Annotated in this window: 385 protein-coding genes, 8 tRNA genes, 3 rRNA genes, 2 other RNA genes, 5 pseudogenes and 1 riboswitch (2 of these 404 only partly in view); of the genes and pseudogenes, 160 read left to right on the forward strand and 243 right to left on the reverse strand. The window is 38.2% G+C overall.

Annotated features, from left to right (window positions below; translation table 11 throughout):
- Both carB and carA read right to left on the reverse strand, forming a co-directional pair.
- Positions 1-2,932: the 5' portion of a carbamoyl-phosphate synthase large subunit gene (gene carB, locus AC0L3W_RS06975; RefSeq protein ID WP_290037703.1), read on the reverse strand. It extends 299 nt beyond the left edge of the window; the window shows 2,932 of its 3,231 coding nt (coding positions 1-2,932); the start codon lies at positions 2,930-2,932; its stop codon lies beyond the left edge, outside the window.
- A gap of 68 nt (positions 2,933-3,000) precedes the next feature.
- The gene (carA, locus tag AC0L3W_RS06980) at positions 3,001-4,149 is read right to left on the reverse strand and encodes a glutamine-hydrolyzing carbamoyl-phosphate synthase small subunit (protein ID WP_290037702.1); all 1,149 of its coding nucleotides are present in this window, start codon (positions 4,147-4,149) and stop codon (positions 3,001-3,003) included.
- Positions 4,150-4,695: 546 nt separating this feature from the next.
- Here carA and AC0L3W_RS06985 point away from each other — a divergent pair.
- Entirely contained in the window at positions 4,696-6,153 is a 1,458-nt protein-coding gene (locus AC0L3W_RS06985; protein WP_290037701.1) for an aminoacyl-histidine dipeptidase, read from the forward strand.
- Between the two features lie 1,204 nt (positions 6,154-7,357).
- Here AC0L3W_RS06985 and AC0L3W_RS06990 read toward each other — a convergent pair.
- Complete coding sequence (locus AC0L3W_RS06990) at positions 7,358-8,314, reverse strand: S49 family peptidase (protein WP_409439313.1); 957 nt, start codon at positions 8,312-8,314, stop codon at positions 7,358-7,360.
- A 146-nt stretch (positions 8,315-8,460) separates the two neighbouring features.
- Here AC0L3W_RS06990 and AC0L3W_RS06995 point away from each other — a divergent pair, with 146 nt between their 5' ends.
- Entirely contained in the window at positions 8,461-9,405 is a 945-nt protein-coding gene (locus AC0L3W_RS06995; protein ID WP_409439312.1) for a tetratricopeptide repeat protein, read from the forward strand.
- 280 nt (positions 9,406-9,685) lie between these two features.
- Positions 9,686-10,477, forward strand: a complete 792-nt coding sequence (locus tag AC0L3W_RS07000; RefSeq protein WP_290037697.1) for a class I SAM-dependent methyltransferase — start codon at positions 9,686-9,688, stop codon at positions 10,475-10,477.
- Between the two features lie 207 nt (positions 10,478-10,684).
- Here AC0L3W_RS07000 and AC0L3W_RS07005 read toward each other — a convergent pair whose 3' ends face one another.
- The 3 genes from AC0L3W_RS07005 to AC0L3W_RS07015 form a co-directional block, all read right to left on the reverse strand.
- The gene (locus AC0L3W_RS07005; RefSeq protein ID WP_409439311.1) at positions 10,685-10,981 is read right to left on the reverse strand and encodes a DUF1244 domain-containing protein; all 297 of its coding nucleotides are present in this window, start codon (positions 10,979-10,981) and stop codon (positions 10,685-10,687) included.
- Positions 10,982-11,309: 328 nt separating this feature from the next.
- Positions 11,310-12,806 (reverse strand): alanine/glycine:cation symporter family protein, encoded by a 1,497-nt coding sequence (locus AC0L3W_RS07010; RefSeq protein ID WP_290037694.1) that lies wholly within the window; start codon positions 12,804-12,806, stop codon positions 11,310-11,312.
- A 389-nt stretch (positions 12,807-13,195) separates the two neighbouring features.
- Positions 13,196-13,528: a YajD family HNH nuclease gene (locus AC0L3W_RS07015; RefSeq protein WP_290037693.1), complete on the reverse strand. Its 333-nt coding sequence runs from the start codon at positions 13,526-13,528 to the stop codon at positions 13,196-13,198.
- A 178-nt stretch (positions 13,529-13,706) separates the two neighbouring features.
- On the opposite strand from AC0L3W_RS07015, the gene AC0L3W_RS07020 reads away from it, so the two are divergent.
- On the forward strand, positions 13,707-14,063 hold the full coding sequence (locus AC0L3W_RS07020; protein WP_290037691.1) for a VF530 family protein: 357 nt from the start codon (positions 13,707-13,709) through the stop codon (positions 14,061-14,063).
- A 74-nt stretch (positions 14,064-14,137) separates the two neighbouring features.
- Positions 14,138-14,497, forward strand: a complete 360-nt coding sequence (locus AC0L3W_RS07025) for a DUF3622 domain-containing protein (protein ID WP_113818679.1) — start codon at positions 14,138-14,140, stop codon at positions 14,495-14,497.
- A 588-nt stretch (positions 14,498-15,085) separates the two neighbouring features.
- On the opposite strand, the gene AC0L3W_RS07030 is transcribed toward AC0L3W_RS07025, so the two are convergent.
- The 3 genes from AC0L3W_RS07030 to AC0L3W_RS07040 form a co-directional block, all read right to left on the reverse strand.
- Complete coding sequence (locus AC0L3W_RS07030) at positions 15,086-16,582, reverse strand: carbon starvation CstA family protein (protein ID WP_409439310.1); 1,497 nt, start codon at positions 16,580-16,582, stop codon at positions 15,086-15,088.
- A gap of 208 nt (positions 16,583-16,790) precedes the next feature.
- Positions 16,791-17,507, reverse strand: coding sequence for a two-component system response regulator BtsR (gene btsR, locus AC0L3W_RS07035; RefSeq protein WP_290037685.1), 717 nt, complete (start codon positions 17,505-17,507; stop codon positions 16,791-16,793).
- Positions 17,501-19,201: a LytS/YhcK type 5TM receptor domain-containing protein gene (locus tag AC0L3W_RS07040; RefSeq protein WP_409439309.1), complete on the reverse strand. Its 1,701-nt coding sequence runs from the start codon at positions 19,199-19,201 to the stop codon at positions 17,501-17,503. The genes btsR and AC0L3W_RS07040 overlap by 7 nt, the downstream gene beginning before the upstream one ends.
- A 232-nt stretch (positions 19,202-19,433) precedes the next feature.
- On the opposite strand from AC0L3W_RS07040, the gene AC0L3W_RS07045 reads away from it, so the two are divergent.
- Complete coding sequence (locus AC0L3W_RS07045; protein ID WP_409439308.1) at positions 19,434-20,558, forward strand: nuclease-related domain-containing protein; 1,125 nt, start codon at positions 19,434-19,436, stop codon at positions 20,556-20,558.
- Here the strand turns inward: AC0L3W_RS07045 and AC0L3W_RS07050 are convergent.
- From AC0L3W_RS07050 to apt, 7 genes and pseudogenes are all read right to left on the reverse strand, one after another.
- Positions 20,555-20,989: pseudogene (locus AC0L3W_RS07050) on the reverse strand (DUF3427 domain-containing protein); the annotation flags it as partial. The gene AC0L3W_RS07045 and the pseudogene AC0L3W_RS07050 sit on opposite strands and share 4 nt — an antisense overlap.
- Positions 20,990-21,491: 502 nt before the next feature.
- The gene (locus AC0L3W_RS07055) at positions 21,492-22,439 is read right to left on the reverse strand and encodes a 3'(2'),5'-bisphosphate nucleotidase CysQ family protein (protein WP_409439307.1); all 948 of its coding nucleotides are present in this window, start codon (positions 22,437-22,439) and stop codon (positions 21,492-21,494) included.
- Between the two features lie 2 nt (positions 22,440-22,441).
- Complete coding sequence (locus AC0L3W_RS07060) at positions 22,442-23,455, reverse strand: phosphotransferase (RefSeq protein WP_409439306.1); 1,014 nt, start codon at positions 23,453-23,455, stop codon at positions 22,442-22,444.
- An 86-nt stretch (positions 23,456-23,541) separates the two neighbouring features.
- Complete coding sequence (locus AC0L3W_RS07065) at positions 23,542-23,811, reverse strand: hypothetical protein (protein ID WP_290037678.1); 270 nt, start codon at positions 23,809-23,811, stop codon at positions 23,542-23,544.
- A 363-nt stretch (positions 23,812-24,174) separates the two neighbouring features.
- On the reverse strand, positions 24,175-24,504 hold the full coding sequence (locus tag AC0L3W_RS07070; RefSeq protein WP_409439305.1) for a YbaB/EbfC family nucleoid-associated protein: 330 nt from the start codon (positions 24,502-24,504) through the stop codon (positions 24,175-24,177).
- A 40-nt stretch (positions 24,505-24,544) separates the two neighbouring features.
- Entirely contained in the window at positions 24,545-27,022 is a 2,478-nt protein-coding gene (gene dnaX, locus AC0L3W_RS07075; protein ID WP_409439304.1) for a DNA polymerase III subunit gamma/tau, read from the reverse strand.
- A gap of 3 nt (positions 27,023-27,025) precedes the next feature.
- The gene (apt, locus tag AC0L3W_RS07080) at positions 27,026-27,565 is read right to left on the reverse strand and encodes an adenine phosphoribosyltransferase (RefSeq protein ID WP_290037605.1); all 540 of its coding nucleotides are present in this window, start codon (positions 27,563-27,565) and stop codon (positions 27,026-27,028) included.
- Positions 27,566-27,869: 304 nt separating this feature from the next.
- On the opposite strand from apt, the gene AC0L3W_RS07085 reads away from it, so the two are divergent.
- The 8 genes from AC0L3W_RS07085 (at position 27,870) to AC0L3W_RS07120 (ending at position 39,618) form a co-directional block, all read left to right on the forward strand.
- Entirely contained in the window at positions 27,870-28,808 is a 939-nt protein-coding gene (locus AC0L3W_RS07085) for a tRNA-dihydrouridine synthase (protein WP_290037604.1), read from the forward strand.
- A gap of 269 nt (positions 28,809-29,077) precedes the next feature.
- Positions 29,078-30,076, forward strand: a complete 999-nt coding sequence (locus AC0L3W_RS07090) for a response regulator (protein ID WP_290037603.1) — start codon at positions 29,078-29,080, stop codon at positions 30,074-30,076.
- Positions 30,076-31,032: a GGDEF domain-containing protein gene (locus AC0L3W_RS07095; protein WP_290037601.1), complete on the forward strand. Its 957-nt coding sequence runs from the start codon at positions 30,076-30,078 to the stop codon at positions 31,030-31,032. Before AC0L3W_RS07090 ends, AC0L3W_RS07095 begins: the two co-directional genes overlap by 1 nt.
- A 277-nt stretch (positions 31,033-31,309) precedes the next feature.
- Entirely contained in the window at positions 31,310-31,723 is a 414-nt protein-coding gene (locus tag AC0L3W_RS07100) for a hypothetical protein (protein WP_290037600.1), read from the forward strand.
- Between the two features lie 2 nt (positions 31,724-31,725).
- The gene (gene bcsA, locus AC0L3W_RS07105; protein WP_290037599.1) at positions 31,726-33,927 is read left to right on the forward strand and encodes a UDP-forming cellulose synthase catalytic subunit; all 2,202 of its coding nucleotides are present in this window, start codon (positions 31,726-31,728) and stop codon (positions 33,925-33,927) included.
- Entirely contained in the window at positions 33,927-36,203 is a 2,277-nt protein-coding gene (locus AC0L3W_RS07110; protein WP_409439303.1) for a cellulose biosynthesis cyclic di-GMP-binding regulatory protein BcsB, read from the forward strand. The genes bcsA and AC0L3W_RS07110 overlap by 1 nt, the downstream gene beginning before the upstream one ends.
- On the forward strand, positions 36,200-37,243 hold the full coding sequence (locus tag AC0L3W_RS07115; RefSeq protein ID WP_409439302.1) for a family 8 glycosyl hydrolase: 1,044 nt from the start codon (positions 36,200-36,202) through the stop codon (positions 37,241-37,243). The genes AC0L3W_RS07110 and AC0L3W_RS07115 overlap by 4 nt, the downstream gene beginning before the upstream one ends.
- Positions 37,240-39,618 carry a cellulose synthase subunit BcsC-related outer membrane protein gene (locus tag AC0L3W_RS07120; protein WP_409439301.1) on the forward strand — a complete coding sequence of 793 codons (2,379 nt, stop codon included), beginning with the start codon at positions 37,240-37,242 and terminating at the stop codon, positions 39,616-39,618. The genes AC0L3W_RS07115 and AC0L3W_RS07120 overlap by 4 nt, the downstream gene beginning before the upstream one ends.
- Before the next feature lie 550 nt (positions 39,619-40,168).
- Here the strand turns inward: AC0L3W_RS07120 and AC0L3W_RS07125 are convergent.
- From AC0L3W_RS07125 to AC0L3W_RS07160, 8 genes are all read right to left on the reverse strand, one after another.
- Complete coding sequence (locus tag AC0L3W_RS07125; protein ID WP_290037594.1) at positions 40,169-41,134, reverse strand: PstS family phosphate ABC transporter substrate-binding protein; 966 nt, start codon at positions 41,132-41,134, stop codon at positions 40,169-40,171.
- A 217-nt stretch (positions 41,135-41,351) separates the two neighbouring features.
- Positions 41,352-43,160, reverse strand: coding sequence for a DUF3466 family protein (locus tag AC0L3W_RS07130; protein WP_409439300.1), 1,809 nt, complete (start codon positions 43,158-43,160; stop codon positions 41,352-41,354).
- 7 nt (positions 43,161-43,167) lie between these two features.
- Entirely contained in the window at positions 43,168-45,078 is a 1,911-nt protein-coding gene (gene uup / locus AC0L3W_RS07135) for an ATP-binding cassette ATPase Uup (protein ID WP_409439299.1), read from the reverse strand.
- Between the two features lie 217 nt (positions 45,079-45,295).
- Positions 45,296-47,563 carry a bifunctional 23S rRNA (guanine(2069)-N(7))-methyltransferase RlmK/23S rRNA (guanine(2445)-N(2))-methyltransferase RlmL gene (gene rlmKL / locus AC0L3W_RS07140; protein WP_409439298.1) on the reverse strand — a complete coding sequence of 756 codons (2,268 nt, stop codon included), beginning with the start codon at positions 47,561-47,563 and terminating at the stop codon, positions 45,296-45,298.
- A gap of 303 nt (positions 47,564-47,866) precedes the next feature.
- Positions 47,867-49,216, reverse strand: a complete 1,350-nt coding sequence (locus AC0L3W_RS07145; RefSeq protein WP_409439297.1) for an 8-oxoguanine deaminase — start codon at positions 49,214-49,216, stop codon at positions 47,867-47,869.
- Positions 49,217-49,665: 449 nt separating this feature from the next.
- Positions 49,666-50,304, reverse strand: coding sequence for a uridine kinase (gene udk / locus AC0L3W_RS07150; RefSeq protein ID WP_290037587.1), 639 nt, complete (start codon positions 50,302-50,304; stop codon positions 49,666-49,668).
- Positions 50,305-50,445: 141 nt separating this feature from the next.
- On the reverse strand, positions 50,446-50,802 hold the full coding sequence (locus AC0L3W_RS07155; RefSeq protein ID WP_409439296.1) for a VanZ family protein: 357 nt from the start codon (positions 50,800-50,802) through the stop codon (positions 50,446-50,448).
- An 18-nt stretch (positions 50,803-50,820) separates the two neighbouring features.
- Positions 50,821-51,693, reverse strand: a complete 873-nt coding sequence (locus AC0L3W_RS07160; protein ID WP_409439295.1) for a DnaJ C-terminal domain-containing protein — start codon at positions 51,691-51,693, stop codon at positions 50,821-50,823.
- Positions 51,694-52,112: 419 nt separating this feature from the next.
- Between AC0L3W_RS07160 and AC0L3W_RS07165 the strand changes: the two genes are divergently transcribed.
- Entirely contained in the window at positions 52,113-53,627 is a 1,515-nt protein-coding gene (locus AC0L3W_RS07165; RefSeq protein ID WP_290037582.1) for a catalase, read from the forward strand.
- Between the two features lie 167 nt (positions 53,628-53,794).
- Positions 53,795-54,289, forward strand: a complete 495-nt coding sequence (locus tag AC0L3W_RS07170; RefSeq protein WP_409440416.1) for an ankyrin repeat domain-containing protein — start codon at positions 53,795-53,797, stop codon at positions 54,287-54,289.
- Here AC0L3W_RS07170 and AC0L3W_RS07175 read toward each other — a convergent pair.
- The 6 genes from AC0L3W_RS07175 to leuC all read right to left on the reverse strand — a co-directional run bounded on the left by AC0L3W_RS07175 (position 54,279) and on the right by leuC (position 59,492).
- Positions 54,279-54,521 carry a cysteine-rich CWC family protein gene (locus AC0L3W_RS07175; RefSeq protein ID WP_290037581.1) on the reverse strand — a complete coding sequence of 81 codons (243 nt, stop codon included), beginning with the start codon at positions 54,519-54,521 and terminating at the stop codon, positions 54,279-54,281. The genes AC0L3W_RS07170 and AC0L3W_RS07175 overlap by 11 nt on opposite strands.
- 66 nt (positions 54,522-54,587) lie before the next feature.
- Positions 54,588-55,118, reverse strand: coding sequence for a hypothetical protein (locus tag AC0L3W_RS07180; RefSeq protein WP_409439294.1), 531 nt, complete (start codon positions 55,116-55,118; stop codon positions 54,588-54,590).
- Positions 55,119-55,168: 50 nt separating this feature from the next.
- Positions 55,169-55,615, reverse strand: coding sequence for a DUF3010 family protein (locus tag AC0L3W_RS07185; RefSeq protein WP_409439293.1), 447 nt, complete (start codon positions 55,613-55,615; stop codon positions 55,169-55,171).
- Between the two features lie 131 nt (positions 55,616-55,746).
- Complete coding sequence (locus AC0L3W_RS07190; protein ID WP_290037579.1) at positions 55,747-57,276, reverse strand: alpha-isopropylmalate synthase regulatory domain-containing protein; 1,530 nt, start codon at positions 57,274-57,276, stop codon at positions 55,747-55,749.
- Between the two features lie 186 nt (positions 57,277-57,462).
- A complete protein-coding gene (gene leuD / locus AC0L3W_RS07195) occupies positions 57,463-58,083 on the reverse strand; it encodes a 3-isopropylmalate dehydratase small subunit (RefSeq protein WP_290037577.1) in 621 nt (206 codons plus the stop codon).
- Positions 58,084-58,094: 11 nt separating this feature from the next.
- Complete coding sequence (gene leuC / locus AC0L3W_RS07200) at positions 58,095-59,492, reverse strand: 3-isopropylmalate dehydratase large subunit (protein WP_290037575.1); 1,398 nt, start codon at positions 59,490-59,492, stop codon at positions 58,095-58,097.
- Positions 59,493-59,956: 464 nt separating this feature from the next.
- On the opposite strand from leuC, the gene rnd reads away from it, so the two are divergent.
- Positions 59,957-61,075 carry a ribonuclease D gene (gene rnd, locus AC0L3W_RS07205; RefSeq protein ID WP_290037573.1) on the forward strand — a complete coding sequence of 373 codons (1,119 nt, stop codon included), beginning with the start codon at positions 59,957-59,959 and terminating at the stop codon, positions 61,073-61,075.
- Positions 61,076-61,137: 62 nt separating this feature from the next.
- Complete coding sequence (locus AC0L3W_RS07210; protein ID WP_409439292.1) at positions 61,138-62,520, forward strand: AmpG family muropeptide MFS transporter; 1,383 nt, start codon at positions 61,138-61,140, stop codon at positions 62,518-62,520.
- 70 nt (positions 62,521-62,590) lie between these two features.
- On the opposite strand, the gene AC0L3W_RS07215 is transcribed toward AC0L3W_RS07210, so the two are convergent.
- On the reverse strand, positions 62,591-63,559 hold the full coding sequence (locus tag AC0L3W_RS07215) for a flagellar motor protein MotB (RefSeq protein ID WP_290037569.1): 969 nt from the start codon (positions 63,557-63,559) through the stop codon (positions 62,591-62,593).
- A complete protein-coding gene (gene pomA, locus AC0L3W_RS07220) occupies positions 63,559-64,332 on the reverse strand; it encodes a flagellar motor protein PomA (RefSeq protein WP_290037567.1) in 774 nt (257 codons plus the stop codon). The genes AC0L3W_RS07215 and pomA overlap by 1 nt, the downstream gene beginning before the upstream one ends.
- Before the next feature lie 216 nt (positions 64,333-64,548).
- Between pomA and xseB the strand changes: the two genes are divergently transcribed.
- The 3 genes from xseB to dxs are packed head-to-tail and all read left to right on the forward strand — an operon-like array spanning position 64,549 to position 67,574.
- Entirely contained in the window at positions 64,549-64,782 is a 234-nt protein-coding gene (xseB, locus tag AC0L3W_RS07225) for an exodeoxyribonuclease VII small subunit (RefSeq protein WP_409439291.1), read from the forward strand.
- Between the two features lie 36 nt (positions 64,783-64,818).
- Positions 64,819-65,709, forward strand: coding sequence for a (2E,6E)-farnesyl diphosphate synthase (ispA, locus tag AC0L3W_RS07230; RefSeq protein WP_290037563.1), 891 nt, complete (start codon positions 64,819-64,821; stop codon positions 65,707-65,709).
- Positions 65,710-65,711: 2 nt separating this feature from the next.
- Positions 65,712-67,574: a 1-deoxy-D-xylulose-5-phosphate synthase gene (gene dxs / locus AC0L3W_RS07235; protein ID WP_290037562.1), complete on the forward strand. Its 1,863-nt coding sequence runs from the start codon at positions 65,712-65,714 to the stop codon at positions 67,572-67,574.
- 257 nt (positions 67,575-67,831) lie between these two features.
- Here dxs and AC0L3W_RS07240 read toward each other — a convergent pair whose 3' ends face one another.
- The 6 genes from AC0L3W_RS07240 to AC0L3W_RS07265 all read right to left on the reverse strand — a co-directional run bounded on the left by AC0L3W_RS07240 (position 67,832) and on the right by AC0L3W_RS07265 (position 76,366).
- Positions 67,832-69,376, reverse strand: coding sequence for an ABC transporter substrate-binding protein (locus AC0L3W_RS07240; protein ID WP_409439290.1), 1,545 nt, complete (start codon positions 69,374-69,376; stop codon positions 67,832-67,834).
- Between the two features lie 2 nt (positions 69,377-69,378).
- Positions 69,379-69,897, reverse strand: coding sequence for a phosphatidylglycerophosphatase A family protein (locus AC0L3W_RS07245; RefSeq protein WP_290037560.1), 519 nt, complete (start codon positions 69,895-69,897; stop codon positions 69,379-69,381).
- A gap of 12 nt (positions 69,898-69,909) precedes the next feature.
- Positions 69,910-70,953 carry a thiamine-phosphate kinase gene (gene thiL, locus AC0L3W_RS07250; protein WP_290037558.1) on the reverse strand — a complete coding sequence of 348 codons (1,044 nt, stop codon included), beginning with the start codon at positions 70,951-70,953 and terminating at the stop codon, positions 69,910-69,912.
- Positions 70,950-71,891 (reverse strand): 23S rRNA pseudouridine(2604) synthase RluF, encoded by a 942-nt coding sequence (gene rluF / locus AC0L3W_RS07255; protein ID WP_290037557.1) that lies wholly within the window; start codon positions 71,889-71,891, stop codon positions 70,950-70,952. The genes thiL and rluF overlap by 4 nt, the downstream gene beginning before the upstream one ends.
- A gap of 208 nt (positions 71,892-72,099) precedes the next feature.
- Positions 72,100-75,633 (reverse strand): EAL domain-containing protein, encoded by a 3,534-nt coding sequence (locus tag AC0L3W_RS07260; RefSeq protein ID WP_409439289.1) that lies wholly within the window; start codon positions 75,631-75,633, stop codon positions 72,100-72,102.
- Positions 75,634-76,280: 647 nt separating this feature from the next.
- A tRNA-Leu gene (locus AC0L3W_RS07265) sits at positions 76,281-76,366 on the reverse strand.
- A 289-nt stretch (positions 76,367-76,655) separates the two neighbouring features.
- On the opposite strand from AC0L3W_RS07265, the gene AC0L3W_RS07270 reads away from it, so the two are divergent.
- Both AC0L3W_RS07270 and AC0L3W_RS07275 read left to right on the forward strand, forming a co-directional pair.
- A complete protein-coding gene (locus AC0L3W_RS07270) occupies positions 76,656-78,422 on the forward strand; it encodes a choice-of-anchor I family protein (protein ID WP_409439288.1) in 1,767 nt (588 codons plus the stop codon).
- 265 nt (positions 78,423-78,687) lie between these two features.
- Positions 78,688-78,763: transfer RNA gene (locus AC0L3W_RS07275), tRNA-Ala, on the forward strand.
- A 4-nt stretch (positions 78,764-78,767) separates the two neighbouring features.
- Here AC0L3W_RS07275 and tesB read toward each other — a convergent pair.
- From tesB to thrA, 4 genes are all read right to left on the reverse strand, one after another.
- Positions 78,768-79,682, reverse strand: a complete 915-nt coding sequence (gene tesB / locus AC0L3W_RS07280) for an acyl-CoA thioesterase II (protein WP_290037554.1) — start codon at positions 79,680-79,682, stop codon at positions 78,768-78,770.
- A gap of 63 nt (positions 79,683-79,745) precedes the next feature.
- Complete coding sequence (gene thrC, locus AC0L3W_RS07285; RefSeq protein WP_409439287.1) at positions 79,746-81,023, reverse strand: threonine synthase; 1,278 nt, start codon at positions 81,021-81,023, stop codon at positions 79,746-79,748.
- Positions 81,020-81,976, reverse strand: coding sequence for a homoserine kinase (thrB, locus tag AC0L3W_RS07290; protein ID WP_290037551.1), 957 nt, complete (start codon positions 81,974-81,976; stop codon positions 81,020-81,022). The genes thrC and thrB overlap by 4 nt, the downstream gene beginning before the upstream one ends.
- Positions 81,977-82,008: 32 nt before the next feature.
- The gene (gene thrA, locus AC0L3W_RS07295) at positions 82,009-84,471 is read right to left on the reverse strand and encodes a bifunctional aspartate kinase/homoserine dehydrogenase I (RefSeq protein WP_409439286.1); all 2,463 of its coding nucleotides are present in this window, start codon (positions 84,469-84,471) and stop codon (positions 82,009-82,011) included.
- 527 nt (positions 84,472-84,998) lie between these two features.
- Here thrA and arcA point away from each other — a divergent pair.
- Positions 84,999-85,718 (forward strand): two-component system response regulator ArcA, encoded by a 720-nt coding sequence (arcA, locus tag AC0L3W_RS07300; protein WP_290037547.1) that lies wholly within the window; start codon positions 84,999-85,001, stop codon positions 85,716-85,718.
- A 100-nt stretch (positions 85,719-85,818) separates the two neighbouring features.
- Here the strand turns inward: arcA and arcB are convergent, their stop codons facing one another.
- Complete coding sequence (gene arcB / locus AC0L3W_RS07305) at positions 85,819-88,062, reverse strand: aerobic respiration two-component sensor histidine kinase ArcB (protein ID WP_409439285.1); 2,244 nt, start codon at positions 88,060-88,062, stop codon at positions 85,819-85,821.
- 282 nt (positions 88,063-88,344) lie between these two features.
- Here arcB and folE2 point away from each other — a divergent pair, with 282 nt between their 5' ends.
- Entirely contained in the window at positions 88,345-89,265 is a 921-nt protein-coding gene (folE2, locus tag AC0L3W_RS07310; RefSeq protein WP_290037542.1) for a GTP cyclohydrolase FolE2, read from the forward strand.
- Between the two features lie 208 nt (positions 89,266-89,473).
- Here the strand turns inward: folE2 and AC0L3W_RS07315 are convergent, their stop codons facing one another.
- A complete protein-coding gene (locus AC0L3W_RS07315; protein WP_409439284.1) occupies positions 89,474-90,151 on the reverse strand; it encodes a pseudouridine synthase in 678 nt (225 codons plus the stop codon).
- Between the two features lie 198 nt (positions 90,152-90,349).
- Here AC0L3W_RS07315 and AC0L3W_RS07320 point away from each other — a divergent pair, with 198 nt between their 5' ends.
- Positions 90,350-90,958, forward strand: coding sequence for a DNA-3-methyladenine glycosylase family protein (locus tag AC0L3W_RS07320; RefSeq protein WP_409439283.1), 609 nt, complete (start codon positions 90,350-90,352; stop codon positions 90,956-90,958).
- A gap of 246 nt (positions 90,959-91,204) precedes the next feature.
- Here the strand turns inward: AC0L3W_RS07320 and ssrA are convergent.
- Positions 91,205-91,559, reverse strand: a transfer-messenger RNA (tmRNA) gene (ssrA, locus tag AC0L3W_RS07325).
- 94 nt (positions 91,560-91,653) lie between these two features.
- Positions 91,654-92,139 (reverse strand): SsrA-binding protein SmpB, encoded by a 486-nt coding sequence (gene smpB, locus AC0L3W_RS07330; RefSeq protein ID WP_290037537.1) that lies wholly within the window; start codon positions 92,137-92,139, stop codon positions 91,654-91,656.
- Positions 92,140-92,299: 160 nt separating this feature from the next.
- Between smpB and AC0L3W_RS07335 the strand changes: the two genes are divergently transcribed.
- Positions 92,300-92,737 carry a type II toxin-antitoxin system RatA family toxin gene (locus tag AC0L3W_RS07335; protein ID WP_290037536.1) on the forward strand — a complete coding sequence of 146 codons (438 nt, stop codon included), beginning with the start codon at positions 92,300-92,302 and terminating at the stop codon, positions 92,735-92,737.
- Positions 92,738-92,768: 31 nt separating this feature from the next.
- Positions 92,769-93,068 carry an RnfH family protein gene (locus AC0L3W_RS07340; RefSeq protein WP_290037534.1) on the forward strand — a complete coding sequence of 100 codons (300 nt, stop codon included), beginning with the start codon at positions 92,769-92,771 and terminating at the stop codon, positions 93,066-93,068.
- An 89-nt stretch (positions 93,069-93,157) separates the two neighbouring features.
- On the opposite strand, the gene AC0L3W_RS07345 is transcribed toward AC0L3W_RS07340, so the two are convergent.
- The 3 genes from AC0L3W_RS07345 to AC0L3W_RS07355 all read right to left on the reverse strand — a co-directional run bounded on the left by AC0L3W_RS07345 (position 93,158) and on the right by AC0L3W_RS07355 (position 96,120).
- Positions 93,158-94,417 carry an outer membrane protein transport protein gene (locus AC0L3W_RS07345; RefSeq protein WP_409439282.1) on the reverse strand — a complete coding sequence of 420 codons (1,260 nt, stop codon included), beginning with the start codon at positions 94,415-94,417 and terminating at the stop codon, positions 93,158-93,160.
- A gap of 230 nt (positions 94,418-94,647) precedes the next feature.
- Positions 94,648-95,544: a glucosaminidase domain-containing protein gene (locus tag AC0L3W_RS07350; RefSeq protein ID WP_409439281.1), complete on the reverse strand. Its 897-nt coding sequence runs from the start codon at positions 95,542-95,544 to the stop codon at positions 94,648-94,650.
- Between the two features lie 228 nt (positions 95,545-95,772).
- Positions 95,773-96,120: a hypothetical protein gene (locus AC0L3W_RS07355; RefSeq protein WP_290037530.1), complete on the reverse strand. Its 348-nt coding sequence runs from the start codon at positions 96,118-96,120 to the stop codon at positions 95,773-95,775.
- Positions 96,121-96,560: 440 nt separating this feature from the next.
- Between AC0L3W_RS07355 and AC0L3W_RS07360 the strand changes: the two genes are divergently transcribed.
- From AC0L3W_RS07360 to AC0L3W_RS07395, 8 genes are all read left to right on the forward strand, one after another.
- A tRNA-Met gene (locus AC0L3W_RS07360) sits at positions 96,561-96,637 on the forward strand.
- Positions 96,638-96,680: 43 nt separating this feature from the next.
- Positions 96,681-96,757 (forward strand) — tRNA-Met (locus AC0L3W_RS07365).
- 41 nt (positions 96,758-96,798) lie between these two features.
- Positions 96,799-96,875 (forward strand) — tRNA-Met (locus tag AC0L3W_RS07370).
- 43 nt (positions 96,876-96,918) lie between these two features.
- Positions 96,919-96,995 (forward strand) — tRNA-Met (locus AC0L3W_RS07375).
- A 1,368-nt stretch (positions 96,996-98,363) separates the two neighbouring features.
- Positions 98,364-99,260, forward strand: coding sequence for a siderophore ABC transporter substrate-binding protein (locus AC0L3W_RS07380; RefSeq protein WP_409439280.1), 897 nt, complete (start codon positions 98,364-98,366; stop codon positions 99,258-99,260).
- Between the two features lie 54 nt (positions 99,261-99,314).
- Positions 99,315-100,253, forward strand: a complete 939-nt coding sequence (locus tag AC0L3W_RS07385) for an ABC transporter permease (RefSeq protein WP_409439279.1) — start codon at positions 99,315-99,317, stop codon at positions 100,251-100,253.
- On the forward strand, positions 100,243-101,193 hold the full coding sequence (locus tag AC0L3W_RS07390) for an iron chelate uptake ABC transporter family permease subunit (RefSeq protein WP_409439278.1): 951 nt from the start codon (positions 100,243-100,245) through the stop codon (positions 101,191-101,193). The genes AC0L3W_RS07385 and AC0L3W_RS07390 overlap by 11 nt, the downstream gene beginning before the upstream one ends.
- A gap of 24 nt (positions 101,194-101,217) precedes the next feature.
- Positions 101,218-101,973, forward strand: coding sequence for an iron ABC transporter ATP-binding protein (locus AC0L3W_RS07395; protein WP_409439277.1), 756 nt, complete (start codon positions 101,218-101,220; stop codon positions 101,971-101,973).
- A gap of 3 nt (positions 101,974-101,976) precedes the next feature.
- On the opposite strand, the gene AC0L3W_RS07400 is transcribed toward AC0L3W_RS07395, so the two are convergent.
- The gene (locus AC0L3W_RS07400) at positions 101,977-102,987 is read right to left on the reverse strand and encodes an AraC family transcriptional regulator (protein ID WP_409439276.1); all 1,011 of its coding nucleotides are present in this window, start codon (positions 102,985-102,987) and stop codon (positions 101,977-101,979) included.
- Between the two features lie 123 nt (positions 102,988-103,110).
- Here AC0L3W_RS07400 and AC0L3W_RS07405 point away from each other — a divergent pair, with 123 nt between their 5' ends.
- Together AC0L3W_RS07405 and AC0L3W_RS07410 are read left to right on the forward strand one after the other, a co-directional pair.
- Entirely contained in the window at positions 103,111-105,099 is a 1,989-nt protein-coding gene (locus AC0L3W_RS07405; protein WP_409439275.1) for a TonB-dependent siderophore receptor, read from the forward strand.
- Between the two features lie 63 nt (positions 105,100-105,162).
- Positions 105,163-105,453 (forward strand): DUF2218 domain-containing protein, encoded by a 291-nt coding sequence (locus AC0L3W_RS07410; protein WP_409439274.1) that lies wholly within the window; start codon positions 105,163-105,165, stop codon positions 105,451-105,453.
- 135 nt (positions 105,454-105,588) lie between these two features.
- Here AC0L3W_RS07410 and AC0L3W_RS07415 read toward each other — a convergent pair whose 3' ends face one another.
- Entirely contained in the window at positions 105,589-106,500 is a 912-nt protein-coding gene (locus tag AC0L3W_RS07415) for a LysR family transcriptional regulator (RefSeq protein ID WP_409439273.1), read from the reverse strand.
- A 127-nt stretch (positions 106,501-106,627) separates the two neighbouring features.
- On the opposite strand from AC0L3W_RS07415, the gene AC0L3W_RS07420 reads away from it, so the two are divergent.
- Positions 106,628-107,803 (forward strand): MFS transporter, encoded by a 1,176-nt coding sequence (locus AC0L3W_RS07420; RefSeq protein ID WP_409439272.1) that lies wholly within the window; start codon positions 106,628-106,630, stop codon positions 107,801-107,803.
- Between the two features lie 48 nt (positions 107,804-107,851).
- On the opposite strand, the gene ykgO is transcribed toward AC0L3W_RS07420, so the two are convergent.
- The 10 genes from ykgO to AC0L3W_RS07470 form a co-directional block, all read right to left on the reverse strand.
- The gene (gene ykgO, locus AC0L3W_RS07425) at positions 107,852-107,977 is read right to left on the reverse strand and encodes a type B 50S ribosomal protein L36 (RefSeq protein WP_113819944.1); all 126 of its coding nucleotides are present in this window, start codon (positions 107,975-107,977) and stop codon (positions 107,852-107,854) included.
- 8 nt (positions 107,978-107,985) lie between these two features.
- Positions 107,986-108,234, reverse strand: coding sequence for a type B 50S ribosomal protein L31 (locus AC0L3W_RS07430; RefSeq protein WP_409439271.1), 249 nt, complete (start codon positions 108,232-108,234; stop codon positions 107,986-107,988).
- Between the two features lie 253 nt (positions 108,235-108,487).
- Positions 108,488-108,646 (reverse strand): YHYH domain-containing protein, encoded by a 159-nt coding sequence (locus tag AC0L3W_RS07435; RefSeq protein WP_473574888.1) that lies wholly within the window; start codon positions 108,644-108,646, stop codon positions 108,488-108,490.
- Between the two features lie 128 nt (positions 108,647-108,774).
- Positions 108,775-110,601, reverse strand: a complete 1,827-nt coding sequence (gene atzF / locus AC0L3W_RS07440; protein ID WP_409439270.1) for an allophanate hydrolase — start codon at positions 110,599-110,601, stop codon at positions 108,775-108,777.
- Positions 110,601-114,206 carry an urea carboxylase gene (gene uca / locus AC0L3W_RS07445; protein WP_409439269.1) on the reverse strand — a complete coding sequence of 1,202 codons (3,606 nt, stop codon included), beginning with the start codon at positions 114,204-114,206 and terminating at the stop codon, positions 110,601-110,603. The genes atzF and uca overlap by 1 nt, the downstream gene beginning before the upstream one ends.
- A 109-nt stretch (positions 114,207-114,315) precedes the next feature.
- Positions 114,316-114,954: an urea amidolyase associated protein UAAP2 gene (locus tag AC0L3W_RS07450; RefSeq protein ID WP_409439268.1), complete on the reverse strand. Its 639-nt coding sequence runs from the start codon at positions 114,952-114,954 to the stop codon at positions 114,316-114,318.
- 2 nt (positions 114,955-114,956) lie between these two features.
- The gene (locus tag AC0L3W_RS07455; RefSeq protein WP_409439267.1) at positions 114,957-115,727 is read right to left on the reverse strand and encodes an urea amidolyase associated protein UAAP1; all 771 of its coding nucleotides are present in this window, start codon (positions 115,725-115,727) and stop codon (positions 114,957-114,959) included.
- A gap of 9 nt (positions 115,728-115,736) precedes the next feature.
- Positions 115,737-116,528, reverse strand: a complete 792-nt coding sequence (locus AC0L3W_RS07460) for an ABC transporter ATP-binding protein (RefSeq protein WP_409439266.1) — start codon at positions 116,526-116,528, stop codon at positions 115,737-115,739.
- The gene (locus AC0L3W_RS07465) at positions 116,528-117,340 is read right to left on the reverse strand and encodes an ABC transporter permease (RefSeq protein WP_409439265.1); all 813 of its coding nucleotides are present in this window, start codon (positions 117,338-117,340) and stop codon (positions 116,528-116,530) included. The genes AC0L3W_RS07460 and AC0L3W_RS07465 overlap by 1 nt, the downstream gene beginning before the upstream one ends.
- A gap of 20 nt (positions 117,341-117,360) precedes the next feature.
- Entirely contained in the window at positions 117,361-118,449 is a 1,089-nt protein-coding gene (locus tag AC0L3W_RS07470; RefSeq protein WP_409439264.1) for a putative urea ABC transporter substrate-binding protein, read from the reverse strand.
- A 51-nt stretch (positions 118,450-118,500) separates the two neighbouring features.
- Positions 118,501-118,598: riboswitch (guanidine-I (ykkC/yxkD leader) on the reverse strand.
- A gap of 405 nt (positions 118,599-119,003) precedes the next feature.
- On the opposite strand from AC0L3W_RS07470, the gene AC0L3W_RS07475 reads away from it, so the two are divergent.
- Positions 119,004-120,053, forward strand: coding sequence for a response regulator (locus AC0L3W_RS07475; RefSeq protein ID WP_409439263.1), 1,050 nt, complete (start codon positions 119,004-119,006; stop codon positions 120,051-120,053).
- A 123-nt stretch (positions 120,054-120,176) separates the two neighbouring features.
- The gene (locus tag AC0L3W_RS07480; RefSeq protein WP_409439262.1) at positions 120,177-122,750 is read left to right on the forward strand and encodes an ATP-binding protein; all 2,574 of its coding nucleotides are present in this window, start codon (positions 120,177-120,179) and stop codon (positions 122,748-122,750) included.
- 13 nt (positions 122,751-122,763) lie between these two features.
- On the opposite strand, the gene AC0L3W_RS07485 is transcribed toward AC0L3W_RS07480, so the two are convergent.
- The gene (locus AC0L3W_RS07485; RefSeq protein WP_409439261.1) at positions 122,764-123,642 is read right to left on the reverse strand and encodes a crotonase/enoyl-CoA hydratase family protein; all 879 of its coding nucleotides are present in this window, start codon (positions 123,640-123,642) and stop codon (positions 122,764-122,766) included.
- Positions 123,643-124,045: 403 nt separating this feature from the next.
- Between AC0L3W_RS07485 and AC0L3W_RS07490 the strand changes: the two genes are divergently transcribed.
- From AC0L3W_RS07490 to AC0L3W_RS07500, 3 genes are read left to right on the forward strand one after another with little or no spacing between them, the layout of a single operon-like run.
- Positions 124,046-125,218, forward strand: a complete 1,173-nt coding sequence (locus AC0L3W_RS07490) for an efflux RND transporter periplasmic adaptor subunit (RefSeq protein WP_409439260.1) — start codon at positions 124,046-124,048, stop codon at positions 125,216-125,218.
- Between the two features lie 3 nt (positions 125,219-125,221).
- Positions 125,222-127,162, forward strand: coding sequence for a MacB family efflux pump subunit (locus AC0L3W_RS07495; RefSeq protein ID WP_409439259.1), 1,941 nt, complete (start codon positions 125,222-125,224; stop codon positions 127,160-127,162).
- A gap of 2 nt (positions 127,163-127,164) precedes the next feature.
- A complete protein-coding gene (locus tag AC0L3W_RS07500; RefSeq protein ID WP_409439258.1) occupies positions 127,165-128,577 on the forward strand; it encodes an efflux transporter outer membrane subunit in 1,413 nt (470 codons plus the stop codon).
- Positions 128,578-128,652: 75 nt separating this feature from the next.
- On the opposite strand, the gene AC0L3W_RS07505 is transcribed toward AC0L3W_RS07500, so the two are convergent.
- The 3 genes from AC0L3W_RS07505 to AC0L3W_RS07515 all read right to left on the reverse strand — a co-directional run bounded on the left by AC0L3W_RS07505 (position 128,653) and on the right by AC0L3W_RS07515 (position 131,940).
- Complete coding sequence (locus AC0L3W_RS07505; RefSeq protein ID WP_409439257.1) at positions 128,653-129,891, reverse strand: quaternary amine ABC transporter ATP-binding protein; 1,239 nt, start codon at positions 129,889-129,891, stop codon at positions 128,653-128,655.
- 1 nt (position 129,892) lies between these two features.
- Positions 129,893-130,783 carry an ABC transporter permease gene (locus AC0L3W_RS07510; protein ID WP_290039655.1) on the reverse strand — a complete coding sequence of 297 codons (891 nt, stop codon included), beginning with the start codon at positions 130,781-130,783 and terminating at the stop codon, positions 129,893-129,895.
- 152 nt (positions 130,784-130,935) lie between these two features.
- Positions 130,936-131,940: an ABC transporter substrate-binding protein gene (locus tag AC0L3W_RS07515; RefSeq protein ID WP_290039656.1), complete on the reverse strand. Its 1,005-nt coding sequence runs from the start codon at positions 131,938-131,940 to the stop codon at positions 130,936-130,938.
- A 269-nt stretch (positions 131,941-132,209) separates the two neighbouring features.
- On the opposite strand from AC0L3W_RS07515, the gene AC0L3W_RS07520 reads away from it, so the two are divergent.
- Positions 132,210-133,589, forward strand: coding sequence for an ATP-binding cassette domain-containing protein (locus tag AC0L3W_RS07520; protein WP_409439256.1), 1,380 nt, complete (start codon positions 132,210-132,212; stop codon positions 133,587-133,589).
- Between the two features lie 43 nt (positions 133,590-133,632).
- On the opposite strand, the gene AC0L3W_RS07525 is transcribed toward AC0L3W_RS07520, so the two are convergent.
- The 5 genes from AC0L3W_RS07525 to AC0L3W_RS07545 form a co-directional block, all read right to left on the reverse strand.
- Positions 133,633-134,028, reverse strand: a complete 396-nt coding sequence (locus AC0L3W_RS07525; protein ID WP_409439255.1) for an ATP-binding protein — start codon at positions 134,026-134,028, stop codon at positions 133,633-133,635.
- 153 nt (positions 134,029-134,181) lie between these two features.
- Positions 134,182-135,846, reverse strand: coding sequence for a methyl-accepting chemotaxis protein (locus tag AC0L3W_RS07530; protein WP_409439254.1), 1,665 nt, complete (start codon positions 135,844-135,846; stop codon positions 134,182-134,184).
- A 289-nt stretch (positions 135,847-136,135) separates the two neighbouring features.
- Positions 136,136-137,443 carry a TRAP transporter large permease gene (locus tag AC0L3W_RS07535; RefSeq protein ID WP_290039660.1) on the reverse strand — a complete coding sequence of 436 codons (1,308 nt, stop codon included), beginning with the start codon at positions 137,441-137,443 and terminating at the stop codon, positions 136,136-136,138.
- A gap of 20 nt (positions 137,444-137,463) precedes the next feature.
- Positions 137,464-137,940 carry a TRAP transporter small permease gene (locus AC0L3W_RS07540; RefSeq protein ID WP_290039661.1) on the reverse strand — a complete coding sequence of 159 codons (477 nt, stop codon included), beginning with the start codon at positions 137,938-137,940 and terminating at the stop codon, positions 137,464-137,466.
- A gap of 67 nt (positions 137,941-138,007) precedes the next feature.
- A complete protein-coding gene (locus AC0L3W_RS07545; protein WP_290039662.1) occupies positions 138,008-138,964 on the reverse strand; it encodes a TRAP transporter substrate-binding protein in 957 nt (318 codons plus the stop codon).
- A 510-nt stretch (positions 138,965-139,474) separates the two neighbouring features.
- Here AC0L3W_RS07545 and AC0L3W_RS07550 point away from each other — a divergent pair.
- Positions 139,475-140,446 carry a polysaccharide lyase family 7 protein gene (locus tag AC0L3W_RS07550; RefSeq protein ID WP_409439253.1) on the forward strand — a complete coding sequence of 324 codons (972 nt, stop codon included), beginning with the start codon at positions 139,475-139,477 and terminating at the stop codon, positions 140,444-140,446.
- Between the two features lie 483 nt (positions 140,447-140,929).
- On the forward strand, positions 140,930-142,510 hold the full coding sequence (locus AC0L3W_RS07555; RefSeq protein WP_290039664.1) for a BCCT family transporter: 1,581 nt from the start codon (positions 140,930-140,932) through the stop codon (positions 142,508-142,510).
- Positions 142,511-142,613: 103 nt separating this feature from the next.
- On the opposite strand, the gene AC0L3W_RS07560 is transcribed toward AC0L3W_RS07555, so the two are convergent.
- The 8 genes and pseudogenes from AC0L3W_RS07560 to AC0L3W_RS07595 all read right to left on the reverse strand — a co-directional run bounded on the left by AC0L3W_RS07560 (position 142,614) and on the right by AC0L3W_RS07595 (position 155,592).
- On the reverse strand, positions 142,614-143,672 hold the full coding sequence (locus tag AC0L3W_RS07560) for a porin (RefSeq protein ID WP_290039665.1): 1,059 nt from the start codon (positions 143,670-143,672) through the stop codon (positions 142,614-142,616).
- Positions 143,673-144,349: 677 nt separating this feature from the next.
- Positions 144,350-145,552, reverse strand: a pseudogene (locus AC0L3W_RS07565) (endonuclease); the annotation flags it as partial.
- A gap of 231 nt (positions 145,553-145,783) precedes the next feature.
- Positions 145,784-146,326 (reverse strand): annotated as a pseudogene (locus tag AC0L3W_RS07570) (carbohydrate binding domain-containing protein); the annotation flags it as partial.
- A 93-nt stretch (positions 146,327-146,419) separates the two neighbouring features.
- Entirely contained in the window at positions 146,420-149,557 is a 3,138-nt protein-coding gene (locus AC0L3W_RS07575) for an ExeM/NucH family extracellular endonuclease (protein WP_290039666.1), read from the reverse strand.
- Positions 149,558-149,604: 47 nt separating this feature from the next.
- A complete protein-coding gene (locus AC0L3W_RS07580) occupies positions 149,605-150,684 on the reverse strand; it encodes a porin (RefSeq protein ID WP_290039667.1) in 1,080 nt (359 codons plus the stop codon).
- A gap of 164 nt (positions 150,685-150,848) precedes the next feature.
- Complete coding sequence (gene ushA, locus AC0L3W_RS07585; protein WP_473574901.1) at positions 150,849-152,498, reverse strand: bifunctional UDP-sugar hydrolase/5'-nucleotidase UshA; 1,650 nt, start codon at positions 152,496-152,498, stop codon at positions 150,849-150,851.
- A 582-nt stretch (positions 152,499-153,080) separates the two neighbouring features.
- Positions 153,081-154,706, reverse strand: a complete 1,626-nt coding sequence (locus AC0L3W_RS07590; RefSeq protein WP_290039669.1) for a methyl-accepting chemotaxis protein — start codon at positions 154,704-154,706, stop codon at positions 153,081-153,083.
- Between the two features lie 310 nt (positions 154,707-155,016).
- Complete coding sequence (locus tag AC0L3W_RS07595; RefSeq protein WP_409439252.1) at positions 155,017-155,592, reverse strand: phosphoribosyltransferase; 576 nt, start codon at positions 155,590-155,592, stop codon at positions 155,017-155,019.
- Positions 155,593-155,707: 115 nt separating this feature from the next.
- On the opposite strand from AC0L3W_RS07595, the gene AC0L3W_RS07600 reads away from it, so the two are divergent.
- Positions 155,708-156,313 (forward strand): phosphoribosyltransferase, encoded by a 606-nt coding sequence (locus AC0L3W_RS07600; RefSeq protein ID WP_409439251.1) that lies wholly within the window; start codon positions 155,708-155,710, stop codon positions 156,311-156,313.
- A gap of 78 nt (positions 156,314-156,391) precedes the next feature.
- Here the strand turns inward: AC0L3W_RS07600 and AC0L3W_RS07605 are convergent, their stop codons facing one another.
- Positions 156,392-157,345, reverse strand: a complete 954-nt coding sequence (locus AC0L3W_RS07605) for a sensor domain-containing diguanylate cyclase (protein WP_290039672.1) — start codon at positions 157,343-157,345, stop codon at positions 156,392-156,394.
- A gap of 419 nt (positions 157,346-157,764) precedes the next feature.
- Here AC0L3W_RS07605 and AC0L3W_RS07610 point away from each other — a divergent pair, with 419 nt between their 5' ends.
- Positions 157,765-158,148: a PaaI family thioesterase gene (locus tag AC0L3W_RS07610; RefSeq protein WP_290039673.1), complete on the forward strand. Its 384-nt coding sequence runs from the start codon at positions 157,765-157,767 to the stop codon at positions 158,146-158,148.
- Positions 158,149-158,223: 75 nt separating this feature from the next.
- Here the strand turns inward: AC0L3W_RS07610 and AC0L3W_RS07615 are convergent, their stop codons facing one another.
- The gene (locus AC0L3W_RS07615; protein ID WP_290039674.1) at positions 158,224-158,676 is read right to left on the reverse strand and encodes a hypothetical protein; all 453 of its coding nucleotides are present in this window, start codon (positions 158,674-158,676) and stop codon (positions 158,224-158,226) included.
- A gap of 271 nt (positions 158,677-158,947) precedes the next feature.
- Between AC0L3W_RS07615 and AC0L3W_RS07620 the strand changes: the two genes are divergently transcribed.
- Entirely contained in the window at positions 158,948-160,144 is a 1,197-nt protein-coding gene (locus tag AC0L3W_RS07620) for an MFS transporter (RefSeq protein WP_409440414.1), read from the forward strand.
- A 60-nt stretch (positions 160,145-160,204) separates the two neighbouring features.
- On the opposite strand, the gene AC0L3W_RS07625 is transcribed toward AC0L3W_RS07620, so the two are convergent.
- The 5 genes from AC0L3W_RS07625 to AC0L3W_RS07645 all read right to left on the reverse strand — a co-directional run bounded on the left by AC0L3W_RS07625 (position 160,205) and on the right by AC0L3W_RS07645 (position 164,047).
- On the reverse strand, positions 160,205-160,603 hold the full coding sequence (locus AC0L3W_RS07625) for an NUDIX hydrolase (protein WP_290039675.1): 399 nt from the start codon (positions 160,601-160,603) through the stop codon (positions 160,205-160,207).
- 31 nt (positions 160,604-160,634) lie between these two features.
- Positions 160,635-161,279, reverse strand: coding sequence for a LysE family translocator (locus AC0L3W_RS07630; protein WP_290039676.1), 645 nt, complete (start codon positions 161,277-161,279; stop codon positions 160,635-160,637).
- Between the two features lie 87 nt (positions 161,280-161,366).
- The gene (locus tag AC0L3W_RS07635; protein WP_290039677.1) at positions 161,367-161,897 is read right to left on the reverse strand and encodes a redoxin domain-containing protein; all 531 of its coding nucleotides are present in this window, start codon (positions 161,895-161,897) and stop codon (positions 161,367-161,369) included.
- Between the two features lie 158 nt (positions 161,898-162,055).
- A complete protein-coding gene (locus AC0L3W_RS07640) occupies positions 162,056-162,631 on the reverse strand; it encodes a YceI family protein (RefSeq protein ID WP_409439250.1) in 576 nt (191 codons plus the stop codon).
- Between the two features lie 213 nt (positions 162,632-162,844).
- On the reverse strand, positions 162,845-164,047 hold the full coding sequence (locus AC0L3W_RS07645) for an EAL and HDOD domain-containing protein (protein ID WP_409439249.1): 1,203 nt from the start codon (positions 164,045-164,047) through the stop codon (positions 162,845-162,847).
- Between the two features lie 445 nt (positions 164,048-164,492).
- On the opposite strand from AC0L3W_RS07645, the gene AC0L3W_RS07650 reads away from it, so the two are divergent.
- Positions 164,493-164,744, forward strand: coding sequence for a DUF2999 family protein (locus AC0L3W_RS07650; RefSeq protein ID WP_290039680.1), 252 nt, complete (start codon positions 164,493-164,495; stop codon positions 164,742-164,744).
- 71 nt (positions 164,745-164,815) lie between these two features.
- Here AC0L3W_RS07650 and AC0L3W_RS07655 read toward each other — a convergent pair whose 3' ends face one another.
- Positions 164,816-166,480: an FAD-dependent oxidoreductase gene (locus AC0L3W_RS07655; RefSeq protein ID WP_409439248.1), complete on the reverse strand. Its 1,665-nt coding sequence runs from the start codon at positions 166,478-166,480 to the stop codon at positions 164,816-164,818.
- Positions 166,481-166,837: 357 nt separating this feature from the next.
- Here AC0L3W_RS07655 and AC0L3W_RS07660 point away from each other — a divergent pair, with 357 nt between their 5' ends.
- From AC0L3W_RS07660 to AC0L3W_RS07670, 3 genes are read left to right on the forward strand one after another with little or no spacing between them, the layout of a single operon-like run.
- The gene (locus AC0L3W_RS07660) at positions 166,838-167,155 is read left to right on the forward strand and encodes an ArsR/SmtB family transcription factor (protein ID WP_409439247.1); all 318 of its coding nucleotides are present in this window, start codon (positions 166,838-166,840) and stop codon (positions 167,153-167,155) included.
- Positions 167,156-167,194: 39 nt separating this feature from the next.
- A complete protein-coding gene (locus AC0L3W_RS07665) occupies positions 167,195-167,596 on the forward strand; it encodes a YeeE/YedE family protein (protein ID WP_290039683.1) in 402 nt (133 codons plus the stop codon).
- Between the two features lie 15 nt (positions 167,597-167,611).
- On the forward strand, positions 167,612-168,064 hold the full coding sequence (locus tag AC0L3W_RS07670; RefSeq protein ID WP_290039684.1) for a YeeE/YedE family protein: 453 nt from the start codon (positions 167,612-167,614) through the stop codon (positions 168,062-168,064).
- Between the two features lie 140 nt (positions 168,065-168,204).
- Here the strand turns inward: AC0L3W_RS07670 and AC0L3W_RS07675 are convergent, their stop codons facing one another.
- The 4 genes from AC0L3W_RS07675 to AC0L3W_RS07690 are packed head-to-tail and all read right to left on the reverse strand — an operon-like array spanning position 168,205 to position 172,434.
- Positions 168,205-169,107: an HD-GYP domain-containing protein gene (locus AC0L3W_RS07675; RefSeq protein ID WP_290039685.1), complete on the reverse strand. Its 903-nt coding sequence runs from the start codon at positions 169,105-169,107 to the stop codon at positions 168,205-168,207.
- Between the two features lie 28 nt (positions 169,108-169,135).
- On the reverse strand, positions 169,136-169,507 hold the full coding sequence (locus AC0L3W_RS07680; protein ID WP_290039686.1) for a response regulator transcription factor: 372 nt from the start codon (positions 169,505-169,507) through the stop codon (positions 169,136-169,138).
- A 3-nt stretch (positions 169,508-169,510) separates the two neighbouring features.
- The gene (locus AC0L3W_RS07685) at positions 169,511-171,607 is read right to left on the reverse strand and encodes an ATP-binding protein (RefSeq protein WP_409439246.1); all 2,097 of its coding nucleotides are present in this window, start codon (positions 171,605-171,607) and stop codon (positions 169,511-169,513) included.
- A 17-nt stretch (positions 171,608-171,624) separates the two neighbouring features.
- Positions 171,625-172,434 carry a phosphate/phosphite/phosphonate ABC transporter substrate-binding protein gene (locus tag AC0L3W_RS07690; RefSeq protein WP_409439245.1) on the reverse strand — a complete coding sequence of 270 codons (810 nt, stop codon included), beginning with the start codon at positions 172,432-172,434 and terminating at the stop codon, positions 171,625-171,627.
- Between the two features lie 391 nt (positions 172,435-172,825).
- On the opposite strand from AC0L3W_RS07690, the gene AC0L3W_RS07695 reads away from it, so the two are divergent.
- The 3 genes from AC0L3W_RS07695 to AC0L3W_RS07705 all read left to right on the forward strand — a co-directional run bounded on the left by AC0L3W_RS07695 (position 172,826) and on the right by AC0L3W_RS07705 (position 176,188).
- Positions 172,826-174,025: an MFS transporter gene (locus AC0L3W_RS07695; RefSeq protein ID WP_290039689.1), complete on the forward strand. Its 1,200-nt coding sequence runs from the start codon at positions 172,826-172,828 to the stop codon at positions 174,023-174,025.
- Positions 174,026-174,271: 246 nt separating this feature from the next.
- Complete coding sequence (locus AC0L3W_RS07700; protein ID WP_409439244.1) at positions 174,272-174,934, forward strand: DUF3047 domain-containing protein; 663 nt, start codon at positions 174,272-174,274, stop codon at positions 174,932-174,934.
- Positions 174,935-175,267: 333 nt separating this feature from the next.
- Positions 175,268-176,188, forward strand: a complete 921-nt coding sequence (locus AC0L3W_RS07705) for a bile acid:sodium symporter family protein (RefSeq protein ID WP_409439243.1) — start codon at positions 175,268-175,270, stop codon at positions 176,186-176,188.
- 68 nt (positions 176,189-176,256) lie between these two features.
- Here AC0L3W_RS07705 and AC0L3W_RS07710 read toward each other — a convergent pair whose 3' ends face one another.
- The 3 genes from AC0L3W_RS07710 to gloA form a co-directional block, all read right to left on the reverse strand.
- Positions 176,257-177,105 carry a DMT family transporter gene (locus AC0L3W_RS07710; RefSeq protein WP_409439242.1) on the reverse strand — a complete coding sequence of 283 codons (849 nt, stop codon included), beginning with the start codon at positions 177,103-177,105 and terminating at the stop codon, positions 176,257-176,259.
- 205 nt (positions 177,106-177,310) lie between these two features.
- Positions 177,311-178,408, reverse strand: coding sequence for an alkene reductase (locus AC0L3W_RS07715; RefSeq protein ID WP_290039693.1), 1,098 nt, complete (start codon positions 178,406-178,408; stop codon positions 177,311-177,313).
- Positions 178,409-178,425: 17 nt separating this feature from the next.
- Positions 178,426-178,809: a lactoylglutathione lyase gene (gene gloA, locus AC0L3W_RS07720; RefSeq protein ID WP_290039694.1), complete on the reverse strand. Its 384-nt coding sequence runs from the start codon at positions 178,807-178,809 to the stop codon at positions 178,426-178,428.
- A gap of 243 nt (positions 178,810-179,052) precedes the next feature.
- Between gloA and AC0L3W_RS07725 the strand changes: the two genes are divergently transcribed.
- From AC0L3W_RS07725 to AC0L3W_RS07740, 4 genes are all read left to right on the forward strand, one after another.
- Entirely contained in the window at positions 179,053-180,120 is a 1,068-nt protein-coding gene (locus tag AC0L3W_RS07725; protein WP_409439241.1) for a YHYH protein, read from the forward strand.
- Positions 180,121-180,125: 5 nt separating this feature from the next.
- The gene (locus AC0L3W_RS07730) at positions 180,126-180,416 is read left to right on the forward strand and encodes a hypothetical protein (protein WP_409439240.1); all 291 of its coding nucleotides are present in this window, start codon (positions 180,126-180,128) and stop codon (positions 180,414-180,416) included.
- 308 nt (positions 180,417-180,724) lie between these two features.
- Complete coding sequence (locus AC0L3W_RS07735; protein ID WP_290039697.1) at positions 180,725-181,540, forward strand: mechanosensitive ion channel family protein; 816 nt, start codon at positions 180,725-180,727, stop codon at positions 181,538-181,540.
- Between the two features lie 224 nt (positions 181,541-181,764).
- On the forward strand, positions 181,765-183,117 hold the full coding sequence (locus AC0L3W_RS07740; protein ID WP_290039698.1) for a PepSY-associated TM helix domain-containing protein: 1,353 nt from the start codon (positions 181,765-181,767) through the stop codon (positions 183,115-183,117).
- A 64-nt stretch (positions 183,118-183,181) separates the two neighbouring features.
- Here the strand turns inward: AC0L3W_RS07740 and AC0L3W_RS07745 are convergent, their stop codons facing one another.
- The 6 genes from AC0L3W_RS07745 to AC0L3W_RS07770 form a co-directional block, all read right to left on the reverse strand.
- Positions 183,182-184,048, reverse strand: coding sequence for a carboxylate/amino acid/amine transporter (locus AC0L3W_RS07745; RefSeq protein ID WP_409439239.1), 867 nt, complete (start codon positions 184,046-184,048; stop codon positions 183,182-183,184).
- Positions 184,049-184,181: 133 nt separating this feature from the next.
- On the reverse strand, positions 184,182-184,391 hold the full coding sequence (locus AC0L3W_RS07750) for a hypothetical protein (protein ID WP_290039700.1): 210 nt from the start codon (positions 184,389-184,391) through the stop codon (positions 184,182-184,184).
- Positions 184,392-184,620: 229 nt separating this feature from the next.
- Entirely contained in the window at positions 184,621-186,114 is a 1,494-nt protein-coding gene (locus AC0L3W_RS07755; RefSeq protein WP_409439238.1) for a CoA-acylating methylmalonate-semialdehyde dehydrogenase, read from the reverse strand.
- Positions 186,115-186,151: 37 nt separating this feature from the next.
- A complete protein-coding gene (gene aptA / locus AC0L3W_RS07760; protein WP_290039702.1) occupies positions 186,152-187,489 on the reverse strand; it encodes an omega-aminotransferase AptA in 1,338 nt (445 codons plus the stop codon).
- A gap of 31 nt (positions 187,490-187,520) precedes the next feature.
- Positions 187,521-188,795, reverse strand: a complete 1,275-nt coding sequence (preA, locus tag AC0L3W_RS07765) for an NAD-dependent dihydropyrimidine dehydrogenase subunit PreA (protein ID WP_409439237.1) — start codon at positions 188,793-188,795, stop codon at positions 187,521-187,523.
- 1 nt (position 188,796) lies between these two features.
- A complete protein-coding gene (locus AC0L3W_RS07770; RefSeq protein ID WP_290039704.1) occupies positions 188,797-190,143 on the reverse strand; it encodes an NAD(P)-dependent oxidoreductase in 1,347 nt (448 codons plus the stop codon).
- A 296-nt stretch (positions 190,144-190,439) separates the two neighbouring features.
- Between AC0L3W_RS07770 and AC0L3W_RS07775 the strand changes: the two genes are divergently transcribed.
- Positions 190,440-191,090, forward strand: coding sequence for a TetR family transcriptional regulator C-terminal domain-containing protein (locus tag AC0L3W_RS07775; RefSeq protein WP_290039705.1), 651 nt, complete (start codon positions 190,440-190,442; stop codon positions 191,088-191,090).
- 96 nt (positions 191,091-191,186) lie between these two features.
- On the opposite strand, the gene AC0L3W_RS07780 is transcribed toward AC0L3W_RS07775, so the two are convergent.
- Positions 191,187-192,416, reverse strand: a complete 1,230-nt coding sequence (locus AC0L3W_RS07780) for a Zn-dependent hydrolase (protein WP_290039706.1) — start codon at positions 192,414-192,416, stop codon at positions 191,187-191,189.
- 468 nt (positions 192,417-192,884) lie between these two features.
- On the opposite strand from AC0L3W_RS07780, the gene hydA reads away from it, so the two are divergent.
- From hydA to AC0L3W_RS07805, 5 genes are all read left to right on the forward strand, one after another.
- Positions 192,885-194,324: a dihydropyrimidinase gene (hydA, locus tag AC0L3W_RS07785; RefSeq protein WP_290039707.1), complete on the forward strand. Its 1,440-nt coding sequence runs from the start codon at positions 192,885-192,887 to the stop codon at positions 194,322-194,324.
- A gap of 31 nt (positions 194,325-194,355) precedes the next feature.
- Positions 194,356-195,189, forward strand: coding sequence for an ABC transporter ATP-binding protein (locus AC0L3W_RS07790; RefSeq protein WP_409439236.1), 834 nt, complete (start codon positions 194,356-194,358; stop codon positions 195,187-195,189).
- A gap of 28 nt (positions 195,190-195,217) precedes the next feature.
- Positions 195,218-196,090 (forward strand): ABC transporter permease, encoded by an 873-nt coding sequence (locus AC0L3W_RS07795; RefSeq protein ID WP_290039709.1) that lies wholly within the window; start codon positions 195,218-195,220, stop codon positions 196,088-196,090.
- Complete coding sequence (locus tag AC0L3W_RS07800) at positions 196,083-197,033, forward strand: ABC transporter permease (RefSeq protein WP_409439235.1); 951 nt, start codon at positions 196,083-196,085, stop codon at positions 197,031-197,033. Before AC0L3W_RS07795 ends, AC0L3W_RS07800 begins: the two co-directional genes overlap by 8 nt.
- Positions 197,034-197,176: 143 nt before the next feature.
- Positions 197,177-198,178: an ABC transporter substrate-binding protein gene (locus AC0L3W_RS07805; RefSeq protein WP_409439234.1), complete on the forward strand. Its 1,002-nt coding sequence runs from the start codon at positions 197,177-197,179 to the stop codon at positions 198,176-198,178.
- A gap of 72 nt (positions 198,179-198,250) precedes the next feature.
- On the opposite strand, the gene AC0L3W_RS07810 is transcribed toward AC0L3W_RS07805, so the two are convergent.
- The 5 genes from AC0L3W_RS07810 to AC0L3W_RS07830 all read right to left on the reverse strand — a co-directional run bounded on the left by AC0L3W_RS07810 (position 198,251) and on the right by AC0L3W_RS07830 (position 202,163).
- Positions 198,251-198,556, reverse strand: a complete 306-nt coding sequence (locus tag AC0L3W_RS07810; protein WP_290039712.1) for an NIPSNAP family protein — start codon at positions 198,554-198,556, stop codon at positions 198,251-198,253.
- A gap of 11 nt (positions 198,557-198,567) precedes the next feature.
- Positions 198,568-199,212 carry an alpha-ketoglutarate-dependent dioxygenase AlkB family protein gene (locus tag AC0L3W_RS07815; RefSeq protein WP_290039713.1) on the reverse strand — a complete coding sequence of 215 codons (645 nt, stop codon included), beginning with the start codon at positions 199,210-199,212 and terminating at the stop codon, positions 198,568-198,570.
- A 252-nt stretch (positions 199,213-199,464) separates the two neighbouring features.
- Positions 199,465-200,394, reverse strand: coding sequence for a carbon-nitrogen hydrolase family protein (locus AC0L3W_RS07820; protein WP_290039714.1), 930 nt, complete (start codon positions 200,392-200,394; stop codon positions 199,465-199,467).
- 16 nt (positions 200,395-200,410) lie between these two features.
- Positions 200,411-201,925, reverse strand: coding sequence for a sodium:solute symporter family protein (locus AC0L3W_RS07825; RefSeq protein ID WP_290039715.1), 1,515 nt, complete (start codon positions 201,923-201,925; stop codon positions 200,411-200,413).
- Positions 201,918-202,163 carry a hypothetical protein gene (locus AC0L3W_RS07830; protein ID WP_290039716.1) on the reverse strand — a complete coding sequence of 82 codons (246 nt, stop codon included), beginning with the start codon at positions 202,161-202,163 and terminating at the stop codon, positions 201,918-201,920. The genes AC0L3W_RS07825 and AC0L3W_RS07830 overlap by 8 nt, the downstream gene beginning before the upstream one ends.
- A gap of 198 nt (positions 202,164-202,361) precedes the next feature.
- Between AC0L3W_RS07830 and AC0L3W_RS07835 the strand changes: the two genes are divergently transcribed.
- Entirely contained in the window at positions 202,362-203,252 is an 891-nt protein-coding gene (locus tag AC0L3W_RS07835; RefSeq protein ID WP_409439233.1) for a LysR family transcriptional regulator, read from the forward strand.
- Between the two features lie 17 nt (positions 203,253-203,269).
- Here the strand turns inward: AC0L3W_RS07835 and AC0L3W_RS07840 are convergent, their stop codons facing one another.
- The 4 genes from AC0L3W_RS07840 to paeA all read right to left on the reverse strand — a co-directional run bounded on the left by AC0L3W_RS07840 (position 203,270) and on the right by paeA (position 208,912).
- A complete protein-coding gene (locus AC0L3W_RS07840) occupies positions 203,270-204,208 on the reverse strand; it encodes a LysR family transcriptional regulator (RefSeq protein ID WP_290039718.1) in 939 nt (312 codons plus the stop codon).
- Positions 204,209-204,435: 227 nt separating this feature from the next.
- A complete protein-coding gene (gene speB / locus AC0L3W_RS07845) occupies positions 204,436-205,401 on the reverse strand; it encodes an agmatinase (protein WP_409439232.1) in 966 nt (321 codons plus the stop codon).
- Complete coding sequence (gene speA, locus AC0L3W_RS07850; protein WP_409439231.1) at positions 205,402-207,312, reverse strand: biosynthetic arginine decarboxylase; 1,911 nt, start codon at positions 207,310-207,312, stop codon at positions 205,402-205,404.
- Positions 207,313-207,634: 322 nt separating this feature from the next.
- Complete coding sequence (gene paeA / locus AC0L3W_RS07855; protein WP_409439230.1) at positions 207,635-208,912, reverse strand: polyamine export protein PaeA; 1,278 nt, start codon at positions 208,910-208,912, stop codon at positions 207,635-207,637.
- Positions 208,913-210,050: 1,138 nt separating this feature from the next.
- Here paeA and AC0L3W_RS07860 point away from each other — a divergent pair.
- Positions 210,051-210,482, forward strand: coding sequence for a hypothetical protein (locus AC0L3W_RS07860; protein WP_290039722.1), 432 nt, complete (start codon positions 210,051-210,053; stop codon positions 210,480-210,482).
- Positions 210,483-210,548: 66 nt separating this feature from the next.
- Here AC0L3W_RS07860 and AC0L3W_RS07865 read toward each other — a convergent pair whose 3' ends face one another.
- Positions 210,549-211,598, reverse strand: coding sequence for a 3-oxoacyl-ACP synthase III family protein (locus AC0L3W_RS07865; RefSeq protein WP_409439229.1), 1,050 nt, complete (start codon positions 211,596-211,598; stop codon positions 210,549-210,551).
- Positions 211,589-212,323, reverse strand: coding sequence for a hypothetical protein (locus AC0L3W_RS07870; protein ID WP_409439228.1), 735 nt, complete (start codon positions 212,321-212,323; stop codon positions 211,589-211,591). The genes AC0L3W_RS07865 and AC0L3W_RS07870 overlap by 10 nt, the downstream gene beginning before the upstream one ends.
- Positions 212,324-213,066: 743 nt before the next feature.
- Here AC0L3W_RS07870 and AC0L3W_RS07875 point away from each other — a divergent pair.
- Entirely contained in the window at positions 213,067-215,058 is a 1,992-nt protein-coding gene (locus AC0L3W_RS07875; RefSeq protein ID WP_290039725.1) for a TonB-dependent receptor domain-containing protein, read from the forward strand.
- Between the two features lie 122 nt (positions 215,059-215,180).
- On the opposite strand, the gene AC0L3W_RS07880 is transcribed toward AC0L3W_RS07875, so the two are convergent.
- Positions 215,181-217,079 carry a polysaccharide lyase family 7 protein gene (locus AC0L3W_RS07880; protein WP_409439227.1) on the reverse strand — a complete coding sequence of 633 codons (1,899 nt, stop codon included), beginning with the start codon at positions 217,077-217,079 and terminating at the stop codon, positions 215,181-215,183.
- 981 nt (positions 217,080-218,060) lie between these two features.
- Between AC0L3W_RS07880 and AC0L3W_RS07885 the strand changes: the two genes are divergently transcribed.
- The 4 genes from AC0L3W_RS07885 (at position 218,061) to AC0L3W_RS07900 (ending at position 221,010) form a co-directional block, all read left to right on the forward strand.
- On the forward strand, positions 218,061-218,558 hold the full coding sequence (locus AC0L3W_RS07885) for a GNAT family N-acetyltransferase (protein ID WP_290039727.1): 498 nt from the start codon (positions 218,061-218,063) through the stop codon (positions 218,556-218,558).
- Positions 218,559-219,056: 498 nt separating this feature from the next.
- On the forward strand, positions 219,057-219,608 hold the full coding sequence (locus AC0L3W_RS07890) for a DUF3455 domain-containing protein (protein WP_290039728.1): 552 nt from the start codon (positions 219,057-219,059) through the stop codon (positions 219,606-219,608).
- Between the two features lie 101 nt (positions 219,609-219,709).
- Positions 219,710-220,282, forward strand: coding sequence for a sigma-70 family RNA polymerase sigma factor (locus tag AC0L3W_RS07895; protein WP_290039729.1), 573 nt, complete (start codon positions 219,710-219,712; stop codon positions 220,280-220,282).
- Positions 220,279-221,010, forward strand: a complete 732-nt coding sequence (locus tag AC0L3W_RS07900; RefSeq protein ID WP_409439226.1) for an anti-sigma factor — start codon at positions 220,279-220,281, stop codon at positions 221,008-221,010. Before AC0L3W_RS07895 ends, AC0L3W_RS07900 begins: the two co-directional genes overlap by 4 nt.
- A 117-nt stretch (positions 221,011-221,127) precedes the next feature.
- Here the strand turns inward: AC0L3W_RS07900 and AC0L3W_RS07905 are convergent, their stop codons facing one another.
- A complete protein-coding gene (locus AC0L3W_RS07905; protein WP_290039731.1) occupies positions 221,128-221,928 on the reverse strand; it encodes an AraC family transcriptional regulator in 801 nt (266 codons plus the stop codon).
- Positions 221,929-222,017: 89 nt separating this feature from the next.
- Between AC0L3W_RS07905 and AC0L3W_RS07910 the strand changes: the two genes are divergently transcribed.
- Entirely contained in the window at positions 222,018-223,415 is a 1,398-nt protein-coding gene (locus tag AC0L3W_RS07910) for an SLC13 family permease (RefSeq protein WP_409439225.1), read from the forward strand.
- Positions 223,416-223,797: 382 nt separating this feature from the next.
- Here AC0L3W_RS07910 and AC0L3W_RS07915 read toward each other — a convergent pair whose 3' ends face one another.
- The 3 genes from AC0L3W_RS07915 to rsmI form a co-directional block, all read right to left on the reverse strand.
- Positions 223,798-224,526, reverse strand: a complete 729-nt coding sequence (locus AC0L3W_RS07915) for a hypothetical protein (RefSeq protein ID WP_409439224.1) — start codon at positions 224,524-224,526, stop codon at positions 223,798-223,800.
- Positions 224,527-225,088: 562 nt separating this feature from the next.
- An RNA gene (rnpB, locus tag AC0L3W_RS07920) (RNase P RNA component class A) lies at positions 225,089-225,461 on the reverse strand.
- A 38-nt stretch (positions 225,462-225,499) separates the two neighbouring features.
- Complete coding sequence (rsmI, locus tag AC0L3W_RS07925) at positions 225,500-226,360, reverse strand: 16S rRNA (cytidine(1402)-2'-O)-methyltransferase (protein WP_290039736.1); 861 nt, start codon at positions 226,358-226,360, stop codon at positions 225,500-225,502.
- 118 nt (positions 226,361-226,478) lie between these two features.
- Between rsmI and AC0L3W_RS07930 the strand changes: the two genes are divergently transcribed.
- The 4 genes from AC0L3W_RS07930 to AC0L3W_RS07945 are packed head-to-tail and all read left to right on the forward strand — an operon-like array spanning position 226,479 to position 230,134.
- Positions 226,479-228,611 (forward strand): penicillin-binding protein activator, encoded by a 2,133-nt coding sequence (locus tag AC0L3W_RS07930; RefSeq protein WP_409439223.1) that lies wholly within the window; start codon positions 226,479-226,481, stop codon positions 228,609-228,611.
- On the forward strand, positions 228,580-228,948 hold the full coding sequence (locus tag AC0L3W_RS07935) for a YraN family protein (RefSeq protein WP_409439222.1): 369 nt from the start codon (positions 228,580-228,582) through the stop codon (positions 228,946-228,948). The genes AC0L3W_RS07930 and AC0L3W_RS07935 overlap by 32 nt, the downstream gene beginning before the upstream one ends.
- A gap of 8 nt (positions 228,949-228,956) precedes the next feature.
- Positions 228,957-229,544 (forward strand): D-sedoheptulose-7-phosphate isomerase, encoded by a 588-nt coding sequence (locus AC0L3W_RS07940; protein WP_290039739.1) that lies wholly within the window; start codon positions 228,957-228,959, stop codon positions 229,542-229,544.
- An 8-nt stretch (positions 229,545-229,552) separates the two neighbouring features.
- Complete coding sequence (locus AC0L3W_RS07945) at positions 229,553-230,134, forward strand: BON domain-containing protein (RefSeq protein ID WP_290039740.1); 582 nt, start codon at positions 229,553-229,555, stop codon at positions 230,132-230,134.
- A 104-nt stretch (positions 230,135-230,238) separates the two neighbouring features.
- On the opposite strand, the gene AC0L3W_RS07950 is transcribed toward AC0L3W_RS07945, so the two are convergent.
- The 12 genes from AC0L3W_RS07950 to AC0L3W_RS08005 form a co-directional block, all read right to left on the reverse strand.
- Positions 230,239-230,463: a zinc ribbon domain-containing protein gene (locus tag AC0L3W_RS07950; protein ID WP_409439221.1), complete on the reverse strand. Its 225-nt coding sequence runs from the start codon at positions 230,461-230,463 to the stop codon at positions 230,239-230,241.
- Positions 230,464-230,466: 3 nt separating this feature from the next.
- Positions 230,467-231,930 (reverse strand): ribosome biogenesis GTPase Der, encoded by a 1,464-nt coding sequence (gene der / locus AC0L3W_RS07955; RefSeq protein WP_290039742.1) that lies wholly within the window; start codon positions 231,928-231,930, stop codon positions 230,467-230,469.
- 77 nt (positions 231,931-232,007) lie between these two features.
- The gene (gene bamB, locus AC0L3W_RS07960; RefSeq protein ID WP_290039743.1) at positions 232,008-233,207 is read right to left on the reverse strand and encodes an outer membrane protein assembly factor BamB; all 1,200 of its coding nucleotides are present in this window, start codon (positions 233,205-233,207) and stop codon (positions 232,008-232,010) included.
- 14 nt (positions 233,208-233,221) lie between these two features.
- Positions 233,222-233,896 (reverse strand): YfgM family protein, encoded by a 675-nt coding sequence (locus AC0L3W_RS07965; protein ID WP_409439220.1) that lies wholly within the window; start codon positions 233,894-233,896, stop codon positions 233,222-233,224.
- A 37-nt stretch (positions 233,897-233,933) separates the two neighbouring features.
- Positions 233,934-235,211 (reverse strand): histidine--tRNA ligase, encoded by a 1,278-nt coding sequence (hisS, locus tag AC0L3W_RS07970; protein ID WP_409439219.1) that lies wholly within the window; start codon positions 235,209-235,211, stop codon positions 233,934-233,936.
- 240 nt (positions 235,212-235,451) lie between these two features.
- A complete protein-coding gene (gene ispG, locus AC0L3W_RS07975) occupies positions 235,452-236,561 on the reverse strand; it encodes a flavodoxin-dependent (E)-4-hydroxy-3-methylbut-2-enyl-diphosphate synthase (protein ID WP_409439218.1) in 1,110 nt (369 codons plus the stop codon).
- Positions 236,562-236,847: 286 nt separating this feature from the next.
- Positions 236,848-237,423 carry a helix-turn-helix domain-containing protein gene (locus AC0L3W_RS07980; RefSeq protein ID WP_409439217.1) on the reverse strand — a complete coding sequence of 192 codons (576 nt, stop codon included), beginning with the start codon at positions 237,421-237,423 and terminating at the stop codon, positions 236,848-236,850.
- Positions 237,424-237,448: 25 nt separating this feature from the next.
- Complete coding sequence (pilW, locus tag AC0L3W_RS07985) at positions 237,449-238,234, reverse strand: type IV pilus biogenesis/stability protein PilW (protein WP_290039748.1); 786 nt, start codon at positions 238,232-238,234, stop codon at positions 237,449-237,451.
- Positions 238,235-238,378: 144 nt separating this feature from the next.
- Positions 238,379-239,497 carry a dual-specificity RNA methyltransferase RlmN gene (gene rlmN, locus AC0L3W_RS07990; protein WP_290039749.1) on the reverse strand — a complete coding sequence of 373 codons (1,119 nt, stop codon included), beginning with the start codon at positions 239,495-239,497 and terminating at the stop codon, positions 238,379-238,381.
- A gap of 184 nt (positions 239,498-239,681) precedes the next feature.
- Positions 239,682-239,912 (reverse strand): FeoC-like transcriptional regulator, encoded by a 231-nt coding sequence (locus tag AC0L3W_RS07995; protein WP_290039750.1) that lies wholly within the window; start codon positions 239,910-239,912, stop codon positions 239,682-239,684.
- Positions 239,909-242,209, reverse strand: coding sequence for a Fe(2+) transporter permease subunit FeoB (feoB, locus tag AC0L3W_RS08000; RefSeq protein WP_409440413.1), 2,301 nt, complete (start codon positions 242,207-242,209; stop codon positions 239,909-239,911). Before feoB ends, AC0L3W_RS07995 begins: the two co-directional genes overlap by 4 nt.
- Positions 242,205-242,429 (reverse strand): FeoA family protein, encoded by a 225-nt coding sequence (locus tag AC0L3W_RS08005; RefSeq protein ID WP_290039752.1) that lies wholly within the window; start codon positions 242,427-242,429, stop codon positions 242,205-242,207. The genes feoB and AC0L3W_RS08005 overlap by 5 nt, the downstream gene beginning before the upstream one ends.
- A gap of 228 nt (positions 242,430-242,657) precedes the next feature.
- On the opposite strand from AC0L3W_RS08005, the gene yciH reads away from it, so the two are divergent.
- On the forward strand, positions 242,658-242,984 hold the full coding sequence (gene yciH / locus AC0L3W_RS08010) for a stress response translation initiation inhibitor YciH (RefSeq protein WP_290039753.1): 327 nt from the start codon (positions 242,658-242,660) through the stop codon (positions 242,982-242,984).
- Positions 242,985-243,051: 67 nt separating this feature from the next.
- Here the strand turns inward: yciH and AC0L3W_RS08015 are convergent, their stop codons facing one another.
- From AC0L3W_RS08015 to coaE, 4 genes are all read right to left on the reverse strand, one after another.
- A complete protein-coding gene (locus AC0L3W_RS08015) occupies positions 243,052-243,396 on the reverse strand; it encodes a HopJ type III effector protein (RefSeq protein ID WP_290039754.1) in 345 nt (114 codons plus the stop codon).
- Between the two features lie 43 nt (positions 243,397-243,439).
- Positions 243,440-243,634, reverse strand: a complete 195-nt coding sequence (gene yacG / locus AC0L3W_RS08020) for a DNA gyrase inhibitor YacG (RefSeq protein WP_290039755.1) — start codon at positions 243,632-243,634, stop codon at positions 243,440-243,442.
- A 15-nt stretch (positions 243,635-243,649) separates the two neighbouring features.
- Positions 243,650-244,381, reverse strand: a complete 732-nt coding sequence (gene zapD, locus AC0L3W_RS08025; protein ID WP_290039756.1) for a cell division protein ZapD — start codon at positions 244,379-244,381, stop codon at positions 243,650-243,652.
- A 70-nt stretch (positions 244,382-244,451) separates the two neighbouring features.
- Positions 244,452-245,051: a dephospho-CoA kinase gene (gene coaE / locus AC0L3W_RS08030; protein ID WP_409439216.1), complete on the reverse strand. Its 600-nt coding sequence runs from the start codon at positions 245,049-245,051 to the stop codon at positions 244,452-244,454.
- 115 nt (positions 245,052-245,166) lie between these two features.
- Here coaE and nadC point away from each other — a divergent pair, with 115 nt between their 5' ends.
- The gene (gene nadC, locus AC0L3W_RS08035) at positions 245,167-246,021 is read left to right on the forward strand and encodes a carboxylating nicotinate-nucleotide diphosphorylase (protein WP_409439215.1); all 855 of its coding nucleotides are present in this window, start codon (positions 245,167-245,169) and stop codon (positions 246,019-246,021) included.
- 85 nt (positions 246,022-246,106) lie between these two features.
- Complete coding sequence (locus AC0L3W_RS08040) at positions 246,107-247,048, forward strand: DNA ligase (RefSeq protein ID WP_409439214.1); 942 nt, start codon at positions 246,107-246,109, stop codon at positions 247,046-247,048.
- Here AC0L3W_RS08040 and mutT read toward each other — a convergent pair.
- The 3 genes from mutT to AC0L3W_RS08055 form a co-directional block, all read right to left on the reverse strand.
- Complete coding sequence (gene mutT, locus AC0L3W_RS08045; RefSeq protein ID WP_290039760.1) at positions 247,032-247,415, reverse strand: 8-oxo-dGTP diphosphatase MutT; 384 nt, start codon at positions 247,413-247,415, stop codon at positions 247,032-247,034. The two genes, AC0L3W_RS08040 and mutT, sit on opposite strands and share 17 nt — an antisense overlap.
- 127 nt (positions 247,416-247,542) lie before the next feature.
- Positions 247,543-250,269, reverse strand: a complete 2,727-nt coding sequence (gene secA / locus AC0L3W_RS08050) for a preprotein translocase subunit SecA (protein WP_290039761.1) — start codon at positions 250,267-250,269, stop codon at positions 247,543-247,545.
- Between the two features lie 40 nt (positions 250,270-250,309).
- Positions 250,310-251,263, reverse strand: a complete 954-nt coding sequence (locus tag AC0L3W_RS08055) for a M23 family metallopeptidase (RefSeq protein ID WP_290039762.1) — start codon at positions 251,261-251,263, stop codon at positions 250,310-250,312.
- A gap of 27 nt (positions 251,264-251,290) precedes the next feature.
- On the opposite strand from AC0L3W_RS08055, the gene AC0L3W_RS08060 reads away from it, so the two are divergent.
- Complete coding sequence (locus AC0L3W_RS08060) at positions 251,291-251,755, forward strand: DciA family protein (RefSeq protein WP_290039763.1); 465 nt, start codon at positions 251,291-251,293, stop codon at positions 251,753-251,755.
- Positions 251,756-252,114: 359 nt separating this feature from the next.
- Here AC0L3W_RS08060 and lpxC read toward each other — a convergent pair whose 3' ends face one another.
- The 17 genes from lpxC to AC0L3W_RS08145 all read right to left on the reverse strand — a co-directional run bounded on the left by lpxC (position 252,115) and on the right by AC0L3W_RS08145 (position 270,535).
- A complete protein-coding gene (gene lpxC, locus AC0L3W_RS08065) occupies positions 252,115-253,044 on the reverse strand; it encodes a UDP-3-O-acyl-N-acetylglucosamine deacetylase (protein WP_290039764.1) in 930 nt (309 codons plus the stop codon).
- A gap of 87 nt (positions 253,045-253,131) precedes the next feature.
- A complete protein-coding gene (ftsZ, locus tag AC0L3W_RS08070; RefSeq protein ID WP_290039765.1) occupies positions 253,132-254,400 on the reverse strand; it encodes a cell division protein FtsZ in 1,269 nt (422 codons plus the stop codon).
- Between the two features lie 34 nt (positions 254,401-254,434).
- Positions 254,435-255,679, reverse strand: coding sequence for a cell division protein FtsA (ftsA, locus tag AC0L3W_RS08075; RefSeq protein ID WP_290039766.1), 1,245 nt, complete (start codon positions 255,677-255,679; stop codon positions 254,435-254,437).
- Positions 255,680-255,857: 178 nt separating this feature from the next.
- The gene (locus tag AC0L3W_RS08080) at positions 255,858-256,598 is read right to left on the reverse strand and encodes a cell division protein FtsQ/DivIB (protein ID WP_409439213.1); all 741 of its coding nucleotides are present in this window, start codon (positions 256,596-256,598) and stop codon (positions 255,858-255,860) included.
- A gap of 3 nt (positions 256,599-256,601) precedes the next feature.
- Positions 256,602-257,522, reverse strand: a complete 921-nt coding sequence (locus tag AC0L3W_RS08085) for a D-alanine--D-alanine ligase (protein ID WP_409439212.1) — start codon at positions 257,520-257,522, stop codon at positions 256,602-256,604.
- Complete coding sequence (murC, locus tag AC0L3W_RS08090) at positions 257,522-258,982, reverse strand: UDP-N-acetylmuramate--L-alanine ligase (RefSeq protein ID WP_290039769.1); 1,461 nt, start codon at positions 258,980-258,982, stop codon at positions 257,522-257,524. The genes AC0L3W_RS08085 and murC overlap by 1 nt, the downstream gene beginning before the upstream one ends.
- Before the next feature lie 17 nt (positions 258,983-258,999).
- Positions 259,000-260,076 carry an undecaprenyldiphospho-muramoylpentapeptide beta-N-acetylglucosaminyltransferase gene (gene murG, locus AC0L3W_RS08095; RefSeq protein ID WP_409440412.1) on the reverse strand — a complete coding sequence of 359 codons (1,077 nt, stop codon included), beginning with the start codon at positions 260,074-260,076 and terminating at the stop codon, positions 259,000-259,002.
- A complete protein-coding gene (gene ftsW / locus AC0L3W_RS08100) occupies positions 260,066-261,319 on the reverse strand; it encodes a putative lipid II flippase FtsW (protein WP_290039771.1) in 1,254 nt (417 codons plus the stop codon). The genes murG and ftsW overlap by 11 nt, the downstream gene beginning before the upstream one ends.
- Entirely contained in the window at positions 261,319-262,647 is a 1,329-nt protein-coding gene (murD, locus tag AC0L3W_RS08105) for a UDP-N-acetylmuramoyl-L-alanine--D-glutamate ligase (RefSeq protein ID WP_409439211.1), read from the reverse strand. The genes ftsW and murD overlap by 1 nt, the downstream gene beginning before the upstream one ends.
- A 1-nt stretch (position 262,648) precedes the next feature.
- A complete protein-coding gene (gene mraY / locus AC0L3W_RS08110; protein ID WP_290039773.1) occupies positions 262,649-263,731 on the reverse strand; it encodes a phospho-N-acetylmuramoyl-pentapeptide-transferase in 1,083 nt (360 codons plus the stop codon).
- 49 nt (positions 263,732-263,780) lie between these two features.
- A complete protein-coding gene (locus tag AC0L3W_RS08115; protein WP_409439210.1) occupies positions 263,781-265,256 on the reverse strand; it encodes a UDP-N-acetylmuramoyl-tripeptide--D-alanyl-D-alanine ligase in 1,476 nt (491 codons plus the stop codon).
- The gene (murE, locus tag AC0L3W_RS08120; RefSeq protein ID WP_409439209.1) at positions 265,249-266,802 is read right to left on the reverse strand and encodes a UDP-N-acetylmuramoyl-L-alanyl-D-glutamate--2,6-diaminopimelate ligase; all 1,554 of its coding nucleotides are present in this window, start codon (positions 266,800-266,802) and stop codon (positions 265,249-265,251) included. The genes AC0L3W_RS08115 and murE overlap by 8 nt, the downstream gene beginning before the upstream one ends.
- Positions 266,802-268,631, reverse strand: a complete 1,830-nt coding sequence (locus tag AC0L3W_RS08125) for a peptidoglycan D,D-transpeptidase FtsI family protein (protein WP_290039776.1) — start codon at positions 268,629-268,631, stop codon at positions 266,802-266,804. The genes murE and AC0L3W_RS08125 overlap by 1 nt, the downstream gene beginning before the upstream one ends.
- A complete protein-coding gene (ftsL, locus tag AC0L3W_RS08130) occupies positions 268,628-268,942 on the reverse strand; it encodes a cell division protein FtsL (protein WP_290039777.1) in 315 nt (104 codons plus the stop codon). Before ftsL ends, AC0L3W_RS08125 begins: the two co-directional genes overlap by 4 nt.
- 1 nt (position 268,943) lies before the next feature.
- On the reverse strand, positions 268,944-269,891 hold the full coding sequence (gene rsmH / locus AC0L3W_RS08135) for a 16S rRNA (cytosine(1402)-N(4))-methyltransferase RsmH (protein ID WP_290039778.1): 948 nt from the start codon (positions 269,889-269,891) through the stop codon (positions 268,944-268,946).
- Positions 269,891-270,352, reverse strand: coding sequence for a division/cell wall cluster transcriptional repressor MraZ (gene mraZ / locus AC0L3W_RS08140; protein WP_290039779.1), 462 nt, complete (start codon positions 270,350-270,352; stop codon positions 269,891-269,893). Before mraZ ends, rsmH begins: the two co-directional genes overlap by 1 nt.
- A gap of 6 nt (positions 270,353-270,358) precedes the next feature.
- Positions 270,359-270,535 (reverse strand): hypothetical protein, encoded by a 177-nt coding sequence (locus AC0L3W_RS08145; protein ID WP_290039780.1) that lies wholly within the window; start codon positions 270,533-270,535, stop codon positions 270,359-270,361.
- Between the two features lie 116 nt (positions 270,536-270,651).
- Here AC0L3W_RS08145 and rsfS point away from each other — a divergent pair, with 116 nt between their 5' ends.
- The 5 genes from rsfS to AC0L3W_RS08170 are packed head-to-tail and all read left to right on the forward strand — an operon-like array spanning position 270,652 to position 275,291.
- Positions 270,652-270,978, forward strand: a complete 327-nt coding sequence (gene rsfS, locus AC0L3W_RS08150) for a ribosome silencing factor (protein ID WP_290039781.1) — start codon at positions 270,652-270,654, stop codon at positions 270,976-270,978.
- Positions 270,978-271,448 carry a 23S rRNA (pseudouridine(1915)-N(3))-methyltransferase RlmH gene (rlmH, locus tag AC0L3W_RS08155; protein ID WP_290039782.1) on the forward strand — a complete coding sequence of 157 codons (471 nt, stop codon included), beginning with the start codon at positions 270,978-270,980 and terminating at the stop codon, positions 271,446-271,448. Before rsfS ends, rlmH begins: the two co-directional genes overlap by 1 nt.
- A complete protein-coding gene (gene mrdA, locus AC0L3W_RS08160; RefSeq protein ID WP_409439208.1) occupies positions 271,449-273,347 on the forward strand; it encodes a penicillin-binding protein 2 in 1,899 nt (632 codons plus the stop codon).
- A 2-nt stretch (positions 273,348-273,349) separates the two neighbouring features.
- Complete coding sequence (gene rodA, locus AC0L3W_RS08165) at positions 273,350-274,453, forward strand: rod shape-determining protein RodA (protein WP_290039784.1); 1,104 nt, start codon at positions 273,350-273,352, stop codon at positions 274,451-274,453.
- A 4-nt stretch (positions 274,454-274,457) separates the two neighbouring features.
- Complete coding sequence (locus AC0L3W_RS08170) at positions 274,458-275,291, forward strand: septal ring lytic transglycosylase RlpA family protein (protein WP_409439207.1); 834 nt, start codon at positions 274,458-274,460, stop codon at positions 275,289-275,291.
- Positions 275,292-275,394: 103 nt separating this feature from the next.
- On the opposite strand, the gene pmbA is transcribed toward AC0L3W_RS08170, so the two are convergent.
- On the reverse strand, positions 275,395-276,720 hold the full coding sequence (pmbA, locus tag AC0L3W_RS08175; RefSeq protein ID WP_409439206.1) for a metalloprotease PmbA: 1,326 nt from the start codon (positions 276,718-276,720) through the stop codon (positions 275,395-275,397).
- A 124-nt stretch (positions 276,721-276,844) separates the two neighbouring features.
- Between pmbA and yjgA the strand changes: the two genes are divergently transcribed.
- Positions 276,845-277,354 carry a ribosome biogenesis factor YjgA gene (gene yjgA, locus AC0L3W_RS08180; RefSeq protein ID WP_290039787.1) on the forward strand — a complete coding sequence of 170 codons (510 nt, stop codon included), beginning with the start codon at positions 276,845-276,847 and terminating at the stop codon, positions 277,352-277,354.
- 83 nt (positions 277,355-277,437) lie between these two features.
- Here the strand turns inward: yjgA and tldD are convergent, their stop codons facing one another.
- From tldD to gyrA, 12 genes are all read right to left on the reverse strand, one after another.
- Positions 277,438-278,883, reverse strand: a complete 1,446-nt coding sequence (gene tldD / locus AC0L3W_RS08185; RefSeq protein WP_409439205.1) for a metalloprotease TldD — start codon at positions 278,881-278,883, stop codon at positions 277,438-277,440.
- A 9-nt stretch (positions 278,884-278,892) separates the two neighbouring features.
- Positions 278,893-279,756, reverse strand: a complete 864-nt coding sequence (locus AC0L3W_RS08190; RefSeq protein WP_290039789.1) for a carbon-nitrogen hydrolase family protein — start codon at positions 279,754-279,756, stop codon at positions 278,893-278,895.
- A 4-nt stretch (positions 279,757-279,760) separates the two neighbouring features.
- Positions 279,761-283,741 carry a YhdP family protein gene (locus AC0L3W_RS08195; RefSeq protein WP_409439204.1) on the reverse strand — a complete coding sequence of 1,327 codons (3,981 nt, stop codon included), beginning with the start codon at positions 283,739-283,741 and terminating at the stop codon, positions 279,761-279,763.
- Positions 283,742-283,880: 139 nt separating this feature from the next.
- Entirely contained in the window at positions 283,881-285,353 is a 1,473-nt protein-coding gene (gene rng, locus AC0L3W_RS08200; RefSeq protein ID WP_290039791.1) for a ribonuclease G, read from the reverse strand.
- A 1-nt stretch (position 285,354) separates the two neighbouring features.
- On the reverse strand, positions 285,355-285,924 hold the full coding sequence (locus AC0L3W_RS08205) for a Maf family protein (protein WP_290039792.1): 570 nt from the start codon (positions 285,922-285,924) through the stop codon (positions 285,355-285,357).
- Positions 285,924-286,406, reverse strand: coding sequence for a rod shape-determining protein MreD (gene mreD, locus AC0L3W_RS08210; protein ID WP_290039793.1), 483 nt, complete (start codon positions 286,404-286,406; stop codon positions 285,924-285,926). The genes AC0L3W_RS08205 and mreD overlap by 1 nt, the downstream gene beginning before the upstream one ends.
- Positions 286,390-287,271 carry a rod shape-determining protein MreC gene (gene mreC, locus AC0L3W_RS08215; protein WP_290039794.1) on the reverse strand — a complete coding sequence of 294 codons (882 nt, stop codon included), beginning with the start codon at positions 287,269-287,271 and terminating at the stop codon, positions 286,390-286,392. Before mreC ends, mreD begins: the two co-directional genes overlap by 17 nt.
- Positions 287,272-287,321: 50 nt before the next feature.
- Positions 287,322-288,359 (reverse strand): rod shape-determining protein, encoded by a 1,038-nt coding sequence (locus AC0L3W_RS08220; protein WP_113819585.1) that lies wholly within the window; start codon positions 288,357-288,359, stop codon positions 287,322-287,324.
- 542 nt (positions 288,360-288,901) lie between these two features.
- A complete protein-coding gene (gene aroA, locus AC0L3W_RS08225) occupies positions 288,902-290,194 on the reverse strand; it encodes a 3-phosphoshikimate 1-carboxyvinyltransferase (protein ID WP_290039795.1) in 1,293 nt (430 codons plus the stop codon).
- Between the two features lie 14 nt (positions 290,195-290,208).
- A complete protein-coding gene (hisC, locus tag AC0L3W_RS08230; protein WP_409439203.1) occupies positions 290,209-291,315 on the reverse strand; it encodes a histidinol-phosphate transaminase in 1,107 nt (368 codons plus the stop codon).
- 32 nt (positions 291,316-291,347) lie between these two features.
- The gene (serC, locus tag AC0L3W_RS08235; RefSeq protein ID WP_290039797.1) at positions 291,348-292,436 is read right to left on the reverse strand and encodes a 3-phosphoserine/phosphohydroxythreonine transaminase; all 1,089 of its coding nucleotides are present in this window, start codon (positions 292,434-292,436) and stop codon (positions 291,348-291,350) included.
- 59 nt (positions 292,437-292,495) lie between these two features.
- Complete coding sequence (gyrA, locus tag AC0L3W_RS08240) at positions 292,496-295,216, reverse strand: DNA topoisomerase (ATP-hydrolyzing) subunit A (protein WP_290039798.1); 2,721 nt, start codon at positions 295,214-295,216, stop codon at positions 292,496-292,498.
- Between the two features lie 317 nt (positions 295,217-295,533).
- Between gyrA and ubiG the strand changes: the two genes are divergently transcribed.
- Complete coding sequence (ubiG, locus tag AC0L3W_RS08245) at positions 295,534-296,298, forward strand: bifunctional 2-polyprenyl-6-hydroxyphenol methylase/3-demethylubiquinol 3-O-methyltransferase UbiG (protein WP_473574981.1); 765 nt, start codon at positions 295,534-295,536, stop codon at positions 296,296-296,298.
- Between the two features lie 1,381 nt (positions 296,299-297,679).
- On the forward strand, positions 297,680-298,363 hold the full coding sequence (locus tag AC0L3W_RS08250; protein ID WP_409439202.1) for a DUF2982 domain-containing protein: 684 nt from the start codon (positions 297,680-297,682) through the stop codon (positions 298,361-298,363).
- Between the two features lie 392 nt (positions 298,364-298,755).
- On the opposite strand, the gene AC0L3W_RS08255 is transcribed toward AC0L3W_RS08250, so the two are convergent.
- Positions 298,756-299,055 (reverse strand): 2OG-Fe(II) oxygenase family protein, encoded by a 300-nt coding sequence (locus AC0L3W_RS08255; protein ID WP_290039801.1) that lies wholly within the window; start codon positions 299,053-299,055, stop codon positions 298,756-298,758.
- A 260-nt stretch (positions 299,056-299,315) separates the two neighbouring features.
- Here AC0L3W_RS08255 and AC0L3W_RS08260 point away from each other — a divergent pair, with 260 nt between their 5' ends.
- Complete coding sequence (locus AC0L3W_RS08260) at positions 299,316-300,593, forward strand: AAA family ATPase (protein ID WP_409439201.1); 1,278 nt, start codon at positions 299,316-299,318, stop codon at positions 300,591-300,593.
- A 1-nt stretch (position 300,594) separates the two neighbouring features.
- Entirely contained in the window at positions 300,595-301,257 is a 663-nt protein-coding gene (locus AC0L3W_RS08265; RefSeq protein WP_409439200.1) for an RloB family protein, read from the forward strand.
- Positions 301,258-301,957: 700 nt separating this feature from the next.
- On the opposite strand, the gene AC0L3W_RS08270 is transcribed toward AC0L3W_RS08265, so the two are convergent.
- A complete protein-coding gene (locus AC0L3W_RS08270; RefSeq protein WP_409439199.1) occupies positions 301,958-302,266 on the reverse strand; it encodes a hypothetical protein in 309 nt (102 codons plus the stop codon).
- Between the two features lie 569 nt (positions 302,267-302,835).
- Between AC0L3W_RS08270 and purT the strand changes: the two genes are divergently transcribed.
- Positions 302,836-304,026, forward strand: a complete 1,191-nt coding sequence (gene purT, locus AC0L3W_RS08275) for a formate-dependent phosphoribosylglycinamide formyltransferase (protein ID WP_409439198.1) — start codon at positions 302,836-302,838, stop codon at positions 304,024-304,026.
- Positions 304,027-304,233: 207 nt separating this feature from the next.
- On the opposite strand, the gene AC0L3W_RS08280 is transcribed toward purT, so the two are convergent.
- Together AC0L3W_RS08280 and AC0L3W_RS08285 are read right to left on the reverse strand one after the other, a co-directional pair.
- Positions 304,234-304,812: an outer membrane beta-barrel protein gene (locus AC0L3W_RS08280; protein ID WP_290039807.1), complete on the reverse strand. Its 579-nt coding sequence runs from the start codon at positions 304,810-304,812 to the stop codon at positions 304,234-304,236.
- 624 nt (positions 304,813-305,436) lie between these two features.
- A complete protein-coding gene (locus tag AC0L3W_RS08285; RefSeq protein ID WP_290039808.1) occupies positions 305,437-305,625 on the reverse strand; it encodes a hypothetical protein in 189 nt (62 codons plus the stop codon).
- Between the two features lie 372 nt (positions 305,626-305,997).
- On the opposite strand from AC0L3W_RS08285, the gene AC0L3W_RS08290 reads away from it, so the two are divergent.
- The 4 genes from AC0L3W_RS08290 (at position 305,998) to AC0L3W_RS08305 (ending at position 310,437) form a co-directional block, all read left to right on the forward strand.
- The gene (locus tag AC0L3W_RS08290; RefSeq protein ID WP_290039809.1) at positions 305,998-306,189 is read left to right on the forward strand and encodes a CsbD family protein; all 192 of its coding nucleotides are present in this window, start codon (positions 305,998-306,000) and stop codon (positions 306,187-306,189) included.
- A gap of 376 nt (positions 306,190-306,565) precedes the next feature.
- On the forward strand, positions 306,566-308,899 hold the full coding sequence (locus tag AC0L3W_RS08295) for a glucose/quinate/shikimate family membrane-bound PQQ-dependent dehydrogenase (protein WP_290039810.1): 2,334 nt from the start codon (positions 306,566-306,568) through the stop codon (positions 308,897-308,899).
- A gap of 348 nt (positions 308,900-309,247) precedes the next feature.
- Positions 309,248-310,126, forward strand: a complete 879-nt coding sequence (locus AC0L3W_RS08300) for an AEC family transporter (RefSeq protein WP_290039811.1) — start codon at positions 309,248-309,250, stop codon at positions 310,124-310,126.
- A gap of 41 nt (positions 310,127-310,167) precedes the next feature.
- Positions 310,168-310,437 carry a hypothetical protein gene (locus AC0L3W_RS08305; RefSeq protein ID WP_290039812.1) on the forward strand — a complete coding sequence of 90 codons (270 nt, stop codon included), beginning with the start codon at positions 310,168-310,170 and terminating at the stop codon, positions 310,435-310,437.
- A gap of 119 nt (positions 310,438-310,556) precedes the next feature.
- Here the strand turns inward: AC0L3W_RS08305 and AC0L3W_RS08310 are convergent, their stop codons facing one another.
- Both AC0L3W_RS08310 and AC0L3W_RS08315 read right to left on the reverse strand, forming a co-directional pair.
- Entirely contained in the window at positions 310,557-312,341 is a 1,785-nt protein-coding gene (locus AC0L3W_RS08310; protein WP_409439197.1) for a protein adenylyltransferase SelO, read from the reverse strand.
- 219 nt (positions 312,342-312,560) lie between these two features.
- Positions 312,561-313,337: a DUF1223 domain-containing protein gene (locus AC0L3W_RS08315; protein WP_290039814.1), complete on the reverse strand. Its 777-nt coding sequence runs from the start codon at positions 313,335-313,337 to the stop codon at positions 312,561-312,563.
- Between the two features lie 310 nt (positions 313,338-313,647).
- On the opposite strand from AC0L3W_RS08315, the gene AC0L3W_RS08320 reads away from it, so the two are divergent.
- The 4 genes from AC0L3W_RS08320 (at position 313,648) to mtgA (ending at position 317,686) form a co-directional block, all read left to right on the forward strand.
- Positions 313,648-314,781, forward strand: coding sequence for a PQQ-dependent sugar dehydrogenase (locus tag AC0L3W_RS08320; protein ID WP_290039815.1), 1,134 nt, complete (start codon positions 313,648-313,650; stop codon positions 314,779-314,781).
- 187 nt (positions 314,782-314,968) lie between these two features.
- Complete coding sequence (locus AC0L3W_RS08325) at positions 314,969-316,048, forward strand: polysaccharide lyase family 7 protein (RefSeq protein ID WP_290039816.1); 1,080 nt, start codon at positions 314,969-314,971, stop codon at positions 316,046-316,048.
- 292 nt (positions 316,049-316,340) lie between these two features.
- On the forward strand, positions 316,341-316,739 hold the full coding sequence (locus AC0L3W_RS08330; RefSeq protein ID WP_354669230.1) for a DUF2061 domain-containing protein: 399 nt from the start codon (positions 316,341-316,343) through the stop codon (positions 316,737-316,739).
- A gap of 263 nt (positions 316,740-317,002) precedes the next feature.
- Positions 317,003-317,686, forward strand: a complete 684-nt coding sequence (gene mtgA, locus AC0L3W_RS08335; RefSeq protein WP_290039817.1) for a monofunctional biosynthetic peptidoglycan transglycosylase — start codon at positions 317,003-317,005, stop codon at positions 317,684-317,686.
- A 141-nt stretch (positions 317,687-317,827) separates the two neighbouring features.
- Here mtgA and AC0L3W_RS08340 read toward each other — a convergent pair whose 3' ends face one another.
- Entirely contained in the window at positions 317,828-318,856 is a 1,029-nt protein-coding gene (locus tag AC0L3W_RS08340) for a methionine synthase (RefSeq protein WP_290039818.1), read from the reverse strand.
- Between the two features lie 59 nt (positions 318,857-318,915).
- Positions 318,916-319,899 carry a DUF1852 domain-containing protein gene (locus AC0L3W_RS08345; RefSeq protein WP_290039819.1) on the reverse strand — a complete coding sequence of 328 codons (984 nt, stop codon included), beginning with the start codon at positions 319,897-319,899 and terminating at the stop codon, positions 318,916-318,918.
- Between the two features lie 478 nt (positions 319,900-320,377).
- Here AC0L3W_RS08345 and AC0L3W_RS08350 point away from each other — a divergent pair, with 478 nt between their 5' ends.
- The 16 genes from AC0L3W_RS08350 (at position 320,378) to purU (ending at position 340,610) form a co-directional block, all read left to right on the forward strand.
- Positions 320,378-320,719: a thioredoxin family protein gene (locus AC0L3W_RS08350; protein WP_290039820.1), complete on the forward strand. Its 342-nt coding sequence runs from the start codon at positions 320,378-320,380 to the stop codon at positions 320,717-320,719.
- Between the two features lie 680 nt (positions 320,720-321,399).
- Complete coding sequence (gene nrdA, locus AC0L3W_RS08355; RefSeq protein WP_290039821.1) at positions 321,400-323,670, forward strand: class 1a ribonucleoside-diphosphate reductase subunit alpha; 2,271 nt, start codon at positions 321,400-321,402, stop codon at positions 323,668-323,670.
- A gap of 363 nt (positions 323,671-324,033) precedes the next feature.
- The gene (locus AC0L3W_RS08360; RefSeq protein WP_290039822.1) at positions 324,034-326,187 is read left to right on the forward strand and encodes an FAD-dependent oxidoreductase; all 2,154 of its coding nucleotides are present in this window, start codon (positions 324,034-324,036) and stop codon (positions 326,185-326,187) included.
- Positions 326,187-327,035 carry a DUF547 domain-containing protein gene (locus AC0L3W_RS08365; protein WP_290039823.1) on the forward strand — a complete coding sequence of 283 codons (849 nt, stop codon included), beginning with the start codon at positions 326,187-326,189 and terminating at the stop codon, positions 327,033-327,035. Before AC0L3W_RS08360 ends, AC0L3W_RS08365 begins: the two co-directional genes overlap by 1 nt.
- The gene (locus AC0L3W_RS08370; protein WP_290039824.1) at positions 327,022-328,302 is read left to right on the forward strand and encodes an ABC transporter substrate-binding protein; all 1,281 of its coding nucleotides are present in this window, start codon (positions 327,022-327,024) and stop codon (positions 328,300-328,302) included. The genes AC0L3W_RS08365 and AC0L3W_RS08370 overlap by 14 nt, the downstream gene beginning before the upstream one ends.
- Complete coding sequence (locus AC0L3W_RS08375) at positions 328,302-330,008, forward strand: ABC transporter permease (protein WP_409439196.1); 1,707 nt, start codon at positions 328,302-328,304, stop codon at positions 330,006-330,008. The genes AC0L3W_RS08370 and AC0L3W_RS08375 overlap by 1 nt, the downstream gene beginning before the upstream one ends.
- A gap of 8 nt (positions 330,009-330,016) precedes the next feature.
- Positions 330,017-330,667, forward strand: coding sequence for an ATP-binding cassette domain-containing protein (locus AC0L3W_RS08380; RefSeq protein WP_290039826.1), 651 nt, complete (start codon positions 330,017-330,019; stop codon positions 330,665-330,667).
- Positions 330,668-330,687: 20 nt separating this feature from the next.
- Positions 330,688-331,320 carry a CDP-alcohol phosphatidyltransferase family protein gene (locus AC0L3W_RS08385; RefSeq protein ID WP_290039827.1) on the forward strand — a complete coding sequence of 211 codons (633 nt, stop codon included), beginning with the start codon at positions 330,688-330,690 and terminating at the stop codon, positions 331,318-331,320.
- 2 nt (positions 331,321-331,322) lie between these two features.
- Positions 331,323-332,132 (forward strand): sterol desaturase family protein, encoded by an 810-nt coding sequence (locus AC0L3W_RS08390; protein ID WP_409439195.1) that lies wholly within the window; start codon positions 331,323-331,325, stop codon positions 332,130-332,132.
- Between the two features lie 88 nt (positions 332,133-332,220).
- Entirely contained in the window at positions 332,221-333,366 is a 1,146-nt protein-coding gene (gene nrdB / locus AC0L3W_RS08395; protein ID WP_290039829.1) for a class Ia ribonucleoside-diphosphate reductase subunit beta, read from the forward strand.
- A 14-nt stretch (positions 333,367-333,380) separates the two neighbouring features.
- Positions 333,381-333,635, forward strand: coding sequence for a class I ribonucleotide reductase maintenance protein YfaE (gene yfaE / locus AC0L3W_RS08400; protein WP_290039830.1), 255 nt, complete (start codon positions 333,381-333,383; stop codon positions 333,633-333,635).
- A gap of 185 nt (positions 333,636-333,820) precedes the next feature.
- Complete coding sequence (locus AC0L3W_RS08405; protein ID WP_409439194.1) at positions 333,821-335,461, forward strand: SEL1-like repeat protein; 1,641 nt, start codon at positions 333,821-333,823, stop codon at positions 335,459-335,461.
- A 233-nt stretch (positions 335,462-335,694) separates the two neighbouring features.
- Positions 335,695-337,311, forward strand: a complete 1,617-nt coding sequence (locus AC0L3W_RS08410; protein ID WP_290039832.1) for a cation:proton antiporter domain-containing protein — start codon at positions 335,695-335,697, stop codon at positions 337,309-337,311.
- 207 nt (positions 337,312-337,518) lie between these two features.
- On the forward strand, positions 337,519-339,189 hold the full coding sequence (asnB, locus tag AC0L3W_RS08415) for an asparagine synthase B (protein ID WP_290039833.1): 1,671 nt from the start codon (positions 337,519-337,521) through the stop codon (positions 339,187-339,189).
- A gap of 62 nt (positions 339,190-339,251) precedes the next feature.
- Positions 339,252-339,710 (forward strand): YchJ family protein, encoded by a 459-nt coding sequence (locus AC0L3W_RS08420; protein WP_409439193.1) that lies wholly within the window; start codon positions 339,252-339,254, stop codon positions 339,708-339,710.
- 60 nt (positions 339,711-339,770) lie between these two features.
- Positions 339,771-340,610 carry a formyltetrahydrofolate deformylase gene (purU, locus tag AC0L3W_RS08425; protein ID WP_290039835.1) on the forward strand — a complete coding sequence of 280 codons (840 nt, stop codon included), beginning with the start codon at positions 339,771-339,773 and terminating at the stop codon, positions 340,608-340,610.
- Positions 340,611-340,713: 103 nt separating this feature from the next.
- On the opposite strand, the gene AC0L3W_RS08430 is transcribed toward purU, so the two are convergent.
- Entirely contained in the window at positions 340,714-341,298 is a 585-nt protein-coding gene (locus AC0L3W_RS08430) for a DUF3332 family protein (protein WP_290039836.1), read from the reverse strand.
- A 246-nt stretch (positions 341,299-341,544) separates the two neighbouring features.
- Entirely contained in the window at positions 341,545-342,099 is a 555-nt protein-coding gene (locus AC0L3W_RS08435; protein ID WP_290039837.1) for a VC2046/SO_2500 family protein, read from the reverse strand.
- Positions 342,100-342,234: 135 nt separating this feature from the next.
- Between AC0L3W_RS08435 and AC0L3W_RS08440 the strand changes: the two genes are divergently transcribed.
- Both AC0L3W_RS08440 and AC0L3W_RS08445 read left to right on the forward strand, forming a co-directional pair.
- Positions 342,235-342,318, forward strand: a tRNA-Tyr gene (locus tag AC0L3W_RS08440).
- 181 nt (positions 342,319-342,499) lie between these two features.
- On the forward strand, positions 342,500-344,134 hold the full coding sequence (locus tag AC0L3W_RS08445; RefSeq protein ID WP_290039838.1) for a response regulator: 1,635 nt from the start codon (positions 342,500-342,502) through the stop codon (positions 344,132-344,134).
- A 132-nt stretch (positions 344,135-344,266) separates the two neighbouring features.
- Here AC0L3W_RS08445 and hmpA read toward each other — a convergent pair whose 3' ends face one another.
- On the reverse strand, positions 344,267-345,451 hold the full coding sequence (hmpA, locus tag AC0L3W_RS08450; protein WP_409439192.1) for an NO-inducible flavohemoprotein: 1,185 nt from the start codon (positions 345,449-345,451) through the stop codon (positions 344,267-344,269).
- Between the two features lie 116 nt (positions 345,452-345,567).
- Between hmpA and AC0L3W_RS08455 the strand changes: the two genes are divergently transcribed.
- A complete protein-coding gene (locus AC0L3W_RS08455; RefSeq protein ID WP_290039840.1) occupies positions 345,568-346,044 on the forward strand; it encodes an RrF2 family transcriptional regulator in 477 nt (158 codons plus the stop codon).
- 31 nt (positions 346,045-346,075) lie between these two features.
- Here AC0L3W_RS08455 and AC0L3W_RS08460 read toward each other — a convergent pair whose 3' ends face one another.
- Positions 346,076-346,999 (reverse strand): LysR family transcriptional regulator ArgP, encoded by a 924-nt coding sequence (locus AC0L3W_RS08460; protein WP_290039841.1) that lies wholly within the window; start codon positions 346,997-346,999, stop codon positions 346,076-346,078.
- A 104-nt stretch (positions 347,000-347,103) separates the two neighbouring features.
- On the opposite strand from AC0L3W_RS08460, the gene AC0L3W_RS08465 reads away from it, so the two are divergent.
- The 3 genes from AC0L3W_RS08465 to AC0L3W_RS08475 all read left to right on the forward strand — a co-directional run bounded on the left by AC0L3W_RS08465 (position 347,104) and on the right by AC0L3W_RS08475 (position 349,847).
- Positions 347,104-347,718, forward strand: coding sequence for a LysE/ArgO family amino acid transporter (locus tag AC0L3W_RS08465; protein ID WP_409439190.1), 615 nt, complete (start codon positions 347,104-347,106; stop codon positions 347,716-347,718).
- Positions 347,719-347,741: 23 nt separating this feature from the next.
- Complete coding sequence (locus AC0L3W_RS08470; protein WP_409439189.1) at positions 347,742-348,464, forward strand: heparan-alpha-glucosaminide N-acetyltransferase; 723 nt, start codon at positions 347,742-347,744, stop codon at positions 348,462-348,464.
- A 135-nt stretch (positions 348,465-348,599) separates the two neighbouring features.
- On the forward strand, positions 348,600-349,847 hold the full coding sequence (locus AC0L3W_RS08475) for a protein kinase domain-containing protein (protein ID WP_409439188.1): 1,248 nt from the start codon (positions 348,600-348,602) through the stop codon (positions 349,845-349,847).
- 65 nt (positions 349,848-349,912) lie between these two features.
- Here the strand turns inward: AC0L3W_RS08475 and AC0L3W_RS08480 are convergent, their stop codons facing one another.
- Positions 349,913-351,040: a M14 family metallopeptidase gene (locus tag AC0L3W_RS08480; protein ID WP_409439187.1), complete on the reverse strand. Its 1,128-nt coding sequence runs from the start codon at positions 351,038-351,040 to the stop codon at positions 349,913-349,915.
- 217 nt (positions 351,041-351,257) lie between these two features.
- On the opposite strand from AC0L3W_RS08480, the gene AC0L3W_RS08485 reads away from it, so the two are divergent.
- Complete coding sequence (locus AC0L3W_RS08485; RefSeq protein ID WP_409439186.1) at positions 351,258-352,118, forward strand: polysaccharide lyase family 7 protein; 861 nt, start codon at positions 351,258-351,260, stop codon at positions 352,116-352,118.
- A gap of 90 nt (positions 352,119-352,208) precedes the next feature.
- Here the strand turns inward: AC0L3W_RS08485 and queE are convergent, their stop codons facing one another.
- Positions 352,209-352,886: a 7-carboxy-7-deazaguanine synthase QueE gene (queE, locus tag AC0L3W_RS08490; protein WP_409439185.1), complete on the reverse strand. Its 678-nt coding sequence runs from the start codon at positions 352,884-352,886 to the stop codon at positions 352,209-352,211.
- An 86-nt stretch (positions 352,887-352,972) separates the two neighbouring features.
- Here queE and queC point away from each other — a divergent pair, with 86 nt between their 5' ends.
- From queC to AC0L3W_RS08505, 3 genes are all read left to right on the forward strand, one after another.
- A complete protein-coding gene (gene queC / locus AC0L3W_RS08495; protein ID WP_290039848.1) occupies positions 352,973-353,635 on the forward strand; it encodes a 7-cyano-7-deazaguanine synthase QueC in 663 nt (220 codons plus the stop codon).
- Between the two features lie 28 nt (positions 353,636-353,663).
- Positions 353,664-354,317, forward strand: coding sequence for a cupin domain-containing protein (locus tag AC0L3W_RS08500; protein ID WP_409439184.1), 654 nt, complete (start codon positions 353,664-353,666; stop codon positions 354,315-354,317).
- Positions 354,318-354,489: 172 nt separating this feature from the next.
- The gene (locus tag AC0L3W_RS08505) at positions 354,490-355,194 is read left to right on the forward strand and encodes a DUF3581 domain-containing protein (protein ID WP_409439183.1); all 705 of its coding nucleotides are present in this window, start codon (positions 354,490-354,492) and stop codon (positions 355,192-355,194) included.
- An 88-nt stretch (positions 355,195-355,282) separates the two neighbouring features.
- Here the strand turns inward: AC0L3W_RS08505 and AC0L3W_RS08510 are convergent, their stop codons facing one another.
- Complete coding sequence (locus AC0L3W_RS08510; RefSeq protein WP_409439182.1) at positions 355,283-356,443, reverse strand: alpha-hydroxy acid oxidase; 1,161 nt, start codon at positions 356,441-356,443, stop codon at positions 355,283-355,285.
- Positions 356,444-356,566: 123 nt separating this feature from the next.
- On the opposite strand from AC0L3W_RS08510, the gene AC0L3W_RS08515 reads away from it, so the two are divergent.
- From AC0L3W_RS08515 to AC0L3W_RS08540, 6 genes are all read left to right on the forward strand, one after another.
- Complete coding sequence (locus tag AC0L3W_RS08515) at positions 356,567-357,466, forward strand: LysR family transcriptional regulator (RefSeq protein WP_409439181.1); 900 nt, start codon at positions 356,567-356,569, stop codon at positions 357,464-357,466.
- A gap of 170 nt (positions 357,467-357,636) precedes the next feature.
- Positions 357,637-358,134 carry an Hsp20 family protein gene (locus AC0L3W_RS08520; protein WP_409439180.1) on the forward strand — a complete coding sequence of 166 codons (498 nt, stop codon included), beginning with the start codon at positions 357,637-357,639 and terminating at the stop codon, positions 358,132-358,134.
- Between the two features lie 408 nt (positions 358,135-358,542).
- On the forward strand, positions 358,543-359,439 hold the full coding sequence (locus AC0L3W_RS08525; protein ID WP_409439179.1) for a hypothetical protein: 897 nt from the start codon (positions 358,543-358,545) through the stop codon (positions 359,437-359,439).
- Between the two features lie 2 nt (positions 359,440-359,441).
- Entirely contained in the window at positions 359,442-359,990 is a 549-nt protein-coding gene (locus AC0L3W_RS08530; RefSeq protein ID WP_409439178.1) for a GTP-binding protein, read from the forward strand.
- 5 nt (positions 359,991-359,995) lie between these two features.
- Entirely contained in the window at positions 359,996-360,409 is a 414-nt protein-coding gene (locus AC0L3W_RS08535) for a roadblock/LC7 domain-containing protein (RefSeq protein WP_290039856.1), read from the forward strand.
- 17 nt (positions 360,410-360,426) lie between these two features.
- Positions 360,427-360,786 carry a roadblock/LC7 domain-containing protein gene (locus AC0L3W_RS08540; RefSeq protein ID WP_290039857.1) on the forward strand — a complete coding sequence of 120 codons (360 nt, stop codon included), beginning with the start codon at positions 360,427-360,429 and terminating at the stop codon, positions 360,784-360,786.
- Positions 360,787-361,201: 415 nt separating this feature from the next.
- On the opposite strand, the gene AC0L3W_RS08545 is transcribed toward AC0L3W_RS08540, so the two are convergent.
- Positions 361,202-362,212, reverse strand: a complete 1,011-nt coding sequence (locus AC0L3W_RS08545) for a transposase (RefSeq protein ID WP_409439177.1) — start codon at positions 362,210-362,212, stop codon at positions 361,202-361,204.
- 413 nt (positions 362,213-362,625) lie between these two features.
- Here AC0L3W_RS08545 and AC0L3W_RS08550 point away from each other — a divergent pair, with 413 nt between their 5' ends.
- Both AC0L3W_RS08550 and AC0L3W_RS08555 read left to right on the forward strand, forming a co-directional pair.
- On the forward strand, positions 362,626-362,880 hold the full coding sequence (locus tag AC0L3W_RS08550; RefSeq protein ID WP_290039859.1) for a hypothetical protein: 255 nt from the start codon (positions 362,626-362,628) through the stop codon (positions 362,878-362,880).
- A gap of 279 nt (positions 362,881-363,159) precedes the next feature.
- Entirely contained in the window at positions 363,160-363,744 is a 585-nt protein-coding gene (locus AC0L3W_RS08555) for a Z-ring associated ZapG family protein (protein ID WP_409439176.1), read from the forward strand.
- Between the two features lie 311 nt (positions 363,745-364,055).
- Here the strand turns inward: AC0L3W_RS08555 and AC0L3W_RS08560 are convergent.
- The 6 genes and pseudogenes from AC0L3W_RS08560 to aspS form a co-directional block, all read right to left on the reverse strand.
- A pseudogene (locus AC0L3W_RS08560) lies at positions 364,056-364,187 on the reverse strand (transposase); the annotation flags it as partial.
- Between the two features lie 143 nt (positions 364,188-364,330).
- A complete protein-coding gene (locus AC0L3W_RS08565) occupies positions 364,331-364,645 on the reverse strand; it encodes an FRG domain-containing protein (protein WP_409439175.1) in 315 nt (104 codons plus the stop codon).
- Between the two features lie 117 nt (positions 364,646-364,762).
- Positions 364,763-365,410 carry a hypothetical protein gene (locus AC0L3W_RS08570; RefSeq protein ID WP_409439174.1) on the reverse strand — a complete coding sequence of 216 codons (648 nt, stop codon included), beginning with the start codon at positions 365,408-365,410 and terminating at the stop codon, positions 364,763-364,765.
- 249 nt (positions 365,411-365,659) lie between these two features.
- A complete protein-coding gene (locus AC0L3W_RS08575; RefSeq protein WP_409439173.1) occupies positions 365,660-366,175 on the reverse strand; it encodes a Pycsar system effector family protein in 516 nt (171 codons plus the stop codon).
- Positions 366,176-366,934: an adenylate/guanylate cyclase domain-containing protein gene (locus tag AC0L3W_RS08580; RefSeq protein ID WP_409439172.1), complete on the reverse strand. Its 759-nt coding sequence runs from the start codon at positions 366,932-366,934 to the stop codon at positions 366,176-366,178. It abuts the gene before it with no gap.
- Positions 366,935-367,288: 354 nt separating this feature from the next.
- Entirely contained in the window at positions 367,289-369,070 is a 1,782-nt protein-coding gene (aspS, locus tag AC0L3W_RS08585; RefSeq protein ID WP_409439171.1) for an aspartate--tRNA ligase, read from the reverse strand.
- 172 nt (positions 369,071-369,242) lie between these two features.
- Between aspS and cmoA the strand changes: the two genes are divergently transcribed.
- The 4 genes from cmoA to AC0L3W_RS08605 all read left to right on the forward strand — a co-directional run bounded on the left by cmoA (position 369,243) and on the right by AC0L3W_RS08605 (position 374,075).
- Positions 369,243-369,977, forward strand: a complete 735-nt coding sequence (cmoA, locus tag AC0L3W_RS08590; RefSeq protein ID WP_409439170.1) for a carboxy-S-adenosyl-L-methionine synthase CmoA — start codon at positions 369,243-369,245, stop codon at positions 369,975-369,977.
- Positions 369,978-370,012: 35 nt separating this feature from the next.
- On the forward strand, positions 370,013-370,999 hold the full coding sequence (gene cmoB / locus AC0L3W_RS08595; RefSeq protein WP_409439169.1) for a tRNA 5-methoxyuridine(34)/uridine 5-oxyacetic acid(34) synthase CmoB: 987 nt from the start codon (positions 370,013-370,015) through the stop codon (positions 370,997-370,999).
- 166 nt (positions 371,000-371,165) lie between these two features.
- Positions 371,166-371,756, forward strand: coding sequence for a CoA pyrophosphatase (locus tag AC0L3W_RS08600; RefSeq protein WP_409439168.1), 591 nt, complete (start codon positions 371,166-371,168; stop codon positions 371,754-371,756).
- Between the two features lie 240 nt (positions 371,757-371,996).
- The gene (locus tag AC0L3W_RS08605) at positions 371,997-374,075 is read left to right on the forward strand and encodes a cation:proton antiporter (RefSeq protein ID WP_290041608.1); all 2,079 of its coding nucleotides are present in this window, start codon (positions 371,997-371,999) and stop codon (positions 374,073-374,075) included.
- Positions 374,076-374,163: 88 nt separating this feature from the next.
- Here AC0L3W_RS08605 and AC0L3W_RS08610 read toward each other — a convergent pair whose 3' ends face one another.
- Positions 374,164-375,204 carry an acyltransferase gene (locus tag AC0L3W_RS08610; RefSeq protein ID WP_409439167.1) on the reverse strand — a complete coding sequence of 347 codons (1,041 nt, stop codon included), beginning with the start codon at positions 375,202-375,204 and terminating at the stop codon, positions 374,164-374,166.
- 275 nt (positions 375,205-375,479) lie between these two features.
- Between AC0L3W_RS08610 and AC0L3W_RS08615 the strand changes: the two genes are divergently transcribed.
- A complete protein-coding gene (locus AC0L3W_RS08615) occupies positions 375,480-376,994 on the forward strand; it encodes a DUF3943 domain-containing protein (protein WP_409439166.1) in 1,515 nt (504 codons plus the stop codon).
- Between the two features lie 110 nt (positions 376,995-377,104).
- On the opposite strand, the gene AC0L3W_RS08620 is transcribed toward AC0L3W_RS08615, so the two are convergent.
- Positions 377,105-378,277, reverse strand: a complete 1,173-nt coding sequence (locus tag AC0L3W_RS08620; protein WP_409439165.1) for an amino acid aminotransferase — start codon at positions 378,275-378,277, stop codon at positions 377,105-377,107.
- A gap of 28 nt (positions 378,278-378,305) precedes the next feature.
- The gene (locus AC0L3W_RS08625) at positions 378,306-379,220 is read right to left on the reverse strand and encodes a DMT family transporter (RefSeq protein ID WP_417698265.1); all 915 of its coding nucleotides are present in this window, start codon (positions 379,218-379,220) and stop codon (positions 378,306-378,308) included.
- A gap of 149 nt (positions 379,221-379,369) precedes the next feature.
- On the opposite strand from AC0L3W_RS08625, the gene AC0L3W_RS08630 reads away from it, so the two are divergent.
- Complete coding sequence (locus tag AC0L3W_RS08630) at positions 379,370-379,825, forward strand: Lrp/AsnC family transcriptional regulator (protein WP_409439163.1); 456 nt, start codon at positions 379,370-379,372, stop codon at positions 379,823-379,825.
- A gap of 35 nt (positions 379,826-379,860) precedes the next feature.
- Here AC0L3W_RS08630 and AC0L3W_RS08635 read toward each other — a convergent pair whose 3' ends face one another.
- On the reverse strand, positions 379,861-380,895 hold the full coding sequence (locus tag AC0L3W_RS08635; RefSeq protein WP_290041601.1) for an adenosine deaminase: 1,035 nt from the start codon (positions 380,893-380,895) through the stop codon (positions 379,861-379,863).
- Between the two features lie 210 nt (positions 380,896-381,105).
- Between AC0L3W_RS08635 and AC0L3W_RS08640 the strand changes: the two genes are divergently transcribed.
- Positions 381,106-382,935, forward strand: a complete 1,830-nt coding sequence (locus AC0L3W_RS08640) for an ABC transporter ATP-binding protein (protein WP_290041600.1) — start codon at positions 381,106-381,108, stop codon at positions 382,933-382,935.
- A gap of 86 nt (positions 382,936-383,021) precedes the next feature.
- On the opposite strand, the gene AC0L3W_RS08645 is transcribed toward AC0L3W_RS08640, so the two are convergent.
- From AC0L3W_RS08645 to tal, 9 genes are all read right to left on the reverse strand, one after another.
- Positions 383,022-383,237, reverse strand: coding sequence for a TIGR02450 family Trp-rich protein (locus tag AC0L3W_RS08645; protein ID WP_409440410.1), 216 nt, complete (start codon positions 383,235-383,237; stop codon positions 383,022-383,024).
- Between the two features lie 23 nt (positions 383,238-383,260).
- Positions 383,261-384,262, reverse strand: a complete 1,002-nt coding sequence (add, locus tag AC0L3W_RS08650) for an adenosine deaminase (protein WP_290041599.1) — start codon at positions 384,260-384,262, stop codon at positions 383,261-383,263.
- A gap of 392 nt (positions 384,263-384,654) precedes the next feature.
- The gene (deoA, locus tag AC0L3W_RS08655) at positions 384,655-385,980 is read right to left on the reverse strand and encodes a thymidine phosphorylase (protein ID WP_290041614.1); all 1,326 of its coding nucleotides are present in this window, start codon (positions 385,978-385,980) and stop codon (positions 384,655-384,657) included.
- Between the two features lie 173 nt (positions 385,981-386,153).
- Positions 386,154-386,942, reverse strand: a complete 789-nt coding sequence (locus AC0L3W_RS08660) for a nucleoside-specific channel-forming Tsx family protein (RefSeq protein ID WP_290041598.1) — start codon at positions 386,940-386,942, stop codon at positions 386,154-386,156.
- 175 nt (positions 386,943-387,117) lie between these two features.
- Positions 387,118-387,828 (reverse strand): purine-nucleoside phosphorylase, encoded by a 711-nt coding sequence (deoD, locus tag AC0L3W_RS08665; protein WP_290041597.1) that lies wholly within the window; start codon positions 387,826-387,828, stop codon positions 387,118-387,120.
- Positions 387,829-387,843: 15 nt separating this feature from the next.
- Positions 387,844-389,091, reverse strand: a complete 1,248-nt coding sequence (locus AC0L3W_RS08670) for a phosphopentomutase (RefSeq protein ID WP_409439162.1) — start codon at positions 389,089-389,091, stop codon at positions 387,844-387,846.
- Entirely contained in the window at positions 389,091-389,864 is a 774-nt protein-coding gene (gene deoC, locus AC0L3W_RS08675; protein WP_290041595.1) for a deoxyribose-phosphate aldolase, read from the reverse strand. The genes AC0L3W_RS08670 and deoC overlap by 1 nt, the downstream gene beginning before the upstream one ends.
- A 131-nt stretch (positions 389,865-389,995) precedes the next feature.
- Positions 389,996-391,252 (reverse strand): NupC/NupG family nucleoside CNT transporter, encoded by a 1,257-nt coding sequence (locus tag AC0L3W_RS08680; protein ID WP_290041594.1) that lies wholly within the window; start codon positions 391,250-391,252, stop codon positions 389,996-389,998.
- 156 nt (positions 391,253-391,408) lie between these two features.
- A complete protein-coding gene (tal, locus tag AC0L3W_RS08685) occupies positions 391,409-392,359 on the reverse strand; it encodes a transaldolase (protein WP_290041593.1) in 951 nt (316 codons plus the stop codon).
- 382 nt (positions 392,360-392,741) lie between these two features.
- Here tal and AC0L3W_RS08690 point away from each other — a divergent pair, with 382 nt between their 5' ends.
- Positions 392,742-394,106, forward strand: coding sequence for a hypothetical protein (locus AC0L3W_RS08690; RefSeq protein WP_409439161.1), 1,365 nt, complete (start codon positions 392,742-392,744; stop codon positions 394,104-394,106).
- A gap of 114 nt (positions 394,107-394,220) precedes the next feature.
- Here the strand turns inward: AC0L3W_RS08690 and cdd are convergent, their stop codons facing one another.
- The 8 genes from cdd to AC0L3W_RS08730 form a co-directional block, all read right to left on the reverse strand.
- Positions 394,221-394,628, reverse strand: a complete 408-nt coding sequence (gene cdd, locus AC0L3W_RS08695) for a cytidine deaminase (RefSeq protein WP_290041591.1) — start codon at positions 394,626-394,628, stop codon at positions 394,221-394,223.
- A 174-nt stretch (positions 394,629-394,802) separates the two neighbouring features.
- Positions 394,803-395,561 (reverse strand): uridine phosphorylase, encoded by a 759-nt coding sequence (udp, locus tag AC0L3W_RS08700; RefSeq protein ID WP_290041590.1) that lies wholly within the window; start codon positions 395,559-395,561, stop codon positions 394,803-394,805.
- Between the two features lie 44 nt (positions 395,562-395,605).
- A complete protein-coding gene (gene tkt, locus AC0L3W_RS08705) occupies positions 395,606-397,615 on the reverse strand; it encodes a transketolase (protein ID WP_409439160.1) in 2,010 nt (669 codons plus the stop codon).
- Between the two features lie 250 nt (positions 397,616-397,865).
- Positions 397,866-398,864, reverse strand: coding sequence for a YheT family hydrolase (locus tag AC0L3W_RS08710; protein ID WP_290041618.1), 999 nt, complete (start codon positions 398,862-398,864; stop codon positions 397,866-397,868).
- Between the two features lie 467 nt (positions 398,865-399,331).
- On the reverse strand, positions 399,332-400,006 hold the full coding sequence (locus AC0L3W_RS08715) for an ABC transporter permease (protein ID WP_409439159.1): 675 nt from the start codon (positions 400,004-400,006) through the stop codon (positions 399,332-399,334).
- Positions 400,007-400,008: 2 nt separating this feature from the next.
- The gene (locus AC0L3W_RS08720; RefSeq protein WP_290041621.1) at positions 400,009-400,749 is read right to left on the reverse strand and encodes an ABC transporter permease; all 741 of its coding nucleotides are present in this window, start codon (positions 400,747-400,749) and stop codon (positions 400,009-400,011) included.
- A gap of 148 nt (positions 400,750-400,897) precedes the next feature.
- Positions 400,898-401,671 carry an ABC transporter substrate-binding protein gene (locus AC0L3W_RS08725; protein WP_290041623.1) on the reverse strand — a complete coding sequence of 258 codons (774 nt, stop codon included), beginning with the start codon at positions 401,669-401,671 and terminating at the stop codon, positions 400,898-400,900.
- 68 nt (positions 401,672-401,739) lie between these two features.
- Positions 401,740-402,507, reverse strand: coding sequence for an ABC transporter ATP-binding protein (locus AC0L3W_RS08730; RefSeq protein ID WP_290041624.1), 768 nt, complete (start codon positions 402,505-402,507; stop codon positions 401,740-401,742).
- 297 nt (positions 402,508-402,804) lie between these two features.
- Between AC0L3W_RS08730 and AC0L3W_RS08735 the strand changes: the two genes are divergently transcribed.
- Positions 402,805-403,383: an acetate uptake transporter gene (locus AC0L3W_RS08735; RefSeq protein ID WP_290041625.1), complete on the forward strand. Its 579-nt coding sequence runs from the start codon at positions 402,805-402,807 to the stop codon at positions 403,381-403,383.
- 102 nt (positions 403,384-403,485) lie between these two features.
- Here the strand turns inward: AC0L3W_RS08735 and rlmF are convergent, their stop codons facing one another.
- The 5 genes from rlmF to hrpB all read right to left on the reverse strand — a co-directional run bounded on the left by rlmF (position 403,486) and on the right by hrpB (position 410,459).
- Positions 403,486-404,451, reverse strand: a complete 966-nt coding sequence (rlmF, locus tag AC0L3W_RS08740) for a 23S rRNA (adenine(1618)-N(6))-methyltransferase RlmF (protein ID WP_409439158.1) — start codon at positions 404,449-404,451, stop codon at positions 403,486-403,488.
- A gap of 39 nt (positions 404,452-404,490) precedes the next feature.
- On the reverse strand, positions 404,491-405,246 hold the full coding sequence (locus AC0L3W_RS08745) for a DUF3108 domain-containing protein (RefSeq protein WP_409439157.1): 756 nt from the start codon (positions 405,244-405,246) through the stop codon (positions 404,491-404,493).
- Positions 405,239-405,658, reverse strand: a complete 420-nt coding sequence (locus tag AC0L3W_RS08750) for a SufE family protein (RefSeq protein ID WP_409439156.1) — start codon at positions 405,656-405,658, stop codon at positions 405,239-405,241. The genes AC0L3W_RS08745 and AC0L3W_RS08750 overlap by 8 nt, the downstream gene beginning before the upstream one ends.
- A gap of 1 nt (position 405,659) precedes the next feature.
- Positions 405,660-407,879: a penicillin-binding protein 1B gene (gene mrcB / locus AC0L3W_RS08755; RefSeq protein ID WP_290041632.1), complete on the reverse strand. Its 2,220-nt coding sequence runs from the start codon at positions 407,877-407,879 to the stop codon at positions 405,660-405,662.
- A gap of 99 nt (positions 407,880-407,978) precedes the next feature.
- Positions 407,979-410,459, reverse strand: a complete 2,481-nt coding sequence (hrpB, locus tag AC0L3W_RS08760) for an ATP-dependent helicase HrpB (RefSeq protein ID WP_409439155.1) — start codon at positions 410,457-410,459, stop codon at positions 407,979-407,981.
- 274 nt (positions 410,460-410,733) lie between these two features.
- Here hrpB and dksA point away from each other — a divergent pair, with 274 nt between their 5' ends.
- The 8 genes from dksA (at position 410,734) to AC0L3W_RS08800 (ending at position 417,765) form a co-directional block, all read left to right on the forward strand.
- Positions 410,734-411,183, forward strand: a complete 450-nt coding sequence (gene dksA / locus AC0L3W_RS08765; protein ID WP_113819424.1) for an RNA polymerase-binding protein DksA — start codon at positions 410,734-410,736, stop codon at positions 411,181-411,183.
- 69 nt (positions 411,184-411,252) lie between these two features.
- Entirely contained in the window at positions 411,253-412,146 is an 894-nt protein-coding gene (gene gluQRS, locus AC0L3W_RS08770; RefSeq protein WP_409439154.1) for a tRNA glutamyl-Q(34) synthetase GluQRS, read from the forward strand.
- A 242-nt stretch (positions 412,147-412,388) separates the two neighbouring features.
- Positions 412,389-413,780 (forward strand): polynucleotide adenylyltransferase PcnB, encoded by a 1,392-nt coding sequence (gene pcnB, locus AC0L3W_RS08775; RefSeq protein ID WP_409440408.1) that lies wholly within the window; start codon positions 412,389-412,391, stop codon positions 413,778-413,780.
- Positions 413,773-414,255 carry a 2-amino-4-hydroxy-6-hydroxymethyldihydropteridine diphosphokinase gene (folK, locus tag AC0L3W_RS08780; protein ID WP_290041637.1) on the forward strand — a complete coding sequence of 161 codons (483 nt, stop codon included), beginning with the start codon at positions 413,773-413,775 and terminating at the stop codon, positions 414,253-414,255. Before pcnB ends, folK begins: the two co-directional genes overlap by 8 nt.
- Before the next feature lie 60 nt (positions 414,256-414,315).
- Positions 414,316-415,110, forward strand: coding sequence for a 3-methyl-2-oxobutanoate hydroxymethyltransferase (panB, locus tag AC0L3W_RS08785; protein ID WP_290041638.1), 795 nt, complete (start codon positions 414,316-414,318; stop codon positions 415,108-415,110).
- A gap of 46 nt (positions 415,111-415,156) precedes the next feature.
- Complete coding sequence (gene panC, locus AC0L3W_RS08790) at positions 415,157-416,011, forward strand: pantoate--beta-alanine ligase (protein WP_409439153.1); 855 nt, start codon at positions 415,157-415,159, stop codon at positions 416,009-416,011.
- Positions 416,012-416,080: 69 nt separating this feature from the next.
- On the forward strand, positions 416,081-416,461 hold the full coding sequence (gene panD, locus AC0L3W_RS08795; protein WP_290041641.1) for an aspartate 1-decarboxylase: 381 nt from the start codon (positions 416,081-416,083) through the stop codon (positions 416,459-416,461).
- A 167-nt stretch (positions 416,462-416,628) separates the two neighbouring features.
- Positions 416,629-417,765, forward strand: coding sequence for a glycerate kinase (locus AC0L3W_RS08800; RefSeq protein WP_409439152.1), 1,137 nt, complete (start codon positions 416,629-416,631; stop codon positions 417,763-417,765).
- A gap of 52 nt (positions 417,766-417,817) precedes the next feature.
- On the opposite strand, the gene AC0L3W_RS08805 is transcribed toward AC0L3W_RS08800, so the two are convergent.
- From AC0L3W_RS08805 to AC0L3W_RS08895, 19 genes are all read right to left on the reverse strand, one after another.
- Positions 417,818-418,441 (reverse strand): protein-methionine-sulfoxide reductase heme-binding subunit MsrQ, encoded by a 624-nt coding sequence (locus AC0L3W_RS08805; protein ID WP_290041644.1) that lies wholly within the window; start codon positions 418,439-418,441, stop codon positions 417,818-417,820.
- A gap of 18 nt (positions 418,442-418,459) precedes the next feature.
- Positions 418,460-419,485 (reverse strand): protein-methionine-sulfoxide reductase catalytic subunit MsrP, encoded by a 1,026-nt coding sequence (gene msrP, locus AC0L3W_RS08810; RefSeq protein ID WP_409439151.1) that lies wholly within the window; start codon positions 419,483-419,485, stop codon positions 418,460-418,462.
- Positions 419,486-419,558: 73 nt separating this feature from the next.
- Positions 419,559-420,236 (reverse strand): tRNA (guanine(46)-N(7))-methyltransferase TrmB, encoded by a 678-nt coding sequence (gene trmB, locus AC0L3W_RS08815; RefSeq protein WP_409439150.1) that lies wholly within the window; start codon positions 420,234-420,236, stop codon positions 419,559-419,561.
- Positions 420,233-421,006: an ABC transporter permease gene (locus AC0L3W_RS08820; RefSeq protein WP_409439149.1), complete on the reverse strand. Its 774-nt coding sequence runs from the start codon at positions 421,004-421,006 to the stop codon at positions 420,233-420,235. The genes trmB and AC0L3W_RS08820 overlap by 4 nt, the downstream gene beginning before the upstream one ends.
- Positions 420,996-421,919: an ABC transporter ATP-binding protein gene (locus AC0L3W_RS08825; protein ID WP_409439148.1), complete on the reverse strand. Its 924-nt coding sequence runs from the start codon at positions 421,917-421,919 to the stop codon at positions 420,996-420,998. The genes AC0L3W_RS08820 and AC0L3W_RS08825 overlap by 11 nt, the downstream gene beginning before the upstream one ends.
- A gap of 995 nt (positions 421,920-422,914) precedes the next feature.
- A 5S ribosomal RNA gene (rrf, locus tag AC0L3W_RS08830) occupies positions 422,915-423,030 on the reverse strand.
- Between the two features lie 148 nt (positions 423,031-423,178).
- Positions 423,179-426,067 (reverse strand): 23S ribosomal RNA (locus AC0L3W_RS08835).
- 444 nt (positions 426,068-426,511) lie between these two features.
- Positions 426,512-426,587 (reverse strand) — tRNA-Glu (locus AC0L3W_RS08840).
- A gap of 104 nt (positions 426,588-426,691) precedes the next feature.
- Positions 426,692-428,234: ribosomal RNA gene (locus AC0L3W_RS08845) — 16S ribosomal RNA — on the reverse strand.
- Together the 16S, 23S and 5S rRNA genes with 1 tRNA gene alongside form the textbook arrangement of a ribosomal RNA operon.
- 474 nt (positions 428,235-428,708) lie before the next feature.
- Positions 428,709-429,317 carry a flavin prenyltransferase UbiX gene (locus AC0L3W_RS08850; RefSeq protein ID WP_409440407.1) on the reverse strand — a complete coding sequence of 203 codons (609 nt, stop codon included), beginning with the start codon at positions 429,315-429,317 and terminating at the stop codon, positions 428,709-428,711.
- A 19-nt stretch (positions 429,318-429,336) separates the two neighbouring features.
- Positions 429,337-430,677 carry a UDP-N-acetylmuramate:L-alanyl-gamma-D-glutamyl-meso-diaminopimelate ligase gene (mpl, locus tag AC0L3W_RS08855; RefSeq protein ID WP_290040288.1) on the reverse strand — a complete coding sequence of 447 codons (1,341 nt, stop codon included), beginning with the start codon at positions 430,675-430,677 and terminating at the stop codon, positions 429,337-429,339.
- Between the two features lie 210 nt (positions 430,678-430,887).
- Positions 430,888-431,808, reverse strand: coding sequence for a manganese-dependent inorganic pyrophosphatase (locus tag AC0L3W_RS08860; protein WP_290040289.1), 921 nt, complete (start codon positions 431,806-431,808; stop codon positions 430,888-430,890).
- A 269-nt stretch (positions 431,809-432,077) separates the two neighbouring features.
- Positions 432,078-432,299, reverse strand: a complete 222-nt coding sequence (locus AC0L3W_RS08865) for a hypothetical protein (RefSeq protein WP_409439147.1) — start codon at positions 432,297-432,299, stop codon at positions 432,078-432,080.
- 186 nt (positions 432,300-432,485) lie between these two features.
- Entirely contained in the window at positions 432,486-433,031 is a 546-nt protein-coding gene (locus tag AC0L3W_RS08870) for a cupin domain-containing protein (protein ID WP_409439146.1), read from the reverse strand.
- A complete protein-coding gene (locus AC0L3W_RS08875) occupies positions 433,031-434,911 on the reverse strand; it encodes a TRAP transporter permease (RefSeq protein ID WP_409439145.1) in 1,881 nt (626 codons plus the stop codon). The genes AC0L3W_RS08870 and AC0L3W_RS08875 overlap by 1 nt, the downstream gene beginning before the upstream one ends.
- Before the next feature lie 182 nt (positions 434,912-435,093).
- The gene (locus tag AC0L3W_RS08880) at positions 435,094-436,023 is read right to left on the reverse strand and encodes a TAXI family TRAP transporter solute-binding subunit (protein WP_409439144.1); all 930 of its coding nucleotides are present in this window, start codon (positions 436,021-436,023) and stop codon (positions 435,094-435,096) included.
- Positions 436,024-436,144: 121 nt separating this feature from the next.
- On the reverse strand, positions 436,145-437,104 hold the full coding sequence (locus tag AC0L3W_RS08885) for a TAXI family TRAP transporter solute-binding subunit (RefSeq protein WP_409439143.1): 960 nt from the start codon (positions 437,102-437,104) through the stop codon (positions 436,145-436,147).
- Positions 437,105-437,180: 76 nt separating this feature from the next.
- The gene (locus tag AC0L3W_RS08890) at positions 437,181-439,061 is read right to left on the reverse strand and encodes a TRAP transporter permease (RefSeq protein WP_409439142.1); all 1,881 of its coding nucleotides are present in this window, start codon (positions 439,059-439,061) and stop codon (positions 437,181-437,183) included.
- Positions 439,062-439,141: 80 nt separating this feature from the next.
- Positions 439,142-440,005, reverse strand: a complete 864-nt coding sequence (locus tag AC0L3W_RS08895; protein WP_409439141.1) for a fumarylacetoacetate hydrolase family protein — start codon at positions 440,003-440,005, stop codon at positions 439,142-439,144.
- Positions 440,006-440,174: 169 nt separating this feature from the next.
- On the opposite strand from AC0L3W_RS08895, the gene AC0L3W_RS08900 reads away from it, so the two are divergent.
- On the forward strand, positions 440,175-440,666 hold the full coding sequence (locus AC0L3W_RS08900) for a GlcG/HbpS family heme-binding protein (RefSeq protein WP_409439140.1): 492 nt from the start codon (positions 440,175-440,177) through the stop codon (positions 440,664-440,666).
- Between the two features lie 158 nt (positions 440,667-440,824).
- Here the strand turns inward: AC0L3W_RS08900 and AC0L3W_RS08905 are convergent, their stop codons facing one another.
- The 4 genes from AC0L3W_RS08905 to AC0L3W_RS08920 form a co-directional block, all read right to left on the reverse strand.
- Positions 440,825-441,496 carry a GntR family transcriptional regulator gene (locus AC0L3W_RS08905; RefSeq protein WP_409439139.1) on the reverse strand — a complete coding sequence of 224 codons (672 nt, stop codon included), beginning with the start codon at positions 441,494-441,496 and terminating at the stop codon, positions 440,825-440,827.
- 175 nt (positions 441,497-441,671) lie between these two features.
- Entirely contained in the window at positions 441,672-443,204 is a 1,533-nt protein-coding gene (locus tag AC0L3W_RS08910; RefSeq protein WP_409439138.1) for a malonate--CoA ligase, read from the reverse strand.
- Positions 443,205-443,217: 13 nt separating this feature from the next.
- A complete protein-coding gene (locus AC0L3W_RS08915) occupies positions 443,218-444,519 on the reverse strand; it encodes a malonyl-CoA decarboxylase (RefSeq protein WP_409439137.1) in 1,302 nt (433 codons plus the stop codon).
- Positions 444,520-444,543: 24 nt separating this feature from the next.
- Entirely contained in the window at positions 444,544-444,939 is a 396-nt protein-coding gene (locus tag AC0L3W_RS08920) for a YciI family protein (protein WP_409439136.1), read from the reverse strand.
- 307 nt (positions 444,940-445,246) lie between these two features.
- Between AC0L3W_RS08920 and AC0L3W_RS08925 the strand changes: the two genes are divergently transcribed.
- The 6 genes and pseudogenes from AC0L3W_RS08925 to AC0L3W_RS08950 form a co-directional block, all read left to right on the forward strand.
- Positions 445,247-445,927, forward strand: a complete 681-nt coding sequence (locus tag AC0L3W_RS08925) for a malonic semialdehyde reductase (RefSeq protein ID WP_409439135.1) — start codon at positions 445,247-445,249, stop codon at positions 445,925-445,927.
- A 95-nt stretch (positions 445,928-446,022) separates the two neighbouring features.
- Positions 446,023-447,108: a C4-dicarboxylate TRAP transporter substrate-binding protein gene (locus AC0L3W_RS08930; protein ID WP_409439134.1), complete on the forward strand. Its 1,086-nt coding sequence runs from the start codon at positions 446,023-446,025 to the stop codon at positions 447,106-447,108.
- A gap of 40 nt (positions 447,109-447,148) precedes the next feature.
- Positions 447,149-447,697 carry a TRAP transporter small permease subunit gene (locus AC0L3W_RS08935; protein WP_409439133.1) on the forward strand — a complete coding sequence of 183 codons (549 nt, stop codon included), beginning with the start codon at positions 447,149-447,151 and terminating at the stop codon, positions 447,695-447,697.
- The gene (locus tag AC0L3W_RS08940) at positions 447,694-449,001 is read left to right on the forward strand and encodes a TRAP transporter large permease (protein WP_409439132.1); all 1,308 of its coding nucleotides are present in this window, start codon (positions 447,694-447,696) and stop codon (positions 448,999-449,001) included. Before AC0L3W_RS08935 ends, AC0L3W_RS08940 begins: the two co-directional genes overlap by 4 nt.
- A gap of 33 nt (positions 449,002-449,034) precedes the next feature.
- Positions 449,035-449,904 carry a dioxygenase family protein gene (locus tag AC0L3W_RS08945; protein WP_409439131.1) on the forward strand — a complete coding sequence of 290 codons (870 nt, stop codon included), beginning with the start codon at positions 449,035-449,037 and terminating at the stop codon, positions 449,902-449,904.
- 658 nt (positions 449,905-450,562) lie between these two features.
- Positions 450,563-450,991 (forward strand): annotated as a pseudogene (locus AC0L3W_RS08950) (IS30 family transposase); the annotation flags it as partial.
- 12 nt (positions 450,992-451,003) lie between these two features.
- On the opposite strand, the gene AC0L3W_RS08955 reads toward AC0L3W_RS08950, so the two are convergent.
- The 7 genes from AC0L3W_RS08955 to AC0L3W_RS08985 all read right to left on the reverse strand — a co-directional run.
- Positions 451,004-452,398, reverse strand: coding sequence for an Lcl C-terminal domain-containing protein (locus AC0L3W_RS08955; RefSeq protein WP_409439129.1), 1,395 nt, complete (start codon positions 452,396-452,398; stop codon positions 451,004-451,006).
- A gap of 786 nt (positions 452,399-453,184) precedes the next feature.
- Complete coding sequence (cas6f, locus tag AC0L3W_RS08960) at positions 453,185-453,796, reverse strand: type I-F CRISPR-associated endoribonuclease Cas6/Csy4 (RefSeq protein ID WP_409439128.1); 612 nt, start codon at positions 453,794-453,796, stop codon at positions 453,185-453,187.
- Between the two features lies 1 nt (position 453,797).
- Positions 453,798-454,871, reverse strand: coding sequence for a type I-F CRISPR-associated protein Csy3 (gene csy3 / locus AC0L3W_RS08965; RefSeq protein ID WP_409439127.1), 1,074 nt, complete (start codon positions 454,869-454,871; stop codon positions 453,798-453,800).
- 14 nt (positions 454,872-454,885) lie between these two features.
- A complete protein-coding gene (locus AC0L3W_RS08970; RefSeq protein WP_409439126.1) occupies positions 454,886-456,979 on the reverse strand; it encodes a type I-F CRISPR-associated protein Csy2 in 2,094 nt (697 codons plus the stop codon).
- Positions 456,980-456,983: 4 nt separating this feature from the next.
- Positions 456,984-458,207: a TniQ family protein gene (locus tag AC0L3W_RS08975; RefSeq protein WP_409439125.1), complete on the reverse strand. Its 1,224-nt coding sequence runs from the start codon at positions 458,205-458,207 to the stop codon at positions 456,984-456,986.
- A gap of 725 nt (positions 458,208-458,932) precedes the next feature.
- Positions 458,933-459,088 (reverse strand): hypothetical protein, encoded by a 156-nt coding sequence (locus tag AC0L3W_RS08980; RefSeq protein ID WP_409439124.1) that lies wholly within the window; start codon positions 459,086-459,088, stop codon positions 458,933-458,935.
- A gap of 23 nt (positions 459,089-459,111) precedes the next feature.
- Positions 459,112-461,373, reverse strand: partial view of a type I restriction endonuclease subunit R gene (locus AC0L3W_RS08985; RefSeq protein ID WP_409439123.1) — the 3' portion only. It continues 1,092 nt past the right edge of the window; the window shows 2,262 of its 3,354 coding nt (coding positions 1,093-3,354); the start codon falls outside the window, past its right edge; the stop codon is at positions 459,112-459,114.

Raw genomic sequence — 461,373 nt, forward strand, 5'->3', positions numbered from 1 at the left:
TCATCGTACCGTGCGTTGCATCTAGTTCGAAACCTAAATCCAGCATTTGTTGTGCTAACTTAGCAACACGCTTTTTATCACTGTTACGAACAGATATTAATGCACGACCAATTTCAGGCACTTCTTTCGTTGAACCTAGTTCCGCTTTTGCATAAGCTTCAGCAAAGGTTGCACCTGCACCCATTACTTCACCTGTTGAACGCATTTCAGGACCTAAGATTGGGTCAGAGCCTGGGAATTTGTTAAACGGTAATACTACCTCTTTAACTGAGTAGTAAGGTGGAATAACTTCTTCAGTCACACCTAGTTCTTTCAGCGTTTTGCCTGCCATTACACTTGCGCCGATTTTAGCAATTGGCACACTTGTCGCTTTAGAAACAAATGGAACAGTACGGGCAGCACGTGGATTTACTTCAATCATGTAAATCTCGTTATCTTTTACCGCTAGCTGTGTATTCATCAAGCCAACAACACCTAGTTCCAGTGCTAATGCTTTGATGTAACCACGCATTTCGTCTTGAATTTCAGCGCTTAGCGTGTAAGCAGGTAATGAACATGCAGAGTCACCAGAGTGAACACCAGCTTGCTCGATGTGCTCCATGATGCCACCGATAACTACATCAGTACCGTCACAGATTGCATCAATATCAACTTCAACAGCGTCGTCTAAGAAACGGTCAAGTAGAACCGGTGATTCATTAGAAACACTTACTGCTTCTTTAAAGTAACGACGTAAGTCTTGCTCGTCATATACGATTTCCATCGCACGACCACCTAGTACATAAGAAGGACGTACAACTAATGGGTAACCAATGCGCTTAGCAGATTCAACCGCTTGCTCAAGTGTTGTTACTGTATCGTTTTCAGGCTGTTTAAGACCTAGACGCTCAACCACTTGTTGGAAACGTTCACGGTCTTCTGCGCGGTCAATCGCTTCTGGTGAAGTACCAATAATAGGTACGCCAGCCGCTTCAAGCGCACGTGCTAATTTAAGTGGCGTTTGACCACCGTATTGCACGATAACGCCTTTAGGGTTTTCAACACGTACGATTTCAAGTACATCTTCCAATGTGATTGATTCGAAGTATAAACGGTCTGAAGTATCGTAGTCAGTTGAAACCGTTTCAGGGTTACAGTTAACCATGATAGTTTCGTAACCATCTGCGCGCATTGCCATAGCTGCATGTACACAACAGTAATCGAACTCAATACCTTGACCGATACGGTTAGGGCCACCACCGATGATCATGATTTTCTCATTATCACTTGGGTTTGCTTCACACTCTTCATCGTAAGTTGAGTACATGTAAGCCGTATCAGATGAGAACTCTGCAGCACAGGTATCTACACGTTTGTAAACTGGGTGTAGTGCAAATTTTTCACGTAGTTTACGTACTTCAGTCTCAGATGAACCAATCACAGAAGCGATGCGGCTATCAGCAAAACCTTTACGTTTAAGTTTACGTAGTGAATCAGCATCTAGTGAGCGTAAACCGCCTTCTGCTAGTTTCTTCTCTTCTAAGATAAGATCTTCGATTTGAACTAGGAACCAGTTGTCAATCTTAGTGATGTTATGTACTTCTTCCATGGTCATACCAAGGCGGAATGCATCACCGATGTACCAAATACGTTCAGCACCTGCTTCACGTAGTTCGTATAAGACTTTTTCTTTTGCGTCATCAGCGTTTAAATCAACCATCGGGCTGAAACCGTCTGCACCAACTTCTAAGCCACGAAGTGCTTTTTGTAAAGATTCTTGTTGGTTACGGCCAATTGCCATTACTTCACCAACTGATTTCATTTGCGTTGTTAAACGATCGTTTGAGTTAGCAAATTTTTCAAAGTTAAAGCGTGGGATCTTAGTTACAACGTAATCGATAGTTGGCTCAAATGATGCTGGTGTTTTACCGCCAGTGATATCATTTTGTAATTCGTCAAGCGTGTAACCAACCGCTAGTTTTGCAGCGATTTTAGCAATCGGGAAACCTGTTGCTTTAGACGCTAATGCCGATGAACGTGATACACGAGGGTTCATCTCGATAAGTACCATACGGCCATCTGCAGGGTTAATACCAAACTGTACGTTTGAACCACCTGTTTCAACACCGATTTCACGTAATACTGCTAAAGAAGCGTTACGCATTAATTGGTATTCTTTATCTGTTAATGTTTGTGCTGGTGCAACCGTAATTGAGTCACCCGTATGAATCCCCATAGGGTCAAAGTTTTCAATCGCACATACAATGATACAGTTATCATTTTTGTCGCGAACTACTTCCATTTCATACTCTTTCCAACCGATTAATGATTCATCAATCAATAATTCATTGGTTGGAGAAAGGTCTAAACCGTTTGAACAAATATCATCAAACTCTTCTTGGTTGTATGCGATACCGCCGCCCGTTCCACCCATGGTAAAAGATGGACGAATAATACAAGGGAAGCCAACCATCTCTAATACGCCGTAAGCTTCTTCCATTGTATGTGCGATACCAGCACGTGGACATTCAAGTCCAATTTTCTTCATTGCTGCATCAAAACGGCTACGGTCTTCGGCTTTATCAATTGCATCAGCCGTTGCACCAATCATCTCAACGTTGTATTTCGCTAGCACGCCTTTTTCTTCAAGCTCTAGTGCACAGTTAAGCGCCGTTTGACCACCCATTGTTGGTAAAACGGCACAAGGACGCTCTTTAGCGATAATTTTTTCAACTACTTCCCAGTGAATTGGTTCGATGTAAGTGGCATCAGCCATTTCTGGGTCAGTCATGATGGTTGCAGGGTTAGAGTTTACAAGTACTACACGGTAGCCTTCTTCTCTTAGTGCTTTACATGCTTGCGCACCTGAATAGTCAAATTCACAAGCTTGGCCGATAACGATCGGGCCTGCTCCAATGATAAGGATGGTTTTTAAGTCATTACGTTTTGGCATCTGAAATTACCTTTTTATATCTGTTCAATGTGTTCGAAAGCCTTCGAACACAAGGTTATCCGGTTCAACTAAGCGTTTTTGTACTGTTCAATCAATTCAATGAAGTGATCAAATAGTGGTGCTGCATCATGTGGACCAGGGCTAGCTTCTGGGTGACCTTGGAAACTAAATGCCGCTTTATCGGTACGATGAATACCTTGTAAAGAACCATCAAACAATGAAACATGAGTCGCACGTAAGTTAGCAGGTAATGTTGCTTCATCTGCTGCAAAACCGTGGTTTTGGCTAGTGATCATCACTACATCACGTTCTAAGTCTTTCACTGGGTGGTTAGCGCCGTGGTGACCAAACTTCATTTTCACTGTTTTTGCACCACTTGCTAATGCAAGTAACTGGTGACCTAAACAGATACCAAATACAGGGATATCAGTTTTTAGAATCTCTTGAATTGCTTCAATGGCATAAGTACATGGTTCTGGGTCACCAGGGCCATTTGAAAGGAAAATACCATCAGGATTCAATGCCAGTACATCAGCGGCTGGTGTTTGCGCTGGTACTACTGTTAACTTACAGTCACGGTCAGCTAACATGCGTAAGATATTGCGTTTTACACCGTAGTCATAAGCTACTACGTGATATTTGCAATCTGTCTTTGGCGCAGGCAAACCGTCAGTTAGCGTCCAACTACCTTCAGACCATTCAAAAGATTCCGCAGTCGTTACTTCTTTAGCTAAGTCCATTCCTTTTAAACCTGGGAAGGCTTTAGCTTGCTCTAGTGCAGCCGCTTCATCAATGTTCTCGCCAGCCATAATACAGCCAGCTTGAGCACCCTTTTCACGTAAAATACGTGTTAGTTTACGAGTATCAATATCAGCAATACCAACCACATTACGTGATGCTAAGTATTCGCTTAATGATGCTTGATTACGGAAGTTGCTTGCTAGGAGAGGTAAATCACGGATAACTAAACCACAAGCATGGATTGCTGGGGATTCTTCATCTTCTTGGTTGGTGCCGGTGTTGCCGATGTGGGGATAAGTGAGTGTTACGATTTGTCTTGCGTAGGATGGATCAGTTAGGATTTCTTGGTAGCCGGTCATTGACGTATTAAAAACAACCTCACCAACAGAACTCCCATCAGCGCCAATTGATACGCCTTTAAAGACAGTCCCATCTTCCAACACCAGTATGGCAGAATGACTCAAGTTAACCTCCATAAATAAAACAAATAAATAAAAATTTATATAATCTGAGTGAGGCCATGCAGAGCATTTTTTCACCAGAAAATAGTAAAATTTGGCAAATTCCGTGCATTTTATAGATCTTCAGTCCAATTGACCAATCAAATTTTACATTTTATTAAAAATATATCTTATTAATTTTTACTTAAGAAGATATGACGGTGGTCACAAAAGTTATCGAGATCAAATTTCTAGAGTTTGGCCATTAAAATGATTGGAATTATTGATTAAACCGAGTAGCGTAACCTTTATAAAGCAGCACGCTTAAATGACACGAAAATAAAATAACACATTGATTTTAAATTAAATAAATTGGTTTTCATTATAATTCCGAAGTTGATTAGCTAACGCAAATCAAGTTAACCATGGTCAACATTATTTAAGTGCTTTTAAGGTTTCTTTTTATACAACAACTTCGGTCTGTTTTTTACACAAATTGCATTTGTGAAAAATGTCCTAGCTTGCATATTAAACCAAGCAAAACTGAGGTTATTTTCATTTTATTCGGCAAAAGGCCTGTTTATGCAACAATTACAATCACATTCAGCAGCTCCAGTCTGGTCATTCTTCGAAAATATCTGTGCCATTCCTCGCCCTTCTAAACATGAAGAACAAATACGAAACTGGATTATTAATTGGGCACAAGAAAATAATATTGCTTGTGTTAAGGACAAAATAGGTAATTTAATACTAACAAAACCTGCTTTCGTAGGATATGAAGATAAAACACCGGTTATATTGCAATGCCATCTAGATATGGTCCCGCAAAAAAACAACGATAAAGAACATAACTTTTTAACCGACCCCATTATTCCTATTATAGATGGCGAATGGCTTCGAGCAGACAATACAACGCTAGGAGCTGATAACGGCATTGGTATGGCGTCATGTTTAGCTGTTTTAGCAGATTCAACCATTGAACATGGCCCATTAGAAGTATTAATCACTACCGACGAAGAAACCGGAATGACCGGTGCTTTTGGCTTGGAAGCAGGACAGTTACAGGGAAAGCTATTCATTAACACTGATTCAGAACAAGAAGGCGAACTTTATGTTGGCTGTGCAGGTGGTGTTAACGTGAATGTCTTATTACCCTTTGAAAAAATGGAAACAGATATTACTGATAGCGCTTATCAAATCAGTATCTCTGGTTTAAAAGGTGGGCACTCAGGTGTAGATATTAACCTAGGTCGTGCTAACGCGATAAAAGAATTGGCAAATGTATTAACTAACCTCGATGCGGCACCATTTCTTGTTTCATCACTGTCTGGCGGCAGTTTACGTAATGCAATTCCACGTGAAGCACAGGCAATTATTGTATGCGATGCACAATATCAAAATAGTTTAGAAACAGTGATCAATACTTTGCAGGTCAGCTTACGTGACAAGTATAGAGAGAGTGAAAGTAACTTTACGATCACACTTCAACCTTGTGATTTACCAAGCTCAGTATTAACTCATCAATGTCACGAAAACTTAATCAATGCTCTCGCAACTTGTCCAAATGGAATTTACTCGATGGATGATAGTTTTCCTAATGTGGTGGAAACCTCCAGTAACCTTGCTGTGGTGACCCAACAAAGTGGTTTAATGAATCAATTTGCGATACAAATACTAATTCGCTCTCAAATAGAAGAAGACAAACACAAATACGCTAAGCAAATTACAACTCACTTTGAACAATACGAAGGACGCGTAGCTAAAGAAGGTAACTATCCAGGTTGGACGCCAAATAAAGATTCGGCTATCTATAAAACCATGGAAACCCAATATGAGGACCTGTTTGGTAAAAAACCAAAAGCCATGGTTATTCACGCAGGGCTAGAATGCGGATTATTCTGTGAGAAATACCCACACTGGGACATGATCTCTTTCGGCCCTACCATCAAGTTTCCACACAGCCCAGATGAAAAAGTAGAGATAGCCTCAGTGGATAAATACTGGTCATTATTAAAAGCCACATTAAAAGCAATAGATTAATGGTTAGGTAATAAAAATAGGATAGCGCTTCAGCCTGAAAAAGCAGGCTGAAGCGAGTATGCGGCCATCGCATATGACTATTTTCTTGAATGAGCGAAAATCTAATTCAAAATACTCAACCCCAACACAAAAAGAAAAAACACTGCAGGCTAAAGCATGCGCCCCTTAAAAGATGTGTCGTTTAATTGGGCTTTAGTTAACTAAGGGGTTACATAAATTAGCTATGTAAGTGAGAGTAAATATAAATTAGTAGCGATAGCGATGAGACAAAGTCTGATATTCGGGGCGCTGCCTTTAGCCTGCCAGTATGCGAGCCATCGCATAACAGTATTAGCCATAATGAGCGAAGCAAAAATCTATTTACAAGATTAAGTAGTAAACCCAAAAAACTGCAAGCTAAAGCATGCGCCCCAAAGTCAAAAGAGGTGTCGCTTAATTGCGTTTCTGTTAACTAAACGAGCTATGAACCTTGAGAGTAAAGACAAATTAGTAGCGATAGTGATGGGACGAAGTCTAATATTCGGGGCGCTGGCTTTAGCCTGCCAGTATGCGAGTTATCGCATAATAGTATTAGACATAATGAGCGAAGCAAAAATATACTTACAAGATTAAGTAGTAAACACAAAAAACTGCAAGCCAAAGCATGCGCCCCAAAGTCAAAAGAGGTGTCGCTTAATTGCGTTTCTGTTAACTAAACGAGCTATGAACGTTGAGAGTAAAGACAAATTAGTAGCGATAGCGATGAGACGAAGTCTAATATTCGGGGCGCTGGCTTTAGTCTGTAGTATACAAGCCATCGCATAATAGTATTAGTCATAATGAGCGAAGCAAAAATCTATTTACAAGATTAAGTAGTAAACCCAAAAAGCTGCAAGCTAAAGCATGCGCCTCAAAGTCAAAAGAGGTGTCGCTTAATTGCGTTTCTGTTAACTAAACGAGCTATGAACGTTGAGAGTAAAGACAAATTAGTAGCGATAGTGATTAGACGAAGTCTGATATTCGGGGCGCTGGCTTTAGCCTGCCAGTATGCGAGTTATCGCATACAACTATCCCCTTGAATAAGCATAAACCTAATTCAAGATGTTCAATACTGATCAAACCACGGTTGTTTTATAATGATGCCCCCCTTAACCCACAAACAAAAACGCCTCTAATATCAGAGGCGTTATAAATGCAATGAGTTAGTAGCTATAAACAGAAAGCGTTATCTCAACTCCATTGATGCGTTTGAGCTATTCAATAATGTGGCAACACCTTCACCAATTGATAGACCTAATTGCTCAGTAAAGCTTTCTAATGGTGATGGTTTAATTGAATAATCTACAATATCTTCCGCTTGAATGACTTCTCTCGCCACATAACCAGGGCTACCTAAACCATCAATTAATCCCGTTGCTAAAGCTTGTTCACCATTCCAGATCAACCCAGAGTAAAGGTCTTCGTTATCTTTAAGTAAACGATCACCACGTCCTTCTTCAACTACTTTAATAAACTGCTGATGAGTACTGTCTAACACACTTTGCCAAAACTCCCCTTCATCCTTTTTAGCAGGGGAAAAAGGGTCTAAGAATGCTTTATGTTCTCCAGAGGTATAATGACGACGTTCAACACCAACTTTCTCCATTAAATCTACAAAACCAAATCCAGATGCGGTAACACCAATTGACCCCACTAAACTGGCTTTGTCGGCATAAATTTCATCAGCGGCAACTGCCATATAATATCCACCCGACGCACCTAACTCAGCAATCACTGCATATAATTTTTTCTCAGGATACAAACTGCGTAAACGTTTGATTTCATCATTAACATAGCCTGCTTGTACAGGACTACCACCTGGGCTATTAATGACCATCATTACTGCTTTTGAATATTCATTTTTAAATGCAGCTCTTAATGAACTGACAATACTATTTGCATTTGCCTCTTCATCGGCAGCAATCACACCATTAACCACAACCATTGCAGTGTGCTTTTCTTGTGAAGACGTATCTTTATCTAATAACCCAGTATTCATAAACAAAAATAGGCCAACGAATAAATAGGTAAAAGTTAATAATTTAAAAAACACCCCCCAACGACGTGTTCTTTTTTGTTCCTTAAAGGTTTCTTTCATGAAACCAGATAACCACTTTTCTTGATGACTTTCAGGCTCTTGCATAATTATTTCTCACAGATTAAATAAGCTCACTATTCAACCTGTAATTAATTCCAATATCAAGGAAAAAGATTGTCTTTACTGTTGTAATACTGTGCGCTTCGTTCATACTTTCACGTTCATTTTAGCGCGTCAAAGGACATCGGTTTATGCCAATTAAAGTTATACTATTTGCATTTTTCAGTATCATTTCTTCTCTGTCATGGGCAGTGGAAGAAACAACACCGCCTAATACAGAAGAAACTGTATCTGCCGTTAAACATGTGCAAAAAATAGAAGCTGCCGTGCAAGCTGCATTGGAAAAAAAACAAGCGCAAGCGGATACCCCTATCTTTGCAGAAAAAGCCCTTGTCGAGCGTTATGTACTAGATGAATTAAAAGTACTACGTCATGATCTACAAGATTTAGAGCGAAGCCTTACTATACAAATTACCGATCGTGAATTAGATGTTGCTGATAAATCATTAAGCTACGCAGAGCAAACCGTTAACTTCTTCTTTTATGTGATTGCTGGTGTTGCTTCATTAGTTGCTCTGTTTGGCTGGAAGTCATTACATGAAATTCGTGTAAACACCACCAAAAAAGCCAATGCCGAAATTAAAATGATTGCACAATCCTATGAAGAAAAGTTTAAAACCCTAGAAAAAGACTTGCGAAGAAAAACCTTGCGTATTGCCGATAACCATATCGAAATAGAAAAGATTAACGAGATCCACAATCTCTGGTTACGTGCGCAAAAAGGACAAACGCCAGAGCAAAAAATGGCTGCGTACGATGCTATCTTAAAAATCCGTCCTGGTGACTTAGAAGCCTTAACCTCTAAGGCCGATGCAGCAATGGAATTAAAAGAGTTCCATTGGGCATTAAGTATTTGTAACCGTGTATTAGATATGGACGATACCAATCAAGATGCCTTCTACCAACGCGCCTGTGCTTACGCTTGTTTAGGTGTAGAAGATCAAGCAATCAGTGATTTAGAGAAAGCCATTGAAGGCCGTTCTGCCTTAAGAGAATTAGCAGCAGATGAAGATGATTTTGAAAACTTACAAGGCAATGAAGCCTTTGATGCTTTGTTAACATCATCAGATAATTAACCTGCCCTTTCCCATTGAGCCTAACAGGATTTAGGCTCTCTTCATCTCGACAAAAATATCACAACATTGCGCCACCCATTTGCTATACTGCGCGCGATTTTAATATCAATCATATTAAATAAGAGATCTAAATTTTGCGCAGGAAAATTGGCTTAGTTCAAGGTGTAATTTTAGTTAAATAGTTATTCTATTTGCGAAAATTACAACGAGCAAATAAGTGGTTTTAACCAGTAAAATAGACCAGTTAATTAGTAACATTGATATAATACAGGAACAGATAATGATCATCGATAAAACATGGCGAATTTTAACAGTTGGAGACGGTGATCTGTCTTTTTCTGCTTCTTTACTGACTCACTACCAGCCAGCAAGTTTAACCGCGACCGTACTTGATACAAGTGACGTATTATTAGGTAAGTATGCACACAATGATTACCAAACATTATTAGATCAGCAATGCCCTGTATTATGCGAATTCGACGTAACCAATCCTAATGCTTGGTCGAAATTGGCAAAGCATAGCTTTGATTTAGTGATTTTTCAGTTTCCCTTAATACCAGCCTTTAAATCACATCAAGAGTTTCAAGAAAAATGCAAAGAAGTGCATATCAATACGTTAAACCGCCAACTATTACGTCACTTTTTAATAAACTCCTTTGAGCACTTTTTAGATCCAAATGGATCACGCTTGTGTTACATCACCTCTAAAGATGTAAAACCTTATAAAGAGTGGAATATTGAAAATGCGCTACACAGAAATACTGACATTGATTACTTAGGCTGGCATGATTTTAATATTGATGCTTTCCCAGGTTACAAAGTACGAAATGTCGACCGAGATAAGCATGTCAAAGACACCAAAGGCATTACCTACGTATGGAGTGATAACTCAGAACACACCATCAAGTCACAATTAAGTGAAGCAATATATCAAGGTGAAGCCTACTGTGAATTATGTGCCACCGGCCCATATAACAACGCGCAAGACAAACTAAAGCATCAAAGTACCAAAAAACACCTGAACATGATCAACTATGAAGCTATGTGGCAACTGATATTAGATAGAGAATAAAAAGTCAGTGTTACTGTATAAACTTGAAGGCTTTCGTTTGAGCAGAAATCAGAACATGTTTGGTAAATTACCAAAATAAACACCAATGACTAGCGATAACTATTAGATAAGTCTAATTTCAGGGGCGTTTGCTTTAGCCTGCCAGTATGCGAGTCATCGCATACTCGTATTAGCCACAACAAACACTCCCTAACATCTAACTTACAACTACTTCTTCGCTTTTAACGCTTCAAACTTCGCCATCTGCTCTGGTGTTGCTGGCAATTGATGATGCGCTTTCCATTCGCTGTACGGCATACCATAGACATGCTCTCGGGCTTGCTCGTCTGTCATATCAATATTACGCTTTTGCGCTTCTGCTAACATCCATTTTGATAAGCAGTTTCGACAAAAATCAGCAGTATTCATTAACTCAATATTTTGCACATCTTTACGGCTGTCTAAATGCTTTAGTAAACGACGAAATGCTGCTGCTTCTAATTCTACTTGTTGTGTACTATCCATTTTTATTCCTACTTTTAAATTAACCATGAACCTGAAGTTCACAGTATCTATTATTCATTAATGAATACCAATTCAATTAACAACCAGATCTAACTTACTGGTTAAAGCAATTCGATTCTGTGTTGCCACTTCCATAAAGAAAAACAACTAATCATATCAAATGAGAGCTTTAATTTAGTAATTTTTCTACGTAAAAATAAGCCCACACAATTAAGGGAATTAGCAAAATTACCCCTCCCTTTTCTGATAAAAAACGCCATTTAGTGATAAAACTAAATGGCGTTTATAAAAAATAACAAGTTAACTCAGAAAAGTATTTAACGAATGTTTATTTTTTAGCTTTCTCTTTTTCTAACCTTTGCTCCCAGAATACCGCTTTCTTGATACCTAATTTAACAGGGTCAAAAGAGTAAGACTCAGGATTTGTCTTGCGCTGTTGCTCGTAATCTTTTAATGCTTTGATAGCAGGCTTACCCATGAAGAAAATAAGTAAAATACCGACAATATTTAACCAAGCCATTAAACCAACACCAACATCACCTAAACCCCATGCTAGGTTAGCTGTTTTCACTGTACCGTAGAAAGCAGCTGCGATAAGCACCACTTTTAATAGGAAAGTAAAATCAGGTAATTTAAGCGTACGACGTAAGTAAGCCACGTTAGTTTCAGCAATATAGTAGTAAGCTAAAATCGTCGTGAAAGAGAAGAAAAATAACGCTAATGCAATGAATGGTTTACCGATCCCTGGTAATACTTTATCAACCGCTAATTGCGTAAAAGCAGGGCCATTTGCCGCAATTTCAGCACCAATATTTTGCACTAAGAATGTTTCTCCAACACCATGTACGTTATAAGCACCGGTAATTAAAATAACAAATGCAGTAGCAGAACACACTAATAATGTATCAATGTAAACAGAAAATGCTTGTACTAAGCCTTGTTGTGCAGGATGTTCAACTTCTGCAGCCGCCGCCGCATGAGGACCTGTACCTTGGCCGGCTTCATTTGAGTAAACACCACGTTTAACCCCCCAACCGATTGCGGCACCAACACCAGCCATTGGGCTAAATGCATCGCCTACAATCATCATGAAGATAGAGGGTAATTCAGTAATGTGTAAACCAATGATAACCAACACAATCAAGACATAAGCAAAAGCCATAAATGGCACAACCACTTGTGTAAAGTTAGCAATACGTTTAACGCCACCGAAGATGATGAAGCCTAACATCACCACAATGACCATACCAGTCATGATTTTAGCTTGGCTGAATACACCCATGCCTGTTTCAATTAATGAACCAGAGCCAAAGGCTAACTCAATACCGTTACCGATACTGTTAGATTGAATACCAGGTAATAAAAGACCACAAGCAGCGATAGTTGCGATAGCAAAAAGAACAGCGTACCAACGTTGGCCTGTTACTTTTTCTAAATAATAAGCGGGACCACCACGATATTGGCCACCATCCACTTCTTTATAAACTTGCGCCAATGTTGATTCAACGTAAGCTGTTGCCGCACCTAAAAATGCAACCACCCACATCCAAAATACAGCACCAGGACCACCAAAACCAATTGCGGCTGCAACACCAGCAATATTACCCGTCCCTACACGACCAGATAATGAAACAGATAACGCTTGAAATGATGAAATCCCTTGTTTCGAGTTCTTACCCGATAACAACAAAGTGTACATCTCTTTAAATAAACGAACTTGTACAAACTTAGTCTGAAGCGAATAAAAAAGTCCCGCAGCCAAACACAAATAAATAAGTGCCGGGCTCCATATCAGACCATTTAAAAAATCCACTAACTCCTGCATATAACTTTCCTCACTGAAAATAAATATCCTTGAACCAGCCAAAAACTGACCAGATCTTACAGGCGAATAAACTAAACATTAGTGGTTAAAAAGTAAAATATTAAATAGCGAGAACGTAGCTGAAAGTACTGATATATATGATGTTAGTAAAAAGAAGACTCATAAACATACAATTTATTAACAATAAACAAACAAAAAATGAATATTAAATAATCACATATAAATGACAAAATACAAATATGACGATTAATAGAGTAAATATCAATATTAAATGTAATGAAATAAAAATAGATAAATCAGTGTTATAGGTCAATATAAAGAGGAATAAATGTGCTAATACATACCTTTTTTATACTTATCACAAAGTACGTACTAGATCACATTTTCAACTATTTCTTCATTTTTGAAAGTAAATCTGCAAATGGGTTATATGTCGCCGTGGCTACGTTTTCATCGCCCGCTTCAACATGACTGCCATATAAGTCAGCTTGTGTGTATTTATCATGCTCATGATCATGGCAATAAATACACAATAATTCCCAATTACTTCCATCGGCAGGGTTATTACTGTGGTCATGGTCCATGTGGTGCACAGTCAACTCCTTCAAGTTTGAGTAAGGAAATTCACGAGCACATTTACCGCATACCCAAGGAAATAGCTTTAACGCTTTATCACGATAATCGCTTTCTAAACTTTTATAATTACTTGGAATGTAAGCCATCTCAACCTCTTAATATCAAAATCTGCCTCATGATATGATTTCAACGGAGATAAGTGAACTAATTCAATATAAAAATTGTGATTATTGACATTTAATTAAGCATTAATTCTCACTTGCTGTAAGCTGACACAGTAAATTATTCATCAGCAATACATCGATTCAAAAAAGACAATTAAACATGCAAACAAATGACCCATTGCACGGCGTTAAGCTGGCTCAAATCTTAACCGACCTTCAAACCAAATATTCATGGAAAGAGATGGGAGATAAATTAGGCATAAAATGCTTTTTAAACAATCCCACACAAAAATCATGCTTAAAATTTTTACGTCAAACTCCTTGGGCAAGAAGCCGTGTTGAAATTATGTATTTAAAAACTTTTTGCAGTCAACATCCTGAGACGACTAAACTGATCCGAAGTATCTTAGCAACACAAGATAAAAAGCAACAAACGCCCGCTCCAAAATCAGAGAAAAAACCATCGGTTATTAAAAGCAACGATGGATTTCAATGGGCTAAAATTAACAACAAATAAGCGGTGAAGATTATAGCCAAACTGTGTTACTATCGCGCGCCTAAAATAAACAACGTCTAAACTAGGAATAGCTCATGACCCAACAAAAAAAGTTCGATTACCAAATCAAACAGGACGCTAATACCTGGAGTGCAGAAATCACCCGTCGTGTTAGTGCTCGTAGAAGCAATGTATCAAAGCAACAAGATGGTTTTGCCACTGAAGCGTTAGCCATTGAATGGGCTGAAAAAGAATTAGAAGGCTTTTTAACAAAACAAAAAGAAGCTAATGCACGTAAATCTGAACGCCGTGCAGAGCGTAACGCGCAAGCTGAAAAAGCAGCTGCAGCAAAAGAAGCTGCTAACGCTGCATTCTTAGCAAAAAGAGAAGAAGCACGTGCTCGCGCACTAGAAGCTGATGACGCAGAGTTTGACTACGATTACGACGAAGAATAAATTTAACGTCTGACAGCCCTCCTTAGAGCAACACATTTCAAAGGCCAATCTACACTGTAGATTGGCCTTTTTGTTGATGGGATGGAAAAGACTCAGCTAAACAACACATCTTTTAACCTTGGCCGCTGAGCGAATTAGCTAAAAAGCTAAGGTTACGAGCGGAAGAGCCCAGCGGTACTTCTTAAGTACCTTGGTTAACTAAAATCCAATTAAACGACACATCTTTTAAGGGGCGCTGGGCGAGTTAGCCGACAGGCTAGTATCACGAGCGGAAGAGCTCTGCGATTCCTTTTTTTAGCCTGCATCTTTTGATTTTTTGTGTTTAATTTTTTTGAGTGGGATTTTTAGTTCGCTTTGCTCATAGCGACTAATATTATTACGCGGTTACCCGCATACTGGCAGACTAAAGTCAGCGCCCCGAACATCAAGCTTCGCTGAATCGCTATTGCTACTAACCTGTCTCCCCTCTTCAATGACGACTCATTTCAGCCAGCTTTAACTTCTCCGTCCATCCTTTCCCAAAACCAAAAAGCCCATCGAGAGAGGGGCTTTTTAATCTTTTAATAATAACAACTTACATTATTGTTTTTAGCTTTTTTGCGGTACGACTTCTACACCGTCATCATCAATTGCTTTACCGTGCTCGTTAACAAACAGAGCGCGTTTTGATTTCGTGAGTACGTACACTGTGATTGCTACCGTTGATAAAATGCCAACAATAGTTGAAATCTGCATTGATAAACCAAAACCAAGGTTTGAATTATTTAAGATGAAAGTAATAACAACGGCTGTCATAAACATCGCAGGTACTGTTGAAATCCAGTGGAATTTATTGTGGCGAACTAAGTAAGCCGTTGCCGTCCATAACATCATTACTGCCGTAGTTTGATTAGCAAAACCAAAGTAGCGCCAGATAACCCCGAAATCAACTTGCGTTAAGATACCGCCAAGAATAAACAATGGTAATGCCATTAACAGACGGTTACGCATCGATTTTTGATCCATATTGAAGTACTCAGAAAGAATCAAACGGCTTGAACGGAACGCAGTATCACCAGATGTAATAGGCAAGATAACCACACCTAAAAAAGCTAAAATACCACCAAAAACACCTAATAAACCAAATGATGCACCATATACCACAGCACCTGGGCCACCTGTTGCGACAACATCAGATAATGCTTCAACAGAACCAAAGAAAGATAACGCTAATGCACACCAGATTAAGGCAATCACACCTTCACCAATCATCGCACCATAAAATACAAAGCGACCATTTTCTTCGTTTTCAATACAACGAGCCATTAAAGGAGATTGTGTTGCATGGAAACCAGAGATAGCACCACAAGCAATAGTGATGAATAGTGCAGGCCAAAGAGGAAGGTCATTAGGATTCATGTTAGTAAACATCTGGCTCATTTCATAATCACCTAATAAAGTATGATCACTTGAAACCACTACAGCCGCAATTAAACCAACAGACATAAAGATAAGTAACGCACCAAAGAATGGATAAAAACGACCAATGATTTTATCTACAGGTACAATCGTAGCAACCACATAATAAGCAAAGATAATTGCAACCATCGACATCAGCGATACCGTCATATCCGTTTGCTCGTTCACTAAGTTAGTGATCATCCCTGCTGGCGCAGATACAAATACCACACCGACTAACAGCAACAATACGAGTGCAAACACATTCATAAAGTGTTTTGCATTATTACCTAAGTACTTACCGGTAATAGAAGGAACAGATGCCCCGCCGTTACGTACTGATAACATGCCAGAAAAATAATCGTGTACACCACCAGCGAAGATACAACCTAATACAATCCACAACATTGCAGCAGGACCGTATAACGCCCCCATAATTGGACCGAAGATTGGACCTACACCTGCAATATTAAGCAGTTGTACAAGGTAAACCTTAGGTGTTGACATGGCAACATAGTCCACGCCATCTTGTTTTTCGTAAGCAGGAGTTTGACGTTGTTTTTTAATACCGAAAACTTTCTCAACAAAAGTACCGTAAATAAAATAACCGCCAATTAATAATGCTAAACAAAATAAAAACCAAATCATGGTGTCGTCCTTTTAAATGAATTAATTTGATGCTCGCACTTTAATCCATTGTATATAAATAACATTAGTTGATTAATTGAGCGGTAAAATACACATTTAAACGGTTGTTATGAATGTTAAGCGGTTTTAACAAATTGTTAATGTCAGGCTAACCTCCCTTTTTATTGCGTTTTCATCTTCAGTATTGCATTTACATACTTGATCAAGCTCACATCAAACCAAAGCGATCTTTAATCACCTTTAAATAACGGCGACTCACGGGTGCGTGATGGTTAGACTTAGTCACAATATCTGCAGAGCCATTATCTAATAATTTGATTTCACGAATACAAGTAGGATTAATAAGATATTGTCGATGACAACGAATTAAATCAGTTTTTTCTTCTAACACCTTCAAAGACAAACTTGCAGTAAACTTATCTTTGTCTGTTAATAGATGTACTCCTGTCTGCTCAGACATTGCAATTTCAATTTCGTTAGGAGCTAATAACAAAATGCGATTAAAACCAGAGCAAGGGATCAACTCTAACTTATTTGCTGTGATAGGCTCATAATTAGGTTGTTCTAACTTTTCCGCATTAACCCGCTTTAACGTCTTTAATAAACGTCCACTTTCAACGGGTTTAAGCAAATAATCAAAGGCATTATCTTCAAAGGCTTTCACCGCGTACTCATCATAAGCAGTCACAAACACCACCTTAGGCATGGTATCAGGGTCAAGCATACTCAATAGATCTAACCCAGTAATTTGTGGCATATGAATATCTAAAAATACCACATCAGGCTTTAAACTATTAATCGCTTTTAACCCTTCAATGGCATTACTACACTGCTCGATTACCTGTACTTGCTCGGTTTCTACCAATAACTCATTTAACTCTTCACGAGCATAAAGTTCATCATCAATAACAATAGCTTTTAACATAATACATCCTGTTGTTTTGGCAGTGGAATTAGAATCGTCGCCTTAGTATAAACATCACTTTCACAAGTCATAGTTAACCCATAATGCTGTCCGTATTGATTTTTAATACGCTTATCAACGATCTGCAAACCTAAGCCTTTTGCATTACTTGGCTCTTTATAATGCCCAGCATTATCAATCACTTCTAACACTACTAAGGTATCTTTATCCTTATCCATTAGATAACCGTTAATCTCTAACTTACCTTTACCAATTAAAGTCGACGTACCGTGTTTAATGGCATTCTCAATCAACGGCTGTAGCGTAAAAGTTGGCACCTTAAGCGATAACAACTCATCAGCAATATTCTCAGTTACACTCAAACGATCGGCAAAACGTGCTAGTTCAATCTCTAAATAAGCATGAACATGGGCTAACTCTTCTTTAATGGTCACTTGCTCAATATCTTGTTTTAAATTACTTCTGAAAAACTGTGAAAGGTGCTGAATCAATTCACGCGCTTTTTTAGGATCTTTTCTCGTCACTGCACTAATCGTATTTAAGGTATTAAACAGGAAATGTGGGTTAACCTGTGCTTGCAATAACCGTATTTCAGATTGGTTTAATAAATTCTTCTGCTGAATATAACGACCTAACAAGATTTGATTAGAGATAAGTTTAGCTAACCCTTCCCCTAAACTACGGTTCAAGGTAGAAAACAGCTTCTGCTTTGGTTCATACAATTTCACCGTACCGAACACTTGGCCATCGGCTTGAAGCAAAGGCACAACCAATACAGAACCTAACTTACAGCCTTCATGAATAGAGCATTGATAAGCGGTAGCATAACCGTCTGCATAGGTCATTTCGCCCGTTTCGATCGCCTTCAATGTATAATCAGAAGAGATCATTCGGCCACAAACATGGTGATCATCACCAATACCAATAAAAGCTAAAATCTTTTCTCTGTCGGTAATCGAAACCGCGCCAACGCCCGTTTCTTCATGAATAATACCAGCGATCTTTTGGCAACTTTGAGCATCAAAACCATGCCGAAACACCCCTACTGCTCGCTGTGCAATACGTAATGCTTTATTAGAAAAAGCATTATAATTCTTCTCAAAAATCGCTTTCTTATCTTGAATAATACTCATGAACAAAGCTGCGCCTAATGAGTTAGCAATTATCATTGGTAACGCAATGGACTGTACCAATAACCAAGCTTGGTCAAAGGGCTTAGCAACAATCAAAATAATCACCATTTGCAACACTTCTGCGACTAAAGTGATAGTAAGGGCCTTCATCGGTCTAAAAATCTTCTCTATCTGCCCTCTACGCAAATAATAAAGATGCAACAAACCACCAATCAACCCTTCTGACGTGGTAGACAACATACAAGCAACATCAGTAAACCCACCCATGGAATAACGATGTAAACCACCAGTCAACCCCACCGCTAAACCAACAACAGGACCACCTAACAAGCCCCCCATCACAGCGCCAATTGCTCGTGTATTCGCCAACGCATTTTCAATGGATAAACTAAAGTAAGTACCTAAAATACAAAAAGAGCTAAATAGCACATAACAAGCAATACGATGGGAATTACGACCAGAGATAAAAATAAGCGGCATAAAAAGCGGCGTTTTACTCAGCAAATAGATGATCACCAAGTAAACACTAAGTTGCTGCAACAACAATAACGTAATTTCCACAACAACTCCTAAGTAGACAAAAACCAATATTGATAGAAAAGCACTGTTATACAGTATTTAGAAGAAATTTTAAGTGAGAAGTGAGGATAAATAAGGCTTAAATAACAGTTAAGTAAAATTTTTAGTTTAAAAATGCTCTTAGTAATACCAACCTTATTAAAATTTTAGTACCCTTGATAAATAATATTTTGCTTAAAATTTGATGTTTATATGTAATTCTAGGGAATTGAAATTGATTTTAAAAGAAAAAGAGATCAGCAACTCAAAGGATATCAGGGTACAAGCTGGCGAAAAACAAGAACAAGACGTTGCTTTCTATCTTCGAAGAGCTTTCAAAGACCGTGAAGATATCTGTGTGTTTAACGATATTAGAATTGAGCATAATGATGAGGTAGCGCAAATTGACCATTTAGTTTTATATGTTTATGGGTTTATTCTTATCGAATCCAAAAGTATTACAGGTGAAGTAAGAGTCAATGAAAATGAAGAGTGGTCACGCAGTTACCATGGAAAATGGTCTGGTATAAAGTCACCTATTAAACAGGTTGAACTTCAACAAAGACTATTAAGAGAACTACTTTTTGAGAGAAGACATGAAATATTACCCAAAAAATTGCTTGGAAAATTACAACAAAGTTTTGGAGGAAGATGTTGGGATAATATTTGTGCAGTATCTAGTAATGCGATTTTAGACCGAAATAATATGCCAAAATCAGTGTCTAGCCAATTAGTTAAGTCTGAATTCCTAATAGATAAAATTAATGAAGTAATGAATTTACCCTCAAATAAAATAACAGATTTTTTGAGTATAAATACTCGACCAGATTTTAAAGCGAAGGATATGGAAAAGATAAGTCAATTTTTGATCGATAACCATAAATCTACTTTGAAACAATTGAGCATATTAAGCAAACAACCTGAAATACCGAGTAATACTAATATACCCTCATATTCCCCAAATAAAACACAGGTCATGGATGCTAGTAATCAGGATATTATTGAAGAAACATTGAACGAAAGTGCTTATCAACATAATCCTGTACAAAAATGTAATCTAAACGCTTCTTCTACTCAATCAGTTCAGTCAGTAGAAAATGTAGCAGCTGTAATTCTTGAAAGTTCAACACTATTAGCATGTAAAGAGTGCCACTCAAATAACGCCCTAATTGCTTCACCTGGACGCTATGGTTATTACGTAAAATGTTCACATTGCCAAGCAAATACAGCAATGAAAAAGCAATGTCCTTCATGTAGCAGTACCAAGACTAAAGTAAGTAAAAAGAAAAACGCTTATTACCTATTGTGTACAGAATGTAATGCTAAAGACCTAATTTTCACGCAAGAAGACACTATTTAACCAACGGCTAGTTTTGCAGATTCATGCCGTAAATATGAAGGCATAGGATGCAGTAACTTCCATGTGATATCCATCGGCTGACTACCTTCATATTTAATAAATTCTACAGGGCCAAAGTTAACAAACCCCACCGTACGGCCATTTTCATCTTTTGATTGTTCTCGTACAAACAGGATAACAGTTTTGTTATTCTGTTTTTGTTGAATATATGAAAGCCCCTTTCCAGCTATAGGCTTAGCACTATTTTGTGTTTGCCAGTGAAATAGTGAAGGGGTTATAGCATAGTCATGGTACATAGTTGCCGGTGAAAATTGTTTATCTGATTTATTTAATGTAACAAATAGCAGTTCAATATTAAGTTTAGATAAATTAAATACACCTTCTCGACTAGAAGATTTTTTATCGAATGTACTATCACCAAAAGCAACCATTTAATACTTGAGTTTGTTGCTTTCCTAACTCTGCCAACATGGTCGCCGGTTCAATGGCGGTGACTGACACATTTTGTTCAGACCCCTGCTCTACCATGCATTTACTGTCGCGCCCAGCACCAGCACCAATATCTAAAATACGTGCATCCGTCTTTTTTAAGACGGGTGCGAGATATTCGAGCCAAGTTTGATGTACTTACTCAAAAGATTTAGATAAATACAGTTTTCCTAACTGATCTGCATTCTTATTGTAAAAGCTCTCTGGCATTTTTAACTCATTTCCCTTTGCATTACCTATGCAATTGATACCCCTACTGACAATAATTTAGGAATTGGTCCTTTAACGACTAAAGATTTGGGAAAGCGAGCTTATTACCCACACGTAAAATATAAAACTAAGTTAGTTTTATCACAAAAAAAATAATTTAAGGAATAATAAGCAATTGAAATTACAATTTTAGTTACCAGTTGCTGGTTATATGTACTTTGTGAATAACGAAGTTTAAAAGTTGCCCACAAATTCCCTATAAATCTGGATAATACGTTTCGCTACTAATTGGTCTGATACGTAAAGTACACCTTTATGGTTCATGTAAGTTGAATCTGATCGGTTTAAACCTAACGCATCTCCGTTTATATCGCTACACCAGCTGTTTGTTGCTTTAGCTAGACAAGCAGTAGCTGCAAAGTCCCACAAACTGCCTCCACCTGACTGTGATTTGGGGAATTTGATGTAACAGGCTGCATTTTTATTGTCTGTTTCAATAACTGATAAGGCATTGATGACGGCACCATGACACGCTTGTATTTCAAAACCTTGGTAACCCAGTTCATCGGCTAATTTTGCTAGTTCATTTACTAGTGGCTGATATTGAGCATGTGATTTAAAGCTTCTATCAGTGTAAAAAGTGAAGGTTTGCTTGCCCGCATTTAAAGCGTGCGTTTCGTAGTTTTTTGGCTGTAGGTGTAGCCCGTTTTTATAAGCGCGTGTAATGCCTACATTATCAATAACGGTATGAAAGCTAGTGTTACTCGTTGGATGATGTATTGCGGCTAATATCGGTTGACCAAGCTTGTTTACTAAGGCAATGGATACGGCATATCCAGTGCTGCCTTCTATAAAAGGTAATGTGCCGTCTAATGGGTCGATACACCAAAAATAGTCTTTATGTAAACGAGAATGAAGATGTGCGTTTTCTTCGCTACAATTTTCTTCACTGAGTACCGCTAAGTCATATTGCTCAAGGCTCTCATCCAAAATATCTAGAATGATTTCCTGACAAGCAAAGTCCACTTCCGTGACTACTTGTGAACTTTGACTACTACCTGCAGCTTTAAAGTGGGTTTCAAGTAATGATCGATCAAAGCCTTGAATATACTCGCCTGATTTTTTTGCCGCTAATAATGCTAACTCACTTAGTTTATTAAGTGTTTCTGTTGCTAATTGCATGACTACTCTGCCTTCACAGGGAATTGTGATAAGGATTGAAGCGCTTGTTCGGTGAGTTTTTCGGTATAGTCGTTGATTTTCCAATGTGCCGGTGACCAGCCTTTTACAAAGCGTTGAAAATCCGCCCAAGCAAGCGCATATAGTGGTCGCCATGCTTGCTCTAGTTGTATTGGGTCGATCTGTTTTTGTGTTTTGATCACCGCTTCACTTAAGCAGATAAAATAATAATCGATTAAGGCATTTTGCAGCGCAGCACAATGTTCTGGCGGAATTGCACTGCTGATAAATAAGATGAGATCTTTCATGCCGCAACCTTTACCGACATATTGAAAATCAACCGCAGCGACTTTTTTCGCATTGCTAGAGAAGCAAAAGTTAGCCAGTTTAGCGTCGCCATGCACTAGTGTTTGAAAAGGTGAATCAGTGAGAATTTGATTGATTCGTTTTGCCGCCATTTTGAGTGACGGATCTTGTAATGCATCTAACTCATCTGGGCGCGTAGCAAGGTGCCAATAGGTGCCTGTTTCCCAGAGCTCAGTGTATGTTTGCTCCGTATTGCTTTGTAAATATAAGGCATGAAAATTCGCTAACCATTTAATACAAGTTTTTGCTTCATCTAATGTAGCTGTTGCTTTAACGACGGGATAACCAACTTCCTCGAGATCTTCTAGTACCAATAGATTGAGTTTCTTGTCATTTTGGGACGCAATACAGCGTGGCACATAACAATCTTGATGATGGAGATGTGCATAATGTTTATACCAGTTTGATTCTACTTGATAGGAATGAAGTTTCCGCTGATGAGACAAAGTGGTATTCCACCCTTTTGGGTGTGAACTAGGTTGCGGTGTATTAACTAGTTTTACTACGGCAGACTTTGTGTTCCCACCTTCTAAACTCACTCTAAATAACTCGCCATAACCACCCCATACATCTTGAATAAGCTTCACCTCTTTGATGCTTTTCGCTTCTGTTAATGATAGTAAGGTGATTTGTAATGATTGAGAAATTGGCATATTGGCATCTATCTGTGCTGGGTTGATTGGAATTAAAGATTGCTAATAGTATCGAACTCCTAGATAGATTGATAATCCTTGTGACTTTATGCTGATTCTATTTTGGTTAACTTGCCTGATAGGTATGTAAGCGTATAGAGTTTACCTTTAATTTTATAAACAGCTTGTTGGATTTTTGTGCCGTCATTACGTTTTACTTTGTAGACTTGTATCGGTTTACCACAAATTGAATCAACGTTACTGCGGATATCGCCCAAGCTAGCTAAACCGTCTAAACATCTTACAAATTCACCTTGACGAGCTTGCACAGAAAACGACAGTGTTGCGATGAGTAACATTAAGCTGACTTTTAGCATGATACGGTTCCTTTCGTTTGTTGAATTAACGATAACATAGAATAAGTTACCTAAATTACATGACATTTAAAAGGCTGTTGTTGGATTAAGGCGGGATTGAGACAGATGTTTTAGCATGGTTAAGGTCAACGACAATTGAAGGAATGACTTCAAAAGATGCAGGCTGACAAAAGGAATCGCAGAACTCTTCCGCTCCTGATACTACCCTGTCGGCTAACTCGCCTTACAAGATGTGTCGCTTAATTGAGTGAATAATCTAAAAAATAGCAGGGTTATTTTGCTTTTAAAAGCAAAAAAGCTTGGTGATTTGTTTATTTTACAAATCGAACCAAGCTTTTTTTAAAGGGTATTAGGTGGTTAAACCTAGAATGGCATTTTGAAGCCTGGTGGTAGATCCATACCGCCAGTTAAACCACTCATTTTACTTTTGTTAACTTCTTCTACACGACGCACGGCGTCGTTCATTGCTGCTGCAACAAGATCTTCAAGCATCTCTTTATCGTCTTCAAGTAAGCTTGGGTCGACCTCTACTTTACGTACATTGTGATTACCCAATAGGGTAATTTTAACTAGGCCAGCACCCGATTCACCTACTACTTCTGTATTGGCGATTTCAGCTTGTGCTTTTTGCATATTTTCTTGCATCTCTTGGGCTTTCTTCATTAAGTCGCCCATTCCGCCTTTATTAAACATATTTTCTCTCTTTATAATTAGTGAAGGTTTACCATGCCAATTATAACGGCACGACACTGTTTTCATAGACCTTTGCAGAATAATCTTCTACCAAAGTCTGTATTATTGGATCGTTTTTAATCGATGATTTTGCGTTGTCGAGATATTGAGCAAATACTATTTTCTCTAATTGGACAGGTGTATGTTGACCATCTACCTCACCTTGTTCAATAGCTACTATGTATTGCGGGCCATAGTATTCTCGTAACTTCGCTTTTAAGTCTTCACATAAACTCTGGTTATTTAATAAATGTGCTTGTGCACTTTCTAATGATAAAAGGATATGTTGCTCTTTAGTTTGCATTACACAACTTTTCGCTAGCAATTTCTCAAAACCAACAAGCTGCATCGCCTTAATATCTAAAAACCAAGGGTCAGTCATTTTATCTTCAACATAACTAGACACATCAACTTCTGCAACATCCATATTAGGATCAATAACGAATGTAACCTCAGTCCCCGTATTATTGCTTGTACCTATTCCAGAAATATCATCGGCACTAACGGGCTTCGCTGTTGCCAACTGGTTAGAAACCAATTTTGTTGCAACTTCTGTTGGAGTCGCCACAACTTGCTGATCACGAACCGTTGAAGGCTGAAGCGCTGGTACAGTTTCTGGGACTGAGTAAGGAGACGATGTTTCAGGTTGTGGTTGATAATTATCAGTTTGAACATCAGTAAAATAATCTTGTTCGCTAGGCTGATATTGATCATAAGCTTGTTGACTTGGTTGCTCATGATATGAATCTAAAGGAGGTAACTCTTGTTGATTCATATTACTTTGATCAACTGGACTCTGTGTCGGTGCAACAGCTTCAAGTTTAGGCACGCTTTCAACTGGTGCAGGCGTCGATTTAGATGATACGCTTTCCGATGCGACAAACTGAACCTGTGATCGTGTTGCAGGTTGTTCAGCTGCCGCTTCAGTCTTTTTTAGCGCTTCTCGCTTTAAACGATGACTACGTAACATATTACGAGAGTTATTTGTTGCCGATAAATCAAAGTTAGCCGTTTCTGGTTGAACAGTTGGTTGTGATTCAATCGTTTGCTGTTCAGTTGTAACTGCTGGCGCCGCTTGTCGAGATTCTGGCGTTGCTTGAACAAACTGCGCAGCTACAGGCTCCTCTGGTTGACGAACCTGTTGTGTTATTACTTGTCCTGATTGCGAGGTTGTCTTCGGTGCTTGTTGTTCTACTGGCTGTTCCACAACGGGTGAAGCAATAGGCTCAACAGAGATAGGAGTCGCAGATGTTGATGCTTTAGTTTCAACATTGCCAGGGATAGACGAAGTGACTTCAGCAGATGGTGTTGGTAGTACAGTCTGTTGCGCAACAATTGGATCCGCGGTAATCGGCTCCACTTGCTCTGCTTTGGTCATCATTGATTCGTCAACATCAACATAATTCGCTGGTTTGAATGCTAATAAACGCATTACCGTCATTTCTAATGCAATTTTACCATTCGGTGCATAGGCATAGTCTTTAAAGCCTTGTACTGCAATTTGATAAAATAGTTGCACTTCTTCAGGTGTTAAACGCTCTGCTAATAGCTGCACTGTCGTTTTTTCAGTCACGTTTGCATTAAGCTGTAACTGCATTAATGCAATTTGATGACACAGACTAGCTAACTCTTGATGCAAGGCCGAGAAGTCAGCACCTAAACGCACAAATTCTTGAATTTTTTCAAACACTTTCGGGCTGTTTCCCGATGCAATATAGTGCAACAGATAATGCAAGTGTGATTGGTCAATGGTACCTAACATTTTAAGGACAGCGGCATATTCTAAATGCCCAGCACCAAAGGCTAATGCTTGATCCGTAAGGCTCAATGCATCACGCATACTGCCATCAGCCGCTTTCGCTATGACACGCAATGCAGGCTGTTCAAAAGTCGCTTTTTCGTGACTTAAAATAGCCGATAACTGCTGCTCTATTTGCTCAGGTAGAATAGCCTTTAAATGGAACTGCAAACAGCGAGACAATACGGTTATCGGTAACTTCTGAGGATCCGTGGTTGCCAAGAGAAACTTAACATATTCAGGTGGCTCTTCTAGCGTTTTCAATAAGGCATTGAAACTGTGTTTAGAGAGCATGTGTACTTCATCGATTAAATAAACCTTATAGCGCCCTTGCGCTGGTTTATATTGTACATTATCTAGTAATTCACGTGTGTCATCGACTTTAGTACGAGAAGCCGCATCAATTTCTAGTAAGTCTACGAATCGACCTTGATCAATATCCTGACAATTTGCACATACGCCACAGGGTGTTGCTGTTACACCAGTTTCACAATTTAAGCTTTTTGCGAGGATACGAGCGATGGTGGTTTTACCGACACCGCGTGTACCACTAAACAAATAAGCGTGATGTACACGATCCTGTGTTAACCCATTTTCTAATGCGGTTAGTACATGCGGCTGACCAATCACCTCTTTAAAGGTTTGTGGTCGCCATTTTCTTGCTAGAACTTGATAGCTCACTGATTATTCGCCTGCGTATTCAATCAAAGAAAAAACAGGTACAGATAAAGCAGTTAATTTGTCGCTACCTTTTAGATCAGGTAGTTCGATAACAAAAGCGGCTTCAACTACTTCACCGCCTAGGCGTTTAATTAACTTAACTGATGCTTCAGCGGTACCGCCAGTTGCCAATAGATCATCCATTAATAGTACTTTTTCACCTGGTTTAATGGCATCTTTATGAAGTTGTAATGTGTCATTACCGTATTCTAATTCGTAGCTTTCTTGTATCGTTTCACGCGGTAGTTTATTAGGTTTACGTACAGGAACAAAACCAGCACCTAATGCTGCGGCCAAAGGCGCGCCAAATATAAAACCACGTGCTTCAGTACCAACGATTTTATCAATCTTTTGATCTTTATAACGTGCTTTAAATAGGTCGATTGTTGCAGCAAAAGCTTCACCATTTTCAATTAAGCTGGTGACATCACGAAAGGTAATCCCAGGAATTGGGTAATCTTCAATACTTTTAATGCTATTTTTAATTAATACTATTGGTTGCATGGTCTAATTTATTTTCCTGTCTATATTAATTGTATAAGGTTAAATAGTTGCTTGCCTTAGTGCAAGTTGTCTTGTCATAAAGTGGCAAAGTATTTTTGATATTTGATTAAAAAGTCTACGAAAGCGATCGTTGGTGCAATAAATAGTATGAAATAACAGCTTTATTAATATTTTTACTATCAATGTGTTCAAACTCCCTCTCTTTATTAAACTAGCTTTAGTTAACCCGTGTTTATTTTGCTTATATTAAGGGAGTAGGTATAATCCGCGCTCCTTATTTAGCTTGAATTAAACGAGAACTCTGATGCATATAACGCTTGCCCCAATGGAAGGTGTAATGGACTTTCACATGCGCCAATTTTTGACAGATATTGGCGGTATAGATCGTTGTGTAACAGAATTTGTTCGTGTTGTTGAACTGCCACTGCCCTCTCGTGTTTTCCATCGCTTATGCCCAGAATTAAGAAATGCGAGTCGTACTAAATTTGGCACTCCTGTACGCGTGCAATTGCTTGGTCAACACCCTGAATGCTTAGCTGAAAATGCGTTGCGAGCTATAAAACTTGGTTCCGAAGGTATTGACTTAAATTTCGGTTGTCCAGCTAAAACCGTAAATAAAAGTCGCGGTGGTGCGGTGTTATTAAAAGATCCTGAAGCATTACACCAAATTGTAAAAGCAGTACGAGATACAGTACCAAGTGAACATGTGGTGAGTGCGAAAATCCGTTTAGGCTATGATGATAAAAGTTTAGCTATTGAAAATGCACAGGCGATTGCTGAAGCTGGTGCAAGTGAATTAGCAGTACATGCTCGCACCAAGGAAGAAGGCTATAAGCCACCAGCACATTGGCACTGGATTAAAAAGATCAAGGAAGCTATCGATATTCCAGTTATTGCTAATGGTGATATATTCAACTTTGAAGATGCTCAAAAATGTATGGAAATGAGTGGTTGTGATCATTTAATGATTGGCCGCGGTTCACTAGCCATGCCTAATTTAGCAAATGTTTTAAAAGGGATTGAAGCGCCCTACTCATGGTTACAAAACCTCGCTGTAATGGAACAATACTTTCAATGGTTACGTCAAATTGAAGATAAAGAGAAGTTTATGCCGAGTCGTATTAAACAATGGTTAATGTTTATGAAGTTACAACACGTCGAAGCTACTCCCTTTTTACAATCGGTGAGAGCGATTCGTGATCCAGATGAGATGTTGTTAGCACTGCAGCAAGCGCAAAAATAAAAACTTAAAAGCAAAAATCCATCAGTAATACAAAATAAACATGTTTTTTGTAATGATTTGTATATTTTGATCATAACTCGGCAACATTTTCGTACAAAAAACACCACTCTTCTTTGTAATTCCTACCTTTCTGTCTTATTATAGAAACACCTAAAAAGTATTAGAAATCAGTTGTATTTTGCTTTACGCGGATCCCCCTAACTTTGTCCTCTAGACTGATTTTGCTTTATTTAGACTGTTGATATATATGGAAATACAATGGGAATACTATGTCCACACCTGTTTTAATATGTGATGATTCGGCATTAGCTCGAAAACAAATAGCACTATCATTACCCAAAGATTGGGATATCTCGATACACTTCGCCAAAAATGGGCAAGAAGGTGTTGAGAGTATTAGACAGCATAAAGGTGATGTAGTTTTTCTTGACCTAAACATGCCTGTAATGAGTGGTTACGAAGTATTAGAAACCATTAAACGTGAAGATTTACCTGCAATTGTTATTGTTATTTCTGGTGATGTTCAATCTGAAGCCTACAAACGAGTACGTGAACTAGGTGCAATTGATTTTATCGAAAAACCAATTAATAACGAAAAATTAACCACCCTCTTAGAGCAATATGGAATTTACAAGCCAGGTGGCTATAATTCGCACTCAGCTCCAGAAATTGTAGAGCGCGTTGAACTTCGCGATGCATTACAAGAAGTCTCTAATATCGCTATGGGACATGCTGGTGATTTGTTGGGTCGTTTATTGGATGTGTTTATTTTACTTCCTGTACCTAACGTTAATACGTTAGAGGGCAGCGAGTTACACATGACACTCAATCATATTGCGCAATATGAAAAAGTATCTGCGGTAAGCCAAGGCTTTATTGGTTCAGGGATTAATGGTGAAGCTATCATCATCTTCCACGACGCTAGTTTTAGCGATATGGCTAAATTACTCCAATACGAAGATTTAGAAAGCAATCATTTAGAAGTTGAAGTGATGAATGATATCTCTAATATTTTGATTGGTGCATTTTTAAATGGTTTAGCAGAGCAGTTAAGTATTCCTTTCAGTCAAGGCCAGCCTAATGTTTTAGGCCAGCATGCAAAAATTGAAGACATCATTAAAAACCAGCAAGAAGGCTGGCAAAAAATGTTAACAATCGAAGTGAATTATCGTATTCAGGATCATGATATAAAGTGTGATTTATTACTCTTATTTACTGAAGACTCTATTCCAGTTATTCAAACTCAAATAGGATACTTACTAGACTAATGGCTACCAATATAGATTTGAAAGACATTCATTGGCTCATTGATATGGTACATAATATCGATGTGGGTTTGGTGATTATTGAAAAAGATTATACAGTAAAAGTTTGGAATGGATTCATGGAAAACCATTCAGGTTTACTGTCGGCACACATGATCGATAAAAAAATCACTGATGTGTTTACTAGCATTCCAAAAACGTGGTTACAACAAAAAATCAATAGCGTTTGTTTATTAAAAAACAAGGCATTTACCACTTGGGAGCAGCGCCCTTACCTGTTTAAATTTAAGAGTTATCGTCCTATTACCAGCAATGCAGAGTTCATGTATCAAAACATTACTTTTTTGCCATTAGCTGACTTCCAGGGACAAATCACACAAATATGTATGATTGTTTACGATGTAACGGACATTGCTTTAACTAAACAAGCATTCCAAGAAGCGAATTCTCAATTGAAGCATTTAAGCCATACGGATAGCCTAACGCAACTTAACAACCAAGGCCACTGGCGAAACTTATGTGAAAGCGAGTTTATCAACAGTAAAAACTCAGCTAGTCCAACATCTATGATTATTTTCGACATAGACCATTTCAAAAAAGTCAATGATACCTATGGTCACCCTTTTGGTGACGAAGTCTTAAAAGGAATCGCTGAAGCAGTTCGTCAAAAAAGTAAGAAACAAGATATTATCGGACGTGTAGGTGGTGAAGAGTTTGCTTTATTGTTACTTGATACCAATTTAAGACAAGCAAAGCTAGTTGCTGAACGTTTACGAGAAGCTATTGAAACGATCCATTTTGAGTATCAAGGTAAACAAGTCCAAGTTACGGCTAGTTTCGGTGTTGCACAAATCACTGACACTATTGCTAATTTTGAGTCATGGATCGAAATCGCTGATTTAGGCTTATATATAGCTAAAAACAATGGTCGAAACCAAGTTGGTGTTAGTGAACATTAAATAGATTATTAATACTCCCTCCCTCTTTATTAATTCTAATCAAAAACGCCACTTTATATAAAGTTGTGTTTTTGATTAAAAAATCAAATTTCCTCACGCACAAATAAAAAATATCTATACCAAATAAGCGGCGCTGTCAACACTAAAAGCATTTAAATGTGAACTTAATTTGCCTTTTAAGGAGTATTGTTTAGAATACAGACCTAAACATATACCCAATTCGTACTAGGTAACAACCCCCTGTTCAGAATTTTAATATTTAACATTAGAGTGAGTAATGACACAAACATCACAAAGGGTAGCATTATCCGATGGACCGACTTCAATTCAATATACTTTACTAACCAAGCGTTTACAGTATTGGAAAAAAGCTGAGTATGGATTGCGTCGCTGTCAATTATTCAAACTTTTAAGCTTTAGCATGATTACGCTATCGTTAACAGCTATTACCTTTAACGCTCTGACGCCACAAAGTATCCCAGCATTGGCATTTAGTGCTTTATGTATTGTCTTGATGGTGTCTATTGTCACCTTGATGTGGGTAACACCTTTAACAAACTTAAATTTAACTCACCGAAACGAGCTGTCTAAAAAGCTCTACGAAGAAGATTTTTATATTGAGTTTTCTGATTCAAAAATTTTATTAATTAATCGATGTAATTCTCGGATTTATTGTCAAATGGAACGATAAAAATGGTTGCTAAGGAGAGCACTTCAACTACTTTGCAAAGTTTAAAATCAAGCATACCCAAATTGATATTAAAACTATTCGCTTTAGTGACTTTATTTTTTCTGATTGCACTTGCCAGTATCCCTTTACATGCAGCGACTCAACTCGCACTCTCAATGGGTGTTATCGTATTCGTATATACCGCTTCTTCTGAAGCTATTAAACATAGTAAAAAAAGAGAATTATTTCGCCTATTTGCAATCATTATTGGCTGCTTATTATCTGTTCGTTATTTAATTTGGCGTGGTGTAAATACATTAGAGTCTGATGATATATTCTCTTTGATCGCCATGTTGATGTTATTTATGGCAGAAATCTACTCTGGTATTATTCATCTGTTAGGCTGTTTTGTTAATATCTTTCCATTAAACCGTCCAAGACAAAGCATTAAACAATTTAAAGAAGATCAAATACCGACCGTTGATTTAGTTATCCCCAGCTATAATGAATCTGAGGATTTATTAGAAGTAACCATCCGAGCTGCAATGATGCTCGACTACCCTACAGAAAAATTAAAAATTCACCTATTAGATGATGGTGGTACAGACCAAAAGGTATTTCAAGATAACCCTGTAGCAGCTCAGCAAGCTTTAACACGGCGTCAAACTTTACAAGGCTTATGTCAATCTTTAGGTGCGGTGTACCATACTCGTGAGAAAAATGAACACGCTAAAGCTGGTAATATCAATAGCGCTTTATTGAATATGGATGGTGAGCTAGTGGTCATTTTAGATGCAGACCACGTACCAACCACTGATTTTCTGGATCGCACCGTACCTTGGATGATTAAAGATCAAGACGTTTTTTTAGTTCAATCACCACACTTCATGGATAATCCCGACCCCATTGAACGAAATTATTTTTCCGCTTTTACTCGTATGCCATCGGAAAATGATATGTTTTATAACACCATACAAAAAGGGTTAGACTTTTGGTCTGCTTCTTTTTTCTGTGGCTCTGCAGCAGTGTTAAGAAGACGCCATCTTGATATGGTAGGCGGAATCGCTGGGGATTCAATCACTGAAGATGCAGAAACTGCCTTAGAACTTCATGCATTAGGCTATAAGTCAGTATATGTAGATAAACCTATGATCAGTGGTTTAGCAACAGAAAGTTTTTCTTCATTTATTCAACAACGAGAACGTTGGGCTCAAGGCATGGCTCAAATCCTTATTCTCAAAAAGCCATTTCTTAATGCTGGATTAAGCTGGTATCAAAAGTGTGGCTATATGAGCTCTATTTTATTTTGGTTTTTCCCCTTCGCTCGTTTAGTATTTTTATTATCACCATTAGGCTACTTATTATTTGGTTTAGAACTGATTCATGCGACTTTCATTGAAATTCTTATCTATACCGTACCGCATATTATCGTCAGTTTTCGCCTTTCTCATGTATTGTTCGGTAAAAACCGTTGGCCTTTAGTGTCAGAGCTCTACGAAATATTGCAATGTACATTTTTATTCAGAGCATTGCTCACTGTGGTAAAAAACCCTAATGATCCAAGTTTCTTAGTAACACCAAAAGGGGAAGACCAGAGTAAAACCTATATTTCTTCCCTAGCTAACTCATTTTATTGGTTATTACTGATGCTTTTCATTGGTAATTTAGGCGCTATTTACCATTTTTATAGTACGCCGGAATCTTGGGAGTTAACTTTTGTTGTATTTGCTTGGAATGCCTTTAATTTTATTCTTTGTGTCAGTTTATTAGATGTATTAATTGAAAAAAAACAAGTGCGTAAAGCTTCTAGGTTACCCGCTTACGACCAAGTGAAAATTGTCGTACCTGAACAAGTTTGGGAAGGTAATTTACGAAATCTATCACGTACTGGTGCTAATCTATCTTTAACATTTAAGCAAACACTACCAGAAGAGGTTCGTTTAATTGGCTATGCTAGCGCACTTAAAAAACGTGTCGAAATAGCTTGTAAAGTAATGTATCAAAACAGTGAAACCAATGAAGTCAGATTGCAATTTTTAACCAGAACAGATCAAGAGAAGAATAATGTTATTGCTTATACACTTTGCGATAGCGAGCGTTGGGATAGTTTCCAAAAACGCAGAACACGACCAATATCGTACTTTTACGGACTCAAACATGTGGTGAGTGTGAGTATGAAACCTTTATTTTTGCATATTTATATGAAATTAAAACAGAGAAGCTAATGTTAACTTTAAAATCAATTCAACCTCAAGTTAGATTATTAACGCTGTTATTTATTGCGTTTTTTAGCCTACAAACACACGCTAAAACATCAAACGAATTTCGTTTAAGTGAATTCTATGGCGGTAATTCATTGCTTAGACTTAATGGTGAAAGACCTGTTCAAGACTTAGGTATCGCACTTTCTCCTTTATTGACGGTAAGCTCTGCAACATTACACCTTAAGGCGACCTCTTCTATTGCAATGTTACAAGAGCGCTCCATTTTAAATATACGCTTTAATAACGTCACTATTGGTCAAATCGCATTGAACCCTAATAAACCTAATTTACTCGCTGATGTTACTATCCCAAGTGAATTATGGCGTCCGCAATACAATACCTTAACCTTTGCAGCAAGCCAGTATGTTGATCGTTGCCAAGATACGAATGCGCCAGACTTATGGAGTGAAATCAATTTATATGACTCACACATTAGTTTCGACACAACCAAAGTTATTAACCAATTGAATTTACAACAATTATCTAAATTTTTTCACCCTGGCATTGGTGGTCAACGCAATGTTCAAATTTTTACCTTAGATGATCATGCAAATTCTATTGTTAACAAGCTTGCTGTGCCAACTGTGGCACAAGCACTTGCATTAAGAACACAATATCAATCTTTGAATGTTGAGCAGCAAACTATCAATAGTAACGCTATAGGTATGGGGCCGACTGACCAGGAAGTATTTAAATATAGAGAAAGTAGTTGGTATGTCTCAGGTGAAAGTAATGATGATATTCATATACTGGTAGGCAATAAAACCTCGCTACAACAGACCTTACCAAAAGAGAGTCTAGCTGATATTAATGGCCCTTATTTAAAAATTGAAAGAACACCAGCAGTCACTGTGATTGGACAAGAGCCAATTGCCTCACAAATCCGTTTAATTGTATCGGGGCTTACTGATCAAGATGTTGTGCGAGCAGCTACTACACTTGCTTATATGGATGATATTCTAAACCCAGATGAATCAATCAATATTAATTCTGCTAGTAATACAAGGTTATTGCCACAACAACAGGTCACCTTACAGCCAGGAAGAGCTTACACTCTTTCTGAATTAGGTGTAACAGCTATAAATTTTAATGGGCCTGGCCTATTCACTAAAAAAGTCGAAATTAGATTACCTGCTGATTTTTATGCAAGTGAAACAGACTCGATTAAATTACATTTAGATTTCAGTTATGGAGCTGGATATGAAGAGGGTTCTACATTCAATATCACGGTTAATAACAAAGTCATTCATGGCCTAAAACTGGACATAAAAAATGGTAATTTTTATCATGATTACGCCCTTTCTATTCCAGCTAGATTATTTGAAGGTGGAAAGAATGAGCTCGCTTTCAATGTAAACCAAAATTCTGTACAGCTTATTGGCGAATGTCGAAGCGTCAATGGCGATTATTTACATTTCCAATTGGATAATGACTCGGAAATTGAAATTCCAACTGTAGCTCATATCGCAAGGCAACCCGACCTTAAGTTAATGGGGCAAACCGGCTACCCTTTTGCACAATATCAAACACAAAATGATACGGGAATCTATATTACACAAGAGGGCATGCGTTCAGCAGCCTTAACCATGGCTGGTAAACTTGCTCAATCATCGGGTAATTTAATTCCTAATTTATATGTTGAAATGGGAATACCTGAGGCCTTAACGGATACTGCTATGATATTGGCGACTCCAGATGATTTGAGTCCTGAGTTATATGGTGATTTAACAACCGCTATAAGCAATAGTAAAAGGTGGCCTTACCGTTTACAAAATAAGCTGTATAACCGTGTAACCGCTAAAAAAAATTCAGACCTTCAGCCAAATACAGCAACTGAATTTACTAATCAACAAAGTACATTAGGAGATTTTTCATTGTTGCTTGCGGCTAAAAATCCGATTGCAGATAAAACAGGTACCCTATTTATTATCGCGGCAGAAACGACTGAACTATTAACAGACCGCATAGAAGAGCTTGTGCAAGGTTCATTATGGAGCCAATTAGGTGGAGACTTTTTCGCTTGGGATGACGCTAAGTCACCTTTAATTGTGATGCAAGTATCTAGCGCTTATATGTTAGGTGAGGCTGACTCATGGACTGCTTTAGGTGCATGGGGTACTAACCACCCTTGGTATTTATTATTGATTATCGTTGCAGTTGTATTTATGTTTATGGTCTTAACTTGGTTACTGTTGAAATTACGCCATCAAAAAATTAAGGAAGATTGGGAAGAATGAAAAGCATCAAGTACGTAGTTATATTAATTATCATTACTATATTGGCATGGACTCAATGGACAGTAGTCGAGTTGACGCCATTCCAAAAAAGTTGGGCGATTTATAAAACACAATTCATTGATGCTGGTCGTGTTATTGATACAGGTAATCAAAACATATCGCATAGCGAAGGTCAGGGCTATGCGTTATTATTTGCCGTTTTTGCTGACGATAAAGACCAATTTAAAAACATATGGCAATGGACACAACAAACTTTACAACGAGATGATCAGCTATTCAGTTGGCAATACACCCCTTCAAAGCAACAAGCATGTGATGATACGTGTATCACTGACACTAACAATGCAACTGATGGTGATATCTTAATTGCATGGGCTTTGTTGGAAGCGAATAAGAAATGGGGAATCTCAGCTTACCTCAACCAAGCTATTGCTATTTTAGAAACCATTAAAACTAAATTAATTAAAGATAAATTTGGGTATCAGCTTATATTGCCTGGTGAAGTTGGCTTTGAACGCCCTGATGGCAGTATTCAAATTAATTTATCCTATTGGGTGTTTCCAGCGTTTAAACTATTTTCTGAAGTGACAAACGATCCAATTTGGAACGAAGTCTATCAATCAGGCATTGCTTTGATAAAGTTTGCTCGCTTTAGTGATTGGCAACTACCTTCTGACTGGGTAATAATTTCCGATGTTCAGGTGACATTGAGCGGTGCACTTTCTAGTGATTATGGTTATAACGCCTGCAGAATACCTATTTATTTAATGTTAGCAAAAGATAAAAATCAATCATTAATAGAGCCGTTTATTGCTTTTTGGTCACAACAAACAGTACCAGCAACCGTTAATTTAGAAAATGGAGACGTAGCTGAGTATAGTTATAATAGTGGAATGCAAGCTATTGCAAAATCAACCCAATCCATTATTAATGAACAGCCAGAGGCTCTACCTGAGGTAGATGATAAAACAGATTACTATTCAGCAAGCCTTATTTTACTATCGCAACTTGCTCTGTTAAAAAGTGATCTGATGCAATGAAATTAAAAAATGTTATGGCAGTGACCACACTTTGTGTTGCTAACCAGCTTACTTATGCAGAACAAATTGCGGTGCAATACAGCGTGCAAAGCATTAACGTACAAAGTTCTAATGATGCCCAAAAGCCGTTAAATGAGACACGAGTTAATGTCGATACAACACCTATCTGGTACTACATCAATAATCGTTTTATTAACCAAGCACAGCAAGAATACGCTAAATTAAAGAAGTCCTACCCTAATTGGATTGCTGAACCAGCATTAGTAAATGCAATGGATAATCTATCCAAGCCTATTCAGCATAAAAAACGAGCAACAACTCAAACTTTAAAAGCAGAGCTTACTGCGCAAGATAAAGCACCTGAAGCAATTATAATTAACTTTGTAAACCTAGCTAAAAGAGGTCCAAATTACTGGCAAAAAATGCCCCAAACTCATTATCAACTGGCATCAACCCTTGCTTTTAAAGATAAAAAATTGAGTAGCAATACATTAATGGCTTGGATATCTTTTTATAGAGATAATTATGGTGCTGCACTTGAACATATAAAAACAGTTGAGCAGATAACTCCTAATAATGTGAGTGCCAACGAAGCAAAGGTAAAAGTCGTGACCGTACTTGTTGCAGATGCTGTAAAAAAACAGGATAAAGGTCGCCTTTTTGCATTGATAAAACAATACCCCGACCAACCAATTAACGACATGATTGATTCACATGCTTGGCAAGCAGTTGACCAAACTGAATATAAAACAGCGCTTGATTGGTTTGAATTTACTGAAAATTATAATGCACAATTAGTTGTATTAGAAAAACAAGGTCGTCAGACAGAAGCCACTCGCTTAGCCTGTAATAACCCAATTCAAGCAACATTAATTGACTACTGTGTTAACGCATTATCGGTAATTCAACTGGACCAATACAACCAACAACATTATCAATCCAGTTTAGTCGCTGCAGCAAAAATACAAGAATATAAAGCACTTAATGATGATCAACTTGCTTTATATGCATGGTCTCAATATAACTTAAATAATCAACCGGAAAGTATCACTGCATTTTCAACTTTACTTTCAAATCAGCCTAATAATACTGATTATGCTAACGTATTGATGGGTCTATTAAACGATGAACAACAACTTCAGCAATTAGCGTTAAACTCTCCTGCCATGGCAGCAGAATTAAAAAAACGTGATATGCAAGTTGCTTGGGCACGTAAGCAATTTGATCGATTCAATCATTTAGATGCGCCGCAAAAAGCAGAACAACAACTGACTTTAGAAGTAGGGCTCGACTGGCGTAAACAAAACAGTGAAGATGAAATAGCCAACTTACAAAGTCTAAATTACTACCTAGGTTTTCTTAAATTTTGGCATGATTACCGTTACGGTGTGCGTGTTAATTATGAAACGATCAACAGTGATACGTCTAATGCAGGTGATGATTTTTGGCAAGAAACCCTGACCTCTTCTTTGTCTGGTAATAACAAGGCTATAGAAACTGGTATTAGTGGCTTTATAAAGCGACAAACTCAACGCCTGAATACCTTTGCTGAACTTGAATATACAAAAGCAGACGGTGATTTAGCCTCTAGTTTATCTGCTAAACTATCTGCAGTATGGTTCAACTCCCCTTCCCTGATAACAGCAGCAACGTTATACCGAGAAAGAGTCGATGACAGTTTTCTAAGTTTAATGGGACTTTATGGGAGTGAAACTGAGAGGTGGGGAGCAGTGAATGAAACAGGATTACGAGCACTTATTTCTTATACATTTCTACCAAAATGGTCTGTAACACCTGAGCTGAATATAGCCCAGCTAAACGGTGAAAGTGTACAAAATAATACTAAGTTGGCATTTAATTTTGGTTTCACTCGAGACTTAACGGCACTTTATGAAGATAAACTTGATTACCTGCGAGTCGGCCCTAACATTAATTGGATGAGTTACGATAAGAATTTAAATTATTATACTGAAGGTAATGGTGGTTACTTTAGCCCTAAAAGCTACATTAATTTAGGAGGAAGGGCTGAATTACTGACATTAGAAAATACTGATTGGCAAATTCGCAGCCAGTTAAGCCTAGGATATTATTGGGTAACACCAGGCAGTATTGAACAATTTCCTTTTGCTTCAACGAGTAATACCCTTAATCAAGAGAGCGACAGCGGTATCGGTAGTCAATTTCTCATTGAAGGACAATGGTTGCTCTCGCCACACTGGGAAATTGCTGGTTTACTTAGCTCAAGTTATGCAGCAGATTATAATGAAACCAACATTAACCTTAATGTGCGCTGGAATTTTGAAGAGAAGACTGGGCTAACCAGTGATGGTTTAATATCCTCCTCTACTTATACTGAAAATTATGCTTGGCATTAAAAGCTTGCACCGCATGTGCTCTCTTGTATACGCTAAGGCTGAAAAAGAGCACAGAGCTCTCTGCTCGTAAACTAAGCTGCCGCATAATTCATCCAGTGCCATCATATTAAGCTAAGCTTAATAACCACTACTAATTTGTGTTTGCCGCTAACAATTCTTAAATATTTATATTTTAGATTATTGTTTTTTTCGTTACCAAGCATGTTTTGAATTGAGAAGAAATAATCGGAAGGCTGGTGTGATGAGCTGACCGCTCAGCGAATTCTTTTTCACCCAGTTTCTTTTGGCTTTTTATATTTCATTTTTGATATTGAGCATTACTTTGTGATTCACCTCCCTCATTGTGGCTAATATGAGCATGAAACCACCGTCAGGCTAGTTTCAACCCTACTAACGTCAGAGACAGTCTAATCACTACCTTATTTAAGCTACTGAATATTATTCCTAGTAGCCCACCTCTTATAAACCAGTTATCCATTATTTTTCTATATAAACAAAAACAGCGCTCAAAAGCGCTGTTTTTTATTTAAACTTTATTAAACTAGGTAAATTATAGGCCTAATTTAGCAAGCTCTTTTTCTACTACAGAAATCGGTAGTGGAATGTAACCATCTTTATCTACTATGTTTTGGCCTTCTTGAGATAACATTAATTTAATGAACTCTGCTTGAAGTGGAGATAGTGGTTTATTTGGGTGCTTGTTTACATAAACATATAGGAAACGAGATAGTGGGTATTTACCGCTAATCGCATTTTCAGTTGTTGCAGCTACGTAATCAGTACCTTTCTTAGAAAGTGGTACCGCTTTAACACCAGCAACTTTGTAACCAATACCTGAGTAACCGATAGAGTTTAGTGAAGATGCAACAGATTGAACTACAGATGCAGAACCAGGTTGCTCATTGACAGAACTCTTGAAGTCACCTTTACAAAGTGCTTTAGATTTAAAGTAACCGTAAGTACCAGATACTGAGTTACGACCAAATAACTGGATATCTTTCTCTGCCCAGCTTCCACCTAGACCAACATCAGACCAACGAGTTGCATTTTTATCTGCGCCACATTTTTGAGTTGAAGAGAAGATTGCATCAACGTCTGTGATTGAAAGGCCTTCAATTGGGTTATCTTTATTTACGAATACAGCTAGTGCATCGATTGCAACACGAACAGCTGTTGGTTTGTAACCGTAATGTTTTTCAAATGCTTCAATTTCTTTAGACTTCATTTGACGACTCATTGGGCCGAATTGTGAAGTACCTTCAGTTAGTGCAGGTGGAGCAGTTGAAGAACCTGCCGCTTGAACTTGAATGTTGATGTTTGGGTATTGACGCTTAAACTCTTCTGCCCAAAAAGTCATCATGTTTGCTAATGTATCAGAACCAACAGATGAAAGGTTACCTGAAATACCGCTTACTTTTGTGTAAGAGTGTAATTCATGATCTGCTGCAATAGCAGTTGTCGACATTAATGACGCAGTACCTAAAGTAACCGCTGCGGCTAACATTTTAAGTTTCATTCAAAACTCCATTTTCTACTAAGTTAATTTATACGATTTGTATTTTATTAGTTATTTAACAAAATATTCATTACGCTTCGTAGCGATGTTGCTTAATATGAACCTTTAATATGACACTTTCATTACATATGAATTATTTTATTCACAAAAAAACAAAAGGTTTATCACCTTTCAGCGATAAACCTTTTTTATCAATCATTTAAACGTTTTTTTAAATTTAAACTTTGTTTTTATTAAGACGACGAGCGAATGCTAATGGTAAAACAAGTAACCATAACCATAAAGTCGCCGCACCACTTCGAGAAGAATCTGAGTCAGAGTCCGCTAATGTTTCAGAGTCCCAACAATTCGGGCTATCATCTGGGTCCATTGTCGTACTTGGCGTTAACTTCACCATGATTGCTGTGGCGTTAATGCTACTGTTGTAGTCACTGTCACTGTCGTATTGGAAACCTTCTGCTAACACAACACCATCATCGTTGATCGCTGTAGCACTCTCTAAACGAATTAATGGGTGAGTCACTACACCATCATCATCTTCTGTACATAGTAAGTCATCAATAAACCAGCTATCACCCGATGTATTGTCATAAAGGAATGCACTTTGGGTACGAGGGCTACCACCTACAACAGGATCTGTTTGATCGTATGCATCTGCGCTACCGACAATTAAGCCATTTTCATTCATGTCATAACCATAGCTATTTGCACCACGATACGAAGCACTATCACCCGCTAAACGTTGTTTAGTTGATAACACTTTAGTGTCTTCTAACGGAATGCTAATACTGTCATTATCGATATCATAAATGAACATTTCGATAGGATAGTTAACATTTTTAGTCGAACCATACTGACGATTACCCATCACGACATTCTCATCGGTAATACTTTCCGCCCATGAGTTGTAATAAGTCGTATCGTCATTTTTATCATAATCACCAGTTGAATCAGATTCATCCGTCGCATCAACAATCACGGTTGGCGTATCGTAAGCACCGTCATCATCAGGCGTCATGATGATCGCACGTTGACGGCCACCTTCATCACTATCAGATAACTCATAGGTTGACACTCCCACAGCAACACCTGAACTATTGATATCAAATGCAGCAGCACTGTATGTGGCATCACTACCGTCACGCGTAGTATTATCATCTAACCATTCAGTCGCTAGTGCAAAACCTTCAATTTCAGTCGCACTGCTATCATACTCCCAAGCCCAAGCTTGTGTATCGAAGCCTGGACAATTCACTAAGTAGTTCAAATCATCTAAGTCATCTTCATCACCTTCGTTATAACAAAGGTCAAAATAATCACTATCGCCACCTGCTAATGATTTACTTGCGTTACCAACGATCAGAGTTTTAGTCTCACCATTGTTATAAGTCACATCACGCATACGATAAGCACTACTAAAGCCGCCTTCATCGTCATCAAACGCAGTTGGAATTAATGAGATAGTTGCATAGCTAGTACTTGGGTCAACAACAAAGGCTCGACGTACGTAATCGCGTTCGCCATCGGTGTAAGGGCCTGAACCATAACCAACAGCAAAACTACCTTCATCAGAATCGACAACGTCAGTAATTTTCACATCTGTATCGTCACCAAAGCCTTCTATTTTTACGTTATTAGTTGCCGCTAAAAAGTAACTTGTTGCATCGGTTTCGTTATTGTCTATCTCAGCGCTTGTTGTACGCCAGGCTTGATAGCCATTGTCATAACTAGCATCGGTAGAATCTTCACTACCGTAATAGATTAATTCACAAACCTCATCATCATAGAAACATTCTTGGTTGAAGGTAAAAGGCAGACCGATATCAATGTTTTGATCAAGATCCGCTTTTAAAGCATATACACCCACTGTATCGCCTGCTTCAGTAATCGCAGATGGAAAAGGCCCGTAATTACTGCCTGTCGTATCTGGAGACAAAATCTCATATTCATAATAAGAGGAAGTCGCAGCCCAAGCATTACTAGTAGATAGTAATGCAATAAATGAAATAGCTTTGCTGTAATTCATGTTAAAATTATTCTCCGTTTTGTAATTCGTCCAACTCTTCCCAACGGCTAAAAGCATTTTCTAATTTTTGTTCTGTTTCTGCTAATAACGCTAAGAATTGGTCAGCTTCTTTTTTGTCTTTAGTAAAGAATTCAGGCGTGTTAATAGTTTCCTGTAACTCCCCTACTTTCTCTTCCAATTGCTCGACTAATGCAGGCAAACCATCTAACTCTAGTTGTACTTTGTAAGATAGCTTTTTCTTTTTAGGCGATTTAATCGCTGCTTTTTCAACTTTTGCTGGCGCTGGTTTAGCTTCTTTAACGACTTGTGCAGGCGCTTCACTTTGCGCTTTGTGACGTACCGCATCACTGTACCCGCCAACAAACTGTTGAATATTGCCATTACCATCAAAGAACCAGGTGTGAGTTACTGTGTTATCAACAAAACTACGGTCATGGCTAACTAATAACAATGTACCTTGATAATTTGCTAATAACTCTTCTAATAACTCCAGCGTTTCGACATCAAGATCATTGGTCGGTTCATCGAGAATTAAGAAATTACTTGGTTTTAAGAAAATTTTGGCTAATAACAGACGATTCTTTTCTCCACCAGAAAGTGCTTTAACAGGTGTACGTGCACGATCAGGATGGAATAAAAAGTCTTGTAAATAACCGAGGACATGGCGTTTATTACCATTAATTTCAACTTCTTGCTTACCTTCAGCAAGGTTGTCGATCACGGTTTTTTCTGGGTCTAAGGCATCACGATATTGGTCAAAGTAAGCCACTTCTAATTTAGTGCCACACTTCACTGAACCTTGATCAGGTTCAATATCACCCAGTAATAGTTTAAGTAGCGTACTTTTACCGCAACCATTACGCCCCACTAAGGCGATTTTATCGCCACGCATAATGGTAGTATCAAAGTCTCGTACAATACGAAGGTCTTCATAACTGTAAGATAACCCTTCAGTTTCAAAGATGATTTTCCCTGAACGAGCCGCTTCATCAACCACAATTTTGGCTTTACCTTGCACGTTGACACGTTCAGAACGTTCTTGGCGTAACGATTTTAACGCACGTACACGTCCTTCGTTACGTGTACGACGTGCTTTAATGCCTTGGCGAATCCATTTTTCTTCAATGGCTAACTTACGGTCAAATTCAGCGTTTTGTTCATCTTCGATACGTAGAGCTTCTTCTTTAGCCAACAGGTAAGCTTCATAGCCACCTGGCCATGAACTTAATTTTCCGCGGTCAATATCCACAATACGTGTTGCTAAACGACGAATAAACTCACGGTCATGACTGATGAAAACAATTGAACCTTGGAAAGACATTAAGAATTGTTCAAGCCATTCAATCGTCCCAACGTCCAAGTGGTTAGTAGGCTCATCTAGTAGTAATAAGTCAGGATCATTCACTAAGGCTTTAGCCAATGCGACTTTACGTAACCACCCACCTGATAACTGATCTAAAGTAATTTCTGGATTGATCGCTAAGCGATCCAGTATTTGGTTGATTTTCGAATCTAATTGCCAAGCATCAAGTTGGTCTATTTGCTCTTGAAAACGCTGTAATTTATTAAGCTGCTTTTCGCTACAATCTTCAGCAACAACACTTAGTTGTTCGTGATATTGACTTAATACTTTACCGGCATTTTCCATGCCAGAAGCAACATAATCATAGGCGCTCATCACACTGGCTGTTGGTGGATCTTGCTCTAATCGTGCAACTTTAACATCATTGTTTATCAGTAATGTCCCGTCGTCTAATTGAATACGGCCGTCTAATACTTTTAATAATGTTGATTTACCTGCGCCATTTCGGCCTACTAAACAAACTCGCTCATTGGCTTCAATCACTAAGTTTGATTTATCTAATAATGCTCCGCCACCAAAGGCGAGTTCTGCGTTATGTAATGTTAATAATGCCACGTTAATTCACTCTCGTTAATGTGTCTTTGTCTTATGCTTGGGAGGTTAAATTCTGATCCCTGCTAATTAAACATGTTAATTAACCTAGTACCAGCTATCCAGCCTCACTAAGATAAAATTGTTGTCTTTATTGAACGTCAAAAGGCCAATCAATATTGGCCTTTATATTTAGTCATATTGTCACTGCATATTTTGCAGGTTAATTAATACCATGACCTTAATCGCGTTTAGTTAATAACCAACACTGATGAATTTTATCATTGCCTTTAAAGTCTTCAGGAATAGAAGCTTTGCTGATATCTTTCACATAAAAGCCAAGAGCTTTAATGGCCTCGATATCAAGTTTAAATCCACGTTTATTATTAGAGAAGATAATCTCCCCTTGTGAATTCACTCGCTCGCTTGCCGCTGTCAGTAAGGCAACATGATCATCTTGTACATCAAATACATCACTCATACGCTTTGAATTTGAGAATGTTGGCGGATCGATAAAGATCAGGTCATACATTTCATGAGCATGTTGTAACCATTTAATACAATCTTGTTGAATAAACTCATGTTTACCTTTGATACCATTTTCTAGGAAATTCTCTTGCCCCCAGTTCAAGTAAGTATTTGACATATCAACACTGGTTGTTGACTTAGCGCCACCTAATGCAGCATGCACTGATGCTGTTGCTGTGTAACAAAATAGGTTTAAGAAGTCTTTACCTGCAGCCATTTTGCCTAAACGTAAACGTGTAGGGCGATGGTCAAGGAACAAACCAGTATCTAGGTAATCTTGTAAGTTCACAATGATTTTAGCCGGGCCTTCTTGCACTACTAAACGTTGTTTTTTACTGTCTAACTTTTCATACTGTTGTCGCCCTTTTTGACGCTCACGCACTTTAATGATCAGCTGATCATCGGTTAGATCTAATAGGTAACGCGTTGTTGAAACAATATCTAAGAAGCGACGGCGAACTTTTTGTGCGTCGATTTCTTTTGGAGCACGGTATTCTTGAATAATTAAATATTCATTGTAACGGTCGATAGCAACATTATATTCTGGTAAATCAGCATCATATAAACGATAACATTGAATACCTTCACGCTTTGCCCATTTATCTAAACGTTTCATATTTTTCAATAAACGGTTAGCAAAATCTTCCGCATAAATGGCAGGCTTTATCTGTTTAACTTCTTTAAACACTAATTCAGATTCAGACTTTTCCGCCATTGGGAACTCTTGAGCAGCTGAAATTGTGCCCCAAGGGTTATCCTCCGTTGACTCTTTATAAACAACTTCTGCTTTTTTAGGAGCTTTAGTTGTTGCTGCAACGTCTGCAATTGCTTCCACATTACGCTTTGGAGAAATTCGGTAGTTTTTAAGCACACATTCAATAGGACCATTGAAGAATTTATAACTACGTCCTGCACGCATACCTAGACAACTTAACAGTTCAGTATCCATAGCGAACATGCTTAAGTTCCAACCTGCAAAAGCATCTTTAAAATGATGTCCAAGCTCGGTGTATAAAGTAATAGTGTCACTAAAGCCACCTAAACGCTCACCGTATGGTGGATTTGAAATCACCATACCCGTTGTTAACTCTTCCGGCGGCATCACTTTTTTGGCATCTTGCACGCTAAATTCAATCAGCTCAGCTACTCCTGCACGTTGTGCATTTTGACGTGCGATACTGATCATATCTTTACTTAAATCTGACGCATAAAAACGCGCATCACAATCATTAACGGCACGTTTACTATAAACTTGTGCGCTTGTTTTAAGCGTTCTCCAAGTTTCTGCATCATGCTTTTTCCATTGCTCGAAACCAAATTTATCACGCAACGTACCCGGTGCAATATTCAATGACATCATTGCTGCCTCGATCACTAATGTTCCTGAGCCACACATAGGATCAAGTAGCGCTTCACCTTTCCATCCACTGCGTTTAATAATACCTGCTGCTAATGTTTCACGTAATGGCGCTTCACCGGCAATAGTACGGTAACCACGTAAATGTAATGGAGATCCAGATAAATCAAGGTAGATGGATGCTTTATCTTTGAACAAGCGACCATTAAAACGGATATCAGCATCGCGCTTTTCCACGTTAGGTCGCTGGTCAAATTTCTTACGGAAGCGATCCACGATGGCATCTTTAATTTTTAATGCACCAAACTGCGTATTACGAATCTCATCATTGCTTCCTGAAAAATCAATAGAAAAGGTTTTATCTACATCAAAATGGCTTTCCCATGGAATGTTGCTACAACCTAAGTATAAATCCATTGGATCGATTACTTTGAATTCACTTAACTTAAGCAAAACACGAGACGCAAAACGCGACCATAAACACACTTGGTAACCTTGCTCTAATGAACCGTCAAAGCTAACACCACCAGCAATTTGCTTAGTATTTTCAATACCAAGATCTTTAAGTTCTACTTCTAATAAAGGCGCAAGCCCTTTCGCTGTTGGGATAAAATAACTGAACATAGACGCTCTCATGCAATTGTTGAATAAAAAATAGCGCGTATTATACCTTGCAAAAAGGATTATCCCTATGGAATTTTCAGCTGTTTATTTACTATAGTTAATCGATGAGTTTTAGCTTAGCTGATATTAACTTCAAAAAGATTAAACTACATTGCTTTGTTATTTAATTTGATTGATAAATACAAAAAAATTAACAGGTTAAGTTATACTTATTAAACTAATGCAGTTGAGATTTGATACATTATTTACCCTAAAACAAGCCTTAATAAATTGTTTAAGGCTTGTTTGATAACCTTTATAATTTTACAACACGAGACTTTTAGCCGCTTGACTATGCCGCGCTTGCATATCTTCCAGTTCATGATGAATGAGTAATCCAGACTTTATTTTCCATTCACCAGCAATCATCACACAATCAGCTTTATGTGCTCCGCATAAAATTAACGCGGCTAAGGGGTCATGGGCACCAGAGAAGCGTAATTCATCAAGTTTAAACAGAGCTAAATCAGCCTGTTTTCCAACAGCCAATTCGCCAATATCATCACGACCTAAGACTTGTGCAGAGCCTTTTGTTGCCCAATACAATGCATCAAGGTGTGAGACTTCGTCTGCTTGATAAAGTAAACGGTTAATCATCAGCGCTTGGCGCACCTCTTGAATCATATTCGAACCATCATTAGAGGCAGAACCATCGACGGCCAGCCCCACTGGCGAACCTGCTGCCTGTAATTCCTTGGTTCTGCAAACACCAGAAGCGAGGATCATATTAGAAGATGGGCAATGTGCAATGCCAGTTTTTGCTGCACCCAGTCGTTTAATCTCTTGGTCATTAAAATGGATACCATGGGCAAGCCATACATCCGATGATAACCATCCTACAGACTCTAAATAATCAAGTGGACGTAACCCAAACGTTTTTAAACAAAAATTGTTTTCATCCTCTGTTTCAGCTAAATGTGTGTGTAACCGCACTTGGTTATGACGTGCTAGTTTAGCCGTCTCTATCATGAGGTCAGTAGTTACTGAAAAAGGTGAACATGGGGCTAATGCTAATTGTACTTTAGCCCCCTCTCCGCGTTGATGAAACTGGGTGATCACACGTTGGCAATCATCCAAAATGGCAACATCGCTTTGTACTGTTGATTGTGGTGGTAATCCACCATCCTCTTCACCTAAGCTCATAGAGCCACGTGTTAACATCACACGATTTCCAATTAGTGTTGCTGCGGATACTTGAATATCTATCGCTTCAGTTAATGCCTCAGGAAAAAGGTAATGATGATCAGCAACGGTTGTACAACCTGATAATAACAATTCAGATAACCCTAACTCTGTCGCCGCATGTAACATAGCTGGCTGTAGTTTGGCCCAAACTGGATATAAGGCTTGTAACCAAGGGAACAAACGCTTGTTTAGAGCCGCAGGAAATGCTCTGGTCAATGTTTGATAGAGATGGTGATGAGTGTTGATTAAACCGGGAAGTAGAATGTGTTGGCTAGCATCAAAGTATTGGTCGATATCATGAATCGGCTCACTATTTTTTGGCACTAACTCAATGATGATCCCATCTTTAATCACTACTCCATTACTCGCATCCTGCTGATTAGCTGTGAAAGTTGAAAGTGGTTTTTTAATCCATAACGTTGTAGACATCTGTTCACCTTTATAAAAATAGAGCGAACGATAATAAGAGGGACTTAAGTAGTAAAGATAAGCTTCTCAGTCACCTACACCTGTAATATTAAGTAACCAAGCCTTTAAAATTAGCTAAATTAATCAATAGAATAGGGTTATATCGTCGCGATATACTAAATAGCAGTGACTTGCGTGTTAATCTGCTGAGAGATTATATTGTATCGGTTTATTGACGAATTAACATACAATTATAAGTTTTTAAGCGATATTTATATTATTTATTGAGATTAAAAAGTATGAAAAAGTTAAAAAAGCAGACTGAAAAAGAAATTGCAGAGGGCTTCCGCTGGCAACGGGAGCTTGCCAACTAAAGCTAGCAATCTTAAAAGATGTATCGTAATCAATAAAGGTAAAACAAAAAACGCTTCATAACGAAGCGTTTTAAGAGCACTAATAACCGTAAAAATTTACTTGTTTAATAAGTATTTAATACGTGTTTTCAAGATATCTGTGGCGATTCTATTTTTACCACCACGAGGGATAATGATATCAGCATGCTGCTTAGATGGCTCAATGAACTGCAGGAACATAGGTCTTACTGTTTTTTTGTACTGTGCCATTACAGAGTCTAATGTTCTTCCTCGCTCCATAATATCACGCGTTAAACGACGCATTAAACAAATATCCAATGGGGTATCAATAAAAATGCTTGCATCAATTTGTGTACGTAACGTTGAATCAGTCAGTAATAAAATACCTTCAATGATAATGATTTTTTTAGGTGATAAGTTAATTACTTCATCGGTACGAGTATGTTCAGTATAACTATAAACTGGAATTTCAACGGATTGGTTATTTTGTAAAGATTCAATGTGCTGACTTAACAATTCATGGTCAAAGGCTTTTGGGTGATCGTAATTGGTTTGTACACGCTCTTCCATTGGCATGTGTGATTGATCTTTATAATAAGCATCTTCAGAGATAATGCCTATTTGATCCGTCCCTAACTCTTGGCGAAGCTCATTACAGATTGTATGTGCAATCAGACTTTTCCCTGAGGCTGAAGCCCCTGCAATTGCAATAACGACACAGTGATTTTTATTCAAAATTGACCTTTATAAAATATATTAAGTTTAATTGGAATGGCCCTATTAACATGGCTCATCACACCATGTTTACATTAACAATACTGGTGATAGCAATACTATTAAGTAAATAGAGTTATCCTTCAGTATAGAGTGATAAATTTATTCCGCTGGGCAAACACGGTTAACAAAATAAGCAAAAACACTACCGCAGATTAAGCCACCAATATTAGCAAACAGATCCATCCACTCACCGTATCGGTTTTGGTATGGTTGTATCAATTCGATGGCTCCACTGAGCAACGTAAACAATAAAACGACAACTATCCAGTAATTAGGCTTTTTCAACATTAATGGAAAAACTAAAGCACTATAAGCAATAAAATGGTGCGTTTTATCACTACCAGGGACAGAGGGTAACTGCTCCATAGGAGTGAGAGATAAAAAGGTAATTAATGAGGCTAATATAAATGATAAAAGTACCCAATAATTTCTAATCAACTGTAATAGTAAGCTCATAAATAATGTCCAGCCTAGTTAAGCCATCGATTCAGCTAACTCAGTTAATAACTTGTGTTGCTGTTCTGTTAATTCTGTCGGAGTTGGGATCACAACGGTGTAAATTAAATCGCCTACTGCATTACTATTCATAGCTTTAACACCACGGCCTTTAATTCGGAATTTACGACCAGCTTGTGTGCCAGCAGGAATTTTTAAATTAATGTGTCCCGTAAATGTCGATGCTTTAGCCGTACCGCCAATGGCTGCCGTTGGGAAGTTTGTTTCTAAATCACAGTATAGGTCATTGCCTTTACGAACAAAGAACTCATGCTCTAATAATTCAATTTCAACAAACAGATCTCCACGAGGCGCACCTAAAGTACCTGGGTTACCTTGACCAGCAACGCGCACTCGTTGACCTTGATTAATACCAGCAGGGATGGTCACCCCCAGTGGGTTGGTTGTGTTTGGCAAACGAACTTCTTTAGTGCAACCTTCTACACATTCTTCTAATGTTAATTGCGCTTTTAGAATGATATCAGACCCGTTTTTTGGTTGAGGTCGACGCGGTTCTTGGCGTTGTTGATGACGCTGTCCGAACATATCACCAAACATATCATTAAAGTCACCGCCTTGACCAAAACCTCCCTGACCGAAGCCTCCGCGTCCACGAGCCTGGCCATTTTCAAAAGCACTGTGACCAAAGTCGTCGTATTGTTCGCGTTTTTCAGGATCACTTAAAATCTCATAAGCATCTTTCACTTCACGGAATTTTTCTTGTGCGACTGGGTTATCAGGATTTCTATCTGGGTGATACTTCATTGCCAGTTTTTTGTAAGCTTTTTTTATCTCTTTATCAGATGTTGTTTTAGTAACACCTAATACTTCATAACAATCACGTTTTGACATTCTTTTCTCGATAATTCCATGGTAATAACATAATGCACATCAAAGCGGGCGAATTATAGCGCAACTAATTTAAAATCACATAAAAATTGCGACTTCGATCGGACAAAGTACTATCAATTTTCCCTCTCTATCAATAAGAAGTGGAGCAACTACCTCCTCGCTTTATTTTAACCTTGAAAATAACTAACTGTTTTTATTGTTAAAACTGGCCACTTTAAGTGAATCCATAGGCGGTAGGATTTATCTTCATATTTTCTATGCTTAACTATCTAGCAAAATAAACAATAAGTAAAACTTATGATAAATAAACAAATAGTCGCCAAAACCTATCAATTGTATTCGCACAAACGTTTATATTTTCAATCAAAATATCCTTAATATCCAGCCACTTGTTACAAAAATGTTTAAAGGAAATAAATATGAAACATAAATTTAACTTATTAGTGCCTGTTTTCGGGTTAGCTACCATTTTTAATGTCAATGCAGAAGTAATGACAAAGGATAATGGAGCTGCAATTGGAGATAATCAAAACTCATTAACAGCTGGCGCTAATGGTAGTGTTTTATTAGAAGATGTTCATTTGATTCAAAAATTACAACGTTTTGCACGCGAACGTATACCTGAGCGTGTGGTACATGCACGTGGCACAGGCGCACACGGCGTATTTGTTGCGTCGACTGATTATAGTGATGTCACTACTGCTGCTCCCTTTGAAAGTAAAGGTAAAGAAACTGCCGTATTTGTGCGTTTTTCTTCGGTTATTCACCCTCTTGGCAGCCCTGAAACATTACGTGACCCAAGAGGTTTTGCAACTAAGTTCTACAGTGATGAAGGAAACTGGGATTTAGTCGGTATTAATATACCAGTCTTCTTTATTCGAGATGCAATTAAGTTCCCTGATATGGTTCACTCACTTAAACCTTCTCCTGTTACTAATATCCAAGATCCTAACCGCTTCTTTGACTTCTTCTCTCATGAGCCGGGATCGACCAACATGTTAACTCGTGTGTTTAGTGATAACGGCACACCAGCAAGTTACCGTGAAATGGATGGGTTTGGCGTTCATGCTTATAAGATGATCAATGATGAGGGTGATGTTAAATATGTAAAATTCCATTGGAAAAGCCATCAAGGAATTAATAATTTAGATGCTGATCAAGTAAAAGAGGTGCAATCGACTGATACTCAGCATATGACACGTGATCTTTATACTAATATTGCTGAAGGTAATTTTCCGAAATGGGATTTATATATTAAAACCCTAAACCCAGCAGATTTAAATAAATTTGACTACAACCCATTAGATGCAACAAAAACCTGGGAAAATATAAAAGAAACTAAGGTAGGTACGATGACCTTAAATCGTATACCAGACAACTTTTTTCAAGAAACAGAACAAGTTGCGATGGCGCCTGCAAACTTAATTCCAGGTATTGAACCTTCTGAAGACCGTTTATTACAAGGCCGTATTTTTTCATACGCAGATACACAGTTATATCGATTAGGTGCTAATCATCAACAGTTACCGATTAACCGTCCAATTGTACCTGTTGTAAACTACAACCAAGGTGGCGTAGGTAATGTCGGTAATACGCAATCAGATATAAACTACCAACCTAACTATGAAGGTGTTTCTGAAGATGTCAAAGCGCGCCATAGCACACCAAAGCTTGTGGGCAATGTACAACAAAAAGCGATTTATAAAACATTGGACTTTGCACAAGCTGGTGAACTTTATCGTTCATTTACGGATCAAGAGCGTCATAATTTGATACGTAACTTATCGGGTGATTTGAGTGCTGTTAAAAACAAACAGATCCAACACAAGATGTTAAGTCACTTTTACAAAGCAGATACTGAATATGGAACACGTTTAACTGAGGCTGTTAACGGTGATCTTGATAAAGTAAAAGCAATCGCTGCAACACTATAAATCAGTAAAAAATGGGTAGGTGAATATCAATAAAATACTTCTACCCTTTATAACCAGGTTAAAAGAGGAAAGATATGTTTACTATTAAGTCAGTAATTTCGAATCATAGAAGATCGAAGACAAATTGGGTGTTTGCTACTATCTTTCCTCTTTTTTTATTAACCGCTATGTCTACAATTACTTTTGTTCAGGCAAGTGAAATAAATGAAAGCACCGCTTATAAAGAATTAATGCCTTATTATTATGCAGCTGCACGTACGGGTGATAATGAAATTATTACAGAATTTTTAAACGCTGGTTTACCAGTAGATATTAAAAACAATAAAGGTTATACCGCTTTAATGATTGCCACTTATAATGGGCAAAAAAACATAGTAAATAATTTAATCGAAAATGGTGCAAATGTATGTATACAAGACAATAAAGGTAATACAGCATTAATGGCCGCTGTATTTAGAGGCGAACTTAGCATCGCTAAAACATTAATGTCAAAAGAGTGCGATGAAAACCAGCAAAATAAAGCAGGTCAAACCGCAGTAATGTTTGCCACATTATTCGGCCGAGAAGAACTACGTGCATTATTAGTCGAACGTGGCGCGGATATTCGCTTAAAAGATAACAGCGGTAATTCAGCAGTAAGTATCGAGCAGGCTAATCAGTAACAGGGTAGGATAAATCTGCTTTATTGGGGAGTGGCTTTTTACAAAAATCATTTGGATTATCAATATAACGACTAATACATACATTGCAAATACAATGCTTGTTTTTAGCTTGTGCATCAACTAAATCAAGTAGAGCTTCTGGAATCTGAACCTTGTTACACCAACAGCCTTGTTTAGCCGTCACATCACAGTTATTTTCTTGTAAGCAAAGTGGGCATGTTAGTTCATTCATTTAAACAGTTCATTTTGTTGAAAGACAACACGCCTCAATAGCAGAAACGTGTTGTGATTAAAGAAGTTAGTGACTAATACATCCATTATCTGCACAAGCTTCACTGTGTACATGGTCTTCTTCTGAGTGCGCACTTGAATAACAAGCAAGCACTTCACTACTTGGACTATAATCGTCTTCGTTACCCGCTAAATAACGAAGATGTTCCCATGTCAGCATATAAGCAAAAAATAAACGATGTTGACGTTTCACTTTAATGTTTTTAGCATCAAATAGCTGGCTGCCAGCATAACCCTGTAAGGACTCAATGATATTTACGAAACGTAACCATGGCTGAGCATTGTTTTTAACAGGTTTGAAGTTCACTTGGTTAAATGCCAGAAGTGCATTCCAAAAATGTTTATTCGTCTCTTTTTGTTCAATTTTCTTTGCCTGTTCAACCAGTGAGAAAAAGCTGCGTTCTGTTGACTGCTCTACCTGCAAGTAATCTTTTAATTGCGTAATTAAATGTAATTCCGCTTGATAGAAAAATAACGCTAAAGATACAGGTTGTTGCGTTTTAAATTGCGCAACGAAATTTTCAAAGCTATTTTCCACTGGTTTCTCCCAAAAATGAATAAGACACGCTCATTGACTGATATATTAATTTAGACACGATGTTCTAAGTAACCAAAAGCCGTTAACATTGCTTGCTCTTGGAACTTTTTAAGTCCTAATTCAACGGCCGTTGGAGAATTTTGTGCTTTCTTTAACCCTTCTTTAATATAGTCAGGTGTAATTACTTGTACATCTAAACCAGCAATCAGTTGTAAAGCACTTTCAATTTTAAAACTTAAAGTGTGACCAGCAAATTTACCTTTTAATGCACGTTGACGAATGATCACTTTATCGACTTGGTAATCTTTCATCAACTGTGCAAAATCAAACTGAAACTTTTTAAGTGGTTCAGTATTGATAGGGTCAGTTAATGTTAGTTTAGTTGTACGCACAGGCGGTACATCATACAAACCATTTTTATATTGCATGATTGCAATAACGGCTTCGTTGCCTGTTAATTCAACACCACATACTCTCATTTTTTTTCCTTTTTTCATTATTATACCAATCACAAAACGACTATGACTGGTATTGTTTATTACATATATTATATGGCGATAGTATATTCGCCAAAACACAAAAGCCCTAATCAAAGATTAAGGCTTTTAACAGATTTAAAATGTTATTTTTACTTATCTTGTAAACGCAGGTTAATCATTCTTAATGTTGCACCAATCCCGGCAATAACCTGGTTAGTATTCACACCACGTGTTGTAAATTGCTCTCCATCATCTTCCCAAGTCACTGAACACTCAGTTAAAGCGCTTGTTTGGCCACCTGGTGGAATACGTAACTCAAAATCAACTAACTCAGGAAATATAAAGTCGTGTTCATTCAGTATTTTTTTCATGGCTTTGATAAAGGCATCAAAACCACCGTTACCACTCCCACTTGCTTTATGAATTTTATCGTTCACACGAACGCGGATACTAACTGTCGACTCTAAATCCAGCCCAGAGTTAATAGAGCAATTCAATAATTCAACATTATTAAAGTCATTACGCTCTAATAAATCAGCAATAATAAACGGTAAATCATCTGCAGTGATCGTCGCTTTTTGATCACCTAACTGCACGATACGTTTCAACAGTTTTTTCTGTTGTTCAGCATCTAAATCAATATCCATCTCTTCTAAGTTTTTTGCTAATGAAGCTTTACCACTCATTTTACCTAACGCATAGCTGCGTGAACGCGCAAAACGCTCAGGTGTTAAAGCAGAAATGTATAAACCACCCTTCTTGTCACCATCGGCGTGAATACCACTGGTTTGTGTAAATACGTCTGCACCTACAATCGGTGTATTGTCTGCAATACGTTTACCTGAAAAGTTCTCTACTAGCTTACTTAAATTATGGATTTCTGATTCATCAATATTAACTTTTTTACCCAGCTTATCTTGCAATACTACCGCTACTTCAGTCAAAGATGCATTACCTGCACGTTCACCTAAACAGTTCATAGTACAATGAATTGAAGATATACCTGCTTTTACTGCATACATAGCATTAGCTGTCGCTAATCCATAATCATTATGTGGGTGGAAATCGAATTTTAAGTTAGGGAAACGTGTCACCATATCACTCAAACTAGCAAATACTTCATCAGGTGACATAACACCTAATGTATCTGGCAACATAAAGTGCGTAATACCCGCATCAGATAACTTTTCAAGCATCTCGTACACATATTCAGGGCTATCTTTGTAACCATTCGACCAATCTTCTAAGTAGATATTAACTTTTAGACCTTTTGACAAAGCATAATCGATGGTTTGCTTCACGTCTGTCACATGCTCATTTAATGATTTTTTTAACTGTTCAGAACAATGCTTTAAGCTACCTTTTGCTAATAAATTAAGTACCTTACCACCAGTATCAGTGATCCAATCAACACTCAATGTATGATCAACAAAGCCTAAAACTTCAATACGTTCCACTAAGCCTTCTTTAGTCGCCCATTTATTTAATTGTGCAACCGCTACTTTCTCACCTTCTGAAACACGTGCCGAAGCCACTTCAATACGGTCAATTTTAAGTCTTTGTAATAGTGCCTTTGCTAGGCTAACTTTTTCAGCAGGAGAAAATGAAACAGCTTGCGTTTGTTCCCCATCGCGTAATGTTGTATCCATCAACTGTACAGTGACGTTATCTTGAGCCATTGTTTACTCCACTATGATTTACTCAGTAAAAACTTATTGCATTAAGGATTAAGATCGATATATCTAGTTATCGATTAATGTTTAAATCGACTTAAAAGCAATAAAATTAAAAGCTTAACGCAATAAGTTTTCGATAAAAAAGGCGCAACAGGTGCGCCTTTTTTGATTGTAACGAACTAAAACAGATTACGCGCTAGGCCATAACCATGGAAGACGTTTTTTGTGCTCTACTTCATAAGCAGAGATTTCTTTTTCGTGTTTTAGCGTCCAAGCGATGTCATCTAAGCCTTCAAGTAATGATTCTTTACGGAATGCATCAACTTCAAAAGAGATAGATAAACCACCTGGTGTTGTTACTTTTTGAGCTTCTAAATCAACAGTAAATTCAACACCTTCGTTTCCTGAAATTTCAGCCATTAGTGCAGCAAGTTGTTCATCAGTCACTACGATTGGTAAAATGCTATTTTTAAAGCAGTTACTGAAGAAGATATCAGCAAAGCTTGTAGAAATAATCGTATTAAAACCGTAGTCAGCGATTGCCCAAGGAGCATGCTCACGAGATGAACCACAACCAAAGTTTTCACCAGCAACTAAGATTTTAGCACCTTGGAAAGCAGGTTTGTTTAGTTCAAACTCAGGATTTGGTGTTACGTTATCCGCAAGAAAACGCCAGTTATGAAATAAGTTAATACCGAAACCAGTACGTTCAACTTTTTTCATGAAGTTTTTTGGGATGATTTGGTCTGTATCAACGTTACTACGATCCATTAACGCTGCGATACTTGTATGTTTAATATATGGTTGCATTATTTTCGCCCCTATTTCCAATCTCGAATGTCTACAAAGTGACCTGCAACTGATGCAGCAGCAGCCATTGCTGGTGATACAAGGTGAGTACGACCACCTTTACCTTGACGACCTTCGAAATTACGGTTTGAAGTAGATGCACTACGTTGACCATCTTTTAATTCATCGCCATTCATTGCTAGACACATTGAACAACCTGGATCACGCCATTCCCAACCAGCATCAATAAAGATCTTATCTAGACCTTCTTTTTCTGCTTGTACTTTAACTGGGAAAGAACCTGGTACAGCAAAGGCTTGAACACCATCAGCTACTTTTTTACCTTTCAGTAATTCTGCAGCAGCACGGAAATCTTCAATACGACCATTTGTACAAGAACCAATAAACACAACATCAATATGGATGTCTGTAATTTTTTGACCTGCATCTAATGCCATGTATTTCAGTGCACTTGCACAAGCTTGAGATTTAACATCGTTAGTGAAGTCAGATGGAGAAGGAACAAGACCAGTCACTGAAATAACTTGCTCTGGAGATGTACCCCAAGAAACTTGTGGTGCAATATCTTCTGCTTTTAATTCGATAACCGCGTCAAACTCTGCACCTTCATCAGAGCGCAGTGATTTCCAATATTCAACAGCAACAGGCCAGTGATCGCCTTTAGGTGCGAACTCTTTGCCTTCTAAGTAATCGAAGGTCACTTGGTCAGGTGCAACAAGACCTGCGCGAGCACCAGCTTCGATAGCCATGTTACACAGCGTCATACGACCTTCCATTGTTAGGTCTGTAATCGTATTACCAGCAAACTCCATTACGTAACCTGTACCGCCAGCAGTACCTGTTTTAGCAATGATTGCTAATGCAATATCTTTTGCAGTAGAGAAAGCAGGTAATTTACCTTCTACTTTCACTAACATAGTTTTTGCTTTTTTCTGTTGTAATGTTTGCGTTGCCATTACATGTTCAACTTCACTCGTACCAATACCAAATGCTAATGCACCGAATGCACCATGCGTTGCTGTATGGCTATCACCACAACAAACAACCATACCTGGATGAACAAAACCATGCTCAGGTACTACGATGTGAATAACACCATTTTGGTTACTGTCCATGCCGTAAAGATTGATTTCGTTCTCTTCACAGTTAGCAGTCATTGTTTCAACTTGTTTTTTAGCGATTACATCAACAATGTTAAAACGATCCTTAGTTGGAACACAGTGGTCAATTGTACCTAGAATACTATGCACGTTACGTACTTTACGATTTTGTAGACGAAGACCCTCAAAAGCTTGTGGGCTTGTTACTTCATGCATTAGATGTCTGTCAACAAACAAAAGCGGAGAGCCTGCTTCTGGTTCGTGAACTAGGTTCGCATCCCAGATTTTTTCATACATTGTTCTAGTCATTGTTTCCCTTACCACACTATTAACCAAACCAAACAAGCTGGATTCATTTATATTGAAGTAAACAGATACTCGTAAACTGTGGTTAACATAATTATTACTAATCACATTAACCACAGTTTACGTCACCCATTTTTTACTGAATCTAAACTGACCAAATATTGAATGGAATTGGTATTACTTAAAAATCTAGTACCGGTTTGCACACATTGCTAATACGAATGATTATCAATAAGCAGATCGCGGTGAATTTGTAAAGTCTTATTCTAAAGGATCAGTCACAAACGTACAATATACCTACTCAAATTTGTGGCTCATCTCTATATAAGTTTATGCAATAATTAATGCTTTTTATGCATTTATAGTATTCTTAAAGAGAAAAAAGATTCTCGATTTTCTAATAGAAAAAATTCAACATTTTCCGTAAGATATAGCCCATATTAGAACTTAAATTAGGCTAAACGTTGATGCAATTCGATATCATCACCACCCAGACACAATTATCTGAATACGTGAAAACTTTAGATAACTCCCCTATCTCTCTAGATACTGAATTTGTACGCACACGTACCTTCTATGCCAATTTAGGCTTATTGCAAGTTTCACAAAATAAAAAAATCGCCTTAATTGATCCTATTGCAATCGGAGATATTGAGGCTTTTTGGCAAGCAATAGATAACAAAAGCTGTATTTTACATGCGAGCAGTGAAGACCTTGAAATTATCAAACAACAAAAAGGCGATCTCAATATAACGCTGTTTGACACCCAAGTCGCCTGCGCTTTTTTAAATCAAGGCGCTTCATTGGGTTACGCGAAGATGGTTGAATCTATTGAAGGCGTTTTATTAGATAAAGGTGAATCGCGAACTGACTGGTGTGCTCGCCCTCTTACTGCTAAGCAACAAGTATATGCAGCTGCTGATGTATTGTACTTGGAGCCTTGTTTATCTGTTTTACAAACTCAGTTACAAGCAAAAGGCATGTCAGAATATTTTGAACAAGAATGCCAAATGATTCTGGATCAAAAAATGCAACCACTTAACCCTGACAAAGCTTACAAATCATTAGACAATCTATTTCAACTAGATAGACAAGGTCTAGCTGTCATTAAAGCATTAGCAAAATGGCGATTAGAAACAGCACAAGCACGTAACCTCGCACTTAATTTTGTCGTGAAAGCTGAACATCTTTGGCTATTAGCCCACTATCAACCTACTAGTTTTAATGACTTAAAACGTCTTAACCTTGCACCCAGTGAAATTCGCATTCACGGTGATCAAGTACTAAAAATTATTGCCGAAGTCGTTAAACAAGACCCAGATTCCTTCCCGCCACTTGTTACGCGTTTAATCGACTTCCCTGATTATAAAAAATCTTTAAAAGCAATTCGTGACAAAATTAAAGCATGTGCAGAACGTCATGAGCTTCCCGTTGAGCTAATTGCTTCAAAACGCATCATTAATGAATATTTAAGTTGGTGCTGGAAGTTAACTAATGAACAGCGTTTAACAGTAAATAAGCCTAAATTATTAACAGGTTGGCGACTTGAGATGATCGGGCATCAATTGGATTATGTTATTAATTAATAATTTAATTCGACTAGGAACATGCCCACTATAAGTTAATTACGCCTTAATTGAGAAATGCGATGCACACTGATATTGCCGAACAAACTGAAAAAACTAGCTGGCTAGAAAGCTGCAAAATCTATTTACAAAAACGTGTCGCTATTTTGTTTTTCCTTGGATTCTCCGCGGGCTTACCCATTTTACTCGTATTTTCTACCCTATCATTTTGGTTAAGAGAGGCAGGGGTTAGTCGAGCCAGTATCGGCTTTTTTAGCTGGATTGCCCTCGCCTATGCATTTAAATGGATCTGGTCCCCTTTTGTCGATCGTTTATCTATTCCTTTATTAACTCAATGGTTAGGAAGGCGACGCTCTTGGCTATTAATGTCACAAATATCAATTACCTTAGCAATTATTGGTATGGCGATGAGTGATCCGCAACAAAACCTAGTATGGTTTGCAGTTTGTGCTTTAGTGGTTGCTTATAGTTCTGCTACACAAGATATTGTTATAGATGCTTTTCGTATCGAATCAGCACCTGAACAATACCAAGCTGCGATGGCAGCGGCTTACATGACAGGTTACCGCTTAGCCATGATCATGGCGGGTGCCGGCTCCTTAGCTATCGCAGCTTGGGCCAGTGAATCTGAAGCTTATCAATTATCCGCTTGGTCACTTTCTTACTTTGTAATGGCTGCATGTATGGCGGTTGGCATTATCACCACCTTTGTTGCAAAAGAGCCAGAGCAAAACCCGGAAAAACAACAAGCTTTACAACAACGTCAAGATGCCATTGAAGCTAAATTAAAACAATCTCAATTGCCAAGAGTATTGGCTCGCTTCATCGCATGGTTAAACATTGCTGTTCTAGCACCTTTCACTGATTTTTTTAACCGCTACGGTAAACATGCTCTGCTAATCTTAGTGTTAATTGGTAGTTATCGCATCTCTGATATTGTGATGGGAATTATGGCAAATCCTTTCTATGTAGATATGGGTTACACTAAAGGTGAAGTGGCAGCTATATCCAAAGTGTTTGGTGTTATCATGACATTATTAGGCGCAGGTTTAGGTGGCATTTTATTAAATCGATATAGCACCTACAGTATTTTGTTTTTAGGTGCTTTATTGGTGGTGATTACTAACCTTATTTTTGCAATACTTGCCTTTGTAGGGAAAGACTTAACCCTGTTAACCTTAATTATATCAATGGATAATATCAGTGCGGGCATTGCAACAACGGCCTTTATTACTTACATATCAAAACTCACTAATATTGAATTTTCAGCCACACAATATGCATTATTTAGCTCAATGATGCTGTTATTTCCGAAGTTTATTGCAGGTTTTTCTGGCGTTTATGTAGATAGTTTTGGCTATGTTAATTTCTTTATTGCTTCGGCGTTAATAGGTTTACCTGTGTTAGCCTTAATTATATTGCTTAAGAAAATAATTGAAGCTTAAATTTTTACATAAGATGTGTAAGTAGATGAGAGTTTCTCATCTACTTATTTAGCACATACCTGATGGTTCACTATTCTACCGAAATCTCATCTGATTCACTGGCTTCACCTTGCATAATCATAATTTCAACACGGCGGTTTCTATTTTGTGCTTCAGTGCTATTACCTTCAACAAGCGGTTTACTATTTGCATAACCGACCACTAGCATCTTCTTGGCACGAATACCGGCTACTTTTAACATCTCCTGTGCTACTGAAACAGCACGTTGCGCAGAGAGATCTAAATTAGAACGATATAATTCTGACTGAATGGGTTCATTATCCGTATGACCAGCAACGGTAACAACACCAGGAATATCGACTAAAATATTTGCTATTTTAGTAATAACAGGCCTAAAACGAGGTTGTAAGAAAGCAGAACCTGCTGGAAAAGCTCCCTTCTCTCTTACACGAATAATCAACTGTTGCCCTAGAGCTTCAATTTCAATCGCACCATCTTCAATCTCTTCACGTAAATCTTCTGCTACCTGTTTCGCCAATGCTTGCTGCTGAGCAGAACTAGGTGTTGATGCTTCTTCTGTTAATTCCAATTGCTGCTCAGATGGATCGGCTGTTGACTCAGCCGCTTCAGCTGATAACACCTCTTTAGTTTTTTCATTTACTTCTATCGCCGTTTCACGGATAGGTACATTTTGTTGTGCACCAGATCGTTCGCTATCCCCATCCTCAAAGTCTAAAGTGGTACTAGTTATTTCTGTTGTTCGTTGCATGATCACTTCAATCGGGGTTGGATCAGGTCTACCAGGTCTAAACTCCTGCGCAATAACAGACGTTCCTTTTGGAATATCTTTAACTTCTAATTGATTTTGTACACCAAAAGCAAAAGACATTGACCCCGCAATCTGTTTAAACTTTAAAACATCCATTTCCGAAAATGAAAGTAATAATACAAAGAAACACATCAATAATGACATTAAGTCAGCAAAGGTACCCATCCAAGCGGGTAACCCCTCGGGTGGACATTTACATTCTTCTTCCATTACTCACCCCCAGCGTCTGCATCGCCGCTACTACGTTTAGATTCAGGTAAATAGTTACGTAATACACCTTCGATTACACGTGGGTTTTGTCCATCTTGAATACCTAACACGCCATCTAAAATAAGGCTGCGATTTAATTTTTCTTCTGCCGCTCTTAATTTAAGTTTATCGGCGATTGGCAAGGCCACCATATTTGCTACCACCGCGCCATATAATGTGGTTAATAGTGCAACCGCCATTGCTGGGCCAATCGATTTAGGATCATCCATGTTGGATAACATAGCCACCAAACCAATCAAGGTACCAATCATGCCCATAGCAGGCGCAACATCACCGAAGTTTTTAAATATATCGGCACCCACTTCATGACGCTCAGCAGTTAATCTAATATCATTTTGTAACGTTTGACGAACGACATCTGCGTCGTGACCATCTACCAGCATATCCACTCCCTTTTGCATAAAAGGGTTGGTTATTTCAGCTTCTTCTAATGCTAAAAAACCACCTTTACGTGCAGCATCAGCCATCTCAACGGTTTTGATAATTAACTCTTCTGGTGAGTCAGTTTTAAACATGAAAGCTTTCATGGCTATTTTCACAGCACCAAAAAATTGCCCAATGTTGTATTTCATCATCACAACAAATGCAGTACCGCCAAATACAATTAGAATAGAGGTAACATCAATAAACATGTCAATTGTGCCACCTAACAGCATTGCCATGACAACAAAGCCAAAGGCACCTATAATCCCAACGAGTGTTGCTAAATCCACAGATTAATCCTTTTAAGTTATTAGTTATCCATCATTTAATAGATAGTATAGCTATTTATAGTTAGTTTGTAGTCCAAATATTGTTATTTAAGCAAGATTATGATCAAGACGTTAAACAGGCTACAAGTTCACTTTTTAGCAATTATTTGTATGCCTTAGTTTGACATCCTTAACAGTCACGGTAACCTTGCAGAAAATATAGAAAAGGGATCCCCCATGGCCTTAAAAAAACCTGAAAATATGCAGTATGAAGAAGCAATTACAGAACTTGAACAAATTGTTTTACATTTAGAGGCGGGTGACTTGCCCCTTGAAGATGCGTTAAAACAATTTGAACGTGGTATTGCATTATCTCGCAGTAATAACCAAAAACTTCAGCATGCACAACAACAAGTTAGCATCTTAATGCAAAATGATGTGCAAGCACCTTTACAACCATTTGAAGAATAACTTTTTGCTTTACTTTTCTCATACTAAGTAGCCTACATGACACAACTAACTTCTACCATGAAGCAATTTCAAGATCGTGTAAATGCACAACTTGAACAACATATTAACCATGCGCATATCACTTCACCTGAATTAAATGAAGCGATGTCTTATGGCGCATTATTGGGTGGCAAACGTGTTCGTCCTTTCTTAGTTTATGCCGTCGGGAGTATGCTCGGTAGCAAGCTTGAAACGTTAGATCCAATCGCCTCTTCCATTGAATGTATTCATGCTTATTCATTAATTCACGATGATTTACCAGCAATGGATGATGATGCCTTACGACGTGGCAACCCAACTTGTCATATCAAATACGATGAAGCGATGGCCATTCTTGCGGGCGATGCATTACAAACGATCGCCTTTGATATTTTATCGACAGAAATTACAGGCGTAACAGCGCAAGCACAATTAAAGATGATTAATACTTTGGCACGTGCATCTGGTGAAAAAGGCATGTGTGCGGGTCAAGTATTAGATATTGCGGCAGAAAATAGTACAATTTCGCTACCGCAATTAGAGTCAATCCACAATGCAAAAACTGGCGCATTGATTTTAGCAGCAGTACAAATGGGCGCACTAACTAAGGTGGATATTAAACCCTCTGAGTTTGATTTATTAACGCGTTTTGCTCGTGCTATTGGTCTGGCTTTTCAAGTACAGGACGATATTTTAGATATTACTAGTGATACTGCAACTTTAGGTAAACCTCAGGGGTCTGACCAAGCATTGAATAAGTCAACTTACCCAGCATTGCTTGGTTTAGAAGGTGCACAACAAAAAGCACAAGACTTATATCAAGAAGCGCTTCATGCTTTATCGCAATTGCCTTATAATACTCAGTTACTTGAGTTATTTTCTCATTACATAATTAAACGTGACAAATAAATATGCCATTGGATTTAAGAAATTACCCGTTACTTGCAAAGATTAACTATCCAGAAGATCTGCGCTTATTAAAAAAAAGGCAGCTCCCAGCCTTGTGCGAAGAGTTACGTCAATTTTTATTAAAAAGCGTAAGCCAAAGTAGTGGCCATCTTGCGTCAGGTTTAGGTGTAGTGGAATTAACGGTTGCTTTACATTATGTCTACCACACCCCTTTCGATCATCTTATTTGGGATGTTGGTCATCAAGCTTACCCGCATAAAATTTTAACAGGTCGTCGTGACCAAATGGAAAGCATTAGACAGTTTAAAGGTTTACACCCTTTCCCGTGGCGCGAAGAGAGTGAATACGATGTACTTAGTGTAGGCCATTCCTCAACTTCAATTGGTGCAGCGTTAGGTTTAGCCATTGCCGCTGAAAAAGAGCAAAAAGGTCGTAAAGTCGTTGCGGTAATAGGTGATGGTGCAATTACTGCAGGTATGGCTTTTGAGGCACTTAACCACGCAGGTTCCCTAAACAACGACATGTTAGTTGTACTTAATGACAATGAAATGTCTATTTCTGAAAACGTTGGCGCATTAAATAACCACTTAGCAAAAATACTCTCTGGTGATTTATACACTCAATTTCGTGAAGGCAGTAAAAAAGTACTGTCTAACATTCCACCAATCAAAGAATTAGCGAAGAAAACCGAAGAACATCTAAAAGGTATGGTTTCACCGGGTACTATTTTTGAAGAGTTTGGTTTCAATTATATTGGTCCAATGGATGGCCACAATGTAATAGATTTAGTGGATACATTACGCAATATGCGTAATCACCCTGGCCCGCAATTCCTGCATATTATGAGTAAAAAAGGCAAAGGTTATAAACAAGCCGAGTTAGATCCAATTACTTATCATGCGGTTCCTAAATTTACACCAGACCAAGCTTTACCAACACCAAAACCATGCGCACCAACCTTTTCAAAAATATTTGGGCAATGGTTAAACGATATGGCAGATAGTGATCCGAAATTAACCGCGATTACTCCTGCAATGCGTGAAGGCTCAGGTATGGTTGAATTTTCTAAACGTCACCCTGATAAATATTATGATGTTGCAATTGCTGAACAACATGCAGTGACCCTTGCTGCAGGTATGGCGATTGCGGAATTAAATCCTATTGTTGCTATCTATTCTAGCTTTTTGCAACGTGGATATGATCAACTGATCCATGATGTGGCGATTCAAAACCTAGGTGTTTTATTTGCCATTGATAGAGCGGGCATTGTTGGGGCTGATGGTCCAACACACCAAGGAGCTTACGATTTAAGCTTCTTACGTTGTGTCCCTAACATGACAGTGATGACACCTTCAGATGAGCAAGAATGCCGTAATATGCTTTACACAGGTCACTTACTTAATACACCTGCGGCAGTGCGTTACCCACGTGGAAGTGGTACAGGCATTGACGTTGAACAGCAGATGACAGCTTTAGAAATAGGTAAAGCGAACCTGATTAGACAGGGAGAATCTTTAGCTATTCTCTGCTTTGGTACCTTCCTGCAAGCGGCAACTCCTGTGGCAGAAAAATTAAATGCAACTTTAGTTGATATGCGTTTTGTGAAACCATTAGATAAAGCTTTATTAAACGAATTAGCTCAGAGTCATTCGCAAATTGTCACCATTGAAGAAAATAGTATCGCTGGCGGTGCTGGGTCTGCTGTAAATGAATTTTTACTATCGCAAAAATTCACAGGCCATCTATTAAACCTAGGATTGCCTGATACCTTTGTCGAGCAAGGTACGCAGCCTGAGATTTATGAGATGTTGCAATTAGATAGTAAAGGCATAGAGGCACAAATTAACGCATTTTTTAATACCTAGAAACGCACTATCTTCTAGAGATAAAGCAGGTATTCCCTGCTTTTTTTATATCTAACATATTCAATAATAATTACATTATTTATCAATAACCTAAGCAGATAACAATCAAGTCATTATATATTCGGATAACTTGATAGTTGTTTTTAATCGGTTAAATTTTTAATGTAAGACTCTAGAGTGGACTCAAGAAAAAGCCGCTCAGCTATTTTAAACAATACAATAACCGAGTGGCTTTTGAGTATTATTGTGAGTAGCTATTACTGCTCTTGTTTGGGTGTTATCTCTATCTGTTTTTTAGTTTTAAAAAGCGACCAATATGGAATACCATTGCTCGAAAATATTTCCTTTAAGTTGAATTTATTATTCTGCGCCCAAATTTTATCTTGGTAAAATAGTGGAATAATCCAATTATTTTGTTGTAACGATTTGAAGTAATCTGATTGTGATTTAAAATTATTATTTAAACCTTGTTGCTTAAATTTGTCTTGTAAGTAGTCGCTTAAGTCACTGTCTAAAAATAAATTTTCAAACATATTATCCTGACTCATTAAACGAGTATCCCAGGTTGAAACAGTGAAGTCGTAATATAGGTTTGTATTCTTCCATATATCTTCAGAATCAATTTCTTGCGTCACTACAGTAATACCGATTCGCTTCAACATTTTTGTTAATGCTTCGGCTACCTTTTTCGTATTACCCACTTCATCAAGCATCACTAACAGTGACATTTGTTTAGGTACATTCATGGTTTTGATTAAAGACTTCGCTTTATCCAAATCATACTCGGGCATAATTTCTTTGCTTGCACTATTTTTACCATCTACCAAAGTATTTTCAGCTAATGACAAAATGGAAGGATGAACCTCGCCATTATCCTTTAATATATACTTGAGCATGCCCTGCTGATTAATTGCTAAATGGATCGCTTTTCGTGCTTTTTCATTTTCTAAGATAGGCGATAATTTATCATTAACAGTTAAAAAAATAACATTAGAGGACGGTACCCTGACCAAATTTTTAATAGTATTTTCTTCTAGATCTTCCGCGGTTTTATTTGGCACACCATAGCTCACTTGTACATCATCAGCTAACAATGCAAACAGTCGCGATTGTGGTTTATTGATTCTCATAAAACGAAAATACTTGGTCTCAGGCTCCCCATCCCAATAATGCGGATTAGCCACCACCACGATACCCAGCATAGGGTTATATTGTTGGATAAGATATGGGCCAGTGCCTGACATTGGTGGTGTTTTAACAGGAGGTAATATTATTGAAGGAGATGTATCTAAAAGGTTTGCATTACTTTGATAGAAAGTGGAATCGAGTACAAATAAGTTGGTAAGGTGATCTAATAATTCAATATCTGTTAAGCTGGAGCGAATATCAAAAGTAAACTGTTGAGTCGCTTTCACCCATTCTAACTTACTTAAAAAGCTAATATCTGATTGCTTTTTGGCTTGTTCAAAAGACCAAATAACGTCTTTAGAGGTCAATAAATTACCAGTATGAAAATGGATATTTTTCCGCAAAAAGAAACGTACCGTGGTCTTATCAATTCGCTCCCAACTTTCTACTAAGCGTCCCTGAATATGTTGTTGGTCATCCCATCGGAACAAAGGGTCAAACAAGAGATGTTTAAATTGCTGAGTCATTAATGAATCATCAGCGAGTGGGTTAAATGATACAGGTGTTTTATCAATAGCAACTGTAATGGCTTGTGGATTAAACACATTCTGGCTTTGTGCCAAGCTAACTACTGAATAGAACATTGAAACCATTAACATCCAACGTAACAACATATTTACCCCCAGTAATACATGATTAAACATAATCCTATCGCAGCAAATACACCAGCCACAATATCATCTATCATGATACCAAAACCACCTTCTACCTTTTTGTCTAACCAGCTAATCGGAAACGGCTTCAACACATCAAAAAAGCGAAATAAAATAAATCCAATGAAAACCCAAAGGAACGGAATATCCAACGTACTCTCAATATCAGAATACATCAATATTACAGGGGTCATAGTGATCCAAAAACCGACAAATTCATCCCAGACAATCGCTTTATGATCATGCACGCCCATTGCTCGGCTAGTGACTTCACAGAACCAGAAACCGGCTAGGCTACTGATAATAAGTATAACAATGTAAGACTCTATATTAAGCATTGCTAATAGGTAAAATAATGGTACTGCTGCTAATGTGCCAAATGTACCGGGTGCTTTAGGCGCAAGCCCACTGCCAAAGCCGATCGCAGCTAGGTGCATAGGGTTGGCTAATTTTAAGCCGTTTAAATCATCACGATTTAACATGTTCTTTTTACCTTATTTGAAATGATCCCAACCAGCTTTATCTAAATCCATAGGCTGTTGTAAATGGGTGAATGTAATTGCTTGTTTGCTATCAGCGCTGAATTCAATCGACTCTTTTTGCGTGGATGCTGGTATGGCAGTGATCTTACCAATCTGATAACAAACTAGTTCAGAATTTGCTAACTGAGTACTAATTAATTGTTGAAATGCAGGCATTTTTTCAGCTGGTACAGTGAACAACAGCTCATAATCATCACCTCCACTTACCGCAAACTGCCATGCTTGTAATTGACTTATATGACCTTGTTGTATCTGTTGTTTCATTGCTGCTGAGAAAGGTAGGTTTTCCAATTCAATCTGTGCATGACACTGTGACTTGTTCAATATATGAATTAAATCTTGGCTTAGACCATCTGAAATATCAATACAAGACGAGGCATAACTAGCTAGTTGTTTAGCAAGTATTAAACGTGGCTCAGTTAACTCTAAAGCATCAATAAATACTTGTTTATTATTTATTTTATCGCAGCTTTCACTGAATAATTTGACCGCTAAGCCTAATCCGCCGTCACCTAATACGCCACTCACGCACAGTAGATCTCCTGGCCGAGCTCCATCACGTCTTAGGGCTTGCCCTCTTTTGACAATACCTTTAGCTGAAACCGTTATCGACAAAGGTCCTTTGGTTGTATCGCCCCCTATTAATCTCACATTATACTTGTCAGCTAAGGCAAAAAAACCACGACAAAATTGACTGAGCCAATGTTCATCAATAGAAGGCAAAGTGATCGCTAAAGAAACCCATTTAGCCTCAGCGCCCATTGCCGCTATATCACTTAAATTAACGGCTAACGCTTTATATCCTAAGCGATAAGGGTCAACATCTTCAAAGAAATGAACACCAGATACTAAACTATCAGTGGTTACAACCAGTTGATAGCCATCAGGAATATCTAAAATGGCACAATCATCACCAATACCCAGCGTAACGCCTTGCTCTGATTCTGCAGGGCGATCGAAATATTTATGAATGATATCAAATTCGCCTTGGCTCATTTTCTTTTTAACGACAGTGTAGGTTTATTTTTTGCTGTGGTTGCACTAGGTGTTTTTTTAGCATTATTAACAAATATTTTTTTAGTTTTAGGAGTCGATTTATCAAATCGTTTAGCGCGATTATCTGCCACTGGTTTATGGCGTGCTAGTTTAGCACTATTGGCTTGATCGGTTGATTGTTGTTTTGGTTGCGCGGTATTAACAGCGGTTTTAGATGAACCTGCCACTGCTGTATTAATTTCAGTCATCTCTTGTTCAGACAGATTACGCCATTGACCCGCTTTTAGGTTCTTTAATGTTACGTTCATGATACGAGTACGTTGTAACCGTGTCACTTCATACCCCAAGTATTCACACATACGGCGAATTTGGCGGTTTAAGCCTTGTGTTAGGATAATCGTAAACACAAAACGACTTTCTACTTTAACAATACACGGCTTAGTAATAGTATCCAGAATCGGTACACCACGCTGCATACGATCAACAAAACGCTCACTAAGCGGTTGATCTACAGTCACACGGTATTCTTTATCATGCGCATTTTCAGCACGTAAAATTTTATTAACGATATCACCATCACTGGTTAAAAAAATTAACCCTTCAGATGGTTTATCTAATCGCCCAATCGGGAAAATACGTTCTTTGTGCTTGATAGCATCAATAATATTACCGTAAACATTACGCTCTGTTGTACAAGTAATACCAACTGGTTTGTTGTAGGCGATGTAAACACGATCTGATTTGTTATCAGCAATTTTGCTAATTCGTTTCCCATCAACAACCACAGTGTCACCTGGTTGCACTTTAGTGCCTAACTCAGGCACAACACCATTTATTTTAACTCTGTTTTGTTCAATCAATTTGTCGGCTTCACGTCGAGAACAATACCCCGAATCACTGATAAATTTATTTAGACGTTTTTCGGTATCTTGACTCACGGTAAACCCCAATACTATTAATTAATCACGCTTTAAGCGCAGTATTAAAGCATAATCAGGAAGTTAACGGAAATGAAATGCATTGATATAGGGGACACATAGCCTATTATTAATAGGCTATGTGTGTATTTGATAAACAACTGTATAAATTATGTCACCCATCCAGGTTATTGAGCCATATTGTCCATCATAAAACCAACTGATAGCTTTACTCTTTAGTAGAATCCAGTTTATCAATAACGACTTCAGACCAAGTTAAATCTGGTTTCCAATTTTTAGCCCAAGGTAACATCTCTTCCGCTGGCATTGGCCTAGCGATGCCATAGCCTTGTGCGTAACAACAACCTAAACGTAATAGTGCAACACCATGTGCTAATGTCTCTACCCCTTCAGCAATCACATTACGTTGGAATGCTTTAGATAATCCCAATACACCTTCTACAATAGAAAGATCATCAGGATCATCGAGCATTCCTAGAATAAAGCTTTGATCTATTTTAATTAAATTCACCGGTAAGCGCTTTAAATAAGTTAATGAGCAATAACCTGTACCAAAGTCATCCAACGCAAATCCAACACCTAAATTAGTACATGCTTGCATAATATTAGTCACGTTTTCAATATCTTGTAATTCGCTTGTTTCTAATACTTCTAGTTGTAATAAGTGTGGTGGAACATCACCATGTATCTGTAATAACTCACCCAACCTTTTAGCAAAAGTCTTTTGCTGCAGTTGTTGCGCATCGATATTGACACTAACCACAATATCAACACCTTGCCGACGCCATAAAGCAATTTGAGATAAAGCACTTTCAATTACCCACTCCCCAAGCTGAATATTCAGTTGATGTCGATTAATAACAGGTAAGAATTCAATGGGTGGTAACAAACCTCGTTCTGGATGTTGCCATCGAATCAAGGCTTCAGCTCCCACCAATTCACCCGTTTTCATATTCACTTTAGGCTGGTAATACAGTACAAACTCATCATTTTGTAAAGCTTCGCTAATACGAAGTAACTGCTCATGCTGACTTTTAAGTGCAATGTCTTGTTCCATATCAAATAGGTAATAACGGTTTTTACCCTCTTGCTTGGCGATATACATAGCTTGATCAGCATGGCGTAATAGTTGATCGGCACTCACACCATCATGCGGATAAATAGTCACGCCCATACTAGCCGACACTTTGAGTCTCGCACCATCAATCACAACAGGTTGGTCTAGCGCGGCTAGCATACCTTCTAACAAAGGCTCGCAATCCTCCGCTTTCTCTAGATTTGCAAACACAGCAACAAATTCATCTCCACCAAAACGCGCTAAAGTATCACCACTGCGCATACTGCCTTGAATTAAAGAAGCAGCTTTAACCAGCAATTGATCCCCGGTACTGTGTCCGTATGAGTCATTAACCACTTTAAAGCCATCTAAATCTAAAAAGACAACCGCTAAAGATTTGTTATTCACATCGCAATTGATCATCGCTTGTTTTAAGCGATCTGCTAATAAACTACGATTAGGTAACCCAGTTAAGACATCGTAGTGAGCAATATGCTCTAACTGCTTTTGTTGGTTTTTAAGGTCTGTTATGTCGGTATATAACGCAATATAATTTTTGATCTTGCCAGGATCACCGTAAACGGTACTGATAGTTAATAATTGCGGAATGATCGTGCCATCTTTATGCTTATTCCAAATCTCGCCTGCCCAAAAGCCTTTGTTAGTAAGACTATCACGCATGACCTGGTAAAAATCTTGGTCATGAAGGCCTGATTTTAGAATATTATTACGCTTACCAATTGTTTCTTCTTCGCTGTATCCACTTAGATTGGTAAAGGCTTCGTTAATATCAATAATCTTGTTTTTATCATCTGAAATAACAATAGCTTCTTTCGCATGTGTAAATACCCCCGCAGCTAATCTCAATTTATCTTCATTGATTCTTCGCTCGGTAATATCAATGCCAATCGCGTAAATTAATTGATCATCCATGGAAGCAGTCGATGACCACGAAATAATTCTATGCTCGCCACTTTTATTACAATACCTATTCTCAAAACTAAATACATCACCACCGTTACCAATACGTTGAATCTCTAATGCCGTTTTTTCACGATCATCTGGGTGAATTTTGTCAACAATGCAGGTACCAATTAACTCCTCTGCACTAAAGCCTAAAATATCACTCCAGCCATTATTAACTTTAATTACAGTACCTTCAAAGTCTAATATGATATGTAAATTCAATGGTAATTTAAAAAACCTATCTAGCGTGTCCTGATTACGTTTATCTTCTGTCACATCTTTGATTAAGGCAGCTACGCCTGTGATATCGTTTTTATCATCTAAAATTAATGTGTTATGCCAATTACAAAAAATAACATCTCCATTTTTTGTTACATTTGCCCCTCGGAAGAAGGTTCCACCTATCTTTTCAAATAATAAATGATAATAATTAGTAAACTCTTCTCTTAACTCTGGAGCAACAATCAAAGACATAATATTACTTCCCAAGGCTTGAACCGCTGAATAGCCGAATATCACCTCCGCCGCCCTGTTCCATTCAGTACAAATAAACTCTTTATTCCAACCAATGGAAGCTAGTGGTGTATTTTGCAAATGACGAGATAATTTATCTTCACTTTGTTGTAAAAAATGTTGGCTATGTTTCAATGCTTGTTCAGTGTCTAAACGTGTTTTTGCCATTCTGCTGAAATGCTTTTGTAAATCGACTAATTCTATCGCTCCACCTAAAGAGCTAACATCAGAACTGTTACCTAACGCTAATTGTTGTGTAGAAGTTTTGAGTGCTTTCAGTGGCTTTAAAATACTTCTGTTAATAGCAACGATTGCTAATACAATACAAAGTACAATGAAAAATAGAATCGTTGAAATAATTTTTAGTAAACGAATATCGATGCTATGCAATGCTTCTTCAAATGGTATGCCAATCACCATATTAACAGGCATGTCACCTTCAATATTCATTAATTCTTTACTGACAAATATCCTCAGTTCTCCATCATTATCTTCAATCATTTTAGTATGAGTATTAAAGGCAGATTGCCAAAAGTGTTGAACTTCGCTTATAGGCAGGCCTAATTGAGCTTTATTTTCTGGGTAGAGAGCAAGGATATTATCTTGATGATCGGTAATATAAGCCACTGCATTTTGTGGTAAATTTGCGTGTTCTAATTGCAAGCTCCACCACTCTAAAGAAACCGCAGCAACAGCGACACCCGCTACATTATTTTCTTGATCTACAATGGGGTAAGCAAAATTAATACTAGTTGTATTTGCAACACGGTCTACTTGGAACTTTCCGACAGTAAATTCTCTATTTGAGATTGCTTGTTGAATATAAGGACGGTCTGCAACGTTGACCGTTTTTGCTAATGGTAACGCTGTACAGGTTAAATCACCATTAACATCAGGTGCGCCAAGATTGACGTAATAATCAGTTAAATGATGTAAATTAGCTAGGAAGGCACTGCATTGAGGAGAGTTAGGTGTCAGTAATATCGAATACTTTGATAATCTTTTTAAAAAACTTTCGGTTTTCTGTAAAATTTTTATTTGCTCTGCGGTGATATTATCAGCAACAGTGACGGCACTTAATCTCGCGGTTTCAATTGCAGTGCTACGCTCAGAAGCTGCTTGAAAAAAAATGGCTATAATCCCCGGCAGGGTTACAAGAAAAACCAAAAATAACAATCGAGATTTCAATGTTTGGAAATATTCCATTCTTTATCTAAATCCTTTAGTTTAATACAGACTAACTTGCTATGAATTGTATTTTTAAACGCTAATACAATGCATTCATATCACTGAAAACCTGAAAATGGCTATGCATAAAAAACCATGGAATCAACTAATAACAATAATTAATGCATTAATAATTATTGCCTTTATAAAATTTATATAATTCATGTGAAACAACAGAATAGAACATTTAAACAATATAGCGCTCGAATTAGCTAGATATGCTACAACTTTAGTCAAAAATACTGACAATGATATATTTAAATTAGTTTTATTTAATGATATTGCATGATAGTCAAATTTAACTGATTGAAATAGAAAGGTCTATAAAACAATAAACTGAATGGATGTTTTTTTAAATTAATGGGAGTCAGCAGAAATAACGGTTAGAAAAATAATAATAATTTTAATAGTGAGCGAATCCATATTACAGCCTTCAAATGCTTCTTCTTTATTAAAAGCCGATGAAAGAAACCAGTATTTATAAATCCTCTCGATTCAAATTAAAGCATTTACTATAGAAAATTTAGATCCCCCTAATACAGTGGGAATAAGTGTTATAAATAGTGGTAATCACTAAATTAAAGGTAAAAAAAAAGCCTCGCAAATGCGAAGCTTTTTCTTATAATTGGTGCCCGGAGCCAGACTTGAACTGGCACGCCTATTAAGCGACGGATTTTAAATCCGTTGTGTCTACCGATTTCACCACCCGGGCGATTGCTTTAAAGTGTTCTCAAGCAAGTGAGGCGTATTATAGAGAAGTTAATGCTAAGCACAACCCCTAAACAGTAATAAAAACGAAATAATTAACTGACCGCTTATATTTTCAACATGTTGATATTAAAAGAACAATTATTGTTTTAAATTTAAACGTGCCGCCATGTTTTGCCTACGTTAACGATGATTTTTTGTTCAAATTAATAGATTGTTTAAGCAAATTAATAGAATTGTCATAAATTCACCTCATATTATTGCTCATCCTTCTTAATGCTCAGAGAAAAATCATGAAATATAATATCATCACTTCCGTTATCCTTTGTTCTACAATCATAACTCCAACTATTATTGCTGCTGAACAAAATGTACCTTCAATAAAACTCGTTGAAGCAGGACGTTATCAATCAAATATATTTGATCAAAGTGCAGCTGAAATTGTCACCTTTGATAAAAATACACAGCAAACCTTTGTTGTGAATGCACAATCAGGTCAGATTGACGTAATCAACAGTCAAAACATTGATGACCCGATTTTATCTAAGCATTTGAATGTAAAAGCTGATATCAAGCAGCATCTTAACGCTGAAGCCGGAGCAGCAAATAGTATTGATGTTTACAACGGACTATTGGCTGTAGCTATCGAAGCAAAAACTAAAACAGATATAGGCTGGGTCGCTTTTTACAATACACATGATTTAAGCTTTATTTCTGCCAATGCGTTAGGTGCATTACCCGATATGGTAACTTTTACCCCCAATGGTAAACAAGTATTGGTCGCACTTGAAGGTGAACCAAGTGTCAATAACTACGAAATAGATCCTGAAGGTGAAGTCGCAATCATTGATATTAACTGGAATAATAAATCTCTAACCACAGATAGCAAAATCATCAACTTTAAGGCATTTAATCAATCTGGTTCTCGACACGCTGACTTGCCTAAAGGGCTATTACTTAACGGATATAAGGCAAGCGTTTCAGAAGATATAGAGCCCGAATATATTGCCGTTAACGAAGATAGTACAAAGGCCTATGTGGCCTTACAGGAAAACAATGCCATCGCTATTATTGACCTTGCAAATAAACGTATCGACCAAATCATGGCTCTAGGTCTGAAAGACCATTTACAAGATGGTAATGAGCTAGATGGAAATGATAAAGATAAAAAAGCACTGTTAAGTAAACAGCCATTGCTCGGTATGTATCAACCCGATTCTATTGCAACAACCCGTATCAATGGTGTTGATTACCTTATTACAGCGAATGAAGGTGATGACCGAAGTGATTGGGTAAGTGACTTATCACAGGCAGAGTGCGAACAAGGCCATTTATACTATCACTTAGAAGATCAAAAATGTGCCGATGATATTAGCTTAAAAGATGCCTTTTCAAGTCAGATTTATGCACCTAAACTAGCTAGTACACAATTAGATTTAACTCACTTTGCAAAAGGTGGTTCACTCTCAGATACCGTTGACCGTATTAAATTTTCACATTCAATGACAGCAAAATATGGAGACCTAGACGCCGATGGAAAAGTAGATCGTCTATTAACTTTTGGTGGTCGATCTTTCTCGATTTGGGATATGAAAAGCAATACAATGGTATTTGATTCAGGAAGTGATTTCGAACGTATAACTGCGGAAAAATACGGTAACAACTTTAACCAAAGCCATAGTAAATTAAAAGCCGAAGATCGTAGTGCTAAAAAAGGCCCTGAGCCTGAAGCATTAACCGTTGCAACAATTGATAACAAGACCTATGCATTTATTGGCTTAGAAAGAATGGGCGGCATTATGGTCTATGACATTAGCAAACCAAGCCAAGCTAAATTTATACAATATCTAAATAATAGAGATATGTCCGTTGATCCAAAAAACAATAAGAAAAATAAAAATGAACAAGGTATTGCAAGCTATCAAGTGGATGCCGGAGACTTAGGACCAGAAGGGTTTAAGTTTGTTGCTGCAAAAGCAAGCCCAACGGGAACACCTATCTTAATTGTGGGTAATGAAGTGAGTGGCACAACGCGTTTTTATCGAATCGAAACTCAATAACCTCGTTTTAATAAACCATCATTAAACAACACAATAATAAAATGGCTTATTATACCAATCACTTATTTAATATAATGGGTATCGCTAGCATAAGCCATTTTCACTACACAAAATCACTCACTAAAATCGCCACTCGCTTTTGAATATAGCTCATTGATTTAATAATACTTATTTTAATAAAACTATTTTGCTACTGGTTTAATTTAACGTATGATGTTGCCAACAGATAATACTGTTTTAATTTTTCTGTTAGCAGTCATATAGTGGGGCTATAGCTCAGCTGGGAGAGCGCGACGCTGGCAGCGTTGAGGTCTGCGGTTCGATCCCGCATAGCTCCACCACTTCTTATGACTCTTTTGTAGACGCCATTTCGACAGGTACTTTGATCACAGGTTTTGCCTTACGATGTTGTCGTATCAAGCCCTCTTGCACACTAGAAGCCACTAACTTACCTTCTCGCGTAAAGAACTGCCCTTTTACTAAACCACGCCCATCGGAAGCAACCGAGCTTTCAACTGAGTATAATAGCCACTCGTCTAAACGAAAATCATGGTGAAACCACATTGAATGGTCAATAGTAACCACTTGCATTGTTTCATCTAAAAACGACACTCCATGCGGTTGTAACGCTGTAGGTAAAAAGTTAAAGTCTGACGCATATGCAAGAAGATAACGATGTACACGCAAATCATCTGGCATACGCCCATTCGCTTTAAACCATACCAAACGTTTAGGGGGTTCAATATCAGGTTCAACAGGATTAATTAAAGTAACCGGGCGCATCTCTATCGGTTTTTCTGAAACCAGTTTATCGCGAATAAAATCAGGCAGCATATCCGAGTGCAATAACGCCATCTCTTGCTCCGAAATTAGATCTTCCGGCGCAGGTGCATCAGGCATTTCATCTTGATGCTCAAAGCCTTTTTCAGTAGCTTTAAAAGAAGCGGTCATGTAAAAGATAGGCTTACCATTTTGTACCGCTTTAATGCGCCTTGCGGACAATGAGTTACCATCACGAATTCTTTCTACGTCATACACAATTGCTTGGTCTGTTTTACCAGGACGCAAAAAATAAGAGTGAAAAGAATGTACTTGTTGATCAGTTTTTACCGTTTCTTTAGCTGCAGAAATAGCCTGCCCCATAACTTGACCGCCAAATACAGCACCGTACCCTAAGTCTTGGCTTTGCCCTCGATATAAGTTTACTTCTAGTTTTTCTAAACTTAACTGACCTAAAAGATCGTTTAATACCTTACCCATATTTTACTCCCAAAAAAGGGCGTGTAATACGCCCTAATTTAATACTAAAAAGGTTAGTTCATCTTACAAAGACATTAACAATTCGCGTACTTTAGCAAAATCAACCGGAAACTCTTTTGATAATAACGGTAAATCTGCACGTGATGCTAACTCTTCTGGAATGAAGATATCACGGCCTAGGATCTCTTCTACGCTCTCTTTGAATTTAGCAGGATGAGCAGTACATAAGAACAAACCAGTTTCACCTTCTTGAAGCTGAGCTGTTAGTTCATGGAAGGCTATCGCACCATGCGGCTCACACTCGTAACCTAATTTATCCATTTCAACCAAGGTTTTCTTAGTCTCATCATCAGATAACTTACCGTAACCTAATTCAGCTAAAGACCAACCTTTCACTTTGAATAATTCTTCAATACGTGGCCAGTTATTGGGTGCACTTACGTCCATTGCATTAGATAATGTTGCAACTGTCTTCTTCGGTGCCCATGTGCCCTCTTTCAAGTAGCGTGGCACAGTATCATTCTCATTAGTAGCTGCAATAAAGCGTTTAATCGGTAAACCTAATGCTTTTGCTAATAAACCAGCGGTTAAATCACCAAAGTTACCACTTGGAACAGACACGACTAAGTTTTCACGTTGTTTAGCATCTAATTGTGCAAACGCTTCAAAGTAGTAACAAATTTGTGCTAATAAGCGGCTGATGTTAATTGAGTTAGCAGAGTTTAAACCTACAGCTTGTTTTAACTCTTGGTCATCAAACGCTTGTTTAACCATTGCCTGGCAATCATCAAAATCACCTTCAACAGCCACTGTAGAGATATTACCACCTAATGTACAAAACAGTTTTTCTTGTAATGGACTAATTTTTCCTTTTGGATAAAGGATAACTACGTTGATATTTTCCATACCATAAAATGCATGAGCAACAGCCGCACCAGTATCACCAGACGTTGCTGTTAAAATAGTAATTTTTCCATCGTCCTTAAATGACGCTAAACATTGCGCCATAAAACGTCCACCAAAATCTTTAAACGCAAGCGTTGGACCGTGAAATAACTCTAATGCATTGATATTATCTGTTACTTTTTTTACTGGAGCAGGAAAAGTAAAAGCGTTAGCAACAATACTGTGCACTGTTTCTTTGCTTAGTTCATCACCAATTAAGTGTGATAATACTTCAGTTGAACGATCCACTAGATTCATTTCTAGTAGCGCATCGATATTATCTAACGGTGTAATAGTGTCAGGAAAGAATAAGCCTTGGCCGCGTCCTAGTCCTTGTTTTACAGCCTGTTGAAAGCTGACTTGTTCACTATTGTCTTTGATGTTGTATAAATTCATAACTCTTTTCCTAACACGCGCGCACCCTGTTCATCAAGGTGGCAAATATGACAAAAACCATCTTCATTTTGAAGAAAGTTTTCTGTTAACCAATTTTTTAATAATTCCGCTTGTGATAAATCAGTCATGACTGCAAATACAGTTGGACCTGAACCTGAAATACCCATTGCCAATGCACCACTTTGTTTTGCAAATACACGTGCATCTTCAAAACCAGGGATCAATTGTGAACGATAAGGTTCAGCGATAACATCATTGAGCATAGTTGCCGCTAATGCAGGCTGATTACTATGACAAGCATGTACAAAGGCACCTAAACGACGGCCGTAAGTTAGCGCATCTGATAAACGGTATTGTGATGGTAAAATATCACGTGCTGCCGATGTTGAAATAGCAATACCCGGATAAGCAACTACCCAATACCACTCTTTAAATGAAGGAATTTTTTGGCTGATTTCACCCCCCTCATTAATCATCAACTGCATGCCGCCTAGGTAGCACGGTGCAACATTATCATAATGTACACTGCCGCTGATTTTACCTTCCATATCCCCCATTAAACTAAGCATAGTATGCTCGTCTAACAGGTAATCATGCCATGCGTTTAATGCTTCTAATGCCGCAACAATAGAGCTTGAGCTAGAGCCTAAACCACTGCCCACAGGCAAGTTTTTTTCTAGCGTTAGCGACACTGGTAAGATTTCTTTATGCATTTTTGTTAGTGCGGCTTGGTAAGCTAAATAACAATCATAAACAATATTATTTTTATAATCTTCTGGTAGCTTATGTGAATATGGACCTACACACTGTAATGAAAATCCGTAATCACCTTTAGTAATTTTAACACGGTCACCTAATGGCGCTCCGTCAATAGGAGTCAATGCCCCACCTAATACGTCAAATCCTACACTCACATTCGCTGTTGAAGCGGGAGCGTAAACAACAATAGACATTTTAAAACCCCTGTTCCTGATAAGAGTTGATATTAAAACTCTTGTTTCCAGTTTAATGTTCTTAGTACATCGGCAAACACACCCGCTGCAGTTACTTCAGTTCCTGCACCGTAGCCACGTAATACCAATGGAATTGGTTGGTAATATTGGCTATAAAAGGCTAATGCATTTTCACCATCTTTTACCTTATTTAACGGATCATTCTCATCAACCGCCATAATACTACATTTACATTTACCATCTTCAATACTTCCAATGTAACGCAGTACTTTACCTTCTTCATGTGCTTTGTCTTGTAACTCTTTAAAGTAGGCATCAGCTTCAGGCAAACGAGCCATGAATTCGTCAGTTGTACCCGTATCATCAAAACCTGGTGGTAAGGCTTGCTCGACTTCAACGTCGTCTAAACTTAATTCCATGCCCGCTTCTCGTGCTAATATCAGGAGTTTACGTGCAACATCAGTACCGCTTAAGTCATCACGCGGATCTGGTTCGGTAAAACCAATATTACGAGCTTCAGTTGTTACATCAGAGAACGACTGACCTTCATCTAATTTACCAAAAATGAAAGATAAAGAGCCCGATAGAATACCATTAAATTTAACTAAACTGTCACCTGCATTAAACAAGTTTTGCATGTTTTCAATAACTGGTAAACCTGCACCTACGTTAGTATCGTATAAGAATTTACGACGCTTCATTAAAGCAGTTAAACGTAACTGATTATAGTAATCCATGCTACTTGTGTTGGCTTTTTTATTGGCAGTTACCACGTGGAAACCTGCGCCTAAAAAGTCAACATATCGCGCTGCAATTGCATCATTACTTGTACAGTCAACAATCACAGGATTAATGATATGAGAACCATCTACCAAAGCTTTCATTGACACTAATGAGAGCTCTGAAGTGGCATCTTTCAGCTGATCACGCCAGTTTGTTAAGTCAACGCCTTTAACATCTAATAACATGGCACGGCTATTTGCTACACCACACACACGAATTGCAATATTACGTTCTGCTAAATAACTTTGTTGGCGGTGGATTTGATCCACTAATGCGCCACCTACACCACCACAACCAATAACAAAAAGGTCGATGAATTGTGCTTTGCTAAAGAAGCTGTGGTGACAAGCTGTTACCGCTTCGTTGGTCTTTTTCTCAGATACTACCGCAGAAATTGAACGCTCAGAAGAGCCCTGCGCAATAGCAGTGACATTAATTGAGGCATCAGTTAACGCCATTAAGAAACGTGCAGCAACACCTTTTTCTTTTTTCATGCCATCGCCAACTAACGAAATAATCGCCTGTTTATCGATAACATCAATCTCTTCTAATAAGTTATTTTCAAACTCTAAACTAAATTCTTCAGTTAATGCATCAATCGCTTGTTGTGTATCATTTGAATAGATACAAAAACTTAAACTGTACTCAGATGATGATTGCGTGATCAAAATAATCGATACACCGGCACGAGAAACTGTCGTAAAGATACGACCGGCCATGCCGACGATACCTTTCATGCCAGGACCCGAGATACTAAGCATACTCAAACCTTTTAAGTCTGAAATACCTTTAACACGTAGCTTTTGATCACTCTTTTGTGAGCTAATCAAAGTACCTTCCGCTTGTGGATTATGCGTGTTTTTAATTAAACAAGGGATGCTATGTTGTGCGATTGGCGCAATAGTTTTTGGGTGCAGAACTTTAGCCCCAAAGTAAGATAACTCCATCGCTTCAGCGTAACTTAACGAACTTAATAAACGAGCATCTTTTACTAAACGTGGGTCACAACTGTAAACACCATCGACATCAGTCCAAATTTCACAACATTCAGCACGTAAACAAGCGGCTAATACTGCGGCAGAATAATCTGAACCATTACGACCTAATACTAAGGTTTCACCTTCAGAATTACCCGCCGTGAATCCAGGCATTAAGTAGATTGCATTAGCGACAATAGTTTCTTTTTCAAATAACGCACGTGATGCTTTAATGTCAATCTGCGCTTCTAAATAACCACCTTTAAAGGAAATAAGCTTTTGTTGAGGGACAATTGTCTCTACTTCTTGACCTTTTGCAATTAACAATTGCTTCATACAAGCAATACTTAATACTTCACCTTTGCTCAAAATACGCGCTTCAATACTCGGAGGACACTGTCCTAATAAGCGAACACCTTCTAATAACTTGGTTAGCTCAGCGATTTCAGTTTCGAAGGTAGTACGTAATAATTCATCAGCTAATTCAACGTAAGTTGACTTCAAACCTTGGATAAGTTCTGAAAATATTTTTTGAATCGCAACTAAATGCTCGTCAGCAGATAATCCTTGGCTGGTTTTTTCTACGACTGCAACTAAGTTATTAGTCACACCTGATGGTGCTGATAAAACTAATGCAATTTGAGATTGTTGATGATTATTAATGACAATATCAGCAACCTGATTAAAACGTTGTGCATTTGCTAATGAAGTCCCGCCAAATTTAAGTACGCGCATCGTACCCCCCTGCTTTAATACGAAAAAACCCGCCATCAATAGCGGGTTTTATAAAGATTGAATTTACTTTTTTACAAATAACCAAAAGCACTGCAATCGAAGTGCAGCGCTACTTTGTTTAAACTGAAAAATTGAAGTTAAATCCATGTGTTTTTGTTATTTTCGTTAAATCTATTATCTCTCGATTATATCAAAGCTTATTGCTGACTGAAACAAACAACGGAAATAGGTTGCAATTAATTGGCATAACAAATAACAAAATGTTAGCTAAACCCACAAATCTGTTGATAAATATCAATTAGATAAGCTAAAAGGCTCGTTTAGCGACATAATAAGTTGTTATCTATATGTTAAGTAATTACACTTTAGCTATTAGAAACTAAGTTTTTTAAACCGCATTCGTATTCAACGCCCTACATTGTTTAAAAAACACCTCGTCATATACATGTACATGGCATTAACGGTTTCACTCTACTTAACTTCAAGCGAAGTAGAGAAAGCATTATTAATTTTATAGGAGTCAATTCATGTCTAGCGCTAAAATTTTAGTTGTTGAAGATGAGTTAGTAACACGAAGTACATTAAAAAGTGTTTTTGAAGCAGAAGGTTACCAAGTCTTTGAAGCCAATGATGGCGAAGAGATGCACCAGGTATTAGATAACAATGATATTCACCTTATTATTATGGATATCAACTTACCAGGTAAAAACGGTTTGCTATTAGCACGAGAAATCCGCGAACATAAAAATATCGCATTAATATTCCTAACTGGACGCGATAATGAAGTTGATAAGATTTTAGGCTTAGAAATTGGCGCTGATGATTATATTACTAAACCCTTTAATCCACGTGAATTAACGATTCGTGCTCGTAATTTATTAACACGTACCATGCAAGATACGTTATATTTTGAACAAGTTCGCCAGAAAGTTGAATCTTACAAGTTTAGCGGTTGGACATTGGAAATAGACAGTCGCTCATTAATTAGTCCAAATGGCCAAGTATTTAAGTTACCACGCAGTGAATTTAGAGCAATTCTACATTTCATTGAAAACCCGGGTAAAATTCAAACCCGTGCAGATTTATTAATGAAAATGACTGGCCGTGAGCTTAAAACCCATGACCGGACAGTTGATGTAACGATTCGTCGTATCCGTAAACACTTTGAAAGTGTGCCAGAATCAGCAGAGATTATTTCAACAATCCATGGTGAAGGTTATCGTTTTTGCGGTGAACTAGAAAACTAAAGACGTTTTATACGTCACTTTATATCAAAAAGGCTAACAAATTTGTTAGCCTTTTTACTATCTATCCGTGATTGTACTTAGCACCACTCACGTTAATGACTTAACCATTGGCTACGATCCACTTTTTCAAGTCAGCAACATCTTTCAAGTACAAGTTTTTAATCATATCGTGCCAGTCATCAATATTATCCCACCATGCAGGCAAGTCAGGTGATTGCATTTTTTGTGATAGGTTTTGTATACGTAATAAACCAATAGAAGCGGCGGCTCCTTTAATCTTATGAGATTTATCGACTATCCCTTGCTGATTTTTGGCTACCATATGACTTTCCAATACAGCAAGATATTCAGGCATTAACCCTTCGAACAGGCTGACATTATCTAACATTACCGATGTAGGTAAGAACTCCATTAGCTCTTTTAACATGATTTCATTGAACAATGTGACTTGAACTTTACTTACCTCTGTTTCTTGGTGAGTACTTTGGGTCAAGGAAATCGCTCGACCATCGCTAAAATGACGCTCTAACATGGCATTTAATAAAGATAAGCTTAATGGTTTACCGATCGCATCATCTAAGCCTTTTTCGACAAATTGCTGAGTATTAGAGAAGACATTTGCAGTTAAAGCAACAATTGGTGGTAAGTCTTTTTGCGTTTCACGTAAACGACGTGTCACTTCATAACCATCCATATCCGGTAATTGGATGTCCATTAAAATCAATTGATAATCATATTGAGTTACTTTATCAATCGCTTCTTGACCATTCATTGCTACATCAACCTGATGCCCTTGTTTCTCCAATAATGCACGTGCGACTAATATATTGAGTTCAATATCTTCAACTAACAAAATCGATAAGGTTGGTGCAGTGAAATGAGACTTAACCTGTTTAGGCGAGCATGCACTTGGCAGTTCAAGCGTAAATGTACTGCCTTTACCTAGTTTGCTGGAGACCGTTAAACGCCCTCGCATCGCTTCTACGATTTGGCTCGATACCGCCAAACCAATCCCAGTCCCTGTGGCATGGCGCTCTCCTTTTACTTGATAATACATAGCAAAGATTTTATCTAACTTATCTTCCGGGATCCCAACACCTGTATCTTCAACTTCAAAACGTAACCATTTATTATTACCGTCTACCTTATGACTACAACGAATAGTCACTTGCCCATGATCAGTAAACTTCACCGCATTAGTGATTAAATTCCATAGTACTTGGCGCAAACGAGTCCCATCAGAATACAAACAGTTAGGTAAGTCAGGGGATTGCTCAAATACTAATTTAAGTTTTTTCTGCTCCGTTTGAATATACGCTAAACTTTGCAAATCATTCATAAAATCGTCAACAGTAATACAATCATTGGCTAAATTTAAACGTCTTCTATCTAATTTATCAAGATCTACAATATCATTAAAAATATTACCTAAGGTAATAGCACTCATGTGGATAGTTTTAAGATACTGTATTTGCTCTTGATTAAAGCTTTCATCTAGTAACATACGACTCAAGCCTACTATACCATTAAGTGGCGTACGTAATTCATGGCTAATAGTCGAAATAAAAGTAGTTTTATCGCGACTTGCTTTTTCAAGAAATTCTTGATGTTTCTTACGGTCAGTGATGTCTCGGCCAAAACCTATTAATCCTATGCACTCTTGTCGACTATTGAATAAAGGCAGAGCTCGGATTTCAAAATATGATAGATGACCATTAGGGTATTGTAACCAAGTCGCATGAATTTCCTCTTGGTGAGTTTCAATAACTCTATGATGACGCTCAGTAACCGCTTCAGCATACTCTGGCGGAAATATATCACTTGGCGATAATCCTACTAATTGATCTTCAGTTTTTCCAAGTAGCTTACCCATTGCTTTATTACAACTCACAAAACGTTCATCCACATCACAATGAAAAATAAGGTCAGGAGAAGTATCAAAAAAAGAGCGTAAGAGACTAGTGCCTTCTATGAGTTGTAACTGGGTTTTTTGATGTTCTAGAATCTCATTTTCTAGCAGCGTCGTTTTAGCTTTATCATCTCTAGAAATATTTTCTAGCTTTTGTACTGTTGATGCCAATCGGTGTCTCGCATTATCTAAATCACCAACCACCACACTTAAAAAATAAACAGCCCAGGGAGTAATAATTAAGCCAAGCACAAAAGAACGAAATATATCAGCGAGATCTAACTCTTCAGAGAAAACATGGGTAATAATTACCTGTAAACAAGCATCAGCTGAAATAATGGCAAAAGCTAATAATAAGCTAAATTTGATTGGGCCGAGTCGTTTTAATAACGCCACATAATAATGCACCCAGGTTTTAAGGTTAAGTAAACTCACGCATCCTCACTCTGTTTATCGACAAAATAGTTATTTAACTATTGTACCGACTTTATTTGCCGTTAACCTTCTTCAAATCAAAACTGTTGTTAAATTCAGTAAAATCAATCACTTTTTTCTTAAGTATTACCTATTGATCTACAAGTATTGGTATAAATTATCAATTAGTTTGAAAAAACCTTTGTATTTCATGGTTTTTAATTGTCGAGAACCCGTTTATAATGCGCGCTCAATTTTATAATCATTTATCCATGTAAAGCATGTTGAAGGGAGCCTTATTGAATGGCAATGCCAGATATCGCAAATAGCGCACAAGCTCAAACTGAAGGAACGCTTGACCGCGTTGGTATGAGTAATATTGAGTTACCGTTAATGGTACAAACAGATAATTGCCCTGCTCAACAAGTCAGCGCAAAGGCTGAAGTATTCGTAAACCTTGGTGACCCACAAGCAAAAGGCATTCACATGTCTCGTTTGTACTTGCAGTTAGATCAACTTTCTACCGAGTCTGAATTAACGCTTGATACATTAACAACTCTTTTAAATGGCTTTATTGAAAGTCACCATGATTTGAGTTCTGAAGCTTTTGTTAAAATTGCTTTTGATTATAACTTGCGTCGTAAGTCACTAATCAGTGAGAAACGTGGTTGGAAAGCTTACCCAGTAGTCATTGTAGGCCGTTTAATCGATGGAAAGTTTGATTTCGAATTAAAAGTAGATGTACCTTATTCTTCAACTTGCCCATGCTCTGCCGCATTAGCACGTCAATTAATTCAAGATGCATTTAGCAAACAGTATGATCAACAAGAAAATGTTGCTAAAGAAGATGTATTAACTTGGTTAGGTTCAACGCAAGGCATTGTAGCAACACCACACAGCCAACGTAGTGTTGCAGAAATTAAGGTTAAATTAAGCGATACAGCGGATAACTTTCCTATTATTGCATTAATAGATTTAATTGAAGCAACCCTGAAAACACCAGTACAAGCAGCAGTTAAACGTGAAGATGAGCAAGAGTTTGCACGCTTAAATGGTCAAAACTTAATGTTTTGTGAAGATGCAGCTCGTCAATTGAAATTTGCATTAAATGAACAAGTATTATTTGATGATTTCTGGTTGCGTGTAAATCATTACGAAAGCTTACATGCCCACGATGCAGTATCAGTAACAACCAAAGGCATTCAAGGCGGCTACCAAGCTTAAGCAATACTAAAGCCTATAATCAACAGCCTCTGCTCAGTGATGTTCAGAGGTTTTTTTGTACCTACTTTTCCATGTCCACTTAAGTTAAACGCTGAATAATAAAGTTATTTGTTTAATTAAAACGATTTAATGAAGCACTAACCAGTTTATTGTGCTCCCCACAAAAGTAGTAACGGGTCCCCTTTGCTCATCCAAACCTGAGATAACTTTACTGACCATTAACAGGCTCAGTAAAAGGCACTTCCGTACTAAAGTTAACCATTTTTTTACTGTAAGGATGTTGAATAGTTATCTCACTTGCATGTAACAGCAAACGTGGTGATAAATTTAATGCAATAGGGTCTGCATAAAAGTCATCACCTAAAATAGGGTGGCCTATTGCCATCATGTGGAGACGTAGTTGATGTGTACGCCCAGTCACGGGCATCAGTTTAACCAAAGTACTTTGTTCCCCGTAACTAACCACCTCATAAAAAGTTTTACATTGCTTTCCTGCTTTATCGTCTACTCGATGGCGCGGTGGGTTATCAATGTCTTTGCCAAGAGAAATATCAATACATCCCTGTTTATCTTTAATATGGCCTAACACCCTTGCATAGTAAATCTTCTTAGTTTCTCGCTCTTGAAATTGTATTTTTAACGCACGCTCTGCATCTTTTCTTAATGCAAAAATAATGACACCTGAAGTGGCAAGATCTAACCTATGTACCGTATGGCTATTAGGGTGTTTTTCTAACAAACGGCTATACATACTGTCGTGGCGTTCAATATCACGGCCAGGCACAGATAAAATACCCGCTGGTTTGTTAAACACAATCATATCTTTATCTTTATAAATCGTATCTAACCAAGGCTCTGTCGGTGGATCATAATAAAAATCGTTCATAAATATCTTTTTACTGTCGTCTATGCGGGGCTATTAATAGTCGCACAAGATACCTGTTTGCTATGCTTTTATCAATCACACATACCTAATACTCATTGCATGAATATCATTACATATATTAAAATAGGTAGCCCTTTAACAGCTTAAATCAATGACTCAATCAATATTATATTGCCTAAGTTATCGGTGAGATTAATTATGGATGAACAAACCATTGCACGCGGCATGCAAGCACTCAGCCTATTGGATGAAGACATCGCAGCAGCTTTCAAAGAGCTAGGTCCGCCCTCACATAGGTCAAGACCAGCAGGGTTTGAAACCTTTCTATCCACCATAGTAGGACAACAATTATCAACTAAAGTAGCTGCAATTATTATGCAACGACTGATCAATTTAATGGGCTCAGTGACCCCAACGAGATTAATTGAAATAGAAGATCAAGCGCTAAGGGATGTAGGCCTGTCTTGGCGCAAAGTAGAATATGTAAAGCGTTTAGCCAATGCCATCATCACAAACAGCTTAGATATAGAATCATTGAGTGATTTGAGCGATCAAGATGCAATTATCGAGATCATGCAACTAAAAGGTTTTGGGCGCTGGAGTGCAGAAATCTATTTGATATTTTCTTTAAACAGACAAGATATTTTTCCTGCTGATGATCTAGGGATATTATTGGGGTTAGCAAAACTAAAAGGCTTACCAGAGAAACCAACCCCTAAACAAGCACGACAAATGGTTGAACATTGGCAAGGTTGGCGAAGTTTCGGTTCATTATTTCTTTGGCAGTATTACCATCAACCTAAATAAGTTTTACTGAAATAAGCTCATTCTCTCGATTAGTTATCAATACAATAGAACGCGAATCAAGGTAAATAAGAGTTTGCTCTCCTCACTTAATGACGTCCCAGTCTATGATAAAAGGCCACACTCTCTGTCTAAACCTTTGTACTCTTAGTCAAATAACAACCAGGAAACTAGTAATTAACATGTTAAAAAAACTTACAGATACAAAAAAGGCTGAAATCCGTTAAGAAATCAGCCTTTTTCAGTAGGTGGTGGAGATGGGGGGAGTCGAACCCCCGTCCGAAAAGCCTACGTCCTCGGTACTACATGCTTAGTCTATCTTTAGATTAACTCTCGACACTCCGACAGACAGGATTGCAAAGAGCGAGTTCGATACTATTTCGCGGTTCACCCTCGAACAAGGTTCCCTCGCTATCCAAATGTAAATGACCTTCCGAATCCCTGCCCATAGGAGAAACGTGGGTGGAAGGCTAGCTAGCCTAAGCTGCTAGAGCGTAGTTATCGTCGTTTGCAACTATAACTTTGACGGCTTTTTACGAGGCCAGCCGTCACCTCGGCATGCACCTTGGGTTTCATGAATCTCGTCGAGTCCTAAATCATCCCCAGATGGTTAGTAATAAATTACCAACATGTTGAGTCTAACAAAGCTATTTGCATCAAGATAGTATTATCTAACAAATAACGTGCCAGTTGCTCATTTATCGAGCGTCATGCTTCATCATGCGCTCTTTTTGTACTTTCCACTCACGATCTTTAACGTCATTACGCTTATCATGATCCTGTTTACCTTTTGCTAAAGCAAAGGAGATTTTAACCCAGGCTTTTTTCCAGTATAGCGATACAGGGATAATTGAATAACCTTGACGCTCTACTTTACCAACCAAGTTATCAAGCTCTCGACGCTTAAGTAGCAGTTTGCGGTAACGTAAAGGATCACAAACAACATGAGATGATGCTGCAATCAATGGTGGAAATGTTGCATTAAGTAACCAAGCTTCTCCATTTTTTAAGAAAATGTAGCTATCTGCAATATTTGCTTTACCTGCACGTAACGTTTTAACTTCCCAACCTTGTAACTCAAGTCCCGCTTCAAAACGTTCCTCTAAGTGATACTCATGAGAAGCACGTTTATTGCGTGCAATCGTATTATCGTTGTTTTTTGATTTTGAATTTTTTTTAGCCATAGACTCCATTATAAAGTTTGTTTTTTTAAATGGCTATTTGATTTGTCGAAAAGTCACTCATTCGCAAGCATTTTTCTTATTTTATTCGCTAATTTTATCGGTTTTTTTTCAGTTCGACGAATGCATCGTGTAATATGCTATTTTTTAAATGGGGTGAAACATGGCTGAAGTATCACGAAGCGCATTGTTGATGTATAGCGCACAAGAAATGTATCAATTAGTAAACGATGTGAATGCTTATCCTGAGTTTTTGCCTGGTTGCAGCGCGACGGAAATATTAGTCGATGAAGCGGATACCATGAAAGCATCAATTAAAGTTTCTAAAGCAGGTATTGGTCAAACATTCATTACAGAAAACACATTAATCCCAGCTAAATCAATCAGTATGAATTTAGTGGAAGGCCCTTTTAAACATTTAACGGGCGGTTGGACCTTTACAGCATTAGATGATCAAGCTTGTAAAGTCAGTTTAGATCTACAATTTGAATTCAGTAGCTCTATTGTAGAGCTGGCCTTTGGCCGTATTTTCCATGAACTAATCGGGTCAATGGTAAAGTCGTTTTCAAATAGAGCAAAAACGGTTTACGGCAATCGTTAATGTTAAGATATTAAGTTAAGGTATTGAATTAATGAATGAATTAATCGACATAGAAGTAGTTTATGGTTTGCCACATAAGCAAGTATTACTCTCGTTAAAAGTGCCTACTGGCACAACCATTGAACATGCCATAAAGCTATCAGGTATTGTTAAACACTTTCCTGAAATCATTCCCAGTGAAGCTACTGTTGGTATTTTTAGCAAGCCAGACAAATTAGAAAGCACGGTTAAGCAAGGTGATCGCATAGAAATATACCGACCATTGATTGCTGACCCGAAAGAGATGCGTAAACTACGTGCGGAAAGAGCGCAACAGGCAAATAAAAGCTAAGTGAAATAAATATTAAAAACAACAAAGCGCTGAGTGAAACCAAAGGTTATTTCGTTTCACTCAGCGCTTTTTAATTCAATCATTAAAAATTAAAATTGGTGGCTGTATTGAAGTGCAACAAGGATTGCATTAGCTTGGGTTGTTCCTGTGATTGAAGATACACCAGTAGTTTCTTCATTTACTTCAACGGTTTGGCCTAATAAATAAGTCCCGCCAAGATCTACATTAGCATTCTTTGAAAAGTGGTAAGTCACTCCAGCAGAAAACCATTGCCTATCTGAATCCGGCACTGAAATAGAGGTCACCTCATCCTGAGCACTTTGGTCATATAAATAGCCAGTGCGTAATGTCCACGTTTCGTTTAAGTAGTACGTACCACCAATTGCAAAGTGCATCGCATCTTTCCATTGGTAATTACTAATTGTACCGTAAGTATCTGACTCTAAAGTGTCGAATGAAGACCAGCCTATCCATTGCACACTGTAATGCACGGCATATTGTGTATCTTTAATGCGGTGGTAACCTGAAAACTCTGCCATATCAGGCAATCCTAAGGTTAATGTATCGCCATCAGTAGTTGAACCATCAAAGCTCACTTCACCTTTTACTTTTAAATCAGGGCTATAGCGATAAGATAAACCAAAACGGTTATTCTCATTCAGCTCATACACAACACCAACATTAAACCCTAAGCCAAAGCCATTCACATCTGCATCTAGGGCTTCAGTTGTTCCTAACACAGACCCATCGACAGGCGAATAGAAGTATACATCTCTTTCTAATTTACCTATTCCGTAAATAACGTCTAGCCCGCCACCAATACTCCATTGGTTGTCAAGGCGGTATGAAATAGCAAAGCCTAAATTAAGGCTTTCAACATCGGTATAACCACCATATTCGCCACCTGTAAACGAATCATCAAAGTCAGTTCTAGTTCCAAAATTTGTGTATAAATTAACACCCACGGTAACTTTTTCATTCAAAGGAAATATAGCGTGGATATTAGGGATAACGGATAATCCACCAGCATCGTCGTAGTTAGAACTTCCACTATATCCTGTAACATTACTCGAATACGTTCCATCTTCCACACTGATATCTGTTTCTAATATTATAAGCCCCAATGATAGTGATTTTTTTTCAAATAAAGCCATAGCCGCGGCATTCCTAGCCATTACAGAGGCGTTATCTGCAATAACTGCATCACCAGCAAAAGCACGTCCCAGCCCAGTTGCTGATTGTGCATTTAATTGAAAACCAGCCGCGTTAACTTGTAGTGTAGTAGCTGTTAAAAACCCCATTAGTATGGTTTGTTTAAAAATTTTATTGCAGTTTGCCCTTCTGCTCATAATCTCTTCCTTGCTCGTAAACTTGAAATAACTAACTAATTCAGCGAGTAAGCTTAGTTGAAATTACTCTTCTTCATGTAGATGCCGCTGAAAACCGTGATCAGATGCAAACGCTAGTGATAATAATTGTCAAAAAAATTGAGTTAAGTTGGGGTTTTAACATCACTTCCCCCAAGCCTATCTCGTTAAATCGTATTGTTAACCTTAGTAAAATGACTAACTGGTGTGAATTAATACACCAAATGCACTAATTTATTATTCGATAAATAAGTATCATCAGTTAATCCAAGTTTGTTATAACTAATTAAATGACGTAACCCATCAATATAAGCTTGTCCGCGCTCAGAATATTTAATAAGCGTGCCAGCCAATAAAGTGCCTGAGTATGTTTTACCTGCAGCCACTTCTTTCGCTCTTAAATCACGCAATGATTGGTAAGCAGAGGTAGAGTTAATATTTAACATGTACCCTTCCACTGAAGCTAACGGGCTATCAAAACGTTTAATTCCATAGTTACCTAACTCAGTACGTTGTTGCTTTGGTTTTATGCCGTTACCGCTAAAATCCCACTGCCCGAAGAAAGCATTACCTTCATGTGCAAAGCGCGAAGTCCCCCAAGCACTCTCTTCTGCTGCTTGTGCTAGCGCTAATGATGGAGGAATTGTATTAACGCGCGTTAGCAGATCCTGTTGCTGCTGCTTAGTTAAGCTGTCAGCACCTTTATCTACTACCTTATATTTCACACCTATTGCGATAAGCTCTTTAGAAGTTAATTTTGCAGACTTAACAATTTCACGCTCTTGTAGAATACGCTCATTAGAAACAAGCACTAATGGCAGCATCAAACGTAAAAAAATGGTTTTCTTATTTTCGACTGGCATATTTTCTGATATTTCTTGCCATTTAGGATTCACTTTCTCAAAAGTTAGCCTTGGTACTTCTTTATCACCTTTATCCCAATCTTCTTGAGTGTAATGAAGCTCCGTAAACACCGCATCGAGGTCTTCTAAAGAGGTGATTTTCACTTCTTTAGGGTTAGACATTAGTTTGTCTGCTGGCGAAGTATTCTCAGAACAAGCTGAAATAAACAACAAAGCCATTAAAGTAATAACTAGCAATTTTTTCATAATGTAAGTTTCCAATTTTGTACATTTATTTTGATACGAAATTCAACAAAGAAACGATCAAGTCGTAATTCTACGTAGTTTTAAACGATAAAATGAGATGAGTAGACTTAATAATGAGATGAATTAATGCAGTGCTTGTTAAATAAGGGCAGGAGATTACTCGAAAAGGAACAAGGTAACAAATAAATTTATCATGTTACCTTCTCAAATTTTTATAAAACAACTAATTTAAAGGCCCGTTTGAATAACGCCAACAAGCGTTAATAAGTGGATAATAGGTAGCATTAACATACAAACCAGCGCTAACCACATTAACCAACCAATAAAACCATTATTTCTCATGGTTTTTAAAATGCCATCACCATGAATTTTACCGACATAAAATAGCAATGCATATTGAATACACATGATACCCAAAACCACGGGTAAAGCCGGCAAGCCTAATGATTGCACAACGGGCGGAATGGTTAGAATTGACATATAAGCTACGACAATAATAATAACAAATGCCTTTGGCATAAATCCGGTTAAATCACGAAGAACTGAATCGCCAGGTTTAGAACCATTGCTGTCCATATTGACCTCTACATAAATAAAATAAGTGAAATACGCTGGTAATCAAATGGTCTACTATCAATTAACAACTGTTATATGTATTACTATAATACGCTATAACGCCATAAAAGTGCTGTACTTAACATGATAGTGTGATGGCAATACTTTGAAGGTTAATAACTATACAGTGCATAAAATAGATCGTGCATTTACCGAACAAGCTATCAGCACTATAAAACAAATGGCGTTTCAGACTTGCTATTACATCACTTCATTTAGCTAAATAGAAAATAACCAGATTATCCTAACTTTGATATTAACAGTTCAAATAAGCACCTAATATGTTTAAAAAACAACAATTAGTCCATTCTTTAAGCAACTGGCACTTGATTTGCTTATTTTCTCTAAATAACACTTGCATTATAATGTGATCTCTATATCATTCGCCGCACTTAAACGGACGCGAGATGGAGCAGCTTGGTAGCTCGTCGGGCTCATAACCCGAAGGTCGTAGGTTCAAATCCTGCTCTCGCAACCAACTTCTTTTTAAGAAGTTTAAGTAAAATATTTAAAGTATCGGACGCGAGATGGAGCAGCTTGGTAGCTCGTCGGGCTCATAACCCGAAGGTCGTAGGTTCAAATCCTGCTCTCGCAACCACTTCTTTTTAAGAAGTTTAAGTGAATATTTAAAGTATCGGACGCGAGATGGAGCAGCTTGGTAGCTCGTCGGGCTCATAACCCGAAGGTCGTAGGTTCAAATCCTGCTCTCGCAACCACTTCTTTTTAAGAAGCTTAAGTTAAAATATTTAAAATATCGGACGCGAGATGGAGCAGCTTGGTAGCTCGTCGGGCTCATAACCCGAAGGTCGTAGGTTCAAATCCTGCTCTCGCAACCACTTCTTATGAAAATACCCCTAAAACTCATTACTTACTTATTAAATAATCCATCTAAAGCTATAATATTTTCATTTTAAATATTTAATTGAGAAATGCAGCAGCTTAGTAGCTCGTCAGACTCAACCCTAAGTAAACAATGGCGAAGGCCGTAGGTTCAAATCCTGCTCTCGCAACCACTTCTTATTTTACACCTTTTAAACTCCCTAGTATCAAAAATCAACTCAACTCCAAACTATATAAACCCTTTATTAAAACTTTTAAAAGCAATTTAATTAATTAATTAGAGCTAATGTATATTAGAAACTAATTCAAAGTAACTTGGTAGCTCGTCGGGCTCAACTCTCAGTAAACAATGACGAAGGCCGTAGGTTCAAATCCTGCTCTCGCAACCACTTCTTATGAAAATACCCCTAAAACTCATTACTTACTTATTAAATAATCCATCTAAAGCTATAATATTTTCATTTTAAATATTTAATTGAGAAATGCAGCAGCTTAGTAGCTCGTCGGGCTCAACTCTCAGTAAACAATGGCGAAGGCCGTAGGTTCAAATCCTGCTCTCGCAACCACTTCTTATGAAAATACCCCTAAAACTCATTACTTACTTATTAAATAATCGATCTAAAGCTATAATATTTTCATTTTAAATATTTAATTGAGAAATGCAGCAGCTTAGTAGCTCGTCGGGCTCAGCTCTCAGTAAACAATGGCGAAGGCCGTAGGTTCAAATCCTGCTCTGACAACCACTTCTTATTTAATACCTTTTAAACTCTCTATTATCAAAAATCAACTCAACTCCAAACTATATAAACCCTTTATTAAAACTTTCAAAAGCAATCTAATTAATTAGAGCTAATGTATATTAGAAACTAATTCAAAGTAACTTGGTAGCTCGTCGGGCTCAACTCTCAGTAAATAATAGCGAAAGCAGTAGGTTCAAATCCTGCTCTCGCAACCACTTCTTATTTATTACTTCCTTTATCTAAAGTCCCCATAACTTAATGTTATTTTCAGTCTTAAGCTTAATATATACAACAGCTTAGTAGCTCATCAAACACGACTCTCTATAAATAATGGGTCTATAGACCACCCCTTTCAACAATTTTGACTTCGTAAGCCAAAACCTTTTGGGACTTTAAAGAAAAATAATATCCAGTAAGGGTCGCACTCGGTTCCTGTAAACAATAGTAAAGACCTAAGATTCAATTATTACTCACCTCTATAACTAGTTAAGTAATTTCAATCGACCACAAAAACATAATTAAATTAATAATGAAAATATAACAACAACTTTTCTTGCACCTAGGCTCTAAAAAAAATTATACTAATAATAACTATTATCATTACTATCAAAGTCTGAAGGTGTCATGAATATTAAAAAAACATTATTACTACTTTTATGTGTAACTAGCCTAAGTACGACCGCAGAAACTGTCTCGGTTAAACATAATTTAGGCATAACAACGATAGATCATATACCTGAGCGTGTGGTGGTAATCGGTGTAGGACCTTTAGATACCCTAGACTATTTTGGTATCCACCCTATTGCAGTGACCAAAGGAACAGCATTTCCACCTTATCTAGCGCAGTATGATAAAGATAATGTAGCGTCTTCAGGCTCATTATTTGAACCGGATTTCGAAGCTATTTATAATTTAAAGCCAGATTTAATTATCGTTGGACCACGCAGTGCACAATCTTACAAAGAGTTATCTGAGATCGCACCAACACTACTTTATGCTTTAGATGAAAAACAAACCTACTGGGAAAGTACACAAACTCAATGGAGAAACATTGGTAAACTCTTTGCTATATCACCAGCAGTAGAAAAAACCATTACACAACTTAGTACGCAAATTAGCGCTATTAAATCACATAATGAGCAACATAGAGTGGATGCCTTAACTATCATGAGCTCTGGAGGTAATATTTCAGCCTTTGGGGCGAAATCACGCTTTTCAGCTATTTACAAAGACTTTGGCTACCAAGAAACAGTCAAAAATATTAAGAATAGCCGCCATGGTGACTTAGTTTCTTATGAGTTCATTCGTGATGCACAACCGACTAACTTGTTTGTACTTGATAGAGATAAATTAGTAAATAAAGGTAAAAGTGAAACACGTGAACAATTTGAAAACGATTTAATCAAGGCAACTCCAGCTTACCAAAATAAACGCATGATATTTTTAGATATAAACGCATGGTACTTAACCGTAGGTGGAGTAACCGCGACTCAACAAATGATTAAAGATATTTCTCACTAATTCTATTCTCCTTGCCCGTCTCATTGATGGGCATTTTATTATCGGAACAAAACTGTGAAGTGGTTATTCTTTTCTCTGTGCTTATTAAGTTTAGGTTCACTTTTTGTCGGTGTGAGCCAGCTGTCTGTTATCTCTTTAATTGAACTAGATTCAGATGCCTGGGATCTGCTTATTACTAGTAGACTTCCTCGATTATTAGCTATTTTATTGGCAGGTGCAGGGCTAAGTATTGCGGGCTTAGTCATGCAACAAATCAGTCAAAATAAGTTTGCAGCCCCTTCTACTTCAGGCACGATTGAATGTGCAATGTTAGGCTATATGTTAAGCCTGTTACTATTTGGCAATGGCGATGCATTATGGCTAATTTTCTTAACCGCTATTATTGGTACCTTGGTCTTTGTTAAGTTAATACAATCAATTCAGTTTAAAAATGCCATTTTTGTGCCTTTAATTGGAATAATATTCGGTAATATTATTCAGTCATTGGTTACCTTTATTGCTTATAAGTTTGATGCCTTACAAAATTTGTCAAACTGGAGCTTGGCCAACTTTTCTAATATTTTACAAGGTGACTTCGAGTTACTTTATATCGCCATTCCCTGCGCTATTATCACCTATTTATATGCCAACCAAATTTCTGCTGTAGGCATTGGCAAAAGCTTCGCCACCAATCTAGGTTTAAAGTACGGACAAATAGTCACGATCGGCGTCATTTTAGTCTCTATGATGGCCGCCACTGTAGTGATGATTGTCGGCGAGTTGCCTTTCCTAGGTTTAATCGTGCCTAATATTGTTGCTTATTATCAAGGTGATAATTTAAAGAAAAATTTACCCAATACTGCTTTATTAGGGGCATGTGTGGTACTGGTTTGTGATTTAATCAGCCGAATTATTATTTTCCCTTACGAATTACCTGTGTCCATGTTTATCAGTATTATTGGCGGTTTAGTCTTTATTGTTTTACTGTTAAAGAGAGAAGCTAATGACAGATAAATCCAAAATATGCTTGCTCATCATTTTAATCGTTAGTTTTGCAGTGTTCTTGCTGGGTCATGGCCTAACAGCTGATAATTATCAATATTTTTTGTCTAAACGAACTCCTAAAATACTCGCGATGATCTTAGCGAGTATTGCCATTGCTTTATCTTCTTTTACATTTCAAACCATAACCCATAATCGGATTTTAACTCCGAGTATCATGGGATTTGATGCCTTATATTTATTAATACAGGTCAGCATTGTTTTTATCACTGGTAGTTTAAGTGTGGTTGCACTCAATCCTTATATCAACTTTTCTATTTCAGCCTTTATTATGGTGAGCTTCTCTACCCTACTCTTCCACTTTTATTTTGGTTCTGGAAGGCGCAATATTATCGTACTGCTGTTGGTTGGGGTTGTACTCAGCCAGCTACTTTTTAATATCGCTAATATGTTAGTGATGATGTTAGACCCTAATGAGTATGCCGTTGTACAAGCTAATATGTTTGCTAGCTTTGGCACGGTATCGAAGCAATTAGTTTACCTTTGTATCCCAATTATTCTGTTAGCGGCAATAGCGCTATTTAAACATGCTAATGTGCTCGATGTGTTATGGCTAGAAAATGATAATGCCACCAGCTTAGGTGTAGATGTACCAATAGTCACCAAACGTGCTTTATTACTCAGTGCTTTATTAATTGCGGTGTCGACAGCATTAGTCGGCCCTGTTTTATTTTTAGGACTTTTAGTCACTAATTTGACTCGAGAATGGTTCACGACCTACCAACATAAAACGCTCTTTATAGGCTGTAGCTTAATCTCCATGTTAGCTTTACTCAGTGGTCAAGTCATTGTTGAACATGTCTTTGCATTACAAACGACTTTAAGTGTGGTTATTAACTTTATTGGCGGGCTTTATTTCTTAAGAATGTTACTCAAAAACCAAATTGTCTAAACATAGTAATAGGTAAGTAGGCACATGATAAAAGTAGAAAATATTAACAAACAATATGCCGGTAAACTGGTTGCCAGCAATATCAATGTCGCCTTTGAAAAAGGCAAAGTCACCTCCATTATTGGGCCTAATGGTGCGGGAAAAAGCACTTTATTATCTATCATGAGTCGCTTACTTGATAAAGATTCAGGCAGTGTTTATGTAGATGGAACTGAGTTAGAAAAATGGGCGACTAAAACCCTAGCGAAAAGACTGGCAGTGTTAAAACAGACTAATAACTTAAACATGCGCTTTACCGTTAAAGAGTTCATTTCATTTGGACGCTTTCCACATTCACAGGGTAAGTTAACAGACACCGACCGACAGGTAATACAACATGCAATTGAATATTTAGACTTACAAGTGATTCAAGATAAGTACCTTGATAACCTGAGTGGTGGACAAAAACAATTAGCATTTATTGCAATGGTAATGGCGCAGGATACAGATTACGTTTTACTCGATGAACCTTTGAATAATTTAGATATCAAACACTCCCTACAGATCATGAAAAACATTCGTCGCCTAGCACATGATATGAATAAAGCCGTGGTGATTGTTATCCACGATATTAACTTTGCTTCCTGTTATTCCGATAACATCATCGCCATGAAAAATGGTGAAGTTGCCATTGCCGGTAGTGTGCAAGAAGTGATTCGAGCGCCGGTATTAGAAAGTATTTACGACACTCCTTTTAAAGTTGTGACCTTAGACAACCAAAATGTCTGTGTTTATTATTAATACCTAACTATTTTTTACTGATTCTGTTGGTGAATAACCGAACTGCTTTTTAAACGCATTAGTAAAGTTTGAAGGGTGGCGATAGCCTGCGTTATAAGCAACTTCGGTAATTGAAACAGCACCTCTTCCTAACTGCTGTTTCGCTATTTCCAAACGTCGACGACGAATATAACTATTAACGCTGCAGCCTAACGTGGCTTTAAATTTCCTTTGCAAGCTAGAAGCACTCATGGCAGATACTTCAGACAAGGTTTGTATTGAAATTGAATCGTTGATATGTGACTCAATATAGACCATTAGGGCATCTAACCGTTGGTCAAAATGGTTGTCGATACTTGATAGATTGGAATCTGCTTGAATTGTATTTTGGATATTGATGTTTTTTAGCTGTTCAAAAATAGTCATAAACAGGGTTAAGGTTAAACTTTCAACTTGCATTCTCTGCATAAAATTCGTTGGAGAACTTAAGCGAATCAGATCTTTACTCAAAGACAAGACCTGATCATTCAACCGCAATTTAAAATAAGCTAAGTGTTGTGTTAAAAAGGCATAAAAAGATTCTTCTCGATCGCACCTGCTTTCTACCCACTCAATCGGTAAACTAATATTGAGTTTAGTAACATGATTATCTGCATATAATTGACGATGGAAACTAGCTGGTTTGCTGAGGTTAACTAACACTGCATTACAACTTGTATCTGCATCTAACTCAAAATTAAGTGAGTCATAACCAAACTCCAACTTACCTTCTAATAAAACAACAATTACTAACGATTTTTGTACAGTAGACAACACTTCAAAATCGATCAGTTCGTGTGTTTTTCCTCCCTGTAAAGTAAAACCATTATTAACATGATAAGAGATAAGTTGGCCTTCCGACAATGCTAAAGGCGGTGCTTTTTGTGAAGATGAAATATGACGAGAGTAGTGTTCAGAGATAACAGTTTGGTGATCCTGCTGTTCGAGACAACGTGTCCCACACCCTTTAAGGGTATATTTATTAGCCTCTTCCATGTGCGCTTTCCTCATAACATAATGGTTATTTTGCATAATTGATTAAGCTGTTCTGCCTCCATCAACTCCCCTATTATAAACGCGAATAACTATCATTACTAATTAATAATTTAAGGGAAGTAAATGGAATTCAAAGCGGTAAAAAATAAGGTTTGTGTAGCAGTATTACTTGGTTTAAGTACACAAGTTATTGCAGAAGATACACAAACAATGGATCAGATAGTGGTATGGGGAACCAGCGTATCAAGTAATTCAGAAAACTTAGGTGACCAAGATATTTCATTAAAGCAAGCGGATCATATGTCAGATCTTCTTCGTGATATTCCAGGGGTAGATGTAGGTGGAACGCATTCGTTAACACAGCGTATCAACGTACGTAGTTTAGGGGAAAGTGACTTAGATATTCGTTTGGATGGTGCATCTCAACATGCGAATATGTTTCATCATATTGGTAACCTAACATTAAATCCCGATATTCTTAAATCTGTTGATATTGAGGTAGGTAATAACTCTGTTACTCAATCAGGTTTAGGTGGCACAGTGCTTTTTGAAACTAAAGACGGTAAAGATCTATTACGTAATGGAGAGCAAGTTGGTGCTCGGGTTTATGGTGGTTACGCAAGCAATGATAACCAACAAGGTTCTTTAACGGTATACGGTATGTTAAGCGATAAAGTTGACGCAATGATTTACGGTAATATAGTCGACCGCAATAATTTTGAAGATGGTGATGGCACTGAAACCTACGGTTCAGCAGGTAAAGTATCTAATATCTTATTTAAAGTGGGTTATGAACCTTCTGCTCAGCATCGTTTTGAATTGAGCTATGACATGTATCGAGATAGTGGCGACTACAATCCCCGTCCAGATATGTCTGGTGATGCGAACTTAGGGTTAAGTGGTGACTTATTGATCCCTACCGATTATGACCGTGACACAATTACCGCTTCCTATCAATTAAAAGGTCAAAAACACACCGGTAAAGCAAATGTTTACATCAGTACCACTGAAATTACACGTGACGAAACAGTAATGGAAGGAGTATGGCCAACTAACCGTGTTTCAGTTAATACCGCTAAAAACCAAAATATAGGGATAAATACTCTATTTGAATCTAACCTAGTGGTAGGCAGTTTTGATAACCAACTCAATTATGGTGTCGATTTTGTGCACCAAAACAGTAGTAGCACTTATGGTGATACCGACTATATGGATGAAAATGCTATCTCTAGCGCCATTTTCATTGAAGACCGCTTCTACTTTACCGATAACTTCTCTGTGACAGCCGGTCTCCGTTACGATAATTTCCGTCGTGATGCCGAAACCAGCGATAAAACATTTGATGATATTACTTGGGCTTTAGGCATTGATTGGGATGTAACAGAGTCTGTCAGTTTATTTGCCAGTGCTCGAAGTCTGTTTAAAGGCCCAGAATTACTTGAAACCTTTATACAGTATCAAGACGTTGCCTATTTGGATGATGATATAAAAGCAGAAACAGGTTTAAACAGTGAAGTGGGAATACGTTACTCAGAATTCTTTGGTGAGCACTCAGTCAGCGCTAGCGCCACTGTCTTTCAGACTAATATTGATGATTACATTACAGAAACCTATCAAGATGATGGCTCGTACTTAATCGAAAATATTGGAGATGCGCAAATAAAAGGCTTTGAGTTAAGTACCAGTTATGGGTACGACGCTTTCTTTACCAAGTTATCTTACTCACGTTCAGATTCAGACAACACAACGACAGGTGGCCCACTTCTTGATGCCAATGGTCGTAGTATGGATATCGGCGATAGTATCTCATTATCATTAGATTACGAACTATCATCGATCAATTTATTAGTAGGCTGGACATCAAACTTTGTATTAGAAGAAGATAATGTTGAAGATGATAGCGCGGTTAAAGAAGCTTACAACACACATGATCTATACGCACAATGGACGCCATCAAGTATCGAAGGACTACAATTAACCTTTGGCATTGATAACGTAACAGATGAATTATACACCTCTCATGCATCCAGAACTGGATCAGCTCGTGGTTACACATTAGATGATTATGAACCAGGCCGTAACTTTAAACTATCAGCCGCTTATCAATTCTAATTTATTTTTTATTACCCATGTTGAGGGCCTAACGGCTCTCTTTTTTATACTGGAAGCCGAACAATGCATTATAGTAAAACATTAATAAAATCAGAGCATGCCGCTCGTTACTTGCAAACCCTATGTCGACACTTTTCAAGAAAAGTGCCAGCAGAATGGAATGAGCAAACAGGTAAAGTTAACTTTGCAATGGGCAACTGTGAACTAACTAACTTAACAGAAAGTAATGAATTAGCTGTTATTTGTAGCGCTGATTCATTGGCTAAATTAACCACAGTTCAACGTATTTTAGAACAACATGTAACCATGCTATCCAGAAGAGAAACGATCCATATTGTTTGGATAGAAGGCTGATAATATATGCTTCTTCCACACTCTGAAGAAGCATGACTGTGTTGTTCATCAACAAATAACATTCGTAGCACCAACCAATCGCTCTAGTTTCTTAGCATAAGATTTAGATCTCACCTTTACTAACGGTAATCTTGTTTAAGTTTCCATACTCTTTTGAATATCTTCTTTACAATCCAACACGATATCAGTGAACGCATCAATGATTGCGCTCTCCTCATTACGCCTATATTGTAATTGTAAAGGAATGGCCGTTTGCACTTTTATCAAGGGAATAAAATGGCAAGCATCACTATATAATTTACGTACGCAAAACGGGGCAATGGCTACCCCTAACCCTGCCGCTACTTCTGTCACTAAGGTTTGCATATGGCGTGGTTGACTCACAATACTAGGAGAAAACCCGGCTTGCTTGCATTGCATAATGGTTTCGTCAAATAAACCAAGAGCTTCATCACGATTAAAAATAATAAAAGATTCGTTTTTTAATTCAGCTAAAGCAATATTTTTCTGGTTCGACAGAGGATGATCCTGATTGACTATCACGACTAATTTATCAACGTAAATAGAGTGAGTAACAAAGTCTTGTGCAATCCCACTTGGTAAAGGACGTGAAAAAGCAATGTCTATTCGTCCTGTTTGCAACGCATCAATTTGCTCCGTTGCAGTCATCTCCAATAAAACTACATTTACTGCTGGGTATTGCTGTTTATAACGGCGTACCAATTTCGCCATAAAGGTGAAACAGGCAGAGCTAAGGTGAGCAATATGCAGCGTCCCAATTTGTCCATTATTAGCACGTTTCACCTGTGATTTAGCTTGCTCTGTCATCGCTAAAATAGCAGTTGCATCTACTAATAACTGTTTTCCTACTTCGGTAATATTTACCTCTCTGGAAGTTCGTTTAAATAAATTGACGCTTAACTCATCTTCTAAAGCCGCTATCTGGCGACTTATCGCTGGTTGGACTGTATTTAACTCGCGTGCAGCTTCAGAAAAACTTTTATGCTTAGCCACCACAACAAAACTTTTTAAGGATTTAATATCCATCGTGAGGATCCTTATTTAAACAACTCCACCAATACCATTATTGTATAGATTCAATAAAATAATAACATTTTTGCTATAACCAATGTTCTTTTATGCTTCTCCTATGTTCATAGTCTGAGAGTCGAAAATGCCAACAAACACCACTAGCCCATCTTTAAGTCGCTTTATTTTATTATTAATGACCACTGCGATTGCTGCCACAGCGGCGAATCTTTATTATAACCAGCCAATTTTGCCTTTAATTGCACAAGAGTTTGAACTTACTAGTGGTCAATTAGGTAGCATTCCAGCGTTAACTCAATTCGGTTACGCTTTTGCATTATTGTTTATTTCACCATTAGGCGATGCCATAGCAAGACGTCGTTTAATCGCTTGCTTATCTAGTCTACTGGTTGCTTCCTCTTTACTCGCGGTATTTTCCCCTAATCTCATACTATTATTAATTGCTGTATTTTTAATTGGGGTAAGCGCTAATATTACACAACAACTAATTCCCTTTGCCGCCTCCATGGTCTCGCCAGAAAACAAAGGCGCAACTTTAAGTACTTTAATGGTGGGATTAACATTAGGTATTTTATTATCAAGAACCTTAAGTGGTTTTGTTGGTGAACAATTTGGCTGGCGTGCTGTATTTATTATGTCGGCTGGACTATCTGCTGTGTTTGGGCTGCTATTATTTAGCTTTTTACCACTCAATAAACCACACAGTAATCTAGGTTATTGGGCATTAATTAAGAGTACTTTAAGCTTATTTATTAAACATAAGTCATTACAAAAATACACTTTTTCAGGTGCCTGTTGGTTCGCCTCTTTTAATGTGCTGTGGGCTACTTTAGCTATCCATGTCAGCGATGCCCCTTTTAACTATAATGCCCAACAAGCAGGATTATTTGGTGTCATAGCCTTGGCCGGTGTCATTGGTGCTAAATTAGCCGGCAGATGGGTCAGTAAACTTGGCTCTAACAATGTAGTAATGGTTGCTTTAGTCTTGATTGCATTGGGCTTTGTTATTACAGGTTTATTCGAGGGTAATCTTATCGCCTTAATTGTCGGTATCATCTTAATTGATTTCGGTATTTTTAGTGCACAAGTAGCAAACCAAGTACGAGTATTTAGTATCGACCCGAATGCACAAAGTCGTATCAACGGTATCTATATGCTTGGTTATTACCTAGGTGGCGCGATAGGTTCAGTGGTTGGATTAAAAGCCTTTGCGTTATATCAATGGCCTGGAGTGATTACGGTGAGTTTACTGTTTTTATTAGGCAGCGGATGTTTTAATGCATTGGCTAAAAGAACCTAATCATTAAAATCGATGCACTATAATGCATCGATTTCGTGATTTTATACACTAGCCCTGTCTTGCTTTAAAGCGCGGGTTAGTTTTGCAAATAACGTAAGATTTCCCCTTCCTTCTCACAATCTGACAGTCAGGGTGGCGTGTTTTAGCACTTTTTAATGAACTCAATACTTTCATCTTGCCCCCTAAGACTTTAATTTACCAAAGCGATTATTAAACTTAGCAACGCGACCGTCCTGTGCAACAACAGTCTGTTTACCAGTGTAATAAGGATGAGATTCGCTTGACACCTCAATCGCGTAATAAGGGTACGTCTGTCCATCTATCTCGACGGTTTTACTAGGTTGTAGAGTGGAACCGACGATAAAGTACTTATCAACAGATGTGTCGTGAAAAGCCACTTTTTGGTATTTAGGGTGAATATTCTCTTTCATAAAAAGCCTCTAATTAATTTAATATGTTATAACATAACAATTTAATTTAGAGCGGCAGCTTTTGCAAGATATTTTTGATAATAATTATCATTAACTTATTTTTAGATCTTACTGACTGGGTATATTGGAGGATAAGTTTATACTAATAAGTTTAAACAGGTTTAAGAGTGGGGAGTTGCTATTTATATAAATAGTAAATGAGATGAAAATAGCTTTATAAATTAACTACCTTCATCTCATATTTATTATCAATCTAATGGCAATGGTAATTACCTGTTTTACTATTTCTATGACATCCAGCTGAATCAGTGCCGCCAGAGTGAGCCAGAACTCCACCTATAAAACTAAATGTTATAAATACAACAAATATTACTTTTTTCATTTTAACTTCCATATATATAATAAACTCCATAGCCTAAATTTATTAGGTTAATGAGATATTACCACCAACAGTCAAATTAAAGTGAATTAATTAAAAATAATAAGCATGCTTATAACTCTATCGTTAATTTTTGTGATTATAATAGCAGTACTAATATTTTACTTTACTTCCATATACCCTTCCCAACCACCAAACTCTGTAATATCTTTTGCTGATTCAATAGCATAACCTTCACAGATAAAACTAGTTACCCAGCTTCCATCGGCGAGTTGAATTTTACCTAGTCCTAGTGGTTGAGGGATGCCTGTTAAAAAACTACCCACAGTATTTTCTGGTAAACGCCATACTTCAACGTCAATGGCTGCACCTTGCTCTGCTACTCTAATTAAACCAGGACGAAATGGAGGACCACCCGCTAACGCATAAAAACGATAATCAGCCGATGTCTTAGTGCTTTTTACTAGATACGCCCCACGCTCAGTCAATTGATGGTTGAGTGGAAAACCAGTGAGGTGTGCACCACATACCGCTATATCAACCTGTCCTTCTTTTGCTTCTGAGCTTAATGTTTGCTCAACATCACTGAGTTTATGTGCTGTCGCACCTAAAGTGAAATTGGTTGTTTTTTGCCATTGAGCACCGACACTTAATAACAAGCGGTCACTAAAAGCAGGGCCAAACAGCGTAATACCAAATGGTAAACCTGAAGACAATAACCCAGCAGGTAACGCAATTGCGGCATAGTCTAACAGGTTCATAAAGTTGGTGTAATAACCTAGATTTGAATTAAGTTGAATTGGGTCTGCTTCAACCTCTTTTATGCGGTAAGCAGTGCCTGCCGTAGGGGTTAATACACAATCTAATTCCGATAAAATAGCGTCACACTGTACTTTAAATGCTTGTAAACGATACATTGCTTTAAAAGTATCTACTGCTGAATGTGCCGTTGCACCGCCCACGATAGTTTGTATCACTGGTAAACACTGTGTTGGATCCGCTTTAAAAAACGCTTCAATCGCAGCATAACGTTCAGCCACCCAAGGTCCTTCATAGAGTAATCTCGCCGCATCTAAAAATGGTTGGAAATTGATAATAATAATCTCTGCACCAGCCTCTTTTAAACGCTCAACACTGGTTTCAAATAACATTTGAGCACCATAGTCACCAAAAAAATTCAACTGTGATGCTTCAGGTATTCCAACTTTTAAACCAGTCAGTGTTCTATTTGTATCATAATGCTCTGCACTGTTGGTTAGTAAATTATCACGTGAATAACAATCATCAGCATCTAACTCTGATGCTATATCTAACACCAGATTCACTTCACTGGTACTGTTAGCAAAAATAGTCACACAATCTAAGCTTTTACAGGCTGGCACCACACCAGTACAACTAATTAATCCCTTAGTTGCCTTCATACCCACAATGTTATTTAATGCGGCTGGTACACGACCGGAGCCCGCTGTATCAGTGCCTAAAGAAAAGCTAACCTGCCCAGTTGCAACGGCAACTGCACTACCAGAGCTTGAGCCTCCAGAAACATAGTCAGGATCAAAGCTATTATTCACTGCTCCCCAAGGACTGCGCACACCCACTAAACCCGTTGCAAACTGATCAAGGTTAGTTTTACCTAGTGGGATAGCTCCCGCTTCAATCAATAGTTTTACAACACTTGATGACTCAGTAGGTTGAAATGAATAGGCTTCACAAGCAGCGGTAGTGGGTAACATAGCAAAATCGATATTATCTTTAGCTGCAAATGGCACTCCATATAATGGCAACTCATCGATAGATTTAGACTCAAGTACCGTTAACATCTGATCAAGTTGTTCTTCAGAAATGGTGCTGATCCAAACATTACTGGTATCGTTTTTTGCCTGTACTAACTTTTCTTTTAAGAATGTTTTAACGTTTAACTCACCACTACGGTAAGCCGCTTTTAACAGGTCTATATTCATATTTTGTTGTAGCATTAACTTGTCCATTATAGTTTCTCCAAAATCATTAAGCGTTGCCCTGCATGTACTTGTGCACCCTCTTTTTGTACAATATTCATGACCTTACCATCGGCAGGCGCAACCACTTCTATCTCCATTTTCATTGCTTCTAAAATTAACAGGGTTTGTCCTGCTTTGACTGTTTCACCAGGTTTTACTAAAACTTGCCAGATATTGCCAGCTACATGGCTGTCTACTCCACGTTGCTGCTCGGTTAATGTGGCAATATCGGTTTCGATTTGTGTCATCTCTTTTGCCACGAAATTAGCTTGTCCGGTCTCCTGCCAACGTTGACGTTCCGCTTCAAAAGCTTGTTGTTGCTTTTCTTTGAAGGTCACAATCGATTCTTGATCTGCACTTAATTGTGCTTGGTATTCAGCAAGGCTAAAGGTGGTCTCTTGGATTTTTAAGGGGTAATCACCGCGTGGGAAATCTTTACGGATTTGCGTTAATTCTTCACTACTCACAGGGTAAAAACGGATCTGGTCAAAAAAGCGTAACAGCCACGGTTTTTTGAACTCTTCTGTTTGGCGGTAACGATTCCACATTTGTAATGTGCGTCCCACAAACTGATAACCACCAGGGCCTTCCATACCATAAACACATAAGTAAGCACCACCGATACCCACGGCATTTTCTGGCGTCCAAGTTCTTGCTGGGTTGTATTTTGTAGTCACTAAACGATGACGAGGGTCTAAGGGAGTTGCTACCGGAGCGCCTAAATAGACATCTCCTAACCCCATCACAAGATAACTGGCATTGAATACAATTTCTTTCACTTGTTCAACGGACTCAAGGCCATTAATACGACGAATAAACTCGATATTATCAGGGCACCAAGGTGCATCTTTGCGCACTAATTCATCGTATTTTTTAATCGCTAAACGTGTCGCATAATCATCCCAAGAAAGTGGGATATTAACGATTCGTGATGGCACTGAAAGTTGACTATCATCACCTAAGCTCTGTTCAGCATCTACAACGATGTCGAGTAACTGTTTAAGTGGTAATTGTAAATTATCGTAATGAATTTGCAGCGATCGGATACCCGGTGTTAACTCTTGCATGCCTTGTAGTTTCAGACTTTGTAATTTCAACATTAATGCATGCACGCGGAAACGTAATGCAACATCTAATACCTGTTGCCCATATTCCACTAATAGGTAGTCTTCACCACTGGCACGAAATACCACTTGTTCATTTAATGCCGTTTTATCAAGTTGTTTAATAATCGCACTTTCTGGTAAAACACTTGGTAATTTTTGTGCTAGATATTGCCCTTGTTCGATTGCCGCTAATTGTGCTAGTTCAAACTGTTGTGCATCTTCGATAGAGACGGCTTGGAAGCGAATGGTTGCACCAGCTTTCAGCTGACCAACTTTCCATAAATCTGCTTTAATGATGGTGACCGGGCAAACAAACCCACCTAAGCTTGGGCCATCTGGTCCTAAAATCACCGGCATATCACCAGTAAAGTCTATGGTACCAACTGCATAAGCGTTATCGTGGATATTCGATGGGTGTAACCCAGCTTCCCCACCATCATTACGAGCCCATTTTGGTTTTGGTCCCATTAAACGGACACCTGTACGGCTTGAGTTAAAATGCACTTTCCATGTAGCATTAAAAAATGCGTCGATATCTTCTGGCTGGAAAAAGTCAGGCGCGCCATGAGGACCGTAAATAACACGAATAGTCCAGTCATCGCTGATTTCAGGTAATTGAGCAGTTAGGTTATTTTCCACAGGTGCAGTTTGAGCTAAATCTTCAATATGTAATACGTCGCCAGTTCGGATAGCTCGCCCTGCATGACCGCCAAATTGCCCCAAGGTAAAGGTCGATTTACTACCTAAATAATCAGGGCATTGAATACCACCTTGCACAGCTAAATAACTTCGAGCACCAGCACCTTGAATATTACCTAAAGTCAGCGTTTGACCGGCTTGTACTGTAATGATTTTACCAACTTTGATGCTCTCTTGGTCCAACTCAGCTTGAATAGTTGCCCCTGTCAGAATAAATCGCGTCGCACTATTAAACTTTAATGTAGGACCACTGACGGTAATCTCTAATCCTGCATCACTTTTTTCGTTTCCTAATAAAGTATTACCTAAGCAAAAACTCATGCTATCCATTGGGCCTGATGGCGGTACCCCGACATCCCAATAGCCTTTACGTCCGGGATAATCTTGAATAGTGGTTTGCGTGCCTCCAGCTAAAACATCAATAGAGCAAGGTAAGTAGGTAAACTGATTTAAGGTTTGTGTTAATAACTCGCCCGCTTCAACAATATCGTTATTTAATAGCTGCAATAAATAGTCTTTGTTACTTTCAATACCGTACACTTGGCTGTCGGATAATGCTTGTTTCAAACCATTTAATGCAAGAGAGCGGTTTTCACTATGACAAATCACTTTAGCTAGCATAGGGTCAAAGAATGGTGATACTTCTACCCCACTTTCTAGCCAATGATCAATACGTAACTGCCCTTGTTCAACTTCTGTAGCCCATTTTACATGGCTGATTAAACCGGCACTTGGTTGGAAATCTTTATTCGCATCTTCTGCATAAAGACGTACTTGAATTGCATGACCATTAACAGCTAAGTTACTGCCCAACTCTGCCACTGGAGGTAAGGTATTAGCCGCTAAGCTAACCATCCAATTCACTAAGTCAACACCGTACACCATTTCCGTGACACCGTGCTCTACTTGTAAACGAGTGTTTACTTCTAAGAAGTAAAATTGCTGTGCTTGCTGGTCAAATACAAACTCTACAGTACCTGCACTACGATAGTTCACCATCGCTGCTAGACGTGTCGCTGTTTGATGGAGTTCGCTACGCAGCTGTTCACTTAAATTCGGTGCAGGGCTTTCTTCAATCACCTTTTGGTTACGACGTTGTGCCGAACAATCACGCTCACCTAGTGCGATTGCGCCGCCTTTACCATCACCAAAAATTTGCACTTCAATATGACGTGCTTGCACAATAAACTTTTCTAAAAACAACGCACTATTGCTGAAGTTATTTTCACTTAACCTTTTAACTGAGTCGTAAGCTTGGCTTAGCTCTTCAGCACTATTGCAGCGTTGCATGCCAATACCGCCACCACCAGCAGTACTTTTTAACATCACTGGGTAACCAATTACATCAGCACGTTGCAATGCTTCTTCTACGCTGTTTAATAAATCACTACCTGGCAATAATGGAACGTTTGCTTGTTCTGCTAATTCACGGGCTCGGTGCTTTAGACCAAACTGCAACATCTGTTCAGCAGTTGGTCCTAAAAACACCAGTCCATTGGCTTCACAGGCAGCAACAAAATCTACATTTTCACTTAAAAAACCATACCCAGGATGAATAGCCTGTGCACCACATTGTTTAGCAATGTTGATCACTTTATCCATATCAAGATAGGTTTGCTTAGCATTGCCTTCCCCTAAGGAGAATGCATGGTCAGCTTGTGAAACATGAAGGCTATCAGCATCTGCTTGACTATAGATAGATACACTTTCGATCCCCATGGCAGTGAGTGTTCTAATAATACGGCAAGCGATAGCACCACGATTGGCAATTAATACTTTAGTAAACATAATAGTGACCTTTTACAGGTCGGGTCGTCCCGAATTAATACTGAGAAATTAGTAACAAGGTCGTCCTTGTATTCTCATTGATTGTATTGAATCAATTTGTGCGTAAGCTTTAGTCCCACACCAACATTTCTACAGGAGTTGGATTGTAAGCATTACATGGATTATTTAACTGAGGGCAGTTAGATAATAATACGATCACGTCCATTTCTGCTTTCATTTCAACATACTTACCAGCACCACTGATACCATCTTCAAAGGTTAGCCCGCCCTCTTTGGTTACAGGTACATTCATGAAGAAGTTAATGTTATGGGTAATATCCCGCTTGCTTAAACCATATTGTGGGTTCTCAGCAACCGCTAATAACCAACTATCACGACAAGCATGCATGCACTTTTTCTCTAGCGAGTAACGTACGGTATTACTTTCCGTTGCACATGCACCGCCTAATGTATCGTGACGACCACAGGTATCAGCAGTAATTTCTAGCAGAGTATTACCATCGTTCGATAGTAGTTTGGTACCCGCTGTGAGGTATACATTCCCTTGCTCGCGAATCGTATCCATTGCGCTGTAACGCTCACTTGGATCCTTAGCATTATAAAATAAGGTATCAGCGGCTTGGTTTCCTTCTAAATCTAAAATACGTAAGGTTTGTCCTGCTTTCACTACTTTCATGTAGTAATCACCGGCAGGAACGATATCGCGACGTACCGCTTGTTCAGCTTGTAGTGGACTTTCAGCGATCATAATTATGCTCCTACAGTGTGTGTGTGAGTGTGTTCGCACTGATAGCGACGGTTATTTTCAAATCCACGTGTATTTTCTCCACATAGATTTGCACAAAGGTCATCATCGGCAATAGGCGCAGCTTTACTGACTGATAATAAAACAGGTAAATTTGGGTATTTATTACTTGGATTCATAGGATGCGGACAAGTTGAAATAACCACCAAAGTATCAATTTCAAAACGCAATCCAACACTATCACCAGCTTTACTGTGCTGTTCAACAAAATTTAAGTCGCCTTGGTCATCGGTAGTCACTTTGCTAAAAACATTGATATTGGCAGCAAGGTCGCGTTTTCCTAATCCATATTTAGCAACTTCTACTAACAAACTATCATAGCCATTTTGTAACCAGTTATTGTGGTCACCTTGATAATCACGCACGCCCCACTTATCTAACACTTTTTGCTTGTTAGCCACGCCCCCGACACTATCAATCCACCCCGTATCATCACTAACAATAGAGCAGAAGATTCTTCCCATATCAGAATATAAACAGTGGCCCTGTGTCAGTTTAAAGGTGTGCTGCCCTTTTAATGTATCTGGCGCGTTATAACGTTCTAATAAATTATTTGGGTTATAAAACAACATGGATGCGTTTGCACCACCCTCCAAGTCAGTAACGGTCAATAAATGCCCTGCTGGCACAACGAGTGACCAGTGACTTGCACCGGGTATATGCTCTTCATAAATCGCATCTGCAACGCGACTTTGTGGTTGTTGATTTTGTTGCATTTTATTCTCCTAAACAGTTTTTTCCGTAACTGTATTTTTAACTAAATGTTGCAGTGATGAGGGGACTGCTTGCCCGGTTTCCAGCATGATATCGTAGACGATTTGAGCTCCGAATCGCTCGGGAGCTTGGGGATCAATACGTGGTTTATCTAATACCCAAACACGAGAGCCTAGGCTAAAACCTTCTGATAAATCATGCGTGATCATAAATACGGTTAAGCCACGCTTTTTCCAAAGATCACGAATTAATTCGTGCATATCTTTACGAATACCAGGATCTAAAGCACCAAAAGGTTCATCTAATAATAGGATACGTGGTTCTTTAATTAAGGCTTGTGCAATGGCTAGACGTTGCTGCATACCGCCGGACATTTCGTTAGGATAACGTTGCGCTGCATGGCCTAACCCAACCGCCGTTAGCATTTCTAATGCCGCTGCTTTTAGTTTATTACGTTTATTTTTTGAAAAGACTTTGCCTAGTAATGGAGAAGCCGCAAACTCCCCTCCTAACATGACATTTTCTAGTGCATTGAGGTGTGGAAAAGCAGAGTACTTTTGAAACACTATGCCACGTGTTTCATTAGGCTCAGCGGGCATCGTTTCACCATCTAACAAAATATTGCCACGGCTTGGTGTTTCAGTTCCTAACAACATATTTAATAAAGTTGTTTTACCGCAGCCTGATGCGCCAACAATACTTACAAATTCACCGGCTTTTACACTTAAATCTACCTTCTCTAAAACCACTGTAGAACCATATTCTTTCCACACTTGTTTCATTTCAATAATGTTATTTTTCATTAATCATTTCCTCGCTTACCGTGGTACCAAGGGAAAGCACGTTGAGAAAGCAACCGTAATAGTGCATCCATCACAAAGGCTAATACCGCAATCCACAACACATAAGGTAGAATGACATCCATCGCAAGGTATCGACGAATCAAAAAGATGCGATAACCTAACCCTTCTGTTGCAGCAATCGCTTCACCTGCAATTAAAAATAACCAAGCACTACCTAAAGTTAAACGCACAGCATCTAATAAAGCAGGCAATACTTGTGGCAACACCACTCTAACCATGATTTGCCAGCTACTTGCACCTAGCGTCTGAGCCTTCAATAATTGTTCTGAAGGTAATGACTCTGTACGTAACTGTAAATCTCGAATTAGAATCGGACAGATTCCAATGATAATTAACATCACTTTTGATAGTTCACCTAAACCAAATACAATAAATAATACTGGTAGAATAGCCATCGGCGGGATTAATGAGATAGCAGTGATCAGGGGAGAGAATGTGGCACGCATAATCGGTAGCATGCCATTTACAACACCAATCACTAAGCCGATCAATGCACTTATACCAACGCCTAGCAATAAACGCTGTAAACTTGCACCAGTATCAACCCATAACAGATATTCACCAGTTCGTTTACTCGGTTCAAAGGCCATACGGTGTATTGCATCATAAAAGCTAGACCAGGCAGGTAGCAACTTGTCACTTGGGTTTTCTAATAGACGTGCATCAGATGCCATCGTATAAGCAATTATCAAGATAACAAACGGTAACAGCGTTAATAAGAATCGTGTGGTACGACTTGGTTTGCTATTCATTAATCTCATAATGATCAGCCTTATAGTTTGTTATCAATAGCCATTTGCATGAAGCTTGGGTCAAAACGTAACTTAATATTACTTTTATCACCGTAAACCCCTGTTGGTGTTTCTATACCGATGAATTTAGCATCAGCTGCGCCTTCGCCTAATAAACCATGTTCAAAAGAAAATTCAGCAACTTTACCCATAGTACTTAACAGTGCAGGGCTATTGTTAAACTCAACGGCATCTTTTGCATCATAAAACATTTTAGTTGACGCTAATTGAGCATCGTAGCCCGCTAAATCAGTGCCTGAAGCATCAGCCATTGCGCTGCGAGCCATAGTTGCTTTTGCATCATCGCCTTGCATGGTTTGCATTATTTCGTACCATGCTCCGGTTAATGCTTTACCTAGTTTAGGGTTATCAGCTAACACATCTGAGTTAACCACTAATAGGTCAATGATCTCACCAGGGATCTGTGAAGAATCAAACACTTTATTAGTATCTGGCATCACAGTTATTTCACTTAATAATGGATTCCAAGTTGTGACTGCAGTAACATCATCAGTAGTAAATGCAGCGACTAAATCGGCATCAGAAGTATTAACAACACGTACATCACGCTCTGTTAGTGAAACAGTTTGTAAAGCACGGGTAAGGAGATAGTGAGAAACACTTAATTCAACCAAGTTGACGTTTTGGCCTTTGATATCAGCTAAGTTATCAGTGCCTTTTAAAACAACCGCATCATTACCATTAGAGAAATCTCCGATAATAAGTGAAGTTGAATCAACACCACTGGCAGCTGGAATGGTTAGAGCATCCATGTTAGTCATTACAGTTGCATCAAATTGACCCGCTGTGTACTGATTAATTGACTCAACATAGTCATTGATTTGAACAATATCGATTTTAATATCGTATTTATCAGCCCATTTTTTAACAATGCCTGAAGTCGCACCATAATCCCATGGCATCCACCCTACATAGATGGTCCAAGCTAACCGGAATTCTGATTTAGTTTCTGCGAAGGCAGTGGAAGGGGTAACAATTAAGGCACTACATAATGTGCTAACGGTAAGTACTTTAGTGATTGATTTACGTAGGTATTTAGTTAATTCCATTTCTTTTCTCCTTAGTTACACATTTAAAAGCATGAGAGACATTGTTGCGTCTTCTCCCGGGCTTTTATCCCTCCGTGTAACCTTAGAAAAAAGGTCGACAACTCTCGGACCAGTCACTGCGAACAGCCGGAACCCTAGATGTCTATTTTTATATTGTATATCGGCAACACTTACGACTGCGGCCAATGTCTCTCATACGAGCAATTTAACAATCTAATAGAAGCAATCACTATGCCAAAAACAAAAAACCTTTATTTTCAATTGTTAATAAAAATTAGATTAAAATATTTTTGAGAAATGCACCAGAAAAAAACAATAATTGCACCATTAAGAAACAAAAAGTTGGGTGATTCGATAGTAATTAGGATAAAAAGCAGAATATAAAAAATAATGAGAATGATTATATTCATCAATTATTAATAAAATATTATAAACATAAGCGATTAATAAGGGTTATCTATGAGATGTAAGTATAAATAATAATAACTATTAGTTAATATATACCTCTAAAGATATCATTTCATTCATATCAATACTCAAATGGAAGCAGCGTTTTGAATAAACAAAGACATGTGGTTATTGTTGACGACCAATCAACAGGCAGAATTATTCTAAAAAAAATAATTTTACAAATCGCAGATGACATTACAGTCATTGATTTTGCAGATCCTAACGAAGCGTTAAAATGGTTAACAACGCACCCTGTGGATCTTATTATTACTGACTATAAAATGCCCGACTTAAATGGCATTGAGTTTATTCAAAAAGTACGGGAATTAAGTCATGGTCAACATGTCCCCATCATGATGATTACCGTAGTGAGTGAAAAAGCAATTCGCTATGAAGCTCTAGAGGCAGGGGTTACTGCATTTTTAACGCGTCCTATCGACCAGATTGAGTGCCGTACTACTTGTAGAAATTTACTTAAACTACACCAACAACATGTAATTATTCAAAATAGAGCTGATTGGCTTGCACAACAAGTTGAGCTTGCCACTGAGCAAATTCTGCAACGAGAAAAAGAAACTATTTTAAAGCTAGCTAAAGCAGGTGAATACCGTGATGAAGAAACCGGTAATCACGTTATTAGAATGGCTAAATATTCAAAAGAAATTGCCTGTGAAATGGGTTTAACGGAAGCAGAATGCAGTGATTTAGAGCATGCGGCACAGATGCATGATATAGGTAAGATAGGTATTCCAGATAATATACTACTCAAACCGGGTAAGTTTGAACCTGATGAATGGGCGACCATGCAGACTCATGCAACTATTGGGTTTGAAATATTATCAGGCAGTGAATCAAAATATATGCAAATGGGGGCTATCATTGCACTTAATCACCATGAACGTTTTGATGGCACGGGCTACCCAAATAAATTGGCAGGCAAAGATATCCCTCTAATTGCTCGCATCGTTTCTGTGGCGGATGTATTTGATGCATTAATTTCAGTGAGACCTTATAAAAAAGCATGGCCTATCCAAGATGCTATAAACTTTATTACGGCTAATTCAGGATCTCAGTTTGACCCAAAGTGCGTTGACGCTTTTATTCGACGCCTTCCAACGATCTTAAAAATACAAAGTGAGTATCCTGATATTTAACTAATACTAATCACACTATTTAACTGATCTATTTAGCTTGTTAAAATAACTTACTTTTTGTTACGCAAAAGTTAGATCACTTATTTGCTTTAACATAATCAATAATACAGGCTATATCTATTAATGAACGTCTTTTGTAAAAGAATCTATGCTGTAAAGAAGTACCTAAAGAAACATAACGACCCTGAAATAGAACAAGCATTAGTACGTGTGTTTATAGGTATCGCTCTAATTCTTTTTTTTTGCACCCCTTGGAATTTACCTGAAGATGGCGCCCTACTTTTAATATCTCAATTTAATTTGGTTATTATTGTTGCGACAATAATATCGATAATGATAGTAGCAGCTATCATACGTAATCCTAAAAAAAGTGTCATAAGACGAATAGCAGGTATATTTCTCGATTTAATTTCACTCTCTATGTTAATGGAAACGGCTAATGACCATGCAGTGTATTTATTTGTTTTCTATCTATGGGTTATTTTAGGTAACGGTTTCAGATTCGGGCTTAATTACCTATATCTATCGATGATTGTTGGCACTACCGGATTTTCATTCTCCATCTTATACGGCACATATTGGCAAGAAAACATTCATATAGCTATCAGTTTATTGTTGGTTATTACACTTATCCCCCTGTACTCTATCTTCCTGATTAATAAGCTTTATAATGCAATAGATATGGCAGAGAAAGCGAACCAGGCTAAAAGTCGATTTTTAGCTAATATGTCACATGAGTTAAGAACACCTTTAAATGGGGTATTAGGGATTGGTGATTTATTAAGAGAAACTAAACTAGAAGATGAGCAACGCAACTTAGTCAACACAATGCAAAGCTCAGCAAAAATATTACTCAATTTAATAGAAAAAGTACTCGATATATCTAAAATTGAAGCGGGAAAAATAACTATTACTGAAAGTAATTTTGAACTTCATTCTGTTATTAATTCTGTTATGGCTACGCAAAAGTTAATTGCCAAAGCAAAGTCACTCGAGATCAAGTCTTCCATCGCGAGCAATATTCCCTACCTATTAAAAGGAGACCAACAATATCTCCGCCAAGTACTTGTTAACTTAATTGGTAATGCCATTAAATTTACCGATCAAGGAACAATTACCCTTAATATTGAAACGGTAACAAAAGCTGAGCAGTCCACCACACTGAGATTTGAGATTATTGATACCGGAATAGGAATTAATAAAAGTGCGTTAAATAGTGTTTTTAATGACTTTACACAAGTTGGAGAAACAAACAACCGTCATATTGGTGGTTCAGGATTGGGTACAACCATTTCAAAAGAATTGGTTGAATTAATGGGAGGTGAAATTGGTGTTAGCAGTGAGTTAGGTCAAGGATCAACTTTTTGGTTTGAACTCCCTTTTAATTTCACTCCAAATCCTTTAAAGAAAATAAATAGTAGTAATTTATTAATCTTAGCGACGCCTGAAACTCAACAAACCATACAATCGTTTTTAAATACTTGGAATATAAAAGCGACCTTTACTCAATCAGCAGATGAAAGTCTGACTCTCTTATCGCAAAGCTTAACTCGAAAAAAACCTTATAAAACCATTATCATTGATAGTTTGAGTTTATCTGCGTTGACATCACTAGAGCAATTTTTAGATCGTGTAAAGGCTGAAACAGATGCAATAAACTTTTCTATTATTTTACTGAATCCACCTTCGCCGGGCTTAACATGTAGTAAAATTAAAAACAGAGTAACTAAAACAATAGTAAATTTAAAAGATAACAGAGAACTGTTTAATGCTTTCTATTTTTGTCTACAAAAGAAAGCTCATCAGGAGACTAATATTGTATCTTTTAATGAATTTTATGCTGCTCAAGAAGATGCTAAGCAATTAACTATTTTGGTAGCAGAAGACAATAAAGTTAACCAACAAGTTATTGCTGGCATATTAAAACGAGCAGGGCATGTCGTTATCCTTGTTGATGATGGAGAGCAAGCTTTAGATGTTATTACCAAGAGATTTGATGAAATAGACCTATTCATTGCTGATAAAAATATGCCTAAATGCTCTGGTGATGAGGCTATCAAAGCATTGCAATTTATAGACACCAATAACCGATTACCTGTCATCATGCTAACTGCAGATGCAACTACAGATGCAAGAAAATTGGCGTTTAGCTTAGGAGTCAAGGAGTTTTTAACAAAACCAGTCGACTCTCATGACCTATTAGAAAAAATAGCCGTTTTATCTCAATCTATTCAACCGAAAACCCGAGGAATATCCTCAGTCGTTGAACTTAAAACAGGTAATGTAAAAAGCATTCCCTCTTCTTCAGGAGGTCCCTGTCAAAAAGAGACTGAAAACCAATGGTGTGATTTGGATACTCTTAATGAATTATTTGCTTTAGATGATGATCAGCAGTTTATGCGTCAACTCGTTGTTGCTTTTACCACAGATGCCAACAAACACATTCAACATCTAAAAACAGCTAGCATTGATGATTACCTTCAATTAAGAGAATCATTACATGCACTTAAAGGGGCCGCTGCTGAATTGGGAGCTAACACGCTATCGGAAATGTGTGCAAAAGGGGAATCCTATAAACCCAGTGATCTTAATAGCGAAAAACTGACTCTATTAGTTAAGGAAATAGAATTCACCTATGATAAAACTGTAGAAACGTTAAATACTATTTTAATTAACGCTTCTACAGAACATACATAAATCTTAATTCAAATTAAGCTTGGTTTGCGGTTTGGCGCATCACTAACTTTTCCATCATACGTAGATCTTTATCAGTTAAATTTAGTGCAGCGTCTACCCAGACTTTAGTGATATCAAATAATTCCTGATACGATATAGGGTTGCAGATATCCTTGACTTTGCGAATAGCTTGATAGCTATTCGCTTTTCGATTAGCTGATTTAATGTAGCGGTAAACCTCCATTTCACCTTTTCCTTTTTCAGCTAAGATATCAATCACTCCCATCTCAAACAATTCTTCAGCTAAGTATAGTTGACCACTTAAGATTATTTCTTCAGCTTTAGCGCCCCCTACTTTTCTGCTCAATAATGAATAAGCTCCCATACCTGGAAATAAATTAAACAATACCTCAGGTAACCCAAGTTTTGTGCCTCTCTCAGCAATCAAAACATTACTGGCCAGCGCTCCTTCAAAACCACCGCCTAAAGCATCGCCTTGTACTAGTGCTATAGTAGTTAACTCAGAATCAAGATGAGTTATATTATGATAAAGTACGTTAATACACTTCACTGCGTAATTTAATAACTCCTTATCATTACGTGTTTTAATCAATTCAAGAAAATACGCAAGGTCTCCTCCTAAATTAAAAGTGTCCTCAACGTTGGATGCTAATATTAAGTAATCGTATTTACTCTGATTACTCTGCCTCATCTCTTCCTTAATATTATCTGCATATTCATTTAACTCATCCAACAGCAGGCTACTAAAACACGGGCGAGGAGTTGCATGCATGTAATACCACCCTGCTTTGTACTTTTCATCATAATGTAATGAAAATTGAGAGTAGTTGTGTTGTACTGAAGTTGTCTCGTTTGTAGCTTCCAGATTAGTAACGCGTGCTAAGTTATTCATTATGTATATTTCCTTTAAGTTTTTTAAATCAATTTAAGAGCTCGCTTAAATCGAACATTCATCTGAATTGATAAATGTACTTAAAGTGTACCAATATAAATCTCACTTAAGCTGACATAGTTTTTCGGCACATCAACAACTTACTATAAAAACAAGAATATCATTAAGTTTTAGCTATGACCTTAACCGCCCCTTAACTTAGAGGTGAATATCATAGTAATAATACCTTGAATCTCTTTATAAAGTGAGCAAATTGGTGCTTGTTAAGAGTGAAACAGTAATGAATTTAAACCTTGTCATTACATTTCCACTCTACTTTTTTGCCCCTATTTGCAGCGTCAAATTAACCACTTTTTAAAGTAATTTACTGATACTTTTTATGCATTATGGATACCTTTAACCCATGAAAAAAATGTTAATCATTATTGTCATTGCAGCTATTTTATTAACCGCTGGGGCATTTTACTTTATTGAAAATGAAGAGCCTGCGCAAGGCTATGCTACCCAACCCGTTCAGCGAGGAAATATCGAAAATAGCGTACTCGCAATAGGCATGTTACAAGCCTCTAAGCTAGTTAGTGTGGGTTCACAGGTATCAGGGCAAGTTATCAGCTTACCCGCTCCACTTGGAGAGCATGTTAATAAAGGTGACTTAATTGCAGAAATCGATAATTTAACGCAAAAAAATGATTTAGAAACCGCTAAAGCGTCACTGGCTAGTACCAATGCCGAATATAAGGCGAAGCAAGCACAAATCAATCAAGCACAAAAAGCCTTTAATCGTCAAAAAGCAATGTTCAAAGATAATGCAAGCTCAAAAGAAGATTATGAAACAGCGGAAGCTGATTTAGCTGTCTATAAAGCAGAACTTGATCAATTAAAAGCAGAACAAATACAAGATAAACTCAGCATTGCAAGCGCCGAGTTAGACCTAGGCTACACCGTTATCAAAGCCCCGATGGAAGGTGTGGTTGTCTATCATTCAGTTGAAGTCGGTCAAACAGTAAACGCCAGCCAAACAACACCAACATTGGTCGAATTAGCAGACTTGAGTCGAATGACAGTACAGGCACAAATCTCAGAAGCAGATGTAATCAATACACACCCAGGCCAAGCGGTCTATTTCACTATTTTAGGTCAACCCAATAAACGTTATGAAGCGACGTTACGTGCTATCGAGCCAGGTCCGACATCAATGGATGGTGATGATAGTGATATGGAATCCAGTGATTCAGATGCTATTTATTATAATGGTTTGTTTGAAGTAGCCAACCCAGATGGTGTTTTACGTATTGGCATGACAGCACAAGTATCAATTGTTTTAAATAAAGCGGACAACGTACTTTTAGTGCCTTCACAAGTATTGCAAAAACGACCAGGTCGTCCAGTACGTTACCAAGTACCAGTACTTGAAAATGACCAAGTGACTTATAAAGATGTACAAGTAGGCATCAGCAATAAAATTTATACAGAAGTGACCGATGGTTTAGCAGAAGGCGACCAAATAGTGGTTGGTTCTGCGGCGGCTAACTCCCCATCACGTACTCGTAAACCGCGTTCACCAATGGGGTTTTAAATAATGGATAATCCTCTATTAGCGATCTCAGGCGTGTTCCGCTCATTCGCCGCGGGAGATCAAAAACTAACTGTATTAAATGATGTTAATTTATCCATTGAACGTGGTGAAATGGTCGCGATTGTTGGTGCATCAGGTTCAGGTAAATCAACCTTAATGAATATATTAGGTTGTTTAGATAAACCTAGCCAAGGTAGTTACTTTATCAATGGACAAGATACCTCAGAAATGGATGCTGACCAGTTAGCTCAACTGCGTCGAGAGCATTTTGGTTTTATCTTTCAGCGTTACCATTTATTAGGTGACCTAAACGCCATTGAAAACGCAGAAATCCCAGCTATTTATGCAGGAAAAGACAAAAACGAACGAGACAGTCGCGCACGTGTGCTTTTAACTCGTTTAGGATTAGCAGATAGACTTGACCATAAACCCGGTGAATTAAGTGGTGGTCAGCAACAACGTGTTAGTGTTGCCCGAGCTTTGATGAATGGTGGTGATGTTATTCTTGCCGATGAGCCAACAGGTGCTTTAGATAGCCAAAGTGGCGATGAGATGATGAAGTTATTACAAGAACTGCATCATGATGGACATACCATTATCTTAGTTACACATGATATGGATGTCGCTAACTTTGCTGATCGCATCATCGAGATCAAAGATGGTGTGATCATCAGAGATGCACAAAAAGAGCAAATAAAAACAACCAATAACCTGCCTCAACTTGATGCTGACAGTAAAAAAAATAATAGCATTAGTCGTTATGTTGAAGCCTTTAAAATGGCTTTATTAGCCATGTCATCACATCGTTTACGTACCTTTTTAACCATGCTTGGCATCATTATTGGTATCGCCTCAGTAGTGTCTGTGGTGGCATTAGGTGAAGGCTCACAGCAGGCAGTATTAAAAAATATCAGTGAGATGGGCACCAATACCATTGACGTTCGTCCTGGTTCTGGATTTGGTGACCGACGCTCAGATTTAGTACGTACTCTAACTTCGTTAGATAGTGACGCGCTCAAAAACTTAACCTACGTAGACAGCGTTACTCCCTCGATCAGTAGTTCAGGTACGATCCGCTATGCAAACCAAGGTGTATCAGCCAGTTTTAATGGTGTGGGATCTGATTATTTCCGTGTTAAAGGCTATGAAATTGCTGAAGGTCAATTTTGGGATGAAACTAATGTAGCAAGTTTATCGCAAGATGCCGTTATTGATGATAACACTCGTAAAGCGCTGTTCTTAGATAAGTCAGCAATTGGTGAGGTGATTTTCCTTGGCGAGTTGCCGGTACGTATTATTGGTGTCACTAAACCTAAAACCAGTACTTTCCGAAACAGTGATGCCTTAAATGTATGGATCCCATATAGCACAGTAGCCAGTCGCATGATCAATCAAAACTACCTTGATAGCATCACGGTTAGGGTTAATGAATCAGCATCAAGTAGTGCCGCTGAACAAGGAATAACTTCTCTGTTAAAAATGCGTCACGGTAGCCAAGACTTCTTTACTGTTAACACAGATTCAATTCGTCAGAGTATCGAAAAAACCACACAAACCATGACCCTATTAATTTCAGCTATTGCCGTTATTTCATTAATTGTCGGTGGTATTGGCGTAATGAATATCATGCTCGTGTCTGTAACTGAACGTACTCGTGAAATAGGCGTTAGAATGGCAGTTGGTGCAAGGCAAAGTGATATTTTAAGACAGTTTTTAATTGAAGCCGTCTTAGTATGTTTATGCGGTGGTGCCATTGGTATTGCCCTCGCCTATCTGATAGGTTTTATATTTGCTTCCACTGGCAGTAATTTCCAAATGATTTACTCAACGGGCTCTATTGTCGCAGCCTTTGCCTGCTCTACCTTAATTGGTGTTCTTTTTGGATTTTTACCAGCACGAAATGCTGCGCAGCTTGACCCTGTTGATGCATTAGCGAGAGAATAATTATGATCAAACCATCTTCATTATTACGTTGTACTTATGCTTTAGGTATTACATTGTTAGTCAGTGGCTGTAGTACAAGTCAACCAGAGCAGGACTACCAGCCTGAAGTGACTATTCCAGATAGCTGGCAAAGCTTGAGTGTGACAGAGCAAGTGCAACTTGATCCATGGTGGGAACGTTTCAATGACCCGGAACTCAACACCTTGATTGAGCAAGTCTTAATCAGTAATAACGATTTAGCATTAGCAACACTAACCTTACGCAGTGCTCGTTTAAAAGCAGGCCTAACGGAAGCAGAAGGTTCATTTCAGATCAGTTTAAGTACCGATGCGAGCCGCGAAACGTCACTAAATAGCAGTGACAGTAGCAGCAGTTACAGTACCGACCTATCGATCAGTTATGAACTGGATTTATGGGGACGTGTTGCCTCTGAAGTTGATGCCGCAAAATGGACTAGCTTTGCCAATGCCGAGGATAGAGAAAGTACTGCGCAAAGTCTCGCTGCAACCACTGCTTCTCTGTATTGGGAAATTGGTTATTTAAAACAAAGCCTAGCCCTAAGCCAAGATAATATAGATTCCGCCAAACAAAGCTTAGCGATTATTGAAAGCCAATATCGTTCAGGTGCGGTTACCCAACTAGATATTTTTGAATCACAACGCAGTTTAGCAGAGCAACAGGTCTCCTATAGTGAATCACAACAGGAGCTTGTTGAAGCACAAAACGCATTGACTATCTTATATAATCAACCACCAATGAAAATGCCAATTACCATTGATAAATTACCTGAAGGCAATATTCCCATGATTGCTGCTGGTGTGCCTGCAGACCTGTTAATCCGCCGCCCTGATGTGAAGTCAGCGCTTTACAGTTTGAAATCTGCTTATGCGACTAAGGACGCCACTTTTGCCGGATATCTGCCGAGTTTAACCTTATCCGGCGCGATAGGTTCATCTTCTGATCAACTCAAAGATCTATTATCCAATCCAATTGGCACATTAGGCGCGAACTTAATGTTACCTTTCCTGCAATGGAATGAGATGGAACTAAACAAAAAGCTATCACAAATTGATGTGGAATCGGCGATTGTTACCTATAGAGATACTTTATATGGTGCATTTAGTGAAGTAGATAATGCTATTTCAGCAAGACAACAATACCAATATCAAGGGGCAAGATTACAGGAGCAATATAATGCAGCAGAAGCCGCAGAACGCATCTATGCAAGCCAATATCGCTATGGTGCCATTGGCATTCAAGACTGGTTAGATGCACAAGATACATTACGTGATACTGAGCAAGATATTTTAGAAAACCGCTATAATCAATTCAATATACAAGCGGTCTTATATCAAGCATTAGGCGGCTCAGATATTGCTCCTGAAGTGACTATTTCAGGACAAAAGCCTACTTAGTCCGATATGAAAACAAAAAGCCACCATCATGGATGCCATGATGGTGGCTTTCAATCAATTAATATTTTGAATTAGTTAAACTTTTTCCAACGGTTTAACCTCAACTTCTGTTTCTGAAGGCTGGTCACTTAAGATATCAGATAAGGTGCTTCTCGATATGTGCCCCTCCACTTCACCGGCGTTATTCACAACGGCTAATGGGTGTTCATTGTCTAACATATCTGGAATTACAGATTCTAATAGTGCATCACTTTGTACTGATGGAACATCTTCCAATAGTGAATTTGTGATTTCATTGCCATAATCACTTTGTTCAACACCTTCTAATGTTTCCTGTGTAATCACTCCTTGATAACCATCGTCATTAACTACGTAGCCGTAGTTATGCTTAGATTTACGCATCTGCATTACCGCTTCCCCAATATTCTCACTTGAGATACGACAAATCTGTGGCTGCATCACTGTTTCAACAGTTAATGCGCGCGCGCGGTTAACATCTTTAACAAAGGCTTCAACATAATCGTCAGCCGGATTTAACAATATATCAACTGGTGTGCCTTGTTGAATCAAGAAACCATCTCGTAAAATAGCAATTTTATCGCCAATGCGTAATGCTTCATCTAAATCATGAGTAATAAATACGATGGTTTTATGTAGCTTATCTTGTAATTCAATGAGCTGATCTTGCATTTCACTTCTGATCAATGGATCTAATGCCGAGAAGGCTTCATCCATTAATAAGATATCAGCATCTGTACATAATGCACGAGCTAAACCAACACGTTGTTGTTGACCGCCAGAAAGTTGACCTGGGTATTGATTTGAATACCCACCAAGTCCCACTGTGTTTAACCATTCTTCAGCACGCGCTTCACGATCTGTTTTAGGCACACCTTGCACTTGCAGACCATAGGCAATATTTTGGATTACAGTACGATGTGGCATTAAGCCAAAGCGTTGAAATACCATGGACATTTTATTACGACGGAAATTTTGTAACTCTTTATCATTGAGTTTCATCACATCTTCACCTGAAACAACAATCTCACCTGCTGTTGGGTCAATAAGACGATTGAAGTGGCGAATCAATGTGGACTTTCCTGAACCTGAAAGTCCCATAATCACAAATATTTCACCAGGGTAGATATCTAAATTTATATCCGCTAAACCTACCGTATGGCCAGTTTCAGCTAAAATGGCCTCTTTAGATTTTCCTGCTTTTACTTGTTCTAACACCTTTTTGTCATTCTTACCGAAAATTTTATATAGATTCTTAATACTAATTAAAGGTGTTTTTTTATCTGTTGTGCTCATCTTAATGGTCTCCAAAATTCTGTAATGTACGTTTAGCATAACTTTGAGAGATTCGATCAAAGATAATCGCTAACGCAACAATGGCAAGACCATTTAATAAACCTTGAGTAAAGTATTGATTACTAATCGCTTGTAAAACCGGTTGTCCTAAGCCTTTAACACCAATCATAGATGCAATAACTACCATCGCTAATGCCATCATAATGGTCTGATTAATACCAGCCATAATAGTGGGCATAGCCAGTGGAATTTGTACACCAAATAAACGCTGTATTGGACTTGCTCCATAAGCGGTGGCGGCTTCTAATACTTCTTTATCTACTAAGCGAATCCCCAAGTTGGTTAGACGAATAACCGGTGGGATTGCATAGATAATAACCGCAATAACACCCGGCACTTTACCGATACCTAACAACATAACAACCGGAATTAAGTATACAAAAGCAGGCATAGTTTGCATCACATCTAAAATAGGGGTAACAATAGACTGTATGCGATTAGAGCGCGCCATCGCAACACCTATCGGAACCCCAATAAATATTGCTAGCAAGGTTGAGACGATGATCATACTCATGGTACGCATGGTATCTTCCCACATTCCAAAATATCCAATAAGTAGAAAGGCAACGATCACTGAGGCAGTTAATTTTAATGAACGACTAGCTGCATACGCAAAGGCGCCTACAGTAATAATAACCAGCCACCAAGGAGTGGATAATAATAATTTTTCAAACCAAATGAGAGTAGCTAATAGTGGGTCGAAGAAAGATTGGATTGCATCTCCGTATTCTCGTGAAAAGTCTCGAAATAAACCATCGAGTAGTTTTTTGAAGTCTCTTAATTCTTTACGATCAAGTTGCGGGATTTCTGAGATCCATGACTTGTCTGACATTTTCTTTTTCTCTCCTGAAAAAAATTTAACCAACCTAGGTAAATATCTAGCCAACCATGTGATGGTCATCTGACATTATAAGAAAATAAAGGTTATTTACTTACCTAGAATGATAAAAAAGCCTAGAAAAAACTAGGCTTAATACTGCGGATTTATAACTCTGCTAATGCTTTTTTAATTTTTGCAGCTGTTGGTGCATCAACCCAAGTTGTCCATGTAGATTCATAGTCAGTTAGGAAGTGCTCAACGATGTAATCACCGTCTGCTTGCTCTTCTTCTATCCAAGCTAATAAACCATTCATTTGCTCGTTAGTGTACTCACGACCTTCTAAGTATTTAACGATTTCAGGTGCGCGCTGAGCAAACTCTTCCGTCACTACTGAATCAACAGCAGATGGTGGGTACATCGTCACTTTAGGCGTTAAACAGTCGATTTGAGTTGTACAGTTAAGAAACTCTTCTTTGTCGATGCCTGTACCGAAGTCAACTTTAACCATTTTATATTTACCTAAAACGGCTGTTGGTGCCCAGTAGTAACCTAACCAAGCTTCTTCACGTTCGTAAGCTTTTGCAATTGAACCAGATAGACCAGCACCAGAACCTGGATCTAATAATTCAAATCCAACTGATTCTAAATCAAGCGCGGTAAACAATTGACTCGTTGAAATTTGACAGTTCCAGCCAGCAGGACATCCCATAAAGCCTGACAGATCAGGGTCTTCAGGGTGCTTAAACAGCTTAGCATTGGCTTTAATGCCTTCGATAGTTGCTAAAGATGGATCTTTCTCAACCATATAAGCCGGTACCCAGAAACCTTCTTCACCGCCATCGGTCAAAGTGGTACCCGCATAACGAATACGACCTTCAGCAACACCTTTATCTAATGCGTCACGCATTGAGTTACTCCAAAATTCCGGAGCAATATCAGGTTGACCTTTTTCAATCATAGCTGCACCCGTTGGCATTGTATCGCCAGGTACTAGCTCAGCATCACAACCAAAACCATGCTCGAGGATGAAACGATCAACGTTGGCAACAACAGTTGCAGAAGCCCAATTCATATCCGCAATTGTGACTTTGCCACATTCACTTGCAGCAGCTGGCAGTGTAAACGAAGCGCAGGCAAGTAAGATAGAAGAGGAAATGATTTTACGCATATTAATATCCTTATTAACTAGTGAATTTAATCGAATTTTTGAGATAAAACATAAGCATCATACACTAAAATGGGCTTTACATGAAGGTCAACGCCGGCTTCGGAAAGAATACGCTTCCAAACGAATGATAAATAAAGCATTATTTTTCAATAACTTTTATTTAGTTGTGTCTAAATATAGCTAGAAAAGCGAACTTCCACTCTTACTCATAAGCTCTGTTTATGGCACAATAATTTTTACCTCCCCAATACACTTAAACGGCATTATTTATGTTAAAAATTAGAAATTTAGTTCATCCAAAATTGAATATTAAACAGTGGCAAATTGAACCTAATGAAAACTGGTGTGTATTAGGTAGAAATGGGTCAGGTAAACAGTATATCAACCAATTATTCCAAGGAACCTTACAAGCAGATCAAGTAGAATCATTATCGCTACCAGAATTGGATAAAATAGGCATTATCTCGTTTGAGGAACAACAAGCCACTTATGAGAATGCGTTAGACATTGAAGCACCTGACTTTGTAGATCCAGAACAAGCCCCTACCAAAGCACGAGATTTTTTACCTGAAGAAAAATGGCATGACCCGTTAATTGTTGAATTTGGCTTAGCTCACCGAATGGACACGGGATATTTGAAGTTAAGTACAGGTGAGAGTAGAAAATTATTAATGTTACAGGCCATTTTCAGCGGCATTGACTTATTAGTCTGCGACAACCCTTTTGATAGTTTAGATGTAGGCTCCTGTGAAGCACTATCGCAAGCATTACACAAACTCAGTGAAAGTGGTGTTAATGTTTTACTGATGCTTAATAACCGCCAAGATATCCCCGTATGGTGTAATCATATCGCCTTTATTGAGCGTGGTTACTTAACGGAAATTGGCGAATTGACTGATCCACAAACTCAACAACAACTCGATGCACTGTTAGCGCCAACCCCGGATCATACACAATGGCCAGAAAATCAATGTGAGTTGGCTGATTTCAAACACCCTTATCTGGTTAAGTTGAATAACGGTAAGGTGCATTATAACGGTGTGAATGTTTTTGAAAATCTTGATGTTGCGATTAAACCACTCCAACACACTTTAATTACAGGGCCTAACGGCAGTGGTAAGTCTACTTTAATGCAGTTAATCACCGGTGATTGCGCACAATGCTACAGCAACGATATTCAGGTATTAGGCTATCAACGTGGCTCAGGCGAAACCATTTGGCAAGTCAAAGAGAATATGGGAATTGTTAGTTCAGAGTTACACAGACAATACCGCATTAATAGTGATCTTATCAGTGTTATTTTATCGGGTTTTTATGATTCCATTGGCGTTTATCAACAACCAAGTGCTGCTCATATTGATCTTGCTGAGCAATGGTTAACTAAAATTGGGATGCAAGATAAACAAAAAACACCTTTCCAAAGTCTAAGCTATGGAGAGCAGCGATTAGCCTTGATTGCCAGAGCATTAGTGAAGTCCCCTTACCTACTTATTTTAGATGAACCAACACAGGGCTTAGATGAATTAAATCGTCATCGAGTATTAAATTTCTTAGAGCACTTAGCAACACAGAAACACAGTACCATGCTTTTAGTTAGTCATCGTAAAGATGAGTTTTTATCGATTTTTGAGCAGCATATTACTTTATAAACATCTCTGTATATAAAGCATAAAATTGGTAAGTTTAGTTGTTTTAGACTTGCCAATTTTTACGCATTTTTGCAATAACAGGCTTAGGCACTTCATGGATATTAGTAAACTTTCCTGTGCAGTTAATCACTTTCAATCTTGCATTGAAGCGCGTCGCTAACTGCTCATAGAACTTCATTTCCCAACGCTTAACAAAGGTATTTGCAACAATCACATTTTGTTTGTTTTTTAAGGCCATCAAAGATTGTTGTTGGCACCAGTGATGCGCTTCCGATAACTTTTCAGGCTGAAATCGATAAACCCCACCTCGATCAATAAAATACATATCAGCTTCAACATGCAGCGTATTCTGTTGTGATTCTTGGAGCAGTTTTTTAGCAAGTGTGCTTTTGCCACTTCCTGGTAAACCTCTGATTAAAGTAAGTGTAAGTTGAGACATGAAGGCACTTCATCATAAGAAAAGTAAATAAAAAATGGTTTGATTGTAATTGGCACAATCAAACCATTTTAATGACAGTGTTTGGGATAAACAAGTGACCTAACATATTGTTTCTAATTAGATCACTTGAGTAAGGGTGAGGGTTTAATAAACTTAAATTTTAAATTGACCGACGAGTTTTTCTAATTTCCCACCTTCCGACAATACATCACTGGCAATTTTTTCCGCTTCAACACTGCTCGATGTTAAACTATTCACAATGTTTTGGATTTCATAAACATTACGATTAATCTCTTCCGTTACCGAGCTTTGTTCAGTGGTCGCTGTTGCAATTTGTGTACTCATATCATTAATAGAAGTAATAGAGTTTGTCACTGACACTAAGCTTTCAGAAATAGTACGAGATGAATCAACTGTGCGCGTACTGCGCTCTTGACTTAAGGACATAGCATTAACTGACACTTTCACTAATCGATGTAACTCATCAAGCATTTCATTAATCTCTAATGTACTTTGTTGAGTACGACTTGCCAGACTACGTACTTCATCAGCAACAACCGCAAACCCTCGACCTTGTTCACCTGCGCGAGCAGCTTCAATGGCCGCATTCAATGCTAACAAGTTGGTTTGTTCAGCAATCGCGCCAATAACACTTAATACTTGATTAATTTTTTGTGATTGATCGCTTAATGCACTGACACTCATTGCTGCACCGTTTATTTCTTCCACTAAGGCAGTCACTTCTGCTAATGAAGTTTCAACGCACTCTTGTGCATTTATCACATCTAATGTTACCGCTTGCGTTGCTTCCGCAACTTGATTGGTATTATTCGCTACCTCGTTTGCCGTTGAAGACATCTCTGTGATCGCTGAAACAACTTGGTCAGTTTCATTGTTGTGATGCTGTAACTGTGATGCAATTTCTGTACTTTGCGCATTCATATCTCGACCAGCCTGATTGATACCTATGGTGGCAGTATTAATATCAGTGATGGTATTACGTAATTTATCCACGAATAAGTTAAAAGACCGTCCTAATTGTGCAATCTCATCTTGGCCATTAATCTCAAGACGTAAAGTTAAGTCCCCTTCACCTTGTGCAATATCATTAAGGTTATCAGCCATGCCTTTAATTGGTTTAACCATTCGAGAGGCAGCAAATACAACAATCACAACCGTTAATACAATTAATGCGATAGAAATATATAAGGTCAACCAGAGCTTATCTTTTAATCTCTCAGTCGTAGTGGCTGTATAAGCATTAATAACGGTTTGGATATCATCAATATAAGCACCAGTACCAATCATCCAATTAGTATTGGGTACCATTGCGGCAAAACCTAATTTTTCAAACTGCTCCTGAGATCCTGGTTTTTGGAAATAAAATGAATAAACCCCATTACCTTTTTGTGCTGCATTTAACAGACCCACAATCAACTTATTGCCTTTAGTATCCGTTAAATCGATCAGATTTTTACCTTCTAGATCCGGTTTAATTGCGTGGAAAATATTGACACCCTTAGTATCGTAAATATAAAAGTAACCAGCGTTGCCAAAACGAAGATTACGTAAAGCAGCGTTAACATTACCTTGGTTAGGCAAAGATAACTGATGCGACACGACATTAGATGCCACTTCCGTAATTTCCCTGAGTTGCTGCTCTCTCTCTTTAATTAACGCACTGCGGAACTCAGCAATATTATCCTCTAATCCTTTCTTTTCTAAAGAAAAAGAAATGAACGATAATAACGCTAATATACTAATCAGCGGAATTAAGGTTAAAAGTAGTAATTTTTGAAGCATAGTTAGTTTATTCATGTAGATTCCATCCCTTTTATTAAGGGTTAATAAAATACCTAAAGATAGTTAGTTTTAGTGAGTATATTGGCAAATTCCAAATACGTCTCATCTTAGTTGCGAACTTTTTATAAAATGTCAGAAAACTGTGATGTATCACTTTAAGTAATTAGCCTATCGGATTAAAAAAGTACATAGAGTGATTAAATAGCGGAAATAAAGCGTCATTAATCGATCGTCGAAAAGAAATAAGCAATAAAAAAGCCAACTATTAAAGTTGGCTGTAAACATTCAGTAATATCTGACTTGGCTAGTTAATTAAACCAAAAAATCTTGGTAGGAATAAACTGATTTCAGGAATAAACGTAATTAATAATAAGGTTACAATCAATACTGCACAAAACGGCATAATGCTTCTTATTACATTTTCTATTTTAGTACCACTGACACTACATCCCACAAACAGTGCTGTACCGACCGGCGGTGTTGCAATACCAATACATAGGTTAAAAATAATCATCATTGCAAAATGAATCGGATCCATACCAAGCGTGGTTGCAATCGGCATAAAGATCGGTGTAAAGATTAAAACTGCAGGCGTTAAATCCATGAACATACCAATAATGAGTAAGATAATATTCATTAAAATAAATATGATGATCGGGTTGTCAGAAATAGATAGCATCCAATCACTGATCATAGTTGGCAAACCTGTGAAAGCCATTGCCCATGACATAATGGTTGAAGCACCAATCAGGAATAACATAATGCCAGTAATTTGCGTTGTTTCATTGCAAATTTTGGAGAAATGACACCACTTCAGTGTTCGATAGCAGAGTGACAAACCAAAGGAATAAAGAACCGCTATACATGCCCCTTCCGTAGCCGTAAATACACCGCCAATAATGCCACCAATAACTACAAAAATAAGCCCTAAACTGGGCACAGCTTCCCAAATAATACGTAGTACATCCCGTACCGTAAAACCATCATTAGCACTGGTTTTGTAGCCTTTCTTCTTAGCAATGAAATAAGCAACAACCATACAACTTAATCCCATCAAAATACCTGGGACGTATCCAGCAATAAATAATGCAGCAACTGATGTACCACCAGATACGACTGAAAATACGATTAAAGAGTTACTTGGTGGAATCAATAATCCAGCAGGACAAGAGGCAACATTTACGGCTGTTGCTAAATTTTTATCGTAGCCTTCTTTTTCTAGTTCAGGACCTAACGTTTTACCAACTGCAGCAGCAGCGGCTACCGCAGATCCCGACACAGCGCCAAACATCATGTTGGCAAAAATATTTACATGTAGTAAAGAACCAGGGATCCAACCTACCATAAGCTTGGCTAAGTTAATTAATCGCCCAGCAATACCTCCGACATTCATTATGTTGCCGGCTAAAATAAAGAATGGAATTGCTAACAAACTGAAACTATCAATACCCGTAATGATTTTTTGGCCTGCTGTTATACTTGCCACATCAAAGGGTAAAATAAAATACATGATGGTTAATGACGACATTGCAATTGCCACCGCAATCGGAACGCTTATCGCAATCATGAATAAAAAGAGGCATAACAACCAAACACCAATGGACAAGTCCATAATATAAGTCCTTTTAAATTTTATACTGCTTTGTTTTTAAATAAATCTAAGGTATTTAAAGCTAAATAAATGAGAATAATGACTGCCGAAATGGGTAATATCGAATAAACAGTAGACATCGGGAGTTGTAACGCGGGTGATAATTGCTGTGTTGTTCTTTCCATCAATGCTAAGCCACCTTTTAACATAGCTAAGGATACAAATGAAAAACAGATCGCATTAATCAATAATTGCAATGCTATATGTGCTTTACCTTTGAGGTAATTATCAAGCAACGTAATCGCTAAGTGCCCTTTTGCTCCAAATAAATAACTTCCTCCTAATAAACCAAGCCACACCATAATGTAACGAGAAAGCTCATCAGTCCAATTACTCGGATCATTTAGAACATAACGACTAAAAACTTGCCAAGTTACCGTTACCACCAACAGCATCAATGCAAAGGAGGAAATACCAAGAATGATCCTATCCAATAGGTTTCTTAACGTTGTTAACATGTCTACATACCTCAAAAATTTTGCTCTAGCAAAGCCAGAGCAAAATGATAGTGTTACTGTTACTTATTTAAAGCGCTTCAATTTTTTCAATAAATGTAGCTAATTTAGGATCTTTCTTAGCTTCATCAATCATAGGTTTAACTGCTGCGCGGAATGGGGCTTTATCCACTTCTACAAATGTCACGCCTGCTTTAATTCCCTTCGCTTTATTCATCTCATCAGTTGCATCCCAGATTTTGATTTGCTCTTCAAGCGATTCTGCAGCCGCTTCTTTTAATATTTTTTGCTCTTCTGGAGTTAGTGAGTTAAATGCGTTTTCAGAAATAATAATCACATCAGGTGTCATTAAATGTTGATCCATCGAGTAAAACTTAGCAACTTCACTGTGCTTCATTTCAACTAAACTAGAAATATTGTTTTCAGCGCCATCGATGACACCTTGTTGTAGTGCCGTGTAAACTTCAGTAAATGGAACAGGTGTTGCTTTACCACCTAATAAGTTAACCATTTCAATCATAGTTGGTGACCCTGGAACACGAATTTTCATGCCGGCAAGATCAGCTGGAGAGTTAATTGCTTTTTTTGCATAAAAACTACGCGTGCCTGAATCATAAAATGTCAATCCGATAAAGCCTTTGCCTTTACTCGACATCAGCATCTCTTCAGCAACATCACTTTTCATGAATTTTCTCATGTGCGGCACATCGCGAAATAAGAAGGGTAATGCATTCACTTTAAACGTTGGTTCAAAAGACTCTGCTAAACCACCATTAATTTTAGCCATATCAATTGCACCAGTTACTACCTGTTCAGCTTGGTCACGCTCTGAACCTAGTTGCGCATTCGGAAATATACGAATAGTTAATTCACCATCCGATTTTTCTTTTACTTTTTCAGCCATGATCATCATGCCTTTATGTGCAGCACTTTCTAATGACATGGCATGACCCAAATTTAATGTTTTTGCATAAACACTTGGACTAAGAAGTAAGGTAGTAAGTAAAGGTAGCAGTATCTTTTTCATTGTCTTCATTTCCTTATTTAAAGTGGCAATATTTTGTGAACATCATTAATGCATCAATGACAAACAACGCAGATATTACAAACAACATTAAGTATTACAATAATAAAATATATTCCTATGACATTGCTCACTTTTACTTATATAAAAATCAGATCTTTGTCACCACAAATTACTTAATAGTATAAATAAAATCAAAAGTGTTATGCAACACACTGAAATTTAATTAAAACTACAAATTCAATTACTTAGAATAGCCATTAATTCAAGAATTAAATAAATAGATGAGTATTTTAAATAAATCTCAATTTAGAGAGATAAGTAACGAAACACTTCCTATATGTATGACAATATAAACATAGTTAGAACATTATTAGATAATAAAGCTAATCACATAATGTTAATGGATAATATCTCGAACGAATTTACTCCTCCTCTAAAGGTTAGCAACCAAACCATATTATTAGTGCTTCTAACTGTTGAACCCAATCAATTATTAAAATAGGCATTCACATGTTAATTAAAAAAACTCCTAATACTGTCGTTAAAAATAGCTATAAAATAGCTGCAATAGCTTGTTCATTTGCATTACTTGGTTGTGCAAATACGGCAGACAAGGACACAAAAATACTCGCTACAGTAGGGTCTCCTGCAAGTCAATTTGACCTATTAGGTTGGACTATCAGTGTACCGGTTGACTCTGATGGCAATGGTAAATCTGACCAAATTAAAGAGAAAGCGTTAGCCGCAGGTTATTCTGATCCAGAATATTTTTATCTAGCCGATGACGGAGGTATGGTCTTTAAGTCCCCCGTTAAAGGAGCTAAAACCTCTAAAAACACTAAATATACCCGTTCAGAATTACGTGAAATGATACGTCGAGGCAATACTTCATACAGTACAAAAGGCGTGGGCGGTAATAACTGGGTATTTTCTACAGCTCCAGCTGCAGATCTAAAAAATGCCGGTGGAGTGGACGGTACATTGGAAGCAACACTAGCAGTTAATCACGTCACAACTACAGGTGTTAACTGGCAACAAGGACGAGTGATCATAGGCCAAATTCATGCCAATGACGATGAACCAATTCGTTTGTATTACCGCAAATTACCACAACATGAAAAAGGGGCAATCTACTTTGCACACGAACCAAACAGTGAAGCAGAAGAGCAATGGGTAGATATCATAGGTAACTCATTACCAAACTACTGGAATCAGGATACAATGCCAGCAGAGCCAGAAGATGGTATCAAATTAGGCGAGAAATTCAGCTACCGTATCAAGGTCACTGGACATGATTTAGCAGTAACAGTGATGCGTCCAGGTAAAGCAGATATCACTAAACATGTTGATATGTCTGAAAGTCGCTATGATGTAGGCGGGCAATATATGTACTTTAAAGCAGGTGTCTACAACCAAAACAAAACCGGTAATGCTAAAGACTATGTTCAAGCAACCTTCTACGATTTAAAAGTTACACACTAATGTCTAATTAGTGTTCGTTGCAAAATAAGTAAGGCTGGTTTTCCAGCCTTTTTTCTACTTCTCAGTCGTGCCCTCTCCTTTCACAATATATTGACTCTTATATTTACCCTACCCACTTGAAATTTATCTAATATTTTAGCAAAGCTAATAATATCAATGACATTAAATAAGTGCGCTGATTTTGCGTATGAAACATGACTTAATTTTAGGTGTAAGTTGAACCTATCAAAAATTAACTACGTTAATCTTCGGCCTGAGAATGAACGAAAAAATGTTAATGAATGTGATTGGTATGATAGTCAAAGATCCAATTTGGTGTATTTTCCGTATGAGAACGAATTAGTAATAAAAGATGATAAAAGATTTCATTTTGTTAATATTAATTTAGCGTTAGTAAATTAGTTTTATTAAATTTTCATTTATAACTCCTTACCTCTCTTTTTATAATCAATCATCGCTTTAAGGGCAGACATTAGAAATATTATGGATAATCAACAAAATAAATACAGTATTGAGACAACCGACTACCAGGTGGGTCAAGATAACCTTCAAAAATGGGGATTTGATATACATAACCCAGTATTTGGAATAAGTGCAGGCCTGATATTGTTATTCATTACTATGACATTAATGGTTGAACCAGCAACAGCGAAAGCAGTATTAAATGACCTTAAAAATGGCATCATGAAAGATTTTGATTTGCTATTTATGTGGTCAACTAACTTCTTTTTGGTGTTTGCTATCATTTTAATGCTTAGTCCATTAGGTAAAATTCGTATTGGTGGAAAAGAAGCCAAGGCAGAATACACAACAGGCTCTTGGCTAGCGATGTTATTTGCTGCAGGAATGGGTATTGGATTACTGTTTTGGGGAGTTGCAGAACCAACAGCCTATTTCACCGATTGGTGGGGAACCCCTTTTAATGTTGAGCCATATACACCAGAGGCAAAAGCATTAGCTATGGGCACTACTATTTTTCACTGGGGCATTCACGGTTGGGCTATCTATGCAATCGTAGCCTTGGCACTAGCCTTTTTCGCCTATAACAAAGGTTTACCTCTATCGATTCGCTCGGTTTTCTATCCGATATTTGGTGATAGAGCTTGGGGTTGGTTAGGTCATATCATCGATATTTTAGCGGTATTAGCCACTTTATTTGGTCTAGCGACCTCATTAGGGTTAGGAGCACAACAAGCAACCAGTGGTATCAATCATGTATTTGGAACTGACGGCGGTATTGGTATGCAGTTCGCTGTGATTGCCTTTGTTACTTTCATTGCTATTTTATCTATTATTCGTGGTATAGAGGGAGGTGTAAAGCTACTCAGTAATATCAATATGTTTTTTGCCTTTGCATTACTGGTATTTGTGACCGCGGTGAGCTTTGATGTCGTTATTATCTCTATTCCAGAAACATTAATGGCTTATTTAAACAATATTATCCCATTAAGTAATCCCCATGGCCGTGAAGATGAAGTTTGGATGCATGGCTGGACTGTATTCTATTGGGCATGGTGGATTTCATGGTCACCATTTGTTGGTATGTTCATTGCTCGCGTCTCTAAAGGCCGTACCGTCCGTCAATTCCTTTTTTGTGTGATTTTTGTGCCGACACTATTAACCATCATTTGGATGGGCGTATTTGGTGGTATTGCATTAGATCAAGTGGTTAATAAAGTAGGTGAACTAGGTACTAATGGCTTAACAGATATCTCGTTAACTTTGTTCCACGTTTATGATCAACTTCCTTTTGGAAATGTTATTTCAGTTTTATCGATTGTATTAATATTGATCTTTTTTGTGACCTCTTCTGATTCGGGCTCACTGGTAATAGATAGTATTACGGCAGGCGGAAAAATTGATGCCCCTGTGCCACAACGTATTTTTTGGGCAACAACAGAAGGTGCTATTGCAGCGGTAATGTTATGGATTGGTGGTAAAGAAGCATTACAAGCTTTACAGTCAGGTGTAGTCGCCACAGCACTACCTTTCACCTTTGTATTGCTTATTATGTGCGTAAGTTTGATTAAAGGCTTAAATACTGAACGTACTCTATACAAATAAGTGATATCCACACCTAAAACACAAAAAGCTATCAAACTCAGTTTGATAGCTTTTTTATTACTTATAACTGCATTTATTAACTAACCTCTGTGCTGGTTAACAATTAAAAATAAACACGTCCGTAAGCATAAGCATCTTGAGCAGCTTCACCTACGTTTAACTCTATGGCTAAAATAATTGGTCGACTAGGTTTAAAGTTGATGCCAACAGTTCCCCAAATACGTTCTTTACCCCAAGAATAATCAACTCCATCACCGTAAGCACTGCTGCTATCCCAGGCTTCATATTCTTCATAGTTAATTGAGCTTGTCAGTTCAATTTTATCTGTTGCATTAAAGCGTGCAGAGACTAAACCACCTTTATTTTTTAGTGTGTGGTAATCGTTGTAAATTGTATCGCCATCAGTGTCTGTTGTATTGTTTTGTGAGATATCTTCATTCTCAATAAAACCATTTACACCAATCGCTAAGTCTTCTAATACATACGCGCGTAAACCTAAAGTAAACAAGTTTTGCTCGCCGTATTTTGAAGCACCGTCAGATCCTCTACGTGTTTCTGCGCCAATCACCACATCAGCAACGTCACTGAAGTAACCAACATAACCATTAATAATATCACCTTGCTCAGAACCTGATGAGCTCTCGCCCTGATAGGTATAAGAGATACCCATTCTAAACGCGTCAGCCACACCTTCGTATTTAATCGTATTGTCTTGGTCACCCGCTTCACCAGTTTCTACTGTCGTATCAAAGGTAAAGTCACCATACTTATCGTAATCATCTAATGCGGTATCGGTTAAACCAACCTCAATAGCATGCTGCTTGTAAAACTTATAACCTAAGAATAGTTTATCTACATCCAGTTCCATATCACCCGAACCGTATTCCCAGTTTTCACGTTGGTAATCAAGCTCTAAACGGTAATAAATCCCTTCGGTTTCACCTTTTAATCCTAATGTGGCAAAACTATCATCAATATATGATTGTTCGTCCGTATAAAATTCCCCATATTCATAATCAGCCCCAAAATGACCACCTACACCAACTTCACCATATACCTTTAAGTAATCGCCATTTTCTTTCTCGTAAATAGTGGCAGCTTGCGCAACAGAATGAGTTAATACGGTTGCTATCGACATACAAAGAATCGATTTTTTGAACATTGAAAAGTTCCTTAATTTAATGTTTTAAATACCACGTGCATCTCTTTTTATAATAATTGATATCAAGCACAACAAGCAGCTGAACTAGATTTGGGTTAAACAAAGAACTTAACTTACCCCGTAAATGAATACCTATGAAGATTAATGGTAAGGCATAACTGTTAGAGGAAATAATAAAAGGTTGTCCCTATTATGGTTCTTCCCTTAACGACAAAACATGAAAATAAGTCGTTTAACCAGAAAAATAGATCCCTTATTGATGTGATTGATACTACACGCTTGAGATCACTTAATAGACTTAAAGCGGGTCTATAAAGCAACAATAAATGCATACAAAATAGATATAAATCGCATACTTTTTGCATAATAAGTTGATATTTAAAACTTTCCAAATAAATGATTTAATAATGACTAATATTTATGGAACTTTAACTTTTAAGCTTAACAATCAATCACTTGATTAAATTTTAAGCGTGATGAGATAAGTTGTTTTATTGAGATAGGCTGATGTGTGAAATAGATTATAAACGGCACAGCTCATAAAAACTGCAGTAGGTTACTTAATAGGCTATGGAGATGAATGCAGTAAAAGAATAATAAAAAGGCCTGTACAATACAGGCCTTTGGGAAGTGGAAATAGAGTAAGTTAATTGACTTACAACGATTTTATTAATTGCTTAATCAGCCCATATTTCACTGACGTATTCAGGGTGATCAATAAATGGGTTTCTATTACCCTGAAACTCATAAGCCGCTTCATTTCTATCAAGCTCTTTTTGACTTACTGGGTCACTTTCGTGCCACTCTTTAAGCAGTGTTATTACCCATTCCTCATATACATAATCAGAACTACTATCTAAAACTGCAGCTGCATTGTCAGAATTAGCTTCCCAAGTAGAAATAATATCTTCATATCGTGTTGCCATATAGAAATAAGCACGTGCAAAATCACCTTTAAATTCATCAATTGGTTCAAATACCGTACCAGAATATCCTAAGTCGCTGCTAGCAGAGCCTACTTTGCTGCCATTATCTGAAACATATGTACTTGTTCCAACTACACCGTATGGATAACTACTACGTTGACCATTCACATAACCATCAGTGGCATAGATATGGTGAATATCTGTATACATTGGATATTCGTCGTCAAACCAACTCTTTGGAAATGAATGCTCACGATTATAACAGCTCCCTTCATCAATATAATTACCACACTGATCAGTAACAGGCGTATAGTTATAACTATCTGATGTCGATACATTTTCAGAATACATATCTAAAATAGTACCATCATTTTCATAGTAGCTATCTAATGAATTCGTCCCCATGAAATCCCAAATATTACTGTAAGTTTTAGTGGTATGGTCTTTAATGATGTTATATAACGCAGTTTTTAACTCAAGGCCAGATAGACCTTCAGCACTCGCATAGTAAACAGAAGTATCTGAGCTTGAACCAGTAGTCACTGACAAACCATCAATATAAACGATCTCAGAATCGGTGAATCCAGTTTGGTCGTAAAAACGCATTCCCACTTCTATACTTGTAGTCTCTGAAGCTTCATAAGTAGCAGTCACCTCTTGCCATTCATTCAAAATTGCATTATCAGAATAAGTGGCATAATCACCAAGGAACAACCTTGCTTTTACAAAACCATCGGTATGGTAAATCCAAGTAGTAAAGGTATATGTAGAACCCGCCACCACATCAATACTTTGACGAAAATCAGTGCTGCCTTGAGTTCCCGTATTAACAGACACTTGTGCCGAAGAAGTCCCTTCGTAGTAGGTACTTGTATTCTGAGAAACCACGATACCTGTATCAATAGTTGTCCAGTTATCAGGTGCAGCATCAGTCCAGCTTTCAAAATCACCGTTAAGTAATAAAGTGCTCTCGCTCTCGTCACTTGTGTACTCTTCAGTCGTGGTTTCTTCCGTAGTTTCTTCTACGACTTCCTCTGTTGATGTTTCGTCAGTAGCTTCTTCTGTTGTATCGTCTTCACTTTCAGTAATAAACGAGAAACTATCTACATAAACAATCTCTTCTTCATCAAAACCAGTTTGATCATAAAAACGCAAGCCTACTTCGATGTTCTTATCTTCATCAGCAGTATAGCTATAAGTCATTTCTTGCCATTGATAAACTAAATCTGCATCAGAATAGTTTTGATAGCCATCCACATACAAACGAGCACTGACCATGCCTTCCGTATGATAAATCCATGTGGTTACTGTGTAAGTAACTCCCGCTTCAACATCAAACGATTGACGAAAATCTGTGTCCCCCTGTGTGGCTGTTGTAACTGTAATTTCTGCAGAACTTTCACCTGAATTAAATACATCGGTGCTTTGTGCAACAGTGATCCCATCTTCAATGGTTGTCCAACTATCGGGTACACCTTCTGTCCAACTTTCGAAATCACCATTTAATAATAAGCTAGTTGTAGTACTATCATCACTTGCATCTTCGCTTGTGCTGTCGTCAGTACTGCTTTCGTCTTCGATGTCTGTTGCTTCTTCAGTCGACTCACTTTCTTGAATCGCTGTAATATAGTCATTACTCGTGATCGTTGAGTTGTCATCGCTGCTTTCACAAGCCGTTAACCCACCCATCAATGATAACAGTAATGCTGCTTTTAATTTATTATCCATTTTATCTCTCTTAAAATACCATTTAAAAGTAAACGTTATAGCGATGCCAACAAAGTGTTAATTGACACTGTATTGGCATCATTATGATCCCTGTTAGATTTTTGCTTTTTGGCGACGTAAGAATGCTAAACCGAAAAGCGACAATAAGCTGTACAATCCAAACGAACCACCACCAGAACCATCGTATTCCTCAGCTGGAGCAATTGTTGCAGAAGTTGAATCTTCAGAGGCCGCTTCAAAAGTCATCGATTGTGTGTATTCAGAAAGCACTTCTGCATCACGTGTTAGTGTCATCTTGGCTGTATAAGTCCCCGCTTCGATACCATAAACTTCGATTTCTACTAACGATTGATCATCCTCAGTAATGGTAATGTTTGGTAATACAACATCACTCATATCTTCAGAAGACGATAAAGCGATTTGTACAACATCACCGACCAATGCACCTTCAGCAAGCACATAAGGCACAGTCACTGAACTACTGCTGATTGTTAGATAAACTGGCTCGCCTTCACCTACCTCACCATATTCATAGCTTAATGAGATAATTGCAGAGTCATGGTCAGATGAACGGTATTCATCATCGACATAGAAGTTATCTGGTACATCACCTTTATATTCACTGTTATAATCGTACAAAGCAGATTCTGCAGCATTGATATGCCAATCAACGGCATCAATAAGACGAGTTTCTAATGAAGGACTTACTAAGATATGGTCTAACGAGCCAATTTCATCATCGTAAGAATAACTCCAGCTTTGTTGATCTTTTTCTGCATCTTTTAATGCAACTGCATTTAGATAACCATAAGTTTTAGTGATAGTTTCAGCCGAACCATCTACATTAAATTGTGGTTTATCCCCGATGAATGTATCACGTGCAGTTGTGATCTCTTTACCCGTTGTATTTTCTGTTAATACTAGGATTGGGTCTTCTTTACCGTAAGAGTTTAAATCTCCGACAATAACAAGGTCACCACCAATTTCTTCAAGTTCTTCACCTAATTGAACAGCTGCAGCAACACGTAGATTTTCACAAGATCCTTGTAAATCAGCATCTGGTGCATCATCACTCCACGTGCTTTCGTCGCCAAACTCAACACCATCCCAATCTTCCCAACATGTTGAGCCTTTTGATTTAAAATGGTTGACTGCAACAGTTAAGGTTTTGCCTGTATTAGGAATTTTAAACGTTGCTGCTATTGTTTCTCGTTGGTAGTTATCACCGCTCTCTAACACTTCACCGCTGCTATCTTTTACAACAACGTTACTATCATTAACAACGACAGGTGCATGCTGCTCAGGCATAGAAATAACTTGCATGCTTTCAATGCTAACCTTTGTTGGGCGGTATAATAAACCTGTGCTAATCGCATCAGAGCCTAAGGCATCTAAGTCGTCTAACACTAGGTCGTTATTTGAATCATAGCCAACAAATACATAACGGTTGCTGATTGACACATCACTATCTACATCTTTAGGATCTTCATCGTAGTATTCATCATTAATCGCATCAACAAGTGCTTGAATAGCACTATCGCTACCAAAGCCATTATTTTCAATTTCCATCAAACCGACAATATCAGCATCTAAACCTTTAATAGCGGAAACTAATTTAGCAAGTTGCTTGGTGTACTCATCTTCATCATCAGCACCACGATTATCACCAAAACTATTGCTATCTCCACCGTATGGTGAGTTGAATAGATTAAGTAAATTTTGTGTGCCTACTTTGATCACAAAGCTATCATCATCAGTTGTTGTACTGAGATCTGGTGACGATGTTCTATCCGTATTATGGGTAAAGTTGCTGCTCACTAACTCGTTAGTCACAACCATATTAAAGTTACCGTAACTATAAGTAATTACCCCTTCCATACCGATCACGCTATCATCAATACGAATATAGTTATCTTCAGGGTTTGAATTAAAGTTAGGGTAATATGGGATTTCCCCATCATCGGCACTTTCACTACTTTCTATAATTAAACGATAATCATCATTTTCATCTTCTGCAGCAAATGCTTCATCACTACCCGCAACATTATTTTGTGTAGGATTCATATTAGGACGTAGATAAGACAAGATTAAATCATTACGGTAGCTGTCGTAGTTAAAACCAAACGTTTTAGTGACGCGCATATCTTGATTACCACTAGTGGTCATATCGATATCTTCAGGTAAATTAACCAACATACCTTCGTAGCGCTCTAAAGTGGCATTAAATGATCCGTTATCATCAGCAATCATTTCAATATCAGTTGCAGCAGGGACTGAGGTACTGGTATCGATGATATCCCACTCATCAGTCTCTAACTGCGTCAATGTATAATATTCAGTCACGGTACTAGTCACACAAACAGTATTACCAACCATGTCATCACTTGCATTTGCAGTGCTGACAAAAATACCATCTGAGGTCATTTCATCACCATCTGAAACAATATCTTGTAAGTAGAAACCTTTTTCAGGGTAAGTAGTAACGGCAGTAACAATACCTGTGACATTATAACTTTCAGTTGACTCAAAACCACTAGTGATCATTGGAGAAGCTGAATCAGAACCTTGAATTTCGGCAATGGTGGTTTGCGTATCTAAAGAACACGTAGACGCAACGACTTCCACATAATCTGAATAGGTTGCAGTACCTAGATCATCAAATACATCCTCCCCAAAGTCTTCCCAATCAGAAGAAGAATAAGATGATGATTGAACGGGTGTTGCACCTCCCTCTCCAGCTCGACGACGTAAGGTTTGACCACTACCCCAGTAAGTTCCATCAGTACCAATAGTGTCATAAGTAGTATTAGTATCAGTATCAATAATGGCAACATGGTCATCGCCATTAAAACTTAAACTATAATAAGATTGCTCGTCATAACTTGCCGCAATGACAGTCGAAGCGGAACTCGCAATAGCGGCTGATAAATCTGCATCCGCAGCACTATTATAAATGACTAATGTTGCACCACCAGCAATCGTTACACCATCAAGTACATTGTCACCATCTGGTGTGCGAACTTGGTTATCGTAAGAGCTATATTGTAATTCAATATTACTAGTGAATGTGTAGCTGCTTGTACCTGTATTAGTTAATTCTATCGCTTTATTATCACCAGAGCCTTCAACATACTCACTAATAATAATATCGGTTATCGCCGCGTTAGCATTGGCTGCAAAAATACCACCAATAGCGAGGGCTAGTGTGGTCCTTTTTAGATTTTTACTCATCACTTTATCCTTAAATTATTCTTTGATTATTAACTGCGCTTCGCAAATTAGAAATAAACACGACCATATGCATAAGCGTCTTGAGCCGCTTCACCAAAGTTAGCTTCCAATGCAAAAACCACTGATTTTGTAGGTTTAAAATTAAACCCTAATGTGCCCCAAATACGCTCTTTACCCCATGAATATTCATCATCAGGTGCAACACCGTATGGGCTATAAATATCCCACTCTTCATAGGCTTCATAGTTAAACGAACCTGTTAATTCTACTTTTTCATTAGCAATGTAGCGTGCTGAAATTAAAGCACCTTTATTCTCGAGGGTTTGATAATCGTTATAACTGTATGTTTCTTCTAGGTCATCGCTGATAGAGACCAGTGTTGAATCTTGTGCAATATCTTCATACTCAATAAAACCATTTAAGCCTATTGATAAATCATCTGTTAAATAAGCGCGTAGCCCTAAGGTATAGAGCATTTGCTCACCATACTTAGAAATGCCTTCGGATCCGGTACGTGTTTCTGCACCCAGGACAACATCTGCATAATCACTAAAGTAACCAACATAACCATTGATCACATCACCTAATTCAGAGCCAGAAGAGCTTTTACCATCGTAAGTATAAGATAGGCCCATCTTGAAGTTAGACATCATGCCTTCATATTTAACGGTATTCTCTTGGTCACCACCTTCACCAGTTTCTACAGTGGTATCAAAAGTAAAGTCGCCAAATTTATCGTAATCGTCTAACGCCGTATCGGTTAAACCAATTTCGATAGCATGTTGCTTATAAAACTTGTAACCAATAAACAATTTATCGATTGCCAGAACCATATCACCTGATCCGTACTCCCAGTTTTCACGCTCATAATCCAGCTCTAAACGATAATAAACATCGTCATATTCACCTTTTAGCCCTAAGGTCGCAAAGCTATCATCAATGTAAGATTCATCATCAGTATAAAATTCACCGTACTCATAATCTGCACCGATATGTCCACCTACCCCCACTTCACCATAGACTTGTAAATTATCACCATTATCTTTTTCATAGATAGTCGCGCCATGTGTTATAGGGCTAGCTAATACCGTTGCGACGGCAATGCTGAGCATTGTTTTGTTTAACATTTCATCATCCTTATATAATGTTTTTGATATATGACGAACCCTTATAAAAATAGACGCGCCAGATGTCACAAAGCGCATGAAAGTAACAGGGCTTTATGACAGTTTTGTTTAACTGATAAATTATTTACTTTTTATTTCATAAGTGATTAGGGAATCGTATGTGATTATTGATACATAGGTGTATAGGCAGCAGTCTTAATTGGAGAGTGAGACTGAATATAATCCTTCAACACTTCCGCATCTACATAACCGGTATTTACATAGGAAGTATGCTGAGTAATATTCGGGTATCCATCTCCACCCGCGGCATTAAATGAGGGGACACTGAAACGATATTGTTGATCAAGTTGTATTGGTTTACCTGAAATAATCACCTGACTAACCTGCATATCGCTTACGTCCATAGTAATACCAGCAAATTGCGGATAAGCGCCAGAATCTTTCTGTTTAGTGGCAACTTGTTTTAAGTACTCCATTACTTCAGCACCACTCATATCAACATAAGTAATAGTATTAGCAAAAGGTTGCACAGTTAAAATATCTTTATAAGTAATATTACCGGCTTCAATAGAAGCACGTATGCCACCTGAATTCATGACTGAAAAGTCAGCTTGTACGCGTTGCTTATGTGAGCTTGCAATTAAGTACCCAAGGTTAGTTTGGTTATTACGCACGACTTTTCGCTCGCCCTGTAAAAGTCCATCGCTCCTACCTACAACGATATTCAACGCTTCTTGGCCTTGCTCCTGGAATGGTTTTAAGGTGTTAAGTACTTTTTCATCTTGTGTAATCTCTTGCTCTACAAAAACACGTACTTTTTTACCATCTTCACCAACCACTTTTTGTTTAAGGTTAACGGGAATCAATTTATATGACTGCAAAGTCAAATTGCCATTTTTAAAAGTATAATCTGCACGTCCTACATATTTCCCCCATTCATGTGCTTGCACAATATAAGTGCCATTTTGTTGGTCTGGCGTACAATCATCACCTGCACTAAATTTTGCATATTGGTTTTTACCCTCCATACAAACAGGCTCTTGAGAATGTCCACCAACGACCATATCAAGGTCACCAGGTTCAAGGTAACGAGCTAATTGCACATCTCCCGGTGCATTCGCACCACTGTCGCCATTAAGGTAATGCCCCATGTGTGTTGCTGCTATGATGACATCAGGATTCTCACTTGCTTTTAATTCAGCAATCACTTGCTTAGCTTCTACTTTAGGGTCAGTAAATTTAACTTGCTTAATAAATTCTGGGTTGCCAATTTTAACCGTATCTTGAGTAGTTAAACCGATCACGGCTATTTTAATACCAGCCTTATCAAAAATTTTGTAAGCATCAAACATACGCTTACCATCTTTATAAATATTAGCGGCTAAAAAGGGGAAGTTAGCCCAGTCTGCTTGCTGAGCGAGAACGTCTAAAGGGTTATCAAACTCATGGTTGCCTACAGCCATTGCATCATAGCCAATCATATTCATACCAATAAAATCAGGCTTAGCATCAAGCAGATCAGATTCAGGCACACCAGTATTAACATCACCACCAGACAGCAATAAAACTGAGCCACCATCGGCCTCAACTTCGGCACGAATGTAGTTAATTAATGTTGCCCTAGCCGGCATGCCATATTCACCGTATTTGTTTTGCCAAAAATGGCCATGATTGTCATTGGTATGTAATATGGTGAGTTTGTATTCTTGGTCCGCAACCCAATCATGTTGGATAGAAGTTTCAGCTTGTAAGCTAGTGCTACCAGCAAGCATGATCAACGCTAAACTTGAGTATTTAATCTGTTTCTTATCCATCAATTTAATCCTTTAAACTCGGTAAACTATTTGCTCAATAGGTGTTTTATTAAATGGGTTATTACCGCTCCATGAACCCAATCGCTACTTAAACCATCTAACAAATATTGATCAAAATCAATACAACTTATGGTTAATTGATATCCAAAAATAGTCCAATTTTGGTGCTTTAATGCCCCAAATTGGTGAAAGAGAAGGGTAATAAAAAGGCTGGAAGTTTAAAAAATGTGCGATATGAATAGCTAAAAGGGAAATCATTGCTGACCAAAAGGTCAAGTAACGCTCTTTATTGGTGCTAAGCAATCTTGACCATTTATTCAAATTGATTAATAAATGACATTTTATTGACTTAAAATAACTATTTTTGAGCACGTATAACACTCTGTAGGGTATTTCAAGTTTTTGTTAGGAGAGTTTATGCGTTGATAATTTTGGATGTTAAGCACCCAATAACGGAATAATTTATTCTCTTAATTACGGCTCAGAGTATAATCAAAAATCGAATAATAAATCATACAATATAAGCGTAAAAAAGAGGTTATTAACGCTATACCCCCCCCCTTTTTTCGCTTTGATTCGTATTTAAACACTGAAGTATTCAGTCTCTTTTTTTAGGCTTTTAGATAAGGTTTCCAATAACTCTGCTTGATTGAAGTTATTTTGTAAAGTTTCACTTGTCTCTTTCGACATAACAGATATCGCTTCAACTCCTTTAGAGACCTCATATATAGTAGCAACCTGTTGGTTAGTTGCACTGACCACTTCAAGCACTTTAACTAAGGAATCATCTGCTTGGCGCTGAATATCATTTAGTAACTCATTGGCTTGATGAGTTAACGTTAATCCTTTTTCAACTTGTGGTACGGTTGTTTCCATTGCAGCTACAGATGCTTCTGTATCTCCCTGAACTTGGTTAATCATAGCTTCAATTTCACCAGTCGCATCGCCTGTTCTTATCGCTAATTGACGTACCTCATCAGCAACAACGGCAAACCCTCTGCCAGATTCACCAGCACGAGCAGCTTCTATTGCTGCATTTAATGCTAATAAATTTGTTTGATCAGAGATACTTCGAATTACATTAATAATTTCACCAATCTCTCGTGTTCTATCTTGTAATACACTGATTTGTTTAACTGTAGAATTAACCGTGGTGGATATGTTTTCAATTTCAGTCGCGACATTCTGAACTGCTGATTTACCGTGTTGTGTTAACTCTGCAGTAACCTTTGAGTTGTCCTCAGTTTGTCTCACTGTATCAACAACATTATCTATGCTCTGACTCATCGACTCTAGGCTTAGTTGTGCACTATGAGTCTGTTCGACTTGTTTATCAGCGGCCGTTAATGCTTGTAAAGAACCGGCTGCAACTGAAGTAGCTCGCTCCGATAATTCAGAAGAAGAAGCCATAATATTATTCACTGTTGATTTTAGTTGCTGCTGCATGACTCCGATAGAAGCCATCATACTGTTAGGACAACATGACTTTACCTCACCAGCTAAATTGCCCTGAGAAATCTTAGAGACTACTTTTGCCGCTTCTTGTGGATCTCCACCAACAGACATCTTGACTTGGTAACTAATACGGTATGCAATGAATCCCCCTAAGATAATCGCAATACTTGTTAGACTAAGCATCCATCCTTGAAATGTACTAGCAACAAGCCTTACTTCCTTTGTTGCATTTTGATTCGCCAATTCTTGATAATCAATAAACTGATTAATGGTAGATAGCCAAGATACAAAAGCAGGCTTTGCCTGATTAAGTAGTATATTATTAGCTTCAGTCATACCACCAGCTCGCTTAGCTTCAATGATTAGAGACACCAATGGCATTGCTTGAGATTCAACTTTTTTAATTTTTTCGTAAATGTTTTTCTCTTTGTTAGTCGCTTTATCAGACGAGATAATCTTATCCATCTCTACCGCTGAGCGCTGATAACTTTTACCTAGTCGTTGTAAATCATCAATAGCTGTATTTAGCTCCACTTCTGTCCTAGCTAACGTAATATCACGAAGCGCAATAGCGCGATCATGGACACTACCTCGGAAATCGATAGCATGACGTTGTTTAACAGAGTTTACATCGGTTATCTGTGTGATCGTTGAATCAATAAAGTTAACTCGGTGAATACTAATAAAGTTCAAAACAAGCATCATTAAAATAACAACACCAAAGCCAATGACTAACCGTAAATTAATGGTCATATAGTTTCTCAAAATAAGGGGGTAAATAGGATTATTCAATTAATGAGCCTAGTGTGTAACTCTCAATTAATCCACTTAAAGATAAAAAAATTACTTATATTGAGATAAAATATAAAAAAGAGAAAAAGTAAAAAAGTTCTATTAGATTTAATAGGTTAGATTAGTTAGTTTATTGAAAATCAAGGTGTCATAGGAAGGTAGTTTTATTTAAAAACGGTTGAATAGTCGCCTCTTTATTGAGATCTATCTAGGAAAAACAAAAAGAGCGTACAGGAAGCCCGCTCTTCATTATAAATATTGCCAACGTTACTTATTTTTCAGTAGGCAAAAAGTCTTTAATAATTTCATATAAACGTGGACGTTTAACTGCAATATCTTCAGCCGATAAGCCTTCTAAAGAATGAGGGTACTTTAACCAAGCATCGGTTTCGTGTAGATAATAATCAGGTACTCTATTGGTTTGATTACGTGAAGGCTTAAAATAAGGTACTGCAACGCGCACATCTTCTGGCATATTTAATCGTGTTTTACGTTGTAACTCTTGGATAATAGCCTCAATTGAACGCCCCGTATCATAAACATCATCGACTAATAATAAGCGATCATGATGTTCAAGGTTTTTAACCAGATAATTTAAACCATGCACTTTAACCTCTTTTTGCTGCTGGTCAATCGCCGCAGCATAAGAAGAAGTACGAATAGCAATATGGTCAGAATCAATACCGTGTACTGCTAAAAATTCTTGGACAGCAATCCCAATAGGTGCTCCACCACGCCATATGGCAACAATAAAGGTAGGTTTAAAATCACTATCCAATATTTGCCGAGCTAATGCATAAGAGTCTTCTAATAAATTCTGTGCGGTTAAATATTGTTTTTCTGCCATATGACTTCCAAATCTAGTTAAAGATAATGCCACTAATGATTGAATATAAAGTGACTTTATGTTCTAATTTTTTGATTAAATTCCTTTAAACATATCATAATATATGGGTGATTTCTTGGCTAAATACGACGAAAAAATATTTTTAGATGAAGACACCTTAATCGAGGAATCCTTCCAATTAGCAACACAAATTATTGCCAGTGACTTTAAACCAACGTTCATTGTGGGCTTATGGAGAGGCGGTAGTTCTGTGGGTATTTATGTACAAGAGTGTTTACAAACATTAGGTGTACATACTGATCATATATCAATCCGCACCTCTTACGGTGGTTTCGATAGTTATCACCAGCAAGCAAAAGGAGATCACCCGATTCATGTTCATGGTCTTACCTACTTGGTTAAAAAGCTTAATGCTGAAGATAAACTACTGATAGTTGATGATATGTATCGCTCAGGAAAAAATGCAGATGCGGTTATCAATGAATTAAAAGCAAGGCTCAAGCGCAATATGCCTGAGGATGTACGTATTGCCACCGTATGGAAGAAAAAAACATTAGCTGAAGATGCCACTGGGCCTGATTATTTTATACACGCTACAGATGATTGGGTAGTGTTTCCCTATGAGCTTCAGGGGTTATCATTAGACGAGATAAAACAACATAAATCTTTTGCTTATACTTCTATCGTGCCAGAACTTTTCACTGAAAAATCGATTGGTTAAGTAAATAATACTAACGCCTGAGTCGATAAGCTAGTTAATGTGGTTAGTACCTTTAACCACTTAGTTATTTTTCTCGTTTTATTCCTTATGCTTAAATTTATACATGGCTTTATCTGCATCAGATAATAGAGCTTGTATATCTCGATGTTTTTCTACCTCATACTCAGTAATACCAAATGAAAAACAAACATCTAAGTCTACATTATTATTATCAAGTTCAACCTTTAAAGACATTGCTAAAGTTGACATTAACTGCTCAGCATTATCCGCATCAGTATTACTAAATAGCACCACAAATTCATCGCCTCCTAAACGTCCAATCACATCTGAAGAACGAAATGTATCCCCGAGTAACTTTGCAAAAATATTTATTACTTGATCACCAACTGCGTGTCCAAAATTGTCATTAATGGCTTTAAAACGATCTAAATCAAGATAAGCTAAAGACGCTGGGAGTTCGTTTCTATTGCATAGGTTTAGAGAGTTTTGTGCTAAAGAAAGAAAACCACGGCGATTCAATAATCCAGTTAAGTCATCATGAGTCGCCATTTGCATAGCAGATAACTCTAACTCAACTGTTTTCGCTAAATCTTTTAAAATATCACAATCTTCTTTGCTGAATTCACGTGCTTGATGATCGGCAATACACATTGTTCCTAATCTGAACCCATTGATCGCTAAAGGACAACCAGCATAAAACTCTACTTTAGGTTCATCAACGACTAACGGGCTATCATAAAAACGCAAATCTTCACTTGCAGCTGGAATAACGAATACATCATCACCTAAAATCGCATGACCACAAAAAGAAGTTTCGCGCGGACTTTCATTAACGTCAAGTCCAATACATGACTTAAACCATTGACGGTTTTCATCTATTAGGCTCACTAAAGCAATCGGTACATCAAACAAACGTTTAGCAAGTCGAGTAATGCGATCAAAACGCTCTTCTGCCAATGTGTCTAATACTTCCAAAGACCTAAGCATGGCCAAACGTTGTTTTTCATTACTCGGAATATCTGGTTTATTCATAAATAATCCTAAATAAAAAATCAAGCCCTTAGACTATAGCAACTTAAACACTGAAATTAATACTTAAGTGTTAATTTTGATATATTGAAACAATAACATCCAGTATTGATTTTATCCATAATACTTAAAAATAACTTAGTTTAAGATAGAGATTTCAAGCTTATTAAAGTAACTCGGCAAAGTAAACTATTTGAAACTTACCGAGCATTCAATTAAGTTATTTTTCTCTAAACAACAATTAGTTGTAATCAATTTCTCACCTTATACAATGCCTGAATAATGTATATTAATACCAGTGAAAGATTACCTGTGTTGTTGATTACCTGTCCGAGATAACTAAAAGATATCTCACCTGATTCGCTAGTTATCTAGCAAACAATATATTACAAATAAATCTAATGTTTCTTAAGGAACTATTAATGAAAGAGATCTACTTCCCTTTTTTAGAGCACACTGGCGCTAAACTTAAAGATTTTACGCATGGCCAAGCAAACGTTGAATTATATGTTGAGCCTTATCACCTTCAGCATAAAGGGTTTGTTCATGGGGGAGTTATTTCTACATTAATGGACAATACGGGATGGTATGCAGCTGTTTCCAACTTAGATGCAGGCTTTACCGCAGTTACCATGGAAATTAAAATTAACTACTTAAAGCCTGCATTAGGAAAGTATTTATTAGCATCGGCAAGTGTTAAGCGACAAGGCAGAACAACCACATTTGTGACCATTGAATTATTCGATGAAAAAGAAGTGTTAGTTGCCTATGCCACTGGAACTTATGCTGTTATCGCAGACACTTAGTAATACTGTTCGTTAGAGATTGAAATATCTGTGACAATGAACTATCAAATATGCTCATTGTCATTGCTATGTCATTTATTTAAAACGAATCATTACGTCCATTTTTGTTGACATAGAAGCACTTAAAATTTGTTTGTGTTGAGGTGCTAGTACGATAATACCGTTATGTTTAGCTATCTGCTTAAATAGATTGTTTAAATCAAAGCCGTTATCACGCTCATGCGATGCTTTCACAGCTGTTTTTTTATCGAACAAACGATCTGCCTTTTCAAAAATTAATATATCTCGCGTATCACGTGCTTGAGAAAATAGCGCAGCAACCTCTTCTTCAGATGCTTTTTGTTCAATGACATTATTACTTTGTATGCCACTATTCGTTTCAGAGGTTAGTGCTTTGTTAAAATCAGAAAGTTGAGATTCATCTCCACCATTAAAGGTAATTAAAAAACGCGTTTTATGCAGTGCAATTTGCGGCAAATTACTTAAAAAACGGAAGTAGCTTTTACTTTGGTAATCAACAATTAACATGTTATTCCTATTAAAGATTTATAAGGTTACTTCAATCATATGCTTTGAAATAACTTGTATTCAACAGAATCATCACGATCACTTGCTGAGTATTATGGATAAAAATAGGCAAGATCTTACCTGAAGCGAAGCTAATAAGACATGTAAAATTTAATCTCAACAAGTATCTATTTTATTACCTAAAAATAAATCAATAAAAAGTATGAAGATCATACGATTAACTATGCCTATCTGCTATTATCCTGGTTCTTTTTTATTACCTGAGCTTACTATGTCATTGCCCATGCCCACACGTTCTCGTTTTGCCACTTCTATTTTAGTTTTAGGTATATTGCTAATAGCTGCTAACTTACGTGGTCCAGTCACCAGTATTGGCCCAGTATTAGATCAAATCATTATATATTTTGGACTTAACTCTTCACAGGCTGGAATGTTAACAACCTTACCACTAGTAGCCTTTGCCCTTGCCTCTCCGGTTGCCGCTAATTTAGCCAAGAAGCAAGGCTTAGAAATATCACTATTTATTGCCTTAATATTGATTGGTATAGGCTTAAGCTCTCGCCTTATTGACTCTGTATTTATCCTTTATATTGGTACTGCGATTATTGGTGTCGGTATTGCGATTGGTAATGTGTTGTTGCCGAGTTTAATTAAACGTGACTTCCCACATAAAGTTGCATTGATGACCTCTGCCTATGTACTGGCCATGGGTATATTTGCAGGGAGTTATTCAGCGTTAATTATTCCATTAGCTACTTTTAAAAATATCGGTTGGGCTGTTGCCTTATCTTGTTATGGCGTCATGACTTTAGCAAGTATAATTGTCTGGTTGCCACAATTAAAACTACATACAAAACCGATCAAAGATATTTTAGCGTCCGCGCCAAATAGTAAAATATGGCATCATGCCTTAGCTTGGCAAATCACTTTATGCTTAGGCCTAAATTCATTTTTTACTTACATCATTATCGCCTGGTTGCCAAACATCCTAATGGATGGCGGCTATTCAGCACAACAAGCAGGTGTTTTACATGGGACCTTCCAATTAGCAACGGCAACGCCCGGACTTGTTTTGATCCCCTTACTAGCAAAGCTAAAAGATCAACGTATTTTAGCTATCTCTTTAGCGCTGATTGGTTTTATCTGCTTCTTAGGTTTATTGTATTTACCAAGTGCGGCATTAATTTGGTCTATTTTTATAGGCTTTTCTTCTGGAGCTATATTTATTCTTGGATTGTCCTATATTAGTTATCGCACAAATCACTCGCAGCAGGCAGCATCTCTATCTGGCATGGCACAATGTGTAGGTTATAGCTTAGCTGCGATAGGGCCAATGTTCACAGGTATGCTACACGCTTATTTTGAAAACTGGACAACAACTATTTGGTTATGCGCTATTACGTGCCTTTTATCGGGTGTGTTTGGCTATCTAGGCGGACGTGATATTAAACTGGATAAAGATGTCTAATGACGTGACAGGTAATGGCTACCTGTCGCTTACTTAAAATCAATTCAAGGGTTATAACAATTATATTAACCCTTTCTTTTTAAGCCATTCTAATACCTGAATCGCCCCTTCTGAACAAAGTGCTTTATCCTGATAAGTTAACCATTTAATTTCGGCTATTTCTGCACTAGCCTTTAATTCCCCTGCGAACTTCGCAAAGTAACAAGTAAGTTTAACGGTAGCAGGCTCTCGTTGACCATCTGCCACTGCACTAAATGTACCTGCGTAATCAATGCTATTGCTAATCAGGTTAACCGATAACTCTTCGTTTACCTCACGGCTTAAAGCTTGCTGATCAGACTCCCCTGATTCACGCTTTCCACCGGGTAAATAAAACAAAGATTTGTTATGTGATCGAGCAACTAATAACTTACCGTCATGTACCAATAACCAAGCTAATTTATCTATTTCTTTTGACACATTTTTCCTTAACTAACATAAATAAGATTTATCACTTTCTGCCTAATAATGCTGAAATAGCCAACATGCTGCCTAAACTAATAAATACACTGCCTAAAATACGATTTATCCAACGCATTGGACGAGGGTTAGTAAACAACGGTGCCATTTTTGCACCTAAACCGGTATAAATAGACATAAACAAGTATTCGAGACAAAACCAAGTACTGGCTAAAATAATGTACTGCGGCAATTGAGGTGCTTCTGAGCTCATGAAACTAGGGAACAAAGCAATAAAAAATAACAGATCTTTAGGGTTACTGATCCCAACCATAAAACTTTTTTTAAATAACTTATGGGCGGCGTAAGTTGCTAAAACAGGTGTATTCATCTGGGTCTCAGGTAGTTTAATCGCACCTTCCCGCCACGCACTCCAACCTAAATAAACAAGGTAGATTGCACCAAGTAATTTAATCACTAAAAATAAGGTCTCAGAAGCGGCCAACACCGCACCTAACCCTATAGCAGAGATAGTCATCAAAATTAACGCTGATAATGCGCCACCTAAAATGGTTGGAATTGCTTTTTTATAACCAAATTTAACACCGTCTGAAATACACAAAATAGCAGAGGGACCGGGACTAAATAGCAATAAACTGATTACACTGATATAAACTAACCAAACATTTAATTCCATTTTATTAACTCTTATTAACGACTAAGTCCCTTAATTACCTAACAGTTTCAGGTAAACATTAATACTGTTTACCTGAAAGCTAATGGTTTATTGGTAAGTCCCGCGGATAGGATAATCATTTTCCGGTGATTTAATAAACTCTAAGCCTGCCGCTAATGTGCCTATTTCAGGACGCGCCAATGGGCCATTAGAAATATCAATGACTTGTACCTGTCCTTTTTCATTAATAACGAACATGCCAGGTTCTGCAAATTGATGGTCGGTCTCTTTCTCTGAGCGAGGGTTAGAAATATATAAACCTAACGACTGCATCTGCTCTATAGTTAAACCGTAATAAACAGGAAAAGAGACTTCTAAGGCTGACAAGTGCTCTGTTAGTTGTGCTTTGCTGTCTGCAGATACGGCAACAATTTCAACGCCATTCGCTTCTATTTTTTCTTTATAAGTTTCTAATAAATTAAGATATTTTGTACATAATGGACAATGTTTTCCGCGATAAACAACAACCATTTTCCAATCGGCATTAGCTGATATTTTACCTAATTCAATGGTATTTTCGTCTAGGTCAGTAACCATTAGTTTAGGAAACAATGAACCCGCTGTTAATGATGAATGCATCTTATATGACTCCTTAAAATAGTGAAGATAAGTGAATATATTTAGTTTAACGACTATCAGTAATATTCAATTTGCTTACATATTACCGATCATTAATGATACCCATTTACTTTGAGTTAATCATTGAGAGTGATGGATGTAATAGACCTAAGAACGTGTCAAGGATTGAAGATCAAACTAAAAGTAACTGGTACTGCATCACTGATTGAAGGTAGCCCAGCTAATGCTCTCAGCTTTTCAACCCCCTCAGTCATACCATAGTTACTTGCATTAAGTACTACCGGCATTAATGATGTGACTAATAGTTTGTTATTATTAAGTTTGGTCACTTGCACTTCATTAATGACTTTATGCGCAATACCATGGAAAGACAAGGTAAGTTGCACCGACTCTTTATAGGTATCGCCAACTTCCAATCGACCCAGTTTATTAACATTAATAAAACCACTAGCTGTCGCTTTTAAAAAGCAGTCTGTTTCAAACAACTCTTTTTTAATTCTATCGTTTCGAATACCAATATTGGTTTCAACACTATCTAAATCAATACTTAAAGTCACTTGGCCGGTATCGCTAATCGACCCCATTAAATGTTCAAAGCGATGAACTTCACCTATTTTCAAACTTTTTACTGTTACAAAATTAAGTTGAGAGTCTTCATTGGATAAGTCCCATTGAGCCCAAACATTTGGTGATAAAAAAGTAAGAAATAATGCAAGTCCTGATAGCACTTTCATGAAAATCTCCATTAATTTTAGTTAAATTAAAAAACCTACAAATACCATCGTCTTAACATCATGTTAAGTACAATCATTCCATATTTACGGTGGATAGTTGACTACAGTGCTTATAGTAAAGCCTAACAACAATATCAAAGATGAACATTTAATCAATCAGTTAACAGAGATTTAATAATACCGATTAGTTAATGCACATAATCGGTATGAGGATCAGGCAGATATTTCATCAGCCCAAAGAGTAGATTCAACAGAAGAGTTAATAACTTGTGATTCAGTAATACCCAATACTTTCGTTAATTGATCAATTGTCTTCCAATCAGATATTTCAACAGCTTCGGCTAGTTTAATGAGCTTATTCAAGATCCCCTCACCTCCTAACAACGCATCTTTTATCTCTTGATTGATATTAAGCGGAGTTAAAATAGCTTCCATATCAGCATCCAACAACGCATCAATGATTGATAACATCCCACATAAATAGCCTAACTCTTTTTTATGCTCTAACCCCATTGAAGACAATAACATTTCAAAGAATTTTGCACGTTGCAGTGACATATTACTTAATATAGAAGGCTTATCAGAATTTAATGTTTTGATAACGGCAAAGGTGATAAATTTACGAACTCTATCTTCTCCGAGATAAACTAATGCTTGTTGCAGCGATTTTATAGGAGACCTTAACATTGAATATTCATTAACAAAGTTTAACAGTTTAAAAGACAAGCCAGGATTACTTGCAATGATATTTTCTATTAAAACAAGGTCTAATTCTTCCTGTGAAATAGCAACTGACAACTGAATTTTTGAACTCACCGTAGAATCTAAAATTTTACTTTGAATAATCTCAGGCTTACTAAAAAAGTACCCTTGAAATAGCTCAAAACCGGCACTTTTAGCTTGATTAAACTCATCATAAGTTTCTACTTTTTCAGCTAAGAACTTGATATCGTAAATTGCCAGCTTCTTTAAATATTCCGCTGCTTTATTTAACGGGTAGGTAGTAATATCGAACTTGATAATATCGATATAAGGATAAAAACGACGCCATTCTTTACTAGGTACAAAGTCATCTAGTGCAACGGTATAACCTTTCTGTTTAAGCTCAACAACTATATTAAACAACTCCTCACTAGGTGGGCAGTTTTCTAATATTTCAATAACGTAGTTTTTGTGTGGAAAATCAAATGGCAGGCGTTCTAAAAGACTATCGTAACCAAAATTTACAAACCCAGTTTTCTCATCAAGAATACGTTTTTGATGAACGAGTATTTGATTAACCAGTATACTTTTAGTTGCGTAATCTGCACTGACATCAGGAAACGAATTCTCTTCCCCATCTCGGTACAATAACTCAAAAGCAACGGTTTTTTTATCTATATCGACAATCGGTTGTCGCGCTACATAAGAAGACATATCCCACCCATAATAAAATGATCATTTCCTTGGCTAACTAATCATGAGTTTAGCAACCTTTTCCTTGTTGCTAAGTATGCTAGTAATAAATATGCTAACAATTGATATTTAACAAGAATGATAGATTTTTTAAGAAACTATATCACTAAAAATACAAATAGGAGATCATTAAGCGTAAAAAATATAGCATAACACGGATAAATGTTAGCCTTTACAGATAGCCGTAAAAACACAAAGAATAAAGCTTTAAGATCCTATTCTTAGGTATTAAAAGTGTCATTTACAAATTTCCAGGTTATTACTTTTTAACCCTAAAAGATGCATAGTATGTGAGTAAATAGTGAAATAACTGGTAAAGTGATTTGACTCGTTGAATAATAGCTCATCTACTATATTACGCCTGTTAAATAGGCTATAACAGATTCACCAAATAGAAAGGTCTCCCATGAACCCAATTTTAGCTATTCTTAAAAAACACAATGTTAGCGACCAAAAGATCGCCTCGTTATTTGAAGCACTTACTGACAACCCGATGATGGCACTCGGTTTAGTGCAACAACTAGGTATTCCACCAGAGCAATTAAAGCAATTAATGGCAACAATCATGGCAAATCCAGAGCTGATTAAAGAAGCAACAGATGAGCTAGGGTTAGATTTTGCTAAGGTTGAAGCAGCCAAAGAAAAGTTAAATTCATAATTATCAATACAAGCATTGAGTCATTCTATTATTGACTCAATGCTTGATAAATAAACTGAGAACAACTGTGCTTATAACCCTTGATTGGCTAATAGCCAGGTTTTATAACCGCCACTCATATTTCTCACTTTATACCCTAAATTAGTTAGCAAACATGATGCAACATGACCACGTAACCCTACTTGGCAATAAACCAATAACTCTTCATCTTTTGATAATTTAGCTAACGATTGTCGAAGTTGATCAAGAGGAATATTAATAGCACCAGGTATCATGCCAGAGTTAGCAACTTCACCTTCACCACGCACATCTACTAACAAATATTGTTCAGAACCCTTGCTTAAAAAATCACTATGAAAAACAATTTCTTCACCTTTAATCACATTCGAAGCAACTAACCCAGCTTGATTGACGACATCACGTGCGGAACCAAATGGAGGCGCATAACATAACTCAAGATCTTGTAAATCAAATACCGTCATACCAGCACGTTGTGCAACAGAGATAACATCAATTCGTTTATCAACTCCCTCTTTGCCGACAGCTTGCGCACCTAATATTTCTCCTTTTTCTGGTGAAAATAATAACTTTAAGCTAACAGGGTGAGCACCAGGATAGTACCCAGCATGATTCGCGGTATGCACATATATTTTTTGATAAGGGATATGTTTACGTAATAACGTCTTTTCATTCAAACCTGTACTCGCCACAACTAGATCAAAGACTTTACAAATAGCCGTTGCTTGTGTTTTTGAGTAATGCTCCTTTGCACCAAATATGTTATTCGCCGCTAATCGCCCTTGTCGGTTTGCAGGGCCTGCTAATGGCGCGAGCACTGCATCACCAGTAACATAATCAGGCGTTTCTATCGCATCACCAACGGCATATATTGATGGATCACTGGTACACATAAATTCATCCACTTGAATTCCACCTAACGCACCAATAGTAAGTCCTGCATCAACGGCTAATGATGTTTCAGGTTTAACACCTACAGCCATAATTAACAAATTTGTGGTTAATTGTGTCTGATCATTTAATACTAGAGTTAACGAAGTATCACTAGTGTTACAGGGTTTAACTTGTTGTAAGGCTTTTCCTAGTAGTAAAGTAACATCCTGTGCGATTAATTCATTATGTAACATATTCGCCATTTCAATATCTACTGTGCTCATCACCTGTGGCGCAAACTCTACTAAAGTCACCTTTATGCCCCGATGACGCAGTGCTTCTACTACCTCCAATCCAATGAAACCACCACCACATACTGTTGCATGTTGTGGTTTATGAGCCTCTATAGAAGTCATTATCACATCCATATCTGGCAAAGTACGTAAGCGATGGGTTAAGTGATTATCGACTCCATCAATATTAGGCACAAAAGGACTCGCTCCAGGGCTTAAAATAAGCGCATCATAGGACTCTACATATTCAATATCAGTAACAAGGTTCTTAACTGTGATTGTTTTAGTCCGTTTGTCTATAGACAACACTTCATGTTGCACACGAATATCAACATTAAAACGACTTTTAAAACTTTCCGGTGTTTGCAAAATTAATGCATCACGCGAGGTTATTTCGCCGCCAATATAATATGGCAAACCACAGTTCGCAAATGAGATATAAGCGCCACGCTCCAACATAATAATCTCAGCCTGTTCGTCTAGTCGACGAGCTCGCGCGGCAGCAGAAGCGCCACCAGCAACACCACCAACAATTAATATTTTTTTAGACATAAAACCTCCCAATACAAATGCTAAATACAAAATGGCATATTTAAACGTAACAATTGATCAAATAACCAATAATGAACGATTCATACGAGAGCATAACAAACAAAATTAGGTAAAACTAATATAGAAAAACCTAATTTAGATTTAATTAATGTAGATCAATCTAATTTATATTGCTAAGATAATAAACAGTGTCGTAATAATGATATTAGCGACCAACTCATTTTTAGATTTTTTACAGAGAGTGAGTAACCTGTAAGAGTTTATTTTTATTTACTAAAGCACTAAAAAAACCGCCTTTACCAATAAAAATGGCCACTAATGAGTATAATGTGCTCCCAGTTATCCCAAGGAGTTTATATGCACAACAAATTAGCACTGATTCATGAAAATGCCGGAGAAGCGAGTGAGCTACTTAAAGTAATGGCTCATAAAGATCGTATGGTGGTTTTATGTTTATTGTCTGAAGGTGAGATGGGCGTAGCAGAGTTACGCGAACATACAAAATTAAGCCAATCAGCTTTTTCACAACACTTAACTGTATTGAGAAAAAATAAGCTGGTAAGCATTCGAAAAGAAGCACAAGCCGTTTTTTATTCTTTAGCAGATGAAAGAGTTAATATTTTACTTAAGGCAATGCAACAAGCCTTCTGTCCAACATTAGTCTCCGAAGAATAACCAATTAACGTAGAATATAAGCAAGAAGAAAGGCCTATTATGGAAAATTTTACACCCTGGTCATCCCTAGCAGGTGGAGCTTTACTAGGATGCTCAGCAGTTATTTTATTGCTATTTTCTGGTAAAGTGGCAGGTATAAGTGGCATTTTTAGTGGTCTCTTGCAACCTCATAAAAAAGACTTTTTATGGCGTCTGCTTTTTATTGGCGGTATGGTGATCAGTTTCTTTATTTTATCACCTACACTACCTTCTTCTTCGTTAATCACTCCCTCTATAGTCTTGTATACCATCGCTGGTTTATTAGTGGGTATAGGGACAAAACTTGGAAATGGTTGTACAAGTGGACACGGCATTATAGGTATTGCACGCCTATCAAAACGTTCTATCTTCGCTACCTGTATATTTATTAGTAGTGCCATTATTGTTGTATTATTCAGATAATAGAGAGAGTCACTAATGTTAAAATTACTGTCTGCATCAATTTCAGGCCTACTATTTGGTACCGGAATGATAGTTTCCAACATGATTGATCCAGCTAAAGTGATTGGTTTTTTAAATATAACAGGGCAATGGGATCCAAGTTTAGCGTTTGTTATCTTAGGTGCATTAGTCGTCTTTGCACCTTGCTATCACTTAATGATTAAAAAACGAACTCATGCACTGAATGGCGATAAAATGAATTGGTCAACAAATACCGCTGTCGATAGAAAACTAGTATTAGGTGCGACTTTATTTGGCATGGGATGGGGATTAGTGGGCTTATGTCCGGGTCCAGCATTAACCAGCATAGGAAGCGGGTCTTTATACTTATTATGTTTTATAATAAGCATGTCGATAGGTATGCTATTGGTAGAGAAAGTATTTAAAAAATTAACCATAAATGTTAAAAATCAAATCATGGGTCGATAACAACACAATTGACCGAATACAATATCCTTGGGCAATTAAAGTAATCACTCATAATCACATAAAATAAATAATGAGAAACCAATTAGATACTGTCGTTAGATGACTGAAAGTAGAGTCTATACCGCTTCAAACATTGCAATTTAATTCGTCTTGTTAGCTTCATTAATTCTTTCTCGCTCTTCAATTATTTTATCGCTGACAGAGAAAAATGCATCAACTACTTTCGGATCAAAATGTGTTCCTTTGCCTTCTTCAACCATTGCTAATGCTTTTTGATCAGAAAAAGCAGCTCGGTAACATCTATCCATTGTCAAAGCATCAAAAAAGTCAGCTAAAGCGACAATGCGCCCACTTAAAGGAATCTCTTCTCCTTTAAGTTGCGAAGGATAACCAGAACCATCGTATTTCTCATGGTGCGCAAGAGCAACTTCTTCTGCCATTTTTAAAACAGGGACATCGGATCCACTGAGTATATTTGCACCATATTCTGGATGCTTACGCATAACAACCCATTCTTCAGGCGTTAACACCCCTGATTTTTTAAGAATGCTATCAGGCACGCCGATCTTGCCGATATCATGCATTGGGCTGGCTTGTTCAAGCAAATTACAATACTCATTATTTTGACCATAAGCATCAGCAATCATGGCTGAAAACCGACTCATCCTTACAATATGAACGCCTGTATCATCGTCTTTAAACTCGGCGGCAGTAGCTAATCGCCTAATAGTATCTAAGTGTGAAGACTCTAGAGCACGATAAGACTTCTCTTTTTGCTCTAACAAAATCATAAAGTCTTGATTGAACCTTTCTAATTGTTTATAGGCGGCGTTTTTCTCATTTTCACTTTCTTCGGCTAAATTACGATCACTTAATAGCTTTTGAAAATCCTCCGCATATCGAAATAACTGTGATTGTAATGCCGCATTTTCAGCTTTTAACGTATTCAATGCATGATGATATGGCTCAAGTGAAGATAAAGTAAAATCAAGTTTATTGACTAATGAATTAACACTAGTATCAATGCTATATTTAACAGACATAGGTCCTCCTATAATCAAATTAACACCATTATTGCAATGCTAATTTAACCGTATCAATCAGTTGTAATGGGCTAAATGGTTTAATTAAATAATCATCAGCACCGACACGATTGCCCTCTTGTAGATCAGAACTTTGACCTTTTGCGGTTAACAAGATCACGTAAGGTACCTTTTCATATGAACCACTTTTTAGTTTTTCACAGACTTGATAACCATCAATCTCACCAGGCATCATGACATCTAAAATAACTAAATCAGGTTGAATAACTGCTGCTAGCTCCAATGCCCGTTCACCGTAACCCGCTTCATGAAGTTCATAGCCACCAAACTCTAATGTCATACGTACCAACTTTCGCAACTCACCTTGATCATCGACAATAAGCACCCTTTTTTTATTCATTAGTTACTCCTTATTAAATTTATGGACTGTCAGTGGTAACCAGAAGGTTGCTGTCATACCCTGCCCACTTTCACTGCTATATTCGGTTTTTCCACCATGGATAGAGACAATTTCATTAACTAAAGAAACCCCTAAACCACTACCTGGCGTTGCACCAGAATCATCGGCACGATAAAAACGTTCACCCAAACGCGATAACTGTTGCGGCGTCATACCAATGCCTCTATCAATAATGCTTATGCCAAAGAACGTCTTACCTTGCTCTTCCTTTAAATGAGTTACTAAGGTGATATCTTTAGATGAATACTTAAACGCATTACTCAATAGGTTTCTTAAAACTTGGCGTATTTTATCAATATCAAAAGCGAGCGCAGTTGGCCATGCTACAGCAGGATTAATAATGGCTTTTCGCCCTTTAAAGGCGCCTTCAACTTCCACGCAAGATTCTTTAATAACAGCTTCAATATCTTGTATAGAAATATTAAAACCCTTGCCAGCCCTCGCCTCAATCCGAGATAAATCCAACAACTCATCTAATAAGTATTTCAAGTGAAGTGATTGGCGATGAATAATGCTATACATTTCATGTGCAGTACTTTTATCGTAATCTCGAGCTAGTAACAACTCCGAGAAACCACAAATACTTACTAAAGGTGTCCGTAACTCGTGAGCTGCAGTAGTCAAAAATTCACTTTTCATCTTATCGACAATGGTTAAATGGGTGATATCAACAAAGAAAAGAATATCCGAAGAATCTGGGTCAGCTATATCGATTTTCTGGCGAGAAATAGTTAACACTTTCTCAACAGGGGATTTTAAATATAAAATATTTTCAGTTAATAATTCATCCAATAATGACAAATCTTTATGGTGAGAATAATCGATAGAATTATCTATTAAATCAGTAAAACAAGCCCAATTATTTCCACCTAGAAAGCAACGTTCAGGTGCAATAGAAAACATAGAATAAAACGCAGGGTTAACATAAGAGATACTTAGGTCATTAGCTAATATCAAAAAACCATTCGGGCTCAAATTAAATACAGCTTGAAGCTCATATTGAAGACGATTAATTTCAGTTTTATCACGAATGACACCAACAATATATTGCTGATTATTGAACTCCATCTGATTACAATGTATTTCAAGTGCAACATGCTTACCCTTTAAGGTAAGACCTTCTACATTTTGTATATGCTTTTCTTGTGAATTAATAATGCCATTCAAATTAAACTCGGGAATAAAATCAAAAATACTCTGCGTCACTATTAAGCTTTCTTCAAGTCCAAACAATCGATAAGCAGAGCGATTCATTGAATGGATATCACCTTCGATACTTACCATAAAAATACCATCGGTGACCGTATTCATTACCGTATCCATACGAGAATTATCGGATTTTAATTTTTGGGTGACTTGGCCTATTTTTTTAGACATCAGATTGAATGCATTGGAGGCATCTGTTACTTCATCACTGCCTTCAATCGGTATTTGTAACCCAGTCTCCCCCTGTGACACTTTTAATGTAGCTTCCTGCAACACTGTTAATCGCTTGGTTAACGCAACACCTAATAACAATGAAAACAGGGCAACGAATAACATTTCAACAAATGCAATCGTAGAAAGGTGATTCGTTGCTTGATCGATGATCGATTGCTGCTCTTCGATAGATAACCCAATCTCAACCCGACCAAACTGATATCCATCGATCATGATATTGGCATAAGCGTCGTAAGTCCCATCGCTTTCACTATCAACAATCGAGTTGTCTTCTTTAAAAGGCTGGTTTAAAAAATGTTGGTTTCCAACTTCAGCTAAAACTCCATCGAGCCCTACAACTCGAATATACAATATTTTGGAAGTGTTAATAGTGGAATTTAAAATAGAGTCTAGTGTCGCAATATCTTGAGATACCACTGCATCTACAGATGCAGTCGCTAACAGAGTAGAGATATTACTCGCTTGATCTTTAATATCTAATTCAATTGTTTCGTATAGAATAGACCGGCTATTCAGTACTAATATAAACAGAAAGAATGTTTCGATAATAGCAATACCGAAAATCGTTTTCATTTTAAAAGAGAATTTAAAGTTCAGCATATAAGTCGTTTCTCTACTTACTTGAGCAAGTCAATTTCTAAAGCACGAACATCATTCCAATCACTGTCTTCACTTTTCATTAACCCAGTCTTGAACCCTAATCCGGTCAATATTTCCATGCCTTCTGGTTGACTATTTAACGATAACAATGCGCTTTGGATACGTTCAGTTTCTTCATCACTTAACTCCTCAGAAACAGCAAATGCGTGTGGTGTATAACCTTTAGAGCGCCATATAACTTTTAATTGGTCTGACTGCGCCTTAGGGAAAGTAGATAAAGTACGGTCAATCCCACCACCGGCAAGAAATAAACCTTTTACAACGCCACTGTAAACAGAATCATGAGATGAAACATATTGAGGCATAAATGAAACGCCTTCTAGGCGAAGATGTGCTTGCGGTAAAACGGTTGCAGCAAAGGCTGCGGGAGCAGGAAAAGCCACTTCAACACCTGATAACATCGATAAATCCGAAATATCACTGTCTTTACGTACCACCATAATGCCATGAATACGTTTGTCTTTTTGACGAGCAATCGCACGTAGACCGATAGATTTACTAAACACGGTATAATGATAAGGGTTTAAGTAAGTAATATCGTATTCACCCGCCGCAACTCGCCTTTCAAATTCGGGAATATTAGGGGCAGTAGCGAAACGAATTTGATACCCGGTTTTCTCAGATAAAGAGAGAGTTAATGGCAACCAAACTTTAGCTAAGCTAGAAGCTGATTGCTGAGGAACAACACCGAGCTTTAATACCTTTCCTTCTGCCAAGATATTGCTCGATAAAAACATCATGATTATTGCAATAAAAAATTTCTGCATATCAATCACCTCCAATGTGAATGAAAAATCTAGTTGCTACGCTTCTATTAATCACTTGATGACACTAGAATAAAACGTGGCAACAATTAATACAGCAAAATCACAAGCCAAGATCATTTATAAATATAATAATTACCCCTTAAGTGTAGATTAAAATCAAAGAAAGCCTACTGATTTAAGATGAAAAATGTGATGATTAATGAAAAACAGATTACTTTTCCAACAATTTGACCGTTAGCAAATTTAAATAGCTTGCCCTGATTAAACACCCAAAAATTAAGGTGACTAAGGTCACATTTCCAATTACTATTTACTTTTATAAAATAATGATATTTATCACTTGTATGTATAAGTCGATTTGCTCGAAGACCATACTTGTGACACAAGGAAAATGATGACCTCAGGCCACGTAGCACAACCTATTAACCGAGTTACTATTATGATAGTTCTCGCGCTCGGCACTTTTATACTAGGGCTAACCGAATTCTCTATGATGCCGATGTTGCCTTTAATCAGTGATACTTTTAATGTGACTCCCACACAATCAGGACACGCAATCAGTGCCTACGCGATGGGGGTTGTGGTAGGTGCACCAGTTTTAATGCTTACCACGGCTAATATGCGAAAACGTAAAGCATTGCTTATTTTCTTAAGCTTAATGTTTATAGCCAATGGATTAAGTGCTCTTTCAACCTCTTTAAATCAACTCATCTTATTCCGATTTTTAAGTGGCTTACCACACGGAGCCTATTTTGGAGCTGCAATACTGTTTGCTGCAGATATTGCCCCCAAAGGCCTGCGTGCTACTTTTATGTCTAAAATATTTATGGGATTAACCATAGCCACTATTGTTGGTGTGCCATTAGTGACGTTAATTGGACAGAATTTAAGTTGGCGATACTGTTTAGCAGGCGCATCGGTATTATCTTTGATCGCCCTGATCTTGGTGTACTTTGTAGTACCCAATATGGACAACAATAAACCTTCTAATCTACTTAATGAGTTGAGTGTATTAAAAGACAAGTTAGTGTGGTCGATTCTAGGCATAGTGATTGTTGGATTTGGTGGCGTATTCTGTATCTATACTTATATTGCTGACACTATCTTGGATGTCACGCATAGCCCTGCCTATACTATTTCTATTGCCATGGTAATGTTTGGTATTGGTTGTACTATCGGTAATTACTTTTTAGGAAAAGCTGCCGATGGCTCAGCGATAAAAGCAACAGGATTAAGCCTAGTATTTACCATAATTTTTGCTCTGATGTATGTGGGCGCAAGTCATAACATCTGGCAATTATATGCGGTGATCTTCTTAATTGGTTGCAGTATCGGATTAGCAACGTTAATTCAAACCCTACTAATGGATGTTTCTCCGGATGGTCATGCGATGATTGGTGCTCTGGTACAATGTGCCTTTAATGTTGCCAATGCAATTGGTCCTTGGGTTGGTGGAATGGCCATTGCACAAGGTGCCCAACCAAATCAAACAGGGTATGTAGCAGCAGCCCTATTCTTAGGTGGATTTATCATGTGGGGGCTAAGTTACTTTCAACTGAGTCGCAAAAACCAATCTATGCTTACCTCATAAATTAAGATGCCTCTTGTTGTTGAAGAGGCATTTTACCCCTCTATTTAGTGCCTTTCTGTTTAGCATTTCCCTACTTAGCACTCTCCTCTTTCACATTCAATCACCTTTCAATGAGCAATTAAATTAAAATTACAAAGACAATATCGCGTATTAATCAATAGATTATCATTGCGGTAAAAGCACATTGCACTATGACTTTATAGAGCGCTATGATGCAAACTCAGCTGTCAATCAAAGAGAAATAACATGCGCATAACATTATTACTATTTTGTTTTTTGATAAGTTTACAGGCTACTGCAGCAACGGAAATCAGTGCATTTGCTAATAATGGCCTAGCGAACTGGGAAGAGGAATCCTTTGAAGGCCAATCAACCTATAACATTGTAAAATATGGGCAACGCACAGTACTTAAAGCAGAAAGTAATAACAGTGCTTCCGGGCTAGTGTTAAAGAAACGTGTTGATCTACTCAAAACACCTTACATACAGTGGGATTGGCTCACTACCTCTAAGCTTTCTGGATTAAATGAGCAAACAAAACCGGGCGACGATTATGTCGCTAGAATCTATGTGGTGATCGATGGTGGTTTTGCAGTTTGGAGTAGCAAATGTCTAAGTTATGTTTGGTCCAGTAATCAAGCACAAGGAACAGTATGGAATAACGCCTTTATAGGCGATAGGGTAAGAATGATTGCTGTGCGCGGCGAACAAGACAATATCAACCAATGGTACCAAGAAAAACGCAACGTTTATCAAGATCTAATCGATCAATTTGGGGATAAAGGCAGTGAACAAAAGAATCAAAAAGCTTACCGTTATATTGATGTCATAGCGATCATGACGGATACCGATAATAGCGGCAGACAGGCTGAATCTTATTATGGAGATATTAGTTTTAGTGCTCAATAACTGACATTGAATCTCTTCTTAATATTTCGAATCAGCCTATTAGACAGCCACTTTACCCTTTTCTTAGGTGGCTCCACTTCTTTTTTGTCTTTTTAAAGCGCATATTAAGAAAGCCTTTATTGCATATTTAAAATCAACTGTTTATTCTCACTGTCCTTAAAAATATCTAATACCAACTATATTAAATAAGTGCTCTACATTTTACATAGAAAAAATGACTTAGTTTAAGGTGTAAGTGAAAGAATTAACCAAACTTACAACGAAAAAATAAGTTATTTTAACAAGTAAAATAGGTCAGTTAATTAGTATCAGTGACGTAAAATCGGAATCATTATGATCGTAACAATAACCAACTTATTTCCAATCTGGGCTATCACATTATCTGTGTTAGCCTTCTTTCAACCTAGCTTATTTATCGCCTTAAAGGCTTACATTGTGCCATTGTTAACACTTATTATGTTAGCAATGGGCTTAACCTTAACAGCTAAAGATTTTGCACAAGTCAGCAAAAACATCAAAGCCGTCACTGTGGGTGTAATATTACAATTTACAGTCATGCCAATCGTCGCCTTAGCAATCGCCATTCTACTCAATTTTGATGCTAACCTAACCGTTGGTTTAGTGCTTGTTGGTGCTGTTGCAGGTGGTACAAGTAGTAACGTGATGTGTTTTTTAGCCAAAGGTGACGTTGCTTTATCAATCTCGATGACAGCTATCAGCACCTTATTAGGTGTTATCTTCACACCACTATTAGTTGAATTACTAGCAGGAAAAGCAATTGATATCCCTGTCGCCGGTATGATCATCAGCTTAATTAAAATTGTGCTAATTCCGGTGGTATTAGGCGTTGTAATTAACACTTTCCTACATAAGCCGATTAGCTTTATTGCACCAACCTTGCCGCTTATCTCGATGGCTGCAATTGTGGTGATCATCGCGATAGTAGTAGCTCTAAATGTTAATAACTTGATTGCTGTAGGGCCAATGGTAGCGATAGCCGTTATATTACATAACTCATTTGGTTTACTGGCTGGTTACTTTATTACCAAAAAACTAGGCTTTGAAGAAAAGGTGTGTCGTACTATCGCCTTCGAAGTGGGTTTACAAAACTCAGGGTTAGCGGCGGCATTAGCCATGAAGTTTTTCGCACCAACAGCTGCTATTGCAGGTACAATTTTCTCTGTGTGGCATAATATTAGTGGCTCTCTATTAGCAGGTTATTGGTCACGTAGCGCTAAGCAAGGTAAAGCTTAACCTATGATTCACCTCGCCCTAGAACGATAATATTCGAGGGCGAGGTGGTCAGCGTTATCAATGAGGGACTATCTTCGAGATAATTTTACATAAACAAATAAAGATAAGAAAATCACCGCAGCACCTAATAGTTTTTGCAATTTAACCTCTTCACCTAGCATACTTATACTTAATAATAATGTCCAAATCGGCTCTAAAATCATAATCAGTGCCGCTGTTTCAATCTTTACTGAAAACTGTCCAACACTTTGGAAAAGGTAACGAATCGATGTAGCAATTAAAGTCGAGACGATAAACCAAAAAATCACGGTATTATTTAACTGATATTCAATTTCTTGAGTTAACAATACATAAATGAAACTGACACAACCTACCGTAAGCAACTGCAGATAGATAGAGACTAAAGGTTTAACTGTATTGGTAACAACACGTTTATTAAAGATAAAATGCACAGAGAAAAGTGCCGATGAGAGTAGAAAGCACCATTGACTGCTTTCTACTTGCCACCCATTTGCCAAGGTTAGTAACATCATACCAACAACCGCAATCGGTAACGCGATCCAAAACGCCCTGTTGGGTTTTTCTCTAAAAAATATCCAAGCAGTAAATGGCGCAATTATCATCGCTAAACTCATGATAAATGCCCCTTCTGAAAGGCTATTAGTAATAGAAACTGCGTAGATCCAGACCTGTATACCCACGGTGAGCATTAACCCAACACCACACACCGAAAGCACTTGTTGTAAACTTAAACGGAAGACACTTTTATAACAAAAAGGCAGTAGAATAAAACTAGCAATTAAGAAACGAGTAGCAATAAAAAGGTCGCCAGGTATGCCTGTTATTACAAGTTTTGAGGCGATCCAACCGATGCCAGCGAGTAAGGTAGCTAAGACTAAATGGATTTCTCCACGCATAATTTTCTCTTTTATGATAATGACCAATGAAATTAATTAACATATTTGCTTTAAACAATAAGCTTGATACGTTCGTTAATAAAAATGTGATAAATAAAAACACAAAAGCAACCTAACAAAATTGCAAGGTTGCTTTTACATGGTTCACTTTATAAGAGCGCATTATGCTTTAAAACGAAATACTTATCATTATATTATTTTGATACTAAGCACTATATTCAGGGTAATCTGTTAAGCCAACTTCAGCACCACCAAATAGGGTATCTGGATTATGCTCTGCTAATGGGTACCCCTGTTTAATACGATTTGGTAAATCTGGATTAGCCACAAATGGGCGACCAAAACCAATCATATCTGCTAAACCATCTTGTATAGCTTGCTCAGCTTTATTTTCGTCATAACGTCCTGCATAAATTAATATACCTTGATATGCCTCTCTAACACCTTCCTTAAAGGCTAGTGGTGTTTCTGGTGCATCATCCCAATCGACTTCCGCAATATGGATATAAACCACTTTATGTTGGTTTAATAATGCGGCGGCTGCAACATACGTTTCTACAGGTGTTTCATCAACCGTACCATTTAACGACGTAAAAGGTGCTAAACGAACGCCGACTCGATCGGCACCAATCGCTTCAACCATAGCGGCAACGACTTCACCTAGGAAACGTAATCTGTTTTCAATACTGCCGCCATATTCATCTGTACGGTTATTCGCATTTGAATCGATAAACTGGTTAATTAAATAACCATTAGCTGCGTGCAATTCAATTCCATCAAAACCAGCTTCAAGTGCATTTAATGCTGCTTGACGATATTGTTCAATCACCTCTTGAATATCTGCTTTGGTCATTTCACGTGGCTCAACAACATCAACAAACCCCGGCTCACCAATACCATTGTCCACAAACACTTTCACATTTTCTGCTGCTAACGCAGATGATGAAATGGGCTGCACACCTTGAGTATTATCTGTATGTGTCACACGGCCCACATGCCAAAGTTGTGCAAACATGACACCGCCCTTGCTGTGTACTGCATCGGTTACTTTTTTCCATCCTGCAATTTGTGCTTTACTGTATATACCTGGTGTCCAAGCGTAGCCTTGCCCCAGTGTCGAAATTTGTGTTCCTTCGCTGACAATTAAACCAGCACCTGCGCGTTGTGCGTAATATTCAGCCATAATATCATTTGCAATGTTACCCGGCTGGGTAGAACGAGAGCGGGTCATTGGTGGCATAACAATACGATTTTTTAAGGTAAATTTACCTAATTGTATACTTTGAAATAATGCTTCTTTCATCTTATAACTCCTCTACATTAACCTAATTGGATTAACTCTATCTGGTATCCATCTGGATCAGTAATAAAGGCAATATGGGTAGTTCCACCTTTTACTGGTCCTGGTTCGCGTGTCACTTTCCCACCCAAACTCTCTATTTTTTCGCAAGCCGCATAAATATCTTCAACACCTAAAGCGATATGACCAAACGCATTGCCTAATTCATATTCATTGGTATCCCAATTAAAGGTTAACTCAATACTCGCTCCTTTATTTTTGCTACCATATCCAACAAAAACCAAAGTGTAACGGTAGGCTTCATTGATGCTTTTCTCTAACACCTTCATACCTAATACCTTGGTATAAAAATCGATAGATTGTTGAAGGTCGCTCACTCTGAGCATGGTATGCAAAAATTTCATTGAAGTCCTATTAATGATTACATCATTCGAGTGATAGTACTGTGGCTCACAGCAAGAATAAAATTATCATTTATTATGATCATAATAATTAAAAATTATGAGGTAGGAACTTTCAAAAAATCACCTTGTCGATATCAAGGTAAAAAGCGGTTTATCAATGGCATACATTAACCTTTCATTAACTCATACATATCTAGAATAAGTAGTATCAAAACCAGTGCCCTCAATAAAAAGGATCTCATCATGAGCTTAACAAAAAAGCGAATATTAACAGGACTCGTTACCTTTAGTGCATTAGCCACTTTACTAGGATGTAACAGTGAAACAGAAGTAAATGCTGGTACATCAACGACTGTAGAAACAACAACTCCAATCGCTAAAGTCAATCAAGTATCTCAAGGAATCAACCTTTCAATGTTTAAAGAAGGAGCATTTACTGAAGATCCAACCATAGTCGATTGCACAACAGCAGAAGGTACAGAAACAACCTGTTACAAATTAGTGACCTCTGGCGCACCTGCAGGTAGAGAGCCAGGTCCATTTTGTCCAAGAACCACTAGTGATGGCCCAGAAGATGGCGGGAAATGGTTTAGTAAAGAAGGTTCGGGAGAATTAGTCGATATTACCGGTGAGTTTATTTTAAAATTAAATGAATACTATGAAGATGATAAATGGGCGGTGTACGATGCAAAAACTAACAAAGTACGCTACACAGCCACTAAAGCCGCTTGTTTAGGTGCTGCTCGGCCAGACGTTGAAGAACAATACAAACAAAATTGTATTGAATGCCAACTCGCTTACCTTGACGATGACTTTAATGTAACTTACTTAATTCCAACCTTGCCTATTCCTGCAACTAAAACCGCAGGCCGAGTACATACTGTGGGAATTGCACTAGATGGAGCTGAATTATCTGGCCCAGCCCCCATTGATGCTATTTTAGGTAGTTATACCATTGCCGCATTCGATGATTGTGGCGGACATATTAATGCTCACCAAGGCTACCATTACCACTCGACAAATGGTTGTACCGATAAATCAGAAACGACCGACGATGGGCATGCACCTTTAATTGGTTATGCAATGGACGGTTACCCTATATATGCGATGAAAAATGCTAAAGGGGAAGAAGAAATGCTTGATGAGTGTCGAGGAACAACGGACACAATCCGCGGTTATCATTACCATGCTGCCAGCCCAAGCGAAAATATGTTTATCGGTTGTATGCACGGTGAAACAGTTCGAACTGCTGGCGGACCACCAGACGGTGGTCCGCAGAATGGGCAACGTCCACCAAAACCGCAGGAGTAAGCATAATGAGTAAACGAAAATTAAAACATCCATGGTTTTTATTGTCACTAACCATAATGTCATTGATCGCGTCTAATACTGCCTTTGCTCATTCAGGCCCTTTGAATAAATTTGCATTAACAGCCTGCAAAGAAAAAGAACGATCACAAGTTTGCCAATATGAAGGTATGCACAATGATTTATATATTGGTACATGCCAATATATGCCAACTGAACTAATGTGTGTTAGAAATCAGCCTATTCAAAAAATTGTAAAAGAACAAACTGAGCCTCAAACAACACATAACCATGACTAACTTTTTCAAAAATTGATAATGTGTATTTCTATAATGGCAAACAAAAGCACTATGAACAGGCGTTTATAGTGCCTTTGCTTTTTCTTTATTTAACGCGTTGAGAATCGAATAAACAGACTTTGCGAGTAATTTACCCACTACAAAACACACCTCCTTTGGAGTAGTAACCAAGCAAAAAAGTGTCAATTATATGTACAAATATGATATAGCTCACTGCAATTAGTATTAATTCAATTCAGTACTGGATGTATTTCACAGTTTTCTATACATTATCAATTTTATGTACTTCTAAAACTAAGGAAAGAGAGATGGACGCAAATGGAATGATTGATTCAGCAACAGAAATCGCGCTGATATATGGACCTAAACTAATAGCTGCAATTGTGGTTTGGATCGTCGGTTCTTGGATTATTAAGCTGCTATTAAGTGGTTTAGATAAATTAATGACTAAAAGTAAAGTTGATGCCTCGTTAAAGCCATTTTTAAATAGCTTAACAGGCATGATCTTGAAAGTGATGTTAGGTATTACAGTACTGGGCATGCTTGGTATTGAAATGACATCATTTGTTGCAATTCTAGCTGCAGCTGGTTTAGCAGTAGGTATGGCATTATCAGGTACGCTGCAAAACTTTGCAGGTGGTGTAATGATCTTACTATTCAAACCATTCAAAGTAGGTGATTTCATCGACGCACAAGGCCATGCTGGTACTGTTCGTGAAATTCAAATTTTCAACACAATCTTAAAAACAGGTGATAATAAAACAATCATTTTACCAAATGGTGGTCTTTCAACTGGTTCAATGACTAACTTCTCAACGGAAGAGAAGCGTCGTGTAGATTGGACAATTGGTATTGCATACGGTGATGATGTTGATAAAGCACGCGCAGTAATCAAACAAATGTGTGATGCTGATACACGTATTCTTAAAGATCCTGAAGTAGTTATCGTTGTATCTGCACTAGCAGATAGCTCAGTTAACTTCACTGTCCGTGCATGGGTTCAAGCACCAGATTACTGGGGTGTATTCTTCGCTATGAATGAAAATGTATACAAAACATTCGCAAATGAAGGACTTAGTATCCCATTCCCACAAATGGATGTACATGTACACAAACAAGGTTAATCTTACTTAAGCCCCTTCTAAAACCGAATGTACTACATTCGGTTTTTTTATGCCTAAAAATTAAAATTATGCCTAATTTTTCAATTAATTAGATAGATAATCACGTATAATTTGCCCCCGCTTTTAACTACTAAATAATGAATCTCATTACTTAAAACCTACTTCAGTCATTGAACCGAATAATTTAAAAATAATGAAACAATACCATTCTTTCAAGGATTTCTATGAGTAACCCAAAATCTTTCTATATGTCAGTTTGGCGCTGGCATTTTTATGCAGGACTTTACACTATTCCATTCTTAATAATGCTCGCCGTAACAGGCTTATTAATGCTTTACTCCCCTGTTGTTGAAAAGTGGACAAATCAAGATTTATATCAAGTTGAACAAGTTTCTCAATCACCTATTACCTACTCAGCACAAAAATCATTAGTGGCGCAGGCTTATCCTGGTGATGTTATTAAATCTATACATTCTCCGCGCAACCCTAATAATTCAACACGTTTCCAAGTAATGCATAATGGTGATGCTTTAACGGTTTTCGTAGACCCTTACCAAGCAAAAATTTTAGGTGAACTATCAATTTCAGATTCTCTTTATGCGTGGGCTGACGATACACATGGTACTTTCATGATTGGAGATACTGGTGATAAAATGATTGAAATTGCAGTTAGCTTTACTATTTTATTAGTTATCACAGGCATCTACCTATGGTGGCCAGAGTCTGGTAAAACACTCAAAGAGGCACTCTCCATCACCGCGAATAAAGGGCGCGCTTTTTGGCGTGACTTGCATTCAGTAATTGGTGTCTGGATTTCAGTAATTTTATTATTTTTCTGTGTGTCAGGGTTAGCTTGGGCAAGCGTATGGGGTGGCTCAATGTTACAAGCCTGGAGCACTTTTCCAATGCAAAAAAGTGCAAGCAGTGTTTCATCAACTATCACTCACGAAAGTTTAAATGTACCAGGATTAAAGCAAATCCCTTGGGGATTAGAACAGTCTTTATTGCCAGAGTCTGAAAAAACCAAGGCAACACACCAAATAAGCCTGGATAGCATCATTAAGCAATCCCAAGCCTTAGGTTTCACGCAATTCCAAGTGTTTTTCCCATCAGGTGATACTGGTGTTTATACCACTTCAGCCAGTTCGATGAGTAAAGATATTGAGAATGCAACTGATGATCGTACTGTGCATTTTGATCAATACTCAGGAAAAATATTAGCCGATGTTGGTTATGCAGAATATAGTTTAGCTGCAAAATCAATGGCAGTTGGTATCTCTTTACACATGGGACAATGGGGTATTTGGAACTATATAGTTAACACCTTATTTTGTTTATCTATCTTATTGATATCTATAACAGGTGTTGTAATGTGGTGGATGCGTCGACCACAAGGAAAAATGCTATTAGCAGCACCTCAAAAGCCTAAGAACCTAACACGTTGGAAACAAGCAACTTGGTTATTATTACCGGTTTCATTCTTATTTCCACTTGCAGCTGCCGCAATAGTTGCTGTTTTAATATTGGACCGAATTGTATTGTTTATCTCTCCTAAAACAAGAGCCTTATTTGATTAAATAACCATTAAAGTTAACCAAGCTCAATACTTAATGTAGTCGCTTGGTTAACACTTATGAAAGATCATCTCACAGAGCTAATTACTGATCTTCTATTTAAATAATGATTAAGAATTAACGCACTAACAATAATAATTGCACCAATACTTAACCTAAGTAAATCGGCTTGTTTATTCCAAATAAGTAAATTAACTAAAATACCAGCGGGTATTAACAGATTATTCATGATAGCTAAGGTGCCTACATTCACCATAGTCGCCCCCTTATTCCAAGCAAAATAACCAAGACCAGATGCAACAGTTCCAAGGTAAATTAATATTCCCCATTGTGTACTCGTTGTAGGTAATTTGCTGGTATCGCCAAACAAAGCATAACAAACCGTGGCAACACACAAAGCACCAATAAAGAACCAACCAAATATCGTTTTATGATCTAACTCACTTTCAGACATTAAACGACTATATGCCACCTGACCTATCGCAAAACAAAGATTAGCGCCTTGCACTAATAACAAACCAAACCAAAAGTCACTACTAATATTACCGTAACGAATAGCTACCGCTCCTACGACAGAAATAACAGCAACGAGAAAAAATTGAGGCTTAAAGCGTTTATCCAGCGCATCATTCAGTAGGGTGACATAAATAGGCGTCATGACCGAAAACAACAACACCTCTGGTACCGATAAAAATAAAAAGGAGTGGTAATAAAACACATACATTAGCCCTAATTGCACCGCACCTATCAACATAATGCGTACGGCCAAAGGCTTATCAACTTGCTTTATTTTTAAAAAAGGTAGGAAAATTAATGCTGCTAACGCTATACGAATAAATACACTAAACCAAGCATCAACTTGCCCAGCTAAATACACGCCAATCAAACTAAAAGAGAACGCCCACAGTAAAGTCACTGATAATAAATAAGCCATAGTAAATCCATTTTCAATTAAATAAGGCTGTGTAGTTTACTGGATATATAAATCAACGTCATAAAAAAACCCTATATTATAAAATATAGGGTTTTAGTAAGTGAATATTATTTAGTAATTTTTATACTTAAAATTACTTCTCTAATTCACCTTCTGTAATTTTAACTTTCATTGGGGCAGATACAGGTGAAGGCTGTGTAATAGTCTCTGTCACAGTTTTACTAACTAATTCGCCTTTAGCGTTATATTCAGATGAAATTGTTTTCTGATAAGTCGGAATACTACAAGCGGTTAAAACTGTTAAAGCTGCACCACAAACCAAAATATTTAATTCTTTTTTCATTTTATAATCCATTAATAATATTAAAAGCTAATTACCCATTACAAATCAATGCAATAGAATAAAAAAGTCAATATAGCACATTAAATAGAAAAATAAATAAAACAAACACCCCTAAGTAAGTACAAAGTATGATAATTAGCAAACTGATGATCAAAAGCCCTTGCTTGCATTTAACAAACAAAGGCTTTCTATTTAATGATCTAATTTTACCCCCGTTAATGATTACGCTTTAACTAGGAAAAGCAAAACTTGCTCCTTCTCTTACTCCACTTGATGGCCAGCGTTGTGTGATAGTTTTACGTTTTGTGTAGAACTTAACACCATCTGGACCGTAAGCACTTAAATCACCAAACAGTGAACGTTTCCAACCACCAAAACTGTGGTAGGCAACAGGCACTGGTAATGGCACATTAATTCCAACCATACCCACTTCAATATTATCTGAGAAATAACGAGCGGCCTCGCCATCACGAGTGAAGATGCAAGTACCATTGCCGTATTCATGGTCATTGATTAACTGCATTGCTTGTTCCATAGACTCAACACGCATCACTTGTAATACAGGACCGAATATTTCAGCTTTATAGCTATCCATCTCAGCTTTAACGTTATCAATTAAGGTTGCGCCAACAAAATAACCATTTTCATAACCTTCAACTATTAGGTTACGGCCATCGACAACAATTTGTGCGCCATCTGCTTCAGCGCTATCAATGTAACCCACTACTTTTTCTTGATGCTGTTTTGTAATAACAGGACCAAAATCATTATCAGTATTATCAAACCCCCCTACTTTTAAGCTCTGCATTGCAGCTGTCATTTTCTCAATCAATGCATCAGCGGCTTTATCGCCTACTGCCACTACCACAGATAAGGCCATACAACGCTCGCCAGATGAACCAAAAGCAGCCCCTAGCAGTTGATTAACGGCATTATCCATATCAGCATCAGGCATAATAATCGCGTGGTTTTTAGCTCCACCCAATGCTTGGCAACGTTTACCACTTGCCGTTGCCTTGGTATAAATATGTTCAGCAATCGGAGTCGATCCAACAAAACTGACCGCTTTGACACGCTTGTCTTCTAGTATGGCGTCAACAGCTTGTTTATCGCCATTCACCACATTTAAGACTCCTTTAGGCAAGCCCGCTTGTTGTAATAACTGCGCTAAAAATAATGGCGCACTTGGGTTCCTTTCAGAAGGTTTCAAAATAAAACAGTTACCGCACACAATGGCAAGTGGAAACATCCACATCGGCACCATAGCAGGGAAGTTAAATGGGGTGATTCCAGCAACCACACCAATCGATTGCAACTCACTCCAAGAGTCCACATTGGGACCCGCATTTTTACTGTATTCACCTTTTAATAACTCAGGGGCACCACAAGCATATTCAACATTCTCGATACCACGTTGCAACTCCCCCGCTGCATCATGCAAAATTTTTCCGTGTTCTTTACCTAAAAGGTGACAAATTTTATCTCTATTTTCTTCCAACAACTCTTTAAAGCGGAACATAATGCGTGCACGTTTTAAAGGTGGAGTGTTTCGCCATTCCGGAAAAGCTTTTTGAGCAGATGCTATCGCCATTTCTACCGTATCTTTTGAAGCTAAAGCAACTTGTGTTGCAACTTCGCCCAATGCTGGGTCAAATACGTCTTGCGTACGGCTACTATCTTCTACTACTTCACCATCGATAAAATGGCCTACTATTTGTGTCATAACAATCTCCATGTGGGTTTACCACGCTATTAATTTTCTAAACTATTTCGTTAAATGTTTCGCCTAACGCATTTATTAAAGAGTCAATTTCAGATTTTTCAGTGGTGAAGGGTAAACCGAGTTGGATAGTGGCTCCGCCATAACGAATGAAAAAACCCTTTTGCCACATTTTCATACCAATTTGATAAGGTCGTAGTGCAGGATCGCCATTATTCGGCGCAATAGTAAAGCCAGCAGCAAAACCATAGTTACGAATATCTACAATATGCTTACAACCTTTTAAACTATGTACAGCCTGTTGAAAGTAATCGCTCATTGCTTTCACTCTTTCCGGCAATTTTTCTTGCTGCAACAGATCTAATGTAGCCAAACCTGCGGCACAAGCAACAGGATGTGCTGAATAGGTATATCCATGTGGAAACTCGATCATATGATCGCCACCACTGTTATCCATATAGGTATCGTAAATTTCTTGCTTAGCCACCACAGCACCCATCGGAATAGCGCCATTAGTAACTTGTTTAGCAATGTTAATCATATCCGGTACGACACCAAAAGCTTCCGAACCAGTTTTTGCCCCCATTCGCCCAAAACTACAAATGACTTCATCAAATATCAGTAGAATATTATTATCGGTACAGATTTCACGTAGACGATCTAAGTAACCAATAGGTGGAGGGATTACACCTGCAGAGCCAGATAACGGCTCCACGATCACCGCAGCAATATTAGAAGCGTCATGTAATGCTATTACATCCAATAACTCTTCCGCTAACGCTTTACCATGTTCAGGCTGTCCTTGACTAAATATATTTTCTGGCAGCATAGTATGACGCAGATGGTCGGCTTCAACAGCAGGGCCAAACATTGCACGATTTCCACCAATCCCCCCCACAGAGATACCGCCAAAGTTACTACCGTGATACCCCAAACCACGACCAATCAATTTAGTTTTAGTCGCTTGACCTTTTTTACGCCAATAACCACGCGCCATTTTCAAAGAGGTCTCTGCAGCTTCAGAGCCTGAGCCTGTGTAGAAAACACGGTTTAGGCCTTGTGGCATAAACTCGGTAATCTTTTCAGCTAATTGAAATGATTTCTCATGACCAAACTGAAAACCTGGCGAGTAATCAAGTGTTTTGAGCTGTTCGCTAACTGCTTCAGCAATCTCTGGACGGCCATGACCTAAGCCTGTGCACCACAACCCAGATAAACCATCAAATATTTTGCGACCAGCATCATCAGTAAAGTATCGACCAGACGCCGATGCAATTATTCTTGGATCTTTTTTGAATTCACGATTTGCAGAATAAGGCATCCAATGTGCATCTAATTGTGACTGTGTCAGACTATGATTAACTTGCTTTTTATTCATAATTCACCTCAAAAAATCTATCAATAACCTATTAAGCTTCTTCGCGATGCGGATTACGCTCATCTTGCATCCAGTTCATATATGGCTGGCCTTTTGAACGCTCATCCATGGTGATACAGTCATCAACTGGGCAAGTAATTTCACAGAGGTTACAACCCACACAGTTATCATCGATAATGCCAAAACTATTAGTACCATCTTCATTTGCGGTAACTTCGATAGCTTGATGTGAAGTATCTTCACAGGCTTGGTAACAACGACCACAACCAATACATTTATCTTCATCGATGGTTGCAACCACCTTGTAATTCATATTGAGTTTTTTCCAGTCTGTTGTATTGGGTACAGCCAAACCTTTGAAATCTTCAATCGTTTCGTAGCCTTTACTGTCCATCCAATTTGATAGACCTTCTTTCATTTCAGTGACAATGTTAAATCCGTAGATCATGGCAGCAGTACAAACCTGCACAGAACCTGCACCTAGAGAGATAAACTCAGCTGCATCACGCCAGTTACCAATACCACCTATTCCTGAAATTGGTAAACCTGCCGTTTCTGGATCACGTGCTATTTCGCCCACCATATTCAATGCAATTGGTTTAACAGCTGGACCACAGTAACCGCCGTGTGTACTTTTACCATCGACAATTGGACGAGCAGTCATCGCATCTAGGTCAATACTAGTAATAGAATTGATGGTATTAATTAACGACACTGCATCAGCACCACCACTTTTAGCAGCACGAGCAGGAAAACGTACATCGGTAATGTTTGGGGTTAACTTAACAATTACCGGCATTTTGCTGTGTTCTTTACACCAACGAGTCACCATTTCAACGTATTCTGGCACCTGACCAACAGCAGCACCCATCCCACGTTCAGGCATGCCATGTGGACATCCGAAGTTAAGCTCAATACCATCTGCACCTGTTGCTTCTACTTGTTTTAAAATAGTTTTCCAAATTTGCTCTTCACAGGGCATCATTAGTGATACGACCAACGCGCGATCAGGCCAACTTTTTTTAACCGCTTCAATTTCTCGTAGGTTAATCTCTAAACTACGGTCAGTGATTAATTCAATATTATTAAAACCAGACACATTACCATTATGGTCATACAGTGCTGAATAACGCGATGAAACATTCACGGCAGCAGGATCTTCACCTAACGTTTTCCAAACTACTCCACCCCAACCTGCTTCAAAGGCACGTTCAACGTTATACGCTTTGTCTGTTGGTGGCGCTGAGGCTAACCAAAATGGATTTGGTGCTTTAATACCTACAAAATCAATTGATAAATCAGCCATATTATTTCTCCTCAGATGAAGTTAGTTCTTGATGAATTGCTAATGCCGCTAGTTTTCCCTGTTGCACTGCTTCAACGGTTAAGTCTTGCCCTACCCCTGTACAATCACCACCAGCAAAGACACCTTCAATACTGGTTAATTGGTTATGGAAAGTCGCCACTTTACCGTTACTAATGGTAGGGATAAGCTGTTCCGTTTGCGGGTAAGCCATTTTTTGGCCAACGGCTTTAAACACGGCACTACAAGGCACTTCAAACTGCTCCCCAGTGCTTTTTAACTTGCCTTCATCAAGGTAAGTTTTACTAAAGGTCATTGAGCTTAATTTACCTTGCTCATCGAGGTTAATTTTTTCTGGTTGACTCCATGTTTTTATACGAACTTGGTGGTTTTTAGCGATTTGTTGCTCATGCCCTGTTGCACTCATTTGTGCTTCGCCACGACGATAAACCAAGGTCACTTCTTCTGTACCTAATCGCTTCAATTGACACGCGATATCAATCGCCGTATTACCCGCACCAATCACCACCGCACTGTCCTTTGGAATATCAAGTTGTTCGATATCTGTGGCTTGACGTAATTCTTTAATGAAATCAACAGAGTTTAATACTGAATCGTTATCTTCATGATCTAAATAAAGCGATGCCGTATCTTGTAAACCAATACTAAGGAACACGGCATCAAACTCATCCTTGAGTGCCGATAAGCTAATATCTTTGCCTAATGCGCGATCGTAATGCACAGTAATACCGCCAATACTTAAGATAAAATCAACTTCTTCCTGAGCAAAATTTTCGGTTAACTTATATTTAGCAATACCATATTCATTCAAGCCACCCGCTTTTTGCTGTGCTTCAAACACTTCAACTTCATGACCTAGCAGTGATAAACGATGTGCACAACTTAATCCAGCAGGACCAGCACCAACAACCGCTACCCTTTTGCCTGTTAATGCAGCTCGCTCAAAAGGATGCCCTTCAAATTCAGCATTATCCGTTGCGTGACGTTGTAATAGCCCTATTTTCACGGGTTCTTTCTCAGCTTCATGGTTACGTACACAAGCTTGCTCACAAAGAATTTCCGTCGGACAAACACGCGCACAACTCCCTCCCATAATATTTTCTTTATAGATAGTTTTAGCAGCACCGGTTAAATCATCGGCATGAATACTAGCGATAAAACTAGGAATATTAATTTTAGATGGGCATGCCTTGATACAAGGTGCGTCATAACAATAATAACAACGTGAACTTTCGATACCTGCCTGACGCGCACTTAAAGCTGGATTGATGTCCTTAAACATTTGGTCTAATGCTAATTGTTGCTGTGAATAGTTTACTGAATTGTCCATATTCATCACTATAACCTCTCCTATTTATAATTAATGTTGCACTATCTTTTTATGGTTAACCCTTTGGACAATGCAAACAACAAGCCAACTACCTGACCACGAAGTCAACAAGTTAGATTAAAAAACAAACACGAGTCTAAGCGATTGTTTTGCTTAGTATAAAAATTAAGCTTATATTAATTACTGAGATCGCTTATAAGGCTTTAAATAGTAATCACTTCGATCTAAGATATGAATGTGGAGTAATACTGCACCATGACAAGGCTGTTGCGATAAAACAGTGCGGAGAATCATTAATGAATGACACTAAAAAAAGTGTAGTAAAACGCCGAAAATCAGCAGATATTCGTAAAGATAACCTACAGTTAATTTTAACCGTAGCAGAGCAACGCTTTGCTGAATATGGCTACAATGGCACGACTATCTCTTCTATTGCCGAACAAGCTAACCTGCCAAAGTCAAACATTCTCTATTACTTCAAAACCAAAGAGGTGCTTTATAAAGAGGTGCTTAGCCAAATTTTAAAGATTTGGATGGTAGATATGGAAGAGATGACTGCCGAGCAACACCCTAAAGAAGCACTGAGACACTATATTCTGCTTAAAATAAGGCAGTCTAAGGATCATTCTAATGCTTCCCGCATATTTGCTTCAGAGCTGCTTCACGGTGCGCCCTTTTTACGTGATAAATTACAAACGGACTTAAAAATACAGTTTATCAGTACCTGCCAAGTGATTCGTGAGTGGATAGCGAAGCAGTGGATGAACCCTATAAGCCCAGAACATTTACTGTTTATGATTTGGTCATCAACACAGGCCTATGCGGACTATGGGCTACAAAGTAGTATATTGATGGGAAAAGCAGAATTGGATGATGATGATTTTGAAACCGGTGCAGAATTGATCACACAAATAGTATTAAGAGGTTGCGGCATTAAGCAATTGTAAACTTTTATTCTTAATAACACATTGTAAATTAAGGATTTATAACTTTATTTACAATGTGTTTAAACAACTGATTGATTGTCTTAGATAGGGCTAATCTTAAACCACTTCTGCCATGGTTAACATAGCATTCAACAATACAGAGCAGCCTCCTTCACATTCTTCCTGTGTTGTACTTTCAATTTCATTGTGACTAATCCCATCTAAGCAAGGTGTAAATATCATACTCGTAGGCGCAAAGTCAGAGACATAACAGGCATCATGCCCAGCACCAGCAATGATATCCATATGACTATACCCTAAGTCTTTAGTCGCTTGGCGAACGGCATTTACACAGTCTTCATTAAAATGAATAGGTTCATAATACCAAAACGGGTCAAGAGCAATCGTTGGGCCCGTTGCCTCTATTTCTTTGATAGCAGCTTTTAACGCGGCATCCATCTTAGTCAGTTCTTCATCAATCGGGTGACGCAGGTCAATACTCATGGAGATCTCACCTGGAATAGTATTACGTGAGTTAGGCATAACTTGCATAAAGCCCACTGTGCCACAGCCTGGAGGATGTGCTTTGGCTATCTCTTCAACCTTCAACACTAATTGAGAGCTAGCGATTAATGCATCACTACGCAAGTGCATAGGCGTTGTACCTGCATGTGATTCACGTCCAGTTAATACAGCATTATACCAACGCTGCCCCTGCCCGCCAGTTACTACACCCACTTGCTTTTCTTCAGCCTCTAAATAAGGGCCTTGTTCAATATGAGTTTCAAAGAATGCATGAAATTGACGACCTGTTACTGGCGTATCACCCGCAAACCCAATGCGCTCTAGTTCATCACCCAAACGTAAACCATCAACATCTTTAGTATCTAATATTTCCTGTAAAGTAAAACGTCCAGAAACCACACCTGAGCCCATCATAGCAGGGGCAAAGCGTGATCCCTCTTCATTGGTCCATACTGAAATCTCAATGGGATGTTTGGTTTTAATGCCTTGATCATTCATTGACCGCACCACTTCTAATCCGGCTAATACGCCATATACACCATCAAATTTCCCCCCAGTTGGCTGTGTATCAAGGTGGCTACCCGTCCCCACTGGCGGTAGGCTCATATCTTCACCGGGGCGAGTACACATAATATTACCTACTGCATCGACCTTGACTGTACAGCCAGCTTCTTCTGCCCACTTTATATATAACTCACGCCCTTGCTTATCCAAATCGGTCAATGCAAGGCGACAACATCCGCCTTTAGCCGTCCCGCCTATTTTCGCCATTACCATTAAACTATCCCAGAGACGATCACTATTAATTTTTAATGCTTCCATGTTTGACTCCAATACAAGTTGATTTAAACGGACATTACGCACACAACATAATTAATTTATTACAATGCAAGATACTGACCAACAGGACAACAAGTTTTAAGTTTAACAACAAGCCTTATATATAGCGAACTGCATACATTTAAAACAAAAAGAATAGATAACAATCATTAACAGTACAATATTTGTGCACCACTATGGTGAGCAAATGCCCTGATATTGAGCAAGGCCATCTCCTCATTACTATTTGCCAAACCTTTTAAAAAGGGACCTTAATTGCCTACAAGTAAGTAATGACGCCTATCAAAACAACATTTCCCGTCCAATTGGTCAGTTAGTTAGTTATTGGCTTGTTAATTGCAAACCTCTTAATAAACACAAATCTTATCTTGTAAATATCATGTTCAAGATAAGCATCTCGATTTTATTATTGGTGCGCGCAAGGCCACCTTCATGGAGGAGTTGATCACAATGAGTTTATTAATCAAAGGCGGAAAGCTAGTTAACGCAGATCAAAGTCTGTTTACAGATGTGTATTGTGAAGATGGCGTTATAAAAGCAATAGGTAATGAGCTTGAGGTACCCGCAGGTACCGAAGTGATCGATGCAACAGGAAAATTAGTAATGCCCGGAGGCATTGACCCTCATACGCATATGCAATTACCGTTTATGGGTACAGTAGCAAGCGAAGATTTTTATTCAGGTACAGCTGCTGGTTTAGCTGGCGGTACAACCATGATTATTGATTTTGTTATTCCGAGTCCACAACAACCTCTAATGGAAGCATTTGAAACGTGGAAAGGTTGGGCATCACGCTCGGTATCCGATTACTCTTTTCATGTAGCAGTTACCTGGTGGGATGAGTCAGTCTCTAAAGACATGCAAACCTTAGTGACAGAAGAAGGCGTAAATAGCTTTAAACATTTCATGGCCTATAAAAATGCCATCATGGCCGAAGATGAAACCTTGGTAAACAGCTTTAACCGCTGTTTAGAATTAGGCGCGATGCCAACAGTACATGCCGAGAATGGCGAATTAGTGCACCACTTACAACAAAAAATGCTTAAAGCAGGTATTACCGGCCCTGAAGCACATCCACAATCACGTCCCCCAGAGGTTGAAGGTGAAGCTTCAAATCGCGCCATTCGTATTGCACAATCTATTGGTGTTCCTTTGTATTTAGTTCATGTTTCCTGTACTGAAGCAATTGATGAAATTGCACGTGCAAAATCCGAAGGTCAACGTGTTTATGGAGAATGTTTGGCTGGCCACTTAGAATTAGATGATAGCGTCTACAAAAACCCAGATTGGGCAACCGCAGCAGCACATGTAATGAGCCCTCCTTTCCGTCCTAAAGGGCATCAAGAAGCCTTATGGAAAGCGTTACAAGGCGGTACAGTGCAAACTACAGCAACCGATCACTGTTGCTTTTGTGAAGATCAAAAAGCCATGGGTAAAGATAACTTCACACAAATACCTAACGGCACAGCTGGGGTTGAAGATCGCCTAATGGTGCTATGGGACTCAGGCGTTAACAAAGGCCGTTTAACTGAGAATGAATTTGTCTCTGTGACCTCTACTAATACCGCCAAAATATTTAATATTTATCCACAAAAAGGCTGTATCGCAGTGGGCTCTGATGCTGACATCGTGATTTGGGATCCAGCTAAAGAACATACACTCTCAGCTAAAACACACCACCAAAAAATTGATTTTAATATTTTTGAAGGACGTACCGTTACTGGCTCTCCAAGTATTACCATCAGCCAAGGAAAAGTGGTCTTTAAAGATGGCCAACTAAATGTTGTTGAAGGTGCTGGGCGTTATATTAAACGCCCTGCTTATCCAACCATATTCGATGCGGTTAAAAAATATAACCAAGAGCATGCACCTTATACAGTTGAACGTTAATACTGAATAACAAATAGATAAGAGAGGTCATATGTTAGCAACAGAAGAAGCAACAATTGTTTCTACGCCAGAAGCCACTGATAAACCTAAGCGAGAAATGATCGCCATTGATGATTTGTCGCTTATTTTTCCCAGTAAAGATGGTGATGTGCATGCGCTGTCTAATATTAATTTAAGTATTAAAAGTGGTGATTTTGTTTCTTTTATCGGCCCTTCTGGCTGCGGTAAAACCACTTTATTACGGGTTATCGCCGATTTAGAAAAAGCCACATCAGGTAACTTAAAAGTTAATGGTACCGATGCACAAGATGCACGTTTAAACCGTTTATATGGTTATGTATTCCAAGCGGCGGCTTTATTACCTTGGCGTAACATTCAACAAAATTGTGCCTTGCCTATGGAGATTTCGGGTTTATCACCTGCTCAGCAAAACAAACAGATTGATAAATATCTGAAAATGGTTGGTCTTCAAGACTTCCATAAAAAATTCCCTTGGCAGCTGTCTGGTGGGATGCAGCAACGTGCTTCTATCGCTCGCGCACTGTGTTTAAACCCTGATTTATTATTAATGGACGAGCCCTTTGGCGCATTGGATGAGATCACCCGTGACCACATGAATATAGAGTTGTTACGGATCTGGAGTGAAACTCAAAAAACCGTGGTCTTTGTCACCCACTCTATTGATGAAGCGGTTTTATTATCAACGCATATTGTAGTGATGTCACCTCGCCCAGGACGCGTTGTAAAAGTGATTGAGAGCCCGTTACCAAGATTAAAAACCTTAGCGTTACGTGACGATCCTGCTTTTCATGCGTTGGCCAGTGAGATTCGAACGGCACTTGCTCACGAGCATGCTATCGATTAATCATAACCGACTAAAGGATTAGACATTTATGAAACAAAAGCTATTTTCTTTCGTCAGTTTATTCGTCATCGTGATTGCCATATGGTATATCGCGGCATTACTGATGAACGGCAATCAATTGATTAATAATCTAGAGCGTAAAAATCAATCATGGACTTACCAACAAATCATCGCGGGTGCTTATGATGTGAAACGCCCTATGTTACCTGCACCTCATCAAGTAGGACAAGAGCTGATTAAATCGATTATCGATCGTCCTGTCACCTCTAAGCGTTCATTGATTTACCATGCGCAAATCACTTTAAACTCTACCTTGTTAGGCTTTGTATTTGGCTCTTTATTAGGGATTTTAATTGCAGTGGGCATAGTACATAACAAAACCTTAGAATCGAGTTTAATGCCCTGGGTAATTGCTTCTCAAACCATCCCTATCTTAGCCATTGCTCCAATGATAGTTGTCGTATTAGGTGCGATTAACATTACCGGCGTGATCCCTAAAGCGATTATTTCCATGTACTTGTCTTTCTTTCCGGTAACCATTGCCATGGTAAAAGGCTTACGTTCATCGGATAAGTTACATGAAGAGTTAATGCATACCTACAGCGCTACTGCTAAGGATATCTTCTGGAAGTTACGTTGGTACTCAGCACAACCTTACCTGTTTGCTAGTTTAAAAGTGGCTATTGCAGCTGCTTTAGTCGGCGCAATTGTGGCTGAATTACCCACTGGCGCACAAGGTGGATTAGGTGCTCGCTTACTCAGTGGTTCCTATTATGGTCAAACAGAACAAATCTGGTCTGCACTGATTGTTGCCGCTACTTTAGGCTCTATTTTAGTGTGGTTAGTAGGCATTGCAGAAAGAGTCCTGTTACGCCGCCGAGGAGAACTTGATCATGCCTAAGACATTAAAAAATTGTATTTATATCGCTTTAATACTACTGCAATTGGGTTTAGTGATATTTACCGAAACAGGTTTCTACGATGCCTTTTCATTGCTCGTTTTGTTATTAATCGCAGCTGCCTACAGTATGGCAATGCTTTTAGGGCAATTAACTTCACTGGAAAATAAACACACATTAATCAAACCATTAATCCCAGGGCTATTTGCATTTATGCTGATATTAACCTGGGAGAGTATTGTGAAAGGTTTTGCTATTTCACCTATTTTAATGCCAACCCCTAGTAATATATTTTATGCATTAATCAATAATATCCCAATGTTATGGGCCGACTTCAAACAAACCTATTTAAAAGCCGTATTAGCTGGTTATTTTATTGGTTGTCTTTCTGGTTTTCTGGTGGCGCAATGGGCGGTCAGAAATAAAGTGCTGAAAGATGCGCTCATGCCATTAGGTAACTTTATGTCTGCGATTCCGATTGTTGGTATCGCACCGATCATGGTGATGTGGTTTGGGTTCGACTGGCAGTCTAAAGCAGCGGTAATTGTTATAATGACCTTCTTTCCTATGTTCATTAATACCCTAACAGGCTTACAGTCGACTGATGCGCTACATAACGATTTAATGCATACCTATGCAGCTAAAAAATCACAAATATTCTTCAAAAATCAATTACCTAATGCCCTTCCATTTATTTTTAATGCATTGAAGTTAAATTCTGCATTAGCCTTAATCGGGGCGATTGTTGCTGAATTCTTTGGTACACCAATCGTTGGCATGGGATTTCGAATTTCGACCGAGGTAGGTCGAATGAATATGGACTTGGTGTGGGCCACTATCGTAGTGGCTGCTATTGCAGGTTCATTAAGTTATGGGGCACTTGCTTTATTAGAGAAGTCCTTATTGTTTTGGCACCCCTCGTACCGAGAAGGTAAAAACAGTTAATGCTATCTAATTAATTCAACCAGCAAAGATAAAAATGGGTGCTGTATTCATGTAGTGCACAATGGGTACAACACCAATTAATACAACAAGCTGTTGAATTCAATTAGTTTTACGTCACTTTACAATAGAAAAGGGAATAAACTATGAAAAGAACGCTAATCACACTTGCAACGGGCGCGGCATTATTTGCGTCAAGCTTCAGCGCTAGCGCTGCGGATAAACTGACTTTGCAATTAAAATGGGTAACACAAGCTCAATTTGCTGGCTACTACGCTGCATTAGAGAATGGTTATTATAAAGATGAGGGCATTGACCTATCCATTAAACCTGGTGGTCCGGATATTGCCCCAGCACAAGTATTAGCAGGCGGTGGTGCAGATGTCATTGTTGATTGGTTACCTTCAGCATTAGCAACACGTGAAAAAGGTTTACCTATGGTGAACATTGCTCAGGTTTATAGCAAGTCTGGCATGATGCTAACCTGTTTGAAATCTAGTGGCATCAAAACTTCTGCAGACTTTAAAGGCAAAACCTTAGGGGTGTGGTTCTTTGGTAACGAATACCCATTCCTTAGCTGGATGTCAAAATTGGGCTACCCTACGACCGGTGGCGATGAAGGTGTTACTGTCTTGAAACAAGGCTTTAATGTAGACCCAATCTTCCAAGGACAAGCAGATTGTGTTTCAACCATGACTTACAATGAGTATGGACAAATCATGGATGGCGGCTTAACTCCTGAAGAATTAGTGCTCTTTAAGTATGAAGATGAAGGTGTTGCTACATTAGAAGATGGACTATATGTACTAGAAAAAGATCTAAAAGATGACAAGAAAGTAGAAACTTACGCTAAGTTCTTAAAAGCTTCATTAAAGGGTTGGAAGTGGGCAGCAGATAATCCAAAAGAAGCGGCTATGATTGTTTTAGAATACGATGATACAGGTGCACAAACAGAGTCTCACCAAACGAGAATGATGACCGAAGTGGCTAAACTGCTCGGTTCTGGTAATGATATGGGTTACTTAGATCCTGCTGCATATGAGCGCACTGTCGACATTTTATTAGGTAGCGAATCAGCGCCGGTTATTACCAAAAAACCAGTCGGAGCGTACTCTCATGTTGTTTATGACAAATACAAAGAGCTTTAAATAGTTTATAAAATAACTTAAACAAAAACACCGAATGCAAACATTCGGTGTTTTTTATTTTGAGGTGTAACGTTACTCAAAAACTGGACGATAAAAGCTTCGCTCATAGCTGATAATACATTGCGTTTCTTCAGCGTACCTAAAAGCCTCAATACACTCCGCATCAAACATAGAGTCAATACGATACTGTTCATAACTGGCTAAACTATCAAAAGAGAACAAAGCTAATGCTTTATTATTCGCCCCTTCAGAAGGTAAAAAATATCCATGATGTTGCCCACCAAATTTATTGACTAAAGGTATCCAGAGCTTTGCATAACGTTCAAACTCTTTTACTTTGTAGGGATCGATAACGTAATTCAAATAACAAGTGACCAAAACGATGTCTCCTAATAAATAGATGGCTGGTTAATATTGCGCTGATTAATCATTCTAAAAGTTAAATTGATACGTGCTGTACTGATTTTTTTAGTCGGCGGTAAACGATGTAACCAGTGGCTTTGCGTTTCGCCTCGCATCACTAATAAACTACCATGTTGTAATAAAACGGAAAGGGTTTGTTGATTATACTTATGTTTAAAAGAGAATTTACGCTCAGCACCTAAGCTGACAGATGCTATAGCACCATTTTTTTGCAAGTCTTTCTCTGCATCACTATGCCAAGTCATCCCCTCTTCACCACTGTGGTATAAATTAAGTAAACACGCGTTAAATTGATAACCTGTTTGTTGCTCCACCAGCTGCTTTAGTTGTAATAGTTCAGCTGTCCAAGGTAGTGCAACTTTAGTGGTATTAGAGTATGTATAATGAAAAGGCTGATCACCATACCAAGCAACTTTACGAGCAGTAACAATAAACTGACCTTGTATATTAGCTTGATCATGTTTCCACTGAATCTGTGTTAACAATTTTTCAAAGTAATCATCTGCTTGTTGATAAGACAGCATCATCCCGTAATACTCAACAATACCATCGTGTTCGATAATATTGATAGGTGCGGGAGCCAACTCAGCAAACAAGTCCATATTGTACATTTAAGTGCCTTTTTAAATCCGAGAGCAAATAAGACTTATTTAAAGTAATGATCGTTATAAGATTAAATATGCATAATAAGTTAAAGACGACAGTTATTATAAATTAACAATTTAACAGGGAAGCTGCAAACATTCAAAAAAGGATCAAAGAGGTAGAGAGTAAATATAATTGTTATTCGATTCATTACTTTCATCAAGGAAGCGATCAAATTAATCACATTATCCTTGATGAAAGTACGTGAGTATTAGCTTTTAATAATGAACTGGTTTTTTCTGTCGCTTATCTACATTTAATGAAAAAATATCGGAGCGAGAATAGTGACCGACAGGGTCAAAATCCATTTTACTTTTAATTAATGTCGCACGCTCAAGTTCAGCATAAAGAATAGTTTTTTCATTCAATACAGGCCCCGCAATTATCTCCCCTAAAGGACCAACAATAACACTTGCGCCTCGCATTACTACATCATCAGGGTTATTCGTGAGTATGCTACGGTAGTCTTCTCCATATTCTCCTCGAGTTATATACTGACAAGCACTCAATACATAACAACGCCCTTCCATAGCAATATGTTGCATTGAAGATAACCAAGTATCTCGGTCATCAGCAGTGGGAGCACAATAGATTTCAACCCCCTGAGCATACATAGCAGAACGAATGGCTGGCATATAGTTTTCCCAACAAATCACACCGCCTATCTTACCTAATTCACTATTGATAACATCTAACGTAGAACCATCGCCAAATCCCCAAATTAAACGCTCAGCCCCCGTTGGCATCAATTTACGACGCTTTCCTACTAAACCGAGTTTCGGGTCAATAAATGCAATGGAACAATAAAGTGTTGACCCACCTCTTTCGATAACTCCTAGCACCACAAATATATTATATTCTGTAGCGCACTCTTTAATCTGTTGTAACTCTTTACCATCAATATCCACCGCACCTTCAAAATACTGCATAAAGTCATGACGGCCTTCTGGCAATCGAGTACCTACGGGAGTATCAAAATTCAAACCTTTTGGATAAGTTCCTAAAAATGCTTCAGGAAAGACCACTAGTTCAGCGCCATTATTCGCTGCTTCAGCAACTAAAATGCAGGTCTTTTCAGTGGTTGCTTGCGCATCAAAAGGCACACTACTATCTTGCACAACTGCAACTTTACATGTTGATTTCATCATTTCTTTCTCCGACTATTTATTTAGAGGCAATAGATCGTTTATTTTCATCTATGTTATTTTTCATATATTCATCAAACATATCGTGATAACCCGAAATCGAACGTTTCGATACTGACTGACTAAATTTACTTACTATTAACGTCACTAACACATTAACAATGAATGCAGAAAGGCCAGGCCCCAAAGGAATATCAGGTTTAATTATTGCAATTAATGCCATGATAAATGCGCCACTGATTAAACCGTAAAAAGCACCTGACTCGGTGATAAAGCGGAAATGCAACATCCCTAAAGCAGAAGGCACAAGTTGCAAGCCTAAACCAAATCCTAATGAAGCAATCGGAACAATCAACCCTGCACCACCAGGGGCAAGTGCTAATGCAAGTACTAATAGGGTTAAAGTTCCTACCACAAAACGAGTTAATTTTGTCACGCCTTTACTAGACATTGGCTTTTTACGCAAACTTCCAACCACATCCTCTGCAACAATACTTGCCGATGACAATAACTGGCTATTGATGGTGGAAATGGCTGCCGCTAAAATACCTGCTACTACAAATGCTCCTAGGATAGGCGCATATTCAGCAAAAATAAGTGGTAAAATGGTGTCACTGGTTTCTTTACTTACCCCAGGAACAATACCGGGAATCGCAGCAGCAGTGCCGATGACGAGCGGGATAATCGCCATCATCCAAGAGTTCCAAAATGGTGTCATCATTGCTACTTTCCCTAATACAGCGGGAGATGAAGCCGAATAAAACTTTTGCCACATGTGCGGTAATACCCAAGCACCAAAACCTAGGCCTAACCATATCTCAATCATTTTTAGTGGTTTACCTGAATTCACCATTAACTCTGGTTTGTAAGACATTACATTTTCGAACATTGAAAACCCACCAGCAAGATAAGCGATGTATAAAGCAGTACAAATAAGAATAGTGGCAAAGAAAAGCCCCATAAATGAGTCGGTCCAGGCGGTCCCTTTAAAACCAGCCCATAATACAATGATGCCCACCATTAATGAGGTAATGGTTACACCAACAACATAGGGTACTGCACCATTAGTCATAGTATCTAACGCTAACGCCCCACCACTGACTTGAATGAGCATCACAGGTACTAGTGCTAGAATACCAATAAGCGCCACAGTGGTCCGAAGGCGTTTACCTTGATAGTAATGTTCTACCATTTGCCCCGGTGTAATAAAGCTATATCGTTTACCTGCTAACCAAATTCTTGCTCCGAATAGCCAGATAAATATGCCATGAAAAATGGTCCAAACGGCAAAGCCTATAAACCAGATACCTTCCCGAAAGTAGGCACCGAATGAACCTAAAAGTGTCCAAGTAGAAAAATAAGTTGCCCCCATCGATAACAATAAAACGATAGTGCCAGTATTTCTCCCACCAATAACAAAGTCTTCAGAAGAACCTGCGCCAGTTCCTTTATCACTTTGCTTTGCTAAGAAAGAGATTAATAAAAAAGCACCTATAAAAATGCCCAGTAATACAATCGTAATCGAGTTATTCATCGTCTTTCCCCCAAGGCATCGGCTTTTCATTTAATTTATTAACAAATGGGATAAAATAAAGTGGGTACATAGCAAGTACACACAAGGTTAATATCACATTACAAATTAGAGTTAATGCCAACGGTTCTGGGATAAAGCCAATTAAATTTGGCGAATTAAAAAAGCCAAAATAAGGTAGCCAAGTTAAAACTAAGCAAACGCAGATAACTAGCCATAATAGTTTTCTCATTCTTTTCATAGTGTATTCTCCTAATACAGATATTTTAAAAGCTGTTCCTTTACTTCAATAATCTTTAACCTTTGTTATATTACGCTCACATTTTGCGTTTCACATATAACAATTTTGAGTACAACTCGTTGCCAAAAACCGCACACCATGAAAATTAATAGTGGTTGTTAAATAAACAGTTTTAAAGACAAAAGGATAGGGTAAATTATGCAGATATCTTCTTTTACGTACTTTCTCGCTGTCGCTGATACAGGCTCAGTACGCAAAGCAGCCACTAATTTACACGTCAGTGCATCAGCTATTAGCAGACAAATTAAAAACTTGGAATACAGTTTTAAATGTACTCTCTTTGAAAGGCGTATATCAGGGATGGTATTAACTGAAGAAGGAAAAATTATTGCTCAGCATATGCAACGCACTATGCGAGAAATGGAATTAGCTGAAGCAGAAGTTAATGAAATTAATGGTTTATTAAGTGGCAGTGTTTCATTTGCTTCCATAGAAGGTGTCATTAGCTCTTGGTTATTACCGGCAATGAATCGCTTTCAAAGTCAGCACCCTAATATCTATTTTGATGGGAGGATTTCCGCTTCAGAGGCTGTATATGATGCTGTTGCGAGTGATCAAGTGGACTTTGGGATTGCAATGCAAGATATTCCAAGAGTTGATATTGAGATCATTGAAAAATTTGCTACTGGTTTCAAGGTAGCTATGTCACCAAACCACTCACTCGCCAGCTTTAATTCCTTAACGTTACCGCAATTAACACCTCACCCATTGTCAATGTTGAATGATAATTTTCTTACTCGGCAATTACTTAATAGTATCGCTATTCAACGTCAATTAGATTTTACTATTACTTGTAATCTAGACCATATTGGCATGCTCAAAAGTTTTGTATTAGAAAGTAATGGTATAACTATACTCCCAGACTACGCAGTTACCGAAGAGATCCATAATGGCAATCTAGTTATCGCAGATATTAGTGAAAAAGAGATGCCTAAGAGCATTACAGTCTTATGTGTGAAAAAGGATCGAAGAATGACCAAAGCTGCCGAAAAATTTTTGAATATAATTAGACATGATATTACTAATTAGTAAAGGGCTAGTAAATCTTAAGTAAGGGTTCGCTCACTATCGTATAATGCTTTAAATAATGAGCGTATCCAGATACACATTGGGTCATCGTGAAAACGTTTATGCCAATATAAATAAACACAGTCAAAACCAATTTGTAACCCATCAGGTATATCACGGGTGATTAAACGATCATCGTGACAGGCAGCTTCAGCAAACGTAGCAGGTAAATAAAATATAATATCTGTTTCAGCGGCAATGCTCGGCGCGGAACTAAAATTACTTAATAGCACAGGTACTGACAATAAATTTTTGCTACTGCTTAAGCCCAATTCTTGAAACTTATGGTCAAAGGGCAATTTCTTCTCACCTTGCAAAGAGATTTGTCCGAAGTCACAGTTTACTAGTCGTTCCGGCGTTAACGGTTGATTTGCTAGAGGGTGTTGCTTATTCATCAACAATTTAAATGTCCTACTGGCAACCTTCATACGATAGATATTCTGCTCTGACGTTGACGGCTCATGAGCAGATAAAGAGAAATGCACATCACCCGCTATCAAAGCTTCAAAGTGGCGCTTTGGCGTAGAATCTAGGCTAACCACCATATTAGGAGCTAACTTTCTGACTTTAGCAATGACCTTAGGCATGAAGTCATTAAATTGTGGTTGCAGACCATAAAAGCGCACTTCACTGCTAATCGTAGCAAGATCAAATGACTGTTTATGCGCTAACTTTTCTAAGCTCGCAATCACCGTCATAATATCTGGCTTAATCGTTTCGGCCTTAGAGGTTAATTCATATCCATACTGCTTACGCACCAATAACTCATCATCAAAAAACACACGCATTTTTTGCAATGAACGGCTAACTGCAGATTGACTCATATTAAGCGCTAGTGCGGTGTTAGAAACATGTTTCTCTTCTAATAAATGTTTTAAAACATATAACAAATTCAAATCAATTTGAGCGAGGTTCATTGTCATCCTTTACATTAATCTTATTGATTATCACTATTATATCAACTTGTAACAGATAATAACTATCAATTAATATAGAAAGCCTTAGAAACTATCAATGTACGATATGTGGGGGATTTACTCTGAGAGATAAGAAAAGAGATGACCAGCTATTAGTCATATCTGTTACATCATATTGAGCTATTGTATTAGGCACAATATGATGCACAGATATCAGTTTAAACCACTTATTTAGCGGCTAATTTATTGGCAGTCCAAACATACAACAATTCCAACGCAATAGTCGCTGCAGCTAGGGCTGTAATATCACTTTGGTCGTACGCGGGAGAGACTTCCACCACGTCCATACCCACTAGATTAATACCTTGCAAAGCACGAATAATTTTTAATGCTTTATCCGAACTAATTCCGCCGCAAACAGGCGTTCCAGTACCCGGTGCAAATGCAGGATCTAAACAATCAATATCAAAGGTCAAGTAGACAGGCTTATTGCCTACTGTTGCTTTAATTTGTGCCACAATGTCATCGACACTACGGTCATTCGCTTCCATTGCATTAATCACATTAAAGCCGTGACCTTGCTGTTTGTATTCAGTGCGAATACCAATTTGCACTGATGAAGCAGGATCAATCAACCCCTCATTGGGTGCATGGTAAAACATAGTGCCATGGTCATAACAGCTACCATTATTATAAGTATCCGTATGAGCATCAAAATGAATCAAGGCCATTTCGCCATGTTGCTTTGCATAAGCGCGTAATAGAGGCAGAGTCACAAAATGATCACCGCCTAAACTCAATAGCATTTTACCACTGTTGAGAATTTGATCTGCTGCAGCTTCAAGACGTTGAGTCATATCCTCTGCATCACCACAATCAAATACTAAGTCACCCGCATCAATTACTTTAGTGTGATCAAACAGCTTAAATTGCCATGGAAACTTTTTACTTTCCCAGGCTAAATTTACCGATGCTCGACGCATAGCATCAGGGCCCATGCGTGCACCAGAACGCCCCGAAGTGGCCATATCAAATGGCACACCTAACACCACAACATCCGCCTCTGCCGGTATTGGATTCTTCACTAATGGACGACGCATAAAGGTCATCGCATTAGAATACAAAGAGAAGTCCTCTTTAGTAAATAAATCGTCAAAACCATGCTTAGGTGCAACTTGAGATACAGCTGACATCTAAAAACCCTCTAAATAAGTGTAACCCGCTAAACCTTGCTCTAGCTCGTCTAAAATACTTTGTTGCTCTTCAGGTGAAACACGAGAAGATGCTAATGCACGGTAATTATCACGAATAGCTTCCACATCGATATGTACATATTTCATCACATCTTCAACCGTGTCACCTTCATTCACCGACTCAATATCTAAACCACCCTGTTCATTCACATTTACGACCACACTGTGTGTGTCACCAAATAAATTATGCATATCGCCTAAAATCTCTTGGTATGCACCCACTAAGAAGAAGCCCATTAAATAAGGCTTATCCGCAGACCACGCAGGAACTGGTAACGTAGTTTCAATACCTTGACCATCAACATACTGATCAATAACACCATCAGAATCACAGGTAATATCCAATAATACTGCACGACGCTCACCTGCATTTTGCAAGTTAGACAGTGGTAAAATTGGGAATACTTGGTCAATCCCCCACGCATCTGGCACCGATTGGAATAGCGAGAAGTTAACAAAGAACTTGTCCGCTAAACGCTCATTTAAATCATCTAAAATAGGACGATGAAAACGATTTTTAGTGCTCATTTGCAAGCTTAATTCGTGATAAATACGTAAAGCAACTTGTTCGCCCCAAGCACGTTGTTGAAGATTAATCACACCCGTTGCAAATTGATTATGTACTTCCACAATGTCACTTTGTGTATCATTGTAGATCTCAATAAGTGCACGGTCATCACTACCACCAGATAATAAACTCCAGTTATTCCACATGTTTTGCAGCAACAATGAACCTTGTTCAACAGGTGCTTCAATGACTTCTGGTTTATAGGTTTCCGCGCCAATAACATTAGTAATTAACACTGCATGATGTGCAGTTAACGAACGACCAGACTCAGAAATAATCATTGGTTTTGGTTGCTCATAAAGGCTACATACATCGCTGATCGTAATCACGATATTACGCGCATACTCTGCTAAGCTATAGTTCATTGAGTTATGAGATTGACTACGTGTTCCGTCGTAATCTACCGCTAAACCGCCACCCACATCTAAGTAATCTAATGGCACGCCCATCGCACGTAATTCACAGTAAAAACGAGCCGCTTCACTAACGCCATTACGCACGTCACGAATATTCGCCATTTGCGAACCTAAATGGAAATGCACAAGCTGTAATGTATCTAATTGGTTTTCAGCTTTTAAACGCTCAACCACAGTTAACACCTGTGATGCAGCTAAGCCAAATTTAGACTTTTCACCACCACTTGATTGCCATTTACCTGCACCTTGTGACGCTAAACGAATACGTAAACCCATACGCGGTTTAACACCTAGCGCACGTGCCTCTTCTAGCACTAAATCTAACTCTGATAGTTTCTCTAAAACAATCAGAACCTTATGCCCTAGTTTTTCACCGATTAAGGCTAAACGAATGTATTCTCTGTCTTTGTAACCATTACATACAATCACTGAGCTCGCTTGATGTGCTAACGCTAATACCGCTAATAACTCAGGTTTACTACCAGCTTCCAAGCCGAGTTGTTTTTGTGCTAGCTTTGCTTGGCTCGCTAAGATCTCATCAACCACTTCTTTCTGTTGATTCACTTTAATTGGATAAACTAATAAATAGCTATTATCGTATTCAACTTCTTTGATTGCTTGGTTGAAAGCATCACAAATATTATGCACACGTTGATGCAAAATTTGTGGGAAACGCACTAATGCAGGCAGACTTAAATTGCGTGCTTCTAATTGCGCAGCAATGTCACTTAATGCGACTTGATGTTCACTATCACTGCGAGGTGATACATACACCTCACCTTGATCGTTAATGCCGTAAAAGCCTTGGCTCCAGTAGCGAACATTGTATTCAGCTCGGATGCGTTCCATATCAATTGAATGTTGCAAATTCGTATCTCACAAATAAGGTAGAAATAATGATGACCCAGAAAACTGAAGCCATCTGTTAACAAACCGTTTTATTGGCGCGGATTATTGGTGAAGAAAGCGAGGACGTCTAACTAATAATTTTATAGTTTTTAATCAAAAAAATTGTTTGATAGGTTGTGTATATACATTTTTATTGATTACGAAACATGAAAAAGGGAAATTAAACAAAAGAACAAACTCAAACACCAAGTAATATCGGTGTTTGAGTAAAATAAAGAACAGCCAATAAAGGCTTTTAACATGGCGAGTGTTTTGAATAGTTAATTAAGAATGATTAATCTTACTTAAGTTTTGTCACTAAAATTTGTTCAACACGTACCCCTTCAAGGTCAAGCACCTCAAATTTGTAGTCTTGATGGGTAAAGTGATCAGTACGTTTTGGTAATCGTTTCAAGGTATAAATCATAAACCCAGCGATGGTTTCGTATTGAGTCCGATCTGGAAAATCTTCAATAGATAAACAGCGCATCACATCATTAATAGGCGTTACCCCCTCAATTAACCAAGAAGATTCATCACGTTGTACTATTTGCTCTTCATCTTGATGCGTGATTAATTCCCCCATAAAGCTGCTTAACAAATCTTTAACCGTCACAATCCCCACCACAGTAGCGTATTCATTCACAATCACAGCAAAAGGCTGAGTTGCCACTTTGAACGCATTCAATGCCTCAGAAAGAGTTAACGTTTCAGGCAGATAGAAAAGATCTTTATCCACTTGTGTAGGGTGAATTTGTGCTAACTCTCCTTTTAACACTAAACGCAAAATCTCCTTCGATTCGATACTACCTTCAATATTATCTAAACCACCATTACATACTAAGAAGTCATTGTGTGGTTGTTCAATAATTTTCTGACTAATATCTTCGCTGCTATCATCTAAGTCAAAATAGATAATTTGATCACGAGGAGTCATCACACTGCCAATCGTGCGAACATCTAGGTCAAACACATTACCAATTAACTGATATTCCTGTTTTTGCAAACTACCATCTTCAGCACCCGCATCCATCATCGCGATAATATCTTCAGTGGTCACTAACTCAGTGCGTTCAGTTGGAATATGCAATAAACGTAGCATCATATTGGTCAAACCATTAAATAAAAATACCGCCGGCATCAATAGGAAAGTAATGCTGCGCATTAACGATACAATGCGAATTGCGACTGACTCAGGCATGATAATCGCTAATCGTTTAGGTAACAGATCAGCAAATAAAATAAACAGGGAGGTCAAACAAATAAAAGAGAGGATAAAACTGATTTGATTTAACAATCCGCCTTGATAAAACAGGCTAATCACCTGCTTAATATAAGGTGTTAAGGCTTGCTCACCAATAATCCCACCTAAGATGGAAATACCATTTAAAGCGATTTGCATCATCGCAAAAAAGTTACCTGGTTGCTGTTGTAACTCCAACACTTCTAAGGCTTTTGTATTGCCTTCATCAGCCATCACTCGCAGCTTTATCTTGCGTGCAGCAGCAATAGATATCTCTGACATAGCAAATACTGCGCCTGCTAATATTAATAAAACAATGCTCAACACATCACTCATTTTTACACCCTTTTATAGCAACAAATCAGCTCAAGGCGATTGTTACTGTATTAAAGGCTAACCCATTTAGCCGTAAAATCAGGCGCATTATAGTGTGAGTTTAGCATTCGACAACGCTTATTTTTTGAAAAGTAAGCGTTTGTTTTAAGTCGAAACTTAACCGACTGAATATAAAGAAATAAGTTTACATGAAGTGGCTATTTCTGAGTCTAAAAAGCAACGGACAACAACAAAAAGCACGTACTCTAACTACCGACTATAAAGGAGAATAAATGTCAGGTATTGTTATAACCAATTAACAAAGATAAAAAGCCCTCGAGAGCAATCAAAATCCTTCTAATTTTCCACATTACATCCACCATCAACCACATTGTAATCCGACTAAATTCATCAATATTCGATAACATGAAATGTAAGCCGATTAAGCAATAAGTTGAATAACCGTTGTAATCCATTTCACATAATCAACTCTTTAGATGATTGACTTCTGGGTATTTTAAAAGCAGTTAACATACTTTATTACCCCTCTTGGTGGAGGTAAATATACATCTCTACGATGCGCTCAATATCTTCACTTTGCTTTAAATACACACAATTTTTATTTGAAACTGCTACAACTAACACTGCATTCTTCATCTCAATTAGTTTATTATGTGCGCTGGTTTTTAAACTTTATAACAAAAATAATATTGTTAAAAACCTAGGTGAGTCGCATCAAGCGATACCTAAAGTGACATTAGGTAAATAGGCTGCTCAAATAGCATCGATTATTATAATAAAATAGCTGTTATTGAGCATAATATTTAATCAAAGGAAGGAAAATAGCTTGTCATACCGATAACATTAAAAAAGTGAATAGTATCCTGAATAGCAATGGCTAAACTAAAGGTAGAATTTGATGTAAATAGATCCCTTTTTGCACAATTAATTCCCCTTTAAATAAGTCACTTAAAGCAGGAGATAGGTCATTTAATTAATGAAATTAGTATTAGAACAGACTCATTATTTTTTAATAACAATAATAATAAAAATGATAGTTTTAAAGGTAGTCAATGCTGTTTAGTTAATGGTAACCCTACACTTTTCAACCAATATCACCTTTAAAAATTATCAGTCCTAAATTTTAAAAGGAAAAATAATGAAGTTTGCAAAAATTATAATGTTAAATTGTGCTTTTTTAACATTATCTGGATGTGTGGGTGGATTAACTGATAGACAAGAAAGAGAGTATGCCGCATTTGAAAACGATGGTGTATTAGTAGAAGAAAAAACACCTACTTTAGGTGCCTTACTAGGTGTATTACCTGGTGCTGGGTCCTTTTATACAGGCAACCCAGGACGCGGTATTACTAACCTGCTGCTATGGCCAATTTCTATTTTGTGGGAACCAGTCAATGGTTGGAATGGCGCCATGAAAATTAACTATGATATGACCGCTTATCGCCTCAAAAAGCAACATGAGGAAGAGCTGTTAATATTAGAGTTTCAATACAAAAACGGTGAAATAAATAACAACGAATACTTTTTTAAACTACAAAGATTAACGCAAAAGTACCAATACCAATATTAAGTTAAATAGTATGAACAATAAGGACAGAGTTTGTTAAATAAAGCTGACAAACTCTGCCTATTTACTCTAATGAGTATACACAAAGCCACCATAGAGGTACTTAGTTGCTTCAGCCCCTAATACAATCACTTTATCTCCCCTCTTCAACTTACCTGAATTGATCATTCTTGCTAAACTAACCCAAATAGCAGCAGAGCCTAAATTACCTAACACTTTGCCATCATTAATCACACCTTGTATGGGGACACCTAATTTTTTTGCGATCATGGTATCAATATGCCCATTAGCTTGATGTGGTAAAATATAATCAAAATCCTCTACCTGATAACCACGTGATAACACTGCCTGCAAACCAAGCTCAAACAGCTTTTCCCCGCTTTTTTTAACCGCTTCAGTATTATGGTGAAAGCGCGCCATTTCTCCTGCGCCAACCGTATTTGATCCACCATCTAAGTAAAAACCAGGTTCCTTACCGTGGCCAATTTGACCAATATACATATCACTAATACGTTGCTTTGATTGAGTTGCATGTTGCACTATCGCCGCGGCACAACCATCCCCCATTTGCATATAATTGACCAATTGAGAGGTACTAATAAAGTCTTTATTGATATCAAAATATACTGAGCCAGTTTCACAACCGACAATTGCTAAAGGCTTAGGCTCACTTAAGCTAAAGGCGCTAGCAATTTGTAAGGCATTAGCAAAACCAGTACAAGCTTGTCGTAGTTCCAAGTAAGGAGCATTCACCTCAAGTTTATCAGCAATCCATGAAGCATTAGGCGGAACTTGTGTATGTGGCGTGCAAGTATGACTTAATAAATAACCAAGATCAGAGGCAGATAGATTAGCTGACAAAAGAGCATTTGTTAAAGCTTCACTGCTCATATCAATACTTGATGGAATACAGGCACTCAGGGGGGTAGTTAAATCTCGTACCAAATGTCGCTTCTGAACCCCTAAGCGATTAGCAATGATTTCAGCCTTTCTTTTTACAGTTCGACCGCATAAGGTTTCAAGGGTATCAAACAAAGTTTTATTGGTTACTTGTTGAGGAGGCAATACTGCATTAATTGATAATAAATTAAGGTCATTCGGTGCAAAAGTTACTGCCATTTGGCCTCCAAAGCACTAAAGATACGTGCTAGATCTACGCCTAATGCTGAAAAATGCTGCTCTTGTGTTGCTAGTAGTTTGTGTAAACTCTGACTAACCACTGCTTGTTCTAACTTAAACATAGCAGATGTTGCTCCTAGCACTTGAGCATGATGTTTTGCTATATAAACGTGTTTAGCTTCATCTTTTTTAATCAAACCGCAAAGTATGGCAAAAGGATGAGAGCTGCCTAATAATGAATGCTCAAATTCATGCATAATTTGAGTAACACAAGCATCTAATACGGCAATTTTAATAAAATGCTGGCACCGCCACTCTCTCCTGCCTAACTTGGCATAAAACAATCTTGCTTGGCCTTGTATCTTTTTCTGTGTTGGCACAACCGGTAAATGTTCAAGTATCCATTGCAAGGCTTGATCATGACGAGACTCGTCTTGTTCTACCTCAATTAAGCTATTAATCATAACTTGGTTTTCAGCAGTTGATTGCGAAAATAAGCGCGTAATTTCTTGATTAAAAACTAACTGTGCAGATTGTTCACCACATAGCAATAACGGGATCAAATGAGCCAGGATGAATTGCTCCTCAGCAGACCAATCTGCAGCACAATTATCAGGGTTATTGATCCAGTCACTAATACGTTGGCCATTGGCGTTAGATGTTATCGGCACATGAGCTTGATGTGCATTAGGTAATAGAAAGCAACGCGACTGATTATGAGGCATACCACCCACCTTGCTGAATACAACAATCATCAACGGAAACTACTTGGGATTTCACAGAAACCAGTACATACACAGTCATATAAATGCTTTCTTTGTCATTCAAAGTCATCAGCTAACTTTCCTCAGTAATATAAATAATTTATTACTAATAAAAGACCTCAATAAAGCCGTTTTTAATTCAATTATTCGTGATGAACGGCAAACATAATAAATGACTTATATTTTGCTGATATAAAAAAGAGCAATCATGATGGCATGCGTTCAGCGCATTAAATGCTTAAAAGTGAGGACAAAAGTGCTGATGGGCAAAAGGGAAAGTTGAGAAATACTTAGTTTATTTGCTTATAGGTATTGATTGACCTAGATCTAACCCCGAATAAGCAAAAAAATCAAAATTTAAACATCGAATGTTATTATTATTTAATACAACACAATGCTTCATTGTTTTATCAATGATTCTATTAAAAAATAAAAACATTAAAATCAACATGATAAAAATCTTTACATAACTTACATTTATTATGCGCATAATCAATATCTCTTAAATGCATATGAGAATGATTGCCTTTAATATCAATATAAAGTCTAATCCTCTGCAAATCACGTTAATGATAATCATTACCGACAAAGTAAGTTTTTATATCTATACCGTACCTATTAACAGCGTTCCTACTCTGTGTAAGTTATCTATATGATTGATAACGTTAAAATAAGTTCAGTATTATTTCAGGATGAGATAAACAATGCATAATTCATTACCATTCAAGCGCCTACCTATTACCATCATGATCAGCTCAGTACTTTCTGCTTCTGCATTTGCAACAGAGTCAGAAATATCTACGGCAACAACTTATGGTGTAGTTGAGGTTTGGGGTACCCAAATTAACAACGAAACGTCTTTATTAACACATGATATTGAATCAAAACAAGCTCACCACGTAAGTGTTTTGTTACGTGACCAAGCAGGTGTTGATGTAGGCGGCTCGCACTCACTAAACCAATCGATTAATATTCGTGGTGTAACTGAAACAGATTTAAATATCACTATTGATGGCGCAGACCAAAGTAACAATGTATTCCATCACGTTGGTAACCTGCTAATCAATCCAGATATTCTTCAATCTGTTGATTTACAAGTAGGCACAAACTCTATCATTAATGGTGGTTTGAGTGGTGGCGTAGCTTTTGAAACTAAAGATGCTGACGACCTATTAAGAGAGGGTGAAACAGTAGGAGCACGTATTTACGGTGGTTATGCAGACAATGATTATTACTCATACTCAGGTACTGTTTATTCACGTATCAATGAGCACTTTGATTTCTTAGCGTATTATAACGCGATTGACCGTAACAACTCTGTTGACGGTGAAGGTAACGAGAAACTAGGCCAAGAAGGTAAGATGCAAAATATCTTACTAAAAGCAGGTTTTAACTTCAGTGATTCAAATAGATTAGAGCTGAGTTATGACTACTACGATGATTCAGGTGACTATGCACTTCGAACCAACTTAGGTGCAGAGTATGATCCAACAGGCGCAATCTATGATATTTCATATAACAGAGAAACTATCACGTTAAACCACGAGTTATCACTCGCCCAAACTCAGATTAACTCAACACTGTACAGTAACACCATGACTTATAATCCAGATTACGGTGAAGGCAGTACCAATAATGAAGGTATTACCAACAACATAGGTTTCAAAGTATTGGCAGAGACTGATGTTCAAGCAAGTGAAGCCTCTTATACGTTACGCTACGGTATTGAAGGTCAAACACAAGATGCGGAAAGAACCACTGACGGCGAAAGAGTAGGCAATAAAGAATCAACTAAAAGCATCGCTGTATATGCAGAAAATGAAATAGCATTAACTGACAAGCTTTTAGTGACTCCAGGTGTCCGTTACGATGTCTATGCAATGGATGCAAATTCATCTGATGAAACATTCAAAGAGGTAAGCTTTGCATTAGCAGCTGAATACATGATTAATGATCAATGGACTACTCGTGCAAGTGCAACAGAGTTATTCCAAGGTCCTGCATTACCAGGTTCATTTTTATCAACAGTACATGATGACAACCCAGATCTAAAAGCTGAAACGGGTATCAACTATGAGTTAGGTTTATCTTACGAAACACTAAACTTTGCGGGTATGGATACATTTGGTTTCTCTGTTACTTTATTTGAAACGCAAATTGATGATTACATTGATAACTCAATCACTGGTAAAGTGGGTATTGAGAACTTAGGTGACGTGCAAATTAAAGGTGTTGAATCAAGTGTTAACATGCGTAAAGGTCAATTCACTAGCCGTTTAACATACTCACACTCTGATTCTGAATACACCGATGTTAATGAAGATGCTAACTCAGATTACCTAAAAACAGTTGGCCAAGCATTGGATAATGAAGTAGGTGATAGTTTCTCACTTAACCTAGGTTACACCTTCCCAAGCGTCAACGTGAAAGTAAACTGGACAAGTATGGTGACGTTAGATTTGCATAAAGATGTATCAGAAGATACCTCGAAAGCGGGTTACGATGTACATGATTTATCTATTCAATGGATGCCTAAACAAGTGCAAGACCTAACATTAACAGCTGGTATCGATAATATCTTTGATGAGCAATATGCTTCACATGCTTCTAATTACACGAGTCTAGAAGAAGATAGATACACAACGGACTATGAACCTGGACGTAACATCAAAATTTCTGCTTCTTACCAGTTCTAATTAGCCATAACTAACAGTAAATGAATAAAAAGCCCTGTCATCATGTTGGAATGACAGGGCTTTTTTATTGTGTATAAAATACTCGTTATAAAATAACTGAGTTAATAATAATACAGGCCTTATTAATGGCTAACATCAATCACTTTAAACGTAACCGATGCATAATCAGGCGAGCTTGTTCCTGTTTTATTTTGGTTATATAAACCGGCTTTAAAGTACATGTAATCATCGGCATAAAAATCATCAATGGTGATCGCATCCGTGTCGCTTGATACACGAATTAACTGCTTAGATCGTGTTTTAGTATACTCAATTGAATCAGCAGTCGTATAAGTGTAACCGTCATGCCATACCGTTACCTTTAATTGGTCACCTGTTAGGTCAATCTCATAACTCCACTCATCACCCAAAGCAATACCGTTTTCTGGCTCAACTGGGTCCCCACTTGCATCTTGATCCGTATCGTTTTTATCAGTAAAACCAATTACATTAATACGATCGCCTGGGTCACCGCTAGAATCATCCACAGTAAAGAATACAGAGCCTTTTTCATGCTCAGGTAATTTACGGTAGTAGATTTTCACTGGCTCATGATCTTCACCATGAATTTGGCCAACGATAATACGACCAATTTGATCTTCACTGTCCGCATCAACCGATACCGTATTGACAATTAACGTCGCTTTCATGTTGCCGTCAACACCACCTACCAAGTCTTGATTGCTTTCAGATGCTTCACTAGTTACCCAATTGTTTTTAGTAAAGCCTTTAACGTTTGCATCACCGCCATCTGTGTACCTTGCCATCAACTCACGTAATTCAGAGCGAGGGTAAGTTGAACCACCAGAGCTGGCAGCATCATTAGCGACAGTAAAGGTAGGACAACCATCTTCCCAAGTGATCTCTTCTGCTCCATTTGAGCCTAATGTTTTGTTATCCACTAAGTCTTGAATATCATCCACATCGTTCATCGAAACACCGTCACCGGTTGTGTAACCCCAAATTGACATATCAATATTACAACTGCCAACGAAAGTCTCTTCAACCGTTGACTCTTCTGTTTCCTCGGTTGTGTCTTCTGTAATCGATTCCTCTACTCCACCATCAGAACAACCTAATATTTGTGTTTCAACGATACTATTCCACGTTGAACCTGCAGAATTACCAGAGCCTGTTACACGAACGTAACGGGCTTCAGAATCAGTGACATCAATACTTTCATAACTTGTATCACTGCCTGACGATATACCACCAGCGTAAACCGAAGACCAATTGCTGTTATCTGTTGATGTTTCTATGTCGAAATAAGAACTACGCTCACTGCCCTTATACCACTGTATTGCTAACTCTTTTACAGATGCTTCACCACCCAAATCAAAGGTAATGGCTTTGCCTACTCCCTTTGAAGACCAACGAGAATCACTTGTGGTATTTTTATCAATCGCATTTTCAGGACCATGACCATCGTTAGTACCATCATCACTTGCTGAATCTATCGCTAATGAAGCACTACCACTACACGTGCCTGAATCAATACTTTCCTCAACCGATTCGCTCGACCCAGTACTAGTTAAAGCAAAGTCATCAAAACGCGCTTCATCACCATAATAGTTGCCAAAAATAGTAATAGTGGTTGCGGAACCAGAGTTAAAAGAGGCAGTCACAAGTTCATAGTCATCGCCACCACCAGTACGTGTATAACGCGTGCCATCTACTGTTGCACCTATTTTCCCTGTGCCTTTGATATATGCTGTCAGTTCATAGTCCGTATTAGCCTCAACTGATACATCTTGTTCAAACTTACCGCCATCGCCAGTGATCTTAGCCGCTTTACTACCGCTACGTTGATCACTAGAAATTGAGGATGGGTCTGTATCTATCCAGCTATCGCTGGTAAAACCATCTTCAAAACCAGCATTTACAATGCTAACAGATGCCGCATTAGCTGCTGGGATAGCAGTGACAGATAATGCAGCAGCAACAAGCGCTGTTGTATATCTAAGTTTTGTATTGAGTTGCATAAAAGATTTCCTTAAGAGTTAGATTCCATAGAAGTGGTAAAGCATTAATCTCCTATCATTGATGAATTTAAAAATTGTTTATCGCATAAAATGCGCGGATTAGGATTAGACAATTTGTAATACTTAACAACCAAAAGGAGAGAAAAAAGCGACCAAAAACAAAATTTCAACTGACTTAACGTTCATTGCTCACATTTATGACTAATACAGGATTTCTTTATTGAACTTACCAAAATATAAGTAAACAACTGATAAATAACACAAATAAAAACATATCTAAAAAATATGTTATCAAATATATTTTACTCTGCATTAACACTCAATTTGAGCTCAAAATACTTTGAGTAAAAGTAAAAGATAAACAACAAAAGTATTATTATTATAAATAACCAATACTTCAGTAACTTGAACAATAAAAAACCAATAATCACAAATTATCCTCACTACTGAAAAACACAAAAACCAAATCATTTTTCATACAATACTATAAAAATAATGATGTCATGAGAAAGATGAAAGTAAGAAATTTTATCAATATAGACTGTGCCTAGATAAATGGAGACATCCCCGTTATAGCAATTTTATTAAATAATAGATTTGAATGTTACGTAGGGAAAATGATTTTGTTTAAGGCGCAAGTAGCAACGCCCATTAGCAAACTTACAACGAAGCAATAAATTATTTTAACAAGCAAAATAGAGCAATTAATGAGTGTAATTGGTATTCACTACACTTCTATTCAGTTAATCAAAAAAGCAGTGTTAAAGCTGAGTAAACCACCTTCTCACTCACTGAAAAAGTGCTGAGGCCGTAACCCCAAAACCTACCTTGTGATATGACAATAAAGTATTGATGAGATGGTACTAATTAATAAACCGCTATATTGTATACTGCCTATTCCATTAACTAGCAGAGCTATTTTAATGATGAAAACAACTACATTGACATTGCAGCGTTGATAAAAATAAGGGGCATCATTATATGTACATCATAAAAGCAGATATGAGTCATCTACAGAGCTTTCTAGTCTATGCTAAACAATGTGCTGAGGATGGCTTACCTTTATATTTATCGACCATTGAAAATCATCAAACTTATTTTAAAAAACGATTAGATTATGCAGAAGGTAAACAGCTACCAGCAGATTGGCCTCCCATATCGACCTACTTCTATATTAAGTCGAATCATATACTAGGTGCGATAAGAGTTCGTCATGGAACAAATGAAAGTATAGAAAATATAACTGGCCATATCGGTTTTGAAACCCTCCCAACCGCCAGAGGCAATGGCATTGCTTTCACAATGCTCAATTGGGTATTAACCCATGTAATAAAAGAGCAGGCGATCATTACCTGCTCTGATAAAAATATCGCGAGCAAAAGACTGATAGAAAAGAGCGGAGGAAAATATTTAGGTTATTTTTATTGTGAAAATAATAAACAGAAAATATTACGCTACCAACTACAAAGTAAACACTAAAGTTCATGCTAGCAGACCAAACAAACAGTCGCAGGTCGCTTCTATTCTCAGGACTGTAGCTAATTTACCCTAGGTATTAATCTGTGAGTAGCAGTCTTAGGATCGCTTATCCTTATCAGCAGCTAAGCTATTCGCTCCTTTTCAGCCTTCCAGTATGCCAATCTCCGTACTTCTCTATTAATTTAGATGAATGGACAACGCTCCAAAATATACTTCGCATATTTCCTAAAAAGCACCTATTAATAACAAAATTATTTAATTTCATATAACTTATTAAAAATAATAATGTATAGGCATTAAAAATAAATCAATTTAACTTCAACAACTTAAGAGTTAACCATGGTACTTACAACTCCTATTCATCGCCTTTTTTAAAATAATTTAACTTTATTTCACTATTGCTGCATCCAAAACAGCTTGCTGATTGTAGTACTTAATAACAGTAGAAAAATGACTGTTTTTCAAATTCTACATTTACCAATTAAAAGGGAAACGACAATGAAAAACCAATACATGTTGAAAGCACTAAAAATGACAGCTGCATCGGTATTAATGGCAGCAGCTAGCCAATCTTATGCAGGTACTTTTTCTCAAGATAATTTACCAAGCGAAGTACGCGTACCCGCAGGAAACAAAGTCGCAATGTTTACCGCTGCAAAAGGCAATATCACGTGGGAATGTAAAGTAGATACGTCAGACGAAGAAAAAGCAAAATGGGCGTTTGCAGGTCCTCGTGCCATCTTAAGCGATAACAAAGGTAATCATTTAGTGTCTTACTTTGGTCCACCAGCAACATGGGAGTCATTAGATGGTTCATCGATCACTGGTAAACAATTAGCAGTATCACCTTCAGCAAAAGGTAGCATTCCAATGCAGTTAGTAAAAGCTAATGAATCAGCTCGCCCAGGCGCATTAAAAGATGTTACTTACATACAACGTATTAATTTAAGCGGCGGTGCGGCACCTGAAACAGGTTGTAATATGGATAAGGTCGGCCATAAAGTCGTGGTTAATTACTCTGGTGAATACCTATTCTGGAAAGCAAAATAAGCATTCATTCTCACCTTTGGAAAACTATTTTCTAGAGTAACTGAATGTAATGCCTTAATATGCCCAGTAACCTACTGGGCTTTTTTGATTAAGGAAATCATTTGTCATCATCAACAGGATTTGATTATGAAGGCGTACTACAACAATGTGCAACGGGTGATCGTCGCGCTTTAATGCAATTGTACGAGCAAGAAGCATCAAGGTTACTCACTGTGGTCACGCGCATTCTGAAAAACCAACCGTTATCGGAAGATGTAGTGCATGATGCTTTTATTAAGATTTGGAAAAATGCAGATGCTTATCAACAAGAGCTAGGCTCTGCCCGTGGTTGGATCTACACATTAACCCGTAACTTAGCGTTAAATGCACTTAAACATACAAATCGCCAAGTATTAGCCGAGCCAGAATTTCTACTCGACCTCTGCGATAACCAAGTGTTAGCCTCAGCGGGGCAAGCCGACGACATGACAGAATTAGCAGAAGATCATCTTGCCCAAGCGTCGCTGCAAACTTGCTTAGAACACCTAGAGCCTGAACGTAAATTATGTGTATTACATGCTTATGTTGACGGTTATACACAAGACGAAATTGCTAAATTGATTGATAAGCCACTTGGCACAGTCAAATCTTGGATCAAACGCAGTCTAAATGCTTTAAAGGAGTGTTTACAATGAACAAAAAGACATACAAAACTCCTGAGATAGATGACGATTTAGCAGGACAATATGTGCTAGGTACCTTGACGGCTGATCAACGCCATGAATTTGAGCAACGTTTAGCCAACAGCATTGAATTACAAAGACAGGTGAATCAATGGCAAGCGCACTTTTTATCGCTAACCGATAGATTAGATCCTATTACCGCACCTCAACCTTTATCTGCACGAATTGAACGTAGCCTAGATGAGCTTGAAAAGCAGCCTAAACCAGCAGTGCAGAGCACAACTAACCCATTACTCTCTTTTTGGCACAACCTGTCCGTATGGCGTGGCATTTCAGTGGCCTGTTTAGTATTGGTAATGGTCTTGGGTTTCAAATTACAAACATTACAACCAGTCCTAAGTGAACCAACTTATATTGCCGTATTAGTGCAGCCAGAAGATAAAACGCCAGGCTGGGTAATACAAACTAGTCACAGTAACCAAATGCAGCTAGTGCCATTAGGTGCAGTGGAAATACCAGCAGGTAAAGCATTACAGTTCTGGACTAAAGCAGAAGGTTGGGATGCTCCTGTCTCATTGGGTTTAGTGAAAAAAGGCGAAACGCTTAAAGTGGATATCAATAAGCTACCACCACTCACTGAAAACCAATTGTTTGAGTTAACCCTAGAGCAGGAAACCGGCTCACCAACGGGTAAACCAACGGGCCCAATCACCTCAATCGGCCGCGGTATTTCAATGTAATAACGATGCGATTAACTAAGATGGGAACACAACACCAATAACCAATGTTGTGTTCCTATTTTAGGATTTAACGATAGTCAGTCATTACACAACAACCTATCTCAAGCCCCCTTATAATTAACTTCTACCTGCATAGGCTTGTGGTGTAAAACCAAACTGCATTTTAAAAGCATGAATAAAACTACTGACACTTTTATACCCTAACTGATGCGCCACTGTCGTAGAACTTTCACCTTCGTTTAACTGCCCTAATGCATTCATCAATTTAAAGCGACTTCTCCATTGTCGGTAGGTCATCCCCGTTTCAGCTTTAAATAAGCGCTCCATAGTACGAACACTCGCCCCTGCTAATCTTGATAAATCAGCCAAAGACAGATTGTGTTGTGGGTGCTGTACCATATAACTCACCAAACGTTGCAAACGCGGGTCTTTACCGGAATGAATATACACATCACTCCTTTCTAATATTGCTAACTCATCTATCGCTACTAGCCCCAAATGCTTAACTCGTTGCTCCGTTAACGGATTTTTCTGATCAGTTAAACGCAATATAATCTCTTGCATTAATGGAGTCATGGTTAACATGGCAATATTCTTTTCATGCTTTCTAACAGGATAAAAAGGGTCAATATAAAGGTTGCGGATTTTAGTGTCCGTTTCACTACTCACTTGATGGGTAATACCACCGGGTATCCACATCGCATGTGTAGATGAAACTACCCAAACCGCCTCTTCACCGCTTACTCTAAGCACGCCTTGCTCTGACCATAACAATTGTCCACGCGGATGATCATGCACCACCATTCCGGCTTCGGCTCGCATATTTCTGCCATGAGAAAGCACAGGTTGTTCTGGGTCGATAATGTATGCCATCTCACTCGGCGGCAACCTTGTCGCATCAAGAATATCATTTGTCATAATTCACACTTAAAACGTCATTAAAGTTTGATTATCATAACCATCAATGACCTAGTTACCAACATTTTCGATGATCAAGGATGCAACAAGTGGAAAATAAAATCGGTATTAAGAAGTCGATCGCATTCGTCTTTATCCTATTCGCTGTTTATATTATGTTATTTCCCATGGCTGACCAGCCTGCTGCCTTCTCCTATAGCGCTGCGGTCATTTTAATTACACTTACCTGTTGGAGTGCGTCATTGCTGCCGCCCTTCTTAACAGGGTTAATCTTTTTTGCGTTAGCCATTACATTACAATTAATCGAACCTAATTTATTGTTTGCAGGATTTGGCTCCACTGCCGTTTGGTTAATTATTGCGGGGTTCATTATTGGCTCAGCTATCTCTTCATCAGGGTTAGATAAAAGACTAGCAGCTGTTATCGCACCACATCTCACCATCAGCTACCCACGCCTGATAGCAGGGCTAGTGGTCAGCGCTATCATGCTAGGGTTTATTATGCCCTCATCCATTGGCAGAGCCGTGGTTTTGATTCCAGTAGGCATGGCACTGGCTGAAAAAGTAGGATTTGTGCAAGGTAGTAATGGTCGCCGCGGCATTGCAACAGCATTAGCCATTGCTTGTAACATGCCAAGCTTTGCAGTATTGCCTGCCAATATTCCCAATATGATTTTAGCTGGCTCTAGTGAAAATTTATTTGATGTCCATTTTGGTTACATGGAATATTTGTTACTGCACTTTCCTATTTTAGGCTTAGTAAAGTCCTTAGTATTAATTTGGTTAGTGCTAAAACTATTCCCTGCCACCATCAGCGCATCTGAAAATTCAACACAAGCAGAGCAACAAGCGACTGAGTTTGATCATAAATTACAATTAAAAGTATTAGTCATTTTAGGTATTACCCTACTATTTTGGGTCACTGACTCATTGCATGGCGTAAATGCAGCTTGGGTGGGTTTAGTTGCTGCGATTCTTCTATTAATGCCTAAATTCGGTGTTTTAGAAGCGAAGAAATTCAATAGCTCAATCGACTTTGGCACCGTGATATTTGTCTCTGCCGCGTTAGGTTTAGGTACTTTGGTAAATGTATCCGGCGTCGGAGAGACCATGGGTGAAGCATTTATCCATCTACTGCCAAGTTCCCTTGAAAGTACTTTTTTAAGCTTTATGTCCTTGTCATTAATCTCAACTGTCACAGGTTTAGTCACCACAACGCCTGGTGTGCCGACAGTATTAACACCTATGGCAGCTGATTTTGCACAGGCAACCGGCTTTTCAGTTCCAGCAGTATTAATGACACAAGTGATCGGTTTCTCGACGGTTATTTTCCCGTACCAAGTTGCGCCACTAATTATTGCCATGCAACTGGCCAAAGAGTCACTGGCTAGTTTGTTAAAAATCACCCTACCACTAGCACTGATCACCATTGTGATATTAATGCCACTGGATTACCTATGGTGGAACTTATTAGGTTGGATAAATTAAGGTTTGGGAATGGTTAAAGGTTAAAGGTTAAAGGTTAAAGGTTAAAGGTTAAAGGTTAAAGGTTAAAGGTTAAAGGTTAAAGGTTAAAGGTTAAAGCATGCAGGCTAACTCGCCCAGCGCCCCAAGGTCAAAACATGTTTCGTCACTTTTAAAGTAATAGTTAAGTGGGGTAATTAAGGAAATAATTAAAGACAGAAAAATCTTATGTGACTCGTCAAAGTTTATGGGTGTCCCATAGTTCTACCCACAAACTTGAATAACTTTTAGTGCTGAATCAACGCCTATAGTATTATTTTTTATAATATTGAACTCCCTTAAACTATGATGATATACCGTTTCAGCTTATCTGATTGGTACGGGGAGCCCAATTATCTTGTTATGTTTATATTTTCGCATATAAATCATCTACTTGATTAATTATATGCTCTTTGTATATTTTCTCATATAGTACATTCATTTTGTTAACAACAAAGTCATTTAAGTATTCAATTAACTTTTGATACCTTTTAAACGAAGACTTTGACAGAGAATTTACATAATAACTATCAACACTTATGGCAGGTGGAACTTTATTACTCAAATTCGGATGGAAAACCAAGCTAACCGAAGATGATTCTAGATCCGTATTACCACCATGCGCGATATATTGATTTCTTGCCTCAATTAATTGTTCATGTAGTACTTTTAGGTCTTGAGTTTCCGTATTAAATACGGCGGATTTCTCTAGTTTAAGACGACGACCACTTGCTGATGCAAAACATTTACCGTATGTAATAACTAATGAAATATAAAGGGACTTTCTAATCAATGCTGATTCATCATCAGAATCAAAAATATAACCGTTATTCTCACCTTGAATATCAGGAGTATCGGAAGCAAGCTCTGCCCCGATAGAAGCCATTTTCATTAACTGTTTAAGATCTTTTTGAATTAAAGAGTAACGCCCTAAAGTGTCTGATTTTTTCCATGAAACTTCATATGATGGGCATTTTTCATTATTTAAATAAAATTCTTTTACATATTTATTGGAGTCAGTATTTAAAGTCCACTCCGAGGTAAGGTCAGGTATAGGAGTACCGGATGAATTAAGTGAAGCCTGTTTTTTCTTCATATATTACAACTCTACGCTTATAAACATAACAGCTTATTAAACCGAAAAATTCCATATTTCCGGTGGAAATACGGAATATATTAATTTGCTAAAATTAACATAACAATACCTTTATCAACCATAAAATCAATCAATTAAGTTATCTTATCAAATCTTTATCATGGGATAGATGAAAAAAGTCCGAATTAATAACGATAATATGGAATATTGACTCCTCTGTATAAAAAACCGTCTCCAACACCGAACCAAAATGAGCTTAGTATTAACATGTAAAGAAGTGAGTTCATCGCTTAACTCTTCATCTAGTCCAGTAACATTACCCTGTACTTTGTCCCCTTTTAACCTTGTACCTTGCACCTTGTCCCCTTGTAACCTTGTAACCTTGTACCTTGTAACCTTGTACCTTGTAACCTTGTACCTTGTAACCTTGTACCTTGTACCTTGTACCTTGTACCTTGTAACCTTGTAACCTTGTAACCTTGTCACCTTGTACCTTGTACCTTGTCACTTGCTCCAGAAACGAAAAAGCCCCTAGTTTATTTTCATAAACTAGGGGCTAAATGGTTGGAGTTAGTCGATAAGCCGGGTTCTGTCGTGAATCGTCATTCGTCTAGGCCTGTAATCGCTCACAGGCTCAAGCAACCTACCCGCTTCCAGTATGGGCCATACCTCAGGAAGCCTATTTGGTCTTGCTTCGGGTGGAGTTTACCTTGCACTAATGATTACCCATTAGCCGGTGCGCTCTTACCGCACCCTTTCACCCTTACCTACTAATAAATTAGCAGGCGGTCTCCTCTCTGCTGCACTTGTCGTTAGCTCGCGCTACCCAGGCGTTACCTGGCACCCTGCCCTTTGAAGCCCGGACTTTCCTCCCCTCTAATAACACTGATAACAAGTTACCAACCCATTAAAGCGGCGACGATCTAACCAACTCCGCGGCGGATTATACGGAAACCAATAGAGATAACAAGGGCTAGAGGTTCTCTAAACCCCATTTATATAAGTCATTTTTCTTAAGGTGGTGAATTTCAGCTGTGATCGCGGCTGCTTTTTTGAGCGGCAATTCTTTTTTCAATAATGTTAGCGTTTTAATGGCATCGACAGACAGTGCATCTTGCTCTTTTGCAGCACCAGCTACCATTAACACAAATTCACCACGACAGTGGTTAGTATCTGAAGCTAACCATTCCAACATTTCACCTGCTGGTAACGCGTAATAAGACTCAAACATTTTAGTTAATTCACGCGCAACCACTAATTTTCTGTCTTCCCCCATGATATTAATTATATGTTTTACGGTATCCTGCATACGGCGAGGAGATTCGTAAAAGATCATGGTTTGAGTTTCTTCTGAGAGTGCTGTTAACTTCTCTGTTTTTGCTTTTTCTTTAACAGGTAAGAACCCTTCGAAAGAAAAGCGGTCAGAAGGTAAGCCAGCGGCTGAAAGAGCAGTAATTGCAGCACATGCACCAGGTACAGGTACAACATCAACGCCAGCTTCTCGGCATTCATTAACTAAATGATAACCAGGGTCGCTGATTAATGGCGTACCAGCGTCAGAGATTAATGCAACAGATTGACCTGCTTTTATTTTTTCAATCAAAACACTACCGCGTTGACGTTCGTTGTGGTCGTGTAATGGAAAAGTAGGTTTACTGATTTGATAGTAGCTTAATAGTTTACCACTGTGGCGAGTATCTTCGGCAGCAATTAAATCGACGTTTTTTAAGATTTCAACGGCACGATAGGTAATATCGCCGATATTACCCAAAGGAGTGGCGACAATGTACAACTTTGCGCTTACTTCGTTATTTAATTGATTATTTTCAGACATATTCGACTCTAATAAGTGTTAAGGATTGTTTAACTAAGTCGGCAATATTACACTATAGGCATCTTGATACCTATCTGAAAACTGATCTTGAATTAGTTTGATTAAAAAGGACAATAATTTGACCACTGCAAATTTATCTAAACGTGTTATACATTTCTACCTTGTTGCTTTGAGCATTTTGCTTATTTCAGCTTGTACTGGTGTGGGGCAAGATAAAAAAGGCGCGCCTACTCTGTTCACTGAATTCTATGAAACAGCGGAATACTTACTACAAAAAGCAGAGGAAGTGAAAGAACCACAAAATACTGAATGGCAGTTAGCGGCAATACAGGCGCTAACCAAAGAAAGTAAATATGTTTTAGCTGACTCAGTGATTGAATATTTACAAAATAAAACGCTGAATACACAGCAAAAGAATCATCTTTTATTATTGATAGCCGATAATCAATATGCACAGAACCAACTTGATGACACAATGGAAACATTAAAACGTATTGATCCAGAGCTAGTTTCTGTTCCAGCTAAATTACATTACCTAAAACTAAAAACTGAACTGCATGTGCGAAATAAAGAGCATCAAGCAGCAGTGGATACGTTATTTGAATTAACACCGTTATTAACGGTGAGTAAGCAAAAACAACAATACAACGACTTAATGTTGTCAGAGTTAAACATGCTTGATCCAAGTGTATTAAACCAGTTTAATAGCACACCTGTTAATAACAATAAAAGCGCGACTTCGGCACCTGTTTCAGATGTAACAAAAGGTAATGCCTTCGACAGTGAGCTAGCAGCAATTGAAGCGGAATTAAACGCACGTCAAACAAACAATACAAATGAGACTCCTTTAACCGATGAGCAAGCCTTTGTTCAAGGTTGGTACTCGTTAGCAAGTATCTACCACCGTTACCAATTACGTACCAATCAATTATTACGTGGTGTAGAGGCATGGAAGTTACTTTACCCAGCGCATCCTGTGATTGATTACATGCCATCACAATTGAAAAACATTCCAGAAGCGAGTCCTTACCAGCCAACTAAAATCGCAGTGTTATTGCCACTCACAGGTCGCTTTAAGAAGCCAGCACAAGCCATTCAATACGGTATTAGTTACGCCTTTTATAACCAAGCTGATGATAAAAAGCGTCAACAGGAAGAACAAGATGCAGGTTATGATACGAGCCTAGTAAACAGTGCTGGTGATGCACAAAACATTAGTTCTGCACGTTCAGACAGAGACTACATTGCAACCCCACCACACATGTTATTCCTTGATACAAACAAGATGAGTATGCAAGAAATTGCAGACCAGCTACACAGCCAGCATATTGGATTTGTTATTGGTCCGCTATTAAAACCTAATGTAGAAGTACTACTCCCTTTAGTGAAAGATATTCCTGTATTAGCATTAAATGGTTTTCCTGCGGATCAGCGTACTTCGTCAATTCACTATGCATTCCCACTATCACCAGAGGGTGAAGCCGAGCAAGCAGCTGAAGTTATCTTTCAAAACAAGCATAAAAAACCATTACTGTTAGCACCAAATTCTGATTTTGGTCGCCGAACAGCGGCAGCTTTTGAAGCACGTTGGAAGTCATTATCTGAAGCACAACAAGCAACAGATGAAACCGTTGAGAGCTACCCTGCTGAAACGCATTACTTCTCTAAAGATTCTGACTATGGAAAGTTCTTAGCAAGTGCATTACATACGGATCAAAGTAAAGAACGTATTAGTCAGATGCAAGGTATGTTGGGCAGAAAACTAGAAGCTGAAGCAAGAAGTCGTCGTGATGTTGATGCTATTTATATTATCAGCAAACGTAGTGAACTGCTCTTCATTAAACCTTTCCTATCGGTGACTATCAGTCCGTTTGCTGAGAATATCCCTCTGTATGCGAGTTCACGCAGTCATTCAGCAGATATTACTAATACACAGGATAAAGAACTTACTGGTTTAACTTTCTCAGATGTGAATTTCTTAATTAATGATGAATCACAAATGAATGAAAAAATTCAAGCAATCTGGCCAAAACAGCGTTTAGGTACATTACGTTTATTCGCCTTAGGTTATGATAGCTACAACCTAATTGAGCAACTCAAACCTCTACAAGTGATAGAAGGCTACAAGTTTCCAGGTTTAGTAGGAGAGCTGACTTTGGATGCGAGCAATACAGTGGAGAGTAAGTTAAGCTGGGCGACCTATGAAGACGGCAATTTAGTTGAAGTTACCTCGCCTCTTTCAAGCCAGTAATACTCGCGGCGTTCAAGCCGAACAACAAGCTCTGGCGTTCTTACAAAAACAGGGCTTGTTGTTAATATGTCAAAATTTTTATTGTCGGTTTGGTGAAATCGATTTAATCATGTCAGATCAAGGCACCTTGGTCTTTATTGAAGTACGATATAGAAAAAATCAGGATTTTGGTGGGGCAACAGCTTCCATTACACCGCAAAAACAGCGAAAATTAATAAAGACCGCTAAGCATTATTTATCACAGCTTGATGATGAACCTTATTGTCGCTTTGATGTTATTGCTATTAGTGAGTCAGCAATACAACCGCAATGGATACAAGATGCATTTCAAGAGTAATAAATCACATGGTTAATGAAAAAATCCAAGCTCACTTTGCAGAGAGCATTCAAACAAAAATCGTTGCCGCAGAAGCCTTACCAGAACAAATTGAAGCAGCGGCCATTTTATTAAAAGATTGTTTAATAAACGGCCACAAATTATTAATCTGTGGCAATGGTGGTGCAGCAGGTTTAGCACAGATATTCGCGTCACATTTACTAAATAAATATGAAACAGACCGCCCTGCTCTGCCAGCGATTGCGATCACATCTGATTCATCTTTAGTATCAGCAATTGCCAGTGACAGTCACTTTGACCAAATTTATGCACGTCAAATTTCAGCCTTAGCACAACCGGGTGATGTGTTAATCACTATCAGCCACGGTGGTAATAGCCGTAATATGGTGAAGGCAGTGGAAACAGCATTAAGCAAAAATATTCAAATAATTGCCATGACAGGTGTTGATGGCGGTGAGATTGCCGGCCTGTTAGGCACAGATGATATCGAAATTCGTGCACCAAGTGATAAAGGTGCGCGTATTGAAGAGATCCACATGTTAGTAGTAAATTGCTTAAGCGATTTAATAGACCAACAGTTATTCCCTCAATATTAGGACAGACAATGAGATCACCTTTTTATATCGTTACACTTTTATTGTCCACACTTGCGTTACAAGGCTGTGCCGGAGGTTTAATCGTTGCAGCAGGTACTGCTGTAGCAGTAAGCAGTGATGAACGCAGCATTGCACAACTAGTGAAGGATGATGACTTAGCAGAAGCAGCTATCGACGCCATCGTTGCTTCAGATGCTTATAGTAAAGAGATTCGCATTAATATCGTCGCCAATAATAGCTACCTATTATTAATCGGTCAGATTGATTCTCAAGAGCACAGTAATGAGATTGAAAGCTTATTAAACAATATTAAGGGGGTGGCAGGTGTTTATAATCAATTACGCATTAATCAACCGATTAGTATTGTGCAACAAACACAAGACACTTGGTTAACCACTAAAGTGAAAAGCCAATTAACAGGTCACGACAAGATTAATCCATTAAAAATTAAAGTAGTGACTGAAGATGCGGAAGTATTTTTAATTGGCCAAGTAACCAAAGAGATGTCTGACTTTGCCACTGAGATCACCAGTAATATTGATGGTGTAAAGCAGGTAGTGAGAGTGTTTGAGATTATCCCAGCTAAATAGCTCGGCTCTAATCAATCATCCTCAGAAAAATTCTCAAAAGCAATTTCCATAAATTAAAAAAGGAGTGTATCAACACTCCTTTTTAATGGCTAAAAGTCATTTTATTAAGCATCAACCAATATATAACTTGCCGAAGATTTACTCTTTAACTCATTACAATGGTCACACCAAAAATTAACAGCGCCACAGGCTTTTAAACGCTGTAATGCTTCCCCACATTCATGACACTCGATACTAAGTATAAAATCAGTGTGGCATGCTTCACAGTGGCGTTTTGACTCACCACTACGAATTAATTCTGATTCACAATGCGGGCAAAGCAATTGCATTTATTACTTCTTATTATGATGACGCATCATACGTTGACGCTTATACATTTGATGCGGCGTTAATTTGTTACGACGACCTTCAAATGGGTTGCTACCTTCTCTAAATTCGATACGAATTGGCGTGCCCATAATGCCTAATGTACGACGGAAGTAATTCATTAAGTAACGCTTGTAAGAGTCAGCTAATTTCTTCACTTGGTTACCGTGAATTACGATTAATGGAGGGTTGTAACCACCCGCATGCGCATAACGTAATTTAACACGACGCGCCCCAACCATTGGTGGCTCATGGTCATCTGTTGCCATGCCCATAATACGTGTTAGCATCGCTGTAGAGATACGTTTAGTTGAAGACATATACGCCTCTTCAACTGATTCAAACAAGTGACCTACCCCTGTACCATGTAACGCAGAAATAAAGTGTATTTTAGCAAAGTCGATAAAACCTAAACGACGGTCTAATTCTGTTTTAACACGCTCTTTATCATATTCTGTCATGCCATCCCATTTGTTCACGGCAATCACTAATGAACGACCTGAATTTAAGGTATAACCTAATAAGCTTAAATCTTGATCTGATATACCATCACGAGCATCGATAATTAACAATACAACGTTTGAGTCTTCAATTGCTTTTAGGGTTTTAATTACAGAGAATTTTTCTACGGTTTCATTAACTTTTTTACGCTTACGTACACCAGCAGTATCGATCAATACATATTCACGTCCATCACGTTCCATTGGAATATAAACACTATCACGTGTTGTTCCTGGCATATCGTAAACTAATACACGTTCTTCACCTAAAATACGGTTAGTCAGTGTTGATTTACCTACATTTGGACGACCAATTAATGCTAATTTAATGGGTAAGTTTGCAAGGCGCTCTTGCTCTTTAGCAATTTTGTCTTCGTCTTCATCATCGTATTCTAATGCGAATTCGTACTCATCAACTTCATCTGTTACTGGGTTTTCTTCTTGGAACTCTTCTAGTGCTGCATCAATCATCTGACGCACACCTTTACCGTGTGCTGCAGCGATTTGGAAGATCTCACCCAAGGCTAATGCGTAGAACTCACCACACATTGAGTCAGCATCGATACCATCAGTTTTATTAGCAACCACCATAACTTTTTTATTTTGCTTACGCAGGTGTGCAGCAATCGCTTCATCAGCTACAGTTAACCCCACACGCGCATCTACTAAAAATAAAACTGCATCCGCTTCTTCGACAGCAATCAGTGATTGCTCTGCCATTAATGCATCAATCCCCTCTTCATCGCCTTGAATACCACCGGTATCAATCACGATAAACTCAAGTTCTTCAACTTTCGCCTGACCATATTTACGGTCACGCGTTAAGCCAGGGAAATCGGCAACTAACGCATCTCGGGTACGTGTTAAACGATTGAAAAGCGTAGATTTACCTACATTAGGGCGACCTACTAAAGCGATGACTGGTAACATATATTTTGAAATCCTATAAAACTAAAAAAGCCCCATGCACAGCAAGGGGCTACAGTATAGCGTAAAAAACGATTAAATTATTCTACATTTAAAATCGGTTTTTCAATGGCGATTAAATCACCACTACGTGTTTGTAAATAAAGATGAGTCGAGGTTGCAACAGGCTCAATATAAAGCCCATCAGAATCTAACTCTTGTTGTGCAACAAACTGCCCCGTTTCACGGTCAATCCAGTGTAAATAACCTTCAGCGTCTCCAACAACAATAAAGTCATTCGCGACTGTTACACCGGTTAGATTACGATAAGCAAGTTGCTTATTAGACCAATTTTGCTCGCCGTTGCTACGGTTAATTGAAAATACATAACCTCGATAATCTGTAAGGTAAATATCACGGCCAGCAACACTAATATCATTGTAACCAGAATAAGGCTTAGCCCATAACTGCTCACCTTTTAACAGGTCGATAGCCACTAGATTACCATTATAAGCCAATGCGTAAACGGTACCATTAACAATCACCGGTTTCATATCTGCGTCAGCTATGCGATCTAGTTCAGTTGCACCATAAGCTCGTGCCGCTGGTAATTGCCACAGAGGCTGACCAGTTTCTAATAATGCTGCTGAAACATAACCATCAGCGCGTCCGTAGATAACCCCACCTTGTGAAATACTTGGAGTTGCACTACTACGTAATGTTAATCGAGGTTGTGCGTTAGGCAATGCCCAACGTTGTTCACCGGTATCGCTGTCTAATGCAACGAGATCACCACGAGAAGTATGGATTACGACTAAGCCACTGTCATAAACAGGCTGTGCAATCACCTCACCGGTGACTTCACTTACCCATTTGATGTCGCCTTTTTCTTTATCAATGGCAAATACTTGTGCATTTTCAGTACCAACATAAAGTGTGTCGAAATCTATGCCGATACCACCTGATATACGAGCAGAGCGATTAAATTCGTTAGATTTATGATCATCTAGGTCAATCGACCAAAGTTCTTTTCCTTTCTTAACAGAAAAAGCAGCCACTTCACCATCTCGCGCAGCAACATAAACTGCATTATCATCTACAGCAGGTTGTAGTTGTGAATAATATTTATCCACGCCATCACCGATACTAGTTGACCATGCTATTTGTGGTTTGTAAGTTGCTTCAAACACTGGCAATTCAGCCATTACTACCACATCTTCGTCACCGCTAAAAATAGAACAGCCACTTAACACAACAGCACTGGTAGCAATAACGGTGATATTTTTAACCCATTTAATCATGATTTTATCTCAGTTTATTGCGCGTCATCTAATTTAGGTGCTGTTGCCTTTTTCTCTACAGCTAAATCGTTTAATTGTAATTGCAATACTGGATCGACACGCCCTTCACTTGCTTCAACAGCAGTTTGATATGCAGAACGAGCAGCGTCTGTATCACCTTGTTTTAGATAGATATCACCTTTAGTTTGATTTACTTTCACTAAAAAGGCTTCATTTTCTACCGTGTTCAAAGTGCTTAATGCGTCGTCGTATTCACCCAACTCAGCGCTAACACGCGCTAAACGTAATGCGATGATAGGTGTTAATGCCGCATATTCATTACTTGCCAATAACTCTGTTAATTGTGTTTTAGCTAGCTCAAAATCACCTGCATCTACTGCTTCTTTAGCTAGTAGTAATGCACCTAATGTTGCGTAGTTATTGCCTTCGTTTTCAGCAACAAACTGTTTTAATTCACTACTATCGTGCGCTTCACCTTGAGCATTGAATTTTTCAGATACTTGTGCAAATTCAATAGATGCTTTTTCTTGGCTAGCTGTTACGCTTTCACCATAGTAACGCCATCCCCATAAACCTGCTAAACCGATTACCGCACCCACGATGAGCATGGTGCCGTTATCACTCCACCATTTTTTAATGGCATCAACTTGCTGTTCTTCTGTTTCGTAACCTTCGATAATATCAACCACGTGTATTCCTTACTTATTCTATATTTTGATGAATAATTTATGCAAAGTAGGTAGGTAATACCTGAACTAAGCTATCAATTGCAACGGTTTTTTGTTCTGCATTACCCTGCAAATCTTTCATTGTTACTGTGCCGTCTTCTAATTCACTTTCACCGATAATCAACGCTACTGACGCACCACTTTTATCTGCACGTTTCATCTGCTTTTTGAAGTTACCCGCGCCACAGTGATGCATCATTTTTAGGTGAGGTAATTGATCGCGCACTAACTCTGCCACTTTGAAACCAGCAACATCGGTGTTTTCACCTACTAGAATGCTGTAGATATCAACATCGCCTTTCACATCACCATTAAGCTCTAATGTTTCTAGCATTAAGATAATACGTTCAAGGCCCATTGCAAAACCAACTGCAGGTGTTGCTTTACCACCAAGTTGTTCTACTAATCCATCGTAACGACCACCAGCACAAATAGTTCCCTGAGAGCCAAGGCTTGATGTTACCCATTCAAATACGGTGCGGTTGTAGTAATCTAAACCACGAACAATACGTTCATTGATCACGTACTTAACACCCGCAGCATCTAAATAAGCTTGTACTTTAGCAAAGTGCTCAGCTGTTTCGTCACCAAAATAATCCGATAGTTTCGGTGCATTTTCTAATAATGCTTGTACGCCTTCATTTTTACTATCTAACACACGTAATGGGTTAGTTAACATCCGACGTTTACTATCTTCATCTAATTGATCTTCATGCGCTTGTAAGAATTCAACTAATTTCTCTTTATAAGCATTACGTTCTTCATTGCTGCCTAATGAGTTAAGTTGTAATTCAACATGCTGTTCAATACCTAATGCTTTCCATAAGCGAGCAGATAATAAAATGACTTCCGCATCGATATCTGGTGTGGCCATGCCGAAAGTTTCAATACCTACTTGATGGAACTGACGGTAACGCCCCTTTTGAGGACGTTCATGGCGAAACATAGGACCGATGTACCACATTCTACGTTCTTGATTGTATAATAAACCATGCTCATTACCCGCACGCACACAAGATGCTGTACCTTCAGGGCGAAGCGTTAAGCTATCACCATTGCGGTCATCAAAGGTGTACATCTCTTTTTCAACGATATCAGTGACTTCACCGATAGAACGTTTAAAAAGATGTGTACTCTCTACGATTGGCATACGGATTTCAGAATAACCGTAACTGCTCACGGTTTGTCTAATTAAGGATTCTAGTTTCTGCCAAACTGGGGTTTGCTCAGGAAGGGTATCATTCATACCACGAATAGCTTGTATCTTCTTTGCCACAATGATTTCCGAATTCTGTCGATGAATAAAAATACATTTAAGATGTATTCTCAATAAATTTGAGAGTCATTATAAGGAAGTTTACGGTGAGATGGAACAATACAACTCGGCTTTGCCCGTTTAAAGTCTAATAAAAAGCCCAAATATTCAAAACATTTGGGCTTCGGCTAAAATATTAAACTATTTACTAATATTTATTTTATATTAAGCAGTTAACGTTATTGTCGTCATTTTAAACAACTAGCTTTTAATAATAATGTTGCTTTCATCACTTCGGCTAATTCGCGCGCGAATTCTAGCTTCCATTTGGTCAATCACTTTATCATTATCAAAACGGTCACGCTGACGTGTACCATCTTCATAGAAACCACTTTTGTTTTTACCGCCTGTAATACCTAAGTCAGAGACTAATGCCTCACCCGGTCCATTTACTACACAACCAATAATTGACACATCCATTGGCATCACTACATCTTCAAGACGTTCTTCTAGTGCATTAACGGTTGCAATAACATCAAACTCTTGACGTGAACAAGTTGGACAAGCAATAAAGTTGATACCGCGACTACGAATACGTAATGATTTAAGGATATCAAACCCAACCTTGATCTCTTCCACTGGGTCTGCCGCTAATGATACACGCAATGTATCGCCAATACCTTGCGATAAAAGCATACCAAGACCCACCGCAGATTTAACACTGCCACTACGTAAGCCACCTGCTTCGGTAATACCAAGGTGTAATGGCTGAACGATCTGTTGAGCTAATAATTGGTATGACTCTACGGCCAACAATGCATCAGAAGCTTTTACGCTGACTTTGAATTGGTCAAAGTTCAGACGGTCTAATATATCTACATGACGTAGTGCAGAGTCAACTAATGCTTGCGCTGTTGGCTCACCGTACTTTTCTTGAATATCTGCTTCCAATGAACCGCCATTAACACCAATTCGAATTGGAATATTATTATCTCGTGCACAATCCACTACACTGCGAATACGTTGTTCATTACCGATATTACCAGGGTTAATTCGTAAACAATCAACACCGTATTCTGCCACTTTTAAGGCGATACGATAGTCAAAATGAATATCAGCAATTAATGGAATATCACATTGTTTTTTAATTTCTCTGAATGCTTCCGCAGCATTCATCGTTGGAATAGAAACGCGCACCATATCAGCACCCACAGCTTCTAATCGTTTAATTTGTGCAACCGTTGCCTCAACGTCCGTGGTCAATGTATTAGTCATCGATTGAACGGTAATCGGCGCACCGCCACCCACAGGGACATTGCCCACCATGATCTGTTTAGAGTCGCGGCGTTTAATTGGAGAGGTATGGCTCATTGTATTTACTCTTAAAAAGTTAAAGATCGAATAATAATCAATGCATTACATATAATTATTTTATGACGAATGTAACGTTAATGGAGAAGTGTTTTGGGTTTTACTTAATTAATAATTAAGTCAATGAAAACGCCACTTTTAATGCCACTTCTAAATCACAAGGTTATTTTACATTAAATTGATTCGTTGAAACCAATAAAGTTCAAATGATTTATTAACGAAACGTCAACGCTAATGAAATGATTTTAAATGAAATCATCGAACCCCTGCAAGTGCTAACTTGTTCTTATTCGGGCGCGGCTTCAGTTGCACTTTCTACTTCGCTAGCTGAAACATCAGGCTCAGCAACGGCCGTAGGAGTCTCTTCTGTAGCTGGCATAGCTTGTTGGTTAAGTGGGTCAATCAAGTTGGTATGTTCAGGGTCAGGTAAGCGCATGTGAATGTTTTCAGTATCCACTGAAGTCTCTGTATATAACGCATCAACTATATTATCCCATTCAGAAATAGTACCTGCAATCGCGGCAATAAATACAATTAAAATAAACCAGCCAAATTTATTAGATGATTTTTTCTTGGTACTTAATAAATAGGGATTGCTTAGTGTGTTGTTTGATCTTGACGGTATGCTGAGTTGTTGATATTCAGAAAATGATTCTATTTCTGCTAATTGCACCGCTTTTGCATAATTGGCTAAGTAGCCACGAAGGTAGATAACAGGATAACGTTTATCTGCTATCAGCAGCTCTAAGTCATTTTCAATGTCATTTACCACAGAGGCTTTTAAGTTGAGTTTTAACGCGAGCTCTTCTACGGAGAAATTGGCGGCTATACGGTGTTCTTTTAAGGCTTGATCAAGAGTCATTACAGTGTCCATTATCAACTTAGTGTTAAATATTGTGATGCTTATTAGTCAAATAGTCTAACGCTTGTTGAGACTCGGGAAATTGCGTTAATAGTTGCTCAGAATATCGCTCTAAACTATTTTCTTTCCCAGTAGCATAACTCAAACGAATCCATTGCCATAGACTTTCAGCAGTAGCGTCCGACGCTTTTTGGAAAGAAAATAGGTTTAATATCGCTTCTTTATAATTTTTTTCGGTAATGTTGAGTTTTGCTAAAGATAAATTAATCTCATTACTTTTAGGACTATGCGCTAATGCATATTGATAATAGAAAATCGCTTTTTCATTGAAACCGGCCTTTTCAGAGCAAATAGCAGCATTCGCATAAGTACGCGCAACACGAGTATATTTTGGGGCGGAAATTGCTTTTAAGAAAGCAGCATCCGCTTCGTCATAACGCGCTTGACCACACAAAAATGTACCGTAGTTATGATAAGTATCACCGTTGCTAGCATCTAAGGAAATGGCTTCTTTGTAGAACTCTTCTGCTTTTTTATTCTCTTGTACCTTCTCATAATAATAGGCAAATATACGATGCACTTTTGCACTATCAGGTTGATAAGATAAAGCTTTGTCTAAGTTCTCTTTGGCTTGCTGCATCTGTTCATTTTCAATATACACGAGGGCAAGTTTAATACGTGTATCGGCAGCCCCTTCTGGGTCAAAAGCCATTTTCTGCCCTTTAGGATTGTTTAAGGTAGTGACAGTTTCACTTGATACACAAGCAGAGATAAAAAAAATAGATGATAAAATTATAAAGATAAATCGCATACATTCCTCAGGCGCTAATAGTCGTGCAGGAAAATTATTTCAAGTTCCCCTATTGTGAAGTAACTTGAGGCCGGATGCATGTTTTTTTTAACTGTTCTTGGATTTTGATCTATTTACCCAAGAACAGTCTGATTTTAAAGAGGATTAACTTTGTTGAATATTAATGTTTTCACCGTGTTTACGTTTGTTCATAGTACGCTTAGTACGGTCAATTACGTCCCCCACTAACTGTCCACATGCTGCATCAATATCATCACCACGTGTTTTACGAACGATCACTGTATAACCGTATTCCATCAACACTTTATTAAAACGGTCAACACGACTGTTACTTGGTTTAGTGTAATCATTACCAGGGAAAGGATTAAACGGAATTAAGTTAATCTTACACGGCGTATCTTTTAACAGGTGTGCAAGCTCATGTGCTTGATCTGTTGAGTCGTTCACGTGATCCAGCAGTAAATACTCAACCGTTACTTTACCGCGGTTTGCATTTGATTTTGCAACATAACGTTTAACACCCGCTAAGAAGTCAGCGATATCGTATTTATCGTTAATTGGCATCATTTTAGAACGCAATTTATCATTTGGCGCATGTAATGAGATAGCTAATGCCACATCAATACGGTCACCTAAGATATCTAATGCAGGAACAACACCTGATGTAGATAAAGTCACACGACGTTTAGATAACGCATAACCTAAATCGTCTAACATTAACTCCATTGCTGGAATCACGTTATTTAAGTTAAGTAATGGTTCACCCATTCCCATCATTACTACGTTAGTAATTGGACGTTGACCACTTTCCCCCATTACACCAATAATTTTAGCCGCACGCCACACCTGACCAATAATTTCAGATACCGTTAAGTTGCGGTTAAAACCTTGTTGTGCAGTTGAACAGAAATCACATGCCAATGCACAACCTACCTGAGAAGATACACATAAGGTCGCGCGGTCTTTTTCAGGAATATAAACGGTTTCAACTTCTTGGTCACCCAGTGTCATTGCCCATTTAATGGTGCCATCTTCACTGCGTTGCTCTACTTTTACTTCAGGTGCAACAATTTCAGCACGTTGCTTTAATTTTTCACGCAATGCTTTATTGATGTTGGTCATTTGATCGAAATCATCACAACCAAAATGGTAGATCCATTTCATTACTTGTTCTGTACGAAACGGTTTTTCACCCATTTCAGTGAAAAAATCGCGTAAACCTTGACGGTTTAGATCTAATAGGTTTACTTTTTTCTGACTCATGCGATGCCTCAACTAGACTAATTCTGGTATAAATTCGGAGGGGGATTGTACATATTTTGAATACCCGATGCTAGTCACAAATTTTAACTAAAAAAATACCTGAACCATTTCTGGCATCAGGTACTTGTTGCATAAGCATTATTTGAAGTTTCACAAAAAAATTGTTTGAAAAATAAACGACAACTTATACAAATGTGACTAATGGAATCACTTTATCTTTTTGCCAAGTATAAAATATTTGTGCACTTAACTTATCACCCCGACTATTCACTATCTTTTGAATATGTCCTCTTTTCATCAATATCGCTAACATCGGCGCAACACCTTCTCGACTGATATGAAAGGTCGTTAATAAACGACTCTCTGCGACATATTGATGAGTTTCTATATAATTTGATAAACGTTTTAATATCATGCTCTAACCCACTTTTGTTGCTCGCGAGAACTGCATTTTAGTAATAAATTGCCTTTATTTCTTAGGGCATATATAGCCCCCACAATGATTAAGATAGCGCTCGATAAATAAGTAAAGCTAAGTATTGGGTGCGCAGCAATAGTAGCTATTTGGTAATAAACAACGGCAACGATATAAGCAATACCAGTAGACCAAATAGCCACAAAACGTGCCCAGTTCATTCCCACCTCTCTGACTATCGCCCCCATTGCCGCCGCACAAGGAGCATAAAGCAAGATGAACAGCAAATAAGCAAAAGCAGCTTGCTGGCTAACAAAAGCCTGTTGAATATTTGTGTAAATAGTTAAGTCAACGCCTTGCTCTTCAGCTGCAAGCGTTAAGTCTTCTAATTCTCCGACATTAATGCCTAGTGGGTCACTGATATCAATACCCATTAAATTTTCTGGAATGGTGGCTACAGCAACAGATAATTTTTCTAATAAACTTAATGCCTCTTCCTCCTCACGGACTTCATTGTCATACAGGCTATTTAAGGTGCCTACCACTGCTTCTTTAGCAAAGATACCCGTTACGATACCCACCGTCGCAGGCCAGTTTTGCTCATTGATTCCTAAAGGTGAAAGTACCGGTGTAATAGTTTGTGCAATTTTACTTAATACAGAGCCTTCAGTATCTTGATGGCCAAAACTCCCATCCATACCAATTGAGTTAACCACATTTAACAGTGTCACCACTAAGACGATAGTTTGTCCTGCACCAAATACAAAACCTTTCAACTTCTGCCAAGTTTTAATCCCAGTATTCTTTATCGTTGGCAGCTCATAATCAGGAATCTCCAAGATCATATTTTCACTTTTCCCTGGTAAAATGGTTCTGCTTAAAATAAAACCGGTTAATACCGCGACTAAAATCCCGATCAGATAAAGCAAGAAAACGATATTTTGACCTTGATTTGGAAAGAATGCGCTAGCAAATAAAGCATACACAGGTAAACGTGCTCCACAGGACATAAATGGAGACATCACAACAGTTAACAAACGTTCACGTTCTTTCTCTAAGGTTCTTGCAGCCATTACAGCAGGAACCGTGCAACCAAATCCAACAATCATAGGTACAAACGATTTACCTGGTAAACCAATTAATTGCATCAGTCTATCAATCACAAATGCCGCTCGTGCTAAATATCCAGAACTTTCAAGCACAGCTAAAAACAAATACAAACAAGCAATAACGGGAATAAAAGTCATGACCGTTTGAATACCACCGCCCACTCCATAGGCTAAAACATTAATTAACCAATCTGGTGCACTGACTGCGGTCAACCATTGTGCCGTTTGATCAACAAATAAAGCACCAGAAGCAATATCAAAGAAATCAATAAACGCACTACCTACATTAATAGCAAACATAAACATCAAGTACATCACCAACAAAAAGACGGGTAAACCGGTATAACGGTTCAATGCAACTGCATCTATTTTATCGGTTAAGCTTTTACTTAAGCAGCCTTTGGTACGCACTGCTAATTGGGTCAATTGATAGATATAGGTATAACGCGTATCAGCAATCTGTAAGTCAATATCGAATGATATTTGGCTGCTGATATGTTGCACTTTTAAGCGAGTCTGTATAGGTAACTGTTCAATAACCGATGCATCACCTTCTACACACTTAATGGCAAACGCTTTTTTATGAAGGTATCTTTCCGTGTCAAAATAGTATTCTATTTTTGACAATACAGCTTCTAACTGGTCTCCATAATCTAAAGATAAATCAGGTATTAACGCAGCAGGATCTAGCTTTTCTATGATTGTTGTTAGCTTAGTTACCGCCTGTTGATTATGTGCTGAAATAGCAATGACTGGGCAACCTAATTGTTCACTCAGCAGCTTATCATTAATCACTTTTTGCTGTTTATCTGCTACATCTATTTTGTTTAACACCACCATCACTGGCAGACCTAACTCTAATAACTGCACGGTCAAATATAAACTTCTTTCTAAACAACTAGCATCAATAATATTTAATACTATATCCGGCTGACTATGCATGATGTAATCAAAGGCAACACGTTCATCCATTGAACTCCCCTGTTGGTCGATATCTAGATTATAGATACCGGGTAGGTCGATCACTTTTATTGCTTTATCATTAATGTTGAAGTGTCCGGTTTTCTTTTCAACTGTCACTCCACTCCAATTCCCTACTCTTTGATGACTACCTGTGAGTGCATTGAATAAGGTCGTTTTACCTGAATTAGGGTTACCTATAGTGGCTATATTCATTGACATATTAATACTCCACTATAATTTGCTTAGCGATACTTTTACGCAGAGCAATTGCACTATTAGCACATCGAATGGCTAAAGGGTCACCTAATGGCGCAGTACGTAATAACTGTACCTTTGCACGCGGCAAAAAACCTAGATTGAGTAACTTTTTACGCATTACCGGTTCCAGCGCATTAATATTAACAATACTTGCGGTTTGCCCTGTTTTTAACTCAGATAATCTCATAGTGATCCCTATCATTTATTCATTGAGATGTTTTAAACAGGAAATTAATACAAACTATTATCATTAACAATACAAATTGAAGCGCTTGACTAGGTAATAAAGAGTCTGTTGTTTTAGATCAATTTAGCCACGCGATTTAAACAGATTTTATGAATAGAGAGTTGAGTTTTACATCTTTAATAGGAACAGGTATAAACATAAACAAGAACTTAATATGCAGGAATACTCATGGATTTTAGTGAATTGAATTTAGTCTACTCTACCGATGGCGGAAAAGTAGAAAAAACCAAACCAAAACAAAGCGCTCCCGAAGGCGATGGCATTATTCGTTTACATAGAGAAACAAAAGGTCGTAAAGGAAAAGGCGTAACACTGATCAAAGGTTTACAGCTGAATGAACCTGAAATCAAAGCATTAGCGAAAGACATTAAAAAGAAAACGGGCTGTGGCGGCACAGTAAAAGATTTTGTCATTGAAATTCAAACAGACCAACGTGACATTATTAAAAGCGTGCTAGAGAAAAAAGGTTACCAGGTAAAACTATCGGGTGGCTAACTCAAAAATGTGACTACTAAAAAAAGGGGCTGATAGCCCCTTTTTTTACTTTATACAGTTTTTAAATTTATTTAGCGGTTAACGCTGTACCTGCAAAGTCAATCCCCGCCCAACCGTTAATCATAAACTGACGAATGTTTTGATGATCTTGTGCCTCTGGATGCGCTAATACATCATCACGGTAATAAGTGCCAAAACAAGCTAACGTTTGTGCTTCTGATAATTTATTTAACTGTGCAAATGAAAATATTTTACATGAGCCAGCATTTTCACCTTCAGCATTTTTTTGCTGACCATTATTAAAAGCTGTTGCTTTAAATTCATAATTATCTTCAATCACCGCCATAGTCTCAGTAAACTCAACTTGCTCTGGTGTGTTGCTCAGCTTATTTAAAAAATCTTGTAATAACATCCTGTACCCTTTTATTTTTACGTTTATATTTTCTGCGATTATATTAATCTTCTTCGAAATAAATAGTTTTATTCTGTGGCATATTTTCAGGACTAACCGACTCACCTTTAATGCGTTTTTCTTCGTCAGCCCATTCACCTAAGTCAATAAGTTGGCAGCGTTTACAGCAAAATGGGCGATACATGCTGGTCTTATCCCAAACCACTTCTTTTTGACATGTTGGACAATTAACCTTCATCTTTACTCCTCACCATTAACAAAATATTTGTTCAAATTCTATATGTTCAGCTTGGCTATTTTCCGCATCTGCATTCATAAAGCGCACAGAATAACGATGTTTATGGCCAGACACCATAGGGTAGACCTGCAAACTAGGATCAACATTTAAGATAATAAACAAAGCATGCTCAACTTCCCCTTGGAAGAAGCCATTATTCGCTTTCTGAATTGATTTAATCCCTTGATGACGCTTAATTTTTAAAAATAAAAACAAAGCGCGCTCTAGCACTTGAAAATACTCATACCAATTTTTGGTATCTGCTCTTTTAACTTCAATTGCTTGTGCACACCAAAAGTGAAACTGTGGCAAATCAAAACTGCAACAACCACCAGGAATAAAGAAACGCTGTTTAAGTGAGGTTAAAAAACGGCTGTCTTTGAAGAATTTAAGCTGTTTAGACATCACTAATAACGCACTAATCAATTCACTAATCTCTACCATTAAGGCTTTAATTGCTTGTGTATCAGCTTGCTCACTGCTCAACCAAGATTGCATTTCTTCAGATAATGCACGTAAATCTTTAATTAAGTCATGTCGAATATCACTGCGGTCACTTAATTCAATTAACTCGAATAATGATTTGAAATAAGTAATGGCATCATTATCGTTATTCAATGAGATACTTTGACTAATTTGTAGGAAAAGAGATTCAAAGCGTAAATAGCTACGGCTTTTTTCTGTCAGGGGATATTCAAAAGAGATCATAAGACTGTCTATTCATTTTTATAAAAAAGTAAGGTTACATTAAGGAGCTACCACTAAACAATCAAAAACCTTACTTTTGTATGGATAAAAACTGTAAATGTAACATTTTAACTTGTTCCTTAAGTGCAACAAGATCGGATTTGCTATTATCGATAATATAATCAGCCTGCTGTCGTCTTTCTGATCGGCTAATTTGTGCATCTATAATTGCTTGTATTTGTGACCTTGAATTATTGTCGCGCTGCATAGCACGTTCAATTTGCAAGGTTTCTGGTACATCAACCACCAGCGTAAAGTCGGTGTATTGTGTTAATTTATTTTCTAGCAACAACGGTGCTTCTAATATTACATATTGGCTTTCTGCTTGTGCAAGTTGTGCTAATAAAGCTTCTCTAATAAGCGGGTGCAATAAATTATTTAACCATTGCTTTTTCTGATCCGAAGAGAAAATGATTTGTCTCAGCATTGCTCGGTTCAGTCCGCCACTTTCATCTATGACTTCTTTACCAAAATAAAGTTCAATCTCTGCTAAAGCGGGCTGCCCTGGTGCAACAACTTCTCTTGCCACAAGGTCGGCATCAACGACTTCTACCCCTAACGCTTTAAATTCATTAGCAACTGTTGATTTACCACTGCCAATCCCGCCCGTTAACCCAATAATAACTCGCATATTTTGCTCTCTTACTTGAATCGTTTTATTTTATAGATCATAACTACTTAGATCATTGGTATTCAATGTTCATTAAGGTAATATTTCACTTTTTACCCTTGTCTGGAAACTTACCATGATTGAACAAGAAGTTGCACAAAGTGTTAGCCTAGCTTTACATGAAGATTTAAATGGCTTATCTGCCGCAGAAGGCGATATTACCGCTAATTTAATTCCCGAAGATAAATATGCAAAAGCAACAGTGATCACCCGTGAAGATGCTGTATTTTGTGGTAAAGCATGGACAGACGAAGTATTTAAACAATTAGGTGATTGCACCACTATTACATGGCATGTTAAAGATGGTGACCTTGTTCAAGCCAATAGCCCATTATTTACCTTAACTGGCCCAGCTCGAATTCTATTAACCGGTGAACGTACCGCACTAAACTTTATTCAAACTCTTTCTGGCATCGCGACCACCACCAAATATTACTCAGATCTGATTGCTAATACTGATTGTAAATTATTAGATACTCGAAAAACATTACCCGGTTTACGCAATGCTTCCAAATATGCAGTAACGTGCGGAGGTGGGTTTAATCACCGCATCGGTTTATACGACGCATTTTTGATCAAAGAGAACCATATTATGGCGTGTGGTGGCATTAAACAAGCAATTGCCACCGCAAACCAACAACACCCTGAACGTTGGGTAGAAGTTGAAGTAGAAAGCCTCGATGAATTAAAACAAGCCTTAGATGCAGGCGCACAACGGGTCATGCTGGATAACTTCACCATCTCGATGATGTTAGAGGCAGTTGCTATTAATAAAAGTAATCCAGTGCAAGCAGACTTAGAAGTATCTGGTAATGTTGATAACTCAACAATACTCAGTTATGCCGAAACAGGCGTTGATTACATCTCTGTTGGTGCACTCACCAAGCATGTTCAAGCGATAGACTTATCAATGCGTTTTGTACAAGGCTAAGACTTAAAAATTAATACCATTATCTGAAAACCTTTCTACACTTAGTACACTCGGTTCAGCCACTAACTAAGTATAGAGAGGTTTTATGCCAATTTTACATGGACAGTTATCTAGCCTTAACCAATTACTAATCACGTGCCTCACTACAAAGCGACTTAGCTATTTATTGATTACACAAATCGTTTTATTTTTGTTAATCAACAGCTCACTAATCGTTAATGCTAAAGCCGCTCAAGAAGACTCTAAAAAGCAAACTGTTCCTGCAATTCAGTTACCTACTCAATATCGAGAAAATATTAAGGTCAATGAATATTATGTTAGCGAAAAGTTAGATGGTATTCGTGCTTATTGGGATGGACATAAGCTACTTTCCAAACAAGGCAATATCTTTACTGCACCAGATTGGTTTGTTGCACACTTTCCAACACAAGCGGTTGATGGAGAGCTATGGATCGCCAGACAAACCTTTGAGCAAGTCTCTAGCATTGTGCGCACTCGCGATAGCCAAAATCCAGACTGGCAACTGGTAAAATTTATGATATTTGACCTGCCTACTAGCCAGTACCCTTTCGGTGAACGTGTTGCAGCAATGCAAAAGTTAGTGACTACAACAGATAGTGCTTATTTTAAACTGATCCCTCAGCAAAAGATTAAAGACAGTGCCGCTTTATTTAACTTATTAGATAAAGTGGTTAATGCAGGCGGTGAGGGGTTGATGCTACATCACCAAGATGCCTTATATCAGCATATTCGCAGTCGTGACTTAATGAAATTAAAACGCTTTGAGGATGCCGAAGCCACAGTGATTGGCTACTTGCCCGGTAAAGGCAAGTATCAAGGTTTATTAGGTGCTTTACAGGTCGAAACAGAAGATGGTATTCGTTTTAAAATTGGCACAGGCTTCAGTGATAAAGAAAGAAAAAATCCACCACCAATAGGTTCGGTCATCACTTATCGTTACACCGGTAAAACACGTCATAACATCCCTCGATTTGCTTCTTTTATGCGGATTAGAGCAGTTTATTAATGACCGTTATATTCGCCTTTGGAAAATCATAATCGATTAAATCAGCAGGTTGAATCCATTTTATTTGTTGCCCTTCTAGTTCACTTGCTTCACCAGTAAAATCGGTGACTAAATAAAAATGGAGGGTTAAAGCGAGATCATCATAATCAAAATTTAAAGAATCAAAAAGTCTATATTCGGTGGCAGTTAAGCCCACCTCTTCTTTTAATTCTCGACACATGGCTACATCAAGCGCTTCGCCTTGTTCGACTTTCCCGCCAGGAAATTCCCATTTACCAGCTAAATGTTGGCCTTTTTGGCGTCGGCTAATTAACAACTGTTGTTGTTTATTTTGCACAATAGCAATACTAATGGTTTGTTGTGGCATCTACTTCCCTCTTATTAAAAAAGGTGGCCTTCAACGAAGTACCACCTTTTTATACCAGTTATTTTAACAACTAAAATAGATCAGTTAATTAGTGTCATTGGTATTATTCATAGCTTTACCGATAAGCCTAGCTTAGTTTACCGTGACATTGCTTGTATTTTTTGCCTGAACCGCAAGGACACGGATCATTACGGCCTATTTTTTTATCTTGGCGAACAAATGTCTCGTCTACTTCAGCAGCTTCAGGTTTTTCTTCTTCACCATCACTGTTAACTTGTGCATGTTGGTATTGAATATTCGCTTTTGCTTCCGCTTCACGACGTTGCTCTTCAATCGCTTGAGCTTCTTCTCTGCTTTGAATTTGTACTTTAGACAAGATTCCTACAACATCTGTTTTTAAGTTTTCGAGCATAGCAATGAATAACTCGTAAGACTCACGTTTGTACTCTTGTTTTGGATCTTTTTGAGCGTAACCACGTAGATGAATACCTTGACGAAGATGATCCATCGCCGCTAAATGCTCTTTCCAAAGCATATCGATAGTTTGCAACATTACTGATTTTTCAAACCCAGCAATGATTGACTCACCTACTTGCTGTTTTTTATCTTGGTAAACAGTACGGGCATGTGTAACTACTTTTTCGCGAATCGTTTCTTCTTGTAAGTTAGCATCATCGATTAGCCATTGTTGAACAGGTAGTTCAATGAGGAAGTCTTGTTTTAAACGCTTCTCTAAACCTTCTAGATCCCATTGTTCAGTTAACGATTGTTGAGGTACATACTCATCAATACAACCATTGAATACGTCATCCCAGAACTGTTCAATATTTTCAGTGATTGTTTCGCTGTCCATCACACCGTTACGTTGTTGGTAAACTACTTTACGTTGATCATTGGCAACATCATCAAAATCCAGTAATGATTTACGCATATCAAAGTTACGGCCTTCCACTTTACGTTGTGCATTTTCAATGGCACGAGTTACCCATGGATGCTCGATCGCTTCACCATTTTCCATACCTAATTTCTTCATCATATTAGATACTTTTTCAGAAGCGAAGATACGCATTAACGAATCTTCCATTGATAGGTAGAAACGACTCTCACCAGCATCACCTTGACGACCAGCACGACCACGTAACTGATTATCGATACGACGAGATTCATGGCGTTCAGTACCAATAATGTATAAACCGCCTGCCGCTAATACTTCAGCTTGTTCCGCTTTCCATTTCGCCGTTTCAGCTTCGATTTGCTGCTCAGATAAGTTACCTAGTTTTTCAAGACGGTTTTGTAAATTTCCACCTAAAACAATATCCGTACCACGACCGGCCATGTTAGTAGCAATTGTCACAGAACCAAGTGCACCCGCTTGTGCGATAATATCAGCTTCTTTTTCATGGAATTTAGCATTTAACACGCTGTGTTTGATTTTAGCTTTTTCCATTAAGCTTGATAGCAACTCAGAACTTTCGATAGACACAGTACCAACCAATACAGGCTGACGACGCTCTAAACGAGTTTTGATGTCTTCGATAATAGCTTGGTATTTTTCTATCTCAGTCAGATAAACTAAATCACCGCCATCTTTACGTGCCATTGGACGATTAGTTGGGATAACAATAGTTTCTAAACCATAGATAGATTGGAATTCAAATGCTTCAGTATCCGCTGTACCTGTCATACCACCTAGTTTTTCATATAAACGGAAGTAGTTTTGGAAGGTAATTGAAGCTAATGTTTGGTTTTCGTTTTGAATTTGCACACCTTCTTTTGCTTCTACCGCTTGGTGTAAACCTTCAGACCAACGACGGCCAGGCATTGTACGGCCAGTATGCTCATCAACAATAACCACTTCGCCTTCAGCTGTTACAATGTATTCAACATCTTTTTCAAACAAGGTGTGAGCACGTAAAGCAGCGTTAACATGGTGTAATAAACTAATACTAGAAGCTGCGTATAGAGAAGTATCTTCTTCTAATAAACCACGCTCTTGTAAAATACGTTCTACTTTTTCCTGACCACGTTCAGTTAGCAATACTTGTTTGCTTTTTTCATCAACGGTGAAATCACCTTCGCCAACATATTCTTCAGTATCTTCTTTATCTTGTTTGCTTAATAAAGGAATAATACTGTTTAATTTGGTGTAAAGTGTCGCATCGCCATCAGTTGGTCCAGAGATAATTAACGGTGTTCTTGCTTCATCGATTAAGATAGAGTCAACTTCATCAACGATAGCAAAGTTCAGACCGCGCATTACACGTTGTGACGCTTCAAAAGCCATGTTGTCACGTAGGTAATCAAAACCAAATTCGTTGTTAGTCCCATAAGTAACGTCAGCTGCATAAGCCGCGCGTTTCTCTTCACCTGACATACCCGATAAGTTAATACCAACCGTTAAGCCTAAGTACTCAAATAACTTTGCATTCCACTCAGCATCACGACGAGCAAGGTAATCATTCACGGTAATAACATGAACGCCCTTGCCTGTTAAAGCATTTAGATAAGCCGGTAACGTTGCAGTTAAGGTTTTACCTTCACCAGTACGCATTTCCGCAATTTTATTCTCGTTTAATACTATCCCACCAATTAACTGTACATCAAAGTGACGCATACCAAATACACGCTCAGATGCACTTCGAACAACAGCAAAGGCTTCAACAAGGATATCATCAATGGTCTCTCCATTAGCAAGACGTTCCTTGAAATAAGCAGTTTTTGCTTTTAACTCTTCTTCGGACAGTGCCTTTATCTCTGGCTCAAGTTTATTAATTTCATTAACAACTTTGCGTAAGTTCTTAAGATAACGGTCATTTCGACTGCCTATTATTTTTGTTATTATCGATGTGATCATTTTGCTTTTCTCATTGTATAAAGTCGGAAAAAATTGTCATTTAACTTGGTGTTCTTTGTATATAATAATTTGGATCTATTTGTTGGCCATTTCTAAGTACTTCATAATGTACATGTGGGCCTGTTGAGCGGCCAGTAGTTCCCATTACCGCAACTTGCTGCCCTTTTTCAACAACATCACCAACAGAAACAGTGATCGCAGAAGCATGTGCGTAACGTGTCATCAAACCACTTCCATGGTTAATCTCAACTAAGTAGCCATAACCATTTCTTGCTTCAGAAATAGTTACCACGCCAGCGGCAGTTGCCATAATAGGCATGCCTGAATAACCTGCAATATCGACACCTTTATGACGGCTTAAACGTCCAGTAAATGGATCTGTTCGCGTTCCAAAAGGAGAGGAAATCCAAGAACCTTTGTAAGGCACTGGACGACCAGAAATGAATAGCTCATCAATAAGATGGAGATTGTTAAAGGTAATTTCAAGTTGTTGAAACAAATTTTCATTGTTTTTGTACTGTTCTTCTAATAATGACACCTTTTTAAGCAATGGCAAAAGCTCGTCATTATCTAATGGGGGCACACTACTCGTATCTGGCGCGGCAAGGTTATCGTCTGTTTCAGTTGTTTGTTCTGTTTGTGTATCTAATTCAAACTCTTCTTTTGGTAAGTTTGATTTATCAATGATTCTTTCGCCTAAACTATTTAAACGGTTGCTTTGCGCTTGCAACTCTCCTACCTTTTCAGCCAGTGATTGTAGTTGTTGGTTAGTTTGTGAGGCAATAGATTCTAGATATTGTTGCTTAATTTCATTTTTTTCATGTAATGCGTTTATTTTGTATTGTATGAACTGTTGATGGTAGTGTGATTGTAGTAACCAAGCACTGGTCATCAATACAGCCACTAAAGTAATGCAGGCAAAAATAAAAGTAGATTTTGTTATAGAAAAGCTGTGTTTAGACTCCTTCCTATTATAAATAACCGTTATACTCATAAACCCAATTCACTTTTGATGGCTGTTATGACAAGAAATAAAAAACAACCTAAACCGATCTCGTTATTGTTGGATAAAAATAACTTCCAACAAAGCACATCATTAATAACTAAATTAGATATAGTACTACAAAGGTTTTTAAAACAACACAATATCAGTGGTTGTCGTATAGGAAATATTGAAAATGGGAGCTTGTTAATAGAAAGTCCGAGTGCACTTTGGGTGCAACGCTTACAATTTATACGAAGTGACCTATTGAGTGAATTACGCCAACATCACTCATCAGTTAAAAATATTAAAGTGAAAGTTAATCCGCAGCTAGCAAAAGCTTCCCCTACTCAACTAAAAAAAGCAAAACCAGTTAAAAAACGTGCACAAAAAATGAGCAAAGGCATTGCTGAATCTTTTTTAGCATTAGCCGAAAATGCTGACCCACAACTAAAAAAAGCACTGCAATCTTTAGCAAAATTTTCAAGTGATAAAGAGTCATAAACATCACTCTATTTTATAACCGTCTTAAGAGAAATCTGTTCAATTATTTCATCCCATTTATAAATAAGAATTCTAAATTTTGCGTAGTAAAAAGTGACTTAGCTTGAGACGTTAGTAAAGCCTTTGTAAGGTTAACATCGATAATCGTTTTAAGGGATTAACGAAAAGAGGTTAATTCTTTAATGGCTATTTCCTTTACCGAGCTCCAACCAAAAATAAGTTATTTTAATAAGTAAAACAGTTCGTTATTTAATGTGATTGGTATAAGCCATCATTATTCGTAAAGCAAAAAAAAACCACCTTGTTATTGCTAACAAGGTGGTTTTTAGAGAGTCGGTTATAAACCAACTCAACAGTATTTATGCAGGGACAAATGCTGGTTCGATATATTGCACTGGAGATTCACTCACAGGCTCTTCAAAGGTAACCATTTCAAATGCTTCTTGATCTGCTAATAGTGCACACAGTAACTTATTATTTAATGCATGGCCTGTTTTGAACGCTTTTAAATGACCTAAGATGGTAAAACCAGATAAGTAAAGGTCACCGATTGCATCCAATACTTTATGTTTTACAAACTCATCTTCGTAACGTAAACCCTCAGGGTTTAATACTCGGAACTCATCTAAACCAATTGCATTATCTAAGCTTGCGCCTAATGCTAAATTATTAGATTGAAGGTATTCAACACTCTTCATGAAACCAAATGTACGTGCACGGCTTATCTCTTTAACAAAAAGGTCACCAGAAAATTGCATCTCTACATGTTGATTTTGACCTTCGAATACTGGGTGATCAAAGTCAATTTTAAAATCTAAACTAAAGCCATTGTCTGAAGGGTGAAGTTCGGCCCACTTGCCTTCTTCTTCATCTTCAACACGCACAGTCTTCTTAATACGGATAAATTTCTTAGCTACATTTAACTCTTCAATACCTGCTGATTGCAGTAAAAAGATAAACGGACTTGCACTACCATCCATAATTGGAATTTCAGGTGCATCAACGTCAATAATTACATTATCGATACCTAAGCCAGCTAATGCTGCAGATAAATGTTCTACAGTCGAAATTTTTTGACCTTGCTCATTAACTAAACAAGTACATAATAATGTTTCTTGTACAGCGTGAGCATGTGCTTTAAAGCTAACTACAGGGTCGAGATCTATTCGACGATAAACAATACCTGAGTTGGCAGGTGCAGGGTGTAGCTGAATAGTTACTTTATTCCCTGAATGTAAACCAACGCCCGTTGATTTTACACTTTTCTTCAATGTTCTTTGTTTAATCATAAGAATGATCTCCACTACGATAATTTCTGCTGCGAATTATAGCAGTTTGCGACTTACATCACAAACTGTAATATTTACAAGGTAATATTAGTTATCCGCTTGACGTCTTAAAAACGCAGGAATATCTAAATAACTCTCAGCACTGTTTTTATCTTTAACTTCAGCAATTGGTTCAACGATTTCAGGTTCAGCCTGAGCTGCTTCTTCAGTTGCTTTAGCTAATGCTTTTTCTTCTGCCTGTACACTAGCATTACTAGTATTATCGGCAGCAACTGTTCTTTCTGTAGTCTCATTTACATCTTTTTTGCTATTTAATGTTGGATTTTTAACTACATTCAGTTCTGACTTACGTTCACCGATACCGGTCACAATCACTGTAACGTGTAATTCACCGCTCTCAAGCGTTGGATCAACCGTTACACCAATGATGTTTTGAGAATCTTCAGAGGCGAATTGTTTCAGTGCATCGCCGACTGTGTGGTATTCATCCCAACTGAAATCAATACCAGCAACAATGTGCACTAATACACCACGCGCATCTGAAAGATCAACATCTTCAAGCAATGGACAAGAGATAGCTTCTTCAACGGCTTCCTCTGCACGATTTTCACCAGCAGAAACACCAATCCCCATTACTGCAGTTGTACCTGCTTCTGTCATCACGGTACGTACGTCCGCGAAATCGATATTAATAGTACTTTCTTCATTATTAATAATAGACGAGAAACCAGAAACTGCATCATAAAGTACACCATTAGCCGCACTTAACGCATCTAAGAAGGAGATACCTCGAGGCAATGATTTCTGTAATTTATCATTTGGGATAATTAATAAAGAGTCGATGTTTTCAGATAAACGTGCAATACCCTGCGTCGCGTAATTCATACGCTTACGGCCTTCAAACATAGAAGGTTTTGATACAACACCAATCGTTAATGCACCTTCTTCTTTTGCTATTTCAGCAACAACAGGACAAGCACCAGTACCTGTACCACCGCCCATACCAGCAGCGATGAAAACAACATCGGCACCCGTAACGATTTCACGAATACGTTCTTTATCTTCTAATGCAGATTTATACCCAATTTCAGGGTTAGCACCAGCACCAAGGCCATTGGTTATATTTGACCCTAGTTGTAAACGAATATCTGCTTTTGATGAACGTAATGCCTGAGCATCCGTGTTCATTGCAATAAATTCGGCACCTGTTAGGCCTTTTTCGATCATATAATTGATCGCATTACCACCACCACCACCGATGCCAATAACTTTGATTATGGCCTGTGCTGAATGATCTTCGTCATCGATTATTTCAAACATTTGATTCTCTTCCACTCTATTAACTTCTTGTGACATCGTTTGTTACCACCCAATCCATGAAACTTGATAACTAATATTCTTTTTTAATCCAATTTTTAACTTTGCTAAAAATACTTGTAAAGCGATTTTCAGCTTCGGCTTCTTCTTCACCGGAAAATTCATTATTTTTATGTCGTAATAAACCAACAGCTGTTGAGTAAGCTGGAGAGTTTACATCATCTGCTAAACCTTTAATATGCTCTGGCTTACCAATTCTGACTTGAATATTACCAAATACTTCTTCAGCAACTTCAACTAAACCTTCAATTTGTGCAGCGCCTCCCGTGATAACAACACCGGCAGCAAGCTGCTGTTTTAAGCCTTCACGTGCAAATTTATCGTTTAGTTTATAAATTTCATTCTTCACTAAGGTCAATAATTCACTGTAACGTGGCTCAATAACGTCTACTAAAATAGAACGTTGTAAACTACGTGCTGCTCGACCACCTACACTTGGTAATTCGATGATTTCGTCACTGTTCACCAATGTTCTATCTAGGCAACCGTATTTAACTTTAACTTCTTCTGCAGACGTTGGCGGAGAGCTAAAAGCAATAGCGATATCATTAGTCACTGAATTACCAGCATAATCTAATACCATACTATGTTGTAAGGCACCTGCGATATAGATAGACAAGTCCATTGTACCACTTCCCATATCGATCATGCATACGCCTAGCTCTTTTTCATCTTCACTCAAAATTGCAGCGCTTGAAGCAACACCTGATGATGTAAGTTGGTCAATAACTAATCCACATCGTTCAACTGCTTTTTCTAAATTTTTAACAAGATCGTTGTGACAGGTGATTAAATGTACATTTGCTTTTAATTTTACTCCTGACAACCCAATTGGATTGTTAATTCGGCCTTGTGAGTCAATAGAATATTCTTGAGGTATAACATGCAATAAACGTTGCTCATCACGTATTTTAACAGAGCGAGCATTATGTAACACACTCTCAACATCATAAGCTGTGACTTCATGTGCTTCTATTGCCCATGTACCCGTTTCATTAATCGATTCAATATGAGAACCTGACACAGATAAGTTCACCGATGAAACACGACAGTCAGCCATATCTTCAGCTTGTTTTAATGCACTTGAAATAGACTCAACGACAGAGTCTAAGTTAGTCACAGAGCCTTTATCGACACCTTTAGAAGGAGCAGAGCCCACACCAACAATATTAATCGCATCATTTGCTAATAATTCACCAATCAAGACAACAACTTTATGACTACCGATGTCTAAACCAACTGTGTAATTACTTTCCATTCGTTCATCACCATTTTCTCTACGTATAAGAGAATAATTAACTTTATTGTAATACTAATTATAGTAAATATATGATTAATTTCACTATTTTAAATTCTACTCATAACGATATAGACAATTTAAACAGTTAAATTAGCCTATTTTACTAAGCCGATTATGTTGAAAATATTCAACATAACTATTTTTCTTCTTGTACTTCTTTCCAGCCGATTGCTAACCCCGTGTCATAACGTAAATCTACGTAATCGATGGTATTGATATCGTAATTTTCAGCAATCCTAGGAAATGCTTTTAAAAATATCTGAATACGCTCCAGCTTTTGTTCTTTACCAAGTTTTAAACTAATGCCATTTTTTAACACTAGTTGCGTGGCATTACGTTTGTCACTAGACAAGGCCGCGATGCGATAATGGCTAGGCGCTAATAACTGCTTTAGTTGTAAGTAGGTATTTAACACCGCCTCTGATTGCTCATCCTCACCGGATAACGCAACAAACTGATCTGTTTGGTCAGGTACTACATCGATAATTTCACCAAATCGATTCAACAATGACTTCTCATTCCAAGAAGCAGCTATCGCTTGCTCTACAATATGTATCTTTAATGTATCAGGCCAATGTTTACGAATTGACGCTGAATAAACCCAAGGTTTCGCTTCTAGTTGCTTTTGTATCTCAGTAATTCGCAAAGTAAAAAAGTTTAATTTATCTTTTTGCTTTACGAGTACACTTCTAACCACATCTTCCGTTACATGGTGTCGCTCACCAGTTAAAATCAAACCAGTGAGGGGTAAAGACTTCTCATCCGTTAGCCAATGCTTAAGTTTGAAAAAACCATCCTGTAAAGTATAAATCAACAGCAAAAAAACAAAGAAGCTAAGCCATTTGCTGATGGTGATTTTTTTTAGCTTCAGCCACATAAATTATAAGGTTTGCTCTAATATACGTAATACAAGTTGATCGAAACTAATACCTGCTTGTTTTGCCGCTTTGGGTACTAAACTGGTCTCAGTCATACCTGGCACAGTGTTAACCTCTAACAAATACCAGTTATGCTGTTGATCTCGCATAAAGTCAACACGTCCCCAACCGCTACATCCCACCGCCATAAATGCTTCTTCAGCCAATTGATTTAATTCACTCAATTGCAGGTCATCTAAACCACAAGGACACAGGTATTGTGTGTCAGTTGATTGATATTTTGCTTGGTAATCATAAAACGTATTAGTGGTTTTCATACTAATAGCCGGTAATGCTTTACCATTAAGCATGGAAACCGTAAATTCATCTCCAGTGATCCAAGATTCTAACAATACTTTTTTATCGTACTTAAACGCGTCTTCTAATGCTTCAATCAGTTGTTCTGGCGTTTCCGCCTTTGCCATTCCAATACTTGAGCCTTCATGTACAGGTTTTACCATCACAGTACCAGACAAGGCGCTTAGTATATCTTTAGCCTGCGCAGGTTCAAAGTTTTCTTTGACAATAATTTGATACGCTGCAGTGGGTAATGCGCAACTTTGCCAAATTTGTTTAGTTTTTGCCTTATCCATACCAATGGCAGAGCTAGAGACGTCACTTCCCGTATATGGAATTTGTAGTGTATCTAAAAAACCTTGGATAGTGCCGTCTTCACCACCACGGCCATGAAGTACAATAAATACACGCTCAAAACCTGAGGCTTTAATTTGCGATACATCATCATATTTTGGGTCAACAGCATGGGCATCAACGCCTTGACGAACCAATGCGTTTAATACTGCTTTACCAGAGCTTAATGAGACTTCACGCTCTGCGCTATCACCGCCAAATAAAACCGCTACTTTACCAAACTCAGTTGTCATTAATTTGTGCTCGCTTGTTGCATTTTTTCAATATCTAATTTCAATTCTGCTAGTGTTTTCACTACTGCACCGATATTACCTGCGCCTTGTGTTAACACTAAGTCACCATCTTGTAGCACTTTGGCCAATGCACTTGGTAATGCTGCTGGAGAGGGAACAAAGATAGGCTCTTTATTACTTTGCTGACGGATAGTACGACACAAAGAGCGGCTATCAGCGCCAGCGATTGGTGTTTCACCGGCAGCATACACATCTAACAGTAGTAGTTGATCAACCTGTGATAACACATTTGCAAAATCTTCGTATAAATCACGCGTACGTGTGTAACGGTGTGGCTGATATGCCATTACTAAGCGCTTCTCTGGCCAACCTTCACGTGCAGCGTTAATCGTAGCTTGTACTTCCGTTGGATGATGGCCGTAATCATCAGCTAGCATCGCTTTACCGCGACCAGTTTCGAATTCACCATAGTGTTCAAAACGACGGCCAATACCTTCAAAACTCTCCAATGCGGCAAGAATAGCAGCATCTTCAATATCATCTTCCATTGCAACTGCAATGGCCGCAGCCGCATTTAATGCATTGTGTTTCCCGGGTAAGTTAAGATGAATAATTAAATCTGGGCGATTAGCTCTATGAACAACAAACTCACTACGGTTCACTGTTTGTTTGAAGCTAGATATGCGCACATCAGCTTGTTCGCTAAAACCATATGTAACACATTGACGAGCAAATCGCGGGATCAATTCTTCAACGACTTTGTCATCTAAACACACAACCGCAGTGCCATAAAACGGCAGATTTTGAATAAACTGAATAAAAGTATCTTTTAATACTTCAAAATCACCTTGATAAGTATCCATATGGTCTGCTTCGATATTAGTCACGACAGAAACCATTGGCTGAAGGTGTAAGAAAGAAGCATCACTTTCATCCGCTTCAGCGATTAAATAACGACTTTGCCCTAATTTAGCATTGGTGCCTGCGCTATTTAACAGTCCACCGATAACAAAGGTGGGATCTAAATCAGCTTCGCGGTAGATACTAGCAATCAAACTGGTTGTAGTTGTTTTACCGTGTGTACCGGCAACAGCGACGCCATGGCGATAGCGCATTAATTCTGCTAGCATTTCAGCTCGACGAACGACAGGAATACGCGCTTGTTTAGCGGCTAATAACTCTGGGTTTTCTGGGTTAATCGCTGTGGAAACAACCACCACAGAGGCGCCATAGATATTTTCTTGAGCATGACCAATGAATACTTCAACACCTAATGAACGCAGACGTTTGACGACTGTATTTTCTGCGATATCAGAACCAGTAATTTTATAACCTTCATAGGCTAATACTTCGGCGATACCGCCCATACCCGCACCACCAATACCGACAAAATGAATCTGTTTTACACGACGCATTTCAGGGATCATGGTACGAATTTCTGCTAGTTCAATTTTTATCATTAGGATTCACTTCTACTTTATTTTAACACTAAAGACTGACAAACGGCTGCAACTTGCTGCGTAGCGTCTCTAATAGCTATATTTTTACAATTTTGGCTCATTTCATTAAGCAAATGCCTATTTTGACTTAATGTCACTAAACATTCACTTAATTTATTTGCATTCAACTCTTTTTGCGCAATCAATATTGCTGCATCTGCACTCACTAAGTTCTGTGCATTTTTAGTTTGATGATCATCCACAGCATGTGGCAAAGGAACAAAGATAGCTGGTAGTCCTACAGCCGCAACTTCTGCTACGGTTAAGGCACCTGCTCGACATATAATAAGGTCTGCCCACTGATAGGCTGAAGCCATGTCGCTGATAAATTCTTGTACTTGATAATCAACCTGAGTTTGTTGATAACTAGCAGTTACCGACTCAGCAAAGCCTTTACCTGTTTGATGTAAAATAGACACCTGCTGAGCATCGAAGTTCAGCAAAGCATCAGGAACCGTTTCATTTAAAACACGAGCGCCTAAACTTCCTCCAATCACTAATACTTTTAAAGCTTGCTCTGGCGCAGAAAAGACTTTTTCAGGTAAGTCTAACAACTCTTTTCTGATTGGATTTCCTACTAAAACAGCCTTTTCACCAGAAAATGCACCGCTAAAACCCATTAATACCTTTTTAGAAAAATAAGAAAGAATTCGATTGGTTAATCCAGCCGTTGCATTTTGTTCATGTAACACAACCGGAATGCCCATTGTCCAAGCCGCAATTCCACCGGGTCCACTGGCAAAGCCGCCCATCCCTAATACTAAATCAACCTTGCGTTTTTTTAATACTTTACGAGCTTGAAAGATAGACTTTATAACTTGAAATGGCGCTGCTAATAAGCGTTTAATACCGTTACCTCGCACGCCCACGACGTCGATGAAGTCAATTTCATAGCCATGCTCAGGTACCAGTCTAGCTTCCATTCGTGCAGCAGTGCCTAACCAGCTTACTTGCCACCCTTCATTTTTTAACTTATTAGCCACAGCCAAGCCAGGAAAAACATGTCCTCCAGTGCCTCCGGCCATTACTAATAACGTTTTTGCTTTATTCATTATTTTCCACCACAGGCTTAGTTGCTTTATGAGCAACACTCGGCTTTTTCTTATTATTCTTTCTAGTTATACGCGCTTGCGCTGAATGAATACGCGTTTCAAAATCTATTCTTAACACTAAACCAACCGCTATCGCGATAGTGATCAAACTTGAACCACCATAACTGATTAAAGGTAATGTTAAACCTTTAGTAGGAGCAATACCTGATGCAGCACCTATGTTTACCGCCGTTTGGAAAGCAAACCAAATAGCAATACCAATAGCAACATACCCTGAAAAAATAAGGTTTTTTTCTAAAGCTTTTTTACCGATAGTAAAAGCCTTATAAACCAAAACAAACTCTAAAATAATAACGATGCTTACGCCGATAAAACCCAACTCTTCAGCCAAGATAGCCATGATGAAATCAGTATGCGCTTCTGGCAAGTACTCTAGTTTTTGAACCGAATTACCCAACCCTTCACCAAACCAACCACCACGACCAAAGGCCATTAATGATTGGGTTAGCTGGTAGCTTCGACCAAACGGATCTGACCATGGATCTAAAAAACCAAATACCCTTGCCATACGATAAGGCGACGTCACAATTAGCAAAATAATTACTGACAACAAGGCAACTGCAATACCCACGAAGGAGATCATTCTTGCATTCGCAATAAATAACATGCCCATCATGATCACTACAATTACGACTGTTGATCCTAAGTCTGGCTGTAATAGTAACAACATCGCAAATATCGCTAATACCACTAGAGGCTTGATAAAGCCTTTAATGGTGTCGATCACTTCCTTTTGACGACGTAAAAGGTAGCTAGAGATGAATAAGACAACAGAAAGTTTCGCAAATTCTGACGGTTGAATATTTAACGGACCTAAACGTAACCAACGTAATGAGCCATTTACTTCAGTACCCACAATCAGAACCGCTAATAAACCTAAACCAGAAAGTAATAAAATAATCGGCGTATATTTATGCCAGTGATCGATGGGAATAGACACCACAGCCGCTAAGATAAATAAACAGAGAATAATGTAGATCAGGTGACGCTTTAAGAAACGAAATGGGTCGGCAGATAGCGCAATGCCTTCAGGCATTGAAGCAGAGGCAACAATAATCAAGCCAATTCCCATCAAGGTGAATACTAAAACCAAATAAGAACGGTCGTATGCCCTAGGATGTGTTTCAGATTCCACGGTGAGTGATTGATATATATTGCCCAACTTGGCTAATATTGCAGCAAACATCACTCTGATGCCTCCGTGAGCGCATTTACTAATTGCATAAAGTGTTCACCACGCGCCATAAAATTTTTGTACATATCTAAACTCGCACAGGCAGGCGTTAAAATAGCTAAATCTCCAGATCTTGCCTGTTGTTCAATATGAGCAACCGCATGTGCTAAATCCTCGACAATAACTGCTGCAGGATGTTGCGCAGCAATTAACTCCGCATCCTGACCAAAACAAACAATCTGTCCTTTAATTTCAGTTAATGCACTCGCTAGTTCAGTAAAATCTGCACCTTTACCATCTCCACCTAAAATAACATGTACTTTACCTGAAATAGTTTCAGACAAACCAAGTAATGCCGCTTGAGTGGCACCAATATTGGTGGCTTTAGAGTCATTAATCCAACGAACGCCTCGATGTTCAGCAACAAACTCACACCTATGATTAAGGCCTTTATATGCCTGTAACGCTGCCAACATCAGATCCATAGGCAAAGCAACTTGCTCACCTAGCGCAATGGCTGCTAACGCATTCATCCAATTATGCTTACCGCTTAATTTTATTTCGCTGCAAGGTAATAGAGGTTGCTGGTTTTTAGCTAAAAAAGGCTCGTCCTGTTGCAATACAAGACCAAACTCTGAGTGGTCAAAACCAAAGCTAATTTGCGGTTGCTGTTGCGTAAAAGTAAGAGGGTCATCTCGATTGATTACACACATGTTACTTTGCATATAAATTTTATGCTTTGCATCTATATAAGCTTGGTAACTTGGGTAGCGATCTAAATGGTCTTCACTAATATTTAAAATAGTTGATACATCTGCGTTTAAGGATTCTGTTGTTTCTAGCTGGAAACTCGAAAGCTCTAAGATATAAAGTTGAATATCTGGAGATAATAGATCTAGGGCTGGCACACCAATATTACCGCCAACACCTACATTAACACCAGCATGAGAAGCCATTTCACCCAGTAACGTGGTAACTGTACTCTTACCATTTGACCCAGTAATGGTGACTAATTTAGTATTTTGGTAAGCAGGTGTTGCTAGCTCTCGAGCAAATAGCTCAATATCGCCGACAACTTCAGCACCGGCTTCAATTGCTTTCGCAATCGCTGGCGTAGTAATGGCAATACCAGGGCTAACAACTAATAGATCAAAACTAGCAAGACGTGTTGCGGATAAAGGGCCAATCACCAACTCAGTATTGACATCCAGCTTATCTTTACCTGGAGGAGTAGAGCGAGTATCAAAGACAGTAACATCAATCCCTTTCTTATTGAAAAATGTAACACAAGATAAGCCTGTGACACCTAACCCAATAATAGCAACTCGCTTGCTTGTCATATTAACGTACCTTCAGTGTCACTAGTCCGATTAAGACTAATACAATTGTGATGATCCAAAAGCGCACAATAACACGTGGTTCTGGCCACCCTTTTTTCTCATAATGATGATGAATTGGAGCCATTCTAAAGATACGCTGTTTACGCATTTTATATGAGCCAACTTGTAGAATAACCGAGACAGTTTCTAATACAAAAATACCGCCCATGATAACCAATAAAATCTCTTGTCTCACTAATACTGCAATAACACCTAAAATGGCACCTAATGCCAATGAGCCTACATCGCCCATAAATACTTGTGCAGGGTAAGTGTTGAACCATAAAAAGCCTAAACCAGCTCCGGCAATGGTGCCACAAATGATCACCAGTTCACTAGCCTGTGGAATATAAGGGATAAACAGGTAATGAGAATAATTAACATGACTTGTTAAGTAAGCAACTAATGCAAATGCAGAAGCGACCATCACAGTTGGCATAATAGCTAACCCATCTAAACCATCTGTTAGGTTAACGGCGTTACTACTACCTACCACAGTGAAATAGACCAACGGAATAAATAATAAGCCTAAGTAAGGCATATACTCTTTAAAGAAAGGTACCACTAATGTTAATTGCGCATCGCCTTGTGCCGTAAGGTACAAGACAACACCTAATACTAACGCAGTAACTGATTGCCAAAAGTATTTCCAACGAGCAATCAAACCATCAGGATGCTTACGCACTACTTTTAAGTAGTCATCCATAAACCCAATCGCTCCAAAAGAAACGGTGGTAAACAATACAATCCACACATAAAGGTTATCGAGTCGTGCCCATAACAGTGTACTTAATACAATAGCAGCAAGGATTAACACGCCACCCATGGTTGGTGTACCCGCTTTACTGAAATGAGACTCAGGACCATCATCACGCACAATTTGACCAATTTGTTGGCTTTGTAAGTAACGAATTAATTTAGGCCCGGCCCATAATGAAAATGCCAATGCCGTTAACACAGCTAATACCATTCTCACGGATAAGTATGTTAAAACATTGAAAAAAGTATAATGACTCGAAAGTAACTCTGCTAACCAGACGACCATTTTTTAAAATCCTATTTTGTAAAGCAGCTTAATAGCTGATGATGAAAGCTTACGCACTAAATTTCCCTTTAATGAAAGCCACTATCTCTTCCATCCTTGCACTACGCGAGCCTTTAACAAGCACCACTACTTTCGATTTTTGACCGCTCAAAAAAGCATCAATAGCTAATTCAAGTTGTTGTTTGTCTGAGAAGTGTTCCGCCCCTGCATTTGGAGAGGCAGCATTATACGCATTTGTTGCTAGTTGACTCAAATGTCCAACTGTAAATAATTTATCAATGCCCTGTTGTTGAGCATACTCACCCACGGCACCATGTTCTTGTTCTGCATAATCGCCTAATTCACCCATATCACCACAAATTAACAGACGTAGACCTTGATATTGTGCCAATAAATCAATCCCTGCATTAACCGATGCAGAATTTGCATTATAGGTGTCATCAATCACTGTCAGTTGTTCAGTCACTACAGAACAATTAACACGACCAGCGACTTGTTGTAAGGATTCAAGCCCTTTTTTAATGATTGCCAATGAACAACCTAGAGCCAACGCCATGCTGCTTGCAGCCAATGCATTACTGACATTGTGTAACCCAGGAAGGTTCAACTGGACGGTAATATTTTGTTGGATATTTGCAGAGTTTGGGAAACTTGCTGGATTAATGTTCAATCTGAACTGAGCCTGCCCTAATGGGTTACTATTAATATCAGTAGCAAACACATCTGCAGTTTTAATATTTGGATCTTTTGAAAAGCTAAGATAAGACTGTTGCTGATTGGTTAGTTTGTCGATAAACGGTTGTGCAAACTTAGCATCTAAATTAACGACGGCAGTCCCTGTTCCACTTAAGTTTGACCAAATTTCTGATTTTGCCGTTGCAACGCCTTCGAGAGAACCAAACCCCTCTAAATGCGCAGGCATAATATTATTAACCAAAGCTACATCAGGTTTTGCTAATGCAGAAGTATAAGCAATTTCACCAATATGATTCGCGCCTAATTCGACTACTGCATATTGATGCTGAGTAGATAATCTCAATAAGGTTAATGGTAAACCAATATCGTTATTAAAATTGCCCGCCGTGGCCAGTACAGCGTTTTGATCATCACAATGCGCACTAAGAATCGCACTCAATAACTCTTTACAGGTTGTTTTACCATTACTGCCAGTAATCGCAGCACACTTTAAACCGGTTATTTGCTGTCTGACATAACGCCCTAATAAACCTAATGCAATACGCGTATCGGGAACTTCAATCACTGCATTATTAAAAGAGATCGCAAGTTCACTTGCCTCTTCGACCAGTAATACCGCAGCACCTTGCTCAACTGCGCTTGGCAGCAATTGGTGAGCATCGAAAGACGGCCCTTTTAACGCAATAAACAGATCACCTGCTTGAAGGGTGCGCGTGTCGGTACTGACACTGTTAATAATAACAGAGGCACATTTTGCAGCGCTATGATAACCTTTTCTCAAACGACCATGGGTAGCTTCACATAACTGTTCAATTGTGAGTTCAATCATTATCATTGTCCTGTATTGCTTCTTCGTTTAACAATGTTTGCAGACATTCTCGATCGCTGTAATGCACTTTCTTATCACCAAATATTTGATAATCTTCATGGCCTTTACCTGCTAATAAAACAATGTCATCTGGGTTTGAGTTTGCTAATAAATATTGAATCGCTTGTTGACGATCATGTATTACTAAGGCTTTCTCTGGAGCCGTTAATCCTGCTTTAATATCTTCCACAATTAACTTTGCATCTTCACTTCGTGGATTATCATCAACAATCATCACTAAGTCCGCCACTTGCTCAGCAACATTGGCCATTTGTGGGCGCTTGCCTTTATCTCGGTCACCTCCGCAACCAAATACAGCAATAATACGACCTTGCTGCTTATGATGTTGTAATGCTTGAAGCGCATTATCCAAAGCATCCGGTGTATGAGCATAATCAACGACAAAAGTGACTTGCTGTTTAGGGAAGAAATATTGTTCCATTCTACCTGGTACAACAGTTAGTTTGGCCATCACTTGTTGAATGGCAGCTAACGAGAAACCGTCGGCTAATAATGCACAGCTAACTGCAGCAATATTCAGCACATTAAAATCACCATAAAAGGGTGTGTTAATAACCCCAGAGCCCCAGCTTGACATAAATTCAAAAGCTAATCCCTGCGCTAAGTAGTCTACTTTGGTGACGTTAAAATATTGACGCTCTGTGAAATTAAAGTCGATGTTTAAGCCGTAAGCGATAGCTTCTGGGTATAACATTAACCAATTTCGTCCTACTTGATCATTGGCATTGATAATACGATGTTGTAATGGGAATTTTTCAAATAACGTTTGTTTGGCATCAGCATAAGCTTGCATAGTGCCATGGTAATCGAGGTGATCACGGGTTAAATTGGTAAAAATAGCCGTGTTAAAAGGGACTGCAGCAATACGCCCTTGCACCAAACCATGAGAAGAGACTTCCATGATGGTACGTGTTGCGCCTTGCGTTTGATAACTAGTTAATTCGCGGCAAACTGAAATAGCGTCTAATGTAGTATTTAAACTCGCTTGTAATTGGTTATACAACCCATTACCGATGGTGCCCATTTGTGCACTTTGTTGTCCAAGCAAGGTATAACTATTGGCCAATAAACTGGCAATCGTTGTTTTACCGTTAGTACCAGTAACCGCCGTCACCTTATGTAAATTAGATTGTGGGAAATAATAACGCATAGCAATCGCGCTTATTTTCCGTTGTAGCTGGAAAAGCTGAATAACAGGGACGCCACCTTGGTAACTTAGATAACCATTTTCATCCTGCACTAAAGTTTCAGATAAAACCGCCACCGCACCTGACTGAATTGCATTATTAATAAACTGGCGGCCATCGTTGACTGCGCCTTGTAAGGCAACAAACAAATCACCTTGTTTAACCTCTCTACTGTCTAAGGTCATACCAGAAATAATAGTAGATAATGATGATAGCGAGTCGTCTGGTATTGGTAAGCTTGTTGCCAGCAACCAAGACAGCACACAGCTAGGGTGAGATTGCTGTGTATCCGAGGCCATTACTTAGCCTCCAAATAGGTGTAACTCTCATCTCCACCATCAGGTAATACATGAGTTAATAATAATGTACTTTTCATTACTTCAGAGAAAACAGGCGCAGCGACATCACCGGCATAATAACGGTCGCCTTGCGGCTCATTAATCATCACAGCAATTGAAAAACGTGGGCGAGTGGCTGGTGCTAACCCAGCAAAGACAGCAACGTAATCATCACCGTATCCCCCTGCTTCCGCTTTACGCGAAGTCCCTGTTTTACCTGCAATACGATAACCATCTACTTTCGCTTTAGGTGCCGTACCGCCTTTTTCACTTACGCCTTCCATCATTTCGACTACTTCACGCGCAATGTTTTCCGGGATAACTTGTTCACCAGGCTGTTTTGCACCTTTAATAATGGACAGTGGGTATTGCACACCACCACTACCTAAAATTCCGTAAGCTTTAGCTAATTGTAATGTCGTTGCAGTAATACCATAACCAAAAGACATGGTCGCTAATTCGAAATCAGACCAACGATGACGTATCGGTAAACGGCCAACACTTTCACCGATTAACCCAATACCCGTATCATTACCTAAACCAAAGTCAGCAAAAGTTTGCTGTAACTCTTCAGGCTTTAAACGTAAAGCTAATTTACTGACGCCAATATTACTGGACTTTTTAAGAATCTTACCTAAATGCATTTTACCGTAGTTGTGGCTATCACGTACTCGACGACCACCTAAATTCATCCACCCTGGAGAAGTATCAATGACCTCGTCAACATTAGTTTTATGGTGAATTAGCGCACTTGCAACCACTAAAGGTTTAACCGTTGAGCCAGGCTCAAAGGTATCTGTAATAGCACGATTACGTAATTTATAAGCTTGATATTGATTACGATCATTAGGATTAAATGAAGGATAGTTAGCCATAGCAAAGATTTCACCACTATGAATATCAATGACCACAATCGAACCAGAAGTCGCATTATTCATTTTAACAGCGCGCTTTAACTCACTGTATGCAACGGCTTGGATGCGTTGGTCTATGGTTAATTGCAAGTTACCAGCTAATTTTTTCTCTTTTAGTACTTCGATATCGTCGATAACATTACCTAAACGGTCTTTACGAACACGTCTTTTACCCGTTTGTCCTTCTAGATAATCGTTGTAACTTTTTTCAATACCTTCAATGCCCTGTGCATCGAGATCTGTTAACCCTAGGATATTGGCATTAATTTCGCCGGTAGGGTAAAAACGATGCGATTCTAATTGGCTAGCAATACCAGACAGCTTTAATTGTTTAACATACTGTACAACTGGATCATTGACTTGACGTTTCAAATAAGCAAAACGAGATCTAGGCTTTTGTAAAGTTTTTGCAAGCTCAGCCATTGGGATATCTAGTACTTCAGCTAATGCTGGCCACTTTTTAGATTCGTAAAAGAATTTTTTGGTATGGCGTTCAAGACCCGTTTTAGGATTAACAACAACACTGTTTTCCCACTCGTCTTTAGTAAAAGCGAAATGTTTTTTAACTTCTTTAGGATCCACCCAAATCGCATATGCAGGCACACTGATCGCCAACTCTTCTCCATTACGATCTTCGATATTACCACGATGTGCAACAGAGCTCGTTACACGTAAACTACGTTTGTCAGCTTCATTAGTAAGGTATTCAGGCTCTAAAATTTGGATAAAAGCAAGGCGAGAGATCAATGCAACCGCGATCAAAGAGATAGTCACCGCAACAAAAATATATCTACCCGACGAATAAGTAGGATAGACTTTTTTCTTGCGCGTTTGCGGGCCCGCTTTAGGCCTTGATGTACTGCGTTTTCTATTCATCGAATTTCCACTAATACACTATTTTTTTTAGTTGGCTGCGCCATTGATAATTGGTCACCAGCTACGGAACGGATCCGACTATGCTCATCAAGCGTATGCTCTTCGATCAATAAGTTTCGCCATTCAATCATTAAGTTGTCTTTTTGTTGTGACAGGTATTCTTTTTTTGTCACTAACTCACGTGTTTCGTGTGTAACATAAATATTATATAACGCACTGATTAGTATCATTATTCCAAGTATGACCAAAATAACGTTATGACGTAAATCAGCCAAAATAATTAACAATAAGTTATCACGCGATGCCACCATCTTAGTTTGCCTCTGGCTGTCTAAGTTTTTTAGCAACACGCAACACCGAGCTACGCGATCTCGGGTTTGCTTGAATTTCTGCGGCACTTGGTTTTAACGCCTTCCCTACTGATTTCACGTTTTTACCTACTTGCATTTGTGCATCAGTCAACGGTAAACCTGCTGGATACTCTGGCCCTTTTTCTTGTTTGCGAATAAAGCGTTTTACAATGCGATCTTCCAAGGAATGGAAACTGATCACAGAAAGCTGTCCACCGATCGCTAAAATATCTAACGCGCCATCCAGTACTTTATGAATCTCTTCTAATTCGCTATTAATATAGATGCGTATCCCTTGGAAGCTGCGTGTAGCAGGATGTTTTTTCTTCTCACGCTTTGGACAAAGGCGCTCAATTAACTGTGCTAACTGTAACGTACGGGTAAAAGGAGTTTCTTCACGATCCGCTACAATTGCGCGAGCGATACGGTAAGCAAACTTCTCTTCTCCAAAGGTTTTTAAAGCCCAACCAATATCATCAACATCAGCTTTAGCTAACCAATCCGCAGCGCTAATCCCTGACGTTGGATCCATACGCATATCTAACGGACCGTCACGCATGAAGCTGAAACCACGCTCTGCATCATCTAATTGTGGTGATGACACGCCAAGATCTAATAACACACCGTCAATTTTTCCAGCTAAGCCCATCTCTTTAATGTAATCAGCGATACCAGAAAAAGGACCGTGAACGATATCAAAACGGCTATCTTCTAATTTCAATGCTTCGGCAGTGGCAATCGCACGCGGATCGCGATCGATTGCAATTAATCTTCCGTTTGGCCCTAGCTTGGATAAGATATGTCGAGAATGACCGCCTCGTCCAAAGGTGCCATCAACATAAATACCATCAGGTTTAATCGCTAAACCATCAACAGCTTCATCTAATAATACGGTTATATGCTCACTCATTAGAACGAGAACTCCTTAAGAGAATCACTTAATTCCATGCCTAACGACATATCACTTTGTAGATCTTGCTGTACTTGTTGATGCCACACTTCCTCATCCCAAATTTCAAATTTATTCAATTGGCCTACTAACATTATTTTTTTATCTAATTTTGCATGCTGACGTAATGTCGGAGCGATCAAAGTACGACCACTTTTATCCAATTCACACTCACTAGCGTGCCCTAGAATCAAGCGTTGTATACGTCTTTCCTGTGGGTTGGTACTGGATAAACCGCGTAGTTTATTTTCTATCAATAACCATTCATGTAATGGGTAAAGCAATAAACAGTTTTGTGATTGAAAATCGATGGTGCACACAAATTGACCCTGACAGTTATCCGTCAGCCAATCTCGATACCGAGTTGGAATCGCAATACGTCCTTTTGTATCAAGATTTATTGCATTTGCACCACGCAACATGATTATTCAATTCCATTTTTTGATGGGTAAATGATCCACTTTCTCAGAAAAAGATCCACAAATCGACACTTTTCCCCACTTTTGACCACCCAGTCTAATAAACTCCAATATTATTGCAAGTGATGGATCTTTTAAAATAGTGATATAGATCTCACTTTTATCTGTAATCCATTTTATTTGCATGGTTTATCAGTTAATAAAAATGTGAAATTAACCTCAAAAGGCGACCAATTTATAAGTTGCGTGATATACTCCGCGGCTTATTACAATTTAATCAATAAATACGGAAGGAAATTCCCTTGCAAGACGAACAATTAAAAGCCTTTATTATTAATCAACTTGAAGACATGAAAGCAAAAGAGATCGTAACCATTGATGTTGCAGATATCTCTGATGTGACTGATACATTAATCATCTGTACTGGTACTTCAAAACGCCATGTACGTTCAATTGCAGAGCAAACAGCACTGGCTGCAAAAAATGCTGGCGAAGTACCGTTAGGTGTTGAAGGCATTGAAGGCAGTGAATGGGTACTGATTGATTTGAGTAATGTTGTAGTGCATGTAATGCAAGATGAGACTCGCCAATTCTATCAATTAGAAAAGTTATGGACTGAAACAGCATAATGAAAATTCAGCTAATTGCAGTGGGTACTAAAATGCCTGACTGGGTTGAAAAAGGTTATCTTGAATACGCGCGACGCTTCCCGAAAGAGATGCAACTTGAGTTACTGGAAATTAACGCAGGTAAACGTGGTAAAAATGCAGACATTAAACGCATTTTAAAAAAAGAAGGTGAACTAACCTTAGAAGCGATCCCAAAAGGTAACAAAATTGTCACGCTGGAAGTGACAGGGAAATCGTGGACCACCGAGCAATTAGCGAGTGAAATGACTAAATGGCAGCATGATGGGCGCAACATTAGTTTGTTAATCGGCGGCCCTGAAGGACTCGCTCCAGAATGTATCAAATTATCTGAACAACGCTGGTCACTTTCTGCATTAACATTACCGCATCCCTTAGTTCGTATTATTGTTGCAGAGAGCTTATACCGTGCGTTTACGCTAACTATTAATCATCCTTACCATAGAGAGTAGATGGTGAAAAGAAAACGTAATAGCATCCGTAACCACAGTGCTGAGTCTGCCCTTTTTATGCGCAGAACCATTGTGGTTTTTCTTGGGATCTTACTTGCGGTAGCTGTTTTATTTACTAACTTGTATTACCTGCAAATTAACTCCTTTGATACTTATAAAACTCGCTCCAATGCAAACCGAATCAGCGTTCAAACTGTCCCACCCAATCGTGGTTTAATCTATGATAGAAATGGGGTAATTTTAGCAGAGAACCGCCCTGTATATAGCCTGCAAGTTATTGCTAATAAAGCAAATGACTTAAAAAATGATATTAAACGCTTAACCAAACTCCTCTCCTTAACCGATGATGAAATCGAGAAATTTAACAAAAGTAACCGTTACTCTCGATCTTTTAAAGCGATCACCATACGCGATCAACTGACGCCTGAAGAAGTGGCACTGTTTACGGTTAACCAACATCTTTTTAAAGGCTTTTCGATCCAAGCCAGTTTAAAACGTTATTACCCGTTTGGTAACGCCTTTACCCATGTTTTAGGCTACATTGCCAAAATCAATAACCGTGATTTAGAAAAAATTGAAGCAAAAGGTGAACGAGCACGATACCAAGGTACTCACTACATTGGTAAATTAGGTATTGAAAAATATTACGAGGATATTTTGCATGGTCAACCAGGACAACGCCAAGTAGAGGTTGATAGCTGGGGTAAAGTGATTCGCACTTTAAGCTTTACTGCCCCGACGCCAGGTAAAGATATTAAACTTAATATCGATATTAACTTACAACTTAAAGCGCAAGAGCTATTAGGTGATAACCGTGGTAGCATTATTTTAATGGAAGCCAAAACTGGTGCAATTTTAAGCCTAGTGTCAGCACCAAGTTACGATCCTAACCTGTTTGTTACAGGGATAAGCCAAAAGAAATACCAGGCATTATTAGAATCTCGTGATCGTCCATTAATCAATCGAGCAACTCAGGGACGCTACCCGCCAGCTTCAACGATCAAACCACAAATGGCATTATTAGCCTTAGATGAAAAAGTGATCACTGAAGAAACTAAAATATACGATCCAGGTTGGTGGATTGTACCAAACTCAAAACGCCGTTTTCGTGACTGGAAACGTTGGGGTCATGGTTTAGTTGATGTATTTCATGCTATTGAACAGAGCTGTGATACCTTTTTCTATGATACCTCTTATAAATTAGGAATAGATCGTATAGAACCGTTTATGCGTTTATTTGGTTTTGGTGAATACAGTGGGTTAGATCTTGCTGAAGAGACTAAAGCGATCATGCCATCTCGTGATTGGAAGCGTGAGCGCTTTAATCAACCTTGGTATGACGGTGATACCATCTCTATCGGTATTGGTCAGGGTTACTGGACAGTAACACCAATTCAATTAACCAAAGCGACAGCAATGTTAGCGAGACGTGGTGATAACATTAAACCACATATTTTACAGTCGATCATTTCAGCTGATGAAACAGTCACACCTGAATACGATACCAGTAAAAAAGTAACGCTGGCCAGTGAACGCTACTGGAATATTGCATTAGAAGCGATGCAAGGTGTAACCAGTAAGCGACGTGGTACTGCATATCGTACATTTGGTGATGCGCCTTATACCGTTGCTGGTAAATCAGGTACAGCACAGGTAATTAACATTAAAGAAGATGAAGTTTATGATGCAGACAAAATCAGCGAGCGTCATCGTGATAATGCAATGTTTATTGCCTTTGCACCTTTTGAGTCACCTGAAATTGTTGCGACTGTCGTGCTAGAGAATGCGGGTGGCGGTAGTACCAACGCAGCCCCAATTGCTCGTGCACTGTTTGATGAATACTTTAAAGCACAAGAACAAGTTTCATCTATACCAACCACCTCTCCAACGGATCAGTAAATATGGTTAGTACTCAAGCTCAAAAAAGCATTTTTTACCGTTTACATATCGACCCTTATCTTCTGTTGGGTCTATTTGCCTTAATGAGTATCAGCTTAACTGTATTATATTCGGTGGGTGGTTTGGATATGTTATATCGTCAAGTTACTCGTTTGGCGATAGCCCTTACAGTGATGATTTTTATCGCACAAATACCGCCTGAATGGTATCAACGTTGGACCCCCGCTATCTTCCTAGTCAGTGTTTTATTATTAATTGCAGTATTGGTTATTGGGCATACTGGTAAAGGAGCACAACGTTGGTTAGATTTAGGGTTTACCAAGTTCCAGCCTTCGGAAATAATGAAGCTGATCATGCCATTGATGGTAGCCTATTATGTTAGTCAATTCACCATGCCTACACGCTTTAAACAAGCCTTTATTGCCCTACTAATAGTAGTTATCCCAACTTTGTTAATCGCTAAACAGCCTGACTTAGGCACCTCAATTTTGGTTGCATCTTCCGGTATATTTGTCCTATTTTTATCGGGTGTTTCTTGGATATATATTGGCCTAGCTGTTGCTGCAGTATTAGCTTTTATTCCTATTCTGTGGTTCTTCTTAATGCTCGATTATCAACGAGGGCGTGTATTAACTCTATTAAATCCAGAAGCCGATCCACTGGGTGCGGGTTATCATATTATCCAATCAAAAATCGCAATCGGTTCAGGCGGACTTTGGGGTAAAGGTTGGATGCATGGAACACAATCACAACTAGAATTTTTACCTGAACGCCATACTGATTTTATTTTTTCAGTTTTTTCCGAAGAATTTGGATTTGTTGGTGTCCTACTGTTGTTAAGTATCTATATTTTCCTAATAACACGTGGTTTGATCATTGCGAATCAAGCACAAGATGCTTTTACTAAACTGATCGCAGGTAGTATCACACTAACCTTCTTTGTTTATGTTTTTGTAAATATAGGCATGGTGAGTGGCTTATTACCTGTAGTAGGTGTGCCATTGCCGATAGTTAGCTTTGGTGGTACCTCGATTGTAACTTTACTTGCAGGGTTTGGTATTTTAATGTCCATCCATACGCATAAACGATTTAATATAAAACGGTAGTTATATGATAAAACACCTGGTCACACTCTGTTTCGTCACCCTATTTTTAGCAGCATGTAGTAGTAATGAAACACAAAAATCCGATGATACTTATAATCAAGATACGGCAAATGGTCGATACCAATACAGTCAAGATCATGCACCCACAGAGATCCCACCATTAGATAATGTTGAAGATGCGGTGCCACGTTATGAACCTTACTCACGTGGTGGTAATAAAGATTACACAGTGCGTGGTGTTGATTATGAAGTATGGCGTGATATTACCAAATTGACACAACGTGGCGGGGCCTCTTGGTACGGTAATAAGTTTCATGGGCACTTAACCTCTAACGGCGAACGTTACAATATGTTCTCTATGAGTGCCGCACATAAAAATTTACCATTGCCTAGTTATGTGCAAGTCACTAATTTAGAAAACAATAAACAAATCATTGTACGAGTGAATGACCGAGGTCCTTTCCATGAAGGACGTATCATCGACCTTTCTTATGCGGCTGCGAACAAATTAGACATTATTAAAGCAGGAACTGGACAAGTTGAAATCAAGCTTCTGCATTTCCCTGAAGAAACAGACACTTCAACGCTTTATGAAGAACAAAGTGAAGCAGTGAATGGAAATTATAGTATTCAATACCTAGTAACTTCGAGCCCAGAAAAAGCCGAATTACTTACCCAAAAAGCAACACACAAATATCATGTCATGACTTACTTTGAACAAAAAGGTGATCTGTATTATCTAAGAGTTGGCCCATTAAGTAGCCAAAGTAAAGCAGATAGACTCCTGTCAGAGATTCGTGATGAATATGAAAAAGCCTACATAATCCACACTAAATAACTTAACCGCTAAGTTATCTCACGGCGCTTATTACCTAGAAAAAATCCCAATGTTATCACTCACATTGGGATTTTTTAATATTCTGTATAATGAATAACAAGACCTATTCGCCTGCTATTTTCATCTTCTTAATTAAGATTGAACCCGTTTTTAAACTACTTCTTGGGTCTGTATTAGAGCCAATTGCACTGATATCCATGAACATCTCTTTCAAATTACCTGCAATAGTGATCTCATGCACAGGATAACTGATCACACCATTTTCTACCCAGAAACCTGCCGCACCACGAGAGTAATCTCCGGTTACCATGTTCACACCTTGTCCCATTAATTCAGTCACGTATAAACCAGTCCCCATCTCTTTCAAAATACCCGCTAAATCTAAGCCGTTACTTTTAACAAACCAGTTATGAATACCACCAGCGTGACCAGTGCTTTGTAAGCCCATTTTACGTGCAGCATAACCTGTTAATAAATACGTTTGTAAGAAACCATTATCAATAATATTTCGTTTTACAGTGCGTCCACCTTCGCTATCAAAAGGCGAGCTCGCAATACCTTTAACAATATGCGGGTCTTCAGTGATCGACATCCAATCAGGGAATACTTGAGTATCAATAGAGTCTAATAAGAAAGAAGATTTTTTGTAAAGACTTGCACCACTAATTGCACTCACTAAGTGACCAAATAACCCACTTGCCATTTCCGGACAAAAAACTACAGGGCTTTCTTGTGTTGCAATCTTACGAGCACCTAGGCGATCAACGGTTCGACTTACCGCTTGTTCCGCTACCCATTGTGCAGAATACAGATCATTAATATCACGCGCGCTGGTGTAACTGTAATCACGTTGCATCTCATCGTTTTCCTGTGCAATTAATACACAGCTTAAACTATGACGACTACTCGCATAACTCTCTAAAAAACCATTACTGTTACCGTATACCTGTAAGCTAGTATGGCTGTTCATGCCAGCACCATCGGAGTTAACAATACGTTTGTCAGTATTTAACGCAATATCTTCACATTGTTTTGCTAATGCTAATAATTGGTCGGTATTTTTATCACTTGGATGGTAAAGGTCTAAATCAAGTGGGTGAGTTTCTAACAGTTGTTTATCTAATAAACCTGCATATGGGTCTTGGCTGGTGTACTTCGCAATATCCACAGCTGCTTTTACACTTGCAGCAATCGCTTCCTCACTTAAATCTGCTGTAGAAGCACTCCCTTTACGATGATCAACATAAACGCTAATCCCCATTGCACCATCATGATTAAACTCAATATTCTCAACTTCACCTAAACGAGTGTTAACTGAAATACCAGCACTTTTTCCTAAAGCGACTTCAGCTTGGCTCACCCCTAAATCATTGGCAATATTAAGCGCCGTATTCACGGCTTTCTCTAGCAACTGTTTCTGTTCAATCATGTTCAAGCACCACAAGGTAAATAAATTTAAGATAAGAAATAATAACATGGATTAAGGTAAGCATCTTGTGATGATGTTATGATGCGCATAATTATTTAATCCCTAACGTGATAAACCAAAAGCTATGAATAAAAAAGTTGAAGAAATACTCGAAGAAGAAGAGATCAGTAAGTCGCAAATTAAACGTGAAGCAGAAGCTTTAAAGGATATTGGTCGTCAACTTGTGGCATTAAATGCTAAGCAACTTGCACAAATTCCGGCAAGCGATACCTTAATGGAAGGTATCAAAGTAGCTCATAAAATTGCTAACAAACATGAAGCATTACGCCGACAGTTACAATACATAGGCAAAGTGTTACGTACTGAAGACATGGAAAAAATCACGGCTAAATTAGATATCTTAAATGATAACAACCGTAAACGTACCCATGCAATTGCTCACCTAGAGTTGTTAACAGAACAGATGATTGAACTGGGCGATCCAAAAATCAATGATGCCCTAGAGATGTACCCGCAACTTGAACGTCAAAAGCTACGCCAGTTAGTACGTCAAGCCAATAAAGAGAAGAAATTAGAAAAACCAGCTAAAACAGCCAAAGAGTTATTTGTCTACTTAAAAACTAACTGTTTATAGTGATACCAACTTTACGCCTTAACCAAAAAAGCCAGAATCATCATTATTCTGGCTTTTTTATAGGTATATTTTATAGATACTGTTTAATTCGTTCCGCCTACGGTTAATTGATCAATTTTCAATGATGGTTGACCCACTCCCACTGGCAAGCTCTGCCCTTCTTTACCACAAACACCTACGCCTGGGTCTAAACACATATTATTCGCAACCATTGAGATTTTCTGCATTGCATCAAAGCCATTACCAATTAAGGTAGCACCTTTAATTGGCGCGGTAATTTTACCATCTTCAATCAAGTAAGCTTCAGAGGCTGAGAACACAAATTTACCCGAGGTAATATCCACTTGACCACCACCAAAATTAGGTGCGTAGATACCTTTTTTAACACTTTCGATTAACTCTTCATGTTGGTATTCACCATTTAACATAAAGGTATTAGTCATACGTGGCATTGGTAAATGAGCATAAGATTCACGACGTCCGTTTCCGGTTGGGTCGACTCCCATTAAACGCGCATTTAATTTATCCTGCATGTACCCTTTTAAAATACCATTTTCGATCAATACATTACGTTGACCTTTAGTCCCTTCATCATCGATATTAACCGAACCACGGCGGTCTGCAATACTACCATCATCAATAACCGTACAGTGTTTAGAAGCAACCTGTTGACCGATTTTACCTGAAAATGCCGAAGACCCCTTACGATTGAAGTCACCTTCTAACCCATGCCCCACTGCTTCATGCAATAGTACACCAGGCCAACCAGCACCTACAATCACAGGCATTGCTCCAGCAGGTGCCGCAATCGCTTCAATATTGATTAATGCTTGTCGTACAGCCTGGCGAGCATAACCAAACGCTTTTAATTCACCTTCTTGCGTATCAGTGAAGTAGTCAAGGTCAAATCGACCACCACCACCAGCGCTGCCACGTTCACGTTTACCGTTCTTTTCAATTAACACAGAGCAACTAAAGCGAATTAAAGGACGCACATCCGATGCTAAAGTACCATCGTTGGCCGCGACTAAGATCTCTTCGTAAACAGCATTTAATGACACTGTTACTTCAGTCACTGCAGGATCTAAAGCACGCGCAAAACTATCAACTTGCTTTAGCAGTTCGATCTTTTTATCACGACTCATGCTTTGTAAAGGGTCAGCAGAACCATAATAAAGCGGCTGTGCCGATGGCATAATCAACTTAACGCTTTTTTCTTGACCTGAGTTAGCAATACTTTTCGCAGCATTTGCAGCTTCAGCAATAGCACTTTTAGAAATATGATCAGAATAAGCAAAGCCAGTTTTTTCACCAGAAACAGCACGGATACCGACCCCTTTCTCAATGTTATAACTGCCTTCTTTAACAATACCGTCTTCTAATAACCAAGACTCATGTCGGCTGGCTTGAAAATAAAAATCTGCGTAATCAATTTGTGCTCCCGATATCTGACTAAGCTGTGATTCGAGATCACTAATTTGCATCTCCGCAGGGGCTAAAAAATTGTTTACGACTTGTTCAAAAGACATTAAAGATCCTTATTTATAAATACTATTAAATCGATTGTGTTGCTGTACCGGCATTTTCTTTCTAATTTGATTAACATCTTGTAATGAAAAATCCGCTTGTACCGAGCCATTGCCAGTTGTTAATTGCGCAACAAGCATTCCCCAAGCATCTACAATCATTGAGTGTCCATAGGTATAACGGGTTGCATGCTCTGGCTGATGTACAAAGTGCACTCCACCTTGGTTAGCCGCTAGCATATAACATTGTGTTTCTATGGCACGTGCTTGTAATAACGCTTGCCAATGCGCTTCTCCCGTCACTTGGGTAAAGGCCGCAGGTAAGATAATAATCTCAGCACCCTGTTCTCTGAGCTGCTGGAATAATCCTGGAAAACGTAAATCATAACATATTGCTAAACCAACTTTAGCAAAACCACAATCCACGACCTTAACCTGCTCCCCAGGAATAAAGGTATCCGATTCTCTGTAAGCGCCCTGTGCATCTTCTACATCCGCGTCAAACAAATGTATCTTATGATAATGCTCTAGTAGCAGGCCCTGTGGAGAATACACTAAGCAGGTGGTGTAAATTTTATCTTGTTGCTCGCTTTTAATCGGGAAACTGCCGCAAATCAAGGTGCATGAATAGGTTTTAGCCAATTCAGATAAACGGTGTTGCACATTACCATCACCTAGCGTTTCAGCTTTTAATAAATAATTATCTCGGCTACCAAAGCATAATGCGTTTTCAGGTAATAAAACTAAGTGATTCACTCCCGAATCTAAATTTAACGCATCAAGTTGTTCTATTACTTGCTCAAAATTATGTTCAATGCAGTCACTGCTAATAATTTGAACCGCGGTTAACTTGCAAGCTTGACTATCATTACTCATCTCATTACTCCTTAACAGAGCTGCTGTTAGTTGTATTGTTAGCTTGGTTATCTTCTAATTTTTCTAATACTTCACTATTTTGTAATTTAACTGAGCCTTTTAATCTATCTTCAATGGTTATTTTAGGGTCAGAAATAGGTCCTTTAGCTGAAAAATCAACACGAACAATAGTATCGACTACAGGCTCCAAAATTTTAGTCAACATCAATACTGCTGCACCGGTTAATGGGTTAATAGCAAAGGCAGCTAACACCGGTAAACTAGAAGTCACTGCCGGGCTATAACTGAAACGATAATTAACATTCAGGTTAGGTAAATCAATTAAACCCGTTCCCGAAATTTTACCCGCAGAGCCATCTAAGAAGTAATCATCATTTTTAAAAATACCATTAGTGATGGTAGCCGATAACGACATGGTATCGAACCCTAAACCTTTAGAGAATACATTGTCGAATTCAATATTTAGACTGCGACGAATCGCATCCAAACTTAAAAAGCTTAGTAGTCGAGCGCCTTTATCATCCACTTCCGTGATTTGGCCATCTTCAACATCCACGGTCAAATCACCATTCAACGAATCAAAGTTAAATTGCCATGGTGCACCAACCCAGTTTAAAGCGCCATTCACTTCACTTTCTTGGTAATTCATTGGGCTTTTATAACCTAAACGGCGCACAATATTTGTTTGGCTACTGCCCTTGGCATCAAAAATAATATTAGTGCGGCGTTGATCCCATACTCCTGAAATATTAGTCGCTTGTTGCTCTTCCCCGAGTTGTACATAATCGATGTTGTAACGGGACTTACTTGGGAATACATGTGCTTTCAATGGAGAGAAGGACATTTGATTATAAATACACACGACGCACTCTAAAAACACCTCAGGGTAGTCTAGGCGTAAGTTATCGCTAGGTTCAACTAAAGTTGCTGACTCTTGTTGTACAAAAGAATCTTTTAATGCATCCATATCTAAAGATTGAAAGTTCATCTTTTGAATATTGATATCATATCGATCAGGGACGCCTTTACGGTACTCCAAATTTGCTAATAGATCATCGCCTTTAACATTAATGGCAAGCTTCTTACCCGACTGTTGTAAATCCGTAGACAAGTTAACAATAGGCTGTTCGAATAATTCAGCATGCTTAACATCTAGATAAAGATGATCGAGATTAAATAATGTATTACTATCATCTGTACCTTGCTTAGCTTGTAAGTGTTCTTTAATTACACTAACCCAAGGCGTTAGGTTCACTCGAGATTCATTAATACGAACGATTTGCTTACTTTTATCAATAGGTAAATTTAAGTCATTACCTAAGCCGAGATAAAAGTATTTAAGCTTTGTTTGTTGGTCTGGGTAATACAATTCACCCGCTGATTTTAATTTATTTGAAATTAACGCATCCCAACGAATACCATCTGCATCACCGTTGACGTTAACTTTAGTCGGCCAAGACTGCAGCGCATTTTTATTGTAAGGTGCAGGCAGGTTAATTTTAGTGCCCTGTAGAGGAGATGTAAGGTAAACACCAAATTTATACTTATCTTGCTGTTGACTGAAATTAACTTGGCCTTGCCAATCTAAATTACCACTTAGTTGTAAAGGCAGCAATGAGGGTTGTTCACGGCTTAATTTACTCATGTCCCATTGACCAAATAAACTGACCAATAATTGATATTTACTGTCATTTTCATTACTAGAAAATGAAAAATTGACCGGTTGATCAAATAATTTTGCTGTTAACCCATCACCTGTAAAATTCTCATCAGTAAAACTAAAGCTACCCTGCGTATTTTCTAGTAACAGATTTGTTTCATCACTAAGCTTAATATTGACATCATTGCCATCAAGGTTAAATTGACCTTTAACTTGTGTTTGACCGTTATCTGTAGAAAATGGAATATTTAACGTTAACTTACCTTGTAAGTTATCCTGAATCTGTAAGGTATCGGCGACTTGCGTTAGGCTATCTTTAATCGGTGATTTAAGCAGGTACTGCATAATAGAGTCTGCTTTTTGGTCGATATCGGCTTCAATATTTATACCGCCATTACTAGACAGAGTAGCAATCTTAGCTGACAATTTATCAACCTTCATGCTGCCCAGTTTAGCTTTCTCACTTTCCATCAGTAATGAGTCATTTTCAAATAACAAGTCTAGATCTAAATCATACAAACCTTGCCATTCTTCAAAAAAATCATACTGGGCATTTTTGATTGGGATAAAAGCTTGGAAAATACCCTCTTGTTGTTTAAATGGGTATGCATTTAAAGGGCCATTCCACAACACTTTCGCACCATCTGCAGAGCCTTGTTGAATCGCTGACTGTAAATAACTGAAGACATCTTTACCCATTGCTTTCACTGGAAAGTAATGTTGAGCCTTACTTGCATCATTTAAAGAGGCGTAAGAATAAAGGCGTAAATAAGGGCTGGATGCTTGTTCATTTTCAGTTGTATTAGGATCACTTGGAGATACTAAATCATCACTGTTATTTGGTAAAAAAAGTGAAAATTGCGTGGTGCTTTTCAAGTCATCAGTATCAAGAAGAAATTGATTGCTGGCTAAAGTGACGCCAGTGGAATTAACTTTCCAATGCAGGTCAATATCAGCTTTTTGTAAAGGCATTGAACGATTAAATTGTCCATCAAAAGTAATACGTTGTGGATCAAGTAGAATCGATGCATGACCACTATCTTGGTCAGCAGTCACCTTAATATTCGCATTGCTCACCCCAGGGATTATATCGTGAGCTTGATTACTAAAATCATCAATATGTGCACTCACCGTCATTTGCCCAATGGGGTTAAAATGCATATCCAATTTACTCAATTTACCGCCTAACTCTAAATCAGCAACATAGTTAATCTGCTGTTCAGAAAGGGATGAAAATAATAAACCAAAGGGAGTAATCGCATTAATATTAATCCCCTTAAGATCAAACTGACCAAAACGACCAATATCACCATGACCTGCAATATTCACATCATTTAACGGTGTATAGTTATGGGTAATATTTAAATCATAACTATCAAACAACCAATGCTGGTCGTCATAGCTAAACTGAAATAAACCATCATTAATTTGCCAACTTTCAGATTCACCTAACAATGTCCAAGCGATTTCGGAGTTGTCCCAGTGCAATTGCATATTCTTAAAACCATTAACATCAAAATCACTCCATAAACGAAACGACACAACGGCAGAAGTAAGGTCGGCTAACGGGTTAATCTGTGGTTTTAAATACTCAGTGGCATTAAGGTTCTCTGCTTGAGCATACAAGCGCCCTACTAAGTTATCAGGAGTGCCTTCAGCATCACCAGTAACATCAATAATAAACTCTAGAGTATTCTCACCTAGCGTATTAGGCAATGACGCTTTACCAACACCTTGATGTTGCTGACCGTCATTTAACCAGCTCAAATCCTGGATTAGAATAGTTTTTTGGTTATAGAGGTGGTCAGTAAAACGAATACGACTTTCGGTAATAGAAAAAGAGCTTAATCGGAGTAGCAGGATATTTTTCAAAGAGGCTAAGGTGCCCTGAGATCCAGCTTCATCAGACTCGGAAGTTGATAACTGACCAATGCGTTCGACATCTAACGCCGATTTAAGCAATAAATCAGCACCCTTGATCGAGATATCATTAAAGATCAGCTGTTGCTTTTGTAAACTTTCTAAAAAATCTAAATGTAAAAATAGGTTATTAATTTTTAATTCGAAGGGTAAAACATCGGTTTCAGTGAAGGTGACATTATTTAAGGTCAGCACTAGACCGGAGAAGTCGATCCCTGCTGAAACTTTATCGGCATCGACATTAATATCGTGCTCTGCAGCAACCCACTCAACAAGTTGTGCTTTATAGTCTTCGACTCCATTAATTGCAAAACGGGCAGCGGTTAATAATACCGCTAAGACAATTAAAGTCACCACCAGCAAGACTATCAAGCATTTTAAACATCTTAATGTAAAATGTTTCAAAAATGAGAACCCATTTACCATCCTTTTACTGTATAACAAGTGGCGGTCAAGCCAGTAGTGACGCACTATTATTAACGATTAAGCTAGCTATCAATCTTAATACGCTTTTCGATAAAAGCAATCACCTCAGAGGAGTCTATTAGATCATCACCACATCAAACTGCTCTGGTCCATACAGCGGCTCAGCATGAATTTCCACACGCTTCTGCATAAACACGATTAACTCACCTAAATTATAGGATTCATCACCTTTCAGCGCCTCTGCAACCGCCACTGATGCATATACAGCAAAACGCTCAGCAGAATAAGCACGGTCTACACGTAATATTTCACGTAATATCTCATAACATACTGTCTCGACAGTTTTCACATAACCGCGACCATTACAGGTTTTGCACTCACCACAGAAAATATGCTCAAGACTTTCGTGAGTACGCTTACGCGTCATTTCAATCAAACCTAATGGCGAGAAATCGTTAATATGGGTCTTTACGCGATCTTTTGCCAATGCTTGCTCTAAGCTATTAAATACTCGGCGACGATGCTCTAGCAATTTCATATCGATAAAGTCGAGTATGATTATACCGCCTAGATTACGTAACCTTAATTGGCGAGCAATCGCTAAAGTCGCTTCAATATTGGTATTGAAAATAGTCTCTTCAAGATTGCGATGGCCAACAAATGCACCGGTATTAATATCTACAGTGGTCATAGCTTCCGTTTGATCAATAATCAAATACCCGCCAGATTTTAATTCCACTTTACGATTTAAGGCACGTTGCACTTCATTTTCTACATCAAACAGATCAAATATTGGGCTTTCACCAGCATAGTATTCAATCTTGCCTTCCAACTCAGGCACAAAATCGGCACTGAATTTAGATAACTCTTTAAAGCTCAATTTCGAATCGATACGTACTCGATCTATTTCGTTGCCTACAAAGTCTCGCAAAATACGAAATGCCAACCCTAAATCTTGATATAACATCTTATTCTTAGATTGCGTACGCTGTTTACGTGTGATGACTTTACGCCAAACACGCTGTAAAAAAGCCGCATCATTTCTTAATTCAGCTTCAGGAGCCCCTTCCGCTGCAGTACGAATGATAAAACCACCAAGGTCATCAACACAAGATTGTGTGATCTCCTTTAAACGCTCTCGCTCTTCAGCACTTTCAATGCGCTGTGATACCCCAACATGTTTGGTGTCAGGCATAAACACTAAATATCGTGAGGGTAAAGTAATATCCGTAGTTAAACGCGCGCCTTTTGTACCTAGCGGATCTTTTACAACTTGCACAATGATATTTTGTCCAGGCCTTACTAAGGTTGAAATATCAGCAACTTTAAATTTTTCTTTTTCCGGTCCAGTAAAACATTCCGCATGTAAATCGATATCAGATGCATGTAAAAAGGCAGCTTTTTCTAAACCAATGTCAACAAATGCAGCCTGCATCCCAGGTAATACGCGGGTCACTTTACCTTTGTAGATATTACCAGCAATACCTTTACTTACTTGACGCTCTATATGTAACTCTTGTAAAACACCACCTTCAATTAACGCAACACGCGTTTCTGTGGGGGTAATATTCATTAATAATTCAACAGACATGTTAAGCCTCTTCAAAGCGTTTAATAAGTTGTGCTGTTTCGTAAAGGGGTAACCCTACCACTGCACTATAACTACCCGAAATATGGGTGACGAATTGCCCTGCAATTCCTTGAATACCGTAACCACCAGCTTTATCTTTTGGCTCACCAGTATCCCAATAGTCTGAAATTTCTTGATCCGAGAGGATTTTAAATGTCACATCGGTAGTTACTAACTTAACCGCTTGTTGTTGTGCCGTGACTAACGCAACGGCCGTCAAGACTTGATGTGTATTACCCGATAACAAATGCATCATCTGTTGTGCATGCAGTTTGTCCTGTGGTTTCTCCATCACAATACCATCACACACCACAATCGTATCCGCACCTAACACCACGCCCTGCTGCTGATTATTAAGCAAACCCGCTAAGGCTTTTTCCAAAGCTAAACGTTGCACATAATGCTCGGCACTTTCTGCCACCTGCTGAGTTTCATCAATACCCGCTTTAATACGTTGATACTCAACATTAATTTGTGACAACAATTCACCGCGGCGCGGTGAACCTGATGCTAAAAACAGTTTAAATGGCATTAACTCACCTTATAACGAACGCGCAAGTAGCGCATAAATAGAAAGAACCAAGGCCAAATCAACATGGAGGTAAAAATTGACCAGAAATAAGGTCGATGTAACACAATCTCTTGCATGCTGGAGGCTATCCAATACAAACCTAATTTCGCAATAAAGATAAAGACACCTAATAATAAAGTAGTCTGCACTAAGGTAAAATTACGAAAACGTTGGAAATTGATACTGGTTAAATACGCCAATAAAGAAAACAATAAACCATGGGTTCCTAATGTTGAGCCTAATAACAGGTCAAGTATCAAACCCAGTATAAAAGCATGCCCAATGTTCACTCTATGCGGTAACGCAATAATCCAATAGAAAATCACTAAAATCATCCAATTAGGACGAAATGCATTAAACATGATCGGTAACGGAAAAATATCCGCCACCAAGCAAACAAAGAAAGTGAGGTAGATAACTCTATAACTATTCAGCAGGGGCATCGAATTCTTCCGGAGAATCTAACGTTAAATCAGCATCGGCTAATGGGTCATCATTCCATAGTAGGAGTAAATAACGGCTTCTATCTAGGTCCGCAACAGGTGTCGCCGTAACTGTGGCATACAACTCACCTTCTTGGTAATCAAAACGGCTAATTTTAGCCACCGGATAACCTGCAGGAAAACGTCCGCCTAAACCAGAGGTTACTAATAAGTCACCCTCTTTGATATCTGCATTACTTTGTACAAAAGGCACCTTAAGTTGATCCCAAGCGCCACTACCATGTACGACAGCAATCACATCATTACGTTGAACTCGCACCGGTATACCATGTGTTGCATCGACAATTAACACAACTCGGCTAGTGGTACTACCCACTTGTGACACTTGCCCAACTACACCCTGCTCATTGATCACAGGTTGTCCTAAATACACACCATTCAATGCGCCTTTATCAATTAATAATTGATGCGTAAATGGGTCAGAGCGTAAACTCATCACTTCAGTAATCATACGTTTGTATTTAAACTGCCTTTCAGAATTTAATAGTTGGCGAAGTTGTTTATTTTCACTTTGTAACTGTCCTAATAAAAGGCGATCTGCTTTTAAGTGTAAATTGTCTTTTTCTAATTGTTGATTACGATCGACTAACGCTTGTCTTGTCATGATGTTTTCAGAAAATGAACTGAATATTTTCTGTGGCGCATCGGCAACATATTGGATAGGTGAAACGATCGAATTTAAATAAACACGAGCCGAAGAGAATAAATTGAACTGACTGTCAGCGATCATCAAACCGATACAACAGGCTATCACAATGGATAGCCTAAGTACGAAGGAAGGACCGCGGGTAAAAATTGGTTTCATGGGGGTTTCTATTGAATGTTAACGCAGGAATCAACCTGCGTTAATTGATATCAATCTCCGTTAAAGACATCACCACCATGTGTATCGATCATCTCTAATGCCATACCGCCACCACGTGCAACACAGGTAAGAGGATCATCAGCAACAATCACAGGGATGCCAGATTCTTCAGACAACAGACGATCAAGTTCGCATAATAATGCACCACCACCTGTTAGGACCATACCTTGCTCAGCGATATCAGCTGCAAGCTCTGGTGGCGTTTTCTCTAATGCTAACATCACAGCTGAAACAATACCGCTTAATGGCTCTTGTAATGCTTCTAAGATTTCATTGCTGTTTAATGTAAAGCTGCGAGGAACACCTTCAGCAACGTTTACACCACGTACTTCAATCTCTTTAACTTCATCAATTGGATAAGCAATAGCAATACTGTGTTTGATGCGTTCAGCAGTAATTTCACCAATAGTACAACCGTAGTTACGACGCACATAATTGATAATAGCCTCATCAAATTTATCACCACCAATACGAACAGAGGCTGAATAAACGATACCATTTAATGAGATAACAGCAACTTCAGTAGTACCACCACCGATATCAACAACCATTGAACCTTTTGCTTCAGAGACAGGCATGCCTGCACCAATTGCTGCAGCCATTGGCTCATCAATTAAAAATACATCGCGTGCGCCAGCACCCATTGCAGATTCACGAATAGCACGACGTTCGACTTGTGTAGAGCCACAAGGCACACAAACTAAAACACGAGGGCTAGGACGCATAAAGCTATTGTTATGCACTTGTTTGATAAAATGTTGTAACATTTTTTCAGTGATATAGAAGTCAGCAATGACACCGTCTTTCATTGGACGAATTGCTTGAATGTTGCCAGGCGTTTTACCTAACATCTGCTTTGCAGCACTACCTACAGCGGCAACCCTTTTGCCATTTTTATCCATTCGAATTGCAACTACAGAAGGCTCATCCAAGACTATACCTTGGTCTTTTACATAAATAAGGGTATTTGCAGTTCCTAAATCGATTGATAAATCGTTAGAAAACATACCGCGGAACATTTTAAACATGAATATTTCCAAAAGAAGCGAATAAAAGTAATTCGCGTACTCTACCAACCCGCTAAAAATACAGCAAGAAAAGAAAGTGAAAAGCTTGCTTTTACTAGCATTAGCGAGCGCAAATTAGTTATTTTGATTACCGTCAAAGGATTACCAAGATAACATTTAACTATCAGCTTATTTTTCAACCAACAAAAAGCTGAATATACCTGTCGGTACACTTATACCAATTATAATAAATAAGCGCGCTAAATTTTGCATAGAAAAAATAACTTAGTTCAAGGCTTAAATTGAGCCTTTCGAAAATTAACTTCGTTAATCGTCTGCCGGAGAATTAACAAAAAGGAGATTAATTCTTGGGTGATGGTTCTCTTTACGAAATTTACAACGAAGAAATAAGTTATTTTAACAAGTAAATTAGCTCCGTTAATTAGTCTGGTTGGTATTAACTAAGCAGACACAAAGAAGCACAAATAGTTTCTTCTTTTAAGTGAATGTTTAGTTATAAAAAAACCTACCGAAGTAGGTTTTTAATTAATACATTAAAATGCTTAATGGCTCACTGATGCTAACTTTTCAAAGTAATCAGGGAATGTTTTAGAAGTACACTTAGGATCGTTAATCGTCACAGGTGTATCACTTAATGCCACTAATGAGAAACACATCGCCATACGATGATCATCATAAGTATCGATTTCTGCATGCTTAAGCTGTGCTGGCGGCGTTACTTCAATAAAGTCATGACCTTCAATCACTTCAGCACCGACTTTACGTAGCTCAGTTGCCATCGCATATAAACGATCTGTCTCTTTTACACGCCAGTTATAAACATTAGTGATTTTAGTGGTACCTTCAGCAAATAATGCCGCAACCGCAATAGTCATCGCAGCATCAGGAATATGGTTCATATCCATATCAATCGCTTTTAACTGACCTTTGCTGGCTTTAATGTAATCGTCACCCCATTCAATATTTGCGCCCATTGCTTCTAAGGCATCAGCGAATTGAATATCACCCTGTACTGATTTTTTGCCAATACCTGTCACTTTGATACTACCACCGCCAATTGCAGCAGCTGCTAAAAAGTAAGAAGCTGAAGACGCGTCACCTTCTACTAAGTAATTACCTGCTGCTTGATAAGTTTGACCACCTTTAATCACAAAGCGTTGGTACTCACCGTCAACGTTATCCACTTCAACACCAAAATCTTGCATGATTTGTAAAGTAATTTTAATGTAAGGTTTCGATACTAATTCACCCACGATATTAATGGTTGTATCTTCAGAAGCCATCGGTGCAGACATTAAAAATGCGGTTAAAAATTGGCTTGAAACACTGCCATCAATACTAATATCACCGCCTTTCAGGCCAGTTCCTTTAATTTTTAATGGTGGGTAATTTTCATCTTTTAAGTAACTAACGTCAGCGCCAGCTTGCTTAAGTGAATCAACCAATGAACCGATTGGTCGCTCGAACATACGCGGTTCACCAGTTAAGGTATATTCGCCTTGGCCTAAACATAAAGCAGCACATAAAGGACGCATTGCCGTACCTGCATTGCCTAAGAAAAGCTCGATATCACCTAATCCTTGTGTATCAAATGCACGACCTAATCCTTCAACAATACACTGTTTTTTATCTGCAGAAAGCGTGTAGTTAACGCCTAATTTTTTTAACGCATTTAACATATGACGGATATCATCACTGTCTAATAAATTAGTTAAAGTGGTCGTTCCTTGCGCCAATGCCGCTAATAATAAAGCGCGGTTTGATAGGCTTTTTGACCCGGGTAAATTAATTTCACCATCGACTTTTTTAATCGGGTTTAATAATAACTGTTCCATACTATCTGTTTCTCTTATTGCAAATTTAAAACACGGGTGAGTGCTTGTTTAAAACGTTGATTCTCTGCGTCAGTACCAATGCTAATGCGTAAATGTTGTGGTAAACCATAACCGGTGATCGGTCTTACAATCACCCCTTCTAACAATAGTTTTTGATAAACTTCGTCTCCCGATTGACCAACATTAACTGTAATAAAGTTACCCATAGATGGGATATACTGTAAATTATTAGCGTCAAAAAAAGCACTTAAGTCTTTCATGCCCGCATCATTTAAACGCACACTATCAACCAAGTATTGTTCATCTTGCAAAATAGTTTCCGCCGCTTTTAAAGCCAAAGCGTTACAGTTAAACGGTTGACGTACACGATTTAAAATATCAGCAATATCTGGATGAGAAATACTGTAACCAACACGTAAACCAGCCAAGCCATAAGCTTTAGAGAAAGTACGTGATACTATCAGATTAGGGAATTCAGCAATCCAAGCAATAGCATTACCACGACGCTCAGATGATGCATATTCAAAATAAGCTTCATCCAATACCACTAACACATCACTCGGAACTTGCTTCAAGAAGTCTTTAATCTCATCTTGCTCTAAAAAAGTTCCCGTCGGGTTATTAGGATTAGCAATAAAGATAAGTTTAGTTTTATCGGTGATCGCCGCCGCCATTGCCTCAAGATCATGACCATAATCTTTAGCTTTGACTACGACAGCGGTTGCGCCAATTGCTTGCGTTACTATTGGATAAACCACAAATGCATGTTCAGCAAACATCACTTCATGGCTATTATCTACAAAGGCACGTGCAATTAATTCTAATAAATCATTAGAGCCATTACCTAAAGTGATTTGGTTTAATTCGACTGCATACTTATTAGCTAGTGCCTGTTTAAGGTAATAACCATTTGCATCTGGGTAGCGTGTTAATTCCGTTAACTCTTTTTGTAATGTCGCTTTAACTGATTCACTTAACCCTAATGGGTTTTCATTAGAGGCTAATTTAACAATATTAGTTAATCCCAACTCACGCTCTAATTCATCGGTTGGTTTACCCGCTTGGTATGGGTGTAATTTTTGCACACCTTTATTCGCCAAGCTTAAAAAATCATTACTCATTTTACTTCCTTTCAATCACTTCTGTCGCGAGATTATGCGTAGCGTTTCTCAAATTCAGCCATAAAGTCAACTAAGGCTTGTACACCTTCGATTGGCATCGCATTGTAAATACTTGCGCGCATTCCACCGACTAATTTATGGCCTTTTAAGGTTAATAAACCTGCAGCTTTGGATTCGCTTAAAAAGGTTTCATTCAAGCTATCATCAGCTAATGTGAAAGGAATGTTCATACGGCTACGTACACTTTTATCTACATTATTGCTGTAGAAAGAAGACGCATCGATAGCGTTGTACAGCAGCTCAGCTTTCGCAATATTCTTTTTTTCTACTTCGGCAATACCACCTTGAGCTAATAGCCATTTAAACACTAACCCCGCTAAATACCATGAATACGTTGGTGGTGTGTTATACATAGAGTCAGCGTTTGCTTGTATCTCGTAATCAAAAATTGATGGAATCGCTTGGCGTGCTTTACCCACTAGGTCTTCACGTACAATGACAATTGCTAAACCAGATGGACCAATATTTTTTTGTGCTCCGGCGTAGACTAAGCCGAACTTACTAATATCCAATGGGCGAGACAAAATAGTTGAGCTCATATCAGCGACTAACGGCACAATCCCCGTTTCTGGCACATCAAAAATTTCAATCCCTTCAATGGTTTCATTTGGACAGTAATGCAGGTAGGCAGCACCACTATTAACAGGCCATTGATCACAAGGTTTAACGGTAATTTTGCCATCTTCCGTGGTGGTCATGATATCTGTTTCTTTAATACGCGCATGTTTCTTGGCTTCAACCACCGCAGACTTAGACCATTGTCCAGTCAGGATGTAATCCGCATCTAGCTTTTCGCCTAATAAGTTAAGTGGAACCGCAGCAAATTGACCACGTCCACCACCTTGGCAAAATAATACTTTGTAATTATCAGGTACTGACAGTAACTCGCGTAAATCCATCTCAGCTTGTTTAGCTAATGCGATGTATTCAGGGCTACGGTGACTTACTTCCATCACAGAAACCCCAGAACCTTGCCAGTTACAAAATTCACTTTGTGCTTGTTGCATTACTGCTTCAGGTAACATTGCTGGGCCAGCACAAAAATTATAAATCTTACTCATTTTTATATCCCTTAAAACAAAATAAGCGGCTACGGCCGCTTATTGATTATCATAATCCACTACTCAGCAGTATCAGTCTCTTGTTCATCGACTACGTCAGCTGGTGCTTCAGATGTACTACCTTCTTCAACAGAGGCAATCACTTCGCCTTCTTCACCTTCGTAAACAGGCACATCTTTAATTTCATCAATACGTTGTAATGCAACGATTTTCTCATCTTCAGAAGTACGGATCAACGTAACACCTTGTGTATTACGACCCACGACTGATACCTCAGAAACACGCGTACGTACTAAGGTACCCTTGTTTGAGATCAACATGATTTCATCGTTTTCATCAACCTGTACCGCACCGACCACTTTACCGTTACGTTCACTCACTTTAATTGAGATCACACCTTGCGTTGCACGGCTCTTAGACGAGTAATCTTCTAACGGTGTACGTTTACCGTAACCATTTTCAGTCGTTGTTAGGATATGGCCTGTTGCGTTTGGTACGATTAATGAAACAACCTTACCGCCTTCGTTTAATTTAATACCACGAACACCCGTTGCTGTACGCCCCATTGGACGAACACCTTTAAACTTGATTTCAGGGTTGCCGTTTTCATCTAAAACAACGTTACCTTCTTCATCAGTCACTTCACTCTCTTCAGCTTCTTTAAAGCGAACCACTTTACCTGCATCAGAGAACAACATGATTTCATCATTACCGTCAGTTAACGCAACACCGATTAGCTCGTTATCATCATTTAAGTTAATCGCAATCAAACCACTTGAACGTGGGCGACTGTAAGCACTTAATGCCGTTTTCTTAACCGTACCGTTAGCGGTTGCCATGAACACGTATTTATCATCTTCATACTCACGTACCGGCAAGATTGCTGTAATACGTTCACCCTCTTCAAGCGGTAAAATATTCACAATCGGACGACCACGTGCTTGACGAGATGCTAATGGTAACTGGAATGTTTTCAGCCAGTACAAACGACCACGCGTAGAGAAACATAAAATCGTATCATGGGTACTTGCCACTAATAGTTTTTCAATGAAATCTTCATCTTTCATCTTAGTTGCAGCTTTACCTTTACCACCACGACGCTGTGCTTCGTAATCAGATAGAGGTTGGTACTTAACGTAACCTTCGTGAGAAAGTGTAACGACCACATCTTCCTCAACGATTAAATCTTCCATACATAGGTCAGATTCAGATTCAGTAATTTCAGTGCGACGAGGGTCAGCAAAGTTATCACGCACTTCTTCTAACTCTTCTTCAATCACTTCCATTAAACGTGCAGGGTTTTCAAGAATGAATAACAGCGCAGCAATTATTTCTAATAGCTCTTTGTATTCACCTAAGATTTTCTCGTGCTCAAGACCCGTTAATTTATGTAAACGTAAATCAAGAATCGCTTGTGCTTGAATTTCAGTCATGAAGTATTGGTTATCACGGATACCGAACTCAACCGCTAAGCCATCAGGACGAGCCGCATCAACACCGCTTGCTTCTAACATAGAAGACACTGCACCTAAATCCCAACCACGTGCTTGTAAAGCAAGTTTCGCTTCGGCAGGTGTTGGTGACTTACGGATTAAATCAATAATTTCTTCGATGTTAACTAATGAAATCGCTAAACCTTCAAGGATGTGTGCACGGTCACGGGCTTTACGTAACTCAAATACCGTACGACGTGTAACTACTTCACGGCGATGCAGAATAAACGCTTCTAACATCTCTTTTAGGTTAAATAGTTTAGGTTGGCCATGGTCAAGTGCAACCGCATTGATACCGAAAGTCACCTGCATTTGTGTTTGTGCGTATAAGTTATTTAATACAACCTCACCCACTTCACCACGTTTAACTTCCACTACCATACGCATACCGTCTTTATCAGACTCATCGCGTAATGCACTAATACCTTCAATTTTCTTATCTTTTACAAATTCCGCAATCTTTTCAATCAGACGCGCTTTGTTCACTTGATAAGGTAATTCATGTACCACGATCGTTTCACGACCGGTTTTTTCGTTAACTTCAACTTCCGCTTTAGCACGTACTTTAATTTTACCGCGGCCAGTTGTGTAAGCATCAATAATACCTTTACGACCATTGATAATACCCGCAGTCGGGAAATCAGGCCCTGGTATATGTTCAATTAACTCATGAACCGTAATATCTTCATTTTTGATCAACGCTAAACATGCACTGATCACTTCACCTAGATTATGTGGTGGGATATTAGTTGCCATACCAACCGCAATACCCGAAGAACCATTAATCAATAGGTTTGGAATTTTTGTCGGTAGTACTTCAGGAATGAATTCAGTACCGTCATAGTTAGGTACGTAATCAACCGTTTCTTTTTCTAAATCGGCTAATAATTCATGGGCTAGCTTCTGCATACGGATTTCTGTGTAACGCATTGCTGCCGCGCTATCACCATCAACAGAACCGAAGTTACCTTGACCATCAACCAACATGTAACGTAGTGAGAAGTCTTGCGCCATACGAACGATAGTATCGTATACAGCAGTGTCACCATGTGGATGGTATTTACCGATTACATCACCAACAACACGTGCTGATTTTTTATAAGGCTTGTTCCAATCATTACGTAAGATATTCATCGCAAATAAAACACGGCGATGTACTGGTTTTAGACCGTCACGTACATCGGGCAATGCACGCCCTACGATCACGCTCATAGCGTATTCAAGATAAGAATTTTTTAATTCATCTTCAATATTAATTGGAGAAACGTCAGAGGCAAATTCGCTCATAGAAACTTAAATCCTTAATTTAGTGGAAATAGACTGAATTTAGTAAGGGATTGATAGTAGCACAAATGCACCTCAGCAAAAGGCTTTTAATAGGCAAAATCGCCTGAGAATCGTTTTATGAGCGAATTTGAGGCATTTATCGTTTTAAAGTACATTTTTTAAACAACTTAATTTTCAAATTAAAGCGCTCAGCGGCGCAAAATAAAATTCCCCATCCTAATTATTATCACGTTATAATCATTTGCTAGGTCAAATGACTCAATCAACAATGACATTAGCCCATTTTTCACTGCCACAAACATACAGGGTGCACCAGCATGGATCACAACACACCAGCAACAATTTCAGCCTTAGAAGCCACATCAGAAGCGTTGATACTAGAAGATAATGTCGATCAACAAGAGATCGAGAAGTTTTCAGCAATGGCAGAACAATGGTGGGATTTAGAAGGTGATTTCAAACCACTACACATGCTAAACCCAACACGTCTTGAATATATCGAACAAGGTGTACAAGGTTTGTTTGGCAAAAAAGTAGTCGATGTAGGTTGTGGTGGCGGTATCCTAGCAGAGAGCATGGCGATTAAAGGTGCAGAGGTCATTGGCATCGACATGGCACACGCTTCATTACAAATCGCGCGTTTACATGCCTTAGAAACAGAAACAAAAGTCACTTATAAAAAAACCACAGCCGAGCAGTTTGCCGCGGCTCATGCACAACAGTTTGATGTTGTGACTTGTATGGAGATGTTAGAGCACGTGCCAGATCCAGCGTCAGTGATCCAAGCATGTTGTGATTTAGTAAAACCAGGTGGCACAGTGTACTTTTCAACCATCAACAAAACCTGGAAAGCCTACCTAATGATGATTTTAGGCGCAGAGCACGTTTTAAAATGGGTACCAAAAGGGACTCATGAATATGAGAAATTCATTCGTCCTTCTCAGTTATTAAGCGCGATTGATAATACGCAGTTACATTGTGATGATTTATGTGGTGTGGAATACAGCCCGTTATCAAGTAATTTTAAAATCACTAAAAACGTTGATGTGAACTATATGTTGAAGTGTACTAAAGCACTTTAGTTTTTCGTTGTTTATTGTGTGTCGATTTTCGGGGCGCTGGGTGAATTAGCCGATAGGCTAGAGTTATGAACGGAAGAGCTCTGCGATTCCTTTTTTTAGCCTGCTTGTTTTTACTTTGTGTTATGTTTTGTTATTGCTCGTCTGCGCTCGTCGGGTCAGCTTTATACTTATTCACAGTGGTTTCGCCCTGTCGGCGAGTTCATTTTCTTTATACGAACAAAGAAAACAGAACCAAAAGAAAGTCGCCCCAATACGTTTTTAAAACCTGAATCAATCACACCCTTCTTAACGCACCGCTCATATTCGACTTCCCTGTCTCGAACTGAGCTACCATGCCTTAGTTTGCTAGGAAATTATCGTAGCCAACTTGAGCAAGGTTTTGTTGTAGCTAAATCAAGAGCTGTAAGTTCAGTTTGTAAAATTAGTATGTAGCTCATGACGTATCGATTTTCGGGGCGCTGACTTTAGTCTGCATGTTTTTACTTTGTGTTTTTTTACTAATACTAGTCTGCGCTCATCGAATCTAATTGATATTTCCAACTCTTGTTCTGCACTAACGGCGTGTTACTTTCTTTTGCTCACCAAAAGAAAGTAACCAAAGAAAAAGGCTCCCAATCGTTTTTTAACCTGAACAAATCACTACCTTCTTAACGCACCACTCATACTAGATTTCCCTGTCTCGAACTGAGCTACCCTGCCTTAGCTTGCTAAAGGCAGTAATTGATTCAGAAAAACTAAACGGGAAAGTGTTGTAGTCGCATTGAGCAAGGTTTTATTGTAGCTAAATCAAGAGCTGTGAGTTCAGTTTGTAAAATTAGTATGTAGTTCATGACGTATGGGTTTTCGGGGCGCTGGCTTTAGTCTGCATGTTTTTACTTTGTGTTTTTACTAATTACTCGTCCGCGCTCATCGAATCTGATTGATATTTCCAACTTTTGTTCCGCCCTAACGGCGTGCTACCTTCTTAACGCACCGCTCATATTCGACTTCCCTGTTTCGAACTGAGCTACCATGCCTTAGTTTGCTAGGAAATTATCGTAGCCAACTTGAGCAAGGTTTTGTTGTAGGTAAATCAAGAGTCGTTATATCAGTTTGTTGAATTAGTCTTCAGCTTATAAAGTATGGGTTTTCAGGGCGCTGACTTTAGTCTGCATGTTTTTACTTTGTGTTTTTTTTACTAATACTCGTTCGCGCTGGGTGAATTAGCCGATAGGCTTGTTATGAACGGAAGCGCTCTGCGATTCCTTTTTTTAGCCTGCTTTTTTTGTTTTAAATTTATTATATAATTTAAAACGCCGCTCAATTATTATCGAATAGCATATTATTCGTTGCTAATAAAAACTATTTGTTCAAGAAACCAAATTTTCAAGGAAGGTTAAATTTGGAAGATACCGTCAATAGAGTGATTAAAGTTCACCCCAATTCAAAACGTAATGCACTAACGCTCATATGCCTTGGATGCACTTTGATTTTTATTTTTTGGATTATCAGTTTATTTCTTTGGCAAACCATTAAAATTCAATTGATTTTGCTCATATGTATCAGCTTAATGATTGCATTTATTGGGCTCCTTAAATATTTGGAGCCCGAAACCAGCTTTTTTATCACACCTAAAATGATTGAATATTGTCACCTTAATGGAAAATGGACATTGCCATGGCAAGATATTATACGCTTTGGAGAAGTTAAAGCAGACGTCAGAGGACAGCACACACAGTTGCCTTACCTTGGCATCAAGCTAAATAATTTAGAATATCTCGCCAAAAACATATCCCCAAGGCTCGCCAACAAGTTAATTCACGAGCAACAAGAATTAATCGTTTTGGCTATCATTAATAAAGAAATTAGTGCTGAAGAAGATTTGATTAATTTTGAACCATTCACGTTAAATGAAGTGATATATAAAGGCCCAATCGCAGGATGGTTACATCGTACGGAACAACTCGCCAAAGCATATGGTTATCATCTTTATTTGCCAGAGAGCAGTTTAGATCGAGATATAAACCATTTTTTAACCTTATTAAAAGAGTGCCATCACTACATCATTGTAAATGGGCCTTCTTAGTTTTTTAGTCGTAATCAATGACCTGAAAAGGAATAATCGCAAATATAAGCAACCAGGCTGCTAGATTCTGCTTCTCGTCTGCGCTCGTCGAAGCTAAATTGATATTTCAAACTTTGTTTTCCGCCCTGTCGGCGAGTTCATTTTTTATACGAACAAAGAAACGGAACCAACAGAAACTCACCCCGATCGTTTTTTAATCTGAATGAATAACAACGTTGTAACGCACCGGCTCTTGCTGGCCATCCATGGCCAAAACTAGCCTAACCAAACATTCTGTTTGGATTTGCTAAAAGCAAAGTATGATTTGGGAAGCTTAACGGCGGGGAGTTGTTGCCGCATTTAACATGGCCATTTTTTCGTTTATGCCATGTTCGATAAAGTGCTTAATAAAATTAAATGTTTAATGCAAAACTTAATAAAACACGTTTTCCTGATTCAATTTTAGTGACGCTGTGTTCATACTTATCTGGTCTGAATAAATACACGCGATTAAATAAATTGAGGATGCATTTTGTACACTTAAACACACCACCCACTTTGGGTTGTACCAATATGAAATTAAGTTTGTAATAGCGTCCTTTTTGAACATTATCAACGTGCATCCTGACACTGTGATTAATAGGATAAGTGACTAGGTTTATCGAAAATATCTTACTATAAAGAATGGTTTTATTTTTAATGGTTTCGGTCATATTGTCTCCATGCCAATGAACTGTTTATTCTAGCATTGAGTCATCTGTAATAGCCCTGTTTAGCAATATCAAAATGCGATGAGATATAACCAAATAATACATTTCATTTGTTTATAAAAGATTTGGGTGTCCAGCTCTTCTATTTGGATTTAAATGGCATTTTTTGGTAAAAATTGTCAAAAAACACCATCTAATAGTGATTTTTTTTAAATCAGTGTTACTATCTAATGTAGATACGTCATTTATTTAAAGGCATTTTAATGTTAATTGAATTTACTGTTAAAAACTATCGCTCTATTAAAGAAGAGCAAGTATTTAGCATGGTAAAAAGTACGGGCAATGAACTAGAAAGTACTAATACTTTCGTTCATGACTCAACGACTCCAACTAAATTACTTCGCTCTTCTGTCATTTACGGAGCAAATGCAGCTGGGAAATCAAATTTACTCCGTGCAATGATGGATATGGAAGAAATCGTCAGAAATTCAGCAACAAATAATCAACAAGGCGATGCGATCCCAGTAGCTCCATTTTTGTTTGATGACACATCATCAAGTGAGCCAACAGAGTTTGAAATGGTATTTATAAATGAAGGTATAAAATACCAATACGGTTTTTCTGCAACTCAAAATAGATTTTTAGAAGAATGGCTAATTGCTTACCCCAAAGGGAGAGCACAAAGGTGGTTTTCTCGTGTATTTAATAAGCATAATAATATTTATTCTTTCAAATATAGTGACCATTTTTCAGGGCCAAAAACTGTATTACAAAATGCGACAAGAGAAAATGCATTATTCTTATCAACGGCAGTACAATTGAACAATAATCAACTGAAACCGATTTTTGGATGGTTTAAGGATAAGCTTAGACCGACAAACGTTGGGGGATGGGGGCCGAGCTTTACAGCGTCTTTATGTGAAAAAAATGAGACTAAATGCCAAGTTTTGGATTTTTTACAATCTGCTGATTTTAATATTCATGACATTGAAGTGGAATCTGAAAAATTTGATCCAAATTCATTACCTGACGAACTACCAGAAGCTTTTAAAGAAACTCTGATTAAAGAAATGCAAGGAAAAGAAGTCTTTGATATTAAAGCAGTACATAAAACACAATCAGGTAAGTTAATTCCGATGGACTTTTCTGAAGAATCTGATGGAACTCAAAAGTTCTTTTCATTTGCAGGCCCTTGGATTGATATTCTTAAAAATGGATACATCCTTGTTGTCGATGAATTACACGATAACTTGCACCCTAAAATGGTGAGGTACTTAGTGAATTTATTTCATGACGATAGAACTAATCCTAAAAATGCTCAACTAATTTTCACAACACATGAAACATCGATTCTTAATCAAGAAGTGTTTAGGCGAGATCAAATTTGGTTTTGTGAAAAAAGCAGAAATCAAGAAACATCCATTTATCCTTTAACTGATTTTAGTACAAGGAAAGATAGAGAAAATTTAGAGCTATCATATTTATCAGGCCGCTTTGGAGCTATTCCATTTATCCAACCTTGTAAAGAGATTGGTGTATAATATGGGCTCAGATAATCTTCATCACAAACGTAAAGCTAAAAAAACTAAAGATCTCCAAAGAAAAAAATCTCAAAGAGCGTCATATGATAAAATACTTATTGTCTGTGAAGGAGAAAAAACTGAGCCAAATTACTCCACTGACTTGGTTTGTTATTACAAAATTAATACTGCTAATGTAGCAATAGATGGCTCATGTGGCTCTAGTCCTAGGAGTATATTAAAGAGGGCAGAAGATTTAGCCAAAAACGAATCTAAAAAAGGCGATGGTTTTGATCGAATATACTGCGTTTTTGATAAAGATAATCACGAAACTTATGATGAGACTGTCGATAAAATAGCAAGTAAAAAGCCTAAAGGAATATTTTATGCAGCTATATCTGTCCCTTGCTTTGAGTACTGGCTATTACTTCATTTCGACTATACAACTAAGCCATATTATAAATCGGGTAATTCTAGCATCGGAAATGAAGTGCTAAAAGATCTAAAAGCCTTCTACCCAAATTATGAAAAAGGAAATGATAAAGTTTTTAGTCAGCTTATAGGGCAACTTGAGTTTGCGAAACAGAATGCTAAGCGAGCGCTAAAACACTCAGACAGTAGTTTTACTGATAATCCATCAACCAATATTCATGAGTTAATTGACTATTTGCAAAATATAAAATAATTAATGCAAAAAACAATAGTGTTATCTATGACATCATAGTTAATAATTAAATTAAAGTTTGGAGCACATATAATCACTCTTTGAAATAAAGTTTGAATTGTTATTTTAAAGCCGTTGATTAAAAAAAGGCTATTCCTCTTAATGGTTACAGGATTTTTCTAAATAAACTTATTTTTATACCATGTGACTTTTATCGACAAATCACCTGACTAAACTCTTTTCACACATAAAAAATAATAAAAAGGTTGGTCCCTACATATTTAAATAAACAAGATCAGTTAGTTATAATAAGACTTGTTTCAATATAGCAACGTCCCTTACCCAGTGAGATTTTCTGAATTAATCGCTACTTTTAGCAAACGAAGGTAGCTATGAATTCGGATCTAGTTTCTTTTCACTTATTGCCTCGGCTTATCGACTTTTCTCATTTTTCCCTATAAAAGTAATGAGTAAGGCGATCAAAACACCTACTAAACCGATACTTGAAAATACAATGCTGTACTCACTTTTAATACCAAAAATGTTTAATAGACTGATAAAAAAGGCTGGACACCCACATATTTAAATAAACAAGATCAGTTAGTTACAACAAAACTTATCTCAATATGACTACGTCCGTTTTCCCAATAAGCTTTTCTGAATTAATCGCCACCTTTAGTAAACGAAGGTAGCGAGCAACTCGGGATTAGTTTCTTTTTACTTAATGCCTTGGCTTATCCACTTTTTCATTTTTACCTATAAAAGTAATGAGTAAGGCAACCAAAACACCTACTAAACCGATACTTGAAAATACAATGCTGAACTCACTTTTAATACCAAAGATGTTTAATAGGCTGGTTATTAGTAATAATGTCATCCCGAGTGTTTTTATTTTCGTTAACCGCTTATTTAGGCTAAACCAACCATCACAAGATGGACATTGCTTTTCTACGTAGATGCTATTTTTATTGATGCTTTTAATATCTTTCAGGCTAATTTTTTCTTGGCAATGTGGGCACGTTACTTTCACTTTTAATCCTTGAGGCTTATTAATTTCAGTTAACAATCTGGTAAGGCAATAAAATATCATAATTTTATATTAATCATGCCATTCATTTAAACGCCTAGTTAAAAACATGAGCCTCTAGTCTTTGAACTAAAAAGAGTGTTTGCCTCAACACGACAAGAATAAAAGCTAAAACACACAAAAGGAAAAGTATGAGACAGGCATTCTTAATCTTCTTTCTGTATTTTTCTCATCTAGCTCAAATACCTCAAGCCAGACTTTTCTTACTTTAAAGGTATCTGGTTTCTTCTATCTTTTAGCAGTTCGAAGCGTCGTTCAGTATGTTCAGTCTTCTTTTGCACGGTATAGCGATAGTCATTGCTTTACTGGCTAGCAGCATCATTAAGTAGAGCTCCCTGCTTTTCTAGTCGATGGGCGGAGCCAGTGGATATAGTTTGCGAAGATACGGAATAATGAGTTCCGTATGATGAAAACGGTCCTTTTTTACTATTAATCAATGCTAGCTAAACCCTTTTTCTGCTAGAATTCAAAACTTAATATCTCATCTTTTCATCCACATAAGAGTGAATTACATGACACATCCAATTTTAGGTACGGCAACCTCGGCAAGTGCAACTAAGGCATTACTATTAGGCTCAGGCGAATTAGGCAAAGAAGTGGCTATCGAGCTACAACGTTTTGGCATCGAAGTAATTGCTGCTGATAGCTATGCAAACGCGCCAGCAATGCAAATTGCACATCGTTCACATGTTGTCAGCATGCTAGATGGAAAACGCTTAGAAGAAATCATTCGCTTAGAAAACCCTGATTTCATTATTCCTGAAGTAGAAGCGATTGCGACTGATACTTTGCTGGAGTTAGAGCAACAAGGTTTTAATGTTGTCCCGACTGCGCGTGCTGCAAAATTGACCATGGATAGAGAAGGTATTCGTCGTTTAGCGGCTGAAACTTTGAGCGTGAAAACTTCACCTTACATTTTTGCCGATACTAAAGAAGAGTATTTACAAGCAGTTAAAGAGATTGGCCAGCCTTGCGTGATTAAGCCTGTAATGAGCAGTTCAGGTAAAGGTCAAAGCGTGGTAAAAACGGATGCAGATTTAGATAACTCTTGGACTTACTCTCAAGAAGGTGGCCGAACTGGTGAAGGTCGTATCATTATTGAAGGCTTTGTTCCATTTGATTATGAAATCACTTTATTAACGGTTAGCGCGGTTGATGGCATACACTTTTGCGCCCCTATTGGGCATCGTCAAGAAGACGGTGATTACCGTGAATCATGGCAGCCACAAGCAATGTCTGAAACAGCATTACAAAAAGCCCAAGCTATTGCGACAAAGGTGGTTACTGAATTAGGTGGATTTGGTTTATTTGGGATGGAATTTTTTGTAAAAGGTGATGAAGTTTACTTTAGCGAAGTCTCGCCTCGCCCACACGATACAGGCTTGGTGACTTTGATTTCACAGGATTTATCTGAGTTCGCTTTGCATGTGCGCGCTATTTTAGGTTTCCCTATTGGTAATATTACGCAATACGGCCCTTCAGCTTCGAGTGTTATTTTAGGTAATGGCACATCACAAGATATCCAATTTGAAGGTGTTGCCACTGCGCTAGGCAAAGTAGCAGGTTCGCAGATACGTTTGTTTGCAAAACCCAATATTAATGGTGGTCGCCGTTTAGGTGTCGCGATTGCTCGTGGTGACAATATTGAACAAGCCATTGAAAATGCAAAATCTGTCAGTGCTGCTGTAAACATTGCTTATTAAATATAAGTTTATTAAATAAAGATTTTTGCTCAACCTGACATAGCCTTTAGCAAGCTCAAGCAAGGATCGAATTATTCGACAGCATCGTTTTACAAAATCGGAAATCTACATAAACTAGTGTGATTGGTATTAATAGACGACATATATTAAAAAAGGCAAATCAACATGATTTGCCTTTTCGTATTTTATTAACTTAATCATTGGTATTTAAAATTTGTATTCAAGACCAACTGATGCGTATTTCATATCAGTTGAAAAGTCAGAATCGCTGTCCGCGCTTTCTGCATCCAAATCATTATCATAAACGGTATAATCGACTTTAACTGCCCAGTTTTTATCTAAGTGATAACTTACCCCTACCCCTGCAAATAACCCAGTGTCATCTTCGTTTCCATCAACTCCTAGCACAGAGTAATCCGTTTCATACCAGAGCTGGCCACCTTTAGCATAAATTTCGATATTGTTTGTCACTGGTAAACCTAATTTTAACCCAAGGGTGTATCCATCGGTTTCTGCACTTGCAACAGTGTTTCCATAATCACCAAAATCGACGTAACTCCCCTCAACAGCAATATATTCATTCAAAGAGTAACCTACGAATAGCTGATAAGCATCTTTATCATCATCAAATTCGTCATCATTATCTACTCGTAAATAACCATAGTTACCACCGACATAAACACCTGCCGCATCGGAATCTGGGTTATATGCTTCTGCATGCGCCAATGTTGCAGAGCTTAAAAAACCAGTTGAAATTAATGCGTATGCTAAAATTGACTTTTTCATTGTATGCTCCATAAGTGTTTTATTATTTAATACTCATACTGAATTACTTTGTTAGTAGAGTTGCTCTTCAAGCTATTAAAGCTGTTTAAGCTGATTAAGTATTTACAAAATATGTGCCAACATTTACCCCTAAAAAAAAGGGTGCTTTTCGTTCTAAAAATGTACAATTCGTTGTTTTAATGTGAATTTTTTATAATTCACTATGAAGAAATTACATACTCTAATTGCTCAAGAAAATTTTTGAATACCCCATGTTTAGAATAAGCACCAGCAAAAAATTTCAATAAAATCTTCCTCAATATGGCTAGGTCCATTCCTCCCATTAAGTTTTTCTGAATCAATCACTGAACTTAGCAAGGTAAGGAACCGTTGCTAGCGCTCTCCAGATGGGCGTCGGATATGAGCGGTGCTTGAGGTAGCCCTTATTGCTTTACCTCAAAGGTATAGATCAGAAAACGATACAGGAGCCTTTTTCTTTCTTTTTTTGAAGGTATAGGTTTCTTTAGGGTGGGGAAAAAATAACTTGCCGACCGGACGGCACACTGACAATAAATATAAAACAGCGGAGACGAGATCTCAGATATCTAAATAAATGAAGACTGGGTTACCGTTCAGAACAAAGTATTAAAGGTAACCAGATTCAAACACTTGTTTGATTAATGCTATGAATAGCATGGCAAATACTAAAATAGGTAAGATTTTACTGTACTTAGCTTGTTGTTTCGCATCAATAGGCTTGGCATAACGCTCACCGAGTATCACCATCAAGGCAACAGCACCAAATAACGCAATCAAGATCCAGATAATTGTCATACTCTCCCCTTAACGATTCCACTTATTGTAATAGTTACATCATGTGTTCAACATAGCATATAGATCAATGTATATGGGCATTACATCACTATGCATTAGCAAGGAGACGTTGAAAATGAGATTTTTAGATTTCAGCAAGCTAAGGAATGATGGCACTTCTAACGCCCCTCTTTCCATAATGAACTTCATGAAAACCTTTCAATTGGCCCTGTAATAGTTACAGGGTGAGCAGACCTTTAATTTCACCAACTAAAAAATAACATTAATAATCAACACCTTAAATGTTGGCATGCAACTTGTAACGCTTCTTATTAAGAACATCGACGCAATCACTATATTGCATTTATTCAAGCTAACTTAAGGAGTTATATTATGAATAACGACATTATGAAAGGTCAGTGGAAACAAGTTTCAGGTACTATCAAAGAGAAATGGGGTAAGTTAACAGATGATGACTTACAAGAAATTGACGGTAACCTAGAAGTATTCCAAGGCAAAATGCAAGAAAAATACGGTATGGAAAAAGATGAAGCAGAAAAAGAGTTTAATAAGACATTCTCATAGGTCTTAACCTCTTATGTAATGTTTATTAAATAATTTATTCAAGGCCAATTCAATTGGCCTTTTTTTCAAACAATAAAATGAAGTTTTATTTTCATTAAAAGGGAGTTTGGTGTCTATAAAAAGCGCTAAAAAATCCCCCAAAAATTGAATCTAAGCTGGTATTAATCGAGCTCAAAATCTCGTCACGATTGTTAATTGACTCATTAGTATATTTTCAATACCAAAATAATTTTAAGTTTCACACAAAAATACAGTTTATAAAAAGACACAATCAATTCAGTTCTTAATAGGTTTTATTTATCACAACTAACTAAAACTCTATTTATCAACATGTTTTATCAGTATCCAAAGGTCACAAAAAATAAGGATAGTGTTTATGATCATTTTATCAGGGTTATTTTTTATTATAGGTTTAGCCTTATTGCTCGGCGGTGGTTGGCTAATTGCGTTGGGTGGTAGCTTATATTATTGCTTAGCCGGAATAGCATTCATTGCGGTGTCATTATTAGTGCGTAACAAAAATGCATACGCTAACTTTATTTACGCTATTTTTTTAATGGCGACAATGGTTTGGTCAATTCTTGAATCAGGTCTCAGTTGGTGGCCTTTAGCAACTAGAATGGGACTTTTCCTAGTGTTAGCAATCCCTCTCCTCTTAATTGCTTTTGTTAAACATCGTCGCGGTTGGATATTTTTATTGCCCGTCTGGTTAGCGACCAGTGCCACTACGCTTTCCCCTTTAATGGTTACATCCCCGACAACGGTAGAGGGTCAATTACCGCGAGCTGTTAGTATGCCCTTTTCAAGTGATGTAGATGAAAGTGATTGGAATGCTTATGGTAGAAGCAATTTGGGGCAACGATTTTCTCCTTTGGCTAACATTACACCTGAGAATGTCGATCAATTACAATTGGCTTGGCAATATCAAACAGGTGATAAAAAAGGCCCTAAAGATGTAGGCGAAACCACTTATGAAGCAACCCCACTTAAAATAGGTAATGCACTTTACCTTTGTACGCCTCATAATTGGCTTATTGCTTTAAATGCAGATACAGGTGAAGAGCAATGGGTTTACGACGCCAAAGTACCCGCTGAAAGTCAGCGCCAGCATCAAACTTGTCGTGGAGTTTCTTATTTACCACCAAGTGATAGTAAACCACTTCCTGATGTTCAAACCATTTCAACACCTTCAGAAAATCTAAGCGCATTACAATGCGATGCACAATTATTTTTACCCACATCAGATGCACGTCTTATCGCCGTTGACCCTGTTACAGGAGCGCGCTGTGCTAACTTTGCCGAGAACGGAGAGTTAGATTTAATGCACAATATGCCATTTAAACAATCTGGTTATTATTATTCAACGTCGCCTCCATTAGTAGCAGGTGGTGTAGTCATCGTGGCTGGTTCAGTAAATGATAATTACGATATTAATTCGCCTTCTGGTGTGATCCGAGCTTATGACGTGAAGACGGGTGAGTTAATGTGGAACTGGGATTCAGGAAAGCCAAATAAAACAGCACCAATTGGAGAAGATGAACTATATGCAACTAGCTCACCAAATAGCTGGTCTGTTGCGAGTGCAGATGAGGAGTTAGGATTAGCTTATTTCCCAATGGGTAACCGAACTCCCGATCAACTAGGTATATACCGCACACCTGCTGAAGAAAAATATGCAACATCTGTTGTGGCATTGAGTCTTAAAACAGGTCAAGTCGCTTGGGTTCAACAGTTTGTTCATCATGATTTATGGGATATGGATACGCCTGCTCAACCTTCTTTATTAGATCTAGACACTGAAACAGGAAAACAACCCGCTTTGGTAATTCCAACCAAGCAAGGCGATATTTATGTGCTTAATAGAGCGACAGGTGAAGCTATATTGCCGATCACCGAAGAAGCTGCTCCACAAGGTGCGATTGTTGGAGATCACACAGCTAAAACTCAACCGACTTCTGCTTTATCTTTTAAACCAGAAAAATTAACAGAATCGGATATGTGGGGAGCAACGCCATTAGACCAGTTAATATGCAGAATTAACTTTAAAAAATTACGCTATGAGGGTCGTTACACACCACCATCAGAACAAGGCTCAATTATATACCCAGGTAACTTTGGTGTATTCAACTGGGGCAGTATTGCAATAGATCCTAAACGTCAGCAATTATTTGGAATGCCTCTTTACCTTGCTTTTACATCAACATTAGTGCCCAAAGAAGGACTCGATTTAAGTGGTTCAAATAAAGGGGAACAAGGGGTTAATTCAAATGAAGGGGCTGATTATGCTGTAGATTTAAAACCATTCCTTTCTCCACTGGGCATTCCCTGCCAACAACCTCCTTGGGGATTTGTAGCTGGTGCAAACCTTAAAACTGGTCAGACGGTTTGGAAACATAAGAATGGCACTATTGAAGATATGACGCCACTTAAACTGCCAATTGAAATGGGTGTACCTGGTATTGGTGGTCCAATTATTACTGATAGCGGCATCGTATTTATGGCGGCGACGGTTGATAATTACTTGCGAGCTTACAACCTATCCGATGGTAAGGAGCTGTGGAAAGCGCGATTACCAGCAGGTGGGCAAGCCACTCCAATGACCTATTTAAACAGTAAAGGTGAACAAATGGTCGTGCAAGTTGCAGGTGGTCATGGTTCTATTGGAACAACAATTGGTGATTATGTTATTGCTTATAAACTAAAGAAATAGCAATAGCCAAGGGCTAAATATAACTCAAGAATGCTGGGTTATATTTAGTCTATTTATATGGGCTATGCGTTAAAAAGGTACTTATTCTTTTATCTCAAAGGAATAGCATCAAAATTGTTACAGTTGCCTTTTTCTGTAGATCAATTAAAGCGATACATTACTAGGGAGACCGAAGGAATAAGTTACTCTTCCCCCTCAAAAGACATCAACAATCCCAAACAATAAAATAACAATCCGCATTATATTGTTGATATAAATAGTTTATGTTATTAAATATGTTCAAAGCCTAATTAAACGCATTATCGAGTTAAGAGTAGGCCTCTCTCTATTTAGAACATAAGGATGATTATGTTTGCACAAGTTGTTGGGATACTTTTTCCTGTTTTTGCGATAACTCTTGTTGGATTTTTTATTGGCCGCTGGTTAAAACCAGACTTCAAACCAATCAATCGCATCAATATGGATGTACTTGTTCCAGCACTTGTATTCTCATCTTTAGCAGTAATGCCAATGGAAATGGGACAACTCCCATTAATTACAGCATCAGTTGTCGCTGTATTATTACCTGGCCTATTAATGGTCCCTATTTGCAAAGTTTTTAAGTTAAATTTTAAAATTTGGGCACCGTCGAATATGTTCAGAAATAGCGGTAACTTAGCTATTCCTTTGTTTACCTATACTTTTGGGGATACCGCACTTGCCCCCGCTGTATTGCTTTTTGTTATCTCATCCTGCGCACACCTTAGTATCGGCATCGCTTTATTAAGTGATGGGAGCCCTATTAAAAAGATGCTGACTATGCCGGTATTTTTAGCGGCTTTGTTAGGGTTAGTATTAAATCTTAGTGGCGTAGGCATATGGAAACCGCTTTATGATGCCACCCATTTACTCGGCGGCGCTTCTATCCCGATTATGCTGTTATCACTTGGCTCTCAGATGTGTAATATTCGCCTTAGTGGTTTAAAGGTTGGGATTATGTGTACGGTATTGTCATTTGTTACAGGTGCAATTGCCTTTATAGCAATCTATCTATTTATCCCGTTACCAACACTACATTTACAAATGTTGCTTTTGTTTACTATGCTACCGCCAGCGGTGATGAATTATATGCTCGCAGAAAGATTTAATATTGGGCCAGAAAAAGTGGCATCGATGGTGTTATTCAGCAATTTTTTCAGCATTATCACGCTTCCTATTGTGCTGGTTATAGCTTTGTCACTAGGCTAAAAGGTGATCGTAAAATGGTTGTTATAACCTATGGGGGATAAATGGACTTTATTGCATTGATTATAACTGTGCCAACGCTAGTCATCGGGATCAACCTTATTTCTTGCATTCTATTTAAACGAATTTTTGTATTTGGGCACCATCTTAAGATCAACAAAAATATGAGTATTGCTGAGTTAAAAATGCAAGTTAACAAGCCATTTATATTCGGTAACTGGTATCGTAAAGGTGAAGCAAATTATGCTCGCGCAGTTTTTTCGAATACGCTTCTCTTCGCTGCTCTTTTCTTGATAACAGCGGTACTCACATAAATTAATACGAATACCACTTCAACAATATCTAGCTGAATAACTGACCGCTAAGCTGGCGTTGCCCATTAACAATGGGCTATTAAGCTTTGTTCAGTTACCACTGATTTGGGATCAACGAATTACGACGAGCAACTGAGGTGAGATACCCCACCAACATTAAAGAACTCAAGCGGCTTCAAGCGATAAAACTTATCTTCCACTGACTGCGACTGTTCTTCGTATGGGTTCGCCATCACTTCTTGTAGCTCTTGAATTAAACTGTCATCCCCTACTGCTGCTTGTTGATAAGCAGGTTTAAGTAGCCATTCACGTAAAATGTATTTAGGGTTCACTTGCTTCATCTGCTTTGACACATCTTCAAGTGTTGTACCTGCATTGGCATTACAGTCACTAATAAGTAGCGCTTTCCATTTAACAAACCATTCTATCCAACGTGTATCTACCTGCTGACTCTCGGCTTCCTGCTCAGCACTTTTATGCATTAAATTTGTGTAGAAGCTTTTCTTAAGTGGGCGAATATCGTTAGGGATCGACGATAACTCTCTAAAGAAAATCGTATAATCGATAGGCGTTTGCATCATTATCATCTGTAACTCACGAAGTACTGCCATGTGTTCAGGCTTATCCAATGAACTGAGACCAAGCTTAGCAGCCCACATAGCTTGCATTTTCGATTCCATCACGGTTGAAAACTCACTTTGAATGTCTTCAAGTGCAGATAAAGCGTCTTGATCGGTTGCCAATAGTGGTTTTAATGCTGAGCAAAACATTTCAAAGTTACTTTGTGCAGCCTTAGGTTGGTTCATAAACGAGAAGTGATTACCGCCGCCCGTCCAAGGCTGGTAATGAGGATTAAACAGGTCACTAAACCCGAAAGGGCCATAATCTAAGGTAAAACCACCAGCAGCACAGTTATCGCTGTTGAAGTTACCTTGGCAAAAACCAACACGGATCCAGTTTGCAATTAATGAGGTGAGACGCTCACGAAACTCACCTGCCAATTGGACTATCTTTTCGGGCGTGCTTAGTGCTTTGTCAATCACTTCCGCGTATTCACGGTCGATCAAGTGCAATACTATTTTTTCAAGTTCATCAATGGCGTGAAGCTGCTCATCATATTCGCCATCGTCACGGGTACGACGAGCGAACAGTTCGATTTGTCCAACGCGTAGGAATGATGGAGCAACACGTGTTGAAATAGCAACAGGCTCAGTAACCATCATATCCGGATTTTCCGATCGTGATCCTTCTGCATACCACCCACGCTGTACCGTTTCAGTTTTTGAAACATACAAACTCAAAGAACGTGAAGTAGCCACACCCAGGGCATGCATATGATCCTGCGCCAAGAATTCACGGACGCTTGAACGTAACACTGCGCGACCATCGGCACCACGACAATATGGAGTACGGCCACCACCTTTTAACTGCATTTCCCAACGTTGACCGTTAATCACCGCTTCAAGTACTGAGATAGCACGGCCATCTCCATATCCGTTACCAGTTTGAAACGGGCACTGGTGAATGAACTCAACACCGTAAATAGAAAGTGCATATCCTGTCGCCCACCCTACTTTGCGCATTGGCTCAGGTACTTGAGTAATGTCCCCGGAGAATAATCGCATAAAATCCGCAGACTCAGCTAGACCGTCCGCTAAACCAAGTTCAGCAAAAAAACGCTTACTGTGCGCAACATATTGCGGGTCTTTAATAGGGGTTGGTTTAACTGGCACATAATGGCCTGAGAAAACTTGTCGTTCAGTATGGTCAACACCATTTTCTGTCGCATCAGGATCGCAGTTAAGCCTATCCATGAAAGAATAATTCGCCAAGTTAGCAAGCTCACTGAAGGTCGAAATAATAGGTGTTGTTGAATTTTTTTTCTGAGGCTGTTGGTTTGTCATAATGATTTATACCAAGGTTGATCAAGATAAAAGTGTATACCTGATATCTTACCCCGATATGCTAGAGACTTCTGTACTTATTGTGAGCGACTAATTTATAGCCTGGCATTAAGCGGAAATGACTAACGAACCGATGTAGGCAATTTGATTTAAAAAATAATCAGGAGCTAATCCTCTGCACGGTCATTAGCCCCTTTTAAAAGTATTTTCGATAACTCGCTATTGGATAAATCCTCCTACTGCTTGAATAGGCGTTAAACTGCTTCCTTTACTAACCCATGCACTAATTGCCTGAGCTTGCTCTTGATGGGCATCTTTAGATAAATTCAACGTCGCCACCCATTGGTTATTTTCAAATGTCATCGCCATTTTTTGCCAATCCAGTGCAACAAATTCATGGCGTAATTGCTTATTACGGTTTTCGCCGCGCTTAACATTACTTTTTAAATCCATTCCTAAGGGGGCGACGGATAAAATAAGTGGTTTACTTTGATCAGCAACAACCCCTTCACTTGGTGAAAAAATCGCTTTGACTTGATGCTGAGAATCTAATGATTGATAATCAATTTTTAAATTACCAATTGCGCTTTTAGCCATGGCTTCTACGGCACCCTGTATAGAATGCCCTCTAAAAAAGCCTTTCCACTCTTCACCTGAAATAATAAAGTTAGGTGTGTACACGCTGCGTTGAAGACCATTTGCTGACAAGCTATATTGTCTAGCTGTATATTCAGGTGTGGCAAAGCGATCTGTCCAACCTAATCTATCCCAATAATCGACATGAAAAGCCACTGGCACAAAGGTTTGAAATAATTGTGGGTCACCAACGAGTTGACTCAGCTTTTTCTCTGCTGGCGGGCAAGAACTACAACCTTCAGAGCTAAAAAGCTCAACTAAAGCGACCTTATTTACCCCACTATTAAACGTTTCAGCGAGCACTTGTTGTTGGCTGAGCATAGCAACGGCTAACAAACTAGATGTAATTAATTTTTTCATTCTGTCCTCTTTATTTGCTAAGCGATCCAACATTCAACTAACCTATCGATTTTTGCTGTTTTATATCAATTAGGTAGCTGATTGTGTTTAGAAGACCTAGTAAAAAGAGATTTGATTGCATTAAAAACATAAATTCTTGTAACACAAAGTGAAATGGAGAGTATTTCCAATGAAATATCAATTAGATAATAAGTGACGCCCAGTCTTGTAAACCTACTTCAATATTCGCATAATAAAGTGGTTAAAAATTAATCACCACAATCTACCTATTCTTTGTAACCATCTATTTTCAATGTGCTAAGGAAATATTATGACTTGTTGGCAGAAACTACTATTCATTCACTTCAGTTTGTTGGCGAGCACAGTACAAGCTGACCTTTCACTGCCTATGTTTGAAGATAAAACGCCTTATCAAACACAAGTAGTTTGGCCTGATATCATTATTCCATGGGGTATGGTTCAATTACCCAATGAGCAGATTTTAGCGACGGAACGTTCAGGTAAATTATGGTTATTAAGCGAAGGTAAACCTTCCATTGAAATAGTAGGTTTACCAGAAATTGATAGCAATGGACAAGGTGGCTTACTTGACATTGCTTTGCATCCTAAGTTTGAAAATAACCAAGTTGTTTTTTTCACCTATGCTAGCCAATATATCAATAATAATAAGACAGCCAGTAACACCGCTTTAATGCGAGCTAAATTAGATCTGAATAACCATAGGTTAGTTGAGCAGAAACAGCTATACCTTGGTGAAGGTGATTCAAATAAAGGCCAACATTATGGCAGTCGTATTGCCGTGACGGATCAGTTTGTATATTTTTCCATTGGAGACCGTGGACAACGTGATAAAAATCCACAAAACCTATCATTAGACGGCGGTAAAATTTATCGATTAAATCTTGATGGTAGTATCCCGACCTCCAATCCTTTTTATCAACAAGCTAACGCCAAAAAAGCCATCTACTCCTATGGACATCGTAATCCACAAGGTTTAGTGACACTTGCTGACAATACTCAACTTTGGTCACATGAACATGGTCCAAGAGGTGGTGATGAAGTTAATTTAATTGAAGCGGGGAAAAATTATGGTTGGCCTGTTATTGGCTATGGCACTAATTATATTGGTACTAACTATACTGATATTACTGAAAAGCAAGGAATGGAGCAGCCTAAACTCTATTGGGATCCCTCCATCGCACCTTCCGGTATGGCCTATATTAGCAGTGAACAATATCCGCAATGGCAAGGTAAGGTATTGCTCGGAGGAATGAAATATGGGCATTTAGTCTTGCTAGAAATAAACAATAAACACGTAATGAAACAAACTAAGTTATTAGCGGGTATTGGTAGAGTAAGAAATGTTATGCAAGGTAACGATGGTTATATTTACTTAGGCATTGATGGTAAAGGTATCCTAAGGTTACTCCCTGAAGAAAGCTAATGATTAGTCTTTTATTGTCATTGCCTTTTGGTTCATAGTGGCTTTAGTGAGCTTCATCAAGAATGAACTTTTATCATTAACTTATCTGAAGGCTCACTTCACAATTACATAATTGTATTACAAATATGAAAAGCGTTAGGGTTACACTGGATTTATCTAATACTTACATTAATTCAGGAATGTTTCTATGACGCGTTATCCACCTTTAAAATATGTACTGAGCAGTGTCAGTGTATCTATATTACTCTCTGGTTGTACCCTTCCCCCTCCTGAAAATGGAGTATGGCCAGCAGATATTATTGATTTAAGTTATTGGAAAATCACCCTGCCCTTAGAGGCGAACAGCGGTAAAGCGAGAGAAGTTAGCGTCAGTGATATTAAAACATTTTACAACACTGATTTTTTCTATGCGAATACTGAAGGTGGTGTTGTCTTTGCCACACCAAACAAAGCTCCTACAACGGGCGGTTCAACCAATACCCGCAGTGAATTAAGACAGATGATGAACGGAAACTCAGGGGGTGGACCTAAAGATAAGATGAATAACTTTGCACTGGCCGCTAATCCCAATGCAAAGAAATTTGCCGGTGTCGGTGGGCAATTAAAAGCCACATTAAAAGTAGATGCAGTCTCTTTACACGCAGGCTATCCAAATAAGCCCCCTGCTTACTCTATGGTTGTCGGTCAGATACATGCAGGTAAAGATGAATATCTTCTATATGGTACAGATGACCAGTTTGGCTGGGGAAATGAACCGATTAAAATTTATTATAAAAAGTGGCCAAATCATACAACAGGCTCAGTTTTTTGGACTTATGAAAAAAACCTACCGAGAAAAGATCCTAACCGTACTGATGTCGCCTACCCAGTTTGGGGAAATACCTGGGAAAACCCAACAGATCCTGCGGCTACAGGGATCGCATTAGGAGAAGAGTTTAGTTATGTGATTAACGTGCACAACAATATTATGTACCTTACCTTTACCACCAAAAACCAGGCTGAAGTAAACTATCAAATTGATTTATCCAACAACATTGATGCTTACGGTAAAGTAGATGCGTTAGATAACCCAGACGGATATCAAAAAGATTGGTTTTATTTTAAGGCAGGCGCATATAACCAATGTAGCAGTAAAGATGCGCCCGGCATATGGTACACCAATTGTCCCGGCACAGGAGAGTGGGCTATAGATAAAGCCAACGGGGATTACGCGCAAGCTACTTTCTATAATATCGAATTAAGCACTTCAGAAGCGCCAAGCAATTAACTCGATCAGTTATAAAAACCGTTTAATTAACGGTTTTTATAACCTCTATCTAATCAGGATAGCCTTACCTCTCCCGATTAACCTTTTCAGATCAATTTAACCTACTTTATTTAATCAATATAATTCAATTACTTAGAGTTATCCCGAAAAAAACAAACAAAAAAACCTATCAAAAATTAAAAGTTTCACATAAAAACCTATCAATAGTATAGAAACTACCCATTTTACTTAATGATAATAAGTATCAATAATAGCTACACATAACAGAGACATACTTTAAGAGGGACACACAATGGCTAAAACAATTACTTTTGCAGGCATCCACTTCAGCATCGCAACCCTAGTTGCTTTTGCTTTGACAGGTAATTTTTTATTGGGCAGTTTGATTGCGATTATCGAACCATCTATTAATACCGTAGCCTTCTATTTTCATGAAAAAGTTTGGCAACATGTGCCTTTCCTTAAAAAGCGCGAGTCAATGACCAAGGCAAAAACAATCAGCTTTGCTGTGATTCACTTTAATGTTGCCTTTGCTGTTACTTTCGCTTTAACTGGCGATGCATTCATCGGCGGTTTAATGGCAACGATTGAGCCAACCATTAACTCTTTTGCTTACTTCTTCCATGAAAAAGCATGGGGTAACAAAAATAAACAATCAGATTATGAAATTGAACAGGCTATGTGCGTTTAATGACATTTAGTTAAAAAACTTCATCCCCCCTTCCTGCTAGGTCTTTATAATTAACATAAAGACCTAGCAGGAAAATTACTCGTTTCCGCTCCTCATATATTTTTCGCACACCAGCCTCACTCTTTGGAAAAAGAGATAAAATATTAAAAATATGGCATGCTATTGGGTTGTCTCCTGTGAGCGAGTGAAGCAGAGATATAAATACAAACTTTATTCGAAGCGCACAATGCAAACGTTTCGTAAAAACCAATTAGAGACAACACATGGCAAAGAAGAAAAAATCGAGTTTATTAGGCAAAATCTGGTATGTCCTGTGGCGTTTACTTTTGTTAATGATATTGACCCTGCTACTATTTCGCTTTGTACCATTACCGACCTCTGCTTTTATGTTACAAAGCCCATATCCTGTAACACAGAAATGGATCAGTATTGATAAGCTCTCACCTGCTATGTCGTTGGCTGTTGTAGCCTCTGAAGATCAACGTTTTCCCACTCACTTTGGCGTCGATTTTACAGCGATTGTTGATGCACTTGAACAATACGATGACGGTGATGGGTTACGTGGCGCAAGCACGATTACCCAACAAACAGCAAAAAATATTTTCCTATGGTCAGGCAGAAGCTTTATCCGTAAAGGTTTAGAGGCCGGTTTAGCGCTCAGCCTAGAAGCTGCTTGGGGTAAAAAGCGTATTTTGGAAGTGTATTTGAACATTGCAGAGTTTGGAAAAGGCATTTATGGGGTTGAAGCGGCCAGCCAACATTACTTTGGCAAGTCAGCGACCCAACTCACTGCTCATCAAACAGCACAGTTAGCAGTATTATTACCTAGCCCGCGTACTCGTGATCCACGTAATCTAACGGCTAAACTCAGCCAACGAGTGATTTGGGTCGAACGTCAAATGCGACAACTAGGCGCAGGTTATCTTAAACCTATTCTTGAAAATTAACTTTCTCAAGGGAGCTATAATAAAACGCAGTAGCTATCATCTACCACAGTCGCCTACCGGCTAATTTACACTACGCAATGAATAGATCATATTTGGGGCAAACGACTGCCCCATCCAGTTTTTCACTTGCTTATTAACGTACTAGGCGATCAATTCTTGACGTATAATTGCGGCGCCAGCACTAAGTGCATTTAATTTACCCAGTGCAACTTCACGTGATAAAGGTGCCATACCGCAGTTAGTACAAGGGTACAGTTTATCTGCATCCACATATTTAAGTGCTTCTCTTAGCGTATTAGCGACTTCTTGCGGGGTTTCAATCACATTGCTTGCAACATCAATCGCTCCTACCATCACTTTTTTACCTCGAATAAGGGCTAGTAATTCCATTGGAACATGCGAGTTGTGACACTCCAAAGAGATAATATCAATGTTAGAGGCTTTCAATTTAGGGAAAACCGCTTCATATTGACGCCATTCGTTACCTAATGTTTTCTTCCAGTCGGTATTGGCTTTAATGCCATATCCGTAACAAATGTGTACAGCAGTTTCACATTTAAGCCCTTCAATGGCCCTTTCTAAACATGCAATCCCCCACTCATTTACTTCATCAAAAAACACATTAAAGGCCGGTTCATCAAATTGAATAATATCCACGCCTGCCGCTTCTAACTCTTTCGCTTCCTGATTAAGGATGATTGCAAATTGCCAAGCCAGTTCTTTTCGGCTTTTATAATGATCATCATAAAGAGTGTCAATCATGGTCATTGGCCCAGGTAAGGCCCATTTAATGGGTTGATCAGTTTGTTGACGTAAAAATTTCGCATCTTCAACAAATACTGATTTTTGTCGGCTAACGGGACCAATTACAGTCGGTACACTCGCATCATATCGGTCACGAATTTTAACAATTTTACGGTTCTCAAAATCCACGCCATTAAGGTGCTCAATAAAGGTAGTCACAAAATGCTGACGGGTTTGTTCGCCATCACTGACAATATCGATACCTGCAAGTTGCTGTTGGTGTAACGCTAAGCACAATGCATCTTTTTTACCATCAACTAATGTTTGTTCTTGTAGTTTCCACGGTGACCATAATGTTTCAGACTCTGCAAGCCAAGACGGTTTTGGCAAGCTGCCTGCCGTAGAAGTGGGTAATAATACTTTCATCAATATTCATCCTGTTTAGGGTATTTTATGTTAATTCTTTTACTGTTTTTATTGGGCTATTAAGCAAAACAAGCTGGCTGGGTATCCAACTGTTCTAATAACTTTTTATGTGGTTTGATGAAAAACTCCTCAGCAAACTTACCTTGTGCTATGCCTAATCGACTGCGCTCATCTCGGTCATATAAAATATGTGTTAATGAATAATCTACATGCTTTAAATCAGGCTTATAAATATCACTAGCCACTGTATTGGCATTGTAAATTTCAGGTCGATAGATCTTCTGGAAAGTTTCCATCGTGCTAATGGTGCTGATTAGTTCCAGATTTGTGTAATCATTCAACAAATCCCCCATAAAGTAGAAAGCCAGTGGCGCTACCGCATTTTCAGGCATGAAATAACGTACCTGTAAGCCCATCTTTCTAAAATATTGTTCCGTTAATGAGGAGGCATTAGGCTGATACTCAATACCTAATATCGGATGCTGATTACCTGTACGTTGATAGGTTTTAGTTTCCGCCACACTCAAACAAATAACCGGTTTTTTAATAAAGTATGCTTTATAAGCAGGAGAGTTTAAAAAAGACTTAAATAGCCTTCCATGCAGCTCACCAAAATTTTCAGGTACAGTGAATGAAGACTTACCTTTGTTATGTGCTGACAACAAAATACTAAAATCGTAATCACGTATATAAGATGAGAAATTGTTGCCAACAACCCCATCAATACGCAGCCCGCTTTGATGATCAACAATATTAGTTTTTAACATTTCAATGGAGGGAAAAGTTTGCATACTATTCTGAATATTCATTTCAACAGAAACGATTTCAAGTTCAACAGAGTAACGCTTTGCTTCAGCGTTATCCCAATGAGCTAAGCGATTAAATCGATTATCGATCATCTTAAATGCGTTGCGTAAATTATGCTGGCGGTTTTCTCCACGAGCCAGATTAGCAAAGTTTGTTGTCGCTCGTGTGTTGTCTGCTGGCTGGTAATGCTCATCTAAAGCAGTGCTGTTAACCGTAAATGTAAAATCTGTATTCATCGTTTTTAGCTCCAATTGTCTATCATAAAATCTACACACTCCTTGTTTATTAAGACTTCCTAGCCAATCCCCTTATTGGTATCTGAAACACCAAATAATAAAAGTCAGGGTAATATTGCCTAGCATTAAACAGCAGTAAGTATTTTATACGCCAAATCAAACATGAACAAAAATGATTAATATTCAAATAAACATGAAAATAACTAATAAACAAAAATTAACGTGATTAACAACGATAAAACAGAACTGAGTACAACACCTTTGTAAGATTGGATAGTGTTGGGCTTTTCTTTAATGAATTTTCTGATGTCATGTAACGCAGGAAACAATAGGCATTGAGAAAAATGTATCCTTTGCCCTCAAAACGTTATATTAAAAATGGACCTATTATTTGATACTTTTTCAAAATACGGCTCAACTGGTTTATATTGGATCATTATTGTAAGCCGTATTAAGCAGATAACTACAGGACAACTATATGGACAAGCATCAACTTGGCTTTCAACCTGAATATCAAGAAGAAACCATTACCTTTACTGAAGTAAGCGAATTGCTAGGCCTTACTTTACTTGAATTTGGAGCACCCTGGTGTCCACATTGCCAATTGGGTAGTGAATTAATCAAAGAGGCTTTTGCAGAGGATACTAAATATAGTCGATTAAGGCATATCAAAGTCTTTGACGGGAAAGGTAAACAACTGGGCCGCGCTTTTAAGGTCAAGCTATGGCCGACCTTCATTTTATTAAAAGATGGTGATGAGGTTGCCCGTTTGATTCGCCCAACAGAGTCACAGTCTCTACAGCTATTTTTAAACAAATAATAGATGCAGAATTTAATAGTCTTCGAAAGCAATTACAGGCTTAAAATTGATTATTAATCAGGAAGTACATAGATAAAGCTAATAATCTTGGTTTAATAAGGTTTCCTATCACCTTTATATTAGATCTTTAAGGGTGAGCTTATCTTGCATAACCACACTTTTTCTAAGCACTTTTGTTGCTTAAAACCCATTTATTTTAATCTTATTAATGCCCGCTAAAAGTAAGTGTATTTTAGTAAAGAAAAGCCATATAACACTCACATTTTGGTAGATAGTTTAAGCCTATAATTAAGTGCCAAATACAACAAAAAAAACGATGAAAAAAGATAATAAAAACATGAACAAGTTCTAAGTTTATAAAAAAGCTATTTCTCCCTCAAATAATTTTCTGTGAAAAAAAAAGCTAAAATAATGTTTGCATTTCCTATAAAACAGAGCTGAACTGAAACCATTTGTTAGTGACTACTAACCAACTTAAATCATCTCTATTTGTCCACAATTTTATCCACTAATTTAACAAAACTTATCCCTTGAAAAATTCTCAAAAAGCTTTATCTTGTGTCTCTTCTTTTAAAGCAACACTACATCTTGTGTTTTATTTGAACAACACACACTAGAGTAAAGACAGCCTAAATAGCTAACATCTTTACTCTACTAACATCAAGCAAAGGCCTCTAAAAATGAATAAAAACCTGTCTGTCACTAAGCGTAATGGGAAAAAAGAACCCATTGACCTTGATAAAATCCATCGCGTCATTACATGGGCAGCAGAAGGTTTAAACAACGTTTCAGTATCTCAGGTAGAGTTAAACTCTCATATTCAATTTTATGATGGTATTCGTACTGACGATATCCATGAAACGATCATTAAAGCCGCTGCTGATTTAATCTCTGAAGAGTCGCCAGATTACCAATATCTTGCTGCACATCTAGCAGTATTCCACTTACGTAAACGCGCTTACCAACGCTTTACACCACCAAGTGTATTCGAACACGTGAGTAAGATGGTTTCTAAAGGTAAATATGATGAACATTTACTAGAAGATTACACTAAGCAAGAGTTTGAAGAGATGGATCAATTTATTGATCACTCTCGTGATTTAAATTTCTCTTATGCAGCAGTAAAACAGCTGGAAGGTAAATACCTAGTACAGAACCGTGTAAGTGGTGAAATCTACGAAAGTGCACAGTTCTTATACCTAATGGTAGCGGCATGTTTATTCTCTGATTACGATAAAGAAACTCGTTTAGATTATATTAAGCGTTTTTACGATGCGACGTCATTATTTAAGATTTCATTACCGACACCGATCATGTCTGGTGTGCGTACTCCGACTCGTCAATTCAGCTCATGTGTATTAATTGAGACAGGCGATAGCCTAGACTCTATCAATGCAACGTCTAGCGCCATTGTTAAATACGTATCACAACGTGCTGGTATTGGTATTAATGCGGGCCGTATTCGTGCGATGGGCAGTAATATTCGTGGTGGTGAAGCTTACCACACGGGTTGTATTCCATTTTACAAACACTTCCAAACGGCTGTTAAATCTTGTTCACAAGGTGGCGTTCGTGGTGGTGCAGCAACTGTCTTCTACCCGATTTGGCACTTAGAAGTTGAATCATTACTGGTATTGAAAAATAACCGTGGTATTGAATCAAACCGTGTTCGTCACCTTGATTACGGTGTACAACTTGGTCGTTTATTCTACCAACGCTTAATCGACAAAAAAGAGATCACACTATTCAGCCCTTCTGATACACCTGGGTTATACGATGCTTTCTTTGAAGACCAAGATGAGTTTGAGCGTTTATACCACCTATATGAAGCTGATGAGTCAATCCGTAAGAGCTCAATTCCTGCGGTAGAGTTATTCTCTCTATTGATGCAAGAGCGTGCAAGTACAGGCCGTATTTACATTCAGAATGTTGACCACTGTAATACACACAGTCCATTTGACAGTAAAGTAGCACCTGTACGCCAAAGTAACTTATGTTTAGAGATTGCGTTACCAACTAAACCATTAACGCATATTAAAGATGAAGAAGGTGAAATCGCCCTTTGTACTTTATCTGCGATTAACTTAGGGGCAATTGAGTCATTAGATGAAATTGAAGAGTTATCAGAGCTTGCAGTAAGAGCACTTGATAACCTGTTAGATTACCAAGATTACCCAATTCTTGCGGCTGAAAAAAGCAGCATGAGCCGTCGTACTCTAGGTATAGGTGTAATCAACTACGCTTACTACTTAGCGAAAAACGGCGTGAAATACTCTGACGGTAGTGCAAATAACCTAACGCATAGAGCATTTGAAGCAATTCAATACTACCTATTGAAAGCATCAAACAAGTTAGCTAAAGAACGTGGTGCTTGTGAGAAGTTTCATGAAACACGTTACTCACAAGGTATTTTACCGTTAGATAACTACAAAAAATCGTTAGATGCAATTTGTGACGAAGGTTACCACTTAGATTGGGAGCAATTACGCGCAGACATCGTTAAAGATGGTTTACGTAACTCAACCTTATCTGCCTTGATGCCTTCTGAAACATCAAGCCAAATTTCAAATGCAACTAACGGTATTGAGCCTCCACGTGGTTTTATTAGTGTTAAAGCGAGTAAAGATGGTATTTTGAAACAGGTTGTACCTGAATTTGATAAATACAAAGATCAATACGAATTATTATGGAGCATTCCAAATAATAAAGGTTATTTAGAACTAGTAGGTATCATGCAGAAGTTTGTTGACCAAGCTATCTCAGCAAATACAAACTATGATCCAAAACGTTTTGATGACGGTAAAGTACCAATGACGATTCTACTTAAAGACCTATTAATGGCTTACAAGATGGGATTAAAAACACTGTACTACCATAATACACGCGATGGTGCAGATGATGAAAAAGTCATCGAAGATGATGGTTGTGCGGGCGGCGCTTGTAAAATATAAAATATAGAAATTTAATAATAATTCTATAAATCAAAAGGATGCCTCAAGGCATCCTTTTTTGTTTTTGCTAGAAAACATCTTTTATTTTTTGCTTATTTGATAATCTCTCCTAAAGTAAATATACCTACAATTAAATACAAGCATTATTCACCCTTCATTACCCGCTTTTAAAAATTAATTGTAATTATTTAAATAATTAAGAAATTAAATTAAATCTTCTCGGGTCTTGGTATGGGAGCTTTAAATAATGACGACATAAATTATTGCTCACACATACTAATAACGGACAACAACCCGCTTTTAATGCTTAGCAAGGACCATTTTTAAAGCATTAATGCGCATTGATATAAAGGCTAATAAACTATGTTAAAAAAGATCGTACTCTTGATACTAGCAATCGGATTAATAGGGTTGTTTTTCCACTTCAACCTACACCAATTGCTCACCCTTGAAGGGTTAAAAGGTTCAATGGATCAGTTCACTTCATTACGTGAACAATCACCTGCTTTAGTGATTGGTGGTTTCTTTATTTTATATGTATTAGTGACTGCATTAGCATTGCCAGGTGCCGCTATTTTGACCTTAGCAGCAGGCGCACTGTTTGGTTTATTTGAAGGCTTAATCATTGCTTCATTTGCTTCTAGTATTGGTGCGCTGTGTTCGTTCTTAGTTTCACGCTACTTATTACGTGATTCGCTGAAACAACGTTTTCCAGAACGTTTATCAGCTATTGATGAAGGGATCAAAAAAGAAGGTGCATTTTACTTATTCACTTTACGTTTAGTACCTATCTTCCCATTCTTCCTAATCAATCTATTAATGGGTGTGACAGCACTTAAATCTTGGACTTTCTACTGGGTAAGCCAAATCGGTATGTTAGCTGGAACCTTTATCTTCGTGAATGCAGGTACGCAACTAGCTAAAATCGATAGCCTGTCAGGTATCTTATCTTTTGGTTTAATCATCTCATTTGTTTTACTCGGTATATTCCCACTTATTGCAAAAGGTATTGTTAATATGATTAAAAAACGTCAAGTCTATAAAAAATGGACTAAACCAGCTAAGTTTGACCGTAACATGGTTGTTATTGGTGCAGGCGCAGGCGGTCTAGTAACAAGTTACATTGCAGCAGCTGTTAAAGCTAAAGTAACTTTGGTTGAAGCCGGTGAAATGGGTGGTGACTGTCTAAACTATGGTTGTGTACCAAGTAAAGCCATCATCAAAAGCGCAAAAATTGCAGAGCAAATTAGAAATGCACACCATTACGGTTTAGAAGATACAACACCGCAATTTTCATTCAAAAAAGTAATGGAGCGTGTACATCAAGTTGTTGCTGACGTTGCACCGCATGACAGTGTTGAACGTTACACTGATTTAGGTGTAGAAGTAGAAAAAGGTTACGCAAAAATTCTTGACCCTTGGACAGTAGAAATTAGCTACGAAGATGGTACTAAAAAGAAATTAACGACTCGTACTATTGTTATCGCAACTGGAGCTCGCCCATTTGTTCCACCACTACCAGGTATCGAAGAAACAGGTTATGTTACTAGTGATACGTTATGGACTGAGTTCGCTAAATTAGAAACACCACCAGAGAAACTAGTGGTATTAGGCGGTGGTCCAATCGGTTCTGAATTAGCACAAAGCTTCGCTCGCTTAGGCTCGAACGTTACACAAATTGAGATGGCAGAGCGCATCATGATCAAAGAAGATCTTGAGGTGTCTGAATTCGCTACCGAGTCATTAAAAGAGAGTGGCGTAAACATCTTAACCTCGCATCAAGCATTACGTTGTGAAACAAAAGATGGTAAGAAATTTATCATTGTTAAACACAACGAAGAAGAGATTGAAATTGAATATGACCAATTATTATGTGCTGTAGGTCGTAGTGCACGTTTAACTGGTTACGGCTTAGAAGAACTTGGTATCGAAACTAACCGTACTATCGTTACCAACGAGTACTTAGAAACACTTTACCCTAACATTTTTGCTGCTGGTGATATTGTTGGTCCTTACCAATTCACACATGTCGCTGCCCATCAAGGTTGGTACGCTGCAGTGAATGGTCTATTTGGTAACTTGAAGAAGTTTAAAGTGGATTACCGAGTAATTCCATGGACTACCTTTATCGACCCAGAAGTAGCACGTGTTGGTATTAATGAAGATGAAGCAAAACAAAAAGGCATTGATTACGAAATCACTCGCTTTGATTTTGAAGAACTAGACCGAGCGATCACAGACAGCGCAACCAAAGGTTTCATCAAAGTCATTACACCAAAAGGTAAAGATAAGATCTTAGGTGTGACGATTGTTTCTGAACATGCCGGAGACTTAATTGCTGAGTTTGTATTAGCAATGAAACACGGTTTAGGTCTAAACAAAATATTAGGCACGATCCACAGTTACCCAACATGGGCTGAAGGTAATAAGTACGCAGCTGGTGAATGGAAGCGAAATCATGCGCCACAAACGGTTCTAAATTGGTTAGAGAAATACCATACATGGAGACGCGGCTAATGAAATCAGCAATCCAACACACAACCAATAAGGTAAGCGCCCTAGTGCGCTTCACCTTAGGAGCAGCAATATTAAGTGGTTCAATGCTCAGCACAGCTTATGCTGAAACCAGCGGCAACTTACACAGTACTTGGACAAATTTATTGGCAGAGCATATTACGCCAGTCAACCAAGGCCATAGTACTGCAGTTGATTATGCAGGCTTTAAGCAACAAGAAGATACATTACAAACTTACTTAGATACGTTAGCTGAAACAACACGTACAGAATTTGATGGATGGTCAAAAGAGAAGCAATTAGCTTTTTTGATCAATGCTTACAATGCATGGACAGTTGAATTTATCTTAACGAAGTACCCTGACTTAGATTCAATTAAAGACTTAGGTAGTTTGTTTAACTCACCATGGGACAAAGAGTTTGTACCATTGTTAGGCAAAACAGTGAGTCTAAATGATATTGAACATGGTCTCATTCGTGGTAGTGGTCGCTACAACGATCCACGAATCCACTTTGCAGTAAACTGTGCAAGTATTGGTTGCCCAGCACTACGTGAAGAGGCTTATACGGCGGATAAGTTGGAACAACAATTAACCCAACAAACCGAGCGTTTTTTAACTGATTCAAGCCGTAATTACATTAAAGGTAACAATATCTACCTGTCATCTATTTTTAAATGGTATGACGAAGATTTTGAAACGGGATTTCGAGGAACGAAATCTATCCAGGGCTTTATAAACTTATATGTTGATGCACTGCAATTAACTGAAGAGCAACAATCGACACTTAAAAATCAAAAGTTTAAAGTTAAATATTTAGATTATGATTGGAATCTTAATGCTATCCGTTAATAAAATTTGCCAGCATAGTTTTGCTGGCTTTTATAAAGCACTTTGTTATTTATTACTTCTATTAATACCCCAACAAGCCTTATTTGCCTCGGAGTCGCAGTCTAATGCTGCGGCAATGTGGGAAAATATTGAAATGCGAGGCACTCAACAGAGTGTCTACTTTCATGCTTGGGGCGGTGATCAGCAAATAAATAATTATATTCAATGGGTTGCTAAGCAAGTGAAGCAACAATATGACATTGACCTACACCATGTGAAACTCACCGACACCAGTGAAGCGGTAAGCCGGGTGCTCGCTGAAAAATCAGCCAGTAATCACCGTAACGGTCAAGTTGATTTAGTTTGGATCAACGGAGCCAACTTTGCTTCTATGGCCAAACATAAATTATTAGCCTTAGACTGGGCTGATAAACTCCCTAATTTTGCTCTTACTAACCCAGAAAACAACCCAGCCATGACGCGTGACTTTGGTGTACCAACCGAAGGAATGGAAGCTCCCTGGGGACAAGCAGCCCTAACCTTCTATTATGACAGCCTAAAAGTGGAACAACCTCCACAAACATTAGCAGAATTACTAAGCTGGACAAAACAACACCCTGGTCGATTTACTTACCCTAAACCACCTGAATTTTTAGGAATGAGCTTTTTAAAATATGCCTTAATTATTTTAAATGAGAATCAGCCCGATAATATTAAAGATAAACTTTACCAAGCGGCTACTCCAGAAAGTGAAGCGCAAACCTTGCCTGCTCTATGGAATTTTTTAGATGAACTACATCCAAACCTATGGCGTCAAGGCCATCATTTCGTTGCTAATGGGCTGGCCTTACGTCGTTTAAGTGGGGATGGCGAACTGCAAGTTTCCTTTACTTTCTCAGCAGCAGAAATTCCTTCAGCTATTGCACGTTATGATCTACCTGATAGCACTCGTAGCTATCGTATGCTTGATGGAAGTTTAAGTAATATTCATTTTGTTGCTATTCCCTATAACTCACCACATTTAGACAGTGCTAAGTTAGTGGCGAACTTCTTACTTAGTCCTAAAGCACAGGCTAAAAAGCAGCAAACTTCCGTATGGGGAGATAGTAGTGTGCTAGATTTATCGCAACTTTCCCCAACACAACATGCTTACTTCGATATGACCGAAAAGCGACACTTAAGTGCAAATATCATTAATGTTGATAACACACGCCTATTAAGTGAGTTGCACCCAAGCTGGTCTGCGGTGATCACTAAGCAATGGCTTGCCCGTTATGGAGTACAATAATGATTGTTGCTAACACGTTTTTTACCCGCACCGTTCGCACTAGCCCAATGGTAATGATCGCCCTACTAGTTGTTCCTGTATTGGGTGGATTATTAGGTGTGTTATTACCCGCGTTTGGTTGGTTCCCTGCATTAGGCGCGACTGAGTTTGGTTTATTTGGTTTTACAGAGTTATTTGCAACACCTGGCATTGAGCGAATGTTGCTACTGAGTTACGGTACAAGTTTAATTAGTACTCTATTAGCTTTCCTTATTACGGTGTTAATACTCGCCAGTTATTTTAATAGTCCATGGTTAAAACGTATTCAACGTTTATTGGGCCCTATTTTAGTTATCCCACATGCTGCTGCCGCCATTGCTATTGGTTTTTTAATTGCCCCTTCAGGTTTTTTATCGCGCCTTTTCTCACCATGGTTAACAGGTTGGGATACACCACCAGATTGGTTATTTCCGCATGACCCTTATGGTTTAAGTATCATTTTAGGCTTAGCCTTAAAAGAGTTACCATTTTTATTATTAATTGCATTGGGAGTGCTCGCTCAACCGGAAATAGGTAAAGTCCTCAAGCAACAACACAAGGTAGCTTCAAGCCTAGGTTATTGCCCAATGACAGGCTTCTTTAAAGTCATCCTACCTAGTTTATACAGTTACATGCGTTTACCGATTTTAGCCGTACTCGCTTATTCAAGTGCGAGTGTAGAGATCCCATTAATCCTTGGGCCAAACACACCACCAACATTGGCTGTTGCGATTATGCAATGGTTTAGTGATGTAGATTTAAGCTTACGTATCAAAGCTTCATCAGGTGCTATCGTGCAAATTCTTGTGACCCTTTCACTGCTATTAACTTGGTGGGGAATTGAATTATTAGTGAAGAAATGCAGTGCCTCTTGGTTAACCAATGGAGCGCGCGAACATGGCGGCATGATCATCAAACGCTTTACTGATGTTATTACCTTCATTATGGTGAGCACTATTGCTTTAGCTCTCCTAGGCATGGTGTTTTGGTCTTTTGCAGGTTTTTGGTCTTACCCAAACCTGCTGCCCGATCAATTTATGACGATGCATTGGCAATCTGCGTTAACACAAATGCAAACACCTTTATTTAATACCTTGGTGATTGCCTTTAGCAGTACCCTACTAGCCATTATATTAACGCTGTTAGCATTAGAGTCTGAACAGCAAAGCAATAAAACCATTTCAGCTGTCAGCGGGTTAATTATCTACCTGCCTTTGTTGATCCCGAGTATTGCTTTCTTATTTGGACTGGTGTGGATGTTTGAGCAAGTAAATAGCCAACACACCTATTTAAATGTGGTATTCGCTCATCTTCTGTTTGTTTTACCTTATGTATTTTTATCATTAGCCAATAGTTACCGTCGATTGGATCCACGCTTTAGTTCGGTGGCAGCCAGTTTAGGAGCCTCTCCTTCTAAAATATTCTGGCAGTTAAAATTACCTTTATTAATATCGCCTATTTTGATCGCCAGTGCCTTAGGGTTAGCCATTAGCTTTAGTCAATATTTACCAACGCTATTAGCTGGTGCAGGTCGAATTAATACCATTACTACCGAAGCGGTAACATTAGCAAATGGGGCGAGTCGACGCACCAGTGCGGTTTATGCATTAATGCAAATGTTACTGCCCGCTTTATTCTTTATTTTAGCTTGGTTAACACCGAAAATTTTCTCACGTGCACGTGTATAGGAACGTATATGAAATCAATAACAATACCGTCACTGGTTATCGAAAAATTACAATTAAAACAGAAAGATAAAGTACTCTTATCGCTAGACGAAGAAATTATTGGCGGACAAGTACTGACCATAATGGGACCGTCAGGTAGCGGTAAATCTACTTTACTGAATTGGTTAGTCGGTATGTTACCAAGCAGCTTTGATGCAACAGGTAAACTCTACTTAAATGGTGCTGATGTTTCTCAAATATCTAGCCACCAGCGTCATATTGGACTTTTATATCAAGACCCATTGCTGTTTCCTCATTTGACAGTGGAAGGCAACATCGCCTTTGCAATGCCAAAAGGTAACAAACAAGATAGGCTTGATGAGATCAGCGATGCTTTAAAACAGGTAGGCTTAAGTGGCATGGAAAAACGCTGCCCACAAAGCTTGTCGGGCGGCCAACAAGCACGTGTTGCACTATTACGAGTTTTATTGAGTAAGCCCAAAGCAATCCTTTTAGATGAACCTTTTAGTAAACTGGATAGCCAACTCCGTCAAGAAACACGTCAGCTTGTGTTTGATGAAATTCAACGTCATAGTCTACCCGCAGTAATGGTGACACATGATGAGAGCGATGCCATTGCAGCACAGGGTAAAGTGATTACCTTAGACAAGTTAATTTAATCGTAGCAAACGGGAAGTCGATGTTAGATAGATTTATCACACCAGTTATCAAACCACTGTTAATGCCAGTGGTAAAAACCTTGGACAAACGTGGTGTCACACCAGATCAAGTAACCTTAGTTGGCTTCTTTATCGGCATCATAGCAGTCCCCTTACTGGCCAATAAAATGTGGACGGCTGCATTAGTGATGATTGTGATTAACCGTATTCTAGATGGGTTAGATGGAGCCTTAGCACGTTATCAAAACAACAGTACCAGTGCTGGCGGTTTTTTAGATATCTGTGTGGATTTCTTATTTTATGCGGCAATCCCAGTTGGATTTGCAATGGCTGAACCAGAATTTAACGCACTGCCTGCTGCGGTATTACTAGCCGTATTTATTGGTACTGGTTCTACTTTTTTAGCCTTTGCTATTCCCGCTGAAAAGCTCAACCTAGACAGACCACAATTTGCCAATAAAAGCTTCTATTTCATCAATGGATTAACAGAAGGCACTGAAACTATCGCCTTTTTTGTGGCATTTTGTATTTGGCCACAATACTTCCCAGCCTTGGCTTACCTCTTTGCTTTACTGGGTGCGATGACAGTGTTTACAAGGATTCATGGTGGCTATAAAACATTAAAGTCGCACCAAGTAAGTAATCAGGAATAAATATGGTTGATGATGCTCAGCTCAGGCTAATTATTTTTATTACTATTTTAGCGGTGATGTTTACCGTAGAAAGGTTATTCCCTGCGCGTCAGTTACCTACTAAACCGTCAGCCCCTTCACAAAAAATGCGTTTAACTGGTAACTTTGGCATCGTATTTATATCTGGTTTATCAGCAAGGTTGATATTCCCATTAGGCTTAATGGGCTTAGCTTTATTTTTTACTGAACAAAATATAGGGTTATTCAACCTCGTTGATCTCCCAGAGTGGTTAGTGATTACTTTAAGCTTATTACTCTTGGATATGCTTATTTATTGGCAGCACCGCCTATTCCACAAAATCCCTTTATTATGGCAACTACACAAAGTGCACCACGCAGACACACATGTAGACAGCAGTACTGGATTGCGTTTTCATCCTTTAGAAATCATTGCCAGCTTAGTGATTAAAGGGATTGCCATTTTTATCTTTGGTATTCCTGCTTTTGCGGTCATTTTATTTGAAGTGTTACTCAATGGCTTTGCGCTGTTTAACCACGCGAATATTCGTTTACCTGCCAAAGTAGAAGCAGTTACCCGCCTGATTTTAATGACCCAAATTTTACATCGCATTCATCACAGTCAATTATTCAAGGAGAGTAATTCAAACTTTGGTTTTAGTGTCATTTGGTGGGATCGTTTATTTGGTAGCTATTCTGCGCAAGCCACAAAACCAGACCTAGAGATTGATATTGGTATTACAGAGTTTCCTGATGCGAAGGACAATGCGCATTTATGGGGATTATTGAGCATGCCGTTTAAGCGGAAGAAATAGTCTAACGAATATTTTTCTCTTTAAAGTGATAGAAAATGCAGGCTCATCCGTATAGTATACCCAACAATAATTTACCACGGAGAGTCACATGGCTTACACAACTTTCTCTACCCTTTCCAACGATGCAATGAAAGAACCTATGTTCTTTGGTAACCCGGTTAACGTGGCTCGTTATGACCAACAAAAATTTGAAGTATTTGAAAAATTAATCGAAAAACAGTTATCGTTCTTCTGGCGCCCAGAAGAGATTGACGTAAGCCGCGATCGCATTGATTTTTTAAACTTACCAGATCACGAACAACATATCTTCATTTCAAATTTGAAGTACCAAACGCTTTTAGATTCAATTCAAGGTCGTAGTCCTAACATGGCATTACTGCCTATTGTTTCGTTACCTGAATTAGAAACTTGGATCGAAACATGGTCTTTCTCTGAAACAATTCACAGTCGTAGTTACACGCATATTCTGCGTAATCTATTTACTGACCCAAATGAAGTGTTTGAAGATATCGTCAATAATGATGAAATTCAAAAGCGTGCTACTGATATCTCATTTTATTACGATGGTTTAATTCATGCAGTGCAATTTATGCAACTGCACGGCTTAGAGCAAAATGAAGTTGCTTACGTTAATCTTGATGGTAAAACAGAAAAATTAACATTACGTGATATTAAAAAGAAACTGTATCTATGTGTTTGTTCTATCAATGCACTAGAAGCGATTCGTTTTTACGTATCATTTGCTTGTTCGTTTGCCTTTGCAGAGCGTGATTTATTAGAAGGCAATGCCAAAATTATCAAGCTAATTGCACGTGATGAAGCATTGCACCTAAACTCAACACAGCAAATGCTGAACCTTTGGGCTGATGGTAAAGATGATCCAGAAATGGCTGAAATCGCTATTGAATGTTTTGCTGAAGGTCGTGACATCTTCTTAAAAGCGGCAGAGCAAGAAAAAGAATGGGCACAATACCTATTTAAAGATGGTTCAATGATTGGTCTTAATGAAGAAATTCTATGCCAATATGTTGAATACATTGCAAATCAACGTATGCAAGCGATTGGCTATGAAGCACCATTTACAGTTAAGAGCAACCCAATTCCATGGATTAACCACTGGTTAGTCAGTGACAATGTTCAAGTAGCACCGCAAGAAGCTGAAATCAGCTCTTACTTAGTAGGTCAAATCAACAGTACTGTTGATAGTGAAGACTTAAGCACCTTTGAACTATAAGAACAGCCAACGATATGTCCTCTAAACTCACTTATAATGATAAACAATATACTTTGGATGAAGAGGCGACACTGCTTGAGAATTTAGAAAAGCAGGCAGTGTCCGTTGAGTTTCATTGCCGAGATGGGCACTGTGGTGCTTGTCGATCACAGCTTGTCTCAGGCGAAGTTTCCTACACCACTTTCCCAATGGCTTACCTGAAAGATGGCGAAGTATTATTGTGCTGCAGCAAAAGTAAAAAAGACATTACAATCAAGTCCCTTTCATAAATAGAATGAATTTTAGACAATAAAGTCAAACTCTCATCACTCATTATTTTAAAAATACCAACTAGATCACCTTCATAAAATAAATTTATATTTAAATATAAGAAATATATACATGTTTTAATCGTTATCTAATGGCATAATCAATTACATCATATTTTTATCACATGGAATCTAGTGTTTATACTATGAAAATATTCTCTTCCTTAGTTATTTTAACTGTTACCTTGCCTTTTTTATCCGGTCAAGCGGCGGCACAAGTAAGATTTTCTGAAGGTTATGAAGCTGCGCATTCAGGTAACTATAAAAAAGCAGTAGAAATTTGGTTACCACTTGCAGAAAAAGGGGATGCTCCAGCACAGTACACAATTGGTTGGATGTATGAAAGTGGACAAGGTGTTCAAGAAGACTTAAAGAAAGCCGTGTATTGGTACAAAAAATCGGCACAACAAGAATATGAAGCAGCACAATATGTACTAGGAACACTATACGAAAAAGGCGCGGGTGTAGAACAAAACAGCGAAAGAGCCTTAAGTTACTACTTATTAGCTGCCGAACAAGGCGATCCAATTTCACAATTCCAAGTGGGTAACTATTACCAATATGGTATTGGTACTTACAAAGATAATGATAAAAGTATTTTATGGTATGAAAAAGCGGCTAAGCAAGGCCATATAAATGCACAAATTGATCTTGGTAAAATATACCAATCAGGTGAAGCCTTAGAGATAAATTATGAAAAAGCAGTGCAATGGTATCAAGCTGCAGCCGATCAAAATAATGCCCTAGCGCAATATCAACTCGCCTATATGTATGAACATGGGCTAGGCAAACAACAAAACTATTCTAAAGCGATACAACTCTATTCAAAATCTGCGAACAACGGTTACTCTCAGGCCGCATTTAAGTTAGGCACTATTTTTGAGTCTGGTGACAGTGGTGAAATCGATAATGCAAAAGCCATTAGTTGGTACCGTCGCGCTGCACTACAAGGTAATACTAACGCTCAATTCCAATTAGGACGTTTATCAGAACTGGGCAAAGGCACTGAAAAAAGTATACAGCGAGCTATTGACTGGTATACGCAAGCTTCAAGAAGAGACAATGCTGAAGCCTATTACATACTGGGCCAAATTTATGAAAAAGGCACAACAGATTACCGCCACAATATAAGAGCTAATTTACAAAAGGCAGTAAAAAACTATCAATATGCTTCTGAGCTTAATTACCCTTTAGCACACGCAAAATTAGCCTACTTTTATGAGATGGGTATTTTTACCAATCAAGACAAAGATGCAGCCATTGATCTTTATAAAAAGTCACCACAAATATGGGCAAAAGAGCGACTACAGCGACTAATTAACCATGACCTTTGTTTAGAAGAAGCCAGCACTCGAATGTTCAACGAACTAATCAGCTGTGCTAACCGAAATTTATTAAGAAAAAAAATCAAACAGCAATCCATTAAAGTCATCTCGGAGGATGATCAATCGTTATTAGACACCTATTTTACCGGTGCAGTGATCAAAGGGACTAGCGAGCTGACCATGGAATACACTGAGACAAATGACTTTGCTAAAGCAACTTATACTTATATCGGTAGAAACAAACCTGAATTAATAGATAAGGTTAAAAACCAAATCATCGAAAAATATGGGCAACCGAGCCATTCAATAGGCGATACGTCACAGGGAGAAGCCAGCTTTCATTGGATATTAGATGACAATATAGTGGTGAATGTCTTTAGACTTTGGCCTGATACAACCACTTTTGTTGAATATGAGCTGCTTACTGAACCACATAATGAATATTCGATTAAAAGCCTTTAATAAATTTAATGTTAAGTAATGGGTGTCTTTTATACATTCATGAACCTATCTTCCCATTAATGACGAAGCACCGTAGACCAGACATCATTAACCACAGTCAAATACTATCAATCATCTAAATATAGGAAGCCCTCTCGGACTAAATTAACAGGTAAAAAGCAGCGTAATACTATAAAATAATGCTGCGCAATGTTTTCAAGACCAATCCCCTAATTATATAAATAAGTGAGTTCATGGATAGCACAATATTACTCTTCATTGGCATGGCCTTTAGTTTTGGCATGATCATTAACTTAACGGGTTTACCGCCAATGGTAGGCTTTTTGTTAGCAGGTTTCACACTTAATTTCATGGGCTTTGAGTCATCCGATGCATTAGTTACCTTAGCTAACTTAGGGGTAACCTTACTGCTCTTTTCAATCGGTTTGAAATTGAATATCCGCACTCTATTAAAATCTGAAGTATGGGCAGGTGCAAGCATTCATATTGTCGCCAGTATTCTCTTTTATACGGCGATCTTGTTTATTATTAAACAGTTAGGTGTTTCATTATTTGCTGAGTTAGACATCTATGGGTTAGTTCTTATCGGCTTTGCACTGAGCTTTTCCAGTACTGTATTTGCAGTAAAGATTTTAGAAGAAAAAAGCGAAGCTAACTCGTTATATGGACGAATCGCCATTGGTATCTTGATCATGCAAGATATTTTTGCCGTCTTATTTTTAACTATTTCCGTTGGAAAAGTTCCTTCTATCTGGGCGATTGGTTTACTTGCGCTACCGTTAATTAGACCGCTGCTGTATAAAATATTAGATAAAGCAGGCCACGGTGAGTTACTGGTCTTATACGGTTTCGTATTAGCCTTGATCGTTGGCGCAGGTTTATTTGAAAGCCTTGGTATGAAAGCCGATTTAGGTGCGCTAATTGCTGGTATGTTATTAGCTGGACACCCAAGTGCAAAAGAGATGGCTCGTTCACTATTTAACCTAAAAGAACTGTTCCTCGTCTGTTTCTTCCTAAACATAGGTTTTGGAGGGTTACCGCAATTTGATCACTTAATGATTGCACTGGTGCTATCTGTGTTATTAGCCGGCAAAATTGTCCTGTACTTTTTAACGCTCAGTAAATTTAAATTACGCTCTCGAACCTCCCTATTTGCGGCTTTTAGCTTAGCGAATTACAGTGAATTTGGATTAATCGTTGCTTCTTTAGCGACTTACAAAGGCTGGTTAAGTCGAGATTGGTTAATTATTACTGCGATTGCCGTATCGCTTAGCTTTATTATCGCCGCTTTATTAAATAAGTATGCAGATGCTATTTATGACCGTTATCGTTTAGCCTTAAAACGCTATCAAGCAACACGTTTACATTTAGATGATCGCCCAGTACGCGTTGGCGATGCACAAATTTTAGTCATGGGAATGGGCCGAATCGGCGTAGGTGCATACGATGCGCTAAAAACCACTTACGGTGAAAAAGTAATGGGTATTGATTATAACCACCTCACTACCTTACAACATCGTGAAGCAGGACGACGAGTTATTACCGGCGATGCATTAGATTCAGACTTTTGGAATAAATTACAGCTTACAGACAAAATTAAACTGATTCTCTTAGCCATGCCAGACCACAATGGTAACCGTTATGCGGCAGAGCAGTTAAACAATATTGAAAACTGTAGTTTTAAAGTAGCTGCACTGGCACATTATAAAACCGATGAAGAAGAACTAAATGCCTTAGGCGTTAATTTAGTGTTTAATATGTATGAAGAAGCTGGTGCAGGATTTGCGCGTCATGTTTGGACCGATTTCCAGACAATTTTAGAAAAAAGTCCACACAAATTGGACTTATAGTAAGAAATATCAGGCTATCGATGTTTTTTGTTAGTAAATTGTACTGATTTCGTGTGACTTTTGATGTTTATTCTGCAAAAATCAACTCTCTCAGTATGTTGATCTAGTTTGATCACGAAGCATTTTAGTTAATAAACTAATGCTTAAAAGTAATTCAAGAAGTAACGAATAACCTTATTATTCGTTTACAATATAAAAGGTAACCCTATGTGTTCTATTTTTGGTGTGCTCGACATTAAAAGCGATCCTATCGCATTGCGTCAACAAGCAATTGAAATGTCAAAACTGCTTCGTCATCGCGGCCCAGACTGGTCTGGCGTTTATTCTTCTGATAAAGCGATCCTTGTTCATGAACGTCTTTCTATCGTTGACGTGAATAATGGTGCACAGCCTTTATACAATCAAAATAATACACACATCCTTGCTGTTAATGGCGAAATCTACAATCACCAAGAACTAGCAGCTGAACTAACTTGTGGTTACCAGTTTAAAACTAAGTCTGACTGTGAAGTTATCCTTGGTTTATACGAAGAGAAAGGTAATGCTTTCCTAGATGACCTAAACGGGATCTTTGCTTTCTGTTTATATGATCAAGAAAAAGACAAGTACCTAATTGGTCGTGACCACATGGGTATCATTCCACTATATCAAGGTTGGGATGAGCACGGTAACTACTACGTAGCATCAGAAATGAAAGCGTTAACGCCTATCTGTGCAAAAGTATCTGAGTTCCCACCAGGGCATTACTTAGACAGTGAAGTAGGTGAATTAACTAAATATTACGTTCGTGATTGGATGGAATATGACGCGGTTAAAGATAACGGCGGCAGCGCTGCTGAAATCGGCCAAGCATTAGAAGAAGCGGTTAAACGCCAACTAATGTGTGATGTACCTTACGGTGTATTACTATCTGGTGGTTTAGATTCTTCAGTTATCTCTGCTATTACACAAAAATTTGCTAAGCAACGTGTTGAAGATAATGACCAAAGCGGCGCATGGTGGCCACAACTGCACTCTTTCTCTGTTGGCCTAGAAGGTTCACCAGACTTAGCAGCTGCACAAAAAGTAGCTGACGAATTAGGTACGGTTCACCACCCTATTATCTTTACTGTACAAAACGGTATTGATGCGCTGAAAGAAGTTATCTACCACCTAGAAACTTATGATGTAACGACTATTCGTGCATCAACGCCTATGTACTTAATGGCACGTAAAATTAAGGCGATGGGCATTAAAATGGTACTATCTGGTGAAGGTGCTGATGAGATCTTCGGTGGTTACTTATACTTCCATAAAGCACCAAACTCTCAAGAATTCCATGAAGAGTTAAACCGTAAACTAAGCAAACTGCATATGTTTGACTGTTTACGTGCTAACAAATCAATGTCAGCTTGGGGTGTTGAAGCGCGTGTACCATTCTTAGATAAAGAGTTCATGGACGTAGCAATGCGTACTAACCCTGAACTTAAAATGATCAAAGATGGCCGCATCGAAAAGAACATTCTACGTGAAGCGTTTGATGGTCAATTATTACCTGAAGTATTATGGCGTCAAAAAGAGCAATTCTCTGATGGTGTTGGTTACAACTGGATTGATACACTAAAAGAGCACGTTGAAACATTAGTGACGGATCAACAACTAGCAACAGCTGAGTTCAAGTTCCCAATCAATACACCGGATACAAAAGAAGCTTACTTCTACCGCAGTATCTTTGAAGAGCACTTCCCACTAGACAGTGCTGCAGAATGTGTACCACACGGTAAATCTGTAGCTTGTTCTACAGTTGAAGCATTAGCTTGGGATGAAAGTTTCCAAAACAATGCAGACCCTTCAGGTCGTGCTGCTGGCATCCATAACGATGCTTACGCGCAAAAATAATTTCAGCTTAAACTGAAACCATTAAAGCGCTCAATGAGCGCTTTTTTTATGGGACAAAGAAAATGAATAGATGTTTATGTAAAAGTGGTCAAACCTATCAAGATTGTTGTCAGCCGCTACATGAAGGCCAACAAAGGGCAAAGACCTGTAAACAACTAATGCGTTCTCGTTACAGCGCATTTTGTTTACAACTTGGAGAATACTTATTTTCTACTTATCACCCTGACTATCGCGGTGACTTAACCGTTGCACAATTATCTGAGCAATCACTGGATTGGAAAAACCTTGAAATCGTCAGTACTGAGACAGGAAGCGATAAAGGGTTTGTAGAATTTAAAGCCTGGTACCATTTAGAAGGGCAACTACTTTGCCACCATGAACACTCAAACTTTGTAAAACAGCAAGGACAGTGGTTTTATTGTGACGGAACTTTTTATCCTGAACAAAAATCAGGTAAGATACAGCGCAATGATAGTTGCCCCTGTGGTAGCGGTAAAAAATATAAGAAGTGTTGTGGTTAAACGTTTCATCATTAAGTGAATACAGATCTACACAACATGCTTTAATCAATAGAGAAAATAATGCAAAAGAAAACACTATTAACAACTTGCCCTGACTCAAAGGGTTTGATTGCACAAATTACTAATATCTGCCAAAAACACCAACTAAATATCGTTAAAAATAATGAGTTTGTTGACCATCAATATAATCGCTTTTTTATGCGTACGGAAATTGAAGGTTTTTTCAATGATGAAACGTTATTAGCAGACTTAGATTATAGCCTGCCGGCAGGTTCATCACGTGCATTGATCAATTCAACACAACGTAAACGTATCGTTATTCTAGTGACGAAAGAAGCGCACTGTATCGGCGATATTTTAATGAAAAGCACCTATGGTGGCATCGATGTTGAGATTGCAGCGGTTATTGGTAATTATGATGTATTAGAAGATTTAGTCACTAAATTTAACATTCCATACCACACGGTAAGTCATGAAGGGTTAACACGTGAAGAGCATGAAGAGAAAGTATTAGAAACTATTGCACCTTATACTCCTGACTACGTTATTTTAGCCAAATACATGCGTATTTTAACGCCTAAATTCGTTGAAACTTATGCAAACCGTTTAATTAATATTCACCACTCATTCTTACCAGCGTTTATTGGTGCAAAACCATACCAACAAGCTTTTGACCGTGGTGTGAAAATAATTGGTGCAACGGCGCACTTTGTTAATAACGACTTAGATGAAGGGCCAATCATTACACAAGATGTGGCACACATTGACCATGCATATAATGCAGAGCAACTTGCAAAAGCAGGACGAGATGTTGAAAAATCAGTTTTAAGTCGAGCATTACAGCAAGTATTAGACGATAAAGTCTTTGTTTACGCTAACCGTACCGTAGTCTTTAAATAATTAAGGTTAAATCATTAACCTATAAAAAAACCTTAACGATTGTTAAGGTTTTTTTTAATGTTCGGTTATCAATAAAACTAAGTAATAGAACAACCTAGATTAATTAAGATTGAGGTTGTTGTTCAGCCATATATGCAGATAGTTCATTCATTGACGCGGTTGTAACCACTTCCCCGTTTAATGAGAAAGTTACCTTCTCCCCTACTTTTTCCCCACGCAATACTGCTTTTTCACCATTAGTGTAAACAATATCGTAATCAATAGTATTTTCATTTACTGGATTTACTTGTACTGAGTAAACTGATTTTTCATTATCTGTTTTATTGGTTAATGGTTTTAACGGTGCTTTTCTTAGAGACGGATCTAACCCTTCATTTATTTGATATTGAGTTTTCACCTCAGAGTCGAAAATATGTGGGCTACCGTTCAGTGGATTCTTTCCAGTCCAGAACTCTAAAGAGTTAAAGACAACGACATCAACTGCTAATGTTAATGCATAAACAGGTAATAATAAGATATTAACGCCACCACGAGCGTAGCGGTTATCAACTACCTCTAAGTTAAACTGCATGACTTTATCAGTAACGGCATTACTACCAACACAAGCAGATAAAGCTGACGTTAACGACACAACAGCAGTTAACATGGCTACTTTTTTCACAGCACTTTTAGGCATTTTGTTTCCCATAAATATTTTCCTATTTTGATATATAAAAACAAAACTAATCCCCGTTACCCCACTTTTTGATTCTCTTCTGCAATACAAAAAACAGTGGGTTGTATCAGCGTAATGTTAGTTAAGTTGCCATTATGACAGCACACAATAAGTGAAGTTCAACCAAGGACGTTTTGTCAGGTCCTTCCATCACTTTACTCAATAACCCACTATTAATTAATAGGCAAAGCGTAAAATCGTCATAAAGTATTACTCATATCAATATCTGGGACGGGTTACTTTTAAAGGATTATTGTCTAAATCTAAGTTTTTATATTCATCTAATAGGCTTGTACCGATACCTGATAAATATTGGCTTTCAGTTTCCACTCCGGCCATGTCAAACTCCTTTGCAGCATTGACTCGTAACTTTTTATGTAACGGTAAATTATCAATGATATCAACAGGTAAAACGTCCAATTTATTTCTCGATAATAGCGCTTCATTACTTAATAACTGTTTAAGGCGAATATCAGCTAACTTTCCTTGATGCAGATCTGTATTTAATTCTGCCAATAATTTGCTCGATGGCCCAGTGTTCAACAATGGCTGACTTGCTGGCAATTCAAAATAAGTGCGTAAGTCTTGCTGTTGAGCCACCTGTTCAGGATTAGTTTTCACATCAAACTGTGCAAAATCACGAGCATCATCAGATAAGAAACTCAGTAACAAATTAAACTTATCGCGGGTGCCAGCATGTACAGCAGTATTTAACTGTTGTCCTAACTGCCATTCATTAATTACCGCTTGCTGTTTAAGTTGTTCAATATTCATACTGAAATATGAGCTCCTACTGATTTTTTATGTCCACTCCTATTTTTATCGGCAACAAGCTGATTTTATTTAATGTTTTTTTGAATTTAATCTTCACATGTAATTATTTTCTGATATTATGCTCCTCGAAATAACGGAGGGGTTCCCGAGTGGCCAAAGGGAACAGATTGTAAATCTGTCGCGAAAGCTTCGGTGGTTCGAATCCACCTCCCTCCACCATTTCACCTTCATTCTATGCAGACACGCCGTTTTTGCTTCTAATTCCTTTTAAATTATTAAAACATAATGTAAAAAGGGCTATATCTTGACAAATACCGCCTACACTCCTTTACTTATTTTTATCCATTAATGTACTTGGTATTATCAGCAAAGAAGATTGTAAATTAGATTGGTATTAATTATGTATCGTTATAATAATAAAAAAATATTAATAGTAGATGATCAAAAGCCATTCCATGTAATGATGAAGACCATGCTAATCAACCAAGGTGCTAAAGATATGACCTTTGTTGAAACAACAGATCAAGCAGTCAAAGTGGCTAGTCTCATTAAATTCGATATTTACTTGTTTGATTACAATTTAGGTGCAGGTAAGAATGGCGTACAACTTTTAGATTATCTAAAGCAAAATAAGTTAATCCCAGACCACGCAATTTGCTTTATTATCACAGGCGATAGTAATAAGCGCATGGTGTTAACGGCTATGGAAAAATCACCCGATGATTACCTAATGAAGCCCTTTTCTCCTGTGCAATTAAGTACCCGGTTAACCGCTGCTACGCAACGAAAGTCAATGTTGCAAGATATCTATAAAGCGATTTCAGATCAAGATTACCCATTAGCTATCTCCCTTTGTAAAGATAAGATTCAAGCCTCTTCGGAAAACCGTAATTTGTGCAAGAACTTATTAGCTGAAATCTATATTGAAACAAAAGAGTTTGCCAATGCAGACCGTATTTTAAAACCATTAATTGAATTAAGGCCGCTGGTTAGGCCGTGTATTAGCCTAGGTAGATCTCTGTTTTTACAGAAAAAGTATAAAGAGTCGATAGAAGTATTAACACGCTTGATTGAAAGCTCACCTTTACAGATGGAAGCTTACCGCTGGTTAGCACGTTCATATAAGCAAGATGGTCAACTAAACAATGCATTAACTATTTTAACTCAAGCAGCGAACGCCACTCATCACAGTATTGAACGTCATCAAGAAGTGGCTTTATTAGCTAATGAGATGGAAGAATATTTAGTGATGGTTAATAGTTACTCATCCATTTTATTCTTAAGTCGTAACTCTTTTTATCCAGACCCTTGTCATCTTGCTAACTACTTGCGCAGTATTCTTAATCTAGCTAAGCAAGAGACTGACTTGAATGAGCGCAGGCACATCTTAAAGCGTGTCTCTTCGACCTTATATCAAAGCCGCTTTGAAGAAGGTAAAAATAAAGATTTCAACTTTAATGGTTTTGATGAAATATACCAAGCCAACGTATTATTTACGTTAAATGAGCCACTTAAAGCCAAACGTCGTATTTTTAATACCTTAAAAAATACAACCAGTGCCGTTGCCGACTTCGACACCACCTTTTTGATTGAAAGTTCATTATCTTTACTAGATATTGGCGAATTTGAAGAAGCAACACCACTACTTGCTGAATTAGATCAACGCCATATCATTGATCCAACAACAAAAATTAATATTAAGAAACATACTGGTCAGGCTTTACAACGACGAATGGATAATTTTAAAGGGCATAACAAGGCTGGTATCGAATATTTTACTAATGGTCAATATGAAGAGGCTCTAGAGCGCTTTGATCAAGCTTTACTGTTAGAGCCTTTAAATTCGGGTGCTATTTTGAATCGTTCACAAGTATTTATTCATATGCTGCAACAAAATCCTAAAAACAAAGGTGATTTGATCATGAAATTTCAAAACACTACCGCATTATTAAACAATACCCATTTGCCTGAAATCCACTCTGAGCGTTTACAAGCACTACGTCATGAACTTAAAAAGATTAAAGGTACGATTTAACGGTTAACCATCTTATGCAAGTCATATGATTGATAGTAAACCGTTATACATAAACAGGTTAGCGATAACACCACAAGCTGTTTGACACGTTCGATACTCTTAAAAAGAGTGGTTAACCGGCATGTGCAGCCCTTAAACTAAGCTTTTGTTAGGGCCAAACACTTCATAATGAATTTTATCATCGCTAATCTTCAAGTCTTTTAATTGTTGATAGACAGCTTTCATCATGATTAGCGGGCCACAAATATAATATTCTGCACCTGACGGTAATAGCGAGTGTATTTTCTGCAAATCAATTAAGCCATGATGTTCACCTTGTGCGGTCAGGTCAGCTTGTTGGTAAAAGCAATGTGCATTTACTTTTTGTTGCTCTACAAGTACATCAAGTTCATTTTTAAAAGCATGATGTTGGCGATCTTGAGCACCATGAATAAAATGTACTTCACGAGGATTAGTTTGCTTAGTTAAGGTTTCTAACATTGCTTGCATCGGTGTGATGCCTACGCCACCACTGATCAGTACCGCAGGATTATCCGTTTGTTGTAACACAAACTCACCACATGGTGGTGTTACTTTTACTGTATCACCCACCTTAAATTGACTGTGTAGATAGTTAGAAACAAGCCCTTCCCCTTGCGCATTCAGCTCTTTTTTCACAGAGATACGGTACCCTTTTTCATCGAAGGCACCAGATAAACTATATTGTCTTATCTGTTGGTAATCTTGTCCCTGTGGGTGTAAGTGAATGCTAATATACTGACCCGCCATGTATTCGGCAATAGGCCCCTGGTCGCTCGGTTGTAAATAGAAAGAAGTAATCAAAGGTGTTTCTTGCTGCATTTTTACAATAATGAAATCACGAGTACCTGACCAACCACCTGTTTTATCAGCATTTTCTTTATACAGTGCTTTTTCTCTTTCAATAAACACATTCGCTAATACACCATAACCACTTGCCCAAGCAGCAATCACCTCCTCTCCGGGGTTTAACACCTCTTCAATAGCTTCTAACAGCGCGCTTCCCACCAACGGGTAATGTTCTGCTTTAATGCCTAAACTGGCATGTTTTTGAGCAATACGCTCTACATCACCTAAGATCACTGACAAGTTATCAACATATTTTGAAAAGGCATAAACTGCCATCGCTAATGCATGCTTTTGATTGCCAGACTGCTGATTGGTCATGTTAAAGATATTTTTTAATTCAGGGTTTTTAGCCAGTAAGATTTGATAAAAGCGTCCAGTGATCTGCTCGCCATATTCAGCCAAAGCAGGTGTGCTCGCTTTAATTATTGCAATTTCATTATCTGTTAACATGTGCTACCCCATTAAGTTGCATTTAAAATACTGATTTAAAATTAAGATGCATATTAAATACTTATTTTAAAAGATGCAATTAAAATGCATAATTAAAACTCAATCATTAACATGAAATGAAACAACAGAATCACACGACGTTAAAAGGTTATCTATTGCAACTCACTAAACATACAGATTATGCAATCCGTGTATTAATTTATTTAAATACACAAGTTGATCAGGCTCCATTAGTTAAAGCAACTGACATTGCTGAGCTATTTGGGATTTCGTTTAATCATCTTACTAAGGTTATTCATCACTTAGGAAAAGCCGGGTTTATTCAAACGGTGCGGGGAAAAAGTGGCGGGATAAAACTAGCTAAACCAGCAGATCAGATAAATTTAGGGAATGTTATTGAAGTGATGGAAAGCACCTTGTCACCAGTTAACTGCCAAGATCCACCTTGTCGCTTAAACAGTGTTTGTTTGGTCAAACCTATCTTCCACAAAGCAATGCAGGCTTTTCTAGACGAGTTAAGAAAGCATAGTTTAGCGGATATCTGTATCGCTAAAAGCGATGATGTTTGGAAGGTAGCAATCGAACTTGCATAAGTCGCTATTACAGCACTCGCACAGTGCTCACTTAGCCGCTTTGATTAAGCACATGACGCGAATATTGAACCACTTGTTCAGTCACCTGTTTCATCAGTTCACCACCTAATTGCCAGCAATGCCAATATAACGGAACACGCACTCTCTGTTTAGGCAATAAGTCCACCAGCGCACCACTCTGAAGGTGTTGCTCAACACTAAAGGTCGTATTAAAACTATAAGCGCCGCTAGCAAGAGTTAAGTCGACAAATGCTTCCGAAGAGCGAATAGTATGGCAAGGATAATGCCCCATCTGTAATTGAAAGTGCTCACGCATAAACGCAAAATGCATATCATCATGCTGATCAAAAGACATAGCCGGCGCGTGTTGTAAACTCTCTCTGTTTACTCCATTTTTAAAAAATCGTTTAATAAAGCTTGGGCTGGCAACACAAACATATTCCATGTATCCAAGAAAATAGCTATCACTACCGCTAATAGCCTTAGCTTTACTCGTTAAACATGCCAATGCTTCACCGCTACGCATACGCTCCCACGTCGTTGACTCATCTTGTACAAATAGATTAAGTTGTACATGTTGTTGCTGAATAATTGGACTCAATGCAGTAATTAACCAACTAGCTAAACTATCCGCATTCACCGCTAACGGCAAAGTGAGGGCTTGGTTGGTTTGCAGGTCTAGTTGTTGATTTAACTCCATCTCCAATTGCAGTACACGTTGATAGTGGCCCAAGAGAGTACGGCCTAAGGGCGAGGATTGAGGCGGCGTAGAACGAATTAATAATGGCTCTCCAAACTGCTTTTCTAATGTTTTAATACGCTGTGAAATTGCAGATTGAGTAATAAATAACCGTTGAGCAGCACGTTCAAAACTTTGTTCCATCACTACTGCATCCAATGCTTTCAATAATTTATAATCTATTTGGCTTAAATCCATCGCGATGTCTCCACTCATTGCCAATCATTAGTAAAACTTATTAATCATTAAATTTATTAGATACACTAACATACAGAAAAAAACTATAGTAGCGACAACTAACAATCATCGACTGGAATCCTATGCTCACTACTTACTTTACCGGCCTCACTTTGATGGCAACTTTAATTATGCCAATAGGTATGCAAAATGCGTTTGTCCTTAATCAGGGGATTCGTCGCCAATACCACTTATTTGTGGCAGGGTTTTGCTCTATAGCCGATGCCGTATTTATGTCCGTTGGTGTTTGGGGCGGAGCAAAAGTATTCAATACTAACCCTTGGTTACTCACGGGTATTGGTATTCTAGGTGCTGTGTTCATGTATTATTATGGTTTCCTCTCTTTTAAAAGTGCCACTCAAGGTGGAAACAACCTTAATGGTGAACATAAAAACCGTAATTTTAAAGCGATTCTATTAGCTTGTTGCGCTTTTACTATTCTTAATCCGCATGTGTATATTGATACTGTGGTTATCTTAGGTGGTTTTGCTGCTAACTTAACGGTAGAGCAACGCCCTTGGTTTGTATTAGGCGGCGTAAGTGCTTCATTCATTTGGTTCTTTGGTCTGTCTTTATTAGGTCAAAAGCTAGCTCCTATTCTTTCTAAACCGAGAAGTCAGCAAATAATCGATTTTGTAATAGCTTGTATGATGTGGGTATTAGCGACTTATTTGCTATATTATGTATTAACGAATTAATACATAATAAGAATGCGTAATACATGGTTATACAGAAAAAAACTCCCCACCTAAGGCTAAAAGAGCGCATCTTTGAAGTGGATTTATTACGTGGAAGTGCCATTATATTGATGGTCATCTTCCACTTTTGTTATAACCTAGCTGTGTTTGACTGGTGGGATATTAATACAAGTACACAACTTGAATGGCGTATCTTTAGAAGAGTTATTGTCAGCGGTTTTTTACTTGCCGTAGGTATGAGCAGTTACCTCGTCTATTCGCAGCAAATCCGATGGCTCAAATTAACTAAATCGACAATGAAACTAGTGTTTGTAGCTTGGTTAATTACTGTCGGTAGCGTATTCATGTACCCTAATGCTTGGGTCTACTTCGGTATTATCCACTTTATTGCAGTGGCCCTCCCTATTGCAGCTATATTTTCACGCTTTCCAAACATTGCGCTTATTTTAGGCGTGAGCTGCTTAATTACCTACCAACTAGGCTGGATTAGTATGAAGCCAATATGGGAGTGGTCAGTTCACAATCTACATATCCCAACGAAAACTATCGACCTAGTAAGCTTTGTCCCGTGGATTGCATCGGTATTAATTGGCATATATTTAATGCATAAGTCATTATTTAACCTAAAAATACAAAACAATAATATTACCAATAGCTTAGCGAGATTAGGTCAACACTCATTGGCCATTTATATACTACATCAACCTATTATGTACGGGATAATGCTAGTCATCAGTAAAGCATAAATAAAAAACTCATCTATTATTATCGCGAGTCCCCCACTTTGGTCAGCTTCAAGGCATCTTCAAACGGGCACTCATCCACTATTTATTATATTATGTTGCTACTTACTTAAATGTACCGTTATTAGGAAACTTATTTTGCATACGCTTGCACAGTTAAAATCTGGGAAATTACTTGGAATTAAACGTTTACAGTTAGTTGAATCGTTAACAGAGTTTCCAATGGAAATTTTAACTTTAGCCGATACCTTAGAAATATTAGACCTATCAAACAACCTGCTCAGTAGTTTGCCAAAAGAGATAGCGCAGCTTACTCATTTAAAGATTATTTTTGCCTCTAATAACCGTTTTACTGAATTGCCTGACGTATTAGGTACTTGTCCTAATTTAGAAATGGTTGGCTTTAAATCAAATCAAATTGTTACGGTTACCGGCGAATCATTACCGCAACAATTACGTTGGTTGATTTTAACTGATAACCAAATAACCCAACTACCAGAAGCACTAGGTTACCGGACTCGTTTACAAAAACTAGCTTTGGCCGGTAATCAACTTAAACGCTTGCCTAAAAGTACGGATCAACTATTAAATTTAGAGTTATTACGTATCTCTGCGAATCAATTATTGGCATTTCCGATCCAAGTGTTAAACCTGCCTAAACTAGCTTGGTTTGCCTTTGCTGGTAATCCATTCTGCTGTAACGAACAAAAACAACATGCAATTCCTATGATTGATGCCTCGCAATTTGAATTACAAGAAGTGCTTGGTCAAGGTGCCTCAGGCATTATTTATAAAGCCAAGTGGGCTGCAACAGCTAACCAGGATAAAGCTTACCCTACGGAGATCGCTGTTAAAGTCTTTAAAGGCGAAGTAACGAGTGATGGTTATCCTCAAGATGAACTGGATGCTTGCCTAAGAGTGGGAGAACACCGTAATTTAGTCAAACCGATTGCTCAAGTTGCTCAACCAGAACAATTAGCCTTAGTAATGGAGCTGATTCCAGCATGCTTTAAAAACCTAGGTTTACCACCTAATTTTGATACTTGTACTCGCGATACCTTTGCAGCCGGATTTGAGTTACCTATCTCAACCATCAAAAAATTAGTCGAGCAGATGCAAACCGTGTTTGAGCACTTACATGATAAGCAGGTTTGCCATGGTGATTTATATGCTCACAACACACTATTTGATACACAGGGCAATATTATTTTTGGAGACTTTGGTGCCGCCAGTACTTATCAAGGGTTGTTACCTATTATTCAAAGCACTATTAAAGAGATAGAAGAACGAGCGTTAATTCACTTTATTGACGATCTATTAAGTGTTTGCCGTGCTGAAGATAAAGAAGACCATGAATATCTAGCGCTAAAAGTATTAACCCAATAAGGCTTAATGGACAGTAACTGAGTAACTTAAAGACTTTAAGTTACTCAGGCATCTAAAATAGTAGATTAACGCAAGTCATCCACTACAGCTAACATTGCTACTAATGATGCCTCCCCAAGTTTGATAGAGCGCTCTGGAGACCACCCCATAGTAGGATCTGGCACGTTATCGTTATCCTTAAACGGCATTTCTAATGTGTTGGCTAAACAATCAAATTGCTCTGCGACCCAGTTTGTTGCTACTGTCATATTCGCTTCACCTGGTGCATCAACGTCATAACCAAACTCAGATTGAAAATCTGCACTCGCTAACTTAAATACTTCAGAGAATTTATCACGTAGCTGAGCAAGTCGATCACTGTAACTTGGCGTCCCCTGTGAACCCGCAAGAAACACAAATGGTAAAGCCTCATCGCCGTGCACATCATAAAAGAGATCAACCCCTGTTTCTTTCATTTTATTAATAACATGAAAGACTTCTGGGCTTTTTTCTAGACTTGGGTTTAACCATTCTCGGTTTAAGTTAATGCCAGCTGCATTAGTACGTAAATGCCCACGTACGCTTCCATCTGGATTCATATTAGGCACGATGTAGAAATTCGCTTTATCCAACAATAATTTAGCCGTTGCATTATCACTGTCTAATAAACTGTGTAGCAAACCGTCCACTAACCATTCCGCCATGGTTTCACCAGGATGTTGACGTGCAGTTATCCAAATATTACGCTTATTAGGATCATCATCCCCTACTTTAACCAATGTTAAATCACGCTTATCTAAGGTTTCTCCTAAATGAGCTAAACTAACTAGCGGGTGCATTTGCACTGCAGCTAATAAATCTTGATGGCGTTCGTAACTATAAGGTGCGAAATAAGCAATTTGTATATTTTCGCAATCCATATTAACCACAATGCTTAATTTACCATCTTTATAGAAAGTTGGTAAACGGAACCAGTGTTGACGATCATAAGAAGCGACGGCTTGGTAATTTTCCCAGCCTTCTAAATAAGAAGCCTCACCAGCATTAACAATATTCAATACATATTGTTCGCCTACTTCTCCTTCTACACGAAAGTTAAACCATTGAAAAAACTCGTTACCGACATCTGGGCGAATAGCGAGTTGAACATCTTTTTTATCTTCCAAATTAATGACTTCGATGTTCCCTGAATCGAAATTAGCGGTAATTCGCATAACCTTTCCTTTATGAATATCTTAAAGAGTTTTGAGCATAACTGATTACACCATAACAACAAGTCTTTAAGATAATGCGCTAGGTCATAAACAATTAAAAAAGATAAATATGATAACCAAAATTTGCGCTCACGCTCATCACTGGCTGACTTGATATGCTAATTTAAATTAATACTACAATATGACTAGATTATTAAAATGAATAAGGCAATTAACGATGCAACATAACCAATTTATTATTCCAGTATTACTCGCATTTACTTCTTTCGCTCAGGCTAACGTAACGTTCTCAAACCCTGATGGTAGATTAGGCGAACCGGTTAACTATTCGCAGTTTCAGTCCGTTTTGAAAGCCTCTGAATTACAGATTTCAGACCCTGAAGGTAAAAAAGGTAACAAGGAATATTTTGCATTAGATGGTGACTTCAGTGGCATTGTGAATCCTTACTTTTATGTTGATAAAAACAGTGAAGCCTTAGTGTTTAAGATGAAGCAAACACACCTACGTAATGAAGTGCGCGTTCATAACAACTTTCGTACCGACTTACCTAATAAACATTACACACTCAGTGCAGAAGTAGAGATTATTGATCCAATGGGTTCGATGAAAGATTCTGATTCTAAACAGAATGAGATCACCTTCTTACAGGTACACAACAAAGGTTTAGATAACCAAGGCACACATAATGTGCCACATCCATTATTGCGTGTTGTTTGGAAAGAGAATAACAACGGCGTAAAAGGTCACTTTTGGGGTATTGTGAAAAATAATGCAGTTATTTGTAAAGGGACTTTTGGTAAAAAGAATAAAGATAAAGAGATGTGTAAGGCAGATGTTGCTTATAAGAAATATGACTTAGGCAAAGCACCAATTGGTAAAGCAACAGCATTTGATATCACGGTAGGAAATAAAAAACTGCTGATTGACGTCGATGGTGAACGTCTTGTACAGCATGATATCGATTACTGGCGCCATCTACTAAGCTACTTTAAAGCAGGTGTTTATAATCAATTTACCAATGGTATGAGTGAAGCACACTTCTACAAATTACAATACAAAGCGACTGAAACTGAGTAAATCAATAACGAGTGTTAACCTTTGTGCGCCTTATAAGCAGGGTTAACACTTCACTTCCGCTACAAAACAGAACCAATAAATGTTAATAGACTAATCAATCTGTAAATACTTATGCATTTGTACCGATAAACGCCAATTACGCTCGATACACACTTTCATACATAAAGCCGTTGCCTTGGCTTTTTGTGAGATGGGCTGCAAGCTAATGGTTTTATCGGATACTGACTTTAGTTTTGCTAATAGTGCATCTAATTGTTCAATATCCTTTTCAGTACCCACTGGGTGCTTAATTTCATTGGCGCGTTGCAAGGCCTCTTTTAACACCTCTTTTTTACCGCGCATATTTACTTTAGGCGATAACGTCACCCAAGTTTGTTGATCCACTAATACCGGGTAAGTTCCACTTGTTTCAATTTGAATCGTAAAACCAAACTCATGCAACACTTGAGTAAGCTCTCGTAGGTCATACATACAAGGCTCACCGCCAGTGATAACGATTAAATTAGCGGTATAACCTAAACGTTTTATTTCATCAACAATCTCTTTAGCAGAACAGTCAGCCCAACGGTCAGACTCATTACTTTTATCCGTAACAATAACTAAATCAGACTTTTTATCCGGATCAATTTCCCAAGTATGCTTAGTATCACACCATGCACAGCCAACATCACAACCTTGTAAACGAACAAAAATAGCAGGCACCCCAGTATAAAAACCTTCGCCTTGAATAGTTTGAAATAATTCATTTACTTTATAGTTTTGACTCATTGACGTAACATGCCTTCTTTTGAATATACTTGCTCACTTTTTATTTGGGCTGTTTATAAGTGAATACAATAGGAAACACAAGCGTTATGAGCAAAAAGGTCGTGGTTATTTATTCTGGTGGTATGGACTCTTATACTGTTTTACATAAAGCCATTGAAGAAGGGTTAACCCCTTTTGCGCTTACTTTTGATTATGGTCAGCGCCATGTAAAAGAGATTCAAATGGCCAGTGAGGTTTGTGAATCACTTAATATCAACCATAAAATTATCGACATCACTGCAATTAACCAATTAATTGGCGGGTCTTCTCTCACAGATAGCTCTATTGAGGTCGCAACGGGTGATTATGACAATAACAACATGGTGAATACCGTGGTGCCTAACCGCAATATGATCTTACTTTCTTTAGCAGTGGGTTACGCAGTTTCTATTGGTGCTGAAAAAGTATATTACGGAGCACATTCAGGTGACCATGAAATCTACCCTGATTGCCGCCCTATCTTTGTTGAAAAAATGAATGAAGTAGCAGCAGTAGCTAATTACGAAAAAACAGAAATTCACTCACCTTACTTGAAGAGCGATAAAGTAGGCATCTTAAAAGATGGACTCAGAATGGGCCTAGATTACAGCAAAACATGGACCTGTTATAACGGCCGTGAAAAAGCCTGTGGCGAATGTGGTAGCTGTAAAGAACGTTTAGAAGCCTTCGCTAAGAATGGCTTAAGCGACCCAATTAGCTACGAAGCTTAAGTATAAAGGTTTAATACTAAGGAATAATATGGCTAATATTAATATCGACTTTACCCAAAAGGTAGTCATCAATACGCAACAACAAGATTGGATAAAAAGTCCAATGGCGGGCGTATTGCGTAAACCATTAGCCAGATCCGAAGATGAAGTGCACATAACTAGTATTGTAGAATATGCCCCGCAGTCATACTTTAGTGAGCACCCTCATCCACAAGGTGAAGAAATTTTTGTATTAGAAGGTGTATTTTCTGACCAAGATGGCGATTATCCAGCAGGTACTTACCTACGTAACCCTCCAAACAGTCGCCATAAACCTTTCAGTGAACCGGGTTGTTTAATTTTTGTAAAACTCAATCAATTTGATGATACCGACTGCCAAACTATACGTATCAATACGCAACAAGCTCCTTGGTTACAGGGTATCGGTAATTTACAAGTGATGCCTTTGCATGACTTTGAAGGGCAACATACTGCACTGGTGAAATGGCCAGCAGGAGAACATTTTAAACCACATAAACATTTTGGAGGGGAGGAGATCTTAGTCATTTCAGGAACTTTCCAAGATGAGTTTGGTCTTTACCCAAGACATACTTGGATTCGCAGCCCACACATGAGTGAACACAATCCGTTTGTTGAAGAAGAAACAATCATTTTGGTTAAGACAGGTCACCTACCGTTATAGCCCACTTTATAGATAGAGGGTAACGGTTAATAAAACAAGCAGGATCAGCGCCAATATTCAACTATTTCAAGCTCTGCTATTCCAAATCAATGATTTTTTTTATAAAATGTGAAGTTACGCCTTTATTTGGCATGCTTTTTCCTATTCATACGTTTTAAATCAGAGAGCTGAAATGTTACTAGATCCTTATTATATCCAGCAAGACAGCAACATCACCATCAGTGCAGAGCAAGCAAGCATTTTTGCCAAAAAAGAATGCCAAGACTTTAACCCTATCCATGATCCTGACTCAAAAAGATTCTGTGTACCTGGCGATCTATTGTTTTCATTAGCATTAAAAGAATACGGTGTAAGCAAATCAATGAGCTTCACTTTCACCAACATGGTAGGTGACAATATTCCATTAACTTTCCCTGAAGCAACAAGCGACGATATTATTGTCACTAATGCGCAAGGCAAAAGCGTACTAGAAATCAGCAAGTCAGGTCAAATGACACGAGACCTAGACTTAATTGAATCGTTAATAAAAAACTACGTTGTATTTTCTGGTCAAAACTTCCCAGCGCTATTAATGCCGTTAATGAAAAAACATCAAGTCATGTTTAACCCAGCTCGTCCATTAGTGATGTACAACAGCATGAGCTTTGAATTTGATAGTCTTACCTTGACCAATCCCCTGCGCGTAGAATTAGCTGAAAGTAAGCTTGAAGTGGAATCAAAACGTGCTAACGAATTCTTACATTTTGATATTTATGACGGTGATAAAATCATTGGGCGTGGTATTAAAACCGTAGTTGTTGGTGGTTTAAAACCTTATGACCATGATGCTATTACCGCCTTTGCTGATAATTACCTAGCAAATCGTAACGCATTTTAATCTAGCGTTAATCCCCCTAAAATGGCACCAACATATTAATGATTGGTGCTTATATTTATTATTCTGAACAGCTAAACCTCACAACACATTAACGAAATCGCAAATTATCACTGGATAATTGGTCTATTGATGTTTTCCCCATCAACTTCATATCTCGCTCCAACTCTGCTCGCATCAAACCTAATGCCTTTTCAACACCCGGTTGACCAGCGGCTGCCAATGGGTATAAATACATTCGCCCTATTCCTACTGCTTTTGCACCCAGTGACAAGGCTTTTAAAACATGGGTTCCACGCTGTATTCCACTATCAAAAATCACATCAATCTCATCGCCAACCTCTTCTACAATTTCAGCTAACTGATCAAAAGAACTGCGAGATCCATCTAACTGTCGGCCGCCATGATTAGAGATGACAATACCTGTACAACCTATTTCGACAGCTTTTCTTGCATCCTCCTTACTCATGATCCCTTTCAAACAAAATTGACCATCCCAAAATTTCACCATCTCAGCGACATCATCCCAATTCATTGACGGATCTAGCATAGTCGTAAAGTAGTCACCAATCGACGTAGCTCCGCTCCCCATATTCACATGTTGATCAAGTTGAGGCAGGCTAAAAGGCTCATGAGTTACATAATTAATTCCCCACATCGGCTTCAATACAAACTGCAACATACCACTTAAATTCAGCCTAAATGGAATTGAAAAACCCGTTCTTAAATCACGCTCGCGGTTGCCTCCTGTGATGGAATCAACGGTTAGCATCATGACTTCTACCCCGGCTGATTTAGCACGCTCCATCATTGCTTTATTCAAAGCCCGGTCTTTATGAAAATAGAATTGATAAACTTGTGGTGTATTGGTCTGTTTAGCTATTTCCTCCATGCTGACAGTGCCTAATGAAGACACGCCAAACATAGTCCCGTATTTCTCTGCAGCCGCTGCTACAGCTCTCTCACCTTGATGATGAAATAAACGTTGTAATGCCGTAGGTGAACAATATATTGGCATATCTAGTTTTTGCCCCATTACTGTTACTGATAAATCTACCTCTTTAACCCCTGTTAATACATTCGGTATTAAGTCACAGGTTTCAAAAGCACTGGTATTACGACGGTAAGTGGTTTCATCATCAGCCCCACCATCAATATAATTAAAAATAGGACTGGGCAAACGCTTTTTTGCCAAAGTACGAAAATCTTGAAAGTTATGGCAGTCTTTTAATCTCATGAATGACAAGGTCACAGCAGTATTCCTTCTTTATTGAATATTTGTGAATCAGCACCTGTCATTCACTATAGTCCTGGTTTTATTTGCGATAAATACAACATAAAATAATAAACTCTTTCCCAAAACGTCGTAATCACTATGAACTCAGCAGATTTAACCTTATTTGTATACGTGGCGGACAATGGATCTTTCAGTAAAGCAGCACAACTCGCTGATTTATCAAAGCCAGCATTAAGCAAAAGAATTACCAAATTAGAGAAAGCATTAGGGGTACAATTAATTCACCGTACCACGCGACGCCTGAGTTTGACGGAAGCTGGAGAAAACTTATATATTCATGCCAAAAATATTAAGGGGCAAGTCAGTGATGCTATTGCCTCTGTTTCTGCTTTTAGCCAAGGGTTAAGTGGTCATATCAAAATATCTGTTCCCACTATCTCTGGCGAATTGCTACTGGCCGAAGCAATTGCTGATTTTTGTGACTTGTATCCTAATATTACTGTGGATATACGCCTTGAAAATAACTTTGTTAACTTAGTTGAGGAAGGGTTAGATTTAGCAGTACGTACTGGTACATTAGAAGACTCGAGTTTAATTGCAAAGCCGTTAATTCAATCTAACTGGGTAGTGTGTTGTTCACCCGACTATCAAAAAAAGCACGGTGAAGTGACAAGCCTTGAAGACTTAAAAACACGCAATTGCCTTGCTTATACTTATCAGGCTCAAGGTTCTTTCGATTGGCGGTTTACTAAAGATGGCATAGCAGAAACGGTGCGTATTAGCGGTAATTTAGCCACTAACAACGCGCAAGCATTACGTAAAGCAGCATTAGCTGGATTTGGCATCGTTTACGTACCTCGGTGTTGTGTGTATCCAGATTTACAAAAAGGCGAACTCGTTACCATTCTCCCTGATTATACGCCAAGGCAACTCGGTGTTTACGCCATCTATCCTTTCACCAAACATTTACCAGAAAAACTAAAACGCTTAATCGCGCATATTAAACAAGCCTATCAACACAAAAAAGAATATTTTTAGTCAAACAAAAAATAAGACGAATACACTCTTTATAAATTTTATTAAAAAATTTTACTTTAGCTCTTGAAAACTATTTTTAGCCACCCTAAATATAATAGTGTGATGCGATGACACATTGATAACGACTCATCGCTTATTGTTTTATTTTATTTACTCCAAGGAGACTTATTATGAATACAATTGATTTAACTCCTCTTTACCGCAACAGTGTTGGCTTTGATCGTTTAGCCTCACTGATTGATAACGCATTAAGCACAGATACAAAAGCATCAGGTTATCCACCTTATAATATCGAAGTCCAGGGTGAAAATGAGTATACGATATCACTTGCCGTAGCAGGTTTCTCACAAGACGAGTTAGATATTCAAGTTGAAAAAGGCGTATTAAGTGTTTCAGGCAATAAACATAATACGCAAGAAGAGCGCAAATATTTACATCAAGGGATTCCAAATCAATCTTTTGAACGTAAATTCAATTTAGCAGATTATGTTGAAGTAACAGGCGCAGATCTCTCTAATGGTTTGTTAAATATTAACTTGGTCAAAGAGATCCCAGAAACCATGAAACCTAAAAAGATTTCAATCAATCAAGTGGATAAATCTTTAACTCACCAAAAACAAGAAAAAGTGATTAACGATAACAGTAAAAATAAAGACAAAGTCGCTTAAAAGCTTTTTATCAATAGGATAAAGTGGGCATACAATAGAGGCAGTCAAACTGCCTCTATACTGAAGACAGCCTTAAAGTTATTGAAACCATACATCGCACATTCAACTATAACGCTAATGATGAATAGCGACATCTGATATGAAAAGATGAGTATTAACAATGACTCGTAAAATATAAATATAATATGATTAAAAACGCCACTAAAAATATTAGGCATTAAAAATGTATAGGCACATTACACTTCCGTTTTTTAAAGCAGTTCTACATTACATACTCAAACAAAATAACTATTAATAATTTAAGAGCGCTAATTATTGTTATTCTTTGTATTTTCCCCTATATAAATCATAATTACATGTATAATATTACCTAATTTAAGTAAGCTGCAATTGAGGTTGGATGTGAATATGGACATAACACATAAAGAATTATCAAATAGTAATAATAGCGATTTATATCTTTCAATTCTTCTTAAAAATACCCCTGAAGAAAAAACAGCTGTTTTACGGGAATACCGTAAAAGAATGGATAAAGAGAAAGGTTTAGAACACTCTTTGTTACAACAAAATAATGATGTTATAACAGCGGTTCAAAACTTAGTTGATTCTTCAAATGAAAAACAAATTTTAATTTCTCTCGAAATAGAGAATATATTATTGTCTGAACTTGAATCTTGTCAACAAGTAATTGATAAACATAAAGTATTAATAAAGAGTTTAGAAAAACAGCTTATTCAAAAACGTGAAAATGAAAAATCTGTCATTCAATCGATTAGAAAGTTTAAAGAAGACAACCAAAGAGAGATGGCTAGATTAGTCACCTCTCATCAAGAAGAGTTATCAAGATTAACAGCCTCCCATCAAGAAGAACTCAGAAAAATAACTGACAATGAAAAATCTCCGTCATTTGATATTAATTCACTTCCTTTTGAATCAGAAGCCCCTATTGAAAATATTGTTTTTGATAAAGCATTAGCAACAGAGACAACTAGCCAACCTGAAACCGAAAAGCTTTTTTATAAACTAACTACTTGGCCAGATTTTAATGATTTGACAAAAGGGGATAGAATTATTCCATTAGCGACCCGATTAATGGCACAGCAAATGTCTTTAAAACAAATGGAAAACTTTTTAGGTGGCCCAACTGAAAAGCAGAGGTTATTGCGATTTATTGATGAATTGACTTCAATTGGTTTATTAACCAGTACAAATACTAAAGAAGAACCACAAACTATAAATGATAAACCAGAAAAAAATAATCGATTACAGTTATTCAAACGCATTCGTTCATCATTAGGGATTTAGTAATGACACAATTAACAGAAAAAATAATTTTTGCAGGATCAATGGGCTCAGGCAAGACAACTGCAATAAAGTCAATTAGTGAAATAGAGCCAGTATCAACAGAAGTTGATAATAATGATACAGAACAAAGCAATAAAGAATTAACCACTATGGCAATGGACTTTGGCACTTTAACATTAAGTGATGAATCTAAGCTTTTACTTTATGGTACACCAGGTCAAGAACGATTAAGCTTTATGTGGTCAGTTATTTCTGATGGGGCATTAGGCGTTATTATTTTAATCGATAACTCTATATCAACCCCTTTAGCTAACCTAGATATATACCTAAATGGTTTCTCTGATTTAATTACTCAATCAAAAGCAGTCATAGGCATTACTAAAAGAGACCTAAATGATGAAGTTGATGTTTTAGCTTATCATGACTACCTCAAATCAAAGGGTCTATCTATACCTGTATTTACTGTTGATGTACGACAAAAAAACGACGTGCTGATATTATTAGATGGTTTAATTAGTCTTTGTGAATCAAAATATACTCTAGGAGAATGAATATAATGCTTTTAGTTGAAAAATTTTTTGGGGCTAATAAAATTGATGAAATAAATTCAGTTTTACAAAGCTTTGTAGACAACACGCAACATATCAATTCAGCAGTTATTTCGACCACAGATGGCTTTTGTATTGCCTCTTCTAAGTCCAACAATATTTCAAATGAAAAGTTATCGGCGATGAGTGGTTCAATTCATGCCCTTGCGAAATCTATTTCTCATGAAATTTCAGGTGATGACTGTGACATGCTAATACTTGAAAGTAATTTGAAAAAAATAATTTGGTGTACAATACAAACTAAAGCAACTACAGTTGTTATGACGTTTATTTCTGAAGATAATAAACTACTTGGTGAGTTGCTTTTTTCAGCAAAGCAATGTTGCACGCTGATTCAAAACATTCTTAATGATGATAACTAAACTAACGGAAGAGAAAAATGGCAGATATTCAAAAAAGCTTAACTGAACTATTAGAAATTAATGGTTCTATTGCAGCATGTATTGTTGACAGTAACTCAGGCATGGTACTTGGTAAAGCAGGCGATGGTATTGATCTAGATTTAGCGGCTGCTGTAAACACAGAAGTAGTATCAGCTAAAAAACGTGCAATCAAGGAATTAAAGCTTGAAGATAGTATTGACGATATATTAATAACACTTAATAGACAATACCACATCATCACACCTGTAACTTCAAACCCTGACTTGTTTATTTATTTAGTATTAAACAAATCAGTTGCTAACTTAGCATTAGCACGTATTAAAGTTAACAGCGTTGAGTCTAGCTTAACAATATAAAACTCAAGATAATTTAAAATATAGATATCTATATTTTAAATTCTTGCTAAACAGAAAGAGTACCTTATCAATAAGCATACTCTTTTTTTATTTAAGCAAAAAACCTCATATCCATCCTTACATCTATTTTGTCAAAACAACTTCTCTAACCAGCCTGGGGCAGATCACACGCAGCCCATAACTTTTAAAATATGAAACATGATTGCTCAAATCCTCTTATACTGGACAGCCAAATATTTAAAATATGAAACAGACCTAAATATGGTCACTCAAATCACTAGGGATATTAACGGATATACTTTTTAAGTGTCTAAAACAAATAAATAAGGCTCATTTTTAAATAAATCATGAATCTTGCGCATGGAAACCATTAGCGAATGCTAATTATGTTTTGATTGTGTCGGCTTACAGGAAATTAATGGGTTGGTCGTCGCAGTTGGTTTTTACTCGCTATCCAGCATTTACCTGTGTGCTCTGCGAATAATGCTAACTCTTCTAAAGAGCCAACTGCACCTTGGTAATCTTTACCAAATCGACTAGCTAGTGTTATCCAAGTCGCTTCATCTAAGCCAAGTTTACTAAGTAGTTGAGGATGATGATTAGCAATGGCTCCTCGCTTATCTTCTCTTAATATACGCCCACTCCAATCAACGAGCTCTAAATAATCTAATAAAGAAAAAGCAATGCCTTGCACGCTATTATCTGCATCACATTCACAGACATCACCAACAAAACCAAATAAAGGCTTTTTCTTAAAGCGATAGGCTGATGGATTATCTTTTACTTGTGCCACTCCATGTATACGTTCATAAGCCGATGTATACTCAGCGTTTTCTACAGAATCATGCATCTTGGCACGAATAGGGTTCAAATCGACGTAGGCCATGCAAGTGACTAACGCATCTTCATCTAACAACGCTTGAGACTTAAAACGCCCTTCCCAAAACCGACCAGAGCATTTATCTTCTTTATTCGCTTTACGCGCTATAAATTCATTTAAGCAGCGCATAAACCAAGAAATATCAATTAGACGCTCTCGCCAGCCACTGATAACCGCTAACGCAGCTTTAGTTTCCGCGACTGAGCTTATTTGGTCACTCAACCATCGCTCAATCAAAACAGGTTTAGAATATAATTGACACCACCGTTCACATACCTCTTCATTCGTTAACTGATGATTAAGTTGTTCATCAACATGTAGCACTAAGTGATAGTGATTGGACATGATTGCATAGGCACAAATATCGATATTAAAAATAGAAGCCAAATAATGCATACGCTCAATGACCCACTGGCGTCGATGCTCAAAAGACGTTTCTGTATATATATCCTCACCACACAAATAAGCACGACGAACACAACGGGAAATACAATGATAGTAAGGAGTATCAGATAACGATACCTGAGATTGGCGTGACTGCGTCATAATAACTACCTCTTAGCATGTAAAACTACATCACTAAAAGATAGAAGAGTAATTATGCCCCGTCAAAAGTTATGGGTGTCTACTATTTTGTTTCTCTACTATTTTGTTTCTCTACTATTTTGTTTCTCTACTATTTTGTTTTAACTATTTTGTTTTAACTATTTTGTACTTTACTTTAGTTACACCTATATTTATTTACACCGCATATATTACACCTTCAAATACAACGTCAAATACAGCTGTAATTAGCAGTCTTATGCACAACATAAACAACAAGTAAAACTCAAAAAATAAGTAGTCAAAAAATTATGGATGTCACATACTTCCTCTTTCAGGTGATTTAGTTTCTGTAAGCAATGCTTATTGAAAATAACTAACGCCACAATAACATTGATATTTAAGGATATAAAATAATGGGATACAGCGACTTCGCAAATATCTTTTCAGATAAAACAACGTATAAACCAGTGGAAAAATTTGCACAGGAGCATAGCATCAATTTAGCTGAACTTAAGGCAACAACCACTGCAGTATTAAAAGAAAGTGGAAAGTTACCCGCTATTAAACATATCAATGCTTTTTTCGGTTTAAGTCGCCCACTGCCATTGTTTTCAACAAAAAATTACGTAGAACAAATCGAAGCAGAATTATCTATGGGTAATGACTAAATAGAGCAATGCTCATGGATGAGTTATTGATTGTGGAGGATATTATTGATTGTGGACAGCTAATATTTATTGCCGTGAAAAAACGATATATCTAAAATGTAGAGCTGAAAATATCAGACATCAAAGTTCTGGATGTCGCACACTTTCTGCTTTGATCACCTTATATAAACGCTATTTATAGTATAGTTAATCAATTATTAGCCAGATACAGAATAACTTTCATTATCAAATAGCCTTGATGCTTATCATCCACAACCATATCAATATAGGGAAATAAATATGAACGAATCGAATGAATTGATACCTTTACTCCTAGCGTTTATTGCCGGTGGTCTTATTGGCTTTCTTATTTATCATTTAACACTGGGCAGAAGCAAATCTTCTAAACAACAAGAAGAGCTCGATAAAAACAAAATAGAATTGGAAAAATACAAAGCACAAGTCAATGACCACTTTAATAGTAGCGCAGAACTAATGGGACAAGTGGCTAATAGCTATCAAGCTCTTTACAACCACATGGCAGACCAATCACAGTCATTGTTAGGTGAAACCGCAGCTACTCAATTTCCATTATTAAAAGAAACAGAGAACACAGGTGAAGAAATTGAAATCACTGAGACTGAAGTAAAAACAGATGAAGTTGAAATTACCGAAACTGAAGTGAAAACAGATGAAGTTGAAGCCACCGAAACTGAAGTGAAAACAGATGAAGTTGAAGCCACCGAAACAGAAGTTAAAACAGGTGAAGTTGAAGCCACCGAAACTGAAGTGAAACCAGAAGAAATTGAAATCACTGAAACTGAAGTAAAATCTGAAGTAGTTGAAGCAACTGCCTCTGAAATTAAAAAAGAAGAAACAAAGTAAAATTAATTAGAAACCTGTCAAAATGCAGTCATAATAATCATTACGACTGCACTCCTCCCATAAATGAATGATACTGGACAGCCAAGACTTTTATGCCGACTTACAGGAAATTAAAGGATTTGTGGTCGCAGTTGGTTTTTACTCGCTATCCAGAAGTTACCTGTGTGCTCTTCGAATGACGCTAACTCTTCTAAAGAGCCAACTGCAACTTGGTAATCTTTACCAAATCGGCTGTCTAATGTTATCCAAGTCGCTTCATCTAAGCCAAGTTTACTAAGTAGTTGAGGATGATGATTAACAATGGCTCACTGGCGTCGATGCTCAAAAGACGTTTCTGTATATATATAATCACCACACAAATAAGCACGACGAACACAACGGGAAATACAATGGTCGTAAGGAGTATCAGATAAAGATACCTGAGATTGGCGTGACTGCGTCATTACAACTACCTCTTAGCATGTAAAACTACACCACTAAAAGGTAAAAGGTAAAAGGTAAAAGGTAAAAGGTAAAAGGTAAAAGGTAAAAGAGTAATTATGACCCGTCAAAATTTATGGGTGTCCAGTATTTTTATGGTCAAAATTTATGGGTGTCCAGTATTTTTCAAGTATTTTTCAAGATCTAATAGCCTCGTAGGTAGATCATAATGTTGCATTTTCACTAACTTTTCAAAACTACTTGCCATGGAGCTGAATTCGGCAGGGCAGCGCATAATGATCTCTCGAATGATCTTGTGTTCGTTAGAAAACCAAGATTGCTTTCTATAAATAGAAGGCAACAATGAAAACTGTTTATTAGCGTGTCCTCGAAAGAAAAAGAAGCTATCTTTATCTTCAAGCTCAGGTATAACCCCTAATAAAGTTCTCAAACTACCTAGTTGTGTCTCTTTAATATCCAATTTAACTCCCAAGTAGATTTAGAATTTAACGCCGCATTAAGCGGACTAAAATAGTGGGTTAAAATGTGTAGCGAAGCGAAACATAACCCACTGTTTTAGTTTCGTTTAAATGCCTTGTTAAATGCATTTGTAGTACATTGGAACGCCTTGACCGATTTTGAATGCTTCTCTAGAAAAATCACTATTTTCTATTTTAAACCCATGACTTTCAAAATATGGTATTTGACCATTTGTAGCTGTTGTTAATGTTATTTTCGATACTTTATTTAACAGGCAATACTCGACCATTTTTTCTAAGTGAGAAGAGAATAGTCCAAGACCTCTAAACTCATGATGAGGATATTTTTTATCAGTAGCTGAAACTGGTTTGTAGGGATTACTAAATGCAACGTCAGCAATAAATAATTCATTTGGCCACAGACGAAATAAAAGAAGCTGGCAACATTCATTATTTTCTAAACTTTCATCGCGAACATAAGCATATGAAAAGGATATTTCTTGGATTATTTTACGCTTAATTATTTTTTCAACTTTCCTATAAACTAGTGGATTCCTACTACGGAAGTCTTTATGTAACTTCTGAGGATCGACTTTAGTACCAGAAGCTTGGAATCTCATCCAAGCTTGTCCTCCAATTTCATAAAACATGTCGGGTTCTTTTTTAACTAACATATCTATAGACTCAGCCCCATATTGTTCAAAATATACTTCTTTATCGAACTTACTTTGAAAGCCTTCAGTTCTGAGTAAATCATGTAGCTTCATTTTAACTCCTGATGCATTTAACGAGGCTGTAGAATTTCTCTATTTCAGGAAAAAACAGCCATGTATTAAATTTAATAATCAATTAAAACAATGTGTTAAAAACTGAAAATATACTCTAGTTTGTAAAAAATGAGTTATTCTACAGCCTCAACGCCTCGTTAAGAGGCAAAAAAATGTTGGCTATAATGAGCGACGCAGGAGAAAAGCCAACTGTTATTTGCCCTGCTTGAACGACTGTTTAGAAGTCCTTTAGCTTCGCTGCCAATAATCGTAAAGCCAGTACAAAGGAGATATTATGGCTGATATGGTAAATTTAATAGCCAAATCAAACTGAGTAAACTTAATGTACGCGACCTTTGAGTTAACAACAATTTGATCGCAGTACATTAATTCAATTTCATAATTTTCTGAATTTACAGCCTTACCTAGGTAAAGCTTATCTAGGTACTTACTGCCAGAATATTTACATGCGTGCCCAAAATAAAGTAAATTATCATTATCTTCGCGTTCGCCGATTTTAACCCAAGGAGTTTTAAGTTTGGGCATAAATGAAACTAAAGATAAAAATAGCGATAAAGATAAAAGGAATACGACAAAGTAACTGTATAAGTATATATAAATGCTCGACTCAGTCTTACTTAAAACAATCCGAACTACACCAAAAATTGATGCTGAACAGAATGCTATATTGGCTGCATTTTTTGCCTCAGCAAATTTTACCCAGTCGTTCACTTTTGACAGTGTATCTCTTATCGTATCAAGCATTTAATAAAATAACCCTTTAAATCCATTTGTTGTATCTTTGCAGTTTTCGTCATACCACTCCTGCATCAGAGTGTTAAGAACATTTCCATGATAGCAATCATGATCATAGTTTTTAGATAGTAGACCCTTATTATGCTCATTCAAATTTGAGTAAATTACGTCAGAAACAAAGATAACCTCATTCTCCCAGCCTTTGTTAGCATTACCGCATAAATTGGAAGCTCCGTTTACAACATCCCCCATCCATACTACTTCATTGAGAGCACTGCCACTAAACCCTGATTTAATCATTAAAGCTCGTCCATAATCCATACCTATACCGATGTCTATTTCAGTGATGCTTTTCTTTTTAAATTTATAGTTAAGAATTTTAATTAATGAATTTATCGTATACGCATCATTGAAAACACTATCTATTTGATGTTGCTTAGGCGTGTTGTAAATCCCGCTAACACAATCACCATCAATTCTTATTTCAGAACAGTTAGTGTTTGCATTCATAATGGCAACAACCTCCGAAATATACGAACGGTATATTTTGGCTAGTGTTGGTCGCTTATGTTTATTTGGTAGTTCTGAAGATGATCTAATATCCACAAAAAGTGCCGTACAATTTACATAAAATCCATTTTTATAAGTTAATTTATCTAAAGCAGGAATTTCGTCTACTTCGGGGAAGGAGCTATCTGATTCAGATAAGATTGCATCAATTCGACTTGCACTATCTATGTGACTGTAGGCTTTATATTTAGTTTGCATGTGCATCCATACTTTGTTTGGGCTTCTAAAATATTATTAGATAACAAAATGTCACCTTTCCCGCGGAAATATGGCAAATATCTAATGATAAATAATATATATACATTACTGCAATTATCATTTTAATCAACAGTTTGAAATAAAACGTGAAATATAAGTCATATAGAAAAGTGAAAAGCATAGCAAATAGGTTTCAAATAGACTGAACTAGTAAAAATCAACATCTATGCATTCCCTCGGACAGCGCGGGAACGAGTAAACCATCCTCAGAGCACAAACAAAAAAGGGAGATAACATTACCATTACTAGTAACATTATCTCCCTTCTATAGAAAGAAAGTTATTTTAAAAAGGATTAACCCTCTTTAGATTCTTCTTTTTCAGTTTTCACAACCGCAATGTTTAACTCAGCCAGTGCCGCTGGGTTTGCAAAACCTGGAGCATTGGTTAATGGGCAAGCTGCAGATGCTGTTTTCGGGAAGGCAATCACTTCACGAATAGAAGTTGTTTTAGTCATTAACATTACTAGACGGTCTAAACCAAATGCTAAACCTGCATGTGGTGGTGTACCGTATTGTAGTGCTTCTAATAAGAAACCAAACTTGTCTTGTGCTTCTTCATCAGAGATGTTCAAGATGCGGAAAATCGCTGCTTGCATATCTTGTTTGTGGATACGTACAGAACCACCGCCTAATTCACAACCGTTTAGTACCATGTCGTAAGCGTTAGAGATAGCGCCTACTGGGCTTGCTTCTAATTCTTCAGCCGTTAGGTTGATTGGTGCAGTAAATGGGTGATGTAATGGTGTTAATGAGCCATCTTCAAGTGGTTCAAACATTGGGAAGTCGATAACCCAAAGTGGTTTCCACTCATCTTTAATTAAGCCTAGGTCTTCTGCAACTTTCAGACGTAATGCACCAATTGCTTCTGCCACTACGTTGGCTTTGTCTGCGCCGAATAGGATGATGTCGCCATCTTTTGCGTCAGTGCGTTTTAGAATTTCAGCAACAATCTCTTCGTTTAGGAATTTAGCGATTGGTGATTGAACACCTTCAAGACCTTTAGCCACTTCGTTCACTTTCATCCATGCTAACCCTTTAGCACCGTAGATGTTAACGAACTTACCGTATTCATCGATGTTTTTACGAGAAAGTGACGCGCCACCTGGTACACAGATTACGGCAACACGGCTGTCAGCGTCATTTGCTGGGCCAGAGAAAACGTTGAATTCTACTTCTTTTAATAGGTCAGCTACGTCAACTAGTTCGAAGTCGATACGTAAGTCTGGCTTATCACTACCAAAGCGACGCATTGCTTCTGCGTAAGTCATTTTAGGGAATAAACCTAAATCAACATCTAGCATCTCTTGGAAAAGCTTAACGACCATCTCTTCCGTTTTATCCATCACTTGATCAGCACTCATAAATGACGTTTCGATATCTATTTGCGTGAATTCTGGTTGACGATCGGCACGTAAATCTTCATCACGGAAACATTTAACGATTTGGTAGTATTTATCTAACCCAGACATCATTAATAGTTGTTTAAATAACTGTGGTGATTGAGGTAATGCGAAGAACTGACCTTTATGGGTACGGCTTGGTACTAAGTAGTCACGCGCACCTTCTGGTGTTGCTTTGGTTAAGATAGGTGTTTCAACGTCTAGGAAGCCGTTGTCATCTAAGAAACGACGTACAAAGCTACTTACTTTAGAACGGAAGACCATACGCTCAGCCATTTCCGGACGACGTAGATCTAAGTAACGGTAGCGTAAACGTTGCTCTTCAGAGTTCGTTTGGTTGCTGTCTAACGGAGATGGTTTCGCACGGTTTAAGATTTCTAGCTCAAGACCACGAATTTCAATACCACCAGTGGTCATATTTTTGTTTACTTGACCTTCAGGACGCGCACGTACTTCGCCTTTCATTTTAATACAAAATTCATTACGAACAGTGGCAGCAATAGCCGTTGCTTCAGGCGTATCATTATCAAAGAAAACTTGCACAATGCCTTCACGATCACGTACGTCTAAAAAGGTTACACCACCTAGATCGCGTTGTTTGTTTATCCAACCTACTAATTCAACTTCTTGACCAATGTTAGCCTCGGTCACTTCACCACAATACATAGTGCGCATTATCGATTCCTGTTTTTAAATACATTACAAAATAATTCAACACATTATAAAAGAAAATGCCCTTGAGGCATATGGCTAAATAAAAAAATGACCCTGCCACACAATTTAAGTAAAATGCGCGGCAATACAATACTAACAACCAGTTTAAACCTTAAATAAATTAGGTAGCCCTATGAGCCAAACCGATAATATTTTTAGTCAACCTTTACAAAAAGTGGATAGCTTTAGCTTTGATCAGCAAGTGGTGCAAGTTTTCCCTGATATGATCAAACGCTCGGTACCGGGTTATGAAAAAATTATTAATAGTATTGCGATGATCACTCAACGCTGTGCGCAAGATAACTCTAACTTATACGACTTAGGTTGTTCATTAGGTGCTGCGACGTTATCTATGCGTCGAGGATTAGCAGATAAACAAGGCTGCCAGATAATTTCCGTGGATAATTCATCGGCGATGGTGGAAACCTGCCAACAATATATTCATGCTTATAAATCAGATGTGCCGGTGATGGTATTGCAAGATGATATTTGTAATATCAAGATTGAGAATGCATCGGTTGTAGTATTAAACTTTACCCTGCAATTTTTAACACCAGAAAAGCGTTTATCATTATTAACCAATATTTATAACGGCTTATTACCGGGTGGTGTTTTAATTTTGTCTGAAAAATTTATTTTTGAGGATCCAACAAGCCACCAGCTTTTAATCGATTTGCACTTAGACTTTAAACGAAGCCAAGGTTACAGCGAATTAGAGATCAGCCAAAAACGTTCTTCATTAGATAATGTATTGATTTCCGATACCGTTGAACAACATTATCAACGTCTTGAAGAAGCAGGTTTTAAACATAATGACCTTTGGTACCAATGCTTTAACTTTGGTTCCATTATCAGTATTAAAGATTAATCATCACTCGTTATAACAAGACAGCAAGGCAACACATGATCGACTTCAGTAACTTCTACAGCATCATTGCTAAAAACCGTTTAAGCCATTGGTTACGCGACTTACCCGCACAATTACATGACTGGGAAAATACGCATGTTCACGGTACGTTAGCGAGTTGGATACGCGTATTAAATAAGTTTCCTACTATTAAAACGGAGCACATCGAGTTACAAGACGAAGTGCGTATTGGTAATGGCAGTGAATTATCAACGGGTGAAACTAAAAAGTTAGAAAATCTGCTACAAAAATTCCACCCATGGCGTAAAGGCCCATTCCATATTCACGGTGTGCATATTGATACAGAGTGGCGCAGTGACTGGAAATGGGATCGTGTTTTACCGCATATCAGCCCGCTTAAATACCGTTATGTGTTAGATGTAGGCTGTGGCAGTGGTTACCATATGTGGCGTATGCGTGGCGAAGGTGCAGAATTTGTTGTAGGCATTGATCCAAGTGAATTATTTTTATGTCAGTTTGAAGCAGTAAGACACTTTGCTAATAAAGATCAAAACGTCCATCTGTTACCTTTAGGCATTCAAGAGTTACCTAAACTTGAAGCTTTCGATACGGTATTTTCGATGGGTGTTTTATATCACCGTAAATCGCCAATGGACCATATTACGCAACTGCAAGATCAGTTAGTGGAAGGTGGTGAACTGGTATTAGAAACATTAGTCATTGCAGGCGATAAAGACGATGTATTGGTGCCTGCAGACCGTTATGCAAAAATGCGTAATATTTGGTTCCTACCAAGTGCAGAGGCGCTTAAGTTATGGGTTGAAAAATGTGGCTTTGAAGATGTACGTATTGTAGATATTAATGACACGTTAACCGGCGAGCAACGCAGTACCGCTTGGATGAAAAATGAATCCCTTGAAGATTACTTAGATCCTAATGATCCAACAAAAACGGTTGAAGGTCACCCTGCCCCTAAACGCGCCCTATTAATTGCTAAAAAAGCAGTAAAGCCACTTAATTAAATGCCTCATTAGATAAAAGAAACAAAGTGTTTATTACTATTCTCTGAAAAATAATAGGCACTTCACTACTCTCTCTATGCTTATCGGCTGTATGATTATATTGTATTCATTGATGATATAGCCTATTTTAATACTTGATTTTATAAGGTTGGGAGAAGCATAACAGATGAATAGACAGGAATTTCTAAACCGTTTTATTTTGCAGCAAGCAAATTTAACCGCTCCTTCTACTCATCTCGCACAACTTCAACCTCAACAACAGCCACTTAAAAAAGCCGCGGTATTAATGCCTTTAATACAAAGAAGTAATGGTTTGCAGATGATATTAACGCAACGCGCTTTACACTTAAGGCATCACCCCGGACAAGTCAGTTTTCCCGGAGGTCGCTTTGAAACAATTGATTTGTCATTAGCAACTACCGCATTACGAGAAACTGAAGAAGAGATAGGTATTGCACAAGACAATATCCAGCTAGTTGGCCGATTACCGGGGATCACTACTACCAGTGGTTACCATGTTACGCCTTTTATTGGCTTTGTTGCGCATCATGAGCAAGTGGTCATTGATAAAAGTGAAGTAAAAAGTTGCTTTGAAGTGCCTTTCAATTATCTGTTAAACAATGATAATTTTGTTAAGCAACATTTAGTGGCCAATCGTAAACGTCACTTTACCTATTGCTGCGCTTATCAAGACCATTTAATTTGGGGAGCAACCGCACAAATGATTATTAATCTACAACAACATTTACAGGGTTGAAGCGACGACAAATAGCCCCATCTATAATCAATAGCATAAAAAACTAACTAAAGTGGTAATATAAGCAGATAAAAATTAACTAGGTTGTCAGGTTTAGCTGATCTTAGCCTGCTTTCAAGTAGTATAACCAACAGATAAAAAACAAAGGAAAATATATCGCAGTATTGGTTTCATCTCATCTTCACAACAACAAGATATTCTATCTTGGTATAGCAACATAATTTGTAAAAGGAAATATATATGGTTGAACACATCACAGGCATGCTGGCATTAATCGGTGTGCTATCGCTTTTGTGTCAATGGATAGGCTGGAAACTTCATCTACCTGCAATCTTACCACTGTTATTATGTGGGCTTTTAATGGGCCCAGTGATGGGTGTATTAAACCCCGATGAATTATTCGGAGACCTGTTATTCCCAATTATATCGCTTGGTGTAGCCGTCATTTTATTTGAAGGTGCATTAACCCTTAATTTTAAAGAGATTAAAGAACACGGCCGAATGGTCAGTCACTTGGTGTTAATTGGTGCTTTTATCACTTGGGCTTGTATTGCCCCCGCCGCTCACTATTTATTAGGCTTTGAATGGTCAATCGCAATGTTATTTGGCGCACTTGTTGTGGTAACAGGCCCAACGGTAATTGTGCCGATGCTGCGTACTGTCCAACCTAAATCTAGCTTGGCTAAAATTTTACGCTGGGAAGGGATTGTAATTGACCCTATAGGCGCATTATTAGCGGTATTAGTTTTTGAATATATCGCGGTTAATGCCGACCCAACGTCTCATGTTTTACAATCTTTAGGGATCACTTTATCGCTTGGCTTTGGTGCTGGTGCTGTCACTGGTTACTTAACTGGTATCGCGATTCGTAAAAATTTATTCCCACATTACTTACGTAACACCGCTGTATTAACCATTATGCTGGGTATTTTTGTTGCATCTAATATCATCCAAGAAGAGTCTGGGTTATTAACCGTTACCGTCATGGGCATTTGGTTAGCAAATATGCGCGGTGTTGATATTGCAGATATTTTAGAGTTCAAAGAAACATTAACCGTACTACTTATTTCAGCGCTGTTTATCCTATTAGCTGCACGCCTTGATTCAAGTGCAATGCTTGATCTTGGATTTGGTGGTATAGGGGTATTATTGGTAGCGATGTTCATTGCCCGGCCACTGAGTGTTTGGATCTCAGGCTTAGGCACGAACCTTTCTACCAAAGAAAAATGGTTCTTAAGTTGGGTTGCGCCACGCGGTATTGTTGCTGCTGCTATCTCATCTTTATTTGCTATTAAGTTAGAAAAAGTAGGTTTAGACGGAGCTGATTCAATCGTACCTTTAGTGTTTTTAATCATCATTGGGACCGTGGTCATTCAAAGTTTAACCGCTGGGCCTTGGGCGAAGTTTTTAGGTGTGAAAGAAGGCTCTAATGAAGGCTTATTAATGTTTGGTGCGTCTACCTTCTCACGTGAGCTCGCTAAACTATTAATTGCCAAAAATATCAAAGTGATTCTAACGGATAATAACTGGGACAGTATTCGTAAAGCACGTATGCAGAATATCCCCGTTTACTTTGGCAACCCAGCCTCAGAGCACGCCAGTAACTTTATGGATTTAAGTGGTATTGGACGAGTACTAGTCATGTCTCCTTATCGACAATTAAACCCATTAGTGACTTTCCATTTCCAAGACTTGTTTGGTACAGAGAAAGTATTTGGTTTGAATAACCCTGATATCAGTAGCGCACGTCACCAGTTATCGGAAAGTTATTTAAAACGTTTAAGCTTATTTGGTGAAGGTGTTTCTTACGCCAAGCTGGCAAGTTTAATGGCGAAAGGTGCAATCATTAAAGTCACTAATATTACCGAAAACTTTGCTTTTGAACGATTCAAGAAACGTTACGGCGAAACGGCAATGCCACTTTTGTATATCACCAAAGAAGGTGAGCTGCATGTGGTATCAGGATTAACAAATGTTAACTTCCCCATTGGTATTGAATTAATCAGTTTACTACCACAGGAAGCACAAGATCGAGCAGTTGAGCAAAGAGCATTAGATGAAGAAGCTGAACGTCAAGCAAAAGCCTTAGCCAAAGCAGAGGCAAAAGCTGCAGCTATCATTGCAGCCGAAGCAAGAGCGGAGCGAGAAGCTGAAGAAGCAAAACAACGAGCAGCTGAAAAGGCACGCCGTAAAGCCTTAGAGGAAGAAGAAGAGCAAGCGCGTTTATTAGCCGCAGAAGAGGCGGCTAAATTAGATGATGAAACGACTGAGATAGTGGAAGAAAGCATCAAAGATGAAACACTTGCTAATAAAAACTAATCACTAAAAACGTTTAAACACCTATTAAGCGATGTCGCTAATATTGATTCATATTATTGGCATCGCTTTTTTCTATCTGCGCACATTTTTAAGGGACGAGACGTTTCAATAATGGAATTTTTACCAATAACATAGTGCTGAATAAAGATAAAACTAACGCGATAATCGTTAACATCGGAATAGCAATCCAATTAGTCATAAAGAGATCATAATATCCATTGCTTAGGTTTCTAATGGGAATTAGCCATAATGGATGAATTAGGTAAATCCCTAAGCTATAAGTGGAAATCAAGGTCACTAGCGCACGACACTTACCTTGGATCCGTTCTGCATAAGTTTGAGCAAGAACAAATAACATGCCCGCAATCACTGCAGTATTCAACGTTTTATAACCCATAAATAACGAACGATATTTCCCCTCTTCCAAGGCTAAATACCAAGTCCCAATAAAGTTTAATAACAACATAGCAACACCAGCAATCACCCATAACTTTAACTGAGGGCGATTATCTCGATTGAATAAATACCAACCAGAGACTAAATATCCCGTATATAACACAAGATTTTGCTGTAACACGTCCCCTACTTTTAACCAATGCATAGTCAATAATACTAACCAACAGGCCAGTGCTAATTTAATATGATCGGGTGTAGCTTGTTTTAATAGAGGCAATAAAAATGGGATTACAAAATATAAAGGAATAAAGTCATAGAAAAACCACAGGTGATACCAAACAGGTTCAGTGGGTGAATTTATTAATATATCTAATGCTTTATCACTTTGCCAATCACCAGAATAAATACCATCGAGCATAAAGCCCCCCACCAGCGCATAGATAATGGTCCAAGCGATAAAAGGAATAACGACCTTACTCACTCGCTTAGTTAAATAATAACGCCACTCAAAGACTTTATTACTTGAGAGCAGCAGCGCTCCGCTGATCATCATAAACACAGGCACTGCCCACCTTGTGACACTATTTGTGCCAGCGGCAGCTAACCACTCTAGATCCGGGATCTCACCATATAAATAACGAAAAGGCCCTAATACATGAATACTTACCACAGCAATAGCCGCAATAAAACGTAACAAGTCGATATAAAAAATAGAAGGACGCGCTGCCTGCATAGATTTACCTAATTAAATAAACATAAAAAGTAGAGTTCACAATCATTATTAAGTTCATAACAAATATTATAAAAATAACACTGGATGAATAGTAAAAAATCAATGAATTAGAACAGTTTTAAAAAATGAAACATTGCAGAAAGGTGAAAAAACGTGATAATAAGCGCACTTTTTCCCCTTGTCACTCAGTCGCTGTTATTACGCTTATATTGTTAAATAAAGTAAATATCTAAGACTAATTACTAGACGTTTAAATAGTCTAAAAGGATTTACTTTTGATCAACCAACATTATCGAACTTATCTATTTTGTAGTTTATTAGCATTAATGACTCCAAATTTATTAGCCGCAGAAGATGACAAGCAAGATGAAAATATTCATACGTCTAGCCAAGTACCACTAGCAGAAAAAAACCAATTACAACAATCCCTAAAGTACACAGGTACTGACCAAGAAATTATTGAGCCTTTACCAGAACTAACGCCTGTTGAACCGACAAAAGAAGAAACTGCCTACCAAACGTCGTTTACCAACTCATCTTGGGAACAATTTGATGTGCCAGAAAGCTTCTACGATAATCCTTATACTGTATCACTCTTTTCACCAACACACGGTGAAGATAGAGCTCGCTTAGTCTCACAAACTAACTCTATTTTTTACTATGGATTAGGTGTTATTTCAGCACTGGCAGTGATGCCAGAATCTGTTACTAACTGGAATAGCGACGATGATGATAGTTTTGCTCAAAAATGGATAGATAACGTTACCGATGGCCCCGTTTGGGATCGTGATGACGTGATATTAAATTATGTCATGCACCCTTTCTTTGGTGGTGCTTACTATCAAACGGCTCGTAAATCTGGCTATCGTCAATGGGATGCATTTTTATACTCAGCATTAATGTCCACTGTATTTTGGGAATATGGCGTTGAAGCCTTTGCTGAAACACCGTCTATGCAAGATATTGTGATCACACCTGTATTAGGCTGGGTTTATGGTGAATGGGCGTTTAATAAAGAACGTGAAATTTGGGCTGGCGGTGGCACTGTGATGGGCAGTGAATACTTAGGCAACACCGCGCTATTTTTACTGGATCCAATTGATTCTATTGGACGTAATTTTAACCGTTTTTTTGGTGCTGACTTAATCAAAGCAGGTACAGGTTATATTCGCTTAACGGAACAAGATGAATCTGGCAATATTCCTAATGACAAACAGATCATGTTCCAAGTTAACTATGCTATCGGCAATAATACTAGCCCAGCACAATCGCAGATCAGTGGTAGACGCAAAGTTAATGATGGATACTCATTTGGTCACTCAAAAGATCCTGTTAACACTGGCATTATTGGATTCAGTTTAGGGGCTGGTTACCTTAATTTTGATAACAAGCGTCAGCTGATCAATCAACAATATGCGCAGTTCTCCTTAGGTTTATACTTCTCTCGTGCTTTTTCAGCTCGTTTGAACTACAACTCAACGCAATTATTCGAAGGGGTTGTTGCGCCAGATTACACTTATGAATCATTTAGTGTTGATGGACAATATTACTTCAACAGTCAAGCTAACCTGCGTCCTTACCTAACAGCAGGTATCGGTGAAGAAATTTGGGATAAAGATGATGACCAATATAACTTACAAATTAATGCTGGTGTTGGATTACATTACCGCTTAAATGAAAAATGGGCATTACAAGCTGACCTCATCAACTACTTTACCTCTGATGCAGGCAGCCATGACCAACTAATGACAGGTAAGATTATTTACCGTTTTGGTGAAGGTGAGCAGTAAGCTAAAAAGTACAAGGTTCAAGGTTCAAGGTACAAGGTTCAAGGTAAAAGGTTTACTCAGTGCTCAAAGCACTGAGTAAACAATATCCAATGAAGCCCTTAAAGTGAGCCTTACTTCATTACATCGATTAATGCATTCGCAAGATAACTCACTTGCTCTTGTTTTAAACCAGCAATATTAATACGTCCGTTCAACATCCCGTAAATAGCATGCTTTTCACGTAATGCAATCATCTGCTCAGCAGTTAATGGCAACATGGAAAACATCCCTTTTTGTCTTGTGACCGCTTGCAACGACTCATCCGCATCCATCTCAGATAATAACTGACCTAATGCAATACGGAGATCATTGATACGATTCCTGCACACTGCTAACTCGTCTAACCAAGCCTCAGGATCGTTAAACAATAATGAGGCTACTGCAGAACCATGATTAGGAGGCATAGAGTAATTAGCTCGGGTAATGCGCTCTAATAACGTACGCAATGATTGATGTTGTGCTTTATCACTGGTTAATACCATTGCAGCACCAGTACGCTCACAATATAACCCCATATTTTTTGAGCAGCTTGTTGCTACCAACATTAAGTCCACTTGCTCAGCAAATAAACGTAACCCAGCAGCATCTTCCTCTGGTCCCACACCAAATCCTTGATAAGCGATATCAATTAATGGAACGACTTTTTTGGCAATACAAAAATCAATAAATTGTTGCCATTGTTCAATTAAAGGATCCACACCAGAAGGGTTATGACAGCTACCATGTAATATTAAGATGTCACCTTCTTTAGCATCAGCCAAATCTTCAAAACAGGTTTCAATATCTAAGATGCCACCATTATGCTGCCAGCGAAAAGGCGAAACAGTTAAGCCAGCCCCCTCCATAATTGGACGATGATTAAGGTAACCAGGCTCAGTATTCCAAACCACAGCATCTGGTGATAATGTTGCGATTAAGTCTGCAAGTACTCTTAATGCGCCTGAGCCACCAACAGTTTGAATAGTGCACTGTTCGTCAAGTCGAGGGCTATTACCTAATACAAATTTAGCGATATGGTCGTTAAACTCAAGGTTACCCGATAACATTTTATAACTTTTAGACGCCGCCTCTTTAGCTAGTTTTAATTCCGCTTTTTGTACTTGTTGCATTACAGGAGTTTGACCTCTTTCATCACGATAAACACCAACCAACATATCGATTTTTTGAGTACGCGTATCTGCATTAAACTGATGTAATAATGCCCAAAGAGGATCACCTTGAACAACAGGTAAATTTTCTAACATATCTTCGATTTCCTTAGATAAATATAACTTAACAACGATGAGATAAAATAACGCCAACAATGGTTAGCCCAATACCACAACCAATAAACAACGATAGAGGTTCACCCAATATTGGTACGGCTAATAAAGCAGTAATAGCAGGTGAAAGAGAGCCTAATACTGATGCTTGGTTAGCGCCTAATTGATTAACCGCATAGGAAAAACAGATAGTCGCAACGACGCCAATACCAACACCTTGAATAACAATAAAGGGTAACGCTTGCTGTAGTGAGAAGTGACCTAACTCACTGTCTACCATACCAGAGCTGATTAGGACTAACATAATAAAACCTGAGCAATAAGACAAAATAATTACCACAGCCACCGGTTTTAAATTTACTCGTTTTAAGGTGATAGCAAAAATGGCCCAGCAACTACTGGCCATAAATAAAAAACCAAATCCAGTTAAGGTTTGTAATGACAATACCTTTTGTCCACTGAGTATCATGACTAATACCCCAAGTAATATAAGAGACAACGGGAACATACGCTTTTTCGAAATCACTTGAGCAAGAAAAACGGCACTAATAATAGATACAAACAAAGCAGGTGTTCCAGCAAGTATGGTACCAACATAGGCAGTAGGTACACTTATAGCACCTAATGCTGCAAGGAAAACAAAGGGAATCCCGCCTAATAAAATAAGTGCAAAATCTGTAAACTTAATTAGTTTAATGGTTTTTAGATGCTTTGCAGCCCAAGGAGCGAGTAATAAAGCGGGAACCATAAAGCGTAATAAAGCAACATCGGCAATGGTTAAAGTTGATGCCTCTATAGTACGAATCGATAGCGCAAAGCTAGACCAAATGAGTAACACCAGTGTCATCGCGGCATAGCCTAATACCGTAGGAGATAAAAATGAAACTTGAGATTTATCGCCATAGGCTCGTTGTGTATTAAGCATATTTGATGGTTCCAGTTTAAATTCAATAAACATATTATTCATCAAAAACAACGCTCTTATCACTCAAATAACGTTTAATTCAAAAACTATTTAGTTTAAAAAGTTAATAATATATAGTTATGCGCATTAAAACACCAAACGAGATAATCATGGATAAAATAGATCGTAATATATTGACCCTATTGCAAAAAGAAGGTCGTATCTCAATAGCAGATCTTGCTGATAAAGTGAGCTTATCGCCCTCCCCTTGCGCAAGACGTTTAAAGCGCTTAGAAGAGGAAGGTTACATACAAGATTATCAAGCAAACTTAAATAAGGCTCAGGTGGGTATCAATATGACTTTCTTTGTGGAGGTTAGTTTAAATCGCCATCAAGAAAAGGCGATAGAGGAATTTGAAACAGCGTTATTAGCAATGAAAGAAGTCGTTAATGCACACATTGTTTCTGGTGCATATGATTACCTGATTGAGGTGGCCACTCCAAATCTTACAGGATATGAAGGCTTTACCACTAAGCTACATAAAATACCTAGCGTCAAAGATATCCATACGCATTTATCGGTCAGACAGTTAAATACACAGCGTATTTTACCTATCTATAAATAGCGTATGAATAGAGTAAACTTTACTGGAATAAGGTTTTACTGGTAATCATTTAAGATCTTAGTTAACTCTTGCTTGCGCTGCTCATCGCAAAAACTGGCTGTAATACTATTCTCTACTAACTTGATCGCTTGCGTTTGATTCATATCCAAAGCCTGAGCAAGCGCTTCGAAGTTTTCTGTCATGTAACCACCAAAGTAAGATGGATCATCAGAGTTAACCGTGACACAAATATCTAATGCTAATAGATCTAAAATATTATGTTGTTGCATATGCTCAAATACTTTTAACTTAGTATTAGATAATGGACACACAGTGAGTGGCATTTGAGTTTGTTGCAAGTAGGTAATTAACTCAGGGTCTTGAATCGCAGCCACACCATGATCTACACGAGACACTTTTAAGTCATTAATAGCAGTCCAAATATACTCTGCAGGCCCCTCTTCACCAGCATGTGCAACAGTTAACAGCCCAAGCTCACGCGCTTTAGCAAAAACGCGACTGAATTTTTCAGGTGGGTGGCCTAACTCAGAACTATCTAACCCAACGCCTTTGATTTTTTCTAAGAAAGGCATCGCTTGATCTAATGTATCAAAAGCACTTTGTTCATCTAAATGACGCAGAAAACACATGATTAACTCACTGCTTATACCTAACTTTTCCTGACCATCGGATAGCGCTCGGTTAATACCATTAATCACAGTAGCAAAAGAAACACCGCGATCAGTATGAGTTTGTGGATCAAAGAATGGCTCAACATGTAATACATTTTGTTCTTTGCACTTGACTAAATAAGCCCAAGTTAAATCATAAAAATCTTGCTCGGTAATTAATACTTGCGCCGCTTGATAATAAATATCTAAGAAATCTTGCAACTGCGTAAATTGAAATGCTTTTGTCACCTCTTGCACATTTGCATAGGGTAAAGCGACGTTATTACGGACAGCTAAATCAAATAACATTTGCGGCTCTAAGCTACCTTCTAAATGTAAATGCAGCTCAACCTTAGGTAATTGATTGAGCCAAGGAGATAAAACCAATGTATTTTCTGTTTGGGGAATTGAATTCGACATAATATTCTCTTTTTAATGACATAAGCTAAGATAACCAATTTTCAGTCGATAATAAAATAAACTCGGCTTTTTCTATTAAAAAACAGGTAAAAAGAGTGGATGGCAATTAAAGCTTGTGTTGTATAACTTAACCATTATGATCAGCCATTCAAAACCTTCCTGGCTGACTCTACTGTTGTCATAAAAAGCGAAAAGATTTAAGGACTTAACATGTTTAAATTTTTTGAAAATTTAGTGCCTGCATTAAATGATCAAGAACCAACTCAACCACCGAATACCTTGTTTGCATTTTGTTTACATTACACAAAAGGCTATAAAACCGCATTGTGTTTTATGACACTACTCATTGCGTCATTAGCAGTGTTAGAAGTCTCCTTATTTGGTTTCATGGGACAGCTAGTGGATTGGTTAGTCACTAAAAATCCAGAAACACTATTACAAGATGAAGGCCCTACACTATTATTAATGTCATTAACCGTATTAATAGTGATACCAATATTAATACTGTTACATTCATTAGTGATCCACCAAGTATTGCTAGGCAATTACCCAATGTCGATACGCTGGTTTGCGCATCGTTACCTATTAAAACAAAGTGTTTCTTTTTATCAGGATGATTTTGCTGGGCGTATTGCAACCAAAGTGATGCAAACTGCCTTGGCGGTACGTGAAACAGTGATGAAACTATTAAACGTAATGGTTTATATCGTTGTTTACCTTATTTCTATGATTGTGATGGTAGCTCAAGCAGACTATCGACTAGCTATCCCGATGCTAGTTTGGTTAGTGGTTTATGTCTGTATCCAGTACTACTTTGTGCCAAAATTAAAAGAAGTTGCTACGGAGCAAGCCGACGCTCGTTCAACCATGACTGGCCGTATTGTCGATAGTTACACCAATATCTCCACGGTGAAACTGTTTGCACACACTGAATCAGAATCAGCTTATGCTAAGCAAGGGATGAAAGGGTTTTTAAATACAGTTTATCGGCAAATGCGCTTGGCCACTGGTGTGAATATGTGTGTGCAGATTTCGAACTATTTATTAGCTTTTTCGATCACTGCTATTTCAATCTACCTGTGGATGCAAAGTGCTATTTCAGTAGGCTCAATTGCCATTGCGATTAGCCTTTCTTTGCGTTTAAACGGTATGTCGCAATGGATCATGTATGAGCTAAGCGCCTTATTTGAAAATATAGGTACTGTAACCGATGGTATGAACACCCTCGCTAAACCAAATATCATCCAAGATAAAGAAGGGGCCAAACCATTAGAGGTCACAAAGGGGAATTTATACTTCAAACAGATGAGCTTCCATTACGGTGAAAATAAAGGTGTGATTGAAGGTTTTGATTTGAATATTAAAGCCGGAGAAAAGATTGGTTTAGTAGGCCGTTCAGGCGCAGGTAAATCAACTCTCGTTAACCTATTATTACGTTTTTATGATGTAGAAAAAGGTCAAATCATCATTGATGGGCAAGATATCAAAGAAGTACAACAAGAGAGTTTACGTTTACAGATCGGTATGGTGACGCAGGATACATCACTATTACATCGCTCTATCCGTGAAAATATTCTATACGGTCGTCCCGATGCAACAGAAGAAGAGATGTTAAATGCAACTAAACAAGCACAGGCACATGAGTTCATTTCAACCTTAACCGATAATGAAGGCAACGTCGGTTACGATGCACAAGTCGGTGAACGCGGTGTGAAACTTTCCGGTGGACAAAGACAACGTATTGCCATCTCACGCGTGTTATTAAAAGACGCACCAATCTTGATATTAGATGAAGCAACATCCGCATTAGATTCTGAAGTTGAAGCGGCCATTCAAGAGAGTTTAAATGAATTAATGCAAGGAAAAACAGTGATTGCGATTGCACACCGCTTATCAACAATTGCAGCTATGGATCGTTTAATTGTATTAGATAAAGGTAACATTATTGAGCAAGGTAGCCATCAACAATTACTCGCTCAAAATGGTGTTTATGCGCAACTCTGGGCACATCAAACGGGTGGTTTTTTAGGCTGTGATTAAGTTCTAACCTGATTTAAACAGCCGCTCGCAGAGACAAAAAAGCCATCACAATTGATGGCTTTTTAATGCGTAAAGAGTCACGCTAACTATTTCCAACCCTGCTTCCAAAGGTCTATATTCTTTAAGTCTCGCCAGTCTATTTCAGTTTGGCGATGGGAAATAATGGCTTCTATTACACACAAAGTAACAATTCCTTCTTCATCAAAGGTCACTTTGGTGATTAAAAAATGCTTCTCTTTATTAATAGACTTAATGGCAGTCCACTTACTATTTAATAGTTTTTTCGGGTTAATCTGATTGATAACCATCACTCCTATACAAGAAATTAACGGTTTACAGCAATCTCTCTTAATGCGGATTTTTCTGCTTCAGATAAGAAAGCGATCTCTAAACCATTAATTTGTGCTTGTGTTATTTGCTCAATTGATAGCCCCGCTTGCGGTGCTGCCACTTCATATTCAAAAGGCAATTCAATCCCTTCAACTGCAGGATCATCGGTATTTAAACATGCTAATACACCATGGTTTAAGAATGTTTTAATAGGATGTTTACTGATATCGGCAATGGTACTCGTTTGAATGTTAGAGGTAATACATGATTCAATACCAATTTTATTCTCCGCTAAGTAATCCATTAGTTTGATGTCTTCAATCGCCTTTACACCATGACCAATACGTTCAGCACCCAGTGTTTGGATCGCTTGCCAGATACTTTCTGCGCCTGCAGCTTCACCAGCATGAACGGTGACACGAAGCCCTGCATCACGTACTTGTTTAAAATGTTTAACAAATACATCGCCTGGTTGACCTAATTCATCACCAGCTAAGTCAACAGCGACGAGTTTATCTTTTTGACTTAATAATCCGTCTAACTCAATTTGACAAGCTTCAGCACCAAAAGTACGGCTCATAATACCAATTAAGTTAGTTTTAACATTAAAGTCACGGCTACCTGCAGCAACACCAGCAACAACCGCTTCTACAACACCTTGTACAGGCAAGTTGTGTTTCATCGCCATATAATAAGGTGAAAAACGCAGTTCTGTATAATCGATTAGTGCATTTTTAGCATCTTGAACGTTCTCATAAGCAACACGGTAACACGCATCTAGGTCGCCTAATACAGCAACACCCCAATCTAACTTTGATAAAAAAGAAACGAGATCAGGTTGTGTTTCAACTACCTGAACAAATGGACGTAATGTCTCAATATCAGTTGCAGGTAATGGTAAATTAAATTTTTGGCCTAGTTCTAATATGGTTTCAATACGAATATTGCCATCTAAGTGGCGGTGAATATCAGTGAGAGGGATATTTTTATTGATCATTATTTATTCCTTTTATGAAACAGTTTTAGAACCCAAACCACCTTAAAATGCAATTTCCGAGGTTACAAGATAAGGTAGCTTAAGCCATTACAGTATAGGTAATGCGGTTATTTTTTGTCACAAGCAAAGTAACGAATAAACAGGTTTTAAATATAAAATTAAGAGAGTTAACATAATATGTTGTTAACACTAGTATCATTAGTTAATTTACTCCCCATTAACCAAGTCACTTTTATGTTATTTATTGTTGTTTATTACAAATTTAAAGTGGCGCTATGTTACACATAAATACTACGGATAATAGCGTTAACCTTATCGAAAGCAGTTTTAATCATCAAGGATGATTAAATTTAATGCTAATGACCTTTAAAAGCGAAAACGTCTTACTCTATTTAATTTGCTCGTACTGTTTCATAAACCTGTGGTTCAGCGTTTGGTTTAGTATCGGCACATTGAATAGCACCTAATATGTTTTTTTGCACCTCAACAAACTGTTGCTCAGTTTGTGCATGTATCATGGCAATTGGTGTCTGTGTATCAATCTTATCGCCAATACTGACTAAATCGCTCAGGCCTACCGCAAAGTCAATATTATCTGTTGCAACACGGCGTCCACCTCCCATGTTAACCACTGACATGCCAACTTCTCGAGCATCAATAGTCGTCACATAGCCAGATTGGTTAGCAAATACCGGACGAATAATCGCAGACTTAATCAAATGGTTATCGTGATTTTCTACAAAATCAGCCGGCCCACCCAGGCCTGCCACCATTCTACCAAACACTTCAGCTGCTTTGCCGTTATCCAATACGGCTTGTAATTTCCCCTTCGCCTGCTCGGTATCTGAGGCTAAATTAGCGGACACTAACATTTCAGCACATAAGGACATAGTGACTTCATGCAACCTCGGGTTCACATATTCACCCGTTAAGAAACGCACCGCTTCTCGTACTTCAACGGCATTACCTGCACTACTTGCCAATACTTGATCCATATTAGTAATCAAAGCAGAAGTTTTACAACCTGCGCCATTGGCTACGTCAACAATACTTCTTGCTAACTGTTGTGATTGTTCATAAGTCGGCATAAACGCCCCACTACCGGCTTTTACATCCATCACTAAAGCATCTAACCCTGCCGCTAATTTTTTAGATAAGATCGATGCGGTAATCAAGGGAATCGATTCAACCGTAGCGGTAATGTCACGAGTTGCATAAAAACGTTTATCTGCAGGTGCTAAATTAGCACTTTGCCCAATAATGGCAACACCTGCGCTTTTAACCACCTCTCTAAAGTGTTGGTTGGTAACGGTAGTTTGATAGCCAGGAATTGCATCAAGCTTATCTAAGGTGCCACCAGTATGACCTAAACCTCGACCCGAGATCATTGGCACATAACCACCACATGCAGCGACCATTGGCCCTAGCATTAATGAAATAACATCACCAACACCACCGGTAGAATGTTTATCAACGATTGGACCATTTAGGTTTAATGATGACCAATCAAGTACATCACCTGAGTCGCGCATCGCAGAAGCTATCGCTACACGCTCATCCATATTCATATCTTGAAAATAGATAGCCATAGCAAAAGCAGCAATTTGCCCTTCGCTAATACTGTTATCGGTAATTCCTTGAATAAAAAAGTTAATCTCTTCGTTGCTTAAGGTTTTACCATCACGTTTATGACGAATAATTTCTTGTGGTACTAAGATCATAGGTGCACTCCGATAATGAGGTGAGATCATCACTAAATGATTTGTGAATAGGTCATATTTACAAATAACTTAGGGGTAATAAAGGGAAGAGAAGAATGCTTACAGCACAGCCACTATGCTGCAAGCATTAATATCATTGACTTAAAGAATTTAAGTTAAGATATTATTTATTAGAACTTGTAGGTAGCAGCAAAGTAATGAGTTAAACCTGTTGTTTTACCCGCTAAACCGCCATCAACTAATGCATAAGCATCTTTAAACGCTTTTAGACCATAACCTACTGCAAAACGATCTGAATGCCAGTAGATACCATTAAACATTGCACCACCGTTATCAGTGTATAGTGCATCAAAGTCATCATCGTATCCGAATTGGTAATCGATGTAGCCTTGGTAAGAAATAAATGAACCATTCTCAAAGAAGTAGAAAGGTTTGAACCAGTTAGTAGATACTTGATAACCATTCCATTCTTTTTCATTTAAATCGTAAAGTCCGTAAACGTTTAAACCAACTTTACCTAACCATGGCACCATTACATCAGAACCAATACCCCAGAAAGAGTTATTTACTGAATCGCTACCGCCACTCCAGTTAAATAATGTTGCAAAGTACACTTCTTCAACAGGACCAAAAGATAGATCTTTACCTGTTAGTCCATCAAGAGAGATACGCGGTGCAAACTTAATAAATATTTTATCTGCGCCATCTTTGTCAGAAGACTCACTGCTTGCTAGGTTAAATACGTCAGCGTAACCGTAGTAATCTAAAATCCCTGCACGTCCGCCGAACTCAAGCTCAAGATAATCATGATCTGATTCACCAGGAAGCTCGTTTACAGCGTACATTAAGTTACCTTGCATCCATTTGTAATCATTTTTATGCGTATCGCCGTCGGTATAGTCAGCAGCGAATGCAGAAGATGAAGCAAGCAAGGCTAGTGGGAGTAGTGTTTTTTTCATAGTTAAATTCCTTTTAAAAAGTAAAAAATGCTTAGTGATGAATTTTTATGCCGTCAGCGGCTAAAAGCTCAATAATAAAATTTTGTTACCACCACTTGCACACTAGTGAGTGATAACAAAATGCCTGTCATCTCAGTGACTCAATAACTTCATGCCAGGTCTTTTTGATTCCCACTTATTCTGCAACTACAGAATCAAGTGCGATTAATACCATCTCATCAAAGCTGTTTTGACGCTGATCAGAAGATAGTTGTTCGCCAGTACGGATATGATCCGATACTGTCAAAATACATAGTGCTTTTGCGCCATATTCAGCTGCAACACCGTATAATCCAGCCGCTTCCATCTCTACACCTAGAATGTTGTATTTTTCTAATGTATCGAATACTTCAGGCTCTGGCGTGTAGAATGTATCAGCAGAAAAAATATTACCTACTTGCGCTTTAATGTTACGAGCACGTGCAGCGTTTACTGCTTTTTCTAATAACTCGTAACTAGCAATAGCTGCAAAGTCGTGGTTCGCAAAACGAATACGGTTTGCTTTTGAATCTGTAGAAGCACCCATGCCGATGATCACGTCACGTACTTTGATATCTGGGCTAACAGCACCACAGCTACCAACACGGATAATGTTTTTAACACCGTAATCTTTAATTAGCTCTGTTGCATAAATAGAACAAGATGGGATACCCATACCACTACCCATTACAGATAGTTTTTTTCCTTTGTAAGTACCCGTAAAACCTAACATGTTACGTACGTCAGTTACTTGCACAGCATCTTCTAAAAAGTTGTCAGCAATATACTTAGCGCGAAGTGGATCGCCAGGCATTAATACTGTTTCTGCAAATGCATTGTCTACTGCATTAATATGAGGTGTTGCCATCTTATTTCTCCAACATTATTTAAAAATACTTTTACCGTATTCTAGATCCGGTAATTGATGATACTCAGCAATTGTTTGGCCGATATCGGCAAAGGTGTCACGTAAACCAACTGGACCAGCTGGTACGTTTTTTCCGTAGAAAAGTACAGGTATGTGTTCACGTGTATGATCTGAGCCAGGCCAAGTTGGGTCACAACCATGGTCAGCGGATAACACAACAAGGTCTTCGTCTTCTAAGACTTCAAGCAACTCTGGTAAGCGTGTATCAAAATACTCTAGTGCAGCCGCATAACCTGCTACATCACGACGGTGTCCAAAGTCAGCATCAAAATTCACAAAGTTAGTAAAGATAATCGTTTCTTTAGTCGCTTCTTTTAAAGATTTCAACGTCGCATTAAACAACGCTTCTAAGCCTGTTGCTTTGATTGCTTGGGTAATGCCCTGTGCTGCATAAATATCAGAAATTTTACCAATACTCACGACTTCGCCACCGGCACTTTCCATACGATCTAGTAGTGTCTTACTTGGCGGTAATACTGAATAGTCATGACGATTACCGGTACGAGCAAAGTTACCCGGTTTGTCACCTAAGAATGGGCGCGCAATAACACGACCAATATTGTAAGGTTCAAGTAACTCACGAACGGTTTTACATAAGTCGTATAATGCTTCTACACCGTAAGTTTCTTCGTGGCACGCTATTTGGAATACACTATCACTTGATGTGTAAAAAATAGGTTTACCGGTTTTAATATGTTCTTCACCTAACTCGTCTAAAATCACAGTACCGGAAGAGTGGCAGTTGCCTAAATATCCAGATATACCAGTGCGCTCAACGATTAAGTCTAATAACTCCTGCGGGAAACTATTTTGTTTATCTTTGAAATAACCCCATTCATAAAGCACAGGCGCACCTGCAATTTCCCAGTGACCACTTGGGGTATCTTTACCTGTTGAAATTTCTTGGGCATAACCATACGCAGAAATAGGTTCAACGGACTCGTCTAACCCCATTGGAAACTCACCCGAACTTTCTTTACAGGCGTGTGCTAAACCTAATTTAGTAAGGTTAGGTAAATGAAGCGGGCCTTTACGGCCGATATCGGCTTCGCCAGCGGCACATAATTTAGCAATACTGCCAAAGGTGTTTGCACCTACATCATTGAATGTGGTGCCGTCCGCTAAACTACCTACAAATTGGTCAGCATCATGGCTTGCGCCTATACCTAACGAGTCTAACAATAAAATAATGGTACGTTTCATTAGTAACCTCCTGTCTCTACAGGTGTATCTGATAATTTAAGCTCACTCAGTAAGTTGCCTAGTAGGCTAGATGCACCAAAACGGAAATGGTCAACATCAACCCAATCAGCGCCCATAATATCGCGAGCTAATTGCATGTAATCGTTAGCTGTTTGTGCATCTTTAACACCACCAGCTGCTTTAAAACCTACGTCTTTTCCTGATTTTTTGATCGCTTCGATCATCACTTTAGTCGCTTCTAAAGTTGCATTAACCGGCACTTTACCCGTTGATGTTTTAATAAAATCAGCACCTGCTTCGATACAAATTAAGCTTGCTTGTTCAATTAACTCAGCTGTTTTTAACTCACCAGTTTCAATAATCACTTTTAATGCAACAGCTTCACCACACACTTCACGGCAAGCTTTAACCATCTCTTCACCAACAGATGCATTACCTGCAATCAGCGCTTTATATGGGAATACTAGGTCAACCTCATCAGCGCCATAAGCAACAGCAGCTTTAGTTTCTGCAACGGCGATAGCAACGTCATCGTTACCATGTGGGAAGTTAGTCACTGTTGCGATTTTTACGTCAGCAGTGCCTTGAGCTTTTAATGTTTTACGTGCGATGGGAATGAAACGGGGATAGATACAAACAGCAGCCGTATTTCCTGCAGCGCTATGCGCTTGCTTACATAAATCGATGACTTTTTGATCTGTGTCGTCATCATTTAATGTCGTTAAATCCATCAAATGAATTGCTTGTCGCGATGCTAGTTGTAAATCACTCATTTAAAAATCCTTTGATTTCATTGTCTTTAGGGTTTATCGATTATGTTGATTAATGCTTTATTAACACAATTGATAAAAACTAAGTAAAAACAAATGAGGGCTCTAAACGAACCCTCATTGACACTTACTATTTATGCAATGCTTAAGGCAAAGAAAATACCTACTAACGTTGCACTCATTAAGTTAGATAATGTACCAGCCATTACCGCTTTAAGACCTAGACGTGCGATATCAGCACGACGAGATGGTGCTAATACACCTAGACCACCTAATAAAATAGCCATTGAAGACAAGTTAGCAAAACCACATAGAGCAACGGTGATGATCACTTGAGAATGTTCACTCATTGCTTCTTTAACGCCAATAAAGTTAATGTAAGCAACAAATTCATTCACTACTAATTTTTGACCTAGTAAGCTACCTGCAGCAACCGCTTCAGACCATGGAATACCGATTAGGAAAGCGATTGGTGCAAATAAGTAACCTAAGATTTGCTCTAGTGTTAATGCTTCTAGACCAACAAAACCACCAACAGAACCTAAGATATTATTAATTAATGCAATTAAGGCGATGAATGCGATTAACATTGCACCTACATTTAACGCTAATTTAAGACCTGAAGAAGCACCTGACGCAGCAGCATCAATGACATTAACAGGTTTGTCTTCTTCTTCAGCAGCCGCTAGATCTTTAGCAGATAGCTCTTGAGCCACTTCTGTTTCAGGCTCTAAGATTTTAGCCATTAATAGACCACCAGGCGCCGCCATGAAAGAAGCGGCGATTAGGTATTCAAGGCTTACACCTAAAGATGCATAACCCACTAATACTGAACCCGCTACCGATGCTAGACCACCACACATAACAGCAAATAATTCAGAACGTGTCATATGCTTAATGTAAGGTTTAACCACTAATGGCGCTTCCGTTTGACCAACGAAAACGTTAGCAGCAGCAGACATAGACTCAGTACGGCTTGTACCTAGTACTTTCTGTAATGCACCACCAAAGATTTTGATAATGAACTGCATGATGCCTAGGTGGTATAACACAGCCATGAACGAAGCAAAGAAAATAATGATTGGAAGTACTTTAAATGCAAAGACAAAACCGCCACCGCCAAACACTTCAAACATTTTGCCAGAAACTAATCCGCCAAATAAAAAGCTCACACCAGCATTAGCACTATTAATTACACCTTGCACTGCACCAGTGATGGCTTGTAGGACTGAAACGCCCCACGGTGTAAAAATTACAAGTGCAGGAATAATCGCTTGAATTGCGAATGCGCCACCCACTGTTCTGTAATTGATTGCTTTTTTGTTTTTTGAGAAAATAAAGGCAATTAAAAGAAGGCTGATAATGCCCACTAAGCCCATCACGATTTGCATATTTGTACTCCGTTCATTTATGTCAATTAGACTGAAGAATAACTCAACAGTCATCTCCGTCTGATATCCTGGCCAACCCAGGCATGTATAATCCGAAAAACTCGAATAGGTTGTGGTTTGCTATCATCCATAACAAACCAAATTTGTTTACCGCGATTATAGTTTCTCCATAATCATGGCTTCTAATATGTTCTGATCTACTGCGAAGTTACGAATGCCTTCTGCTAATTTTTCAACGGCCATTGGGTCTTGATTGTGCGCCCATAAGAAATCCGACTCAGTTAATGCTGTTGGTGCAGTTTTAACCTTTTTATCAGCGATTAATTTCGTTTCAATCGTTCCTTCTGAATCACTTAGCTCTTGTAATAACTGTGGGCTAATCGTTAAGCGATCACAGCCAGCTAATTCTAAAATCTCACCTATATTTCTAAAACTCGCGCCCATTACAACTGTGTTGTAACCATGCTCTTTGTAATAGTTATAAATTTTCGTCACCGACAACACACCTGGATCTTCAGCAGCAGAAAAATCAGTTCCCTGCTTGGCTTTATACCAATCCATAATACGACCAACGAAAGGTGAAATAAGGAATACACCCGCTTCAGCACAGGCTTGCGCTTGGGCAAACGAAAAAAGCAGCGTGAGGTTACAGTTAATTCCCTCTTTTTCAAGTATTTTAGCTGCCTGAATACCGTTCCAGGTTGCCGCTAGCTTAATTAAAATACGATCGTTGCTAATTCCTGCATCGTTATACATTTTTACTAGCTGACGAGCCTTGGTTAAACTAGCTTCAGTGTCGAATGAAAGACGAGCATCTACTTCAGTAGAAATGCGTCCAGGGATAGTTGTTAAGATCTCTTTACCAATGTTTACCGCTAACATATCGCAAGCAATTTCTACTTGCTGTTGTTTATCAGCACTTTGCTTTTTTGCATATTCAATAGCATCAGCAACTAATGGTGCGTAAGCTTCAATAGAAGCAGCTTTTAAAATAAGTGATGGGTTGGTTGTTGCATCTTCAGGTTGGTATTGCTTAATAGCTTCTATGTCACCAGTATCTGCAACCACGGTCGTTACTTTACGTAACTGCTCTAATTTACTTTGCATATTCAGTCCTTCACTTCATACATTATTGGTAAGCAGAGATCTCATTACTGCGAGTCTCTTATTTATACAGGTGTTTTTACGATAAAAAGGATGGTATCAATACGGGTAAAGTCAGTGACCAATATAAATCCTAATGCTTTCACAATATTTGATAGTATTCATGGTGGTGACATAGATATATTTTAAAAATAAATCTGATAAACAACTTCCATGTTACTTCTTACAAATTTCTTCTATCTCGTTTCCTATGAGCAAATTCTAGGCATTCGAACAAATCACAAATGTGATCTAGATCACTATAGTTGATATTTGCTGCTTCACATAGCCTGGCACTAACAAAATATGTGGTTTATGCTAATGTGGCCCCTAAGGAGAAAAATCCATGTTTGATATAAGAAAAGATTTTAACTGTTGCAAAACAGTAAGTTGCAAAAATTTCGGTGTCGCTGACAGCGAAGATTACGTTTATCAGAGTAAACGTTTAGGTTACCTTTCTATTGAATGTAAAGCCTGTGGAAGCAACCCTCCTTGGATAAATAACCAATTAATAGAAAATATCTTAAAAGAAAAGCTTGATTTTCATTTTGCGAGGAAAATCACACATTGCCGGCATTGTTATAGCCATTTTTTCTTCAATGAGAAGAATGGATCACACTTACATGGTTTTACTGCGGCAGGAACACAACGTTTAAAATGCAAAAACTGCCAACATGTATACAGTGAAACTAAACATAAAAATGTTGAGGCTATTACACAGGTATTACAAACCATTATTGAAAAATTAGATATCAACAGTGCAATTAGAAAAACCGGATTATCAGCCCGTCTTTATTATTTTTATTTAGAAAAGTTATCACTATTATTAACTAATTTTAGCCGTTTAAAGGAGCAAGAAGAGGTAAACCGAGAGTCCTTGTCATTACAAACCGAAGGAAAAGTGATTCATTTACACCATAAACGAGGCTTTTATACGTTATTAACAGCGGAATCTGATAGTGGTTATATTCTACTACAAACCACTAACCTCACCAAAGTCGACCTACTTAAACAAGATATTTACAACAGCACTGAAAATACTGTTATCAAAGATGCTTTCGCCAATAATATTGAGAATGAAATTAAAAACCATTACCAGCAAACATTACACCGTAAACACTTTGAAAGACTGTTAATTGGTGAATTAAAAGCAATTAATCACTGTAATTTAATCTACCCTAACAAATTAGTGTATGTGCACTTCTCCTTATTGCGTGGCTTCATTAAAAAAGCCCAACATTATAGCCACTATATTGAATTAGAAAGCAGTATTCGCGCTGCAGCGTTAATGTCCGCACATCCTGAAATCAGAGCAGGAAAAGCCGATATATTCTATTACCTCCCCTTCATGAATAACCAAGAGATTATCAAAAATAGAAAAGTAGGATGGTGGAGCGATCGCTGGCACAGCTTTGAACAAGGCGCCTATTCTTTATTAACTGATAATAAACAAAACCAATACCCTTTTAAGATGGAAGATACAGAGCACCTTAATCGCTATTATGATTATTTAGACACGCATTTGAATAAGAGTTTGAATAGCTTTAATACCATTACTAATCTATCTGAAATACATAGAGTATTGTTTAATTTTTGCCATGCTCAAGATGACAAAAGCCCTGCAATGCAATTTGGTGTTGCTGACCATGTTTACGATGAGATGAGTCTATTGAGTGAAGCGATGACTTATAAGGAATATACAGGGGAGTAAGGTCTTAGTAGCAGATAAGATAACCTCAGTTTTAGATAGGCAAAACGATACTGCATCCAAAATTGAGGTTAAAAAGTTCACAACAATTAATATTGTTGTGTAAACCTGTTGTTATTAAAGTTCTTCGCCTAAAAACGCAAAAGGCAGTAATGTAGCAATCGTATTTTCAGAGTATTCTGTTTCAGATTGGTAACTGTAAACGATACAATCATTCATTGATTGCTCAGCAATAACTTGGCGACATGAACCACAAGGTTGTGCAGTCACTAACTGTTTTTCAGCGTTACGCGCACCAATGTGCACCTCTTGGATATCACCTTTGCTAATCCCTTCTGCTACGGCAGTAAAAATAGCATTACGTTCAGCACAAATGGTAGTCGGATAAGCAGCAGACTCAACGTTTACTCCTTTAAACACTCGACCATCTTTACACACTACTACAGAAGCGACATTAAACCCTGAGTACGGTGCAGAGCTATTATCCAGCAGTGTTTTTAGTTCGCTAAAATAGTTTTTTTTCATTATAAAACTCCCTGTTATGTAAGACATACTTACTTAAGCTATTATTTTTTATTATCGTTGTATTGTAGTTGAGCATTTTTTATTACACTTTTACAACCTTTAAAAATGCCCAACCTATTGTACTACCCACTTTGATCTTTTAGTTTTAGTTTTAGTTTTAGTTTTAACTGTAGCCTAGTTTAATAGTTTTTTAGCTGCAGCCACTACAATTGAGATTGCATGCGACTCTGTTTTTTTCATGGTCGCTTCATCTGGAATCTCTTGTTGTGTTCGATTTACAATCACACCCGCTACGCAAGCAGCAGCCCAACCTTGTGAAGCACACATAGTAAATAGTGTCGATGACTCCATTTCATAATTAAGTACACCAAGCTCCTGCCACTCTTGCATTGATCCTTTAAACTGACGTGTCACTCGTCCTGAGACCGTATCATAACGCTCTTGGCCAGGGTAAAAAGTATCACTAGATGCTGTCACACCAACATGCGGTTCAATGTCTGCATCGCGACAAGCTGCGACCATTGCGGTGGTTGCATTAAAGTCAGCAACCGCAGGGAACTCTAATGGAGCGAAGTGTAAGCTTGCACCGTCTAAACGTACTGAAGCTTGTGTCACAATGACATCACCCACATTAACATGTGGTTGAATAGCACCGGTTGTTCCGATACGTAAGAAAGTACGCACACCCAGTTGCGCTAGCTCTTCTACTGCAATCGAAGTAGATGGACCGCCAATTCCTGTTGAGCAGATAACGACAGGTTTTGTGTCAATATAAGCAAGGTAGCTTGTATACTCACGATGACTTGCTAAAAAAGTCGCATTTTCCATCAACTCTGCAATACGTTTTACACGCTCAGGATCGCCAGGAACAATCGCTAATGTTGATCCATCTAACATCGCTTTGGTTAACCCTAAGTGAAATACATCTGACATAAAATCTCCTTCATTAACGGGGGATTACCGTTATTTTTATCTAATTATAAATTGGCTGCGGTTTGTACCACGTTCTGTACAGTGAAACCAAACATTTCGAATAGTTGATCCGCTGGCGCAGACTCACCAAAGGTTGTCATGCCAATCACTTTGCCGTTTAAACCAACGTACTTGTACCAGTAATCTGCAATACCCGCTTCGATAGCAACACGTTTCGTCACTGCCGCTGGTAGTACTGACTCTTTGTATTCTGCTGATTGCAGTTCAAATTGCTCTGTACAAGGAATCGATACCACACGCACCGCTTTGCCTTGCGCTGTTAATTCAGCTGCCGCTTGCATCGCTAATTCAACTTCTGAGCCTGTTGCGATTAAGATAATCTCTGCAGGTGTTTCAGAATCTAATAATACGTAACCACCTTTAGCAACGTCAGCTAATTGCTGTGCATCACGCGCTTGTGGCTTCAAGTTTTGACGACTGAAAATCAGTGACGTTGGTGCATCAACCGATTCAATGGCAAATTTCCAAGCTACAGCTGATTCAACACTGTCACATGGACGCCATGTGTTCATGTTCGGTGTTAAACGTAAACTAGCAATTTGCTCTACTGGTTGGTGTGTTGGGCCATCTTCACCTAAACCAATTGAGTCATGCGTAAATACTTGAATAGCACGTTGCTTCATTAATGCAGACATACGCAGTGCGTTACGCGCATATTCCATGAACATTAAGAAAGTCGCACCGTAAGGTACAAAACCTTTGTGTAACGCAATACCGTTAATAATAGCGGCCATCGCAAACTCACGAACACCGTAGTGTAAGTAGTTACCTGATGCATCATCTGCAGTAATCGCTTTCGTACCAGACCACATGGTTAAGTTAGATGGTGCTAAATCTGCAGAGCCACCTAGTAACTCTGGTAACATTGCGCCGTAAGCTTCGATACAGTTTTGCGATGCTTTACGCGTTGCAATATTCGCTTGGTTTGCTTGTAAGTCTGCAATGTAAGCTGAAGACTTCGCTTCCCACTCAGCAGGTAGCTCGTTATTAACACGGCGTTTATATTCTGCTGCTAACTCAGGGTAAGCCGCTGCATACGCTGCAAATTTCTCATCCCAAGATTGCTCTGCCGCTTGGCCTTGTGCTTTGTTATCCCAACCTGCGTAAACATCAGCTGGGATTTCAAATGGACCGTGCTCCCAACCTAATGCTTTGCGTGTTGCTGCAATTTCATCGTGACCTAAAGGTGCACCGTGACAATCGTGTGTGCCTTGCTTAGCAGGAGAGCCAAAGCCGATAATCGTTTTACAACAAATAATCGTTGGTTTAGTGGTTTCTGCTTTAGCAGAAATAATCGCCGCTTTAATTTCTTCTGCATTGTGACCGTCTACTGACAGTACTTGCCATCCGTAAGACTCAAAACGTTTAGGCGTATCATCAGTGAACCAACCTTCTACTTCACCATCGATAGAGATGCCGTTGTCATCCCAGAAGGCAATCAGTTTGCCTAAGCCTAATGTTCCCGCTAAAGAACAAGCTTCATGCGAGATACCTTCCATTAAACAACCATCGCCTAAGAAAGCGTATGTGTTATGGTCAACAATCTCATGGCCTGCTTGGTTAAATTGTGCCGCTAAAGATTTTTCAGCAATCGCCATGCCCACTGCATTGGTAATACCTTGGCCTAGTGGACCTGTTGTTGTTTCAATACCTGGTGCGTAACCATACTCTGGGTGACCCGGTGTTTTTGAATGCAGTTGACGGAAGTTTTTAAGGTCTTCGATTGAAAGGTCATAACCGGTTAAATGCAATAGAGAATAGATAAGCATTGAACCATGACCATTAGAGAGAATAAAGCGATCGCGGTCAGCCCAATCTGGGTTCGTTGGGTTGTGCTTTAGGAAGTCAGTCCATAACACTTGTGCAATATCAGCCATCCCCATTGGTGCGCCAGGGTGACCTGAATTGGCTTGTTGTACTGCATCCATACTAAGGGCACGAATGGCATTAGCTAACGCTTGACGAGAAGGTAAACTTGAAGGCTTTGTTGACATTAATAACTCCAACACTAAAAAGGTTTTGAATAAAGTGAAGTCAGTGTAAGAAGTAAATAGGGATTAAAGTGAGATCTAGATCGACACAATGGTTAAAAGTATTCGCATAAAAAATCTATACACAAAATATGTTGTTTTTAACCACCTAGCTTAAAAATACAAGATATGACTGTGCTAAAATGATGCCCTAGCAAAACGATTGCTCGGCTAGGGCATTAATAATAAAAAATATCATTGAATAAAGTGATGATTAACTATTATAAATAAAGCGCTGGTTAAACTGTAGACTCGCATAATGAACAACACGATCACATACCCAACTTTCTAATTTCCAGTTTTTGATAAATGCGCAATGCCCGCCTTTCTCTTGCAAATCAACTGTTAACCAAGGAGAAGAGATTAAATCTTTTAATTGATGGGCTGGAATAATCGGATCATCTAAAGAGGTAATAATAGTACTGGGTATACTGAGTTTATTTAACGCATCACCCAATATAGAATAGCCACGTAGATATTCATCTGTACTATTAAAGTCAGTATGTTCAGTCACAAAGAATTGATTCATGGCATCTAAAGTATGCAATTTAGTTAAGGTTTCACCGTAGTTTAGGTGGCTATGATGTTTTAACTTTTCAGTCAATGAGCTCTTCCACCTTCTGACAAAATATTTTTGATAAATAGGAAAACCATTACTCAATACTTTCATGGTGGTTGGAGGGTCAAGTAAAGGACAAATTGCAATCGCTTGATCTAATTTTAAACCACACTCTTTTGCTAGATTAGCGACTCTTAAACAAAAATTGCCACCTAGAGAGTAACCACACAGTAAATTATGTTTACCACCGTATTGCGTACATAAATATTTCACAGCTTCAACTATTTCAAGCAAACTGACCGAGTTAAATATCTCTTTATTTAAATGTTGAGTTCCACCATGGTCTCTGAAATTTAAGCGAAAAACATCATAGCCATCATCTAACAACTTTTGTCCATTAGACAACATGTATAGAGAGTCAGTACAACCTTCCCAGCCATGTAAAATAATAGCAAGCCCTTTTGATTTTGAGGCAGTTTTAGATAAAGACCCTTGTAACTTAACACCTTGCGGAGTCGTGATAATTTCTGATTGAGCAGAAGCAATTAAAGCTGAGCAGCGCCTCTTCTCAAACCATTTACGAGGCCCAGTACTAGACAGAATAGATTGTATGTGCTGATTGGAAAGTCCTTTTGCCGGTATAAATTGATTCATTTGCTCTCACTCATTACCAATTAATTAACCCTAGACTAATTAACAAAGTTAACAGTTATATGACAAAACTCGCTGTATAATACCAATCACAGAATTAACTGACCTATTTTACTTGTTACAATAACTTCATTTTTCGTTGTAATTTCCGCAAATATAATAACGATTAAAGCTTCAACATTTTCCTATTAATTCTTTAATCGTTATTAACAAAGCTAATCGAAATTAATTTTCGAAAGGCTCAAATTACGCCTTAAACTAAGTCACTTTTTCTGCGCAAAATTTAGCTCACTTATTGAATGTAATTGGTATAAAACTTCTTTTTAAAAAATAAATATAATACTTAAACCACGAGACTAAATCATCGGTTTATTGTGCAGTAGGGGGATTTAAAACATAGAAGTAAGACCAGTAAGCACAACAAAAGTTCGTCGGGCTTACTGCCATAGTATTAAGAATTTAACTCAACGTTAATTATGCTGGTAACTTTTTTCCCATAATTTAAATAGGTAAATAACAGAAAAAGTCAGGCACATGTATAACAGCCCTGCCGCTAAATAAGCTTCAAATGGCGCATAGTAACGCGCATTAACAACACGAGCCGCGCCAGTAATATCAACGATAGTCACCACACCAGCAATCGCACTACCATGGATCATAAAAATAATTTCGTTACTGTATGCCGGTAGCGCACGACGTAAAGAGTTAGGTAATGTGATGCGTCTTAATCGTTGCCAGCGGCTCATACCGTAAGCTTTAGCAGCTTCCAACTCACCAATCGGCATTGTACTGATCACACCACGAACGATTTCTGCGGTATAAGCACCTGTATTCAACGCGAAGGCTAATAACGCACAAAACCAAGCTTCTTGAAAGTAGTACCATAACCAACTGTCACGCAGTGAATCAAACTGTGCCGCACCATAGTAGATAAGAAACAGTTGTACTAATAATGGTGAGCCACGGAAAAAATACATGTAAACCCAAACCGGTCCTTTAATAAACCAATTTGAATGACTACGTAAAATACCCGCAGGAATTGCTATCACCAAACCAATCAACAGTGATGCAGCGACCAACCAAGTGGTTGTCCATAACCCTTCTAAATAAAACGGGTATTCATTAAGAATAATTGAAAAATCCATGTCTATCTCGTTTGTATACTATATTTACGCTCTGCCCATTTCAGTGCAGAGGTAGAAACAGCGGTATAAAATAAAAATATTAACGCTACCACTAGGTAGAAAGTAAAGGGTTTCTGCGTTGAACCAGAAGCATCACCGGCAATCTTAACCATATCTTGTAAACCGATAATCGAGACGAGTGCGGTCGTTTTTAATAAAACTAACCAGTTATTACCTAGGCCAGGTAATGCATAACGCATCATTTGTGGGAACATCACACGGGAAAACCGTTTGTATTTATTCATGCCGTAAGCGGTAGCAGCTTCCAATTGCCCTTTATTGACCGATAAGATAGCACCTCGAAAGGTTTCTGCCATGTAAGCGCCAAAAATAAAACCAATGGTCACAATACCAGCAAAATACGGGCTGATATCAATATATTCAGGTAGATAAGCAGTCCACTCGTGGTCAGGGTAATAACCCGTCAGAGTTTCATTTAACCACTCATTTAAATTGTAACTCATATCATTGATCAATAACTGTCCACCAAAGAAGATGAGCAACATCAGAATCAAATCAGGAATACCACGAATAATCGTGGTGTAAAGCGTTGCGATACTTTTTAGTACTGTCGAGTGAGATAACTTAGCAAGGGCTGCTAATAACCCTAATACAACAGATAGCACTAAAGACAGCAAAGCCACTTGTAGTGTTAACCATGCACCTTCTAGAAAAATGTCTTGGTAACCGTATAAAGAAAACATATAAACTTCTTTTTAATAAATGCCAATATCATAGATAACGACTTGATTGACATAAAAAAAGGATGACACAACCGACAAAATATTAAAGTTGGCTGCTCATCCTCTCTATTTTAACGCAATGTGTTAATAATCATTAACACTCGCTATATTACTCTTGACCGTATACATCGAAAGTGAAGTATTGATCTTGGATTTTCTTGTAAGTACCGTTAGCACGGATAGCGTCAATAGCTTGGTTTAATTGCTCAGCTAAATCAGTATCTTGTTTACGAATTGCAATACCAGCACCGTAACCAAACCATTTTGGATCGTTTAACTTAGGACCAACAAATTCAAATTTATCGCCATCTTCTTTAGCTAATAGACCATCAGAAATCGCAGCTGAATCCGCCATTACATAATCAACACGGCCAGCTTTTAAATCTAAGTAAGCTTCATCAGCAGAACCGTAACGTTTGATTTTTGCAGATGGGAAGTTATCAGAGATGTATAGATCCATTGTTGTTGCACGTTGAACACCAATTTTTTTACCATTCATAAATGCTTCAGTACCTTCGTAAGCAGTACCTTTCTTAGCCACAAAACGTGCTGGAATATGTTGGTATTTTTTAGTGAATGCAACTTTCTTTTTACGCTCTTCAGTAATGTCCATTGTTGCAATGATCGCATCAAACTTACGACCTAGAAGTGCAGGAATAATGCCATCCCAATCTTGTTTTACTAAAGTACATTTCGCTTCTAATTCTGCACATAGCGCATTAGCAATATCAATATCAAAACCAGTTACACTGCCGTCTTCTTCTGTTTTACTAAACGGAGGGTATGCACCTTCTACGCCGATTCGGATCTGTTTCCATTCCTTTGCTTGTGCAGTATTAAATGCAAATGCAAACAGTGCGATTAATAGGCTAATTTTTTTCATGGTATTTCCTTATTTTATGATAAATGATTGTCTTTAGTAATATGCGAGACTTAATGTCCCGTATAAATTTAATACACAGTTGAAATAAACTGTTTAAAACGTTCTGAAGTTGGGTTAGTGAAGATATCTTCAGGCTTACCTTGCTCTTCAACCAAGCCTTGATGTAAGAATAAAACCTTATTCGATACATCTCTGGCAAATGCCATTTCATGTGTCACCACTAGCATAGTACGTCCCTCTTCTGCTAGGTCGCGCATAACTGTCAGCACTTCTCCTACTAATTCGGGATCTAATGCCGAAGTAGGTTCATCGAATAACATGACTTCTGGTTCAACAGCTAACGCACGAGCGATAGCAACCCGTTGTTGTTGTCCACCTGACAGTTGTTCAGGGTAGTAATCTTTACGTTCATATAATCCAACACGTTGTAATAAAGCTTCTGCTTTTGCAATTGCCTCTTTTTTAGGCACACCTAATACATGAACAGGCGCTTCAATCACATTTTCTAGTACAGATAAATGCGACCAAAGATTAAATCCTTGAAAGACCATGGCTAAACGGCTGCGGATACGTTCAACTTGTTTAATTGAAACGGGTATTGCTCCGCGTTTTTTATCTTGCTTCATTTTAATTAACTCACCGTTAACCAAAATATCACCAGATGTAGGCGTTTCCAATAAATTAACACAGCGTAATAATGTACTTTTACCTGATCCTGAAGCACCTAAAATAGAGATCACATCTCCTTTGTGGGCTTCTAAATCGACGCCTTTCAATACGTGATTATCAGCAAAAGATTTATGTAGGTTTTTAATCGATAGAGTAGGTACATTCATTAGTAATTATCATCATGGTTAAGCGGGTTCATTATATATTGTACCTAGTTTATTGAATGGATTAATAAAATTAACGCAATCTTTTACTCTGCACCAATGAACTAAAATGTACAATAAATTAATTTCCATTTCCTCTTAAAAATAAATCAATACTGCACACTTTTAGCATTTTTTACCTGAAATTGATGAAAAACAAAGCATATTGCGAATTTTTACGGATTTTCTTTACAAAATTTGAGCACATGGTATCTTGCGCGCGATCTCAACTCTATTAAATAATACAAAAAGGTAAATGACGTGTCACAATCAATTAATTACGCTAATCCCGCTCCGCTAGGTCTAATGGGATTTGGCATGACAACTGTACTGTTAAACATTCACAATGCAGGTTTCTTTCCAATCAGTGCAATGATTCTTGCGATGGGTTTATGTTACGGTGGTGCGGCACAAGTTATCGCTGGTATTTTAGAATTTAAAAAAGGTAATACTTTTGGTCTAACGGCATTTACTTCATACGGTTTTTTCTGGATCAGCCTAGTGGTTTTATTGCTATTCCCACAACTTGGTTTAGAAAGTGGTCCAACACAAGCAACACCACATGCATTCATGGCCTGGTACTTAGTGATGTGGGGAATCTTCACTGCATTCATGTTTATCGGTACTCTACGTGGTAACCGAGTATTACAATTCATTTTTGCTAGCTTAACGGTACTTTTCTTCCTACTTGCTATCCGTGATTTCACAGGTAATGAATTAATTGGTCGTATTGCTGGCTTTGAAGGTCTTATTTGTGGTTTCAGTGCAATTTACTTGGCTATGGCTGAAGTAATCAACGAACAATACGGTCGCACAGTCCTACCAATTGGTGAAAAGTAACTTTTATTAAAGAAGGTTATTACCCTAACTAAAAACCGAGCTATATCAGCTCGGTTTTTTTTATGGGTGTTCGTTTTTAACAGGTCCCCCCAAATATTCAACTTATACAAAAAATGCAATTCTCTGTTGTTCCGTTAAAAAACTCCATGCAATAAAACGACTGATTTTATGGCCTTGTGCCATCTCTACGACTTTAATGTCATGTGCATCACACTGCTTTAATAGCTTCTTAATCGGAGCGACATTTTCACCTTTAGACAATAAACAGGTAAACCAACAGACCTGATCTTTGATGAGCGAGCTTTCCGTGACCATCTGTTTTACAAAGGCAATTTCACCACCAGCACAACTTAACTCATGCGCCTTACCCGCAAAATTTAATTCAGACTTTGCATTGGCAACCGCATTGACTGCTTTTTTACGCAAGTTTTTTTGTTTAAGTTGACTACCTGCAGCAGCATCCTCCATGGATGCATGAAAAGGTGGATTACACAAGGTAAAGGCAAAACGATCTGAGTTTTTTACCATGCCAGTTAAAATATGCTGTTTATTTTTTTGCTGACGTATGATTATTTTTTTACTGATATTTTGATTAGCCTTAACCAATAACGATGCCGTTTTTACCGCAAGGGAATCAATATCTGCGCCGACAAATGACCAATCGTAACTTCGACTTCCTAAAATAGGATAAATACAATTCGCACCGCAACCAATATCCAAGCCTTTTATCTGAGAACCTGTAGGTACTTCATCATGAAAGCTATCACTTAATAGGTCAGCAATATAATGGAGGTAGTCAACCCTCCCAGGAATCGGTGGACATAAGTAACCGTCTGGAATTTGCCAAAAGGTAATGTCGTAAAAATATGCTAATAACGCTTTGTTTAATAACAAGACCGATTGAGGATCACTGAAGTTAATACTTAACTCACCTTTTGGATTGGTGATCACATGAGGTTTCAGTTCAGGGCAAGCTGCCATTAAATTAACAAAGTCGTACTGCCCTTGGTGTAAGTTACGTGGGTGTAAAGTTAGTTTTACTATATTTTTTGTTTTTTCAGTGTTCACAATGGAATCCATGGAATGACGTATAATATAAATAATTGCTTAAAAATCAGTACGGTAATCCACTAATCCACCACTGATATCTAACACTTTCCGCTGATATTCAAACTTAACCATTTGGTGATTAAATTGCGGTGCAAACCAGGCAATAAACGTACGATCTTTCTTTCTAACTTGTTGCACACGGTAAGCTTCTAACTCGCCGAATTTAGTTTTAATCGTCTCTTTACCTTTTAACTCAAAAAAGTAATGTGCAATATCATCCGATGTTTGCATATAAAATTCAAAATCGGTTTGCCCAGATTTGAGCCCTTCGCTAATTTGTAAATTAATGGTATTGAAATCAACAATTGGACCTTCAGGATTACTGTATTCCGTTCGTTCACCATTATTAACAATCACAGAGTTACGACCGTTTTGGTCAAAGTTAGCAGTCATATTAACCGTACTGAAACCACTGCTTTTCCGAAAGAACGCACTACTCAAAAAGCGTTGCTCTTGCTCACTCCAATAAATATCAGATTGTTGATTACCGCCAAATGAAAACAATAAAAATGAAAAGTCGGCATCAGACTCAACCACAACTTGATTGCCAGTCCAATGATACTCTTGCTTCATTTGCCCTATAGACAACCCTTTATAAAAAACATCGTAGGTATAACGTTGATTAGGGGGCGTTTGTTGAATCGAAGTTTGTGCAACTTCATTCTGTTGCTCATTGTTCTCAGAAGCAGCGTTAGCCATTCCTGATAGTGAAAACAATAAACTAAATAAAGTGATATATCGTTTGTTAATCAAGATGATTAACTCCTTTAATAGTGTTGATAATGGTAAAAAGGCCATTACTTCGAGAAGGACTTAGATGGTTTAGTAACCCTAATTGTGCAAATAGTTCATCGCAATCGATTAAAGCAATCTCTTGTGCTGTTTTATTATTAAAGATAATTGTCACAATTCGCATTAATCCTTTTACTACTCGGGTATCACTATCCATGATAAAAGTATAAAGCCCCTGTTGTTCAGAATAAGTTAACCAAGCCTTGCTTTCACAACCTTTTACTTGATTTGATTCTATTTTTAAATGTGCTGGAAAAGGCGTTAATATCTTTCCAAGCTGTATAATTAAACGATACTGAGCATCCCAACTTTTATTCTCTGAGAATGCAGTTTTTAAGTGTTCAAATTGCGTAATAGAGGTTAATTCTTGCACTTTACTGCCCTACCTTTTGTTTCATGTAACCTGAAAATAAAACTAACGCACCACTACTGCCGGTTAGTTCTGCACTTTTGTTATTGTCTTTACCCACCCAAGTGGTCACGACTTCATCTTGGTCAAAACCAACAAACCAACTATCGTTAAGATTATTAGTCGTCCCTGTTTTGCCAGCGAAGTTTTGTCCAGGGTTGCGCCAACGTAAGCTTCTAGCTGTCCCTTCTGTAGTGACTTTATGTAATGCACTTGATAGTTGATTCACCGCTGTACTTGAAAATATTTGTCGCGCTGCAGGGCTACGCTGATACAAGGGAATACCATCACTAGAAACAATAGTACGGATCATAGTCAACGGTTTATAGATACCACGCATACCAATGGGTTGATACATTTGTGCAACTTCAAAGGGAGATAAAGACAAACTTCCCAGTACTAAAGAGGGATAAGCTTTGATTTTTTGCTCTACGCCCATCGCATGTAAACTATCAATGACGTTACTTAAGCCAATTTGCATACCTAGGTTTACTGTAGGGACATTCAAAGAACTCACTAATGCTTGCTCTAAGCTTACTTGCCCACGAAACTTCCGGTCATAATTCTTTGGTCTCCAGCGTTGCCCAGTACTGTTTTTAAGCACAATTTCTTTGTCATTTAAGATATCCGTTAGACTATAACCATTATCTAACGCAGTTAAATACACGGCAGGCTTAACTAAAGAGCCAATAGGTCGACTGGCATCTAATGCTCGATTGAAACCACTAAATTTGACATCTTTACCTGACACTAAGGCGCGGACTTCAGCATATTGACGATCAGTGATCACCATCGCTCCCTGTAGATCATCTTGCCCTTTTTTCTGTACTTTTTTAATGCCACTTTGAATCGCTATTTCAGCATTCTTTTGCGCCAAAGGAGAAATAGAAGTAAAAATTGATAAACCACTTTGCTTACGAATCGAAGCCGGTACATTACTCACTAATTCACGGTTTAATAAACTAACAAAAGCAGGATTCGCACGATTATTTAATGCCTTTGCACCACTTAAATTTAAGGGGCTATTAACCGCAATACGGTATTGTGCTGTATTGATATAGTTATGCTCTAACATTAAGCGTAATACTAAGTCTCGACGGGCTAATGCCCGTTTAGGGTTACGTCTTGGGTTGTAATAGGATGGCCCTTTAATAATAGCCACCAGCAATGCAACTTGCTCAACACGTAATTCATCAATGGGACGAGCAAAATAATAATCACTGGCTAGACCAACACCATATACCCCCGTTGCACCATTTTGAGCAAGATAGACTTCATTTAGGTAAGACTCTAGTATTTTATCTTTACTGTATTTATGGTCGATCAAGACCGCAATATAAGCCTCTTGAAATTTACGCCATAAACTACGCTCCTGTGATAAAAATAGGTTTTTAGCCAACTGTTGCGTCAAGGTACTGCCACCTTGTACTGTTCGTCCTGCTTTCATATTCACCATAAAAGCACGTAAAATGGCAAAGGGTGATACCCCTTGATGATGATAAAATTCGCGATCTTCCATTAATATTAAGGTATTAACTAACAGATCAGGGATCTTTTGAAATGGTACAAACACACGGTCTTGTATCTGTTTACTGTTCAATCTATCTAATAACAAAGGATCTAAACGAAATTCAGCAATCTCCCCTTGTCGCTTATTTAAGCTTGCAATACGATTACCATCAAAAGAGACACTGACAATCGCGGCCGCTTCAGCACGATCAGGAAAGTCGAAAGCACGGCGGTAGATAGTCACTTGATTACCATTCACTGCAAATTGCCCTGCGCTTTCAATCCGTTGTACTGCTCGATAGTTAAGTAATTTCAATTCACTGACTAAAGCGCTTTGTGCTAATGGCTCATTAACTTTCAACAATAATGGGCGAGCATAAAGTGTAGCTGGCAAATCCCATGTTGAACCATCAAGACGGTTTTCCACTTTTTTATCAAAATAGATACCAGCAATAACAATAAAAGCAATAAAAGCCAATGTTGCTTTCCAAGTAAATGACCAAACTGCTTTTAATATACGGTGTTTAAGCGGTGCTTTTATCGGCTTACGCACTGTTTTCTTTCGCGTACTTGTGTTTTTTTTGGCGGTACTTTTTGTTGTGTTGGTTTTAGTATTGGTTTTAGCAGCGGTTTTCGGCTTGTCTACCGTGCCTTTTTTTTGTGGTGTTTTTGCCATAACAGATTTAATTAACTCAATTTAATATAATAGATAATTCAGTGAATAATATTTCACTCATCAATGCGCCGCTCATACTACTTAGTTTATGCGCTGATATCACCCCATAGATAGATGCTTTTTAGTTTTACGTGTAGCAACAGCAGTGGCTGGGTTATCAGGCCAATAATGTTTTGGGTAGCGTCCTTTCATCTCTTTTTGTACTTCCAGATAAGCCCCCACCCAAAATGATTGTAGGTTTTGGGTTAATTGTAATGGTTTCATTGCAGGTGAAAGTAACGCCAGTTGTACTTGAATACGCCCATCTAAAATAGTGGGTGTCTGCGCTTGTCCATACAACTCTTGCATTTTTACTGACAATAAAGGTAATTGCTTATCGCGATATTGCAATTTAATGGCAGAGCCCGTGGGCACGGTAATTGTGACTGGGAAGTCTTTTTCAAATCGTTGTTGTTGTGCCCATGTTAAACGGGATAATAAAGCACTTTTCAGATCAATTTTCTTAAATTGCTCTGGGTGCTGCACATCAATACAAAAAGGGGCTAACCATTGATCTACAGAATCAATTAATGCCTGTTCATTAAATTCGGCAAATTCTGCTAGATGGAATTCACTATATTGTTGAGATGCATAGTTTAATCGCATTAATAAGGCTTTATTCGCATCGCTCCAATATAACATTGATAACCCGACTTGGCGTAGACCATTCAATAACGCTTGTAATTTTTGTTGCTTAGTCACTTTAGCCAACGGCACTTTGTTAAGGGTTATTTTTCCTGACATTAAGCGGCGTTCAGCAATTAGTTTATTTTCTTTTAATGACCAACAAAGATAATCCTCATGGTTTAGGTAATGGGCAAGATGCGCTTTAATATCTATCAAACTCACCGCTGCAGCTTTGAAAATAATGCTATTTGCTCTTTGTTCAGATAAAGCAAGATCGGTCACCACTAACATTTCTTCACCAATTAACGAAGAGTGCGCAGACAAATGAGCCCCAGCACCATTACTGAGTAAATAGTCTTGTTGTTGATTTTGCCCTCGGCATAAGGCGATCCGATCCGGAAAAGCGATAGCTAATAATAATCCACAATACGCGCGCGGTAATTGCGCAGGTGCTTTAGCCGCACATTTTTTCAGTAATACTCGATACTGCTGATTAACTGAATAAGATAGTTTATCCAATGCACTATTAATGTCATCGCTGCTTTTTTCATTACTTTCTATTAATGCAGCCAGTAAACAGGCTAACGCCACTACTCCCGATTCATTTAATGAAGTTTCCAATTGCTTAGCAGCAATCAACATCGCGCCTAAACGAGGACTTAAACCAAAATCAATAATGCGATTACCTAACTGAGTACAACGGCCTCTTTCATCAATTGCATTAAGTTTTTGTAGTAACTGAAGAGCCACTTGTACATTACGTGCATTCGGTTGCGTTAAAAATGGCAGTTGATCAGGATGAGTAACTCCCCAAGCACTTACTTCTAACATTAAATCGGTCAGTTCGCTTTGTATAATGGGCGCTTCGTTTTGCGATCTTAAACGCGTTTCTTTAGACCATAATCGATAACAGGTCCCTGCACTAAGTCGCCCTGCGCGGCCTGCACGTTGTATTGCACTGGCTTCACTGATCATCTGATCTTTTAATTTTCCGATACCCGTATGGGATTGAAATTGAAAACTTCTTTCACGTCCAGAATCAACCACCACTGTGATACCATCAATCGTTAAACTGGTTTCTGCAATATTAGTCGATACCACTATTTTTCGTTTACCCAGTGGTGGAGATTGGATCGCAAGCTGCTGCTCATCTAAACTCAATCGACCATATAAAGGTGCCAACAGCACTGGTAAATGATGTTGTTCAATCCAGGTTTGTAATGCTTGGCAACACTGTAAAATCTCTTTCACGCCAGCAACAAACACCAAAATATTACCACTTTGCTGCTGAAAGGCCTCTTTGACTAACGCGACTAATGCACTTTGTTGCTCAGCTTTGGTACTTAATTTTCCGCTATAATAGATATAATCGATGGGGAAGGCTCGTCCTTCACAGCTAACATAACCGGCATTGGGCAAATGTTGCTGTAAAGCCTGATTGTCTAATGTTGCAGACATTATTAATATACTGAGGTTATCTCGTAGGTTTTCTTGCACATCTAAACAAAAAGCTAATCCTAAGTCCGCATGTAAATTACGCTCATGAAACTCATCAAAAATAACCAAGTCAATCCCCGTGAGCTCAGGATCTTTTTGTAATAAACGAATTAAAATTCCCTCGGTGACTATTTCTAATTGAGTTTCTGCACTAACTTTAGATTCACCTCGTAGACGGTAACCTACTCTCCCACCGACTTTTTCACCAAGCTGTTCGGCTAAATAATAAGCAATGTTACGAGCTGCTAAACGCCTTGGTTCTAGCATGATAATTTTGCCGCTAAAAGCAGCACTATTTAGCAGAGCTAAGGGTAAGAAGGTAGACTTACCAGCACCAGGTGGCGCTTGTAAAATCACTTGTGAATGCACAGTAAGTTGACGCTGTAATTCAGCAAATACTGTTTGAATAGGTAACATAAGATGACAACCCTTAACTACAAAAACCGATACTAGAAATAAATAATAAAAAACAGGGTTATTTAACGCATTGTGAGCAAAATGCAAAAATAAGACCACAACTTCACAATATGTAACTCTTTATTTGACTTTATTAAATATGCTTGCTATAGATACCGCCGAAAAAAAACTGATGCCACTATCTTAGCAAAGTTTGTTCAACCAATTGTTTATATTTATCACCGTTTTAATGCGTTTAAAGATGATTTAAGTTGCATCACTGGAAGGAAAGTTTATGCCTGCTAATACAAGCAAGAAAACACTCGGTATTTTAGCTATTGCTGGAGTGGAGCCATACCAAGAGAAACCTGGCGAAGAGTATATGGGTAAAGAGCAACGCGCACACTTTACTAATATTCTCACAGCTTGGACAACACAACTACGTGAAGAAGTAGACCGCACTGTAGATCACATGAAAGATGAAGCATCTAATTTCCCTGATCCTGTTGACCGTGCTACACAAGAAGAAGAATTCAGCCTAGAACTTCGTGCTCGTGACCGCGAACGTCGTCTGATTAAGAAAATATCAAAAACATTGAAAAAAATAGAAGAAGATGATTTTGGTTTCTGTGAATCTTGTGGTGTAGAAATTGGTATTCGTCGTTTAGAAGCCCGTCCTACTGCTGATTTATGTATCGACTGTAAGACACTTGCCGAAATTAAAGAAAAACAAAGCATTGGTTAATTAATACAATTAACTAAGCTTAAAACGGTTAGCGATTGCTAGCCGTTTTTGTTTATAGAGTATAAAAGATTGGATTCACAAACAGCTACATCTTACATTGGGCGTTTTGCACCTTCCCCCTCCGGCCCTTTGCATTTTGGGTCTTTAGTGGCAGCCGTTGGTAGTTACTTACAAGCTAAATCTCAATACGGACAATGGCAGGTACGCATCGAAGATATCGACCCACCACGTGAAGTAGCGGGTGCCAGTGAAGATATCTTAACAACCTTATTGGCGTATGGTTTACAGTGGGATGGGCCAGTCATCTATCAACACCAACAAAGTGCTAACTATGAGACAGTATTAACCTCATTGATTAATCAAGGCTTATGTTATGCTTGTTGTTGCACTCGAAAAATGATTAAAGAACAAGGTGGTTTGTACCCAGGAACATGTCGCGGCCTTAACAATCCCCTCTGTAATAACGCTCTGCGTATTAATTTACTGTCGATTACTCACAAACCGGCATACTTCGAAGATCAATTGCAGGGTTGCATAACTGTTGCACCATCAGACGTTGAAGACGATTTCATTATTAAACGTAAAGATGGTTTGTATGCTTATAACTTAGCCGTAGTAGTTGACGATATTGAACAAGGCATAACAGAGATTGTACGAGGCTCAGATTTAATCAGTACCACAGGAAAACAGCTGTGTTTGTATCATCTATTAGGTGCAAATAAACCTAATTATGTACATTTACCCGTTGCCGTTTCTTCACCTGGATTAAAACTATCTAAGCAGAATCATGCAACAGCCGTTGATACATTAAACCCAATACCTACATTAAAAAAAGTACTGGATTTTTTAGGTCACCCTGTCCCAAATAATGTCCCACAACAAAGTTGTAGTGATATTTTAAGTTGGGCAATACAACACTGGTCGTTAGATAACGTCCCAAAACAAAGAGAAATTCAAATATAAGTTTAATATTCAGCCCTGTTGAGTTATCTCTTACAGATTTAAATAATTCGATAGATGAATAAATATTAACTAGGTAATGTAGTGTTTATGCGCAGTAAAGGTTATTTAATAAACGCTATAGTAGTGATATATAAATTTAATTTGTTTTTAAGCATCAGCGCACATAAAATAAGCGCACAATTTTTCAGACTAATTCCATCTAAGTAGATGCAGAGGATAGAGCTATTAAACGCTTAAGCAAACTGGTAAAAAAAGTATTTCAAAAAAAGAAAGCAACCGAACAGACTAAATCATTATCACAATATCGCATTCCACGTGAACAACATTCTATTTCACGTTCAGATATTGATGAAAATGCATTAAAGGTTCTTTATCGTTTACATAACGCGGGTTACCGTGCTTTATTAGTGGGTGGCGGCGTGCGCGATCTACTTTTAGGGTTAAAGCCAAAAGATTTTGATATCACTACCGATGCGACACCAGAACAAGTAAAAGCGCTTTTTAGAAATTGTCGTTTAATCGGTCGTCGTTTTCGTTTGGCACATATTCTTTTCGGACGTGAAATCATAGAAGTTGCTACTTTCCGTGGTCACCATGACGAAGCAGAACAAGACAAGCAAAAGGTAAAACAATCACAACAAGGCATGTTATTACGTGATAATGTTTATGGTTCACTAGAAGAAGATGCCGAGCGCCGTGACTTTACTGTCAATGCACTGTATTACGACATTGCAGACTTTTCGCTTTACGATTTCTGTGGCGGTATGGATGACTTAGCGCAGCGCCGTTTAACTTTAATTGGTGAGCCTGAAGTTCGCTATCGTGAAGATCCTGTACGCATGTTACGTGCCATTCGTTTTGCCGCAAAATTAGATTTATCTATCAGCGATGAGTGCGCAGAGCCAATTCGCCGTTTAGCTTCATTATTGCAAGATATTCCTGCTGCTCGCCACTTTGATGAAGTGATTAAACTTTTATTATCAGGCCAAGGTTTAGACACTTACCGTCTATTAAAAGAATACAAGCTACTACCTGTGTTATTTCCTATCCTATTTAAGGGTGGAGAAGACGATAAAGCGACTAAAATGATTGAACAGGCCTTAATCGATACTGATACACGTATTGCTGAAGGTAAACGAGTTACACCCGCTTATATTTACGCTGTGATGCTTTGGTACCCACTTGAGCAGCGCGCGCAAGAGATGAGCTTTGAAAGCGGGATTGAACTACACGATGCCTTTATGCTGGCAATGAATGAAGTATTGACCATTCAAGTGAAAACCATTGCTATACCTAAACGTTTCACCGCTGCTATTCGCGATATCTGGGTATTACAGCACCGCCTACCGCGGTTTGGTGGCAAACGAGCACAACGCGTTTATGCGCATGAGAAATTCCGTGCGGCCTTTGATTTCCTATCATTAAGAGCCCGTGTAGAGCAAAGTCGAGAGCTTGCTGAATTAACGGCTTGGTGGGAAGAGTACCAACTTCATAACAAGTTGCCTGAGCACAATAATGCGCGCAGCCATACCAATAAAGCAAAAGAATACAAACCGAATGCTGACAGAACAGCTAAAAAGCGTCGTTACAGTAAGCCTAAACGCAAACCAGCTGTGAGTAAAAATAATGATTAGTTACATCGCAATTGGTAGCAATCAAGCAGATCCAATTCAACAAGCTAAACAAGCGATCAGCGCATTGAACAATATTGCAGAAACAAGCTTAATTAGCTGCTCATCTCTGTATTGCAGCGCACCAATGGGCCCACAAGATCAACCTGACTATATCAATGCGGTTGCTGCAATAGACACTAATTTATCTCCAGTTGCTTTATTAGACGCACTGCAAGAAATTGAGCAATCACAAGGAAGGGAACGTAAAGAAGAGCGTTGGGGTCCTAGAACCTTAGACTTAGATATTCTGTTATATGCAGATCAAGTCATTAATGACCAACGCTTAACTATTCCCCACTATGGCATGCAGGATAGAGAATTTGTGCTTTATCCTTTATTTGAAATAGCACCTAAGTTGACCCTCCCCAATGGAACTTCTTTGATCGAGATGCTAAAAGATTGTGATAAAAATGGTCTGACCGCTATTACTGGTTGAATTAATTGATTACCCCAGTAAAATCATCCCCCAATTAAACACTGCTAGTTAGGAGCAATAATGGCTAAAGTAAGCGTTTCTCGTTTAGCTAAAATGAAACAAGAGCAAGAGAAAATTACCTGTATTACCGCGTATGATGCTAGTTTTGCGGCTATTTTTGATCAAGCTGGTATTCAAGTTTTATTAGTAGGTGACTCTCTAGGAATGGTATTACAAGGGCATGACTCTACACTACCTGTTACCGTTGAACATATCGCTTACCATACAGCAGCTGTTGCCAGTACGACTGAAAAATCATTAATCATTGCAGACCTACCTTTTATGTCTTATGCAACCCCAGAACAAGCATATAGCAATGCAGCAACATTAATGCGAGCAGGTGCTAACATGGTAAAACTAGAAGGTGGCGATTGGTTAAATGAATCGGTAATCGGCTTAGTGCAACGTGGTATTCCTGTTTGTGGTCATTTAGGGCTAACCCCTCAATCTGTTAATGTTTTTGGTGGTTATAAAGTACAAGGCCGTGCTGAAGCACAGGCAGACAAATTAGTTGAAGATGCATTAGCACTACAACAAGCTGGTATCCAATTACTCGTATTAGAATGTGTACCTGTAGCACTAGCTGAACGTGTAACAAAAGCGTTACACATTCCAGTTATCGGTATAGGTGCAGGAACAGAAACCGACGGACAAATATTAGTTATGCATGATGCCTTTGGCATTTCAGCAGGCTTCTGCCCTAAGTTCTCTAAGAACTTTTTAGTAGAAACAGGCGATATCCGTCGTGCAGTTGAACTATATAAAGAACAAGTAGAAAATAAAATATTCCCTGGTGCAGAGCATAGCTTTTATTAACACCAGCACCCTACTTAATGACGTAACGTATCAGTAAGAGTTAACAATGCAAGTAATCCAAGATCCTAAGCTATTGCGTATGGCAATACGTAATATCAAACAGCAGGGACAGCAAGTTAGTTTTATTCCAACTATGGGTAACCTACACCAAGGTCATTTAACCCTAGTTAAAGAAGGCCAACAACATGCAGATGTTTCTGTCGTCAGCATTTTTGTTAATCCATTGCAGTTTAACAATGCCAATGATTTAGCAAACTATCCTAAAACACTCGAAGAAGACTGTGCAAAACTACAACAAGCTGGGGTGGATATAGTATTCACGCCGTCTGCAGAAGTGATTTATCCAAATGGTTTAAATGCACAAACGTTTGTTGAAGTGCCTGGTGTATCGGATTGTTTAGAGGGTGAATTACGCCCAGGTCACTTTCGAGGTGTAAGTACCATAGTGGCTAAGCTATTTAATCTAGTACAACCTGATGTCGCCTGCTTTGGCGAAAAAGACTTTCAACAATTATGTGTGATTAAACAAATGGTCACAGATTTAGCGATGCCAATTGAGATCATTCCAGTACCGACTGTGCGTGAACCATCTGGGTTAGCGATGAGTTCTCGTAATGGTAAACTCTCAGCAAATGAAAAGTTAATTGCACCTAAAATTGCCGAAGTAATGAATCAACTGGGTCTACAGCTACCGCATAAGTGGGGGAGCTATAAACAACTGATTAAAGATGCTAGTCAAACGCTGGATCACTTAGGTTTTAAAACCGATAAAATTCATGTTGTAGACCCAATAACATTAGCGCCTTTGACTGCCGACAGTAAACAAGCTGTTGTGTTGATGGCAGCTTTCTTAGGAGAAACACGCTTAATTGACAACCTTATTGTTGATTTGCACCCTTAAAGTTTTTACTTTATAGTCGCCCTATTGAAAAAACAGACACATTTTAAATTTTAAAATTAAAGGTTTTGTATGAAAAAGACACTGCTAACAGGCAAGTTGCACCAAGCTCGCATTACTCACGCTGAATTAAATTATGAAGGTTCATGTGCAATCGATCAGGACCTTCTTGAGCAAGCCGGTATTTTAGAATACGAGCAAATCGAAATTTACAATATCGAAAACGGTGCTCGCTTCTCTACCTATGCAATCGTAGGTGAGCGTGGTTCAAAAATCATTTCAGTTAACGGTGCAGCTGCACGCCAAGCTTGTGTAGGTGATCGTGTAATAATCTGTACTTACGCAGCTTTAGAAGCAGAAGAAATTGCAAGCCACAAACCAAGCCTAGTTTACTTGGACAAAGACAATAACATAGTTCGTACAAGTAAAGACGTACCTATTCAAGTTGCTTAATCTGACGCCATAAGTCATTAAGTATAGAGGCCGTTAACATTGATTGTTAACGGCCTTTTTTATTCCTCTCATAACTCATCTACTTATCCTCTTCCCTTTTTATCGGATCAACCGCAATAATGTGCTAACGTTAATAATAGGTATATTTATAAAGCAGAGGGATGAGCATGAAAATCGTTATCGCACCTGATTCGTATAAAGAAAGTTTAACTGCCAAACAAGTTTGCATCGCTATTGAAACCGGTTTTAAGAGAGTCTTTCCTGACGCACAATATGTATTAGTGCCGGTCGCAGATGGCGGTGAAGGTACTGTTCAATCATTAGTTGATGCTACTCAAGGACAAGTTAATAACCTACCAGTCACCGGGCCTATCGGTAAAGCCGTTGATGCTTTTTATGGTCTATTAGGTGATGACTCTAATACTGCTGTTATTGAAATGGCCGCAGCCAGTGGCTTACACCACGTACCAGAACACGCAAGAGATCCAAAAGTCACCTCGAGTTATGGTACAGGAGAGTTAATTAAAGCAGCTTTAAATGATGGTGCCCAAAGAATAATTATTGGATTAGGTGGCAGCGCGACCAATGATGGCGGTATGGGTATGATGAGCGCCTTAGGCGTTCGCTTCTTAGATGAAAACAACCAAGTCATTACTGCTAATGGTGCAGGGTTACAAGATATCGCAAAAATAGATATAGATGAAATGGACCCTCGTCTTCAAGCCTGTGAAGTGTTAGTTGCCTGTGATGTTGATAACCCTTTATGTGGTGAGCGTGGTGCCACACATGTTTTTGGCCCTCAAAAAGGGGCAACTGAGCAGGATATCGAACTCTTAGATAAGGCCTTACTTCATTATGGCCAATGCATACAACAACAACTCTCTATAAATGTATTAGAAACTGCTGGTTCAGGAGCTGCTGGCGGCATGGGAGCAGCACTAATGGCTTTTGCTAAGGCAACTTTAAAGCCTGGCATAGAGTTAGTGTTAGAAGCGGTTAAATTAAGCGAAGATATGAAACAGGCTGATTTAGTGATCACCGGTGAAGGCCGCATTGATCATCAAACAGTTTTTGGTAAAACACCTATGGGTGTGGCCAAGGTTGCCAAACAATTTTCTATTCCAGTAATAGGTATCGCTGGTAGTTTAGGAAAGGACCATCAAGCCGTGTATGAATGTGGAATAGATGCAGTGTTTGCTGCAGTCCCCGGTGCAATGACATTACAACAAGCCTTTGCTGACGCCAAAGTTAACGTTGAAAACGTCGCAGAAAATGTTGCTCAGCTATGGGCGCTAAAAAGTTAATAAATAATGATGCTGTGTGAAACTGATTTTACATAGCATCAATAAAAATCTATTATTTTTGGGCTTTGTTAAATACTGAAGAATATATGGATTTAAAATATTGGCGACGTTCACTTAACAAAATAAAACACAACGCAAAGTAAATGCTTGGCTCTATCACGCCAGATTTTACTGACCAATAGTAATGAACAGTACCCAAAATTAACGCCACATAAACCCATCTATGCAAGGTAAACCAAGCTTGCTTCATGCTACGTCTGATGGCGTTAATAGAAGTAATACTCAATAATAAAAGGATTGTTCCTGCTGCCATGCCTAACGTTAGATAAGGACGTTTAATAGTTTCTTCTATTAATAAACCCACTTTCCAGTTTAACTCTAACCAAAGAAATGCAGTAAAATGTAAACAGATCCAAGCAAAACTATATAACCCCAGCACCCTTTTTAACCTTAATAATAAAGGTTGCTTAAAACGCTTAGCAAGAGGCGTAATAGCGAGTGTAATCAATAGGTAATTCAACCCAGTTTTACCAAGAAAGTGAATCATCTCTTTAACAGGATCTGCCCCTAAGCGATTACTATCAATCAGTATATAAAAATATAACAAAGTAGATAATGATGCTAAATGAATAATCGCTTTCAGTAAGGTAATCGCTAATGGCGGAATCTTAGACATCTATATAATCAACCGCTATTAAAAGTAACGAGACAAGTTAATGCCTTTATACAAATCAGCCACTTCTTCTTCATAGCCATTAAACATCAAAGTCGGTTTTCTTGATTGTTGGAAAACATTACCTTCTCCAATAAAGCGCTCTGTCGCCTGACTCCAACGGGGATGATCTACATTAGGGTTCACATTAGCAAAGAAGCCATATTCATCAGGCCCAATCGCTTGCCAGGTATTAATAGGCGCTTTATCGGTCACAGTAATTTTAACTACTGACTTGATACTTTTGAAACCATACTTCCATGGCACGACTAAACGAATCGGAGCGCCATTTTGTGGTGCTAATGTTTTACCATATAATCCTACAGACATAAGCACTAATGGATTCATCGCTTCAGCAATCGTTAACCCTTCCACATAAGGGAAATTAATACTTCCCCCTACAAATCGAGACTTTTGACCACGCATCTGTTCAGGATCATAGACTGTTTCAAAACGAACGAATTTAGCATTTGATTTAATACCAGCCTGTTTTAATAAGCTTGCTAAGGTAAACCCTAACCAAGGAATATTCATCGACCAGGCTTCTACACAGCGCATACGGTACAAGCGCTCTTCGATTTCAAATTTCTTTAATAGATCTTCATAGTTTAAGGTAATAGGGTTATCAACAAGCCCATCAATGGTTAGCGACCATGGATCAACTTTGAATTGTTGACCATATTCTGCTGGGTCTCCTTTACCGGTACCAAATTCATAGAAGTTGTTATATTCAAGGACTTTACTTTCTGGGGTCAAGCTAGTTAATGACTGGAAGTGAGTATTTTTTGTAAAGCTTAAAGGCGTCCTTTGAAAAGTAGCATTTTCGCTTGCTTCACTACTGTTAGCGGTAAAGATATCAAAAACACCAGCGCTTGCCGTTTTAGCAAAGGGTAAAGATAAAGCGGCAAGCCCCAATCCTTTCATTATATTTCGGCGCTCTTTATAAACCGACTCACTCGTTATTTGCGATTCTTTTAACTGTGATTTTTTAGTGTGTTTGATAAGCATATCTTTTCCTCACTTAATTGAATCAAGATAGACCTATAAAACACACATAATATTTCAATTAATTACAGGTATCTTATAAATCTGATAATAATCTAAGAGACTGCTGCCCGCTTGCCCAGTATTTTCTTTCAAAAGGAGTAATAGCTTGGTTAGCCCTATATACATCGATATGACTTTCAACATTCGCCAATGATAACGCCCTTTGAAACTCTTCAACGTAGGTAAACCAGTTACTTCTCAAGTCCAATTTTCCACCTAACTTAATAATAGAAGGAAACACTGCACTACCATGCCAGCGACGTTGTAAATGCTTCGCCTTTGGCCATGGGTTTGGGTAAAGCAGATAATGGTGTGACAATGTCCATTCAGCTTCTACGGCTAAGCGCCAAAAATCATTTAGGTTAACTTGTAATAAACGATAGTTATCTAAGGTTTGGATCACTTGTTCATTATCACTTGGATGTTTTGATAATCTGTCAGCTGATTTGTCCATACCTAGCACAATTGCTTCAGGATGCGCATTAGCAATATGAAAAGTGCTTTCGCCCACACCACAACATGAGTCAAAAATAATCGGCTTACCTTGTTGCTCAACCCACTTCTCGACCTCTTTAAAAGCTTCTAAGGTATGTGTTTGGTAAGGCTTTTTAAAATCATGTTGTAAGTGCTTTAACACCACCTCATCGAGCTTTTCATTTAGACCTTGTTGATTGGATGTGATAACTCTTGAATCACCCGTAATATCAATCATGTACGTACACCTATGCCTTTTTGTAGAAGAATATAAAGAAGAGAGTAAGTGACTGTTATAAAGCTAAATATCACTACAAATGACCATATAATCGGCACATCAGACACACCTAAAAAACCGTAACGAAATGCATTAATCATATAAAACACAGGATTAAAGTGTGAAACACCTTGCCAAAAATCAGGCAGTAAAGATATTGAATAGAATACACCGCCAAGATAGGTTAAAGGCGTTAAAACAAAAGTAGGGATAATACTAATATCATCAAATGTTTTAGCGAATACTGCATTTAACAAACCACCTAAGGAAAATAAAATAGAGGTACATAAAACACTCACAATCAATACAAAGATATTATGAATGTGCAAATCAACGAAGAATAGGGAAACTAGGGTTACAATGAATCCAACCATTAACCCTCGAGCAACACCGCCCCCCATATACCCCAAAATAATAAGATAATTTGGCACAGGAGCAACTAATAACTCTTCAATATTATGTTGTAATTTAGCACTAAAAAATGATGATGCGACATTAGAATAAGAGTTAGTAATCACCGACATCATGATCAAGCCAGGTACAATAAACGCCATATAACTAAAGCCATTCATTTCACCAATACGAGAACCTATTAAATTACCAAAGATAATAAAATATAAAGACATAGTGATTGCAGGTGGTACTAAAGTTTGTACCCAAATACGTAAAAACCGATTTGTTTCCTTTCTCCAAATACTTTTGACTGCGGTTAAATATTGTTTATTTAGCATCAATAACTCCATTTTTCACTAACTCTAAGAATAACTCTTCTAAACGGTTAGATTTATTTCTTAAACTATTTACAGCAATGTCATACTCAGTTAACAAAGCAAATACTTGATTCAGTGATTGTGACTTTGGCAGCTCTAACTCTAAGGTACTGTCATCAATAGCCGTTAAGTTAAACTCATTACTACTTGGTAATTCGCTAAAATGCTCAACATCTAAAATAAAAGTTTCATTATCTAAACGACTCAATAACTCTTTCATACTCGTATTAATCACTAATTCACCTTGATTAATAATACCGATATTTCGACATAAGTTTTCAGCTTCTTCTAAGTAGTGAGTGGTTAAAATAATCGTCACACCTTGTTGATTAAGCTCAGTTAAAAATGTCCACATTGAGCGCCTTAACTCAATATCAACACCTGCAGTAGGCTCATCTAAAATTAACAACCTAGGTTGATGCATTAATGCTCTGGCGATCATCAAACGACGTTTCATACCGCCAGATAACTCTCGTGCAGGTTCGTTACGTTTTTCCCATAAATCTAACTGCTTTAAGTATCTTTCTGCCCTGACAAAAGCTTCTTTACGGGGAGTACCATAATAACCAGCTTGATTAACTAATATTTGTAAAGGTGGTTCAAATTGATTGAAGTTAAACTCTTGTGGCACCAAACCAATTTGGCTTTTAGCTTGTTCGAGTTGGATGTCTAAGTCGTAGCCAAAGATATTCACTTTGCCAGAACTTTTATTAACTAACGAAGATATAATACCAATGGTGGATGACTTTCCTGCCCCATTAGGTCCCAGCAAAGCATAAAAATCACCTTCTTTAACCTGTAAAGAAACCCCTTTTAAAGCCGTAACACCGCCCTTATAGGTTTTGGTTATATTGTGAAGTTCAATTGCATTCATAACAATAAAGCCTTAATCAGTATTCACTCAAGTAATGAAATATAAGAAACATTACTGAATAAACAGAGTAAAAAATAAGGCAAGAATTGTAACATAAACTTACCCCCTACTAAGTGATTCTTAAGCGTAAACGAATAAACAATTACTGACAGTACAATAACAAGGGCAGTGGAACGCATTGCCTAAGATGACAGGATTAGTCTTACAGATACTGAACGAATTAGGTCACAGTGAACAAACCAAGCTTAATATTGAGATTCTGGCCGAGTTAGGCGACAGCAATTAAACAAAGCTTAATATAAGGGCCGCTTGGCTTTAGCCTAGTTGTTTTGGACTTAGGCTTTTGATTTACTCAATCCCATGTTGGATCGTTTATTCCTAGGGACTAATCGTCGAATACGATGATTAACTGCGATTAACCAATCAACACTTCATAAGTAACCCGAAATCAACACAAACAACTGCAGGCTGAAGCCAGCGCCCCTTAAAAGATGTGTCGTCAATTGATATATAAATAACGATAAACTCAGATATAGTTGAATTTTGAACATAAAAAAACCCTGTCGATATTAATCAACAGGGTTCGTTTAATGAGTCGCTTGGCGATGAGAAGTCGTCGCAGAGCTCCTCCACTCGTGGGCCATCGCTGTCGCGGATCCACCAGGGCACGCGGAGCTTAGCCCGCTCATAAACCGATACTGGCGTATCATTCGCCCCTAGCTATCACACATAAGGTTGGCCACTACGTGGCGCTTATTTATCCCATGCTCAAGTCGCTATAAAACCAACAGCCAATAACGAAAAAATCCCTGCTGACATAGTCAACAGGGATTGTTCGAATTAGGCGCTTGGCGATGAAAAGTCGTCGCGGAGCTCCTCTGCTCGTGTGCCTTGCCTCTCGGCAAACTCACCCTACTTTCAACGTAGGTCATCATAAATCAACAAACATAAAAAAACCCTGTCGATGTTAATCAACAGGGTTCGTTTAATTAGGCGCTTGGCGATGACCTACTTTCACATGGGGAGACCCCACACTATCATCGGCGCAGCTGCGTTTCACTTCTGAGTTCGGCAAGGGATCAGGTGGTACCACAGCGCTATGGCCGCCAAGCATAAAATTTAATTAGGAAAGTGACAGTCTAATGTTCTTTAGTCGTTCTGTATAATCGTAGCAGTTATGTAAATACGCTATCACAAGCGTTATATTTTAATGTCTTCTTTGACAATCTTGGTTAACAGCAACACTACTTAGGTGTTGTATGGTTAAGCCTCACGGGTAATTAGTACAAGTTAGCTCAATACGTTACCGCACTTACACACCTTGCCTATCAACGTTGTAGTCTCCAACGGCCCTTTAGGGAACTTAAAGTTCCAGTGAGAACTCATCTTGAGGCTCGCTTCCCGCTTAGATGCTTTCAGCGGTTATCGATTCCGAACGTAGCTACCGGGCAATGCTATTGGCATAACAACCCGAACACCAGCGGTTCGTCCACTCCGGTCCTCTCGTACTAGGAGCAGCTCCTCTCAATTCTCAAACGCCCACGGCAGATAGGGACCGAACTGTCTCACGACGTTCTAAACCCAGCTCGCGTACCACTTTAAATGGCGAACAGCCATACCCTTGGGACCGACTTCAGCCCCAGGATGTGATGAGCCGACATCGAGGTGCCAAACACCGCCGTCGATATGAACTCTTGGGCGGTATCAGCCTGTTATCCCCGGAGTACCTTTTATCCGTTGAGCGATGGCCCTTCCATTCAGAACCACCGGATCACTATGACCTACTTTCGTACCTGCTCGACGTGTCTGTCTCGCAGTTAAGCTGGCTTATACCATTGTACTAACCTCACGATGTCCGACCGTGATTAGCCAACCTTCGTACTCCTCCGTTACTCTTTGGGAGGAGACCGCCCCAGTCAAACTACCCACCAAACAGTGTCCCAAACCCCGATTCAGGGGCCATGGTTAGAACTCAAAACATACAAGGGTGGTATTTCAAGGTTGGCTCCACCGCATCTGGCGACGCGGTTTCAAAGCCTCCCACCTATCCTACACATGTAGGCTCTAAGTTCACTGCTAAGCTATAGTAAAGGTTCACGGGGTCTTTCCGTCTAGCCGCGGGTACACAGCATCTTCACTGCGATTTCAACTTCACTGAGTCTCGGGTGGAGACAGCATGGCCATCATTACGCCATTCGTGCAGGTCGGAACTTACCCGACAAGGAATTTCGCTACCTTAGGACCGTTATAGTTACGGCCGCCGTTTACCGGGGCTTCGATCAATAGCTTCGACCTAAGTCTAACCACATCAATTAACCTTCCGGCACCGGGCAGGCGTCACACCCTATACGTCATCTTACGATTTAGCAGAGTGCTGTGTTTTTAATAAACAGTTGCAGCCATCTGGTATCTTCGGCCCCCAACAGCTTAGAGAGCAAGTCTCATCACCGTCAAGGGCGTACCTTCTCCCGAAGTTACGGTACCATTTTGCCTAGTTCCTTCACCCGAGTTCTCTCAAGCGCCTTGGTATTCTCTACCTGACCACCTGTGTCGGTTTGGGGTACGATCCTTATATTTCTGAAGCTTAGAGACTTTTCCTGGAAGTATGGCATCAATGACTTCACTACCTTAGTAGCTCGACATCGAGTCTCAGCGTTAATAGAAATCCGGATTTACCTAAATCTCCCGCCTACACTCTTGAACCTGGACAACCATCGCCAGGCCCACCTAGCCTTCTCCGTCCTCCCATCGCAAAATATAAGGGTACGGGAATATTAACCCGTTTCCCATCGACTACGCCTTTCGGCCTCGCCTTAGGGGTCGACTCACCCTGCCCCGATTAACGTTGGACAGGAACCCTTGGTCTTCCGGCGGGGAGGTTTTTCACCCCCCTTATCGTTACTCATGTCAACATTCGCACTTCTGATACCTCCAGGATGGTTTACACCTTTCCCTTCGACGGCTTACAGAACGCTCCTCTACCACGCGTATAAATACGCGTCCGCAGCTTCGGTGATATGTTTAGCCCCGTTAAATCTTCCGCGCAGGCCGACTCGACTAGTGAGCTATTACGCTTTCTTTAAAAGATGGCTGCTTCTAAGCCAACTTCCTAGCTGTCTAAGCCTTCCCACATCGTTTCCCACTTAACATATACTTTGGGACCTTAGCTGGCGGTCTGGGTTGTTTCCCTTTCCACGACGGACGTTAGCACCCGCCGTGTGTCTCCCATGATTGCACTTGTTGGTATTCGGAGTTTGCAAAGGGTTGGTAAGTCGGGATGACCCCCTAGCCTTAACAGTGCTCTACCCCCAACAGTGATACATGAGGCGCTACCTAAATAGCTTTCGAGGAGAACCAGCTATCTCTTGGTTTGATTGGCCTTTCACCCCCAGCCACAAGTCATCCCCTAATTTTTCAACATTAGTGGGTTCGGTCCTCCAATTGATGTTACTCAATCTTCAACCTGCTCATGGCTAGATCACCAAGTTTCGGGTCTAATCCCAGCAACTATTCGCCCAGTTAAGACTCGGTTTCCCTACGGCTCCCCTAAATGGTTAACCTTGCTACTAAAATTAAGTCGTTGACCCATTATACAAAAGGTACGCAGTCACGGAATAAATCCGCTCCTACTGCTTGTACGTACACGGTTTCAGGTTCTATTTCACTCCCCTCACAGGGGTTCTTTTCGCCTTTCCCTCACGGTACTGGTTCACTATCGGTCAATTAGGAGTATTTAGCCTTGGAGGATGGTCCCCCCATATTCAATCAGGATTTCTCGTGTCCCGACTTACTCGTTTTCACTGTAAAGAAGTTTTTGTGTACGGGACTATCACCCTGTACCGTGGCACTTTCCAGAGCCTTCCACTAACTTTTAAACAGCTTAAGGGCTGTTCCGATTTCGCTCGCCGCTACTTTCGGAATCTCGGTTGATTTCTTTTCCTAAGGGTACTTAGATGTTTCAGTTCCCCTCGTTTGCTTCGCTATGCTATGTATTCACATAACGATGACACTAAGTGCCGGGTTGCCCCATTCGGAAATTCCAGGATATAACGCTTGTTATCAACTCCCCTGGACTTATCGCAGATTACCACGTCCTTCATCGCCTCTAATTGCCTAGGCATCCACCGTGCACGCTTATTCACTTAACCATACAACACCTAAGAAGTGTCATTAAGCAATTTATATGATGTTAAAAACATCCTAAATTGCATAAATACGCAACTGGGTTGCTGTATGTTGTTTCCAAGACGCTTGCGACTCTCATATTTACATATGAAAAACGTTTACGTTTTTCGTGCACCTAACACTCAAAAGAGTGTGTAGATACGTACTCATTACATTTGCATGTAATGTGCATTTTATTTTTGCTTGATTACAACATTAAAACCGAAGTTTTAATATTGAGAACTCGTTTAATTCATCGTAATGAATTAAACATTTCGTTTTATTTATCACACCAATCAACACCGAAGTGTCATTGTTTTTGTGCGATAAATAAGAACATTTATCAGCTTTCCTAATTGTTAAAGAGCAGTGTTAAAAAACACTTTATAAATTTTTCTATTTATAGAGTATCTTTCGCTAGATAGTGTTGGTATCCCCAAGGGGATTTGAACCCCTGTTACCGCCGTGAAAGGGCGGTGTCCTAGGCCTCTAGACGATGGGGACCCGGAACTATTTTTGCGCTTTATCATTCTAATCAAACAATCTGTGTGGGCACTCATTATTACTTGCGCCAATGTACCTAAGTACAAAGGATGTGTTTCTTTACGTAAGGAGGTGATCCAGCCCCAGGTTCCCCTAGGGCTACCTTGTTACGACTTCACCCCAGTCATGAACCACACCGTGGTCATCGCCATCCCGAAGGTTAAGCTAATGACTTCTGGTGCAGCCCACTCCCATGGTGTGACGGGCGGTGTGTACAAGGCCCGGGAACGTATTCACCGTGGCATTCTGATCCACGATTACTAGCGATTCCAACTTCACGGAGTCGAGTTGCAGACTCCGATCCGGACTACGACAAACTTTAGGAGATTCGCATACCATCGCTGGTTAGCAGCCCTTTGTATTTGCCATTGTAGCACGTGTGTAGCCCATCCCGTAAGGGCCATGATGACTTGACGTCGTCCCCACCTTCCTCCGGTTTATCACCGGCAGTGTCCCTAGAGTTCCCGGCATAACCCGCTGGCAAATAAGGATAAGGGTTGCGCTCGTTGCGGGACTTAACCCAACATTTCACAACACGAGCTGACGACAGCCATGCAGCACCTGTCTCAGAGTTCCCGAAGGCACTCATCTATCTCTAGGTGATTCTCTGGATGTCAAGGGATGGTAAGGTTCTTCGCGTTGCATCGAATTAAACCACATGCTCCACCGCTTGTGCGGGCCCCCGTCAATTCATTTGAGTTTTAACCTTGCGGCCGTACTCCCCAGGCGGTCTATTTAATGCGTTAGCTTTGAATCCCACGGCATATAGCCACAAAATTCTAATAGACATCGTTTACTGCGTGGACTACCGGGGTATCTAATCCCGTTTGCTCCCCACGCCTTCGCGCCTCAGCGTCAGTTATTGTCCAGGTGGCCGCCTTCGCCACTGGTATTCCTTCAGATCTCTACGCATTTCACCGCTACACCTGAAATTCTACCACCCTCTACAAAACTCTAGTTAACCAGTTTCAAATGCAGTTCCAAGGTTGAGCCCTGGGATTTCACATCTGACTTAATTAACCGCCTACGCGCGCTTTACGCCCAGTAATTCCGATTAACGCTCGCACCCTCCGTATTACCGCGGCTGCTGGCACGGAGTTAGCCGGTGCTTCTTCTGCGAGTAACGTCACAGCTGCACTCTATTAAAGTACAACCTTTCCTCCTCGCTGAAAGTGCTTTACAACCCGAAAGCCTTCTTCACACACGCGGCATGGCTGCATCAGGCTTTCGCCCATTGTGCAATATTCCCCACTGCTGCCTCCCGTAGGAGTCTGGACCGTGTCTCAGTTCCAGTGTGGCTGGTCATCCTCTAAGACCAACTAGGGATCGTCGCCTTGGTAAGCCATTACCTTACCAACTAGCTAATCCCACTTGGGCTACTCTTATGGCGTGAGGCCCGAAGGTCCCCCACTTTGATCCGGAGATGTTATGCGGTATTAGCAGTCGTTTCCAACTGTTGTCCCCCACCATAAGGCATATTCCCAAGCATTACTCACCCGTCCGCCACTCGTCAGCAAAGTAGCAAGCTACTTTCTGTTACCGTTCGACTTGCATGTGTTAAGCCTGCCGCCAGCGTTCAATCTGAGCCATGATCAAACTCTTCAATTTAAAGTTTAATTTGCAACCTAAGTTGCGACTCAATATTACTGACTAAAACTATGTACCTAAGTACAATGTTATTCTGAATTAATGAATTAATTCGTGTGTCACTTCTATTGATGTTGCCTAACAAGTAGGACTTTGATTTTTTTGAAATCACATCAACAATAAGTGCTCACACAGATTGTTTGATTAAATTGTTAAAGAGCGTGCCTTTCGGCTAGGCGGCGTATATTACGCGCCTTTCGAACAATGTCAACGTTAATTTTCAACTTTATTTCAAAGCGAACTTCGAAGCGTTTACTGCGTTTATTTTGTTCTCAAACTCGCTGGGTAACTTGCGTTCCGTCCCGTGTCTGTGGGTGCGCATTATAGGGATTAAGATCACATTGGCAAGCGTTTTATTGTAATTAAATGGTTATTTTTACTATTTATTTTAATTCGTTTAAATAACCATCAAATAACACTATTTTTGCTGAATTTTTACTCGCACCAACGTTTACTAGTTTGGTGTTCGATCTTTAAATGGTCCATCACTCTGGCTACCATAAAATCTTGTAATTCTAGAATAGTGGTTGGTTTATGATAAAAACCTGGTGCTAATGGCATTACTGTTGCGCCTAACTCAGATAATGTAAGCATATTTTTCAAATGTAATGTAGAAAATGGCGCTTCTCTTGGCATGACAATCAACTGCCCTCTTTCTTTAAATACAACATCAGCAGCTCTTTCAATAAGATTATTAGACAAACCTTGTGCAATAGAAGCGAGTGTTCCACAACTACAAGGGCAAACAACCATTTTTTTAGGTGCCGAAGAGCCAGATGCTACCGGTGAAAACCAATCTTTCGCTGTTAATGCAACAATCTGCCCTTCTTGACTATTAAAACGAGAAACTAAATATGTATTTAACGTATCAATATCACGAGGCCATTCTTCATCAGCTTCTGTGTTTAGTACGATCTGCGCCGCTTCTGACAACAATAGATATACTTTTACGTTTGCGTCCACCATGGTTTGTAACAAACGTAAAAAGTATCCACTTCCAGATGCGCCTGTTACACCTAAAGTCACGGTATCGTTATATTGCATTGTCATCTTTTTGCTCACTCTATAATCTATCTAATAATTTTTGATGAATATTGCCAAAGCCACCATTACTCATTACTAAGATATGATCATTTGGTTTTGCCTTTTTCACCACTTGTTCAACTAATGTATCTATATCTGTTTCTATCTGTACACGTTTACCTTGTTCATCAAATAATTCTTGCATTGACCACTGAATGTTTTTGTCTTCGAAACAATATACGTGGTCTGCAACATTTAAAGAATTTACTAAAGCTTCTTTATGAATACCTAATTTCATCGTATTAGATCGTGGCTCTAATACAGCGATGATATTTTCATCCCCTACTTTTGCTCGTAATCCGGCTAACGTTGTTTTAATCGCTGTTGGGTGATGTGCAAAATCATCATAAACAGTAATATTATTTACCGTCCCCTTTACTTCCATACGACGCTTGATACTTTTAAACTCAGCCAATGCAGCAATTGATATTTCTGGTGTTACGCCAACATGGCGAGCTGCTGCAATCGCGGCTAATGCGTTATCAATATTATGGTCTCCCATCAATTCCCAGTTAACCAGACCTTGATTTTGTTGGTCTAATTGCACTTGGAACTGTGTGCCATCTTCTTTTACTTTGATAGCTGACCAGTTTTTACCTAGGTATTCCACTTCACTCCAGCACCCCATATGTTTAACCGACATAAGAGCTTCATCTTTATTGGGGATAAATACGCGGCCAGTACTCGGTATACTACGCATCAAGTGATGAAATTGTTTTTTAATCGCATTTAAATCTTCAAAAATATCTGCATGATCGAACTCTAGGTTATTTAATACTAAGGTTCTTGGACGGTAATGAACGAATTTAGAACGTTTATCAAAGAAGGCACTATCGTATTCATCAGCTTCAATAACAAAGAAAGGCGTTTCTCCTAAACGAGCAGATAATCCAAAGTTCTCAGGTACGCCACCAATCAAAAAGCCTGGTTGCATATTGGCGTATTCTAAGATCCATGCCAACATACTAGATGTTGAGGTCTTACCATGCGTACCAGCCACCGCTAATACCCAACGATCTTTTAATACATGCTCTAATAACCATTGTGGACCAGAGATATAAGGGATTTGTTTATCTAATACAGCTTCTACACATGGGTTACCGCGACTCATGGCATTACCAATCACCACTAAGTCAGGTTTGTTATCTAACTGGCTTGGATCAAAGCCCTGAATTAATTCGATCCCCTGTTTTTCTAGTTGAGTACTCATTGGCGGATAGACATTTTTATCTGAACCAGTCACTTTATAACCTAATGATTTAGCTAAGATAGCAACGCCACCCATGAATGTGCCACAAATGCCAAGTATATGAATATGCATGAAACCTCGATATGCCGAATAAAATAGAGATGAGAAAAGATGTTAACAACATATCTAACAAAAAATAAGAGGGAGTAATAACAAATAGCAGGAATTAAACGTACATTAACTTTATCTTAGATAATAAAAAAGGCGAATTCCCTCAGGAAATCCGCCTTAGCCATAAAACAGTAACTAATAAACTAACTGACTTAGCTTATTAGTTGTTTTTTATTCTGCTTCAAATGCAGCTTGTAAGAATGGAATAATTTGCTTCTTACGGCTTACTACGCCGGGTAAATCAAATGTATGATCTACAACGGTGCTGTTCAATGCCTTAGCGACTTTATCTTCATCTTCTGAGATTATAATTGCTACGGTATCAAGTTTATTGATATCTGTTAATAAAACGATGGTTGAGTGATAACCTTTTTCAGCTTGCAAAACGCCCATCTCAGCTAACATGTCTGATTTTTTAGATAATGCTGTATCTAAAGAAGTTAATTCAAGTTGGCCGATTGCTAATTTATCACCCGCCATTTCAAATACTTTTTGATCACGCAAAATTAATTCAGCAGCAGGTACCGATGCGATATCTGATTTAGCTTCAAACTGCGCAGCAGCAAATGCTTCAATATCATCAACGCCAGCGATTGCAGCTAATTCATTCGCAGCAACTTTATCGATATCAGTCGTTGTTGGGCCTTGGAAGTTAACCGTATCAGAGATGATTGCACCCATCATCATTTTAGCTACAGGCGCATCTGGAACTTGGTTATTAAATTTATACATGTTGTATACGATAGTTGCACTACAACCTACTGGCCAAATCCAACACTCTAATGGAGTAGACGTTGTGATATCACCTAATTTATGGTGGTCCACAATACCTAGAATTGTTGCTTTCTTCATGTCTGCAGTACCTTGACCCCAGTCAGAGTAGTCAACAATAAAAATTTCTTCACCCGCAACTTCTGTACGGATTTCTGGTTGTGGCAAACCTGATTGCTCTAACAAGAATAACGCTTCTGGATTTGGCTCACCTTGTAGAGCAGGTGTTGCTGTTTTACCCATTTTATTAAATAAGCTTGCAAGGCCAATAGCACTACAAAGGCTATCACAGTCTGGGTTTTGGTGTCCTAATACGATCATCGTTGTTTCCACATATGTTAGTAAATTAATTTGGGGGGCAGAATACCTGATTCTGTCATTTTTATTAAGTCTAAACAGCCATCTTAATAGAAGATAATAAGCATCTATTAACGACTATACTTACTTTTACTTTGGCTTTAATTATCTAGTCATCTGTTGCTTATTATATAAGTACCAGTTTGCACATCAAGTACTGCTTAATAAATTCGCTAACAAATGATAGCAATTACCCTCCCACTATCGCCCTTTTATAAGCTGAAAATTTAGGTTTACTGACTAATTTTATATAAAGTTTCAAGGGTAACTGGTTTATGTCGATATATTCTAGCGATTTGTGCCAATAATAATTCGGCTGTGGCTAAGGAATCCACCAAGGCATTATGAGCGTTATATTGTGGAAGCTGGTAACGTTTTCTTACAGCGGTTAAACGATTATCTTGAGATAAAGTGTTGCTATCCATTTTATTTGCTAACCATACTTCTATCTTCATGGTAGGCAGATTCAACTATGAAGTGCATAACGACTAAGCAGAAAGAGTCATGCAGACGATTTACTTTATTTGTAAAATAACAGATATGATGGCACAGAAACTATTCGTCTATTTATGAAGAAAAATGCAAACTTATTTACAGGGTTGGGTATACCACTACAAATAACTCTGCATTCATTAATAATATTAATCTAAATTAGAAATACCATCTACCAATACGAACATAATTAAGCAAGGTTCAGTGCCCCGATTAGCCCAAGCATGATTGGTTCCTCGTTGGACAACCGTATCTCCTGTTTTTAGCAATACATCATCTTGTTCTCTATCCATTAGCATCCAAACTTCACCTTTTAAAACTACTGCATAATCAACACTATCAGTTCTATGCATATAAGGGTGGCGAGCATTTTCAACAATATTATCTGACGCGCCCATGGCAGCAAAAGCAGCCTTGCCATCTATATTTTTAATCACTTCTGGATCTTCAGGTAAAAACTCAATAATTCTAAAAACAGTACCATTCTCAGGGGGATGTAATATGAAAGGTCCATCAACTGTCTCTTCAGGCCCGTTAAACTCGGCAGGGCTCGTATCCGTCTGCCATAAGTTAGTCAACGTTACACCAGGCCTAGTTGGGCGCTGTAAAATATTTGTCGCTATTTCATCAGAAACACAAATTGCATTACCTTCATTATCGTGTCCAGTGACTACTCGTCTTATTTGATGTGTCATTATTTAATCTCCTGTGATTTATTTGTTTTTTTCGAAGTTAAAAATAAGGTAAATAGGACAATCCCCCCTATTAAATCAGTTGTCATATCTTGAAGCATTAATGCTAATCCTGCTGAAAATACGATTATTCTGGTGATAAAATTTAAATCTTGTTTAAAGAAGCCAATAATTGAGGCGGCAATTGCAATCACACCAACAATCGCAGTTGAGACCGCTAATAAGATGTCAATCATTGAGCCTCTTAACAGTAACCCTGGGCCATAAAAAAACATGAAAGGTAATATGTAACAAGTAATCCCATAAAAGAACGCGGTCCAACTAACCTTACTGATACTGGCATTAGAAATACCAGCAGCAACGTAGGAAGCAAGTGCAACAGGAGGGGTAATAGTGGAGACACAGCCGTAGAAAAACACGAACATATGAGCAGTTAATAAGTCTACTCCCAACTGAGATAATGCAGGGGCAACAACAGTCGCTAAGATTAAATAGGCAGCAGTAGTTGGTAAGCCCATTCCTAGGATAATCGCCACCACCATTGTTAGTAGTAAAGCCAATAAAGGGACACCACCTGATGTAGCGATGATAATGCTAGATATTTTAGAGCCGAGCCCAGTTATTCCTAATGTTCCTGCAATAATACCCGCAGCAGCACAAGCAGCAGCGATAGGAACTACTGACTTTGCGCCATTCGTAATGGCATTAAAAGATTTACTGAAAAAGGTTTTATCAATTCGACGTTGCCAAATAAGATGGCAAATCAACAATATAACGGTTGAATAAAAACAAGCTTTAAAAGGAGAGAAACCATAAATAATCATCGCAATAAGCGTACCAAATGGAATAATATATTGGCCACCGTGAATCAACAGCTTCAATGTAGATTGATGCTCCTCTGTGTCAGCAGGTATCGGTTTTAAGTCAGCCTTTACCGCCTGCAAATGAACAACAAAGAAGATAGATAGAAAAAACAAACAAGCAGGGATAATCGCGGCTTTCATAATATCAGTGTAAGGAACGCCAATTATCTCTGCCATAATAAAGGCAGCGGCTCCCATCACTGGAGGCATAAGCTGACCACCAGTAGAAACAACCGCTTCGATTGCACCAGCTTGATGAGGTCGATACCCTTCCTTTTTCATCATCGGAATGGTTAATGTACCAGTGACCGCAACATTTCCCGCAGCTGAACCAGAGACCATACCAAGTAATGTTGAAAAAATAACAGCCGTTTTGGCTCCCGCTGCACGCATATTATATGTTAAACGACTGGCAATTTTAAAGAAAAACTCTCCCGCTCCAAACTCAGTTAAAAAAGCACCATAAATCGAAAATAAAATAATATAAGTGGCAGACACTCCCAATGGGATCCCATAAACCCCTTCTGAAGTCGTGGTTAATATTTCAGAGATACGTAATAAAGGGTAACCTCGGCTTTCTAATACACCCGGTAAATAAGCGCTTATAAAAGGATATATAAAGAAGAGCGTACAAATAATGGCTAAAACATTACCGACAGCTCTCCTAGCACCTTCTAACACAAGTAATAAAATAACCACTCCGACCCAAGCATCGAGTAACTCAGTTTCACCTCCTGAAAGAGCAATATCTTGCCAACGAGAAAGCATATAGATACCACTACCGAGTGTGATTAAAGTCAGCACAACACTCAGTACTTTATCTAATGTATTGTCTTTAAAAATTGAAAATGAAGGCTTTGAGATAAACAACAATGCTAACATCATCATTAAATGATAAATGCGGATACTTTGCGTAGAAAGCACAAATAGCCCAGACACATTAGCAAGATGAAACAGACCAATTGAAAATGCAAAAAGCACAATAACAGCTCGCGTTAACTGCGATGTATTAAAATTCATAAAAGATCCTTACAGTAAATGGCTCATCTAAGTAAAATGATGTAGGCGACCATTTACCTTAAAGTCATAAAGTGGAACACAATGAGACCAAACTTAGTCATTTATAAAGGCTATTAAGAATCATTCCTAAGGTTAGCCATTGTGTTTTTTGAGGTTATTTAGCAGTTCACTTTAAATGAGCTTTATTCATTAAAGTAACGTTCTGCACCAGGATGAAGCGGGATTTTTAGTTTGGTCGCATTTTCAACAATAATTTGCTTAGCTGTAGCGTTCATTTGCTTGAACTCATCCATATGTGAATAAATAGCTTTGGTGAGCTTGTAAGCTTTTTCTTCTTCTAACTCGGCTCGTACAAATAAGATATTACTTACACCGAGAGCAGAGCCGTCAGCTTGCATATCGTAAACATCTTTTGTAATTACAATCTCACTATAATTAGGATATTGCTCTAATGCTTTTGCAAGTACCCCAGGAGCAAATTTAATAAACTTTAACTCTTTATTCACTCTGGCTTGTACTACCGCACTAGCTGGGTATCCACTTAATGCAAAAACGGCATCGACATTACCATCTGATAATTGGCTAAACCCATCGGCATAAGAGAGAAAACTAGGTGTAATATCTTTTAATGTTAAATCATGTAAGCCTAAAATTTGTTTTACGAAAGGGATTGTTCCGCCACCAGCTGGGCCTAGCGCTAATTTTTTTCCTTTCAAGTCTGCGACTGTTTTTATATCAGAATCAGCACCTGTAATCATATGTAATACACTGAAATGTAACGGACCAATAGCACGTAACTCCATCGCCCCACTTTTTTTATACGCTCCCATTCCCTTATTTGCTAATACAGCTAAATTATTATTAGTAATACCAACATCGATTTCACCGCTGTTAACTAATTTAGGGTTTTGTACCGACCCTTGTGTGACAACAGGCACCATTTCAAGTCCTTCTGCATGATTAGTCACTAATGTCGAGACGGCCTGACCTACAGGATAAAATGCACCGCCTTGAGTAGCGGTACCAATACGTAATTCTTCAGCAACAGTTGTCTGGCTTATTAGAAATAAACTCGTTAATACGATCGCTACATTTGTTTTTAAATTTCGCATATCTATGATTCCTTTTGCATATAGAGAAATAATTATATGAACTCATATTGTTATTATAAATTACGTTGAAATAGCTTTTTCATTAAAAGCTATTTTGAAAAAATAAGTATTTCCTGTACTGTTATTTATTCCAAAAACCCAATTCTTTATAGGCTTTTATTGCACCTGCATGATATGGAACCACATTATCTTGCACCATATTTTCAGGGTTGTATCGAGCGTAAGCCCCAAATGATTTTTTCAGACTCTCTTTATTCGATACCATTGTTTTTACCATTTCATAAACAACATCATCAGGTACCTTTGCACCTGCAACTAAATAGAAATCGACTTCAATCATATTAGTTGGATTCTCGACAACGCCAGTTTTTGATGCATCAGGCTTAACACTAACAATGCGCGCAGAGGGTAAGTTCGCACTAACTGCCGCTTTAGCTGCTGGGCTATTATCTAAACTAAGATAACGCCAACCATCACTCATCGTAGCCATTGCTTTTTTACCCGCGCCCACATTCATTGGTATTAATGCAGTATCGACACGATTTTCAGCAAGCGCAGTAATGGCAGTTACGAAGTTAGGATTAGGCACTTTTTTGGTTTGGTCAATGGTCATTGATTCAGAGGCTAATGCAGCATTGGAATAAAAATGAAAAGTTCGGCCAGAGTTATATCCTGACGGTACACGTTTATTTTTAAGATCTGAGACAGATTTAATATCTGAATTCAATGGCACAGCAAATGAAGTTTGTGTCGCCACAACAACACCGACTAGTCTCAAATTTTTATTCTCGCGCCCTTCAAAATTTTCTTTACCTAAATAAGCAAAAGTTGCTTCTCCGCCATTAGTAAAACCAAATTCTAATCGACCAGCATTCATCATTGGCAGATAAGTCGAAGAACCGGCATAGGGGGCGACACGATATTGTTTATCTGTTTTTTCTACCATAACCTTAGAAAGTGCAGCTCCTAATGAATAAAAAAGAGAGCCTTGTTGATTGGCACCTATCCCGTAAGTTGCTGCTGAAGCATGATATGAAGCAAGTATGCTTAAGGAGATAAAAGTAGTTTTCATGATATTCATAGCGTTCTCTCTTTTTCAGTTAAGTACTGTGTACAAACACAAAATTGATGGTGAGTATTAGCGTTACTTTATTAATTTAATTTATTTTCAACTCGTTAATTTGGTGGTTACGGTGTAATCGGTATAATAGAAATACCCCGATAAAAATTGCTAAAATAGCGGGGATAAACTGCATATCTAGCCATGTAGGTGGCATAATAATAACCATACCAAGTACTAGCATTGGTAAACGCATTCGATAAGTTAAGTGCCCAGCAAAATAACCGACCGCTGATACAGAAATAAAATGAACCCCAATGACCGCAATGACAAAGGTAACGCCAATATCAAATGCGCTAGCATTCATAAGTAATGCAGGAGTAGATATAAAAAGTAGTGGCACCACATAAGCAAGCCATCCTAGTTTCATTGCCTCAAAACCTGTTTTCATCGGTTTATCACCAGTGATACTTGCGGCTGCAAAAGAAGCGAGAGCAATAGGCGGAGTGATCATCGACATCATGCCAAAATATAAAATAAACATATGAGCAGATAAAGGCGTTATGCCTGTTTCTATTAATGCAGGTGCAACCAATGCGGCAAGTAAGACGTAAACGCCAGTTGTTGGCATTCCCATCCCTAACAAAATACAAACGCCTGCAGAAACCGCTAATAAAAGAGAAATATGACTAGCACCTAGTTGTACTAAAGATAAGGTTAAGGCGAAGCCACCTGATGAAATATTTAATAAACCAATAACTAAACCTGCACCAGCAACTATCATAATCAGTTCCATGACCGTCTTACCAGTATCTGGAAATGCAAAGAGCATAGATTGAGTATTTAGTTTTTGTCCTTGGTAGCTTCTTATAGAACCAAGAATCATAATAGAGATTGATGCGTATAATGCAGATAATTCAGCCGAAGCATTATTAACAAACATGGAGTACATCAGCACAAAGAATGGAATAACAAAGTGCCAACCTTCGATCAAAACATCTAACACCGTTTTATGATCTATTTCTGTTGGGACAATATCATCACGGGCAGCGATTAAATCCACCTGAATAAAAACAGAGATGTAATATAGCAAAGCAGGGATCAAAGCGGCTAATACGACTTCGCTGTAAGGGATTTCTAAAGTCTGGGCCATCAAAAATGCAGCGGCTCCCATAATCGGCGGCATTAATTGTCCACCAGTAGATGCGATAGCTTCAATAGCACCTGACTGTACACCGCTATAACCAGAACGTTTCATTAAAGGTATCGTCATCACTCCCGTTGTGACAACATTTGAAACCGCACTACCAGAAATTGAACCAAAAAGCGCTGATCCTACAATTGATGTCTTAGCTGCACTTCCTCTTCTTTTCCCCATAGAGGCCATAGCAAGGTCAATAAAAAATTCACCGCACCCACTACTAACCAATAATTTACCAAAAAAGATGAATACAATAACAATGCTGGCAATAACACCAAGTGGAGTCCCTAAAATAGCATTAGGATCAAAAGCCATGTACACAACAATTTCATTTAATGTACTTCCCGTCCCCGTTAAAGGGGCTGGAATATACTCGCCGATAAAGGCATAAACTAAAAATAGACTAATAACGCTTAATAATATCCAACCGGTTGTTCTGCGAATGGCATCCAACACCAATAACAGCGTAATACCGCCTATTATTTGCATTTCAGTTGTCAGATAGGGAAAATCCATTTGAAATCGCTGATAGTTAACACTAATCCATAGAAAAACAGCAACTGACACTAAAGCGAGAAACTTCGTTAGCATTTTTTCGGCTTTAACGTCAGATTTGTCAGATAAATAGACTAACGAACACCCTACCCCTAAAAGTACAGCTAAATATTGAACACGGGCAATCTCTAAACCAAGTATCAATGGAGCTTGGATAGCCCATAAAATACTTAACATTGGAATAATAGCTGCAATGATAGTTATAAGGTGTTTATTAATCATTATCACTCTCTTTAAATCGTTAGACATTAAATTATCAAATCACGATAAGTCCTTAATCAATGAAGATGAAATACTCAAGGTTATTCGTCTTCTATTGTATTTCTTAATACCCCTAGACCCTTGGCTTTAACTTCGACAACATCTCCAGGCTTCATATATACCGGTGGCGTTCTTACATAACCGACGCCAGATGGTGTACCAGTGATAATCACATCACCAGGTAATAGCGTCATACATTCACTTAATATTTCAATGAGTTTAGCCATTGGGAAAATGAAGTCTGAAGTGCTAGCGGTTTGCATTAATTCTCCATTGAGGCGGGTTTCTAACTGCACTCCGTCCATGCCTAAAGGTAATTCATCAGCGGTCACAAATTCAGGACCAAATGCCCCTGTGCCATCGAAATTTTTTCCGATAGTCCATTGAGAACTCTTGCGTTGATAGTCTCGAATCGTTGCATCATTAAACAAAGCGTAACCAGCAATGCAATCTAAGCCATCTTGCTCTTTAACATGTCTCGCTTCTTTACCAATAATTGCTGCGATCTCACCTTCATAATCTAATTTATCTGAACATTTTGGACGAATAATTGGCTGTTCATGTCCAATTAATGATTCAGAACAACGAAGGAATATCTCAGGATAAGTTGGAGGCTGAACACCACCTTCAATTGCATGAGCAGCATAGTTACGACCAATACAAATAATTTTAGGCGGATGTTGAATAAGTGGTGTGAAACACAAATCTTTAGTTAAATGCTTGGCCTCTTGTGGGGCATGATCTATAAGAGAGCTTAGTTCTTGTTGAATATCTAAACCGGACTGAAGCAGGCTTAATAAATCTTTAGGTAGTTCTTTTCCAGCAATATTAATATCAATAACCTCATCGCCCATTTTAATACCGATATGGTTCTTCCCTTCACATTCAAACGAGACAATTTTCATACTGATTCCTTAATTGTTAATGGATTGTTATTTTAGAACTAAATAAAATATAGATAATTACAAAATAATTTCAATAAAATCGTTATTTTTATGTGAGGTGGTGCAATATCTATTTAAATGTGTATTATTTGTTAAATAATTCACCATAAATAAAATAAGAGAGGGTTTAATGAGTGATTACTATGTAAAAAATTTAGCAGTCTCATTACCACTGAAAGATGCAGTGGCTATTATTGATAACGCTATCGAAATAGGACATCAGCACGGTCTATTGCCATTAACAGTAGTGGTACTCGATGTAGGTGGAAATATTATCGCTATCAAACGTGAAGATGGCTGTGGAATCATGCGAGTAGATATTGCAGCAGGTAAAGCATGGGGTGCGCTTGGTATGGGAATATCGAGTCGTGAAATTAGAGATAGATTAGCTGATAGACCCTCATTTCAAGCGGCTCTTGCGAGCACATCTCAAGGACGTTTTGTGCCAGTACCAGGCGGTGTTTTAATTTGTAATGAAGAGACTGAAGTTATTGGGGCGGTTGGTATCAGTGGAGATGCATCAGATAAAGACGAATATTGTGCCATAGCGGCAATTAATACCACTAAGTACTTATCTCATCCTGAGAAGCCTAATGATAAATGGCAAAATGCAGGGTTATAAAAGCCAGTTAATCCCCTTAACATTAATTAATCGGTCTATTTTACTTGTTAAAGTCATTTAATGTAGTCGGTATAACATGCAAGAAAGAGCACTATCATCAATGCAATTATTCTATTTTATTTACATAATTTGCATTGATGATGTAATCACCTGATAACTTAGCGCCAAACATTAAGATTATTTTTTTCCAATAAAGAAACTAAGAAGTTACTCGTTGAATTATAATGCTTAATAAGCAATTCCGAAGCAAGATCAGCATCTCTCTCTATCGTCGCATTCAATATTTTTGAATGTTCGTCAGAAACATTTCTTGATTTGTAATTTTTTGTTCTTTCCGCTAAAAAACGATAGCGAATATTTTGATCATAGAGCTGATTAGAGTATTCGAAAAGAATAGGACTATTACATTCTCCAATCAACGCCATGTGAAATGCTTTATGCATACACTCCCAAGACGAAAAGTCTTCAATATCAGCACGACTTAACCGATGATGCAGCACCACTAAATTTTCTTCCCATTGGCTATCACCAAACTCAATACTTTTTCTTAAGGCTAAGTCATCAAGTTTACAGCGTAACAATAATATTTCATTGAAGTTTTCTTTACTCATCAGTGCAACACGAAAACCACGCTGATCGATGCGGTCAACGAGGCCATCTGATGTTAATAAACTGAGCGCTTCTCTAATTGGAGAAGCACCGATATCAAGCAATATTTTGAGTGATTCTATTTTCAACTTTTCACCAGGAGAAAATTCACATTGTAATATTTTTGTTCTTAATTGATGGTAGACGCGATTAATTGCTGTTTTACCATTTTGACCATTCATATTTTCATCCATAAATTACAACCTTACTCTTTTAATGAATAACTACTAACTCAAGAAAATTAACTTTCAGAGCGTTTTGATAAAAGTAAGGCTATCTTGCAAACTTTAAATTTAACGTTATTTGATAAAAAACATTATATTATAGCCACTTTGATTTGTTTTACTTATTATTATCTTATCTAGATAAAAAAGTATCATTATAATCATTTCTAAGTTGAGCTTTTTGAACTTTCCCCATTGTATTTCTAGGTAATTCTTTCACAAAATAGAGCTTTTTAGGCCGTTTGAATTTAGCAAGCACCTCTTGTGTTTGCTTTATAATATTATCAACTAACACACTTTCTTCTAATTCTCCCACAATCACCGCAACCACAGCTTCTCCAAAGTCAGGGTGTGGTAATCCAATGACAGCAGACTCTTTAACACCAGCAATATCATCAATGACCACCTCTATTTCTTTAGGATAGACATTATAGCCACCAGAAATAATGAGATCTTTTGAGCGTCCAACAATAGAAATATAACCATTTTCATCACAGACACCTAGGTCACCCGTTATAAACCAACCTGAGCTGCGAAGTTCTTCAGCTGTTTTTTCAGGCATTTTCCAATAACCTGAAAATAAATTAGGTCCTTTTACTTCAATTGAGCCTATCTCACCATTAGGCAGTGTTTTGCCAGTCGTTGCATCACATATTTTAATTTCAACACCCGGTAAAGGAAAGCCAACAGTGCCAGGTCTTCTTTCTCCATGATAAGGGTTTGAAGTGTTCATATTAGTTTCTGTCATACCATAACGTTCAAGAATCGCTAATCCGGTTTTTTCCTGCCAAAGCTGATGGGTTTCACTTAATAAAGGCGCAGAGCCAGAAATAAATAGACGCATTGAAGACACCGAGTGCTTATTTAAATCTTCATGTTGCAACAGGCGAACATAAAAAGTAGGTACCCCCATTAATACGGTTGAAGAGGACATTTTCTCCATTATTTTATCCGCGTTAAAGCTAGGTAAAAATTGAAGGTGAGATCCTGCACATAAGGTGATATTAATGGCTACAAATAACCCATGTATATGAAAGATAGGTAAAGCATGAATAAGACTATCTTCACGAGTAAATTGCCAATAATCGACAAGAGTAAGCGCATTAGAAGCCAATGCACCATGGGATAGCATTGCCCCTTTTGAACGGCCTGTTGTACCTGAAGTGTAAAGAATAGCAGCCAAATCTTCAGATGATCTCGCCACCTCAACGTAAGCCATCTCTGTTTTACTTAATTCATCAAATAAAGACCCTTCTAAGCCATCTTTAGACAGTGTAAATAATGCTGATACGTTAGATTTTTCAGCCACACTTTTAAGTGTATCCACCGAACCAGGGTCACAAACCAATACCGTCGGTTGAGCATCATTTAAAAAGTATTCGATTTCACTTTCCATATAATCAGTATTAAGAGGAAGAAAAATACCACCAGCTAAAATAGTACCGAGATACAACTCGACAGCGGTAATCGACTTTCCAACTTGAACAGCAACTCTGTCACCCGCTTTAACACCATTAATTTGAAGTACAGCAGCTATTTTTTCTGCATTAGAAAATAATAATTCATAGGTGACTTGAGTGTCATTAGGTAATGTTGCAAAGACGTTTTGCTCATAACCTAAGCTTGATTTTCTTAATGTATTGGCTAGGTAATTAGTTTTGTACATATTCATCATCCTATTAGTTTTTTTTATGAAGTTTTTTTATTGCAGCCGACGTTTTTATTTTCCCTTTGGATAGGAAGGCTTCATGGTTACTCTCTATCGATTTCAAGTCATATTCATAATTAACCATGATTCCCCACGAATCTGCAACGCCTCTGTCTGAGCTATTTGCCCATAAATTAATTTGTTCAAGATGTGCCCCATTCCCTAAATGAAAACGGGAAACGGGATCATAAGGCCCACCTTTTTTATGCTTAGCTTCAAGCAAGTACTGGCAAGCAAGTCTGTTTATCAGGGCATTATTTTGGGTTTTATATTGTTCAGAGAACGCATTATTCTGCGCAGATAAAGAGTCAATTAATTGAGTCGTTTTTTCATCTAATTCAGGATGTGTATCAACCCACTTCCTTAATCCAGGTACTGGCGACATGGTAATAAACCTTTTCAAGTTAGGCAGCTCACGCTTTAACTCTTCAACCACCTGTTTAATTAAAAAGTTACCAAATGAAATACCTCTTAACCCAATCTGACAATTAGAAATAGAATAAAAGACAGCCGTTGTTGCTTTATTAGGGTCAAGCGTTTCTCTGTTGCCCGACAGTATCGACTCAATATTAGTAGGGGTATGATCCGTCAACGCAACTTCAACAAAGATGAGAGGTTCAGCCCCCATTGAAGCATGAAAAAAACCATAAAGTCGTCTGTCTTTTTCAGCGACACGTAAACGTAAATCATCCCATCCTTTTATCTCATGGACGGCTTCATAAGCGATAATCTTTTCTAGTACAACCGCAGGAGTCGACCAATTAATCGCTTGTAAGGTTAAAAATCCACGATTAAACCATGAGCTAAAGAGATGGCACAAATCATTATCTAAACTTTTTAAGTTTGGATTTTTAATACTTAATTTGATTAAATCTTCGCGCATGTTGACTAGAGCAGGCGTTCCTCCAGGGGCTCGATTAAGTTGTCTAATCAGTTGTTGAGAGGTAGGTTCAGAAGCAAAATGAATTAGCCTTGCTTCTTTATTTCCAGAGGAGTCTTTCCAATGGCTAATGGCGGTTTCTAAAGCGGCAATATCAACACCAAAGTCTTCAAATAAAGCTTCAAAAAAGATTAATTTATCTTCTTTTTTTAATAGTTGATAGTTATCTAATATTTCACGTGAAAGCGCTAGGCTGGTTGCTTCGCCGGTATTTTCTAATAATAACTGGCACTTTTCAGCAAGCGTTAATTCAACATCATTTGAAATCATGGTACTACCAATTTCCGTAACACGAGATAATAAATCTCCGATCAAATTTGTCCAATTAGCCATATCAATCTCCTATTAACAGTAAAGTTATTTATCGGCGGTCAAACGTATCGACTGTGCAGATAACTTAATATTAAGCTGTAAATTCCCTTCATTGATTAACCATCGTTTAATGGTAAATGTTCTCGCATTGTGGCTATGCATTGGATCATTTAGGGCAATTTGATTCGCTTCTTCTAACGATGAAGCCCTATAAATAATCAAACCACCTCCATCTAAATACTTTCCTGAAGCATCTGAAACGGGCCCTGCAAGCATGAGTTTCCCGGATGCTTCAAGCTCTTCTTGGTAAGCTAAATGTAATGGTAAATACTGTTTAACCAGTTCTAGATCACCTTGAGGTTGGCTTTCAATAATAAAGACTTCCATTGCGAGAGACCCTCGCTCTTTTGCTTCTTTTTTATACTCATCCCATGAAATCATTTTATCGTCTCCGTTTGATAAGGCATTTATTAAATAAAAATATCGATATTATTTGACACAACATTAAAACATCGTTAAAAGTTATGCAAGTGTTAATTTTTTGTAACAATGACGATTAAATAATCGTTTTAAACACATATAAATAAAACACGATTATTTATGCTCATCGCCTTAATTTTCACTCTAAAAAGTCAAAATTAAACATGCTAAAAATATAAATATATTTTTGTAAAAACAAAAACTTAAAATAGAAATTTCACTATTAAAAAATAGAAGGCTTATCCAACCATTGAATAAAGGACATGTCATGACAGATCTTAATGAAAATGAATTAGATGACTTAAATTTAGAGGTAGCAAGGGCTACAGCTCAGAAGAACGTTCGTGAATTACGTTTACGTAAACCTGTATTAGATAAAGATTCAATTGATGTCATTTTAAATAATGCACGCTCACACTATGCATGGTTAAACAAACCAGTTCCTAGTGAGTTACTCAAAGAGCTTTACAATATTGTGGCTAATGGAGCAACCAGCATGAACTGTAGCCCAGCAAGATTCTACTTCGTAACGTCAAAAGAAGGGAAAGATAAACTGGCAACATCATTAAAAGAGAAAAATATCGATAAAATGCGATCGGCACCTGTCACCGTGATTATCGCGCATGATTTGGCTTTTTGGGAAAAGTTACCTTTCCTATTCCCACATGAGGATCGTACTCCCCTATTTAGAGGCAAAGCTGAATATTGCGAAAGAACCGCTTTTTTGAATGGCACACTTCAAGGGGCCTATTTAATGATTGCTGCACGAGCGCTTGGTTTGGATATTGGCCCAATGTCTGGGTTTTCTAATCAGATTGTAGACGAACAGTTTTTCGCAGGTACGACCTTAAAATCCAACTTTTTATGCAATTTAGGCTACGCAGATGAAAATGCCTTATTTCAAAAACTACCTCGATTCAAATTTGAAGAAGTATGCACTTTCATTTAACAAAGAAAAAATGAACACGTTTTAATTATCTAGAGAGAGAACAATACACAAAGTCGACATTTACTATTAATAAAAAAATAAAAGGATGATCAATAATGGAATTTTCAAAAAAACTACATACGAAAAGCCTAGTCATGGCCATGACTGTTTTAATGTCTTTACCTGTAATGGCAACTGAAACGATTAAAGCGGTGGTCATCGATGGCTACCCAGCAAAATCAATGTGGGTACATGAATTTTCAAATTTTTTCATTCCTGAAGTAAATAAGCGACTTGCTAAAACTAATAACTACGCTATCCAATGGCAAGAGTCTTACGGTGGCTCAATAGTGAAACCTAAAGGGGTGTTGGAAGGTATAAAACTTGGATTAGGCGATATAGGTATTGTTACCACAATATTCCATAGCTCTAAATTACCAAGTCAATCTCTGGCTTCTGTGACCCCATTTATATCAAGTGATGCTCGCGTCGTTGCTAAGGCAATAGATGAAATAGCCAAAGAATACCCAACAATGCAAAAAGAGTTCGCGAAACAAAAGCAAGTATACCTAGCAACAGGCGTTGTATTAAATACCTATCAGCTCTATAGCAAAAAAGCAGTAACTACCGCTGATGATTTAAAAGGAAGTAAAGTGGCAGGTGCCGGTACTAACTTACGTTATCTACAAGGTATTGGTGGTGTTGCTGGCGTTAGGGGTGGACTAACAGATTTCTATAATATGCTTTCAACAGGATTAGTTGATCACGCTATGCTGTGGCCTGAAGCTGCGGAAACCTTCAAAATAGCAGAAGTGGCCCCTTATATGGCTGAAGTTGATTTTGGAGCGGTCAATACTAAAACAGTGACTGTCAATGAACGTTTCTGGAAAAAATTACCGGAAGAAGTAAAAGTAGTGTTACAAGATGTCGCCGTTGAATATCGAGATCACCTTGCAAACTTAGCAATGAATAGAGCACAAAAAAGCCGCGATGCCTATGTTGCAGCGGGTGGCACAATTGTGAAAATGTCTCCTGAAGCTCGAAAAGCTTGGGCTGATTCAATCCCTAATCTTGCAAATGAACTTGCAGAGACCCTCAACAAATCAGGCCAACCAGGCACTGAAATAATACGTGCTTATATCGATAAATTACGTATGCAAGGCGCAACGCCGATTCGAGATTGGACCATTGGTTTAAAGTAAAAACAAGTAATAACCAACATATCAATATGGGATCTCATTCATGTTTACTTTTTTAAAAATAGCGGTTAAACCGCTCTCACATATCACCGATAAAATCGCAATGGTAGCTAATACACTTGGCACACTAGTGGTTTTACTGCTTGTACTCGCAGTAAACTATGACGTCTTTGCTAGAGGAATATTTAACAATCCTTTTATGGGCGCTGTTGAAGTTGTGCAATTCTCTATGGTGCTAATTGTTTTTTTACAACTGCCCGATGTAATGCGCGTTAATCGATTAACACGTTCAGAAGGTTTTTTAATTGTAATGGAACCACGCTTCCCTACCTTTATCCGCTTTGTCAGAAGAGTTATCGATAGCGTTTCATCATTATTAATGATCTTAATTGCTATTGCGATTTGGCCTGAGTTCTTGGATATGCTTGACACTCAAGATTATTTTGGCGTACCGGGTGTTTTTACCGCGCCTTGGTGGCCAATAAAACTAACTATATTCTTAAGTGCCGTGTTATGCGCATTGATATTGCTTTTCAAGGTTATTTTAGGTGAAGACAAAGTTCACTTACCAACGTCGGGAGAAAAGCAATGAGCCCAATTGAAATTGGTTATCTCTCGGTTATTGCGATAATTATTAGCATCTATATCGGCTTTTATATTCCTGTTGCATTGAGCGTTATTTCTATCGTTGCAATTTGGTTATTAAGAGGAGATTTTGAGTTATCCCTTAACCTCCTAAAAGTCGCCGTATCTGATAGTGTCATGGAATATACCTTTGCCACTGTCCCCTTATTTACTTTTATGGGATTAGTAGTATCAAAAGCAGGAATGGGTTCCGATATCTATCAGGTGATGAATTCAGGCTTTAGAAAGGTAAAAGGAGGTATTGGAATGGCAACAGTCGGAGCAAATGGTATTTTTGCTGCGGTAACGGGTTCTTCTATCGCTTCAGCCTCGGTATTTGCAAAAGTGTCTGTACCACAAATGTTGAAATATGGTTATAGCAATCGATTTGCAGTAGGAGTTGTAGCTGGCTCATCTGTGTTGGGTATGATTATACCTCCGTCTGCAATGTTGATTATCTATTCATTTGTAGCAGAACAATCTGTTGGTGATATGTTTTTAGCTGGTGTAGTGCCAGGCTTGCTACTCACCTTCGCGTATATGGTCGCAATTTGGGTAATGGCTCGTTATTTTACTAGTTTTGTTGGCGATACGATTTCTACTGAAACAGAGTGGATGTCTTTCCGCGAAATTTTTCAAAAAACAGGCCCATTAATTGGATTGATCTCAGTGGTCTTAGGGGGGATCTACACAGGTTGGTTAACCCCAGTGGAAGCGGGTGCGGCAGGTGCGGCTTGTGGATTAATTATTGCTTTTTATAGAAAAAAAATGACGCTTCGTATGTTTTGGGAAGCGCTTATCGAAACGGGACATATAACCGCTTCTATTCTTTTTCTCATTACCGCTGCATCAATATATAGCCGAATGCTTGGACTAGCAGGGTTGCCCAATGAACTAGCAACAATACTGGCCGAAAATCAAATGAGCATATTCATGATCATGACGATTTACGTCTGCTTAATGCTCTTTTTAGGTACTTTATTGGATACATCATCCATTATTTTAATTGTGGTTCCATTGTTTTTACCTTTAATCGAACCATTAGGGTTGAGTTTAGTTTGGTTTGGTATTGTCACTGTTGTTGGCGCAGAGATAGGGCTACTCACCCCTCCTTTAGGTATAAGCTGCTTTGTTATTAAGTCCAGTTTAGATGACGATAGGATTAGCCTCAAAGATGTATTTATGGGGGCCCTCCCATTCGCATTTGTTATGTTTTTAGTACTGATATTGCTAATTAAATATCCTGTATTAAGCATAGGTATTCTAAATTAATAAAAAACTACTGTTGAAGTATAAGGATATATTATGAGAACCGTTACAGCTGAAAATATTACCGAGACTTTTATAAGCTACTTTGGTGATCAAACAGACCCTAGAGTTAAAGTACTCATGTCTGCGCTAGCAAAACACCTACATAACTTTGTTAAAGAAACAGAACTGACACATGATGAGTGGCGGCATGCACTGGAACTATTAAAATGGACTGGCGATATAACTACTGACTCTAGAAACGAGTTTGTTCTATTATCCGATGTATTAGGTATATCTTCATTAGTCGATATGATTAATACCCACCCTGTTGCCACCAGCTCAAGTGTTTTAGGTCCATTTCACATATCAGATGCACCACCGATGGAAATAGGGGCTGATTTTAAACGTCATTACGATGGTGAAGTCATATTAGTAGAAGGGACAGTGAGAGATATAGAAGGGAATGCCATTGCAGGTGCAAGTGTCGATATTTGGCAGACTGCCCCTAATGGACTCTATTCATCTCAAGATGATGAACAAGATATTCATAGTTTTCATGGTGTATTTACATCAGATGAAAATGGACGATATGCTTTTACAACAATCCGACCTGTTAGCTATACCGTTCCAAGTGATGGTCCGGTTGGTAAATTACTTGATGCCACAGGTCGACACCCTTGGCGCCCTTCTCATCTCCACTACATAGTTAATGCAGAGGGATTTCAAACACTCGTAACGGAAGTTTTTCCTGATAATGACCCTTATTTAGATCAAGATACTGTATTTGGTGTACGTGAAGATTTAGTCACCACTTATTTACCTCAAAAAGCAGGGACATTTCCTGAGCAAGGATTTGAATTATCGGGAAAAGTAGAAGGGGAATATTCTAAAATCGATTTTGACCCTATATTATTAGCCAAGTAAATAGTGGATAGATAACTTAATAGATTTCCAACAAACTACAAAATAAACATTCTTTATGATAGTTAACCTAATAGGCATGAAACTCTTATCAAAAATAAGGTGCCTATTAGGTATCAATTTTTAATTTCCTTAACTATTCCAAAACCATATATGCCTTGAATCTACCCAGTTCATTTAAGGTATAAATTGCTGTTTCCTTTTACGAAACTTACAATCAGGAAGTGTCCAAATTTACTGACCGCTATAGGGGGTTAACAAATATACTTTTTAAATGTCTAGAACAAAAAATAATGCTAATTTTTAGATAAGTCATCAATCTTGCGCATGGAAATCATTAACGAATGCTAATTATGCTTTTATTGTATGGAGTTACAGGAAATTAATGAGTTTGTCGTCGGAGTTGGTTTTTACTCGCTATCCAGCACTTATCGGTACCCTCTACTAACGCTTCTAAAGAGCCAACTGCACTTTAGTAATCTTTACCAAATCGACTGGCTAATGTTATCCAATTCGTTTCATCTAAGCTAGTTATCAGATAACGATACCTGAGATGGTGTGACTGCGTCATAACAACTACCTCTTAGCATGTAAAACCACATCACTAAAAAATCAAAGAGTAATTATTACCCGTCAAAGGTTTGGCGGGCAATGATCTGCCGGACACAGCGGCGCATTAGTGACTATTGTTGAGCGTAGAACGCGTTTTACAGTATCGACACGTATTGATGATAAATCAGAAAATACGGTCACTGCAGCAACACTTTTATTATTAAAACCATTTGAAGATGCAGTATTAACCATCACTGCTGATAACGGTAAAGAGCTCGCTTACCACGAAAAGTTAACCAGAAGTCTAAAGTGTAGCGTCTATTTGGCAGATCCCTACTGTTCATGGCAACGAGAACTAAATGAAAATACGAATGGCTTATTACGACGATATTGACCAAAATATATCGACTTCAAAGAAGTATCGAATGTGATAGTGAACGAAGTAATAGTCCAGCTCAATAATAAACCAAGAAAGAAATTAGATTACAATACGCCAGCCAAATTAATGGCTGACCATATCGCAGCTATAGTTGCTTAGTCGTTATGTGCTTCAGTGTTGAACCTGACTCTCATTAAAAGTGGGAATGTCACCATCTTTAGGCTGTTCTAATACTTTATTAGATAAAACCAATGTAGATGGGTCTGCTCCATTAGACGAATTTGCCGCTCCTCCGGTGACACAAAGAGCATAATTATAGCGACGAACTGTATCACCCTGTGGTCCATGCCCAAATTCAAAGACATTCTCATCGCTTGCAACTTTAGGATCGCTACGTTGTGCACCAGCACCATGTACATCAATCCATTCTTCGGCTCTTCTGTCATAACCCATGGCACGGCCAAAAGAAATATAAGTTGCAGCTGCGACATCATGCGGATAACTGATTAGCGTTGTGCTACTCCAGTATTGTCCATAATCTTTTTGTCCGGCTTCATTAGTGATTGGGGTCAAGTTGAATAGTGGATCAATCGTCGCACTGTTTGTCGTGTCTGGGGAACGACTGTAATCAACTAGAGTGTGAAGTTCCTTTATGTTTGGTAAGCGCCATTTATCTGTACTACCAACTGAAAGTGCTTCACAATAGTTAAGTGCATCACCAAAACCAAGTGCTTTCCCGTTATCATTTTGTGTCCATGTTAAACCAGTAGCTTTATCAGTAATGGTTTTATCACCGTTTTCAACATACTTGTTAGTACCGTATTCTGTGTTACCACGTACAAATTGTGCAAAGTAACCACCAGCCGGACTATCATCGAGTCCGTAACATTTAATGCGACCGTCAGAAAAGTTAAAACCAAAGAAACAACTCATATCACCATAAACGTGTGAAACATAAACACTACTAGTTAACCATTGTGAATCGATCACACGTTGACCACCATTTTTATCTCCATAAAGGAAAGTAAAGTAATCGTCATCAATCAATGGCCATAATCCCTCAACATCGCTGCTATTAGCCATACTTGCATCAACACCGCTAAATTGTGCTAATGAATAAAGCTCTTTAATCGTCGGTAACCGCCAATCGTCGTAACCGGCGAAGCTGTAGGTTTTTAATTTTTCTACCGTTTCGCTGTAGTATACTTTTTCACCAGCATCTTTGATCCACATTAGGCCAGTATTAAGGTCAGTGACCGTGCCATCGCCATTATCTTGATAAGCAGCTTGTAAGCCATCATATTGTGCATCTTGTCCTTGAAATTTTGCTTCTCTTCTAGCTACAAATTTTTCTCTGAATAAAGGAGATGAAATTTTACTGTATGGTTTGTATTCATGAAATATTTCTACATCATCAAAATATTCAATTAGTGTATCTGGAGTGTAGGGAAGTGTTTTCCCTCTAAATTGGTATTTAAAGCCTTGAGGTTGGCTTCCATAACTTTTAATTGCATCATTATATTCATGATGAAAACAGGCATCGAACTCCAGTGTACTTTCACACATAACCACATCACTAATTTTTGTACTAGCAAATTTGAATACATTTTTTATTCAGAGATGTTTTTCGTAAATTTTGTATATACACAAAACAAACCTGATTGTTTTTTATACAATTAAGTATGTACTAGTTTAAAAATAAAACAATTTGTCAGACTATGATTATAATTAACAATAATCTATTGATTTATAAAACCATTTTTTTAATTAGATTACTATTTTTTATGTCAATGTATGGTTTAAATTTGTCAAAGTATGGTTGTTTTATGTCAAAGTATGGTTGTAGCGACAAACAATGTCGCTACAACCATAAGTTGACATAAACACTAACTAAATAACAAGGGGTTATCAGAATAACAACACCATTCTATGACATAAAAAACAACCATAAGCTGACATAAAAATTCAATCGGTATTATAGTAAAATTCCAAATGTAGTTTTATTACAAAATTCAAGAACCCCTCTCTTTAAGAAAATATACAAAAACACCTCTTATATCATTATCAACATAAGAGGTGTTTAACTACCTTTCCGGCAGATTTTGCTTAACATAAACATCAAAACGATTTTTTTTATTTTCAGCTGCCTATACGGCAGTTCACGTTAAAATAAGCCCTTGCGGACATTTGACGATATTTTCAGCTGCCTATACGGCAGTTCACTATAAAAATATCAAAAAACATTCACAAAAATCAAGCTATTAATATACCAAATACTAATTTACCTTAAATATATAAAGACAAATAAATCCTAGTATTATCAGTCTGTTAAAATACCAGTAAAATAAAGGGTTAAATGTCGGTAATTAAAGAAGATAAGTCTGGTACGGTTCCACTGAACTTTTCATTTGTTGCAAACCCGTATAGACTAAAATAAGGTTTATTTTGTATTTCTACATTTTCTCTTTGAATATGAATTATGAATTCTTGTTGGTTACTATTACTACTCATTAAAATACAATGAAATTGTTCAAACTCCTTAACTTCAAGATTAACTTTAGGTTTAAACTCTTCTCCCCTAGCTATTGCTCGCTTTTGATGTCGTTTTAAACGCCTTTTATGATCCCCTATAAAACGTTTAGCGATGGCTTGATTACGTTTAAACTTATACTCTTTACAACACTCAGGTACTAAAGTCACAGGATCTAATTGAAAAAAACCACAATCAGACATATCGACAAAATAAGACTGTTGTTTTAGTAATCTTAAAACATCAGGATCTGAATGAATAAAAGCAATAGTATTACCAATTGTATCGCTAGACCAACTAGGCAATGATACTCCAACACCTTGGATATTTTGTCTACATATAAAACCATGCATTATAGAAATACAACGACCAAGTAATAATGCAGAGTTCGCTTCTTTAGGTAAAAAATGCACCATAAAATAATATCTTTTCATATTAATCTTTCTTTTTAAGTGCTGGTTTCTTTTTCGATTCAGCTTTTTTTTGGAACATTCCGCCTTTTATGAATACAGAAAACAGATAATAAACATTAGGAGAGATATCAAAAGATTTTTTCGTATGTGATTCATTCAAATTAGCTACGTGCGACTCACAATTAGCAAGTAAAGAATAAAAGTTAAGTTCAGATTCAGCATTGCGACGTGTTATCCCTAATTCTTTATCAGCGCCATACTCATGGACACGTAGCCTTTTCAAAGCATTGCCTTCCCACCAATCATCAATTAATTGTAAAGCTGCACCTATTTTTACAGAGTTGAAACTAACGGCATAACGACCGTCGATACACTTTGTTTTTACGAATAATTTTGATGATTCCCCCTCGTTAGCCTTATTAGCCAATACTTGACTTGGATACACTTCTTGGCAGAAAGCTGTTTCTATTTTTGCGGTTATATCAGCAATCCAATATATTCGAGGGTCGATTAAAGCTTTCTCTACTTCATGACTTAACTCATCTAATACTTTTTGTTCCGCTTCTTGCCAAGTACTTTCCCATGCAAGGTGACGAGTGTTTTTGATAATATAAGAACTACCTGAACTTGTTTTGATCTCTATTTGTGTATTACCAGTATTTTGGTTTCGCCACAACCACGTGCCTAATAAAAGGTTCTTACAATAACGATTCGCCAGTTCTTTATAACCACCACAATCTTTAAATTTAAGAGCAAACTCTTTAAGCAATAAAAACACTGCAGGATCACTACAACTAGATGGTTCAAGTGAATTAGCTTGTACTCTTAAAGAGAACCGGCAATAAAGGAATTGAACGTTAGGAGGAACATAACACTCTTCAAGTGTTAATAGATTAATATGAGTTAAGTCTTGGGGTGCTAGGCTCTTAGGTTTAAATTGAGGATTAAATGCTTCTGTAAAACCTGCTTTAGGCCCTCTAATCCGACTAACTTCAGCCTCAAGAGGGACAAAATCAGAATCAGAGGTTTTATAAAAAAAGACTGCCTTTCCTGGAAATAATGAGCGGTCATATTTTAATATATTACATATTTCCATAAGGCACCTTTAATTTAAATTCTTTTCATAAGCATAAACCTTTCTTGAACATCTAACATCCAAAAAGATTTATTAAAGTACTTTTGGGGGCCTTGAAGCCTTATATCAATCGAACTTACAAACTCGACAATACCTAATGCGGGTTCAGCATAACAATGTAGAGGCTCAAGTGAATTACCTCTTGATTGAGGTTTATCAAGTAAAAGAAAACCGAGCATAGTTGGGGATAATTCAGAATTAGTTTTTAGTAAAAATAAAAGATCGTTTAAATCATTAATGGGGTAATTTGTAGGCATCACCCATCGACCAGATAATGGTAACCTCCGAAGTTGCTTAAATAACAACTCTTCGTCACTATATAAATCACACCATTTATTAACAGTATCTAATTCGGGTTGAAGCATGACACCGCCAGCTAAGTTATTAGGAAATGCCGACCTTAAAAGATCTAAATTGCTATCCAAACATATAACGTCATCCTCCCAACCATCAATATGAACGACTAGATCAAATTGTAAGTCACAATATTTATTATCAATAATACCAGGCCTTCTAAACTCATTACCTTTGACTCCTTGCATTCCTAACTCTGGTAATTTTTTACCTGCCACATAAGAAAAACTTTTAATAAACCATGAAAAAGAAGTAAATCTAAGTTGAGTTCCAAGTATTTTATTCAATTGCCTTTGATATCGATGAAGCATTCCCCACACGGCTGTTAATGATGGAACACCTGCGCAATAAGGGTTTGACAAAGCTTGAGCATCAAAAACCCTAATCCCTTTTAAATATAAATATCGTTGAAACTTATCTTCATTACCATCATGTAAAGCTTGATCTCTTTCTTTTGCAATACCATTTAAAAGCCACTTTAAACTATTCTTAAAAACGTCCATTAACCGTTGGTTAAAAGCATACTTTTGAACCTTAACCAAGTTCGATAACATAATATTCAATGAACGAAATAATGGAAAAACTAATTCAAGTAGTTGTTCATTAGAAGCAGTTATTACTTGATACTCTAACGTCTCTTTGCAATTTTCTAATAAACTTAACGAGCTTGGATGTTCAAGTATATCTTCGCGCCATTCCAAAACAGGGGCTAACCATCGAGATAATGCCTTTCTTACTTCTTTAATATTGATACATTTCTGTTGTCGACGCTGTTTTAATGTTAGCGCATTGTTCTTAAATAAAATGCCTTCTAAAGCATCAATAAACCGTCTTTCAACGATTGCATTCAAGTTAAAGACTGTATTTCCATTTAACAATTTTGATGATCGAGAATGCGTTAAACCATGTTCTGCTTTATGTGTGGTCGGAGGATAATTAAAAAAATTAACAAAACCACCAAGGGAAGAAACTAAGCTACTAACACTCGCTGGGCGCGTAAATTCAACATTAATATATTTTCCATTTCTTTGTAATGCAGCCTTTTGTACCTCACTTTGCATAACATGACTAACCACAGGAGTAACCGCTAAATAACCATCACGATAAGGAATTCTAACTTGAGGTGAATACCTATCAACCTTATTAGGAATAGACTTTACATTTAAATATTCATTAACCTGCTTGCATACTTTATTATATTCTTTAACAGGCATGCCAAGCTCTTGAAAACAAATTTTCCACTCCTTAGATGACATGGATAATATTGTGGCAAGGGATTGTACCTCCCCTTTCCAAGAGAAATAACAAGTAAATAAGTTTGCCTTATTTACTTGTGCAGAATTATGCGACCACCCTAAGGATTTTTTATAGTTAGCACTACTCACAACAGATCTTTTTAAAACAGGCGAAGCAACAACTAAGTTTTGCAAACTAACTCTAATATCAGGGTATTTTAAGTTATGCGTATGCAACCATTGCACTTCATTAATGCACATATCTAAATGAAGTGAATCATTCAATATTTTCTTAGCAAGCTTCTTATCAAGTAAGTCACCCACAAACTTTTTAGCATAAGTTAAATTCAGTAGAATAATTAACGTTTCTAACTCACAGCCAGTAATATCAATGACTTCTGTATAGGCATTAAATGCTTTTTTAAAAGCTTTATTTCGGACAGGAACACTCTCAATAATTAACAATTCTCTTAAATGCATACATTCACCATACTGATAGGTACATACGTGGAGATCTTTCCCCAAAACTTGACTTGTACTCAATCACTTCTCTTAAGAAGAAAATACCAACGCGAGGGTTAATACGCTGATGCATCTTAGCCCTAAAAGCAGAACGTAAAATACCATCTTGATATAACCTATATACCTGATCATAAGTTGTACCTAATAACAAAGCAGTCTCAGAAATACTGACAAGCATATCGGCTACATTGGCCTTTTTAGATTTAGGGTTGAGTTCTACCAAGTTTTTCAAATACACAAATAATGTACTTTGAATAAAATGAGGGGCATCGTTAGCTTGATAGGGTAATGACGTAAGGAGATCCCGATAAATAAAGTTAAATGAGGTTCGGTTAAATAAATCGATTAACTTAATTTCTGCATTTACAGTTAAATGGTCGAGCTCTTCATAAATATTAGTGGGCCATTGGTCAAAGAATTCGACAACATAGCTTAAACAAAACATATCTTGTTTAGAATATCTTTTTTGATACCAAAGTAAGGTAGAAAATTTTTGATGGAGAGAGCTAGTTTGAAATAATAAATGTTGTTCAGACGCTTCACCTGACAGCAACAGTTTCAATAATTCAGCATCCTTTTCATACTTAATAGAAACTATTGTTTTAGATAATTCAAAACCACATGAACAATGAGTAATTGATTCATTTTCAATATAATTAATTAAAGATGAGCACTCAGGACATTTAGAAATTAAAGAACAATTATGCTTGGTACAAACATTAACCCATTTTAAATGCCAACTTTGCTTTATATAAGCTTCTTCGGCTAAGCAATGAGGGCAAACAGGGATACTACTTTTCCCATCTTCTCCATCATATCGAATAAATGATAAAGGGATATCTACCCCATCACGATATACAGCCACAGCGTCATTAAATTTTCTATCAGATTTCAAGAGAGCAAGTTTTTGCAATTCGGTTGGAGGTAAATCTAATAATTTTTCGATTAAGCTTATAGCCCGCATTCTAAAATGACTATTATGTTTAGCGTGATAAACATTTAGTCTTTTTAGGTCAACAGGAAAAGCGCCATGGGCTTCAAAGTCAAGCTCGTGAAGCTCTTCTCTAATCGCAAGACTAAGGTCCTGATAAGAATCAAAAAAATTTTCTGAAACTATTCGTAATAAGTAACTCTCTAGTGATTCATCGCAGAATGGACGAGCCTTGGGAGAAAATAAAAAAGCCATGAACACCTCTAAAACTTAGAAATACTAAGTTAAAAGGTAAACCATCAAACTCAAATTGCAAGCACTTATAACCATGTGCCACTATTTTTGGCCTGTAGTAATAACTTTTACGCGGTATATTTTCAATACAACTAACTGGCGTTCAGCTTCGCTTTTTAAAATAAAAGCACTTAATAAATAGCCACCTCGATTATATTAATAAACATCTTTTAAGCGCTGTATTAATAAAGCTAAAATTGAAGATTCTAATTTAACATCCAACCGTACAGCGACTATTTCTTGTAACTTAACAGCTGTTGTGATGTATTCAACTTGTTCGTCAAATGAAAAGCGAACCCAGTTTTTTGAATGTTTCTTCCCGTTGTGACTCTTTAATAATAACTGTAAATTATCTGGGTGGTGTTTTCCTGGTGAATCTGGATTTAATAGTGCTTGTGAATGATCAACTTCAAAATCTAATGAGAAATAGGTTTTTATTTGTTTAGAAATAGCTTCTAGCTCATCAATTCTATAAAGCTCATGAGTCGTTAAAGATTCAATATGGTGTCTAATAATATCGTGACGCTTTAATGGGGCTACGTCTTCCTCAATATCTTGATCTAAATGATCTGTTCGTTCTTCTTGGCTAATATAACGAACTTTTTTAGGACGCTCAGATATATCTACTTCAATATTTGCAAAACCACCCGCCGAAAGTCTTGAGCTAATCCGAGCAGCAATTTCTCTTAATCCAGTTGTATCATTTTTTTGATTAAGCGCATCCTCTTCAGCTTTTTCAGAATATCAGGATAGATATCAGCTACTTTTACAGCCCACTCAGAAACAGTAAGCCAATCATTATGATCTTCAATAGCCCTTAAATATTTTTCATGTACTCTCATCGATATTCCTTTTCGAAATGCTATTAAGCACTCACACTTCTCGCCTTAACCGCCTCTGCTTGCTCAAATATCTCTTTATAAACCTCATCACGGCTTACCGGTGGGTAACCAAACTTGGCTAGTATTAATATCAACTCTACCTTTAAAGCCGCTTTGATATCATCACGGTGATTCCAGTCTGTAAACTTAGCTTTATTATCGACAATAACTTTTACCGCTTTAGCCAGCTCAATGAGCTTGTCTTCTGGATAATCAAAATCATAACGAACAGCTAGCGTTTTTAGTGCATCATAAAAGGCTTTCTCTTCTATATTGATGCCTAATTCATCGCCTGCATTCATTTCATCACGAACGCCGTAGATTAGGTCAACCATGCTGTCAGAAAACTCTTCTAAGACTTCACTCACTAATACATCATCTTCTTTACGTTCGTTATAGCGTTCAACTAATGCTTCAAAACGTTTGGTGAAATCAGTGCCTTGTACTTGGTTTACTTTTTTTAATTCGCCAATCGCCTTAGCTAGCAATTGTTGTAATATCTTAATTTTAGTATTTGGGAGCTTAATCTTTTCAATCTTAGCAAGGTAGTCATCATTGAAAATATCGATTTCACCACCGTTTTCATTGCCTAGTTTAAAGATCTCTTCTACACCATCACTTTGTAATGCTTCAGAGATCATTTCACGTACCTTGGCATTCATTTGTGCGGCATCGGGCACTTCGCCAGTACTTAGTTTAAAAACAATAGAACGAATCGCTAAATAGAAGTGGATGTGATTACGTTCGTTTTCATTAATTTTTTCACTACCACAACAAACGTCATAAGCCGCTTTTAAGCGTTTCACTATATCGATAAAACGTTTTCTACGCTTTTCCGTTGCTAATACAAATTCAGCCGCATGATTTAAACAGTTTAATTGTGCGACTGCTTGGCCAGTAAAGTACGGAGCAGAATCGAATGTATGGAAAGCATCTCTTAACAAAGCGAGATGATTTTTAACTTCAATAATAGAGGCTTCAACATCTTCAAAATTAGTTTCATCGGTTTTAGAATATTGCGCCAAGGCTTTATTCATGGCTGATTTAATACCAATATAATCAACTACCAAGCCTTTATCTTTACCTTCAAACTGACGATTAACACGAGAGATAGTTTGAATTAAACTGTGTTTTTGAATGGGTTTATCGATATACATAGTATCTAAAAATGGCACATCAAAACCGGTTAGCCACATATCAACCACGATTGCGATTTTAAAGTTTGAGTTCTTATTTTTAAACTGTGTATCTAAAGCTTTACGTTGGTCTTTTCCACCAAGTAAGTGATACAAACGTTCTACATCATCTTTACCACGGGTCATGATCATTTTCACCCGTTCAGAAGGTGCGGCAATACGCCCTTCGCTTATCGCACGCTTGCGTTCGATATCAGATAACTCACTGGCATTATCTGTATCTACTTTTTCAAACCAAGCTGGGCGTAACGTTTCGAGCTCTTGGTATAGTTGATAAGCAATACCACGAGAGCTACAGACAAACATTGCCTTTCCTGCGACCGTAGAGCCTTCTTCAACACGTTTTTCATAATGCTCGACAAAGTCTTTTGCTATTGCACTAATGCGGTCGGGGTCGCCTAATATCGAATTCATATTAGCCGTTGCTTTTTTACTCTCTTCTATCTGTAATTCGTTACTGCCGACTGCTTCACAGTCTTTATAATATTGTTCAATCTCTTTTAGCTTACTGTTATTCAAGCAGACTTTAGCGGCACGTCCTTCGTAAACAATGCGCACTGTAATTTCATCTTTTACCGATTCCGTCATAGTGTAAGAATCAATAACCTGGCCAAACACATCTAAGGTTGCATCAACCGGTGTACCGGTAAAACCAACATAAGTCGCATTAGGTAAAGAGTCGTGTAGGTATTTTGCAAAGCCAAAAGTTTTCTTAACGCCTGTTTCTGTCACGGTCACTTTTTGATCTAAATTGACTTGGCTACGGTGCGCTTCATCGGAAATACAGATAACATTGCAGCGATCCGTTAATAGCTTGGCATCTTCGGTAAATTTATGAATAGTCGTTAAAAACAAACCACCACTGTTACGATCTTTTAATAACGCACGTAAATGGCTGCGGCTAGTGATAGTGGTAATAGTATTGTCACCAATGTAGGTTTTAGCATTACCAAACTGTTGTGATAGCTGGTCATCTAAATCGGTTCGGTCAGTGATTAAAATAATCGTTGGGCTTTTGAAATCGACACTTTTCATCAACAAGCGTGATAA

The organism is Psychromonas sp. KJ10-5 (assembly GCF_055808325.1).

Excerpts from the sequence above, each read along its gene's own strand:
- carA (WP_290037702.1), bottom strand. The coding sequence starts at position 4,149 with ATGGAGGTTAACTTGAGTCATTCTGCCATACTGGTGTTGGAAGATGGG.
- AC0L3W_RS06985 (WP_290037701.1), top strand. The coding sequence starts at position 4,696 with ATGCAACAATTACAATCACATTCAGCAGCTCCAGTCTGGTCATTCTTC.
- AC0L3W_RS06990 (WP_409439313.1), bottom strand. The coding sequence starts at position 8,314 with ATGCAAGAGCCTGAAAGTCATCAAGAAAAGTGGTTATCTGGTTTCATG.
- AC0L3W_RS06995 (WP_409439312.1), top strand. The coding sequence starts at position 8,461 with ATGCCAATTAAAGTTATACTATTTGCATTTTTCAGTATCATTTCTTCT.
- AC0L3W_RS07000 (WP_290037697.1), top strand. The coding sequence starts at position 9,686 with ATGATCATCGATAAAACATGGCGAATTTTAACAGTTGGAGACGGTGAT.
- AC0L3W_RS07005 (WP_409439311.1), bottom strand. The coding sequence starts at position 10,981 with ATGGATAGTACACAACAAGTAGAATTAGAAGCAGCAGCATTTCGTCGT.
- AC0L3W_RS07010 (WP_290037694.1), bottom strand. The coding sequence starts at position 12,806 with ATGCAGGAGTTAGTGGATTTTTTAAATGGTCTGATATGGAGCCCGGCA.
- AC0L3W_RS07015 (WP_290037693.1), bottom strand. The coding sequence starts at position 13,528 with ATGGCTTACATTCCAAGTAATTATAAAAGTTTAGAAAGCGATTATCGT.
- AC0L3W_RS07020 (WP_290037691.1), top strand. The coding sequence starts at position 13,707 with ATGCAAACAAATGACCCATTGCACGGCGTTAAGCTGGCTCAAATCTTA.
- AC0L3W_RS07025 (WP_113818679.1), top strand. The coding sequence starts at position 14,138 with ATGACCCAACAAAAAAAGTTCGATTACCAAATCAAACAGGACGCTAAT.
- AC0L3W_RS07030 (WP_409439310.1), bottom strand. The coding sequence starts at position 16,582 with ATGATTTGGTTTTTATTTTGTTTAGCATTATTAATTGGCGGTTATTTT.
- btsR (WP_290037685.1), bottom strand. The coding sequence starts at position 17,507 with ATGTTAAAAGCTATTGTTATTGATGATGAACTTTATGCTCGTGAAGAG.
- AC0L3W_RS07055 (WP_409439307.1), bottom strand. The coding sequence starts at position 22,439 with ATGCAATTAGCAACAGAAACACTTAATAAACTAAGTGAGTTAGCATTA.
- AC0L3W_RS07060 (WP_409439306.1), bottom strand. The coding sequence starts at position 23,455 with ATGCCAATTTCTCAATCATTACAAATCACCTTACTATCATTAACAGAA.
- AC0L3W_RS07065 (WP_290037678.1), bottom strand. The coding sequence starts at position 23,811 with ATGCTAAAAGTCAGCTTAATGTTACTCATCGCAACACTGTCGTTTTCT.
- AC0L3W_RS07070 (WP_409439305.1), bottom strand. The coding sequence starts at position 24,504 with ATGTTTAATAAAGGCGGAATGGGCGACTTAATGAAGAAAGCCCAAGAG.
- apt (WP_290037605.1), bottom strand. The coding sequence starts at position 27,565 with ATGCAACCAATAGTATTAATTAAAAATAGCATTAAAAGTATTGAAGAT.
- AC0L3W_RS07085 (WP_290037604.1), top strand. The coding sequence starts at position 27,870 with ATGCATATAACGCTTGCCCCAATGGAAGGTGTAATGGACTTTCACATG.
- AC0L3W_RS07090 (WP_290037603.1), top strand. The coding sequence starts at position 29,078 with ATGTCCACACCTGTTTTAATATGTGATGATTCGGCATTAGCTCGAAAA.
- AC0L3W_RS07095 (WP_290037601.1), top strand. The coding sequence starts at position 30,076 with ATGGCTACCAATATAGATTTGAAAGACATTCATTGGCTCATTGATATG.
- AC0L3W_RS07100 (WP_290037600.1), top strand. The coding sequence starts at position 31,310 with ATGACACAAACATCACAAAGGGTAGCATTATCCGATGGACCGACTTCA.
- bcsA (WP_290037599.1), top strand. The coding sequence starts at position 31,726 with ATGGTTGCTAAGGAGAGCACTTCAACTACTTTGCAAAGTTTAAAATCA.
- AC0L3W_RS07110 (WP_409439303.1), top strand. The coding sequence starts at position 33,927 with ATGTTAACTTTAAAATCAATTCAACCTCAAGTTAGATTATTAACGCTG.
- AC0L3W_RS07115 (WP_409439302.1), top strand. The coding sequence starts at position 36,200 with ATGAAAAGCATCAAGTACGTAGTTATATTAATTATCATTACTATATTG.
- AC0L3W_RS07120 (WP_409439301.1), top strand. The coding sequence starts at position 37,240 with ATGAAATTAAAAAATGTTATGGCAGTGACCACACTTTGTGTTGCTAAC.
- AC0L3W_RS07125 (WP_290037594.1), bottom strand. The coding sequence starts at position 41,134 with ATGAAACTTAAAATGTTAGCCGCAGCGGTTACTTTAGGTACTGCGTCA.
- AC0L3W_RS07130 (WP_409439300.1), bottom strand. The coding sequence starts at position 43,160 with ATGAATTACAGCAAAGCTATTTCATTTATTGCATTACTATCTACTAGT.
- rlmKL (WP_409439298.1), bottom strand. The coding sequence starts at position 47,563 with ATGTTCAGTTATTTTATCCCAACAGCGAAAGGGCTTGCGCCTTTATTA.
- AC0L3W_RS07145 (WP_409439297.1), bottom strand. The coding sequence starts at position 49,216 with ATGTCTACAACGTTATGGATTAAAAAACCACTTTCAACTTTCACAGCT.
- AC0L3W_RS07155 (WP_409439296.1), bottom strand. The coding sequence starts at position 50,802 with ATGAGCTTACTATTACAGTTGATTAGAAATTATTGGGTACTTTTATCA.
- AC0L3W_RS07160 (WP_409439295.1), bottom strand. The coding sequence starts at position 51,693 with ATGTCAAAACGTGATTGTTATGAAGTATTAGGTGTTACTAAAACAACA.
- AC0L3W_RS07165 (WP_290037582.1), top strand. The coding sequence starts at position 52,113 with ATGAAACATAAATTTAACTTATTAGTGCCTGTTTTCGGGTTAGCTACC.
- AC0L3W_RS07170 (WP_409440416.1), top strand. The coding sequence starts at position 53,795 with ATGTCTACAATTACTTTTGTTCAGGCAAGTGAAATAAATGAAAGCACC.
- AC0L3W_RS07175 (WP_290037581.1), bottom strand. The coding sequence starts at position 54,521 with ATGAATGAACTAACATGCCCACTTTGCTTACAAGAAAATAACTGTGAT.
- AC0L3W_RS07185 (WP_409439293.1), bottom strand. The coding sequence starts at position 55,615 with ATGAAAAAAGGAAAAAAAATGAGAGTATGTGGTGTTGAATTAACAGGC.
- AC0L3W_RS07190 (WP_290037579.1), bottom strand. The coding sequence starts at position 57,276 with ATGGCTCAAGATAACGTCACTGTACAGTTGATGGATACAACATTACGC.
- leuD (WP_290037577.1), bottom strand. The coding sequence starts at position 58,083 with ATGCAACCATATATTAAACATACAAGTATCGCAGCGTTAATGGATCGT.
- leuC (WP_290037575.1), bottom strand. The coding sequence starts at position 59,492 with ATGACTAGAACAATGTATGAAAAAATCTGGGATGCGAACCTAGTTCAC.
- rnd (WP_290037573.1), top strand. The coding sequence starts at position 59,957 with ATGCAATTCGATATCATCACCACCCAGACACAATTATCTGAATACGTG.
- AC0L3W_RS07210 (WP_409439292.1), top strand. The coding sequence starts at position 61,138 with ATGCACACTGATATTGCCGAACAAACTGAAAAAACTAGCTGGCTAGAA.
- AC0L3W_RS07215 (WP_290037569.1), bottom strand. The coding sequence starts at position 63,559 with ATGGAAGAAGAATGTAAATGTCCACCCGAGGGGTTACCCGCTTGGATG.
- xseB (WP_409439291.1), top strand. The coding sequence starts at position 64,549 with ATGGCCTTAAAAAAACCTGAAAATATGCAGTATGAAGAAGCAATTACA.
- ispA (WP_290037563.1), top strand. The coding sequence starts at position 64,819 with ATGACACAACTAACTTCTACCATGAAGCAATTTCAAGATCGTGTAAAT.
- dxs (WP_290037562.1), top strand. The coding sequence starts at position 65,712 with ATGCCATTGGATTTAAGAAATTACCCGTTACTTGCAAAGATTAACTAT.
- AC0L3W_RS07240 (WP_409439290.1), bottom strand. The coding sequence starts at position 69,376 with ATGTTGTTACGTTGGATGTTAATGGTTTCAATGTTCTATTCAGTAGTT.
- AC0L3W_RS07245 (WP_290037560.1), bottom strand. The coding sequence starts at position 69,897 with ATGTTAAATCGTGATGATTTAAACGGCTTAAAATTAGCCAACCCTATG.
- thiL (WP_290037558.1), bottom strand. The coding sequence starts at position 70,953 with ATGAGCCAAGGCGAATTTGATATCATTCATAAATATTTCGATCGCCCT.
- AC0L3W_RS07260 (WP_409439289.1), bottom strand. The coding sequence starts at position 75,633 with ATGGAATATTTCCAAACATTGAAATCTCGATTGTTATTTTTGGTTTTT.
- AC0L3W_RS07270 (WP_409439288.1), top strand. The coding sequence starts at position 76,656 with ATGAAATATAATATCATCACTTCCGTTATCCTTTGTTCTACAATCATA.
- tesB (WP_290037554.1), bottom strand. The coding sequence starts at position 79,682 with ATGGGTAAGGTATTAAACGATCTTTTAGGTCAGTTAAGTTTAGAAAAA.
- thrC (WP_409439287.1), bottom strand. The coding sequence starts at position 81,023 with ATGAATTTATACAACATCAAAGACAATAGTGAACAAGTCAGCTTTCAA.
- thrB (WP_290037551.1), bottom strand. The coding sequence starts at position 81,976 with ATGTCTATTGTTGTTTACGCTCCCGCTTCAACAGCGAATGTGAGTGTA.
- thrA (WP_409439286.1), bottom strand. The coding sequence starts at position 84,471 with ATGCGCGTACTTAAATTTGGCGGGACTTCATTAGCAAATGCACAACGT.
- arcA (WP_290037547.1), top strand. The coding sequence starts at position 84,999 with ATGTCTAGCGCTAAAATTTTAGTTGTTGAAGATGAGTTAGTAACACGA.
- folE2 (WP_290037542.1), top strand. The coding sequence starts at position 88,345 with ATGGCAATGCCAGATATCGCAAATAGCGCACAAGCTCAAACTGAAGGA.
- AC0L3W_RS07315 (WP_409439284.1), bottom strand. The coding sequence starts at position 90,151 with ATGAACGATTTTTATTATGATCCACCGACAGAGCCTTGGTTAGATACG.
- AC0L3W_RS07320 (WP_409439283.1), top strand. The coding sequence starts at position 90,350 with ATGGATGAACAAACCATTGCACGCGGCATGCAAGCACTCAGCCTATTG.
- smpB (WP_290037537.1), bottom strand. The coding sequence starts at position 92,139 with ATGGCTAAAAAAAATTCAAAATCAAAAAACAACGATAATACGATTGCA.
- AC0L3W_RS07335 (WP_290037536.1), top strand. The coding sequence starts at position 92,300 with ATGGCTGAAGTATCACGAAGCGCATTGTTGATGTATAGCGCACAAGAA.
- AC0L3W_RS07340 (WP_290037534.1), top strand. The coding sequence starts at position 92,769 with ATGAATGAATTAATCGACATAGAAGTAGTTTATGGTTTGCCACATAAG.
- AC0L3W_RS07345 (WP_409439282.1), bottom strand. The coding sequence starts at position 94,417 with ATGAGCAGAAGGGCAAACTGCAATAAAATTTTTAAACAAACCATACTA.
- AC0L3W_RS07350 (WP_409439281.1), bottom strand. The coding sequence starts at position 95,544 with ATGAAAAAATTGCTAGTTATTACTTTAATGGCTTTGTTGTTTATTTCA.
- AC0L3W_RS07355 (WP_290037530.1), bottom strand. The coding sequence starts at position 96,120 with ATGGACAGCAATGGTTCTAAACCTGGCGATTCAGTTCTTCGTGATTTA.
- AC0L3W_RS07380 (WP_409439280.1), top strand. The coding sequence starts at position 98,364 with ATGAATATTAAAAAAACATTATTACTACTTTTATGTGTAACTAGCCTA.
- AC0L3W_RS07390 (WP_409439278.1), top strand. The coding sequence starts at position 100,243 with ATGACAGATAAATCCAAAATATGCTTGCTCATCATTTTAATCGTTAGT.
- AC0L3W_RS07395 (WP_409439277.1), top strand. The coding sequence starts at position 101,218 with ATGATAAAAGTAGAAAATATTAACAAACAATATGCCGGTAAACTGGTT.
- AC0L3W_RS07400 (WP_409439276.1), bottom strand. The coding sequence starts at position 102,987 with ATGGAAGAGGCTAATAAATATACCCTTAAAGGGTGTGGGACACGTTGT.
- AC0L3W_RS07405 (WP_409439275.1), top strand. The coding sequence starts at position 103,111 with ATGGAATTCAAAGCGGTAAAAAATAAGGTTTGTGTAGCAGTATTACTT.
- AC0L3W_RS07410 (WP_409439274.1), top strand. The coding sequence starts at position 105,163 with ATGCATTATAGTAAAACATTAATAAAATCAGAGCATGCCGCTCGTTAC.
- AC0L3W_RS07415 (WP_409439273.1), bottom strand. The coding sequence starts at position 106,500 with ATGGATATTAAATCCTTAAAAAGTTTTGTTGTGGTGGCTAAGCATAAA.
- AC0L3W_RS07420 (WP_409439272.1), top strand. The coding sequence starts at position 106,628 with ATGCCAACAAACACCACTAGCCCATCTTTAAGTCGCTTTATTTTATTA.
- ykgO (WP_113819944.1), bottom strand. The coding sequence starts at position 107,977 with ATGAAAGTATTGAGTTCATTAAAAAGTGCTAAAACACGCCACCCTGAC.
- AC0L3W_RS07430 (WP_409439271.1), bottom strand. The coding sequence starts at position 108,234 with ATGAAAGAGAATATTCACCCTAAATACCAAAAAGTGGCTTTTCACGAC.
- AC0L3W_RS07435 (WP_473574888.1), bottom strand. The coding sequence starts at position 108,646 with ATGGAGTTTATTATATATATGGAAGTTAAAATGAAAAAAGTAATATTT.
- atzF (WP_409439270.1), bottom strand. The coding sequence starts at position 110,601 with ATGGACAAGTTAATGCTACAACAAAATATGAATATAGACCTGTTAAAA.
- uca (WP_409439269.1), bottom strand. The coding sequence starts at position 114,206 with ATGTTTACTAAAGTATTAATTGCCAATCGTGGTGCTATCGCTTGCCGT.
- AC0L3W_RS07450 (WP_409439268.1), bottom strand. The coding sequence starts at position 114,954 with ATGATCGCTGAAAGTCCACTACAAGCTGAACAAGCGGTACGTCGCGAT.
- AC0L3W_RS07455 (WP_409439267.1), bottom strand. The coding sequence starts at position 115,727 with ATGCAACAAAATCAACAACCACAAAGTCGCGTTGCAGATGCGATTTAT.
- AC0L3W_RS07460 (WP_409439266.1), bottom strand. The coding sequence starts at position 116,528 with ATGAAAAATAACATTATTGAAATGAAACAAGTGTGGAAAGAATATGGT.
- AC0L3W_RS07465 (WP_409439265.1), bottom strand. The coding sequence starts at position 117,340 with ATGAATAGCAAACCAAGTCGTACCACACGATTCTTATTAACGCTGTTA.
- AC0L3W_RS07470 (WP_409439264.1), bottom strand. The coding sequence starts at position 118,449 with ATGGAATTAACTAAATACCTACGTAAATCAATCACTAAAGTACTTACC.
- AC0L3W_RS07480 (WP_409439262.1), top strand. The coding sequence starts at position 120,177 with ATGAACGTCTTTTGTAAAAGAATCTATGCTGTAAAGAAGTACCTAAAG.
- AC0L3W_RS07485 (WP_409439261.1), bottom strand. The coding sequence starts at position 123,642 with ATGAATAACTTAGCACGCGTTACTAATCTGGAAGCTACAAACGAGACA.
- AC0L3W_RS07490 (WP_409439260.1), top strand. The coding sequence starts at position 124,046 with ATGAAAAAAATGTTAATCATTATTGTCATTGCAGCTATTTTATTAACC.
- AC0L3W_RS07495 (WP_409439259.1), top strand. The coding sequence starts at position 125,222 with ATGGATAATCCTCTATTAGCGATCTCAGGCGTGTTCCGCTCATTCGCC.
- AC0L3W_RS07500 (WP_409439258.1), top strand. The coding sequence starts at position 127,165 with ATGATCAAACCATCTTCATTATTACGTTGTACTTATGCTTTAGGTATT.
- AC0L3W_RS07505 (WP_409439257.1), bottom strand. The coding sequence starts at position 129,891 with ATGAGCACAACAGATAAAAAAACACCTTTAATTAGTATTAAGAATCTA.
- AC0L3W_RS07510 (WP_290039655.1), bottom strand. The coding sequence starts at position 130,783 with ATGTCAGACAAGTCATGGATCTCAGAAATCCCGCAACTTGATCGTAAA.
- AC0L3W_RS07515 (WP_290039656.1), bottom strand. The coding sequence starts at position 131,940 with ATGCGTAAAATCATTTCCTCTTCTATCTTACTTGCCTGCGCTTCGTTT.
- AC0L3W_RS07520 (WP_409439256.1), top strand. The coding sequence starts at position 132,210 with ATGTTAAAAATTAGAAATTTAGTTCATCCAAAATTGAATATTAAACAG.
- AC0L3W_RS07525 (WP_409439255.1), bottom strand. The coding sequence starts at position 134,028 with ATGTCTCAACTTACACTTACTTTAATCAGAGGTTTACCAGGAAGTGGC.
- AC0L3W_RS07530 (WP_409439254.1), bottom strand. The coding sequence starts at position 135,846 with ATGAATAAACTAACTATGCTTCAAAAATTACTACTTTTAACCTTAATT.
- AC0L3W_RS07535 (WP_290039660.1), bottom strand. The coding sequence starts at position 137,443 with ATGGACTTGTCCATTGGTGTTTGGTTGTTATGCCTCTTTTTATTCATG.
- AC0L3W_RS07540 (WP_290039661.1), bottom strand. The coding sequence starts at position 137,940 with ATGTTAACAACGTTAAGAAACCTATTGGATAGGATCATTCTTGGTATT.
- AC0L3W_RS07545 (WP_290039662.1), bottom strand. The coding sequence starts at position 138,964 with ATGAAAAAGATACTGCTACCTTTACTTACTACCTTACTTCTTAGTCCA.
- AC0L3W_RS07550 (WP_409439253.1), top strand. The coding sequence starts at position 139,475 with ATGTTAATTAAAAAAACTCCTAATACTGTCGTTAAAAATAGCTATAAA.
- AC0L3W_RS07555 (WP_290039664.1), top strand. The coding sequence starts at position 140,930 with ATGGATAATCAACAAAATAAATACAGTATTGAGACAACCGACTACCAG.
- AC0L3W_RS07560 (WP_290039665.1), bottom strand. The coding sequence starts at position 143,672 with ATGTTCAAAAAATCGATTCTTTGTATGTCGATAGCAACCGTATTAACT.
- AC0L3W_RS07575 (WP_290039666.1), bottom strand. The coding sequence starts at position 149,557 with ATGAGTAAAAATCTAAAAAGGACCACACTAGCCCTCGCTATTGGTGGT.
- AC0L3W_RS07580 (WP_290039667.1), bottom strand. The coding sequence starts at position 150,684 with ATGTTAAACAAAACAATGCTCAGCATTGCCGTCGCAACGGTATTAGCT.
- ushA (WP_473574901.1), bottom strand. The coding sequence starts at position 152,498 with ATGGATAAGAAACAGATTAAATACTCAAGTTTAGCGTTGATCATGCTT.
- AC0L3W_RS07590 (WP_290039669.1), bottom strand. The coding sequence starts at position 154,706 with ATGACCATTAATTTACGGTTAGTCATTGGCTTTGGTGTTGTTATTTTA.
- AC0L3W_RS07595 (WP_409439252.1), bottom strand. The coding sequence starts at position 155,592 with ATGGCAGAAAAACAATATTTAACCGCACAGAATTTATTAGAAGACTCT.
- AC0L3W_RS07605 (WP_290039672.1), bottom strand. The coding sequence starts at position 157,345 with ATGAATAAACCAGATATTCCGAGTAATGAAAAACAACGTTTGGCCATG.
- AC0L3W_RS07610 (WP_290039673.1), top strand. The coding sequence starts at position 157,765 with ATGAAAGAGATCTACTTCCCTTTTTTAGAGCACACTGGCGCTAAACTT.
- AC0L3W_RS07615 (WP_290039674.1), bottom strand. The coding sequence starts at position 158,676 with ATGTTAATTGTTGATTACCAAAGTAAAAGCTACTTCCGTTTTTTAAGT.
- AC0L3W_RS07620 (WP_409440414.1), top strand. The coding sequence starts at position 158,948 with ATGTCATTGCCCATGCCCACACGTTCTCGTTTTGCCACTTCTATTTTA.
- AC0L3W_RS07630 (WP_290039676.1), bottom strand. The coding sequence starts at position 161,279 with ATGGAATTAAATGTTTGGTTAGTTTATATCAGTGTAATCAGTTTATTG.
- AC0L3W_RS07635 (WP_290039677.1), bottom strand. The coding sequence starts at position 161,897 with ATGCATTCATCATTAACAGCGGGTTCATTGTTTCCTAAACTAATGGTT.
- AC0L3W_RS07640 (WP_409439250.1), bottom strand. The coding sequence starts at position 162,631 with ATGAAAGTGCTATCAGGACTTGCATTATTTCTTACTTTTTTATCACCA.
- AC0L3W_RS07645 (WP_409439249.1), bottom strand. The coding sequence starts at position 164,047 with ATGTCTTCTTATGTAGCGCGACAACCGATTGTCGATATAGATAAAAAA.
- AC0L3W_RS07650 (WP_290039680.1), top strand. The coding sequence starts at position 164,493 with ATGAACCCAATTTTAGCTATTCTTAAAAAACACAATGTTAGCGACCAA.
- AC0L3W_RS07655 (WP_409439248.1), bottom strand. The coding sequence starts at position 166,480 with ATGTCTAAAAAAATATTAATTGTTGGTGGTGTTGCTGGTGGCGCTTCT.
- AC0L3W_RS07660 (WP_409439247.1), top strand. The coding sequence starts at position 166,838 with ATGCACAACAAATTAGCACTGATTCATGAAAATGCCGGAGAAGCGAGT.
- AC0L3W_RS07665 (WP_290039683.1), top strand. The coding sequence starts at position 167,195 with ATGGAAAATTTTACACCCTGGTCATCCCTAGCAGGTGGAGCTTTACTA.
- AC0L3W_RS07670 (WP_290039684.1), top strand. The coding sequence starts at position 167,612 with ATGTTAAAATTACTGTCTGCATCAATTTCAGGCCTACTATTTGGTACC.
- AC0L3W_RS07675 (WP_290039685.1), bottom strand. The coding sequence starts at position 169,107 with ATGTCTGTTAAATATAGCATTGATACTAGTGTTAATTCATTAGTCAAT.
- AC0L3W_RS07680 (WP_290039686.1), bottom strand. The coding sequence starts at position 169,507 with ATGAATAAAAAAAGGGTGCTTATTGTCGATGATCAAGGTGAGTTGCGA.
- AC0L3W_RS07685 (WP_409439246.1), bottom strand. The coding sequence starts at position 171,607 with ATGCTGAACTTTAAATTCTCTTTTAAAATGAAAACGATTTTCGGTATT.
- AC0L3W_RS07690 (WP_409439245.1), bottom strand. The coding sequence starts at position 172,434 with ATGCAGAAATTTTTTATTGCAATAATCATGATGTTTTTATCGAGCAAT.
- AC0L3W_RS07695 (WP_290039689.1), top strand. The coding sequence starts at position 172,826 with ATGATGACCTCAGGCCACGTAGCACAACCTATTAACCGAGTTACTATT.
- AC0L3W_RS07700 (WP_409439244.1), top strand. The coding sequence starts at position 174,272 with ATGCGCATAACATTATTACTATTTTGTTTTTTGATAAGTTTACAGGCT.
- AC0L3W_RS07705 (WP_409439243.1), top strand. The coding sequence starts at position 175,268 with ATGATCGTAACAATAACCAACTTATTTCCAATCTGGGCTATCACATTA.
- AC0L3W_RS07710 (WP_409439242.1), bottom strand. The coding sequence starts at position 177,105 with ATGCGTGGAGAAATCCATTTAGTCTTAGCTACCTTACTCGCTGGCATC.
- AC0L3W_RS07715 (WP_290039693.1), bottom strand. The coding sequence starts at position 178,408 with ATGAAAGAAGCATTATTTCAAAGTATACAATTAGGTAAATTTACCTTA.
- gloA (WP_290039694.1), bottom strand. The coding sequence starts at position 178,809 with ATGAAATTTTTGCATACCATGCTCAGAGTGAGCGACCTTCAACAATCT.
- AC0L3W_RS07725 (WP_409439241.1), top strand. The coding sequence starts at position 179,053 with ATGAGCTTAACAAAAAAGCGAATATTAACAGGACTCGTTACCTTTAGT.
- AC0L3W_RS07730 (WP_409439240.1), top strand. The coding sequence starts at position 180,126 with ATGAGTAAACGAAAATTAAAACATCCATGGTTTTTATTGTCACTAACC.
- AC0L3W_RS07735 (WP_290039697.1), top strand. The coding sequence starts at position 180,725 with ATGGACGCAAATGGAATGATTGATTCAGCAACAGAAATCGCGCTGATA.
- AC0L3W_RS07740 (WP_290039698.1), top strand. The coding sequence starts at position 181,765 with ATGAGTAACCCAAAATCTTTCTATATGTCAGTTTGGCGCTGGCATTTT.
- AC0L3W_RS07745 (WP_409439239.1), bottom strand. The coding sequence starts at position 184,048 with ATGGCTTATTTATTATCAGTGACTTTACTGTGGGCGTTCTCTTTTAGT.
- AC0L3W_RS07750 (WP_290039700.1), bottom strand. The coding sequence starts at position 184,391 with ATGAAAAAAGAATTAAATATTTTGGTTTGTGGTGCAGCTTTAACAGTT.
- AC0L3W_RS07755 (WP_409439238.1), bottom strand. The coding sequence starts at position 186,114 with ATGACACAAATAGTAGGCCATTTTATCGATGGTGAAGTAGTAGAAGAT.
- aptA (WP_290039702.1), bottom strand. The coding sequence starts at position 187,489 with ATGAATAAAAAGCAAGTTAATCATAGTCTGACACAGTCACAATTAGAT.
- preA (WP_409439237.1), bottom strand. The coding sequence starts at position 188,795 with ATGGCTGATTTATCAATTGATTTTGTAGGTATTAAAGCACCAAATCCA.
- AC0L3W_RS07770 (WP_290039704.1), bottom strand. The coding sequence starts at position 190,143 with ATGGACAATTCAGTAAACTATTCACAGCAACAATTAGCATTAGACCAA.
- AC0L3W_RS07775 (WP_290039705.1), top strand. The coding sequence starts at position 190,440 with ATGAATGACACTAAAAAAAGTGTAGTAAAACGCCGAAAATCAGCAGAT.
- AC0L3W_RS07780 (WP_290039706.1), bottom strand. The coding sequence starts at position 192,416 with ATGGAAGCATTAAAAATTAATAGTGATCGTCTCTGGGATAGTTTAATG.
- hydA (WP_290039707.1), top strand. The coding sequence starts at position 192,885 with ATGAGTTTATTAATCAAAGGCGGAAAGCTAGTTAACGCAGATCAAAGT.
- AC0L3W_RS07790 (WP_409439236.1), top strand. The coding sequence starts at position 194,356 with ATGTTAGCAACAGAAGAAGCAACAATTGTTTCTACGCCAGAAGCCACT.
- AC0L3W_RS07795 (WP_290039709.1), top strand. The coding sequence starts at position 195,218 with ATGAAACAAAAGCTATTTTCTTTCGTCAGTTTATTCGTCATCGTGATT.
- AC0L3W_RS07800 (WP_409439235.1), top strand. The coding sequence starts at position 196,083 with ATGCCTAAGACATTAAAAAATTGTATTTATATCGCTTTAATACTACTG.
- AC0L3W_RS07805 (WP_409439234.1), top strand. The coding sequence starts at position 197,177 with ATGAAAAGAACGCTAATCACACTTGCAACGGGCGCGGCATTATTTGCG.
- AC0L3W_RS07815 (WP_290039713.1), bottom strand. The coding sequence starts at position 199,212 with ATGTACAATATGGACTTGTTTGCTGAGTTGGCTCCCGCACCTATCAAT.
- AC0L3W_RS07820 (WP_290039714.1), bottom strand. The coding sequence starts at position 200,394 with ATGATGAAATCAACATGTAAAGTTGCAGTTGTGCAAGATAGTAGTGTG.
- AC0L3W_RS07825 (WP_290039715.1), bottom strand. The coding sequence starts at position 201,925 with ATGAATAACTCGATTACGATTGTATTACTGGGCATTTTTATAGGTGCT.
- AC0L3W_RS07830 (WP_290039716.1), bottom strand. The coding sequence starts at position 202,163 with ATGAAAAGAATGAGAAAACTATTATGGCTAGTTATCTGCGTTTGCTTA.
- AC0L3W_RS07835 (WP_409439233.1), top strand. The coding sequence starts at position 202,362 with ATGCAGATATCTTCTTTTACGTACTTTCTCGCTGTCGCTGATACAGGC.
- AC0L3W_RS07840 (WP_290039718.1), bottom strand. The coding sequence starts at position 204,208 with ATGAACCTCGCTCAAATTGATTTGAATTTGTTATATGTTTTAAAACAT.
- speB (WP_409439232.1), bottom strand. The coding sequence starts at position 205,401 with ATGTCAGCTGTATCTCAAGTTGCACCTAAGCATGGTTTTGACGATTTA.
- paeA (WP_409439230.1), bottom strand. The coding sequence starts at position 208,912 with ATGAGTGATGTGTTGAGCATTGTTTTATTAATATTAGCAGGCGCAGTA.
- AC0L3W_RS07860 (WP_290039722.1), top strand. The coding sequence starts at position 210,051 with ATGAAGTTTGCAAAAATTATAATGTTAAATTGTGCTTTTTTAACATTA.
- AC0L3W_RS07865 (WP_409439229.1), bottom strand. The coding sequence starts at position 211,598 with ATGGCAGTAACTTTTGCACCGAATGACCTTAATTTATTATCAATTAAT.
- AC0L3W_RS07870 (WP_409439228.1), bottom strand. The coding sequence starts at position 212,323 with ATGCCTCATAATCAGTCGCGTTGCTTTCTATTACCTAATGCACATCAA.
- AC0L3W_RS07875 (WP_290039725.1), top strand. The coding sequence starts at position 213,067 with ATGCATAATTCATTACCATTCAAGCGCCTACCTATTACCATCATGATC.
- AC0L3W_RS07880 (WP_409439227.1), bottom strand. The coding sequence starts at position 217,079 with ATGCAACTCAATACAAAACTTAGATATACAACAGCGCTTGTTGCTGCT.
- AC0L3W_RS07885 (WP_290039727.1), top strand. The coding sequence starts at position 218,061 with ATGTACATCATAAAAGCAGATATGAGTCATCTACAGAGCTTTCTAGTC.
- AC0L3W_RS07890 (WP_290039728.1), top strand. The coding sequence starts at position 219,057 with ATGAAAAACCAATACATGTTGAAAGCACTAAAAATGACAGCTGCATCG.
- AC0L3W_RS07900 (WP_409439226.1), top strand. The coding sequence starts at position 220,279 with ATGAACAAAAAGACATACAAAACTCCTGAGATAGATGACGATTTAGCA.
- AC0L3W_RS07905 (WP_290039731.1), bottom strand. The coding sequence starts at position 221,928 with ATGACAAATGATATTCTTGATGCGACAAGGTTGCCGCCGAGTGAGATG.
- AC0L3W_RS07915 (WP_409439224.1), bottom strand. The coding sequence starts at position 224,526 with ATGAAGAAAAAACAGGCTTCACTTAATTCATCCGGTACTCCTATACCT.
- rsmI (WP_290039736.1), bottom strand. The coding sequence starts at position 226,360 with ATGTCTGAAAATAATCAATTAAATAACGAAGTAAGCGCAAAGTTGTAC.
- AC0L3W_RS07940 (WP_290039739.1), top strand. The coding sequence starts at position 228,957 with ATGGTTAATGAAAAAATCCAAGCTCACTTTGCAGAGAGCATTCAAACA.
- AC0L3W_RS07945 (WP_290039740.1), top strand. The coding sequence starts at position 229,553 with ATGAGATCACCTTTTTATATCGTTACACTTTTATTGTCCACACTTGCG.
- AC0L3W_RS07950 (WP_409439221.1), bottom strand. The coding sequence starts at position 230,463 with ATGCAATTGCTTTGCCCGCATTGTGAATCAGAATTAATTCGTAGTGGT.
- der (WP_290039742.1), bottom strand. The coding sequence starts at position 231,930 with ATGTTACCAGTCATCGCTTTAGTAGGTCGCCCTAATGTAGGTAAATCT.
- bamB (WP_290039743.1), bottom strand. The coding sequence starts at position 233,207 with ATGATTAAATGGGTTAAAAATATCACCGTTATTGCTACCAGTGCTGTT.
- ispG (WP_409439218.1), bottom strand. The coding sequence starts at position 236,561 with ATGAGCCATACCTCTCCAATTAAACGCCGCGACTCTAAACAGATCATG.
- AC0L3W_RS07980 (WP_409439217.1), bottom strand. The coding sequence starts at position 237,423 with ATGACTCTTGATCAAGCCTTAAAAGAACACCGTATAGCCGCCAATTTC.
- pilW (WP_290039748.1), bottom strand. The coding sequence starts at position 238,234 with ATGCGATTTATCTTTATAATTTTATCATCTATTTTTTTTATCTCTGCT.
- rlmN (WP_290039749.1), bottom strand. The coding sequence starts at position 239,497 with ATGAGTCAGAAAAAAGTAAACCTATTAGATCTAAACCGTCAAGGTTTA.
- AC0L3W_RS07995 (WP_290039750.1), bottom strand. The coding sequence starts at position 239,912 with ATGATATTAAAACGTTTATCAAATTATATAGAAACTCATCAATATGTC.
- AC0L3W_RS08005 (WP_290039752.1), bottom strand. The coding sequence starts at position 242,429 with ATGAGATTATCTGAGTTAAAAACAGGGCAAACCGCAAGTATTGTTAAT.
- yciH (WP_290039753.1), top strand. The coding sequence starts at position 242,658 with ATGGATTTTAGTGAATTGAATTTAGTCTACTCTACCGATGGCGGAAAA.
- AC0L3W_RS08015 (WP_290039754.1), bottom strand. The coding sequence starts at position 243,396 with ATGTTATTACAAGATTTTTTAAATAAGCTGAGCAACACACCAGAGCAA.
- yacG (WP_290039755.1), bottom strand. The coding sequence starts at position 243,634 with ATGAAGGTTAATTGTCCAACATGTCAAAAAGAAGTGGTTTGGGATAAG.
- zapD (WP_290039756.1), bottom strand. The coding sequence starts at position 244,381 with ATGATCTCTTTTGAATATCCCCTGACAGAAAAAAGCCGTAGCTATTTA.
- coaE (WP_409439216.1), bottom strand. The coding sequence starts at position 245,051 with ATGCGAGTTATTATTGGGTTAACGGGCGGGATTGGCAGTGGTAAATCA.
- nadC (WP_409439215.1), top strand. The coding sequence starts at position 245,167 with ATGATTGAACAAGAAGTTGCACAAAGTGTTAGCCTAGCTTTACATGAA.
- AC0L3W_RS08040 (WP_409439214.1), top strand. The coding sequence starts at position 246,107 with ATGCCAATTTTACATGGACAGTTATCTAGCCTTAACCAATTACTAATC.
- mutT (WP_290039760.1), bottom strand. The coding sequence starts at position 247,415 with ATGCCACAACAAACCATTAGTATTGCTATTGTGCAAAATAAACAACAA.
- secA (WP_290039761.1), bottom strand. The coding sequence starts at position 250,269 with ATGATCACATCGATAATAACAAAAATAATAGGCAGTCGAAATGACCGT.
- AC0L3W_RS08055 (WP_290039762.1), bottom strand. The coding sequence starts at position 251,263 with ATGAGTATAACGGTTATTTATAATAGGAAGGAGTCTAAACACAGCTTT.
- AC0L3W_RS08060 (WP_290039763.1), top strand. The coding sequence starts at position 251,291 with ATGACAAGAAATAAAAAACAACCTAAACCGATCTCGTTATTGTTGGAT.
- lpxC (WP_290039764.1), bottom strand. The coding sequence starts at position 253,044 with ATGATTAAACAAAGAACATTGAAGAAAAGTGTAAAATCAACGGGCGTT.
- ftsZ (WP_290039765.1), bottom strand. The coding sequence starts at position 254,400 with ATGTCACAAGAAGTTAATAGAGTGGAAGAGAATCAAATGTTTGAAATA.
- ftsA (WP_290039766.1), bottom strand. The coding sequence starts at position 255,679 with ATGGAAAGTAATTACACAGTTGGTTTAGACATCGGTAGTCATAAAGTT.
- AC0L3W_RS08080 (WP_409439213.1), bottom strand. The coding sequence starts at position 256,598 with ATGTGGCTGAAGCTAAAAAAAATCACCATCAGCAAATGGCTTAGCTTC.
- AC0L3W_RS08085 (WP_409439212.1), bottom strand. The coding sequence starts at position 257,522 with ATGACAACTGAGTTTGGTAAAGTAGCGGTTTTATTTGGCGGTGATAGC.
- murC (WP_290039769.1), bottom strand. The coding sequence starts at position 258,982 with ATGATAAAAATTGAACTAGCAGAAATTCGTACCATGATCCCTGAAATG.
- ftsW (WP_290039771.1), bottom strand. The coding sequence starts at position 261,319 with ATGTTTGCTGCAATATTAGCCAAGTTGGGCAATATATATCAATCACTC.
- murD (WP_409439211.1), bottom strand. The coding sequence starts at position 262,647 with ATGACAAGCAAGCGAGTTGCTATTATTGGGTTAGGTGTCACAGGCTTA.
- mraY (WP_290039773.1), bottom strand. The coding sequence starts at position 263,731 with ATGGTCGTCTGGTTAGCAGAGTTACTTTCGAGTCATTATACTTTTTTC.
- AC0L3W_RS08115 (WP_409439210.1), bottom strand. The coding sequence starts at position 265,256 with ATGATTGAACTCACAATTGAACAGTTATGTGAAGCTACCCATGGTCGT.
- murE (WP_409439209.1), bottom strand. The coding sequence starts at position 266,802 with ATGGCCTCGGATACACAGCAATCTCACCCTAGCTGTGTGCTGTCTTGG.
- AC0L3W_RS08125 (WP_290039776.1), bottom strand. The coding sequence starts at position 268,631 with ATGAATAGAAAACGCAGTACATCAAGGCCTAAAGCGGGCCCGCAAACG.
- ftsL (WP_290039777.1), bottom strand. The coding sequence starts at position 268,942 with ATGGTGGCATCGCGTGATAACTTATTGTTAATTATTTTGGCTGATTTA.
- rsmH (WP_290039778.1), bottom strand. The coding sequence starts at position 269,891 with ATGAGTGAGCATATAACCGTATTATTAGATGAAGCTGTTGATGGTTTA.
- mraZ (WP_290039779.1), bottom strand. The coding sequence starts at position 270,352 with ATGTTGCGTGGTGCAAATGCAATAAATCTTGATACAAAAGGACGTATT.
- AC0L3W_RS08145 (WP_290039780.1), bottom strand. The coding sequence starts at position 270,535 with ATGCAAATAAAATGGATTACAGATAAAAGTGAGATCTATATCACTATT.
- rlmH (WP_290039782.1), top strand. The coding sequence starts at position 270,978 with ATGAAAATTCAGCTAATTGCAGTGGGTACTAAAATGCCTGACTGGGTT.
- mrdA (WP_409439208.1), top strand. The coding sequence starts at position 271,449 with ATGGTGAAAAGAAAACGTAATAGCATCCGTAACCACAGTGCTGAGTCT.
- rodA (WP_290039784.1), top strand. The coding sequence starts at position 273,350 with ATGGTTAGTACTCAAGCTCAAAAAAGCATTTTTTACCGTTTACATATC.
- AC0L3W_RS08170 (WP_409439207.1), top strand. The coding sequence starts at position 274,458 with ATGATAAAACACCTGGTCACACTCTGTTTCGTCACCCTATTTTTAGCA.
- pmbA (WP_409439206.1), bottom strand. The coding sequence starts at position 276,720 with ATGATTGAACAGAAACAGTTGCTAGAGAAAGCCGTGAATACGGCGCTT.
- yjgA (WP_290039787.1), top strand. The coding sequence starts at position 276,845 with ATGAATAAAAAAGTTGAAGAAATACTCGAAGAAGAAGAGATCAGTAAG.
- tldD (WP_409439205.1), bottom strand. The coding sequence starts at position 278,883 with ATGTCTTTTGAACAAGTCGTAAACAATTTTTTAGCCCCTGCGGAGATG.
- AC0L3W_RS08190 (WP_290039789.1), bottom strand. The coding sequence starts at position 279,756 with ATGAGTAATGATAGTCAAGCTTGCAAGTTAACCGCGGTTCAAATTATT.
- rng (WP_290039791.1), bottom strand. The coding sequence starts at position 285,353 with ATGTCTGTTGAATTATTAATGAATATTACCCCCACAGAAACGCGTGTT.
- AC0L3W_RS08205 (WP_290039792.1), bottom strand. The coding sequence starts at position 285,924 with ATGCCATTTAAACTGTTTTTAGCATCAGGTTCACCGCGCCGCGGTGAA.
- mreD (WP_290039793.1), bottom strand. The coding sequence starts at position 286,406 with ATGCCCCTGCTGAATAGTTATAGAGTTATCTACCTCACTTTCTTTGTT.
- mreC (WP_290039794.1), bottom strand. The coding sequence starts at position 287,271 with ATGAAACCAATTTTTACCCGCGGTCCTTCCTTCGTACTTAGGCTATCC.
- AC0L3W_RS08220 (WP_113819585.1), bottom strand. The coding sequence starts at position 288,359 with ATGTTTAAAATGTTCCGCGGTATGTTTTCTAACGATTTATCAATCGAT.
- aroA (WP_290039795.1), bottom strand. The coding sequence starts at position 290,194 with ATGGAACAGTTATTATTAAACCCGATTAAAAAAGTCGATGGTGAAATT.
- hisC (WP_409439203.1), bottom strand. The coding sequence starts at position 291,315 with ATGAGTAATGATTTTTTAAGCTTGGCGAATAAAGGTGTGCAAAAATTA.
- serC (WP_290039797.1), bottom strand. The coding sequence starts at position 292,436 with ATGAGTAAGATTTATAATTTTTGTGCTGGCCCAGCAATGTTACCTGAA.
- gyrA (WP_290039798.1), bottom strand. The coding sequence starts at position 295,216 with ATGAGCGAATTTGCCTCTGACGTTTCTCCAATTAATATTGAAGATGAA.
- ubiG (WP_473574981.1), top strand. The coding sequence starts at position 295,534 with ATGGATCACAACACACCAGCAACAATTTCAGCCTTAGAAGCCACATCA.
- AC0L3W_RS08255 (WP_290039801.1), bottom strand. The coding sequence starts at position 299,055 with ATGACCGAAACCATTAAAAATAAAACCATTCTTTATAGTAAGATATTT.
- AC0L3W_RS08260 (WP_409439201.1), top strand. The coding sequence starts at position 299,316 with ATGTTAATTGAATTTACTGTTAAAAACTATCGCTCTATTAAAGAAGAG.
- AC0L3W_RS08265 (WP_409439200.1), top strand. The coding sequence starts at position 300,595 with ATGGGCTCAGATAATCTTCATCACAAACGTAAAGCTAAAAAAACTAAA.
- purT (WP_409439198.1), top strand. The coding sequence starts at position 302,836 with ATGACACATCCAATTTTAGGTACGGCAACCTCGGCAAGTGCAACTAAG.
- AC0L3W_RS08280 (WP_290039807.1), bottom strand. The coding sequence starts at position 304,812 with ATGAAAAAGTCAATTTTAGCATACGCATTAATTTCAACTGGTTTTTTA.
- AC0L3W_RS08285 (WP_290039808.1), bottom strand. The coding sequence starts at position 305,625 with ATGACAATTATCTGGATCTTGATTGCGTTATTTGGTGCTGTTGCCTTG.
- AC0L3W_RS08290 (WP_290039809.1), top strand. The coding sequence starts at position 305,998 with ATGAATAACGACATTATGAAAGGTCAGTGGAAACAAGTTTCAGGTACT.
- AC0L3W_RS08295 (WP_290039810.1), top strand. The coding sequence starts at position 306,566 with ATGATCATTTTATCAGGGTTATTTTTTATTATAGGTTTAGCCTTATTG.
- AC0L3W_RS08300 (WP_290039811.1), top strand. The coding sequence starts at position 309,248 with ATGTTTGCACAAGTTGTTGGGATACTTTTTCCTGTTTTTGCGATAACT.
- AC0L3W_RS08305 (WP_290039812.1), top strand. The coding sequence starts at position 310,168 with ATGGACTTTATTGCATTGATTATAACTGTGCCAACGCTAGTCATCGGG.
- AC0L3W_RS08310 (WP_409439197.1), bottom strand. The coding sequence starts at position 312,341 with ATGACAAACCAACAGCCTCAGAAAAAAAATTCAACAACACCTATTATT.
- AC0L3W_RS08315 (WP_290039814.1), bottom strand. The coding sequence starts at position 313,337 with ATGAAAAAATTAATTACATCTAGTTTGTTAGCCGTTGCTATGCTCAGC.
- AC0L3W_RS08320 (WP_290039815.1), top strand. The coding sequence starts at position 313,648 with ATGACTTGTTGGCAGAAACTACTATTCATTCACTTCAGTTTGTTGGCG.
- AC0L3W_RS08325 (WP_290039816.1), top strand. The coding sequence starts at position 314,969 with ATGACGCGTTATCCACCTTTAAAATATGTACTGAGCAGTGTCAGTGTA.
- AC0L3W_RS08330 (WP_354669230.1), top strand. The coding sequence starts at position 316,341 with ATGGCTAAAACAATTACTTTTGCAGGCATCCACTTCAGCATCGCAACC.
- mtgA (WP_290039817.1), top strand. The coding sequence starts at position 317,003 with ATGGCAAAGAAGAAAAAATCGAGTTTATTAGGCAAAATCTGGTATGTC.
- AC0L3W_RS08340 (WP_290039818.1), bottom strand. The coding sequence starts at position 318,856 with ATGAAAGTATTATTACCCACTTCTACGGCAGGCAGCTTGCCAAAACCG.
- AC0L3W_RS08345 (WP_290039819.1), bottom strand. The coding sequence starts at position 319,899 with ATGAATACAGATTTTACATTTACGGTTAACAGCACTGCTTTAGATGAG.
- AC0L3W_RS08350 (WP_290039820.1), top strand. The coding sequence starts at position 320,378 with ATGGACAAGCATCAACTTGGCTTTCAACCTGAATATCAAGAAGAAACC.
- nrdA (WP_290039821.1), top strand. The coding sequence starts at position 321,400 with ATGAATAAAAACCTGTCTGTCACTAAGCGTAATGGGAAAAAAGAACCC.
- AC0L3W_RS08360 (WP_290039822.1), top strand. The coding sequence starts at position 324,034 with ATGTTAAAAAAGATCGTACTCTTGATACTAGCAATCGGATTAATAGGG.
- AC0L3W_RS08365 (WP_290039823.1), top strand. The coding sequence starts at position 326,187 with ATGAAATCAGCAATCCAACACACAACCAATAAGGTAAGCGCCCTAGTG.
- AC0L3W_RS08370 (WP_290039824.1), top strand. The coding sequence starts at position 327,022 with ATGCTATCCGTTAATAAAATTTGCCAGCATAGTTTTGCTGGCTTTTAT.
- AC0L3W_RS08375 (WP_409439196.1), top strand. The coding sequence starts at position 328,302 with ATGATTGTTGCTAACACGTTTTTTACCCGCACCGTTCGCACTAGCCCA.
- AC0L3W_RS08380 (WP_290039826.1), top strand. The coding sequence starts at position 330,017 with ATGAAATCAATAACAATACCGTCACTGGTTATCGAAAAATTACAATTA.
- AC0L3W_RS08385 (WP_290039827.1), top strand. The coding sequence starts at position 330,688 with ATGTTAGATAGATTTATCACACCAGTTATCAAACCACTGTTAATGCCA.
- AC0L3W_RS08390 (WP_409439195.1), top strand. The coding sequence starts at position 331,323 with ATGGTTGATGATGCTCAGCTCAGGCTAATTATTTTTATTACTATTTTA.
- nrdB (WP_290039829.1), top strand. The coding sequence starts at position 332,221 with ATGGCTTACACAACTTTCTCTACCCTTTCCAACGATGCAATGAAAGAA.
- yfaE (WP_290039830.1), top strand. The coding sequence starts at position 333,381 with ATGTCCTCTAAACTCACTTATAATGATAAACAATATACTTTGGATGAA.
- AC0L3W_RS08405 (WP_409439194.1), top strand. The coding sequence starts at position 333,821 with ATGAAAATATTCTCTTCCTTAGTTATTTTAACTGTTACCTTGCCTTTT.
- AC0L3W_RS08410 (WP_290039832.1), top strand. The coding sequence starts at position 335,695 with ATGGATAGCACAATATTACTCTTCATTGGCATGGCCTTTAGTTTTGGC.
- asnB (WP_290039833.1), top strand. The coding sequence starts at position 337,519 with ATGTGTTCTATTTTTGGTGTGCTCGACATTAAAAGCGATCCTATCGCA.
- AC0L3W_RS08420 (WP_409439193.1), top strand. The coding sequence starts at position 339,252 with ATGAATAGATGTTTATGTAAAAGTGGTCAAACCTATCAAGATTGTTGT.
- purU (WP_290039835.1), top strand. The coding sequence starts at position 339,771 with ATGCAAAAGAAAACACTATTAACAACTTGCCCTGACTCAAAGGGTTTG.
- AC0L3W_RS08430 (WP_290039836.1), bottom strand. The coding sequence starts at position 341,298 with ATGGGAAACAAAATGCCTAAAAGTGCTGTGAAAAAAGTAGCCATGTTA.
- AC0L3W_RS08435 (WP_290039837.1), bottom strand. The coding sequence starts at position 342,099 with ATGAATATTGAACAACTTAAACAGCAAGCGGTAATTAATGAATGGCAG.
- AC0L3W_RS08445 (WP_290039838.1), top strand. The coding sequence starts at position 342,500 with ATGTATCGTTATAATAATAAAAAAATATTAATAGTAGATGATCAAAAG.
- hmpA (WP_409439192.1), bottom strand. The coding sequence starts at position 345,451 with ATGTTAACAGATAATGAAATTGCAATAATTAAAGCGAGCACACCTGCT.
- AC0L3W_RS08455 (WP_290039840.1), top strand. The coding sequence starts at position 345,568 with ATGAAACAACAGAATCACACGACGTTAAAAGGTTATCTATTGCAACTC.
- AC0L3W_RS08460 (WP_290039841.1), bottom strand. The coding sequence starts at position 346,999 with ATGAGTGGAGACATCGCGATGGATTTAAGCCAAATAGATTATAAATTA.
- AC0L3W_RS08465 (WP_409439190.1), top strand. The coding sequence starts at position 347,104 with ATGCTCACTACTTACTTTACCGGCCTCACTTTGATGGCAACTTTAATT.
- AC0L3W_RS08470 (WP_409439189.1), top strand. The coding sequence starts at position 347,742 with ATGGTTATACAGAAAAAAACTCCCCACCTAAGGCTAAAAGAGCGCATC.
- AC0L3W_RS08480 (WP_409439187.1), bottom strand. The coding sequence starts at position 351,040 with ATGCGAATTACCGCTAATTTCGATTCAGGGAACATCGAAGTCATTAAT.
- AC0L3W_RS08485 (WP_409439186.1), top strand. The coding sequence starts at position 351,258 with ATGCAACATAACCAATTTATTATTCCAGTATTACTCGCATTTACTTCT.
- queE (WP_409439185.1), bottom strand. The coding sequence starts at position 352,886 with ATGAGTCAAAACTATAAAGTAAATGAATTATTTCAAACTATTCAAGGC.
- queC (WP_290039848.1), top strand. The coding sequence starts at position 352,973 with ATGAGCAAAAAGGTCGTGGTTATTTATTCTGGTGGTATGGACTCTTAT.
- AC0L3W_RS08500 (WP_409439184.1), top strand. The coding sequence starts at position 353,664 with ATGGCTAATATTAATATCGACTTTACCCAAAAGGTAGTCATCAATACG.
- AC0L3W_RS08505 (WP_409439183.1), top strand. The coding sequence starts at position 354,490 with ATGTTACTAGATCCTTATTATATCCAGCAAGACAGCAACATCACCATC.
- AC0L3W_RS08515 (WP_409439181.1), top strand. The coding sequence starts at position 356,567 with ATGAACTCAGCAGATTTAACCTTATTTGTATACGTGGCGGACAATGGA.
- AC0L3W_RS08520 (WP_409439180.1), top strand. The coding sequence starts at position 357,637 with ATGAATACAATTGATTTAACTCCTCTTTACCGCAACAGTGTTGGCTTT.
- AC0L3W_RS08525 (WP_409439179.1), top strand. The coding sequence starts at position 358,543 with ATGGACATAACACATAAAGAATTATCAAATAGTAATAATAGCGATTTA.
- AC0L3W_RS08530 (WP_409439178.1), top strand. The coding sequence starts at position 359,442 with ATGACACAATTAACAGAAAAAATAATTTTTGCAGGATCAATGGGCTCA.
- AC0L3W_RS08535 (WP_290039856.1), top strand. The coding sequence starts at position 359,996 with ATGCTTTTAGTTGAAAAATTTTTTGGGGCTAATAAAATTGATGAAATA.
- AC0L3W_RS08540 (WP_290039857.1), top strand. The coding sequence starts at position 360,427 with ATGGCAGATATTCAAAAAAGCTTAACTGAACTATTAGAAATTAATGGT.
- AC0L3W_RS08545 (WP_409439177.1), bottom strand. The coding sequence starts at position 362,212 with ATGACGCAGTCACGCCAATCTCAGGTATCGTTATCTGATACTCCTTAC.
- AC0L3W_RS08550 (WP_290039859.1), top strand. The coding sequence starts at position 362,626 with ATGGGATACAGCGACTTCGCAAATATCTTTTCAGATAAAACAACGTAT.
- AC0L3W_RS08555 (WP_409439176.1), top strand. The coding sequence starts at position 363,160 with ATGAACGAATCGAATGAATTGATACCTTTACTCCTAGCGTTTATTGCC.
- AC0L3W_RS08570 (WP_409439174.1), bottom strand. The coding sequence starts at position 365,410 with ATGAAGCTACATGATTTACTCAGAACTGAAGGCTTTCAAAGTAAGTTC.
- AC0L3W_RS08575 (WP_409439173.1), bottom strand. The coding sequence starts at position 366,175 with ATGCTTGATACGATAAGAGATACACTGTCAAAAGTGAACGACTGGGTA.
- AC0L3W_RS08580 (WP_409439172.1), bottom strand. The coding sequence starts at position 366,934 with ATGCAAACTAAATATAAAGCCTACAGTCACATAGATAGTGCAAGTCGA.
- aspS (WP_409439171.1), bottom strand. The coding sequence starts at position 369,070 with ATGCGCACTATGTATTGTGGTGAAGTGACCGAGGCTAACATTGGTCAA.
- cmoA (WP_409439170.1), top strand. The coding sequence starts at position 369,243 with ATGAGCCAAACCGATAATATTTTTAGTCAACCTTTACAAAAAGTGGAT.
- cmoB (WP_409439169.1), top strand. The coding sequence starts at position 370,013 with ATGATCGACTTCAGTAACTTCTACAGCATCATTGCTAAAAACCGTTTA.
- AC0L3W_RS08600 (WP_409439168.1), top strand. The coding sequence starts at position 371,166 with ATGAATAGACAGGAATTTCTAAACCGTTTTATTTTGCAGCAAGCAAAT.
- AC0L3W_RS08605 (WP_290041608.1), top strand. The coding sequence starts at position 371,997 with ATGGTTGAACACATCACAGGCATGCTGGCATTAATCGGTGTGCTATCG.
- AC0L3W_RS08610 (WP_409439167.1), bottom strand. The coding sequence starts at position 375,204 with ATGCAGGCAGCGCGTCCTTCTATTTTTTATATCGACTTGTTACGTTTT.
- AC0L3W_RS08620 (WP_409439165.1), bottom strand. The coding sequence starts at position 378,277 with ATGTTAGAAAATTTACCTGTTGTTCAAGGTGATCCTCTTTGGGCATTA.
- AC0L3W_RS08625 (WP_417698265.1), bottom strand. The coding sequence starts at position 379,220 with ATGCTTAATACACAACGAGCCTATGGCGATAAATCTCAAGTTTCATTT.
- AC0L3W_RS08630 (WP_409439163.1), top strand. The coding sequence starts at position 379,370 with ATGGATAAAATAGATCGTAATATATTGACCCTATTGCAAAAAGAAGGT.
- AC0L3W_RS08635 (WP_290041601.1), bottom strand. The coding sequence starts at position 380,895 with ATGTCGAATTCAATTCCCCAAACAGAAAATACATTGGTTTTATCTCCT.
- AC0L3W_RS08640 (WP_290041600.1), top strand. The coding sequence starts at position 381,106 with ATGTTTAAATTTTTTGAAAATTTAGTGCCTGCATTAAATGATCAAGAA.
- add (WP_290041599.1), bottom strand. The coding sequence starts at position 384,262 with ATGATCAATAAAAATATCCCTCTCACTGATATTCACCGCCACTTAGAT.
- AC0L3W_RS08660 (WP_290041598.1), bottom strand. The coding sequence starts at position 386,942 with ATGAAAAAAACACTACTCCCACTAGCCTTGCTTGCTTCATCTTCTGCA.
- deoD (WP_290041597.1), bottom strand. The coding sequence starts at position 387,828 with ATGGCAACACCTCATATTAATGCAGTAGACAATGCATTTGCAGAAACA.
- AC0L3W_RS08670 (WP_409439162.1), bottom strand. The coding sequence starts at position 389,091 with ATGAAACGTACCATTATTTTATTGTTAGACTCGTTAGGTATAGGCGCA.
- deoC (WP_290041595.1), bottom strand. The coding sequence starts at position 389,864 with ATGAGTGATTTACAACTAGCATCGCGACAAGCAATTCATTTGATGGAT.
- AC0L3W_RS08680 (WP_290041594.1), bottom strand. The coding sequence starts at position 391,252 with ATGCAAATCGTGATGGGCTTAGTGGGCATTATCAGCCTTCTTTTAATT.
- tal (WP_290041593.1), bottom strand. The coding sequence starts at position 392,359 with ATGCAAAGTAAATTAGAGCAGTTACGTAAAGTAACGACCGTGGTTGCA.
- AC0L3W_RS08690 (WP_409439161.1), top strand. The coding sequence starts at position 392,742 with ATGTTTGATATAAGAAAAGATTTTAACTGTTGCAAAACAGTAAGTTGC.
- cdd (WP_290041591.1), bottom strand. The coding sequence starts at position 394,628 with ATGAAAAAAAACTATTTTAGCGAACTAAAAACACTGCTGGATAATAGC.
- udp (WP_290041590.1), bottom strand. The coding sequence starts at position 395,561 with ATGTCAGATGTATTTCACTTAGGGTTAACCAAAGCGATGTTAGATGGA.
- tkt (WP_409439160.1), bottom strand. The coding sequence starts at position 397,615 with ATGTCAACAAAGCCTTCAAGTTTACCTTCTCGTCAAGCGTTAGCTAAT.
- AC0L3W_RS08710 (WP_290041618.1), bottom strand. The coding sequence starts at position 398,864 with ATGAATCAATTTATACCGGCAAAAGGACTTTCCAATCAGCACATACAA.
- AC0L3W_RS08715 (WP_409439159.1), bottom strand. The coding sequence starts at position 400,006 with ATGGATTTTTCAATTATTCTTAATGAATACCCGTTTTATTTAGAAGGG.
- AC0L3W_RS08720 (WP_290041621.1), bottom strand. The coding sequence starts at position 400,749 with ATGTTTTCTTTATACGGTTACCAAGACATTTTTCTAGAAGGTGCATGG.
- AC0L3W_RS08725 (WP_290041623.1), bottom strand. The coding sequence starts at position 401,671 with ATGAAAAAAATTAGCCTATTAATCGCACTGTTTGCATTTGCATTTAAT.
- AC0L3W_RS08730 (WP_290041624.1), bottom strand. The coding sequence starts at position 402,507 with ATGAATGTACCTACTCTATCGATTAAAAACCTACATAAATCTTTTGCT.
- mrcB (WP_290041632.1), bottom strand. The coding sequence starts at position 407,879 with ATGGCAAAAACACCACAAAAAAAAGGCACGGTAGACAAGCCGAAAACC.
- hrpB (WP_409439155.1), bottom strand. The coding sequence starts at position 410,459 with ATGTTACCTATTCAAACAGTATTTGCTGAATTACAGCGTCAACTTACT.
- dksA (WP_113819424.1), top strand. The coding sequence starts at position 410,734 with ATGCCTGCTAATACAAGCAAGAAAACACTCGGTATTTTAGCTATTGCT.
- folK (WP_290041637.1), top strand. The coding sequence starts at position 413,773 with ATGATTAGTTACATCGCAATTGGTAGCAATCAAGCAGATCCAATTCAA.
- panB (WP_290041638.1), top strand. The coding sequence starts at position 414,316 with ATGGCTAAAGTAAGCGTTTCTCGTTTAGCTAAAATGAAACAAGAGCAA.
- panC (WP_409439153.1), top strand. The coding sequence starts at position 415,157 with ATGCAAGTAATCCAAGATCCTAAGCTATTGCGTATGGCAATACGTAAT.
- panD (WP_290041641.1), top strand. The coding sequence starts at position 416,081 with ATGAAAAAGACACTGCTAACAGGCAAGTTGCACCAAGCTCGCATTACT.
- AC0L3W_RS08800 (WP_409439152.1), top strand. The coding sequence starts at position 416,629 with ATGAAAATCGTTATCGCACCTGATTCGTATAAAGAAAGTTTAACTGCC.
- AC0L3W_RS08805 (WP_290041644.1), bottom strand. The coding sequence starts at position 418,441 with ATGTCTAAGATTCCGCCATTAGCGATTACCTTACTGAAAGCGATTATT.
- msrP (WP_409439151.1), bottom strand. The coding sequence starts at position 419,485 with ATGCTTATCAAACACACTAAAAAATCACAGTTAAAAGAATCGCAAATA.
- trmB (WP_409439150.1), bottom strand. The coding sequence starts at position 420,236 with ATGATTGATATTACGGGTGATTCAAGAGTTATCACATCCAATCAACAA.
- AC0L3W_RS08820 (WP_409439149.1), bottom strand. The coding sequence starts at position 421,006 with ATGCTAAATAAACAATATTTAACCGCAGTCAAAAGTATTTGGAGAAAG.
- AC0L3W_RS08825 (WP_409439148.1), bottom strand. The coding sequence starts at position 421,919 with ATGAATGCAATTGAACTTCACAATATAACCAAAACCTATAAGGGCGGT.
- AC0L3W_RS08850 (WP_409440407.1), bottom strand. The coding sequence starts at position 429,317 with ATGCAATATAACGATACCGTGACTTTAGGTGTAACAGGCGCATCTGGA.
- mpl (WP_290040288.1), bottom strand. The coding sequence starts at position 430,677 with ATGCATATTCATATACTTGGCATTTGTGGCACATTCATGGGTGGCGTT.
- AC0L3W_RS08860 (WP_290040289.1), bottom strand. The coding sequence starts at position 431,808 with ATGATCGTATTAGGACACCAAAACCCAGACTGTGATAGCCTTTGTAGT.
- AC0L3W_RS08865 (WP_409439147.1), bottom strand. The coding sequence starts at position 432,299 with ATGAAGATAGAAGTATGGTTAGCAAATAAAATGGATAGCAACACTTTA.
- AC0L3W_RS08870 (WP_409439146.1), bottom strand. The coding sequence starts at position 433,031 with ATGACACATCAAATAAGACGAGTAGTCACTGGACACGATAATGAAGGT.
- AC0L3W_RS08875 (WP_409439145.1), bottom strand. The coding sequence starts at position 434,911 with ATGAATTTTAATACATCGCAGTTAACGCGAGCTGTTATTGTGCTTTTT.
- AC0L3W_RS08880 (WP_409439144.1), bottom strand. The coding sequence starts at position 436,023 with ATGCGAAATTTAAAAACAAATGTAGCGATCGTATTAACGAGTTTATTT.
- AC0L3W_RS08885 (WP_409439143.1), bottom strand. The coding sequence starts at position 437,104 with ATGAATATCATGAAAACTACTTTTATCTCCTTAAGCATACTTGCTTCA.
- AC0L3W_RS08890 (WP_409439142.1), bottom strand. The coding sequence starts at position 439,061 with ATGATTAATAAACACCTTATAACTATCATTGCAGCTATTATTCCAATG.
- AC0L3W_RS08895 (WP_409439141.1), bottom strand. The coding sequence starts at position 440,005 with ATGAAAATTGTCTCGTTTGAATGTGAAGGGAAGAACCATATCGGTATT.
- AC0L3W_RS08900 (WP_409439140.1), top strand. The coding sequence starts at position 440,175 with ATGAGTGATTACTATGTAAAAAATTTAGCAGTCTCATTACCACTGAAA.
- AC0L3W_RS08905 (WP_409439139.1), bottom strand. The coding sequence starts at position 441,496 with ATGAATGGTCAAAATGGTAAAACAGCAATTAATCGCGTCTACCATCAA.
- AC0L3W_RS08910 (WP_409439138.1), bottom strand. The coding sequence starts at position 443,204 with ATGTACAAAACTAATTACCTAGCCAATACATTAAGAAAATCAAGCTTA.
- AC0L3W_RS08915 (WP_409439137.1), bottom strand. The coding sequence starts at position 444,519 with ATGGCTAATTGGACAAATTTGATCGGAGATTTATTATCTCGTGTTACG.
- AC0L3W_RS08920 (WP_409439136.1), bottom strand. The coding sequence starts at position 444,939 with ATGATTTCATGGGATGAGTATAAAAAAGAAGCAAAAGAGCGAGGGTCT.
- AC0L3W_RS08925 (WP_409439135.1), top strand. The coding sequence starts at position 445,247 with ATGACAGATCTTAATGAAAATGAATTAGATGACTTAAATTTAGAGGTA.
- AC0L3W_RS08930 (WP_409439134.1), top strand. The coding sequence starts at position 446,023 with ATGGAATTTTCAAAAAAACTACATACGAAAAGCCTAGTCATGGCCATG.
- AC0L3W_RS08935 (WP_409439133.1), top strand. The coding sequence starts at position 447,149 with ATGTTTACTTTTTTAAAAATAGCGGTTAAACCGCTCTCACATATCACC.
- AC0L3W_RS08940 (WP_409439132.1), top strand. The coding sequence starts at position 447,694 with ATGAGCCCAATTGAAATTGGTTATCTCTCGGTTATTGCGATAATTATT.
- AC0L3W_RS08945 (WP_409439131.1), top strand. The coding sequence starts at position 449,035 with ATGAGAACCGTTACAGCTGAAAATATTACCGAGACTTTTATAAGCTAC.
- AC0L3W_RS08955 (WP_409439129.1), bottom strand. The coding sequence starts at position 452,398 with ATGTGTGAAAGTACACTGGAGTTCGATGCCTGTTTTCATCATGAATAT.
- cas6f (WP_409439128.1), bottom strand. The coding sequence starts at position 453,796 with ATGAAAAGATATTATTTTATGGTGCATTTTTTACCTAAAGAAGCGAAC.
- csy3 (WP_409439127.1), bottom strand. The coding sequence starts at position 454,871 with ATGGAAATATGTAATATATTAAAATATGACCGCTCATTATTTCCAGGA.
- AC0L3W_RS08970 (WP_409439126.1), bottom strand. The coding sequence starts at position 456,979 with ATGCATTTAAGAGAATTGTTAATTATTGAGAGTGTTCCTGTCCGAAAT.
- AC0L3W_RS08975 (WP_409439125.1), bottom strand. The coding sequence starts at position 458,207 with ATGGCTTTTTTATTTTCTCCCAAGGCTCGTCCATTCTGCGATGAATCA.
- AC0L3W_RS08980 (WP_409439124.1), bottom strand. The coding sequence starts at position 459,088 with ATGAGAGTACATGAAAAATATTTAAGGGCTATTGAAGATCATAATGAT.